Consider the following 461,373-nt stretch of genomic DNA (forward strand, 5'->3'; position numbering starts at 1 on the left):
TTACTTGTTTTTTTTCTGCGAGATACTATTTTTTCCCATAACTTTCTTAAAAATTCAGCATCGTGCCTTAGCTCAGCTTCGATTGCCCCCTCAGCTGCTGTACGCACAATAAAACTGCCATTTTCATCACCATATTCCGCAACTATTTTTTTAAGGCGTGCACGCTCTTCTTCGGTTTCGATGCGTTGGCTAACTCCTACATGAGTAGCATCGGGCATAAATACTAAATAACGAGAAGGAATTGTTATATCTGTGGTGAGTCTTGCACCTTTAGTACCAAGCGGATCTTTAACCACTTGCACCATAATGTATTGACCTTGGCGAACTAACTCACGAATATCTTGTACTTTTTTTATCGGAGTGTCGTCAACGCCTTCTACAATTGATGCGCTGTTTACGATATCTGACGCATGCAAAAAGGCCGCTTTTTCAAGGCCTATATCAACAAAAGCAGCTTGCATTCCTGGTAATACACGACTTATTTTCCCTAAGTAAATATTACCAACAATACCGAGGTTGCCAATACGCTCAAGTTGAATTTCTTGTAATACACCGTTTTCTATTAAGGCAACACGGCTTTCGCTTGGTGTGACATTGATCAGTAATTCTGTACTCATGTTACCTTCTTAAGAATGCTTGTAATAATTGTTCGGTCTCATATAAAGGTAAGCCTACAACACAAAAATAGCTACCCGAAATATGAGTAACAAAGCGACCACCTAAACCTTGTATTCCATAGCCACCGGCTTTATCTTGTGGTTCACCACTTAGCCAATATGCTTTTATTTCTTCATCGGTGAGGGTTTTAAACGTAACGTCAGTACTTACTACGCAACTAAGTATTTTATCTTTACTAGCAAATGCGATAGCCGTTAACACTTGATGTGTGTTACCTGATAAGCGCTTTAATGTTTGCGTAAAGTCAGCTTCATCACGAGGCTTACATAAAGACTCGTTATCAATAACAACCACTGTATCACTACCAAGCACCGGTCGGTCGGTATAGCCAAGCTCAACACCTAAGCTTGCCTTTAAACGCGCTAAACGCTCTACATAATTATGCGGCTGCTCATTAGGCAACTGGCTTTCGTCTGCATCAACACTAAATTGCGAAAACTCGATGCCTAACTGATTTAGTAATTCTTTACGGCGGGGAGAGGCTGATGCCAAATACACTGAGGTAGTCATTTACCTGATCCTAAAATGTCTGCGGTACTTACGAAGTAATGAAAATACCCAAAACCAACTCACCATACCGGTAAGCACTGGCCATAAATATTGTGGATTAAAATAAACACCGAGTAAAAAGTGATTTAACCAAAACTGCATTAAATGATAAAGCGTTAAAAACAAACCAATTAATAAGCTTTGCTGCCAAAGCGAAAAATTACGAATTTTTTGGAAATTGCTTGCAGTTACAAAAATACAAATCGAATAAGTCAGTGAATTCACACCAAGTGGCGAACCAGAAGCTAAATCAATTAATAAGCCAACCACCCATGCTGTAGCAATATTTAAACGATGCGGTAATGCAAGTGACCAATACATCAAAACAAGTAATACCCAATCAGGGCGAAATGGTTCAAACGAAAAAGGTAATGGCATTAACGCCATAACTAAGGCAAAAAATATGCTCAACCCTATTAACAATGAATAACGGCTAATCATTATTTAGACGCTCCTGCTTATTGCGCCACAAAATAACTAATAAACGAATACGATCTAGCTGAGCAATTGGCTCGGCATATACTTGAGCAAATGGCTGACCTTCATCTCGGTTAATTTCAGTTACAACAGCCACGGGGTAGCCTTCTGGGAATGTGCCGCCTAAACCTGACGTAACGAGTACATCGCCAATACGCACATCTAAGCTATGTGGCACATGCGAGAGTTTAACGACATTAATTTTACCAATGCCTTCGACCACGGTGCGCACATCATTACGTAAAATACGTACCGGCGTAGCATGCGTGGTGTCTGTCATTAGCAATACCCGTGATGTCGTCGATCCTACTTTAGTAAGTTGCCCTACCACTCCCATTTCATCAATAACGGCTTGCCCCTCACTGAGTTCATCGGTTGTACCACGATTAATTACCACTTGGTGACTATATGGATTTGAATGAACTGAAAGCACTTGCGCAATAATTTTACGATTAGACTGCTTTGCCGATGAGCCAAGTAGGGCACGTAGTTTTTGATTTTCTCTAGCTAAGAATTGATATTGCTGAAGTTGCTCACTTTGTAACATTTGCTTTTTTTTAAGCGCTTCGTTTTCAGTAAGAAGTTGATCACGTGTATGCAGGCTTTTGGCACTAAAACTAAAAAGTTCATATGGTAAATTAGCAACATAAATTAGCGGGCTAACGAGGGTATTGAGGCTAGTACGAACAACCGTACCACCTTGTGTGTATCTATCACCAATTATGAGTACGATACTCAAAAACACTGCGACAAAAAGTCGCAGTTGTAAGGAGACGGTTCGTCCAAACATTAATTTCATTAATCGTAACTAAAAACATCACCACCATGAACATCGATCATTTCCAGCGCTTTACCACCACCACGTGCAACACATGTAAGTGGATCATCGGCAACAACAACCGGAATACCCGTCTCTTCCATCAATAAACGGTCTAAATCTTTTAGCAATGCACCGCCGCCAGTCAATACCATTCCGTGCGCAGAAATATCTGACGCAAGCTCTGGTGGAGACTGTTCTAGTGCAACCATAACTGCACTTACAATACCCATTAATGGCTCTTGTAGCGCTTCTAAGATTTCGTGTGAGTTAAGTGTAAATGAGCGTGGTACACCTTCAGCTAAATTACGGCCACGTACTTCAATTTCGATTGGCTCGTCAGTTTTAAACGCAGAGCCAATCTGATGCTTAATGTTCTCAGCTGTTGCTTCACCAATTAAGCTACCAAAGTTACGGCGCACATAGTTAATAATCGCTTCGTCGAACTTATCGCCACCAATACGTACAGATGATGAGTAAACAACACCGTTAAGTGAAATAATAGCAACTTCAGTTGTACCGCCACCAATATCAACAACCATAGAACCGGTTGCTTCTGATACTGGTAAGCCTGCGCCAATAGCGGCTGCCATTGGTTCTTCAATTAAGTAAACTTCACGAGCACCGGCACCCATAGCAGATTCACGTATTGCACGTTTTTCTACTTGAGTAGCACCACACGGTACACAAATTAGTACACGTGGACTTGGGCGCATAAAGTTATTGTTGTGCACTTGCTTGATAAAGTGCTGTAACATTTTTTCTGTTACATAAAAGTCAGCAATTACACCATCTTTCATTGGACGAATTGCTTTAATATTACCTGGCGTACGACCTAACATTTGCTTTGCTTCAGTTCCTACTGAGGCTACACTTTTAGGTCCACCAGCACGCTCTTGGCGAATAGCAACAACTGAAGGTTCGTTTAATACAATACCCTCTTCTTTTACATAAATTAGGGTATTGGCTGTACCCAAATCGATCGATAGATCGTTAGAAAAAATACCACGGAGTTTTTTAAACATGAGGCTGGATGACCTTTGAAATACGTTCTTATGTTAGCTGCCTTACTTTAACATGCTTAGTTATGTGAGCAATATAAAGCGCAGCTGCCTTTGTAAATTTGTGAAAAAAAGGAAGCTAAGCTTCCTTCTTAAATTTTATCGTTCACGTACTAGACGAAAACCAATGTAATTAGATCTAAAATCAGGTGCTAAAATTAAGCGCGTTGAAGCACGAGCAAGACTTGGTGCAAAATTCCACGCCCCACCTCTTACTGCAATATCAGATTCACCTGATTCTTTATTGGTCCATTCCCATACATTACCTACGGTATCGTATAGTCCAAATGCATTCGGTGAAAAAGAACCAACTGGTGCAGCGCGCTTATTTGACCATTCACTACCACACCAACCACAGTTAGCTAAACCTTTACCAATTTCGTTACCCCAAGGGTATTCGGTTTCAGTACCGGCTCGTGCAGCATATTCCCATTCAACTTCATTAGGTAAACGAAATTGCTGCCCGGTTTGACCTGATAACCATTCTGCATACGCTTTAGCATCGTTATAGGTTAAGCATACAGCAGGAAAGTTACTATTTTGATCAAATCCTGGATTGCGCCAATTTAAGTTTGCTTCCCATACTGGTTCGCCATTTAAATAATATGCGCACCCTTTATTTTGCTCTGCTTGTGTTTTGTAACCGGTATTTGCTACAAATTTTTCGTAGGCTCCAACGGTCACTTCCCGACTTTGCATCGCAAATGAATTGGCGATCACTTTTTCAACAACCGGACGCTCATTCGCTAAACCATTACCGTTAATATCGCCCATTTTAAACTTGCCTGCTGGAATAACAACAACAGCGGTCTGAACATTTTCATTTAATACATTTATATTTTCATTAACCTGACGGGTAGTCACTTCTGTTTGCTCACGAGTGTATGTCGGTGCAGCAATCGACTCAGGCTTTTTTACTAAATTTACATGAATAGTCTGTGCTTTATTTAAATCTACACGTGCTTGGTAGGGCTTGTAACCCAGCTTACGCACTTCTACATTATGAACTCCACGCGGTAAACTAGTTACTAAACGAGTAGAACCAAAACTAACACCATCAATAAAAACTTCGTCGTCGTACACATTAGAGCGAAGCGTTAACTCTACCTGTTTATTGTTATCATTTGTGGTAATTACACGATTATTGCTAGCAACAGGTTTCATTGTGTAATTACTTACTGACGGCTCATCTAAACGAGATACCTGAACTGTTGCGCTATTATCCGCGCTATTACTGAATGTTAACTGACTATCTGAAAAAGTAGTGCCATAAGCCGGCTGATACACAGCGGTAAGTGGTGTCCCGTACTCAGAACAATAATGGTTATCAACACTTAGTAAGTTACATAAACGACTGCTGTTGACTTCACCACGCATTGTGACGCTTAAATTAACGTTGTAATTACCTTGCCCACTAAAGGCGCTGCTCACTACATGACTACTTAAAATTTGTACTTGAGCGCCCGCCATATTACGTTTTGGCTCTACTAAGCGCTCTTCCGTTAAGTTGGCAAAAATTTGGTCTACAAAACGTTTTGTTGCTTTTTGTAAGCCCATTTGTTGGCCGCGTTGTTCACAAGCTGCAAGTGTTTCGGTGCGTTTACAGTTAATTGTATGATTAACTTCTAGCGTACCCTCACGCGTAAACTCATTACGTAAACGTTCAACTCGCGCTGTTGTTAGTTGCTCTTTTAAACTCTCTAAGGTGTTTAGTAACGTATGCTTAGCAACACGGATCTGTTCAATGTCTTTACGGTGGGATGCAATTGCCGCCAACTGCATAGAAATATCGTCTTTATTTTGCTTGTGATCAACCACCGCTTTTTGATAACGCGACTGAGTTGTACTGATATCTAACGTAGGATCGTCAATTAAGCGACGATACATTTCGTTCATTGCGTCAAGTGCTTGGTTTTTTTCTTTATCTAATTCAGTTGAACGAGAACGAAGTAACTCCAGTTGAGTTTGTAACTGATTTTCTTCTTTAAGATGTTTATCAAGTATTCTTGTCGAGCTATCGTATTCTGTTTGTTTAATACTAATTTCTGACTCAATTCCAGTTACAGTTGCTGTATCTTGTGCAAATGCACTACTAGCTAACAAACTAGCTGAAATTAACAGAGATAAAGGAGTAATTCGCATATATTCCAGTCCCAAAAAGCGGCAATTATTTGGTCGTTATTATTTTTTATAATTAAAGCCTTATGCTATGTACTTGCAGCACAAAATACAAGCTTTGTTCAATTATTATCTGAGTTTACAACTATTCACGTGTACCACGCCAGTAAATAACCCGATCATTTCCCTTTAAGCGGCAAAATTATAAAATAGCCACAAGTTCACTTCCCGTCTTTTCAGTATTAACAAGACTTTTGTATTGCATTTAAAAATATGACTTTATAAATAACGCGACCTAACCTGAACTCTAGGTAAGGGACTTACCAGAGCCTGTTGATCTTTTAAGAATAAAACTTGTTCTATCTAGGGGCTATTTAATCGCGGCGCGAGGTTTGTAACCTCGTAGGCTTAGTAACTGCTTCTGCGTTACTCTAATGACTTACGTCCATGTAAGAATAAATAAAAAATAAATTGCCCCTAAGACGATCCCAAAGGACAACGCAGTTGGCATTTATGCTGCTTATCGAATAGTTTTATGCGCTATTTTATTATCGTTAAATAAACCCTATATAAGCAGGTTGGTATAACCACATAACATAGACTCTGCCTTGCCTAAAAACCAAACCTGCTGCTGAAAATTCAACCCCGAAAGGAAAATAGACCTTGGACCTTAAAACATAGAGCTATGATGATATTTAAATCTATTATCCAACGTTCATATACCTTTATAAAAATCACGATAAGGTTTTTAATGCTTAATTGCCCAAGCATAAACTAAGATATTTCTACATCCATGTATTGATACGCTACATGTGTAGATTACTTGCCTATGGTGCACCTTTAAAAATACAATGTAGCACTCTAAAATAATAGATTAACCCTAAGTAGGCTGCGGATTAATCATATATTTATTATCAATGCACTAAACAAAAACAGAAGATAAAATGTCTAAGCAATTAAAAATAAAAGAAAATAATTATATTCAAAAAATAGACTCTCAGCTTCTAAAAAACAAAAATATCTCTGTGAGTATTCAACGAGATGACTTAATACACCCATTAATAAGTGGTAATAAATGGCGTAAATTAAAATATAACCTAGCCAATATGCAGAAACTTGGAAAAACTGAATTACTGACTTTCGGAGGCGCCTTTTCAAATCATATTCATGCTTGTGCTGCTGCCGGAAAAGAATTTGGTTTAACTACGCACGCAATTATACGAGGCCCTGAGCTCGACAGTAATAACCCCACACTTGAATTTGCAAAGCAATGCGGAATGAAGCTGCACGTTGTTAATCGTATTGAATACCGACGACGAAACGATGATGATTACTTAAAGTCACTTCAAGCTCGCTTTCCTAATGCCTATATACTTCCTGAAGGTGGTACTAACTCTTTTGCTCTATTGGGCTGTGCTGAGTTAGCAAAAAGCCTTCCTAAGCATGACTACCTAATTTGTCCTACAGGTAGTGGCGGTACATTAGCGGGTCTAATTGAAGGCAGTGAAGAAACCACCCAAATAATAGGGGTTGCTGTATTAAAACAAGCAGATTACTTAAAAAAAGAGGTAGGTAAATTAAGTAATAAAGCCGATAAGCAAAATAATTGGCAACTACTCACTGATTTTCACGATGGAGGGTATGGTAAGTTCACACCCGAACTATGGCAGTTCTGTCAAAAAATGAGTGATGAACATCAACTTCCTTTGGAGCCAATTTATAGTGGTAAAATGATGTATGCACTTTGGCAATTAATTGAAAAAGATTTTTTCCCTACAGGTAGTAAAATTATGGCGATACATACAGGAGGAATGCAAGGTTTAAACGGGTTAAGGTATAGAGATCTGATTTAATGAAATACGGCCTGAGTGAGTTCCTCTAACGGCTCTGAAAAATAAAACCCTTGAGCCCCTGCTACCCCTAATTTTGTTAGCATTAATAGCTCTTTTTGAGTTTCAACACCCACCGCAAACACAGGTAAGTTTAATGTATTACTTATACTTATAATTGTTTTTATTTGATTTTGGTTTTGTGTTTTTTCATCCACTAGATGTACTAACTCATACGATAACTTTAACCCACACACCTCTTGGTGGTCAGCTAACTTCATTAAATTTTCACTACACTTTACATTATCGATGATAATTCGAGAGCCTCCTTTTTTCATTATTATAAATACGTCTTTTAAAGCCTTATGATGATTAAAAAACTCGACTTCACTTATTTCAAATTGTAACTTACTACTTAGTTTAAAATCATTAATTTGAACGCTAAACCAGCTCCAAAACTTTTTGTTTATCCAGCTGTCAGAACATAAATTAACACTTACGGTTAATTGCGAAGGCTCTGCTAATAGTAATTTTTTAACTTGAATTAAAACACCTTTATCTAATATTAAAGTATCTTGGCGGCTATACGTTTGATCGATAAAATAGCGAGCAGCAATCAAACCATGCTTACTGTGCCTAACTCTAAGCAATACTTCATGTTGTAAAATATCGCCACTTGAGAGTTCGAATAGAGGTTGAAAAAAAAGTATAAATTTATGCTTTTTAATATTATCGATAACTTGTTTACTAGAAAGTACTCGTGTTTGGCTTTGATTTAGAGGTAATCGATGACAATGCTTTAACAAGCTACGTTGGGATAAAACTAAAGCAGCTTTTGCAAGCTGATAAACAGTTGCTTGATCGGCTCTAAGCCGATAATCACATGCACCGACTTTAATGTCTTTTCTGGTGATATTTTTTTGATAGTTTCTGCATGCTAAAAAAATACTTTTATGTAAGTGTTGTACATATCGTTCAAGTTCTGAAAAAGGAACCTCTGATAATGTAATCGCTAAGTTACCGCAATTTAATAACCTTACTGAAACACCACTCAATTCAGAAAAGTTTTTCACCATTAACACTTCAAAGCTGGCTTCTTTATCAATATTGTTATCAAAATGGCAATTACATTGAACCAGTACAAACAAGCTGTGACATACAGGTGCTGTTGTGTACAGCGAGCTTAATTCGAAATTTTTTAATACTTTAACAACCTGTGTATTGTGCTCTTTAACTGATGGAGTTGTGCTGGCGAGTAAGTTTTTCGAACGTGAAATATTGTTGACATGTAACGTGTTCCACCAACGATAAAACCAGCTAGCAGCTCCAAACATAACCAAGTTAAGCAATATAAATAAATAGCTTTCTATTATCCATACAGGAGGGTGGTATAGATTTAAGCTCAGCGTTTTATAGTTATAGACCTCTCGCTCTAACTTTATAATATGACCAAAGTGCGTAAGAGATGAATTCGGCTTAAGCATAAACCCTTCATTTTTTACGAGGGCTGCAAGTATCTTATTATTTGAAGAAGGGGCTATTTCAAGTTCAAAAACTTGTTTAACTAATAGCTGGCCTGAGTGATGTATTTTTTCATGTAATGCATCATTCAAAATAAAATTAAAACCCAAAATTATTAATGCAAGCAGGGCAAAATAGATGACTTTAAATTGATTAAAAATCCAGAACCTTTCCTTTTGCATAGCTTGCCCACTCGTTAAATTAATAACTAAAGTGTTGTTCAAGATCCCCATTAGCACAAGTCAATAAAGCAAGTTTAAATGTTCATTACTAATTTTAAAAAAGCTCTGTATAAACGAGGAATTATGAATTTAAGCGATCTAAAGCAATGATTATCATTCCACTGACTCTCTATAGATCTACTAAATAGAGCATTGATCAATAATCCCGCCAGGCAAACAGTATATTTAACCTGAATCGTGACTAAATAATTTACTAATACATTGAACCATAATGTATTTAAATTTATTTTTCGTTAGCCAGCTACGGCTATCATATGCTCAGCATTTATGGGCCTAATTTGATCTATTTTAATATCACAAAATAAGACATAAACACTTAATTTATATTAAATTGAAGTCAACAAAATTAAACGACTATATATATTTTTAGATTCCTTAAATCTCTTTAATTACTGTGTTTTATCGAAATAATCTGAGTTGCTTTTTAAACACTGATCAATAATACGATACAGCTCAGATGCTTTGGTCGGCTTGGCCACATGTGCATTCATGCCAACGGATAAATAGTATGCAATATCATTTTCCATAACATTAGCTGTTAAAGCGATGATTGGAATATTGGCAATCGTTTTATCGCTGTCATTTCGTATCATTTTACTCGCTTCAATACCATCCATAATTGGCATATGGATATCCATTAATATTAAGTCGAATTGTTGAGATTTATGGGCTTGAATACATTCAAACCCATTATCGACTAAATGAATTACCACACCTTTTTTCTCCAACATTGCGGTAATAACTAATTTGTTAATCTCGTTATCTTCGGCTACTAACACCTTTAAACCAATTAAAGATGGATGATTAGCTGAATTTTTTGAATCTAAAATACTGGTTTGAATTGAATTGAAAGAATCTGCAATAACAATTTTCTTATTAACTTTTACTTTCACTGATGCAGTAAATTCACTGCCTAAATGTTGCGTACTTACGACAGAAATATCGCCTTCCATTAACTTACACAAACGTCTACTTATTGTTAAACCTAATCCTGTGCCGCCAAAGTTTCGGGTCGTAGAGCTATCTTCTTGCGTAAATGCATCAAATAAGTGAGATACGTTTTGAGGTGCGATACCAATGCCTGAATCTTTAACAATAAAGTGTATTAATATTGATTCATCATCGTTCAGTATTTGCTCTGCATGAATGCAAACAGACACCTTCCCGTGTGAAGTAAACTTTATTGCATTAGAGCATAAATTTAATAGCACTTGATTAATGCGAACAACATCTCCGACTAAATCAGGTGGAACATTTGACGCTACATTAACTATAAATTTAATGCCCTTGTCCTGAGCTTGGTTTTCAAACGTTGTTTTTATGTAATCTACAACAGCGTTAACCGAAAAAGGAAATTCTTCGAGGTTAGTATTTCCTGATTCAATTTTAGAAAAGTCTAAGATATCGTTTATCACGATTAACAATTGATCCGAAGAGTATTTAATTTTATCTAGGTACTGCCTTTGTTTTAGTGGCAATTCACTTTCAAGTAAAATATTGGTGAGGCCTATAACTCCATTCATTGGGGTTCTTATCTCATGACTCATATTAGCCAAAAACTCTGATTTAACCAAAGCTAAATGCTCCGCTTCATCTTTTGCTGTTAATAACTCTTTGGTTCGTTGCTCAACACGAAATTCTAGTTTTAATTTTTCGCTATCTAACTCTTTTAACAGCTGTACGCGTTTGCTATTCAAAATTAAAAAAAACATTAAAAAACTACTTAGCGTTAATATAATAATAATTGCGCTATAAATAAGCATTTTGTTTTCTTCAAAATAGGTAGGTTCGTAATAGGAAAGCATCGACCCTTGGGGTAAACGTTGAGGATCTATTTTAAACTTTTTTAATTGTCTCCAATCATAATAGTGCGCACTGAGTTTTTCATCATCAATCGGTTTTAAGCTTTTATTTTCCTTAAAAAAAATGATTGATTCTGCGATGCGATTACCAATGGTTTCGCCCGATAATAAGTACCCGCCAACAATACCAGAACCTAATAACGCATGCCAATAACTAAAAATAGGAGCTTGGTTATCACTTGTTAGTAATTTTACAAACTGAAAAGGACTTAACTGCTTCCCCTTATACTTTCGAAAAATAGGAGTAAACAATACAATGGCATCAGATGGGGCATTATTTATTTTATTTATTAAGGTCTCGGTTGGCACATCAAACCATTTTTCTATCCTCAAATGAGGAAAATCATTACCAATAACCGGAAGAAGATTTTGATAAAAATTACGCCCCATGTCATTCGTCGTATCTAAAATAACAATGAGCTCTTTTGGGTTTATTAAATTAACTGCATCTTGAGTTGCCTGCTTGTAGTCTAATTTAGCATTTATTGTAACCGTATTGATACTCCCAGGTACTGTAAAATTAGCGCCTGGCTCTAGATATATTTTTGGTACATCTGGGAAAAAACCATAAAATTCAGTCAATAACGCTGCAGCTGATACCGATTGAGTAACAATGATATCAATTTTTCTGTTCTGATACTTTTGCTGTAAATACAGTTTCATCACTTTTTTTTGCTGTACTTCATCAAAGCGACCAACATCCATATTTTCAACAAAGAGATCAAAGTCAAAAGCTTGTCTAGTTAATTCTGCACGTAATCCAACCTCAACACTTTTCTGCCATGGCATATCTTGATTTATAGAATTAATTAATAGAACTTGCGTAGTCTCGGATGATACTTGAGCATGCAAATTAGCACTAAAAAGCTGAAAAAATAGAAATACTGTTACGATATGAGTTTTCATATTTCCCATAGCTTCATTTAAAAAAGTCTGTAGAGGATAGATTGCAATCATTTATATATCAACTAATACAAATTACATAAAATAAAATGAGCAACTGATACGATTGGCAAATACTTCTACAACAGAGAAGAAACAAAGTAGATAAGTTATTTAGCTCGCAAGAATGAGTCATATTTTAATAATATTGATATAAACATTAGCTTCAGTTACGTGGCTAATTGTTTAGATAATAGTGACATAGTGTTTTATAGATACACCATGTCATTTTTACATCTTTTTAAAAACAAAAAACCCAGTTTTTACACTGGGTTTGGTTTAACACTTTAATTAAAAGCGATTTATATTTACACTTTTAAATTATACGTAAGCTAGAACGGAATATCGTCATCAAAATCAATGGTTGGTTCCATTGGGTTTGATGCGCCACCTTGCGGAGCACTTTGTGGTTTAGGAGCGAAACCACCTTGTTGCTGCGGTGCACTATTTTGTTGTGGTGCAAAGCCGCCTTGCGGTTGTTGGTATTGGTTATTTTGTTGTGGTGCTGGCGCTGACTGAGGTTGCGCTGCAGGTGCTGCTTGCTGTTGTGGAGCATAACCACCTTGTTGCTGGTTATTTTGGCCTTGATTATTTTGACCGTAACCACCACTTTGTTGAGCACTTTGCGCTTGATTACCTTGGTAACCACCACCTTGTTGCCCACCTTGCGGCTGATTACCTTGGTAACCACCACTTTGTTGATCGCCACCACGTGCGCCCAACATTTGCATTTGACCAGTAAAGCCATCTACAACTATTTCTGTAGTGTATTTTTCTTGGCCTTGTTGATCGGTCCACTTACGTGTTTGAAGCTTACCTTCAACATAAATTTGTGAACCTTTACGACAATATTCACCAACAATTTCAGCTAACTTGCCAAAAAATACAACACGGTGCCACTCAGTTTTATCAACCATTTGGCCAGTGTTTTTATCTTTATAGCTATCTGAAGTTGCTAAGGTAATATTTGCTACACCGTTGCCGTTAGGCATATAACGAACTTCAGGATCTTGCCCTAAATTACCAACCAAAATTACTTTGTTCACACCGCGTGCCATGAAACCATCTCCTATAAATGTTAGATTAAACCAGCTACTTTACGCGCTTGGTCTAGGTCAAATTCTTTATCATTAATCTTTAAATAGCTGCGACTTTCATCGCGAACCACAGTTGCTTCTATTACGCCTGGTAAAGCAACTAACTGAGAAGCAAGTGTTTGAGCATGCTCTTCAGAATCTAATTTGGTCATTAAACTAATAACTTTACTTTTGGGTGGGACTTGCATTTTCCACGCAATAATAAGCCATATTAACCCAACAAGTGCCGCTGCCGCAAACACAGCTTGCGTCGTTGTAGTTTGTGCTACATAGCCACCTAACATACCGCCCAAAAAGGCGCCTAAAAACTGACTAGATGAGTAGCCACCCATTGCTGAACCTTTTTGGCTTGCAGGTGCTATTCGCGATACAAGCGCAGGCATAGTGGCTTCTAAAAAGTTAAACGCCACAAAATAAAGCAGCATACACACAGCAATGCCTACTACACTATTAACCCATACCGACATTGCTAACATACTAATAGTTAACAAGGCTACTGAGCCAATGAACGCTTGTTTTTCTTTCTCTTTTTTAATGGCCACAATCATTATTGGTACCATTAATAAAAAGGCTAAAAACAACACTGGGATATATAAATACCAATGCTGGTCGGCAACCAAACCATCTTTAATTAATTGACTCGGCAGTACCACAAAAATTGTGGTTAGCGTTAAATGCAATAACAATACACCTGCATTTAATCGTGCTAACTGAGGGTGTTTAATTAATTTTTTAATGTCGCTAAAGCTTGCTAATGTATCGCCTTTGGGTGCTTTATTTACCGCCTTTGGCACTAGCATGGTCACTATAAATATACCAAAGACAGCTAAAATAGCAGTCAACCAAAATACACCCGCAATACCCCACGAAGCGGCGACAATTGGTCCAAGTAACATAGCAAAGGCAAAGCTCATTCCTATGCTCATACCAATAACGGCCATTACCTTTGGTCGTTGCTCATCGCGGCTTAAATCTGAAGCAAACGCGAGTAGCGCACTGGCTATTGCGCCCATACCTTGTAGAGTGCGGCCTACGGTAACCATTTGTATAGAGTCAGCTAATGCAGCAACTACAGAGCCAATGGCAAATACAACTAAGCCACCAACAATAACCTTTTTACGGCCAATCTTATCGGATAATCGACCCATAGGTATTTGTAATACAGCTTGCGTTAAACCATACGCACCAATGGCAAAACCAATCCAAATAGGCGAAAAACCTTCAAGCGATTGTCCATAAATAGCCAATACAGGCATCAGCATAAACAAGCCGAGCATTCTAAATGCAAACACACTCGCCAGTGATACAGCGGCGCGTTTTTCTCGTGAATTAAGTGAAGATGCGGTCATTATCTGCGTGATCTTACTCTATGAAAAATTGAGGTTGGGATTCTACCATAAGCTTGGCAATAATTAATCGCCTATAAGTAAGGATTTTTCATTGATCAAGGATTAATATTGCTTCGTATTATGCGATACTGAGTAAATAATTTTGGTAATAAACGAGATAGCATGGAAAACATTGAAGTCCGAGGCGCCCGCACGCACAATTTAAAAGACATCAGCCTAACCATCCCACGTGATAAATTAATAGTTATTACTGGCCTATCTGGTTCGGGGAAGTCATCACTTGCATTTGATACACTTTATGCAGAAGGGCAGCGCCGGTATGTTGAATCACTCTCTGCGTATGCAAGACAATTTTTATCGCTTATGGAAAAGCCTGATGTAGATCACATTGAAGGCCTCTCTCCTGCCATTTCTATTGAGCAAAAGTCAACGTCTCATAACCCGCGTTCAACCGTAGGTACTATTACCGAAATTTACGATTACTTACGACTCATGTTTGCCCGCGTTGGCGAACCACGATGTCCTACACATGATTTACCACTTGCTGCGCAAACAGTGAGCCAAATGGTAGATACTGTTTTGGCTCTACCTGAGGGCAGTAAATTAATGCTGCTTGCGCCAATAGTAAAAGAGCGTAAAGGTGAGCATGTTAAGTTATTAGAACAGCTATCTAGCCAAGGTTATATTCGCGCCCGTATAGACGGTGAAGTATGTGACTTGTCTGATCCTCCAACGCTTGAGCTTCATAAAAAACATACAATAGAAGTTGTTGTAGACAGATTTAAAGTAAAAGATGGCTTACAACAACGCTTAGCAGAATCGTTCGAAACTGCACTTGAAATGTCTAATGGCGTTGCACATGTAGCATATATGGATGATAGCAGCGCTGAAGAGATTCTATTTTCAGCAAATTTTGCCTGCCCTACTTGTGGCTATGCAATGACTGAACTTGAGCCGCGTTTGTTTTCGTTTAATAACCCAGCTGGTGCGTGTCAAACCTGTGATGGTTTAGGTATACGCCAATATTTTGATCCTAATCGCGTAGTGCATAACCCGGAATTAAGCCTTGCTGGCGGTGCAATTAAAGGATGGGATAAACGCAGCTTTTATTACTATCAAATGCTGCAAGCGGTTGCGGAACATTACAATTTTGATTTAGACGTGCCTTATCAAGATTTAGACAGCGACTCGAAAAAAATTATTTTAGATGGCTCTGGTAGCACTAAAATTGCGTTTAATTACCGTAACGACCGTGGCGATTTAATTACGCGTAACCATGAGTTTGAAGGCGTTTTAAATAACATGAATCGCCGCTACCGCGAGACCGAGTCAAACTCTGTACGCGAAGAACTTGCTAAATACCAAACAAGCCAAGCGTGTCCTAGCTGTGATGGCTCGCGCTTACGCGAAGAATCTCGAAATGTATTTATTGGACGAACCAACTTACCTGCAATCACATGCATGAGTATTGGTGAAGCCATGGAATTCTTTGAAGGTTTAGAGTTAACCGGACAAAAAGGCCAAATAGCTGAAAAAATATTAAAAGAAATTCGCGACCGTTTATCGTTTTTAATTAACGTTGGCCTAAATTACTTATCACTTGAGCGCAGCGCCGATACATTATCAGGTGGTGAGGCTCAACGTATCCGCTTAGCCAGTCAAATTGGTGCCGGTCTTGTAGGTGTAATGTACGTACTAGATGAGCCATCAATTGGGCTACATCAACGCGATAACGACCGCTTACTACAAACACTGGTCCATTTACGCGACTTAGGTAACACCGTTATTGTGGTAGAGCACGATGAAGATGCTATTCGTGCTGCTGATCATATTATTGATATTGGTCCAGGTGCGGGTGTTCATGGTGGGCATATTATTGCACAAGGTACACGCGATGATATTTTAGCAAGCAAAGAGTCTGTTACGGGCCAATTTTTATCAGGCGTACGTAAAATAGAAATACCAAAAGAACGTCACCCAACGAACGACAAATGGCTAGAGCTATTTGGCGCAACGGGTAATAACCTTAAAAATGTGGATTTAAAAATCCCATTTGGTTTAATGACCTGTGTGACAGGTGTATCGGGCTCAGGTAAATCAACGCTAATAAACGATACTTTATTTAAACTTGCTCATACAGAGCTAAATGGCGCAACCACTGCCGAAGCTGCACCCTATAAATCAATTAGCGGTTTAGATCATTTTGATAAAGTGATCGATATTGATCAAAGCCCGATTGGCCGTACTCCGCGTTCAAATCCGGCAACCTACACAGGTATATTTACCGGCATTCGTGAGTTATTTGCAGGTACACAAGAAGCGCGCTCACGTGGCTACAAAGTAGGTCGCTTTAGCTTTAACGTTAAAGGCGGACGCTGTGAAGCTTGCCAAGGTGACGGCTTAATTAAAGTTGAAATGCACTTTTTACCTGATGTGTATGTACCGTGTGACGTATGTAAGAGCAAACGCTATAACCGCGAAACACTCGAAGTACAATACAAAGGTAAAAACATACACCAAGTGCTTGAGATGACTGTTGAAGACGCTCATGAGTATTTTGACAAAATACCGGCTATTGCCCGTAAACTTAAAACGCTGATGGACGTTGGTTTGTCGTACGTGCGTTTAGGTCAAGCCGCTACTACACTCTCTGGTGGTGAGGCGCAACGTGTAAAATTAGCACGCGAGCTATCAAAGCGTGATACTGGTAAAACGCTCTACATATTAGATGAGCCAACAACAGGCTTACACTTTGCTGACATTGAACAACTGCTTGTTGTATTACATCGCCTGCGCGATCACGGTAACACCATTGTGGTTATTGAGCACAACCTCGATGTAATTAAAACAGCAGATTGGGTTATCGATTTAGGACCTGAAGGCGGAGCTGGCGGCGGTGAAATACTCATTGCAGGCACGCCTGAAGAAGTAGCCGAATGTGAGCGTTCACATACTGGGCATTACTTAAAGCCATTGCTTTAATACCAATAAAAAACACCAAGTAGTTTAACTACTTGGTGTTTTTTATATTTAGCTCCCGACTGTTAGTCCTTGATAAACTTTTTATTCATCCCAACTAATTTGTATAATTTGCATATCTTTGTATTTAGCACCCGTGAATAAAATTTCGTTATCTGAACTCACTTCAAAACCAATAGGTCGAAAGTCCACGTGTATATCTTGTATAGTTTGATCGTGTAAATTTAGTCTAGCGACTCTAGAAATAGAATCTGAATAATAGAAATAGTCTTTGCTAACTCCATATGCAACTGACTTTTTGGCGTTTTTAGGTAATTCCCAGCTTTGCCTATCTGAAAGGCGAATTAACTGATTATCATTGGTTACGTACCCGTTACCTTTACTATCTGAAATGAGTTTATTAGCTTTTATACCTTCAATTACACGTGTATCACGTGTTACTAAATTAAATTCTGCCAATATATTTTTTGAACCAAGTCGCTCAACATAAATAATGCTGTCGTTATTTTTTGACCAAATATAGCTTACTATTTTATGCTTATTAAATTCTTCAAATGGATAAAATTTTTGAGCGTTTACGTCATAAAGTGAAAAGCCTTTATTTTTCATGAATATCATGCGTTGCTTATTAGGAGAGGCTCTTAGTCCTCCCAATACAAAAGTTGATGAGCCATCATCGTAATTAAAAAAGCTAAGTTGCTTTGTAAGACCATTTTGAGAGAGCCACAATTGACTGCTGCCAGAACGCTCTGATACAAAAACATGTGCTGTCCCTTCCTTATTAATTATTTCAGCAATGTTGTACTCGTCTTTATCACTTTTATAAAGTGCTTCATACTCAGGATTATCACCAAAAGGGTCTGTAGCTTTAATCAGCGAGTATGCCTGTGTCATATTTTCCGAGTAAAATAGGCTGTTATCAGAGTGAACTGCAATATAATAAGGTGAAATTGCTGGGGTAACCGTTAGTGTGCGTTTAATAATATTATTTTCATCAAACACAATGGTTGAAAGCTCAGAGTCTTCAAAAACAATCACGCCTTTATCGTCTGCAAGCCAGTCAAACGCGAAGCTAATTATGCTTTTCTTTGCTTTAAATAACCGCTTGGTTTCATGAGTCTCAAAGTTGTAGCTAAATACAGAAAAAGGCTTACCCTTTTGACTAAGTACATATGCTATTTTACTACCAGAATGAGATAAACGAGGCATGATTACGCCATACATGACGCCTGGTGGTGGGATCACTATGAATTCTTTTTTAAGTTCTAAATCATATTTATATAAACCTGAACCCTCATGCTCATTTTTATATTCGGTGTAATAAATATGCTCACCACTTTCGTCTACTTGCGCATAACCTGTGTATCTAAGGTCGCACTTTTTAATTAAAGTAGCCTCTCCTATAACAGGAAACTGGCTTAAATCAACCAGTACCATTTCACACTTTTGCTGCTTTAAGTTGGTCGCTTGTAACAACACAGAGTGCTGATTTAACTGCCACGATAAAATAGATACTTGAAAGCCAGGATAGGTAATTTCAACTTCCCTTTGATCAGATAGTCGCTTTACAAATGCATGCATTATGTCATTTTCAGGTTCAACATTTGTATAAGCTAAATATTGTTTATCTGAGGACATCTCAGGGTGAACCTCACTGCCTATATTCCACGTGCTTGCTACCTTATTAACCGTGATCTGTTTAATCTTTTCGCTAGAAGGTGCATTAATAAAAAACAACCCAAACCATACTAAAGAGCACAGGCAAATAATGACGAGTAAAGAATAAATCAAAAACTTTTTACTATTCTTTTTTTGAACTGGTTGAGAAGTAGTTGCAGTAGCTATCTCTTCATTTTTGGCAGAAATACCCGGTGAGTCAGGCAAAATGTTTGCAGACTCTTTGGAGACGTTTGCTTGCGTTAAACGCTCAGCTATTACTGTTAGGCTATATCCTTTACGGTAATGCGTTTTTAAAAGCGGCGCTTTTTCAATTGGGTGGGCAAGCTGCTTTCTTAACTCTGAGATTGCACGGTTAATCGCATTATCATCAACAAAGCTCTGTTGCCATACACTCTCAATAAGCTCTTGGCGGGAAACGATTTGTTGAGGCTTGTCTATAAAGTGGAGTAATAACTTTACTAAAAGTGGATCTAACTCTCTTTCTAAATGGTTTGAAGTAATCACACAGCGATTACTAATAAATTGCCAAGGTCCGATTTGATAATTCATAGTCTTTACGTATTTTTATTTTTATAAACCGTATCACATCTACACTTTATTTTATAGAAAAAGCATTTTAAACCTTATATTAGCATTATAAGGTTTAAATCTAACATACTAAATTTAAACAATTATTTAGTTTTAAAACCTTATCTATTAATTGCTCACAACTAGATAAGCGACTCTCAATAAATTCAGCGATATTCTTTAAACCGTCATCAACAAGCAGCTTAGTAAAAAATCATTTGTGATTCTAAATTGGCTGCAATTAAAAATATAAAGGTTTAATTATGAATAGCACAATGAAAAAAGTACTACCGGCTTTACTACTAGCAACTGCTTTTAATACAACTTCAGTTATTGCAGCTGACGCTAAACAACACACCGATCAAAGTAATTTTGAGCAATACATGATTGGTAAAAGTATAGAGGCGATTAACCCTGTTAATCAAAAGCTGCAAAAAGCAAACAAAATAGACGCTTCTGAGTCTTTAAAAAGTAATATTGATACGCAAACGTTACTTTCTTTAATGGATGAAAAAATATCAGCTGAGCTTGACTCTTCAATGAGCAAAATAAACACGCAAATTGATAAAAGCCTTTCAAAGGTAACATCGTCAATCACTGCATATTTCAGTAATGTGTTATCGAACTAAAAACAATAAAATTAAAAGTTATATTAAGGAATTATCATGAAAAAATTCACAAAAAAATTAGTATCTGCCAGCGTATTACTTAGTTGTAGCTTTTTAGCAAATACAGCACAGGCTCAAAGCTCTGTATGGCAAGTAAGTAATGGCAATGACTCACTATTTATTGGCGGTACAGTTCACATACTACCTAAAGCTGAAATGCCACTGCCCGCTGAGTTTAACCATGCTTATGAACAAGCAGATACAATTATTTTAGAAGCACCGTTACCTGACCCAGCCGACACCAATGCACAAATGCAAATGTTAGGCGCGCTATCGTATAAAAATAACGAAACGTTAAGTCAAAAGCTAGAACCCCAGATTAAAGCTTCACTTGAAAATAAGCTTAGCGAGTTTGGCGCTAACCTAGCTAAGTTAGATGGTTATCGCCCTGCTATGGTTAGTATTGTTTTAATGTCGATGGAGCTTCAAAAACAAAATATAATGGGTGAAGGGGTTGATGCTTACTTTACTAAAAAAGCGACTGAAGATAACAAAACAAAAAATTACTTAGAAACAATGGAATTTCAGTTAGAGCTTTTTAAAGCAATGGGTCAAGGCAACGAAAACGATTTCATTAAACGTAACTTAGCCGAGCTTCACAACTATAGCGATATGTTTAAAGGGCTTTTAGCTGCATGGCGCAAAGGTGATACAGACACCCTAAATAAAGTGGCACTTGAAGATATGCAGAAAAATGATCCGAATAGCTATAAACAAATCATTACAGATAGAAATAATGATTGGTTACCAAAAGTAGAAGCCATGTTTAACAACGACAAAAATGAGTTTGTACTTGTTGGAGTTGCCCATCTTGCAGGACAAGATAGTTTACTTACCTTACTTGAAAACAAGGGCTATAAAGTTTCTCTAGTTGATATTGATAGCACGGCAGATATAACAGTAAGAGGGGCTGAATAATGGATAAAACAGACAAACTAGCTATATCGCTACTGTTTCTATTTGGGTCTATCATGTTGATATGTGCTATATAAAAAATGCCGCTAACAAGCGGCATTTTTTATTTTAATAAACTTACCCGCGAGGAATAAAACCAAGCGCATCGTATACCGATTTCAATGTTTTCTCAGCACGTACACTTGCTTTTTCAGCACCTGACTTCATTATGCCATCAAGTAGGTTTTGATCTTCTCTGATCTCTTTAAAGCGTGCTTGAATTGGCTCAATCATGTTGACAATTGCATCGGCAGTGTCTTTTTTCAGGTGGCCATACATTTTATCTTCATACTCAGGCACTAGGTCTTCAATTGAACGTTTAGTTGCAACACTCAATAAAGTAAGCAAGTTTGATACGCCAGGCTTTTCTGTGCGATCAAAATAAATACGTGCTTGTTCATCTGAATCAGTTACTGCTTTTTTAAGCTTTTTCACAATTTGCTTAGGCTCATCTAATAACATAATGTAACCGTTTGGGTTTTCGTCAGACTTAGACATTTTTTTAAGTGGATCTTGCAAGCTCATTACGCGTGCACCAAACTCAGGGATATACGGCTCTGGTAATTTAAATACGTCGCCATATAAATTATTAAAGCGTGTGGCTATATCGCGAGTCAGCTCTAAATGCTGCTTTTGGTCATCCCCTACTGGTACTTGATCAGCTTGGTATAATAAAATATCCGCAGCCTGTAATACCGGATATGAAAATAAGCCCACGTTTACGTTATTTGCATGCTTAGATGACTTGTCTTTAAACTGAGTCATTCGATTAAGCTCACCCATTTGCGCGTAACAATTTAATACCCATGCTAACTGTGCGTGCTCAGGTACTTGTGATTGTACAAATAACGCAGATTTTTCAGGGTCAATGCCACATGCCGCGTAAAGAGCAATACCATCTAACACGCGAGAGCGCAGTAATTCAGGCTCTTGGCGAACAGTAATAGCGTGTAAGTCTACTAACATAAAGAAACTTTCGTGGTCTTCCTGTAACTTTAGCCACTGGTTAATAGCGCCAACATAGTTGCCTATTGTCATACCACCGGTTGGCTGAATGCCGCTTAAAACTACTGGTTTACTCATGATTTTCCTTTATTTTGCTTAATGAATAATATTTAACGCTGCGTTAGAACTGGTATTATATCTAAGAAGTTATCGCATAGGTACTGTGGATTGTAATCCTTAAGATTTTCACCTTGGTTATAGCCATAACTAAGTGCAATTACGTCTATATTAGCGGCTTTAGCTGCAAGTATATCGCTTTTAGAATCACCTATCATTATTGCTTTATTAGGCTCCGCATTTAGTTTTTTGCAGGCAAATAGCAATGGTTCTGGCGACGGTTTTTTTGCCATGTCGTCACCGCATACAATCACATCTAAATGACTCGTTAGTGCCAGTTTATCGAGTAGTTTCTCTGTAAAAATTCGAGACTTATTAGTGATTAGTGCTTTTGGCATACCACGAAGTGCTGCAAGCCCAGTTTCCACGTGTTGGTACAGCACACTATACTCACCAACTTGTTGTTCATAGTGCTTATAAAACCGTGATATTGCTTTATCACTAAGTGACTCGTCTAAATGTTCACTCACTTGCATATCGCCACTCAAAGCGCGTTTAACAAGGACTTCGACACCATTACCAACCCAGCTTTCAACTAAGCGTTGGCTAACGATAGGAAAAGCGAGGTCACTCAAGGTTAGGTTAATAGCAATATACAAGTCGTAAACGCTATCAACCAAAGTACCATCTAAATCAAATAAGGCGACGTCGTACTTCATTATTTTACACTTCCAAGCTGCTCACGCATTTGATCAATCACCACTTTGTAATCAGGTTGGTTGAAAATAGCGGAGCCTGCCACAAACATATCTGCACCCGCTCGAGCCGCTGCTGCAATATTATCGACTTTAATACCGCCATCTACCTCTAAGCGAATATCACGACCCGATGCAACTATACGTTGCTTAGCTTGTCGTAGCTTTTCAAGCGTATGAGGGATAAAACTTTGTCCGCCAAACCCAGGGTTAACCGACATTAGTAAAATGGTATCTAGCTTATCAATAACATGATCTAAGTAACTTAGACTCGTTGCAGGGTTAAACACTAAGCCTGCTTTACAGCCATGATCTTTAATTAACTGTATTGTACGATCAACGTGTTCACTGGCTTCTGGATGAAAAGTAATAATTGATGCGCCAGCCTCTGCAAACAGTGGAATAAGACTATCTACAGGCTTAACCATTAAATGTACGTCGATAGGTGCTGTAATACCGTAATCTCTTAGTGCTTTACACACCATAGGACCAATTGTGAGATTAGGTACATAGTGATTATCCATCACATCAAAATGAACCACGTCAGCACCCGCATCGAGTACTTTATCAACATCTTCGCCTAGTTTTGCAAAATCAGCAGACAAAATAGAAGGGGCAATTAAATATTTTTGCTCTGGGTTAAACATGATTAACTCCATCAATAAATAGTATATTTCGTTAATGTAACTTAATTAATGAAGTTACCCAAGAACGGATAAAAGATAATGATGGATCCCTAAAATTAAAAAGAATAGTTAAGTTATTATTTTTAATAATTATTCACTATTATCTTAAATATTTAAGTTTGTTATTTAACCAACCTTTGGTATGATTAAAAAAGTAACAAATAATTAGGCCTACATATGCGAGCTTTTAAAACAGGGATATTAATTGCATCGGCATTATTGTTTATTGGGGCGTTTAGTTTCTCTCCAAATTCTGAGCCAGAAATTAGCTCAGTAAATAATTGCCATTATCAAAATCTATCTGTGGTTTCTAAAAATACTGCAGAAGTGTGTATTAAGATAGAAGAGGATTCATCTTGGGTTTCGTGGATTACTGGTGATAGTAGAAGTGCGCAGTTTCATTATTTAGATTTATTAGAACTACTTACCAGCTCAGATGATTCGAAAAAAGCGCCATCTTTAAATCCTCTATTTTAATATAATGCTGCAATTTTTTAGCGCGTTACAAAGTGTGCTAGCAGCATTTTTTGGCGTTCAATCAGAAAGCAAACGCAATTCAGACTTCAAAAAACACTCTCCATATTCAATAATTATAATTGCGATTGTGCTTTTTATAGTTTTTGTATTTTCGATTTACGCGATTGTTGCTTTAGTGGTAAATACATAGCCATTAACTCATCTACTTTATTACGAGAACCGCCTTTAGGGCTAATAGTCCGCTTTACTTGAATTTGATCCAATGATGCCTGGCTATAAATCTTTCGGGTCCATACTGTATCGTGGTTAGATATAAGTACTGGTGTATTATTTTCAAATGCTGCCCGCTCTGCCAAATTAGCTAAGTTAGCCTGATCATCTAAATTAAAGCCACCCTTTGCATAAGAGGTGAATGATGCAGTTTTACTTAAGGGTACATATGGCGGGTCGCAATAGATAACTGCATTCTCGGGTACCAATTTAAATACATCATCGTAATCTAAACAGGTGAAAGTTGCTTGCTGAGCTTTCGCGGCAAAAAAATACATTTCTTTTTCAGGAAAATAAGGCTTTTTATATTTACCGAAAGGCACATTAAAAATACCTTTTAAGTTGTATCTACACAACCCGTTATAACCATAACGGTTCATGTACAAAAATAACATTGATCGCTCATATACATCGCGGCTTTGATTAAACTGTACACGATACTCATAGTAAGCGTCAGGATGGTTATTCAAATCAACAAATAGCTTTTTTGCATCACTAATAAACTCATCTGGTGAATTTCTTAGTTCTTTGTATAAGTTTATTAAATCTGCATTTATATCATTAAGAATATAATGTTTAAAATTACTATTTAAAAACACCGATCCAGCACCAACAAAAGGTTCAACCAAAGTGTCTGCATGCTTGCTTGCTTGGTTTAGTCGCGCGTTAATATCATCAACGAGGCTGTATTTTCCGCCAGCCCATTTAAGGAAGGCTCTACTCTTTTGCTGCATTGGCTCTTTACTTCAATCTGGTGTTACGCGATTTTACACTAAAGCGATTTAATTTACTGATCAACTAGTGCTATTTCTTGTTTTATTTTGCTAATTTTTTTATAAAAAGGTTTATTTTTTAAAATGTCAGAAGGCAATGTTTTCATTGCCAATTTTGCATCCTCTAAACTCGCAAAATTACCAAACGTAACTACCCACCAAATTTTGTTGTTTCTTTTAGTTTGATAAGTATAGGCCTCACCTTCCAGTTCATATTTAGTTATAAACTCAATACTAATTTGCTGCTGTGTTACGGCTAATAACTGAATTACAATGTGGTGAGTAGGCTGTTGTAAGTACCAATTTTTTTCAACATCTGATTGTTCATTCTTCACTTGCGGTTTAGGTGGCTCTTCAGCTATTTTTATATTTGTAGCTAACCGTTCCGTTTCTACGCTCGCTTTTTTTAAGCTTTGCATAATTGCGGGCACATCATTCTGGTGCTCTTTAAGCTTCGTCTCGTTTATTACACCTGGAAGTATTTGGGGGATAGGCGCTTCATTAGGAGGCATGAGTCGATTACTTACTTCGCTCACTGGAATGGCTAACGTTAGCAACTCAGGTTGCTCCTGCTGATGATATTGCTGCCACCATTGCGTCATATTTGATTTATACAATAAACCTATAATTAAGAACATTATTATCAACAGTAAAGTTAATAAGTGTAATCGCCACGATACTTTATCTTTGACTGTAAAATCTGCCACATGTTCAGTGGGTTGCCATGCCAACAATAAGCTAGGATTCCCTCGAGCTTCAGACAAAAAAGTCTGGAAAACAGGATCCTCGTCATAAGGAAGAGCAGTGAAGTACCAACTCATAAGCTGCTTACTTTCTCGTAGACTTAAAGGCTCTAAATAAATTTCAACAACATCATTAAAAAACAGTTTTGATTGTGAAGCGACCATAATATACAAGGTACTTGGACTCATTTTAGCCAATGACTCAAGCTCAATGAGTATTTCTTCTGAGAGATGTCTACCACCGTCAAGCACCCACAAACAAGGCCCACATGTTTGCTGTTGAAGCAATTGATAATAGTTTTCAGATAAGCTTAAGTTATGATCCACCAAAGGAGCATTAAAGCTTTGTTCTAATAACTGACTCATAAGCTGAGTATCAGTCATTTTTCCTGTTACTTGTACAAAAGCTTTATTGAAGTCATTATATTTATCGGTAATGAAGGTTTCGAGCATATAACTTTTACCTAGCCCTGATGTGCCAAGTAAAACGATAAGGTTTTGCCCGTATTCAAATTGCAATGCGATTCTATCCACCAAAGCCGCACGGCTTGGTAAAATTTGTGACTGCATTTATTGCTCGATTAAGGCTCGAACTTGGTCGTCAGATACATCATCAACTAATGCGCATTGACCAAATTGGGTTGGTAAAATAAACCGAATTGTACCTTTTTTATTCTTTTTGTCTTTACGCATATGCGTTAAAAACTGCTCGCTTGTCATTTCTGTAGGTATTTTAGTTGGTAAGTTATATTGCGTAATAACATCAATAATACGTGCCACTTCATCAGCACTCAAGTCTTTGCGTGTATGAGCAAGTTGTGCGGCAAGCACCATTCCTGTTGCAACAGCTTCACCATGTAGCCAAATACCGTAACCCATTTGCGCTTCAATCGCATGGGCAAATGTATGACCCAGATTCAAAAGTGCCCTAAGGCCTTGCTCTTTTTCATCTTGAGCAACAATTAAAGCTTTAATTTCACAACATCTAAAAATAATATGCTGTAAACACGCTTCATTTAATTGCTGTAAGTCTTTTACGTTTTTGTCTAAATAACTAAATAATTCAGTATCATAAATCAATCCATATTTTATAACCTCAGCCATACCGGCAGCAAATTCTCTTGCTGGTAGCGTATGCAAAGATTTGGTATCAATAAAAACCGCTTGTGGCTGATAAAATGCCCCAATCATATTTTTACCTAAAGGATGATTTACAGCTGTTTTACCACCAACTGATGAGTCTACTTGCGATAACAATGTGGTTGGTATTTGAATAAATGGCACACCGCGTTGGTAACATGCAGCTACAAACCCAGTTAAGTCACCTATAACACCACCACCTAATGCAATTAAGCACGTATCACGACCGCAGTTATTTTGGAGTAAAAAAGCAGATATTTTTTCAAACCATTCTAGTGATTTGTATTGCTCACCGTCAGGTATGACAAAAGAGAGTGGTTTTAGCTCAGCTAACGAATCAAGTAGCCCTTGTAGATATAAAGGTGCAACTGTGTCATTAGTAATGATGATAGGCCGACAATCACCAATGTAGTGAATTAGGCGGCCATTATCTTGAAGTGCAGATTGACCAATATATATAGGATAACTTCGCTCGTCCAAATTAACAGTTAATTCAAGCATGCTCAGTCTTCCTTTATTATTGGTTTTTAAAAATCTAATTTCTCGATGATTTGGTTAGCAACAACTTTAGCGCTTTGCTCATCAGTGCGTACAACAAAATCAGCCACTTCTTTATATAACGGTTCGCGTTCTTCTGCTAAGCGCTCTAGTACATCACGAGGTGCTTCTTCAGTTTGCAGCAATGGGCGACGCTTGTCGCGTTGTGTGCGTGCAACTTGCTTTTCTATAGGTGTCTCTAGGTATACTACTATACCGCGAGCAGAAAGCTTGTTTCGAACTTCTTTACTCATTACTGAACCACCACCAGTTGCAAGTACAATACCTTGCATCTCAGTTAAGTCGCCAATAACAGATTCTTCACGAAGTCTAAAGCCTTCTTCACCTTCAAGATCAAACACCCAGGCAATATCTGCACCGGTACGGCGTTCGATTTCTTGATCAGAATCAACAAATTCAAGGTGTAATTGATCGGCAATGTGACGACCAATTGTGCTTTTTCCAGCCCCCATGGGGCCAATTAGAAATATATTACGTTTCTCAGCCATATCTTTTAGTACAAACGAACTCTAAAATTTGAAATAAAACCCCGCCTAACGACCTGGCCCCAAAATTAAGGAGGGGATTATCTCAGTAATTGCTGGGGTATTTCAAGTCAATTAGAATAAAAAGCCATATAACGAGCAATTAATCTGAATAATCGCCCATTGGTTAACAAAAACACGCCTAATTTTAGTCTATTTGTATTTTTGGTGTTACAAAAATAAGTAATTCTCTCTTTTCGTTAAACTCACTTGTACTCTTAAACAGCCTTCCTAAGTACGGAATATCACCAAGTAGAGGTACTTTTTTAGTCGAATTTATGATTTGCTGCTGAAAAATACCGCCGAGCACGATTGTTTGCCCATTTTCCACTAGCACTTGTGTCTGAATTTGCTGAGTATCAATTGCAACAGCTGGCCCAGTTCCTGTTTGAACTGTATCTCCTCGCGTATCTTGAGTAATAATTAAATCCAAAATAACTTTATTATCAGGAGTTATATGAGGGGTTACTTGTAAACTCAGTACTGCTTTTTTAAAGCTAACCGTTGTCGCACCACTAGAAGCTGACTCAACATAAGGGATTTCAGTACCTTGCTCTATTCGTGCTTGTTGTTGGTTTGCAGTAGTAATACGAGGGCTCGCAATAATCTCACCTTTGTTTTCTTCCTCAAGAGCTGTTAACTCTAAATCAATCAAAGTACCGTTAGCTAACTTGGCGATATGCATGCCGATACTTGCTGATGGGTTTGTCACGGGTAAATTCACGTTTAAACGATCAGAGATATCAGGAATGATACCATTTGATATTGTATTAGCGCCTTCAAGTGTACCTGATATGCCATCACTGCCCTGCTGGTCGCTAAACCCCCAGCGCACACCTAAATCTTCGGTTACATTATCACGTACGGTTACCATACGTGATTCGATTACAACCTGTCTAACCGCTATATCAAGTGTTTCGACCATGCGTCGCACGCTCTCAATACTTTTGGCCGTATCTTTGAGTAATAATGTATTAGTACGCTTATCAACAGATACGCTACCACGTTGAGTGATAATACTATTTGTATCTGTTTTTAATAAATCAGCAAACTCTTCTGCTTTTGCGTAGTTTAAACGAATGTATTCACTGTAAAGCGGCTCTAAGTTTTCTACGTTCTGCTTTGCTTGTAAATCTTTAGCTTCACGTGCTGCAAGCTCTTCTGATGGGGCAACCATCAAAATAGAACCATCCATACGCTTGTCTAAGCCTTTAATTTTAAGAACAACATCAAGCGCCTGATCCCAAGGCACGCCATCTAAGCGTAATGTAATATTACCTGTCACCGAGTCACTAGTGACTAAATTAAAATCATTATAGCCCGCTATGATTTGTAACACTGCACGAACAGAAATATCTTGAAAATTTAATGTCATTAGGCGGCCTTGGTAATCTTTACCGCCATCTAAATATGCATTTTGCGTTTCGTCTCTTTCCACCGTTAAAGTAAGAATATTATCTATTTGTTGGTAGGTAAAAGTAAAAGCGGCATTTGGTTCAATAACAACGCGGCTTAATCCATCTTCTTTAAAAGTTTCAATGCTGCTTACTACGGTGCCAAAATCGAGCACATCTAACTCATACAGTAAGTCATCTAAAATATCTGTATGATGAAAATCAGCAATAATTTTACCACCACTTTCATGCACTTCTATTGCGGCTTGCGTATCTTGTAAGAACACCAGTATTTTTGCCTCGCCCTTCTCCCCCCGACGAAAGTCAATAGACTGAATCCGATTGATATAATTTCCAGACACTGCATCAGAGCTAGTTGCTTCATCATCAACGTCTTGCTCTGTTAATGGGTTATCAGAAACACGTAAAGACACTAAATTATTATTAACTTCCGTCTCATAGATTTTCAAACGAGTAAGATTTATTGTTACTTTTAATCCCTTATCAGTAAGTACATTAGTAACATTATTAATGCCAGCTTGGTTTACCTGTACATTTTCAAGACCTTGCTCTAATTGTGCCGAATCAAACATCATTTCAATTCGTGCCGGGCTATTAAATACTTGTATTTTTGGTTCTTGCGTTAACTTTTCATCAAATACCAGCTGCAACTCGGTTTCACCCTTGAGTAATGGGTTATAACGAATATCATAGAGCAACGGCGCTGCAATAGCTGAATTGGCTATAACCAGAGCTAAAGTTGCAAATAGAGCTCGTTGAATACGGTTGTGCCAAAGTACACCCTTATGCATTTTGTTCTTACCTTTTTTGTTATTAACCTGCGCCATTGGTTGCCGCCTCTAACATTTCTAATTTAGTCAGGCGCTCTTTCCAACAACCAGACCCATCTGGGATTAATTCTATTAACTCAATATAATCATTATTTACTGATTGTACTTTGCCATCATAGCTACCTAAATAATTACCGACTGTAATACGATGTAAAGTATCGTCTGTAGCTGTAATGAGCGCCCAAGCTTGTCCACTTGATCCGATTGTTCCTTTCATAGATAAATTATCCAGTGGGTATTTTTCTAAGGTTTCACGTTGGCGTTCAGGATCCGGATGTAAACAATTTTTAACTTGAGTTAATTTGTTTTGGATTATTTCAGGCTGCGGGGCCACAAAAGGACTCCTTAGCTGCCCAGCGTTATATTCAAAATGCTCGAACTTTGTTAATTCAGGAATTGCTTCAACTCTAGCAGTCGTACTCGCTTTAACTTGATCTATAAACTCTTTTTGTTCTGAGGTATCGTCGTTACAACCACTTAGCAGGAGAGCAACTATAGGAATAAAGGAAAAATGCTTCACTTTACCTCCCCTTCTTCATAGCGATAAGTTTTTGCCACCACACTAAATGTTAACTGCTTTTCGCCTGAGGATGAAATAGAAAAGTCATGTAAGCTCACAATACGCGGCAATTGAGCCACTTTTCCCACAAATTCACCAAACTCATGATAAGTACCTACAACCTCTATTTTAATAGGTAGCTCAGTATAAAATTCTTTTTCAACTTCTGGCAGCCAGCCAATCTTTAAAAAAGTTAAACCACTTGTAGTTCCCACATAAGATAAATCATCTAACAAACCAGGGGTTTCATTTGAGGTAGGTAAACGCTTTAATAATTGAGAAAATTTCTCCTCCATTTTAAGCATTTGTTCACGATAAATATCAAGCCTGCTGGCTACAGCATATTTGGTACGATAAGTTGTCCGTAATTCAACTTCTTTTGTAACCGCATTATGGTAACTATCAATTTCATCAGATACCAATAAGCTATAACTAAAAAACAGCACTAAAGCAGCAACAAATGTAGCGCAAATAACCTTAACAGCAATTGGCCATTCGCCAATATTATCAAGTTCAATCTCATTCCAATCAATATCACTAAACGCTTTTAAATCAAGGTTCATTTGGAACCTCACCAATTTTATCAAATGGTTTAACGTAAAACTCCATATTGAAATCACTAAGTAAACGAGAAGATTGATTGCCAGCAACAATGCCTTGCATTGTTGGGCGCTCTAATAAATATGAGTTTTGTACTTCTCTAAGCATGTTGGAGAGGCGGTTATTTGATTCACTGCGCCCTAATACATGAATTCTATTGCCTCGACGTTCTAACTTAGTTAAATAAACACCAGCGGGGACTATTTTAGCAACTTCATCCATTATTTGAGTGCCTAAGTTACGACTGCTCTGTAATTCTTCAATTAGGTGCATACGTTGTTGTAAGTTTTCTTTCCTATAATCCAAATCTCTAATATCACTAATTTTCTTATCTAATAGACTAATTTCTGAACTGAGGTAGTTATTTTTTAAATTTTGTCCATCCTTCAAAGCAGTATAGAACGAGTTCAATACATACATACTTGCAAAACAAACAATAACAACAGCAATTAAAATAGTAACAAATTTCTTTTTTGACTCTTCGCGTTGCAATTCACGCCAAGGTAATAAATTTATATGTGGCATGATGAAAAATTCCTTAATGCCAGTCCTGTCGCAATAGCAAACTGTGTTCTATGGCGTTGCATTACATTACGGTCTACCTTGGGAGAAATCTCCATATTCGTAAACGGTTCTACGACAATGGAGTGGATACCAAGTTCTTCTATTAATAAACGATCTAGCCCATTTATCATGGCCGTTCCACCGGTTAGAACAATATAATCAATTTGGTCTTTACCGCTGGTAGTCAAAAACATCTGTACCGCTCGACGTACTTGTTGAAGTAATGATGTTTGAAAAGGAGCAAGTACTTCAAAAGTGTAATTTGGCGGAAGATCACCCGATGTTTTTCCAATTTCAGCTTCATCGAACCCTTTATTATAGTAAGCAACAATACTATTGGTATATTGATCGCCGCCAAAAACTTGATCGCGGGTATATATTGTTTCACCGGCTTGTACAACACTCACCAACATCAACACAGCACCAATATCAACTACAGCAACACACTTATTAAAGGCATCGCTTGGTAACTGCTTGTAATAAACATCCATCGAACGGCTCAATGCATAGCTTTCTACATCAACAACTTTCGCTTCTAAATTGGCAACTTCTAAAGCGCCAACTCGCGCTTCGACACTTTCTGTGCGGGCTGCAGAAAGTAACACATTCATTTTACTTGGATCGGCTTCATTTGTTGATAATTTTTCAAAATCTAAGCTAACTTCATCAAGGGGGTATGGAATAAGGCTATCAGCCTCAATTTCAATTTGTGATTCAAGTTCAGCGTCAGTTAATGACACATCCATAAAAATAACTTTAGTAATAACTGTTTGGCCAGAGACGGCTACAGCAGCAGATTTTAGTGATTTTGGTAACTTTCTTTTTAATTTTGATATTACATTACCAATTGCTTCAATATCTTGAATAATACGTTCGCTCATTGCGCCCTTAGGCATTGGTTCAATCGCTAATGCTTCAAGACGAAATCCAGTTTCAATTTCACTTAAAAGTACCGCCTTGATAGAGTGCGATCCAATATCAATTCCTACCATCATTTTTGACGGCTTTTGAAATAGTTGACTTAGCATGTTTGAAACTTGGCCTTTGTTTTAATAATAAACAAGTTATAATTTTTATCTTAAAAAATATTATTCATTTTTTAATCAATATATACTAGCAGTCTCCATACATAATTGGGAGTCCATTTAGGGAAATATAAGTGATTTTATTAAAACGAACTTTACAATTTTTTATCATTTGCACATTACTTGGGCTGATTACTTTAATCAGTCTTTATTACTACGTTAAACCTGATATTCCAAGTGTGCAAGTTTTAAAAGATGTGCAATTACAAACTCCTATGCAAGTATTCACTAAAGATGGCCTTCTGATCAATCAATTTGGTGAAAAAAGACGGATCCCCGTAACGATTGACGAAATACCAAAACCTTTAATAAATGCATTTTTAGCAACTGAAGATAATCGTTTTTATGACCATGTGGGAATAGACCCTATTGGTATTGTTCGTTCTGCATTGGTTTTGATTTCAACAGGCGAAAAAAAGCAAGGTGCAAGTACAATAACAATGCAGCTAGCTCGAAACTTCTTCTTAACTCGTGAAAAAGCTTATATTCGTAAAGTTAAAGAAATTTTTATAGCGCTTCATATAGAAAATTTACTAACGAAAGACGAAATTCTTGAACTCTATTTAAACAAAATAGAACTAGGTAACCGTGCTTTTGGTATTGGCGCTGCTGCACAGGTATATTACGGAAAAGAATTAAAAGATCTTACACTTGCCCAAATGGCGATGATTGCCGGCTTACCCAAAGCGCCATCAGCCTTAAACCCGATCCGTAACCCAACTCGCGCAAAATCTCGTCGCAATGTTGTTCTTGGCCGCATGTTAACAGAAAACTACATAACACAAACACAATACAACGATGCCATCAGGCAACCTATTACAGCTTATTTTCACGGTGCAGAAATTGATCTGTATGCTCCTTATATTTCTGAAATGGTGCGTGCAGAAATGGTGGCACGTTACGGAATCGATAAAGCCTATAACTCAGGTTATAAAATATTTACTACTGTTGAGTCAAAAGTTCAAAAAGCGGCACAAACAGCACTCATCAATAATTTACACAATTATGATATGCGCCATGGTTATAGAGGCTCTGTTAAAACGTTGTGGGATCCAGAAACACAGCCTGTATTTAGCAAGTCTCAAATGCTCAGTGAGCTAAAATCTGTAAATGAGTTTGGCCAATTAAAAGCGGCCGTTGTAATCGCAGTGAATGACAAAACAGCTGATGTATTACTTAAAAGTGGCGAGCAAACCACACTAACTTGGGATAACCTAAAGTGGGCTCGTAAATACATTACGCGTTATCGCCAAGGCTTTGCACCTAAAGCAGCCAATGAAATACTCGCACCCGGCGAACAAATTTGGTTACGTAAAAATACCGACGGTAGCTATTTACTTAGCCAAATTCCTGAAGCATCTAGTGCCATCGTTTCTCTTGACCCACAAAATGGGCGCATTAAAGCGATTGTGGGTGGTTATAGTTTCGAACAAAGTCAATATAACCGAGCAGTACAAGCTAAGCGCCAAGTAGGCTCTAATATAAAACCTTTTATTTACTCTGCTGCACTGGAAAAAGGCTACACCTTAGCCTCAATATTAAACGATGCACCAATTAACCAATGGGATAAAAGCCAAGGCGTTGCATGGCGACCAAAAAACAGCCCCGCTGTTTATAATGGACCTATTCGTATTCGTCGTGCTTTAGCACAATCTAAAAACGTTATTTCGGTGCGCTTGTTACGCGGAGTTGGACTACAGCGTACGGCAGAGCACCTACTAAAATTTGGCTTCAAAAATTCAGATATTAATCGCAGTGAATCACTTGCGCTTGGTAGCGCTTCTATTACGCCGCTTGAACTTGCACGCGGTATGAGTGCTTTTGCAAATGGTGGGCATTTAATAGAACCCTACTTCATTTCTGAAATTCAGGATGCTTATGGTGACGTGTTATTTAAAACAAACCCAACAGAAGCTTGTGACGATAGCGATAGCACATTAAGCGTATTGAACAACGATGTAACAATGCAGAATTTCGAAACTGAAAAGCAACAAGAAAAAAAATGCGCACCACGGATTATCTCTAAACAGAATGCATTTTTAATTGCTGATGCAATGCATAGTGGTATTTGGGGCGGTGGTAGTTGGGCACATAAAACAGGCTGGAGCGGAACAGGCTGGCGTGCTCAAGCATTAAAGAGACGTGATCTCTCAGGTAAAACAGGCACGACTAATGACTCTGTAGATACTTGGTTTAGTGGCTTTAATCGTAATGTACTAACGTCTGTATGGGTTGGGTTTGATAACCCCGGTAACTCGTTAGGCCGCTCAACATATAATAACAACCTTGATAGCAGTCAAATCTCAGGGGCAGAGTCAGGGGCTAAAACGGCGCAACCAGCATGGATTGAGTTTATGAAAGTGGCACTTGAAGATGCACCAGAAGCGCCTATAGAACCACCCGAAGACTTAGTATCTATTCGTATTGATTTAGCAACAGGTTTACTGAGCCACAAAAACGATTACACAAGCCGCTTTGAATATTTTGACAAAGGTACAGCCCCAACTAAGTATGTACTTTCCCAACCTACCGATATATTTGAGGAAGATACAAAAACAGAAGAAGAGCTATTTTAAATAGCGTTAAATAAAAACGGCAGCCACTTTAGGCTGCCGTAATGTTTACCTTAAATTTTGGACCAGCCAATACAAATCAGAATGTACACCCGCTGCAGTGACCTCTTTACCAGCACCAGGGCCTTGGATAACGAGCGCGTTATCGCTATACCACTTACTATTTATAACAAAAATATTATCTCCTGGCGTTAAACTAGCCAAAACATCACTTTGTAATACATACGCGATACCGACTTTCGCTATTACTTCATTTTCTGCGATTTCGAGCAAGCCTGTATAACGAAGCACCGAATTTTGTGCCTTAGCTCTCTTTGCATGCTCTTGAATAAAGCTATCTAACTGGGATTTTTTACTTAAAAAATCATCCCAACTCCCTTGCGCAAGTTCATCAGGCATCAATGCCGAAAGACTAATATCCTCAAGATTTAGTTCAACCCCCAACTCTCTGGCTAAAATAAGCAATTTTCGCTGCATATCACGCCCAGATAAATCCTCGCGAGGATCGGGCTCCGTAAAACCCATTTTTTGCGCTTCAAGCACTAAATCTGAAAATATAATCGAACCATCATACTTACTACACAACCACGATAACGTCCCAGAAAATACGCCCTCAATACGTGTTATTTTATCGCCACTATGTTGTAAATCAGCAAGCGCAAAATTAATGGGTAAACCAGCCCCCACACTGGTGTTATAACGCCAATGTAAGTTGCGTTCAGAGATACTTGTACGTAGTGCTTTATACCAATTAGTAGGAGCTGTACCTGCATACTTATTAGCGCTTATTAAATGACAATCCATTTCTACAAAATCAGGATATAACCGGCTAAACTTTTCACTCGCTGTTATATCTACAATCACTTTATGTTCGTAATCAAGTTCATCAATTGCATTTAATAATGTTTGGTTTTGATAATCAGACGCTTCAAGTTGAAACTGGGTTTTCCATTGCGATACACCAATCCCATTAGGATTAAAAAGCATTTTTTGAGAGCGCACTAAGCCAACAAGCTTAATACTAAAGTCATCTGACAAGCGCTCAACTTGAGTAGATAACTGTTCAATAAACACCTCACCTACATTACCAAGTCCAGCGACTATTAAAGCAATTTCCTGCCCTTTGTTAATCAGCTTATCGTGTAATATGCTAAGTATATCGCTATCAATCACTTGATCAGTAAGTAATAAAATATAGCCGCTATCTTGGTGTGCAAATCGTGGTTCAATCGCATGTGCATTTAATAAATTAATCGCCAATAAGTGCAATTTACTAATATCTTGCTCTGGCGCAATCACAGCACACCCGTGTAAGCTCGATTCGTTAATATTAGCTCGACCTTCAAAATAGCTAATAACCTGATGCGTCGAAATAGCTGGCACAACTAAGTACGTCTCACCATTTTGACTAAAGTGATGCAAGCTATGCTGAATAAGCTGACTCACATGCGCAATATCTCCTTCACTTAAGTTTTCAACTATTAATAAATCAATATTTTGTAACGTTGTTATAAAGCGCTTTTGCTTGGCACTACCTTCTTTAACGATGTCAGTAGAGCTAGCTTGTACATCAAAGCTACTTCGTACTGATAATTTTATATCCGTATTTTTAAGAGGAGATAATGTTTTAGCATGCAATACGGGGTTACCTAGTCGTGCTAACAAATTGGCCTGTCCACGACACACCTTCGCGTATTTAATCGCTTTACTAACTTTACGAGGGTCGGTACTAAATACACCTTGTGTGTCAGTCCAAATACAGACTTGTTTTGCATGACAATAATTAGCGAGTAAGGTCGCACTATAATCACTTCCATTACGACCAAGCGTTACAGTATCCCCTGCTGTATTAGCTGCAATAAATCCAGTTACAACGTTAATTTTATTATGCGCAATTAAGTTTGCGCACTGTTGAGTATTTTGTTCATGTAATAACTGCCCATCATTTAATGTAAATAAAGCACGCGCATCGTGAACACACGCATCAACATTAAGCTCCTGCAGGTAAGCAGCGAGTACGCGTGCTGACCATAACTCTCCATGAGCAAGCAATTGGGCTTCTTGTAGCTGCCCTGTTTGCGCTAACAGCGTTATTGTTGATAGCTCTTCATTCAATTTTTTTAGAGCGTTACACTTTGTATTAGCTTGTAATAACTGCTCTATTAAATCTATTTGATGATTATTTAACTGTAATAAAATATCAGCAATTACATGTGTATCTTGCTGCTGGTAACTTTGCCATAACTTAACTAGTGTATCGGTTGTTTTCCCAGCTGCTGATACCACAACGCAATCACCAGGTTGTGTGTGCTCTAATATAATACCCGCAACACTTTTGTAACGCTGTGCTGAACTTAAACTCGAACCGCCAAATTTATGTATATTTTTAGTCATGTTAGTTACCAAAGCGCGGGGTAAGCGGCACTTAACTTAGCATCACCGCTCGATGTTCCCGCACCTTTAGTTAATCGATTTGTATTGTTTTTTCTGCCAGGTTTTACAAGTGTAAATACACGTTCAAGATCTGCTAATAAATCTTCAATGTCTTCTATTCCGACAGAAACACGAATAAGCGTATCACCAACGCCGGCTTCTAAGCGCGCTGTTGCATCCATCCCTGCATGCGTCATGGTCGCAGGGTGGCATATTAAGCTCTCAACGCCGCCTAGCGACTCAGCTAAACTAAAGTTATGTAGACTAGTTAAAAATGCCGCTGCATCGTTTATGTCGCCTTTAATATCAAAGCTAACCATGCCACCAAAACCAAGCTGCTGTGCTTTCGCTAATTCATGTTGGGGGTGCGACTCAAGCCCAGGGTAATAAACTTGGCTAACGAACTCAGATTCTTCGAGATACTGAGCTATTGCTAATGCATTTTCTTGATGCTGCCTTAAGCGCACATTTAAAGTACGTAAACCACGAAGCGTTAAATAGCTATCAAAAGGTGCCCCTGTGATACCAATGTTATTAGCCCACCAAGCAAGCTCGTCACCGATCTCTTGTGTTGCAGCAATAACAGCACCGCCCACTACATCTGAGTGTCCGTTAATATATTTAGTGGTTGAATGCACCACAATATCTACACCAAACTTAATCGGATTTTGTAAAGCAGGCGATAAAAATGTATTGTCAGCGGCCACCAGTGCGCCACACTGCTTAGCAATATCAGTAATCGCTTTAATATCAGTTAAACGTAGTACAGGGTTACTTGGTGTTTCAATCCAAATGAGTTTTGGTTTAATTACTAATATTTTTTGAAGACTTTCTGGTTTTGTTAAATCTAAAACCTCAAGCTTTAGCAAGCCACGCTTTTGCAGGGACGTAAATAAACGGTAGCTTCCACCGTAGCAGTCGTGTGGGATCACTAACGTGTCGTCGTGATTAAGCAGCTGAGTTGCTAAATGTACAGCCGCCATGCCTGTGGCTGTAATTATGCCGCGTACTCCCCCTTCGAGCTCAGCAAGGGTCTCAGCTAAGATATCGCGGTTAGGATTACCGCTGCGGCCATAATCATATTGGCGTTTAGTATCAAAATCGGCAAACGAATAAGTAGTCGATAAATAGATTGGCGCGACAACTGCACCGTGGTGTTTATCGGCTTCAACGCCACTACGGACCGCAATGGTTGCTTTGTTTTTTTCGCTCATATTCGTCACCTGATTAATTTGGATGTTTAGACGTCTAAAAGAGTAGTTTATTCAATTTGAGATGTCAAAACATTTAAACAGCTAGATGGCCAAACAACTAGTATTTGACTATCTTTTTTAAATCGATAGAATTTCACGCATATTCACACGCATTTTAGCGCATGTGAGCAATTAATAATCTGAGGCAACGATACATCTTATGGCTAAATGGAATGGTGAGTATATTCACCCATACGCAGAACACGGGAAAAAATCAGAACAAGTTAAGAAGATCACCGTTTCGATCCCACTGAATGTATTAAAGGTATTAACTGACGAACGTACTCGTCGTCAAATTAATAACCTGCGTCACGCAACAAACAGTGAGCTGCTATGTGAAGCGTTTTTACATGCATTTACAGGCCAACCTTTACCTAATGACGATGACTTACGTAAAGATAACGCTGAAAAAGTACCAGAAGAAGTGAAAAAAATAATGCAAGAAATGGGGTTAGAAGTCCCTGTTTTAGATGACGAATAAATAGATAAAGTAAAATAAAAAAACCTCAGTAATTACTGAGGTTTTTTTATGATTAAATTTTACGGTATAGATTTACTGCATATAGCTTTCTGGCAAATCAATTTGTGCCACACCCGACTCAACAGCAGCAAGAGCAACCGCTCTTGCTATACGTGGTAATAAACGTGGATCCATCGGTTTTGGAATAATATATTGAGCACCAAATTCCAGCTTATCAACACCGGCAGCTTTTAGGACCTCTGCTGGTACAGGCTCTTTTGCAATACTACGAATCGCTTCTACTGCTGCTATTTTCATTTCATCGTTAATTGCACTTGCGCGCACATCTAGTGCACCACGAAAAATAAACGGGAAACACAAAACATTATTCACTTGGTTTGGATAATCAGAACGCCCTGTCGCCATAATTAAATCGTTGCGCGCGCTGTGTGCTAGTGCGGGGTCAATTTCAGGGTCGGGGTTTGAGCACGCAAACACAACCGGCTTATCAGCCATCAGTTTTAAATCATCGGCTGCTAACAAATTAGGCCCAGATACACCAACAAATACATCAGCATCAGCAATAACATCTTGCAACGTACGCTTATCCGTATTGTTAGCGAATAGTTGTTTGTACTCGTTTAAATCATCACGACGAGTATGAATAACGCCTTTACGGTCAAGCATGTAAATGTGTTCACGCAGTGCACCACACTTAATTAACAGTTCCATACAGGCAACGGCAGCCGCACCAGCACCTAAACATACTATAATAGCCTCTTCTATCGATTTCTCTTGCACTTCAAGTGCATTCAACATACCGGCGGCTGTTACAATTGCAGTGCCGTGTTGATCGTCATGAAAAACCGGAATACTACAGCGCTCAATCAATGCCTTTTCAATTTCAAAACACTCTGGGGCTTTAATATCTTCAAGATTAATACCACCAAATGTATCGGCAATATTAGCAACCGTGTTAATAAAGTCTTCTGTTGTTTTATGCTTCACTTCGATATCAATAGAATCAAGGCCTGCAAAGCGCTTAAATAACAGCGCCTTGCCTTCCATTACAGGCTTTGATGCCAAAGGGCCTAAATTACCCAAGCCCAAAATTGCAGTACCATTAGTGATAACTGCAACCATATTACCTTTACCGGTATATTTATAAGCATTTGCAGGATCAGCAGCAATTTCACGCACAGGTTCAGCAACACCTGGGCTATATGCTAAAGCTAAATCTTGAACCGTTTCGGCAGGCTTGGTTAGCTCAATGCTGATTTTTCCTGGAACGGGATGAGAATGGTAATGTAGTGCTTGTTCACGAAAGTCTGACATAACGCGATTGTATCCTGCAATTTAAGTTAAAGTGAGAGGTGTTGTCTGGGTTACGATACCCTTATTATTTTTAAATTCCAAGCAATATCAGGTCTATCCTGTTATATGCTAGATTCATTAATTTTAAGAGGTTTTTCAGTAACTTTGCGAAGATATAGCGACATTTCATAAATAGAAATTCATATAAAAAGCATTTTTAGAGGTACTTTTAGCCGCGAGCCATTTTCTCTAAAAACGACTATCAAATTTTTAGTATAAATAACTATAAACAGCTTAATAGTCTACTTTAAAAACATTTATCTTCACGTTAGCTACATTTAACAACTTAGTTAAAAAATGAACACTTCAAAATATAGAGACTATTACGTACTTTGTCTGCAAAGGTTTATGCATACTCAGAATAAGAACAAGAAATAGTTATGCAAAGGAGATAACGTATAAATAGGCAGGAAAAGCACGTAAAGATAAATTTCAGGCACAAAAAAAGCACCCTAAGGTGCTTCTTTTAACTAAATAGCAAAAATTACTTCTTGCTACCAAGTGCACCGAAACGCTTGTTGAAACGATCAACACGTCCGCCAGTGTCTAAAACTTTTTGCTTACCAGTGTAAAACGGGTGACACGCAGAACATACGTCTAAGTGAATGTTTTTACAAAGAGTAGAGCTTGTTTCGAATTCATTTCCGCATGAACATGTTGCTGAAATTACTTCGTACTTAGGGTGAATACCTTCTTTCATAGAAACCTCTAGTTAAGGCCGCATCGCTCTCCAAACCCGTAGTTTGGTACCATACGTCGTTAAAACAAATTTGTTGGTGGCGGATTTTATCCAACAACTACCGAGCACACAAGGTTTAATTATAATTTTTTGCTAAAAAAGTAACCAAATAATAAAATGACTATAATTTGCTAGTAGGTTTTTAACTGTATATTTAGTACATTACACCATTAATTTTATTGGTTGAGTTGTTATGCGTTTTGTTGAAGTTGCTATTAAAGTCCCATTACCGCGCACCTTTGATTATAAAGTAGATGAACAGCTCTCAGGCTTGGTTTCTGATCTGAAGCCCGGAATGCGCGTTTTGGTACCCTTTGGTAATCAGCGTAAAGTGGCTGTTATATTAGCAGTAAAAAAGAGTACTGAAGTACCCGAGAGTAAAATTAAAAGCATTTTTGAAGTTATCGACGATACCCCAATATTATCTAGCGAACATTTAGATCTCCTTAGTTTTACAGCGCGTTATTATTGTTACCCACTCGGCGAAACGATTCATATAGCTCTGCCTAGTGCACTACGCCAAGGTGAATCACCAGACAAAACAAGCATTAACATGGTAATGCTTACCGAAAAAGGCGCTAAAGTACCGTCATTAAAAGCTAAAACTCAACTCAACTTATTAAAGCAGTTATCACAATCAGGTAAGTCATCGTTAACCGAACTAAAAGCACTTGGCTTTAGTAAAAAAACAATAGATAGCCTCATTGCTAAAGAACTCATCACACAAACTATCGAACACGATAACCAATGGCAAAGCGTTGCGCCAACCGTCGGTAGTAAACCGGTACTTAATAAAGAACAAGCAGTGGCCTGTACAGCAATCAATCAAAGTACCGGCTTTAGCAGCTTTTTATTAGAGGGCGTAACGGGCAGTGGTAAAACTGAAGTGTATTTACAGTGCTTAGAAGAAATATTAAAACGTGGCGAGCAAGCCCTCGTACTCGTGCCCGAAATCGGCCTAACACCGCAAACGGTAAACCGTTTTCGTCGCCGCTTCCCAGATACACCTGTTATGCTTTGGCACTCAGCACTTACCGACAACGAACGCCTACAAACATGGCGATTTTGTGAAAAAGGCAGTTGTGCGATAGTTATTGGCACACGCTCGAGTATTTTTCTGCCATTTTTAAAACTCGGTATGATTGTTGTTGACGAAGAACACGACTCGTCATTTAAACAACAAGATACCCTTCGTTACCATGCTCGTGATTTAGCCGCTTATAGAGCTTTTCAGCATAAAATTCCGCTTATATTAGGCAGCGCCACACCAGCTTTGGAAACGCTCCACAAAGCACTTAATAACAAATATCAGTTATTAAGCTTAACCGAGCGCGCGCAAACAGCGACTGACAACCAGTTTAAGTTACTCGATATGAAAGGTCAGCCCGACCAAGCAGGTATTGCACATGCAAGCCTTGCCACTATGCGACAGCATTTAAACCGCGGTAAACAGGTTATGGTGTTTTTAAATCGTCGAGGTTTCTCACCCACTCTTATTTGCCATGAGTGTGGCTGGCTAAGTGAATGTAAACGCTGCAGTACCAGCGCCACTTTTCACAAAGCGATTGGGCAAATGATCTGCCATCACTGTGGCGACCAGTACCCTGTTCCTCACCAATGCCCTGATTGTGGCAGCACGCAAATATTTCCTAACGGCAAAGGCACAGAGCAAATTGAAGAATTTTTATCAACCGAATTCCCTGATACACCCGTTACTCGCATAGACCGCGATTCAACTCGCCGTAAAGGTAGCCTTGAAAAAGCACTAGATGAAATAAACCTAGGCGGTGCACGCATTCTAGTAGGCACACAAATGCTTGCTAAAGGTCATCACTTTGCAGATGTAAGCCTCGTTATAATTTTAGACGTTGATAGCGGGTTATATTCATGCGATTTTAGAGCGACAGAGCATTTAGCACAGTTAGTTACTCAGGTAGCTGGTCGTGCAGGACGTTCAGGCGAGCCTGGTCAAGTATTATTACAAACACACTTTCCAGAGCACCCACTTTTACAAGACTTAGTTAATAACGGTTATCAGGATTTTGCCCGTTTTGCTCTTAGTGAGCGCGATGATGCAGACTTACCACCTATTACAAATATGGCCATTGTCCGTGCACAAGGACATAGTATTAAACTAGTCGTCGATTTTTTGACGGATTTGGTTCCTGTGAATGGGGTATCTGGTATACAATTGCTCGGTCCGATCCCTGCACCTCTTGAAAAAGTCGCAGGTATGTATCGCTTTCAATTACATATTCAAGCGCAAGATCGTCGCATATTACATCAGTACCTTGCGCAAATGGTTGATTATTTAAGCTCAAGCAAACTTGCACAAAAAGTGCGCTGGAGCTTAGACGTAGACCCTATAGACATGATTTAGGTTAAGGCCAAAATAACGCTATGGCACAGCACGATTACATTAACAAAAAACCAGTAAATAGAAAAAACACTAAAAAAGCACCCACTAAAAAACCATTTCCAATTTTTTTAGTGAACATTGCTATTTTACTTGTAGGTGGTTTCGTTTACGGATTATGGTTTATTAAAAGTAATGCCGATCCAAAACTTGTCGAAAAGCAAGCTCACCCAACTGCGCCTGAAAAAGTAGAAGTTGTTATTCCACGCACGCCGGAATTTATTAAAGAAATTAGAAACCACGAAATTCAAGTTGAAGTAAAAGAGCTTGAACAAAAAGGTCCTTATGTTATGCAATGCGGTTCGTTCAGAACTCATGCACAAGCTGAATCGTTAAAAGCTAAAATCGCATTTGCAGGGCTCATTTCTGAGATAAAACAGGCTGAAGGCAGCAATGGTACTTGGTATAAAGTGCGCCTAGGTCCTTATAAAACCAAACGCCAAGCCGAAAGCGATAAAAACAAACTTAAACGTGTAAAAATAGTCGGCTGCGGAATTTGGGGCTGGACTTGAAAATAAACCATTCACCCATATAACCTCATAATAATCGTTTTTTACGAGTTGCCTCTGCAGCTCGATGATGAGGAATAACATGACTACTATCGTAAGTGTTCGCCGCGGCGACAAAGTTGTAATTGGCGGCGATGGCCAAGTGTCTCTTGGTAACACCGTAATGAAGGGCAACGCCCGTAAAGTTCGACGTCTTTATAATGGCAAAGTAATCGCTGGGTTTGCCGGTGGTACTGCTGATGCCTTCACTCTTTTCGAACGCTTTGAAAGCAAATTAGAAATGCACCAAGGAAACCTAACTAAAGCCGCAGTAGAAATGGCTAAAGATTGGCGAAGTGACCGTGCACTTCGAAAACTCGAAGCACTGCTCGCTGTAGCAGACGAAACAGCCTCTTTAATTATTACCGGTAACGGTGATGTGGTTCAGCCAGAAAATGACCTAATTGCAATTGGCAGTGGTGGTAACTTTGCCCAATCAGCAGCAACAGCCTTATTAGAAAATACCGACTTAAGCGCTCGTGAAATAGTAGAAAAAAGTTTAACTATTGCAGGCAACATCTGCGTATTTACTAATAACTTCCAAACAATCGAAGAATTATAATAGGAACTATTATGTCTGATATGACCCCAAGAGAAATTGTTCACGAGCTAGATCAGCATATTATAGGTCAGGCTAAAGCTAAAAAAGCAGTGGCTATCGCGCTTCGTAATCGCTGGCGTCGTATGCAATTAAATGAAGATTTACGCAGCGAAGTAACACCAAAAAATATTTTAATGATTGGTCCAACCGGCGTAGGTAAAACAGAAATTGCACGCCGTTTAGCAAAATTAGCGAATGCGCCATTCATTAAAGTAGAAGCGACTAAGTTCACTGAAGTTGGCTATGTTGGTAAAGAAGTTGAGACAATCATCCGCGATTTAGTCGATGTATCAATTAAAATGACTCGCGAACAGCAGACTAAAAAGTTTAAACATCGCGCCGAAGAAGCAGCAGAAGAGCGCATTTTAGATGCCCTTTTACCTCCTGCAAAAGACCAATTTGGCGAAAGCCAACGCGACGATAATTCATCAACACGTCAAACATTCCGTAAAAAGCTACGTGAAGGTCAGTTAGATGATAAAGAAATTGAAATCGATTTAGCACAAGCACAACCAAACGTAGAAATTATGGCGCCTCCTGGTATGGAAGATATGACCAACCAGCTACAAAGCATGTTTCAAAACATGGGCGGCGATAAGCGTACTAAACGTAAACTAAAAATCAAAGAAGCCTTCAAACTATTAACGGAAGAAGAAGCCGCTAAATTAGTAAATCCTGAAGAGCTAAAAGAACAAGCTATTTTTGCAGTAGAGCAAAACGGTATTGTGTTTATTGATGAAATAGACAAAATTTGTAAGCGCGGCGATTCTTCAGGCCCTGATGTGAGCCGAGAAGGTGTTCAGCGCGACTTGCTACCGCTAATTGAAGGCTCAACAGTAAACACTAAACACGGCATGGTTAAAACTGACCATATGTTGTTTATTGCCTCTGGTGCGTTTCAGATGGCAAAGCCATCAGATATGATCCCAGAGCTACAAGGTCGCTTACCGATTCGAGTAGAACTTGAAGCACTCACTGCAGATGACTTTAAACGCATCCTTACAGAGCCTCATGCATCGCTTACTGAGCAACAACGCGAGCTACTTAAAACTGAACAGGTATCAATTGAGTTTAGTGATGATGCAATTGAGCGTATTGCTAAAGCCGCTTGGCAAGTTAACGAAAAAACCGAAAACATCGGTGCTCGTCGTCTTCATACTGTAATGGAAAGATTGATGGAAGAGATTTCATACGATGCTTCTGAAAAAGCAGGTTCGTCTTTAGTAATCGATGCCGCTTATGTTGAAAAACACTTAGGTGCACTTGTTGAAGATGAAGACTTAAGCCGCTTTATTCTATAAAACGAATATAAACGTTATACTAAAAGCCTCCATATTGGAGGCTTTTTAATGGGATATATTAAATGAAACACGTAACAAAAGTGCATTACCACAGTGTGAGTAAAAATCTAGATGTTTACTTTGATGATGACAGCCAAGCCGTCTTTAGCTGTGAATTTTTACGTGTTCACTCCCCTTCTGCTGAAGTGCAAGGCCATGGCTCTGGTCCAATGAAGCTAGTACTTAATAAGCAAGATGTAGGAATAAAAAGTATTGTACCTGTTGGACACTATGCCTTGCGCTTAGATTTTGATGATGGCCATAATAGCGGGTTATTTAGCTGGCACTATTTTGTAAAACTGCAAGAGCAGTACGATACATTGTGGGCTGAATATTTAGAGCGTGTAATTGAGCTCAAGCAAAGTAAAGACAGTGTACCAATAAAGTTTATTCCTTAAACTTTATTGGTTATTTTTTACAAGCTTTATTTATACCTTAAACTTATCAATCGCGCTAAATAACACACGAGCCTGCTCAGATACTTCTTCACTTGTTTGTGCATTGTTCGCGGCATGCCCTGATGCATCTTGAGCAATATCACGAATACGCACTACATTCTTATTAACCTCTGACGCCACTTGGCTTTGCTCGTCAATTGCGACGGCTATTTGAGTACTCATTTCCATTATAGTTTGTACATCTTCCGTAATTGCACCTAATAATTCTCCGGCCTTAATCGCTTGCGAGGCACTTTCATCGCCTTGTGAACGACACTGATGCATAATACTCACAACTTCTTGAGTGCGCTGTTGTAATGTATTAATAATCCCTTCAATCTCGCTAGTAGACTCTTGTGTACGTTGTGCAAGTGAGCGGACTTCATCTGCTACTACGGCAAAACCACGACCATACTCACCAGCTCGAGCAGCTTCAATTGCAGCATTAAGTGCGAGTAAATTTGTTTGCTCAGCAATACCACGGATCACATCAAGCACAGAACCAATTGTCTCCCCATCTTTTTCGAGCTGTGATACCACACTCGATGCATTCCCAAGGGATTCAGATAGGTCTCTAATATGCTTAACCGTTGAATCCACTTCATTACGCCCTTGCTGTGCACTTAAGTTGGTCGATTCCGCTTTTTTGGCTGCTGCTTCGGTATTATGAGAAATATCTTGAATAGTCGCCTGCATTTCAGTTGCCGCGGTTGCTACCATATCTGCTTCATGAAGTTGCTCTTGCATACCTGAACTTGTTGCTGCAGTGCTTTCTGATAAATGCTCAGTGGCTACATTAAGCGTATTTAAAGCCGTGTTGACTTCATTTATTAAGTTTCTAAAGTCACCAATGAGGCTATTAAAATCGATTGTCATGGTGGTAATTTCATCTTTACCTGTTTGCTCTATCATCACACTTAAATCATTATTACGACGAATGTCGTTAATGGTGTGATAAACACGCTCTATAGGTACAATGATTGAGTGACTGGTAAAGTAAACAAGCGCTAGAACAATCACACCTGCAATTACAAAAACCAAAATGGCTAAAAATTGTGCTTGCTCTACACTCTTTTCAACTTGTAGTTTTGTTTCTTTAACAATTTGAGCAACAATTACATCGCTTTTATTGACGCTTTCTCGCATCACACCTAACGCACCAGAATTAAGGTCTAAACCTAATGCTGTTTGCGCTTGTACAAGTGTTTCAAACTCATTTTGATACATATCAATCAAAGGGGTTATTTTTGCTTTGTAGCTGCTTAGCAGATCAGTCGATGCTATCTGTTGCTTAAACGTATTTATGCCTTCATTAAAACGCCCTAGGTATTTAATATCAAATCTCAGCATGAAATCTTTTTCTGAGCGCCTAAGTTGCAACATAGATGATAAAAGCTTGTAGTCTTGCTGCTCTTTCAGCAGTACTTCGACTTCATGCACAGCAGCTCTGAGCTTACCATATAAGCCATCTTTAGGATTCAGCCCAATCTCTTTTTGTAATTTAACAACAGTATTAAAATCATTGTTATAACTATTAATTAGTTGCTCAAAATGCTCAACCTGAGCAGCAGAAATACCTTGTTGGCTCATTGATTGCTTTAGTTTTGTAATTTTACTACTTAACTGCTTAAAATCAGTTTCAAATTCAGTTAACGCTTCTTCGTGCTTATAAAATAGAAAATTTTTCTCATGTTTACGCAGTGCGAGTGCATGTACATTAAGCTCTTCTGCTAATTGAATAGTCTTATTTAAATTTAAGGTTGTACGTGATTCAAAAATGATCACACATAAAAGAATCACCATAGCTAAACCAACAACGACTGCGTTTAATTGCAAACGTCGTTTAATAGTTAAATTTTGTAAAAAAATCATCGCAAACGCCTTTATTAAATATGCTTTAATATTATAGCTTATTGAGTCAAAGCAACTAATTAAATTAATAAATTTTTATTTTATATAGTTATTTAGTGTTGTTAATTTTAGTTTTCATCATTATAAATTCACACTTCCCCATAAACCTTTATGTAATGAGTGTGTATTATTCCATTGTTTTTTAAGCAGCCAAAAAATTAAAGGAGCGGGATCACTGGGGTAATTAATCTGTTTATTTTGTGGCGCAGTATTCCAATCATCAAGCGCTTGGGGATTTAAATAACTCATTACATGTGCCATACCCATTGCAAGTAGCGTTTGTGCATTAGCGCCTTGCTCAAACTGTCCGTCTAAAGGTTTTAATAATAATTTTTTTCCTAATTTTAATGCTTCACTAGCAAGCTCAAACCCTGCGTTTCCTATTACGCCACTTGTATTTGCTAAATCATTTAAAAAGCCAGTGCGTGAAGGGGAACGCAAATGTATATGCCCAATAGATTGATTACAGGCGTGCGGGTGATAACAATAAAACTCTTTTTCGGGGAAGTCTTTTAAATAATCTATAATGCTGTCTAAATTTTCGAAAGGTAAATACACCAATACTTTATTCATAACCGCCACTGGATTGCCATGTTGATGATTAGCAATAAAAGGGGGAATAATATTATGCGCGAAAGGCTGCCAATGAACACCTAAATACGTATTGGCTGGTGCGTAGTATTTAATAAGTGACTTACGTAAAATCCCGCGACTAAACATAGGCACACTACTGGACAAAAATGCGGCCTGATGGCTAATTCCAACAACCGGAATTCCAGCTCTTTTTGCAGCCCATGCAGAAACTGGCTCAAAGTCATTGAGTACAAAATCATACTGTTTTACATCGAGCGACTTTATATCTGCAAACAATTTACAAGGGCGCGCATTGCTAACTGTTCGATAGCTTTTTACTTGACCATTTTCTGTATCAAAAGATAACCCCCGAAAACTTTTATACTGCCCAAACTCTTGCATATCAAAGTAGTCTTTTTTAGCACGTCCCGAAAAAATATAATCAACATCAATTCCTAATTCCTTAAAACCACTAGCCATGACCCGAGCGCGAGTAATATGACCATTCCCAGTACCTTGAATACCATATAATATTTTCATTCAGGCACCACTAATGCTAAAGAAAATATCGCACATGAACTACCAACCACAGCACCTACAATAATATCCGCGGGAAAATGAACCCCGAGTACAACTCGAGAAATTGCCACTCCCGAGGCCCAGCCAAATAGTAGCCAAGTATATTCAGGAAAAAAATGGCTTAAGATCATCGCGACTAAAAATGCAGCTGCACTGTGTCCTGAAGGTAAACTAAATTTATCACTAGGTACTATGTAAGCGTTTGTAACTAAACAATCGCACGGCCGAACCCGAGCAAAACGATTTTTAGCTAAAAAGTAGATAGGTCTTTCTATCGCAAATCCGAGTAGCAAAGTTACTGGTAATAACTGATATGGTTCATTGTTACTTAACCACCATACAGCCCCACATATGAGTAGATAAAGGCCACCATCACCACTTTTTGATAGTCCAAATGCGATTACTTTCAGCCATGAAGGCGATTTACAATTAAACAGAGTTAAAAATAATTGCTCATCTATTTGAGCTACTTTTTTAAGCATATTATTACCATCCATCACTTACTCCTAGCTGCATAATATATGAACACTGTTTTAGCTTAGGTGTTGTAAATAACAATTGCGTGACGCTTTTAAGACACTATTGTTGCTTTTATTGATTCCCTTCTTATTTTGCCTAAATTTACTGCGATTAAGTCGTTGTTATTGCTTATGAGGAGGGTATACTGAGGTATAAATTAATGTACCTTTTGAGGATAAAATAATGGATTACAGCACTTCTGATTTATGCGACCACTTTGCTGATGTGGTTGACGTGCTAGAACCAATGTTCATCAACTTTGGTGGTCGCCACAGTTTTGGTGGTCGCATTAAAACGGTTAAATGTTTTGAAAATAATGAACTGATCCGCGAATTACTTTCTCAAGATGGTACTGGCTTAGTGCTTCTTATTGATGGCGGTGGTTCAACTCGTCGTGCGCTTATCGACATCGAAATAGCCGAACTTGCACTCGAAAATAACTGGAATGGCATTGTTGTATACGGCGCAGTACGTCATGTCGATGAGCTTGAAGAACTTGATTTAGGTATTCAAGCAATTGCCTCAATACCGGTTGCTGCCGACAGCGAAGGTGCTGGCGAAGACGCAATAGGTGTTAACTTTGCTGGTGTATCATTTTTTGATGACGACTTTATTTATGCTGACAGTACTGGCATTGTTTTATCTGCTGAAGAACTAGAATTGGAAATCGTAGAAGCATAACGTGACCAAGCATTTAAAGGTATATGATGAAAGCGCGGTTAAAGCGATTTGCTCTATCCGCGCAAACGAAAAAAAAGCTTGGCAAGCAATGGCCTTGCTCGATACTCAAGTTAATGTGCAACAAGCACTTATTGATGCCGCACAGTTTGGTATTCGCTATGTATTACTCGGTATTTGCGAAGATATTGGCCCCAAAGCAAACCTAGGAAATGGCGGTGCAGACGAAGCGTGGCCGGCTTTTTTAAAGCGTTTTTTAAACCAACCTCATAATCAGTTTATTGCTACACAAAAAGTACTTTTATTAGGTGAAGTCAATGTTGATGATCTAATGGCAAAAAGTAAGCAGCTTGATAATCAACAGCCTAAACAGTTAAATCAATTACGAAATTTATGTCAGCAACTCGATGAACGAGTAGAAAATGTATTATCCCTTGTATTTAAAGCAGGTCTTGAGCCAATTATTATTGGCGGGGGGCATAATAACTGCTTAGGTATTATTCGTGCTTTAAGTAAATATAAAAATACACCGGTTAATGCCATAAATTTTGATCCCCATGCCGACTTTAGAGACTGTGAAGGCCGTCACAGTGGCAACGGTTTCCGGTATGCGTACAACGAACAACTCTTAAATAATTATCACGTGATTGGTTTACACGAACTGAAAAACAATCAAGCTATTCTTGAAGCTATGGCTAACGCTAATTTTAAATTTAATAGCTACCAATCGATAAAAGTGAGACGGGATATTACACTCACTCAAGCCGTTAATAATGCACTAAATAGCTTTGATAACTTACCACTTGGAGTTGAAGTAGATTTAGACAGCATTTCTTACATGCCAGTAAGTGCCTATACGTGCAGTGGGTTTAACGTGGACGACAGTGAGCACTTTGTGCATTTAGCCGCTAAAAACCGTCAGTCTCAGTATTTACATTTATGTGAAGCTGCACCAAATCAGCATCCAAATAACGTTGAGAATGGCATACAACACTGTGGGCAAGTAATTAGCGCGCTAGTGAATACCTATTTACAAGCTAAAGAAGGCCTTTAGTAAACGCCTTACTTTTATTGAAATAAAATTAATACTGCTATTTACCGTGAAGTAGGAGGAATATATTCCCCTTGTGTTAACTGCCACTGCTTTAGCCAGCTCATTAAACCAATACTACTCAATGGATGACCAAAGTAATAACCTTGTGCAGCATAAGCATTTAAACTTTTAACAAATCTCAGTTGCTCAAACGTTTCTACGCCCTCAAAAATAACTTTAGTCTTTTGCTGGTTATGCATTTCAACCATGCCACTAATTAAACTGCGTATATTATTTTGATTGCTAAAATCAGCAGTTAACGACGGTGCAACTTTAATATACTCAACAGCTAAATTGGGTAATTTAGACAGTAGTACTGGATTATCACCGAGCCCATCAACACAGACTTTTAATCCAATGTTATTGAGCCTAGCAATCATCGCCCTACCTTTATTATCTAAATTGGTAAAAATGTGTAACGGGCATTCAACAATTAAATCCCCAGCCTCAAGTTGATGTTCACTTGTGATGCGGTCAACAAACTCAACAAACTCTTCATTAAGCATTTCAGGACCAAATACATTAATACTAAGCGGTATTGCTATCCCTTCTATACGCAATGCCATTGCGAGTTCTGCCGCACGCTCTATCACAAAAGTAGCTAATGGATAAGCCAATCCTGCAATTCTAATATCATCAATAAATCTATTTGCAGATAAAATACCTTGCTTTGGATGCTGCCAACGTAACAACAGTTCTAAAAATTCTATTTTTCCATCATCATTACGAATAATTGGTTGAAAATAGAGCTCTAGTTCACTTGAAAAGTCGATATTAGCTAACTCTTTTAAGCGTGCTTGTTGCTCTAGTTGCTCTACCATCATTTGCTGATGATACGGGACCACCTTTCGTTGAGGGTGACTATCAAGCGCTAAATATGCGTAGGAGATTAAATCATCAAAATTATTTTCTTGTGCCCCGCAATCCACATAACTTGCTCGTGCGTTAACCTCTACGGTACAGTTTGCAACGTTGAAAGGTTTTAATGTTGCACCAAGAATGTGCTCTATAACGTGCTCATGAAGATGATTTTGAGTCGCCAAACTACAAATAAAGGCAAAGTTAAGTCCACCTAAATGCGCCAGTTTTTCTTGTGACCCTAAATCAACAATCTCATCGTTTTCTAATAGTTTTTTTATTCTATTTGCTGATTGAGTCAGTAATAAGTCACCGAAATCTCGCCCTATTTGCTGGTTAACTTGTTCAAAGCCCTCTAGGCGAATAATGACTAGTGCTGCCTTTATGGGTGTATCATCACACCAGGCATAATAGCCTTCTCGTAACTTTTTTCTGTCTGCAAAGCTAGAAAGTGGTGAATTTTCAATAAATATTTCTTGTGCTTTATCTTCGACAATCACTTCCTCAGCCAATTCATCTTCACTGATAAAACCGGCAACAGCTAAGAATAAAATAGCGATAACAATCCAAAATAAAGGGATTGCTAATAATAAATGTGCAGAAAATAGTACAACAAATAACAAACTAGCAAACGAGCTGATGATGATCATAGTCCAATTACTACGCTCAAACGCCTGCCACAAATGAAAACAAAACCCAAAGGCAAGTAAAATAGCTAACCAAGCAGTACCCAGACTTAAAATTGCTAAACCAACAGCAGCAATGCATAGGTAGCTAAACTTCATACCGCTATTTTTTATAGTAAATAAGGACGCGATCATCGCCATTAACAAGGCACCACTAAAAAATATCGGGAAGTTACTGTCGGTTAAAAAACTCAAATTAGCACCACTTGTACTCGCTAAAAAATTCAATAAAAGCATGTTTATTATGGACGAAATTAATACTAACTAAGTTTACCCAAAATCCATAAGTTTAACAGTCTATTTACGCCAAATTGGTAACTTAATTGTGACGGATGATTTATTTGCCAATGCGCAATGTCAGCTCTTGCGCCAACCTTTAAAACACCACGCTCATCTAACGCTAGAGCCTTAGCTGCATTTCGAGTAACACCAGCTAATGCTTGCTCAGGTGTTAATCTAAATAATGTGCACGCCATGTTCATCATTAAGTGCACTGAACATAGGGGAGATGTACCGGGGTTAAAATCACTCGCAATAGCTATCGGTACTTTATATTGATTAAGTAATTCAATAGGTGGGAATTTAGTTTCTCTTAAAAAATAAAATGCGCCTGGCAATAACACCGCTACCGTCCCAGCGTCTGCCATAGCTTTTACACCCTCTTCACCTAGATGCTCTATATGATCCGCCGAAAGGCCATTGAACTGCGCCACCAGCTCAGCACCATGCTGATTAGATAACTGTTCAGCATGGCATTTTACTGGGAGGTTATGCTTTTTAGCTGCTTGGAAAACACGTTTGGTTTGCGAATAACTAAAGCCTACATTTTCACAAAATACATCGACTGCATCAGCAAGATTATTAGCCACTACCTGATCAAGCATGTCAGTACATACCAAATCAATATATTCATCAGCACGGCCTTTGTATTCAGGCGGTAGAGCATGCGCCCCTAAAAAAGTAGTTTTAATATCAATAGGGTGATGTTCACCCAATAAACGAGCGACTTCTAATATTTTTATCTCATTTTCAGTATCTAGTCCGTAGCCTGATTTTATTTCAACGGTGGTTACACCTTCTTTTAACAACGTATTTAAGCGATCTTTTGCATCAACAAATAGCTGTTCACGATCGGCTGCTCTTGTGGCTTTAACCGTACTTGCTATGCCACCGCCTTGTGCTGCAATTTGCTCATAACTTACACCCTGCAAGCGCTGTTCAAACTCTTGCGATCTTGAACCTGCAAATACTAAGTGCGTATGACAGTCTATTAGGCCCGGCGTTAACCATTGTCCTTTTACACTCAATGTCGGCGTTGCAAACACATCAAAACTAGGCAATGTTGATTGCTCTCCAATCCACGCAATTTTACCATTTTTAATGGCTATAGCAGCATTTTCAATTGCGCCATAAGGGGCATTTATATTGCTATCCATAGTGGCAATATTGGCATCAGTTAAAAGTAAGTCGATTTCTTCTAACTCATAATTTTGTGTTGTGCTTTGCATATTGCAGCCCTTTTTACACCGTGAATAATAAAAATATAGTCTAACAACCCATCTTGTATATACAAGATAATTGTGTCATCTTATTTATATAGTTTATTTTTAATGTAACCATAAATTTAATGACGACACCTAAATTTGCGCAAATAAAACAATTCATTGTTGATAAAATTCGCAGCGGTACGTGGCAAGAAAACCAACGTGTTCCCTCTGAAAACGAACTAAGTAGTCAATTTAGTGTAAGTAGGATGACAGCCCGCCGAGCACTAAGCGAATTAACCGAGGCTGGTATTTTAACCCGCAGCCAAGGGTTAGGTACATTTGTAGCTACATTTAAATCGCAGTCATCGTTACTTGAAATAAAAAATATTGCTGATGAAGTAAAAGAGCGTAACGGCAACTACACCTGTAGCGTACTCATACTCGAATCAATAAATGCAGTCGCACCTATTGCCATTGCACTTGGTGTTGAGGTTGACAGTGTTGTATATCGAAGTGTACTTGTGCATAACGAAAACGACAGCCCTTTGCAGCTAGAAGAGCGTTTTGTAAATCCTGCCCTTGCGACTGGCTACTTACAACAAGACTTTAGCATGCTTACACCTCATGAATATCTATCTAGTGTTGCCCCACTTACCCAAGCAAGGCATACCGTAGAGGCTATTATGCCAAACAGCGAAATGTGCCAATGGTTAAACTTATATAACGAAGAGCCATGCTTACAAGTTATTCGACGCACATGGTCTATTAACGGCATTGTAAGCTTTGCGCGCCTTGTATCACCAGGCAGTAAATATCGCTTAGGTGGTCACTTAACATTTAAAAAATAACAAACAATAGCGCTTACTGCGCTTTTTTTATAACAAATCACCTTGTATATACAACAGGAGAAAAACATGAACAACCGACTCGACACAAGTCGCGTAATACGTGCACCTCATGGCGATAAAATAAGTGCTAAAAGCTGGCAAACTGAAGCAGCTAAGCGCATGCTAATGAATAATTTAGACCCTGAAGTAGCAGAACATCCTCATGCACTTGTTGTATATGGTGGTATTGGCCGAGCGGCTCGTGATTGGCCAAGTTATGACAAAATTATAGAAACCCTCGATAGACTCGAAAGCGACGAAACCCTGCTTGTACAATCAGGAAAACCCGTTGGTGTATTTAAAACCCACTGTAATGCCCCTCGCGTGCTTATTGCTAACTCAAATCTTGTTCCACACTGGGCAAATTGGGAGCACTTTAATGAGCTCGATAAAAAAGGCTTGATGATGTACGGGCAAATGACGGCGGGTTCTTGGATTTATATTGGCTCGCAAGGCATAGTACAAGGAACTTACGAGACCTTTGTAGCTATGGCAAAGCAACACTTTGCAGGTAGCGCTAGTGGTAAGTGGGTATTAACAGGTGGTCTTGGTGGTATGGGCGGTGCGCAACCACTTGCAGCTACAATGGCTGGCTTTAGTGCACTGGTTGTTGAATGTGATGAAAGCCGTATCGATTTTCGTATAAAAACAGGCTACGTTGATGTAAAAGCAACAAGTCTTGAACACGCACTGCAATTAATAACCGATGCATGTGTTAAAGGTAAAGCCCTCTCAGTGGGTTTACTAGGTAACGCTGCCGATATTTTTAGTACACTGGTTAAAACAGGCATTACCCCTGATGTAGTCACAGATCAAACATCTGCTCACGACCCATTGAATGGTTACTTACCACAAAACTGGACAATGGAGCACGCTGCAAAAATGCGTGAGCAAGATCCAAAAGCCGTAGTAAAAGCTGCTAAACAATCAATGGCAGTCCAAGTTAAAGCTATGCTGGCACTACAAAAAGCCGGTGCCGCCACTACTGATTACGGTAATAATATTCGTCAAATGGCGTTTGATGAGGGTGTTACCAACGCATTTGATTTTCCTGGATTTGTACCTGCCTATATTCGCCCTTTATTTTGTGAAGGTATTGGACCATTTAGATGGGTAGCATTATCGGGCGACCCTGAAGATATATATAAAACCGACGCTAAAGTAAAAGAGCTTATTCCTAATGATGCACATTTGCATAATTGGCTTGATATGGCGCGGGAACGCATACAATTCCAAGGTCTACCTGCACGTATTTGCTGGGTTGGGCTAAAAGATAGAGCACGCCTTGCATTGGCCTTTAATGAAATGGTTAGAAATGGCGAACTTAAAGCCCCTATCGTTATTGGTCGCGATCACCTCGACTCTGGCTCAGTTGCCAGCCCTAACCGCGAAACAGAGAGCATGAAAGATGGCTCAGATGCAGTGTCGGATTGGCCATTACTCAACGCACTGCTTAATACCGCAAGTGGCGCTACTTGGGTGTCACTTCATCATGGTGGCGGTGTAGGCATGGGATTTAGTCAGCACTCTGGTGTAGTTATTGTTGCCGATGGTACTGATGAAGCTAAAGAGCGTATTGCTCGCGTACTGTGGAATGACCCTGCAACAGGTGTAATGCGCCATGCTGATGCCGGATACGACATAGCAAAAAACTGCGCTAAAGAACAAAATTTAGACCTACCTATGTTAAACGAGGAATGATCATGTTCGAACTTACTCTCACACCCGGATCACTTGATTTAAACACACTAAGAAAAATTAATAATTCAGCGGTAAAGTTAAGCCTTGCAAAACATGCCGAGTCGCAAATAGCAGCAAGCGCGCAAACCGTTCAAAACGTTATTAATGAACACCGCACTGTATACGGAATTAACACCGGCTTTGGATTATTAGCCAATACCAAAATTGCCGACGACGAACTTGAATTATTACAGCGTTCCATTGTACTTTCACACGCTGCAGGTATTGGCGAATACATGGATGACAGTACAGTAAGGTTAATGATCATCTTAAAAGTAAATTCGCTTTCGCGCGGCTACTCGGGCATTCGCCTGCAAGTAATCCAATTTTTTATGCAGCTGCTTAGTAGCGAAGTATATCCATGCGTGCCTAAAAAAGGATCCGTGGGGGCATCGGGAGATTTAGCCCCTCTTGCGCATATGTGCCTACCTTTATTAGCCGAAGGTCAAATGCGACATAAAGGAGAAATAATTAGCGCAGCACAAGGGTTAAAAATAGCGGGACTTGAACCCCTAACACTTGCAGCCAAAGAAGGCTTAGCATTATTAAATGGTACACAAGCGTCGACTGCGTTTGCACTTCAGGGGCTATTTAGAAGCGAGAACTTATATGCACAAAGCTGCGTTATCGGCTCAATAAGCATAGAAGCTGCAATGGGCAGTCGCGCGCCATTTGATGCACGTATTCATGATATTCGTGGTCAGCGCGGACAAATAGACACCGCTCAAGTATTTAGAGACCTACTCGATACGCACTCTCAAATTAGTGATTCCCACGTCAATTGTGAAAAAGTACAAGATCCATACTGCCTTCGCTGCCAACCTCAAGTGCTAGGTGCTTGCCTAACTCAGATACGCCAAGCCGCAGAAGTGTTGCTATGCGAGTCAAACGGTGTAACCGACAATCCGCTAGTTTTTGCCGATGTAGGCGACATAATATCGGGCGGAAACTTTCATGCAGAACCCGTTGCAATGGCCGCCGATAACTTAGCTATCGCAATTGCCGAAATTGGTGCATTAGCAGAAAGGCGAATTGCATTACTTATCGATTCAAACCTATCCAAATTACCGCCATTTTTAGTTGAAAACGGGGGGGTAAATTCAGGATTTATGATTGCCCAAGTTACCGCAGCAGCGCTTGCATCAGAAAACAAATCATTAGCGCATCCGGCTTCGGTCGATAGCTTGCCTACATCTGCAAATCAAGAAGATCATGTTTCTATGGCAACCTTTGCAGCAAGGCGCTTAGATGAAATGGCCAATAATACCCAAGGTGTTTTGGCAATAGAATGGTTAGCATCGGTTCAAGGGCTAGAATTTAGAAAGCCGCTTGAACCATCAAATAAAGTGCAAAGCGCTAAAGCATTGTTACGCGAGCATGTAAGTTATTATGATAAAGACCGCTACTTTGCTCCCGATATCGAAGCTGCTAATACATTACTAAGTGAAGGTAAGCTATGCGACTTTATAGAGAGCAGTCCCCTGCCTTCAGGATATTAAATACCGTGCTGATAGCTAAACCCTAAGGCTTCAATGGCTGAGCCTAATATTTTTCGCTCAGCCGAATCAGTTCCTGTAAACGTTGGCATTTCACCACCATGTTGCTGACACTTCATCGCGTAATATTCAGCTTTTGTGGGGTGCGCAGGATTAACCACATTATAAATATTTTGCCCTTCTTGCCAGTGCTCTATCACCGCAAAAATAGCATTAATGACATCTTGTTGATGCACCATATTTACTACTTGCTCACTTGATGTATTGAGCTCTTTGCCTGCCACAAAACGCCCCGGCTCTCTATTAGGCCCAAGTAATCCAGCTAAACGCAGCACTTTGCCATCTTGCTCAAGTACTTGCTCTTCTGCCTCATAGAGCTTTATTTGGCGCTCGTTTGTGCATGAAATATCGCTACTTTCGCTATACACACCAGGCTCTTGATCGTATACCCCGGTTGATGAGCACAATAAAAAGCCCTTTGCGTTTAACTCCCTTGAAAGCTTAAGCGCTGCGGTGAGTGCTTCAGGATAATTACTTTCACTGTGCCTGCTACGTGGTGGAATAGCACATACCCAATAAGCATCTTGTAAATCAATTTGATGTGTTAGTTGCCCATCTTCAAGTGCAAACTGACGCTCAAAATCAAACTCGTGTATATCTGTTCTATGCGTTCCTTGTACTTGCCAATCAGCTTTTTGCGCACTTACGCATAAAGCATGTCCTAACCAACCTGCACCTAATACTACCAATTTATTGCTTTTATTTTTCATTTTCACCTAAGCCTTTATTTTATAATGAAAACAAGTGTAAAAACCTAACTTTAATTCAAATTAAAACTAGATATGATTATAACCACTCTACTAAATCAAAAGCGTATGTGCACTGATGTAAAAAATTATTTTACAAAAACCAATCAATCATTTTTGAAGTATTGTTGTTGGTTAATCAAATAGATTAGGTGCAAAAATAGCGCGTTTAGAATTCATATCCATGCGTTAAATTTAAGCATGAATGCCCCCCCTTGTTTTTAATTTATTTAGCACCATATCTTTACAGTTCGCTACTATTTTTACTGTAATTGGGTAATACAAAGTTATTTTTACGAACCAGATCAAATTTTTCGATTTTATATACAGATCTTTTTATTGAGATAGTTTGTTGTTTGGCAGAGTCTGGTATAGTAGCGCACGTAATAAACAGTGCTTTTTAGCGGTTTAATACAAAATTGCTAATTAATATGTTCTAAGTGTTACTTAAAAGCATATATTAATTACCAATTATTAAAAATGGGTTAGCCGATACTCGGCTGACAAAGAATACATTGTAACGGTTTTATCATGATATCTAATTTATTTACCAAGCTTTTTGGTAGTCGCAATGACCGCACTATTAAAAACTTTAGAAAGACGGTCGCGCTAATTAATGCGCTAGAAACGCAACTTGAAGCGCTTTCTGATGAAGATTTAAAAGCTAAAACAGCCGAGTTTAGAGAACGTTACGATAACGGGCAAAGTCTAGACGATATTTTACCTGAAGCCTTTGGCGTGGTGCGTGAAGCGTCAAAACGCGTTAATGGCATGCGCCATTTTGACGTACAGCTATTAGGCGGCATGGTTTTACATGAAGGCCGCATCGCAGAAATGCGTACTGGTGAAGGTAAAACACTTACAGCGACTTTACCTGCTTATTTAAATGGTTTAACCGGTAAAGGCGTTCACGTAATTACCGTGAATGACTATCTTGCTAAGCGTGATGCCGAAACAAACCGTGCGTTGTTTGAATTTTTAGGCCTTACTGTAGGCTGTAACGTACCTGGTATGATGCCACAGCAGAAAAAGTTAGCGTACACTGCTGATATTACTTACGGTACAAATAACGAATTTGGTTTTGACTATCTTCGTGACAACATGGCTTTTAGCATTGATGAACGAGTTCAACGTCCATTATTCTATGCTGTAGTCGATGAAGTGGATTCAATCTTAATTGATGAAGCACGTACTCCCCTTATTATTTCAGGCCCAGCTGAGGATAGCTCTGAGCTATACACTGAAATAAATACCATCGTGCCTTTACTTGAACTTCAAGAAAAAGAAGACGAAGAAGGTATTGAAGGCGACGGCGATTACACGATTGATGAAAAGTCTAAGCAAGTTCATTTAACAGAACGCGGTCAAATTAAAGTAGAAGAGCTACTTACTGAGCGCGGCTTAATTGAAGAAGGCGATTCGCTTTATTCAGCAGCAAGCATTACGCTACTAAGCCATGTTTATGCCGCCCTTCGTGCTCATAAGCTATACCAAAAAGATGTTGATTACGTTGTAAAAGAAAACGAAGTAATCATTATCGATGAGCATACGGGTCGTTCAATGGAAGGTCGACGTTGGTCAGAAGGTTTACACCAAGCTGTTGAAGCTAAAGAAGGTGTGAAAATTCAAAATGAAAACCAAACGCTTGCCTCTATTACGTTCCAAAACTACTTCCGTTTATACGAAACATTAGCAGGTATGACAGGTACTGCCGATACTGAAGCATTTGAATTTCAGTCAATCTACGGCCTTGATACCGTTGTTATGCCAACTAATAAGCCGATGGTTCGTGACGATCGCGCCGATTTAGTTTACCTAACGCAAGAAGAAAAATACGAAGCTATTTTAATTGATATTAAAGATTGCCAAGAGCGCGGACAACCTGTGCTAGTTGGTACTATTTCAATTGAAAGCTCTGAGTATCTATCGCAGTTTTTACGCAAAGAAAAAATTAAGCACAACGTACTTAATGCTAAATTCCACGCACAAGAAGCCGATATTGTTTCAGACGCTGGCCTACCAGGTACAGTAACAATTGCAACAAACATGGCCGGTCGTGGTACCGATATCGTGTTAGGTGGTAACTGGAACAGTGAAGTTGAAAAACTTGAAAACCCGACTGATGAACAAATAGCTGAAATTAAAGCAGCTTGGAAAATTCGCCATGATGCAGTAATTGATGCCGGCGGTTTACATATCATAGGTACTGAACGTCACGAATCTCGTCGTATCGATAATCAGTTACGTGGTCGTTCTGGTCGTCAAGGTGATGCTGGTTCAAGCCGTTTTTACTTATCGATGGACGATGCGCTAATGCGTATATTTGCCGGTGAGCGTATGACGAACATGATGCGTAAATTAGGCATGCAACGCGGTGAAGCAATTGAACATCCATGGGTTAACCGTGCGATTGAAAATGCACAGCGTAAAGTAGAAGCACGTAACTTCGACGTTCGTAAGCAACTACTTGAGTACGATGATGTAGCAAACGATCAACGTCGTGTTGTTTACTCTCAGCGTAACGAACTACTTGAAGAAGGTGATATTTCAGAAACTATTACTGCAATTCGTGGTGACGTACTTAGCAATACAATTGATCAGTACATTGCACCGCAAAGCCTTGCTGAAATGTGGGATATTCCTGGCCTTGAAGAGCGTTTAAAACAAGACTTCTTAATTGAGTTACCTATTACTCAGTGGTTAGCAGATGACAATAAACTATACGAAGAAAAGCTTCGTGAGCGTATTGAGCAGGCGGTTGAGCAGTCATACAAGCAAAAAGAAGAGCAAGTTGGCGATTCTGTTTTACGTCAATTCGAAAAAGCGATTATGCTACAGAGCCTTGATCAGCATTGGAAAGATCACCTAGCTGCTATGGATCATTTACGCCAAGGTATTCATTTACGTGGTTACGCGCAAAAGAATCCTAAGCAAGAGTACAAGCGTGAATCGTTTGAGCTGTTCTCCGAAATGCTTGAAAACTTGAAAGTAGATGTTGTAAGCATTCTAAGTAAAGTACAAGTACGCGCAGAAGAAGATGTTGAAAAAGTAGAAGAGCAACACCGTAAAAGTGAAAATGCTCCTCGCGAATACCAACATGAAGAAGCTGAGCACGTAGGTGGCGAAGCGCCAGAAACAGCGACAGTAATGGCTCGTACAGAACCAAAAGTAGGTCGTAATGACCCTTGTCCTTGTAAATCAGGTCAAAAATTCAAACAGTGTTGCGGTAAATTAAAATAACCCAATATTGTCAGTAGCTTATTAAAAAGCGGCGCTAGCGTCGCTTTTTTTTATGGAGTTTTAAAGTAATGACTATAGAAATTGTACATGTAGCTGTTGGTGTTATTAAGAAAAATAACGCTATATTCATTTGTAAACGTGCAGATGAACAACATCAAGGCGGTTTATGGGAATTTCCTGGTGGTAAAGTTGAAGCTGGAGAAAGTGTGTTTGTTGCACTTAAACGCGAGCTTATTGAAGAAGTTGGACTAACCATTCACAGCTCCAGCCAATTGATGGTGATTGAACATGACTACGGCGATAAATGCGTTAAATTAGATGTACACGTAGTAAGTAACTTTAGCGGTGAGGCGCATGGCGCTGAAGGGCAACCTAGCGAATGGGTAGCAATTACTGAATTAGAAAATTATGACTTTCCTGAAGCGAATGCTGAAATTATCGAAAAAATAGTTGCCCGATACGCATAAAAAAAGAGCATAAGTGAGCACAATGAATATCTCAATACAAAATAAGCTAAGCGAACTGTTAGCACTGCCCCCTGAGCTAACTCAAGTTAGTGCGATTGGTAGCGGCCATATAAATAGTACATGGCTACTTACAAGTATTGATAAACAGTTTATTGTGCAAAAACTAAATACTGAGGTATTTAAAAACCCTGCTCAGTTAGTGAGTAATGCAAAACTAATTGAGCAGCATTTAAATGCTAAACAACTGCAAAATAATTACCCGCTTGAAATAATCAAACATATAGCTACACAAAACGACGAACACTTAATAAAAATTGATAATGCGTATTATCGCGTCCTTAACTATATTAGTGATAGCTACAGCGAAGACGTTGTTAAAAATACCCAGCAGAGCGAGCAAGCGGCTTACGCCTTTGGCGTATTTGCTCATGCATTACAAGATTTTGATGCGCAACAGCTACACACTGTAATTCCTGATTTTCATAACTTAGCGATGCGCTTTGAGCAATTAAATACCGCAATCACTAACAACGTAGTTAATAGAGTAAAGCACTGCGCTGACGAAATAGAATATTGCTTAACGCAGCAGCATTTAATTACTGAGCTTAGTCAGGTAGCTAAACACATACCCCTTAGGGTGTGTCATAACGATACAAAAATAAATAATATGCTGTTTTGTAATACAACTCACAAAGCAAAAGCAGTTATTGATTTAGACACCTGCATGGCAGGATTTTGGCTTTATGACTTTGGCGACATGGTACGTACATTTTGCTCCCCCGAAGCCGAGGATTCAACAAACTTACACAACGTTGTTATTCGAAAAGATATATTTTCAGCCATTGTTAAAGGCTATGTAACGCCATTAAAAAGTAGCATGAGTATACTAGAGCAAGAAAGCTTATTATTAGGCGCTAAAATTATGCCACTCATGTTAAGTGTGCGCTTTTTAACTGATTACTTAAATAACGATGTGTACTTTAAAGTAGCTCATGCAGAGCATAATTTAGAGCGAGCACAAAACCAACTCGCGCTTTATAAAAACATACTGAGTAACGAAGAATGGATGCACGCGTGCTTAATGAGCTAAAGCTTATTTAACCTGAACTCTGGTTAAGAGATTTATTAACGTATTGAATCATGGTGATATTTAAATTTATTTTCTCTAGCCAGAGATTTTTAGTGAAAACAAGGCGAATTTACGCGTCAATAGCTGGCCTATTGCAAGTAAATTCAACGCAGTTAGCGCTAAAAATAGCTGCTTGAGATAGATTTATTATCCATAGTTCATGTTATTTACAAATTCAAGATACAAAAAAACCAGTAAGCTAAAAACTTACTGGTTTTTTGTTATTTATAGCAATGCAATTACCAGATTTTTACGCGATCTTCTGGTTTGATATACATTTTATCACCTTCTTTTACGTCAAACGCTTCGTAAAACTCAGGCATGTTCGACAAGATACCGATTACACGGTAGTGGCTTGGTGAATGAGGGTCTGTTAATAAACGATTACGTAACTCTTCATCGCGGTAGTTACGACGCCAGATTTGTGACCAACCCATAAAGAAACGTTGATCGCCTGTGTAACCATCTATCACGGGTGCTTTTTTATCACCTAAAGATAGCATATACGCTTTATGCGCAACGGTTAAACCACCTAAGTCACCAATGTTTTCGCCAAGCGTTAGCTCACCATTAACACTTGCATCTTCAAATGGTTTATATTCGTTATACTGTGCAACTAAAGCCGCTGTACGCTCTTCAAATTGCTTAAGGTCAGTCTCACTCCACCAGTTACGTAAGTTACCGTCACCGTCGTATTTAGCACCTTGGTCGTCAAAACCGTGGCCAAGCTCATGCCCAATTACCGCGCCAATTGCGCCGTAGTTTACAGCATCATCCGCTTCTAAATTAAAGAATGGTGGTTGTAATATAGCGGCTGGAAATACAATTTCATTGTTTACTGGGTTGTAATACGCATTGACTGTTTGCGGAGTCATGTGCCACTCAGAGCGATCAACTGGTTTACCCAATTTAGCAATCATATCTGCGTATGCCCATTCGCTATAACGAATGTAATTACCTACTAGCTCGTCTGAGTTAATCTCTAGCTCTGAGTAATCTTTCCACGTGTCTGGGTAACCAATCTTAGGCGTAAATTTGTCTAATTTTTCTTTCGCTGCAAGCTTTGTTTCAGGGCTCATCCACTCAAGATTTTCAATAGCAACGCCATAACCTTTAATTACGTTATCAACTAACTCTTCCATGCGTGCTTTAGCTTCTGGCGGGAAGTTATCTTTGACGTATACCTTACCTAAAATTTCACCAAGTACACTGTTAGATGCATCAACCGCTTGCTTCCAAAGAGGTGCTTGTTCTTCTACACCACGAAGTGTTGTGCTGTAAAAGTCAAAGTTAAGGTTAACTAAATCTTCGCTAAGTAGCTCTGCATAACCACTTACAAAATGAAATTTTAAGTAGTTTTTCCACGTCGCTAAATCAGTGTCTTTGTAAATAGTAGCAAGTGCTTCTAAGTAGCTTGGTTGACGTACAATAATATCACTTGCACTCACACCTGCATCTTTAAAAAATGCAGCTAAATCAAGGTCGCCCATCAACTTGCTTGCGTCTGCTACTGTCATCTTGTTATAAGATTTAGTTGCATCACGGCTTTGCACACGGCTCCACTGAGCATCAGCTAGTGTTTTTTCAAATGCAAGTACGCTCTTGGCAGCTTCTGCTGCATTTTTAACGCCTGATTTTGCTAAAACATCTGTGATGTATTGCTCGTAAGAAGCACGAATTTTAGTGAATTTTTCGTCATCATTTAAGTAATAATCACGATCGGGTAAACCAAGACCCGACTGAGATAAATACAATGCATACTCGCTCGAGTTTTTAGCATCGTTATTTACAAACCAACCAAACGGTAAAGTACCGCCTTGTTTTTGAATCTTAGCCATTAGACCCACTAAGTCAGCTTTAGATTTAACGCTATCAATCGTATCTAATGACGGTTGTAATGGCGTAATACCTAGCTCATTACGCGCAGATTGATTCATGTAGCTTTTATAAAATGCACCAATTTTGTACTCATCACTGCCTTTTTTAGCGGCCTTATTCGCGGCTGCGTTTTCAAGGGCAATTTTCATCGCTTTTTGTGACTCATCATATAGCTGCGAAAAAGAACCGTAGTTAGACTTATCACCTGGTATTTCAGTTTTTGCTAACCACTGTCCATTTACATGATAATAAAAATCGTCTTGTGCGCGTACTGAACTATCCATATTCGCTAGTTCAATACCAAGCTCTAGTGGCTTTTCAGCGGGTGCTGTTACTACAGGAGTGTCGGTTACTTTAGCTTCTTGTTGTTTTTCACCACAACCTACTAGACCAAGTGCAAGCGCTATGCTCGCAGCGGCCATTGTTACTTTATTCATAATGATTCCGTTTGTTAGTTAGAATTAAATCATACCAATCTGCTTATGTATGGGGTCTATTTAACGTTAAGAAAATTACGCTAGAACTAGGCAAAAGTTTTTGTATCTAGTTGTTCTAAATAAAAAAATTTTAACGACGTTATAGTGCAATTTAATTCGTTAAATTGATCAAAGATTTATGCAGGTTGGTATTACATACCAACTCCATTAAATTCTTGAATATAGCAGGAGTAAAAATAGCACTGCCTGTACGCTTTTACTTAATGGAATGGGTATCAAGGGAGCTTTAAATAATAAAGCACACCACGCAGTATCATAAACCTCATTAGACCAACAATAAAATGGAATATGTAACAAAGTATTTTGAATGCGGTGAGCTGCAAAAATAGCCCTACCAATAACAATATAGCGGGTGGCTAAGGCTAACTTTTATTCTTTCCGTGGAGCGCTAAACGCTCTAGTTTTTCTTTTAATGAAGGGGGGGCAGAAGCCGCTATCGCATTTAAGTAATTAGCGGTTTGCTCACTCATTTTCCGAGAGTTGGTAACTGTAGGGCTGCCCGATTTATTCGCGGTACTTAATCGCTGAGTTGCTTGAGGATTTGCAGTTATTTTTATTTGCCCGAGCTCTGCCATTCCAGCAGCTCTAAAGTGTGAAAGCATATCCATTTTTAAATAATTAAGCCTAAGCGCGATAGGCGCAGATACCGCCTCTATCATTAGCGTGCCGTCTCGGTAATTACTAACTCGGCATTTATCACCCAATTTAGGGCCTAAAAAATCTTTTAATAAGGTTTGCTGTGTATCAAGTGCTTGGCTTTTGCCTGCATAAGCCGATAAACGATTATTTAACCCCGCCATAATATCGGTTAGCGGTTTTGGTGCATATCTATCTTTAGCCATTTTACACCTCGTAAAAACTCACTTAGACCCAGAGATAATACTCTGGGTCTAAGTATACACTGCGTATTAATACTACGCGCCGGCTATTTGCATTTGCTCTATTAGTACTGAGCCTGTTTGAATACCACCACGGCGTTCTATATCACCACCAATGGCAGAAATACCTTTAAACATGTCTTTTAAATTACCAGCAATAGTAATTTCACTTACCGGATATTGAATTTCACCATTTTCAACCCAAAAACCTGCAGCACCACGAGAGTAGTCACCCGTTACGGTATTTACGCCCTGCCCCATTAGCTCTGTAACTAATAAGCCAGTACCCATGGTTTTTAATAGTGCTATTAAATCGTTATGAGTTTGCTCAACGAGCCAGTTATGTATACCGCCTGCATGCCCTGTTGGGGTCATATTCATTTTGCGTGCGGCATAACTTGCTAATAAATAGGTTTGTAACTCGCCACCTTGAATTATTTCTCTATCGAATGTTTTAACACCTTCGCTATCAAACGGTGACGATGCCAACCCTTTTAAAATATGTGGGCGCTCAGCAATATTCACACAATTACTAAATACCTGAGTACCTAAGCTATCAAGTAAAAAGCTTGATTTACGATAAAGCGCGCCACCACCAATTGCCGACACCAAGTGACCAAACAATGAATTTGCAATATCGGCTCTAAAAATAACAGGCACTTTCATTGTGCCTAACTTTTGGCTGTTTAATTTAGCCAAAGTTTCAGCTGCCGCTTCAAGACCCACTGCCGCCGCATCATTCAAACCAGCCTGATCGCGTGCAACCGTATAAGCAGAGTCGCGCTGCATATGCTCGCCATCTTGGCCTATTACCATAGTACTAATACTGTGACGAGTACGTGGAAAGCCTGCAATTAAACCGTGGCTGTTACCATAAACACGTAATCCCTGATGCGATGAAAAACTCGCACCATCAGAGTTAACAATGCGCTCGTCTGCATTTAATGCAGCTTGCTCAGCAGCATGACAAAGCTCAATACCTTCCTCAGGACTTACATCCCAAGGATGGTATAAATCTAAATCTTTAGGATTAAATTCAAGTAACTCTTTATCAGCAACGCCGTTGAATGGATCATCCGATGTAAATTTGGCTATATCAATCGCTTTTTCGACTACCGTGCGCAATGTTTTTGGATTTAAATCAGCCGTCGACGCCGAACCTTTATTGTTACCAACATATACACTAATGCCTAAGCCGCCATCTTGGTTAAACTCAATGGTTTCTACTTCACCCATTCGTGTGCTAACCGATAAACCAGACGTGCTAGACATAGCAGCTTCTGCAGCTGTAGCACCTAATTTTTTAGCATGTTCGAGTACTTCTGATACCGCATCTTTAACTTGCGATATTTGAGAATAAATTGGATCGTTTTGTTGGCTTTTCATAAATTAAGTCCTGAGCCTTAGAGGCATAATGCACGCATTTCTTATATTTAAATGCTAACACACTCAATGCATCACATCAGCTAATATTCCTAAGTATCATATTCATGTATAATGGTAAAAGTTATTTTTATTTAAGAGCACCCCATGGCAAAGAAAAAAGGCAAGCCTGCTGAAATTGAAGAAGAAATTGAATATATATCAAGAACGGAGCTTAAACGCGAAGCGCAAGAGTTTCATCAGTTAGGTACTGAAATTGCCAAAATGGGTAAAAAACAGCGCGAACGCCTGCCATTAAATGACGATTTAAAAGCAGCAATGGTTGTTGCTGATAAAATAAGTAACAAAAGCGACGCGTACCGCCGCCACTTAAACTACATCGCTAAAACACTGCGTACTGTAGAAAACATTGATGATATTAAAGCGATTATCGATGTAATGCTTAATAAAAATAACCAAGCTGAAGTATTGGTCAAAAAAATTGAGCAACTACGTTCAGACCTAATTGAACAAGGTGATGACCTTATCAATGAGACTATTGAGCAGTTCCCGTCTCTTGATCGTCAGCAAATGCGTCAATTGGTTCGTAATGCGGCAAAAGAAGCGAAAGCTGAAAAGCCGGGTAAAGGTTATAAAGAGTTATTTCAATATCTCAAAGATGCCCATACTGTTACGTATTAATTAGACCGCATTAATTGATATTTTATTAAAAAAGGTGCTTCGGCGCCTTTTTTGTTATAGATCAAACCGCCTCACTGCGTACTTTTTTATAATCCCCCCTAAATAAATACTTAGGTGCGCGTGATGATTAAACTTCCACAATGGGATGAAACCCTAATAAACAAATATAATGTGTCTGGTCCGCGTTATACCTCTTATCCCACGGCTTTATCACTGCGTGAAGGGTACCAGCAACAAGACCTACTAAGCGCTATAGAATCAACAACAAGTCGCTCTCTTTCTTTATATATTCACATCCCGTTTTGTAGTCAGCTGTGCTACTACTGTGGTTGTAATAAAATAATTACCCGCCATCAATCTAAGGCAGATACGTATCTCGACTTTTTAGCAAAAGAAATTACTGCCCAAGCGCCTTTATTTAAAAGCTACACGGTTGAGCAATTACATTTGGGGGGTGGTACTCCCACCTTTTTAACCGCAAAACAAATGACCCGTTTAATTAAGCTTTTAGAGCAACACTTTAATTTTACAAGCACAACAGAGCGCGGCATTGAAATAGACCCACGCTCACTTGCCGATAATATGCTTGTTGATTTAAGAATACTTGGCTTTAACCGCGTCTCGTTTGGTATACAAGACTTTAACGATGACGTACAACTTGCTGTTAATCGCCCGCAAAATGCAAATATCGTTAAGCAATTAATTACACAAGCTCGTGAGTTGGGGTTTCAATCTATTAATGCAGATATGATTTACGGACTACCACTGCAAACACCAGAGAGCTTTAGGCAAACTATAGAGCAACTTATTGAGCTAAGCCCTGACAGAGTATCAGTGTTTAACTATGCGCATTTACCTGAGCGCTTTGCCGCACAGCGTAAGATTAAAGATACCGATTTACCCAGTGCACATAACAAGCTCACCATGTTTAAAAATACCTTGGAGCAAATGACGCAGGCAGGCTATCAATTTATTGGTATGGACCATTTTGCAAAAACCGATAACGAACTAGCTATTGCGCAAAATGAAGGCAAGTTACATCGTAACTTTCAAGGTTATACAACCCATGGAAATTGTGATTTATTAGGCTTAGGCGTGTCATCAATTTCGCAAATTGGCACCGCCATTTTACAAAATCAAAAAGAATTAAAACATTATTACCACAGCATCGAAACACAAAGCGGCTGCGCACTTAATAAAGGAATGCACTTAACACATGATGATGTAATTCGTGCTGATGCAATTAAGCAGCTCATTTGCCAGTTTGAATTAAATATACAAGACTTTAGCGAAAAGCACGCGCTTATATTTAATGACTACTTTGAGGATGCATTAGTAGCGCTTGCGCCACTTATAAAAGATGAACTAGTCACTATAATTGATAATAAAATTAGCGTAACACCACGCGGAAACTTATTCATTCGTATTATTTGTATGTGCTTCGATGCTCACTTACAAAAACAAATAAATGCGACGCGTTTCTCACGGGTAATTTAACCATAAATTGTTGTGCATAAAAAAGCAGACCAAGGTCTGCTTTCTCTGAGCAGCTAGTTAAAAACTACTTTATCACTGCCTGAGGCCGCTTTAAATTCAATGATAATTTTAGCGCAATCGGCTTTAACTTCATCTTTAAGTGTTTCTTCTGCGTGCCAGCGAGCCTTATCTAACTTAAAAATCTCTTTTTTAGAGTATTTTTTACGTGCATCGTGCGTCGGCATCTCTTTAACTACCTGGTACATTTGATGAATGCCAGGATACAGCGCCGTTAAATCACGCTCGCTCTCAAAGCCATATTGAGACATAAGTACCCAAATACGTAAACAGCCTTCAGAAAACTCACACTGCTCTTCATTCATTGCACGCGCAATTAAATGAATACTATCGGCTAGTTTTGCATTTCGCTCTAAGCGAGACTTTTCAAGCTTTTGCTTTTTCTCAGTCTGCGCCTTCGCAATTAACTTTTTTTGCGCATTTAACTTATACAATAACTGACCTGCATAAAATGCCAAGCCAGCTATAATAGCAGCGCCTAAAAGTAAGGCTAAAATTACCGCGGTACTCATTAATTACCCTTATTAATTACTTGTCTTCTTCATCATCTAGCCATTCATTTGCTAGATCATTTGATAAATACTGATCAAAGTCAGAATTTGACTTGTCTTCATCACTAAAGTCATCTTCAAGCTCTGGTTCATCTTCGTCTTCAAGACCTAACAATTCACATAAAACTTGATGACGAGCAATGCGGCTATTAAAATATTTAGCATCTTTGCCTGTTAGTAATTCACCACCTTCATGGCGCTCAACTAATTTAAGTAAACGCACATCGTTCTCAAGCGCTTCAAGCTCTTGCTCTGGTGTAAACTCTGGCTGTACAACTTTTTTAAGCTCAATAGTTGGCTTCAGGTTACGTTTCATTTCTACTTTTGGTTCAACAGCAGTTGCAACCAATGGCACTGGTTTTTTACTACCAATACGCTTATCTCTAGAACCTGATTGTGAATTTTGGCTATCACCATTTAATGCATCCGGTGCATTACGCGAACCAGGCTTAGCGCCTTTGGTTTTTTTAACTCGTTGCTCTTTTAACGCACGCATCTCTTTAAGCTTATCTTGGCTTAAACGTACAGGTCCATTTGCTGGGCTTTTGCGTGACTTTTTCGTTCTACTCATATCTTGATCGTCTCACTTAAGAGGTTTTGAGCGAGGCGCAAATTAATGGGCATCGCAATGCTGGCATAGCCAGAAGAATTCAGTTTGCGCTTCAGAGGTTGGGCTTCTCTGTGTTATAGCGCCTAAACTAGCTTACTGCTAGTTATTAAACGGTGGGTATTGTAACAGGACAAATAAAAAGGCGGTAGAGAAAACATCTCTACCGCCTGCTAATCTGAGCGCCATTATCTGGACACTTCTCCCTTCGACTTTTTTTAGTCTTTATTATTTTTATTATTATCAGTCCGTATTGTTATTATTTTTACGTTCCTTGTAGCATTCCATTTTGTTTTTATTATTAAACTTCCATGAGTTTTTATTATTATCGGTCTTCCTGACTCTTTTTTATTATTTCCTTTGGTAGCACCAATCTTGTGCTATGTAGTCGTGCCGCGCTACTTTCCTTATAGCTATTTCCGTTTTTTTATTGTTTTTTTGCGACAGGGGTTAATCTACTCGTTAATAATTTTGTTACAACTAATTTATATCTTTTTTCTTACACTACATACATTAAAAAATTTAACTTATTTTAAATTACAATGAGTTAATGAAAAAAAAATATTTAAAATAAGACTTTTCTCACACCACTGCATGGTCAATGTCTTACAAAGCATAACGGTAATATCGCTAATTTCGGACACAAAAAAAGCAGCTTAAGCTGCTTTTTTATACATATTGTAGTCTATTCATTAATTAAAAATAAATACGACTTTAGTGTAAACCACCTAAGTACTGAGAAAGTACTTCAATGTCTTTATCTGTTAATTTTTTTGCAATATCGCCCATCATGCCATTTAGGTCATTATGACGAGTACCATCACGGAATTTTTCAAGTTGAGACTTGATGTATCCTGGATGCTGAAAAGAAATTTTTGGAAACTTAGCAAGTGACGAACCGTTACCACGTGGACCATGACATGCTGCACATGATGGAATTCCACGCTCTGCATCGCCTGCTTTAAAAAGCATTTCGCCAACATCAACGACATCTTTAGGTGTAGCACCTTCGGTCATGTTCATTGAAGAAAAATAAGCTGCTAGATCTTTCATGTCTTGCTCGCTAAGTGGCATAGCCATAGCGCTCATTACTGGATCCATACGCCCTTCTTTGCCGCCTGACGTCATACCTAATTTTAAATCCTGAAGTTGCTTAAGGATATAATCTGGATGTTGACCTGCAATTTTAGGGTAAATATTAACCGGCGCATTACCGTCTGGGCCGTGACAAGCCGCACACGTTGCTGATTTTTCTTTACCTGCGTTTACATCGCCATCAAATGCTGTTGCGTTGCTTGCTGACAACGCACCAAGCAATATTGTTAAAGATAGTGCTATTTTTTTCATGGTGAATTCTCTGTTTCCGACCCTGTATCATCTACAATCGTGATGCTGTAATACATATATTCTACACGATAATAAATTCTCTGGCACGTTTTCTACACATATTAAGCTTATAATTTACAGGGTTTTGACTTAGATTAAGCTTTAACATGTTTTAAATGTACCATAGGTACTGTTTTTAGGTGGTTAAATACGCTTTTTAATACATCCTTTATAGTATAAAATACGTGCCCTGAGTGAATTTGGTTTACTCAACGTTATTTTTTTAAGTTTTAGGAGAGCCTGTGCTCAAATCTCGTATCAAATATAATACTGCGTCTTTCGTAACAAGCGCTCCCGACATTACTAAATTACCTGCTGATACGGGAATTGAAGTTGCGTTTGCCGGTCGTTCCAATGCAGGTAAGTCGAGTGCATTAAATGCATTAACCGATCAAAAGCTAGCACGTACAAGTAAAACACCTGGGCGTACCCAGCTAATCAATACATTCGATTTAGCGGATGTTGACGATATGCGCCTTATCGATTTGCCAGGCTATGGCTTTGCTAAAGTACCAATCGAAATGAAAAAGAAATGGCAAAAGTCGTTAGGCGAATACCTACAAAAGCGTCAAAGCTTAAAAGGTATTGTTATTTTAATGGATATTCGTCATCCATTAAAAGACTTAGACCGTGATTTAATTAACTGGGCAATTGGTAGTGAAATTCCAGTATTAGCACTATTAACTAAAGCCGACAAACTAAAGCAAGGCCCTCGTAAATCACAAGTACTGCAAGTTCGCCGTGAATTAAGCACGCTTGATGGGGATATTACAGTTCATGCATTTTCATCATTAAAAGGCACGGGTTTACCAGAAGTAGCTAAAAAGCTAGATGAATGGTTTTTAGGACCTGTGATTGCTATACCACCTACTGATGAAGTAGTCACTGACGAAACTAACCCAGAGGCTTAAGATCTGGTGTTAGGATAAATAAAACTGCTCTTTGGCAGATTTAATAAAATAGCCGAGCTTATCAGACTCGGCTTTTTCAGCCCACTGATAAAATACACTGCGTGAAACTCGCGCACTACAACCATACGGTAGCTTTAAATAAGGCACCTTTGAACCTTTGTAGTCTTTTATATGCAAGGGCTGCTGAGCGCTAACCAGCCACTGCCTAGCTAGATTATCAATACAACACAACACCTGTCCTTGCGCTGTATTTTCAAAACGCCAATCAACAATAATAAACGGCGCATCATCAACCGTTATTGTTATTTTTTCGACAGGTGTTTTTAAATAAAATTGCTCACCTTCTTTACACAATACAGAAGCAAACAACTTCACCATGGCTGGGCGTGTTATTTCGCTGCCATCGTAAAACCATTTCCCCTCATGATTAATAACAATTGGCAGCTCCCCACAATGGTTAGGCTGCCAACTATCAAAAGGTTTGCTTGGCTCGCTTAATTGCTTGCTAAGCTCACTTAAAGAAATCACTGTTTTTTAAGTGTAATTGCAAACGTAACAGGTACTGCTGTTGCAATTGAAGGTAAACCCGCTAATTTTTGCAGTTGTTTAACGCCTTCAGTTACACCAAAATCACTACTATTAATAATAATAGGTGTTAATGATGATACGGTTAAATCGCCACTTTGCGTGCTATTAACGAGTACATCAATAGCCAATGATTTTTTATTACCATGAAAATCAAGTTCCGCTTCAATACCTTTCAATACATATTGACCAGATTTTTTAAGGTTACTCAGCTCTTTAGTTAAATTTGCAGTTAAAACAGCATTGGGGAATTTAGCTGCTTCAAATAATATTGCTGTTAAACGCTCATTACGAATAGGAATTAGAGTTTCGGCTGATGTTAAATCAACATTAACGCTAAACTCACCTTTATCAGAAAGCATACCTTCAAGGTTAGTAAAATGGTGAGCTTCAGCAATCGAATCTTTTTTAATTGAAACAAAGCTTAGTTGGCTTTTATCATTCACTAGCTGCCAATCGGCCTGAGCAACATTAGAAATAACTAAACTTGATAAAGAAAAACCTGCAATAGCTAATGCTTTAAACATAACGCACTCCTTAGTAATAAAATGAAAAGAATAAAAATGATAGCACTTCGATGGTATCACCTGCGATGTACCCAAACCACCTCGAAGTGACGAATGAATAATACAATTGGTATAGCGCAAAAAAGAATTAATTAGATAGGATTTTTAGGCGTAAAACAAAAAACGGCCCACCAAACAAGTTGGTAGGCCGGTATAGCAAACTGGGGAGAAGCTATCAATTTGTTGCACCCTTTCAGATGCATCATCAACAGGATGTCCTACAGGATAGGACAGGCGGGACTTTAACAAAAGCACGCATTAAAATACAATCATATTCCTGTAAAACAGCTCGAATTGACGAACATATAACTATTTAATACAAATAGTTGCTTAAATTAACCTTATTTTAACTAAAGCTTGCATATAGCTAATTAAATAGCTGTTATTCGCCATTTTTATTAAACATAAAAAAAGCGCCAAAAGGCGCTTTAATTAAAATGCTCAAATTGCACTAATGAGCTTGTTCCCAGTTGTCACCTTCGTCGGCTTCAACAATAAGCGGCACATCAAGCGCTGCAGCTTGCGACATCAGTTCACAAATATGTTTTGTATATTCTGGTGCGCAGTCTGTTTTAATTTCAAATACTAATTCATCGTGTACTTGCATTAGTAGCTTAATCGTATTTGGCGCCTGTTCGTGTACCCAACGGTTAACACTCAGCATTGCTTTTTTAATAATATCGGCGGCAGTACCTTGCATTGGTGCGTTTATAGCAGCACGTTCGGCTCCTTTCCTGCGCGCGCCATTACGTGCGTTTATTTCTGGTAAATGTAGGCGGCGACCAAATATTGTTTCAACATAGCCATTTTCAGCTGCTTTTTCGCGTGTTGTTTCCATGTACTCTAATACACCTGGAAAACGCTCAAAGTATTTATCTATGTAATGCTGCGCTTCATGGCGTGGCACATCTAGTTGACGTGCTAAACCAAATGCCGACATACCATAAATTAAGCCAAAGTTTACTGCTTTCGCCTTGCGGCGCATATCGGTAGTTACATCATCAAGCTCTACACCAAATACTTCAGCGGCAGTTGCACTGTGTACATCTAAGCCGTTAGCAAATGCATTTAATAAACCTTTGTCTTGTGAAAGGTGCGCCATAATGCGCAGCTCAATTTGACTATAATCGGCAGCGACAATTTTATAACCATCTGCAGCTATAAACGCTTCACGAATTCGACGCCCTTCTTCTGAACGAATAGGAATATTTTGTAAATTAGGATCGGTTGAACTCAAGCGCCCCGTTGCAGTAATTGCCTGATGATAAGACGTATGTACACGCTGGGTTTTCTCATTCACCATTAATGGTAATTTATCGGTGTAAGTTGATTTAAGCTTTGATAAACCACGGTGCTCTATAATTACTTTAGGTAGTGGATAATCATGAGCAAGCTCTTGCAATACTTCTTCTGCGGTAGAAGGTGCACCTTTAGGTGTTTTTTTGATGATAGGCAGGCCAAGCTTTTCAAACAACAATACTTGTAGTTGCTTAGGAGAGCTTAAATTAAATGGTTCGCCTGCTATTTCAAATGCTTCTTTTTCAAGTTCAATTAAACGCTCGCCTAATCGTTGGCTGTGCGCTGCAAGCATATTGCTATCTATTGCTACACCGGTTCGTTCAATATCAGAAATCACACTAACAAGTGGCATTTCTATATCTTCGAATACAGATTTTAGCTTTTCATCAGCCGCTATTTTTGGCCAAAGCACTTCATGTAGGCGCAAAGTAATATCGGCATCTTCTGCAGCATAAGGCGCAGCTTTTTCAAGTTCAATTTGGTTGAAGGTAAGTTGCTTTTTACCTTTGCCAGCAATATCTTCAAAGCTAATATTTTTATGGCCTAGATATTTAAGTGCTAGCGAGTCCATATCATGGCGTGTACCCACACTATTAAATACGTATGACTCAAGCATGGTGTCAAACTTAATACCATTTAGCGCAAAACCTGCATTCGCTAATACACTTTTGTCGTATTTAAGGTTTTGCCCTACTTTAGCTTTGTTTTCATCGGCCAAAATTGGACCTAGCTTTTGCATTACAAATTCAAGGCTTAGTTGATCAGGCGCACCTGGGTAGTCATGCGCTAGAGGTAAATACACAGCTTCACCCGCTTTTACGGCAAAACTCATACCCACTAATTGCGCTTTCATGTAATCAAGGCTGGTAGTTTCTGTATCAAATGCAAATAACTCGGCACTATTTAATTGCTCTATTAACGTATCAAATTGCGCTTGCGTTAAAATAGTTTCGTAATGAGCATCTTCTACTTTTGGTAATTCAGTGGCTTCGGTAGGTACAGCTAGATGTGTTTCTGCATCTTTAGGGTTATCTAGCAACTCAGCTAACCAACGACGGAATTCGCACTCACCATATAGTGCAATTAATTCGTCTTTATTTGGCTCTTGTAGTTTGAACGTATCAAGATCTGATTCGACTTCAACATCGCACTTAATTGTTGCAAGCTCGTAGCTTAAAGGCAGATGATCGAGAGCTGCAGCTAACTTTTCACCTATTTTACCCTTGATCTCACTTGCGTGATCCATTACACCTTGCAACGAGCCATATTTTTCTAACCACTTAACCGCCGTTTTAGGCCCACAACCTTCAACACCAGGGATGTTATCGACCTTATCGCCCATTAATGCTAAGTAATCAATAATAAGTTCAGGACCTACACCAAACTTTTCAACCACAGTAAGGGGATCTGAAATACTGTCGGTCATCGTGTTTATGAGCGTAACGTGTTCATTTACAAGTTGCGCCATATCTTTATCACCAGTGGAGACGAGTACATGTCGTTTTTGCTCTGATGCTATACGTGCAAATGTGCCAATAACATCATCGGCTTCAACACCTTCGATGCTAATTAGCGGAAAACCCATCGCTTTGATAATACTGTGTATTGGTGCTATTTGTGTGCGTAAGTCATCCGGCATAGGCGGACGATTTGCCTTATACTCGCTATACATGTCGTTACGGAATGTTTTGCCTTTTGCATCAAATATAACCACCATGTGTGAGGGATCATATTGTCTGATCAAGCTTTTAAGCATGTTGATCACGCCGTAAATAGCGCCCGTAGCCTCACCTTTAGAATTAGTTAAATGCGGCGGAGAATGATAAGCACGAAATAAATATGACGAGCCATCAACTAAAATAAGTGGGTTTTCGGGGATCTGAGCCATGGTGAATTTGGATCCTAAATGCAAAAAATTAAGGTGATTGTAAGCATGCCATAAGGTAGGAAATAAAACGACTGTGAATTATCAATCATTGTCTCATTTCAACTTGAGCAAGCTGTGGATAAGTATGTAGATAACAGCCACAAAAAATTCCTCCAAAGCATAATACAATGCCTAGAAAATACTTTAACTACATGTTTTTATTTAAAAAAGATAATACGAGGTTCTTTTTTTATTCTTTTAGACCAATGTGGAAAAAGGTTTTTTAACGACTACATCCGCTGTTACTCACTTCGATTATAGTCATCCAACCCAATAACCGGACGAGTATTCTAGCATAATGGATCAAAGATCATAGCGATCCTTTATACTTTTTTTCATTAGCTATAATCACCAAAAGATATATACCGCATTACAACTTACCTAGCGTACAATTTTCACACTGAAATTAATTTAAATAGACAATTTAGTACATGTTAAACTTCAAACTATAAGCTTAATAAATTTAATTAAGGAATATAAAAGCATGAAAAAAGTAGCTGTAATATTAGCAGGAAGTGGCGTATACGATGGCAGTGAAATTAATGAAGTAGTTTTAACGCTATTACACATAGCCAAAAATGGCGGGGCTTATCAATGTTTTGCACCTGATATTGAGCAACTTCATACCATTAACCACTTAACAGGCGATGTTATGCCTGATAAACGCAATGTATTAACAGAAGCTGCTCGTATTGCACGGGGCGACATAAAATCCCTGATTGACCTAGATGTAGCTCAATTTGATGCGTTAATTGTACCTGGTGGTTTTGGTGCGGCTAAAAACTTATGCGACTTTGCAATTAAGGGCACAAAAGCAAATATCAATCAGGACGTACTTAATACTTGTAAAGCATTTGCTAAAGCAAAAAAACCTGCTGGGTATATGTGTATTGCACCCGCTTTGATCCCATTTATTTACGATAATGCCCAACTCACTATTGGTAACGATGTAGATACAGCACAAGCACTAAGCACATTAGGCGCCAAACATATTAACTGCGCAGTGGATGATGTAGTGATCGATGAAGCAAATAAGCTAGTTACCACTCCTGCTTACATGTTGGCACAATCGATTCTTGATGCGGATGCGGGGATCGCAAAACTAGTTACTAGCGTATTAACAATGAATTAATTTTGATCTTAAGATCTAAGAAGTTAATTATATGACTGATTACGCTTATTAAATTGCTCAACAAAAACAATAAATAATTAAATTTTATTGCGTTAACGCAAAAAGTAGTCAGTTTTATTAATAAAAACGTCTCTTAGCATTTTATAAATTGGCTCAGAGAGTTATAATCGGTTTAATTTCCGTCATCTATATCGTGATTGATCACGTTCAAATCGAAGTGAGCAAGGCAAAATGAAAAAATTAACAGCTGCTGCATTATTATTGCTAGCAACCACCGCATACGCACAGCCATATGATAACTCTATGACTGAAGATGCAATTAAAAAACGTCTCGCGCCGGTTGGTGCTGTGTATCTTGAAGGTGATAAAGCAGCTGTTGCTGCAGTACCTACAGGCCCACGTTCTGGTGAGCAAGTATATCAGGGTGCATGTTTTGCATGTCATGGCACTGGTGCACTAGGCGCGCCAAAGTCAGCTGACGATTGGGCTCCACGCATAGCTAAAGGTAAAGACACTTTACTTGGGCATGCAATTAATGGTTTTAATGCAATGCCGCCAAAAGGCACTTGTATGGATTGTTCTGATGATGAGATAAGCGCTGCAATCGATTTTATGACATCTAAATAAGTATTTGTAAAATAAAAAAGGTTTACCTATGGGTAAGCCTTTTTTAATACCTTTTTAACGCTTTTAGCGCCTTAATTAGGGTAATATCCACTTGACGATCGCCGCTAAAAATGAAATTATAAGGCTAATAACTATACAATAATAATAGTCGGTTAACGTCATTGGAAGATAAACTCTCAGCATCGAGTAAGTTAGCGTATCAAAACAAGCGCCTTAAAGTGCTACTCGAAAAGTACAAACAATCCCATCACCTACAAAATGCGCTGATCCAACTATCAGAGCAAGCTAGTACTGTTGCTGAGTTAACTCTGTTATATCCCGCTATCCATGACATTTTACAAAAATATGTGCCTAGTAAAAGTTTTTATGTCGTTTTATCGAACCAAGACACACAATCATTAGAGCTTTCTTACTTTTCAGATGAAAAAGATGGAATTGCAGTTGCACTCAACCAAACAAACAGCTTTGATGAAGGCGCGACTGGCTATGTATTTAAACAAGGCAAAACAACCTGTTTTACTAAGCAGCAAATGCAAGACGCAGCTGCAAAAGGTTTATTTAAAGCATTAGGCACCCCCGCCGAGCATTGGGTTGGCGTACCTGTTTATCAGGAAAGAAATATCATTGGTGTGCTCGCTGCACAAAGTTACGATACTCGAAAAGGTTACAGTGACCAGCAAATACAATTGCTTGAGGTTATGTCACTTTACTTAGCAACAGCAATAGAGCGTGTTAAAAAACGAGAGCTATTAGAATCAGAAGTTAAAATTCGTACCCGTGCACTCACTCAGAGTAATGACGCATTAAACCTAGAAATAGAGCAACGAAAACGCGCACTTCAACGTCAACAAATTCTATTTAAAATTTCAGAATTAGCGACTCAAGCTAAAAACCTTAACGATGCTTACGTTAAAATACATGAAATAATAAAAACAATTACCTATGCAGAAAATTTATATATTGCACTTTATGATAAAGAATCTGGCTGGATCAGCTTTCCTTATTGTGTTGATGAATTTAAAGATAATACGCAACCAAGACGCTTTGCTAAAGGCTATAGTGAGCTAGTTATAAGCACCGAAGAAACACAACTTATACATCCGTGCAGAGCAAAAAAATTAATAGAGAAAGGCGTAGTACAACGAGCTAAACCAGTAAAAAAAGAGCAAATGGCCACCAGTTGGTTGGGTGCTCCACTAAAGACCTCGCAAGGAGTTATGGGTTTAATTGTTTGCCAAGCCTATTACAACAAACATATTTTTAACCAAGATGATTGCGAACTTATCACCTTTGTATCGCATCAAATTGCAGCTGTATTGCAAACCAAACTAGCTAACCAAGCAATAAAAAAAAGCCACCAAGAGCTAGAGTTTCGGGTGAGCGAAAAAACGAAAGAGTTACGTCAAACTAATTTACATTTACAAATGCAAATGGAAGAGCGAAAAAAAATAGAACAGCAGCTTTATCATGATGCACATCATGACTCTCTCACTAGTTTGCCTAATCGTAGTTTATTTTTAACACAACTAGAAAAAACGCTACAACATTTTCAACGCTTTCCTGAACATCATTTTGCTGTGTTATTTATAGATTTAGACAAATTTAAAGATATAAACGACCAGTTAGGACATCATGCCGGTGATCAATTTTTAATTAGTGTCGCAGAGCTATTTTCTCAGTGCATACGCGAGCACGATTTACTTGCTCGCTTAGGCGGGGATGAATTTGTTATTTTATTAACGCATTTAACCGAGCCACAGCAAGCGGAAGACGTTGCAAATCGTATTATTGATTTAATGAAGAAACCATTTAGTTTAAAAGGTACCTCTCTTCAAAGCGGCGCGAGTATAGGAATAACCTACTCAAAGCACGACTATACACACACAGACGAAATTATTCGCGATGCTGATGCAGCTATGTATTATGCAAAAAATTCGGGCCGAAATCGCTACGAGTTATTTCATCCACTCTTGTCACAATCAGTATCACAGCAAGAATTACATATATTGCATCATTTAGATGCATTACCAATGAGCTTTAGAAGCTCAGAAATTATTACCTTAGATGAGCAACATCAATCTGAATCATTATTTGAAGCATTTGGTGAACACCCAATACTTGGTTTTACTAGCTTTGATATTTTGAAAAAGTTTGCATCCGACAAAGAACAGCATCTTGAGGTAGAATTACAGCTACTACAACGAGCTTATGCACAAGCGCTTGAAGCTAATGTAAGTATGGCACTTGTGCCCTGCTCTTGCCTGTTATTAGAGCCTCATGAATTTACTTTATTCACCGAAGTACTGAGCAAACAAATTGGCCAAAGCCAGCTTTGTCTATTATTTGATGAGCAAGAAATTCGCCATGCATGTGCTACACAACTCGAAAATCTAAAAAAACTTCCCCAGCTTGGCTACTCCATTGGATTAAACAATTTTGCTAGAGATAGATGTGAACTTAATTTATTAACCGACGTTAACTTCGACTATTTATTACTAAGTTCAACATTTAGCAAGCGTATTCTACAGCAGGAAAGCTATGATTTTCAGTTACAAGGCGTATTAGCAATAACTAAACTTAAAACAATAAAGGTAATAGCCAAGGGCCCATCAATACTCAACTTTAGAACATTATTAGATAAACACGGTTTAGCTTTTTTTGTCGGTAAACAACATTCTCTTGTTTGCGCTGAGCAATCTCCAACAAGCACAACGCAATCACAGCTCAGCTAAGAAATTACCCTTTATAGTAGTTAATTACTCAGGTTTTTTATTAAACATAGCCCGTAAATTAGCGACTCTTGCTTGGCCTTTTTCCATGCGCTCTGCTTGCGTATTTGGCGCCTTTTTGTTTTCGAACGCGAGATCGTCCTGCGGTAACTCTTGTACAAATCGGCTTAACTCAGTTTGTGAGGTTTCACCAAATTGACGACGAATTTTTGCATAAGTAAGTGTTAACTCCTGCTGTGCGCGAGTAATACCAACATAAGCTAAGCGGCGCTCTTCATCTACGTTGTCCTCATCAATACTGACCTGATGCGGAAGTAAGCCCTCTTCCATACCCACCATAAATACGTATGGGTACTCTAAGCCCTTTGATGCATGTAGTGTTGATAAGTGCACTGCATCAGTTTCATCTTCTTCTTCGTTACGCTCAAGCATATCGCGAAGGGTTAGCTTACTAACAACCTCAGCCAATGTCATTGGTTCGTTATCGGCATCACCGGTCAACATATCGGTGATCCAGCGATATAGCTCGGATACATTTTTCATGCGCATTTCAGCGGCTTTTGCGCTAGGGGACGACTCGTACAAATACGCCTCGTAGTTAATATTACGCACCAAGTCTTTAACTGCTTCAAGCGTGTCGCTTCGTACCGCGTTATCAGATAGCTCAACAACCCAACGAGCAAATCCAGCAAGCGCATTAAAGCCACGCCCTTTTAGTCTGTAGCCTAAATCGTTATCAAAGCAAGTAGCAAACAAGCTCGCATGTTTTTCGTTAGCTAATGTGCCAAGCTTTTCAAGGGTAACCGTACCTATTTCACGTCGTGGTGTATTTACGATACGTAAAAATGCATTGTCATCATCTTGATTAACTAGCAAACGTAAATACGCCATAATATCTTTAATTTCTGAGCGAGCAAAAAACGACATACCGCCACTAATTTTATAAGGGATACGGTTACTCATTAGTGATTTTTCAAAGCCACGCGCTTGATGATTACCACGATACAAAATAGCGTAGTCTTTATAGCTTGTGCGCTTCATAAACTTATGCGAGATTATTTCAGCAACTACGCGCTCAGATTCATGCTCTTCATCGCGACACCCTATTACTTTTATCGGTTCACCGTAACCTAGCTCACTAAATAGCTTTTTCTCTATATCGTGAGGGTTATTGGCAATTAAAATGTTAGCCGCTTTTAGTATTCGCCCTGCACTTCGATAATTTTGCTCAAGCTTTATTAGCCTAAGCCCTGGGTAGTCTTTACCTAATAACACTAAGTTTTGCGGACGTGCACCACGCCAAGAATAAATTGATTGGTCGTCATCACCTACCACGGTAAAACGGGCACGCTCGCCTACTAGCAATTTAACAAGTTGATATTGGCTCGTGTTGGTATCTTGATACTCATCCACCAACAAATATTTAAAGCGTTGCTGCCAACGCTCACGCGAAGTGGCATTATTAGTGAGTAACAAAGTAGGGATCATAATTAAATCATCAAAATCCAGTGCGTTATATGCACGTAGCTGATTTTGATAGCGAGCATAAAGCTGTGCAAACAAGGCTTTTTGCGCATCGCGCGCTTCACGTATTGCTTGCTCTGGCAGTACTAATTCGTTTTTCCAACTACCAATTTCCATTTTAAGTAGTTTGAGTAGGTCTTTGTCTTTTTTTAGTTCGTCTTCGGTGAGCTCACTAAGAAGCTGATTAGTATCTTGATCATCAAATAACGAAAAGCCAGGTTTAAACCCCAATGTGCTTAATTCTTTTTTTATTATTTCTAAACCGAGTGTATGAAACGTTGATACCCATAAACCTTTAGCATCTTGCTTACCGAGCGTTTGCAGTACTCGCTCACGCATTTCTTTAGCTGCTTTATTGGTAAAAGTAACGGCGGCTATATTTCGCGCTTTGTACTCACATTTTTTCACTAAATAAGCGATTTTATTCGTAATAACACGGGTTTTACCAGAGCCTGCGCCTGCGAGTACTAAGCATGGACCACTAATATATTTTACGGCTTCATCTTGTTTAGGATTGAGTTTCATAACGACCAAAGAAATTTAAAAGACGCGCAATTTTAACGTAACCATTACTGCGAGCATAGCAATTGCTTTAATTAATTAAGGTAAAGATGATCATGTGTTAAATACCGTGGGTATAAGGTAATATTAGTTATTATCATTTAGGCAATGCCGAAGGGACAAATATGATCAACCCAGCAAAACTTGAAGAAATTGCTAAGCAAATTACTAGCAATATGCCACAAGGTGTAAAAAACCTAGCAGACACACTCGAAGGTAAAACAAAGCAAGTTTTACAAAACAAGCTTGCTGAGATGGACTTTGTGAGCCGTGAAGAATTTGATGTGCAAAGCCAAGTACTTATTCGTACTCGCGAAAAGTTAACCGAACTTGAAGCTAAAGTTGCATTGCTTGAGCAACAACTTAGCACTGAGACTGATACTGAATAATTACAAAGGCAGCTTAGGCTGCCTTTTGCGTTTTACTAAGTTTATTCAAACAACTCATCAAGTACATAATAAGACAACTTAGCCTGCTGCGCTAAACTCACACTCAGCATTTTTTGCGCAACTTGCTCGCCAGTTATTGGTTTGTAACGCTTTAAAAATGGAAGTCGTGTAATAACAGGAAAAATAATACTGCCTATTTTTTCTGCCACTCTAAATTGCTCACGATCACCTAACAATAAAGACGGTTGAAAAATGCTTACTTTATCAAAAGCGAGTGCTTTTATATGCTGCTCAAGCTCACCCTTCATTTTTAAATAAGGGCTATTGCTGTGCGTGTTCGCCCCGCTTGATGACACTAAACAATAATGCGTAACGCCATTACATGCCGCTAACTGCGCCGCTATAAACTGATAATCAAAATCAACTTTACGCTGAGCTTGTATCGATCCAGCTTGCTTACGGGTGGTGCCCAAACACGAAAACAATACGTCACCTTTAAACAGCTCAACGTATTGAGTTAATTTTTCAAAATCAATAACATGATTAACTAGCTTTGCGTGTAAAATAGGCAAAGCCCGACGGCTCAACGTAACCACTTTGGTATAATGCTCGCTATTAAGTAGCTTATGGATCAACTCATTACCGACCAAACCTGTAGCACCAATTAATACCGCCGTTTTAGTCATGAATTTATTTACTCTCACCCACTTTATTAAGTACGTGTTGTACTGCTCTTTTATAGCTTTGCGTTTCTTCGCTCGCGCACGTCACTACAGATTCTAGATCATGAAGATGCCCGTTTTCTAAACCATACACCCAACCATGAACGCTTAGCTCTTGGCCACGCTCCCACGCATCTTGCACTATATTAGTACGGCATACATTACGTACTTGCTCTATTACATTTAGCTCAATAAGGCGGCTTAATCGTTCGCTTTCTGGCATTGCGTCAAGTTGTTCAAGGTGCTTTTCTTTTACATCCCCTACATGGCGTAGCCAGTTGTCAATAAAGCCAAACTTTGCATTGCTTAAAACGGCTTGTACGCCACCACAACCGTAATGCCCCACAACCATGATATGTTTTACTTTTAAAACCTCTACAGCGTACTGCATAACCGATAAACAGTTATGATCGGTATGTACAACCACGTTAGCAACGTTACGATGTACAAATAATTCGCCTGGTAGTAAATCAACTATTTGATTAGCAGGTACACGAGAGTCTGAGCAACCAATCCATAAATATTCAGGATTTTGTTGCATAGATAAAATTTTAAAAAACTCAGGATCTGCTTCACTTGTACGAGCAGCCCAACGTTTATTGTTATCGAATAAATTTTTTAACTTTCTCATTGCATCTCTTATTAAGTCGAGGGCGGAAATTTAGTGGATATTAGCAAGAATCAAAATATTGCGAGGCGTTAACTGCTTTTCACAAAACGTTTTAACGCTTACTTGATAGCCTTGCTGTTGCAAATATAAAGCACGATCGAGCACAAGCCAAACCTCAATTGCCCTTCTGAACACATGTCGAACCAGTTCAACGCGATCAGTTATTTTTTTTCGAGCCTGCCCAATAGATAAATATTTATTGTAATCAGTATCTTGAGGTATGTTTAGTGTCTTTTTTTCTGCTGCCCATCCGCAAAATGATTTAAACGAATCTGAGAATATAGCTTTATTAACCGAAGGAACACTTACGTAGTGTTGTTCGCCAGTAATCGACTTTCTTAGTGCATCAAAACCGAGTCGCCATTCTAGTTCTGTTTTGCGCACTTTTTCTAAACGAGAAGGCGCAGTAACAGTTTCTTGTAAAGCGAGCTTTAAATCGCGGTGTGTTAGGTTTAGTCCACTTTGTTTTGCAACCTCACTCATTGCAAGGTATTCATTAGCCGTAAATAAATGATAACAACAAGGTGAAAAACTAATTTGTTGTACTTTTGCTAAACTTGCTTGGCGCATAAATGTTTGGTGTAAACCTCCACATGCGTGAAGTGCTACAGCATGCATATCTGTATTAAAAAATTGAGTGATATCGTCTTTTAATACATTTGCTTGGCTAAAGTGCATTACCAAGCCTTGTTGCTGTACACTTTTTTGTCCTTGCTCGCATAAGCTTTGTTGCAGTTCAATACTATGCACATTACTTGCGCCATTAAACGCAAGCATTCGCCCTAAGTGCCCTTTACCGGCGCACCATTCTAAAACTGGTTGCTTAGTATTAGGTAGTGCAGATACAAAATCTTTTAACTGCTCAAATTTACGGCCTTTAATGCCGTTACTCAGCCAAAAAGGATAATCAACTTTCGCGTGTGCGGTGCTAGGTAATTCGCATAAATTAGCGAGCTCATCAAGTTGGTTTATATGATTGCTAAAAAATTGATATAGTTTATCTTGATCATTATCAAGTGCGATTACTTGATCATCCGTTAGATTATTGAGTGTGTCTTGCAGATCTCCCCAAGGAATCGCGTCAAAATCAAACGCAGTGCACTGCCAATAATGACGATTACGCATGAGTAATGAATCAAGTGCAAAAAATTGTTCCGCTAAAGTCATAACTGCTTAAAGTATAAAAAAGACAATTAATTATACCAGCTCGATGAACTCTCATTAAGTGGTTATTTTTTGCTGAATATTAAACGTAAATACAGAGGAATAGAAACAATACTAATAATCATCGCAGCAATTAACATCCACGATAACTGCACTTTTTCGGGTTCTTGATATTTATATATAAAATTCGCTTTCACCTCATCAAATTCATTTTGCTCAATTGCATATAGATCAGCAATTAAACGCCATTTTGCTATCGACATATGCCCTAAACTGGTCGTGGGTGGCGTTATATAATCCCTTAGTACTTCGGCCTCAAAAGCGAGCTGATGAAAACTTTTACTCGGTGCATATCTTTGCTGGGTTACCGCAATAGCTTCATCCATATTCATCATTGCATAGCGCCAGCCTTTTAGGCTTGCTTGATAAAACTTTTCCACCGTTTGCGGATTTTTTTTAAGCATACTTTCGCTGGTAAATAAAATATCTCCATATACATCCATACCATAACGCTGTGGGCATATAAGCCGGTGAGATACGCCTTGCTGAGTCATGTAGTACGGCTGGTTAGTAACATACACTTGCATAGCATCTAGCTTGTTTTCAATCCAAGCCTGATCTGGATTTTCGCCATCGTAAAGTTTGAGTTTACCGACATCAACGCCACTGCGTTTAAGCATAATAAGTAGTTCGGTGCCATCATTTTTGCTCACCGCAGTGATACGTTTATTAACAAAGTCACGTGGATGAAAAATATCAGACGTGTCTTTAACCATCCAGCAGTAAGGTGAAAACTGTAATAAGGCAGCCATAGCAACAAGAGGTTGTCCATTAATACGTTGCTGTAAAATACCTGAATGTCCGACACCAAACTGTGCTTCTCCATTGGCAACAGGACCAAAAGTATCAGGCATCATTGGATTAGCTGGTTTTATAGTTACATCAAGGCCTGCTTCATTATAAAAGCCTTTTTGCTCTGCCATATAATAACCGGCAAACTGAAACTGATGCGTCCATTTTAGCTGTAATGTAACTGATTCTTGCGCCACTATGTGACTACAAAAAAAACACAATACAAAAATTAATCCTTTTAATAGCAACCAAGTGCCCTCAAAAAGTATGACGATTACCTGTAACTATATGTAAAATTTGCGATAAAGCAAGCACCCTAGTTAGGTGCCTGCCTTTAAAGAAGGACTATACTGAGGCGAGTTTTTCGGCTTTTTCTGCTTGCGGCTTTGATGTTAAAAATTGGCTAAAGCACGGATTTTGTGTTTCATCTTGTACACTGTAACCTAAACGGTTTAAGTGCTCGTTAAACATCTCATACTGACTTGGCTCAATAGCAAAACCTGCCAGTACATTCCCCATCGAACCACCGTGATTACGATAATGAAATAAGGTAATGTTCCAATTACTACCTAAAGTATCTAAAAAGCGTGCAAGCGCACCTGGATATTCAGGAAATTCAAAGCGAAGTAAGCGCTCATGTAATTGCTCTGGTGCTTTTCCGCCAACCATATAGCGCACATGTAATTTAGCGAGTTCGTTATCCGACAGGTCGCAAAATTGGTAATCATTATTTGTTAAGTCTTGCTTTAGCTCATTAAGCTCTTGCTCGCCTTGGCGCAGGGCAATACCTACAAATATTTGTGCTTCACCAGGTCCTGCATAACGGTAGTTAAACTCAGTAATAGCACGGCCACCTAAAGAAGCACAAAACTGTTTAAAACTGCCTTTTTCTTCTTTAATAGTAACCGCTAATAACGCTTCGTTTTTTTCACCCAGCGCAGTGCGCTCTGCTACATAACGCAGGCGATCAAAGTTTAAATTAGCACCCGAAAGCACAGCCGCTAAATGTAACCCTTTTAACCCTGACTGTTGGCTCCACTTTTTAAGCCCTGCCGTTGCAAGTGCACCTGAAGGCTCTGCAATTGCACGGGTAGATACAAAAATATCCTGCATGGCAGCACATATTTCGTCGCTGGTAACGGTTATAACTTCATCACAAAACTTTTGCGCTAAGCGAAATGTTTCAGTGCCAATAATTTTAACCGCTACGCCATCGGCAAAACTGCCAACGCGATCAAGCTCTACCGGTTTACCGGCTTTAAGTGCCGCTTGTAAACATGCACTTTCATCGGCTTCTACGCCAATTACTTTTATATCTGGACGCAGCGATTTAATATAAACCGCCATACCAGCAAGTAAGCCACCGCCGCCAACAGGAATAAACACAGCATCAAGCTCGTTTAATTGCTGCATTAACTCGCGCGCCACAGTACCTTGACCAACAATGACGTCAGGGTCATCAAATGGTGGAACAAATATACCGTTTCGTTGCTCTGTAAGCTCAAGCGCATGTGCTTTTGCGGCATCAAAATGATGCCCATGTAGCACAACTTCACCGCCAAGCGCGCGTACCGCGCTTACTTTTATTTCAGGCGTTGTTACTGGCATTACAATTGTAGCTTGATGCCCTAAGTGAAAAGCACTTAGTGCAACCCCTTGAGCATGATTACCCGCAGAAGCAGTAATCACCACTGAGCCTTTAGGTAATTTATTTAATTTGTTATACGCACCGCGTAATTTAAATGAATACACGGGCTGTTGGTCTTCACGCTTTAACCAAACATGGTTACCTAATTTAGCACCAAGCTCAGCCATTTCGCTGACCTCGGTAACTTTAGCCAAAGGCTCCATGTTTGCTTGAATAATAGCGCGAAAATAATCGAGCTCTTGAGAGACCATAATTAACTAAGCGCCTCCAATTTAGCTAAGTCACGCACTGCGCCTTTATCAGCACTTGTTGCAAGTAATGCATAAGCCTTTAAAGCAGACGATACATAGCGCTCACGATCAACTGGTTTGTACGCCAGTTTTCCGCGTGCTAATTGTTTTTGTTTACGTGCTTCAAGCTCTTCATCACTTAACGCTAACGTAATTTCACGGGTTGCGATATCAATAATGATTTTGTCGCCATTTTCAACATAAGCAATTGCACCACCACTTGCTGCCTCTGGTGACACATGACCAATTGATAAACCCGAAGTACCACCCGAAAAGCGACCATCAGTAATAAGTGCACATTTTTCAGCTAGGCCTTTTGATTTTAAGTAGCTAGTTGGGTATAGCATTTCTTGCATACCTGGCCCGCCTCTAGGCCCTTCATAACGAATAACAACAACATCACCGGCTTTTACTTCGTTATTTAAAATCCCTTCTACTGAATCATCTTGTGATTCGTATACAATGGCGGTGCCTTCAAAATGTAGCATTTCATCAACTACGCCAGCACTTTTTACAACACAACCATCAACAGCTAGATTACCCGAAAGCACAGCTAAACCACCGTCTTGGCGAAAAGCGTGTTCAACGCTTCGAATACACCCATTCACACGGTCATTATCGCCCTCGTCCCAACGACACTCTTGGCTCATTGCTTTAGTTGTACGAATGCCCGCAGGACCCGCACGGTAAAATTTGCGCGCCGCTTCGTTAGTAGGATCTGTTGCATCCCATTTTTTAACAAGCTCGGCCATAGTTGACCCAGCGACATGATTAACCGACATATCAACTAAGCCCGCTTTACCAAGCTCGCGTACAACTGCCATCATGCCACCAGCACGATGTACATCTTCAATATGATACTCTGGTGTTGCTGGTGCCACTTTACATAAAAACGGTGTTTTACGAGAAAGCGCATCAATGTGCGACATATCAAAATCAACGCCCGCTTCTTGCGCTGCAGCAAGTAAATGCAATACCGTATTTGACGAGCCACCCATTGCAATATCAACAACCATTGCATTCATAAAGGCTGTTTTGTTAGCAATAGCACGTGGCAATACATCTTGATTATCTTTTTGGTAATACTCACGACATAAATCAACAATACGAGCCCCCGCTTCAACATAAAGTTGTTTACGGTCTTTATGAGTCGCAAGCGTCGTGCCGTTACCCGGAAGTGCTAAACCTATTGCCTCTAACAAACAGTTCATTGAGTTTGCAGTAAACATGCCTGAACACGAACCACATGTTGGACACGCAGAGCGCTCTACTTGTTCTGAATCTGCATCACTTACCGATTCATCTGCGCCTTTAACCATGGCATCGACTAAATCAAGTTTAATGTCGATGTTAGCAAGTTTAGTTTTACCCGCTTCCATTGGGCCGCCCGATACAAATATTACCGGTATGTTTAAACGTAGCGCTGCAAGCATCATCCCAGGAGTGATTTTGTCGCAGTTTGAAATACAAATCATCGCATCGGCGCAGTGACCATTTACCATGTATTCAACCGAGTCAGCAATTAAATCGCGTGACGGCAGCGAATAAAGCATACCGCCGTGTCCCATCGCAATACCATCATCAATCGCAATGGTATTAAATTCTTTAGGAACGCCACCGGCTTGGGTTATCGTCTCACCCATAAGCTCACTAAGCTGATTAAGGTGTACATGCCCAGGTACAAATTGTGTAAACGAGTTAACTACGGCAATAATCGGTTTACCAAAATCAGAGTCTGTCATACCTGTTGCGCGCCATAATGCTCTTGCGCCTGCACGTTTACGTCCTTCAGTTGTTGTTGCACTTCTTAATTTAGCCATAGTTACCTCAGTTTTTGCCGCAATATAAGCGGGCATTCCTCATTCTAAAATTGGTGAATAACCGAGTGACTCAGTTACTCGTAAATTATTTTGTAATTCGTAATTACACAGCCTGTTGGTGCTGTAAATTTTGTAAAGTGACTTCTTTTACATCCACCAGCTTGTTTAGCTGGCTGGTTAATAGATGAATAGGTTTATCACTATCTACCGTCATGGCTACGTTGTATAAGCCATCATCCATATTGAGCTGAAAATGCGTTAGGTTAAAACCACGATGACGCACCACTCGTAAAAAGCGCTCTACCGCTATACTTTGGCTTTTTAATGCAATAGTTAGGCTGTGTTTCATTTTGCTTTCTCCGTCATCATTTCGTCGTTAGCAGCCCCAGGTGGTACAAGTGGCCAAACATTTTCTTTATCATCAATACAGGCATGTACTATGTACGGGCCTTTGCTGTTAATTAATGCTGTAATAGCATCATCAACTTGGCTCGCGTGGGTAATCGTTTGCCCTGGAATACCAAATACAGCAGCTAGTTGCACAAAGTCTGGGTTATCCGACAGGTTAGTTTCAGAGTAACGTCCTTCAAAAAACAGTTCCTGCCATTGGCGAACCATACCCAAGCGCTGGTTATCTAAAATTAATATTTTTACAGGTAAATTATTACGGCGAATCGTGGCCAATTCTTGAATATTCATCATTATTGAGCCATCGCCCGATACAGTGATAACAAAGTCATCAGGGCGTGCTACTTGCGCGCCAATAGCCGCAGGTAAACCAAAGCCCATTGTGCCTGCACCACCACTACTTAAATGATTACTCGGGTGAGTAAACTTCATGTGTTGTGCTACCCACATTTGATGCTGACCCACATCGCAGCACACAACCCCTGTATTTGGCATGCGTTGGCTTAGTTGGTTTAATAAGTACGGTGCAAAAACCTTCTCACCTGGGTAGTCGTAACGCCACGCATGCTTAATATTCATTTCTTTATTTGTGTCACACCACGCTTTAGGGGTTACAAAGCACTCAAGTGCGGGTAGCGACGTTTTTAAATCAGCAATTAATGAAGCTTTAGCAGGTTTTCGCTTACCGACTTCAGCAGCATCGATATCTAAATGGATTACTTTAGCTTTAGCTGCAAATTTAGCTAAGTTACCTGTTACACGGTCATCAAAGCGCGCCCCTATACATACAAGTACATCACATTCTTGTACTGCGATATTAGCAGCTTGACCACCATGCATACCCAACATACCTAAGTAATGTTCGTAATCTGGTAACACACTACCCAACGCTTTAAGTGTTGATACAGCTGGCATCTGCGTTTTATTTAAAAATTGCATTAGCTCGTCTTGCGCATCAGCGGCTTGTACACCACCACCTACATACGCTACAGGCTGTTTAGCCTCACTCAACAATTGATTAGCAATAGCAACTTGCTTTAAATCTAACTCTGGTAAGTATTCATCAGCTGCTAGCCAAGGTTTAAAAGGGACTTGCGCCATTTGAATATCTTTTGGGATATCGACAAGTACAGGGCCTGGTCGGCCGCTTTGCGCTAAATGAATCGCTTCTTGTAATATCTCTGCTAAGTCTTCAGCTCGTTCTACCATGTAGCTGTGCTTAGTACACGAAAGCGACATACCTAGTACATCTATTTCTTGAAACGCATCTGAACCAATAGCTGCAGTAGGCACTTGGCCAGTGATCGCCAATAATGGTACTGAGTCCATCATCGCATCAGCAAGAGCGGTTATTAAATTAGTTGCACCTGGGCCCGATGTTGCAAAACATACGCCTAATTTACGTGTGCTGCGAGCATAACCAACTGCTGCAAACCCTGCACCTTGCTCATGGCGAGTTAGGTAGTGTTTGACTGGCGCGCCATACAGCGCATCGTAAATTGGCATAATAGCTCCGCCTGGGTAGCCAAATACTTCATTTACGCCGTGTTTGGCCAATAAGTCGATTGTTAGTTCTGCGCCTGTCATTAATAAACCCTCATTCCTCAGTGACAACCCAATTACATTTTTACGCTAAAAACTTTGCCCTTAAAACTAAAAAGCCCTCCGAACGGTTAAGTGCGGAGGGCTTTTTTAATGCTTAAGTTTTTAAAGCACTACGAAGCCCTCGCGGGAATAATCACCACGATAATAATCAGGACTAGGTTAAGTGCGTTTGTAAGCATGTAATTAATACCAAATTTTGTTCAATTATCGCGAAGGTTATTCCTTCGCTCTCTTTTTATATTAGTACCGCGCTAGGCCCTTTAAGTCAACACCAAAGTTAATCTAACAAAAAGACTAAAAGGCAATTTATCAGGTTTTAAAATTCATTATACAAGCTGGTAGTGGTTTTTTTATGCTCTAATTTTAATCTCAGAAATTCACTATTCTTATATCCCTTATTTAAGGTTTGATTAATTTTTGAGAATATTTTTATAAATAAAATTATTTATCACCTTCAGGTAATGCGTAGGTTCTCTTAAGCGACTCTTAAGTGTTGTTGCATAGCATGGCGTTGTTATTTTAAACGAGCCTAAATATGAACGTAATTAGTCAAACACCAGCACAAAAAAAGCCAAATCGTAGTAAGCGGTTTTACATTCACTGTAGTGCAAATGCCTTTGTAGTGATAATTGCCTGTTATTACTGTTTAGTTATAAACATTCCTTTTATTCAAGGTTCGTTTAGCGCCATCACCTCCCTTGCATCTTTTTCATGGCTATTTTTACTTTCAGTGCCACTGCTTTTGTTATGCCTTTTAATTATTTTCTTTTCAATAGTGTCGGTCAGGTGGTTACTAAAACCAATTAACTACCTTTTACTGATAATTTCGAGTGCCGTACTTTACGGCTCATTAAATTACGGCGTCGTGTTTGACTATTCGATGATTCAAAACACGTTTGAAACAGACTCAAGTGAAGCGTTGAGCTATTTAAATCCGCAGCTCATAGCCTTTCTACTACTGTTTTGTGCGCTACCTGTTTTTATATTAAGCAAAGTAAAAATACACTTTACCCGCCCTCACCAAGAAGCAATTAGTCGTATAAAACTTATTGTAGCGTGCTGCTCACTAATTGCTTTAGTGGTCGTAAACTTTTACGCCGACTACGCAGCCACTGGCCGCAATAACCGCATCTTGAAAAAAGAACTCATCCCATTTCAGTATCTCTCTAGCGGTTATAAATATATGCGCGATCAGCTGCTGTATACCAATATGGAGTTTAAAGATATAGATGCAACACCTACCTTAATTGCGCCTAACACCACCAGCGTAACAGTTATGGTTGTTGGCGAAACCGCACGAGCAGAAAACTTTGCTTATCAAGGTTATAAGCGCAACACCAACCCTTATACACAAAAGTATAATGTGACGTATTTTAATAATGTGGCGTCTTGTGGCACAGCTACTGCAGTGTCTGTGCCGTGTATGTTTTCACTGCAAACACAAGATAACTTTGATCGATTAGCAGCCGACAACCAACAAAACCTGGTTGACTTAGCACAACAAGCTGGCAGCGACGTACTGTGGGTTGATAACAACAGCGGCTGTAAAAACGTATGCACCCGTGTTGTTAACATTGATATCCCAACCACCCCATCAGCGCTTTGCGATGGAAAATATTGTTTTGATGAAGCACTTCTTGCTCCACTTAAGCGCAAACTCGCTAATTTAAACCAAGCTAATACCGTTATCGTCCTACACATGATGGGCTCACACGGACCAACCTACTTTAAACGCTACCCAGAAAAATTTAAGCGATTTACGCCCACGTGCGACAGAAGCGACATTCAAAACTGTTCACTCGATGAATTAGTTAATACCTACGACAACACAATTGCGTACAGCGACTTTGTTAACGCCCAGGTAATTGAGCAATTAAAAGCGCTGCCAAACAATATAGATAAGCAGTTTTTATATGTCTCTGATCATGGTGAATCACTTGGCGAAGCCGGGGCTTATTTACATGGTTTTCCGTATAGCTTTGCACCTAGCACACAAACGCACGTTCCTCTTTATATGTGGGCTGATGAGCATAACCAGCGCATTACTAATACCTGTTTAGCTAATTTAGACACCCGCGCTGCGCGCTCACACAACAATATTTTTCACACCCTTTTAAATTTAATTGGCATTAAGAGCAAAACGTATCAGGCATCGCTTGATTTACTTGCTAGCTGCCAAACAACACCAAGCGAAATAAAACTATGAGTAATAAAACCGTCATAAAACGCCAAGGCTTAATGCGCCTTATTTTTACCTTAAGCCATTCTTTTAACGGCTTAAAATGGATGAGTCGATTTGAAGCGGCGTTTCAACAAGAGCTAGCACTGTTTTCATTATTGGGTGTGTTTGTATGGCTACAAGAAATTGCACTAAGGGATAAATTACTGCTTATAGCCAGCCTGCTTTTTGTATTGTTTGCTGAGCTGGTAAATACGGCAGTTGAGGTTGTAGTTGATAGAATTGGCAGTGAATACCATGAGCTTTCGGGGCTAGCTAAAGATATAGCCTCTGCAAGCGTGTTTATAGCTATGCTAATTGCCGCTCTTATTTGGTGGGCTGTGTTATGGGCATAAAGCTAACTTTTATACCTAAAATACAAAATGCACTTGGCCCTGTATGGGTTTTTGTTGTATTTACTGTTTTGGCACTGAGCTTTTTAACACTTGCTCGCTTTGGATTAAGTGTATGGCAAGGGGAGCGTGTATTTGGATCGCATGCGTGGTTGTCTATATTTATAGGTGGGTTAAGAGTTGATTTAGCCACTCTAAGCTACATTATTATGCCCACATTACTACTTACTTTACTGATGCAAAGCGTAGGTTGGCAAAATAAAGTACGCGGCCTCATTAAAATTTATTTAGTGACGATGTCTGCTTTACTTGTTTTTTTTGAAGTGATTACGCCTACGTTTATAAACGAGTACGATTTACGCCCAAACCGCTTATTTATAGAATATTTAATTTACCCTAAAGAAGTCTCAAAAATGATTTTTTCAGGCTATAAGTTAGAAGTATTTATTGTTGTTATAGCACTTGTTTTAAGCTGTAAATTTGCAAGTAAAGTATTTAGCAATCAATGGCAAAGCAAGTCATCACTAACAGGTTTAAATCAATCAATTTTAGCGCTTGTTTTAGTATGCTTAACTATTTTGGGCGCCCGCAACTCATTAGGGCACAGACCACTTAACCCCGCCATGGTCTCGTTTTCTACTGATCACTTACTTAACGACTTAACCCTTAACTCCCTTTATAGCGTCGCATTTGCAGTTAAGCAACTTTCTAATGAGCAATCAAGCCAAGACTATTACGGTAAAATGCCCACCGATGAATTGCTTAGTATTGTGCGCAGTAACATGCAAAACACGCAAGGCACATTTAGTGATGTAACCGCCCCTACAAAAACGTTTCATGGCGCAAGTAATACTAGTAAACCCAAAAATCTAGTCATTATTTTACAAGAAAGTTTAGGTGCTCGTTATGTAGGCACGCTTGGCGGTTTACCGCTTACACCTAATATAGACGCCCTTTATAAACAAGGCTGGGGGTTTGATAATTTATACGCCACGGGTACACGTTCAGTACGTGGAATTGAGGCGGTAATTACAGGATTTACACCAACGCCTTCGCGTGCAGTTGTTAAGCTTGATAAATCACAACGTGACTTTTTTACCATTGCTGATTTTTTAGCGAAGCAAAATTACAACACGCAGTTTATTTATGGTGGCGAAAGCCATTTTGATAACATGCGCAGCTTCTTTTTAGGCAACGGTTTTAAAAGTATCGTAGATACAAATAACTTTAAAAAAATAGACTTTAATGGCTCGTGGGGCGCATCAGACGAAGACTTGTACGACCAGGCCGACATAGAACTTACTAAGCTTAAAAATCAAAAAAAACCCTTTTTTAGCCTTATATTTTCAAGCTCTAATCATAGCCCGTATGACTTTCCTGACGATAAAATAACGCTGTACGATAAACAAAAACAAACCCGTAATAATGCTGCCAAGTATGCCGATTACGCACTAGGCACCTTTATCGAAAAAGCTAAAAAATCGAGCTACTGGGATGATACTGTATTTATAGTTATTGCCGATCACGACTCGCGCGTATCGGGTTCAAATTTAGTACCGGTGGATCACTTTAAAATTCCGGCCGTTATTTTTGGAAAAGGTATTACCCATAAACGAGATAGCCAACTAGCCAGCCAGCTCGATATTCCTGTTACTCTACTGTCTTTAATTGGCGCAAGTGGTAAGCACCCAATGATAGGTCATGATTTATCAAAGCCAATTAGCGACAACAAACAACGCGCAATGATGCAATACGACAAAAACTTTGCCTACATGCACGATAATAAAGTGGTGGTGTTACAACCACAAAAACCAGCAACCACCTATACGTATAGCAATAACCAGCTTGTACCATGTGAAAATGATGAGCAACTAGTTAGAAAAGCCCTAGCCCACGCGAACTTGGGTAATTTAGCCTACACAAATGGTTGGTATCATTAACCAAGTGACTTGATAATAAAGCCTTGTTAAAGTAACAAGGCTATTTTTATAAACCGAGTAAACATGAAAATCCTCGTTATTGAAGACTCTGAAGCACTAAGACGCAGCTTGCAAGTTGGCCTTAGCAACCTTGGTTTTACCGTAGATGAAACTGGTGATGGCTCAGAAGGGTTGAGTATGGCACTGAGTGGAAACTACGACCTCCTCGTACTTGATTTAATGCTACCGAGCGTTGATGGCATGAGTATTTTACAAGCACTGCGCAGCAGTAATAGCCAAAGCCGTGTGCTAATTTTATCGGCACGAAGTGAGCCTCAAGATAAAATTAACGGCCTTATGAAAGGCGCTGACGATTATTTAACTAAGCCATTTTCGTTTGAAGAACTCCATGCTCGTGTCCTTGCATTACTTCGTCGTGGTTCACTGCAAAACCAACAAAATACCCTAACCGTAGGTGATTGCGTATTAGATCTCTCCCTTAAAACTCTTCACTACAAGCAACATGCTATTGAGCTCACGCGTAATGAATACAAAATAATAGAATGCTTATTTAACGCCCCAGAGCGAGTATTGGGGCTTGAACTTATAAGTGAAGCGGTGGTAGGTCAGTTTGATATGCTCTCTAAAAATGCGCTTGAAGCACACATCTCAACTATACGTAAAAAAGTAAGACAGTTTGATGGCGAGCTCCCGATAAAAAATAAACGTGGATTTGGTTATGTCGCAACAACAAAATAAAAATCACTCAATAAAACGTAAACTCGTTAATAATATTAGCGCTGTGATCTCAGTTATTTTGTTCACCATATTTTTAACCGTTGATTTAAGTGTTGATACTTGGGTGGAAGATCAGTTCAATCAGTCTTTAACTAATAAAGCTAACTACTTAAAAACCTTAGTTGAAGATGACAACAACGTGGTTGAATTTGATTTTGCTGGTGAGTTTATGTCGGAATATGAAGCAGCCGATGCCACGGAGTTTTACCAATTATGGCATGGCCGTGATGTGTTTGAGCGCTCGGACTCATTAGCGCTTTATGAAAATGCTAACCTGCCTTTTTTAGAAATGCCGATAAACGAATCTAAAATTATAGATTACGAGCTTCCTAACGGGCGTGATGGTCGCGCACTTATAAGTCACTTTGTAGCCCAAAAAGATGATAGAAACCCCACTCACTCTGCTGTTTTTAATACCATGACGCTTGCAATTGCAGCGCCCACCTCTGAGCTTAATAAAGTACTGATTATTATTGATGTGGTCTTTATTTTAACCTGTGTACTTGGTGTGTTTGGTGTGCGCTATTTAGTGACACGTATTGTAAATAAAGGCCTGCACCCTCTACACAATTTAAACGACCAAATTAAGTTACTCGATATTACCGGTGTTGCGCAAACAATAGAAAGCGACTTTAAAGTAGAAGAAATAGAACCTATACGTAACGAGCTAAATAAGTTTATTACCGTTAATCAGCAACTCTATAGTAATGAAAAACGCCTAACAAGCGACATTGCACACGAGCTTAAAACCCCAATAGCTGAACTCATAAGCCTCTCAGAGGTGGCTATTCGCTACCCTGACGATAAACGCATTAGCGACACCTATACCAGTGATGTGCTTAATATTTCACAGCGTATGAAAACGATTGTTAGCAACCTCTTATTATTGCAGCGCTCAAGTAGTAGTGCTATGCAATTGGATGCACAAAATATCATGCTAAATAACTTAGTAAATCAAATTATTGATGAGCTGACCTTTAAGCATCCAAGTATTAAAACGCGTTTAAATAACGAAATAAGTGACGAGATTACACTTAATGCTGACGAATTTAGTTTAAATACCATTTTATGTAACTTAATCGATAACGCACTATTTTATGGACTCCCTGAGGCACCAATTAAATTAACTGCCGTAAATAACAGCACAAACATGACTATCTCTGTTAGTAACAAAATAAATAAACCACTAAGTAGTGAACAGCTCACTGCTATTTTTGACCCGCTCTATCAGCTAGATTCATCTAGAACTAATAACCAGCGCCATGGTTTAGGATTATCAATTGTACAGAGCTTATGTAACTTAAATGGCTTTACTATTACGGCCAGTAATACCGAAAACAATACGCTAACGTTTATATTAACGTTACCTCTGAAGTAAATTTAGGTTAGTATTTACACTACTAACCTTCTAGATTTTAAGGACAAACCATGAATGCTCTTACCCGTGTTAGCCACTTTTTTATTGTGGCATTACTTATAACATTTAGCTTTAACAGTTATGCAGCTCCTGCCTTATATAAAATAGAAAAAAATGGCGTTAGCTCTTACTTATTTGGCACTGTACACGTTGGTGATGCCAGCATGAAAGGCTTACCTAACAATGTAACCGATGCAATTAGTGCAAGCAAAGAAGTGATTGTTGAAGTTGATATAAGCAAACTTACTCCACTTGAAATGCAGCAGCGTTCAATGCCATTTATGATGCTAAGTGACGGTAAAACATTACAAACTGAGCTTTCAAAGCAAAATTATACCAAGCTAAAAGATTACTTTGCTAAAAAGTCGATTGATATTGCTATGTTTAATGGCTTAAAGCCTTGGGCTGTTATGGTGACTATGATGCAAATTGAATTTCAAAATGCAGGATATTCAGATAAAACCGGCATAGACAAGCAAGTACTTGCTTACGCTAAAGAACATAAAATAAAAATTGGTGAGCTTGAAACCCTAGAGCAACAACTACAAATGTTTGATGGTATGGCGCTATTAAGCAATGAAATGATTGAAGAAACCTTTGAGCAACTAGCCGATATTAATACTTACTTTATCAAGTTAGTTAATGCATGGAAAAGCGGTGACATGGACACACTAACCGATTACTACAACATGAGTTTTGATGACAGTAATTACGGTGAAATTAGCGAGCAAGTAATGCTAACTAACCGCAATAATAATTGGGTTAAACAACTCACACCGCGTTTAGCAAACGAGCAGCTATTTATTGCTGTAGGCGCTCTGCATTTACCTGAAAAACACGGGTTACTTAAACAGCTTCGAGATAAAGGCTTTAGCGTTACTCGTCTTTAAAATAAAAATGGGTTGAGTGAATTCTCGCTCAACCTTTCTCTAAGCTTTTAATGAAAGTCTTCCATTTTTAAGTAATTCTCTATTCCTTTAATTTTGTCTGCCGCATGATGATTTACATAAATCACAGTACTTGTATTGGCAGCACAAATTTTCTCTATTAGTAGCAGTACACGCTGCCTGTTTGCTTCATCTAAGCCTAAGCAAGGTTCATCTAAAATAAGTAACGTTGGATGTTTTACCATAGCCCGCACAATTAATAACATCCGCTGATCGCCGTACGATAGCTGGGTGAATGAGGTATTTTGTTTATCACTTAAACCAATAAATGCCAGCCACTGTTGAGCAATATTAATTTGTGCGTCGCTCGGTTTTTGATATAAACCTATGCTGTCGTAAAATCCTGAAATAACAGTATTTAAAGCCGATATACTTACGCGGTAATCCATATGTAGCGCGTTAGATATAAAACCAATATGCTGTTTTATATCCCAAATACTCTCCCCGGTTCCGCGTTTAAAACCGAACACTTCAATGTCATTGTTATAACACTGTGGGTTATCACCTGTTATTAAATTTAATAGGCATGTTTTACCTGAACCGTTCGCTCCAGTAAGCTGCCAATGCTGATGCTTTTTTATAGTCCAATTGAGATTTTTGAATATGCTTACGTCACTATAACTAACTTTAGCATTACTCAATTTAACTAAGGTATTACCAGTGAATGTCTTTTGCTCTTGCTCGGTATCAGAAGATGGCACATCCAATAAGGTATGTTCTAAATGAAGTAGTTTTAGTAAATCACTCAATTGCTCCTTGTCTGGCTTTGCCAAAGTATGTAACAAGCAACCTTGGTTTACATAGCCATAATGAGTAATGAATGAAGGGATTTCGTCTAGGCGGTTTAGTACAAAAACAAAAGTAATTGTTTGGCTAAGCTCTATGAGTATTTTATTAAGTTGCTGGCACGATTGTACGTCGAGCCCATCAAAAGGCTCGTCAAGCACGACTAACTTACTATGGGAGCTGAGTGCTTTTATAAGTAGGAGTTTACGAGTTTCACCCGTTGAAAGGTCTCTAAAATGTCGAGTTAATAGTTCATCAAACTTAAATAGCTTTATAAGCTGCTTACGTAAATCGATATTATAATTTTTATCTATAATAAGCTCTTTTACTAGGCTATTTTTTTCTTCTTCTAGCTCTTTATTCAATAGCTGTTTTTGCGCATCAGATGAAACAAGCAGTAGCTTTTTAAACGTACACACTCTTTGACCATTTTCATGCTTAGCCTCACCAACTAACGCCGCCGTTAATGCTGATTTACCTGCGCCATTGCCACCTAGAAGCAACCAATGCTCACCTTCGTTAACGTGCCAGTGTAAGTTGTGGATGCAGTAGCTGCTTTGACCTTGGCCTTGTAAAGAGCCACTGAATTGCTGAAATTGAATTGATTGCACAATAGACTGCACACTAACTTCCTATGTGAATATTAAAATCATAAATTAACGTATTTCAAAAGTACTTAGCAAGTGAGTTTTCGTCATTTAAAGCATTGAAAATAAAGGACGCTTAACAAGCGTCCGCAGCTATCTTTGTGGATTGGTATTATATAACACTCATAAAATAAAAAAGCCCAACTTAAAAGCTGGGCTACTAAAATGAAACTATCTAATTGATCTGAACTCTGGATAATAAATCTATCTCAAACAATTATTTTCAACGCTAACTACGTTGAATTTACTTGCAATAGTCGAGCTATTGACGCGTAACTCGCCTTGTTTTCACTGAAAATCTCTGGCTAGAGACAAATCCACTTAAATATTATTTAGGTTCAATATGTTAGTAAATATTTTAACCAGAGTTTAGATTAATTATCTGTTTTCTAAACGGTTATAATCAAACATTCCATATTCAACACCACGATATTTTTTAGCCGTGTCGTGCAAAATATCACTGTATTGCCAAAATTGTGGATGAGTCCGTCGGATACCAAACTTAGATTTTAGTGTTCTATAATCAGCTTCTATTTGCATCATAGGCAATTGCTCGACAAAAGCATTTACTTGCTGATCGTTATTTAAATACCAAATAGCTGCTGGATAATCACCTATAAAGCCAGGAACAATCGTTGCGGTATCTTCATCATAAGCACGTTGCCCATCTTCGTTTAATAAACTAGATATATTGTAGTGCGCATTATGATGGATAATCGTGTACGCCTTATGGCTATCATCAGTTTGCTTAACTAATACAAAAGATAATTGCGGTAATAAATTAACAGCTTTTGCTGGCATAGAGTTAATTACACTCAGATCTTTAGGCACTTGAGTATAATCATATTGCTCATTTAACACAGGTGCTAACGCTTCTTTCATTAACTCATAAAGCTCGTGTTGAGGATCATCCGTTTTATACTCAATACCACTGGGTTGACTAAATTCGCGATTATTTTTAAAAAACTTAGCTAAGCTTGGCGGTGATTTTCGGTACCAGTATTTTTTAATTTGATTGCGTTTATTTTCAGGTAATAAAGCTAAAAAATTTTGCTCTCCCTCTAAACGTAAAAAGTCCATATACAAACGCGTCACTAATTGATGGCCTATATTACCGTACACATCAAAACCAGCGACCAGTAAGTAATGAATACGCTCAAACAAAGCATAATCAAGTACCCACGTTGTTTTTGGCTCTTGTCCAATAAAACCTTTTACAACAGTCGCACTGTCAAAATGACGAAAAATAGTCAGTGCCGCATTTTTATTATGCCCGTCGCCTTTCCACAATAAATCAGTTGTTAGATGCTCACCCCCCTTAAACAGATCATTAGCCAGATCAACTTTAGCTTGTAAATATTTTTGCTCTAGTGCTGAATATTTTACCCAGTTAGAAATTGGTAATGCGTTACTTTCCTCAGCAGCTGGTAGCTCTAATGCTTCTTCGTGGCGCATCAGCATTTGACCAACAGCTGGCGTGGCCACTTTAGCTGGATCAGCGAATGCAACCCAAAAGTGGTCATTAATTACATTCAAGGCAATTTGACCACGACACACAGGTCCTTTAATAAACCCCATGATGATCAGCTCTGCTTCATCAAGCATAAATTGATATTTAGAATTAATAGGGATTACTTCGAATGTTTTAAATGGATTAGATGCAGACTCAGCCTTATAACTTGGCATTTGCGCAACGGTATAATCTGGCGCAATAAATTGCTCATACAAACGCAGTAACTTAGCTTCATTAAGCTCAAGTGGTAAATGCGTCTTGGAAAGTATTGTTGTACGCTCTTGCATAAAACGATAATAAACGCGGCTAACTTTAGGGTCATCATATGGGCGGCGCGTATTTATTAGCTTTATTTTTTCACCCGGAGGTGTGCTTGAACGGACTAATTTAAAAAAGCTCTGTGGATTTTTAGGCGTAAAATAAATATGAGCTAAAAACCAATGCTCATAAATGTAACGAGCAGATAGCTGATACTTTAAACTATCTTGGTTTAAAAATGCTTCCCAACCCTTTATTTTATTCTGATCATACTTACTTGGCGGCGCAATATGCGACATTTTACCACCCGTTTTGAGCCATTGCTGTAAATGATTGAATTCATCCCGTGATACACCAGGCAAACCATAAGGCATGCCGCCATGAGGCTGCTCATCTGCCAATCGGTCAAACTCTCCCATGGTTGCGCAGGTTTGAGCGCGATTTAAAGAAAAGTCGAATTCATCATCTAGTACTTCATTTGTTGGTAGTTCATGGCTTTGCTTTAACACCAAGCTATTAAATAAAACACTTCCGGCTAAATTAGCTTCTTCAGTTTGCGCTCGTTCATTAAGCACTGGTGTAAAGTTTTTTTCTCGCCATTGCTGAGTATTAGTTGCATCAAATAATAAACGGCTTGGGGTCGTTGCCAATAAGCGAGTTCCATCATAAACCAGTTCTTTACTCAGCCCTCGGTCAATACCTTCTGGAGATGAAAGCTTAAGCTGGCAAGGTGCGTCATAACAACCATGGCAAACGACGCAGCGGGTATCGAGTACTGGTTTTACGTTTTGTAAAAAATCAGCGCCAGCTAAGGTAGAATGCGGAACAATACGCTCTTGCGCTTGCTCAGGCCCAAATAAATCATCGTAATGTGCATTACCTAAGTAAGCACAACCACTGAGAATAATTAGTACGAATATGCTTATTATTATTTTTTTCATTCGTCCTCATCACCTAAATCGAAGGTGGGCATCATATCCATTTGAGGAGAAACGAATGTCTTTTGACCTTCAGTATTCAAAACAATACTTAAAAGAGGCCCATGCGTTAATGTTATTTGCGCATCATGTTCTTGGCTCAATATGTTTAAATACAAAGGGGCAGTAATAAGTAATTCATAACTATCAATGGTAATAGCGACACTGCTATCTTCACTTGGATTTTGGCAAATTTGAGCAAGTAACTCATCATCAAGTCCAATTGATATTTCAAAATCAGGCTGCTCTAAATCTCTATCACTTAATGATTCATCTAATAGAAATAAAGGGAGGGTTAAATTGCTATCTTGTTCAAATTCCATTGCGTTCTCTGCACTTTCTGACGATTTAATTGGCGAGTATTATAACAAACTAGCGAGTAAATTAACGCTAAAGCTAATGTAACTATTTAAACGTCATCCATAACAGATTCGATCACAGAAAATACAGCACCTTGAGGGTCGCATATAACACTAAAGCGACCAACATCGGGGATGTCTGTTGCAGGAACACATACTTGCCCGCCTAAGTTAGCGGCTTTACTAACAATTACATCGCAACTCTCTACTGCAAAATAAATCATCCAATGAGCAGGGGTATCATCAGGCCATTCACTTGTCATTTCAAGCATACCGGCAATTGGTTGTCCATCGACTAAAAATAAAATGTAGTCCATCCCTTCCATAGGCTTTATTTCGCTTTCCCAGCCTAGTAAAGCACAGTAAAAGTCTCTACTTACTCTACTATCTCTTGTTGCTAACTCATGCCAATAAGGCGTATTTAATTCACCTAAGCGCTTACAACCTTTATGATCATTCCCCTGCCATAGTGCAACAGTTGCGCCTACTGGATCTTTTAGCATAAGCATGCGACCTGCATTCATAACATCATGAGGACCGGCAATAATTTCAGCACCTAGCTCTTTCGCTTTTAGCGCACAATCATCAACATTATCGACGGCAATGTAAGCCAACCAATGACTTGGGATACCTGCACTAATTTGCTCTTTAGGCATTTCATACATAGCGGCTATATCATCACCTTGCTTTTGTAGCATGGTGTAGTATATGTTCTCTCCAATAGGTTGATCCTCATGTCCCCAATCAAATAATGATGTATAAAACGCCTTACCGTCTTTCCAATTGTGCGTACAAAGTTCTGACCAACAAAAAATACCATGCGGATGGTTTTCAACTTTACTCATGATTAAGCCCTTATTATTCTAATTTCACCTAAACGAACTCTGTCACATTTTATAAACGAGACAATGGAACAGACTATAAATTGAGATTAGAGCAATAACTAAGCAGAGTCGATAAAAGAAGGGCAACAATTCGTTATTCAGTTGTTTCATATTTGAGGTTTTTAACGCAGTTAGGGTCAGATTTAACCTCTAAAATGGATTAAATATTATTGCTGATTGATATAAATGATTTACTAAGAAGTCCTTCGCTCTAGAGGAATCCCTGAATCACTTTTCTGCAGACGTAAAAAAGCCCGACTATTTCTAGTCGGGCTCTCTACAATTTGGAGCCTGGTAATGTCCTACTTTCACATAGCAAATGCTACACTATCTTTGTGTCAGGGCGGCCTTCAGTGGGTCTCGCCTTCGAGCTGTTTTGTTTCACTACTGAGTTCGGCATGGGCTCTTGGCTATTTATTAAATCCAAAACAGCAAAAAACCCGTCACATTGCTGTAACGGGTTTCTTTAATTTGAAGCCTGGTGATGTCGTAGTGCCCACAGCGGTGGAGAGCCACAGTGAAATGCTACACTATCTTTGTGTCGCGATATGAGTGTGTGTTAATTGCGCACATTTTACTTTTCTGCAGACGTAAAAAAGCCCGACTATTTCTAGTCGGGCTCTCTACAATTTGAAGCCTGGTAATGTCCTACTTTCACATAGCAAATGCTACACTATCATCGGCGCTGTTTCGTTTCACTACTGAGTTCGGCATGGAGTCAGGTGGGTCCAAAACGCTATTGTCACCAAGCAAATTTGGGCGTTAATACGTATTTCTGCGCACTAACTGAATTTGGAAAATATCTGATAATATTTTTTAAGTCTTTCTTTAAGTAATATCTACTTTAGTTATATTAACTTCTTCGCGTGTTTCACTATCACATAAAACGCGTTTGGCGTTGTATGGTTAAGCCTCACGGGTAATTAGTACAAGTTAGCTTAATGGCTCACACCACTTCCACATCTTGCCTATCAACGTTGTAGTCTTCAACGGCCCTTCAGAGACTTTAAAAGTCTAGTGAGAACTCATCTCGAGGCCTGCTTCGCGCTTAGATGCTTTCAGCGCTTATCAGTTCCGAACGTAGCTACCGGGCAATGCCATTGGCATGACAACCCGAACACCAGCGGTTCGTTCACTCCGGTCCTCTCGTACTAGGAGCAACCCCTCTCAATTCTCAAACGCCCACGGCAGATAGGGACCGAACTGTCTCACGACGTTCTAAACCCAGCTCGCGTACCACTTTAAATGGCGAACAGCCATACCCTTGGGACCGACTTCAGCCCCAGGATGTGATGAGCCGACATCGAGGTGCCAAACACCGCCGTCGATATGAACTCTTGGGCGGTATCAGCCTGTTATCCCCGGAGTACCTTTTATCCGTTGAGCGATGGCCCTTCCATTCAGAACCACCGGATCACTATGACCTACTTTCGTACCTGCTCGACGTGTCTGTCTCGCAGTTAAGCTGGCTTCTACCATTACACTAACCGTACGATGTCCGACCGTACTTAGCCAACCTTCGTGCTCCTCCGTTACTCTTTAGGAGGAGACCGCCCCAGTCAAACTACCCACCAGGCACTGTCCGTAACCCCGATTCAGGGGCCAACGTTAGAACATCAAAACTACAAGGGTGGTATTTCAAGGTTGACTCCACAACAACTAGCGTCGCTGCTTCAAAGTCTCCCACCTATCCTACACATGTAGGTTCAATGTTCAGTGCCAAGCTGTAGTAAAGGTTCACGGGGTCTTTCCGTCTAGCCGCGGGTACACAGCATCTTCACTGCGATTTCAATTTCACTGAGTCTCGGGTGGAGACAGCGTGGCCATGGTTACACCATTCGTGCAGGTCGGAACTTACCCGACAAGGAATTTCGCTACCTTAGGACCGTTATAGTTACGGCCGCCGTTTACCGGGGCTTCGATCAAGAGCTTCTCCCTAAGGATAACCCCATCAATTAACCTTCCGGCACCGGGCAGGTGTCACACCGTATACGTCATCTTGCGATTTTGCACAGTGCTGTGTTTTTAATAAACAGTCCCAGCCACCTGGTCACTGCGGCTCCCGTCCGCTTAGAGAGCAAGTCTCATCACAGATAGGAGCGTACCTTCTCCCGAAGTTACGGTACGATTTTGCCTAGTTCCTTCACCCGAGTTCTCTCAAGCGCCTTAGTATTCTCTACCTGACCACCTGTGTCGGTTTGGGGTACGATTCCATATAATCTGAAGCTTAGAGGCTTTTCCTGGAAGTATGGCATCAGCAACTTCATCACCGTAGTGACTCGTCTCGTGTCTCAGGTTTAGTGTTCGTCCGGATTTACCTAAACAAACGCCCTACTCACTTTCACATAGACTACCAACGCTATGCTTGCTTAGCCTGCTCCGTCCCCCCATCGCAATTATATCGAGTACAGAAATATTAATCTGTTTCCCATCGACTACGCCTTTCGGCCTCGCCTTAGGGGTCGACTTACCCTACCCTGATTAACATGGGATAGGAACCCTTGGTCTTCCGGCGTGGGAGTTTTTCACTCCCATTATCGTTACTCATGTCAGCATTCGCACTTCTGATACGTCCAGCATACCTCCCGGTACACCTTCAACCGCTTACAGAACGCTCCCCTACCACTCAGAATAAATTCTGAATCCGCAGCTTCGGTGCATAGTTTAGCCCCGTTACATCTTCCGCGCAGACCGACTCGACCAGTGAGCTATTACGCTTTCTTTAAAGGATGGCTGCTTCTAAGCCAACCTCCTGGCTGTCTGGGCCTTTCCACATCGTTTCCCACTTAACTATGACTTTGGGACCTTAGCTGGCGGTCTGGGTTGTTTCCCTCTTCACGACGGACGTTAGCACCCGCCGTGTGTCTCCCGGATATTACTTTACGGTATTCGGAGTTTGCAAAGGGTTGGTAAGTCGGGATGACCCCCTAGCCTTAACAGTGCTCTACCCCCGTAAGTATTCGTCCGAGGCTCTACCTAAATAGATTTCGGGGAGAACCAGCTATCTCCCGGTTTGATTAGCCTTTCACTCCTAGCCACAGGTCATCCCCTAACTTTTCAACGTTAGTGGGTTCGGTCCTCCAGTTGATGTTACTCAACCTTCAACCTGCCCATGGCTAGATCACCGGGTTTCGGGTCTATACCTTGCAACTAGTCGCCCAGTTAAGACTCGGTTTCCCTACGGCTACCCTATTCGGTTAACCTCGCTACAAAATATAAGTCGCTGACCCATTATACAAAAGGTACGCAGTCACCCAACAAGTGGGCTCCTACTGCTTGTACGTACACGGTTTCAGGTTCTATTTCACTCCCCTCACAGGGGTTCTTTTCGCCTTTCCCTCACGGTACTGGTTCACTATCGGTCAGTTGGGAGTATTTAGCCTTAGATGATGGTCCACCTATATTCAGTCAAAGTTTCACGTGCTCCGACCTACTCGATTTCACTTAAAATGTCTTTTCATGTACGGGACTATCACCCTGTATCGTGGCGCTTTCCAGCAGCCTTCCATTAACACATAATAAGCTTAAGGGCTGTTCCGATTTCGCTCGCCGCTACTTTCGGAATCTCGGTTGATTTCTTTTCCTACGGGTACTTAGATGTTTCAGTTCTCCGCGTTCGCCTCGTTAACCTATGTATTCAGTTAACGATACCTGCAAGCAGGTGGGTTTCCCCATTCGGAAATCCTAGTCTCAAGCGCTTTTTACTAGCTTGACTAGGCTTATCGCAAGTTAATACGTCCTTCATCGCCTCCAACTGCCAAGGCATCCACCGTGTACGCTTAGTCACTTAACCATACAACCCAAACGGGTCTTTGTTGTGTGACAGTTTAACTTCGCCAGAAGTCAATATTGAATACTAAAGTAGATACCAATCAATCAACGTAAAACGTTAATCAAATGGCACTGAATGGTACTGCTACCATTGTTTTTTTACTTTTGAAAACTCTTGATAAATACAATGTATCTATCAGAATTTTATTATCAGCTTTTCCAAATTTTTAAAGAGCAAGAGATACGAAAACCTCTCAAAATTAAACACACTCTATTCTCAGGCTTTTAATGGCCCGATAAAGAATATTTATTTTTAAGAAGTAAAAGTGGTGGAGCTAAGCAGGATCGAACTGCTGACCTCCTGCGTGCAAGGCAGGCGCTCTCCCAGCTGAGCTATAGCCCCACATATGCTGGTACTTACTGTTTTAACCATCTTCTTGATTAGACAAGAAGTGGTGGGTCTGAGTAGATTTGAACTACCGACCTCACCCTTATCAGGGGTGCGCTCTAACCAGCTGAGCTACAGACCCAAAACAATAAGTTTTGTTCTCTTTACAATAACAATCATCTGTGTGGACACTACGAACAAATAAGTTCTAAATCGTATAAGGAGGTGATCCAGCCCCAGGTTCCCCTAGGGCTACCTTGTTACGACTTCACCCCAGTCATGAATCACTCCGTGGTAAACGTCCTCCCGAGGGTTAGACTATCTACTTCTGGAGCAACCCACTCCCATGGTGTGACGGGCGGTGTGTACAAGGCCCGGGAACGTATTCACCGCGTCATTCTGATACGCGATTACTAGCGATTCCGACTTCATGGAGTCGAGTTGCAGACTCCAATCCGGACTACGACGCACTTTAAGTGATTCGCTTACCTTCGCAGGTTCGCAGCACTCTGTATGCGCCATTGTAGCACGTGTGTAGCCCTACACGTAAGGGCCATGATGACTTGACGTCGTCCCCACCTTCCTCCGGTTTATCACCGGCAGTCTCCTTAGAGTTCTCAGCATTACCTGCTAGCAACTAAGGATAGGGGTTGCGCTCGTTGCGGGACTTAACCCAACATCTCACAACACGAGCTGACGACAGCCATGCAGCACCTGTATCAGAGCTCCCGAAGGCACCAAACCATCTCTGGTAAGTTCTCTGTATGTCAAGTGTAGGTAAGGTTCTTCGCGTTGCATCGAATTAAACCACATGCTCCACCGCTTGTGCGGGCCCCCGTCAATTCATTTGAGTTTTAACCTTGCGGCCGTACTCCCCAGGCGGTCTACTTAATGCGTTAGCTTTGAAAAACAGAACCGAGGCTCCGAGCTTCTAGTAGACATCGTTTACGGCGTGGACTACCGGGGTATCTAATCCCGTTTGCTCCCCACGCTTTCGTACATGAGCGTCAGTGTTGACCCAGGTGGCTGCCTTCGCCATCGGTATTCCTTCAGATCTCTACGCATTTCACCGCTACACCTGAAATTCTACCACCCTCTATCACACTCTAGTTTGCCAGTTCGAAATGCAGTTCCCAGGTTGAGCCCGGGGCTTTCACATCTCGCTTAACAAACCGCCTGCGTACGCTTTACGCCCAGTAATTCCGATTAACGCTCGCACCCTCCGTATTACCGCGGCTGCTGGCACGGAGTTAGCCGGTGCTTCTTCTGTCAGTAACGTCACAGCTAGCAGGTATTAACTACTAACCTTTCCTCCTGACTGAAAGTGCTTTACAACCCGAAGGCCTTCTTCACACACGCGGCATGGCTGCATCAGGCTTGCGCCCATTGTGCAATATTCCCCACTGCTGCCTCCCGTAGGAGTCTGGGCCGTGTCTCAGTCCCAGTGTGGCTGATCATCCTCTCAAACCAGCTAGGGATCGTCGCCTTGGTGAGCCATTACCTCACCAACTAGCTAATCCCACTTGGGCCAATCTAAAGGCGAGAGCCGAAGCCCCCTTTGGTCCGTAGACATTATGCGGTATTAGCAGTCGTTTCCAACTGTTGTCCCCCACCTCAAGGCATGTTCCCAAGCATTACTCACCCGTCCGCCGCTCGTCAGCAAAGTAGCAAGCTACTCTCTGTTACCGCTCGACTTGCATGTGTTAGGCCTGCCGCCAGCGTTCAATCTGAGCCATGATCAAACTCTTCAATTAAAAAGTTTTATGTCTTTCGACAGCTCAATGAATTCTGAATTTTTTAATATCTTTCGATATTGAATTGACTGTGCCGAATAATTACCGAAATAACTATTCTGTTGGTCACTCAGTTTTCAATTGAGACTCTAATTTGTTTGCCTCGCTACCTAAGTAGTTTGGCTGTTAGAACTCAATCTGTACGAGTGCCCACACAGATGATTGCTTTATATTGTTAAAGAACGTTTTGAGTCGCTTTAGCGTCTCAAGGGATGCGAATAATACACCCTTTATTTTTCTAGTCAATACTTTGTTTTAAATTTTCTTTTGGAAGATTTAAAACCGAAGTTTTATTTAACTCTCTGAGTAGTTCGTGCCTTGCTATGCTTCGGCGTTTCCCGTCTCAGTGGGGTCGCATTATAGGGAGATCCAAAAACAGATCAACCCTTTTTTTAGATCTTTTTACTGTTCGAACAAAAATAGAACAGAACCGAGTGAAATCATATTAAAACCTTAGTAAAACGATGTTTTTTTGTGCTCTTCTTTATTATTTAATACAAATATCATTGCTATGTTCAATTAAGACGTTAAGATAGCAAGTTCACAATGTTAAATTAATGTTTATTTCCTGTTTATTGGTAGATCTAAAATGAAATTACCCGATCAAAAAGCTTTTATCTTTTCTGTTATTCTTGCTGTAGTTGGTTTTGTTGTTGTTAAGTTTGCTTTAGCAAGCCTGGCACTAGACCCTGCGCTTCTATTTGGTGTTGGTTTGTTAGTAGGCGCACTTGTTATTGCAGCAATGTCGTCTGATGTAACTGAAGAAGCCGAAGTAAAAACAAAGACTCTCTATGTTGGTAACCTTCCTTACCGCGCAAATGAAGGTGTTGTTCGTGCATTATTTGAAGAACAAGGCAAAGTATTCAATGTTCGTTTATTAAAGGATAAAAATACTGGCAAGCGTCGTGGTTTTGGTTTTGTTGAAATGGCGCAAGCTGATGCAGACAATGCAATTGCTAACTTGAACGATAGCGAGTTCCAACAACGTACTTTAAAAGTACGTGAAGCAAAACAAAAACAAGAAGACGATTCTAATGCTCTACGTACTGAGACGGATCAGTCAGTGTAACTAGCTTTACCGCTAGCTTATTGCTAAACACATCAGCCGTTGCATAATATTGCAGCGGCTTTTTTATGTCTGTTCGCTTATTCACACATAGGTTAAGTTGGTTAAGTAGGTAGTTGACTCTGTTTGCTATCGCTACACCTGAATCAAGTAATTTTACATTCCCTTTAAAATACTGACTAATCGGCTCTACTAATATCGGAAAGTGCGTACACCCTAGTACAAGTACATCTATAGCTTTATCTATATTTAGGCCATCAAGCACTTGGTGCAACTTGTTTGTATCTAAATAGTCTGTAAAAAAGTGTTGCTCAGCTAATGTCACTAACTCCACACTGCTATATAGATTAACGATTACATTACGTGCATGTTCAGCAATTAATGTTTTAGTGTATGAACTGGCGACCGTGGCTGGTGTGGCTAATAAGCCAATATGATTTGAGCGTGTTAATTCTGCGGCAGGCTTTATTGCTGGCACAACACCTACTATAGGAATATCTGTCACTTGGCGAACAGCACTAAGTGCAGATGTAGAAGCCGTATTACACGCTATTACGATTAAATCAACGTCAAGCGTGTTGGCTTTGATGAAATGAATAAGTGAGCACAATCGGTTGATTATTGTTTGTTGGGATTGAGCACCATAAGGTAGGAATGCATTATCCATAAAATAGCTGTACTGAGCATTGGGGATACTTTGCTTGATATGTTCAAGTACGGTAGTTCCACCAATACCTGAATCAAAGACCATTATATGCGCTGACAAACTACCGTTCCCACTTTACTTTAAGAACGGCAGTTTGCCATGAGGTATTTATAAAAGAAAGTAGTTTAGCTTTGTGTGGTTTCTAAATCGGCAAGATCATCGGCCGCTGAATTTAATTGATTAAGGTTTTCGAACATAGACTTTGTGTAATCTACTAACTTATCTATTTGTTCCTGATCTTGATTTAACCATTGTAGAATGCCAGCTAGTTGATTTTGTAATCCAAGTTCACCCGCTTTTTCAAAAGCACTTTTAAGGTCGTCATTAAAAGGGGCTAAACCCTCTGCTACTTGTTTTTCTGGTGCTGGTTTATATTCTTCGTAGCTTTTAACTGTGGCTATTGTTTTTGTTTGGCGTAAATCCATAGAAAAAGCCACCAGCTGATCGCTGTCTAAACTCAGCTCTTGTGCTTGTTCAAATGCTTCATCTAAATCACCACCAAAAAAGGTTTTACTTAAATCTTGTAAGTCTTCCATCATCGCATTAATCGCTTCTTGCTCTTGCTCATTTAAGTCACCATTAACCGACATCGAAAATGATACCTGTCGAGATTGCGATGATGAGCTTGCAAACGATTCACTATCACTGTTTCTCTGATAGCCACTCGCCGATTGAGATTCAAATGCATCCGCAAAGCTAATACTTACCTCATCGCCTTCTGCGGTAGTGAATTTATACTCTGCATTGCTAGTCATACTGACATATTGAGCCTGACTTATATTTACGCTGGCAGGTTGTGGATTAAATAGCGACTCTTCAAATTTATCAAGCCCATTGTAAATTCCCTCTTTGGACTTATTGATGCCCTCTTCCATTTCGTCATTAAATACACCTGTTCCTTTAAGTTCATCAACAGCGTCGTCAATCCCTATTTGAACTCCTTTGCGCGCATCGCCTAACATGTCTTTAAGCTTTTCATCATTAGCGCCATTAGCTTTTGCTTTATTTACAGCGCCGCTGACAAAATCGAGTACGTTTTTTACGATTTCATCAAAATCAAATAGTGGTTTGTCTGCTTTTTTTTCTGCGATAGGCAATCCAAGCTGCTCAGCCATTTTATCGCCAAGCACTTTTGCAGCTAATTCTTTACCACGTTGCTGGTAACTATCTTGGGGAGATTGAATAGTAGGTTGCTGTATATCTGCTTTATTATTGAATTTATTAATGTTGTTGTTTGGCGTGAAGCCATAGTTACCTATTTTCATGTTACATCTCCTAAGCGTGCGTAATTTATTATCGGCTATAACAATAAAAACTAAAGTACAATGTGCAATAAAACAGCATAAATGCTAGCCAAAACTAGACAAATACGCAGCGCTCCCTACAATAGCGCCGATAAACAGATCTTAGATAAGGTAGTAGCGTTAATGGCAGTTATTAAAATAGATACCACACAGTACCAAGCGCAGTTAAGTGAAAAAGAGCAGCGTATTAGTGCGCAGTTTCAACGTTTTGGTGTGGAGCAACTAGAAGTATTTAGCTCAGAGCCAACTAACTACCGCCAACGTGCTGAATTTAGAGTATGGCACGACGGTGACGATCTGTTTCACATTATGTTTGATCAACAAACAAAAGAAAAAATCCGTGTTGATACATTTGATCCAGCAGCACCTTTAGTAGGTGAAATAATGCAGGTGATGATTGAAAGCCTCAAGCCTTGTGAAATATTACGCCGTAAGTTATTTCAAATCGATTACCTATCAACGCTAAGCGGTGAAATTTTAGTAAGCTTGCTTTATCACAAACCACTGGATGATGAATGGTTAAGTGAAATTAAAGCACTTAAAGAAAAGCTTAGCAGTAAATACAAAATTGACTTTATAGGCCGTGCTCGCAAACAAAAAGAAGTACTAGGTGATGACTTTGTAACTGAACGTTTAACAGTTAATGGTCAAGAGCTTATATATCAACAAGTAGAAAATAGCTTTACTCAGCCTAATGCAAAAGTAAATATTAATATGCTGGAGTGGGCGCAAGATTTATGTAAACCACTTAAAAATGATTTATTAGAACTGTATTGCGGTAACGGTAACTTTTCAATTGCGTTAGCGGGCTGTTTTAATAAAGTATTAGCAACAGAAATATCAAAATCATCTGTTCATTCTGCTCAATACAATATTGCTAAAAATAACGTAGAGAACTTAGATATTATTCGTATGTCGAGTGAAGAGTTTACTCAAGCAATGAATGGCGAGCGTACTTTCTCTCGTTTAGATGGTATTGACCTTAAAAGCTATGACTGCCAAACCATATTAGTTGATCCACCGCGCGCGGGCATGGATGAATTAACATGTGACTTAGTGGCTAACTACGAAAGCATAATTTATATATCGTGTAACCCTGAAACCCTTGAGCGTGACCTTGATCACTTAACACGTACGCACAACGTTAAGCGCTTTGCTATATTTGATCAGTTCCCATATACACATCACATTGAGTCGGGCGTTTTCTTACAACGCAAATAACCAGCCAAAATTAAAGTGCCAGTACTTTTATAAGTGCTGGTATTTGCTCTTCACTAAATACTTGAATACCATTTTTTATTAATAATGCTGTAGTTAAACCTAGACCTTCGATTTTTACTCCGCGATGCTTTCCATCATATATTGTATTTCGTCCGCAAGAAGGGCTCGATTCTTTAAGTAGAGCCAAACGCACTTGATTCTTTTTACAGAGTTCTAGCGCTATATTAGCTCCAGTTTGAAACTGCTCTGTTACATCTTCTCCTAAATTAGTAACTACACTCCCCTGTATTATTTCAGCAGGAGATCTAGGAGTAGGAAGCCCACCAGCGACCTCAGGACAAAACACAATTAATCTATTTTGTTTTTGCCACAAATTAAGCTGTGGATGCAAAATTGCGTGTCCTCTACCATCGTAGCGAACAGGCTGCCCTAGCAAACAACTCGATACTAATATTTTTTCCATCGCTATATCCTTATAAAGCAAAAAAGCTCCTTAAGGAGCTTTTCTTATTTTGGTTAAATTTATTTATTAGCTAAGTAATTAATTAATTTTCCAATATCTTCTGGTTCAGTAATACCCGACTCACGACCTAGGTTTAATTTGTACTTACCATTTACAATAAAGGTAGGTACGCCACGTAGTGCGCCTTTTTCTTTAAAGTAGTCTTGATCGCGTTTCATTTTAGAGCTCAGCGTACGTACCGAGAAGCTTTTAAACAGCTTATCAAACTTATCACCATCAACGCCCTGCGCTACAAATATATCTTTTACATCTGCAAGCTCATTAAATTTAGCGCGCTTTGTATGGATATGATTAAAGATTGCAGAAATAATCTGATCTTTCTGTGGGAGTACTTCAGCTGTCGCAAGTGCTTGGCTCATCATCTGTTGGTTTTCTGGATCACGTACACCTACAAAATCAACATGACTCTTTTTAAATTTAACGTTTTTATCAAGCTTAGGCTTAAACTCACCAATTAGTGCCTCCATGTTATTACATGCAGGGCAGTAAAATGAGAAAAACTCTTTAACTTCTGGCTTTTTAGTTGCACGCTCAGAAACAACGTCGTAATGCACGCCTTCTTCATACGTTGCTGCAAAGCTTGCTGCCGCCATAGGAAGTAATACCGCAAGCAAACCTGCTTTAACTAATTTAATCATTATTATGCTCCGAAATTATAAGGCTAATAAAAACGCAACTAGTTCATCAAACTGTTGTTGGCTTTTAATTGTATTAATATTAATTTTATATTTATCGTTAACAATAAAAGTAGGTACACCTGTAAGTGCGCCTAATTTTGAATATTTGTTTTGATTATCTTGTAATGCACGCTCAGCTGAAATAATAGGCATGCTTGCCATATCTTTATCAAACGTTTCGCTATCAATGCCATTTACTTCTAAAAGTTTTTTCAAATCTTTCATCTCAGTCAATGGTGCACGTTGAACATGAATACTTTTAAATATTTGCTCTGTGATAGCATCTTCTTGCCCATGTTTTTTGGCAATCAGATAGGCAAAGCTCAGATTGGTTTGCGCCTGTGGTGAAACACCACCTAGAAAGTTAACATGATTTTTAATAAACGTTGCACCTGTTGGTAAGCTTTTTTCTATTGCCTGAGCTACAGGTTCAAACTTAAAGCAATGCGGGCAATAATATGAAAAAAATTCCGTCACTTGTGGTGTTTTACTTTTCTCTGCATTAATAATTGTATATTGATTATCAGCTTCAAATTGTGCAGCAAATGCCGCAAATGGTAAACAAAGAAGTAGTAGGCCTAGTTTTAATTTTTTAAGCATTTGTATCTCGTTGTACTTGTCTTTAAATAAAATATTACGGCAATAACTTTAACGGCGCTTCTTGCAGTGCTGCAAGTTGCTCCTTCAGTGCTAAAATTTGTTGCTCCCAGTATTTGTCATCAGCAAACCATGTAAAATTCCGCACAAAGGCAGGATCGCTCCATCGTTTAGCTACCCATCCCATATAATGGATAATACGCATTGCTCGCAGCGGTTCAATTAATTTGAGTTGAGAGTGATCAAAATCACAAAACTCTTCATACGCATTTACAAGGGTGTCTAACTGTAACAGTTGCGTCGCTCTATCGCCACTGAGCATCATCCATAAATCTTGGATTGCAGGACCTTGACGGCTATCATCTAAATCAACAAACATTAGCGCATCACCCGCCCACAAAATATTACCAACGTGGCAGTCACCATGTAAGCGAATACTTTGCACATCTTTATACTGTTTTTGCGCCTGCTCTATCACTAAATCTAAAATAGTATAAAAGGCAGTATTTATTCCCATGGGCACTAAGTTACTTTTTTGAAGATGAACTTTGGCTGTATGCAAATACTCATCACAGGTAACTGTTGGCCTGTAAGTAAAAGGTTTTGTTTTAGCTACTTGGTGCATACGGCCAATTAATCGCCCCATTACATCAAGCTGATCTAAATTATCAACCTCAAATAAACGCCCGCCTACACTTGGAAACAACACAAACAAATACCCTTCGTGTTCAAACAAGCTTTGCCCATTATATAAAATAGGGGCAACAACGGGTACTTCCGCTTCTGCTAGTTCAAATGCAAAGTCATGCTCTTCTTGAATTTGCTCTTTACTCCATCGCTCTGGGCGATAAAACTTCACTACGTAACGCAGGCCATCATCGGCTTTAAATTGGTACACTCTGTTTTCATAGCTATTGAGCGCCAATAAACCAGATTCGGCGTACACACCTACGCTTTCTATTGCATCGAGTATTAGGTCTGGTGTTAAGTCAATAAAACTAAATTTACTCATACTCTTCTTATATAAAATAAAAAGCGGGTTATATACCCGCTTTTGTTAATTGCTATATCAACTTACCTATTTAAGGTAGGTTGTGATTATCGCGCTTTAAAAAAGTTACTCGACTGCGATATTGTCTCATCCGGCGCATCTACCGGTGAAAGCACAAAGTTAAACTCTGTCATCGGCGCCTTCAAATCATAAGGATCCATTACAAGCGACAATGGCACATTATGAGATTGCCCTGCCTGCACTGTAAATGACTGCTTACCAATATATTTAAAGTTATCTAACCCTTGTACTTTAATATTAAAGGTTTGCTCGTACTGCGCCTTGTTAATTACCTTTAATGTATAGGTGTTCTCTACTAAACCATCAAAATCGACACGATATAATTGGTTTCGGTCACGAATGATATCAAAGTCCATTGTTTTACGCAGTGCGATATTAGCTACAAGTGCCCCCGTAAGCACAACAAGTATAACTGTGTAACCAATGATTTTAGCGCGTAGTGGATTAGTTTTATTTTCAGGTGTTTCGAGGTTTCGCTCTGTCGTATATGAAATAAGCCCACGCGGATATTCCATTTTATCCATTACGCCATCACACGCATCAATACACGCGCCACAGTTTATACACTCAGCTTGTAGCCCATTTCTAATATCAATACCCGTTGGGCATACTTGAACACATAAATTACAGTCTATACAGTCGCCTAGTTCTAAATCTTTATGGCCTACTTTACGTGAACGAGGACCACGGCTTTCACCTCGGCTTTCATCGTACGTTACTGTGTATGTGTCTTTATCAAACATAGCTGATTGAAAACGTGAGTAAGGACAAATGTGTAAACACATAATTTCTCGCATCCAACCGGCATTGCCATAGGTACACACAGCAAAGAATATAATGCTTACTAATGCATAACCGCCTACGTTAAACGTTACAAAATCAGGAAGTAACTCTCTTATCGGCGTAAAGTAACCGACAAAGGAAATAGCGGTATATAACGAAAATAATACCCAACTAGTATGTTTTGCCGTTTTACGCCAAAACTTATCAAAATTCATGGGCCGTTGATCGAGTTTTTTACGTTGATTAGCAGTACCTTCAAACTTCTCTTCGAACCAAATAAAAATAAAGGTCCAAACAGTTTGTGGACATGTGTAGCCACACCACACTCGCCCATAGAAGGTGGTCACTAAAAACAGCGCAAATGCTGCCAACATAAAAATGAACGCGAGTATGGTGAAATCTTGTGGCCACAACGTTAAACCAAAAATATTATATTTTTGCCCGATTAAATCAAACAGCACAGCTTGTTGGTCGTTAAAATTAATCCATGGTAGTGCCATAAATGCAAGCAAACCTAAAAAACCAATACGCTGCCTTAATAATTGATGAAGACCTTTCACTGCTCGCACATAAATACGATTTCGGGGATTAAACCTGTCATCTTGACGGCTTAAATCCGGCTTTTGGATTTTTACCTCCACAGGAATGTTCTTTACTTTAATTTGTTTGTCCATCGAAGTTCCTCAACGCCGCTTGGAAATAAAAGTTTAGCAATATTCAAATGCCCTATACAGTAAAGTGTAGCAAGTTACTTGCTAGGCATGATCAGTTTGATAAATCATCATTTGAATACTTTCAGATATTTCAGAAACATCTGATTGCTATTAAGCATTATACCAATATTGATTAAAATTACTGGCATAGATCGCTAATAATTTATTCATCTCAGTTACTTGCTTTTAAAATGCATTTTATTACACTGCATGGTAATTCAACCTCATTCAGATCAAGGTTTACGTGCTCATGAAAAAATTTATAATACTGGTGTTAATGATCCTTGCTTTTTTTACGATCGATCATCCACTTATAAAAGAACCTCGAGAGAAATTACTAGGTGAAGGTATTAGTTTTTTAAGCGAGACAACTAAAGTCAATCGCAGCCCCGCAGCTAATATGACTAAAAGCCGTATAAAATCACAATTAAGACTGTCTGACTCAGGGAAAGAGTACGTAGAGAAAACCTTTACAACAGACGAGTCAGTGCAGTTGTTTAATTTACGTTATTGTCGTGAGCGTGAGTTAAACCTGTATTTTTACGATGAGCGTTTAAATACTGTATGTAAAATAATATCTGAAGCGTTAGAACAAAGGCGAGCAAAGTAATGGATTTTTCAAAATTAAATAAGAAAGCCAGTGACTCGTTTCATAAACAGCGCAACATGCTTAAAAAACTAGCGCAGGGAAAAACACTAAAGTGCGAGAAGTGCAGTGGTGTTTTAACGCTAAACCTAGCGACCACCGAAGCTGGTAAAGGAGTAGTAAGGTGTAAGCAAGGTTGTACTGACATTATTCTGGAATTGGGTACTTAATCTGAATTTTGGATAATAAACCAATCCCAAGCCGCTATTTAACGTTGAATTTACTTGCAATAGGCCCACGTAATAAAAATAACCTGAGCACTAAAAGTACACCTAGTCGTCCCAGCCTTCGTCTGTATATAAGCCACTATTAAGCGCTACAATCTCAACAAGTTCAGCAAAACCTAAAGCAAAATCGCCCATTAGCTCATATTGCTGTAAACAGAGTAACTGTTCATCCATTAAATTTTGTGCTGCAATTTGGCTAATAATTTGCTCATCGAGTGCAAAAAAGCTCAGTGTTGCTTGAGCGCTCTCTAATGCTTCTTTATATTGTACTTCTAATTGTGGGGCATCTAGCAGTTTTTGAGTGTACATTGTGGTTGCTTGTAAAAAACCTTCACTCCAGCTTTTACAAAAATAAATATCATAATTAGCAGGCAATTTATAACCAGCTTCAAACACCTGTTCGCTAATTTGATGATATAGCGCCATAAACAAAAACAATGTCTCTTCGTCTAAATCATTGGCTTTATTTGATAATATTGTATCGAGCCATTCATGCACATCAAGTGGTTCAGGAGAGCAAATTACGCCAAACAAATAACCTTGGCTTTGTAATAATGTCATTGCTTGGGGCTGGGTATCTAAAAATGTGCTGAGCTGCTTCGCGTGCAACTCAGTAAATTGAGGTAATTGCATTAAAACTCTTTATTAGTAAATATTAAAAATTGAGCGGGTAACGACCTTGATTATCTGGACGACCCAAAAACTTAACCGCATCATGTACATCTTTTGGAAGACTGGCATCAGGTTTAACATAGCCCGCGACTCTGAAGTCAAAATTAGCTTTAAGTGTAGCATCAGCCTCAAGGCCTAACGTATTATCTGGATCAATTAATATAGCAATATCGCCCGACTTACAGCTTAATTTACCAGCCAGAGGGCCAATATTAAACCACCCATTTAAGCCTTGTACGTCAATATTAGGACTCGCTATTTCACCCTTTAATGAATCACAATATGGTGCACCGGTGCTGTATTCATCAATTTCCAAAATTACACGCCCTTTAGCGGTTACAGGCAGAGGAAGTCGCACTCGTTGCATTGCACGCTCTACTGTCGAACGAACAAGTCCATCAGTCACTATAACTTCCTTATTAAAAAGCCCATAGCTTACATCCGCATAACCCGAAATATCACTGCGCTCACGTGCATTACCAAATTTTACATTAGTATTTAGTTTACCTATAAATAACTCCCAGCCAGCAATATCCCAACGGACATTATTTAACTGCTCGTCATCAAAACGGACCTGCATCATTTGACCTTGCCAGACAGTACCTACAGTTTGCCCTATTTCTAATTGTTTTGGTAAATACGGCTTTGCGATATCAAGCGCAATAGCTGCCGGTAATTTCATAATACAAAACACGATAAAACTAAGTAAAAAGACAATCGATAACGTTATTATTTTTTTCATTAATTAATTCTCTAATACCAAACGACTTACACGAACGTAGCCCGATTTATCATCACGACTTAAATCTAAATTTTCGACACGTAAACCATGCTGATTCACCAATTCGTCAAGCCATTCTATTAACTGGTTAAACTCTACTGAATCAAGTGTTAAACGTAATGAACTATCACTTGGCTGCATTTTACTAATACTGATATTATAACGACTACGCGTTGAGTTAACTATCTGGCTTAAGTTTTGGTTGCTTTCTATTCGCGTATTACCTGCGGCTTTAAGCTTAACAATACTTTCATCGACCCAAACTAATAACTCTTGCTGCTTAATTTGTGATTTTTCAGCTCGCTCAATTGCATTATTTAATGGTCTAAAAATTCCCATTACTAATACAAAAATAATAAACACACCACCAGCACCAACAACTAATTGTTGCTCTTGTTCTTTTAGCGAACGCCAATATTGTATTAACTGCTTTTTCATACTGCACCTCGCAGTTTTATTTCACCTACAACAAAGTCACCATCATTGTTTAGTGATCCCTGTTCTACGGTCAAGCCCTGCTTTTCAAGAATACTTTTAACTTTACCAAAAGTTTGAAAGTCTTTAGCTCGGGCACGAATGCGTAACTCATTACGACGTTTATCGTAGCGAAGCGTTTCGGGGGTAAATTCACTCACTTGCGAAAAAACATCTACTAACTGAGCTGTTAAATCTAAAAACCCAGCATCACTTGTACCTTGTACTTTTTTTAGTGCACCATTAATTTGGCTCTTAATTAGCTGTGGGCGTACTTTAGTACCTGGAAATGCATTTTGATAGCGTTCTACAACTTGTGCTTTTGCTATATCAACTTTGGTATTTAATTGATGCAACTCTAACGCCTTTATTGCGATTGTTGACGCTAAAGCAACGCCGGCAATAATTGCCGCACTTTGCCAGTATCCCCACCACAATGTACTTTTCTTTTTAAGCTGATACGTCCCTTGGCGAAGATTAAATTTAACCTGTCCAAGCTGCTTTGCAAATAATGCCAACGGTAAATCGTAATCACTCGTTTGTGCTTGCAAATTTACACTCTCAGGAAAGTGATTAGCAGGGCTAAAATGTTTGATTTCAGGATTACCCATGGCTGATAAGTAACCGTTTAACCAACTGGTTTCTACAGCACTGATATGCCATTGGCCTTGCTTAAATAACCACTGATTATTAAGCTCTATTGCAGTGACTATATCGTTATCAGCAAAAGGGAGTAATAGGGCATCAGGAATAATTGTATACACCGCTAAGTGATGTTCGTTAAATAGTGCTAACCATTGCTCAAACCATTCTCTGTCAGTCATTGCAATTCGAACTGCGTGCTGTTCGCCAACCATTGTTGACTCACCAACAGCAATAAATAACTCATCGACATCACACGCTATATCTTCTTCAAGCATATAGGGTAAAGCTTGTTCTAATTTGCGATTCCACTTTGTTGGCAAAATGACTGTTTTCAGTTGCACCTGATCGCAAGGAAGCAATACGATCACTTCCCGACTTTGTGCTTTCTCGCTCAGCTCACTTAAGTGACTCGCATTTAATAGTTCACCACTTGCTATTATTTCTTGTTCTTGCGGTGAATAAATTAACCAATTAAGGCTATCTTGTTCAGTTTGACCCGTGCGGATCAACAGTATCTCTGTCACTGTACGCCTCCAAATTTTCGCGCCAGTATCGTTACGTCGCCATTTTCGGCGTACAGTAAGGTGGTCATCGAAAAACGCAGGTCAACGAAATTTGCCTGCGTTTGTAATTTAAAATAACTACTCTTCATATCAAATAAGTTTTCAACAGCTTTGACGTTTTTTCCGCCTTGTTGCTGAACCACTTCAAAAAACTCATCTTTACTATCAAAGCCCGCCTGCGGACGCGCGGCAATAACCGCTTCAGCTCCTGATAAACTAAGCTCATCAATTAATGCGCTAAGTATAAGTGCTTGCTCTGGTGCTAATGTATTTACGTTAATAGAAAGCAGCTTGCTGCCAGGAATAACACATATATAAGGTAATACCTTTTCCATTACTAAAGGATTAAACCCTTTAACTAAACGCAACTCTGATGTAGAAGCGAATAAACTATTTGCAGTCATATATGGGAATTCACGTGATAAGTACTCGTCTTCTTCAGCGCCAGAGCGATAGGTTATGCTATCGCTATCAAGCCAATCAAATACACTATCGGCCATCGCCTCTTCTGATTCATTCGCTGGTAAATCATCTATATTTTCAAGAAGAGCAAACAAAGCTTTGTGCGCTGGGTTTGTTTTTTCTGCGCTGTTTGGATCGGGCTCTACGGCTAACGCATTCAAATTTAAGCATGCTTGTAAATCAGTGATTTTTCCACTCAACGTACCGTTATCTACAGGGTAAGGCACATCACCTTGTGTTGCCCATACTTGCTCTAACGTGGTTTTTTCTGCATCATCTTTTTTACTTTGAATAAGGGCTTTAATGGCAAGTTCTTCTGCGCCATAGGCATACCATTTAGCTTGCTGATGCCCTTGTAAATTGGTACTTTTTTGGACTTGCACCATTAAGTTTGCACTCATTTCTACAGCTAGAATTGCAGCTAAAGCAACAATAAATAATACAATGACTAAAGCGGCTCCACGCGAAGAGTGCTTATCCATTAAGGAGTCCCTCCGCTTGTTCTGTTTGAGGTTGTATTAGTAGAGTTCGTACTTGGTGGTACTACTATTTTTCCTTGCCCCGGCACTAAAAACACACGACGAATAGGCTCTGCGTCAACTTGCTGTAGAGTAACCGCAACGGCTTTAGGCAACGCTTTAATTTCCCATTTATCTTGCCATTCATTTTTATCATCTAAAAATTCAAACTTTAATTCTTCAATCCCTTCTAGAATAACTTGTACTCGCGGCTCCATGTTATCAAGCTGATCGACATAAACACGGTACACGCGCTCTAAGTTATCATCTATAACCCTATATCCAACGGCTTGAAGTTCAGAGCGTGGTAGTAAATTAATCGGGTTTATCCAACCATCGCGTACAAAAGCAATCCCATCATATTGACTATCAAGAACATATCGTCCGGCCAATAAATACAGCTCTTGCACATCACCAGATTCATTACGCACCGCTCGCTTTGTCATTTGGCTAAAATCTTGATCCATCAGTCTAAATGTAGTTTGTAGTCCATTAAGCTCGGCTATTTTTTCATCTGAGGCATCTTTCGCTCTCGTGGTGGTATCTAATATTTGGTGCGTAGCAATAATTACAAAAGCTAAGATCCCCAATGCCACCATAACTTCGAGTAATGTAAATCCACGTTGCTTCACTTACTTCTTACCTTTATTTAAATAGGTTGTAAGCTCATAAGTAGATTGCTCATACTTTTCATCGCTAAATACATTAATGGTCAGTTTTACAAAATTTTTATCTGCAGTAGGAATTACTTCTTGCTGCCAAAACCACTCTATCCCTGCCATTACTTCACTGCCTCGTGCGCCATTTTTACCTTGCCACTGCTCACCTTTAGTGCGCTGTTCTATTAAAACATTCTCAGCAACCCATGAAGCGTAAGTTTGCTCTTCAATCGTCGATAGATGGTGAATATGCTCGCCTGTTGCTTGCATAGCGGCAATACCTGCCATGGCACAAATACTCAATGCAACGAGCACTTCAAGTAAGGTGAAACCTTTATGGTTATGCATTTATTCTGGTTCTCGACGTAAATTAACTGGGGCTGTAAATTCACCTTCAATATAATAGACAGGCTCACTTTGCTCTTTTAATTCAAGTATTAGCTGAAATGCACTAACCTCTCCTGATGATAAAATAAGTACTTCTGGAATTTTAAGTTTTTTAAGTTCCAGCAAACTATCTTCGTCACCACCACTCATTAGCTCACGCCAGTTAGCTTGCTCAAGCAAGTTATCTTGTGCCCAAGCTAAATCTTCAAGATTAAGTGTTACTTTAAAACGCTCATCAAACTCCGTTGGTTTAAACAAGTCTTCTCTATCGAAGGTTATCCATTTTTCGCCATCAAAAACTAAAAACTCAAACACATTGTCATCTAAGTGAAAACCAAGCTCTACCTGATTTAAAATAGCAAACTCTGACGCCATATTAATGGTGGTATGCAGCCTAAGTGCCTGAGTATCTAGCTCATCTTCAGCTCCGCCTTCTAAGCTGTATACCACCATTTTGGTGGCAAAAGCGATAATCACTAATACCACTAAAATTTCGATCAAACTAAAACCACGCGTTTTTGCGTTTATACGCGTAGAGCTTACTTGCATAGTAAGCTCTCGTTATTTACGTATAAAAACAATGTACTCTTAATTTGCATTATTGTTTTTCTTCATCCCAGTTACCAATATCATCATCGGTTCCGGGTTCACCATCTGGGCCAAAAGAGAAAATATCAAACTTACCAACTTCTCCAGGGCTAATTAACTGATAAGTATTACCCCAAGGATCCTCTGGTAGTTCACTGATAAACCCACCATCTGGAAAGCGTTTAGGAACAGGCTCAATACTTGTTTTATTAACAAGGGCTTCTAAACCTTGCTCTGTGCTTGGATAACTTTTATTTTTAAGCTTGTATAGGCTCATTGCATCTTCAAGCTGCTGAATATCTAAATGCGCTTTATCAATAGCAGCCTCTTCTTGTTGACCCATAATATTTGGTGCCACAATTGACATGATCATTCCGATGATAACAAGTACCACCATTACTTCTAGTAAAGAAAAACCTGATTGTTTGTTCACGTAATTACCTCATTATTCTAAAAATACTAATATATTAAAAAGTTATTTTAGGTTAAAGCCCAACGGCTTTATTCATTGCCATAATTGGCTGTAAAATTGCCATAACGATAAAAAGTACAATAACGGCCATTGACGCTATCATCGCGGGTTCTAATAACTTAAGCGACACATTAACCATACTTTCAAATTCGCGATCTTGGTTATTTGCAGCACGTTCTAACATTTGCTCCAACTCTCCAGATTTTTCACCACTGGCTATCATATGCAGCATCATGGGTGGGAATAATTTTGTTTGTTGAAGCGCAGCCCTTAGACTCGCTCCCTCACTTACTCTATCAGAAGCGTCAGCAACTGCTTTCTTAATTTTTTCGTTAACTAACACACCTCCTGATATTCGCATCCCTTCAAGTAGAGGTACCGAACTTGATGATAAAATACTTAGCGTGCGTGCAAAACGAGCTGTATTAACACCACGTGCAACTTTGCCAATTCCTGGCATATGCAGCACCCTATCGTCCCACCAAAAACGTATTTTTGGCTGTTTCAATGCATGCTTAATCCCAATAGCTATGCCTGTAATAGCAATTAAGCTAATAAACCAATAATTTTGCACAAAATGACTGCCGGCCATTACCCATTCTGTTGTCCAAGGTAATACTTGCTTGGTCTTTTCGAAGGTTTTTAATATTTTAGGTACAACTGTACCTAATAAAACCGACACAATACCAATTGCAAACACCACTAAAATAATAGGATAAACCATTGCTTGAGTAATTTGGCTTCGCATATGTTGACGCTGCTCGGTGTAATCAGCTAAGCGGTTAAGTACTTGGTCAAGGTGGCCCGACTTTTCACCTGCGGCAACCATTGCACGGTATAAATCGTCAAATACATGGGGGAACTCGCTCATACCATCAGCAAGCGTATAGCCTTCAACAACTTTTGAGCGTACTGACATAAGCATGCGCTTTAAACGCGGCTTTTCACACTGCTCAGCTACAGCCATTACCGCACCTTCAACTGGCAGTGCTGATTGAATCAGCGTTGCTAACTGACGAGTAATAAGTGCCAGATCAGATGTTGATATAGTGGGTTTAAAAAAGCTACCAAATAAAGGGGCTTTTTCGCCTTTAACTTGTTTATCACTTTGCGCTGCTGGAACCACTTCGAGCGGCGTTAGCTTTTGTTCACGTAAAACTTGACGTATTTGTCTAGCCGTATCAGCTTCTAAAATACCTTTTTTTTCTTTACCTCTACCATCGAGAGCACGATACTCAAACGCCGCCATAATTAACCTTCCTCACGGGTAACACGTAATACTTCTTCAAGTGTTGTTTTACCTGCGAGTACACGGCTACAGCCATCTTGGCGAATACTAGGGCTACGCTTACGAATGTATTTTTCTACGCTTTGCTCACCTTTACCGTTGTGAATCATTTCGCGTATTGTTTCATCAACTACAAGTAACTCATGAATACCCGTACGACCACGGTAACCATTAAAGTTACACTCTTCACACCCGACCGCTCGGTAAATTGTAGGCTGGCTTTCAAAAGAAGTCCCTAGCAACCGGCATTCATGCTCATCTGCCGTGTGGCCTTCTTTACAGGTATTACATAACGTACGTACTAAGCGTTGCGACAACACACCGAGTAACGACGATGAAAGCAAGAAGGGTTCAACACCCATATCTTCCATACGTGTAATTGCACCCGATGCGGTATTTGTATGCAAAGTTGACATAACAAGGTGACCGGTAAGTGACGCTTGAACACCAATTTGCGCCGTTTCAAGGTCGCGTATTTCACCCACCATTACTACATCAGGATCTTGACGTAATATTGCACGTAGACCACGCGCAAAGGTCATATCAACTTTAGCGTTAACCTGTGTTTGACCAATACCCGGAATCTCATACTCGATTGGATCTTCAACTGTCAGAATGTTGCGATCGCGTGAATTGATTTGACTCATACCAGCATACAACGTAGTACTTTTACCAGAACCCGTTGGCCCTGTGACTAAGATAATGCCATGCGGTTTACTGATTAAATCAGAAAACAATGCACGATTTTCTGCGGTCATACCTAAATCTTCTAGATTTAAACGTGCGTTATTTTTGTCAAGTAAACGCAGTACTACACGCTCACCAAAGCTTGATGGCATTGTAGATACACGTACATCAACTGCACGCCCAGCAATACGTAAACTAATACGGCCATCTTGAGGAATACGTTTTTCGGCTATATCAAGCTTGGCCATTACTTTAATACGCGATACAAGTAACGATGCGAGTTTACGATTAGGCTTAAGGACTTCTTTAAGTACACCATCTACCCTAAAGCGAATAACAAGCTCTTGCTCGAAGGTTTCGATATGAATATCAGATGCCCCTTCCTTTATCGCTTCACTGAGCATGGCGTTAATAAGTTTGATGATTGGTGCATCATCATCACCGGCGAGCAAATCTTCTGTTTGTGGAAGTTCGTCGGCGAGTGAGAATAAATCAACCTCATTCCCTATATCTTCCATCATTTGTTGCGTTTCAGAGCTATCACGTTGATAAGATGCTTCCAATAACAACTCAAACTTATCGTCAGCCAACTGCTCTAATGTAAAACCATTACCTGCAATACGGCGCACTTCTAAAAGTACTTCTACGTCAAGCTCACCACGATAATATACAATACGATTATCTTTATTTTTACTTAGCAATACACCTGCGCGCCTTGCATAAGAAAATGGTAAACGTTTAGCTGGTAACTCTATTAATACATCATCCGCTAATAGCGTATCCTGATGATGCGTATTAGGATGAACCACATCTTGGTTTATCTCTTGTATCGCATTAGTCATCTTTACGCTCTTGTGCATTTTGCTTACGTAAATGTTCTTCATACGTTGGTGGAAGTATTAATTCATTGTTCCACTCAGGCAGAATAGGCGTATCTGTCATTGGCATTAATTCAATGCCGTCTTCTTGTTGTTTAAATTGCTCGCCACGAATAAAGTTATATTTGTTGAAACTTAACTTATTCATGCTTACACCATCACGAATAATGGTTGGGCGAATAAATACAATAAGATTACGCTTACGACGTGTTGTATTGGTCGATCTAAACAAATGGCCTAAAATAGGGATATCGCCTAATAACGGCACCTTAGATACACTTTCTTGCACGTCTTCATCTATTAAGCCGCCAAGCACAACCATACCGCCATCATCAGCCATAACTGTTGTTTTAATTGAACGCTTATTTACTGAAATATCAACCGCAGTTGCACCACTGACGCTCGATACTTCTTGCTCTATCGTAAGCTGTACAGCAGAACCATCATTAATCTGCGGGGTAACAACGAGCTTAATACCTACTTCTTGACGCTCAACAGTTTGAAATGGGTTAGCATTATTACTGCCGGTTTGTGATCCAGTAATAATAGGTACTTCTTGACCGACTAAAATAGAGGCTTCTTCGTTATCCATTGTAGTAATAGACGGTGTAGCCAAAATATTCGAATTTGTATCGGTAGCTACTGCTTGAATGATTGCACCCCAGTCATTTTTAACAACACCCAGCGCTAGACCATTAATGCCACTAAGTAAGGAAGCTAATGGACCATAGTCACCTTCCGTCGTTTCTGTAAACGGCGTCACAGTACCAGACTCTGTTCCTATTATATTTTTAGTAACCGTTACATCTTGCGCTTGCTCCGCCGCAACAGCTAATGAACCAACAGGAACTGTAGTTCCGTTGTTAAATTGCAGCATACCGCCTTGCTCAGAAATCCATTGCAGACCTAAATTAACACCATCGCCTTCCATTACTTCAATAATAATGGCTTCAACTAATACTTGTGCACGACGAATATCAAGACGCTCAATGACCGACTCTAGTGATCGCATGGTGTCTGGCTGCGCGGTAATAATTAATGAATTTGAATCTGGGTGAGCTTCTATACTGCTTTCATTGCTGTTTCTGCTACGAGTTTTAGTTGTGCCGCCTTGCGCGTCATCAACAAGTGACTTACTCACACCTTGCAATACTTTTACTAAATCTTCAGCTTTAGCATAATTGAGGTAAAACACCTTGGTGTTACCTTGGCTTTCTAATTCACCATCTAAGCGTTTAATAAGTTCTATAGCACGCGTACGTGCTTGGCCTTCGCCACTTACAATAACGCTATTAGTTCGGCCATCGGCAACCACTTTAGGAATTAAAAATTCAGGAACACTGCCTTTACCACTGTCTTTATAAATGTTATCGACGACCGATACTACATCATCAGCAGTTGCATACTTAAGCTTTACTATATCTACACGCTTGTCACCCGCCTGATCAACAGAGCGAATAATCTCAACTAAGCGATTAACCGATGCTGCATGACCCGTTAGCATCATAACGTTAGCCGCATTAAAGTTGGCAACGTGGCCACCATCTTTTTGATCGCTAAATTGACGAACTAATGGACCTAGCTCTTGTACGCTTACGTTTTTAACGCGCACAACGCGTGTAATCATCATGTCGCCACTAGCTTCATTACCCTCTGTAATAAGTGGGACATTTGATTTTTTAGCGTCTGAACTTTTTTCAACCTTAATAATGCCATTGTCCATTTCAACAGCTGAGTAGCCATAAACTTCTAATACATTTAAAAAGAACTGATAATAAAGTGCTTCATCCATCAACTCATAACTGCGCACATTCACTTTGCCGCGTACATTTGGGTCAATAATCACTGTTTTATTAAGATTTTTACCAACAATGTTAATAAACTCGTTGATATCTGTGCCTTTAAAGTTAGCTGCATACTCAACAGCAGAAACAGACAAAGAAATACTTGCTGCTAAAAAAAGTGCTGCATACTTAGCTAACCCTTTTTTAATTTTTTTGAGGTGTAGCACCTGAACCATTATATTAAAACTCCAAAGCTAAGTTATTACAGGCTAAATTGCACATCTATTTGCTCGCCATCACGTTCTATAGTGATATTAGCATCTGTGCTATTGCGCAGCTCATTAATAGCTGACATTGCCTGTTTTAAATCTGTTAATTGATAGCCATTAATCGCAATAGCTAAATCGTTATTTTGTAATCCCATTTGCTTAAATAGCTCAGGTTCTTTTCCTGGACTTAAGCGATAACCTATAAGTACTCCATCACTCATCGCTTGTGAGACACGTATATAGTCAAATAATTTACCTGGTTCTTCGAGTAACTCTTCACGTGTTTCTATTAAGGTTTCTCTTACTTGTGGATCTGCGGTTGCATTTATTTTTTGATCCCTTGATGCTATTTGCATCTGTGGTCCCATTTCTGAATCGTCTCGGGCAGCAAGAACAGGCATTGATACTTTTTTTGTGAAATCTAGACCATCAAGCATTAATGTTTCAAAGCCACCACTTACGCTTAAAATCACACGATCTGGTAATATTTGTGCGACTTTCGCACGCGTGCCTTGTATAACTTCTTCCGCTAAGTAACTTATTTGTTTTCCTTGTGATTCTATAATAGCCACACCTGCTTTATCATCATGGCTTACCGCCACTATGCCTGTTAAATTTATACTTAAGCGCGTTTCAGGTGCATTGTTAATAACTTGTGATTGCCGCGTAGTATTATTATTTGTTGCAACTTTTTTACCAAACAAAAATTGCTCCACTATATGCTGCGTAGAGCGATTACCAGCGACACCCTTGGTTTGATTAGCGTAGTGCATTGGAGTAAGTGGAGATACAACCGGATTTGGCCACATAAGCCAAACCAATTTTGATAATAAAAAAGCAAGATAAACAACAACTAATAGAGTCACTAATGCACTTAATTTTGCATGTGGTAAACGAATTAAAAATTGTTTAAGTTGCTGTATTTGCTGTTCCATAAATAATATTCTTATTTTAATTTACTGCGTAAGCGCGTACCCATAGTACCCTTTCATATTTCATTCAACAAGCACGCTAATATTAAACTTTGTAAACAGAATGAGTTGACTCACTCTCTCAAGGCAAAACAGACTGCGATTATAATACCTTCAGCCTACAATGATTTCATGATAAATTTTAAGTTATAATACACTGGACTAAATGCCTTATGAGTAAAAAAAGTAACAGCCACGTAAGTTCAGACCATAAAGATGAGTTAAAAGTTCGATTAGATAAGTGGTTATGGGCCGCTCGCTTTTATAAGACTCGTGCGACTGCACGTGAAATGGTACAAGGCGGCAAAGTGCATTATAATGGACAGCGTACAAAAGCGAGTAAAATAGTAGAAGTTGGCGCAAACATAAAACTTGCACAAGGAGTAGATGAAAAGCTGATAACTATACTCTCAGTGCTTGAAAAACGCCAAAGCGCCCCCATTGCACAGACCATGTATCAAGAATCTGATGCCAGTATTGCTAAACGCGAACAGAACAGCATCGCACGCAAAAATAACAGCTTTTTTGCCCCCCATCCGGATAAAAAACCGGATAAAAAGCAAAGACGCGAACTTTTAAAAATGAAATCAAGTTAGGTATAGCCGCTCATGCAACAAGATTTACTTCACCGTTATTTATTCAACGAACTAGATGTTCGTGGCGAACTCGTACAAATCGAGAGTGCTTATAATGAAATGATTGCCGACCATAATTACCCAGATCCTGTTAAAGCATTACTTGGTGAGTTACTCGTTGCAACCTGTTTACTTACTGCTACCTTAAAGTTTGAAGGTGAAATTGCTGTACAGCTTCAAGGTGATGGCCCAGTTAAATATGCAGTTATAAATGGTGATGACAAACAAAACATGCGTGGTATTGCGCGCCTGCAAAGCGAAATTACGGGCACAACTGTAAAAGAGCTTATTGGCCAAGGCTATATGGTAATCACTATTACCCCTGAAAAAGGTGAACGCTACCAGGGTATAGTGCCGCTAGAGCATGATACTCTTAGTGAATGTATCGAAAGTTACTTTGAGCAGTCAGAGCAGCTAAAAACACGCCTTTGGTTTGCAACCGACACAACAGAAGGTAGCGCAAAAGCATGTGGTCTATTTTTACAAGTACTCCCAGTTGATAAACAAAAATCAATTGAAGACTTTGCACACCTAGAAGCATTAAGTAACACGATTAAAAATGAAGAGTTGTTACACTTAGATGCGAACACTGTTCTTACACGTCTTTATCACGAAGATAATCCTCGCGTATTTGAACCTCAAGCGATTAAATTCAAATGTGGTTGCAGTCGTGATAAAACAATTACTGCACTTGTTAATATTGGACAAGAAGAACTACTCAAAGATGTAGCTGAGAAAGGGACTGTTAACATTAACTGCCATTACTGTTTAAAAGAGTATGTTTTTAACGAACAAGACATAAAAAGCATTTTCAACTAAATGTTCAGCTTCATCTATATATAGTAATTAAAGCCGCAAAATATGCGGTTTTATATTATAAAAAGATGATACCGGTGTCATATTTTCTGCTAATTTCATGACACCGGTATCATTGAAATTATTCATGTTTTTTCTTAAATATATGTGTTTTTAGGGGCTTTGCGGGCTCGAATATCTTAAAACCTTCTGTTACTATAATTTCAGTTTAAGGGCACTGATAACCCCAGAGCTATCCGTTCAAACTCTCACACATAGTTAGGTATAAACATGACTACAGGCGCTACACGTTTTGTCGATTTAACCGCAGCTGAACTTGTCGAGCATGCGATCCGCCGTGGCGAAGGTACTTTAGCCGCAAATGGTGCTTTTGTTGCAATTACAGGAAAACGAACTGGCCGTTCACCAAAAGATCGTTTTATTGTACAAGAAGCGACAACTCAAGATGACATTCAATGGGGCAACGTTAACCGCCCATTTAATGCAGAAAAATTTGACGCATTATGGGCTCGCGTAGAAGCACATGTTCAAAGTAATGACCACTTCACCTCTCACCTAGAAGTTGGCGCTGACCCTGAGCATTATTTACCTGTAGTCGTAACTACAGAAACAGCGTGGCACCATATTTTTGCCAAAAACATGTTTATCGAACCACAAAACTATAACGCCTCAAACTTACCACAATGGCAAGTAATGAACGTTCCTTCGTTTGTATGTGAGCCGGAACGTGATGGCACAAATAGCGATGGCACCGTTATTATTAACTTTGCACAGCGTAAAGTATTACTAGCAGGTATGCGCTACGCCGGTGAAATGAAAAAATCGATGTTTTCTGTACAAAACTTCCTACTACCAGCAAAAGGTGTATTACCAATGCACTGTTCTGCTAACGTTGGTGAAGCAGGCGATACAGCATTATTCTTCGGTTTATCTGGTACGGGCAAAACAACTCTTTCAGCAGATCCTACTCGCTTTTTAATTGGTGATGACGAACACGGTTGGGCACCTGGAAGCGTGTTTAATATTGAAGGCGGTTGCTATGCTAAATGTATCGACCTGTCACAAAAGAACGAACCTGTGATTTGGAATGCAATTCGCTTTGGTACTATTTTAGAGAATGTAGTGCTAGATGAGAAGGGCGTTCCTGATTTTCACGATACAAGCCTTACTCAAAACAGCCGTGCAGCATACCCACTTGAACACGTTGAAAAACGTAAAGTAGAAAACCGCGCAGGCGAACCAAAAGCAGTTGTATTTTTAACCTGTGATGTAAGCGGTGTATTACCACCGGTATCTGTTCTTAGCGAAGAAGCGGCTGCTTTTCACTTCTTAAGTGGATACACAGCTAAAGTTGGCTCAACTGAGATTGGCTCTACTAGCGATATTGAATCAACATTCTCAACCTGTTTTGGTGCACCATTTTTCCCACGCCCTGCTGGTGTTTACGCTGAGCTTCTTATGAAGCGTGTACGCGAGTTTGGCGCTAAAGTGTACCTTGTGAATACAGGTTGGACTGGCGGCCCTTACGGTACAGGCAAGCGCTTTGATATTCCAACTACTCGCGCAGTAGTTGATGCTATTGTATCTGGTAAATTAACAGGCGTTGAAACTCAACATATTGATGTTTTAAACCTAGATGTGCCAGTTGCCGTTCCGGGTGTAGATACAAACTTACTTAACCCTATTAATACGTGGGAAGATAAAGCTAAATACAATGAATATGCAGCAAAACTTGCCGTAGACTTCACTGAGAACTTTGCTAAGTACGACGTATCAGATGATATAAAAAATGCAGGACCTAAAGCTTAAATAAACTTTAAGATTGTATTTTAACGCCAGCCTTGAGCTGGCGTTTTATTTTTTAAATATGCATTGTAAGAAGTGCGACAAAATGTCGCACTTTTCTTCTCTAAAACACTATAAAATACCTAATAATTATTGTTTAAGTACACTCACTTATTACGGCTACTTTATTCATGCTTCCAAAGCTTTCTTGGCAAAAGATATTTAGACGATTACACCTTTATTTAGGTTTATCAATAGGGTTTTTACTCACTGTTATTGCATTCTCTGGCTCAGTATTAATATATTACCCACAAATAGATTCACAACTGAACCTCACTAAAGTAAATATAAAGCATACAGACAAAGTCGACTGGGATTTGGCATACAAAAACTTAAAAACGGCTTTTCCAGATAAGTATGGGCCCTGGCGGCTTGAGGTAACAGATGACAATTCAATCATACCGGCTCGTTACTATAACCCTGTAGAAACACAAAATCGTGAATTTGCAACCTTAATGATTTGGCTCTCAAATGATAAATATAAAGTAATTCGAAAAGATTACTGGGGCGATTATTTTGTTACATGGTTATATAACCTGCACTTTTCATTACTCACAGGAAGTACCGGTATTATAATTGTGGGGTATATAGGCATTGCCACATTAATCCTTCTCATATCTGGGTTATTAGCGTGGTGGCCAAAAAAAGGTCAATGGATAAAATCGTTAAAATTTAAACGTCGCAGTTCTAAAATAGGCCTACTTTATGACTGGCATAAATTAATTGGTTTAAGCTTGTGCATCCCATTATTAGCTCTAACGATTACAGGGATTATGCTTGCTATTCCAAAGCAGACAGATCCTATATTAACCGCTTTAGTTAGCGATATAAACTCCCCTTCAAAAACACAAATACAACCGAGTAAACAATCTAATATTCCTTTATTGCAAGCGATACTAATAGCTAAAAAAGCATTACCGGGTGCGCGTTTAGCTTGGATTGAAACACCATCAAACTTAAATGCGATTTACAGATTTAGATTTCAAACTGTAAACGATCCTTCTTATCGCTTTCCACATAGCTATATAGAGGTTAATGCTCTTACAGGGAAGTTAGAGAGCATGTTTAATATAGATAAACAAAGTACGGCTAGTAAAATTAAAAACTGGATACACCCTCTACATGACGGCAGCATTGGCGGTAACATTTTAAAAGTCATTTGGATGTTGAGTGGCTTCGGATCTGCAGCATTGTTCTTTATTGGCATATATAGATGGTTAATTAGAACCAGGAGAGTATAAAATAAACTTTAGTTTAAGGAGTACACAAAACACTTTTTAGTAAGTCTTGTCGATAGTTTTTAATATAAAGTATATGGCCTTAGTTAATCTTAGGGTTAAAAATTAATAACGCTCAGTACATATGAAATTAAAGCAGCCCCTAACCGCTTATCTGGCTATAAAACAATTAATGAATGCTGGTAGATAACGTGGCTAGTTTACACAGGCACTCCATAAGTACTATTAAATATCATGCCCTTTAGATTTAAGTTCATGTGTAAAACCTCTGTATCAATCTCTACCTAACTATTTTCATTCTCTTCAGTTAACCTACCCAAAGCGTATATAAAGGCTTAAAGGTCATGTTCAATACTTATAACAAGACCAGATAGTTAAAGCTTTTATATTAGGTAAGATGTTAAACCAATTGGTATTATTTACCCACAGTACAAATGCTACCACTCATTGTTGAGCGAAGGTTTTTTATGCTTTTTACGGGAGTCGCAACGCTCGCCCGACCTACGTGATGGGAGTTGATGTGAGAGAGTGTTAAGTGTGCACATTTCACTTTTCTGCAGACGTAAAAAAGCCCGACTATTTATAGTCGGGCTTTCTACAATGTGAAGCCGGTGCGCTACGCAGTAGGATGTCGTAGTGCCCACAGCGGTGGAGAGCCACAGTGAAATGCTACACTATCTTTGTGTCGCGATATGAGTGTGTGTTAATTGCGCACATTTTACTTTTCTGCAGACGTAAAAAAGCCCGACTATTTCTAGTCGGGCTCTCTACAATTTGAAGCCTGGTAATGTCCTACTTTCACATAGCAAATGCTACACTATCATCGGCGCTGTTTCGTTTCACTACTGAGTTCGGCATGGAGTCAGGTGGGTCCAAAACGCTATTGTCACCAAGCAAATTTGGGCGTTAATACGTATTTCTGCGCACTAACTGAATTTGGAAAATATCTGATAATATTTTTTAAGTCTTTCTTTAAGTAATATCTACTTTAGTTATATTAACTTCTTCGCGTGTTTCACTATCACATAAAACGCGTTTGGCGTTGTATGGTTAAGCCTCACGGGTAATTAGTACAAGTTAGCTTAATGGCTCACACCACTTCCACATCTTGCCTATCAACGTTGTAGTCTTCAACGGCCCTTCAGAGACTTTAAAAGTCTAGTGAGAACTCATCTCGAGGCCTGCTTCGCGCTTAGATGCTTTCAGCGCTTATCAGTTCCGAACGTAGCTACCGGGCAATGCCATTGGCATGACAACCCGAACACCAGCGGTTCGTTCACTCCGGTCCTCTCGTACTAGGAGCAACCCCTCTCAATTCTCAAACGCCCACGGCAGATAGGGACCGAACTGTCTCACGACGTTCTAAACCCAGCTCGCGTACCACTTTAAATGGCGAACAGCCATACCCTTGGGACCGACTTCAGCCCCAGGATGTGATGAGCCGACATCGAGGTGCCAAACACCGCCGTCGATATGAACTCTTGGGCGGTATCAGCCTGTTATCCCCGGAGTACCTTTTATCCGTTGAGCGATGGCCCTTCCATTCAGAACCACCGGATCACTATGACCTACTTTCGTACCTGCTCGACGTGTCTGTCTCGCAGTTAAGCTGGCTTCTACCATTACACTAACCGTACGATGTCCGACCGTACTTAGCCAACCTTCGTGCTCCTCCGTTACTCTTTAGGAGGAGACCGCCCCAGTCAAACTACCCACCAGGCACTGTCCGTAACCCCGATTCAGGGGCCAACGTTAGAACATCAAAACTACAAGGGTGGTATTTCAAGGTTGACTCCACAACAACTAGCGTCGCTGCTTCAAAGTCTCCCACCTATCCTACACATGTAGGTTCAATGTTCAGTGCCAAGCTGTAGTAAAGGTTCACGGGGTCTTTCCGTCTAGCCGCGGGTACACAGCATCTTCACTGCGATTTCAATTTCACTGAGTCTCGGGTGGAGACAGCGTGGCCATGGTTACACCATTCGTGCAGGTCGGAACTTACCCGACAAGGAATTTCGCTACCTTAGGACCGTTATAGTTACGGCCGCCGTTTACCGGGGCTTCGATCAAGAGCTTCTCCCTAAGGATAACCCCATCAATTAACCTTCCGGCACCGGGCAGGTGTCACACCGTATACGTCATCTTGCGATTTTGCACAGTGCTGTGTTTTTAATAAACAGTCCCAGCCACCTGGTCACTGCGGCTCCCGTCCGCTTAGAGAGCAAGTCTCATCACAGATAGGAGCGTACCTTCTCCCGAAGTTACGGTACGATTTTGCCTAGTTCCTTCACCCGAGTTCTCTCAAGCGCCTTAGTATTCTCTACCTGACCACCTGTGTCGGTTTGGGGTACGATTCCATATAATCTGAAGCTTAGAGGCTTTTCCTGGAAGTATGGCATCAGCAACTTCATCACCGTAGTGACTCGTCTCGTGTCTCAGGTTTAGTGTTCGTCCGGATTTACCTAAACAAACGCCCTACTCACTTTCACATAGACTACCAACGCTATGCTTGCTTAGCCTGCTCCGTCCCCCCATCGCAATTATATCGAGTACAGAAATATTAATCTGTTTCCCATCGACTACGCCTTTCGGCCTCGCCTTAGGGGTCGACTTACCCTACCCTGATTAACATGGGATAGGAACCCTTGGTCTTCCGGCGTGGGAGTTTTTCACTCCCATTATCGTTACTCATGTCAGCATTCGCACTTCTGATACGTCCAGCATACCTCCCGGTACACCTTCAACCGCTTACAGAACGCTCCCCTACCACTCAGAATAAATTCTGAATCCGCAGCTTCGGTGCATAGTTTAGCCCCGTTACATCTTCCGCGCAGACCGACTCGACCAGTGAGCTATTACGCTTTCTTTAAAGGATGGCTGCTTCTAAGCCAACCTCCTGGCTGTCTGGGCCTTTCCACATCGTTTCCCACTTAACTATGACTTTGGGACCTTAGCTGGCGGTCTGGGTTGTTTCCCTCTTCACGACGGACGTTAGCACCCGCCGTGTGTCTCCCGGATATTACTTTACGGTATTCGGAGTTTGCAAAGGGTTGGTAAGTCGGGATGACCCCCTAGCCTTAACAGTGCTCTACCCCCGTAAGTATTCGTCCGAGGCTCTACCTAAATAGATTTCGGGGAGAACCAGCTATCTCCCGGTTTGATTAGCCTTTCACTCCTAGCCACAGGTCATCCCCTAACTTTTCAACGTTAGTGGGTTCGGTCCTCCAGTTGATGTTACTCAACCTTCAACCTGCCCATGGCTAGATCACCGGGTTTCGGGTCTATACCTTGCAACTAGTCGCCCAGTTAAGACTCGGTTTCCCTACGGCTACCCTATTCGGTTAACCTCGCTACAAAATATAAGTCGCTGACCCATTATACAAAAGGTACGCAGTCACCCAACAAGTGGGCTCCTACTGCTTGTACGTACACGGTTTCAGGTTCTATTTCACTCCCCTCACAGGGGTTCTTTTCGCCTTTCCCTCACGGTACTGGTTCACTATCGGTCAGTTGGGAGTATTTAGCCTTAGATGATGGTCCACCTATATTCAGTCAAAGTTTCACGTGCTCCGACCTACTCGATTTCACTTAAAATGTCTTTTCATGTACGGGACTATCACCCTGTATCGTGGCGCTTTCCAGCAGCCTTCCATTAACACATAATAAGCTTAAGGGCTGTTCCGATTTCGCTCGCCGCTACTTTCGGAATCTCGGTTGATTTCTTTTCCTACGGGTACTTAGATGTTTCAGTTCTCCGCGTTCGCCTCGTTAACCTATGTATTCAGTTAACGATACCTGCAAGCAGGTGGGTTTCCCCATTCGGAAATCCTAGTCTCAAGCGCTTTTTACTAGCTTGACTAGGCTTATCGCAAGTTAATACGTCCTTCATCGCCTCCAACTGCCAAGGCATCCACCGTGTACGCTTAGTCACTTAACCATACAACCCAAACGGGTCTTTGTTTTGTGACAGTTTAACTTCGCCAGAAGTCAATATTGAATACTAAAGTAGATACCAATCAATCAACTCATAAGAGTTAATTAAATGGCACTCAATGGTACTGCTACCATTGTTTTTTTACTTTTGAAAACTCTTGATAAATACAATGTATCTATCAGAATTTTATTATCAGCTTTTCCAAATTTTTAAAGAGCATATTAATTAGCTATCCCAAAGGGACAAGCACTAATTAACAATCATCTGTGTGGACACTACGAACAAATAAGTTCTAAATCGTATAAGGAGGTGATCCAGCCCCAGGTTCCCCTAGGGCTACCTTGTTACGACTTCACCCCAGTCATGAATCACTCCGTGGTAAACGTCCTCCCGAGGGTTAGACTATCTACTTCTGGAGCAACCCACTCCCATGGTGTGACGGGCGGTGTGTACAAGGCCCGGGAACGTATTCACCGCGTCATTCTGATACGCGATTACTAGCGATTCCGACTTCATGGAGTCGAGTTGCAGACTCCAATCCGGACTACGACGCACTTTAAGTGATTCGCTTACCTTCGCAGGTTCGCAGCACTCTGTATGCGCCATTGTAGCACGTGTGTAGCCCTACACGTAAGGGCCATGATGACTTGACGTCGTCCCCACCTTCCTCCGGTTTATCACCGGCAGTCTCCTTAGAGTTCTCAGCATTACCTGCTAGCAACTAAGGATAGGGGTTGCGCTCGTTGCGGGACTTAACCCAACATCTCACAACACGAGCTGACGACAGCCATGCAGCACCTGTATCAGAGTTCCCGAAGGCACCAAACCATCTCTGGTAAGTTCTCTGTATGTCAAGTGTAGGTAAGGTTCTTCGCGTTGCATCGAATTAAACCACATGCTCCACCGCTTGTGCGGGCCCCCGTCAATTCATTTGAGTTTTAACCTTGCGGCCGTACTCCCCAGGCGGTCTACTTAATGCGTTAGCTTTGAAAAACAGAACCGAGGCTCCGAGCTTCTAGTAGACATCGTTTACGGCGTGGACTACCGGGGTATCTAATCCCGTTTGCTCCCCACGCTTTCGTACATGAGCGTCAGTGTTGACCCAGGTGGCTGCCTTCGCCATCGGTATTCCTTCAGATCTCTACGCATTTCACCGCTACACCTGAAATTCTACCACCCTCTATCACACTCTAGTTTGCCAGTTCGAAATGCAGTTCCCAGGTTGAGCCCGGGGCTTTCACATCTCGCTTAACAAACCGCCTGCGTACGCTTTACGCCCAGTAATTCCGATTAACGCTCGCACCCTCCGTATTACCGCGGCTGCTGGCACGGAGTTAGCCGGTGCTTCTTCTGTCAGTAACGTCACAGCTAGCAGGTATTAACTACTAACCTTTCCTCCTGACTGAAAGTGCTTTACAACCCGAAGGCCTTCTTCACACACGCGGCATGGCTGCATCAGGCTTGCGCCCATTGTGCAATATTCCCCACTGCTGCCTCCCGTAGGAGTCTGGGCCGTGTCTCAGTCCCAGTGTGGCTGATCATCCTCTCAAACCAGCTAGGGATCGTCGCCTTGGTGAGCCATTACCTCACCAACTAGCTAATCCCACTTGGGCCAATCTAAAGGCGAGAGCCGAAGCCCCCTTTGGTCCGTAGACATTATGCGGTATTAGCAGTCGTTTCCAACTGTTGTCCCCCACCTCAAGGCATGTTCCCAAGCATTACTCACCCGTCCGCCGCTCGTCAGCAAAGTAGCAAGCTACTTTCTGTTACCGCTCGACTTGCATGTGTTAGGCCTGCCGCCAGCGTTCAATCTGAGCCATGATCAAACTCTTCAATTAAAAAGTTTTATGTCTTTCGACAGCTCAATGAATTCTGAATTTTTTAATATCTTTCGATATTGAATTGACTGTGCCGAATAATTACCGAAATAACTATTCTGTTGGTCACTCAGTTTTCAATTGAGACTCTAATTTGTTTGCCTCGCTACCTAAGTAGTTTGGCTGTTAGAACTCAATCTGTACGAGTGCCCACACAGATGATTGCTTTATATTGTTAAAGAACGTTGCGATTATAAAGTTGAACTTTATCTCGCTAGGGCTGCGCATATTACGCTTTCCTATCTTTTGTCAACACTTAAATTTAAACTTTCTAAAAAGATTCAGTTTAAGTTTCATTTAACTCTCTGAGTAGTTCGTGCCTCGCCATGCGTTGTCCGCTGCGCGTCGCCATATCCCATCTCAGTGGGGTCGCATTATAGGGAGATCCGAAAACAGATCAACCCTTTTTTGAAGAAAACTTGAAATAATATGCTGTTCGCTGAATATTCATGCCAAACACTACAAAACCTATGCTTAATTTACGTTTTAATTACTTTATTAAGTAATTTAATGTAAAAAGCCCAGTGAAAATCACTGGGCTTTTGCTAAATAATAATTGTTTCGTCCTGAAATGTGTTTACACATTTAGGATTTATTATGACCAAGTCAAATAATACACTGATCAAAGGAACACAACGAGATTATTCATTAGGCTTTAAATTACAAGTTGTTGTAGTGGTACAGTGATTTTGGCCACCCATTAAGAAAGAAATGTTATGCTAACTAAGCATACAAATTTGGGTGAAAAAATGACGAAATTAAAACGCGCAACATATTCAGCGGCAATTAAATTAGAAACGGCTCAGCTTGTAGTAGACCAAGGTTATACGCAAGAAGACGCAGCAAAAGCGATGGGGGTGGGTAAATCAACCGTAAGTAAGTGGGTTACTCAATTAAAGCTAGAACGCAATGGTCAGTCACCATCAGCTTCACCAATGACGCCCGAACAAATTGAAATCCGTGAACTTAAAAAGTAAATCCAACGCATTGAATTAGAAAAGGATATATTAAAAAAGGCTACCGCTCTCTTGATGTCCGACTCCCTGAACAATTCTCGTTAATCGAGAAGTTAAATCAACGAGAGCGTTATCCAATTAGTCTGCTGTGTAGCGTATTCAATGTGCATCGCAGCAGCTATAAGTACTGGGCCATACGGGATACAGCGCCGACACCTGAGCAAGCAAGGTTAGAGGCTGAAGTAAAAGCAATACATGCGATGAGTGGTGGTTCAGCAGGGGCACGGACAATCGCAGCGATAGCAACGAACAATGATTTTGAATTGAGCCGTTATCGTGCAGCTAAGCTAATGGTTAAATTAAAGCTCGAAAGCTGCCAAGTACCTCAACATTCATATAAACGTGGTGGTAATGAACACCTTGAAATCCCAAACCTGCTTGATAGACAGTTTGATGTTGTTGAGCCGGATACCGTGTGGTGCGGTGATGTGACGTATATTTGGACAGGCAATCGCTGGGCTTATTTAGCCGTGGTTATTGATTTATTTGCACGCAAAGTGGTTGGCTGGGCAATGTCGTTGTCACCAGATACTAATTTAACGCTAAAAGCGCTTGAACTCGCATATGAAAGCAGAGGGAAACCGACAGGACTCATGTTCCATTCAGACCAAGGTAGCCATTATACAAGTTTAAAATATCGCCAACGTTTATGGCGCTATAAAATCACACAAAGTATGAGTAGACGTGGAAATTGTTGGGATAATGCGCCAATGGAGCGATTTTTTAGAAGCTTTAAGACGGAATGGATGCCAAAGATTGGATATGGAAACTTTATAGACGCTAAATATAGCGTAAGTGATTACATAAATGGATATTACAACAATGTTAGGCCGCATCATTATAATGCCGGTTTAGCACCAAATGAATCTGAGGTTAGATATCAAGATTCTAAAACTGTGTCCAAAATTAGTTGACCACTACATGTCGACGCTGTAGAAAAAGGCGATATGACTTATAAACAAGCCCAATAAAATTATGGCATACAAGGTCGTTCAATTGTACTTACTTGGTTAAGAAAACACGGTAAGGTGGTTTGGACTCAATCACCTAAGATGACTATGCCAGCATCACTTAAAGCTAAAGAAAGCCCCGCTCCAAAAATCAAACGCCTCGAACGAGAGCTTGAAGATAAGCATTTACGTAACCTGTTACTCAATGAAGTGGTTAATATTCTTGACGCTGAGTATGGGACAAGCCTTCGAAAAAGTATATTGCCAAGGAGCAAGAAGCCTTCAAAAGCAAAAAATAGTTAGCTTAGAACGTGCTTGCAAGCAGCTTGGTATAACCAGACAAGAGATATATCAACGAGAGAGCAGAGCTAAATTGCGTGCTAGTGAATTAGCACCAGTTAAAGCGATGGTATTGGAAATACGACGCTTTATGCTGCGTTTAGGTGGAATAAAATTATACTTTCTACTTAAACCCAAATCCATAGAGCAAGGCATAAGTTTAGGTCGAGACGCTTTCTTTAGTTACTTGAGAAATTAACATTTATTGGTTAAACCTAAGCGTAGTTATACAAAAACTACTTTAACTACTTTTAGTAAACATTGGATGAAAAAGCATCCTAACTTGCTTAAAGATATGCAACCATCGAGGCCAGAAGAGGTTTTGTAAGTGATATAACCTACGTTCAATCAGCGCAAGGTGTTCACTATCTATCGCTAGTAACTGATGCGTATAGTCGCAAAATTATGGGTTATGAACTCAGTGATGAAATGAAGGCGACAGATGTTGTTAAAGCATTAGATATGACAATCAATAATCGTCAGTATCAATGTAGTACGATTCATCATTCAGATAGAGGATTGCAGTATTGCTCGCAGGTATATCAAGTAAAGCTTAATGAAAATGGCATTATTCCATCAATGACCGATGGCTATGATTGCTATCAGAATGCACTGGCGGAGTGTATTAACGGCATATTGAAGCAGGAATTCTTACTCTATAAATGTCAAAACCTAGAAGAGCTAAAGCAGCTCGTCGATGAATCAATATTGATATACAATGAAATGAGGCCGCATTTGAGTTTTGGAATGAAAACACCAAACCAAGTGCATAAAAAAGACCAGGAGCAAAAGCTACTGGCCTTCAATTAAAACCGTCAACGTATTTTAGGACGGGACAAGGATGTTTTGAGTCAAATATTAATGGTGGGCAATATGGTAGGCTTAGCAATCATCAAAAAGACTGACTGGTGGACAATTGGTTTATATGAAACACATTACAGCAAAACAAATTCAAGCATTCGTTAAAGATGAATCTAAACGTCATCCAATAGGAGGGGTTATATTTAGTAGTTCGCAAGGCGGCTACTCCTCATTGGATGTTACGTTACTCATCTAATGGAAAAAGAAAAGAGATTACGATAGGACAGTACCCTTTCGTTGGCAAATGCCAGATCAGATGCTGCAATTAAAAAGAAGAAAGTTAATAGTGTTGAATCGCCCCGAGTTCATTGGAGAACAGTTTGTTTAAGCCAAGCTACTTTACCTGACTCATTTAAATTGTCATAGTAATCAGTTTCATATTTAGCTGGTGAAACATATCCAATTGAAGAAAATAAGCATTGATTATGAAGCCAATTAATCCACTCTAAAGTTGCTTATTCAACAGCATCAACATTTTTATAAGGTCCATTCCTGCGAATAATTTCTGTTTTAAATAAGCCATTTATTGTTGCAGCCAATGAATTATCATAAGTATCACTCACACTGCCTACAGATGTTTGAATACCTGCTTCAGCAAGTCGTTCTGTATATATTATGGACAAATATTGACTTCCTTTATCGCTATGGTGAATAAGTCTTTTTGGATCCTCATGATCCCAAATAGCTTGCTCTAACGCATCAAGAATGAGACCAGTGTGCATCGTCGTTGATACACGCCAACCTACAATGTATCGTGAGAATACGTCTATCACGAAGGCCATGTAAAAAAATCTGCTCACGTAGCGACATAGGCAATATCAGCCACTCACAGTTGATTAGGTTGCTCTGCCGTAAATTGACGATTAACTAAGTCCTTTGGCTTATCTTGTTGTTCATCTAATATCGTTGTTTTACATACTTTACCGCGACGAGCACATTGGATACTCATACCTCACATTAGTCGCTCTACGGTGCAACGGGCAACTTGGTGACCGTCAAGTTGTCGTTGTTTCCATATTTTTCTTGCCCTATAAAACTGACATATTATCCTCCCACACTTGGCGAATGAGTATCATCAGCTCAGCACCACGCTTTTTGCGGTAAGATAGTCGCTCAGGCTGCCTCTATCGCTGTTTGCGAGCGTAATACGTTGAACATGCAATAGACAATTCATTGCAAATTGACTCGATACTGTAATGCTCACGACAAGCATCTATAAAAGTCACGCTTATTTCTATTTGCGGTCGAGCTCCGCTTGGGCGAAAAAAGTCGCAGCTTGCCTTAAAATATCATTCTTTCGCTTTAACCCTTTATTTTCACGCTCTAAAACAAAAAGTCGTTCTTCAGCTGATTGAATGTTAGATGATGGTTTTGATGGTTTTGATGGTTTTGATGGTTTTGATGGTTTTGATGGTTTTGATGGTTTTGATGGTTTTGATGGTTTTGATGGTTTTGATGGTTTAGATGGTTTTGATGGTTTAGACGGTTGAGCTTGAGACTTCTTAACCCATGCTCCAAGTATTTCTGGAGTACACCCCAGTTTATCTGAAATCGATACGAGTGCAGCCTAAAAAGAGGGACATTCATGCTGCTGTGTAATAACAAGCCTAATTGCATGTTCAAGAAATTCTGATGTATAGCGATTTGATTTTTTCATAGTTCCAATTTCTCAAGTTATTGAGTCTCTAGCAAACACGGAGCGATCCAGTGTTGATAAACTTAATCATTGCACAAGAAAACGAGGGGGTATAAAACCCCTTATGAATTATTTATAGGACAGTCAACAAAACTGGTGAACTGTATAAACAATTGCACTTATTACTTGAATTCAAGATTCGATAACCCTCCTGTACTTGGCTTCAAATCGGGTGAGCTTAAAATCACTTGTAACGCAGCATCGTAATAACTCAAGATCTGCTCACGTGCAACTTGGTCAAAAACACGGTTCTCAAAGCTCAGCCTAAGCCCTAGCTCCCCTTGCTCCCGGCGGTGTATATAAACACATTCCCAGATATAGCTAGAAGTATTGTTTCCATTAGCAGCACCATCATCGCCTTTGCTGTGGTTTACTTGAAAGTCTACATAATTAAACAGGCAACCTGAAAAATCTAGCAATAACGTTTGTTGTAGTTGTGCCACCGGATATTGCCTATGCTCCCAACTGTCCTTTTGCAGGAGGTCGACTAAGTTAACAAGTTCACGCCAACTTTTTCTGTTTGTATCTACCGTCAAAGGCAGAGGGTTCAGAAACAGACCAATTGCTGTATCACCGCCATTAACCTCTAGCCGGCCATGGCGAACGATAGAGCTGGTAATTTTGTCGGTACCGTTAACCTTTGCCAGTACCCACATATGAGCAGCCAAAACAATACTTCGCGGCGACACCCCCATTGAGGCTGCCGTATTTTCAAGTTGGTCATGTAAAATAGACAGGTCATTGCTGATCCTGTAGATGTCCTTTGCAGTTTTTCCTGTCCAAGTAGGTAACTCAGCATTAGCAAGGTGGCTTTGCCAAAAGGTATAGGACTCGTTGCTTTGTAAAGCTTGCATTTCGGCTGCAATGTACGTATTAAACTTCAAAGTTTCAGGCTGACCCTGAGCCCCATTCCCTTCCACATAGTCCTCATAACGCTGAATAAACTCAGGCAACAACATGGACGCACTCCATCCATCTAAAATGGAATGGTGATTGGCAAAAGTGAAGGCGCATTCGTTATTACCATAGATATGTACCGTCATTCGCCACAAAGGAATACTGGTATCAAATCGACGTTGTGACTCAACTTTAAACCAGGCAGCATAATCATCTTCTATTGACTCGAATGTTCGACCTTGCCAATTAACAACTTGGATCGCCCCCTTGTAGTCGCGTAACACACACTGCACAGGCTCTTCATTTGAAAAGTCAAATACCGTTCGCAATATAGCGTATTGCTCAACCATATCCTGCCATGCAGCCAGGAATAACTTCTCATCCCACGGCGAATTCATTTTTTCTGACATTATATCGTGATAGCTTCCATGTAATTGACTGTGATCTATAAATACCCTTTGTAGATAAGAAAGTGGATAAGCATCTTCGTAGGCTTTTGTGTCTATAGCCTCTTTTGTTTTGTCATTGAGCAATGCAAATGGGGCAACTTGCGCAGTGATATTCTGACATTCAATGCTGTCGCTGCTTATCGCCATCGCAAGCTCCGCAACTGTTTGATTTGTAAATAAGTCCTTTACGCTAAAAAGTATTCCCTTTTCTTTGGCAAGTGCAACAAGGCGAACCGCCAAAATTGAGTCACCACCCACACTAAAGAAATTATCTGTAATACCAATAGCCGACTCTTTCAATACGATTTGCCATATCTGGCAAAGTTGCACCTCTAATTCATTGGTAGGTGGCATATAGTCTTGTTCAATACTATATTCCGGCTCAGGTAAAGCTTGCCTGTCAACTTTACCTGTTACTGTTATTGGGAAGTGCCTTAATACAACAAATGCCGATGGCAGCATATAATGCGGTAACCTAGTTTTTAAGTCGTTCCTTACAGCCTTGATAAACGATGCATCAGTGGGTTGCTGATGGCCTGACTTTTGTAGATAAGCCACCAGCCTTTTATCCCCTAGCGCTGCTTCCTTAACTAATATTAAGGCTAGTTTGACATTAGGGTGTTTGTTTAATTCAGCTTCAATCTCGGGTAACTCTATGCGAAAACCGCGTATCTTTACTTGGTGATCTACTCGGCCTAAAAACTCTAGTGTACCGTCACTTAACCAACGAGCCTGATCCCCTGTCTTATAAAGTCTTCCGCTCCTAGTAAATGGGTTGGCAATAAATTTTTCATCAGTCAGTTTAGGCTGATTCAAGTAACCGCGGGCAAGGCCTTCCCCACCTATGAGCAGTTCACCTGAAACCCCTGCTGGCTGCAGCTGGCTTTCGCTATTAAGAATATATAAGGACGTATGGGCAAGCGCACTACCTATAGGAATAACAGAGTCCTCGGCTATATCTTTTTCTGTTACATCAGCATAGCTCACATCAATAATTGATTCTGTTTGGCCATAGATATTCATGCAGCGGGCATCGCGAGAAACCACTTTTTTTAAATTTATAAGGTCTTTCCCGTACCAACTTTCAGAGCCAACCAGTATGTAACGTAGGACACTCAAAGTTTCCTTTTTACTCAGTAAGTACTCTGTCATCATTCTAAGAACAGCTGGCACAAAGTCGCCGAAACTAACCTGTTCTTCTTGCATTAAAGCTACTAGCTCCTCTGGTGTAAGCAGTGTTTCTTTGCTCGAGATAACAAGTTTGCCACCTGTCAATAATGATTTTACCATATCACCTAAGCAGATATCTACAGTGATCCCTGCCATTTGTATAACGCAAGGAGGTTGTTGATACAGTGAGAAAACTTGATCCCACCCATGCAAGCGTACCATCATGGACCGATGCTCAACCATTACCCCTTTGGGTTTACCAGTGGAACCAGATGTAAATACGATATAAGCGAGATTGTTAGGCGTTAGGCCGATGTTTTTTCGCCCGATGTTACCACAAGCCCTTGTGCAGGCCTTAGCTGTTAACGCGTCAACATCTATTACGTGGAGACCGCGCCTAATTGAATTAATGGTATCGACGAATGCTTTTTCGGTAACGAGGTTATTTATTTTTGTTTCATCTAATAAAGCGTTAAGGCGCTCTACTGGAAAGCTGATATCAAGTGGAACATACGCCGCACCTGACTTTAAGATACCTAAAATACCCACAACCATGAATTGAGAACGTTCCAGGTAAATGCCCACATGGGACTCCGGACCAACTCCCTGTTCACGTAAATGGTGGGCGAGTGCATTGGCTTGTTGGTTCAATTCATTGTAAGTAAGCGTGAGGCTGTCAAAGACCACTGCAATCTTGTCTGGGTGTTTAGCTACTTGCAGCTCAAAAGCTTCATGTATACAAAGTTCATCTGTAAAAGGGGCTTTAAGTTGCTCATTTGATAGCCCCAGTACTTGCTTAATCGATTGGTCGAGTTGTTCAAACGAAAGTAGCGGTAAGCGATTTACAGGGTATGAGGGCGAGGTTATCGCGTTTTGAAGCAAGGTTTCAAATCCATTCATCATTTTAGTAATGGTATCTGGCTGGAATAAGTCAGTTGAAAACTCCCACTCCATCACAAAGCCATCTGTAACAGGAAGTGCTGTTAAGGTTAATTCAAACTGGGAAAACTCAGACTGATGCTCCAGGTGACCTAACGTGACATCAGGGAAGTTAATTTCCATATCATCACGATTACCTCTTCCCCAATCCTGGAAAGACAGCATCACTTGGCATAAAGGCGCGTAACTCATACTACGCTCTATTTGTAATTCATCGATTATCTTATCAAATGACAGCTGCTGGTGAGCATGCGCATCTAAAATGGTTTGCTTGCTGGCTTCGATTAAATCGCCGAAACTTTGCTCTCCTGAAAATGTTAAGCGCAGCGGCAATGTGTTAACAAAAAAGCCGACTAACGGCGCTAACTGTGCTTTTTCCCTATTTGCGATTGGCGTACCAATAACAATATCATTTTCACCACTGTAACGTGATAAGAAGTAACTAAATGCTGCATGCACAACCATGAATAAAGTGGCATTGTGGGAATGTGCTAATGCCTCTAATCCATGCTTTATGTCAGCGCCAATATGCTGCCTAAGCGTAGCGCCTCGGCTTGAAATTTGCTGCGGACGGGTATGATCTAAAGGCAATGCATGAAGCTTTGGAGCAGCCTGTAGCTTGTTTTTCCAATAACTCAGGTGGTTTTCCAATACGTCATCTTTTAAGTAGTTGCGTTGCCATCGAGCATAGTCTGCATACTGAAGACCTAGCGCTGGAAGTGGATCATCCTGTTTGTCCAGGTAAGCGCAATAATAAGTCTCTAACTCTTGAACAATAATGTTCATCGACCAGCCATCAGTATTAATGTGATGCATACTGCCCAACAAAACAAACCGCTCAGCTTCTTCCTGAACTAAGAAAAGGCGCAACATAAGATCCTGACTTAGATTAAACGGCTTTTGCGATTCCTCGGAAATTAGCCTGTCCAACTCGCCTTTTTTGTTGGCTGCATCTTGAATATCAATCACAGGCAACTGAAACGGTTGGTGCTTGCGAACAACCTGATAAACCTGATCTGCATCTTTTATAAATACAGTTCGCAAACTTTCATGGCGTTGCACAATTTTATTAAAAGCATACTGCATTGCAGCCACATTCAGTGAACCATTAAAAACCATGGTCATTGGAATATGGTATTGCAAGCTTTCCCCTGCCATTTGGTCAAGCACCCATAAACGCTGCTGTGCAAATGAAGGGGGAGCAATATCCTTATTGGTGCTGATTTTCAGGTTTTCATACAGTATCTTAATGTCAGCCTTGTTTTTCTGTAGCTTTTGTTTGATGTCATCGGTCAACGCTCCCTTAGCCGCATTTACTGATAACTTGTCATCTTGTAATGAGATAATTATATCCAGCTCTTGGGCTTCGACCAGAAACGGAAGTAAGCTCATAGTTCAAACTCCTCACGTTCACTAGCGGACACTTGTTGAGCGTTTGCTATTAACTCAGGGTTGCTGCCATCTTCCTTACTGAGTGTTGTTGCTAGGTCAACCTCAACTGCAAACTGGCGCAAGTTTTCGGTATTGAATAAAGTGGATACCGGCAGCTCAACATTAAACTCCTGACTGATCTGAGCAAGTAACTTGGTTGCTAATAAGGAGTGGCCACCCAGGTGGAAAAAGTTACCAATTACACTTACTGGAGCATCTAACTGCAACACGCTTTGCCAAAGCTGTGTTAGCTTCTCTTCCGTTGGCGTTTCCGGTGCGACATACTCAATTGATTCATTGGCATAAGTCGGAGCCGGTAAGGTGGAGCGGTCAATTTTACCATTGTTGTTAAGGGAGAACTTATCCACGATGACAAAGGCAGCCGGCAACATAAAATCAGGTAGCTTGCCCTTAACATGGGATTTTAACCGTATTTCTAGCTCGGTATCTGCTTGCTGGATCATTGCACCATTAGTCGTGACGTAAGCGACCAATCGTCTATCACCAGGCGCATCCTCTCTAATCATAACAAGTGCCTCAGCGACATCAGGGTGTGCAGACAGGCAAGCTTCAATTTCACCTAACTCAATGCGAAAGCCTCTTAGTTTTACTTGATTGTCGGCACGGGATACAAAGACAAAATTACCATCAGGTAACTTTCGAACGAGATCCCCAGAGCGATAAAGACGCGCACTTGGCTCATCATTATATGGGTGTTGGATAAACTTTTGCTGGTCAATGTTGACAGAATTGAGGTAGCCCTTAGCGAGCCCTGCACCACCAATGCATAACTCACCAATTGCGCCATCTGGCAAGATTTGCAAGTCGGAAGATAAAACCCATAACTCAACACCATTTATCGGCTTTCCAATAGGTAAAATATCGATGGGATCGAAATCACTACTCACTGTATGGCAAGTGGTGAATGTGGTATTTTCTGTTGGGCCGTAACAATGAATAACCTGTATTCCTGGCAAGGCTTTAACCATCTTTTGAATTGCATATGGTGAAGTCACTTCACCGCCAACAAGCACCTGTAAACCGATCCAGTCCGGCTCTGCGGGATCCGATGAACCATCTAATACACTCGCCCATTGCTCAAATAGTGCTGTAGTAATAAACAGAGTGTTAACCTGACGTTGTAAGATAAGCTTATTTAGTATTTGTATATCGATATAATCTGATGGGTATAGGCTTAATTGTCCGCCATTTAACAGCGCCCCCCATACCTCAAATGTCGTCGCATCAAAGCTGATAGAGGAAATTTGTAGCATCTTGGTATGTTCATTGAGTGCAACGTAACCGGCGTCAAGCACTAGGCGCAATACCCCTAACTGGTTAACCATTACGCCCTTAGGCTGCCCCGTCGAACCAGAGGTATAGTTAATATAAGCCAAACTCTGCGTGTTAATGTCAGTGATGTTTAGATCAGTAACAGGTTTAGCAAGTAATGCCATCAACACCTGGATATCATCGACACAAATACATATCTGTTGGTTGCTGCCCAGTGGAAGCTTACTTACAATCGCCTGTTGAGAAAGCACAACCTTTACCCCTGAGTCTTTTAACATATAGGTTAAGCGTGTTTCAGGATAGTTGGGGTCAAATGGTACATATGCACCACCTACCTTCAAAATCGCTAATATTGAAACAATGAGATCAGGGCAACGGGTAAAACTGACGCCAACCAACTCCCCTGGAACAACTCCCTGCTGAATGAGGTAGTGTGCAAGCTGATTAGCTTTAGCATTTAATTCAGCATAGCTTATAGTGCCCTGTTCAGAGATGACGGCAGGCGCATCCGGAGACTTACGGGCAAATGATTCAAATGTCCCGCTTATACTTAAGCTTGGATCAATTACCGTTTGACGATCTACGCTTGCTTCTTGCTGCATATGTTGCCGCTGCGAAACTGAAACAAGTGGTAGTGACAATACTGGGCTCTTTGGCGACGCCGTGATATGGCTTAGCAATACCTCAAAAGCACTGGCCAAAGCACTTATAGTCGAACTTGAAAACAACTTAGGGTTGTACTCCCAGTCACAATTTAACCGCCCGTCCTTATCTTCAATATTCAAGGTGATATCAAATTTGGCTATGCGCATGTTTTCAGCAAGCGGTGTAAATGTTAAGCCATCAAAATCAAAGTCAGGTATTTGGTTGTTTTGCAAAGAAAACATGACCTGAAAAAGAGGGGTGTAACTCTCGCTTCGCGCTGGATTCAGCGTTTCAACAAGGCTATCAAAAGGCACATCCTGGTTGGCATAAGCATCTAATGTATTTGCCTTAACTTGCTGAATATATTCTATAAAACTTGGGTTGCCTGTTAACCTTGTACGTAATGCAAGGGTATTGACAAAAAAGCCGATGAGGGGGAAAAGCTCAGCTTGGGTGCGATTGGCAATGGGAGTCCCGATCACAATATCTTTTTCGTTACTCCAACGGTTTAGTAACAGTGCAAAGGCGCCTTGCAATAACATAAACAAGGTACATTGCTGAGACTGGCATAAGTCCTTTATCGCAGTTGTTAGCTCGCCATCCAGAGTATATTGGTACAAGGCGCCATCTTGGGATGGCCGAGAAGGTCGAGGGTAGTCTAACGGCAAGCTATGCACTTCGGGCGCATCGGCCAAGGTGTCCTTCCAGTATGCTTGCTGCTTCTCTAATGCTTCATCTTTAATGGCGTTACGTTGCCAATTGGCAAAGTCTACATATTGAAATGCAAGTTCAGGTAGAGGATTTATCTGATTATTGTTGTACGCACGGTAAAGCGAATTTAGCTCTTGCAGCATGACACTGACAGACCAACCATCTGTGGCAATATGATGAATTGTGAACAATAGTAAACTTTCGTTTTCAGATTGTTTTATGAGCAAGATCCGCAACATTAGGTCTTCTGTGAGATTAAATGGCTTAGTTGCCTCGTCCAGAAGCTCCCCATTAATCTCACTCTTAGAGGACGCCATCTCTTTAATGTTCAACGCAAAATTAAATGACTCCTTTACGACTTGTAAAGGCTCCCCATCACGCTCAATAAAAACGGTTCTTAGGCTTTCATGACGCTCGATAACCGTTTTAAAAGCACGAGTTAATGCTTCAACATTTAAAGGGCCAACCAGCTTAAAGCCGCCTTGAACGTGATAACTCGCATTAGATCCTTTTAGCTTGTTAATGAACCATAACCTTTGTTGCGCAAATGAAAGTGGAACACCGCTGGCCTTCTCTTCTTTGGTGACACGTATCATCTGATTTTGCATCGTACTCGATTTAACGTGTTCCAATAATTGGGCTTTATGTTCTGTAATGGCATTTGCCACGTCTTGGGTAATGCACCCCTTTGCTGCATTTACCTTTAGCTGATCATCGGCTACTTCAAGTGCCACTTTTTTATCATTTAAAAAATTAACTAATGCTTGAAAATTCATACTACAAAATATCCGTTTTAAAAACTGTGATTAAATTAAGGTAATTAAGTGTGGTCATATTGCCAGACCTTCAGCGATCAATTGATAGTGCTTTAGTAAATCTTCAGCAGTTTCGGTAACAGTTAATAGCGTTAGCTCATCCAGCTCAAGCTCCTCAATCAGCTGGGTTAGCTTTTCACTCACTTGCGACTGGTTGCCAACAATCAAGGTGTCATTCATTTTCGACTCAATTTCAGGATCTTTTGATACCTCAATCAACTTTTCACTTTCTGCCATGGATGGGAATGGGATATTGTGACCGCCTCTCTCGGCAAGCATACTCCAGGCGACAGAACTTAGACTCATGCGTTTCGCCTTGTCCTCTGTATCGGCGCAATATGCTGCAACGGCCAAGTTAACAGCTGGAGCCTTTAAAAATGCGGAAGGTTTAAAGTTTTCCCTGTAAGCCTGAATCGATTGTTTCGCCAATTTCGGGTTTGCAAAGGACGCATAAGCATAACTAATCCCCCTTTCTGCCGCATACAGTGCCGAACCAGGACCTGCACCTAGTACCCAACATTCAAGCTGAGGCGCTCCTTCAGGAGATGCGTAAACGGTTTTTTCATCGTTAAGGTAAGCATAAACTTCATCCTGCTTTGCATTAATAATGGAAGGACTAAACTCATGATCACCCAATGCTTGGAGTGCGCCATGTACCGCACCGGGAGATCGGCCAACCCCCAAGTCAAAGCGCCCCTCACAAAGGGTTGATAACATTTTAGCCGTTTCTGCAACTTTTAAAGGGGCATAATGGCCAACAAGGATGCCTGCTGTTCCAACCCGAATTGTAGAAGTCTCAGCGCCAATTTTAGCGGCCATAAGTTCAGGGCAAGCACTGGCAAACCCTTTCTGATTATGGTGCTCTGCTACCCAATATCGGTGAAAGCCCATTTCCTCCACTTGTTTTGCCAAGGCAATTGAACGGTTGATCGATGTAACAGCAGTTTGCCCCGTAAAAATAGGAGATTGGTCGAGTGCGTTTAGTTTTATTTTTTTCATTACGCCTCCTTTTGAATAAATGGTTCAAGTGTCTTTGGGTTTACAGGAGGGTTAGACAGTGTTTCTTGTATATGGCCTTGATCAAATTTAATGATTCGATCAGCGGCGTCGAAAAATAAGTCATCATGACTAATGGCAATGACGGTTTTTCCTTGTTGCTTTAATTCAGGTAGCAACTCTCGATAAAAGAACTCCCTATAATAGCTATCCTGATCGGCGGCCCACTCGTCAAACAGGTAAATATCAGGGTCTAATATCAAGGCTTGAATTAACGCAAGTCGCTTTCGTTGGCCAGAAGAGAGCTTGGTCGTTGAAATGCGTCCCTCTTTGTATGTCACTTTTGTATCTAGTGACAGGCGCTTTAAGTAGTTGTCAACGACACTTTTTTCCGCTGGATTGCCATACTGGTCAACAAACCAGTCAAACAAAAAGAAGTCAGAAAAAATCGCGGCAACACGTAACTGTTTTTGAGCGGTATCACTAACAGTGCTAGTTATAAGCTCAAGTTTACCGTGTTGTGGCTGATAGAGCTGGGTAACAAGCTTGGCAAAGGTCGACTTGCCACTACCATTACCACCAATCACAAATAATACTTCTCCTTGTTCTACACTTAAGTTTAAGGGGCCAACAACAAATTGGGAGTCGTCCAAGTTTTCGGTGTCATAGTGAAAGGTACATTCCTTCATAGCCAGCTTAGACCATTTTTGCTGTATTGCTTCGCATGTTTCAGAATTCAATTTGGGAGCATTATCTGACGACAAGTCAATACCAAGAGACAATATCTTCTTATAGGCCACGGCACCCCTAACGCACTCTTCAACAGAACTGATCATCATGCCTAACGGTCCAATAAGGTAGATGGTTACAAATACGTAAGCCACCATTATATCCAGCGGTAAATGATTAAAAATAGCTGATGAGAATACAACGGCCCCTAACGCAATAAAGATAATTACGTTTGTCCAGTTGTTGCTTATATTAAAGAGTGTCTGCCCTTTAATTTCGAGAGCACGAATATGATTAATGGTCGGGTTAATTTCGTTATCAAGAAAGTATTGCTTTCCTGAAGGGTTTAAATTGAGCTCTTTTGCACCCTCAGTCAGGCCACGATAGCTTTTATACAAGCCATCTTCTTGATCTCGTATTTGATTAAAAAAAGCTGTCGCACGGGACATGATTAAGTTTGTGATTAATAAGCCCAAGACTATCACGCTGAATAAAATCAAAAATGACTGCCAAGATAAATGAGCCAGATACCCAAAGCACAAAATAACCAAGATGCTATTGAAACATAATGCAGGAAAAATCAGCATCGCAGTGGACAATCGGTTGACGTCCGTAGACAATGTTGCCTGAAGCTTATGTGGACCTAATTTTTCCAACTCACTATACCGCATAGCTAAAAGGTGTGAAGAAAGTGTTTTTCGTAAACTTCTCACTGTATTTGTGCTAAAGATGGTGACACTTTGTTGGGCAATGAACCCGCCCACCATTACTGCTATGGCACCTAAGGCATAGAACGAAAGGCGTTGAAGGTAATCAACGCCTTCACCTGCAAGTTTTACCTCACTTTGTATTGCTGAAATAAGCCATAATGAACTTACGGCACTGGTTATGCTGCCAATTATAAATAAAGGCAATAGTTTCCAGTATCGCTTTAACCCTTTTATTATCATGTTGTTACCCTTGAATTTTGGAGCTTCACCGCATTGGATATGTCCAGTTAGCGGTGAAAGCGCCAATATATTTAATTTAAAAAACGAGAGATTCCATTGCTTCTGTAGTGTTACGGAAATTAACGTCTATATACTGCGCCAACTCTTTTATCGTTTGATGTTCAAAGACCTGGTTAAGAGCAAGGCTGATATTGAGTTCCTGGTTAATGACACTTACAAGCCTAGTGGCGCTGAGTGAATCACCTCCTAAATCAAAGAAGTTACACTCCACACCAATTGACTGATTCTTAATTTCATTAATCCAGATAGACAGTAACTTTTCTTCTGTTTCAGTTGAAGGTGAGGCTAATTCTGTTGCTGGTATCGCACTCAATGCTGAAGCAATTGAGTATTCTTTTAGCGCATTACGATCAACTTTGCCGTTTACAGTAAGGGGGATGTCTTCAATACCTATAACCAAAGAAGGGACTAAGTAATGGGGTAAGCGTGCTTTTAGAAACTTCTTCATAATGCCGTTGGTTTCAGCTATTTTTGAAGGCAAGCCACCAGAAACAAAGGCTATTAACTTTTTGCCCTGCTCGTCGCAATGCAAGATGGCAGCGGCATGGTTAACATCCGGGTGACATTCAAGTGCACGTTCTAATTCGCCTGGTTCAATCCTAAAGCCTCGCAGCTTTATTTGATTATCAACCCGGCCAAGCATGTTGAGCGTACCGGACTGGTTCCAGAAAACCTGATCGCCTGTTTTATATAGCTTGCGCTTATTCCCGCCTGGCCGAAGTTGACACTCAATAAACTTGTCATCTGTTTGAGCTTGGTTCTCATAATAGCCATTTGCCAACCCATCACCCGCCAAATACAACTCACCAGGCGCACCAACAGGTAATAACCGCTGCTCCTTATCCAATACGTAGGCATAAGTATTGTCCAGCGGTGATCCAAGTGAAATGGCATACCGGCTATCAACCGCCTCCGGAACATGGAAAAACGTGCTAAAAACCGTATTTTCTGATGGCCCGTAACCATTAAATAGCTTAATGGTGGGGTCTTTTTGGTAAAGTCGGCTTGCTGAAACCGGGTTTAACACATCCCCGCCAACAGTCAGGTAGCTTAACCCTGTTTTACCGTAAGGTAACTGCTCAACCCATCTTTCAAACAATGCGGCGGTTAGAAATGCGGTGTTTATATTATTTGCTTTTATTACCTGGCTAAGCTTGTTCAAGTCAATGTGCTGTTCAGGGTAGATAACGAGCTCTCCCCCACTTAACAGAGGAAGCCAGATCTCCTCAGTTGCGGCATCAAATGCTAATGCAGATAAATGCAGCATCACCATATCATTCTTTGGTAGCTGACGGACAGACTGGTTCTTCAGTAGCCTGAGCAGCCCCTTTTGGGTAATCTCAACGCCTTTAGGCACACCTGTAGAGCCCGATGTAAAGATGATATTCAATAAGCTCGAAGTACTGTCTTTACTGGCATATTCACCTGACAGTAGGCCTGCTTTTGCAATCGCATTCCTTAACTCGCTACTGTTTGCGCTATCAATTGTTAAATCATCAGCAAAGCTAGCCTCGTAGAGCATATAGTTAGCGTCACTGGTTTGTAACATTTGCTTAATACGAGGTACTGGATACCTAACGTCAATGGGTACATAACAGGCCCCCGTTTTAAGAATGCCTAATATTGAAATAATCATATCCAAAGAGCGTGACGTAACTACAGCAACCCTATTGCCTGGCAGCACGCCTTGCTGGGTTAAATAGTTTGCAAGTTGATTACTTTTATCTTCAAGCTGCCTGTAAGTCAGCTGAGTTTTAGCAAAGCGAACTGCCAACTTGTCAGGCGCTTGCGCCGCGTGCTGCTTAAACACTTCACAAACTGAATAACTTCCAAGGTCTAGTGATGGCTTACTGTTAAATGCCAAGAGCTTGGTTTCATCTTCCTGACCGCAAGCGTATAAAGCGGTTTCTGGCGCCGAAGTCATTACACGTACTGTGGTTTCATAATACTGCAGCAGAAGTTCTATTTGCTCATCCGAAAACGCATTCTGATCCCATGTCATGCCAATTTGCAGTCGCTTGTCATCTGCTCGGTTGAAGTTAACTGAGAGTTTAAATTCGTTTGCCGTATGTGCTTTAACACCTTCAACCTTGTTTAAGTGTTGGCTGGAATCATGGGCAACCGTTGTAAAATCCAAAAAATTAAAAGAATAATTAAATAACGCTGTTTGGTTTGTGGCTTCCAGGATACCGCTCAATGGGAAGTGCCTTTGCTGCCAAATTTTTTGCTCCCCTTGGCTCACCGCAATGATAAGCTGCTGCCAACTTTCCTGCTCCACTTTTAACCTAAAGGGCAAAACGCTTACAAATAAGCCTAGGCTTTGACTACTATTCTCTAGTTCAGGCCGTCCATGAAGACTCAGGCCTGTAATCAAGTCCTCTTCCCCTGTAAAGGTTTTCAGTACATGCATGTGGGCAGCGAGCGCCACTGACTTTAAGGACACTTTTAGTTGTTTTGCCAACTGCTCTAACGCATTTGTCAATGCCTCATCAAATGAATGGGTAATGCTGGTACGTTTATTTTTACTTACTTGGTCAGGTGCAGGCAAAGATGCAAACTCAGCGTCTTGCAAATAGTCACGCCAGAATTGGGGGTTAGCGCTGTTAGCAATTGCCTCTTGCTCTGCTGCGATAAAGTTAACATATTGGGGTGTATCAGCTAATTGTGCTTCACGCTGTTCCAGTTCGGCCTGATAAAGCTCAGAAAGCTCCTTAAATAAGATCTCCACGCTCCAGCCATCCAGCAATGCATGATGCTCCACCCAGGTCATTTCAGACTTTTGGCTAGACAAATTGTGTACATGCACGCTAAATAAAGGAGGCAATTCTACATTAAGTCGCTTGGTAAGTGCTTGGGTATAGGCTAGGTCTAAAAGCTCCTGTTGCTCTTTTGTATCAAACATACTCAAGTCGGTGTAACTCAGCGGTAATTCAATTTTCTGGTGCACAAGTTGCAATGGGATACTGAAGCCCTGCATATGAAAGCTGGTACGCAAAATGTCATGTCGTGATACCAAACGAGCAAGTGCAGTTTTAAACGCGGCAATATCAATTGAAATATCTAAACTGATCCGGGAGACGTTATGGTACAAGCCTTTCGTTTCAACGCTGCCTGAACTAACTTGGCTGTCATAATGGAAAATCATCCCTTCCTGGAGTTTAGAAATTGGGTAGGCATTGATAACATCCGGAGGTAGCTTTGTTTTATCGCTGTCGGGGCAGAGTGAAAAAAGATCCATTATTTTCGAAGAAGCTTGCGGCACTTGCTTTTGAATACAAGCGGCTAAGGATTCCAGCACAGGGTAAGCGAATAAGTCTGCTACATTGATCCCCAGTCCTGATTCACGCACTTTACTCACTACGGCTAACGACTTGATCGAGTCACCACCTAAGTCAAAAAAGTGGTCGTGAATACCAACCTGCTCAATATCAAGTACGCTTTGCCAAGCATCTGCGATCACTTTTTCAGCTTTGGAAGATGGTGCCTCGTATGCCTTTTGAGCAACTTGAATCTGCTCAGGTTTTGGTAAAGCACTTCGTTCAACTTTACCATTTTGGTTTAAAGGCAGTGCTTCCAAATATTGAAATGTGACCGGGATCATGTACTGAGGCAATGTTTTATTCAGGTGCTGAACAATCTCATCAATGTCATGCTGCTTATCACTCGTCTTGTTAGATGGCACTAAATATGCGGCAAGGTTTTTATCCCCGTCCGCGTTTTCAAATGGGTTAACCACTGCCGCTGAAATACCGCGCAATTGGGTAAGCGCTGACTCAATTTCCCCTAACTCAATTCGAAACCCCCTAATTTTAACCTGTTGGTCTACCCGTCCTACATAATGGTACTCACTACCTGGCATGCGTTTTACCAGGTCACCTGTGCGATACAGCCTTAAGCCCGGCTGAGTGGGGTGCTCAACAAACCGCTCTGCTGTTAACTCGTTTCTGTGCAGGTAGCCTCGTGTCACCCCTGCGCCAGAAATATATAACTCACCAGCAACCAGGTCAGGCACTGCTTGTAAAGACTGGTTAAATACAAAGCCCTTAAGGTCATTTAACAGTTTGCCAATCGGGCTTGAGCGCTTATTACAATCATCAGGTGTAACGCGATAATAACTTGCATGAACCGTTGTTTCTGTGATGCCATACATGTTAATTATTTCAGGTGCTTTCAGTGCAGGGTTATCCGCAAAGCAATCAAACATTGGCGTTAGCTTGCTCGGTTCTAACGCTTCTCCACCAAAAATAATATAACGCAGTCTATTAGCCGCTATACCCTTGATAAAATAAGGCATCAGGTTATAAAAAGCTGTGGGGGTTTGATTTAATACCGTCACCTTATTTTGTATCAGTAAGTCTTGTATTTGCTCTGGTGAACGACATGCCTCTTGAGTGGCAATGACGAGCGTCCCCCCATATAACAGCGCACCAAAAATTTCCCACACCGAGAAATCAAAAGCGTATGAATGAAACAAAACCCACACATCTTGCTCACTAAACTGGTAATAGGCATTACAGGCATTAAATAAACGCACTACATTATTGTGCTCAACCATTACCCCTTTTGGCTGGCCGGTAGAACCGGATGTGTAAATAATATAAGCAAGGGAGGTTCCGGTATTGCGACTCTCGGAAGGGGGAACACTTATGTTTTGCTCTGGTAGCGAAGCTAACTGCTCTTTGACCTGAGGCCGGTTCAGGCTAACAAGCTCATACTCTTTGTTATCATCGGCCAAAATGTCAGATACGCCTTCTTGCGTTAAAATTAGCTTTAATTGGCTATCTCGAGCAATATATAACAGACGGCTTTTGGGGTTGTTAGGATCGAGTGGAACATAGGCAGCGCCAGCTTTTAGGATCGCTAAAATGGCGACTATCAGCTCGATGGAACGGTCACACATTAAGCCAATTAAGCTCTCTGGCGGTAGCGCCTGTTGCTTTATAAAATGTGCAAGCTGGTTGGCCCGTCTATTTAGCTCGTCAAAACTGACTTGTTCGTCACCCAAAACTAAAGCTGTCTTTTCTGGGTACGTCTCAGCAGCTTTCTCAAATAATTCGGTAATTGTTGACGCTTGCGAGAATAACGCTTGCGCATCCAACTCATCTTGTTGATTTTCCTTTTGACGCTTAATCTTGCTCAATAACGCCTGGCGCTGCGCAGGCGACAATTGATTTAACTTGTTTAGCATGTCTTTTTTGTTATTTTCCATATTCATACTTCTTATAATTTTTCTTCTGCCATTAACAGCTCAGCTAGTTCCGCTTCACTTAGGTCATTTAGTTCATCTATCAGCGCACTCATTGACGGTTTGTCATCAATTTCGTCTTGTTGCATTTCGAGTGAACCAACTAACGCAGCAGAATCCGTTTGGCTTACAATGCTGTTGATAATTGCCTTGAAATGTTGAGATATTTGATTGATGAGCGTTGTGGAATATTCGCCACTTTTGTAGCTAAAGCGCACCCAAAACTCCTCGTCAGGCACGACTGCGACCGACAAACCAAAGTCGATATGCTCTTTGGCGCTTACCTGCTCAATTTTAGTTTTGGTTAACGCCTGAGAGGAGTTAAGTGCTTCACCAGTAGGGTAGTTCTCGGTTACAAGCAAGGTATCAAATAGACGCTCACCCGATTTAATGCCTGCATTTTTCGCTTGCATGCAAACGTCATTCAGAGGCAAATAATTATATTGGTTACATTCAAGCTGCTGCTTTTGTAGCGTTTGCAAATAGCTTTCAATGGTTTGTGTTACGTCGAGATGAGAAACCAATGGTAAGGTATTGATAAACAGCCCTACCATGGTTTGTATGCCGTCAACATCACAGTCACGACCAGAGACTATGGTGCCAAACACCACGTCATCGGATTGCGTATATTGACTTAACAGATACGACCAAGCCATTTGCATAACAGTATTAAGTGTCGTACTGCGCGCTCTGCAGAAGCGGTTTAACTTTTGGCTAAGGGCTACGTCAAAGGTAATGACTTTCTCACAATATTCCCGCAGACCGCTTTCATCTTCTGGTGGCATCAATAAGCAAGGCTGAGTCACGTTCTCAAGCTTTCCTTGCCAAAACTGTAACCCTTGTTGCTGGTTTTGCTTGAAATACCAATCAATATACTGCTTGTAGTCTGTAACAGGAGGAAGTTGATAGTTATTACCGTCAGACTTATTCTCTGCAAGACTAAACACTTCACCTAAAATAATGGGCAGGCTCCAACCGTCAGACAGGCAGTGGTGCTGACTGAAGAGCAGCCTCCAACGAGTAGATGAAAGTTGTGCCAAATAGATGCGGGTAAGCGGCTCAAGGGTAAAGTCGCAGCCCCTTTTATAGTTCTGCTCAATAGCTTCTTCCCACTTTGTATCTTGTATTTCTAAAGTTAATCCAGACCAGTCAAACTGATGCCACTCAAATTGCCCGGTTGGTAAAACAACTTGGTGTATATTGGCGCTTTCTATGCCCACAAAACGCGTACGCATTATGGAATGGCGTGCCATTACTTCTGACCATGCTTCTTGCATTGCGTTAAAACTGGTATTTGCACTAAACACAATATCCTGATGCAGCATATAGGCTTTTGGCTCTTTAAGCGTTTCAAAAATCATCCCTTGCTGCATAGGGGTAGCCGGGTATAGGTCTTGCATATCTGAAAATTGATGCTGCCATTTTGCCAACTCTGTTTGCTTAACATTGGCTAATGGGTAATCCGATGGCGTGAAGCAAGGTTGAGCTTGTTGGCAATGGGCAATAACATCAAGCATCCCTTGTTTCAGCTCCTTTACTAGGCCTTGCATATTGTGTTTGCTATATTCAAGGGCGCTATAATCAAGCGTGAAGCTCAGCTGACCTTGCTTAACCCAGCCATTTAACCCCAATTTATGCCAACGAGGGTGCCGCCCACTTTGGTGTTCGCCTCGACCTTCTTTAGCTTCACTAAAGCTGTTGCTGCCAAGCGATGCCATTTGCTTGTCGGCATCAAACACACCTAAGTAGTTAAATGCTACAGACTGATAATCATGACTAAGTTGAGCATTCGCTTCATTATGGTTGTACTTCAATAAGCCGTAGCCTAAACCATTGTTAGGAATGGCCCGTAATGTTTCCTTAACCTTCAGAATGACCTGCTTAAGGTGCGCTTGTATGTCCTGCCCCTCATTTGCCTGTTCGATGTAAACAGGATAGAAGCTTGTAAACCAGCCCAGTGTTTGACTGATATCCTGGTCGCTAAATGGCACATCCCGGCCATGACTTTCAAATATAAACTTAACGCTATCTAAGCCCCCCCAACGGCACAAGCCAAGGTGCATTCCTGATAGCAGCAGCTCATTGATATGTGTGCGATATGTTGAGTTAGATAGCTGCAGCAACAATTCGGTTTCGGCTTTATCCAGTGTAAAGCTTACCTTTTGTGTGGTAGCAATCGTTGGGTTGCCTGAAACGCTATGTTCGGATGGTAAATTAAATGTTCGATTTTGTGCTCGCCAATATTCGAGCTCATCTACAATTTCTTCCTTGTTTGAGGAATCGACAAGGTCACTTACAAAGGCCTGATAAGACGCGGTTTTTCCTGGTAATGCAACACTGGCATCATCACCTTTACTTAGCTGCTTATATGCAAGATGCAAGTCATCTAATATAATCCGCCAAGAAACCCCATCAATTACTAAGTGGTGGAACAATAAAAACAACCGTTTTTCGCTTCGAGGTTCCTCTCCTTCCTGTAACAAGACGGCTTTAAATAACGGGCCATTTTGAAGGTCGAAGCTCTGCTGCCACTGTCCACACTGAGCTTCAATCCACACTTCCCACGCTTGGCTTTCAGGCCTTACCTGGCAGGAAAGGCTATCATCTAAAAACGCTTTAGTAAGCGGGGTGTGCAGCGCTTGCCAGTGGCCATCCTCGCCTTGATTGAATACTAGCCGTAATGCATCATGGCGTTGGTATAGTGCATCAACAATCTTCGACAAATGTGCTTCAGTTAAGTCAGCTGGAACATGAAGCAGTAGTGAATGATTGAAGTGTTCAGGTTGCTCAGTGTTTTTATCAAAATAAAAGTGCTGGATAGGTAATAACGGCATATTGCCAGTCACCGCCTCTTGCAGCCCTATATTAACTGACTCAAAGCGCACGACTTTTGCAAGCTCAGTAACTGTTGGGTTATCAAAAAGTGACTTGACGCTTAACGAAATGCCTTGGTTATTTGCCCTTGATACAAGTTGTATAGATAATATTGAATCACCGCCAAGGTTAAAGAAATTATCGGTTAAGCCTACTTTTTCAATTCCAAGAACTTGTTGCCAAAGCTCACATAGTGCAATTTCAAGTGCACTAGTTGGCAATTCCTGTTCAGGTGCCGACTGGCTAAGCTCAGGTTCTGGCAGTGCTTTTTCATCCAACTTACCGTTATTTGTTAGTGGCATTTTGTCCAAAAAGACGTAATGGGATGGCAACATATGGCTTGGCAAATGCTTGCCTAAATAGCCTGTTAGATTGGCCACCATATTTTCTCTTGAATGTTTTGTATCTAAAGCCTTTCCTTTGAGTGTCACGTAGGCGACAAGCTGTTTAGCTTTTGCTTTACCCCTTGCCTTCACATAAGCTTCCGAGACATCTTCAATTGCTGATAAGTGATGCTCAATTTCTTGCACTTCAATGCGAAACCCACGTATTTTTACTTGGTGGTCTTTACGACCTGCAAATGCTAACTCTCCATTTTCAAGCCAACGCGCCCTGTCACCTGAGTGATATAAGCGGCTAAATGGAGCGCCTGGCAAAGAGGTTTCTATAAACTTTTCTTTGGTAAGTTCGGGCTTATTGTGATATCCCCTTGCCAATCCGACACCTGATATATATAACTCACCAGTAACCCCAATAGGCACTGGTTTTAATTGCTGATCAAGAATATACACTTGGGTATTCGCGACTGGGCCACCAATCACAGGGGTTTCATTGTGCTTAAGCTCTTTCATGGTAGTCACGATTGAGCATTCAGTTGGGCCGTAAAGATTATATAGCCGGCACTGCTGGGTCCATGTATTAACCAGGTCTTTTGTGCAGTTGTCCCCACCCACCATAATGACTTTTAACGATGGGATTTGGCGTACCACCTGAGCCCCTAATAACGCAGGGGTCATCGCACAATAGTTAATATCGTGCGATATCATAAACTGGGTTAGATCAATTTTAGCGTCAACAAAGTGAACTTGGGCCCCTGCACATAGGCCGTGGAATAAGCTTTGTCCGCCCGCATCAAACTGCATTGGAAGAACATGCATAATACGTTCGCCACAGCTGATATCAAAAGTTTTGATATCATGCTCGATCAGGTTAACGATCCCTTTGTGCTCTAACATTGCCCCCTTGGGCTGGCCAGTTGTACCAGAAGTATAAATAACATAGGCCAGTTGGCTTGGCTCCCCACATCTGGGTAAGTTGTCCTCGCTATGTGAGCCAAACACACTTGGCTCATCAACAACCAATAATTCCGGTTGAGATGAGTTCATCTCAGTGACCTGACTTAGCTGCTCAGTAAATTTTGATTGGGTTAGTAAGATAGGCGCTTGCGTATCTTGTAATATATATTGCACACGCTTTTGCGGGTCATTGGGTGAGATAGGCAAATATGCCCCACCAGCTTTCAATACTGCGAGAATACTTATAATCAGCTCAACATTTCGCTCTAGGTATAGAGCAACAAATGTATCTGGCTTTAAGCTCTCACCATAACGAACTTCATACTGATTACGAATGCCACGTGCTAATTGGTTAGCTCTTGTGTTTAATTCCTGATAAGTAAGTTCAGTTTCAGCAAACACTAGGGCGATATTGTCAGGTGTTTTTTCAACTTGCTGTTCAAACAACTCATGGATCAGTGCCTCTTTCGAGTATGGGCAAGCCGTATTGTTGAAAGCGCTTATTAATTGATGCTGTTCAGTGTCTGGTATTACTGACAAAGTGTTAGCAGCTTGTTCAGGCGCTTGTAATAGAGCAGTCATAAGCCTAGACGCAGCTGTTGTAACATAACTCATCACACGCTTACCATTAACGCTACTATCTACATTTAATGTCAGATGATACGTGTTATCTATATCATCAACTGATAACCCAAGTGGGTAGTTTGTGCGCTCGTGTGCTTCTAAAAAAGTAAACTCATTGTTGGCATCCCGTACTGGCTGATTTTCAAAACTAAAACGGCAATTAATGATTGAGCTAAATAATGGGGCATCGCCCTCAATATCGCAGCAGCTCTGGGCTTGTGTTAGCGGTGTATACTCATAAGCAATTAAATTCTGAATAGATTTACTGATGGTATTAACCAGCGACAGCACGCTTTGGTTGTTCAGTTGCGCTTTTATTGGCAGCGTGTTTATCAATAGGCCAACCATTTGCTCGGCCCATTGTGAGCCTTGCAGCCTGCCAGACATTACCGTTCCAAAAACCACCTGTTCTTTACTGCAACACGCAGATATAACAAGTGCCCAAACCGCATGGAAAAATGCACTTGGGCTACAATGATTTTCACTTGTCCATTGGCGTATTTGCGCTGATAAATCGAATGATAACGCGGCAGCGAGCTCTGTTGCTTGTACTTTTTGGTTAACACTAAGCAGGTCAAAAGGCGCTGTAGGCTCTGAAACATCACTTAGCATTGCCTCAAAAGAGCAAGTTGCATCGGTATGCTTCTGATGGTGCTGTATTTGCCCAACAGCTTCCCTATATGGGATAGGGCTGGGTAACGTTTCTGTATCCCCCTTAAACCAGGCTGACAACTCATCTACAATAATGTTTAGGCTGGTATTGTCATCAACTAAATGATGCCAAGTTAACTTAACATAATGCTCAGCTTGTGCTGTTTCTACAACAGCAAGGTGAAACAATGGTGCTATGGCTAAGTCCATGCTGGTGATGATGTTTTGCTTTAAAACAACTAATGCATCTTGCCCATTCACAGCCTGTAACCATTGCACTGGTATTGACGCACTACGCTGTACAACTTGAGCAGGCGTGTCTAATTCATTCCAGAAAAAGGCGGTTCTTAGTGCGTCATGCCGTTGTATAACAAAGTTCAGCCCTGCCACAAATTTTTCAAATGAAGCTCGACTATTTACGCGCAAGTAAGTCGTTATTACATAGGGATCATCTTCTGGGGCTAGCATGTGGTGATACAACATACCTTCTTGAAGCGGGGTTAGCGGGTAGATGTCTTTGATACATGGCATCCCACCAGGGATTTGGCTCGCAATATGGTCAATTTCCTGCTGCGTTAAATCGATAAGCGGCAACATGTCAGGACTAATATTTTCACAACTTTCTGGGATCGCGCTCGCCGGGGTTTGATAGACGTCAAATTGGTTTGCAGGCTTAAGTTCTTCAGCCAGCTCAGCTAAGTTTGCAGCAGCAAATACAGACTGAACAGTAAGTTCCCACCCTTGCTTTTGAATAGCCGAAACCAGCTTTACGACAAGTAGTGAATGCCCGCCAAGCTCGAAAAAGTTTGCAAGCGTACTTATTTTATCTGAATCCAAGTTAAGTACTTCAGACCAGGCATTAACTAAAATCTGCTCTTTATCTGTTTGCGGTGCTTTGAATTCATGCTTCGAGGCTGTTTGCAGTATCGATTGCGCCGGCTCGGGAAGCATTTGTTTGTCAACTTTACCATTTGCCGTGAGTGGCCACTCATTCACAATCATGATTACTGGTGGCAGCATATAGTTAGGTAACACCAATGCAATTGCACTTTTTATTTGCTGGACAATAGCGCTGGACTCTTCCTCCACATGACATGGGGTGTTTAGCTTCACGTAGCCTACAAGTGACTTTTCACCAGCGTGGTTTTCCTTCACTAACACTAAACTGGAGTCTACTCCATCACATTCTGCCAGTTGGTGCTCTATTTCTCCAAGCTCAATTCGAAACCCCCGAATTTTTATCTGCTCATCTGCACGACCAATAAACTCAAGTTCACCATTATCAAGGTATCTGGCCAAGTCACCTGACTTGTACAGCCTCGCATCAACCTTGGCAGTAAATGGATCAGGTATAAACCTTTCTTGCGTGATCTCCGGTTTATTTAGGTACCCTCTAGCGAGCCCAGCTCCCCCTACATATATTTCACCAACAGTGCCTTTTGGCACTAGCTTTTTATGGTTATCTAACAAATATATGGTCTGGTCAGCCAATTTATTACCGACAGATGCGGGGGTTACGTCAGCCTTGCTTAATGGCTTGTAAGTAACATGTACGGTTGTTTCGGTAATACCATACATATTAATTAACTTAGGTTGCTGATCACCAAAACGCTCCCACCATGGCATTAGGCTTTCTACTTGTAACGCTTCACCACCAAAAACAACACACCTTAAATAAGGCAGCTCAATATTCTGTTTTAGTATAACTTCAGAGAGTGAGCTAAAAGCGCTTGGTGTTTGGTTCAAAACGGTTACATTTTGGGCTTGGCACAAGGTGGCAAACTGTTTGGGATCTCTAGTGCATGCGTAATTAGGGATGACGAGCTTGCCGCCATAAAGTAATCCGCCCCATAACTCCCAAACACTAAAATCAAACGCAATGGAGTGAAATAATGTCCAGGTGTCAGAAGCACTGAAATTAAAATCACCTTCAGTTGTTAAAAACAACCGGCATACGTTTTCATGGGTTTGTAGGACCCCTTTCGGCTTTCCTGTTGAGCCTGATGTATATATGACGTAGGCCAAGTGATGAATTTGTAAATTTTTATTGGTTACCGATGGGTTATCTGTCGAAAAACGCGCTAGCTCATCTTGTAAGCATGCATCATCCAAACAAATTGCTTGTGACCTTTTAACTGATGTTTGATCAATTAGGCTACTGAGGGTAATAACAGTATCTAGCTTAGCATCGTCTAACATATACTTTAGACGCGCTTCCGGGTAGTCTGGATCTAACGGTACATAAGCGCCACCGGCCTTAAGAATAGCTAAAATAGCAATAACCATTTCAATAGAGCGTTCAAAACACAACCCGACTAATGTATCGGGTGAAATATTCTTATGCTCACTCAGGTAGTGGGCAAGTTGATTGGCACGACTATTTAATGCTTCATAAGTCAGCTGTTTTTCTTCAAAAACTAAGGCCACCGCTTGAGGGTGCTTTTCAGCCTGTTGCTCAAATACCTCATGTATGCACTTGTCGTTTATGTAGTCTGATTTAGTTTGGTTAACATGCTGGGTAAGATATTTATATTCATTTTGGGTAACAATGTCATAGCCACTTAATGGCTTATCTGCATCTAAAGTAAGCTGGCTCAAATAGTGAAAAAATTGTTCTGACCATTGCGCTATTTGCTTATCTGAAAATAAGTCCGTATTAAATTCCCACAAAAAGTCAGCACTTGAACCTGCTTGTGTAACCTCTAAACTCAACTCAAACTTAGCAGTTCCGGTATTAAGTTGTTTTACTGACGTTTCTAACCCACTTAATGTCAACGTTTTAGGATATGCTTCCTGAAAGCTAAATAACAATTGCGCTAGTGGAGAAAAGCTTAGGCTGCGCGTGAGGCCCAAGTACTCAACAATCAAGTCAAAAGGCACTTCATCGTGCTGAAAGTCCTTCATCACGGCTTGTTTTACGCCTCTTAAGGCTTCTTTAAAACTCAACCCAAAGTCTGCACTCATTCGAATAGGTAGTGTATTGACAAACATCCCTACCACTGCACCTAGCTCTTGCCTGTTGCGTCCTGCAACGGGTGTTGCAATCACAACGTCTTGCTGATTACTTAATTTCTGTAAGAAGCTCCCCCATGCCGTTAAAAGGAAAATATAGGGGGTTACTTGAGATGATTTAGCCAAGTTGGTCACATTGCGCCATAAGTCAGCATCAATAGTGTAAACTTGCTTGTCACCTCTGGTACCAAGCTTTGCAGGCCTGTTGTTTGTTGTGGGCAGAGCATGCATAACAGGGCTATTTGCCAACCGCTGCGCCCAGTACTCTAATGAGCTGTCAAATCCACCTGCCTGAAAGTATCCCTGCTGCCAAGCCGCATAGTCACCGTAATGTAGGCCAAGTGAAGGTTGCTCTGTGGCAACTAACACTTTTTCGTTTACACGGGCCTGATAGAAAGCAGCAAGCTGATCAAATAGTAACTCTATTGACCAACCATCAACAGCAATGTGATGAAAGGTTAGTTGTAGGGTTGAAACATCAGCAGCTTGTAGGTAAACCTGCGCCCTAAGCATCGGAGAGCTTGCAAGGTTAAAAGGGCGTTGGGCCTCTTCGGCTAACTGCTTGTTTATGAATTCCTTGTCTACGTTATCAGCTTGTATCGTTTGCAATTTTACTGCAATGTCTTGGCGAAAAACTTGACTGGCTTGCCCATTAATTTCATAAAATTGGGCAGCAAGCGAGGGATTTGCCTTAAGTAAATCATTTAAGGCACCTTCTAGTGCCTGTACCTGAATCATCCCCATAAGTTGATAGGCGATTGACATATTGTACGTGGATGTTTGACCTTCCAACCTATCTAAAAACCACAAGCGCTGCTGGCTAAAAGACAGTTCATACTCGTCTTTTTGGGTACGAGGAATCGCCTGTTCAGAGGCCAAAAAAGCAACTAACTCGTTTTTGCTTTCACGGATTTGACTGCCAATATCCTTAGTAATCGCACCAGCCGTTGCTTGGCTTTTTAATTTCCCATCACTTAGGAAAAGCGTTATTCCCTTATCTTTTAAATGCTTTATTAATACAGCAGCCTTCATAATTACCACTCCAACTCTTCAATATTTTTTTGTTCTTCAGTAGCACCAACCATGAACTTTTGTTCTATAAATGCGGACAGTGATGCAATGGTATAATGTTGCATTAAATCTTTTAGCTGCAGCTCAAGATGAGGATAAATAGTGTTGATCTGCATGACTATTTTTATCGCATTGAGTGACGCCACGCCTAATTCATAAATGCTTTGCTGAACTCCAATTCGTTCAATTCCTACTTCTTGGCGCCAAATTTGGGCCAGCAAGATTTCAATCTCTGTAGTTGGCTGCTGGAAGTTTTCATGGTCATTCTCTTTAATTGGTAAAGCTTTCCTATCTACTTTTCCGTTAGGTGTTAATGGGATGCTTTCTAACAGAAAATAATTAACCGGAAGCATGTAGCTAGGCACTTTTTGTAATAGGTAACTGCGACATATAGGCTCAAGAATAGAGAGCTCAGCGTTGCAACTTGTCGAGACAAGATAAGCACTTAAAACCTTGGCTCCCTGTGGGTTTGCCATCACCTGACAAATTACTTCTTTGACTTCTGTTAAGCTATTAAGGTGGCTTTCAATTTCACCTAACTCGATTCTAAAACCATTGATTTTCACTTGGTGATCAACGCGTCCAATAAACTCAATATTGCCATCTGTCATTAGCCGCCCTAAGTCGCCAGTGCGATATAGTCGTTGATTTAATTGAGGATGAATAATATAGCTGTAGTTGGTTTTTTCGATATCGTTAAAATAGCACTCTGCAACTCCTACACCGCCAATATACAATTCACCTTCTGCGCCTACAGGTTGAAGTTTTTGCTCTTGGTTTAGCACGTAAAACGATTGGTTAAGCATGGGCTTACCATAAGGAATGCTTTTCCATTCAGAACAGTCTTCATGTATGGGGTAGGTAATAGACCATATAGACGCTTCCGTCGCTCCCCCAAAGCTATGGATTTGGGCTGGCTTGCCAGCACCTTGAAAGCATTGTTTTAATCTATTTGGTAACTTAGGAGGCAGCCAGTCACCGCTTAACATCATATGTCTAATTGGTGCCTGCGCGTCTTTGTTATTTAATTCGAAATAACTTACAAGGAGCTCTGCTGAAGCTGGAACCGTGTTCCATATTGATACGTTGTGTTGCTCTATCAATTGCGCCCAATGCGAAGGCTCACGCTCTTCCCCTGCTGTTGGGAAAATGATCGTTCCTCCCGCTGCCAGCATGCCAAAAAAATCATACACATTCAGGTCGAAACTTAAGTCAGATACTGCGAGAATCTTATCTTTTTCGGTGACATTTAAGCGTTCATTAATGTCCCTTAGCGTATTCACAGCGCCTTTATGAGCTATCGCAACTCCTTTTGGCTCACCGGTAGAGCCTGATGTAAATATGACGTAGGCAAGTGCCTCAGCTGAATTGATTGCCTTAACTTGTTGCATCCAATCTTGTCCTGGCTTTTGTACTGGTGACCCCTCAGCGATTAGGCAACTTATGTTCTCAGGCAAGTTAATCGCTAAATCAACTGAGCTAATAACGGTTTCTATGTTGGCTTTTTCAATTACCTTTCGTACTCGCTCTTGTGGCCAATGGGTTTCAAGTGGTATATAAAAATGCCCCGAACACATAATAGACAGTGCTGCAATTAACTGCATGCGTCCTTTGGGTAAGTAGATTGCGATTGGCTTTCGTGTGTCTGGCGTTGCCAACGAAAGCTGAGAGCTCATTCCAGCAACATGATGCAATAATGATTCGTAAGTTAACGCTCCTAGCGAGTCGTTCAAGGCGACGAGTTCTGGAACTGCTTTTGCTTTCGTTAAAAAAAGATCATGGATGGAAGGGCTATCTGAATAGGCCTTAAGCGTATTATTGTAATCTTCAATATGCTTCCAATCTGCTTGACTTAATATGTTGATATCTTTAATCGATGTGTGCTGTTGCTCAGGCAACGACATTAACAAGTTTGACAAGCGATTTATCACTAGTTCGGCTTCATCATCGCTGTAATATGCTAAGTTGTGCTCGAGGGTTAATACGAGGTCTTGGTGTTCACCTAATTCAAGTAAAGAGATATTAAGTGGAAAGGGGTCATAACCTAAAGTGACATAATTTGTCTTTGTTTTCGCACCTTCTGGGTGATGGTTAAAGCTCATCTTGATGTAATTGAATACCACATCAAAAAGTAATGTTCTTCCTTGATTATAAATATCAATATCTTGGGCTAGCTGTTCCAAAGGCATAGCGTAATGCAAATTGTCAATATGATTTACTTCTTTAATCTTTTGCAATAACTCACATAATGTCAGCGTTGTACCAAAATTATACCTTGCGGGCAGTATTTTAGAGTACATACCCACCGTTTTTTTAGAGCTCAGTTTCTTTCGATTATGAAATACCTGCCCAATAATAAGCTCATCTACATTGCAGCTGTTGAGCATATATACATAAATGGCCGCTTGCATCAATTGGTTGATACCTACGTTAAGCGATTTTCCTAGCATTTCTATTTTTTGAAATGCAGCACGATTAATAGTGATTTGCTTAATGCGGCTAGGCACAAAATCCTTGTCAGCATATTGATAACTATAACGAGGAACAACAGCTTGGGCTGGTAGGCTTTTTAAGCGTTCTACCCAATATTGTCTGTCTTCAGAAAATCTATCCGACACTAAGTATTCAGCTTCATGCTCTACTTCCTTTTTAAAGCTAGGTAGGCTGCTTTTGATTTTATCTAGTTTTTCTGAAACTGAATTTGATAAAAGGGCATCATAAATGTGGTAAAGGTTTTTAGTAAAAAGAGAAAGCCCCCAGCCATCACAGATAACATGACTAAAAACAAGAAAAAGCTCATATTCCTGGGCTGTCTTTTTGATCAATGCCCCTTTATAAAGGTTGCTATTTTCCTTGGTTATAGGCGCTGCTATAAAATCTTTTGACCACTCACTAACCTGTTGTTCAATGGTTGATTCCGACCAGCTTTGAACAAAAAGATCAATAAACACCAGCTCATCAACAGTGTGCTTTTCATAGCTGAAGTCTTGTTCGACGCTACCATCATCGTGTAATCGAATTAAAAATGTATCGTGATACTCGATAGCCAGCTCGTACGCTTTTTTGAAAACTGGTTCATTTATAAAACCGCTAATATCAATGCGTGCAACAAGGTTGGTGATTGGAAGTTCTGGATATTTTTTTTGATTAATGTATACGTCTCTCTGAACACAGGTCAGAGTGCTATCTGTATTTGTACTCATGGCTAAGCCCCAAGGATAAATAAATTAACTTAAAGGTTATTTAATGATGTGTGCACTTTCAGAAGTGTATTCTCTTGCTTTCCAAGTGCTCTCCAAAAGTAAACACCTTAGTAGCCAGCGATCATTGCCATCGTACTTTGGTTGATAATTACTTCTTGCATGAACAACTCTTCGGTTATCAAAAATCAATAAGTCTCCCTTCTCCAACACGACGGTCTTCTTGTTGCGATTAATTGATTTTTGTAACTCTATATAAGCCTTTTGGGCGGACTCAGTTAGGCATGTCGTAAACGGTGGATCAAATACAATTTCTTTGTCCAAACTTCCGTTTAGTACAGAACACAGTTGGCTTTCTTCAACATCTTCAGAAGCGGAGGAAAACGTTGTATCTTTTTTTATTAAAAACTGCTTTTTCTGCAACTCTTCTTCTAAGGACTTATCTAAATCAATGTTCTTAGCTTCAAATATATAAGTTTCTGCTTGAGGGTCTTCCCTTAAGCAAAGTAATGCAACAAAGTCAGCCTTAGCATCGTGAAAGCCATCTTCCACATGCCACTCTAAGAAACATTTATTTGAGCCTATTTGCTGGTTTCTATCTTTAAAAAGAGGAAAAACATCATCAATATAGTCAAAGTGTTTTTTGCCTTCAAAATTATAGATATAGCCTAAACCTGAAACCAATATACTTAAGAGTTTGCGGGCAAAGAGCATACTTTCGCCGTGGCCGGTACCTTTACTGCTAGGCGTAGCCTGAATCTCACTAGGTAGTGGAAGCCCTTTTATTAAAAGGTGATGAGTTCTATTTCCTTTTTTTAGCTCGAATAGTTTAGCTAACAAGGTTTGTGGTAGGTTCGGAAATTGTTTCCAACAAGAAAAGTAAAATTCGTCAAAGTCTGCTATCGAATAGTTTAGTGTACATAGCTCGACAATGGCTAAAATCTGCTTTTTTTCATCCTCATTAATTTTTAATACATTGATACTTTTACTTTGTAATGAGGGTGTTTCTGATTCGTGGGTGCTTATATTATCCTTCTCAGGAAAAGGCAACTCTGATGTGCTTATAATATTTAAATCCATTTAAATCCACTTTTTATTATTATAAAAATTAATTTATGGGCCAATGTATATTAAGTAAACAAAATATGTCAAGAAAAAATATAAGCACTTTCCCCCTCACAAGGATGAATTAATCAAAATAAAATCAAGACAATATCAATAACCAGGCTTTATTGAGTAGACTTTAGGTCTGTGTTGTTACTCGTAATATTCTAGATGCCTTCAAACAAAAAATTAACACCTTATTAATATGCATTATCTGTAACAAGTGTTCCAACTAGGGTTCCATTTACAAAATAGACTCCAGAAAAAGGCTCCCTTCTTCAAGCTCATCTGTTAATTTGACTTTTAATCTTAGACGAAATGTTTCTGTACAAATAGAAATCATTTCCACGACATCAAAATAAAAGTTTACTCTTGGATATATTGCTTTAAACAAACTTTCTTTTGCTGAAAAGACAAGTGTCAATGCTATATTATTGTCCAAGTGTAGTGGTAAAGTAATTTTGGCCACCCATTAAGAAAGAAATGTTATGCTAATAAGCATACAAATTTGGGTGAAAAAATGACGAAATTAAAACGCGCAACGTATTCAGCGGCAATTAAATTAGAAACGGCTCAGCTTGTAGTAGATCAAGGTTATACGCAAGAAGACGCATCAAAAGCGATGGGGGTGGGTAAATCAACCGTAAGTAAGTGGGTTACTCAATTAAAGCTAGAACGCAATGGTCAGTCACCATCAGCTTCACCAATGACGCCCGAACAAATTGAAATCCGTAAACTTAAAAAGTAAATCCAACGCATTGAATTAGAAAAGGATATATTAAAAAATGCTACGGTGAATTCAATAGGTCAATGCAACACCTTATAATTGATTACCTAGATTCAAATTGTAAGTGCATAACTTGTTTTGACTAGATTAAGTGGTCAGTTGCTCATAAGCTAACTACTTTTTCTCCGGCAAGAGATTTTACTATGAGACATTACAAACAACTGATCTATGCGCAAAGATGCCAGATCGCTGTTCTAAAGAAAAGCGGTTTTACGCAACAAAGTATTGCTGAGCTAACTAATTTATCGCAATCTACGATTTCAAGAGAGCTTTCTAGAAATACAGGCAAGCGAGGTTACAGATACAAACAAGCTCATGAGCGGGCTTTGTCTCGCCGAAGAAGTGCAAGAAAACCACTTAAGATGACACTTGAAATGATGGCTTTAATTACCCAGAAGCTTAATGAGAAGTGGAGTCCTGAACAAATAACGGGATGGTTGCGCAAGAAAAATAAAAAATCGCGTTAGCATTGAAGAACGTCCACAAATAGTTGATGAGAAAGGCCGTATCGGAGATTGGGAAATAGATACCGTCATAGGTAAAGGCCATCGAGGCGCCCTTGTTACCATTGTAGAGCGGGTCACCCAATTCACTGTATCAACTCAGGTGGCAGGCAAAACAGCACAAGCCGTTACTGCGGCGACGATAGAACTATTAAGGCCATATAGGTCAGCGCTTCATACCATCACGGCTGACAATGGAAAAGAGTTCGCTTATCATGAGAAAATCACAAAGGCATTAAGTGTTCCTGTTTATTTTGCTCACCCTTATCACTCCTGGGAGCGCGGATTGAATGAAAACACGAATGGATTACTACGCCAGTATTGGCCGAAGAGCACAGATTTTAAGGCGGTAACACCAGCGCAAGTTATACCAGTACTTGAGCAACTTAATAATCGTCCGAGAAAGACACTTGGATTTGAAACGCCTGCAAAATTGATGCAGGATCACTTGGCGGCTAAAGCCGCCTAAACGTTATGCACTTCAGATTTGAATCCGCGTTATTAATTAGGTGGTTATGACTGACTTATCAAAACGTGGTTTAAGTGATATTGAAAAGCTGAAAGCATGGTTCTTATGGCGTGAAGGTAAAACGCTTAGCGAAATAGGCTTGAGGCTTGATAGGCATGCTGGTTCTATATTCGGTGTACTTAAACTAAAAGGTGGAATATCGCCAGTGCAACGAAAGCGTCGATTATCGTTTCTTTCTTTAGAAGAGCGAGAAAATATATCAAGAGGTTTAGCTTCAGGCTTATCTATCAGGGTAATAGCTCGTAATGTAGAAAAGGCAGCGTCAACGGTAAGCCGTGAAATCAAACGCAATGGTGGTATTGCCAAATACCGTGCCGTTACGGCTGATAAAAATGCGCTAGAGCGAGCATTAAGGCCAAAGCAATGCAAATTACAAAAAGGTAATCCACTTAGCGATTTGGTTGAGTCTAAGCTACTAGACGACTGGTCACCAGAGCAAATTTCTGGCTGGTTAAAAATAAAACACCCAGCATCATCTGAAATGCATATTTCACATGAGACTATTTATAAAACGTTATTTATCCCATCACGCTATATTTTCGAAAAAGCAGTCCTTAGCCATCTTCGCTCAAAACGTAAGTTGAGGCATGGTAAACGCTCAACAAATAAGGGAATTTATAAAGGTATTATTGATGCTAAAACAATTCATGAAAGGCCCCATGAAATTGAAACACGAGCAACTCTAGGTCACTGGGAGGGCGATTTAATATCAGGAAGTAGCAACTCACATATAGCAACATTGGTTGATCGAAAAACACGGTATACAGCTTTGGTACAAGTTGATGGTAAGGATACTAACAATGTAGTAAATGCACTTATTCTGAAATTTAATGGTTTACCAAAGGCACTTAAAAACACACTAACGTGGGATCGGGGAATGGAATTAGCAGACCATAAAAGATTTACTAAAAATACGAATACAGATGTTTACTTTTGTGACCCGAGTAGTCCGTGGCAAAGGGGAACAAATGAAAATACAAACCGCCTATTAAGGCAGTACTTCCCCAAAAAGACAAGTCTACATGGCTTTGACCAACGTTATTTAGATAAAATCGCTAATAAACTAAATAATCGACCAAGAAGGATATTAAACTATTTAACTCCTAATGATATGATTAAAAACCATGTTGCACTGACCACTTGATATCACCACCGCTCTCTTGATGTCCGACTCCCTGAACAATTCTCGTTAATCGAGAAGTTAAATCAACGAGAGCGTTATCCAATTAGTCTGCTGTGTAGCGTATTCAATGTGCATCGCAGCAGCTATAAGTACTGGGCCATACGGGATACAGCGCCGACACCTGAGCAAGCAAGGTTAGAGGCTGAAGTAAAAGCAATACATGCGATGAGTGGTGGTTCAGCAGGGGCACGGACAATCGCAGCGATAGCAACGAACAATGATTTTGAATTGAGCCGTTATCGTGCAGCTAAGCTAATGGTTAAATTAAAGCTCGAAAGCTGCCAAGTACCTCAACATTCATATAAACGTGGTGGTAATGAACACCTTGAAATCCCAAACCTGCTTGATAGACAGTTTGATGTTGTTGAGCCGGATACCGTGTGGTGCGGTGATGTGACGTATATTTGGACAGGCAATCGCTGGGCTTATTTAGCCGTGGTTATTGATTTATTTGCACGCAAAGTGGTTGGCTGGGCAATGTCGTTGTCACCAGATACTAATTTAACGCTAAAAGCGCTTGAACTCGCATATGAAAGCAGAGGGAAACCGACAGGACTCATGTTCCATTCAGACCAAGGTAGCCATTATACAAGTTTAAAATATCGTCAACGTTTATGGCGCTATAAAATCACACAAAGTATGAGTAGACGTGGAAATTGTTGGGATAATGCGCCAATGGAGCGATTTTTTAGAAGCTTTAAGACGGAATGGATGCCAAAGATTGGATATGGAAACTTTATAGACGCTAAATATAGCGTAAGTGATTACATAAATGGATATTACAACAATGTTAGGCCGCATCATTATAATGCCGGTTTAGCACCAAATGAATCTGAGGTTAGATATCAAGATTCTAAAACTGTGGCCAAAATTAGTTGACTATTACAAAGCTGAGTTGATGGAGATAAATAAGCTCATTTTCAGTTACGATAATGCTTTCAATGCTTTGTATAGTTTTTATATCTAGCCATTGTTCTATGTCTACTCCGACATACTCGCTATATACCTACCTGCAAAAAATTCAGCTTGACGCTTCACTACTGCGTTTTTTAGCTCATCAGGGAAAGTTACACCGTAGAGCTTAAATAAACCTATATCATAAGCGATATATCAAAATCACAGCTAATTACTTCGATATTGTTTAACTAAATTGAGGTAAAGAGGGGATCCACAGTAATGAGAATAAAATCACTATCTACTGACATTCTTTAGCAACTTCTATTGTTTAATAGGTCTTGTATTATTCTATTTACTTGTTTCAATACATGCCCACTATGGCTATCCACAAAAAAATGGTCTCCGGGTAATATATGGACATCACATGGGGCTTCAAAGTGTTTTCCCCAACTTTGAAGATCCGATAAAGTAATGTCAATATCTTGTTCACCACCTAATACTGAAATAGGGCAATTAAAAACATCGTCACCTTTATAAATATATTCATGCGCCATTTGAAAATCAGCCCTAAGCGTAGGTAAATAAAGCTCCATTATCTCTTTATTCTTTAATACTTGTTTAGGTGTACCATTTAGGTTACTAAGCTCATAAATAAACTCTTTAGCCGGTAAATGATGTATAGGTTCCTTCCTCGGGTGGCAATTTGGCCCTTTACTCCCAGAGGCAACAAAATGTATTGGCAATATTAGGTCTGCTTGCTTTATTTGATTCATTAACTCAAATGCAACTCTGCTTCCTAAGCTATGACCGAATAGTATATACGGTTTGTCCATAATGCTTTTAAAGTCAACAAGTAAAGACTGAATTAAGTCATCCATGTTTGAATAAGGATGCTCATTAAATCGATTCCCTCTACCAGGTAATTGAATTGCTACTAATTCAACGCAAATCGGAAGTTTAGAAGCCCAAGAAAAAAAATTAGATGCGCTCCCCCCCGCGTAAGGAAAGCATATAAGTCTTAGTTGAGGAGCCAATTTAGGCTGAAATTTTGTAAACCAAGTGGATGTTAACATAGTTGATCAAATAACCATTTAAGATATTTACTATACATAAAGCTGAATACCTCAGTATTTAGCATTTTCTTACTTAAGAAGAGTTAACTTAAGACTAAAAAGCCCTTCTTTATAGCTTTTTAGTACGTAACCTATTGTACTAATAACCTAAAGTTGGCAAATTCCTAACACCTCAGCGTCTTTTTAATTGACTATTTGTTGCTGTTTATGGCTTTATTATCAAAGTGTTTGTCTCGTTTTAACAAACTAGAGCTTAAATTGCAAACGCGATTTTTAATCGTCACTAAAAATTTAGACTCCTAGGGTAATCCCCCAATCTTCATGATTTTCGGTAATGGCGACACGCATTGACCCCGAATGTAAAACATTGTCAGATAGTAACTGTAATTTACTATCTACATCATCATAAGCCACGACATTACCCAATATATTATCAGCATCATTTTGTTTGCTTAATTTACTAGGATTTTTAGGATATTGAATTGCAGAAATAAGCGCTCTTTTGCCATTACTTGCTATACCACCGCAGTTGAAATTAAAATTCGCAATAGTTTTTTCATCAGAAAAAATATACTCTCCATCCTCAGAACATACAGTTATAAAGTGTAGTGGAATATTACGAGCAAAAATTGACCACCTTACAAAAAACTAACCTCTATAAACTATGAGCGGCGCTCATAGCTTTTATTCCATCCTATAACGACGCTTTGATGATTTCTTGACTCAAAACTAAATTTCTAACACTCTGTAATAACGTTATTTCATTAAACCTTACTTTTGTAGTAGAAAAGATTAACTGTGTTTAAACTTGCTCATAATGGCAATGTACTACTCGATACGCGTAAGTCTGCACCCGCCAGTGCTACTTTTATCATTGAAGCAATTGAACAATCGCCTTACAGCGAGTGTGAAATCGATCATGACGCCATAAATAACTATTTTAACAGTCCGACACCTGAACGAATCTTAGTTGTTGCAACACGCCACGATGCAACCTTAAGCGTTGAGATCAGTGATGATAAAATGCTAGCCACCGGCACGCTCACTCTCGCCAAAGGTGGTGCAACACTCAGCTTTGATGAAGCTAAAAAAGAATTAGTTAAAGCGCATGTTGCTAGAGGTTATAAACAAGCATTTTTAGAGCAGCTCTTACAAAAGAAATTTGAACTTCTACCTGGATCTCTAGTTAGCGGGGCCACTTCACTTGCTAAGGGACGTTTACCTACTGACGGCCAAGATAGCAAATTTAAAGCCATGGTTAAAACCTTAAAAGACCGCCTTAAAGCACTCAAATTAAAAGAAGATGGTAGTGTTGATATGCGTGATTTTGGTAAATTAGCAAGTGTAAAACCGGGTGAATTACTAATCCAGCAGCAACCTGCTACTCCTGGTCAAGAAGGGTTTACCGTAATAGGTAATGTTTTACTAGCTAAACCCGGACAAGTTCATGCCTTAATTGTAGGAGAGTGTACTGAAATATCCAAAAAAATCCAATGGAATTACTTTCTACTATTGCTGGCGTGCCTGTAGAAATAAATAACGGCATGCGTGCTGATGATATTTTTACTATCAACTATGTCTCTGTAAAACAGGTCATATAGCCTTTGAAGGCAGTGTGATAGTCAGTAGTAGTGTAGAACCTGAGATGCGGATTAATGTAACTGGCGACATCACCGTTTTTGCCGCTGTCGAATCTGGCGAATTAACCACCGGTGGCGATATAGTTGTAAAACAAAAACTTATTAGTCACCAAAAACCTGAAGATAAATCGCTGTCTTGCAGAATAATTTGCGCAGGCTATGTGCATGCCTCACACTCTCAATATTGCTACACTGAAGCTGATAACATATTGCTTGACCGCCAAGCCAGCCATAGCTCAATGAAAGCAAAAAATATAATTCAAATTGGTCAATCAGAACTACCTAAAGGAAAGCTATTTGGGGGTGAAGTGTTAGATGCTACTAAATTAATTGCTGGAGAGATTGGTAATGAATCAGGAACTAAAATGGCAATCAATTTAGCCGCTTCAGCCACTCAAATGACCAAAGATATTGATAAGTCTTTTAGTGAATTAACAGCTGCAAATGAACAGGTTGATAGTTTACAAGCCGCATTAGAAAAGCAGACTTGATTAAAGATGCAGATAAAAAAGAGAACTCATGAACAAAATTGGTTCCACGCAGCTACATCATAGTCAACAAGCTGAACAACTAGAAAAGCAGGTGGCGAGTTTAGAACTAGAACTTAATACCTTGCTTGATGAAGCCATTCTAACCGTAAATACCGTTTTACATTCTGGGGTGGAAATCCATATCTTCAACAAACTGCTTAAAACAACCCGTAACTTTCCACCAAGCAGTGTCAAGTTAGAAAATAATAAAATAGAAATTGAATTTAAAACTTAATTATAAGGGGCTGTTAGTAACAGCCCCTTATTCTTTATTGTAAACCATATACATTTTCATAGGTTTGCGCTGGCCACACACCTACCTGCACTTGCCCTATGTGTTGTTTTTGTAATTAACATGTCATAGTGCCCACAGCGATGGAGAGCCACATAACAAAGTACTTTTAATGTTTTTAATCGGGTACATTGCGCTCTGAGGTAGTCGATGCGTTCTTTTGTCCGTGGGTTTCGAGATGCTCAACCCACGCTACGGTGTCTGGTTGTTCACTGTACAACATAAACGTCCGGCGATCTCCACCTAGATATTGATGTTCCAAAGCAATAATCGTTCGATGTCTGGCTCAGGCTGACAAAGCTCATCGAGGCAATGCATGATTTAATCAAATGGCGTTAAGGCGTTGGATTTCGCAGTTTCTATGATGCTGTATAGGTGGGCGCTTGCTATCACGCCGCGTGAGGTTTGGCTAAACATCCAGTTCTTACGGCCAATAAAAAACGGTTTGATAGCGCGCTCGGCGCGGTTATTGTCGATATTAAGCTGACCATTCTCAAGATAAACCATAAGTTTATGCCATTGATTGGCGAGATAGGTTGCTACCTCTGCTAATTTGGTTTTCCCGACTAAACGAGGCTGGTTTTGCGCTAACCATTTGCAGCTTGTCGATAATAGGTTTAGCTTGTTCTTGTCTTATTTCATGCTTTTGTTCTGGTGTTTTATCGTTGAGTTTTGATTCAATGCCGTACAGTTTTTGAATAAGACTCAAGACCACGTAGGTTTTGCCTGTCTTGTTTTACCCTGCACGTGCTTTACTTCAATAAATTTACGACGTGCATGGGCCCAGCAACCAACCAATGTTGATTGCGTTTATACATACGCTCGATAACCATAAACCTGTAAATACCCCGAATAGCCATCCAGATAATTAACCACGCAGGAAGCTGCTGCCCGACTGTTTTGATAGTCGTAAAGCACGATGTTTGGTACTGCGTTGTGTCTATTTATAGTCGATGGCGAATCCGAGCCGGTACAATATAGCCACATGTAACTTTTTACTTTGTCGGTGTTAACCACATTGACCGCCTTTTCATCGGTATGTATCGCGGGTTGTTTAAGTAACGCGTGTTTCAGACACTGTATCAGCGGTTCAAACAAGATAGCGGATTTGAGTACCCAGTCACTCATGCTTTTACAACTAAGCTCAATACCGTATTGCTTGAATATCGACTCTTGTCTGCGCACTGGCAGTGCATATTGATATTTGCTGGTGATGATTTGACCTATCAAACTGGACGTGACTATGCCTTTCTTGATGCGCATGTTTGGTATCTTAGCTTGTTTAATACTGTAATTCGACCCTGACTTATCATATTCACGACACGCGTACTTTGGGCGAATATACTCAATGACTTTTACCTTTGCGGGTACGAAGTCAAGCTTTTCGCTGACGTCTTCACTCATTTTATGCAACTCATTACCACAGCAGTTGCACAATTTCCCTTCTTCGGCAATGTCATGAATAACTTGCTCACGGGGTAAGTCTTTTGGTAATGGTTTGCGAGTGCAGCTAATCTCTTGCGTAGCAAGCTCATCAAGTTGCTCAATGATGTCTTCGGCTTCATTGAACAATTCACCTTGTGCGTCAAAGCCTTCGGTACTTTTACCAAATTGTTTTTATTGCGCTAGCCGGAATTGTTCCTCTAGATACCTGTTTCTCGCAGTCGCTTGTGCTAATTTCTCAGCGTGCTCTGCCAGCAGCGCCGGATCGTCTGGTAGACGGTTAACATCAATATTCATCCTTCTATTTTATAATATTTTTTTCCGTAAACTAGCTAATACGATGGTTGATATTGATCTCGCGACGATCTAAATAATGGTAGCGTTTTCGATGTTAATTTGTTGATGCCCTATGACATCATACCGAGATAATAACCAATGTAATTGTTGCTCGGTTAAACTCATTGTGTCGGCGCTGAGGTTTTTCGGCCATTTGAATTTGTGCTTATCGAGGCGTTTATACCATAAGGCAAAGCCTGTGTTATCCCAATACAATATCTTCAGCTTATCCGGCTTTTATTACAAAAAACAAACACGGCACTGGATAGTACTGACAGTTCGAGTTCACTTTCAACAATGGCCGCTAAGACATTAATGGATTTTCTGAAGTCGACAAACTGATTGCAAAGGTACACGTCAGGCACATCAATAAACATGTTCATGCTTGCAGCGCCTTTATTAAATTAGCCACCCATGTAGGCAAGATCACGAACTTTACCTTGACTTAAAAGTATGATCTTATACTCCTTTTTTAAGGAGCATCCCCATGCCTAACATTAAGCTATTTAAATATTTCGAATCAATCGACGACCCTCACCAACAAGGTAAAGTTGTTCATAAACTATTTGATATCATATTCTTAGCTGTTAGCGCTGTTGTATCAGGCTGTCAGGGCAGGGAAGAGATTGAAGATTTTGGCCATGATAGACTAGATTGGCTCAGAAAATATGTTCTTCTTGAACAAGGGATCCCTCGCCATGACACAATTGCTCGTGTAATGAGCCGTATTGACATGACGCAATTCCAAGATTCCTTTTCTTCTTGGATGAAAGCCTGCTCCAAATTAACTCAAGGCGGTGTAGTTGCTATTGACGGTAAACGATTGAAAGGTTCATTAAATCAATCTGATAGACGCGATGCACTTTATATGATCAGTGCATTTGCATGCGAAAATGGTGTTGTTTTGGCACAATGCCCTGTTGATAAAAAGTCGAATGAAATAAAAGCGTTGCCAGAGCTGCTTGAATTATTAGAGATAAAAGGCTGCTTAGTAACGATTGACGCTATGGGATGTCAAAAATCAATTGCAAAAAAATAGTTGGTAAAGAAGCCGATTACTTACTTGCTGTAAAAGCAAACCATAAAAGGCTACTGTCACAAATAGAAGATGTGTTATTACCTGAGGTAGCACGACAAGCATCTGATGGGCTCTTGTTTAACGAAGCCGATTATCAAAAAATAGAGAAGAATTTTGGTGCTGTGCAGTGAGCCATAACGTGAGCGGTTTATCAGAAACGATACACTGGGAAGGTGTGTAAACAGTGGGTGTTATTGTTTCTTATAGAAAAGAAAAAGGTAAATTAAGCAATGAGTTATGCTATAGATACTATATTAGTTCAGCGGAAGAACTCGCGAGAGGAGCACGACAACATTGGCAAATAGAAAATGGATTACATTGGCGTTTAGATGTAGGATTTAAAGAAGATGAGTGTCGAATTAGGCGCAAAGGTGCAGCACCTGTATTTGCGGGGCTGAGACACATCGCATTTGATCAGCTAAAAGCAGAAAAAGCTATGCGCAGTACAGCCTACCTTGAAAAGGTATTGAACGCATAGACCTTTTTCATGCTCTTGCCCTGCCATGTAGGCTCAGATGAAGTTGGTATAGTTAAATGCGTTTCACCATGTGATAACGTGATTGAGGCGTTCACTTTATGAGGAATGGCTTTGCTTTGCACTTTAACCAATTTAGGTGCTTTTGCAGCGTCTTGTAACTTAGACCGATATTTATAAAAGTTTGAAATGGGTAACGTGTTTTCTTTACAAAATGCGACAATAGATAAGTCGCTGGTTTGTTGCTGATCAATCTGATGGGTGTTGGTATCAGTGTGTGTTAATTGCGCGTATTTCACTTTTCTGCAGACGTAAAAAAGCCCGACTATTTCTAGTCGGGCTCTCTACAATTTGAAGCCTGGTAATGTCCTACTTTCACATAGCAAATGCTACACTATCATCGGCGCTGTTTCGTTTCACTACTGAGTTCGGCATGGAGTCAGGTGGGTCCAAAACGCTATTGTCACCAAGCAAATTTGGGCGTTAATACGTATTTCTGCGCACTAACTGAATTTGGAAAATATCTGATAATATTTTTTAAGTCTTTCTTTAAGTAATATCTACTTTAGTTATATTAACTTCTTCGCGTGTTTCACTATCACATAAAACGCGTTTGGCGTTGTATGGTTAAGCCTCACGGGTAATTAGTACAAGTTAGCTTAATGGCTCACACCACTTCCACATCTTGCCTATCAACGTTGTAGTCTTCAACGGCCCTTCAGAGACTTTAAAAGTCTAGTGAGAACTCATCTCGAGGCCTGCTTCGCGCTTAGATGCTTTCAGCGCTTATCAGTTCCGAACGTAGCTACCGGGCAATGCCATTGGCATGACAACCCGAACACCAGCGGTTCGTTCACTCCGGTCCTCTCGTACTAGGAGCAACCCCTCTCAATTCTCAAACGCCCACGGCAGATAGGGACCGAACTGTCTCACGACGTTCTAAACCCAGCTCGCGTACCACTTTAAATGGCGAACAGCCATACCCTTGGGACCGACTTCAGCCCCAGGATGTGATGAGCCGACATCGAGGTGCCAAACACCGCCGTCGATATGAACTCTTGGGCGGTATCAGCCTGTTATCCCCGGAGTACCTTTTATCCGTTGAGCGATGGCCCTTCCATTCAGAACCACCGGATCACTATGACCTACTTTCGTACCTGCTCGACGTGTCTGTCTCGCAGTTAAGCTGGCTTCTACCATTACACTAACCGTACGATGTCCGACCGTACTTAGCCAACCTTCGTGCTCCTCCGTTACTCTTTAGGAGGAGACCGCCCCAGTCAAACTACCCACCAGGCACTGTCCGTAACCCCGATTCAGGGGCCAACGTTAGAACATCAAAACTACAAGGGTGGTATTTCAAGGTTGACTCCACAACAACTAGCGTCGCTGCTTCAAAGTCTCCCACCTATCCTACACATGTAGGTTCAATGTTCAGTGCCAAGCTGTAGTAAAGGTTCACGGGGTCTTTCCGTCTAGCCGCGGGTACACAGCATCTTCACTGCGATTTCAATTTCACTGAGTCTCGGGTGGAGACAGCGTGGCCATGGTTACACCATTCGTGCAGGTCGGAACTTACCCGACAAGGAATTTCGCTACCTTAGGACCGTTATAGTTACGGCCGCCGTTTACCGGGGCTTCGATCAAGAGCTTCTCCCTAAGGATAACCCCATCAATTAACCTTCCGGCACCGGGCAGGTGTCACACCGTATACGTCATCTTGCGATTTTGCACAGTGCTGTGTTTTTAATAAACAGTCCCAGCCACCTGGTCACTGCGGCTCCCGTCCGCTTAGAGAGCAAGTCTCATCACAGATAGGAGCGTACCTTCTCCCGAAGTTACGGTACGATTTTGCCTAGTTCCTTCACCCGAGTTCTCTCAAGCGCCTTAGTATTCTCTACCTGACCACCTGTGTCGGTTTGGGGTACGATTCCATATAATCTGAAGCTTAGAGGCTTTTCCTGGAAGTATGGCATCAGCAACTTCATCACCGTAGTGACTCGTCTCGTGTCTCAGGTTTAGTGTTCGTCCGGATTTACCTAAACAAACGCCCTACTCACTTTCACATAGACTACCAACGCTATGCTTGCTTAGCCTGCTCCGTCCCCCCATCGCAATTATATCGAGTACAGAAATATTAATCTGTTTCCCATCGACTACGCCTTTCGGCCTCGCCTTAGGGGTCGACTTACCCTACCCTGATTAACATGGGATAGGAACCCTTGGTCTTCCGGCGTGGGAGTTTTTCACTCCCATTATCGTTACTCATGTCAGCATTCGCACTTCTGATACGTCCAGCATACCTCCCGGTACACCTTCAACCGCTTACAGAACGCTCCCCTACCACTCAGAATAAATTCTGAATCCGCAGCTTCGGTGCATAGTTTAGCCCCGTTACATCTTCCGCGCAGACCGACTCGACCAGTGAGCTATTACGCTTTCTTTAAAGGATGGCTGCTTCTAAGCCAACCTCCTGGCTGTCTGGGCCTTTCCACATCGTTTCCCACTTAACTATGACTTTGGGACCTTAGCTGGCGGTCTGGGTTGTTTCCCTCTTCACGACGGACGTTAGCACCCGCCGTGTGTCTCCCGGATATTACTTTACGGTATTCGGAGTTTGCAAAGGGTTGGTAAGTCGGGATGACCCCCTAGCCTTAACAGTGCTCTACCCCCGTAAGTATTCGTCCGAGGCTCTACCTAAATAGATTTCGGGGAGAACCAGCTATCTCCCGGTTTGATTAGCCTTTCACTCCTAGCCACAGGTCATCCCCTAACTTTTCAACGTTAGTGGGTTCGGTCCTCCAGTTGATGTTACTCAACCTTCAACCTGCCCATGGCTAGATCACCGGGTTTCGGGTCTATACCTTGCAACTAGTCGCCCAGTTAAGACTCGGTTTCCCTACGGCTACCCTATTCGGTTAACCTCGCTACAAAATATAAGTCGCTGACCCATTATACAAAAGGTACGCAGTCACCCAACAAGTGGGCTCCTACTGCTTGTACGTACACGGTTTCAGGTTCTATTTCACTCCCCTCACAGGGGTTCTTTTCGCCTTTCCCTCACGGTACTGGTTCACTATCGGTCAGTTGGGAGTATTTAGCCTTAGATGATGGTCCACCTATATTCAGTCAAAGTTTCACGTGCTCCGACCTACTCGATTTCACTTAAAATGTCTTTTCATGTACGGGACTATCACCCTGTATCGTGGCGCTTTCCAGCAGCCTTCCATTAACACATAATAAGCTTAAGGGCTGTTCCGATTTCGCTCGCCGCTACTTTCGGAATCTCGGTTGATTTCTTTTCCTACGGGTACTTAGATGTTTCAGTTCTCCGCGTTCGCCTCGTTAACCTATGTATTCAGTTAACGATACCTGCAAGCAGGTGGGTTTCCCCATTCGGAAATCCTAGTCTCAAGCGCTTTTTACTAGCTTGACTAGGCTTATCGCAAGTTAATACGTCCTTCATCGCCTCCAACTGCCAAGGCATCCACCGTGTACGCTTAGTCACTTAACCATACAACCCAAACGGGTCTTTGTTTTGTGACAGTTTAACTTCGCCAGAAGTCAATATTGAATACTAAAGTAGATACCAATCAATCAACTCATAAGAGTTAATTAAATGGCACTCAATGGTACTGCTACCATTGTTTTTTTACTTTTGAAAACTCTTGATAAATACAATGTATCTATCAGAATTTTATTATCAGCTTTTCCAAATTTTTAAAGAGCATATTAATTAGCTATCCCAAAGGGACAAGCACTAATTAACAATCATCTGTGTGGACACTACGAACAAATAAGTTCTAAATCGTATAAGGAGGTGATCCAGCCCCAGGTTCCCCTAGGGCTACCTTGTTACGACTTCACCCCAGTCATGAATCACTCCGTGGTAAACGTCCTCCCGAGGGTTAGACTATCTACTTCTGGAGCAACCCACTCCCATGGTGTGACGGGCGGTGTGTACAAGGCCCGGGAACGTATTCACCGCGTCATTCTGATACGCGATTACTAGCGATTCCGACTTCATGGAGTCGAGTTGCAGACTCCAATCCGGACTACGACGCACTTTAAGTGATTCGCTTACCTTCGCAGGTTCGCAGCACTCTGTATGCGCCATTGTAGCACGTGTGTAGCCCTACACGTAAGGGCCATGATGACTTGACGTCGTCCCCACCTTCCTCCGGTTTATCACCGGCAGTCTCCTTAGAGTTCTCAGCATTACCTGCTAGCAACTAAGGATAGGGGTTGCGCTCGTTGCGGGACTTAACCCAACATCTCACAACACGAGCTGACGACAGCCATGCAGCACCTGTATCAGAGCTCCCGAAGGCACCAAACCATCTCTGGTAAGTTCTCTGTATGTCAAGTGTAGGTAAGGTTCTTCGCGTTGCATCGAATTAAACCACATGCTCCACCGCTTGTGCGGGCCCCCGTCAATTCATTTGAGTTTTAACCTTGCGGCCGTACTCCCCAGGCGGTCTACTTAATGCGTTAGCTTTGAAAAACAGAACCGAGGCTCCGAGCTTCTAGTAGACATCGTTTACGGCGTGGACTACCGGGGTATCTAATCCCGTTTGCTCCCCACGCTTTCGTACATGAGCGTCAGTGTTGACCCAGGTGGCTGCCTTCGCCATCGGTATTCCTTCAGATCTCTACGCATTTCACCGCTACACCTGAAATTCTACCACCCTCTATCACACTCTAGTTTGCCAGTTCGAAATGCAGTTCCCAGGTTGAGCCCGGGGCTTTCACATCTCGCTTAACAAACCGCCTGCGTACGCTTTACGCCCAGTAATTCCGATTAACGCTCGCACCCTCCGTATTACCGCGGCTGCTGGCACGGAGTTAGCCGGTGCTTCTTCTGTCAGTAACGTCACAGCTAGCAGGTATTAACTACTAACCTTTCCTCCTGACTGAAAGTGCTTTACAACCCGAAGGCCTTCTTCACACACGCGGCATGGCTGCATCAGGCTTGCGCCCATTGTGCAATATTCCCCACTGCTGCCTCCCGTAGGAGTCTGGGCCGTGTCTCAGTCCCAGTGTGGCTGATCATCCTCTCAAACCAGCTAGGGATCGTCGCCTTGGTGAGCCATTACCTCACCAACTAGCTAATCCCACTTGGGCCAATCTAAAGGCGAGAGCCGAAGCCCCCTTTGGTCCGTAGACATTATGCGGTATTAGCAGTCGTTTCCAACTGTTGTCCCCCACCTCAAGGCATGTTCCCAAGCATTACTCACCCGTCCGCCGCTCGTCAGCAAAGTAGCAAGCTACTTTCTGTTACCGCTCGACTTGCATGTGTTAGGCCTGCCGCCAGCGTTCAATCTGAGCCATGATCAAACTCTTCAATTAAAAAGTTTTATGTCTTTCGACAGCTCAATGAATTCTGAATTTATTTTAATATCTTTCGATATTGAATTGACTGTGCCGAAACAACTTATAAATAAGTTACTTCTGTTGGTCACTCAGTTTTCAATTGAGACTCTAATTTGTTTGCCTTACTTAGCGAACTAAGCTTGGCTGTTAGAACTCAATCTGTACGAGTGCCCACACAGATGATTGCTTTATATTGTTAAAGAACGTTGCGGTTAAAGTTAAACTTTATCTCGCTAGGGCTGCGCATACTACGCTTTCCTATTTTTTTGTCAATACTTAATTTTGGTAAACGTATATTTATCAACACTAAGTTTTACTTAACACCCTGAGTAGTTCGTGCCTCGCCATGCGTTGTCCGCTGCGCGTCGCCATATCCCATCTCAGTGGGGTGCATTATAGGGAGATCCGAAAACAGATCAACCCTTTTTTGAAGAAAACTTGAAATAATGTGCTGTTCGCTGAGTATTTGAGCTAAACAGGCTAAAAACAGAACATAACTAGCAAGTTATTAACAACTAAACGCGTTTTAACTCACCTTATATTAAAAATAGAGTTAAGCGATCTTCATATAAAGGCTTATACCCCAGATGATCAACACGATCGTTAATGAAAGTGTTACGGCTGCAGATCCCATATCTTTAGCTCTACCTGACAATACATGTAATTCTGTACTTACCCGATCCGTTAATGCCTCGATGGCAGAATTTAGTAATTCAACTATTAGTATAATAAGCAATGAGCTTACTAGAACTGCCCAATGTAATAGTGATGAGGCAAGCCAAAATGAGATAGGGAATAATATAAGGCTTAGGAGTAGCTCTTGTCTAAATGCAGCTTCTTCTTTAAATGCAGCTTTAAAGCCAAGGTAGGAGCAATAACTTGCTTTAAAAACACGCTTAAGGCCTAAGCCATTTGGTTTTAATACATCTTTCATTAATAAACTCTATAAATGAAGGTCAAAATAAAGCCCCGCACTGCGAGGCTTTTTATTTATGCTACGCCGTATTGATCACGGTACGCTTTAACTGAGGCTAAATGCTCGTCCATCGTTCCTTGGTTTTCAAGGTAACTAATAAGATCTGCTAATTTTACAATAGAGATTACTTGGGTATTAAAGTCGCGTTCAACTTCTTGAATAGCTGATAACTCGGCTTTACCTTTTTCTTGACGATCTAATGCTATTAATACACCACTAAGATCTGCGCCATTTTGTGCAATAATTTCCATTGACTCACGAATCGCAGTACCTGCAGTTATTACATCGTCCACCAGCATTATTTTGCCGTTGAGTTCTGAACCTACTAATGTGCCACCTTCACCGTGTGCTTTTTTCTCTTTGCGGTTAAAGCAGTACGGTACATCTTTATCATGGTGATCAGCTAATGCAACAGCTGTTGTTGTCGCTATTGGGATGCCTTTATAGGCAGGTCCAAATAATACATCGTACTCTATTGCTGAATCTTCTAATGCCGATGCATAAAAACGACCTAAACGCGCTAAGTCACGACCTGTATTAAACAAACCGGCATTAAAAAAGTACGGACTTGTACGGCCTGACTTTAAAGTAAACTCACCAAATTTTAATACCTGCTTCTCTAGAGCAAATTCTATAAACTCTTTTTGATAATTTTTCATATCGAGTGGCCTACCTATTTATGCTAATGCTTGCTTTTGTACGTCAATAATTTCGCGGATAGAATGTTTAGCTAGAGTAAGTAACTCATCTAGCTCATCAAACGAGAAAGGTTCGCCTTCGGCTGTACCTTGAATTTCAATAATTTTACCTGTTTCGGTTAAAATTACATTCATATCAGTCTCAGCAGCTGAATCTTCAATGTATTCTAAATCGCTAATTGCTTGGCCTTTGTAAATACCAACTGAAATAGCTGCAATCATATGTTTAAGTGGGTTTGAATTAATCATACCTTTTGCACGCATATGCGTTAACGCATCAACAAGTGCAACACAGGCACCACTTATAGAAGCTGTACGTGTACCGCCGTCGGCTTGAATAACATCACAATCAATAGTAATTGTGTTTTCGCCAAGTGCTTTTAAGTCAACAGCCGCACGAAGTGCACGTGCAATTAAGCGTTGAATTTCCATAGTACGACCGCCCTGCTTACCACGTGCAGCTTCACGAGCATTACGTGTATGCGTTGCTCGCGGTAACATACCGTATTCAGCGTTGATCCAACCCTTACCTTGGCCTTTCATGAAACGAGGAACGCCCGATTCAACTGTAGCTGTACAAAGTACTTTGGTGTTACCAAACTCAACAAGTACTGAACCTTCAGCATGCAGAGTATAATTACGTGTAAATGTAACAGGTCTAATTTGGTTAGGTGTTCTTTCGCTTGGACGCATTGACGATCCCCTTAATTCAGAATTTGCGACATTATAAGTGTATGTGGGTGTAGATACCATGCTGATTTAAATAAATAGCTGTATGTAAAACATTCAGTGCTTTAAATTTTCCCTAGAGCTTAAGCAGTGTTACGATATAATCATCGTAATATTGTATTTATAAATTTAGGAAATCATCCATGATCCACAGTATGACAGCTTATGCGCGTCGCGAAATAAAAGGCGATTGGGGCACTGGCACTTGGGAAGTTCGTTCTGTTAACCAGCGTTACCTTGAAACATTTATTCGCGCACCAGAGCAATTTCGTGGCATGGAGCCAGTTATTCGTGAGCGTTTACGCAAACACTTACAACGCGGTAAAGTTGAAGTTTTTTTAAAATTTGTTGCAAACCCTGCCCACGTTGGCGAGCTATCAATTAACCAAGCCCTTGCTGAGCAACTTATAAATAGCGCTAAATGGGTTCAACAGCAAAGTAATGGCGACATTAACCCTGTTGATATATTGCGTTGGCCTGGTGTTATGGAAGCTGAAGAACTTGATATGGATAGCGTTAATACAGCACTAATTGCTGGTCTTGATCAAGTAATCGAAGATTTTAAATCAGCTCGTGGCGATGAAGGTGCAAACCTTGAAGAAATGATAGCAATCCGCCTTGATGCGATTTTAGAGCAAGTAGAAATTGTAGAAACGCATATGCCTGAGATTGCTAAGTGGCAGCGTGAAAAACTGGCTCAAAAATTAGAAGACTTAACAGCAAACATTGACGAATCGCGCCTTGAACAAGAACTTATTTACCTTGCGCAAAAACAAGACGTGGCTGAAGAATTAGATCGCTTAAAGTCTCACGTTAAAGAAACTAAAAAAATCCTTAAAAAAGGAGGCGCATGTGGCCGCCGCTTAGATTTTATGATGCAAGAATTTAATCGTGAAGCTAACACGCTAGCGTCTAAGTCTATCAACAGCGACATCACTACTGCAGCCGTAGAGCTAAAAGTACTAATTGAACAAATGCGAGAGCAGATCCAAAACATAGAATAGCGTTTTAGCCTGTTTCAACTTGTTTATAACTCATTAATAAGCCTAGATTTTTCTAGGCTTTTTGTTTTCTACCGTTCATACTAGCCCCCTATTGTACGTGTCCAAGTGGTTACCAAAGTGGTTACCAAACCGCTTGGTAACCACTTTTTATAATCCTTGGTAACCATTTTTGATGTAACTCAATGAATGTAAAAGAAATCAAAGCAAATATTAAGAGCTGTAAAACGCTTAGGTTTAGTGTTGGTGACAGCCTTTATATAAAGCCTAGCAAAGATAAAAAAAGCGGTGCTTGGGAGCTTCGATATACTATCAATAATAAACGCCACTTTATGACTCTAAAAGGTAGCAACTTTCCAGACAAGACATTATCTGACGCTCGAATTGAAGCAGCCTTGATAAATAAAAAAATTAAGAATGGTATAGACCCACTTGCCGAAAGAGTAAGACAGGGACAAGAAACTATCATAACAATGAACGACCTATTTAATGACTGGTTTAAAGATAAAAGTAAGGAAGTAAAAAATCCTCACTTGCTCGAAAGACAATATACTAAAGATATAAAACCATACATTGGTAAGCTCAAAATTGATGATGTAAATGCACGTGATATTAGGGCTATCATAAAAGAAGTTGTAAATGATGGGCGTCCCTCTATATCTACAAAGTGCTTAAACCTATGTAAAAACCTATTTAAACATGCACAAAAACTTGATCTCACAAAGTCAAACCCTGCTGCAGCTTTTAGTCAGAATGACGCTGGAGGGCAAACCAAAAGTAGAAAAAGAGCATTAAGCCTGCAAGAAATTGAAAGTACATTTGATGTACTCAGAGAGAATTCGACTGTTTTTACCAGAGATAACTATTTAGCAATGGTATTACTTCTTGTATTTGGTAACCGTAAAACCGAGGTTACTCAAGCAAAGTGGGAAGAATTTGATTTTAATGAAAAGATTTGGAATTTAGGCACAAGAAATAAAAAAGAAGTTTATATTCAGATTCCTATTGCTGACGAAGTCATACCCATATTTGAAGAGTTGAAAAGAAAATCGTGTGGCTCCGAATACGTATTCCCAGCAAGAAAAGTTAGCAAAGATGGTCATATGTGCGAAAACACTTTGAATCATGCCTTAGCTAAAATGTTTGGCAAAAGTATTAGCAAGAAATCATACCCTAACCTACTTGAGCCTAAAGGCATTAAGCACTTTACTATTCATGATTTAAGACGAACATGTCGTAGCTTATTCGCTGAACTTGGTTATGAAGGAAACGATGTAACACGTTATCTAAATCATACTATTAGTGGTGTTGCTGGTATTTACAACAGATATGATTACTTGGATGAGCGAAGAAAGCTTGCAAGTGTAATGGCAAATCAAATACTTCCTAGAGCTAAGATATCAATGGTATCTGAAGGAATTAATCTAAATGAATAAATTTAAATTATTTCCAAAATGTATACCGCGAGAAGGTTTAAAGATTCAATCACAGCCATTTTTGGTACATGTTCAAGAGCTTGGAGAGATTGATGACGATGATATTAATTATGCTCAGTTAGAAGAAATAGCTTCACCTGTAGGTATTGATAAGCCCAATTTAATAATATCTTCTATAAATAACTTACCAAAAGATGAGTTTGGCCAAGATATTATGCTATTAGAGAAAGAATCGATTAAACGTAAAGCGATGCTGGTGGAAGACACTCTAAGGGCACTTCCAGACAAGTCTAGCGTAGATTACAAATTTTGGCTTAATAAGCTAATGCACGAAATGTTTACGCTTGGATCACAAGTGCAAGAGCATAATGACTTTGTAGAACATTTGTATGCCTTAAGAGCCACAGAAAAACATTCTAAAGACCGAACAGTAGCAGGTGAATCCTCACCTAAAAAGTATCAGCCTTTTATTGATCTTATCAATGTAATAGTCAGTGACATAAAGCTACACACACATATGTCTAAATGTAGTAGAGCGAATTTAGCAACGGCAATTGATGCTCTATTTTCTATAAATACTATTTATCCTCCTTCACACAAAACGATTAAAACATATATTAACGATGCGTATGGCTCTACTGCTAAAAAAGGTCGAAAGTCTAGTTCAGCTCCCTCCCTTAAGGAAGTTGAAGAGTGGGTAAAAACTAACTATAAAAATAAAATTCATTTAAAATCATAATATTAAAAACTTTAATAAGCCCTTATCAAGCTAAGGGCTTATTAACCTTTACGCAAATCAATAATATTCTCCCATCAACAATGATGAACCGGAGAAACCAATTTGAACCAGCTAACAACACCAACAACGCAATTTACTGACCGCCTAGTTAGAGAAGCAGAAAGAGCTAAAATAACGGCAGTCTCTCGAACCAGCGCTTGGGCTTTAGAAAAAAAAGGCCTATTTCCGAAAAGAAGAAAGCTTCATGCCGATAGCGACAGAGTTTGTTGGTTATTAAGCGAGCTTTTAGACTTTGTAAAATCTCGCGAAGTAATAAATATGGAGCGAACTCAATGAACGAGAAAAAGCTACCAGATCTTGCTATGTATATTGACGATGCTCGAATGATTAAAAAGCCTGAATTGCAAAAGCTTCTTAACATCAGTAGGTCAACACTTGGAAGATGGATAAAGGCTGGCCATTTCCCCCCACCAGCTCATGTAATAAATGGGCGGTCCATGTGGCATTTTCAAGATTATAAAAATTGGCTAGCCAAAAAACACACAAAAGCAGGTAAATAAACTGCTTTTTTTTGGCCTACTGATGACACACTTTGAAACAAAATGATCAGTAAAAACACGCTATTCAACAAGCTAAAAATATATCTTAGTTATTATTTTAAAAGGGCTTTTATCTGTAAAGCGCCTATCCACTAATAGCGGATATTAAATAATATAAGAAAGATACCAATTAATAACTAAAGCAAATAGATATAACAATGACCTTTAAAATATCAACAACTAACTCAGTAAACTTTATATACAAAGACCATAGCTACAGAGTATTTAAACCAAAGACAAAAGGGCAAGATCTAAAAGCGTTAACTAAAGTGTTTAAGCATTGTGAATGTATGCTTTCTCACTACTCTAAAGTACTCGTAGCAAGAATAGACTTAAGTACTAAATCTTATTCTATTAATAATCAGATGTTCTTAAAGTTTATTAAAAAACAGTTGTCGATACTTACAAAACAATATAACTGCAAAGTAAGTTATATATGCGCTAGAGAGAGAAATACATCTTCAAATCATCATTATCACTTAGCTGTGTTACTAAGTGGGCATAAAATAAAGCATAGTAGTAAGCTAACCTACCAATTAAAGCATGCTTGGGAATCTGATGGCTTAGGTTCGGCCTCATTAGTTAGCCACCCATACTACCTAATGCAAAGGGGTAATAAACTTACTATAGAACCAGCTCTATACCGCTTAAGCTATTTTACTAAACGTGCCACGAAAGAAGCTAACATTAAGGCTCATAGCTACTTATTTAGTAAACTTGAATACTCAACAGAGCACGTTGATAGATGCTTTAACGATATGCTACTCGTAAATCCAGCTATTACATATCAGCAAAATAAAGAAGCGGCTCTAATAAAGCCAGATAACTCAGAAGCTGGTGGTATCAAGGTTATAAAAAGGCGATTAGGTATAAGCAGTACACAGTTAATACAATCTAAACTTCATCGCTCATTACAGTACAGCGATCATCCTAATCAAGCTAATAACGATCAAGTACCTTTGCAGCACTCTATGAACCGAAGCATACACATGCAAAGTGATCGATCACCTTACCCAAACATACAACATAAAGCTCTGCTAAATGATCGCTTCACGTGGCATTAAAATAACATAACTCTTTGATTTATATCTTCACACCATGGTGGTAAGCATATAAATTTTCGATTTTAAAAACTTGAAAGAAAATAAATTTTCAAAAAGCAAACCCTATGAACCGAAAGTTCACCGAACATGATCGATCATAAAAAGGCAAAAAATGAGTAAATTTGATTTAGAAAGTCTACCCAAGTGTGGCGCTAAAACACGTTCAGGTAATCCCTGTAAGCGCTTAGGCAACAAGCGTAATGGTCGCTGTAAATTGCATGGTGGTCGCTCTACAGGTGCAAAAACAACTGAAGGTAAACTTGCTGTGCGTACCAATCCTGTTAAAAATGGTTTTGGATGGAATCTAATGCAAGACTATGACCCCGTATTAATAGAAGACTCACTTAAAGCATACATTCAATTGTGCGATATAGTTGGGCAGAAAAGTATTAACAATAGTGAAGTAAACAAACTAGTAGCACGATACAACGTAGCATTAGAATGCTTTAAATATCATATTTGTGAATACTATGGCGAAGAGGCCTTTATTATTGTTCAATCTGCACTTGATGCATATTACAAAGATACAGATAGTCAGCATCTTCACTTTCATATACATACTGAGGTTGTAAAAGCCCCCTACTTCCACCAGCAAATGAGTGAAGCAAAAAAGCAGTTTTTGCTTATAAAAAAAGGGATCTTATCTAAAAGCTTCCTATGAAGCATCAAACTATTGAATTTTATAGGTAATAACGTAAAGTTTGTAATAAGTTATACGGGTAGCTTAATAAAGGACTAAATATGCTCAAACCTAATGAAGGTAACAAATATGTATTTAAAAATATTAATTTTAAAAGTATGTACCTACCCCCTCTAAATGAAGTCGCCCAGCTATTACACTTACCTAGTAACATTAGTGGCATGATTACTCATGCCCAATCATTTTATGATTCTGAATTGCCTGTCAGTCAAAGCTCTATATTTCATTTATCAAGTCGAGGAGTAGGTAAACCAACATTTAAAAAAATTTATACATGGTTTAAATCTCTCTCTCCGAAAATCAATGATGTGTTCAATCTTCAAGTATATAAAAAAATATCAAAAGCGATGAGAGTTACCTCCAATGCCAGTATCTACTACTCATGTACACATGGATTTAATTTCAGTAAGAAAAGCAACAATAACGACAATGAATTAAACCTATTAATAGATTGGCTGGAAGAACGCTCAAATGCTGATTATTTAATGATGAATAAAATACACAACCAAGCAAAGTTAAAAGCTATTAATATAAAAGCTCCAAAGGATATTTGGCAGTTACAAAAACCATACTGGCAATCCCATAGCTTAGTGCCACGGCAGCAACTCAATATTATTAATGAGTTTTACAATTCAGATAAAAAGCGGGAAGATTATACAGAAGAGGATGGCCTAGCTCTTATTGAAGCAACGTACCACTTAACATTTGATTTCTATTTATCAGCCATTGCCAACTACGAGGCAGGTCTTCACTCTTACTACTTTAGATTAGATGAGAACTATAACCCTAAAAAAGGCTCAAGCTTTTTTATAAATGTGCTAAATACCTTAGTTGAATCTGAAGAAGCCAACGGCTGTTTCGATGCTGTACTAATAGAGCTAAAAGAGCTCGTATCATCAAACGACAAACCAATGACTTGGAGAAAGCTGGCTAGCTTTATCCCTTTTGAAAAGTCTAAATCAGATTACACCGAAAGCGGGGAATCTTTAAATGATAGGCAATACAAACAACTAAAAGATTGGCGAAATGGGAAAAACTTACCTTCATTTTTAAGGTTAGAAAAGTTTATAAATGCTATTTGCGCTAGTCATGGTAATTACGACTCGTTAGCAATACTCATGTATTTTAGGATTAGTCGAGGTATAGACACAAAAATACAAGAATGCTTTGAGCAAACTTATAGTGAAAAAACGATACCAATTTTCAAGACTGTGATTGGCCAGTACCCCTCGTATTTCAAACACTATACAGATAAATTAAATAAAGCAGCTAAGTGAATATATAGCTGCCTTATTCAAAGTCTGAACCTAATCTTCATCGTCCATAAGATCTTCCCAGTCATCTGGGCGTTCATCTTCACCGCGGCTTTGCCAATAAGCGTCATGCTCTGGGTTTTACTGCTGTGAGCGGTTGTCATCATCATGTCGAGCCATGTTATTTTTTCCCTTGTTGATTTTTGTTTGCAGCTCTAGCTGCACGAGCAGCAAAACCATTTGAGTCAACGCCACCACCATTTTGCTTTGCTTCATTTCTTTGTATACGGGCCAAAGCATCGGTAGTCATTCGAGTTTCTTTCTTTGTCATTTTTTATCTCCAAAAGTAAAATTTATTGTTAGGTGCTCCTAACAACAGGGAGAATAATGCCAAACTAAATTGAGGTTGGGACGGGGGGGAAATAGTGTAAATTTAATTTTTTTAAAATTTATTATTAATTCCTACCTTTTTATAAAGACGTTAATTACTAGCACATCCTTTGTAATACCACTCAAGTTAGCAATTCCCACCCAAAAAATAAACCTTTTTTAGTTTACTGATAAACCAAAAAAAGTTTATTTTAACTTTTTTTGTGCTATTTTATAAACATGTACTTTATTAAGGTCTATGTATGTCTTTCACAGCTAAAATATCTGCACAGAAAATTGTAGATGCAATAGAATCTCAGTCTGAGACCAAACAAAAAAGAATATCTAGGTTTCAGTTATCAACGTTATCAATATCCAGAATATGTAAGCGCAGGGTTATGCCCACTATTTATCTAGATAGCCTAAGCGCAGAGCTGAATGAATTAGGTTGGTGTATGTTCCAAGTAGAAAATACAAAATATGGCTTTGTCCGAGCCTCATCAGTTAAGAACTGGCTTAAAATGTCTTCAAAAACAGTCAACGGTATCGAAGGAGAATAAAGTGAATAGAAGATACAGTAAGAGTTTAGAGCTAGATTTGACTGGATTTTCTGGAAAGCAATTCAAAATGCTTTGCGAAATACTCCGATCTGCCATGAAGCAAGAGCACGGATATAAGTTTACTAAAGGCTTTACCGATGAACGTTTAAAGAAGTGGCCAGTAGTTATAAGGTTCAAAGATGAGTTACATAGAGAAAGCTTTATCTGCAACTTGATTGGTATAGTCAAAGAAGAAGTTGTAAGTAAATTGACTTTAAAGATGCTTCACCCAATCGGCAGCAACCCTCAAACTTTTCGTTTTTTAAAAGCTGCATAACTAGATAATAGGTTTTGAGTACTAAGCTATAAATTGTGGTTAGCTATTATTCATTTATGAAATGGTTAAGGGGGTAAGGTTACCCCCCATTTATCGTCACACTTTTTGAGTTTGTAATAAATTAAAGCAGCTTTGCGTATGAATTATCGAGCCGTCAACCGTTGACGGCTTAAGCAAAATACCACTACAGCCCTTTAAAACCCTGTCATAAACGTATCTACAAAACGTTTAAATTTATCGGTAATAATGGGCAGTACTTTTTTGCGCTGCAATAAGCTGGGTTTGGTTTCGAGTACGTCAGCGAAGTCATCCCTTAGTGGCATTTCGTCACTTAGCTCATAACGGGTTACTAGCTTTTCTAGGCGTTCTTGGTTTAGCTTTTGCTCTTGAGCAAACTTCTCAAGCTCTAGGCGCTTTTCTTTTTCCCAATAAAGCTCAAACTCTTCATCAACGTCAGCGCTGGCGGGTATGCCTTGTAAGTGCTCGTCCATAAACTTATCTATTAGTGCTTTTTTACTTAATAAGGTTGGGTCTGTGGCTATTAGGTTTGCTATTACTTGGCGTTTACGGGCTTTTTCATCGCCACTTGCTTCACCATGTAACTCACGTAATAACTGCAAAATATAGGTTACGTTTACTATATCGCTGTGTAGTAGCTCTAGTTCAAAATCAACGTCATCTAAAACCGATACTTTTTCTTTACTTGAATTCTCACGTAGCTGCCTGCCAAGGTCGGCATACTTACTCGTATAATCCTGAAACTCTTGCTCGCCCATGGAGGTTGAGTCCATATCAAAGTCAGCAAAGTTGCTTAACATGTTCTTTAAGCGCATAAGCTCGCGAAACTGTCTCACAAACAACGCCTGAGCCTCTTCGTCAGGTAAAGCATCAACTGAGTCAACAGTAGGCGTAATTGCCATTAGCGCTTCATAGGCGCTGTTAAAATCAGTAAGCAGCTCATTATACGAAGGTGTTTCTATGTATTCTTTAGGCTGCTTGTTCGAAAATAGCGTAAAGGCAGTGTCAGCAGCTTTTTTAAGGTTTCTGAAGCACACTACGTTACCATGCGATTTAGTCTCGCCCAATAAACGGTTAGTGCGCGAAAACGCTTGTACCAAACCATGATATTTAAGGTTTTTATCGACATATAAAGTATTGAGTTTAGGAGCGTCAAAGCCTGTTAAAAACATATTCACCACCAGCAATATATCAATCTCTTTGGCTTTAACTCGCTTAGATATATTTTTGTAATAGTCTTCAAATAACTTACTGTCCTTGGTGGAGTAGCTTGTACCAAACATTGTGTTGTAGTCGTTAATAAATGAGTCTAACTTATCGCGGCTATGCAGCTTAACGGTTTGCCCTTCGTTTAAATACTTGGCTGATATTTCTTTAATTTTCGCATCATCATTACCTAATTCGTACTCCTCCTCTTCATTGGCCTCGTAGCTAAATATGGTGGCAATTTTAAGGTTGTGTTTGCCTTGTGCTTTTTTACTCGCAAACAGCTCATAGTATTGAATAAGCTCTGCAACACTTGATACGCAAAACATAGCGTTATATTCACGGCTATGCGTTTTACGGTTATGTTGGGCAATAATGTAATCGGTTATTTTATCTAAGCGCGCAGGCGAGGTTAAAAGCTCTTTTGTGTCAATGTCTTCAACTTCAATATCTAGGTTGTTGTTAGAGCCATCTTTGTACTGATAACGCCCAACGTACTCAATAGCAAACTTAAGCACGTTAGCGTCGCGTATTGCATCCACAATTACATACGGATGTAAGCATTCACCAAACAAATCTTTTGTGGTGCGTTTAACTGAGTTTTTAGCAACGGCGTTGTCGGCAAATATAGGCGTACCCGTAAAACCAAACAACTGCGCGTTATTAAAAAATTCGGTAATGTTTTTATGCGTATCGCCAAATTGGCTGCGGTGGCACTCGTCAAATATAAACACAATGCGCTTATCTTGTAGGCTGTGCATTTCTTTTAAATAGCGTTGTTTAGTCACCACGTTATTTAGCTTTTGCAGTGTAGTTACCACCAGCTTAGTATTGCGGCTTTGGTTGATCTTTTTGCCTTTCATTGGCTTATCTAACAGCTGGTGGAACAACATACTGGTGTTGTCGGTGCTGTCTACTGAGCCCTTTACAAACGCATTAAACTCAAGTGCTGTTTGGTAGTCTAGGTCTTTACGGTCTACCACAAATACTACTTTATCAACCTCACTTAGCGAGGTCATAATTTGCGCCGCTTTAAACGAGGTTAAAGTTTTACCTGAGCCTGTAGTATGCCAAATGTAGCCGTTATCGGTTGTAGTTTTAACTTGCTCTACAATCGCCTCTACTGCATAAAACTGATACGGCCTAAGCACCATTAAGTACTTACCTGTTTCATTAAGTACAATATACTTGGTGAGCATATGCGTTAAGTGCGAAGGCGTTAAAAATGCTTCGGCAAAGTCATGTAACTGGCTTATTTTATTATTTTCATTATCAGTCCAGTCAAAGGTTTGCTTAGCAGACATTTCACTGTTATTAGAAAAGTACTGGCTATTAACCCCATTCGACATTACAAACAGCTGCACATAGTTAAACAAACCATGGTTGGCATGAAACGAATGCTTTTGATAACGCTTAATCTGGTTAAACGCTTCTTTTAGTTCAATACCACGGCGCTTTAGCTCTATTTGTACCAGCGGCAAGCCATTAACCAATAGCGTTACATCGTATCGGTTAGTGTATGTGCCCTTTACTGTAATTTGTTGCGCTACCTGAAAGCTATTTAGCTGTGGCTCATCAAACAATAGTGTTAAATGCCTGCTATCGCCGTTATCTAATGTGACATCAAGCTGGTCGCGCAGTGTTTTGGCCTTTGCAAATATATTACCCTTACCAAGCTTACCCAATATTTGCGTAAACTCAGTATCGCTTAACGTGCAGCCATTCACTTTTTCAAGCTGCTGCTTAAGATTGACCTCAAGTGCTGCGTTATCCTTTAAAATAACGCGTGCAAAGCCTTGCTCGCTAAGCTGTGCAATTAAGTTATCTTCTAATTGTTGTTCACTTTGATAATTCATTTATACCTACAATTCCTTTGCGCTGGCCCTGTGCAATACATCCACAGCTCTATTGCTAATCTTTGTGTAACTTATAACCCTGCTCTGGGTGATTCGGTATTGTTGGATATGCCAAAAACAATACCTGCTCTTTAACCATTTTACTTAAGTAGTTACGTCTTAGCGTGTCGGGCTTCATTCCTAGCAGCTGTGCTATATCACCCAACCTTAAACAGTGCGGCTGTGCTTCTTTACATAGGGCTATTATCGCTTGTTCTACCTCAGACTTCTGCTTTCTACTTGAGTTAGCTCGTACTTGCTCACCTATAACCCATAGTGAACTCCATAACTCATTAGCTGCAACCGCCTCTACTTCTGTATTGTCTTGGTCCGGAGTATTTAAAGCTAGGTCCGGACCTTCATTGCTTAACTCCGGACCTACACTATCTAGGTCCGGACCTTCGCTATTTAACTCCGGACCTTCAAACAGTGAAAGCTGATCTAACTTCGGAGAAGCTACAAATGTAATACTCTTACCTGCATCATTATCAGGCGTAGGGATTTGTATCCCTTTTAAGTGATATATCTTGCCTCTGTGCTGACCTGCCGACTCTAAGTACCCTGCATTAACTAACTGACTTAACGCCAGTGTCACTTCTCTTGTATGCTCTGAGGTCAATGAACAAATACGCTCGTGGTTAAACCATGACTCAGTAATGGCGGTAATTAAAATAGTTCGCTTAAGCTCGCTCAGCTTTTTGTAGCCACTACCAAAGGTACCGGTAAGGCGCTTATCTAACTCAGGCGACACAATATTAACCATGCGCAACTCTAAAAAGGTTTGATTCAGTTCATCTTTTTCATACATATGCGGTGGCTGCCAGTTTTGCGCTTTACAGTTACTGTATATTTTAGGAATACCCGACCCTGCTTTTTCGCTTAACCCAATATTTAAGAACATTTGATGAATAGCAGGGTTTCGGCACTGGCTATTACCACCCGCCTTAGCCTCATGCACTGGTATACGCATTAGCCCTGCGTTTCTAAAGCCAATAAAGTCAGGGTGTTTTTCAATTAAAATATTACTTTCGGTATTAAATTCTGCATGTGCGAGTGTATTAACGAGTGCTTCACGAATAGCCTCATGCGCAGGAGTGGTATCTTGTCGCTGGCCGTCATCAGTTAAACTAAACCCTACTTTTAAATCTGCCGTAAGCTTACGATACACCTTACGATAAAAATCAAAAGCATTACCCGACCAAGAGCCATCAGTATAAATTCGATCTATCCAGCGGTGTGTACTGTCGTCTTTTTCTTGATAATCGAGTGCAAAACTAGGCAACGCATCTTGAATCGCATCCCACTTACCAAACATCACTAAGCCAGCAAGGGTTAAACCTGCTTTACCTGTTGCGCGGTCTTTTTGCCAGCCACGAATTGAGCGCAAAAACTCTTGGTCGCTCAATTCTAAAAAAGGGTGTTGTGGCTTGGCATCAACAAACATTTGCCTATAAATACGCAGGCTTTCAGGGTCTATGTCGTCAAGAGTAAAGTGCTCTAAAATTCGGTTGTCGCGCACTTCCTCTTGCTCTGCCAGCATTTTATTTACTGCTGGTGGTAAACACTTTTGATCGGCCTCGTAACGGCGCTGATAGGTCCCATTAAGTGGGTTTGCATTAATAAATACAGGGCGGCTTTCGCGCGGGGCGCGTGGTATAGTAATCGCAATAACCGACTTGCCTTCAAGTGTTTCAATGCGCACGTCGCTTTCGCTGAGCAAATTAATACTCACTTTATTGGGATTATTAACCGTATCCCAAATATTCTTAATTAGCGGCGCTGGGTTTGTTATACCCTCAACTGCAAACGTGCCTTTTTTTTCTTTAATGCCCAATAAAATTAAGCCACCACGGGTATTAGCAAACGCACTATAAGTTTCCCACATATCATTAGGCACTGCGCCCTGACCATCGCGGCCACCAGCAAGCTTGCACTCAACCTCTACGCTCTCTTGCAAAGTTTGAATATCAATGATGTTCGCTATTGAGTTGTCGTTAATTTTATTAGTCATTATTTCTCACACAAACATTTGCTGTAGTAAGCCTTTTTTAAATAGCTTAGTTTGTTCAATTTGCTCGTTAACAGCGTCTATTTTTTTATCGAGTGATTGTAAGAATTGCGCTATTTTTTGCTGTTCTTTTAAGCAAGGTAAATGCACTTTTAATCGAGCAAATTCTGTTTGCCCTAAAGTTTTATTACGACCTGCACCACCCGGTGATGCAAGGTTAAGTAAATACTCTCCCTTAGGTGATAAAAAGAAATACAATAAATAATCTAAATCCGATCTGCCTTCAACGGGAATAAACATTGGGAATCGATGTGAGGCTATAAACCCCTTTTCGTTTCCACTGGTTACAGCAACAGCCCTCTCCCACGCAAAAACAATATTAATTATTAACGCTCTCGGATGCACCCAAAAGACTCGTTTACCACCTAGCTCACTTCCTGTCTTCTCAACTTTGTGAAATATCCCTTTACCATGGCATCTGATACCAATTTCCCTATATTTTTCATCATGATCAACATCAACAGGCTCGTTAACTCGATTAATGAACCAGTCCAATTGGTCTGTATGCCAATCAGGAAAAGTGCTTCCATCATCGTCTTTAAAGCGTATTTTTTGGCTGAAAATTTGTTGCATTGCACCTTTTTTATAGTCTTTTAATAAGCGATGCTTTTCAGTTAACTGGCTGATTTTAGTGTCTATAGAAGTAAGGAAGTCAGCGATTTTTTGCTGCTCGTCATTATGAGGGAAAAGTAAATCAATGCTGCCTAACCTACCAGCTGAAATACCAAGGACCTTTGCTCCTTGTGCAATAAGCTTTATTTGTTTCCTGACAAAGCCTGATTGCATTAAATAACCAGCAAATCCAATCACCATCGGATGCTTATTTGGTCTTGCTAAAAAAGTGTGCAGTCCAGCAAGGACCTGTTCATTATTTAGATTTTTAATCTCAATTGCTTTACCAATATCAGCATAATTCTCTGATGCATCAGCAATAACTAAGTCACCTTCTTGACAGTAACTTTCATCTTTAATCTTACCTAAATTTACACTATCGTTTATGAAGGGTACTTTTTCCTTGCAAACATCAAACAAAGTAGAAAATTTAGTATGTATATCACCGTAGTGAATATTTTTAACTAACCCACTATTATTATTTAAGTTTTCTCTAGATAATGAGTTTGTTGTATAAAACGAATATATTTCGTTGTATTTTTTACTTTGCCAGCAGTCATCAAATAGTGAAAAACGTAACTCAGGCTTCAAGTCTTCACTCATTTTATTTCTCCGACAGGAGCTGTAATACCTAACTCATCACAAAAATCGGCAATCGTTTTATCCGTTTCAAGCATCGCCTTATTATTTGCAATCAATTGCTTTGCAACTTCAGTCAAATCAACAAGCGCTTCATCTTCAAAGGTGTCTACGTAACGCGGAATATTCAGGTTGTAATCGTTTTCTGCTAAATCAACTTGCGTGGCGGTAAAAGCATATTTATCAATGAACTCGCGTTTGCTTACGGCATTTAAAATACGTTGTAAGTCTTCCTCGCTCATTACGTTGTTATTAGTGCCTTTTTCAAAGTGATTACTGGCATCTATAAACAATACGTTGTCGTCGGTTTTACGGTGTTTGTTTAGCACTAATACACAAGTAGGAATAGACGTGCCAAAAAATATGTTAGCAGGTAGGCCTATTACCATATCAAGGTAGTTTTTTTCTTTAATAAGGTGTTTGCGTATATGTCCTTCGGCCGCGCCACGAAACAACACGCCGTGCGGTAACACCACCGCCATTGTGCCGTTGTCGTCAAGCTGGTGGATCATATGCTGCACAAAAGCAAAATCGGCTTTACTTTTTGGTGCTAGCTTACCGTAGTCGGCAAAGCGCTCGTTATTCATATGTAGCGGGTTACCAGACCAACCTGCCGAAAATGGCGGGTTAGCGACTACGGCACTAAAGCGTTGCTCAAGGTGTGCGGGTACTTCTAGCGTGTCGTCGTTTTGAATGTCGAACTTAGTGTAATGCACGTCGTGCATAATCATGTTCATTCGCGCTAGGTTGTATGTACTTGGGTTTTGCTCTTGACCATAAAATTTTAAATCAGGGTTATTAGCCTCTTTTGCAACACGTAACAACAATGAGCCCGAGCCACAGGTAGGATCGTAAACCGATTTAATATGCGGGTTATTTAAGGTGACTAATTTTGCTAGTAACTTAGACACCATTTGCGGCGTATAAAACTCACCTGCTTTTTTACCCGCGCCACTGGCAAACATGCCAATAAGGTATTCGTAAGCGTCGCCAAGTATGTCTATTTCGCTACTTTCTAAGTGAAAGTCGATGTTATCAAGGTGCTCTAATACTTTGGCTATTAACTTGTTACGCGCATCCGGTGTTTTCCCTAACTTGTTAGAGGTTAGATCTAGCTCGTCAAACAAGCCATTAAAATCGTCGGCGCTGTCTGCGCCCATGGTGCTTTGTTCAATATGGTTAAGTACGTTGGTTACATCGTCTAAAATAAACTTATCGTTAGCACCACGCTCAGCAAGTACATGAAACAGCTCTGCTGGCTTTAAAAAGTAGCCTAACTTATCAAGCGCCTCTTCTTTTACCGCCTCTAAGTACTCTTGGCCCTCTTCGGTTGTTTCGTCAATTTTAGCAAATACAATGCCGTCTTCACTCAGTAGCTGATCGGCATAAGTGTTGAGCTTATCAGACAGGTATTTATAAAAAATAAGCCCAAGTATGTAATCACGAAAATCATCAGCCGACATGTTGCCACGTAAGCTGTTAGCAATATTCCAAAGCTGCTTTTTTAATTCTTGTTGGTGTTGTTGAACCATTAATTTAATCTCATTAAAATATGTTTTATTAAGTGGGTAAAACGGCTGAAAGTAGTCTTTATTACTTTAAATGCTAATCTTCTATTTTAATAAATTTCGTACTTAAATAGTCCCACATTTCTCGTCCAGTAAGTTTATCTGTTGCTGGATTTGTTCTTACATACAAACCGGTATTATCAAGGAAACATGGTGTATTACTTGGTGAGCATTCAACAACTAGAACTGTACGATCATTAAAGTCGTAAGCCTTTGACTGAATGAATGGGTAAAATCCTTCTCCAATCCGTTCTTTTAAACTGTTTTTAAAATGCAAAAGAAAACCGTCTAATACATTTTTGTGAAACTGATTAATTTCGAGTTCAACCCCCATTATTTTACACTCATCAGAAACCCCAATAAAAAGAGTTCCACCTGATGCATTCAAAAAGCCAACTATTGTTTTAAGTGATGAGGTCTCAATTTGGGGTTCTTTGCTAGGCTTATACATTTTATCATTTTTATATCTCTTTATATCAAATGAAAAAGTCTCTTTAAATTCGACAACAGCATTTTCACCATTTCTTATCAAGCGTAATAAAGCCTCTTTTTTATTAGCCTCATCTAAAAATTTTGTAGTCGAAGAGAGTTGATAAACAACTTTTTTAGCTAAATTTGGATTAAAAATTATATCACTCTCAAATCGAGTGATTTTCTTTCTAATTTCTTCTACTTTGTTTTTAGCTTCAATACATGATTTTTGAATATTTAAAGGAGGGATTGGTGCTAATAAATAGTTACTAAGTGCATCTAAGGTATAATGGCCCCGACTACCAGATATTTCTTCACAATCAGATAAAAAGGCCCGCCCAAGCTCAGAGCGTAAATATTGAATAAGGTATTTAGCAAGAAGAGTCTGTTCATTAAGAATTAAAATAAAGTAATTATTCGTTGATTTAACATCACTCTCACTCACTAGTAAAACATCACCTTGAAACTTTGGAATCAAAATTGCATTTTCTTCTGAGCCTTCCATTAAAAAATTCTTTTTATATGTAGTAGCTTGAAGGACATGTTTAAAAATGATTTCAGGTGTATAACCTTGAACCTGCTCTTTTAGGGCCTCCAGATACTGCCGTTGAGGTGAAGCATCTACATAACGCCTAATCGAGAGATTAAAGTTGAGTTTACAAACATCTTCCAGTGAAGCCAAAAAGCTGAAATTTTTAGTATTATTCCTATTCAAAAAAGATGAAATAATTTTATCTACGTGGATATCTCGTAGATAATTTTGTCTGTTAGCACTTTCAAATGAATGGCTTGCATCAATAAATTGAATACTTTGTTTTGGCTTACGATTCTTTTTTAGAACTAAGATACAAGTTGCAATGGAAGTCCCATAAAAAATATTAGCGGGCAAACCTATAACTGCATCTATGCAGTTCTCTTCCTCTATTAAAAATTGGCGAATAACTCCTTCCGCACCACCTCTAAATAACACACCATGAGGTAAAACAACTGCCATCGTTCCATTTTCATTTAATTGATAATACATGTGTTGGATAAAAGCAAAATCTGCTTTTGCTTTTGGAGCTAATGCACCATAGCCATCAAAGCGAATATCCGTACTTAACCTTCCGTCGTCATTCCAAGGAGTTGAATATGGTGGGTTTGCTACAACTGCATCGAAGCGCATACTTAGGTGCTTAGGATCGTCGAGTGTATCACCTCTTTGAATATCAAAATTTTTGTAATGAACACCCTGCAGTAACATATTCATTCTTGCTAGGTTAAAAGTGTTGGTGTTTTTCTCCTGCCCATAATAGCTTCCAACTTTACCTTTTTTGGAACGCATTTCTTTAGCGACTTGTAATAACAATGAGCCGGACCCGCATGCAGGGTCGTATACTGAACCTAAATAGTCTTTATCACTGGTGACTAGCTTTGCTAGCAGCTTAGAGACCATAGGAGGGGTATAAAACTCACTCCCTCTTTTGCCTGCAGATACAGAAAACTGTCTAATTAGATATTCATATGCATCACCAAGTACATCGATTTCAGTATCATTAACACAGAAGTTAATTTCATCTAGATAAGTAAGCACTTGAACAATTAGCTTATTTTTCTTATGACTATCTAAACTCCCAGCAGAGAATCGACTTAGAGCCTCGCGAAGACCCTCAAAGACATAATTAAAATCATTTTCACTATCTCTTCCTACTGTACTATTTTCAATCTGCTTTAGGGCATCTGAAAGTACATCAATTACTAAGCCGCCGTTTTTACCTTTTTCAGCGATTCGATGAAACAACTCTTTTGGCATCAAAAAATAACCTAATTGTTCGATTGCACATTCACTTACAAGCATTAGGTATTCATCATCTTGAGCTGAGGCTTCATTTAACGCATCAAATTTTACTCCATCACTTTCTAACAATTCATCCGCAAACTTATTTAAATGTTCAGATAAATATTTATAGAATATGAGAACCAAAACATATTCTTTAATGTCATCAAAACTAAAGCTTCCTCTTAGAGCATCAACGATATTCCAAAGTTGCTTTTCTAATGCCATACGATGTACTTCAAACATAAATTTCCTTTTAATCTTCAATAAAGTAGTCGCTATCCAGCGCTTTTACTTCAAATACTTGTTTAGTGCTAACGCCTAAGTTATGAGTAAGCATTAGCTCTGTAAGTTGTTTACCATCTACAAGCACTATGCGCTTTTCTATTAAACCTACATATTCCAGTGCATCTTTACTAAAGCCGCTGGTGGTAATGAATACGCCCTTTTTAGCGCGGTGCATATCAAGCGCACCCGCAAAGGCTTGTATGTCTGGTCTACCCACTGTTTTGTTGGTGTAGCGTTTAGCCTGTAAATATATCATTTCGAGGCCGAGTTTATCTTCTTTTATTACGCCATCAATGCCACCATCTTGAGTATACTGAGTAGCTTGCCCTGCATCTTTACGTGAGCCACCGTAGCCCATAGCTAGCATTAAATCGACTACAAGGTTTTCAAAAAACGCAGGGGAGGCCGAAAGCACAGCCTGTAGTATTTCATCGCTCAAGTTTGTATTGAGTGTATCCACTGCGGCTTCTATAAGCTCTTCTGGTGTTTTGTGTGAGTTGCTATTTACTAAGCTGGTGGTGTTTTCGTCTAGTGAGTCACTAGTATCTTTAGTGCGGGTTTTAAAGTCTAAAAACTCAGGGTATTGGCTTAAGTACTGGTTATTGATTAGTTCGCCAGCTTGTATGGCAGCTAACCCTTTGTCCGTAATTTTACAAAAGGCTCTTTTAGGCTGCTGTATCAAGCCTGCTTGTACTAAGTATGTTTTAGCCCACCCCAAACGATGGTAAGCATAGGTTTGCTTGCCGCTAGGAATACGCTGTTTAAGCTGCTCTGCCGATAAGCCTAGGCTTTGATAAACATTTTCTTCAATCTCTTTGAGCTTTACGGTTTTGCCATTAGCTAAACATTGCAGTAATGGGGTCATGAATGATTGGTAATCTGGTAACGACATACTATTCCCTGCCAGCCGTATTAATTAGTTACTATACAGCTAATCCATTGCTCTTGTTAATTAAGATAATATACAAATTAAGATTATGGGGCAAAGGTTATGTAATGAACATATGTCTCATATCGACACACTTTATGTTGAGTAGTGAAGAGAACTAACTTATATTATTCACAAGAGCACTGACTAATAACATTAGATGCTGATTGTAAGTTTTACTACGTAGCTCGGTTTCTTTTAATTTATACTTATACAAATATTTAAGTAAAAGATTAAATCACAAACCAAGTGGTTACCATAGCGGTTACCAAAAGCAAAAACTAGGCAGCAATGACACGCCAAGCTAATGATAAATAAAAAGTTAAATAAATTACTCTATATTCAGATCCAGAATATAGAAGGTAATCCCCCCATTTTTAATGGAGGCTATCTGTAGAATTTTCGTTGTTTAACTTTTCCAGTTTTTGTATGGGTGTTATTCCACCTATGCCCATGTTAGGGCGTTCATTATTATAAGTCCATAACCAATCGGTTGCTTTATCTTGTAACTCACTAATATCCCTGTAAATATAATGACTTAGCCAGTCATACCTAACCGTGCGATTGAACCGCTCTACATAAGCATTTTGTTGCGGGTTACCTGGTTGAATAAATCGTAATTCAATATTATTATTTAACGCCCACTCTGCTAATTTATGGCTAATATATTCAGGCCCATTGTCACACCTGATAGCTTTTGGCTTACCACGCCATTCTATAATTTGATTGAGTGAGCGGATAACACGCTCAGCGGGGAGTGATAAGTCAGCATCTATTGTGAGTCCTTCGCGATTGAAATCATCAATCACATTGAACAAGCGACACGCTCTGCCATCAGATAATTGGTCGTGCATAAAATCCATTGACCAACATTCGTTAATGGCCTCAGGGACAGCCAATGGTTCAGGCTTCTTCCTTGTTAGACGTTTTCTAGGCTTTATTCGCAGATTCAACTCAAGCTCACGGTAAATACGATAAACGCGCTTATGATTCCATGTGTAGCCTTTAACATTGCGTAAATATAAAAAACATAAACCGAATCCCCAATTACGCTGACATTGGCTTAAATCCAATAGCAACGCTGCAATTTTCTCATTTTCATCAGACAGTTTTGGCGTATAGCGATAGCATGTTTCACTTATCATGAAAGTACGACAGGCTAAGGCAATACTCATTTTATTTGTGCTAACGACTTCATGAGCCAAGACTTTGCGCTCAGAAGCCTTTACCACTTTTTTGCCATTGCCTCCTGAATGACCTCAGATTTCAGCCGCTCTTCTGCATACATTTTCTTTAAACGGCGATTTTCATCTTCAAGCTCTTTCATTCGTGTCATTAAAGACGCATCCATGCCGCCGTATTTAGCGCGCCATTTATAAAAGGTTGAGTTGCCCATACCATGTTCGCGGCATAGCTCAGGAATAGGCACGCCGCTTTCTGCTTGTTTTAAAATGGCAAGGATCTGACTGTCTGTAAAATGTGCTTTTTTCATAATTTTCTCCTGTGTTTACAATAAGAGAAAATTCTACGTTTGGCATCTATTATTTTTCGGGGGGATTACCAGAATAATTAATTCTCTCTGCATTATTGAAAACAAAAACGGCCTTAAATTGGCCGTTTATATTTTATAAGTAATTAACCCAATATATTGTTACCTTTGTTTTCTTGCTGATGAATAGTAACAGGCCAGCCGGGGTACTGATTACTCGCTTTACCATCTGCCACATCAACTAAAAACTTATATGCATCCATTGTATAAGTTCGCTTTTGAGAATCAAACGTTATAAAACCAAAACCACTGCCTTTTTCATGAGCTTTGACATATCGGTTATTTGATTTACCGACTTCTGGATTGCCTACGGCATACACGTAAATTTTATTACCAAAAGTATCTTTATATTCACCGGTTTCAGCTAACCCATGGGCAGGACGATTTTGGTGGGGCATATTCATTGAATCTGGCTTCCACCACCTTGGCCAACCGGCTGAAATAGCTGGAGTGCAAAAGGCCCAATTGCTATCTCGTTGTTGATTTACCCCATATTGCGATAAAGAACCTAAGTGCGTGTCACCACAAATATGTAATGCCATAGAATCGCGCATTGCGTCGATTGCTCGGTTTCGTGCCGATGCTGGCCAACCACTTGAGTCAAAGTCGTATTTTAAGAAGCGATCAGGTAAAGGTTGATGCGTTGAAATAGCAGCAAACACTGTTTGGCTTAATACTGCTTTTAAATTATGTCCGCGCCAGTCTTTACTCCATTTTTCAAGAAAATCCTCTTGTCGCTTACCCAGTAAATCTAATCCAGGAGGATTAAATGCAGGATTATAAAAAAGCGGATTTTCATTTTGCCCTGTTTCGCCCACGGCTACATTAATGCGTTCAGGGCCACTTTTCCATTGCCTGTCGGCAAGAATTGCAAAACCTACTCCACCGTACAACATGTTGCTAAAATATGAGCTAATACCATTAGTTGGAGTTGGATCATACGAGTCTGGATGATGATTCAAAGTGGTTTTATGTACCATATTAATCACTCGCGTAGAGTCAATATATCCACCTAATACACTTGCCGATGGGTCTTTTGAAATGTTTTTCATCGTTGCACCACCTTCGCCCCACAAGTTACCTTGCAGTACATCGTGATCATCAGGCAAACAAATGGTAGGTTGATTACGCATAACCTCTTTAAAAGACCAACCGAATTGATAGAACTTGCGTAAATAATTTAAAATTGCCAAGTTGTCTGGGGTACGAATCACACCGAATCCACCATGACTTTCATAAATTTGATCGCCCGAGAAAAAAACAATATCTGGGTGTAGTTTTTTGACATTTTGAGCAACAGGTTCGTAAGGAAAACCATAGTCATTTTGACAAGTAAGGGCTGCCATGCGTAATTTATTACCACTTGGGTTTGCTTTTATATTGCCTGAATAAATGTCGGGGGTTTCTGTGCCGTCGGTATATTTTTCACGGTAAACAACCCTAAAAGGGGTGTCTTGTGTTTCATCCCAATTTATAATCCGAAAAGTAGCTAACCAACCGTCATGATCAATGATCTGAGTGTCAATAGACACCCATTGATTACTACGCTGTACTTGCAGTTCTATTTGCTGATTATCTTGCTCGCCTATTGGCCCGGTGTAAGCGCTCAGCTTCATTACAAAACCTTCATCGCTCAATGTGTCGCTTAGCGAATACATAGTCCAAAGTATAGGACCAAATTTTTGCTCATCAATTACTGAAAAAGCCTCACCTTGCATACTCCAATTACTAAATTTGTAACGTGCGCCTAATTTATCTTCCGGCACATTTTGTGAAGTTACTGATGCAATAGAAAAGTTACTAACAAGCGCCACATTACCTAATAATTCAGATGCTGGGACTAAATGCGTCAGAGTTCCTATTATTGATCCTGATGTACTTAAGCTAGCAACTAACTCCAAGGCCATTGCACCCGACTGCGGCGTGCCCGTTAAACTTAAAGTAATCTCGTGATTATCTATCGGTGTAACTAGAGATGTTGTGTTATTACCTAAAACTAAATGATTATTTTTGATACCAAGGTCGTAACCTTCTTGTATAAAACAGTTACTACGGTATTCGTTTAATTCACTTTTAGCTCCGAGGCGAATACCTGCGCCCCCATCTTTACTATTTTGCTCTAAGCGTGAAACTTGAACCGACATTGTAAAAGCTTGATCAAGATGAGTTATTTGGTGCGTCAGGGAGTGAACACTTCGATTACCTCCTCTTGTTATACACTCAGCAGCGCCGTTAACAACACGCCAATCCTCCATCGGGTTAGCCCAATATTGCTTACCAAGCCATACTCTATTATACGTTTTATGCCAGTTATCACGGTGAGGCTTAGTGCCGGTGGTAATTGTAGAGGTTGCAGCACCTAAAGTATTCTTGCAACCAGAAACGCCAGTAGCAACAACACCTGCAGCTAATATTTTAAGTACTGACCGGCGAGATATATTTTTATCCATAGTTTGATCTCTACATATTGGTTATTGTTAACAATAAACTAACTATAATGTTTTTTTAATAAAAGATCATGCCTTTGTTTTCTGAACTTTATTGGCCTCTTTGTTGCTTAACTAAACCATTTAGGTGCTGTATCACGGCACTCTTTCAGTATTACTAATAATTGTAATTTTATTTAAAATGCAACTTAGCAAAATACTCTCGACCTAACTTGAGCACTAAGAGCTAATTAAAGTACAATACAGTTAATTAAAGGCTTGGCTTACTTGTAACCCAAGCCTATTTATTTTTAGGTAGAGAAAGACATGGCACAAACTCGCGGTAACTTATTTATTTTATCAGCGCCTTCTGGTGCTGGTAAATCAAGCTTAATCAATGCGTTATTAAAAAAGCATACTGATATGAAAGTATCGGTCTCGCACACGACTCGCTCTCCTCGCCCCGGTGAAGAAAATGGCGTGCATTATCATTTTGTCTCTACAGATGAGTTTAAAGCGCTAATTGAAAAAAATGACTTTTTTGAATGGGCTCAAGTATTTGATAATTACTATGGCACATCAAAGCAAGCTATTGAGTCGCAACTTGATGCGGGTATTGATGTGTTTTTAGATATTGATTGGCAAGGCGCGCAGCAAGTGCGCAAAATTATGCCAAGCGTACAAACCATTTTTATTCTACCTCCTTCAAAAAAAGAGCTAGAGCAGCGTTTAAATAACCGTGGCCAAGATTCGGCTGACGTTATTGCCGGACGTATGGCACAAGCACAATCTGAAACGTCACATTATAACGAGTATGACTTTGTAATTGTAAATGATGACTTTGAGAGCGCACTTGCTGATATAGAAATAATTGTAATGGCTCAACGCTTAACCCTAAAAGCTCAAGAAGATCGTCATCAAGTTTTACTAAATAGTCTGCTTAAATAATTTAAGCCTATTTAAATTAGGCTTAGGCGAGTAAAACTGATAAAAATTGAACACTGGCTATTGGCGAATGTGGCTCCTTGGAGTAAACTACGCCTTTGCTTTTAAATTATTTTTGGAGTGCTGTGATGGCCCGCGTAACAGTTGAAGATGCAGTAGATGCAGTTGGTAATCGTTTTGACTTAATTTTAGTTGCGGCTCGTCGTGCCCGCCAAATTGCTGTTGGTGGTAAAACGCCACTAGTAGACCCTGAAAACGATAAACCAACGGTTGTTGCTTTACGTGAAATTGAATTAGGTTTAGTTGATAGCGCTTCAATGGACTTAATTGACCGTGAAGAACAACAACACCAAGAAGCAGCAGAACTAGCTGCTGTTGCTGCCATTGTTGGTGGCAATCAATAATCGACCTCCCGGTCTGATTTAGCCAACGGCGCAGTATTTCTACTATAGCCGTTGGCAATCCATTCTTTTCATCGTATATTCGTAACTTACCTAATTTACTTCACTAGGGCCTGTTTATCTTTCGAGGTTAAATTTGCAAAAGCATGCTTGGTATTTAGGCAAGGCAGAGCCTATGTAGTGTGGTTATTCCCCATGCATAAGCGATAACGCAACATAAGTGCCAAACATGCGCAGCCCGAAGGGTTCTGCCTAGGGGCAATTTACTCTTTGTTGCTCGGTTTTTACTTAGCCCGCTAGGCTAAAAACCTCGCGCCGCGATTAAATCGCCCCTAGATTGAACGAATTTTAATCCTGAAAGGTCAACGGGCCCTAGAACATTGGAGTGTAAATGTATCTTTTTGAAGGTCTTAAAAAGAAAATTTCTGAATACTTGCCTGCTGCAGATGTAGAGCTGGTACAAAAATCTTACGTGGTAGCCCGAGAGGCCCACGAAGGACAAACTCGCTCAAGTGGCGAACCTTATATTACTCACCCTGTTGAAGTAACTCAAATTCTTGCCGGCATGCATCTTGACCATGAAACGCTCATGGCCGCGTTAATGCACGATGTAATTGAAGATACTGATTTTAGCCAACAAGATTTAGCTGAAATTTTTGGTGAAACGGTTGCTGAATTGGTTGAAGGTGTAAGTAAGCTCGATAAGCTCAGCTTTAAAGATAAAAAAGAATTCCAAGCCGAAAACTACCGTAAAATGATTATGGCTATGACTCAAGACATACGAGTTATTTTAATCAAGCTTGCTGATAGAACGCATAATATGCGCACATTGGGTGCTCTTCGCCCCGATAAACGCCGCCGTATAGCACGCGAAACACTAGAAATATACGCGCCGATAGCAAACCGTTTAGGTATTCACGACATTAAAAATGAGCTTGAAGATTTAGGTTTTCAAGCTCTATACCCTATGCGCCATCGTGCACTTAAATCTGAAGTTGCAAAAGCACGTGGTAATCGAAAAGAAGTTATTTCAAATATTCAAAACGAAATTGAAGCGCGCCTTGAAGAGTCAGGCATAAAAGCGACGGTATCGGGCCGCGAAAAGCACCTTTATAGTATTTATAAAAAAATGCTTAATAAAGAACTGTTATTTAACGAAGTCATGGATATTTACGCGTTTAGAATTGCGGTTGACTCTATGGATACGTGTTATCGCGTATTAGGTGTTGCTCACAGCCTTTATAAGCCTATTGAAACGCGCTTTAAAGACTATATTGCAGTGCCTAAAACCAATGGCTATCAGTCACTTCATACTTCTTTAGTTGGCCCACACGGCATACCTGTTGAGATTCAAATTCGTACTCACGACATGGATCATATGGCAGACAAAGGCGTGGCCGCACACTGGATGTATAAAAAATCAGGTGATGGCGCGGGCAATACGTCACAACAACGTGCTCGCCAATGGATGCAAAGTTTATTAGAGCTTCAGCAAAGTGCTGGCTCATCATTTGAATTTATAGAAAATGTAAAAACTGAGCTATTCCCTGAAGAAATTTACGTATTTACGCCAGATGGCCGAATCGTTGAATTACCAATGGGCGCAACAGCTGTTGATTTTGCATACGCTGTACATACTGACGTTGGAAATACGTGCGTAGGGGCAAGAGTAAATCGCAAACCTTACCCTTTGAGTAAAGCGCTTGATACCGGCCAAACAGTAGAAGTAATTACTAGCTCTGGGGCTCACCCAAATGCAACTTGGCTAAACTTTATTGTTACCGGTAAAGCACGGTTAGGCATTCGTAACTACCTTAAGAGTCAGCATCACGAGGAAGCGCTGTTATTGGGTAGGCGTTTACTCGACTCCGCACTTGGTGAAAATAAGTTCGACAGTATTCCTGATGAGAATATAGCGCGAGTACTTGAAGAACATGAACTTTCTACACTACTTGAGTTACTAGTAGCAATAGGCTCTGGTAATCTGATGAGCATGTTAATTGCTAAACGCTTATTACAAAACGAAAACGATGATTTAACAGACATTACCAACCAAGTCAAAGCAACCATTATTGGCACCGAAGGTATGTTAGTTAATTACTCTAAGTGTTGCCGCCCTGTACCTGGGGATGCAATAACTGCACATATAAGCCAAGGCAAAGGATTAACTGTTCATCGCCAGGAATGTAAAAATATTCGCGGCTGGGAAAGTGAGCGCTCTAAATACTTAGTTGTAAAGTGGGACGATAATCCAGAGAAAGAATATATTGCAGCCCTTAGAGTCGAGATTATTAATCATCAAGGGGCGCTTGCAAAGTTAACCAATGTTGTTGCGACTACCCAAGCCAATATTGTGGAAATAGCCACTGATGAAAAAGAAAGTAATTTATACGTGATAGATTTAGGGGTTACCGTTAAAAACCGTATCCACGTTGCTAACATTATGCGACGCATTCGCGTTATGCCTGATGTACAAAAAGTCTATCGTAAAAAATAAAATAGGAAACACATGAATAAAGCATTTATTTCTACCGACAAAGCGCCTGCAGCAATAGGCACATATAGCCAAGCCGTTAAAGTAGGAACGGCTGTCTACTTATCGGGTCAAATACCATTAGTGCCTGAGACTATGGAAGTTATTTCGGAAGACTTTGGCGAACAAACACATCAAGTATTTAAAAACATTGCTGCTGTATGTGAAGAAGCTGGGGGTCAGATACACGACCTAGTTAAGGTGAATATTTACCTTACTGATTTATCTAACTTTGCTATTGTTAACGAAGTAATGAGCCAATACTTCAAACAACCATACCCTGCTCGTGCCGCAATTGGTGTGCGTGCGCTGCCAAAAGGTGTGCAAGTTGAGATAGATGGAATAATGGAACTACCTTCAACTAATTAGTATTACCTACGAGCTATGGTCCCAGCTATAGCTCTATTTCTCCATAACCTCGTTTTGTTTTCTTGACTCAAAAGTAAATTTCTAGCAATCTGTTATTATGTAATATACTCAAACTTAACTTAAGTAGTAGAGAAGGATTAACTAGTGTTTAAGCTTGCTCATAATGGAAATATTTTACTTGATGTAAGTAAGCACGCTCCGCCGAGTGCTGCGTTCGTGATTGAAGCTCTCGAAATGTCGACTTTTTGTGACTGTAAAATCGATCATGAAGCCATAAACAACTTCTTCAAAAATAAAAATACTGAGTCAGTTTTAGTTGTTGCAACTAAGTACGATGCCGCAATCAAGATAGAAATTAGCGATGATAAAATGCTAGCTATAGGCGAGCTCACTCTCGCTCAGGGCGGTAAGCAGCTAAGCCTAGATGATGCGAAAAAACACCTTGTTAAAGCTGGAATAGTTCGTGGCTACAAGCAAGTATTTTTAGAACAATTACTAGAAAAACAAGCCGAGCTATCACCTGGGACAATCGTTAAAGGTACTCTCGCCAAAGGGCGGCTTCCAAGTGATGGATTAGCGACAAAATTAGTAACAGTGGTAGAAACCCTAAAAGATCGTTTAAACGCGCCAAAATTAAAAGAAGATGGCAGCGTTGATATGCGTGACTTTGGCAAGCTTGCAAGCGTAGAACCTGGCTCTGTGCTTATTCGCCAGCAACCAGCAACCCCCGGTAAAGAAGGCTTTACAGTAGTCGGTGATATACTTACCGCTAAACCTGGTGAAAATAAACAACTGGTCGCAGGTGAAGGCACTGAAATATCAAAATTAAACCCTATGGAATTAGTCTCTACTATTGCCGGCGTTCCTGTAGAAATTAATAACGGAATGCGTGTAGATGATATTTTTACAATATCTGATGTAAATGTGAAAAGTGGCCATATCGACTTTGAAGGCAGTGTGATTGTTACACGAAACATCGATCCTGGTATGAAAATAAACGCAAAAGGCGATATTACTATCTTAGGTACTGTCGAATCAGGGGAGCTTACTGCTGGCGGTAATATCACTGTGAAGCAAGGTGTAATTGGCCATCAAAAGCCTGAGGATAAATCGTTATCCTGCAAATTAGTTTGTACTGGAGATGTCCATGTTTCTCATTCACAGTATTGTTATATAGAAGCAGCTAACATATTTATTGATCGCCAAACTAGCCACTGTGTTATGAAAGCGAAAAAATTACTACAAGTTGGTCAAACAGACTTACCTAAAGGTAAAATTTTTGGTGGTGAAATACTGGATGCTACAACGCTCATTGCTGGTGAAATCGGAAACGAATCAGGCGCAAAAATGGCAATAAATTTAGCAGCTTCAGGCGCTGAAATAACTGCTGACACAGACAATTGCTTTAAAGATTTAGCAAATACAGATCAACAATTAGATACTCTTCAAGCTGCTCTCGAAAAAGCTGATTTAGTTAAAGATATTGATAAAAAGAATCAGCTAATTGCCAAAATTGGCGCTACACAACTGCATTATTGCCAACAGGCTGAACAATTAGAAAAACGCCTTTCGAGCTTAGATCATGAGTTACATGATTTGCTTAGTGATGCAAACCTTGCTGTTAACACTGTTTTGCATTCTGGAGTAGAAATTCATATTTTTAATAAAGTACTCAAAACAATCCGTAATTACCCACCATGCAATGTAAAGTTGTTGAATAATAAAGTAGAAATCGAGTTTAAAACACACTAGAAATGAGTGCAAATACAGGCACTCAAATCAATAGCTCCTCATATACCCTAAAGTAAATCACTTACTGTATCGTAAGTTTTATTTGGCCACACACTAACCTGTACTTGTCCAATATGTTGCTTTTGCAGTAGTAACATAGCCAAGCGCGACTGCCCTATTCCACCGCCAATTGTTTGCGGAAATTTACTTTGTAGTAGCGCTTTATGCCAATCAAACTCTAAGCGGTCTTCATCTCCAGTAACCCTTAACTGCGCTTTTAAAACCTCAGGGCTTACACGTATACCCATTGATGAAATTTCAAATGCATCTTCAAGTACTGGGTTCCATACTAAAATATCACCATTTAAACCCATGTATTGATCGCATGTTGGCGTAGACCAATCATCGTAATCTGGGGCTCTTACATCATGGATTTTGCCATCACCAAGTGCGCCACCAATACCAATTAAAAATACAGCACCATATTCTTGTGCAATGGCTTTTTCGCGTTGCTTAGCGCTAAAGTCAGGATACATTTTACGTAGCTCTTCACTGTGTACAAACTTAATGTCGTCCGGTAAAAAAGGCGTCAAACCATAAGACTCACTTACAAAAGCTTCCGTCTCTTTTATCCCTTTATAAATAGATTGAACAGTTTGCTTTAGTGTTGCCAGCGAACGCTCTGTCGTTTTGTTAATTACTTTTTCCCAATCCCACTGATCAACATATACAGAATGAATAGGACTTAATGAATCTTCATCTGGGCGCAAAGCTTTCATTTGAGTGTAAATACCCTCACCAACACCAAAGCCATAAGTTGCGAGTGTTTTACGTTTCCACTTAGCCAGTGAATGCACCACTTCGTAGCGGCTATCTGTAATCGCTTTCACATTTACAGCAACTGCGTTTTCATGGCCGCTTAAGTTATCTTGCGTGCCGTCGCCAACCTTAGCCAAAATTGGGGCTTGAACCTCAACCAGCCCAAGTTGGGTTTCTAGTTGTTGTGAAAAAAATTGCTTAACTTTACTTATTTGCTGCTGTTGCTGCACATAGTGTGAACTCATAATAATTGGCCTCATTCCCAGTTATTGTTACTTGCTTAATTGATAAAAACGCTCTAATGAGCGCCTCTAATGAAGTTAATTTAACGATTTAAAGGATTAATTCAATATCCCATAACAAAAATAGCTTTAATATACAAAAACCATTAATTAAGTGGTATAAAAACCATATATTCGATAATTTTATGACAAATATATAATGGAAAATTATTTAATCGATAATCTCGATAAACAGATACTTCATGCATTAATGAAAAATGCCCGTACTGCGTACGCCGAATTAGCAAAAAGATTTAATGTAAGCGCTGGGACAATTCACGTAAGAATTGAAAAAATGAAGCAAGCAGGGATCATTACAGGCACCCAATTAACGATTAATACTAAACAGCTGGGCTACGATGTGTGCTGCTTTATAGGCATTAATTTAAATAACGCACGTGATTACCCGCAAACGCTTATAAAGCTAGAAGCATTGGAGGAAGTGGTAGAGGCTTATTACACAACAGGTAACTACAGTATATTTATAAAGGTAATGACAAAGTCCATTGATCACTTACAAGATGTGCTGATTAATAAAATACAGGCAATAGAAGCCATTCAATCAACAGAAACACTTATTTCTCTACAAAATCCAATTAGCCGTACGGTAATGCCTTAACTGCAAAAATCTCGTATAATTGCCGAAAAAAGAGGATAACCATGCAGCAAACTCGCTATCAAAGAATCGAAGACGTACTTTCGCGCCGTCAAACAGACCTAACCGTGTGTTTAGAAGACGTGCACAAACACCATAACTTATCTGCAATAGTACGAAGTGCTGATGCGGTTGGTTGCCATCACGTACATGCTGTATGGCCTGAAAAGCAAAAATGGCTAACAAATAATACCTCAGGTGGCAGTAAAAACTGGCTAGAGACGCACTTACATAGAAATATTGATGATGCCGTTACTGCAATGCGTGAACGCAATCCAGAAATACAAATACTCGCGACTCACCTATCAGAAGATGCCGTTGATTTTAGAGAAGTAGATTACACCAAGCCAACGGCTATTATTGTTGGACAAGAAAAAACAGGGATCTCAGAAAAAGCCCTAGAATATGCTGATCAAAATATTATTATTCCAATGCAAGGCATGGTGCAATCGCTAAATGTTTCAGTTGCTGCTGCGCTAATATTGTTTGAAGCACAGCGCCAGCGTGAACTTGCAGGTTTATACAATAGAGATATGCTCAGCGCTGAAGTTAAGCACCCGCTTTATTTCGAAGGTTGTCACCCTATTATTGCAAGGCAGTGTAAACAAAAAAAATTACCTTACCCTGCACTTGATGAAAACGGCGAAATAGTCGCTGATGAGCAATTTTGGCAAGCTTTAAAACATACTTGATGCACTTACACTCTGTAAGTACACTTAATCTACATTAAATAACAAAAGTTGAGCCTACTTTGTCTAAACCTAGCTTAAGCCAATACCCAATAACAGAACTTAAAGGGGTTGGTCCAAAAATGGCCGAGCGCTTGTTGAAGCTAGGTATTTTAACTGTGCAAGATATGCTCTTTCATTTACCACTTCGCTACGAAGATCGCACTCGCTTATACGCGATTAATGAGTTGTCACTACATAGCCACGTGAGTGTTGAAGCAACAATTGAAACAAGCCAAATCACGTTTGGTAAAAGGCGCATGCTTGTTTGCCAAATCAATGATGGTACTGGCAGGCTAACATTACGGTTTTTTAATTTTACCGCCGCACAAAAAAACGCATTTAGTGCTGGTAAAATAATACGTTGCTTTGGTGAAGTGCGCCGTGGCCGTGTTGGCTTTGAAATGAGTCATCCTGAATACAGCATCAGCGATACCTCTAACGAGCAGCCGGTAGCGACAACATTAACGCCCGTTTATTCAACTACCGAAGGTTTAAAGCAACTATCGATTAGAGCTTTAAGCGAACAGGCTATTGATTTACTAAATAAATACTCAGTAGAAGAACTACTGCCTTCACAGTGGCAGCCATCAAACATGCCACTAAGTGACGCCTTATTATTACTGCACCGCCCACCAAATGATGTTGATGTAACTGCATTAGAGCAAGGTACTCACCCTGCTCAACAGCGCCTTGTATTTGAGGAGTTACTTGCTCAAAACCTCAGCTTATTAAAAGTGCGAGAGCAAGGGCAACAAGTTAAAGCCGTGGCATTAAATCCAGTAAACACATTAGAAAGCCAGTTTTTAGAGCAACTTCCTTTTTCACCCACAAATGCGCAAAGCCGCGTAGTTGCTGAAATTAAAGGTGACATGCAACACGCGTATCCCATGATGCGTTTAGTACAAGGCGATGTAGGCTCTGGCAAAACCCTAGTAGCAGCACTTAGTGCACTAACAGCCATCGCGCAAGGCTTTCAAGTCGCTTTAATGGCTCCTACTGAAATTTTATCAGAGCAACATGGTGTTAATTTTACAACGTGGTTTAATCAACTAAGTATAACAGTTGCTTGGCTTGGCGGTAAAACAAAAGGCAAAGAGCGCGTAGCAACACTTGAAAAAATAGCCTCTGGTGAAGCGCAAATGATTGTAGGTACTCACGCTTTATTTCAAGATGAAGTTAAGTTTAATAACTTAGTGCTTATCGTTATTGATGAACAACACCGCTTTGGTGTTCATCAGCGTTTATCACTGCGTGAAAAAGGTAAGTTTGGTGATTGCTATCCCCATCAACTGGTCATGACTGCAACACCCATCCCACGCACACTCGCTATGACAGCGTATGCCGACTTAGAAACCTCTGTAATTGATGAGTTACCACCAGGGCGTACGCCAATTACAACAGTAGCACTTCCAGACACTCGCAGAGACGATATTATTGCCCGCGTTAAATTAGCCTGTAATGAGCAAGGCCGCCAAGTTTATTGGGTATGTACACTAATAGATGAATCTGAAGTACTGCAATGCCAAGCCGCCGAAGACAGTGCACTGCAATTAAAAGAAGCATTACCAGAGCTAAACGTAGGCTTAGTACATGGACGAATGAAATCAGCTGAAAAACAAGCCATTATGAGCGAGTTTAAGGCAGGTACTATACATGTTTTAGTTGCCACTACCGTTATTGAAGTTGGTGTAGATGTCCCTAATGCGAGCTTAATCATTATAGAAAACCCTGAGCGCTTAGGCTTAGCGCAGTTACACCAATTACGTGGGCGAGTTGGCCGTGGCGCTACTGCATCGCATTGCGTGCTTTTATACCACGCACCACTGTCTCATACCGCTCAAAAGCGATTAGGTGTACTACGCGATAGTAACGATGGCTTTGTGATAGCAGAGCGCGATTTAGAAATTCGTGGCCCTGGTGAAGTTCTCGGCACAAAGCAAACTGGTTTAGCAGAATTCAAAATTGCAGACTTAACGCGCGACAAACAAACACTTAATCAAGTAAGACCTATCGCGCAGCAAATGCTAAAACAATACCCTCAACATGTGGATCCTCTGATTCATAGATGGCTTGGCAATAAGTCAAACTACGCACAAGCATAACCCTCATTGAAATATATTTTCACTTTTCTGCAGACGTAAAAAAGCCCGAATCGTTAGATCCGGGCTTTCTACAATGTGAAGTCGGTGCGCTACGCAGTAGAATGTCGTAGTGCCCACAGCCGTAGAAAGTCACGTAGCAAATGCTACTGTATTGGGAGGTCGGACTGGGATAATGGCCGACTGAGATATTGAGGGGTTTTGTTGTGATTCTAGCGTCGGGAGTCGCTTCGCTCGCCCTACGTGATGGGTGTTGATGTAGTGTGTGTTAATTGCGCGTATTTCACTTTTCTGCAGACGTAAAAAAGCCCGACTATTTCTAGTCGGGCTCTCTACAATTTGAGGTCGGTGCGCTACGCAGTAGGATGTCGTAGTGCCCACAGCGGTAGAAAGTCACAGTGAAATGCTACACTATCTTTGTGTCAGGGCGGCCTTCAGTGGGTCTCGCCTTCGAGCTGTTTTGTTTCACTACTGAGTTCGGCATGGGCTCTTGGCTATTTATTAAATCCAAAACAGCAAAAAACCCGTCACATTGCTGTAACGGGTTTCTTTAATTTGAAGCCTGGTGATGTCGTAGTGCCCACAGCGGTGGAGAGCCACAGTGAAATGCTACACTATCTTTGTGTCGCGATATGAGTGTGTGTTAATTGCGCACATTTTACTTTTCTGCAGACGTAAAAAAGCCCGACTATTTCTAGTCGGGCTCTCTACAATTTGAAGCCTGGTAATGTCCTACTTTCACATAGCAAATGCTACACTATCATCGGCGCTGTTTCGTTTCACTACTGAGTTCGGCATGGAGTCAGGTGGGTCCAAAACGCTATTGTCACCAAGCAAATTTGGGCGTTAATACGTATTTCTGCGCACTAACTGAATTTGGAAAATATCTGATAATATTTTTTAAGTCTTTCTTTAAGTAATATCTACTTTAGTTATATTAACTTCTTCGCGTGTTTCACTATCACATAAAACGCGTTTGGCGTTGTATGGTTAAGCCTCACGGGTAATTAGTACAAGTTAGCTTAATGGCTCACACCACTTCCACATCTTGCCTATCAACGTTGTAGTCTTCAACGGCCCTTCAGAGACTTTAAAAGTCTAGTGAGAACTCATCTCGAGGCCTGCTTCGCGCTTAGATGCTTTCAGCGCTTATCAGTTCCGAACGTAGCTACCGGGCAATGCCATTGGCATGACAACCCGAACACCAGCGGTTCGTTCACTCCGGTCCTCTCGTACTAGGAGCAACCCCTCTCAATTCTCAAACGCCCACGGCAGATAGGGACCGAACTGTCTCACGACGTTCTAAACCCAGCTCGCGTACCACTTTAAATGGCGAACAGCCATACCCTTGGGACCGACTTCAGCCCCAGGATGTGATGAGCCGACATCGAGGTGCCAAACACCGCCGTCGATATGAACTCTTGGGCGGTATCAGCCTGTTATCCCCGGAGTACCTTTTATCCGTTGAGCGATGGCCCTTCCATTCAGAACCACCGGATCACTATGACCTACTTTCGTACCTGCTCGACGTGTCTGTCTCGCAGTTAAGCTGGCTTCTACCATTACACTAACCGTACGATGTCCGACCGTACTTAGCCAACCTTCGTGCTCCTCCGTTACTCTTTAGGAGGAGACCGCCCCAGTCAAACTACCCACCAGGCACTGTCCGTAACCCCGATTCAGGGGCCAACGTTAGAACATCAAAACTACAAGGGTGGTATTTCAAGGTTGACTCCACAACAACTAGCGTCGCTGCTTCAAAGTCTCCCACCTATCCTACACATGTAGGTTCAATGTTCAGTGCCAAGCTGTAGTAAAGGTTCACGGGGTCTTTCCGTCTAGCCGCGGGTACACAGCATCTTCACTGCGATTTCAATTTCACTGAGTCTCGGGTGGAGACAGCGTGGCCATGGTTACACCATTCGTGCAGGTCGGAACTTACCCGACAAGGAATTTCGCTACCTTAGGACCGTTATAGTTACGGCCGCCGTTTACCGGGGCTTCGATCAAGAGCTTCTCCCTAAGGATAACCCCATCAATTAACCTTCCGGCACCGGGCAGGTGTCACACCGTATACGTCATCTTGCGATTTTGCACAGTGCTGTGTTTTTAATAAACAGTCCCAGCCACCTGGTCACTGCGGCTCCCGTCCGCTTAGAGAGCAAGTCTCATCACAGATAGGAGCGTACCTTCTCCCGAAGTTACGGTACGATTTTGCCTAGTTCCTTCACCCGAGTTCTCTCAAGCGCCTTAGTATTCTCTACCTGACCACCTGTGTCGGTTTGGGGTACGATTCCATATAATCTGAAGCTTAGAGGCTTTTCCTGGAAGTATGGCATCAGCAACTTCATCACCGTAGTGACTCGTCTCGTGTCTCAGGTTTAGTGTTCGTCCGGATTTACCTAAACAAACGCCCTACTCACTTTCACATAGACTACCAACGCTATGCTTGCTTAGCCTGCTCCGTCCCCCCATCGCAATTATATCGAGTACAGAAATATTAATCTGTTTCCCATCGACTACGCCTTTCGGCCTCGCCTTAGGGGTCGACTTACCCTACCCTGATTAACATGGGATAGGAACCCTTGGTCTTCCGGCGTGGGAGTTTTTCACTCCCATTATCGTTACTCATGTCAGCATTCGCACTTCTGATACGTCCAGCATACCTCCCGGTACACCTTCAACCGCTTACAGAACGCTCCCCTACCACTCAGAATAAATTCTGAATCCGCAGCTTCGGTGCATAGTTTAGCCCCGTTACATCTTCCGCGCAGACCGACTCGACCAGTGAGCTATTACGCTTTCTTTAAAGGATGGCTGCTTCTAAGCCAACCTCCTGGCTGTCTGGGCCTTTCCACATCGTTTCCCACTTAACTATGACTTTGGGACCTTAGCTGGCGGTCTGGGTTGTTTCCCTCTTCACGACGGACGTTAGCACCCGCCGTGTGTCTCCCGGATATTACTTTACGGTATTCGGAGTTTGCAAAGGGTTGGTAAGTCGGGATGACCCCCTAGCCTTAACAGTGCTCTACCCCCGTAAGTATTCGTCCGAGGCTCTACCTAAATAGATTTCGGGGAGAACCAGCTATCTCCCGGTTTGATTAGCCTTTCACTCCTAGCCACAGGTCATCCCCTAACTTTTCAACGTTAGTGGGTTCGGTCCTCCAGTTGATGTTACTCAACCTTCAACCTGCCCATGGCTAGATCACCGGGTTTCGGGTCTATACCTTGCAACTAGTCGCCCAGTTAAGACTCGGTTTCCCTACGGCTACCCTATTCGGTTAACCTCGCTACAAAATATAAGTCGCTGACCCATTATACAAAAGGTACGCAGTCACCCAACAAGTGGGCTCCTACTGCTTGTACGTACACGGTTTCAGGTTCTATTTCACTCCCCTCACAGGGGTTCTTTTCGCCTTTCCCTCACGGTACTGGTTCACTATCGGTCAGTTGGGAGTATTTAGCCTTAGATGATGGTCCACCTATATTCAGTCAAAGTTTCACGTGCTCCGACCTACTCGATTTCACTTAAAATGTCTTTTCATGTACGGGACTATCACCCTGTATCGTGGCGCTTTCCAGCAGCCTTCCATTAACACATAATAAGCTTAAGGGCTGTTCCGATTTCGCTCGCCGCTACTTTCGGAATCTCGGTTGATTTCTTTTCCTACGGGTACTTAGATGTTTCAGTTCTCCGCGTTCGCCTCGTTAACCTATGTATTCAGTTAACGATACCTGCAAGCAGGTGGGTTTCCCCATTCGGAAATCCTAGTCTCAAGCGCTTTTTACTAGCTTGACTAGGCTTATCGCAAGTTAATACGTCCTTCATCGCCTCCAACTGCCAAGGCATCCACCGTGTACGCTTAGTCACTTAACCATACAACCCAAACGGGTCTTTGTTTTGTGACAGTTTAACTTCGCCAGAAGTCAATATTGAATACTAAAGTAGATACCAATCAATCAACTCATAAGAGTTAATTAAATGGCACTCAATGGTACTGCTACCATTGTTTTTTTACTTTTGAAAACTCTTGATAAATACAATGTATCTATCAGAATTTTATTATCAGCTTTTCCAAATTTTTAAAGAGCATATTAATTAGCTATCCCAAAGGGACAAGCACTAATTAACAATCATCTGTGTGGACACTACGAACAAATAAGTTCTAAATCGTATAAGGAGGTGATCCAGCCCCAGGTTCCCCTAGGGCTACCTTGTTACGACTTCACCCCAGTCATGAATCACTCCGTGGTAAACGTCCTCCCGAGGGTTAGACTATCTACTTCTGGAGCAACCCACTCCCATGGTGTGACGGGCGGTGTGTACAAGGCCCGGGAACGTATTCACCGCGTCATTCTGATACGCGATTACTAGCGATTCCGACTTCATGGAGTCGAGTTGCAGACTCCAATCCGGACTACGACGCACTTTAAGTGATTCGCTTACCTTCGCAGGTTCGCAGCACTCTGTATGCGCCATTGTAGCACGTGTGTAGCCCTACACGTAAGGGCCATGATGACTTGACGTCGTCCCCACCTTCCTCCGGTTTATCACCGGCAGTCTCCTTAGAGTTCTCAGCATTACCTGCTAGCAACTAAGGATAGGGGTTGCGCTCGTTGCGGGACTTAACCCAACATCTCACAACACGAGCTGACGACAGCCATGCAGCACCTGTATCAGAGTTCCCGAAGGCACCAAACCATCTCTGGTAAGTTCTCTGTATGTCAAGTGTAGGTAAGGTTCTTCGCGTTGCATCGAATTAAACCACATGCTCCACCGCTTGTGCGGGCCCCCGTCAATTCATTTGAGTTTTAACCTTGCGGCCGTACTCCCCAGGCGGTCTACTTAATGCGTTAGCTTTGAAAAACAGAACCGAGGCTCCGAGCTTCTAGTAGACATCGTTTACGGCGTGGACTACCGGGGTATCTAATCCCGTTTGCTCCCCACGCTTTCGTACATGAGCGTCAGTGTTGACCCAGGTGGCTGCCTTCGCCATCGGTATTCCTTCAGATCTCTACGCATTTCACCGCTACACCTGAAATTCTACCACCCTCTATCACACTCTAGTTTGCCAGTTCGAAATGCAGTTCCCAGGTTGAGCCCGGGGCTTTCACATCTCGCTTAACAAACCGCCTGCGTACGCTTTACGCCCAGTAATTCCGATTAACGCTCGCACCCTCCGTATTACCGCGGCTGCTGGCACGGAGTTAGCCGGTGCTTCTTCTGTCAGTAACGTCACAGCTAACGGGTATTAACCGTTAACCTTTCCTCCTGACTGAAAGTGCTTTACAACCCGAAGGCCTTCTTCACACACGCGGCATGGCTGCATCAGGCTTGCGCCCATTGTGCAATATTCCCCACTGCTGCCTCCCGTAGGAGTCTGGGCCGTGTCTCAGTCCCAGTGTGGCTGATCATCCTCTCAAACCAGCTAGGGATCGTCGCCTTGGTGAGCCATTACCTCACCAACTAGCTAATCCCACTTGGGCCAATCTAAAGGCGAGAGCCGAAGCCCCCTTTGGTCCGTAGACATTATGCGGTATTAGCAGTCGTTTCCAACTGTTGTCCCCCACCTCAAGGCATGTTCCCAAGCATTACTCACCCGTCCGCCGCTCGTCAGCAAAGTAGCAAGCTACTTTCTGTTACCGCTCGACTTGCATGTGTTAGGCCTGCCGCCAGCGTTCAATCTGAGCCATGATCAAACTCTTCAATTAAAAAGTTTTATGTCTTTCGACAGCTCAATGAATTCTGAATTTTTTAATATCTTTCGATATTGAATTGACTGTGCCGAATAATTACCGAAATAACTATTCTGTTGGTCACTCAGTTTTCAATTGAGACTCTAATTTGTTTGCCTCGCTACCTAAGTAGCTTGGCTGTTAGAACTCAATCTGTACGAGTGCCCACACAGATGATTGCTTTATATTGTTAAAGAACGTTTTGAGTCGCTTTAGCGTCTCAAGGGATGCGAATAATACACCCTTTATTTTTCGAGTCAACACTTAGTTTTAAACTTTCTTTTTAGAAGATTCAAAACCGAAGTTTTATTTAACTCTGTGAGCAGTTCGTGCTTTGCTATGCTTCAGCGTTTCCCGTCTCAGTGGGGTCGCATTATAGGGAGATCCGAAAACAGATCAACCCTTTTTTGAAGAAAACTTGAAATAATGTGCTGTTCGCTGACTATTTGAGCTAAACGGTCAAAAACAACACTAAACAGTGTGTCTTTACTAGTTTATATAGCTAGTTAATGTAAAAACGAGTATTAAAAGCCATAATCACCCTTTCGAAATGGGATCCATTCGAATCCTATTCATTAATAAATGATCTATACCGCTACACAAAGTTCAAATTGCTTCTTTATAAGGAGTAACAATTAGATAAGGCAAATACAAAGAGCATTCTTGAATTGACTTGCTATGCTCTACGTGAATTTAGTTCGGTTTAAAAAATGGAACTATTTAAGTCTGTGGCCGTTGAGGCTCAATAGAAAGTGTAAGATGTTAAATATCAGCTAAATTTAGTGTTTGCTCATTTATTTATTATGAAGCCAATTCAATTAGCCGTCTTGAGTTTAAAAAAGTCATTAGGATAGTTAATAAACCACTCTTGATGAAAAGATATCGCTGATAAAAGTTTTAAATGAATCCATATAAGCTTATAAAATAGGAACTTTAGGAAGAAATATTCTGTTGGAGGGGACTTAATAAATTTTAGGCAAGAAAAAGCCGAGCATTGCTCGGCTTTTAGGTTTCTTTAAGACTTACTCTGCAGACTGTGCGTCTTCTTGAACTGCTTCGCTAGTCGCTGGGCGACCAACTAGTTCAATATAAGCCATTGGTGCATTATCACCAGTACGGAAGCCACACTTAAGAATACGAGTGTAACCACCTGGACGATCTGCATTACGCGGACCGATTTCACTGAATAATTTACCAACAACTTCATTATCACGCGTGCGAGCAAACGCTAAACGGCGATTTGCTACACTGTCAGTCTTAGCCAGTGTGATTAAAGGTTCAATTACACGACGTAACTCTTTCGCTTTAGGCAAAGTAGTTTTGATGATTTCATGTTTCACCAAAGAACCTGCCATATTGCTAAACATCGCTTTACGATGGCTACTGTTACGGTTTAATTGACGACCACTCTTACGATGGCGCATGACCCTATCCTTCTAACTAAACTAATATAGTGATTTAGATTATTCAGCTAAACTTGCAGGCGGCCAATTTTCTAGGCGCATGCCCAGAGAAAGACCACGTGAAGCTAGCACGTCTTTAATTTCAGTTAGAGACTTCTTACCTAGATTAGGCGTTTTAAGAAGCTCAACTTCAGTGCGCTGAACTAAATCACCAATATATTGAATTTGCTCGGCTTTCAAACAATTTGCTGAGCGTACTGTTAGTTCAAGATCATCAACTGGACGAAGTAGAATAGGATCGAATTCTGGCTTCTCTTCTTTCTCTTCTGGCTCAGTTACATCGCGTAAATCTACGAATGCATCTAATTGCTCAGCTAAGATAGTAGACGCACGGCGGATCGCTTCTTCTGGATCTAAAGTGCCGTTTGTTTCCATATCAATGATTAATTTGTCTAAATCTGTACGTTGCTCAACTCGAGCTGATTCAACCGAGTACGCAATACGTTCAACTGGGCTAAATGATGCATCAAGCAACAATCTACCAATTGGACGCTCATCGTCATCAGAGGATAAACGACTAGATGCCGGCACATAACCACGACCACGTTCAACACGAATACGCATGCTGATCTCGCTGTTATTTGTAGTTAAATTACAAATAACGTGATCTGGATTAGCAATTGTTACATCGCCATCGTGCTGAATATCAGCCGCAGTAACAGGGCCTACACCAGATTTAGTCAGGGTCAGAAAAACTTCATCTTTGCCTTCTAACGTTACTGCTAAACCTTTAAGGTTTAATAGTATTTCAATGATGTCTTCTTGAACGCCTTCTTTCGCGCTGTACTCATGTAATACACCGTCGATTTCAACTTCAGTTACTGCACATCCAGGCATAGATGAAAGTAATATACGGCGTAAAGCATTACCCAGAGTATGGCCAAAGCCTCGCTCTAATGGTTCTAAAACTATTTTAGAACGCGTTGGGTTGATAGCGTCGATGTCGACTAACCTTGGTTTTAGAAATTCTGTAACAGAACCCTGCATTTTATCCTCTCTTAACTCTTAACTTTACTTAGAGTAAAGTTCGACGATTAGTTGTTCATTAATGTCCGCAGACAGGTCTGAACGCTCAGGTAGACGCTTAAAGCTGCCTTCCAATTTCTTACCGTCAACTTCAACCCAAGTCGGCTTTTCACGTTGCTCAGCCAACTCTAGAGCAGCGATGATACGTGCTTGTGTCTTAGACTTCTCACGGATTACAACAGTATCTTCTGGTGTAATTACGTATGAAGGAATGTTCACAACACGACCATTAACTAAAATCGCTTTATGGCTTACTAACTGACGTGCTTCTGCACGTGTGCTAGCAAAACCCATGCGATATACAACATTGTCTAAACGTTGCTCTAAAAGCTGTAACAAGTTTTCACCTGTGTTGCCTTTAAGGCGAGCAGCTTCTTTGTAGTAGTTACGGAATTGCTTTTCTAATACACCGTAGATACGACGTACTTTTTGCTTTTCACGTAATTGTAAACCGTAATCAGATAAGCGACCTTTACGAGCGCCGTGCTGACCAGGTGCAGTCTCAAGTTTACACTTAGAGTCGATAGCTCTTACGCCGCTCTTAAGGAACAGGTCAGTACCTTCACGACGACTCAGCTTGAGCTTAGGGCCCAAATATCTTGCCATGTTATTTCTCCTAACCTATTGTTAAACGCGACGTTTCTTCGGTGGACGACAACCATTATGTGGTATTGGCGTCACGTCAGTAATGTTGGTAATACGGTAACCAGCAGCATTCAAAGCACGTACAGCAGATTCACGACCTGGACCTGGACCTTTGATGAAAACTTCTAGATTCTTTAAACCGTATTCTTGAGCAGCAGTACCTGCACGCTCTGCAGCAACCTGAGCAGCAAATGGTGTAGATTTACGTGAACCACGGAAACCTGAACCACCGGCAGTAGCCCATGATAATGCATTACCTTGACGGTCGGTAATCGTTACAATAGTGTTGTTGAAAGACGCATGAACATGAGCCATACCATCAGCAACTTGTTTTTTAACCTTTTTACGACGAATTGGTGTCTTAGCCATAATACTATCCCCTTATCGCTTAATAGGCTTACGAGGACCCTTACGGGTGCGCGCGTTAGTCTTAGTTCTTTGACCACGTAGTGGTAAAGAGCGACGGTGACGTAGGCCACGATAACAACCAAGGTCCATTAGGCGCTTGATATTTAAAGTAACTTCACGACGAAGATCACCTTCAACAGTGTACTTGCCAACTGCATCACGCAGTACGTCAAGAATTTCGTCTGAAAGTTCACCGATTTTTGTGGTTTCGGCGATACCAGTCGCTTCTAAGATAGCCTTAGAGCGAGTCTTACCTATGCCATAAATAGCTGTTAAACCAATAACTGCATGTTTATGATCAGGGACGTTAATGCCAGCAATACGGGCCACTAACACATCTCCTATATTCGAATTTGGTAATCATAAGTTTGAAAAGCCCGTAAGGATACTCAAACGAAGACCAAATTACTACTAAAAACACAGGCCGAGAAAACTCAGCCTGCACGACTGTTTACTTAGCCTTGCCTTTGCTTATGCTTAGGCTCACTGCAAATTACGCGTACTACACCAGCACGTTTAATAACTTTACAGTTACGGCATATTTTCTTAACGGAAGCACGTACTTTCATTGCTCAACTCCGTAAACTGACCTTATCGACCGTAGCCTTTAAGGTTCGCTTTTTTCAGCACAGAATCATACTGATGAGACATCAGGTGAGTCTGTACTTGTGCCATAAAGTCCATGATTACAACAACGATAATCAAAATTGATGTACCGCCGAAATAGAATGGCGTTTGCCATGCCATAGTCATGAATTCAGGCACCAGACAGATAAAGGTTATATACAAAGCACCTGCCAATGTCAGGCGTGTCATCACTTTATCAATGTATTTAGATGTCTGCTCACCTGGTCGAATACCTGGGATAAATGCGCCAGATTTCTTAAGGTTGTCTGCAGTTTCACGCGGGTTAAACACCAACGCTGTATAGAAAAAGCAGAAGAAGATAATAGCCGCAGCTAAAACAAGTGAGTACAACGGTTGACCTGGAGTCAACGTAGTAGCAACAGCTTGTAATACATCAGCGACCGGACCTTCACCTTGGCCGAACCAGCTTGCAATTGTACCAGGGAACAGAATTATACTGCTAGCGAAGATTGGTGGAATAACACCCGCCATATTTACTTTTAGTGGTAAATGCGTGCTTTGAGCAGCAAATACTTGACGACCTTGTTGGCGCTTTGCGTAGTTAACAACAATACGACGTTGTCCACGTTCAAAAAACACTACAAGATAAGTAACAGCGAATACGATTACCGCAACCATCAACAGTACAAAAACATTCAAATCACCTTGGCGCGCCATTTCGACTGTCGAACCAATAGCAGACGGCAAGTTAGCTACAATACCAACAAATATTAGAACAGAAATACCGTTGCCGATACCACGTTCTGTTATCTGTTCACCCAACCACATAAGGAACATAGTACCAGTTACTAAACTCACCACTGCGGTGAAATAGAAACCCATACCAGGGTTAACTACTAACCCCTCCATCATGCCCGGTAAGCTAGTAGCAATACCGATTGATTGAATAGTAGCTAGCACAAGCGTGCCATAGCGTGTGTACTGGCTAATTTTTTTACGCCCTTGTTCACCTTCTTTCTTAAGCTCTATAAACGGAGGATACATATGCGTTAATAGTTGCGTAATAATCGAAGCCGAAATATACGGCATAATACCCAGTGCTAACACTGAAGCTCGCTCAAGTGCACCACCACTGAACATGTTGAACATTTCAACAATGGTGCCCTTTTGTTGCTCGAAGAAATCGGCAAGTACAGCGGCGTCAATCCCAGGGATCGGCACAAATGAACCTAGACGGTAAATTATGATAGCACCCAATACGAAGAGTAATCGGCGCTTCAATTCCGAAAGTCCACTTTGTGCACTTTGTGTATCTTGACCTGGTTTAGCCATTAGTACTTCCTTAGTCTTCTACCTTGCCTCCGGCAGCTTCAATTGCTTCGCGAGCACCTTTAGAGGCTTTAAGGCCTTTAACGGTAACAGCGCGTGAAACTTCGCCAGATTTAACAACTTTAACGAAAAGAACGTTCTTTTTAACTAGACCAGCTGCTTGTAACGCGCTTAGGTCTACCACATCGCCTTCTACTTTAGCGATTTCAAAAAGGTTTATTTCTGCAGATACTAAAGATTTGCGAGAAGTGAAACCAAATTTTGGTAGACGACGTTGCATAGGCATTTGACCGCCTTCAAAACCAACGCGTACTTTACCGCCAGAACGTGACTTTTGACCTTTGTGACCACGACCACCAGTCTTACCTAGACCAGAACCGATACCACGACCAACACGTTTTGGAGCAGTTTTTGAACCTGCAGCAGGTGAAAGTGTATTCAAATGCATCGAATTAACCCTCTACCTTAACCATGTAAGAAACCTTGTTTATCATACCACGTACACATGCTGTGTCTTCTAACTCAACAGTGTGGTTGATACGACGTAAACCAAGACCGCGTAATGTAGCTTTATGTTTCGGTAAACGACCGATAGAGCTTTTTACTTGTGTTACTTTTACAGTTTGATTTGCCATGGTTACCCCAGAATTTCGTCTACGCGAAGGCCACGTTTTGCAGCGATAGACTGTGGAGAATTCATATTCTCAAGAGCCGAAATCGTTGCACGTACCACGTTGATCGGGTTAGTAGAACCGTAACATTTAGAAAGTACGTTCTGCACACCAGTAACTTCTAGTACTGCACGCATAGCACCACCTGCGATGATACCAGTACCTTCAGAGGCTGGTTTCATGAACACTAGTGAGCCAGCATGACGTCCCTTAACAGGATGCTGTAATGTATTGCCATTTAGGTCTACGTTAATCATGTTGCGACGTGCCTTTTCCATTGCTTTTTGAATAGCAGCTGGAACTTCACGTGCTTTACCATAACCAAAACCTACTTTACCTGCGCCGTCACCAACTACAGTTAGTGCAGTAAAGCTAAAGATACGACCACCTTTAACTACTTTAGACACACGGTTTACCGCGATTAGCTTTTCAGCTAGATCAGGCTGTTGTTGCTTTGCTTCTACGTTAGCCATTGTCTACTCCTAGAATTGCAAACCGGCTTCACGCGCAGCATCAGCTAGCGCCTTCACACGGCCGTGATATTTAAAGCCACTGCGATCAAAAGCAATCTTTTCGATGCCTTTGTCAGCCGCACGTTCAGCAACCGCTTTGCCAACTGCTTGCGCAGCTTCAACGTTACCGGTGCCTTTAACTGTTTCGCTAATAGCCTTTTCAACAGTAGAAGCAGCAGCCAGTACATTACCCTCAGCATTTACTACTTGAGCATATATGTGACGTGGCGTGCGGTGGATAACAAGACGCGTTGTGCCTTGTTCAATATAATTTCTACGAGTGCGTTTAGCACGACGTAGACGAGCTGTTTTTTTATCCATCGTCTTACCTTACTTCTTCTTAGCCTCTTTACGGCGTACATTCTCATCTGAATAACGAACACCCTTACCTTTATAAGGCTCAGGTTTACGGTATGCACGAATGTTAGCAGCTGTTTGACCAACTAACTGCTTATCTACGCCCTTAACTAGAACTTCTGTTTGGCTTGGAGTTTCAATCGTAATTCCTTCAGGAACTGCGAAATTAACTGGGTGTGAGAAACCAAGTGTTAAGTCTAAAACTTTACCCTTAGCTGCTGCACGGTAACCAACGCCTACTAACTGAAGTTTCTTCTCGTAACCTTCATGCGTACCAACAACCATGTTGTTGATTAGAGCACGAGCAGTACCTGCTTGAGCCCATGCATTAGCTACGCCATCACGAGGTAAAGTTGTAATAACGTTGTCATTAACTTGTACTTCAACAGCGTTGTTGATAGTACGAGTTAGTTCACCGTTTTTGCCTTTAACTGTGATTTCCTGGCCTTTTAATGTAACTTCTACACCGGCAGGAACAGTAATTGGTGCCTTTGCTATGCGAGACATAGTTCCCCTCCGATTAAGCTACAAAACCAATGATTTCACCACCAACACCAGCACTACGTGCTGTGCGGTCTGTCATTAGGCCTTTAGAAGTTGATACGATAGCGATACCAAGACCACCCATTACCTTAGGTAATTGGTCACGTTTCTTATAGATACGTAAACCAGGGCGACTTACACGCTGGATATTTTCAATTACAGCTTTGCCTTCGAAGTACTTTAACTCGATAGAAAGCTCAGGTTTCGCTTCACTGTTAACAGCGAAATCTACGATGTAACCTTCGTCTTTTAGTACTTTAGCTAATGCTACTTTCAGCTTTGAAGTTGGCATCGTTACAGATACTTTCTTCGCTGATTGACCATTACGGATACGTGTAAACAAATCCGCGATAGGATCTTGCAAGCTCATAGTCTTACTCCCATGATTCTATTACCAGCTAGCCTTTTTAAGGCCAGGAATTTCACCGCGCATAGCTGCTTCGCGAACTTTAATACGGCTCATGCCGAATTTGCGAAGGTAACCATGTGGGCGGCCCGTAATGTTACAACGATTACGTTGACGTACAGGGCTAGAATCACGAGGTAAAGCTTGTAGCTTAAGAACCGCGTCCCAACGATCATCTTCAGATGTGTTAACATCTGTGATGATAGCTTTTAGTGCTGTACGCTTTTCAGCGAATTGAGCAACTAGTTTTGTGCGCTTAGCTTCGCGCGCTTTCATAGAATTCTTTGCCATAACCCTACCCTTATTTCTTAAATGGGAAGTTAAACGCTTCTAACAACGCACGGCCTTCCTCATCAGATTTCGCAGAAGTAGTGATAGTAATATCCATACCGCGTACACGGTCTACTTTATCGTAATCGATTTCTGGGAAGATGATTTGTTCACGTACGCCCATGCTGTAGTTACCACGTCCATCAAAAGACTTAGCACTTACGCCACGGAAGTCACGAATACGTGGGATAGCGATTGATACCAAACGCTCAAAAAAGTCCCACATACGCTCGCCGCGTAGGGTTACTTTACAACCAATTGGGTAACCTTCACGCACTTTGAAGCCAGCAACAGATTTGCGTGCTTTAGTGATTAGAGGTTTCTGACCAGAGATTGCTGCAAGATCAGCTACTGCGTGATCTAAAATCTTCTTGTCAGCTAGGGCTTCGCCCACGCCCATATTCAATGTGATCTTTTCGATCTGAGGGACTTGCATGACAGAGCTGAAACCAAACTTCTCTTGAAGTTCAGCTACTACTTTGTCTTTATATACTTCATGCAGTTTCGCCATCATTCTACTCCAACTATTAGATAGTTTTACCAGTAGATTTAAAGATACGTAATTTCTTACCATCTTCAATCTTGAAACCTACACGATCAGCTTTACTCGTTTCCGAGTTGAAGATCGCAACGTTTGATGCATCCATAGATGCTTCTTTCTCAACAATACCGCCAGCTTGGTTCAATTGTGGAACCGGCTTTTGGTGTTTCTTGATCAAGTTTATGCCTTCGACAAAGATTCGACCAGATTCAGTAACAACTGAAAGCACTTTTCCGCGCTTACCTTTGTCTTTACCTGCTAGTACGATTACTTCGTCATCACGACGTATTTTTGCTGCCATGATTGGCTCCTTACAGTACTTCTGGGGCTAGTGAAACGATTTTCATGAACTTATCATTACGAAGTTCGCGAGTCACAGGGCCGAAAATACGTGTACCAATTGGCTGTAAGTTATCATTTAAGATAACAGCAGCGTTGCTGTCAAAACGGATCAGAGAACCATCTGGACGGCGAACACCTTTTCTGGTACGCACAACTACCGCGTTTTTAACATCACCTTTCTTCACTTTACCGCGAGGAATAGCTTCTTTAACAGAAACTTTAATGATGTCGCCAATCGCTGCGTAGCGACGGTGTGAACCACCAAGGACTTTTATACACTGCACTTTGCGAGCGCCGCTGTTATCAGCAACTTCCAGCTGAGTTTGCATTTGGATCATGTTAATGACCTCCGGTGTAGTAATTACAACGTGTCTTAAATTTGTTTAAAATCAAGACATTTCGATTAAATCCCACTCAAAAACAAACGAGTTGTCTCTTAAGGGCGGGCAATTGTACCAGCATTGAGGGGGTAGCGATAGGTTATTTTTTAATTAATTTGGAGTGATGGGAAATTAAAGCTGAGCAATTCCGGCTATGTAGCTATTTTACAGGTGGTTACAAAACAAACAAGGCACCTGTAATGTGCCTTGTTTGTTTAGAGCGCAATAAATTAACCAAATAAACCTTTTAATTTATCTTTAATCTTATCTTTTGCTTTTTCTTTTGCCTTTTCTTTTACCTCATCGACCTTTTGCTTAGCTTCATCTTTGAGCGCACTGCCAACGTCAAGCTTTATACCTACATCGTGGAAAGGGCCTTTTATGCGCAGTGGTATTTTAAAGCCTGTACTGTCATCAGTCGTTCCTTGTCCTTCAATCGATCCAACTATGCCTGTAACCAAACGGTAGTTAACCGTTGTTTGGGGTAAATCAACATCGCCTTCACCTGATATTCTAATAAGTGGGCTGATAAGTGATAGGTCGGTATTTTTGCCAACACCATTAGTAAAGTTGAAGCTTCCCGTTAGTGCAGAGAAATCTGTTTGCTCTGATTCTTCAAACCCAGTATCTAACCCTTCAGATGCTGCACCAAAGTTTCCTGAAATAAGCTCCTTACCTTTACGTACCATTTCAGCTATATTCGCGCCTTTTACAGCGCCATCAGCAAACTCAAACCCAAGTTTTCCGTTAAGCGCACCAATAAACGACTTTTGACTTTGGCCAGTTGTGCTTAGGTTCCAATTTAAAGAACCCTTACCCATTAGCTTGTCAAAACCTGCCGCATCCGCTAATAAAGGCTGTGCATCTATACCAGCTAAGTCAAAGTTAGTTGATATTTTATAAGGCACTTGTTGTGCGTTTACATTGATAACGCCTTTACCTGACCCTTCATAAGCAGAAAAGCTATCTAGGCTTAGTTTTGCAACGCTATTTTTTAAAGCAACAGTAAATTGATTTGCGCCCAACTTAATATCATTAGCTTTTAATCCACTTGAACGAATTACTACATTCGCATCTAGTGAATTTAACGCACTTAAATCAATTTTAGTGTCATCCCATACTATTGGCTCTGCAGGTTTATCTTCTTGCTCTACTGACTCTTCCTGTTTTGCTACTGCTTCAGGTAGGTACGGGTTTAAATCAAGCATACCTAAATCAATATCAGCATTTACAGCTAAACGCTTACCTAGGTTAAGCTCGCTCTTACCTTTTATTTCCAATGCGTCTAACGTCGCAGCTAAATCTTCTAAATTAAATTTCTCACCTGCTAGGTGCATTTTACCGTTTACACTAAATGCATTAAAAGCATTGTCTTTAGCGTCTAACTCTACACCTTGCCATTTCGCAATACTTTTAACAGACTCACCGCTTAGTGCTAACTGACCTTTAATATCTTTGCCTTGCTTAGCGATGCTCCCTTCGAACGTTAAATCAACTAAACGAGAATCTAAGGTTTGTTTAACATTAAAAGTAGCACCTTCAATTGCTTTAGCTGGAGTATCTAATTTTATATCAAGCTCAAAACGCTCCTGCATATAAGTAATACCCCCTTTTACTTCTAATGTTTTACGAAGTGATGGAAGTAAAATAGCGAGTTCTAAATCACTAATCTGTTGCTTAGCACCTGTTTGCCCATCTAGATAGGTAAATGTGCCGCCATAAATAGCAACCTCACCTAACTCAATATCAAAGTTATCTGGAAGCTTTATTGCTTCACCTGATTGGCTTTGCTCTTTAGGTTGCTCTGCAACTGCATCAAACAACTGCCAATTAGCTTTACCATTTTTGTCGGTTTCTAATAGGATATTTGGTTCGTTTATAACAAACTTATCTAATTTAAACTCACCACCAAATAATGAAAACCAAGGTATATGTACAGCAAGCTGTTTCATACTCGCCATGTCGGCGCGCGAACCTGATCCCATATTTGCAAAATGCACGTCGTTAAGTTCTAACTTTAATGCAGGGAATACGCTAAGTGTTTTATCACCTTTAATAGTAAGAGTGCGCCCAGTTGTTTGTTCTACCTGCTGCGACACTTTATTAAAAATAGTATCAGTAGGAATTAAAAACGGTGCGGCAGCAATTAGTGCTATACATAATAAAAGTATTACACCTACAATTTTAAGTAAGGTTTTCATGATCGTCCTTTCAAACGTGCAAATAATGTTCTTATCATAGCGAGTGTTAGCTTTAAAATCATTGCTGAAGTTGTAAAAATGCTATTTAGTTTAACTTATTTGGCATGATATGAATCCGTGCTGAAAATTTCAGCATAAAAAACATATAGTAGAGTACTAATGAAATGGTTAATGCTATAAAAAAGCATTAACTAAATAATTCAATTTAGTGCTCTTGAAATTAAACATTGTAAATTTAATGACAATATCTCACAAAAACCTCAAATCAAAATAACTAATATTTACCTATAATTTAATCTTGATACATTGAAAAGTATAGATATTTATCCCCTGTCACTATTAAGCATTGAGGACAGCGCTGTTGTTATTGATGTAATTGCGCTAAAATAGACCAGCAAAAAAATATATATCTAATCCGGAGATTCTACAAGGCATGAAAAAACTGCTAATTTCACCGTCAAAAATGACGCTAGGCGAACAAGAAAATCAAATCTATCAGAACATTCTGAAGCAATCTTCAGAGTTAAGCCTTAACCTTATGGCCGTGAAAGTAGAAAACCACCCTGATGATTTTTTACCTTGGTGTTACGAACTATTAAATGCAAGTAGAGATCGTATGAACTACGATTTACTAGAGCCGCAACAATTACCTATACTTAAGAAGCTACACGATCAGCTTATTTCAGCTATCAGCTTTTTACAGGTTAAAACTTTACGTATTGCTCCGTGGCCTGTTGTAAGTGTATTTGTAGAACAACACAAAGACGTTATTGCTCTTGATGAACAGCTTCGCTTAGTAGACTACATTAAAAGCATTCGTGAACAATCTCTTAAAGATATGATTCCTGAAGATTTACTTGCGTTTAGCGGTAAGCATATGGCGTCACTTGATCCAAGCACATACAACTTTGATGTTGAATGGTTTGCCTCAACTAAGAGTGCAAAAAGCTTTCATCAAATGCTTAGCGATTTACCAGGTGATTTTGATGCAGCTCTAGCAAACATCCCACTTGAAGGTGATATCACTCAATATGAATACCAGCAATTTGTTGCTGCTTACTCAAAAGTGTTTACCGACAACAATGAAAAACCAACGCTAGCCCCTGCAACTCGCTTGCTAGCAATGCGCCGCCCTGATTTATTTACTCCGATTACAAATAATCGATTAGATGCATTATGTGGCGCTCTTGGAGTTCCAAAACTTAAAAATAGTGATTTTGAGCGTTACTGGCAAGATATCGTTAAAGGTATTCAAGCTATGTCGTGGTATAAAATGGCTAATGCAAGTAACGAACTAGAGGAACAGTTAGTTGCTATTAAAGCACTGATCCCATGTTTCTTTTATTATGCAGACACTAAAACACCTGACAGTTCAAACTACATCAAGTTACTTAGCAAGCCTAAGCGTAGTACAACAACGACAGGTAAAACTCAACGTAGAGGCAAAGAGTCTGCAGAAATTTTAGTAGACCGTGCTCTTGCTGCTGACGATATTCCTGAGCATATTCGCAGCAAACGTGACTCGATCATTAATGAAGTACAAAAAGGTCGAGGCGTTAACGAAACAATTAGTCTAATGCGTACTATTTTCGGCTAAATAAATCTAACCTAGCTGTACTTTAATGGTGCGGTTAGGTTAATTTATGCACCAGCAGCGTGCGAACACTTATTAAAATTACCTCAATAAGAAAACACTACTCCTTTGTAAGTCATTATTTTTAAACTATAAAAATACATTTTAAAATAAATAAAACCAAGCTGGCACACACAGTGCACCATCTCCCCAGTTAAACAATAAAAATGCATCCAGTTAAAAGGTTAAAGCAATACATAATAAAACCTTGGCATGCAAAAATCATATAACGGGAAATGGACATGCTCAAACTAAAAAAAACAATTGCGATTAGCATCATCGCATTAATGGCTGCAACATCGGTAATCTCAACATCAGTTCAAGCTGAAGTAACAGCAAATGCGGCAGCAACATCAAATTACTTATGGCGCGGCCAAGAGCAAACGGGTGGTGATGCGGCAATATCCGGTGGTATTGACTACGCTAATGAGTCTGGTTTTTATGCCGGTACTTGGGCTTCAAATGCATCTTGGGCTGACGAAATGACCTACGAGCTTGACTTATACGCAGGCTTCGGTGGCGACATTAACGAAAGTGTTAGTTACGATGTTGGTTATATTTATTACGCTTACCCAGACGCAGCTTCTGAAGCTGACGCAGATTTCTCTGAAATTTACGGTAGTATTAGTGTTGAAGGCTTCACGTTTGGCGCTTCTGTACTTGCAACATCAGCTGCAAGTGGTGACGGTACAGACTTTGGCGACTCACTTTACCTAACTGCTGATTATGGCTTTGCTGTCGGTAGTAACGGTACTGAAATGGCACTACATTTAGGTCATTACTCTGGTGATTTTATTGGTGACGACAATATCTTAGATTACGGTATATCTATTTCAAAAGACGGTTTTACTTTTGGTTTGTCTGATACAGATATAGATGATTCAGATATTAAAGCCTACGTAGCTTACTCTGTAGACTTTAACTTATAAAAAAGAATGTGTTACTTGCTGCAACACGAAGGGCCTTTTGGCCCTTTTCTCGTTTATAATATTACTTGAATGGCACCTTAGTACAACTCACTTCAACTGTTTTAGGGTACCAAGCCGGAGCAATTTGATTAACAGCCACCTCTGCCAAACCATTAGTAAACGATTTATACGTATGGACACTTTGCCATTCACCTTGTGGGCAATGAGTACTTAAATCTAACGGCTTAGATCCTTCATATAATGCAAGAGCAAAATTATGATGCCATTGTGAACTCTCTTGAGTTTTATTGCTCACGTTGTCTTGTACACCATTATCAAAGTAAATGTTCGTACATCCCGTTAATATAATCAGCATACAACTTGTTATAAGTAACTTAATACTCATAATGCCTCTCCTACTATTTCATCTTCGCACCATACTTTAATAGTGTGAGGTGCATATATACCAAGTGTAATTAAACTAAGTGCTCCATCACTAAACGTTTGTTGTGACTGCATTTGAGTCACTGATTTATCTACACATACTTTTTTCACATCAACGCGCTCTTCTCCAACCAATCCCCATAAAAAGAACGGTCGACTATCTTCATAACTCGCTTTGCTTGTTATTTTGGCTGCTTGCTGTGGCTGAATTGTCACCGCAGAGCAAGCGGTTAGACTTAGTATTAAAACGCTTATCATTAGCTGCTTCATTCTTATCCCTTGTTGTTTACTCTTAATGACAGCAGTGTACAAAAAAACTAAAGTTAAGTTAGTAAGAAGGTGTGGGGAAAATGTAGCGATTGATACAAAAATTTATACAATTTTCTACAAAGTTTAGGATGAGGGCTACTTACTAAATGAGTTTAGATATAGTAAAAATAACTTTACTGTTAGCTATCAATAATCTCTTTCAATAGCTATAAAAATGCCAGTCAGTAAAACAACTGGCATTTTTTATACTGCACTTAAAAGCTACAGTGCTTTAATATTATCGCCACTTTTCTTGTCAATTAACTTAATAAAAGGATCAACACCTGCAAATTTAGGTAATTCAGTTACCTTTAGTATAATGGTATTTACACCCGTTTTTATCTCGTGCTTTTGCATATAGATCACAGCACTTTCACTATGTATCTCATTCGGATCTGCGCTAAATAAAGCAACATCTATCATTTGCGCTAGCGGTACATCTTCTTCACTACCTTCGCCATCGGCATGTTTTTTCGCTGCAGCAATAGTCAATGTAATGATATGTTCCCCATCAGCAGATTCAGCCTCTTGCACATCAACATCACTGATTTTTAAATCATACAACGTAATGGCATTAAATTGATCTTCAATGAATGCTTGTTCTTGCTCACTCGCTCCTCGCTTTAGATAGGCAATAAAGTCTAACGTGGTTGGGTAAAACTCTTGCGCATATTGGTAATCTCGCAAAAACGCTCGCAAAGCGGCATTTACGCGCTGCTCACCTAACAAATCATGTATGGCCATCATTACCACGGCACCTTTGTTATAGTGGATATACTGCTGCCCTGCGGCGCGTGCAAGTGTACGTTCCTCATAAAGCTCTGTCGTGCGTCCTAATAAGTAACGATCAAGTTCATACTTTAAGAATTTACGAAGGTTGTTTTCACCATACTTTTCTTTCATCACCATGATAGCTGCATATTGCGATAGCATTTCAGATAAAATATTAGAGCCTTCGACATTCGCGCCAATCACTTGGTGCGCCCACCACTGGTGCGCCAATTCATGCGATGTTACATAGTAAGGAAAATTAATATTATCTGGGTCACGTGTATCTGTAATAAACCCCATATTTTCAGAATACGGTACTGTATTAGCAAAACTTTGCGCAAAACTACGATAGCGAGGAAACTCAATAATACGCATTTGCTTATGCTGATAAGGACCAAACTCTTTAGAGAAGTAATCTAAAGAATCTTTAGTCGACTGAATCATTGCATCTACATTCCAAGCATGATCTTTATGATGGTACACTTCAATGTTTACGCCATGATGCTGCTCTTTTTTCACCTCAAGTTCCATTGAGAGTAAAGTGTAAAAGTGCAACATAGGTGCATCCATTTCGTATACAAACGTGGTTCGGCCATTTTTAGTACTTTGTGATTGCAAGTAACCTGGAACCATCGCAATTTGCGACTCATCAGTGGAAATTGTGGCAGCAAAACTTACATAGTTATCTGCAAACAAAGGTTGATTATGATACTGCGTTTCTTCAATTTTATTGCCGCGTTTTAACTCTGGCAAACCCCTTTGACGACGCTCACTTTTATCTTGTATTTGCTTACCAAAGGAATAACCAAAACTCGGGAACAGTGCCGTGTTGTCAATAAAAGTACCGTTATACACAAGTCGCTCATCGCTTCCTCTATCTTCAAACCCTTCGGTATAACGCTCTACGCTCATTGTAATTTCGCGGCTTTCGTTTGGTTGCATGGGTTTAGTAAAATCTAACCAAGCATGACGATACTGCTCGTTTAACTCCCCAAGTTGCGCGCCATCCACCTCAACACTCCATTTATGAGTATTATCAGGCTTATTTACTAATACTCGCGTAATCGGTTGTTGCGATTTATTCTCTATCTGCATTATCACGGTAGCTGTAATACGACGTTCTTGAGGGTAGATATCAGCAGTAACAACAACATCCGTTGGAATAGGTAAAGCCGCATCTACAAACTGACCGAACTCACGCTCATACTGCTCTTGTAAGTCTTCATACTGTTCACTGGTTATAAATTGATTGAGAACCGTTGTGTTGTAGTAAATAAAACTTCCTACACCACCAAAAATAAGGGCACCACATACAATAACCGCTTTACCTGAATTGCCTAGCTGATAGCCTAACAACTGAACGCGTGCTTTTAAATTTTGCCCAGCTCCACGAGGCCAAAGCGCATAGCTAAGTGCAGCAATGATCATACTAAAACCTAGCCAGTATAAATTATACCAATGCACCGCAGTTAAAAAGTGGCCATAACCATTAATATCTGAATAAGGCGCCTCTGGTGTCCGACCTATTACAAACATATTATGCTCAAAACCATAGTTACTCATCACCAAAGTAGCGATAAAATACAGCACATATAATCCCATACCTACGTATTTATTTGGGCTAATTACTTGTAGTAAAAAGGCAAAACCACCTTGAAAGATAAGCCCGAGTACAAATAAATAACCGAGTCTAATTACATATTGTGCAATATCAAAGTTCGCCATACCCATCATCATTTGATAAAACAATGTCACCACGGAGCCAAATGCGCATAACAATAATAAAACAGCACTCAGCGCTACATATTTAGAGCCCCAGAACACCCAATTCGCAACAGGGTACGCATCGATAATGTCGGCCATTCTGGATTCACGATCATGCCATACAAGTTCACCACAATAGTAAACAAGTACTATCATCATCAATATGCCAAAGCTACCTTGAATAAGCTCAACCATTCTAAATGTGACTGGCCAAACATCAGTTCCGTATGGACCCATTGAGCCTACCAACGCTGGAATTAATGTCGCTAAAGATAAAATAAGTAAAATACCAAACGAATAGCTTTTTATAACTTGTTTGACTTCAAAAAAAGTACGCGTTAAAAATTGCGACCACGCATTATTTCCCGTCGCTTTTGCCGTTATATTAAACTTAAGTGCAGCTGCAAAATTAGTATTATTATTTTTACTCGCCTTGCCTTTCACTTTTTGCTTTTGAGCCAAATGATGAGATGTATTGAGTGCTGCAATTGCCAATGCTAGTAAGGCAACACCGACCCAAATTAACCTATTATGTAATAACTGATCAGTTAACGTAATTTCCATTACATTACGCTCTGCTATTGTCCAGTATTCCATCTGCATTCTCATTGCCGACATACCAAACATATCTAGGTAAGCTGAGATTTCACGATATTGGATATCAGAGAAAATATTAGATCCAACCAAATAGCTAATAAGTAGGGCAACAGCAACTAGATAGAGCGTTACCATGCTACGAAAGCGCATTGCCACAGCATTAATGAGCGATGAGACAACAAACAAAGAAGGAGCTGCAATATAAAAGAAAGGCACTAAATAATAACTTAGTTGGTTTTCACCTATCATTTCACTGTCTAACCAACCCATTAAGCTACCAAAACCACTGCCAACCCACACACCCAACATAGTGCTTGAAAACACTAATAGCGTGACTAAATAAGCCCCGATGAATCTCCCAGCTTTATACTGAACTATGTTCAGTGGCTTGCTCAAAACTAATTCGTTGAGTTTACTCACGTCATCACGAATAGCTGAGCTTCCAACAAAGTTGACCACTAAAAAAATAGCAAACACCGACATAATCGCAATAACTTGCAAAATTGCGTAAGGAGAATTTATATTTACATTGCTGCTTCCCCCTATTTGCACCGAGTCAGAAACCGATGCCATAAAAGTAAGAAAAAACAAGATAAGTGACGTGATATAGAAAGAGGGCTGACGCATAAAATAGCGCAGCTCAAATTGCATCATTTTAAACAACATAATCAGTATCCTTATGCTGCTTTATTGCGGTGTTGGTGCAATGTTGAAAAATAGACGTCTTCTAAATCAGCAGGCTTAGACTCAAACCCTTCTGGCGCATCGTCAGCAAACACACTGAGTAATGTTTGTCCTGCAAACAAACGCTTCGCTATTACCGGTAATGATTGTTCGAGTTCCAAAGCCTCGGCTTGACTCATTGCTTTGTGCCAAATTTTTCCCTGTAACGTATTCGTAAGCTCAATTGGGTTACCTTCAAGTAAAATTTGACCATTAGCTAATACGGCCATATTTGGGCAAAGCTCAGACACATCTTCAACTATATGCGTTGATAAAATCACCACTTTACTTTCACCTAAACCCACTAACAAATTATGAAAACGATTTCGCTCTTCAGGATCTAGACCTGCTGTTGGCTCATCTACAATGAGTAAATCAGGGTCGCCTAATAAAGCTTGTGCAATACCAAAACGTTGGCGCATACCGCCCGAGAAACCACTCACCGCATTTTTTCGATGATCATATAAATTAGTTTGCGCTAACAACCCTTCAACGGCCTCTTTACGTTCAGCCTTATTACTTAAACCTTTTAAAATCGCCATATGATCAAGTAAATCATAAGCACTAACACGCTGATAAACACCAAAGTCTTGCGGTAAATAACCTAAACGCTCACGCAAGCTTTTAGGCTGTGTTAACACATCAATACCATCAAATACAACGCTGCCACTATCGGCTGATTGCAGTGTAGCGATCGTTCGCATTAATGAAGATTTACCCGCACCATTAGGACCCAGTAAACCAAACATCCCTTTAGGGATATTTAAATCAACACCTTGTAGTGCATGTACGCCGTTATCGTAGGTTTTTGATAACCCTGTTATTGATAGCATTTTTACTTCCTTGAATATAAGTAATTATTTTTATAATGTTTTATACCACAAGAAAAATAGGAACATAAGCTACTTGCTGGTCAAATTTGTAACAACAAATAAACATAGTTTAAACTCATAATACTTGCTTGCACTGTATTCACTCGGTATAAAAACCACATATACTTTATATAAGAAGCGAAAAGCCATGCAAGATCACCAAAGCCAGCCATTAAACGACTTTATAGAATACCCACACGACGAAATGCTAAATCGCGCTAACGAGTTTTTAACCACTAGCCAACGCCGCCATAGCATTCGCAGCTTTAGCGATCGCCCAGTACCAAAAAATATTATTGAGACATGTATAAAAGCAGCGGGCACAGCACCAAGTGGAGCGAATCATCAGCCTTGGCATTTTGTGGCTATAAACAGCAGTGATGTAAAAAAACAAATAAGAGAAGCCGCCGAAAAACTAGAGCGATCTTTTTACGAAGGCAGAGCAGGTGAAGAGTGGTTAGATGCGCTAAAACCGTTAGGCACCGACGCCAATAAGCCTTATTTAGAGCATGCACCTTGGCTTATAGCTGTATTTAGTCAAAAAAAGGGGGGCGTAAGCACCGATGATAAAAATACTAATTACTACGTACACGAATCGGTTGGTCTAGCTACCGGCTTTTTAATTCAGGCTTTGCATCGCAGTGGTTTGGCAACCCTTACTCATACTCCAAAGCCAATGAGTTTTTTAACCGACATATGTGGCCGCGATAGGGATAACGAACGCCCATACATGCTACTTATTGCAGGTTACCCAAGTGATGATGCAACAATACCTGCTCATGCACTGGATAAAAAATCTATTGATGAAATAGCTACTTTTATTTAGTGTTTTCTGCTCGGCAAAACCACTCATATAGCAAAGCAATGATCGACTCAACTTTTGGGTCGGTCAATGAGTAATAAATAGTGTGTCCATCTCGGCGGGTCATAACCATATCCGCCTTGCGTAAACTGGCTAAATGTTGAGATAGTGCAGATTGAGCCAAGGGCACATTTTTATTTAATTCACCAACACTTTGCTCACCTTGTAGCAAACTGCATAAAATCATTAAACGATTTTTATTAGCCATTAATTTTAAAAACTGTTCGGCTTGTTCTGCATTCACAGCGAGTTGTTCAATATTCATTTAATCACATCATTTATAAATATGCTTTTAAGTATAGACTTTTACATTAGATAACTCTAATATAAATTAACATTAGGTATTACTAATATAAAATTGAGATTATAATGAAAATAAGCGATGCGATACTTTTAATCGGCGGTAGTGCAGTAACAATATCAGTACTTTTAAGCTATTTTGTACATAGTAATTTCCAGTTTCTAACATTATTCATAGGTATTAACTTAGTGCAGTCAGCTTTCACAAAGTGGTGCCCATTAATGTCTTTTTTACGCAAAAGAGGATTCACAGACTAATGCTTACTTCAATTCCTGACTTACTAAAAGTTATCACACCTAACCAGCGGCGTATTGACGCAGCGCAAGCAAAAATAGAGCTCGAACAAAATAAAGGCCTACTTATTGATGTGCGAGAACCCGCAGAGCACGCTACAAAAGCCGCTATAGGAGCAATAAACATTCCGCGTGGGTTACTCGAAATGAAATTAATGGAAATAGAAAAAGATGCTGCACGACCAATATACTTACACTGTGCAAGTGGTGCTCGCGCAACATTGGGAGCAGAAGCGTTAACGCGTGTTGGTTATGAAAACGTTAGCGTTATTACCTGTGATGCAAATCAAATTTGTAGCGTATTTTAAGCATCAACTAAGTACTTATAATTATGCGCCTAACAAAGGTAGGCGTTTAACTTTGTGATAAGTCAGTGCTAATTTAATACACTCTTTAACTGGGTGTTCTGGTAATGGCTTTTCACTATTTAATACAATTGCCCGGTTACCTTCAAAAGTGAGACTGTGGGAATACAACTCTCTAAATGTGCTGACTAGCTTTGATTGGCAATGAAAAAACAAATAACACGATGAGCCCTTAAAGCCTATGCGAATGGGGCTGCCATTTATTACGCTATAACTTGGCTCTCCCCACTTTAAAGACTCTTCAACAGCTCCTAAGTTTTGCTCTTGTGCTACGGTATAAATTAACTCTCGTAATTTTATAAGCTTACTTTTTGCTATCTCAGGATAATTATTAAATATATTTTTTATATCCGTATTCATAAAAATATCCTTGTAAGCGCTCTACCTATACTTAAAGATAAATTACTTTTGTTGTTTTTCATCCAGTAAAACAAGTAGCATTTGTTCTATATTTTTTACACTATAAGTCAGCGCTCTTAGTAGCTCTTTCTCACTTTGCTCTGTCGACTGCTGCGACGTTTTACCTTGATTAGCCAATACATCTTTTTGTTCAAGTATCGCCTCTCTAAACTCACTCGCATTAACTACACCGAGCAAAGATACTAAAGCGCCGTGTCCTGATTGCCCTGCCGTTTCAAAACTTAAACGATATAACCCAAAGAGCCGCATTAACGGGCCTTGGCTCAACCCAACATCAGTTATTTTTTCAAGCGGTATCGACTTTTCCTCTTTAAATAATACCCCACGTTTAACTACTAGCTTTTGTGGTAATAGTTCAGCAGACATCGCAGCTAATATTCGCCCAGCCGCCAACCACACTATAAATAAAATCAAAGGGATGAGTGGAATAGTAACCAACGCTAAAAAACTAATGAGTGATGCAGTAACCATCCAGTATTGTTTTACTTTGAAATCGAATGATGCACTTTTTAAAATAATTTCAGCCATAATCATATTATTTCTAATCACCATAAAAATTCAAAGTACTCCATTACAAAATTGAATGCAATTTCATCAAATATAAAAATATAAAAATATAAAGTTATTCTAAAAATATGTTACTTATATTTCGTAATACATATAAAAAATTGCAATCCAAAAAACCACTAAACACTTTACTTCAGCTGCTTACATATATTTAAAATTTCACACACTAACTTACAACTCAAAATACTTATAACCGTTACACTCACTGCGTCAAACCAATAACAAATCTTATAACTACATTAATAGCGAAGGTAATCATGAATATTTATGTGAAAAAGAGTTTGCAACTGTTACTTAGCACATTAGCCTTATCAAGCCTAATGGCTCAAGCGCAAGATAAATCTCCGTGGTCGGTTGGTGCTGGGCTTATTTCAACTGAATCTCCCTATGCGGGCACAGATAATAGAACATTGCTCTTACCTATGATCAACTATGAAGGTGAAAAATTAACCTTTAGAGGCTTTGCACTCGATTACAAATTAGTTGAAAATAAGGGGTTTAATTGGTCAGTAATACTAGAACCCGGTCAATTTTTTGATTCGTCTGATTCTGATCTCGCCGAGATTAAAGCACTCGACGATCGCAAAATATCTCTCTATGCAGGTTCTAAAGTAAGTTATACCACAGGGTATGGTAGTTTAAGTGCCAGTGCGTCACACGATATATTGGGCCATGGCGATGGCGCAAAATTAAAAGCTCGCTATAGCTACCCATTCAAACTTTCTAAACAAATTATGTTAATACCTTCATTTGGAGTTGAGCTAAGCAGTAGCAAAGTATCAAATTATTATTACGGTGTTACAAAGGGCGAATCAAACTCTTTTGATGCATACGAATTAGGCTCTACAGTGAATTATAATGCCGGTATGCTACTCAGCTACCAGCTTAATAAAAAATGGAATGTGAGTGCTATGATTAACTACACACAACTAGACTCTGATATTGAAGACTCGCCAATTATAGATACGTCGAGTATCTCAACTGCCATGATGTCGGTTAGCTATCAGTTCTAATTTAAAACATAGAAGCCGAGCATATAGTAATGCTCGGCCTCTAAATGCTATTGTTGATTAATTATTACCTTTATATTATTTCTATCAGGGCCAATAACGCTAAATGTATAATTACCCTGCTCAGCAACGCCCAAAGCTATATTAGTACCCACCGCTTCCAGTAAAGTCAGTTCACCTATATTTACAATTGGGGATTCACCTACACCACCGTAATCAACGGTACTCCAATCCTCAGAAGCCACTTTAAACTCATAATCACCCGCTTCTAAAGCTAATGACGTTGTATAAGTAGCATTACCCTGATAAATAAGTGGGTTATCCGTACTCCATTCATTTAAATTGCCTCGAATAAATACTTGCGTATCAGCAAACATTTCCGCATTTAAAATGATTAATGTAACGGCGCTTAAATCGCTCGCATCCAATACAAATTGATATTCGCCATCATTAGCAATATCTATAGTCATATTTGCGCCACCAAGTGCTAATAGTTTAGCTTTGCCTATAGTTGCACTAATATCGCTATCAGCAGAGCCATAATCAACCGAACTCCAGTCTTCAGAGGCAACTTTAAATTCGTAACCCCCTGCAGCGAGAGTGTTAGTAAAAGTATAAATACCCTTTCCTTTGTAAATCAGTTCGTCTGTGACTCCCCAATTATTTAATGTACCTCGCACAAAAATGGCATTACCAACAAATGGCTCCTCGTTATAAATTTTAAGTGTTGGGCTCTCCTTATCGCTAGCATCAAATACAAACACATAAGTGGCATCAATAGCGGCAGTAAAAGTCATGTTAGACCCACTAGCTGTTAGGGGCTCACTTTGACTTTCAATTACTTCTTTATCAGCATCTGATAGCGCACCAAAATCGACAGTAGACCAATCTTCTGAGGCTATTTTAAATTCATAGTCACCCGCACTAAGCGTAACAGCTAAGCGGTACTCTCCATTACCAACATATTCAAGTACATCACGAGTACCCCAATCATTTAACGAGCCGCGCACATAAACGGCAGTACTCGCAAAAGGTACTACATCGGGGGCGCCTACCGTTGCATTAGCACTTAACCCTACACCTTGGCCATCGTCTTGCGGCTTAACAAATACCGCCATTGTGTATGCTGGTACGTTAAAGCTACCTTCACCATCTCCTTGAGTAAAAGAAGCTGCAGCCATCATTGGATCAACACTATCTTTAAGTATACTGTGTAACTCAAAGCCATTCGCCGTTGGTATGCTATGAGTAAGCAACTGCTCGGTGCTATTAATAACCACAACGAGCGCATCGTTGTTTGCATCAATGTCGGTTAATCCTTCGCCATCATCAATACTCATAACAATTAAGCCATGTTGCTGGTTTTTGCCCACATTATGAAAACCAACACGTTCTATTACATCTTGCTCTGTGGTTAATCTAAATAATGGGCTAGCACTGCGAATAGCTAAAAACTCTTGAAAAACACCACCAGCATAAGCAATATTTTGCGGTTGTGCAGCAGCTTGAGGGTTACCCGAAATAGGCATTATTTCAGACCATTTCTCTTGGTTTTTCTCAGCATTAGGTAAGCCAATATTCCAATTATTATTTTGCCTAGTTAAATCAACTGCATTAAACCAATCTCCGGCATTGTAACTATCACGATCCATTGACTTTGAACGCAGTAAATCAGCGCCCAGTTGCATAAATGGTATGCCTTGGCTTACAAGCGGCATAGCGAGCGCCATATTGTGAGCACGTACACGCTCTTCAATATTCATACTAGCAGCATGTTTATATTGTAATTGATCCCATAGCGTTTCGTTGTCATGTTTAGAGACGTAGTTAATGCTATCGGCAGGGTCAAGTGCATATGCTGTTGGCTGAGTATTCCACGTAAAGCTATTGCCCTTGGCTGAATTACCTTTAAAGTCTTTTAGAATATAATTTTGTAAATTCCCAGCAAGCGATAAACGCAATGTATCTTGCTCAGCTAAATTGCCATCGGTTGGGTTATTGCTAAACAATGCTCCACCTCGAATAGCCTCGCGGATACGGTCGTTAAAGGTACCCACCTCTGAACCCGCCATATCGGCTTGTTTTGCTTGCGTAAATAAACGGTTATTAGCTACTTCACCAAAGTCCCAACCTTCGCCATAAAAATAGTTATCTGCATCGATTGCTTGAACCGCTTCACGCGCTGCTAAAATAGATGACTTAGGCATATGCCCCATCACATCAAAGCGAAAACTATCATAACCAAAGTCACGGGCTAAAATCACTAATGAATCAGTGACAAACTTATCCATCATGACATGCTCAGTGGCGGTGTTTTCACAACATGTTGATTGCTCAATGCCACCACTCACTTCGTTGTACCTGTGATAATAGCCGGGTACTAATTTATCAAATACCGACTTATCCCAAATACCTGATGCTGTTGTATGGTTATAAACAACATCCAGCACGACTCTTAATCCAATTTCGTGTAACGACTGCACCATAGCGCGCGTTTCAACTACGCGAGCAATACCCTCAGCCGTTGAGGCATAAGACCCTTCAGGGGCAATAAAATGATGCGGATCGTAACCCCAGTTAAAACCATCTAGGTCACGCATAGCACTGGCAAGTGCTTGGGCATCGTCAGAGCCTGGTAAATAACTTTGCAGCAACTGGACAATAGTGCTGTTCTTGTCTTCTGTTTTACAAGCGTCTGCTTCATCATTTATACGTTCACATAACTTACCTAACGTATCGGTTATTTCAACTCGCTCTGCGGCATTTTCTTCAATAGTGCCAATGTCTGTCACTGGTAGTAAATGAAAGTGAGTTAAACCCTTATCAGCCAACTGCTTAAGATGCTGCATTGGCACGCTTTCGCGCTCTGTAAATGCAAGGTATTTACCGCGATTTGGTGCACTAACACTGGTATCGCGCACACTAAAGTCACGTACATGCCCTTCATAAATAATCGTATCTTCTGGATTGGTAACGGTCGGTATACTGCGTTCATCCCAGCCCTGTGGTTTGGTGTCATCGTCATTTAGGTTGATTAGCTGCGAATACAAACCATTGCTTGATACATTGAGTGAATAGGGGTCTGTACTCCATAAACTTTCAATCGCTTTAGTGATTGGGTGATATACATCAAACGTAAAACGGTAGTAATGGCGATCGTATTTAGTATCTAAGCTGATAGACCAAATGCCAGTATTACTATCAAATAGCATTGCACTGCTATGCACTTGTGCTTTATCGGCATCAAACACATTAAGTATCATATTATTGGCCGTAGGTGCCCATACTGATACATCAATTGCATTGTTATTGTAATTAACGCCTAGTAGCGCCTCGTTAGCATCATTTTCATTTTGCGTATAAAGCGCATCTAGTGCTTTTGCTGTTTGAACGTAACTTGCTTCAAGAAGTTTGCCATCAAGATCAAAACCCGCCACTAGCAGTTGTTGTTTAATTAATTGCTTAGCGGCCTCTGCATCCCAGTTACCTTGATAAGCGGTCCAATCACTCAAGTGCGGTACTTTTAGTGCTTGCTCATCGGTTAAGTTGGTTTGTATCAACTCAATGCTTTGACCATTTAATCCAGTCTCGTCATCAACCTTTAAATCTGCGCTTGCAGAGCTATATAATTTAATGATTTGACTCAGTTCATTACTCGGTTTGTACAATACTGTATTTAAATCTATCCAATGTGCAGAAGCCCCCGCAATAGCAACCGGACGCTCACCTAAATTTAAAATAGGAAACTCAAAAACAGACGGCTCACCATGTAAAGTAAAGTTCATACGCTGAAATTTTTCGTCGTCTTGCATTAATGGCATTGTTAAATCAACATCACCAAATGCCTTACCATCACCTTCTGTGCCTATATGAATAATAAAATTAGCGCACTCGTTGTAATCGGCTTTGAGCTTTATAATCCAATAAGCACCATAATTCGGATCTATCCCATCATGCACATGGCCGTTTTCCCAATCGCTCGTATCAAAAGGCGGTGCAAAAGCATCGCACACATCGTTATTCCACGAATGCAATCGGTAACCTTCATAGTTAGCGTCTGTTACGCGGTTATAAAATAAAATTGCCTCATTATCGCCAGGAAATACAACAGGATCAGGTAACGTTGGATCAGCGCCAACAATACAGCTTTCATTTTTTTCGTCGGGAACCGTTGGCGCTGCGCATTCAATCGGCTCAGGATCGACACACTGTGTGCCAGTTTCGTTTGGTACTTGAGGTACATTACAAGTGAGTAACACTTGCCCCGATTTCACATCATCACCACTGCCACATCCAACTAATAGCATTAAGTTTAAGGCGACTAAGAAGTAACTATATTTTTTAATTTTTTTCATTTTTAAACGCTCCAACTTGCTAAATTAATGACTATAAGTAAAACCAAGATAAAGCTGACGACCAAAGTACTGAGTCGTACCGGTGCGTTGCTTTGTGCCAAAGTAGCTTTGGGTCGGTTCGTCTGTCAGGTTATTAACTTGCAAAAGCATTGTGAGGGAATCAGTAAGTTTGTATGACGTTTGAAAATCTATCACCGTTTCAGAGTCAAAATTAACAACTTGTTCGTTGATAGCGACTTGCTCAGATACAAATTCATCACGATAACGTGCATTTAAACGTGTTTCGAAGTTGTTATTTGAATAAAACAAAGTCGCGTTAACTACATTATTTGAAAGCCCAGGTAAAGATTGCGATACGGTATCGCCTCCTAAACTGGTAATAGACGAGATTTCGCTCTCGGTGTAAGAGTAACTACCGTTGATCCCTAACCCATTAAATGGCTCGGGTAAAAACGTAAATACATGGGTATAAGCTAACTCTAACCCTCTAATATAACCGCCCTTGCCATTGTTAACGGCGGTGGTGTAAATCCCATTGGTTGTGGCAACTTGTTCACCACTTATTGGGTCTTCAATAAAATCAGGTACGTTAAAACCATTGCCTTTAAAGTCGAAGTTTTCGATTGATAAGGTTTCAACAAACGAGTCTATGTTTTTATAAAATAGGGCTGCGGCTACAGACCCGTTACTCTCTTCAAAATAATATTCGTAAGATAAGTCATATTGGTCAGCATAAAATGGCTTTAAAAATGGGTTGTTATTGCTCGAACCATTAATGACCCCATCATCACTTACGTTAGCACTGGCATCACCGGCAAGGCGGTTTATTGGTGCTCGCGACATCACTTTAGCGGCAGCAAACCGCAATTGAGAATTGTCATTCAATTGCAGGTTTAAATTAAGTGATGGTAAATAATCGGTGTACTTTGTCCCTAGTACATTGGGTGCATAAAGGTCGTTAATAATCCCGTTTTCGTCGACAATATTTTGTGCTCCCAAGCGGGCATCACCATTTACGTTTTCAAGTACGGTTGCCGACTGGTCTGTCTCAATTCGACGTACACCCACGTTACCTAACAACGCTAAACCAGCAACTTCAGTATTTATATTCACCATCACGTAAGCGGCCAATACATCTTCAAACACTGAACCACTTTGCAATAATGTCCAGGAGTAATTACTAGTATATCCTTGGGCGTCATCAACACCGTCTGCATTACCCCATGTTTGCACTGGTTGTGGTGTCCCATCTGGAAACCATGCGTTTAGCGCTTTGTCTAAATCAATGGCTAAATAAGAGGGAAAATAACTAAACTCACCTTGCCAATCAACAATTGAGGTCATCTCGTCTGTTAAACGCATCGGAGGCTGTGTTGATGAAAATGCGCCATCATTTCCGTATTCAAATACCGAACGCTTACGGCTATATTCTCTATCAGAATAGCGTGCACCAAACTCAACAGAGCTAAATATATCGTTTTCTAATTCGTATTTAAAGTCGAGCCTAAATGCGGTTACTTCATCTTCGGTTTGATCCGGGTAAATACCGTATTTACTAACCATAACGCGGTTTATATCGCTAAATGCAGCGGCTTGATTAAAGCCAACATCGGGTAAACTTAGGCCATTTAATTGATAGTTAATCGCAACGTTCGTATCAAACACAGGGGCCTCTGCGTTGGCATCTTCAGCTACTAAGCTCCATAACAAACCATTTCTAAAGTTACTTTTAGCGCGTGATAATGACACGTCTGCATTAACGCTTAAACGATCATTCACTTGCCAATCAGCGTTAACACCAAAGCTATCTACTTCGTCAAAGTCTTGGTTATCATCATTTACTATTTCAACGCGAGTATAGCTTTGTGAAGTTCGATTTACGGCAGCGCCAATAACTGTATTTCCATCAAGCTGAGGATTTGCATATGCTGCAGAAGGGCCACCTAACTTCACCCTAAAACCACGAGCAAATGACTTTTTATCAAATCGAGATAAAAACGCATCCCCTTTAAGTTTAAAGTTATCAACAGGTGCCCACTCTATTGCGGCTAAATAACCATTTCGAGTTTCTTCTCCACCTGAGTGCTGTAGTTCAAAGCCTTCACTTATGTATTCGTTTGCTGGATTTTGCGTTGGCCCATTAGTGTCGTTAGCGAGCCCATCAACATCTTTAGTATCATTGAAAGCAAGGCCAATAAACTGAGTTGCGACGCTTGGCTGAAATAATCGCGCATAACCAAGTGCTACGCCAAGTGTGTCATCGAGGTATTTACCTTGATATGAAAAACTAATCCGGTCGCCAAACTCCGTTGCATCAAATACCTCTGACGCACGGTCGTTATACATGCCTCGCACATTGGCTACAAATTTATGCTGTTGTGAATTATTTAATGGGCTTGCTGTTTCAAGTTCAACAGTGCCCGCTACACCGCCTTCAATTAAGGATGCTTTGGGTGATTTATATACCGCAGCAGAACTAATAAGTTCAGAAGGGTATTGGTCAAACTCAATACTACGACTACCACTGGTCGATACTTGCTCGCGACCATTTAATGTCGAAAAAACAAAGCCGCCCGAAAGCCCACGGATGTTAATTTGTGCAGCTTGGCCGCCGGTTCTTACCGCCGATATACCAGGCAAACGCGTCAGTGCATCAGCCATTGATATATCAGGTAAAGCACCTAAGTCATCCGCTGATATTTGCTCCGATACCGTATCGCTAAAGCGCTTTTGATTCAAAGACTGTATTAAGCTGCGGCTAAAGCCGCTCACTTCAATTACTTCTAAGTCTGCTTGAACTTTTTCAGGTTTACTTTCGTCCTTAGTTTGGCTTTCATTCGCTATTGCGCTATTTGCAGCAAACAATGCCAGCATTAGCGCGCTTAATTTGAATTTTTTCATGTGTGCGTACCTTTTAGTTATTGTTATGCGTTATGTCAGTCAGTGCAGTTAAAACATAACCAACAAAGTGTAACTAAAAGGTAATCAAATTGTGATGAATACGTATGCATCATAGAGGGCTTTGGCTGTAGCTATTTTGTACAAATAATTCAGCAACAACCGATTATAAAACTACAAACCAATTACCACCCTTATGGCTAGGGCAATAAACACAACACCCAGTATTTTGTCTAACCATGGATTTTGCTTGGTAAAACCAAAACGGTTTTTAGACACCTCAGTTAGCACTGCAACTAATAAATACCAACCAGTATCAATTACAAACACGGTTAAGCACATAATAATACCAATGCTTAAAGTGAGATTTTGCGGATCTATAAATTGTGAGAACAACGCTAAAAAGAAAATCGCGAGTTTAGGGTTTAAAAAAGCAATCGCAAATCCATCTTGTAGCGCTTTACTCGCACTTACTTCACTCTTTTGTACTTGCAGCTCGTTATTAATTGGTTTTGCTAGCAATATTTTTAAACCTAAATAGGCTAAATACGCAGCGCCTAAATACACCAATATTTGGTATAGTGTTGGAAATTGAGCCATTAATGCACCTAAGCCAAGTAATGAGGCTGCAGCATAAAGCCCAACGCCAATACCATGGCTGAGCGCGGCAAGCATACCGTTTTTCATGCCACCACTAAGCGTGTGCTTTAACACCACTGCAAGGCTTGGCCCTGGTGACATTGCACCCATCATGCATACCAATGCTAAACTCAACCAAACAGATAAAGCCATTTATATCCCTTATAACTTATGGTTTTCAATAGCTAATCCGCATAAGTATTTACCTATGCTTTTTTATTTAAACTGAACTCTGGTTAAGAGATTTTCAGTGAAAACAAGGCGAATTTACGCGTCAATAGTGGGCCTATTGCAAGTAAATTCAACGTAGTTAGCGCTGAAAATAGCTGCTCAAGATAGATTTATTATCCAGAATTAAGGTTATTTACTATCTAAAGTGTATTCAAAGTCATAGTAATGAATACCTTGCTCTATACGAATTTTCATACTGCCGCTTAAGCCTTCAAGTTCGCCAGTGCCTGAATCGGGAATTACATTTAAAATTAGGCTGTCTTGGCCTTTATCCATAGTGCCAAAATGCTGTAATACAAAACTTCCTTTTTTGCCGTCAAGCTCACCTAACACTTGCTCTATGGCAACATAACCGGCACTGCCTTGCGTAGGCGTCATGGCGCTAAGCATTTCGCCTTGGCTGGTGGCATTTAAGCTACCTTTAAATGTTTTATCTATCGACATGCGTCCTAAGTTAATGCCTTGCTGCCCTTTGGCATAACCTTCAATGGGCGCTAAAGTGACTGTAAATTCACCGTTTATTATATTTGTAGTCATAACGAATCCTTATTGATGATATTTAATACTATTGATTTTTAATTCGATGATGCCATATCTATACCTTAACCTTCAAAAAGAATCCACTATGTCAAAAGAAACATCCATAGCCGAAAAAGCTGCGTTTAGCAGTTTATTACCTGTTTTTGCGTTTATTAAACCGTACAAATGGATGGTAGTAGCTGCCCTAGCTGCGTTATTAGTTACCGCAGGCGTTAACTTGTCATTAGGGCAAGGTGTTAAATTTGTTATTGATCATGGCTTTATTGCAGGATCAAAGGCCCAATTACAGCAGGCCGTATTAGTACTTATTGGTTTAATCAGCTTATTAGCAGTAGGCACTTTTAGCCGTTTTTATTTAATGTCGTGGATTGGCGAACGAGTCAGTAACGATATTCGAAAAGCCGTGTTTAATCGTATTGTAACGCTACACCCTAGCTACTTTGAAGAAAACCGCAGTGGCGAGCTTATGTCGCGTTTAACCACCGACACCACATTACTGCAATCAATTATCGGCTCATCATTTTCTATGGCGCTGCGCAGTGTACTTATGTTGATTGGTGGGCTTGCTATGCTGTTGTTTACTAATTTAAAACTTACTTTAGTAGTTGTAGCGTGTGTACCGCTGGTACTTGTCCCAATGATGATATTTGGTCGCAAGGTACGAAAACTAGCAAGTTCTAGCCAAGATGCTATTGCCGACATAAGTACCTATGCCGGCGAAATCATACAAAATATTAAAGTAGTGCAAAGCTATAGCCACGAAGAACAAGAGCAACATGCCTTTGCACTCGAGACCGAAAAAGCCTTTAACGTGGCTAAAAAACGTATCAAACAACGTTCGTTTTTAATAGCCGTAGTGATTTTTTTAACCTTTAGTGCCATTAGCGCAATGCTTTGGGTGGGTGGTAACGATGTACTTGCGGGTACTATGACCGGCGGCGAGTTAGGTGCATTTGTGTTTTACGCTATTATGGTGGCAATGTCGGTGGCAACCGTTGCTGAAGTATATGGCGAACTACAACGAGCAGCAGGCGCGGCAGCAAGATTACTTGAGTTACTTGCTGTTAAAAGTGAAATAGAAAACCCGTTAAACCCACAAGATAGTAATTTACTGCAAGAAAGTAGCAGCCCTGCAATTGCGCTTGAAAACATTAGCTTTAACTATCCTTCTCGCCCCGACGTAAGTGCGCTTAATAAAATAAGCCTAAATATCGAGCAAGGCCAAACTGTGGCTATTGTTGGCCCTTCCGGCGCTGGTAAAACTACATTATTTGAATTGCTACAACGTTTTTACGATCCGGCCAGCGGAGCCATTAAATTTAAAGATGTAAACATTAAAGATTTATCGCTTAATACTCTGCGTAATAAAATGGGCATGGTAGCGCAAAACCCTATTTTATTTAGCTCCGACGTAATGCATAACATCCGCTACGGCAACCCAAATGCAACCGATGAGCAAGTGTATACCGCTGCAAAACACGCCCACGCCGATGAGTTTATAAAACAGTTGCCACAAGGCTATCACAGCTTTTTAGGCGAGCAAGGCGTTAGGTTATCTGGTGGGCAAAAACAACGTATTGTGCTTGCCCGCGCTATATTAAAAGACCCAGAAATACTCCTTCTCGATGAAGCCACCAGCGCACTAGATGCACAAAGTGAGCACCACGTACAAGCGGCACTTGAACACCTAATGCAAAACAGAACAACGTTAATAATTGCCCATAGGCTGGCCACGGTAAAACATGCTGATGTGATTGTGGTAATGGAAAATGGGGAGATTATAGCAACGGGTACTCACCAAGAATTGTTAGCAAGTAACCCGTTGTATCAAAAACTGTGTGAATTACAGTTTAATAAAGATTGAGCTGGTACAAGTAATTAATTAAAGTAGCAGCGGCTTTGCTGCTACTTTTTGCTAAACCATTTGTTCATAGCCGCATCATAAGCCTCTGTTAACTTAGTTTTACTGCACAATTTCCCTGCGGTTAAATAACTATCTGGTAATTCATTTTTTGGCATAACGCCTGCGCCAATAAACACCTTTTTAAAACAGGTATCACCTTTACGATAGGTAGTAGATTGCATACTTTGCTGCTCTATTTGTAATAGTGGTTTTACCGTTGCAGAGTGTACTTTTGGAACTGTGATCCTCTTTACCGTTGCGTATTCATCAGCTGTTGTACCAGTAGAGGTTGTACTAGCAGGTAAAGATCCTATTTGTTGCTGTAAAATACGATTAAGGCCTTTTTGTAAGTCGATTTTTTTATATGGCGTTAATTCTGCAGAGTGGGCATTTATTGTGGTCGAGCTTGTTATAGTGGAGTTTACCGGTTCAGCCGTTTTTTCTGCTTTTTTACTAGAAGAGCTTACTGATTTTAATACTGTTTTATTTACCGGCTCACTTGGCTTTTTTTCTATGCGTACACTTTTATTAACACTCTGTTGAGGCGCTTGCTGTGTTGCTTTAATTTTGGCTGGCACACTTACTATATAGGCTTTAATTGGCGGTGATTGCGGCTGCTTTATTTCAGGTACCTTTAAAGTTGCTAAAAAAAACAACAATAATCCATGTAAAAGTATTGATAAAATAATTGTCGAACGCCACTTTGCCATAAATATGTCCCTATGAAAGAACTAGTTATGACAGCTAACCGGTTTAAAAGTGCCATTAAATAAACAAATAAACCGCGCATTAGCGCGGTTTATAACCAACTTCAACTGAGAATAATAAACTATCTCAAGTCACTATTTTCAACGTTAACTACGTTGAGTTTGCTTGCAGTAGGAAGCCATCTGATAAATTACAAACTAACCTTGCGTATTAGGCACTATCTGAATTTCTACGCGGCGGTTTTGAGCACGACCATTTGCACTTTCATTAGTCGCAATTGGACGAGTTTCGCCATAGCCTTTAGTGCTAACTCGTGCAGCCATAATTTGTTGATTCACTAAATAGTCTTTTACACTTTGTGCACGCTCGCGCGACAAGTTCATGTTGTAGCTATCTTTACCTGTGCTATCAGTATGCCCTTCTACACTAAGGTAAGTTTTTTCGTACTTGTTCATTACTTTTGCAATCGCGTTTAACGTGTCGTTAAAACCTGATGAAATATAAGATTGATCCGTCGCAAAGGTAATATTTGATGGCATAACCAAACGTAAGTTGTCGCCTTCACGCACAACTTCAACCCCAGAGCCCGCTAGCTCATCACGAAATGCTTTTTCTTGTTTATCCATGTAGTCGCCAACAGCAGCGCCCGCAAGTGCCCCAATTGCTGCACCAATAAAAAAGCGTTTATCTTTATGGTTACTCGTAGCTTTACCTAATACGCCACCTGCGGCAGCGCCAATTGCTGCGCCTTTACCTGCGTTATTCATTTCACAACCTGAAAGCAATACAGCTAATACGGTTACGCTTAAAAGTGATTTAGTTAAAGTCATGATGTTACCTATTCAATAAGAATTTAGCAGGAGTATGCAAATACACGTATGAACAAACTATGAAGAGAGTGTTAAAAGCAACGCATCTTGCTTGATTGTTAAACAGACCTCAAACTAATGTGCCATTTTAATAATAATGTCATACTCCCTTGTGACAATTTAATGAATTTTACAGAGGATATTGGCGCAATGTTAATTGCTATTTTTAGGCTCGAATAAAACTAACCTGTCACCCAAATAGTGGAAATAATATTATGCCATTAAATGTACCTTTTAGAGCTAAGATTTCAACTCTTTTTATATATTGATTTGAGCGCCACTCATTTAACAAAATTTAAGATGGCCACCTTATTTTCACGTTACATACATCAAATATATGATAAATATTTGTAAGCTTATTAAATTCTTTATTTTTCATAATATCTATTGTAAGTTATTTACAACTAATAAGAACAAGGATGTATCGTATGGCTGCAAAATTAGAGAAACGAACGGTAAACCCTAACTTCACTGATCCCGTTTGGTATACTTCTTTAATTGTAGATTTCTTAGATCTAAAGTTAGGCAGTATCGCTAAAACTCTAGCTAAGGGATTAAATAATGAAACAACTAACACCGCTTCAGAGTTGGTGTATATGTTTATTCATGCATTTAACCAATGCGATAGCGCTAAAGAATATACAAGATCTCATAAAACATCATATGAAGCTTTATTTTTTAAATTCCAACTTGACCCTGAATTTCCTACTCATCACAGTTTATTTCACATTCTATTAAACGAGTTAAAACAGCAAAAGTTAAATAAAAATGATTTTTCACTCGATGACAATTGGATTAGTGAGTTAAGGCAAGATTTCTCGACTGAATTTGATGAGTTAGTTCGTTTAGAAAGGGATAAGTATAAAAATGCATGCCTGTATATCGACAAATTAAAGCACGATACTCCTATTGAAGCTAAAGTAATACAGCATACAAATGATTTGATATATGAAGTAGAGCATGAGCCTCTTGCCATAGAACATCAACTTACACTTCAAAAAAGCTATGTATCACCAAACTGTGTTAGTCAAACAGTAGTCGTACCTAAAAAAGACGAAGCAGAACAAGGAGAGGATGTTTCTAACTGCTTAATAAAAACAGTTGTAAATAGTATTGAATCAAAGGTACAACCTATAGTTATTCATGGACAACCAGGCCATGGGAAGACTTCCAGTGTAAAAATGCTAGCAAGAACTATGGTTGGATTGTATCAAAACACAGAAGAACCACCAATTGTCCTTTTGTTTGAGCTTAAGTACTTAGGTGCACTAAATAGACCCATAGTTGATATTCTTCATCAAAGAGCTTCATTTATAAATGACACTACTTTTTTTCATGGGAAAAAAGTTGTTTTAATTATGGATGGACTTGATGAGCGCCAAGCAACAGATGGCTCTAGTGATCAATTTTTAAGAGACTTTATTACTAATTTGTTTGATTTATCCTTGGATATAAATAAAAAACAAGATAGTAGACTTAATCTTATTTTGACTGGGCGATCACAATACGTTGGGCAAATACAATCATGCTTTAATCAGACTCATACTATTATCGATATTTGTGACTTTGATAGGGATAAACAACAAATTTGGTTAGATTCATTTAATATCCAGAAGCATTTAAAAGGAGATTCTCAGTTAACTTTACAAAAGTTTGAGAGATTTAACCTTGCTGACTTAGTTAGCCAACCTATTTTACTGACAATCAGTTCAATAATGCTGACAGATGCCGATGGTAAAGAGTTAATTGAAGAATATGGTGGTCAACAAATAAATAGGGCCGAAATATACCGAACAATAATAAAATGGTCATATGAAAAACGCTGGCATAAAGGTGCTAGGGTAGAAAGTTGGAAAAATAATTTATGCTTTGATGATTATTTTAAATTATTACAAGCTATAGCTTTTGAGATGTCAAGACTTGGTGATGAAACTATAAAAATTACGACTCTAGTTAAAGCTTTAAAAGAAAATAGTAAAAATATATTTGATATCGATGTTATTAATAATATGGATAATAATTCTCTTGAGAAACTCTGTTCACAACTACGTATAAGTTTTTTCTTCCAAGGAGTTGAGGAAAAAGCATTTTCTTTTATCCATAAAAGTATTAAGGACTTTTTATTTGTTGTCGGAATAGTAGATGCTTCACTAATTGTATTTGAAGATTACAATAAGAGAAAACCTGAAAAAATAGATCCAGAACTCATTTCATTATTCGGGCAAAAAGCTATAACTAAAGAGGATCATTATGAATTTTTGTTTCAATGGATACATCTGAGGAAAGAAAAATTATCTGAATATGCAGAAAGTGCTTGTGATATTTGGTACCGATTAGCGAAATCGGAGATTACCATAACATCTACTAACGCTAATATTCAATTAAGAATATTAGCGTTGACCACTTTTAATTTTTTACAGCTTGTTTCTCGCTTGTTTCCTATTCTGGATGAGAAAGTACGCGTAAAACTATTTAATAGTGAGCTTATTCCTTTATTTCAAAAATCGTCATTTGTAAATATCCGTAACTTACTTGCCTCTCAGGGGCTTAGTCATGAATTCTTTGCTTTCCAGAACTTAAATGGAATTGAATTTGATGGTGCGGAGTACTTCGATTGCGATTTTAGCGATTCAAATATTGGGGGTTGTAAATTCAGAACGACTGCATTTATCAGGTGTGATTTTACGCGAATTAAAGACAGCAAACTTAATCTTGTTCATACTCTTTTTTTAAACTGTAAATTCGATGACATACAAAGACTCCACTTTAACAAAGGAGTTATGTATCCATCACTTTTCAAAAATTGCTCTTTTAAGAATACATATCTTCACTCTGCGCATGAATCACTAGGTGAAGTAATGTTTCAAGACTGTAAAATGGAAACAGTATCATTACGCCCAAATTTAAAAATCAAGAAGCAAACTAGAAAAGAGAAACACCTGAAAGCTTTCGATGCAATTTAACATTATTCGAAAATGAGGCGGCAATGATATCCATGAATATTTAGTTTCTCCTTCATCACTTAATTTTAGCTAACTATAATTGTTAAATTCCAGAGTTTTATTGTTGGCTACACACTAACCAAAATTTAAATAAGCGGTTACTAGCTTATACTTCTGATGTGCATTAAGTCGGACTACCGCTCAAACTTTATAAATAATAGAGTTCTACTAATCTTATTTTTCAGGCTAGAAAAATTAATGTATTTTATATAGTTATCTGGGTAACCTAACACGCCATTGTATTAATCAAATTTATGATAAGAGGTATATAGCTTCGTGTAATTTAAAGCTTGAACAATCAATTGTTGCAGCTTTTAGTAGACCAAGGTTATATGCAAAAAGACGCAGCAAAAGCGTTGAGGGTCGGTAAATAAACCGTAAGTAAGTGGGTTAAAACTAGACCGTAATGGTCAGTCACTATCTGCTTCACCAATGACGCTCGAATAGCGTTAAAATCCGCGAACATGAAAAACCCAAAACATTGAATTAAAAGAATATATTAAAAAACTATAAGTTCAACCACTCTATGCAACACACGAATTAAGCTCTATTAGCCACGCCTGACAAGATAAAAATAGGCTTATTTAATTTAAAGCAGTGCACTTTAAGTTATATACGCTAACTAATGTGTCATTTTAATAAAAATGTCATACTCCCTTGTGACAATTTAATGAATTTCACAAAGGATATGAGCGCAATGCTAATTGCTATTTTTAGACAGTTTTTTTTACTAGGGTGCATGAGTTTTGGCGGCCCAGCTGCGCATTTGGGTTACTTTAAGCGCCACTTTGTAGATACATTAAATTGGCTAACTAGCGCCCGTTACGCGCAGCTTATTAGTTTAAGCCAAGCACTGCCAGGGCCTGGCTCTAGCCAAGTTAGTTTTGCGATTGGTGTTGAGCGGGCTGGGGTACTTGGTGGTATAGCTGCTTTTTTAGGCTTTACTCTGCCTTCGTTTTTAATAATGGTGCTGCTTGCGGTTAGTGCCCATCAGTTTGATGCTGTTTACTTTGCTATTATTGCAGGCTTAAAGTTATTTGCTGTTGTTATAGTTGCCGATGCAACACTTAGTATGGCTAAAAGCTTTTGTACAAGTGCTGCGCTTAAGTTACTTGCGGTAATGAGTACACTTGCTTTGGTGTTATTTCCAATGATGGGAACTCAAATAGCAATTTTAATCACCGCTGCCATAATAGGTGCTATATGGCCTTTATTAAAACTTGGCACAGTAGCAAAAGATGCTAGCAGTACAAAAAGTAATATTAATTGGATTGCACTGGGGTTATTTGCGCTCTTACTTGGTGTGAGCTTTATTCCACTAGGATATGAATTTGCTTTGTTTGCCCCTTTTTACCAGGCAGGTGCAATGGTGTTTGGCGGCGGACACGTAGTACTGCCGGTACTTCAAGCTGGCGTACCAGCATTGAGTGGTGATCAGTTTTTAAGTGCTTACGCGAGCGCGCAGGCAGTGCCCGGGCCTATGTTTACTATTGCTACTTACTTAGGCGCACAACTTACTACTGAGCAACCTCTAGTGGGTGGCCTTATAGCTACACTGCTTATATTTATGCCTGGTTTTTTACTTATACTGGCGTTTCAGAAGAGTTGGATTAATTTGGCAAGTAAGCCACGTTTTGCAAGCTCAATAGCGGCGCTTAATGCCGCGGTAGTCGGTTTTTTAGCGGCTGCACTGTATTCGCCAATTTGGACATCGGCTGTGCATAACTTTTGGCAAGTTGCGTTAGTAATAATTACATTTGCATGGCTGCGATTTAAAAAGCCACCTATTTGGTGGCTCTTAGCTTTATTTATTGCTGTGGGTCTTTTACAACACTATTTGCCATCACTCTAAATGTTGGCTTATCTGTTTGTTGCTCGTTAGGTGGGCTTAATTGTCCACTTACACTTTGATACGCTCTAAGCCCAAACACGGGTAATACCGCAAGTAAATGATCCATTATTTCGGCTTGTAAATGCTCGTACGAAATCCAGCGTTTGTCTTCACTAAAGCAATAAAACTCAATAGGCAAACCATGGTTTAATGGTTGCAGCTCCCGTACCATTAACGTAAGCGACGTATTAATTTTACTGTGCTGCTTTAAATAGCCTTCAGCATAGCGACGAAACAGCCCTAAATTAGAAACTTGCGCAGGTAGTGTCGTTACTCGGATATAGTCATGTAGCGGAATAGCCGCATCAATTTGCTTTCTAAACTCATCACTTACTAAACAAATACTGTGCATATCTATATTGAGTGAACGTTTAATACGCCTACCGCCCGACTCTTGCATTCCGCGCCAGTTTTTAAACGAGCCCGCCACCAACATATAAGTTGGAATAGTTGTTATGGTGTTATCCCAGTTACGCACTTTCACAGTGTTTAAACCCAAATCAATCACTTCGCCATCGGCGCCGTAGTTTTCTACTTGGATCCAATCACCATACGTTACTAAACGATTTGCAGCTATTTGAATGCTCGCTACAAAGCCTAATATGGTGTCTTTAAATACCAATAATGTAACCGCAGCAATAGCACCAAAACCAGAGAGAATATAAGTGGGTGACTTCTCAAGAAAAATGCTCACAATTAAAATTGCACACACAATAAAGGTGATTAGCTTAACAACCTGAATTAAGCCCTGAATAGGTACTTCACGAGCAAATTCAAGTTGGTTATAAATAGCGCCAGCAATACTCACTATGCTGCTTATAATAAAGCCGACGTAGATAATTAATAAAGCCTGCCCCACCGTTTTTAATATTTCGGCGGCCAATTCGTTAACCGGATAAACACTGTCGAAGGTCGCTAAAAATAAAACACAACAAAGCAACCCTGCAATACGTTTGTTGAGCTTGGTTAACATTGGAGAAAGTGCACCAATCCGCTCGGGAGAAAGCTTAGTTACTATTTTTTGAATGCCTGGCAACATTAAACGACGCGTAAATAAATACAGTACTAATAGAGAACATACGCCAATCGCAGTAGCTGTAATTGAGCTCAGGAAATCTGCATCGGGCACTTTATCAAACCAAGGAGTAATTAACTCCTGCAGGTGGGTATTCGTCATAGTGTTTCAATTTCCTTACTGATTTGTGGTTCAGGTAAATCTTGTTGAGCATAAATTTCGGCAAGCTGCTGATCTTTGGCAACCCATAGCTCATTCACATAATGTTGAAAATTAACTTTAAATACGTCATCGCTTTGATAGCTACCCTGCATTTTCTCATCAATAGGGATAACCTCAATCGACACATAAATAGAATCTAACTCACCTTTTAACAAGTTACGGCAAACATGATCTGTTTTGCCGCTATATACTAAACTTGTATTAAGCATGGCATCAAATTGATCGGCTAATACTTCAAGCGCAAAAGCAATGCCGCCCGCTTTAGGTTTTAATAAATGCTTAAAAGGACTTTGTTGCAGATTATGTTTGGCTGGTGTATAGCGTGTACCTTCAACAAAATTAATGATGGTAGTAGGATGATGACGGAAATTACGACAGCTATGTTTAGTTCGCTCTACATCAAGCCCTTTGAGTTTAGGGTTTTTAGCAAGCTGCGCTTTGCTTACCCGTTTCATAAACGGCATACCCATAGCCCACGCACCAGTGCCAATAAAAGGAACGTATTTTAATTCATCTTTTAAAAAGAACTTAGGGGCAGGCAAAGCATGTAATGAGCTAAGTACGGTTATATCTAACCAACTCGCGTGATTACAAATAAGTAAATACCAACTTTTTGAGTTTAAGTCGCCACTTATATCAACCACAATATTAGGGCAACCTAACCAAAGCCCTAAACGATTGCCGTTACACCAACCACGATAAGCGCTGTGCAATATAGAATTAACAATAGGTAGAGGAAGCAATAACTTAATAAGACCCAGCATTAATACCAGCGACCCAAAAAGTATGACATTAGAAAACAACACGCAGCCTACAATTAAGCCGTTAAGCCAATTTGGTAACCACTTTTTTAGCATAACTGTAAGCTCATATTTTTTACCTTTTCTTTATGGTTTTTCGAGCGATTGCAATGTTTGCTCTTTATTTTCCCATAAACGATTTAACTCACTTTGAAAGCGAATTCTAAATTCAGAATCACCGGTGTAGTCACCAATAAGCTCTTCGCTTACCGGCCTTACTTCCACGTGTACGTTGATATTTTTTACCTTACCACCAGCAAAATCCATAAAAGTAGGGATGCCATCGGGGTAATGAATTGTGACGTTAACTACTTTAGTAATTTGCTCGCCCATTGCTTGCATTACAAAAGCAATACCGCCCGCTTTTGGTTTTAATAAATGTGGGAACGGGCTATTTTGGCGCGCATGCTTTTGCGTAGTAAAACGAGTGCCTTCAACAAAGTTAACCACACTTACTGGCATCTCTTTGAATTTTTCGCAGGCTTTACGCGTAGTTTCTAAATCTTTACCACGCAGCTTTGGATTCTTTTTTAATTGGCTTTTACTTGTGCGCGTCATAAACGGGAAATCAAGCGCCCACCAACACAAGCCTAAAATGGGCACATAAATAAGCTCCTTTTTTAAAAAGAAGTTTAAAAATGGAATTTTACGATTAAACACGCGCTGTAATACTAAAATATCGACCCAGCTTTGGTGGTTTGCTATTACTAGGTACCAATCTTTTAGTTTTAGGTCTTCAAGGCCAGTTACGTTAAGTTTTGTTGGCGTAAATAACATTTGATTTAAGCTATTAAAAGTGACCCAAATAGTTGCACATTGTTTAGCAACCCAGCTCATTAATTTTTGCAGTGGCTTAATAGGGATAAGCTTTATAAGCCCACAAATAAAAATAGGCACAAACCAAAAGAGTGTGTTTATTGCGTACAAAATAATACTAAGTACACCGCGAATAACTGACATTACTTCTACTTCCTTTAAACATGGCGCAGTAACTAATACTGCGCTTTCAGTTGCTTACAAATTAATCTTCAAAATAGGTATAACCTTCAAGGCCTGCATTAAGCTCAGCTAAATAACCTTGTTTACACTGCGTCGATACATCAAGTTTATTAACTTGGTACGCAAAGTTGTCAGCTAAAATAGCGCTATCATAGTCAACAAACTTTAATACATCCTTAACGCTATCACCTTTTATGGCATTGGTTAACACATAACCTTCGTCGTTAAGTTCTACGTGCACCGAATCGGTATCACCAAATAGGTTATGTAAATCACCTAAAATCTCTTGATATGCGCCCACCATAAACATCGCAATATGGTATTGCTCGCCGTGTTTATATTCTGGTATTGGTAGGCTAGTTTCGATACCAGCACCTTCAACGTATTCGCGGATTTGCCCGTCAGAGTCACAGGTAATATCTTGAATAATCGCGCGCTGAGTCAATGGCTGAGTTAAGTTTTCGATTGGCATCACCGGAAACAACTGCTGAATACCCCATACATCTGGCAATGACTGAAATAATGAAAAGTTAACAAAGAGTTTATCGGCCAACTTTTCGTTTAAATCATCGAGCACTTCACGGTGCGCGCGCGCGTTATTACTAAGCGATGCACGTACACGATGTAAAATAGTAAAATAAAGCTGCTCTATTTTTGCCCACTCTAGCATGCTTACTAAGCCATGCACGTACTGATCGTGCGCTTCGCTAAATAAGTGCATAGCGTCGTGATAAATCTCTAATGCCATACGCGGATTTAAACGCTGTAAACACTGCCACATTTCATCAAGCACTAATGCGCTATTTTCAAGCGGTGGCTCTGGATTTAAATGATTTGGCGCTTTTTCTACGTCTATTACATCGGTAATTAATACCGCATGGTGAGCCGTTAAAGCACGCCCAGATTCGGTGATAATAGCCGGATGGGTAAGGTTATGTTGGTCGCACACGTCTGCAAATGCATTCACTACATTACGTGCGTACTCTTCTACTGTGTAGTTCATTGAACACGCACTGCGTGAGCCAGAGCCCTCGTAATCAACGCCTAAGCCGCCGCCCACATCAACGGTATTTAACGGTACGTTTAATTGCGTAAGCTCAGCAAAGTGGCGTGCGCATTCACGCAAAGCACGGTGAATATCACGAATGTTGGCTATTTGAGAACCAATATGAAAATGCACCATTTGCATTAAGTGCAGCTTATTATGCTTTTTAAGCACTTCAACAGCACTTAGTACTTGGCCTGCCGTTAAACCAAACTTGCCTTTTTCGCCACCGGTGTTTTGCCACTTGCCTTTGCCTACTGAGTTTAGGCGAATGCGAATACCAATCGCAGGTTCAATGCCTAGGTTGTCTATTTCTTCAAGTAGTGTGGTCAGTTCTGAAAGCTTTTCTACCACAATTTTTACGCTGTGGCCCATTGCTTGACCAATACACGCTAAACGTAAAAACTCACTGTCTTTATAGCCGTTACACACAATAGTAATTGGCTCTTTTGCTACGCCCAAAATAGCCATAAGTTCTGGCTTTGAGCCTGCTTCTAGGCCAACAAGTCCGCTTGGGTGCGCTAATAGTTTACTTACTACAGAACGCTGCTGATTTACTTTAATTGGATAAACACAGGTGTATTTACCGTTATATTCACGATTTGCTCGCGCTTGCGTAAACGCGTTAGTAAGTGTGTCTACACGATTTTGTAAAATATCGGTAAAGCGTACTAAAACCGGCAACGTTAACCCTTGTTGCTTAAACTGCTCAGTTAATTGCGTTAAAGAAATGGCCGGTTTTGCTTGGTCGCCATCTGGGTAAGCCACCAGTTCGCCTTGTGCGTTAATATCAAAATAACCATCACTCCAATGAGCAACGTTATAAGTGGCGCGTGCTGTTTCTAAACCCCAGGTCATGGCAACTCTTCTTTAGTCAATTAGGTATAAAGGCGCATTTTAATACGTCACTATCCACTAGGCTAACAAAAATTGAACTTTCACTCACTCCTAACTAACTTTATTCGTCAAATCAGTTAAAATGTCGTTGAGCAAAACGCCAAGCACTGGCAGAATTGCCCCTTTTTCATACTCAACCTAAAAAGTGTAATAGTAACTATGGCAAATTTAGATCAAAGTAAGTGGTTTACTGAAATTAGCGACCGCGATGGCAGCGCATTTTCATTACGTATTAATAAAAAGTTAGATGAAAAACAGTCTCCTTTTCAAAAGGTAGAAATGTTTGAAACCACAGACTTTGGTAATTTAATGATCATCGACGGGTGTACTATGGTAACAACCCGCGAAAACTTCTTTTACCATGAGATGATCAGCCACCCTGCACTTTTAGCGCACCCAAACCCTAAAAACGTCGTTATTATTGGCGGCGGCGACTGCGGTACTTTACGCGAAGTATTAAAACACCCAGGCGTAGAAACTGTAACGCAAATAGATATAGACGAAGTAGTTACGCAAATGTCGTTAAAATACTTCCCAGAGCTTTGTGAATCTAACAACGACGCCCGTGCAACGGTTATGTTTGACGACGGTATTAAATACATGCGCGAAGCCGCTGGCGAATCTATCGACGTGGTTATTGTTGATGGCACCGATCCGGTGGGTCCAGGTGAAGGTTTATTTAACCATGCATTTTACACAAGCTGTTTAGATGCACTGCGCCCAGGTGGTATTTTAGTACAACAAAGTGAATCGCCACTTATGCATATGCCATTGTTAGTTGAAATGCGCGAAGCAATGCTAAGCGTAGGCTTTAACGATTTACAAACACTGCCATTCCCACAACCAATTTACCCAAGCGGTTTATGGTCGGTAACACTTGCACGTAAATCACAAGCATTTGACGGTTTCAGAGAAGACGGCGCAGCACAAATAGCTGAGCAAAGTGAATACTACAACAGCGGTATTCACCATGGTGCACTCGCTACACCTAACTACATGAAACGCGCATTCGATAAAAAATAGTCCCATTCACTTAGATGTAAATTGCATTAAAAAGGGGCCCTAATAGGCCCCTGATTGTTTTAATAGCTCACTGTTTAAACTTTAAAACGATGCACTAAACGATTTAACTCATCGGTTAATTGTTCCATTTTTTTAGATACATCTTCAGTTGTTCGTGCAAGTGCAACACCTTCAACAGTTTGATCATTTAGTGATGATAAATTTTGACTTATTTCGTCGGCGACCGTAGTTTGCTCTTCTGTAGCCTGCGCTGTTTGCATTGCCATATCGTTCACTTTAGTTGACGAGCTTTGCATTGCATTAAGTACATCATTAGTTTGAGTAAATGACCCCACAGCATCATCAGCAAACTGCTTTCCTTCATCAATTGCTTTTATAGATTGCTCAACACTTGTCGCAAAGTGCTCAATCATTTGTTGGATGTCGTTAGTGCTGACCTGTGTACGTGTTGCAAGCGTTCTGACTTCATCAGCAACAACAGCAAACCCTCGGCCATATTCGCCAGCACGTGCTGCTTCAATTGCCGCGTTTAATGCTAATAGATTGGTTTGCTCCGCAATAGCACGAATAACCTCTAATACTTTGGCTATGTTATCTGAACTTTGTTGTAGTTCAGTTGAGCGCGCCATCGCCTGATCCATATTTTGTGAAAGAGAAACAATACGAGCGCTCGAATTAGCAACGGCAGTTAAACCTTGTTGCGCCAAATTTAAAGAGTTATCAGCCTCACTCGAAGATTGTTGAGCAACTCCTGCAACTTCTCTACTTGCTACACTCATTTCATGTACAGCACTGACTATAGACTCAGAAGCCTGACCTAAAGCTTGGTTTACACTGTTATTTTGATTCGCAACCTTACTTAGCTCTGCACCTAACGTATTTAGTTCTTTTGATTGCTCTAAAATATCGCGAATGAGCTGCTGTAAATTATCTAAAAAGCCATTAAAACTAGTAGCAAGCTCTGCAAACTCATCTTGAGATGTTACTTGTATACGCCCCGTTAAATCACCATCCCCCGATGCAATATCATTAATACGTTCTGTAACATAATTAATTTGTTGCGTTAACTGTTTAGGTATTATGTAGCTAAACCAAACGGCTATTAATAAAATAATTATAACGAAAACTAACATCATCAACTTAGTCGACTCTATTTTTTCGGATAATTTATTAATTTCTTGTTCGGAAGTTTTTTCAGCTAACTCTCCAGCGCGGTCAAGCCTTACTCTTAAATCAGCAAATGTCTGTTCCGATTCAAACTGCTTTGCCTCACTCTTATCAGTCATATGAGCGTTCGAGGCATTAAGCCAAGCATTAAAAGTAGCATCAAAACTTCTAAATTCATTTTTAATTTCAGGATAATCCGTGAGAAGATCCAAATACTGCTTTAATTTTTGTATTACTTGCGCTGCATTTTCTTTGTGTTCTGCCTTATATTTTTCAATATTATTAGTATGCGTAACAAGATTTAGCTCTGCGACCTTAGCTTGATATAAGTCACGATCCGCATTTAATGCGAGTGAAGTTGCCTTGATAAATTTTTCAGATTGCACATCCAATGCATTTTTTTGTAGATTAATTAAATGGGTGTAGCCAATAATTAACGACAATACTGCAATTCCTAAAATCACTATAGGAAAAGAAACTTTAACGCGAATACTATGCAAATTCATTTATCACTCCTGACGGGATTACACACTATAACTAAGTTTTAAAAAGGCAACACATGCATTAAATTTATAATTTCCATTGCATGTTAAGCATTACTTGCTGTTGTGAAATAGACTGTTTAAAACCAATTGCAGCTCTATTTTCAACTACACTTTTAAGAGTAGCTCCTTCAACACCTATTTGTAACTTTTCACTCAACTGATAACGCCATGTTGCAGTTATACCTTCACCATGACTGCCATTAGGGTCAAATACAGTGGTATCGTTATCTGTAACTTTAAAATAATCATAACGCAACGATACTCTGTGCTTACCTTCTTTATGACTCATCATTAAATAATGACTATAGTATGTATTTTCTATTAACGCATTATATCCCATTTCAGTTTTACCACTTAACACTTGCGCAATGAGGCGTGTTTTTTTATTTAACTTATAGAGCCATGCGGCGCTGGTAAACCGAGTATCCCACGCATATTGTCCTGAGCTAATATTAAGCTTGGTCGGATCGCCATTGTTATCATAATAATAAATTCGAAATTGTGATTGTTTTAAGTAATCCCAGTGCATACCCACATAATAACCAAAGCGACCATCCACCTCTTCAAACGGTAATACTTGGTTAGCTTGCCAACGTAATTGGGATTCATTTAATGCTGCTATAGGTGCAAACCTGACGCCTTCGTTAAATGTTGTTTGCCTGTCATGTAATGCAAAACCACGCCATGCGAGCAATGTACCTGCGGGGTCATTTCCTTTAAATGTAGCTCCTATAACACTAAAGCCATGTGCACTATTAAAACGCTTTGCAGGTCGCTTTATAGTAACCTCAACTCCGACAGTACGTAGTTCTTCACCAATCCAACTATTAATTGCTGAATTTGTATAATTATATGGCGACGTCCAGCCAATATCTGGGTTTTCTAAAGACATTAATGGATAAAAGCCACCTACACGTACATGCCATTTATAGTTACTGTTAGATAACGGTTGGTACTTTATGTAAGCTTGCGTTAAACCTAAAGCCACATCAGGGTCTTGATTTATATTCAGTACACCATGAGCCGACCAACTAGATGCTAAATCAACATTAAAATCTAAAATACCTTGTGATAAAATAAGCTCATCGCTTTTAGCATCGTGCCGATACAATCCAATACCGCCCTCTTGAAAACTAAGCGTATCATCACCTTGCACTGCTCTAACTTGTATTAAGCCTTTTACCTGTGCACTTAACGCACCACTAAAAAATACAATACAACACAGCAGTATCAGCTTTAGTAAGTTATTAGTAATCATCGAATTCGTCCGTGGCAAAATCAATTTGTTCGGTTATAGTTTGCTTTATTTTATAAGTAAGTGGGGCTGAATTTACAGTTACACTCTCTGATTCAACATTACTAATATCACCAAATCCTGAATGCCATACATTGAGAGTGTATTCTCCTAAAGGTGCTGCTAAATCAACCTTTCCTGTTATATCGGTAATAGCAAAAATAGTGCTATCAACCACAACGATATAACCCAGCATCCAATCATGAATATTACACCCAAGCTCTACAACACCGGTTTGCTCAAACACCAAGGGCGCTTTAGGTTGTTCTTTATATAGCTTTAATTCGAATGTTTTAGCCTTAGAAAACGAATACACATGATGCATAATAGAATCTGCATTTGGAAACTCCACTTTAGCGTTTTGCGGTACAACTAAAATGCGTGGTGTAAACTCTCTGTTTTTTTGACTCATTGCATAAGGCGCATCCGGTGCAATGATTACTTCTGAAGTGTTTTTTGCAGTTAGCCACACGACGGCATTCGCCATTGGTTCATCTTTTGTATTTTTAATTGTTATTTGAATTGCCGCTGCTTGCCAACTTAAAACCATTGATATTATAAAAATTAAATACTTAATCATTCGCTTACCATTCTTATTTTCAACTTATTTATATTATAGACCGGTTAGATTACTTATTTCTTTCTATTTTTTATAACATTGAATACGTATGTAGAAGTTCGTATTCCTTAATAACTGCCTTTATGCTGGTTAATTCATACTGGCATACCAAGGATCTCATAATGAGAACATCAACACTTTTATTTTTAGCTTTTTCGAGCAGTTGTTTTGCTCAAACAGCGACGTTGCAATCTCCTAATGGCAATATAAAAATAATTATATCAGACGAACTAAATACTCCAACATATTCTATTGATTTTAAAAACAGACCAGTAATAACTAGCTCCGCTCTAGGGTTTGAATTTAAACAACAAGCACCTTTTAGCGAAGGCTTCAAAATAGCAAAAACCCAAAAACAAACCGTTAATACTCAATGGCAGCTGCCTTGGGGTGAGCGCCAAACAGTGACTGATAAGCATAATGAAGTTGCCGTAACATTTAATAAATCACAGCCTCAAGGTGGTACTTTCACCGTAAAATTTAGAGCCTTTAATAATGGTATTGGCTTTAGGTACGAAGTGCCTGAACAAATAGGTTTCGAAAAAACAGAAATAACCAAAGAGCTTACCGAGTTTGCAATAGCCGACAGTAGCAATGCAACAGCATGGTGGATCCCTGCTCGTGGTTGGAACCGTTATGAGTATGTTTATAACACCACCCCGCTTAATGACGCAGCTTTAGTGCACACTCCATTTACCTTTAAAAATAAAGATGGCATACATTTAAGTATTCACGAAGCTGCACTTGTTGATTACGCCGCCATGGTGCTTAATCAGCGTCGCCCTGGTACATTTCAGGCAGATTTAACACCTTGGTCAGACGGTATTGCAGTTAAAAAACAAGGCGCATTCAATACCCCGTGGCGTACAATCCAAATGGGCGAACATGCTGTTGATTTAGTTAATTCGGATATTATTTTAAATTTAAACGAGCCAAATAAGCTCGACGATGTATCGTGGATTAAACCTGGTAAATACGTCGGTATTTGGTGGGGAATGCACATAGAAACACAAACGTGGGGGAGCGGCGAAAAACACGGAGCAACCACAAAAACAACTAAATACTATATGGATTTTGCAGCACAACACGGTTTTGATGGCGTATTAGTTGAAGGCTGGAATATTGGCTGGGATGGTGATTGGTATTTTAATGGCGATGTATTTAATTTTACAAAACCTTATGACGATTTTGATATTGCAACACTTGCACAATATGGCAAAGAGAAAGGCGTTCAGCTCATTGGTCATCACGAAACGTCAGGTAATGTGAGCAACTATCGTGATCAAATGGAAGACGCCTTTGCTCTTTACGAAAAATCAAACGTAAGCCAGGTAAAAACAGGTTACGTAGCTGATGGCGGGAATATTAAACGCATAGATGAAAACGGCATAGCTCGTCATGAATGGCACGACGGCCAGTTTATGGTTAACGAGTATCTTTACAACATAAAACTTGCCGCAAAGCATAAAATTAGTATAAATACCCACGAGCCGATTAAAGATACGGGTCTGCGCCGTACCTACCCCAACTGGATTGCGCGTGAAGGCGCACGTGGACAAGAGTTTAACGCATGGGGCTCCCCGCCTAACCCACCTGAACACATACCAATGCTTGCCTTTACCCGCATGCTTGCAGGCCCAATGGACTTTACACCTGGTGTTTTTGATATGAGCTTTAATGGCTTAGGTGATGACACAAATCGCCCACAAACTACACTTGCAAAACAGCTGGCGCTTTATGTTGTTTTGTATAGCCCAATTCAAATGGCGGCCGACTTACCTAAAAATTACTTAGCGAAGCCCGACGCATTTCAATTTATCCAAGATGTTCCCACCGATTGGCAGCAAAGTATTGCCCTAGATGGCGAAGTAGGCGACTTTATTGTATTTGCCCGCAAAGAGCGTAAAAGTGGTAAATACTCAGGAAACGATTGGTACTTGGGTGCCGTTACCGATGAAAAAGCCCGTACGATTAAAGTAAAACTCGATTTTTTAGAGCAAGGCAAAAAATTTGAAGCACAAATTTATAAAGACGGTGAAAATGCCGAGTGGAAAAATAACCCATACGATTTAACTATCGAGAAACGTATTGTAACTGCAAACGATAAGCTTACTTTAAAACTAGCAACAAGTGGTGGTACAGCAATCCGCTTTAAAGCACTTTAAATAACAAAAAAATATACCAAGTAACCTGGGCTATTGGCTTTTCAAGATTGAAATTCAACCTAGGTGCTATTTAATCGCGGTGCGAAACTTGTAACTTAAATAGCAGCGTACACTGTTACTTGGTATTTATGAGGGATAACCATATACATTAGGCACAGCCTTGCCTACAAACCAAACACACACTTTTTAAATAACCCTTTGTCAGCCTCACCTATTCTTTTTTAGATATGTTATTTGCTGTAATACTCTGTAATAGATTTCTTTAGCTGCATCATCTACCTTTATCAATAATTCCACATAAAAAATTAGTATGTGAATAACAATAATTCTAAGTTGTACCTAAAACGAATAAAAACATAAAAAGTGGTTACTCATACAGCTTAGGCATTTAATACCTATTTCTTGCAATCTCGATTGCCAATCTCACAGCATTCCGAATGCAATATTGAAAACAAATAACAACGGTAGTTTTATTCTTTTTTTCGTAAAAATCACGCAGCTGAAATTAATAAAAATACAATATTTGCTCAAAACCAATTTATATCTCAATAGCTTAAAAGGAATACTTACAATGGCTAAAAAAGAAAATCCAACAAAACCATCAGCTAACAACATACCTTGTTGGTCAGATAATGAAAGTGTTGAACAAGCCTGTAGACGCTTAACTGAGATGTTTGTTGGCCTCGGCCAAGTACCACGTATTGATAAAGGTCAACAACCTGCGCAACGTGCCGTTTTTAGAAAGCAACATGGCATCGCATACGGTAAGTTTAAAATTAATCCAGACATAGACCCGCAATTCAAAATTGGTATTTTTTCTAAAAGTGAATATGAATGCGCCATACGTTTTTCGAGTGATACCACTCCCTCCTCCCCCGATTTACACAGCACACTTGGTTTAGCAATGAAGTTGTTTGCGGTCAATGGAGATAAATTAATTGGTGAAAGCAATACCGCTGATTTTATTTTTCAAAATATGGATCGTTTTTTCACTAAAAATGCGCAACAGATGTGCCAATTTACAACAGCAGGTGTGATTGATAAAGATTATGATGCTTACCTAAATGACCCTAAAAATAGTGACGTTGCTAACATCCTAAACGACATGCAAAAAGTTGAATCGAGCTGCTTAAGTGCCAAATATTGGGCTATTTTGCCATTCAAGCTAGGTGATCAACAAATTGTTAAATATCGCTTAGTTCCCGAAGAGAGTGAAGTCGGCGCGCCATGCGTTGATAACAATTACCTTGCTTTAGATTTACAGCGACGATTACGAGAAGGAAGTGCCAAATTCCGACTTGAGGTACAACTACGTACAAATCCAGAAACAATGCCACTCGATGACGCTCAAGCAGTATGGAGCACTCAACAAAGTCCTTATGTGTGCATTGCTCGTCTACATCTAGCACAACAAAATATTACAGCAATTGGCCAAGCCGAACTTGGTAGTAACTTGGCATTTAATATTTGGCGTACTTTAGCCGCCCATGAACCACTTGGCAGTATCGCACTTGCACGAAAGTCAGCCTATGCAGCCAGTGCAAAAGCACGTCACACAGCTAACGGACAACAGCTACAAGAGCCAACTAAATTAACTAACTTCAATCCAGAACAAGCACAAGAAGCGGATTCTGAATGTATTGTTTATGCCGGAATCTACCCTCCTATTGGCGTAATGCGCGTTGGCAACAGCAAGGACGATTATTTTATTGGTCCGCAGCAACCTCAACCAGTTCCCAATAGTGACGAATATGCGTATCGCGATAAAAGCGGTGCACTTAAACGCCAAGCTGCAGAGTTTAGAATTTATGGTTTTAACGCTGCAGGTAAGGCTATAAAAGAGCTTACACTAGATAATGCAGATATCACATGGCACGCCCAACTCGCCAATCAAAAATCATCTTGGTACGAGTTTCAAATTGCTTTAGATATTCCTGAAGCCGCAGACGCTCCACCTTCGCTACTGCGTAATAATAATGTAGCAGACCGAGATAAACTTCATATTAATGGTGGTCAGCGCAAGCTAAGTGGTAAAAACGTAAATAGCAAAAACGAACATAACTTTATTGGTAAGTTTATGGACGAAGATGTCTACTTAGGCGAGATGCGCAGCGATAACCACGGTCGATTAATAATGTTAGGAGGACATGGTGTTGCCCGTAATTTAAAAGGCGATATTGCGGTAACTTTCGCCAACAACGAAGGTTGGTATGACGATATATCCGATGGCCCAATTACTGCCGAGGTTGTTCATAATGGTGTTGCATTAAGAGTTGAACCAGCTTGGGTCATTTGTGCGCCGCCTGATTATGCGCCTATGCAAAAATCAGTTCGTACTATGTGGGATTTAATGCGCGATGTTGCTGTTAATAGTAGCATGCTAGCACGGCCACAACGCCCATCATTCACAGAGGATATTCAACCTATATTTTCTAGGATGACCAATTTACAGTGGGTTAATAGCGGCTTTGCTGGTGCATTCGGCTGGGGTGGTCAATTTGATTATACGACCCCAGAATGGTTGGCAAAACTTAGTGACCCATCACCTGCATATCAAGAGCTCCGCCGGACTTTATCTAATAACTTTCGTCGAACTGATGTATCAGGTGCACAAGCACCTCAACTATGGCCTTGGTTATATGGTGACGCTATTAGCATCCCTCCAACAGGCTCAGTACGCCAGCATGCGACTTTGTCTAATTTACAATTGTCATTTTTAGACCAGTGGGTAAAAGGTGATTTCATTAATGATTACAAACCACAATCACGCTGCCCTGTGCCAACTCAGCCACCAACTATAGATGACTACCCTGTTGCCGAACAGCCTGAACAGCTAACGCGTGGTGCAATGGAGTTTTGCCTTGCTGATGCATTTCATCCAGGCTGTGAGATGACTTGGCCAATGCGAACGGCCGGAATGTATATGTCTCCATTTCGACTAAAACATGCATTACCTGATACACAAAGTGATCATTGTTATTATGGGCCTATTATGAATCATGATATTTATACTTTAGCAAAAGGCCCTTTGTTTGGTGGCCAAGTAGCAGGAGGGATCACACGTTGGATGGCTATTCCATGGCAAACTGACACGGCCAGTTGTCGCGATGGTTATAGCTCTGAGTATGACCCATTTTTACCCACATTTTGGCCAGCTCGTGTTCCCAATCAAATAATGAATCAACGACGCTATCAACAGGTTCTTGATACATCATTATCTGATAGTACCCGCCAGCAAGCGTTTGCATATAGAACAGATTGGCTTGATGACTTGCCCCTACATGGTAACCCTGCAACCTATACCAACCAAATAAATAGTATGGTTGAGCACTTTGCAGAACTTGCTATTGTACAAACACATACTGGTGCTATTAACGACGAACAATTCCCCAACACTATGCAGGTAGGCATGCTACCTCATAATAAAGCAGGCGAAGGTTTAGTTAACTTAGCCAGTAAAGCAATACAACATAGTAACGTTACTCTCTCTGTAGATTTGACTCATAATCGAAGCAAAGTAGATTTAGGCGTGACCGAAAAAGCCAACCGTTTTCATCGCATCAAAGGACGTTGAAATCGCTATGCCAATGATTAAAAATGAGGACGCAAAAAACAGTGTTGTGATCATTGGTGCTGGCGTGGCTGGATGTATTGCCGCGCTTGCTTTGTGCGATTCTTATAAGGTGACGCTTATCGATAAATCAGCATCTCCTGAAGAACGTATTGGAGAGTGCTTAGCACCCGCAGCAAGACGAATTTTAAAACAACTCAACTTACTAACTGAATTTGAAAGCCGATTAGAAACGGATATTGCACTTCCTCATCATTTGCCTAATGCCGGAATGCAAATAAGTTGGGGTCAAGAAGCCCTGCACATTGCAGATAACCTCAATAACCCTGATGGTTTCGGCTGGCGACTAGACCGAAAAAGGTTTGAGTTGTTTTTACGTGAAAAAGCCCAACAGCGAGGCGTAGAATGCATTTGGCCCGCTAAATTAATTAACAGTCAATACAAAGAAAACTCTTGGCATATTACACTTATAAATTCAGACTTAAATGAAGATCAGGAAGTAACCATAGTATGTCCATTCGTTATTGATGCAACTGGTCGCCAAGCACATTTTGCCAAAAAGTATACCGATCGCCAGCAAAGTGATCGCCTCATATCATGTTGGGCAACTTTAGATGACAATAGCGAAAATAAACTGGGCAATATTCACTCAACTAATAATGGTTGGTGGTACAGTGCTCCACTTCCAAACCAGCGGCGTGTTTTAGCCTTCCAAACTGATTCAGACCTAATGCCTAAGGGGCTGCATCGCGATCCAGCATACTTTATTAAGTATGCTCAACAACACTCATCACTCGCAAAATTACTAAACGACAATCAAAAAACGCTAAATTTACAGGGCATTGTAAGTGCTAACTCAACACGTTTGAACAACTTTTCAGGTCAACAATGGGCCGCATTAGGTGATGCAGCTATAAGCTTTGATCCCTTGTCATCACAAGGAATTTTTAACGCAATGGCAAATGCGATGCAACTCGCATTACTGCTTAAAAAATCAAATATACTAAACATTATCGACAATGATATACAACAGCACTTTAATAAAACTTACCAACAGCAAATAGAGCAAATATGGCGTCATTATTTACACCATCAACATTTCTTTTATAACCAAGAACAGCGCTGGTCTAAAATGCCTTTTTGGCAACGCAGACATCAATATAAAGCATAACCATGATTATTTTTTACGCTAGAGTGTTGATCTTTCATGACTAAAGCTACTTTAGCTAGGGGTGATTACCCTAAGATGGCCTCGACTACCGTAATTAAATTTGATTTTTTTGTTAAAAATTTATCTTTCACTGCTCGGTTACTTGCATTTCATCCGTAAAAAACAAATTAGAACGCTTAAAATTAAATTCGTCGCATGAAAATAGCTGCATGGTGCAGTTGTGATTTATTACTGAACAGTTTTACTGAGTAGCTTACGTTTTATGCCAGTAACTTTTCGCAATTACTGATATTCGCCCGCCGCTTTCTGTTTAAGTTTTTACAGTAATTTGCTTGTGAACTTGGCCTGCCTACTGCACCACGAAATACGCGCGTAAATTGCGTGGTGAGTTTTAACCAGTTTTCGGGGGATATATTCACTCTTTCGAGCAAGGGAAGGTTCATATTATCAATATGCCCGCGTTTGTCTTCTCGCATTATTCGCCCTGTTAGCTCAACAAGTTCTAGGTACGATTTAAGCTCAAACGGGAGCCCTTTTGGCATTGTTTGACGTGGCATGCCTGCAAAGCGAAGGAGCTGTTTTGGTTGTTTGCCTTCTTTTGCATATGTTAGACGTTGTTGGACACTGGTATGGTCTGATTCCTCTAGGGTGTTAGCCATTTTCGCTCTAATTGGGTTTAAATCTACATAGGCCATGCAGGCCGCAAGTGCTGCTTCATCTAATAATGCTTGAGACGTAAAGCGCCCCTCCCAAAAGCGGCCTGTGCAGTTATCTTCTTTATTTGCTCTGCGCGCAATGTCTTCATTTAATAACCGCATAAACCAACTGATACTTGATAAGCGCTCTCGGTATTGTTTAACCGTTTGATTGAAAAAGATGAGTTCAACTTTACTTAGCTTTTCACCTTGTACATATTTTTGCGTTAGCAATGTGCCTTTACAGAGTTTATGCCAGCGAATAATAATCGCTTTATCATTTAACCTATTCGCTTTTTCCCGAATTCATTATGCAAGTGCACCACTGACCATAACCCACCAATAAATATGACATTCTGAAGTATTTGCTAATGTAGTAAGTGCGACCAAACTCATTATCGAGGGAATTCAGAATGTCTTATGAACATCTTAACAGTTTCGAACGAAAAGCTATCTACTATCGATTCAACAGTGGCGAAAGCTGCCGATCCATTGGTAAACTATTAAATCGACACCATACAACTATCATGCGTGAAGTTAAGCGAAATAAGCCACCCTACTATGATTATTTCGATGAGGCAGCGCACGAAAAAGCGATGGAAAGAAGGAAGGTCTCCAGGCATGCAAGAAAAAGAAACAATAAGGCACTGTACGAGCTTGTGCTGAGTAAGATAGCAATGGGATGGTCTCCAGATGCTATAGCAGGTCGGCTTAAGAAGGATAACCCGTCAGATGAATTAATGCATGTCAGCCATGAAACAATCTATCAATGGGTGATTAAGGATTTTAAAGCAGGTGGAGAGCTATACAAAGACTTAGCTAAGAGGCATAAAAAAGACGTAAACAACGTAAATATGGCGATTTACGTGGGCAAATTAAGAATAGAGTAAGTATTAGCGAACGACCAAAAATAGTCGAAGACAGAAGCCGAATAGGTGACTGGGAAGGTGATTTAATTGAAGGCAAAAAGGGCTCTGGTTTTTTTGTAACCCATGTTGACCGTAGCTCTCGATATTTAATCGCGCAAAAAATAGAGACTAAGCAAGCTGAGTCATTCAATACGGCTACAGTAGAAATGTTTAAAGAGATTCCAGAGCATAAACAGTTAACTCTGACCTTGGATAATGGAAAAGAATTTTCGAAATTTAAAGCTTTGGAAGAAGAACTAGATTTTATTATTTACTTTGCTGATCCTTATTGTTCGTGGCAACGAGGAACAAATGAACATACAAACGGTCTGATCAGGCGTTATTTCCCAAAGAAAACTGATTTTTCAACTATAACTAATGAACAACTCCAAGAGGTTGTAATGAAAATTAATACTCGCCCAAGGAAAATACTAAATTATCAGACAGCTGAAGAAGTCTTTATTAATTAGTGATTTAAGGTTTGGTGCACTTGGAACCTGAATTCGGGTTTTGGTTTATTTTTGAGCGTTTGTTAAATTAATTCAATAGATGGGTGTCCACAATTTATGTTACTTCAGCATTGATTGTACTTGTTGCTGTTGGCTAGTTTTAGGAGCAACGAAGTTAATATCAGGTAATAAAGAAGCCTGAACGATGGCTAAGGCATCATTTTTATCTGTTTTTTGATTTTGTCTAACGACTTTAACTAATCTAGGTGAGATTAAGCGTGCATTATGACCATAAGAACTTGCTAATTGAGACCAATAATTAGCCCCAGCACATGACTCAAACACTACTTTTGAAGGGATTGATGTTGATAGATAAGCACTAAATTGTTCCGGTGTCATTTCTGTATTAGATTGCACCTTGTTGTTTGTATAAACACAAACTTGAATAACTTTTACTGCTAAATCAACACCAATAATACTCTTCATATTACAAGACTCCCTAAAGTTTAAAGACATGCCATTGTCAGCTTAGCTGAGTAGTATGGGGAGTCCAATTATCTTGTTAAATGGAATTTTTTAGACACCTAACTCCATATGATTAATTATTTTTTCTAAATGTGTGTTGGAAAAGTCAGATAAGCACTTAAGCTTAATATAAGATAATTCATATTTTTCATCTGTAAACTCAAGTTCAGGTGGAACTACAACAGTTTTCATCTTTGCTTGATTCGCAGAAAGGATGCCCGAAACACTATCTTCAAATGCAATGCATTTTGAGGGTTCAACATTCAATTTTTTAGCCGTAGATAAATATACGGCTGGATCAGGTTTTCCTTTTATTTCATGTTCCGAAGAAGAAGTAGCATGAAAGTAATGAGAAATATTAAGTTTTTTTAAAACAATAGGAATTAGTTTTGAAGGAGCATTAGTTGATAAACCGATTTTAAAATTCTTTTCTTGAAAAAAGTCTAAAACTTTATGTACTCCTTCCAAAGCAACACCCTCATCAATAATTAATTCTGCTACACGATCAATAACTTCATTTTCGACTTCATCTAAGCTTTTACCTAACCAAGGAAAATGATTATACCAAAACTCCGTTACTTCACGAGTAGTCATCCAAACAGTTTGAGATGAAAGTTCATTAGTTACTTTTACGCCTAAAGATGAAAAAATTTCCTTTTCCGCTTTTTTCCACATCGGCTCCGAATCGATTAACGTTCCATCCATATCAAAAATTGCAGCTTGTATCATACAGATTCCATTTAACGCCAGCCTAAACAGCAGATTGCTGGTGCAAATTTTGCGCCTTTTGTTTATTGCAAAAAATGCGACAGTAAAAGCTGTCGGATTTTAGGCTCTTGTTAGGCATTTTTGTAGTTGAACCATATTTTAAAATATAGCAAAGCAAGAGTAGCTTCCGTAATAACAGCCAGTGAAATACCTATACCAGCAAAACCACGTAGGTATTCTGCACTACCAAGAAAAGCCAATGCAAACATAGAAACTGAAAGACTTAAACATATAGCCTGCCTAGACTCTGAATGCTCAGCATTTCGGCCGAACCAGCTAAATACCGATATTCCGAGAAATAACATTGCAGCCCTTCTACCAATGAAGAAAGCGGAACTATTTTCATCAATATTAAACAACATAAATAATACTTCGGGAATAAGTATAAAAATCACACACAAAGTAAGTGCGATAACGGCTGTAATTATGCTTACTATTTTAAATTTAATCATGCTTACCCCTGAATGCCTAACACTTTAGTACTTATGCGACACGCAGTTTGTGTTGCATAATCGCTTGTTGGACTGAGGCGCTACCTGCTCGGTGTGTCAGAGTTGGTGTTGTTTATGCTATGGGAATTTGCTTTTTAGAGGCTCTAGCTAAATCAGCTAATTTAATAAGCTTACCTATTATAATTTAAGCTTTCCCTGCATTGCTCAGCGTTTATTATCTATTCATTAAACCGAATGCTTAACCGTTAAGCAAGGATATTTTTCTAACTACTCGAATAATTACAAATCAAGTAGCTATAAAAAGTAAGGTCACTATTTAATCTTCGTAATACCAATCTGCTTAATTAAGTAAGCTATTTTGAGGTAAGAAAACAGTGTCGATAATAAGGCAAAAATTCGTTATTTAGTTGTTCTATATAAGAAATATTTAACACAGTTAGCGTCAGGTTTAAGCTCTCAAATTGCTCAAATATTATTACGAATTGGTATTAATGTATTAATGATGTAACAGCTAAAAAGCTGAATACAATACCCCAATAAAAACGATTAATGCCTGACCGTACATAGCACATGTATTTTGAAAAACTAAACTAGACAGCCACTTCAATTGAACAAACAAAACGTTGCTATTAAATTTGATTTTTTTGTTAAAAATTTATCTTTCACTGCTCGGTTACTTGCATTTCATCCGTAAAGAACACAAACTAAACTAGACAGCCACTTAACTAAACAAAACGTTGCTATTAAATTTGATTTTTTTGTTAAAAATTTATCTTTCACTGCTCGGTTACTTGCATTTCATCCGTAAAGAACAAATTAGAACGCTTAAAATTAAATTCGTCGCATGGAAATAGCTGCATGGTGCAGTTGTGATTTATTACTGAATAGTTTTACTGAGTAGCTTACGTTTTATGCCAGTAGCTTTTCGCAGTTACTGATATTCACCCGCCGCTTTCTGTTTAGATTTTCACAATAACTTACTTGTGAGCTTGGCTTGCCAACAGCACCATGAAATACGCGTGTAAATTGCGTAGTCAGTTTTAACCAGTTTTCTGGGGATATATTTAACCTTTCAAGCAAAGGAAGGTTCATATTATCAATATACCCGCGTTTATCCTCTCGTATTATTCGTCCTGTTAATTCAACAAGCTCAAGGTACGATTTAAGCTCAAACGGCAGCCCTTTTGGCATTGTTTGACGAGGCTTGCCTGCAAAGCGCAGTAGTGGTTTTGGTTGCTTACCTTCTTTTGCGTGTGTTATGCGTTGCTTGATGCTGGTATGGTTTGACTCTTCGGGCGTTTCTGCCATTTTTGCTCTAATGGGGTTTAAATCAACATAGGCCATACAGGCAGCAAGGGCTGCTTCATCTAATAATGCTTGAGACGAAAAGCGCCCCTCCCAAAAGCGGCCTGTGCAATTATCTTCTTTATTTGCTCTGCGGGCTATATCTTCATTTAGTAACCGCATAAACCAGCTAATACTGGATAGGCGCTCGCGGTATTGGTTTACTGTTTGGTTAAAAAAGATAAGTTCAGCTTTACTTAGCTTTTCGCCCTGTATGTATTTTTGTGTAAGAGCGGTGCCTTTACACAGCTTATGCCAGCGAATAACAATCGCTTTATCATTCAGCCTATTCGCTTTTTTGTCATCTACATACAGTACTAAATGGGTGTGATTACTCATTACGGCATAAGCACATACATCAATACAAAATATTTTTGCTAATTCCAGTAACTTATCTTCAACCCAGCCTCTGCGATGCTCGTAAGATTGACCAGTAAAGTGGTCTTCACCACACAAAAAAGCACGGCGCACGCAACGCGAAATACAGTGGTAGTATTTTGTATCAACCAAACTTATTTGTCGTTTTCTTGCGATGGCCATAAGACATCCTGCTTGTTTTTTACACTAAATAAAGCGTAGTACTTTGAGCTTAAAAGTGCAAAATTTTGAGTGGATGTCTAGTTTATTTAGGCTATGTCTAGTTTATTTAGGCTTTGGACTAAAATGAGGTTACTTTAGCTGTGGTTTAAGTTTGCACAGATAACAATCGGATCAAAATCAAGTAACGGCTTGTAAACCTAAAGCTTAGTTACTGCATTCATTTTCATAAACTCTATTGTAACTTATTTCTTGTTGAATCTTATTCTTGATTGACTTATTTGAAAGTTGATTCAAACTTGCTCTAAGTGATTCTAGCATGTATTTGTCACCAATAAGTAAGAGTGAATTTAATGCTGTTTTACCTATAAAACTATCTTGATTATCAATTAATATCGCTATTAACGTATCAACATCATTTTTTTCACCAATCATTCCAAGCCCAGTTATAGCTGAGTTTTTTAAGATATTTTCATTCGAACTGATCATCTCCATAAAATATTTTCGTGCAATATTCAGATCCACTCCACTATCAAAACATTTATTTTTTAGATTAATTCTCCATTTCATAGCAGCTAATCGAATTAAGTGATCATCTAATACACGTACATGCTTAGTGTTCCTCCATACCTCTAACAATATAGAATTATATAAATCAGCATCAAAACCTTCACTGGACCAACCATTGGAAATTAAATTTGAAACAGAGAACACAGCTTCTCTGTAGTTTTTATTCCAATATGAGCCAATTTCCATGTTCTGAACCGAGTTGTCAGCATGCCCAATTGTCTTTTCAATTTCGAGTTTCCACTGCCAATGACCATCGTCTGCATATGAGCTGCATGCAGATAGCAGCCAAATACCGCATGTTATGCAAATTTTAAATATCTTCATGTGTTTTCCTGTTTATGGGACTATCGGCCAACTTTGAACTTGGTTAACTCCACCCCTTCGTCTCGATTCAAAATATTGGATTTTTGAATCAACTTGCTGCACCTCTTTTGTATACTTCCAACGAGTTTCAACAAAAGTTCTTTTACGATCATTACTATAGGAAGACATTCTAATCTTTTGCCTATAGATTTTAACATCTAATATTGGCGTTTTTTCAATACTCCAGTTCACATAAACATTGTATACATTTACTTTCACCTCTGGAGCAAACACTATATTTGGCATCCTCATGCGCCATGCGTCAGGAAGGTCATAATTGTATGAAAGCCCTAATCTGGGATTCTCATTTAGATAAGTTTCAAAGGCTCCGCTTGCAAGAATCTCAGAATCGCCATCATAAAGACCTTCATGATGCAGCTCTCTTGAACCTAAATACTCAGTAGATGGATATCCATTCTCACCATCCCTTCTTTCTCGCCAATATTCATCAATAACTTCTGGCATATCAACACCATCTATAGAATTACTACCGCCAAAACAATTTGTACAAGCATATAAATCTATACCAGAGCTATTATTACCTTTTGCAGTTGTTGATGGTGCGCCTATATCGGCTGTTGCAGACATATTACCTATCTGAATATTAACCGTGCCATTACCGTTACCTGTCATTGTGCCGACTTTTACATTGCGTTTTATGCGAGAACCTGTGACAGATTGCTTCTGAGTAATATCCGCTGTTTCACCTTTTTCAAGGTTTTCTGCAACCTCTTGACAACTTGCAGCATCATCCGCACTACAACTTGCATACCCTGTAGGATCAGTACCACTGAGCGGATTATTCATTATGTAAGAATAAGGGTTAATACTTTGACTATTCGTTGGGCTTTGGATAACGGGGTCTACAGACATAAACCGACCAAGGTTATAATCGTACACCCGACCGTTCATATGAATGAGCTCTACATTATCTAAATGTTCGTGGTCAGTAAAGCCTCTTCGTGTTTTGGCATCCGCCATATCACCGAGTTTTGAATCTCCAAATGCTTTTAAGCCGCCACTGGCTAGCCGTGGTTTACCAAATGGGTCAAAATTTCGCTCTGCTTCTACTTGTCCGTTATGGTCGGTAAATACGCGTGCACTGCCTAAGCGGTCACGGTGAGTGTATCGAATGCTTGCACTGACCCCTGTCGTTTGGCTTATAACGGCTATGTCGTCTATGTAAGCTCGCCATGTGGTGTTGCTGCCGTCGATTTCTTCTTCATACAACTTATCGCTATAAAAAGTGGTTACGCTGCCATTCACTTGCTTAAAGCGCATGTGTTGTGGACCATAGGTAAAGGTGAGGGTTTTACCGTTTTTTATAATTTGTGTGGGTTTATCCATCGCGTTGTAGCTGGCACTTGTAAGGCCGTCGCCCCGTGTCATATTACCACGTGCATCATAACTAAATACTTTCCAACTGCCGTTGCGTAGCACACGTTTTACTGCATTCGGCCCACCTGTTGCACCGTTAGTGTAATCGTATTGTGAGGCGTAATCCGATTTAGATAACAGATTGCCCACCGCATCATAGCTGTAGTCAATCGTGGTAATGCCATTAACAGCGTTACTTTCTAAACGGTGCAGTGCATCGTAGCTGTAACTTTCACTAAAATTGTGCTGGTTGCCAATACTCCCCGTGGTGATATCAACGGCTTTTAAATTACCAAAGCCATCATACGCTGAGTAATTAATACTCATGATATTGCTATTATTTTTAGCAATGGTTTTAAGGATCATCTGACCATTCTTAAGGCTGTAAGCGGTATTTTCACTTAACCCATTACCTAATGTCCCCTGTGATATATTACCAAACACATCATGTTCAGTGATAGTTTTAAACACATAACCACTGGCGGCATTTTTTACCTGCGTTTGATAGCCTGCATCGTTATAAATGTACTCTAAGGTAAGGTTATTCGGGTAACGTAGCCCTTTTACACGGCCATAGTTACTGTCGTAAAATGTGGTTGTTGTGTAGCTTTTACCGCTACCAATAATAGTTTGGCTACTAGGACGGCCTCGACTATCGTATGCGTAATTTTTTGTTACGCCATTACCTGCCGCTTGATTTAACTGCCCTAGGCCATAGGTAGCGCCATCATAGCTATACGTTAACGTATTTTCACCTGTCGCGGTGCGTCGTGTAACGCGCCCAAGTACATCGGTTACATAACTGATGGTTTTATTATCCGCTCGGGATTCATGTTGTAATTCACCAAAACCATTATATTGAAAATTAGTGATACCTTGATTTGGATCGTTTACCTGTACTTTTTGACCAAGTGCATTGTACATTGCCACAATGTTATTGCCGTTAGCATCTTGAATAACGATTGGTAACCCTTGCCCATTATAGCTATAACGTGTAATTCCATTGTTTGCATCAGTTGTTTGCATTAGTTGCTTAAGGCTATTGTAAGTACGCGACATATCTAGCGTGATGCCATAACAACTATCATAAACTGTTATGCCTGTGGCAAGTTCGCTGTATTCGTAGTTTGTAGTCATATCACCGCAATGTTGATTGGTTACTTTTTCAGTTACGCGACCGAGTGTATCGTGTGCGGTATAAAATGTACCAAATACTGAGGCATGCTCTTTATGTGGTACAGATTCAAATGTTTTATAACCTACACTGTTATAAACAACATCACTGAATATCCAATCGCTATCAAAACCTTGTACGGCAGTGCGTAGTGTACGACCTAACTTATCTATATAGATTTTTTGGGCTGGTTGCCCGGCTGCCACCTTTAAGACTTGTAAAGCTGCGTGTTCGGGAGCTTGTGTATCCGGTGTTTGTACTGCACTGTACTGAATGGGCATACCCGCAGTTTGAACGCTGTACGGACGGTTGTAATCATCATAGCCATAGTTGGTTACTTGATAATTACTGCCACTGAGTTGTTGGCGTGTTTGGGTTACCTGCCCCGTGGCGGGGTTCACATTGGTATAACTTATATGCCCTTTAGCATTGATTTGCTTGTGGGGGAAATAGCCGTCGCTTGCCTCGCTGATGCCATTTTTACTGTACGTAGTTGATGTCGTCCGCGTTTGGTCAACCCAACTGCCGCTACTGTTGCGTACTTTGGTTGTTTGACTCACAAGGTGCGGTAAGCCGTAATCATTAAAAGCAGTCGTAACTGTACTGCCATTACCCGAAATAGCTGAGCCTATTTTACCACTAATTTCGACTACACCAGCCTGACGACTGCTATGATATTGAGAATAAACAGTTGTATTAGATGTTTTTTGATCGAGTGTTACATTCGTTATTGGATCATTACTATTACGCTCTTTAATTGCGTTTTTTGTCACTGTTTTATTAGTGAGTTTATTTAACCACCAACTGCTTTTATCGTTCTGATAAGTACTAGTTTGGGATGTTGTATATACTCCCCAGTCGTCATTAATCTCTACCGAGTTGGCTGTTACATTTGCATATTCATCAATTCCAATTATGGTTTTATTGGTAGATGTAACAACACTTTTAGAATCAAGATCTCGCGTTAGCTGCGTTGTAGAACGAGGATATACATTATAAACACCTGATATAGTATGGTTCAGGTTATCCTGCCAGTCAGTACTTGAATAACTTAATGCATTAGCTTCCAGACTTGCTGATTGTAATAAATTATAACTTCGCACGTTATAGTCATTTACCGCAAAAGTAGCTTGGCGTTCTAACTTACCCTGATACGGAAAGACTTGTTTAAAGTCTGATTGTGTAACGAGCCCTCGACTTACATCTTTTTCTATAATGCTTTTAAAGCCCATAAAACCACGGCCGAACTGGTTATACACAGCGCCTGCATAGCTATACGCTGTTTCTGTCGTGTCGTTCAAACCATTACTTTGCAGGAATGAATTCACAACGTACATGCTAGATGCAAAATTAATATACCCTGGCTCTGATATAATGCTGTTTCTCAGTAAATCATATTCAACTTTGCTACTCGATAATGGTCGTTGCTGCCATTTGGCTTCTTTACCTAGGCCATCTTTAGCTGCTAACATAAGATCTACAGGGGCATAATCACGACCACTCACTCCTGAACCAGTACCGTAATTACGATTTATAAATACACCGTATTGTTCAGTATATGCAGAAAAAGTCCCCTCAGCATTTCCTTGATTAGAAAACCCAGGCTCTGATGTATGATTAAATACTAAGCTTCTTAAGCCTGTTCCGTATGCATCAACAAATGCTGAATCATATGGGTTCCCCACCAGATTTGTTTCGCTTTTAGTTACACTCAACTCCCCGGCACTATTTTGACTAAAATGTAATGCATCAAATTGATAAATACTTTTATCGAGTGAACTACTATCAATTGGGATTAAAGAGCTTCGATCTCCTGGTCGTGTTTCCCATTCACCATATAACTGATCACCACAAAAACGATTTCTACCTAAAGAAGTGCAGCGGGTCAGTAACCGCTTACCTGGCATCAATAGTTCAGGTATTCCGTCATAGTTAATATCTTCAATAAGAAAGCCTCTTCCATATTTAGGTACTCTTCGCGTTATCCACTCCCCAGCGTTATAAAGTACCTTCTGCTCTACCGTTTCGATAAGATTGTTACTAAGGGTATGTTTTGCTGTAAATACTAATGCCCCTTTATTTAATCTATAAGTAAGAGAAATAATATTTTCGTTATATTCCCACCCAAGCCAATCAGTTAATCCATCACCATTTAAGTCAATAAACATACTTAACTGAGGTTTTAGCGTTCCTAAGGTAACGCTAAATGGCAAGGCATGATCGTTTTGATAATTATCATCACCCAAAAGTAATGTTTTTGGGCGGGCCTGTAATGGCGAAATAATATCTTTAGCCCCCGTACTAACATGCATTATATCTATTGTGCCATCGCCGCTAATATCACCTAATACTGTATAGTCATCTAAAAGAACAGTGGTATATAAATCGCTAGCTGTACCTTTTGTAAGACTAAAGCTAAATTCAGGACGAACGTAAGGTCTGCTTACATTTTTTTGATGCAAGTAAAGTTCAATTTTAGGGGCATCACTTGCAATATAAAGTAATATGTCTGGCCAACCATCATTATTAAAATCTGCAATTTGCCGTATATGGCTTTCTCTTAATTCAGGTTTTAAAGAAGGAGGCATTTCGATATTTGTCGAAATTAATCCTTCACTAGACAAATCGAACATTAACTCTTGATTTTTAATTGACCATTCATCAGTTATTCCATCTAAGTCAATATCCCCTTGGCTGCATTCATGTCTAAGTGTAAATCGGTTAAACTGGCATGAATCTAACGCTATATTGTTGTGGCTAAAGTCCCCCTCAGCATTAACAAAATAACCTGACCAATCTCTTACGCCATCACCATTTACATCGCCTCTTGGTAAAACCTTGCTTATTGATTTTTCGTTAGGATAAAGTATGTTACTTTCCCCGCCTAAAGGCTCCAGCATTAATACTTCTTGAGTATTATTCCAAGTAAATAAAGTTGAAGGTAAGCAATAATTATTGCTAAAACATTGAGAAACCTCATCTAACAGTTCTTTACCCGATGCAGTACTCTTTTGGTAATTTAGCTCATAACTCCAAACATTTTGATTAACGTTAAAAATATCAACCTTGTGGAGTCGTTGTGTAACAACTGAGCGACCTCCAAACGAAAAGCGTTCGTGTATTTTATTTCTCGGCTCATAAATAAATTGTACTTTTTGCTCTCCTTTATTATTAACCGAGCTACCGGTATAAGAAATCTGATCTAGCAACAACTCTGCAGTTCCATATAAGGCATAGTCATAATGAATATAATTATTCTCGGTTGCATCATGTTGATATTCAACCAACCACGAATAAGTAGCGGTCCTACCTTCATGTATTACTTTTGAGTCAATTGTTTTACCAAAATATGACACTCGACCGTTTTTATACTCAGCTTTAAACCACGTAGATGTGCCATTTAGTGAACCACTTTGCGTTACACGCACAAAACTATCAATTTCAGTGCGGTATTGTGTGCCTGAATTACCATAACTACCCGATGTAGCAATTAAACGCTGGCCGTCTAAACAAAGCCGATCGTTACTATTATATTGTGGACTTTGTGTAAACCCATCTTGTGCATAAGTTGCAGCGCAGCGTGTAATACTAGAACCAACTGAAAGAGCCCACCCAACACCCGCAATACCATTACCACTACGAGATGAATAATTTAATGATATTTCTGGCTGCATTCCAGAACGCCCAGGGGTAAGCTGAATCGGAAGTTGATATGTAGCCGCACCACCACTTACACTAGCCTGCCCCTTAATTGCACCAATTGCTGAAAAGTCTGGTGCTACAATATCAGTAGACTCTTTATCTAAAGGAATAATAACCGAGGTCTCTGTTGCTAATTCTATTGGTGATTGAATTAATACACTAATAGACTCAGTGGTAACGAGTTCATTCTCATCTGTTACCCTTAGAACTATATTAGTACTTCCACTTTGGCTTGAGGCTTCAACTACAAGGTGGGCTTTTCCATTTATAAAAGTAACTTTTAGCTCTTTAAATAATGATGGATTCATAGCATCAACATCCAATCTTAAAGAACCCAAAGGTGTTTCTTCATCACTAACACTAAAATCAATACCGATACTTTCATTAGTCAACAGCTTAATCGAATTAGCTCCAGTAATACGTGGCCGATCATTCACACTATTTACAGTGAGCCTAAATGTATCGTCTCTCGTCGCACCGTGACTGTCTTTAACACGGATACGAATGTCTGAATACCCATACTTATTCGCCACCGGAGACATGCTCATTGTCCGCGAAGCGCCACTCCCTCCAAAAACAATACTATTCGTCGGCAATAGTGAAGTGTTTGAGCTGCTTACAATAGAAAGGGCAAGGCTTGAAGTGCTTGTTTCAACATCACCCACTGTAAAGCTTATCGCTCTTGTGGTGTCTTCGTTTGTTGACTGATTCGCTATATTTGTGATCGTTGGTGCATCGTTCACACTATTTACAGTGAGCCTAAATGTATCGTCTCTCGTCGCACCGTTACTGTCTTTAACACGGATACGAATGTCTGAATACCCATACTTATTCGCCACCGGAGACATGCTCATTGTCCGCGAAGCGCCACTCCCTCCAAAAACAATGCGATTCGTCGGCAATAGTGAAGTGTTTGAGCTGCTTACAACAGAAAGACCAAGTCTTGAAGTGCTTGTTTCAACATCACCCACTGTAAAGCTTATCGCTTTTGTGATGTCTTCGTTTGTTGACTGATTCGCTATATTTGTGATCGTTGGTGCATCGTTCACACTATTTACAGTGAGCCTAAATGTATCGTCTCTCGTCTCACCGTGACTGTCTTTAACACGGATACGAATGTCTGAATACCCATACTTATTCGCCACCGGAGACATGCTCATTGTCCGCGAAGCGCCACTCCCTCCAAAAACAATGCGATTCGTCGGCAATAGTGAAGTGTTTGAGCTGCTTACAACAGAAAGCCCAAGGCTTGAAGTGCTTGTTTCAACATCACCCACTGTAAAGCTTATCGCTTTTGTGGTGTCTTCGTTTGTTGACTGATTCGCTATATTTGTGATCGTTGGTGCATCGTTCACACTATTTACAGTGAGCCTAAATGTATCGTCTCTCGTCGCACCGTTACTGTCTTTAACACGGATACGAATGTCTGAATACCCATACCTATTCGCCACCGGAGACATGCTCATTGTCCGCGAAGCGCCACTCCCTCCAAAAACAATGCGATTCGTCGGCAATAGTGAAGTGTTTGAGCTGCTTACAACAGAAAGACCAAGGCTTGAAGTACTTGTTTCAACATCACCCACTGTAAAGCTTATCGCTTTTGTGATGTCTTCGTTTGTTGACTGATTCGCTATATTTGTGATCGTTGGTGCATCGTTCACACTATTTACAGTGAGCCTAAATGTATCGTCTCTCGTCGCACCGTTACTGTCTTTAACACGGATACGAATGTCTGAATACCCATACCTATTCGCCACCGGAGACATGCTCATTGTCCGCGAAGCGCCACTCCCTCCAAAAACAATGCGATTCGTCGGCAATAGTGAAGTGTTTGAGCTGCTTACAACAGAAAGACCAAGGCTTGAAGTGCTTGTTTCAACATCACCCACTGTAAAGCTTATCGCTTTTGTGGTGTCTTCGTTTGTTGACTGATTCGTTATGTTTGTGATCGTTGGTGAATCGTTCACACATGCAACATTAAAAGTAAGCTTAACAGGATAACGAGTCACATTTTGGCTTACAGTTTGATAATTAGCTGAATAGGTTCTATAGGATGCGTATTGTATTCGAGGCTTTTCTACATCATCTTTTGTTGCAAAGGCAAAAAAGCTTTGGAGAATATTTAAAATAGGACTTGTTGAGTACTCAACAAGCTCATCGGATTCTAGAGATATAGACCTAATTGGGTTATTGCCAGAATCTATCAATGAGACATTTATCGTTGTTGTATCTACACCACAAAAATTAGCCTTTGGTTTATAAACAAATGAATCTGTATTAAAACTTAAAGTCCCGTTTTTTGGTTTTATAATGGCGGCTCCAAAAAAGGCTTCCCGTGCGCCTATAACACGCCAAACCTCCCAAATTCTAACTGTTTTACTTCCATCTTCAGTTAAATTAAATTTATCAGTAACAGCCGAAGCCATTGAAGATAAAACTAATAGAAAAAAGCACAATGTAAATTTCACAAAACAATCCTTGTTGGTTGTTATTATTTTATTTAAATATTTACATGTTTGTTACCTGGGAACAACATCAAATAATCGAACAAATAAAAACCTACCAAAGAAGAACAAAAAACAGTGACTTAAAAACTAAGCTTATTAAAAATATACAAAGTAAATTCAAATAGATTTATAGCAAAACTAAAAGTGGGAGCTGAAATATTAATTTCAACCTTCTAGAACCTACTGGCCTTTCATGATTAAAACTTGTTCTATCTAATTATCGCAGGAAGTTTGCAACCTAGTGGGCTAAGTAAAAGTAAACCGTCTCTAGGGCAAACCCAAAGGGCTGAGCATGTTTGGCATTTATGGGGAGTAAAAATATATATTAGCTATCCAATGCTAATAATTTTTCTAACTACTCGAATAATTACAAATCAAGTAGCTATAAAAAGTAAGGTCACTACTTAATCTTCGTAATACCAATCTGCTTAATTAAGTAAGCTATTTTGAGGTAAGAAAACAGTGTCGATAATAAGGCAAAAATTCGTTATTTAGTTGTTCTATATAAGAAATATTTAACACAGTTAGCGTCAAGTTTAAGCTCTCAAATTGCTCAAAGATTATTACGAATTGGTATTAATGTATTAATGATGTAACAGCTCAAAAGCATGCTAAGAAGCGATACAAACACTCTATTTTGCTCCATTATAAAAAGCTCTACGAAAAAGCTGTATACAATACCCTAATAAAAACGATTAATGCCTGACCGTACATAGCACATGTATTTTGAAATATGTGGAGGTAATCATATGGCTTATACCTTGTAAGTCCATTTGGTATTAAACACTTAGTTTACAGTTAGTAACTACACAGCTATTCGCTTTAAACAGCTTGGTTAGTTACTTTTATAGGCAAGTATATTTGCGCACTTAGCCCGCCTTCGGGACGATTTTCAAGCATCACTTTTCCATCGTGCATATCTACTATACGCTTGATAATTGCCAGCCCTAAACCACTGCCTTCGCTCCCTCGAGCAGCATCACCTTGCTTAAATGGTTCGAACACAGACTCTAACTCACTTTCAGGAATGCCGGGGCCATTATCGTTTACTGCAATAACGACATATTTTTTATTTGGACTAAAATAACTAAGTACTTCTATATCATCTTGTGAATAACGCAGCGCATTACCAATCATGTTTGTTATTACACGCTTAATAGCCACAGAGCTTAGCGGTATATTACCAATACTTGGGTTCTCTTTAAACGTAATTACACGTTGATGCTTTAGCTCCGAATGAATAACTTCAGCCACCAGTGCATTTATATTTTCACAGGTTAGTTCTTCACGCTTATGATGGCGTAAGTACTCGATAAACTGGTCGATAATACCGTTCATGTCTTCAATATCGTAAATGATACCTTCGCGTAAGTACTCATCAGCTTCAGCCATCATTTCAGTCGCTAAACGAATGCGTGTAAGCGGCGTGCGTAAATCATGTGACACACCAGCCATTAATAAACGGCGGTCATTCTCAAGTGCAGCAATACCCCGCGACATCTGATTAAACGCGCGCGTTACTTCTATCACTTCTGTTGAACCCTCCTCTGCTAACTTGGTAGTAAAATCACCTTTACCAACTTTTATTGCGGCTTGTTGTAACGCTTTAAGCGGCCTATTGAGGTGCCTTGCAAACAACCACCCACCTAACACACTTAAAAATCCGATGCTTGATAAATAAAAAGTTAAAAATTCTAAATTATTCTCTTGGAAACCAGTTAACGGTACTTTAACCCAGTAACCTGGGGCTTGAGGGGCTTCGACCCAATATATGAGTGGACCAGTTTGGCTAATGCGCACACGCGAGAAGCCATTTAACTGTTTCGTCATACTGCGCGATAACCCTGAATACTCACGAGTTTGCCCTAGCCCATTACGCATTGCCTCACGTTGAGTCATTACTTCAATTCCAGTGATTTCAAAAAACTTTTCTGAAACCTCGTCGTTTATCTCAATGCCGTCTTCCCAATCTATAAATACGGTTTTTATTTGCTTTGCGAGCATTAAATTTACTTGCTCAATTGTAGGCTTTACAACGTATAAGCTTACTGTAACGTAAGACACTATTTGGTTTATTAGTAATAATGCGGCTACCAAAAAAACCGTTTGTCCAAACGCACTACGCGGAAAAAATCCCATATAAATTACTTTTCACCATCAGGAACAAATACATACCCCAAACCCCATACGGTTTGAATATAACGCGGATTGGCAGCATCAATTTCAATCATGCGTCGAAGTCGCGACACTTGCACATCAATACTTCGCTCAAGCGCACTGTAATCACGCCCACGCGCTAAGTTCATTAGCTTATCGCGGCTAAGTGGCTCTCGTGGATGCGAAACAAGCGCTTTAAGCACGGCAAACTCACCACTGGTAAGCGATATTGTTTTGTCCCCTTCACTCATTTCGCGCGTTGCTAAATTAAGCGTAAATTTACCAAAAGCGATCAAATTTTCTTCAGCAGCTGGAGCACCTGGCACTTCTTTTGCGCGGCGGCGCAAAATTGCTTTTATGCGAGCAAGTAGCTCACGTGGATTAAATGGTTTTGGAATGTAATCGTCAGCGCCAAGTTCAAGACCAATAATACGGTCTACTTCGTCGCCTTTAGCGGTGAGCATAACAATAGGGATTTCATTTTCTTTTTGGCGTAACCTGCGACAAATTGACAATCCATCTTCACCTGGAAGCATTAAATCGAGAACCATTAGATGAAAATTTTCACGTTCAAGGAGCCTGTCCATTTGCTCCGAATTTCCTGCGGTTCTAACAATAAAACCTTGCTCTACTAAGTAACGTTCAAGCAAACTGCGTAAGCGCATATCGTCATCAACAACTAATACTTTTGTGGTTTCGTGTCCCATTATCTCTTTCTTATTTTTATATCCAATTACTAGTTAATATAAATGAAAAACTTAATAATCAAAAACTAATTACTTGCTTAGATTGTTACTGAACATTTCAAAGCTTACTTGCTCGTACTTTATTACATTTTACGCTCGACAAGTTTTGGCAAATTTAATAACGTGCACACCATTAGAGTTAATAAAGAATTGGCCATGAAAACAAATTTAGTTACCCGCGAAGGTTACTTACAATTACAACAAGAACACGACCAACTATGGAACGTTAAACGCCCAGAAGTAACAAAAATAGTCAGCTGGGCGGCCAGTCTCGGAGATCGCTCTGAGAACGCTGACTATCAGTTATAACCCCATAAAATATACTATTTTCATTTTTAACTTATATAAACAATTACTTAAATTTAGTATGCATACTATAACCTATACTAAATTACCGATGTAGGAAGTAACATAACTTTGTACTGTTCATTGCTATCTAGTATGTAAGTCCATGATTCAATAAATAAAGCTTCATATTAACAGACTGGTGTTAGCTAATAGCATACGTAAAGATTTAGAATAAACCTTTAAAATGCAAATTGCCTGCATATTTAGGGAAAAAGCCAAGTGCTAGTCTTTATTCCGTACACAATTTTTTTATCATTAATAAAGTCTAAAAGTGGTTTCAATTTACATTGTTGAATACAAGTATACCAATTGCAAAAGCGAGTAATATTTAGGTAGAAAATGCGCGATTAGCTCGCTATAAACATCTTATTTTAATGGAAAAAATATGAGAACAAGGTTTAAACTTTTAGTTCACGAGTCTAATGCACAAGCATATGAAGACTTATTTGTTAATATTATGAAGCATGTTGACTTCAACTTTAAACCCGTGAAACCTCATGGAAACATCGGTGATAGAGGAAATGATGGGTGGTGTTCTGATCGAGGAGTGTATTATCAAGTTTATGCACCTGAAAACCTTCCTTCAAATAGTAGTCAGTCGCTTAAAAAACTCTACAAAGATTTCCAAAAATTGAAAAAATATTGGGATAGTATTTCACCTGTTAGAGAGTTTTACTTTGTTGTTAATGATAAATTCCAAGGCGCTCCTGCACATCTATATGATGCGATAGCTAAGATACAGAAAGACTATAACCTCTCACGAGCAGAAGTCGTGCTCTCTCATCAATTAGAGCATATGTTGTTTGATTTAAACGACAATATTATATCTAGTATCGTTGGCAGAGCTTCCGTTGATAATAACATGGTATTTTATCAGCATATTATCGAATCAATTACTAATGATATGTTTTTAAAGTACTGGCTAAACATAAGTGACAATTTGTTCGCTAACTCGATAGAAAGTTCAGTAATAGCTGGTTTTGAGCGCACTACGATGAAGATGTTTAAAACAGTCATGCCAAATGTTAATCATGATTTGGAGGCTTCAATCATTGAATTAATGAATAGGGCTCAAAGCTTAGTTGAGCATTTTACTAACTCACAATATGTCAGTAATGTCGGAAGCTCTTGGCAAAGAGATATGAGTTGGAAAAGAACTTGGATAGAAGATTACAATGAATACCTTCGTATCTATGAACGATATGAAGATTGGAGTCGAAAATTATTTATCATACATAGAAATTTAGTGCACGCTCTAAACTTATTTGCATTTCAGGTTAGAGTGCATGTTGACCCCAACTATTTTATGGGCCAACAGTTTACTATTTTGGACTCTATGGGCACTTCTAATGGTTTGCAAGGTTACGAGGCTATTCCTGATAGTTTCAACGATTAAACAAACCATTGAAGGGATTTGGTATGATGGTGTTTCAAACATGGTTGCTACCGTTGAAAACTTCAATCAGGTAGTATTTTTAGCGAATATGTACGCTTGTCTTAATCAGGATAAATTCTGCAGAACTATTTGAAGCCGTTGTTAAAGATGCGAGAGCATCAAATAATGGCGTGAATGTTTCTATCAAATTGGGAGTTTGGAAGGTTAAAAGTTAATGTCATCAATGCAATGATACTTAATAAATGCCTAACAAACCAAGTAGTTACCTCTTCTTGTCGTGTTACCATCATCCGTAATTTGCACTGAGTTGACCTTCAAGTCAGCTCAAAAACCCTGAGGTCAATATACCTTTTTTATCTCTAGCGCAATTAAATAACCATCACTTAGCTTCCACCCTGAGTAACTCTGTATTAAGATCAGCACCTGAAATCCAATAATTAAATATTTCATCAGTATTCAATAAAAACCAGTTAAAGTAATTACCACAAAAGTGACTGCTAACTAAAGATTCGAGTGGAGATGTTTCAACTGTATCTGGTAATCTTTTTGTATATGTGAGTGACCAACCTCTATCTGAAGCCATAGTAAGATAATCGTCAAACAACTTAGTGAACAGCTTATTAGCTATGTATATTGGTGTATCTCGGCTATGAAGCTTTGCTGCCACCTTTTCCGCATTTGAGTATATACAATAGCAAATGGCAAGAAGCGAATGATTCTTTGCACAATGATTAAGTAACCCTTCTAACTTCAAAGAGCTCTCAATATGGATTCGAAACTCTTCGCTTACCCAAGTAATGATGTTATAAAAGTTGTTTAGTCTTATATCATTTATCAGTATGCGGAGCTCTTCAATATCGCTTTCTTTAAACTTTCGAGAGCATATTTCAGAATACAATTTTTGTTGAAGCTCAGCGGATGATTCAAATTCATTTGTATAGCGCAGATATATACCAGGGCTAAACTCACTATCACCTCGCTTTACCTCTGCTGGAGCCCAAAAACTTGTTACTCGATACCGATTGTAATTTAATTGATTATTAGCTTGAATAACCTCATCAGGAACCGAATCAACTATAGCCAACACACCTTTCGATTTAAGGCTTAGTATGTATTTTATATCGACCTCATCGCAACCAGTTAAATGTAAAGATTCAGGGTTTATTTTCAACGGTTGCTTATCCGCTGAGTGATATTCAGTAAGTAGTATAAACAAGCACAGCTTTTCAACGTACGTTAATGACGAAAAACTGTAGTCCGATTGCAACATCTTGTTTTTGTAGGCGTTAATAATATCTAATGACTCTCTTTTAATTTTCTCTACCGCTATCATTTCACAACGGTCACATGTGTAGGATGTTTGTTTTAACCTAGACAAACACACATGTCTTGATGAAGTAGTCATTTTTGACTTACAACTGTCGCATATAAAGCTAGGATGGCAGCAACTAACACTGCTCTTTTTTTTAATTAAATTAGCAAGATTTCCAACATCGCTTTTATAGATCTTATAGAGTTCGTTATGCTCTTTAACTGAATAAGTGAAACTCGGTATCTCAGAGCTTGCTAGGCTCCAATACTCGTTAATTATTATAATCTCACGCTCATTTACTTCTTGCTCATAACAAATGTATAAATCAGTCATATTAATTTCAATGTATTAGATCAATGAACTGAGATTAGTTGAGCTTTTACCTAAAACCCAAATAATAGAGCAAAATAATATTGCTGTTTTTCTGCACTCTCAGACTGCTTTTACCAGAGCTATACATGCAGTAGAATGATTTGGTAAAAACGGTGTGATAGCAATAAGGTGGACAGATATAAAGCCTTATTTATTAAATTGTTGTCATTAATGTTCGAGATTAACTATTTGAAGAGATTGGTGTGAAAACAAACTTAGTCACTCGCAAAGGCTTTAACCAATTAAAAGAAGAACATGAATATTTATGGGAAAAAAAACGTCCTGAGGTGACAAAAATAGTGGCTTGGGCTGCTAGCTTAGGAGACCGTTCGGATAATGCTGACTATACCTTCAATAAACGCTTACTAAGGCAAATAGATAGAAGAATTAGATATTTAAGAAAGTGCTTAGCTGACCTTCGTATTATTGATCCATCTCCCCAACAATTCGGAAAAGTGTTTTTTGGTGCTTGGGTTGAAATTGAAAATGAAAACGGAGATATTAAAAATCTTCAAATAGTTGGCCCTGATGAGCTCTATGAAAGAAAAGATTGTATATCTATCGACTCACCTATGGCCCGAGCACTTCTGAAAAAAGAAGTAGATGATGAAGCAATTGTTGATGCCCCCGAAGGCAAAACAAGCTGGTTTATAAATAAAATAGCGTATGAAAAAATAGAATGAAAAACCATCATTCTTATTATTAGTATATAAATAGTTCCCATAAAAAACACTCACTCTCAGTATAGAAATCTAATTACTTTTGTTCACCAGTCATTGCATTCTTTTAATCAGCTAATCTAGGTGTCCTATTTTGATAAGGTTCGTTAAAGTGAGTATATTATTTAATCTAACCAGCTTTTAAAATATTTGGTAAAATCATTGTGTTATAATCCCACCCATAAAATGGAATGGAGCATAGAAAGTGTCTGTAAAAAAAGCTGTAGATTTTAAGCTAGAAGATCATGTAAATGATTGGGTAAAAGAACAATTTAATAACCTTAATTTAAAAAGCCAACAAGACTTTCATACAGAGTCTGATATGCCTGACTACCTAAAAGAAGCTCTTAAAGGACGAGCCAAAACAGCAAGAAAAACCAACTTTGGTAAACCCGACTTTAGCTTAACTAAATACCCAATACCAGTTGTGATAGAAAACAAATTAGGAGTCAAAAAACTGCTGAGTGAGACTAAAAATGGAGTAAAATTTGATGAAAAATCCGTTCAAAATTTTTCTGTTAACGGCGCGCTATACTATGCGACTGGAATGATTGCATCTGGCAAGTATCATGAAGTGATTGCTATAGGGATTGCTGGCGATTCAATCGATACAATTGAATTAAAAGCATATTATGTTTACGGTTCAGGTGAGCGAGCATTTAAAGAGCTTAAAAATGTTACAACGCTAAATTTTCTTGAAAACAGCGGGACGTTCCACGCACTCTATCAAGACGCAGTTCTAAGTGAAGCTGAAAAGCATAATATATTAATTAAATCTCGAGCTACTCTTCAAGACTACGCCCAAAAGCTCAACAAATTAATGCATAACCTAAATATAACCGCCCCACAACGAGTCTTATACGTTTCAGGAATGCTGTTATCAATGCAAGATATTCGGGATAAACACGGTAATAAAATTCAAGATGGTTTAATACCTGAAGATCTCAAAGGAACACAAACAGAATCTAAGCGTGATGGTATTCAAATTTTTAACCAAATTAAGGAGTTTTTAGTCGCTAGAGAAATTCCTGATGATAAGCTAGGGTTAATGTTGTCTAATTTTTCCGAAATTTCAAAAGATTCTCAGAGAGATGAATTAACAGAATTAGACGAAAGAGTCTCTAAACTTATTGATGGTAATGCAAGTAGTAATAAACAGATTTTCGTCTTTATTTATCAAAATATCCTTTTATCAATTGATGCTATGGCTGGTCATTTGGACATAATGGGGGAGATGTATTCAGAATTCCTCAAATACGCTCTTGGAGATGGAAAAGAAATTGGGATAGTCCTAACACCTCCATACGTTACAAAGATGATGTCTCAAATTTTAGGAATTAATAAAGACAGTAAGGTAATGGACTTAGCTACTGGATCCGCTGGTTTTTTAATATCGGCAATGGAATTAATGATTCAAGATACTGAAAATACATATGGAAAAGGCACTACGGCTGCTAAAAGTAAAATAGAGCAAATAAAGAAAAAGCAACTTCTTGGCATAGAGTTAAATGCGGAAATGTTTACTCTTGCGGCAACCAATATGGTTTTGCGAGGAGACGGCAGTGCAAAAATAGAGAAAGGAAGTACTTTTAAGAAGCCTGAAGAGATATATACAAAATTTAATGCAAATAGACTTCTTCTTAATCCTCCCTTTAGTTATAAAGAAAATGGAATGCCCTTCCTTAAGTTTGGGTTAGACAAAATGGAAAAAGGTGGCTTTGGGGCAATTATCATTCAAGATTCAGCTGGATCAGGAAAAGCAGTTGTAACAAATAAGGCTTTACTGAAGGAACATACCCTAATTGCAAGCATAAAAATGCCAACTGATCTATTCCAGCCAATGGCTGGTGTTCAAACAAGTATTTATATTTTTGAAGCGCATAAAGCCCATGATTTTGAGAAGACAGTAAAGTTTATTGATTTTAGAAAGGACGGATATAAGCGTACTAAACGCAAATTACAAGAAATCGACAACCCTACGCAATATTATTCCGATATTATTAAACTCTATAAAGCAGGTAAAAATGCCAAGCTAGAATCTAATTGGCAACTGGATAATGTCTATATTGAAGATTTTATATCGAATGGCGCCAAAATTGGGGCTGATTGGAATTTTGACCAACATAAAAAAATAGATACTAAGCCCGTTCTAGATGATTTTAAAAAAGTCGTTAACAATTATTTAGCGTGGGAAGTATCAAGTATCCTAAAGCAGCAGGTAAATGAGGTTGATAATTCGGGAAAGTAATTTCCTCACTTAACAAAATGATAGAAAATGTTAAGTGGGGTGAGTTCAAGCTGGGTGATTTATTTGAAATAAAGCCAACTAAGTATTACAAGTTAGCAAATAAGCAAATTATCTCTGATAATGGAAAAACTCCTTTAATATCTAACTCTTCTGTTAATAATGGGATAATGGGTTACTCCAATCTGCAACCTTTGAACACAGGAAATTCTTTAACGTGCTCAGATACTACAGTTGGGGCAGAAACATTATTCTATCAAGACCGTGACTTTATTGGCTACTCTCATATTCAACACCTTGTACCGAAGATAAAAGGGTTTAATAGAGAGATTGCTTTAATGATTATTTCTGCCTGTAGAGTATCGACTTCTAAACAATACGATTATGGCATTAAATTCAATCGTGATTTAATGAATGAAACAACTATAATGCTACCAGTTAAAGATAATCAAATAGACTCAGTTTTTATAAAGAGCTTTATTTCCAAACTTGAAGAAAAGCGCGTAACTGAACTTGAAGAAGAACGTTCAACCGAGCTTGAAGCTTATTTATCAGCGTCAGGCTTAAGTCACCATGACTTAACCGATAGTGAGCAAGATTTACTTCATAAATCTAATACTCCTAAGTTTGCTAACTTTAGGGTTAACGATTTAATGGAGAAACTTAGTCTGAGAACAAAAAATCCATCATTTAATAAGTTGAATGATACGTCTACAACTCCAACAACAGAATTTAACTTACCGTTAGTCAACGCCAAGCTAGGAAATAATGGCATCATGTTTTACGGTAGAAAAGGAGACTTTGATTCTGCAGAAATGACGATCGATGTTATAAGTAATGGAGCCGTTGCAACTGGTACTGTATACGCTCAGCCTTACGAGACAGGTGTCCTTTGGGATGCCTACTTGCTCAAACCAAAGGTAGATGATATTAATAAGGAAACTTTACTATATCTTGCTACAGCCTTACAAAAATCCATCAAAACCAAGTTTGGGTGGGAAAATAAAGCTGTATGGTCAAAGGTTCAGTATGAATACATTTCATTACCTATTAAATCAGATAACACTCCTGACTATGACTTTATGAAGAGATTTATTACGGCTACAAAAAAAGTTATTATCAAAAATGTTGCTCTGCAGACAGATAAAAAAATACTCATTCATAAACAAGTGATTAAGGCTCATTAAACGATATTACTCATTTATGAACCCGTATAAGTGGAGAGTTCGCAAGTCTACCTTTTTGTGGCTCTCTTCAACAATATACCCTCAGATGGAATATCTCTAATTTTCCTTATTTTCTCTAACTTAGTTGAACAAGCCTAGTTTATTGCTACAAAAACTCTAAAGCTTTTTTTATAGCGTCAAGAGTAGCCGCTTTGAAAACTGCCTGTTTATTTTCATCAATAAGCTCTCCATAATCTGTTGGCGTTAATTTCCATTTACTTTGAAAGCTATTTGATAATAAATATTCTAATGCTCTGCGCTCTTGAATAGATAGTTTATGCTCAGAACCAAGCCCAGTAGATTTGTAGTCATAAATATCAATTTTAAGGTTTGGTGGAATAATTTCTTGTATCTTTTTCCGAGTCGCAATTAGCTCGGAAGCTTGAATTTTTGCTAGCAATCGATGCTTTGGATTGTTTATTTCATCTATCCAATCTAACTCTTGATGCTTTTGCTTACCAAGATCTTTTACTGGGCTGTTCTCTGCAAATGATGCAATAAGTGCTCTATACTTTTCACCCGATTTATTACGAATACTTTGTGCTTTTGGAACCCCTCGTTGAGTGCCTAACTTTGATATTGTTGAAATAGAATAGTCATCAACACCTCTTTTTCTTTGCTCCATACAAACCCTATAGATTGCTTCGAGGGTTTCACTAATCTTAGTAGAGCAACCTTTTTGTAATTCAGTTAGTAGATCTTCAGGTGACATACTCATAACTCACTATTAATTAAAGTATTATTTTTATTAATAAATTCGATTTCAGACTTTGAAATCTGTTCATCACCAAGAAGGTCGGAGAGCTTAATATCACAATTAATTACACGACTAACTTTTGACCATGTTTTTAAACGAGACTTTAAAAGGCGCGCTAATTGATTTCCAGCGTGCAATTGTTGCTCTTCTGTGAGTAAGAATAAGCCGGGAGATATTTCATTGAATACAGCCATTTTATCCAACTGTTGAGATCTTGGAATTATGGCATGCGATGCATTGGCCGACTCATAAATCGTTGCATTTTCGCAAACCTCTTGAAGTTGCTCAAATGAAGATGTCTCTTCTAAAGATATCTCTATTTCTGAATCACTCATTTTAACTAGGGACAAGCTGTCTTTTTGATTAGCTATTGATTGTGTCATTTTAATTAGCTTGTAGGACGACTGTAAGTCACATAAAAGCATATCCATTTTTTTTGCTGCACTTTCATATTCTGACTCAGTTTTTCTTATTTTTAACTCAAGAATTTTACGCTCTGATAAGTCAATTTTTTCATTTTTTAAATTAGCTACATACTCTTGGCGATCTAATTCATCTAAACTTTTCTCAAGCATAGTAATTTTACTTTGTAGCTTTGTGCATTGAGATGACTGGGTGTTAGAGTGAAGTAATATTTCATTAGTGATGGATAGCAATCCACCAATAAATGCGGGGCCTGTAATAAAATGACGACAGCGAAGACAGTTCTGCGTCCCTAGATAACCAGATGGAGCCGGTACACGTAATGATGTACCACTACCATTAAGTTCTCCACCATCTTCACAGCGAGTTGCAGCATATGGGCAGATACCATAATCCCTGAAAATGAAGTTCCCTGCTGGAATAGAATTTGTTAATGAATTTAGTAACTCTGCATTATTTGATACCAGTTCATTTTTTACTTTCTCTATTTTATTTTGTTCAATTAAACTCTGAGTGGCATCAACCCTCGTTTTTAATGCTTCTTTCTCGCCCTGCTCTAGCCGCTTTCTAATATCACCTTGCGTAATTTTGCAGTAATAAATAGACATTACAATTGATGAATGCCCCACAACTTTCATAACTATTTCAATAGGCATCCCCATTTCCATGATATAAGCCGTTATAAGGCTCACACGCATTGAGTGAGGGGTATATTTAGACTTATACTGATTTAACGTTGTTTCCTTCCCTGATAGCGTTGCAAGCTCTAAATTTGATGGTTGAACATTATAGAGTGCGGCAGCTAACCTTGGTGTTAGCGAATTACCAACACTTTGTGGCTCAACATCCTGATAAGCTCTAAATAAAAAACAATTTATTCCCTTAGCCTTAAGTTGCAACTCATTTAAATTTGTTCTTTTACAACTAGACCAGTTCGTAGGGTTATCTATAGGATTATATTTTTGCTGCCATTTACGAAGTTTTACTAACCAGTAAATAAGATCTTCAGGTATCCACGGTATTGAATAACCTTGACCATTGTTACTTGTTTTGTTTGTAGTGATAAACATTCCTGCGTTATTGTCAGGCATTCTTTTAATAAACGCTTGGTTTTTTGTTAACCCCGAAAAAATAGATTTATTTTTTTCCCAAATTATTTTTCCATTCTGATCAACATTAGCTATTACATCATCTGCTTCACCTGAATCATTATATGCAATCTGACGACCCCGCAATGGAACTTTTGTCAAAGTAAACGTATGCAACCAATTTATTGGAGACCACATATAAAGCTGCTCTCCAATCTTTTTTATTACGCAGTCAGGGTCACTTCGATCTACTTCCTTTGATGATACTTTCAGCCAGTCAGCATCAAAACTTTGCAAATGCTTTAGGTCTTTAAAAGTTTTTGCATTAGCTGGAACTATCCACTCTTGGGCCTTTTTAACAAAGTAATACTGCAAGCAAGGTTTAGTCGATTCAGCGCGCTGTGGAGACATCACACTTGCTGAATTTGATAGAAGCGATAAAGGATTTCTAGCATCCATTACGCGAATGATCTCGCCAGTCTCCTCATCTTCACTAGTTAGATCGTTGGTAATCACAAAGTCTAAAAACTCATTCACTGCAATTATCAAGTTACGCCGCATATTATCGGTATTTAACTTTTCTAATTCTTGCTTTAAGGGTCTAATATTAACCTTTTGCTTTGTAAGAAATGCTTCTGGAGTTAAGCTTTTATCGTGTTTTTCTATATAGATTCGAACGAATCGACAAAGCAAAGAGTTTTTAGAACCTCCGCCTAATGCTTGGGTCATAAATTCTTCTATTTTTACAGCCCAAGCTATATATGGTTTTGCAATAAATTTTAAATTGTAAGGCTCTTTTTTACCTAAAAATTTAAACCAATTTTCCCATTCATTTTCCCATACCCCCTGTGGGTCATTTGGTATTTGAGGGTCATCTTGCTTTTTAACAAATGCCCTGTATTCCTTTTGTGATTGGAGAGCTAATGGCTTAAGAATATTCTTTAACTGGTTATACGAATAAAAATCAGGGACATCAAATGTATCTTTATAGCTCACCCACTCATCCTTAAAAACCCTCTCTGGATGTGCAATTAGACCTGGTATGCGTTTGTAATTTTCTAAATGTAGCCTTGAGTTAGTGATACCGTTGCTTTTGCATATTGCTTTGTATTCGTCCAATGTTTTTATTGATACTGGTATATTTAATGGAGGATTGGAGGTCAGGTTTGAGTTACCTTTACGCTTGCTCATTTAATTTCCCTCATCTTATTACGAATATCTTCTGATGTTGGTTGTATATATACCAAGCAGGATAGAGAGCTCTTATGATGCATTGCTTTTTGAATTTCAACTTGGCTTAAACCAAGTTGTCGTGCTCGATAACCATATGCATGTCTGTGTCCATGCTCAGTGGTTCCGAGTTCTTTTTTAGCTTCAAGCCCAATTTTTTTAACCGCTCTTTTATGAATCCGCTGAAAGTTTTTTATCGTTTCAGGCGCTCCTGTGGAGTTAGTAAATGCAAATGGGTGAGTATCTGTTTTTGCTGGCTCTACACGTTGATATTTTAGATAGTTAGCCCAAGATATTAAAAACTCTTTTGCTTTTTCCGGTGGGTTAAATATCACTTCAAAATAACCATCTTTATTTGTGAGTAAAGGTGATTTCCAACCCGCATATAATCTTTCTGATAATCGGTATGAATTTCTAGGTTTATAAGAAGTGCTTTCGAGTAAGTATTCTCGCCTATTTGCAAAGCTACTATCAGGTGAGCGGCCTATTTCAGGATGATAGACCCTAACTAACGCTTCATCTTGATATATTGGATGTAAAGTTATATCTGAAACATAAAGATGAAATAGCTCACTTTTACGCAACCCACCATAATTTAATAACATGGTCATAGCTTGAGATTTATAATCTGGTGTTGAGTCCTTTACCATTCCAATATAAAGAAGCTTTTCAAAGTGATCATCGGGAAATTTCATCGCTTTTTCATTATTGATTTTAGGCTCTAATAACCGATCAATAAACCTTACTCTCTTTGCGTTAAAGGCAGCGTCTTTTTGATTAGATAAGTGATTTAAGAACACATTTGCATGCTTATGATAATAAGCACACCAATTTAACCTTTCTTCATAACTTGTCGCTTTTCTAAAGGGGTTTATCCTTGATGAATCAAACCCTTCTTGTAAGGCCAAGAAATCAGAGTAATGCGTTATATGAAATAATATATTATTTGCATCTCTAGGCTTTCTTGCCTTCCAATACAATCCAAGTTCATCATCCATTTTTTCATAATCGATTGTTCCTACAAGTAGCGCTTTAGTAAAGCCTTTTAATAATAAAGTTGAGCTTTCAAAGTTAGGTACGGCATCAATATATGTGAGTAGAAGCTTTAAAGAAAATATAGAACGCTCTTTCCATGACTCGCTTTTAGAGCTGTACCACGCAAGGTATCTAATATGTGATATCACGACACCTTTCTCTGTATAAAGAGCTGGTAACTCACAAATACTACCAGTCTCTCTGTCATGATACTTTACGTTTATTTTTTGGATGTATGCCATACTTTTTATTATATAGTATATTCACTTTTACTTAATATTAGCTCTCTTTTAGTATCTAGCAAGTATCAAAATAGTGATTTTAGTATGTATTTGGGTGGGGTTCTAATATCAATATAACAAGCGTTTGCTACGCCAAATTGACCGTCGTGTACGCTATTTACGCAAACGCATACCTGATTTAAAAATCATCGACTACTCTCCCGTTCAAGATGGAAAAGTGTTTTTTGGTGCATGGGTCGAAATTGAAAACGAAGAAGGTGAAACTAAAAAATTCAGAATTGTCGGACCTGATGAAATTTACGACCGAAAAGATTACATATCAATAGACTCACCTATGGCGCGTGCATTGATTAAAAAGCAAGTAGATGACGACTTTGAAGTACCTACTCCTCAGGGTAAAAAGCAATGGTATGTAAACAGTATTGATTACCAAAAAAAGAAATAAAAAGTTTTGATTCAGATCATGTTAACTTTTGATTGTGTAAATTAGGTCAATAAGCTATAAATGAATTATTCAAGTTGATTTGTTTAATTTGAAAGCAGTTAATTAAGGTCGTGGTTATGTCAAACATAGTACAGCGCATATTAAATAATGCCGTATTGTTTGCACTTTTAATGAGTGTAAGTTTGACGCTGCATGCCAGCAACACTGACGTAAACCTTGATAACGCTAAACTATCTAATCACTTTATTGCTTGTGACATTCCTGACCAGGCAAACCTCGATTTTGACGTAGACTCTCACGTTAATACTATTACCTTTAGGTCGCCTCAACCACTTCCTAATGTCGTAGATTCTTTTTATAAGAGCACTAATCTAAACAGACCTTTTAGCACTGCATACCAACGCGGACCACCTAGCTATTTAATTTAATTCATTATTTTACAACTTAATTAAATTTTATAACGACTAAGGTGACTACTATGTCTAACTTTAAAGAATTACGTACTCAAAGCATTTCTCACGGCGTTATTGCAAGCACATTTGCAGATGACCAACCATTAATTGATTTAGCCTCTCCGGCATTAAAAGTGGTAAATAATTTCACTCAAAAAACACCTGTCCGCGCCCAGTATGAAACAACAATTGAAGCAGCACTAAAACAGATTAGCGCTCAACAATCTGATTTTGTCTTAGTAACGGACGACAACCAAAAATTAATTGGAATAGTTTCAAGTGCTGATTTACAAAGCTCAAAAATCACGATTATTGCCCAGCGTTTAAATACACCGCGTAATGAAGTTAGCTTACGCCACATAATGACACCAATAAGTCAGTTAATGAGTGTAAGTATGCAAAGCTTAAGCTACGCATGTATTGGTGATGCGTTGCAAACAATGGAGCATCAAGGGGTGATGTTTTTATTAGTGACTACAACTGACAATGAAATTTGCGGTTTAATCTCAGCACGTCAAATTACTAAAGCGCTACATATCCCTCTGCATATTACCCCCATAGCTAATTCATTCAGTGAAGTATTAGAAAACATAGAGCACCCTCACTAGGGGCTCTTTTAACGCTATAATTACCCAATCAAGCCAACCATCTTAAAGCAAGGAAAATAGCTTGCTTTAAGAGCTTTTTATTACAACCTCGTGTGATATTATTCAAGCAATTAGTCGTATCAGTTAACTTACTAACTGGTCTTATTTTTGTTTAAAAAGGTTTTTGCATGAGCGATATCTCTGCACGTTTAGCCGGTGAGCTAAATGCACAACAACAGCAAGTTGTTGCTGCAACAAAGTTACTTGATGAAGGTGCTACTGTGCCTTTTATTGCTCGTTATAGAAAGGAAGTAACCGGTGGCTTAGATGACACCCAATTACGACTTTTAGAACAGCGTTTATCATATTTACGTGAACTAGAAGAACGCCGCAGCTTTATTTTATCAACCATCGAATCTCAAAATAAATTAACAGCAGAGTTAAAGGCAGATATTAGTACTGCGCAAAGCAAAACTGAACTTGAAGATTTATATCTCCCGTATAAAGCGAAGCGCCGTACTAAAGGCCAAATAGCAATTGAGGCCGGATTAGAGCCACTTGCTGATGCACTGTTTAAAAATGCTAACCTTGATCCTGAACAACAAGCTGAACAGTTTATAAATATCGAAAAAGGCTTTGCTGATATAAAGGCAGTGCTTGAAGGTGCTAAGTTTATTTTAATGGAGCGCTTTGCTGAAGACGCAAAACTACTTGCTAAATTTAGAAGCCACATTAGCCAAAATGGCGCAATTCAAAGTACCGTTATTAAAGGCCAAGAACAAGCTGGCACTAAATACCGTGATTACTTTGAACACCAAGAGCTTCTAAAAAAAGTACCTTCGCATCGCGCACTTGCAATGCTGAGAGCTCGAAATGAAGGTGTACTTCAGTTAAATGTTAACCCTGAGCCTAGTGCTGAAAATTCAGCGCAACTTTGTGCCAACATGATTGCTGAGCATTACCGTTTAGATATTAAATATAAAGCGGCAAGTCCTTGGTTATTAAACGTTGTGCAATGGGCGTGGAAAATTAAATTAGGGCTGCATTTAGAAAACGAATTTTTTGCAGCCATGCGCGAAAAAGCAGAAGCTGGTGCAATCGACGTATTTGCTAAAAACTTAAAAGATTTATTAATGGCAGCACCTGCAGGCCCTCGTACTACTTTAGGTCTTGATCCAGGCCTTCGAACTGGCTGTAAGATTGCCGTTGTTGATAGCACAGGTAAATTACTAGCTACACAAACTATTTTCCCTCATGCACCACAAAATCATTGGGATAAATCAGTGCGTACGTTAGAGCAACTTTGTCGTCAGCATAAAGTTGAGCTAATTGCGATTGGTAACGGTACTGCATCACGCGAGTCAGATAAGTTAGTTGCTGAACTTATCAAAGCAAACAGCGAACTTAAACTTAGTAAAATTATGGTTAGCGAAGCGGGTGCATCGGTTTACTCAGCTTCTGAATTTGCAGCTAATGAATTTCCAGATTTAGATGTTTCTATACGAGGCGCTGTTTCTATTGCGCGCCGCCTACAAGATCCTCTTGCTGAACTTGTTAAAATTGAGCCAAAATCAATTGGTGTTGGCCAATACCAACACGATGTATCGCAAAGCCAATTAGGCCAAAGCCTTATCTCCGTTGTTGAAGACTGTGTAAACTCAGTAGGCGTAGATTTAAACATGGCATCGGTACCGCTACTTACACGCGTATCTGGTTTGAACAAAACATTAGCGCAAAATATCGTTAATTATCGCGATGCTAACGGCACATTTACTAAACGTAGTGAGCTTAAAAAGGTTGAGCGTTTAGGGCCAAAAGCATTTGAACAAGCGGCTGGTTTTTTACGTATTAACAATGGTAGCGATCCGCTAGATAACTCATCAGTTCACCCTGAAGCTTATCCTGTTGTTAAACGTATTTGTGAACGCAATAGCGTCGATGTCAGTAACCTAATTGGTAACAGCGACTTTTTAACTAAACTTGCTGCTAACGATTACACTGACGAAAAATTTGGCTTACCAACCGTTACCGACATTATTACTGAGCTTGATAAACCAGGTCGAGATCCTCGTCCTGAATTTAAAACAGCTGAGTTTAAAGCCGGTGTTGAAAAAATTAGTGATTTAAAACCAGGTATGATTTTAGAAGGCGTGGTTTCAAACGTTGCTAATTTTGGTGCGTTTGTTGATGTAGGTGTTCACCAAGATGGTTTAGTGCATATTTCAGCAATCACGAATAAATTTATATCAGATCCGCGCGAAGTAGTTAAAGCTGGTGATATTGTAAAGGTTAAAGTAGTTGAGGTAGACGCTGCACGTAAGCGCATAAGCTTTACTATGCGCTTAGATGACGAAATTGACACAAGTAATAAGTCAGCAGCTCCAGCTACGCAAAAGCCACAAACTCGTGCTGCAAAGCCTAAACGTGACAATGGTAATGCGTTAATGGGTAATGCATTTGCCGATGCGTTCGCTAATGCTAAAGTAAAAAAATAATAGTTGTACAGCTAAGCTAAAACGAAAAAAACCGCGTAAGCGGTTTTTTTGTGGTTATGTTTTGCTAGATTATTAACTTAACGCTGAAAAACTACTTTGGCTCGCTGGCGATGTCGCCATTTGATAAAAGTTAGCAATACGCCCTGCACGTGCCTCAACATCGGCATCACGTGTTTGCTCGTCACTTTTAGCTGTTTTTGTATCGCTGCTTTCATCGCTAGAGAATGAAGCTTCAAGTTTACTTTTTGCGTCTTCGTCATCTTCTTTTTCAGGTTGTGCAAGCTCAGCCTGAGCCGCTGCTAGCTTTTGCGTAGCATCTGCAGCAATAGAGCGATCAGCTCCCGAAGGCTCAGCAGGTGCTAATGCAGCAGCGCGCACCGTTTGCATTTTATCAATCGTCGCTTGTGGGTCGCCGGGTATTTCTGATACATCAATTTGTACTTCTCCGCCAACTGCGTAATTAGTACCATCGGGCCCGCGTTGATATTCATAACTTGGCGAACCTGCATGTTGTCCACCTACAGAGGCATGCGCTTGTTCGTGTATTCTGACTTCGGTATCTCGAGCCTTTAGCTCTTTAATTTGTAGCTGTTCTTGCTCTAATTGCAGCTCTTCTTGCTCTAATTCTTGTTGCTCACTTGCTTCGTTTTCTTGTTCAGAGCCTTCAGGGTTTTCTGAGTTTTCATCGCGTTGTTGAACTGATTTTTCGTCTGTTGTTTTTCCCGTTGCATCATATGTTACGCTATCACTTCCACCTGGCAACTTCGCTTTTTCAGCGTCACTTTGGGCTTTAGTTTCGGTATTACTTGCGCTACTTGATGCTGGTGCAGGAATGACTTCGCGTAGTTGGTTGTCACGTCGTGCAGTTTCCGTATAAACATTTGCAGTGTTTATATTGATAGATGGAAATGGCGTGACAATATTCATAATACTAAACTTTAATATCGATTAACGTGCCAAGTACATCATCGGCGGTTTGAATTGATTGCGTATTTGCCTTGGCATTAAACTCTTCAACTTTTAAGTTAACAAGCGCTTCATCAACACGAGCAGGCTGTGCTACAGGTGCAGTAATAGCTTCTTCAGGGCGTGCTGCCGTAAGCTGACGTTGCTGCGCTAACTGCGCGTCGTCTTGCTGTTCAATATTGGCACGATTAATCTCAGCACTGGCCTTTTCGATACCTTGGCTAGCACGATTAAATCCTTCAACACCGTTATTAAATACAGATCCGATTGGCATATTAAAACCTCCACCAAATTAACATTGCTTAATTATCGCTCAGGTTATGCACAAAATAAAGCTTTAAACTGCGCTATTTTCAGCTCAATTTTAAAGCATTGATTTAACGACAGATAAAAACTCTCTCTTATGAGAAATAAATGGGGCGTGCGATGCTTTATCAAGCACTTCATATTCAAACTCAGTATTTAGTGCTGATATTTCCGCAATCACTTTATAAGGTACAAGTGCATCTAAACGCCCGAATATACCTTTAATAGAGACCGGGCAACGAGTAAATAACTCACGCAAGTCTTCGTTTTTTAAAATATCCAAACCTGCCATAAGCGCTTCAGTATTTGGTGCGCTGTACTGATTTAGTAATAGTTTAAGTTGCTTTATATCATCCCTTGCCGACTCACTTCCCATCGCTTGAATTGCTAAAAATCGCTCTATCGTTTTTTCTCTATGATTAACTAGTTGGTCTTTAAATTGTTCTAATACTTTGGAATTAATACCAGGCCAATCTATTTGCTCTGCAAAAAATGGCGTTGATGCAACCAATATTACTTTTGACACTTTTTCAGGCCAATGCTTAGCAATATACAGTGCAAATAAGCCTCCTAATGACCAGCCCATTAAAATTGATTGTGGTTGTAGTTGTTCACTCAAAAGTGCGGCTGCATCATGGAGTGTATAAGGGCTTGGGCAAGCAATACTATTACCGAACCCAGGTAGGTCAAGGCTGCGTACATTCCCTGAATATAAAAATTCAAGCTCTGGCTGAACCAACTGCCATACCCCCTGATTCATTCCCCAACCATGTAATAACACTAATTCGTTTTGCATATTTGCCTAACCTTTACCAAACTTAAGCTCATAATAACGATTAAAGAGATGATTGCAATGTACGGTTCAAATCAATGAATAAAGCCATTTTTGATTGGTTATTTCCTACTTATTGCGTTCAGTGCCAGTGTATTATTAACGCATCATTAGGACTGTGTGAACATTGTTTAGAAGACTTGCCATTGTTTAATTTAAACGAGCATACCAATTTACTTCATCGCCCCGATATTGTTGAAATGTTTCCCAATTGTGAGTTTGATATGTTATTTGCATGCGCATTTTATCAACCTCCATTTGAGCACTGGCTTAAGCAACTTAAATTTAATAACCAAATTCATTATAAAAAGGCATTGCAGCAAGTCATTAAAAAACAGCTTGTACAACTGTTTGCTCAGAGCCAAAACTTACCTGATGCTTTTGTTATTTTACCACTGCATAAAAATCGTTTTTTGGAGCGTGGATTTAATCAAGTCAGCCAAGTATGGTATCCATGTTTAACTAATTACTTACCATTGAGTAACGTACTTATTCGCGACAAAAAAACACAGGCTCAGTCAAAACTATCAAAAGCAAAGCGTATGAAAAATTTAAAAAATGCCTTTATTTGTACACAGGATATGCGCGGTAAAACCGTCGCTATTGTTGATGATGTAATGACAACGGGCGCTACATTAAATGCAGCGACTCATACATTAAAACAAGCTGGCGCTAAACAAGTATGGGCTTTTGTAACCTGTTTAACGCCAATTTAGTAATTAAAAAATACTACCCACCATTTGCGCGAAACGTGTGACCAAAAAATAAAGCATTGCTTAGCAGTCGACTAGTACCATACCAGTAACCTCTAAATACAGGATCGTCGGTCATACCTATCACTGTACCTCGCCCGTATGAGTGTGCAATTAAACCGGCGCCGCCGGAAACTTGCTCAACATTAACGGCATCAGTAAAACCTGCCAATAATGGTTTTTTAGTGTAGGTAAGTACATTTACGAACGGCGCATCGGAAGCTTCAAGTAACCATGTGCTGTTTTTAAATACCGGTAATTTATTACGATTAAGTGAAAAACTAAGTGGGTGAGTTAAATCTACATGGGTATTAAAAATGGCACCTGCAATGCGCTGACGTCCAGCTAAATGATCTTTGTCGCCATAACTTAAACCTGTCGTATTAAATGCGCTCGCTACATCTTGTCGTGATAGATAACTTGCTTTAAGAATTTGCTGATCAACTAAAAATTTAGCGCCGCCTTTGTGACCCCAAATAACACCACCTTTTCTTACCCAGCTTTTAATTGCCACTTTATCAGTGTCAGATAAGCTATTGTAATTGCCATGAGCAAGTACAATATGGCTGTAATCACTTAGCTCAAGTGAGCTAAAGCGGTTCATTTCAACAATTGTTGGCGCTGCGCCAACAAAGCGATCTAGGTAATACCACACTTCGCCTACTTCGTACTGGCTCGCGCCCTGCCCACCAATAAGCAGTACCTTTGGCGCACTAACAACGGCCATTGATCGTGAACCTAAATCAGCGCCTTTACTTGTTAAACCTGATGTAATTGGTTTAATTGCAATACCAAATTCACTTTGTGCTTTACTAAGCTGGGCAACCCAATCGATATTTGTTTGTAGGCCAGCTGGAATAATAATACTACCTGGTTCGAAGTTTACTTCCCCCGATGTTGATTTAGCAGTTAATGAGCTCAATGCAACGCGTGCTTTAATACCTTGTTTAAGTAAAGTATTGAGCATTTTAGGGGCTAAATAATCGTCCCATGCAAAACCAAAGGCATAACCATTTTTTAAATCGGAAAAAGATGTTTTTACCGCTTTATTCCAAGCAGTATCTGCAACATCTAAGCCCCAATTGCTTTTAACTTTTGCAAACGGTAAATTAAAAGCATGCGCTAGAGTCCAACCCGAAACATCATAGAATGTATTATCAGCAAAGTTTTTTTGCTCACTAAAAATAGCTTTTACTAAACGGTATTGCGGTTGCGCTAATGGCACAAAATAACTATGAGTACTAAAACTTTTTCCATTTGCTTTTAATGGTTTAGTAAGTGGGTAAGCGTTAATTTGATGCTGTTTTAGTAATTCTAAAAAGTGCTTAGTACGGGTGTTGTCGCTCGCGCCTTCAACAACATAACCTTCAAAGCTCTCGTCACTGGCTAAATCAGCTGCCTGATTATAAAACTTCGCTTGGTAATCTAGTAACGCCTGGCGATTATCAATGGCTGCTTTAAAGGTTGATAAGCTCGTTAATAGCTGATTTTTAATAGTAAATGCAAAGCTTAAAGGTCCGTTTATAGTTTCTTGAATATGCCCACGAGAACTCGCTTGCTCGAATAAAATGCCTACACCACCATTTACGTCGGGATAAGTTGAGCCTTTTCCGTAATAAAAATCGTCAAAACTTTCTTCTGTAAAATAAAGTGCGTTATTTTCATCTAAAGTTTTTGCATGATAGTTGGCAATCGCTTTCGTTAAAGTTACATTTTCATCTGGTGTTATTGGGTGTTTACGACTTGGGATACCTGGCTGAAAAAAGTAACTGCTATTTGGCCCCATTTCATGAAAGTCAGTTAAAATATTTGGTTTCCACTGATGAAATTTGGCAATTCGCGCGCGCGATTCAGGATGCTGTAGTAATAACCAGTCACGATTTAAATCAAACCAATAATGGTTAGTACGGCTACTTGGCCAATTTTCAACATGTTCACGGGTCTTAGGATCAGACGATAAGTTCATACCTCGGTTACTGTTGGCCCAATTAGCAAAACGAGCAAGCCCATCAGGATTAAGTGAAGGGTCGAGTAAAATAACCGTATTATTTAATAGCTCATCTATTTCAGCACCTTGAGCAGCTGCTAAATAATAGGCTACCAATAATGAAGCGTTGCTGCCCGATGATTCATTGCCGTGTACACTATAACCCATCCAGACAACAGCAGGTTGGTCTTTAGTTTTGTCACTGTTGTTACTTAAACGCGCCAAATGAGCTTGGCGAGTTTGCTCTATGTTTGGCAACTTGTTGGCGGCAGTAATTGTTAGCATCACAAGCGGGCGTTGCTCATGTGTACGGCCAATAATTTCAAAGTTTATGCGGTCACTTTTTTTCGCAAGTACTTCCATATAGCGCACTAACTGGTCGTGTCTTACATGCCACTCCCCCACTTGATAACCTAGCACTGCTTCAGGGGTGGGAATGGTAGGGTCAAATTGAACATCTTGCTCAAAATAATAAGATAGTGGCTTTGCCATACTTGAAAAACTCAGTAGTACCACCATTATTGTTAACATGAACCGCATATAAATCACTCTAAAAATGTTTGTTAATTGCACGCTACCATTGCTTAAAATAGATGCCAACTTTTTACGCTCAACACTAGCCGCAACACGATGAGCGGAGTATGATATGCAGTATCCGAGTAATTTAGTCAGGTATAAAGCCGTTTTTATGATTTCTATTTCCGAAACAGCGCAAGCGCATTTTGCTAAACTATTAGCAGATCAATCACAACAAACCAATATTCGTGTTTTTGTTGTAAACCCTGGTTCATCACAAGCGGAATGTGGTGTGTCTTATTGTCCAGAAGACGCTGTTGAAGCCAGCGATATTCGTCTAAATTTCAATGGTTTTGATGCTGTTGTAGATGCAGAAAGTGCGCCATTTTTAGAAGAAGCCGAGATCGATTTTGTTACTGACAAAATGGGCACTCAATTAACGCTAAAAGCGCCGAATGCTAAAGCTCGTAAAATTGGTGATGATGCATCATTAAATGAACGCGTGCAGCACATGCTTGAAACTGAAGTAAACCCGCAACTAGCAAACCATGGCGGCCAAGTAAGTCTAGTAGAAATAACAGCTGCAGGCATTGCTATACTTCAGTTTGGTGGTGGTTGTAATGGTTGCTCTATGATCGATGTAACGCTAAAAGAAGGCATCGAGAAAGAAATGATCGCTAAATTTGAAGAAATCACCGGTGTTGCTGATATCACAGAGCACGAAGCGGGCGATCACTCTTACTATTAATTATTATAAATGCTAAAGCCACTTATCTATCGTTTAGGGAGTAACCCTAAACTTAGCTTAAAGCGCTTTTTTCGCGGCTTAGCACTATTTGTGCTAGCCGTGGTATTTATCTCCCTTGGGTATTACACTCACTACAGTTTGCAAATAATTGGCGTTGCAATTTTAGTCCCTGCACTGTTTTTTGCAGCTTGGGGTTATTGCGGGATTTTTGCTAACCGCTTTTCACAAGTCATTAAAGGCATTGGCCCAAAAAATCACGATCCCGATTTATGGAAATAAATAATCATCGCACTTAATCTAATAGTTTGTTATTTTCTTTAAGCCTTTGGTATTTAATAATCAAAGTCACGCCCCGCATTAACATAAAACAGCTCATAGCTAACCATAGTCCGTTATTTTGTAATTCGTTAAATATCCAAAACACCCCAAAAAATCCAACTGTAGCCGAAAAAAGCATACTATTACGCATATCTTTTGCACGTGTTAAACCCACAAAAACACCATCAAATAAAAAACAACTCATAGCAAGTAATGGAAGTGCAATAACCCAAGGCAAATAAAGCGTCGCCTCATTAATAACCTCTGGCACATTGGTTAAAAGCATAATAATTTGGGCACCAAAAACGGCAAAAAACAGGCTATACAACAATCCAAACAACATTCCCCAAAATACACTGATTTTTACCCATAACTCGATATTACTTACACTTTTTTGGCCTTTTGCTTGCCCTACTTTTGCCTCACTAGCATATGCAATACCATCTAAAGCAAAACTAACTAACATTAAAAAGTTAAGTAGCACGGCGTTAGCAGCGAGTGTCGTTTCGCCAATACGTGCACCATAAAATGCCATAAAGCTAAAACATAATTGCAGTATTAAAGAGCGAATAAAAATATCGCGATTCAAACTCAATAATTCAGCCATTTTGCTAATACTCAACCAATTCGGTACATTTAGCTCAATATCTTGTTTTTTAGCTAGTTTAACCACTAAAAAAAGTGCAAAAATTAGTGCGGTATAGTCAGCAATAAGTGACGCCCATGCAGCACCAGCAACCGCCCAATCAAGGTAAACAACAAAGTAAATATCGAGTACTATATTGACTATGTTTGTTACTAATAATAAATAAAATGGCCCTCGCCCGTAATGTACACCAAGCATCCAACCCAGTAACACTAAATTACACAATGCTGCTGGAGCACTAAAAATGCGGATACTAAAATACTGATATGCTTGTGTGAGTACATCGCTATTAGCAGCAGACAAAAATGCAATAGCATGTTTTATCAAAGGAGATAAAGCGATAAGTAGTACAGCAACAAGACTTGCAAGTAATAAGCTACGTTTAAGTAAGGCGGCTAATTGAGTTAAATCATTTTCTCCGTAAGCCTGAGCGACCATGCCAGTCGTACTCATTCTTAAAAATCCCGCTAGCCAAAATAAAATAGAAATAACAGCAGAACCAAGCGCAATACCCGCTAAATAGTGAGCGCTCCCTAAGTGCCCAATGACAGCAGTATCAACAATTCCTAACAGTGGTACTGTGATATTTGATAGTATCATCGGACCGGCTAACAACAACAAGCTTTTATGGTGTGCTTTATTATGTATAAGAAATTGTTTCATTTAGTATTATTTTCTCTCATTAGTGTATCTCTACGCGTTCAAGCTGCTGTTATTTTACAATACCATCATGTTAGTGAAAGCCTTCCTGCCGTAACGAGTGTTAGCGCGAATACATTCACTAAACATTTAAGCTATTTGAAAGAGCATAACTTTAACGTTATTCCTCTTAATGAACTAATAAATGCACTTCAGCAAGGTAAAACATTACCTGAGAAAACCATCGCAATCACTTTTGATGACGGTTACAACAACAATTACGACGAAGCAGCGCCAATTTTAGAGAAATTTAATTATCCATATACTATTTTTGTAAATCCAAAATTAATTGATGAAGGCCAAAGTTATGTAATGGGCTGGGATAAACTCAAAGAGCTTAGCAAAAAGGGCGCGCTTATAAGCAACCACAGTGCTCAACATGATTATTTGCATATTAAACTTGATAACGAAACGGATGCCCAGTGGAAAATACGTATCAAACAAGATATTTTGTATTCACAACAACGTATAAAAGAAGAGGTTGGCCAAGACTACAAATATTTAGCCTACCCGTATGGTGAATTTAATAACGAATTACAAGCTCTTGTGACTGATCTTGGCTTTATAGGTATTGGTCAACACTCTGGGGCGGTGAATAAAAACTCAAACTTCAGTCGCTTGCCGCGTTTCCCAGCTTCTGGGTTTTACAGTAAACTAGATACGTTAATCACAAAACTAAATTCTCATGCTTTTAATATTACAAAGTTAACGTATCAAGATAGCGTGACAACACAAAACCCACCAACACTAACCATAGAGTTTGAAATGGGAGATTTTCATAAAACACAGTTTGCCTGCTATGTCTCAAATGTTGGCCAAGCAAGCTTAAATTGGATAAGTAAAAATACGGTTGAAGTCACTTCTCCAAAAGAGCTAAATAATGGCCGTTCTCGCTTTAATTGCACTGCGCCTTCGATTAAAAACCCGAGTGACTATTATTGGTTCTCACAGCCGTGGGTTATTGAAAATAATTAAACTTTAATAGCCTGATTCAATAGCCGCTCAGTTACCTTATCCAACGCAACAACTTCGTTTGCTGCGTTTAACTCCACAGCAGCTTTTGGCATTCCCCAAACCACAGACGAAAATTCGTCCTGAGCTAGTGTGTACGCGCCACCTTCCCTTAAAGCGAGCAATCCTTTTGCGCCATCACTCCCCATTCCGGTTAACAACGCTGCCACAACATTCTTAGCGTTAATTTCTACCAATGAATTAAACAATACATCCACTGCTGGTTTATGCCGATTTACAGGCTCATTATCATCAAGTTCACAATATAAGTGTCCCCCATATTTTTTAATGGTTAAATGCAAACCACCAGGAGCAATATAAGCGCAACCTGCGACTAGCTTATCACCTTGCTCTGCTTCTTTAACACTAATGATACATGTACGATCCATCCTTAAAGCGAACGAAGTACTAAATACAGGGGGAATATGTTGAGTAATAACAATCGGCGGGCAATTAATAGGCATTTTTATTAATACTTCTTTTATCGCTTCAGTGCCCCCAGTTGATGCGCCTATAGCAATAACTTTATTTAATAAAAACTGAGCATTGATAGGTAAAGGATCACTCGATGGTAACGCTTTTTTATAACTTCTAACTCTTGCACCAGCGGCTACTCGTACCTTTTGCTGAACTAAATACGCATATTGGCTCATTTTATCTTTTATATTAGCCGTTGGTTTAGCTATAAAATCAATCGCACCGAGCTCTAGTGCCTCTAATGTAATTGGTGAACCTTTTTGTGTTAATGTAGAAATCATTACTACAGGCATTGGCCTTAGGCGCATTAGATTTTTTAAAAAGCTAATACCGTCCATTTTTGGCATCTCTACATCCAATGTAAGTACATCAGGGTTAAGTTGTTTAATCATTTCTCGTGCTTTATATGGATCCTCAGCACTACCTACCACTGTAATATCTTCAGCTTGCTGTAAAACGTCAGTGAGTAATCGCCTAATTAAAGGAGAGTCATCTATTATGAGTACTTTAATCATAAACACACCTAAAACAGTTCAATATCCGTAACTACATCTTGTTTTTTAAGGCTTTGTAAATAACGAACTTCACGCTTCTCAATGGTATTGTTATGTAGGTTTTTCAACTTTTTCATATGAACTTTACCAGTGTGGGGATGAAAAAATATTTTCCTTGGCCAAGGGCCTCCCATATCATGCGCCACTAAATTAAGGGCTTCCTCTTGAACATAAGCGGTAGCAAAACTAATATTACCCAAACCGATATCAGTCATCGCGCTAATAATTTTCCCCCCACCAAACAGCTTAATCTTTAAGTTTCGACGTGAAGCTCCATTTTTTAGCACTTCGTTTATTAAATATTCCATAGCCCAGTTACCGTAACGACAACTTAAGCTATGTGCATTATTAAGCTCCACTCCTTTTTGAATTGGCAGCATAAAATGGTTCATCCCGCCAATTCCTAGTACTTCGTCATAAACGCAAGCCGCAATACACGAACCGAGTACTGTTGAAATAAGCTCATTGTTTTTCGACACATAAAACTCACCAGGGAGCACTTTGGCAACAACACTCTGCCGACCTGAATCCCAATACCGCTTAATATGCTCAAAGCTAGGTAATACTGTTCTAAATTCCGCGTGCATTACTGCCCTTTTGATACATCGTTTTACCTAAGTTTTTATATTGAGAATGCTCTTTACCCATACTCTCTGAGTGACCTAAGAACAAATGCCCTTGCTCACTCAATATATTAGCGTAGCGCTCAAAAAGCTGATCTTTCGTTTCTTTATCAAAGTAAATAACTACATTACGACATAAAATAAGATCAAAAGGGCCCTTCATTGGCCACTCTTGTAATAAGTTTAAACGTTTAAACGCTATACACTCCTGCAATTTTGGCTTTACTTTATATGCCTCACCATCCTTACTTTTTAAAAACCAACGCTTGAGCTGCTGCTCACTGAGTCCATTAACATTTGCAGCGGTATACATGCCACTTTGCGCTTTTGCTAACACGTTTGAATCTAAATCTGTGGCTAAGATTTTCACATCCCAATCACTCGGAAATGCAGCATTTAATGTCATTGCTAAACTGTAAGGCTCCTCCCCAGTTGAGCAACCAGCAGACCAAAATCTCACGCGTTTGCTGTGCTTATTTGTTTTTAAAAGGACAGGGATAAGTTCAGATTTAATAAATTCAAAATGATGAATTTCACGAAAAAAAGATGTTAAGTTCGTTGTTATAGCATTAATGAAGGCATCGAACTCTTGATCTTTATTCTTTTTCAAAAAAGCTAAATATGATTTAAAATCAACAAGGTTTCGTTCTCTAATACGTCTTGCTAAACGCGAATAAACCATTTCTCGTTTATGTTCACCTAATACAATTCCGCATGCGTTATAAACAAGATCGGCAATCTCTTTGAAATCTCGGTCGGTAAATAAAAACTCTTTCATTATTCACTCTCAATCAAGCCAACAAGCAATGCCTCAATGTAATTACATAACAACGAGGCCGAGAAGGTGAGTTGTTAAAACTCTTCCCATTCATCTGCCGAGTCAACAAAATTATCTCCTCGCGTTTTACTGCGAATATAATTATTCTGCGGCCTTTGAGATAGCGTTGGCGTTCGCATCGTAGGTGAAATCATCGCTATATCTTGCTGACCTAAAGAGAAAAAGTTGAGTAACCGGCGCATTTCATTTGCCTGCTCAGCCATAGACTCGCCAGCGGCAGAGGCTTGCTCTACTAAAGCAGCATTTTGTTGAGTCATTTCATCCATTTGTGAAATAGCTTTATTTACCTGTTCAATACCGGCGCTTTGCTCTTCGGATGCTTCTGTAATATCAGAAATCATTTGTGTGACTCGTTGTACTGAAACAACAATTTCTTTCAGTGTAGCGCCTGATTCATTAACTAATTGAGAACCATCAGCGACCTTACCTACACTGTCTCTTATTAATTCTTTAATTTCTTTAGCTGCGCCTGCTGAGCGCTGAGCTAAGTTACGAACTTCCCCTGCAACAACCGCAAAGCCTCGCCCTTGTTCACCAGCTCTAGCAGCCTCTACAGCAGCATTAAGCGCCAATAAATTGGTCTGAAATGCTATTTCGTCAATAACCCCAATAATGTCAGCAATTTTTTTGCTTGATTCATTAATCGCCGACATACTCGTGACAGCTCTGTTAACGACTTCGCCACCCTGTATTGCTTTTTCACAGGTTTCTTCTGCCAAATCATTTGCTACTTTTGCGTTATCAGCATTTTGGCGAACGGTACTGGTCATCTCTTCCATGCTTGATGCTGTTTCTTCAAGTGACGAGGCTTGCTCTTCTGTTCGCTGACTCAAATCAGCATTGCCTTGAGATATCTCTTCAGCGCCACTTGCAACTAACGTAGCCGATGAATTTATCCGATTTATAACTTCGGTGAGCTTATCTGCTGTCGTATTTGCATCACGTTTGAGTTTATCAAATGAGCCTTTATATTCTTTCTCGATTCGTTTTGACAAATCACCATTTGCCATAGCATCAAGCATATCTCCAGTATCGGCGACAGCATCATCAACAATTTTAACTAAACTATTTAGCCCTTGAGCTAAACGTAAGAAAAATCCTTCTTTTCCATTTTCAATAACTCTTGTATCTAAATCGCCTTTACCTGCTGCACTAATGAGCGCCGCAATTTCTTTTTCTATAGCAACTTCAGCAGTCCTATCTTCCCATTCCACAATTGTGCCTAACTTTTTACCTTCTTGACTAATCCAAGGTGAAGCTATTAAGGTAAAAGTAACACCTGCTAAAAGTAATTCAGCTTTATGTGGTTTATCCAAATTTTTTAGTAACTCACGTTGGTGCGCAGGGTGCTTATGAAAGTCATCAACGCAGGTACCTATAAGATTATCTACAGAAAAGTTTGGTAATACTGTTTGCAGTTCTTTTTCTCGTATTTTAAGCATTTTTTGAACGCAATCGTTCACAAAAATAATATTAAGCTCTTCATCGGCAATCATTACATTTGCCTGGCAAACTTTTAGGGCATTAGCTAAATCGGCTGCCTTTCTAGAAGCTTTTTCAAGCTCTTTTTGCGCTGTAATATTTGTAGCGTACTTAATAACCTTAAAAGGCTTACCATTCATATCATAGATTGGGTTATAAGAGGCTTGTATCCAAATTTCTTGGCCTTGCTTTCCTATTCGTAAATACTCACCTGAATCAAACTCGCCTCGACCAAGTTTAGTCCAAAACTCTTTGTATTCATTGCTATTTGCATATTCCGGTGCGACAAATAATCTATGATGCTGACCTTTAATTTCATCAAGCTGATAACCAAGAGCATTTAAAAAATTATCATTAGCGCTAATAATACTGCCATCTAAACTAAATTCGATAACCGCTTGGGATTTACTAATTGCACTAATTTGTCCGGCAGCATTTGCCGATACCAACTTTTGATCTGTGATATCTGTAGCAAGTTTAACGACTTTGAGTACTTGGCCCTCAGAGTTAATAATTGGATTGTAAGTAGCCTGAATCCAAACCTCTTTACCACTTTTAGCAAAACGCTTAAATTCATCGGAAATAAACTCGCCATTACGAAGACGCTGCCAAAAATTTTTGTAGTCATTACTTTTAGCATCATCATAATCTACAAATAAAGAATGGTGTTGTCCTTGTACGTCTTCTAATTGGTATTCCATTACGCTAAGAAAGTTAGCATTTGCGGTAATTATTATCCCGCTTGGCTCAAACTCAATCACAGCTAATGACTTGTTTAATGCGCTTACAATTAAATCATTACTTGATTCTGACTGTTTTGGATTACTAAACCATCCCATGCCCATCACCACCTTTAAGTTTATTTTTTATTACTTTATTTAGTTATTTTATAAACTAAATATTCATTGTTTTTTGTAAGTCGATCAACGCCACCATTTTATCGCCCACATTGACCAACCCAGCAACGTACTCACAATTATTTGATTCAGATAAACTAGGAACAGCTTTAGCATCTTGCTCTACAATACTGTAAACATCAGAGACTGCATCTACTGCAATACCTATAATTTTACTGCCCTGTTCAAACTCTATTTTTATAACAATAACCACTGTCAATGGTCCATAATCAGTACTTGGTAAGCCAAACCGTAAACGTAAATCAATAATTGGCACAATTGTACCCCGCAAGTTAATTACGCCTTTTACAAACTCAGGTGCGTTAGGTAGTACTGTAATTTCCTCCCAGCTACGAATTTCTTGTACTGTTAGAATATCAACGCCGTACTCTTCATCAGCCATAATAAAAGTTAAAAATTGCTTCACTCCTTGCTGCTGCTGCAGGTTTAATTGGTTACTGAGCTGGCTTTGCGCTGAGTTCATAACGCCTCCAAAGTGGCTTGCGTTTCAATGGTTAGTTCTTGACTGCCTGGTTTTTTTAAACCTGAGAGCTTTATTAAGCCACTAATATCCACAATCAGCGATACGCGCCCATCTCCTAAAATAGTGGCACCCGATACGCCATCAACTTTGTGATAGTTAGCTTCTAAACTTTTAATCACAACCTGTTGCTGAGACAATAAATCATCAACTAAAAGTCCTACTTTTTGGTTATCAGTTTCAACTACTACGAGTAATGTTTTATCTAAAGACTCAATCGCATTTTGATGATTAAAAATAGCGTATAGACGTAAAATAGGAATATATTCATCTCGAAGTCTGAGTACATCAAGGTCTTTACCCACTCGACTTACTTTTGTGATATCAATTTGTAATGACTCAACAATCGAAATGAGCGGTATAATATAGGTATGTTGAGCGACTTTAACGAGCTGACCATCTAAAATAGCTAGCGTAAGCGGTAATCGAATTGTGAATGTTGAACCAATACCAGGGGCCGATGTTACTTCAACTGAACCATTTAAAGATTGAATGTTACGCTTAACAACATCCATGCCTACACCTCGACCCGATAGCTCACTCACTTCATCCATAGTAGAGAAGCCAGGCATAAAAATTAGTTCATTGATTTCATTGTCCGTTAAATTACTATCGGCTGTAATTAACTCATTTGCGATTGCTTTTTCTTTAATTTTTTTGGTATTAAGGCCTTGACCATCATCCATTATCTCAATAACAATATTACCGCCTTGATGAAATGCATTTAACGTGACAATTCCCACTGGATTTTTTCCTGCAAGCACTCTTTGATCTACGGTTTCTAACCCATGATCAAGCGAGTTTCTAAGCAAGTGCACCATAGGATCTGAAATTTTTTCCATTACGGTTTTATCAAGTTCGGTTTGCTCACCAATCAACTTAAGCTCGACTTTCTTATTTAGCTTTTGTGCTATGTCGCGTACCAATCGAGGAAAGCGACTAAATACAAAATTAATTGGTAACATACGAATACGCATTACGTTTTCTTGTAAGTCACGTGTATTGTGTGCAAGTTGCGCTAAACCCTCTTTCAACGACGTAATCGTAGTTGATGTTATTTCCTGTTCACTTAGCTGATTCAGCATAGCTTGAGTAATTACCAGTTCACCAACCATGTTTATTAATGAGTCAACCTTATCAATGCCAACACGGATTGAGGTTGACTCTGGCGCACTAGCGACTTTTTTATCTTTATTGCTACTTGGTTTTGATTTGGCGGGTAAGGTTGTTATTTTTTCTAATTTTTCAGGTTGTTCTGAGAGAACTAAATCATGGTTATGATCTGAAATACTAGCTGGTTGTTCATCATCAAATGAGCTTACACATAATTCAACTGTAATCTCTGCATCATCTTCTACCCATTCAAAGACTTCTTTTATCGCCTTTTCGTCATGGCTTGTATTTAAAAAAAAGCGCCAGTGTAAAAAACATTCATCATAACTTAACTCCGTAATATCAGGCACTGAATCATAAAAAACGGTTGTTTTTAATTCACCTAACTCAGCAAGTTCACTGATCATGTACAGCGGCTCATTTCCTGTTTTAAATAAGTGATGATGAGGCTTAAAGTTAATTTGATATGTGTTGCTAGTCGATAGCACAGCTTCGTTTTGTGGCTTACTCTCCAATACGTTGTCTTTTTTCTCTAACACATGTTCAAATTGCATCCGCAAAGCATTAGCTTCAGTTAAATCAGTCGCTTGATCTGCTTGAAGCGCGGCAAGTAAACCTCGCAAGCAATCAACTGCTTTGAGTAATAAATTAACGTGTTCAGTGCTAAGTTCTCGCTCTCCTTGGCGGATCTGGTCTAATAGTGTTTCAAGTACATGGGTAAAATCAGCAACAGAACTAAAACCAAAAGTACCACTTCCCCCTTTAATTGAGTGAGCAGCTCTAAAAATAGTGTTGATAGTTTCTAAGTCTTCCTCACCTGGCACTAAGTTTAAAAGCTCAGCCTCCATAGTATCTAGGCCTTCAAAACTCTCTTCAAAGAAAACTTCAAAAAATTGACTCAAATCTATACTCACACAATACTCCTTCGCTAGCGAATAACCTTTTTAATAACGGCTAATAGCTGTTCTGGGTTAAACGGTTTAACTATCCAACCTGTTGCGCCAGCGGCTTTACCTTCTACTTTTTTTTCTAAGCCCGACTCTGTAGTGAGCATAAGTAATGGTGTAAATTTATAATTAGGTAAGCCTCGCAGCTCTCTAATCAACGTAATACCATCCATTATTGGCATGTTTACATCCGAAATTACGACATCAAAATCTTGTTGTTTAGCGATAGCTAACGCTTCACTTCCATCTTTTGCTTCAATTACATCAAACCCTGCTGTTTTTAGAGTAAAACTTACCATTTGACGCATTGATGCTGAGTCATCAACCGCTAAAATTTTTTTCATATGAATTCCTAACCTTTACTTTCAAGTATTAAGTAATGACTTAAACCGAGTTGCTCAATTGAATGTGTTAATGCTTCACTCGCCCCTACCCAAATTATTTTATGCTTAATGATAAGCAGATGTTTTTGCAAAGCACATAAAAGTTGAATTGAGGCAGTATCGGCAGACATTACATCGCTAATATCAAGACAAATATCATTATTACTATTGAGTTCTTTTAGTAAATCTTGATGCAGTGTTTCAGCTTGCATAATGACAAGTTCACGTGGAAGTTTTAACATTTAGTAAGTGCATTCCTTGTCAATTTATTTCATAATAAAAGCTTAGACCTAGTTATTAAAAATGCCATAAAAGGGCCTAAAAAAATTAAATTAATTTTTGTAACAGGAATGAAAAACAAAAAAAAGGAGCATAAAGCTCCTTTAAAATACATGAAAAGTTAAAAACTAGTTTTTATAGTAATCGGCTATTTTTTTAAACTCTTCAGTTAAAGTCGTCGCATTAATTAATGGCACACTACCTTGTTTAAATTCGGGTTTAAAAATAGCTCTTACGGCTCCATTTTGATCAACCATAGCGACCGAAGCACTATGATCAACTGCATATTCTGATTCACTACTATCGCTAATGGCGTAAATTAAGCCAAGCTCTCGAACAACAGGAAAAAGGTGTTTATGTTCCCCTGATACAGCTAAAAAATCAGGGTTAAAGTAATCTATATATTGCTTTCGTTTAGCTGGTGTATCGCGTTTTGGATCAACCGATAAAAACCAAACTTGTAGCGGATAATCTGCCTGTAAGTTTTTATAAACAGCATTTAACTTAGCTAATGTTAATGGACAGATATCTGGGCAGCTTGTGTAGCCTAAAAATACTAAATTCCACTGTCCTAAAAATTGTTGCTTAGTCACTAATTCGCCGCGCTGATCGTTTAACGTAAAATCAGACAGTGGCTTTGCATTTTCGTAAACTAATGCATCTACATCAGGTGGACTATTTTCATTTGAACATGCTGATAAAAACAAAACTAAAACAACAATTAATCCAAGCCATAACTGCTTCATAAAGGGAGCCATTTATCTATAAATAAGATTACAAAGAGTACCATTAAATGAATAATCGAAAAACGAAATAAGTCCATTGCAGTCTCATCATTTCCAGCAATTTTTAATTTGACCGCCTTATATATAAACACTGCATTTAATACACATGCGCCTATTAAATAAATTACTCCAGACATACCGATTAAATAAGGCAATACGCAAACAACAGCGAGTAAAACAGAATAAGCAACAACGCAGGTTTTACAAAAATCGATACCATGGGTTACTGGTAACATAGGGATTTTAGCGCGTTCATAATCACTTTTTCGTGCTATAGCCAGCGCCCAAAAGTGTGGCGGAGTCCAGGTAAATATTATCATTACAAGTAACCAAGGGGCTGCTGCCATTTGGTTTGTTTCTGACACCCAACCTAATAATGGAGGCATTGCGCCAGCCAACCCACCTATAACAATATTTTGCGGTGTAGCACGCTTTAAAAATGATGTATAAACAAATGCATAACCTACCAATGCAAATAACGTTAATATAGCGGTTAAAGTATTAGCCCACACCATCAGCATAATAAAACCAGCAACCCCAATAACAGCTGCAAAACTAAGCGCGTGTGTTTTACTTAAACGCCCTTTAGCCACAGGGCGATGACGAGTCCGCGCCATTTTTGAGTCTATCTCACTATCAACCACGTGATTAATAACCGCTGCAGCAGCAGAAAGTAGCCCTATACCTAACAAGCTAATAAACTGTACAGCCATACCACGTCCTACATCAGGAGCCAGCGCTAAACCAACCCAAGCTGTTAGTACCAGCATGGCTACCACTTTAAATTTACTAATTGCTAAGTAGTCTTGCAGCAAATTATGAGTACGCGAAATTAGCGATTGAGTATTAACGGGTAGCAGTATTTTTTTATCAATTATAAGTGCCATTATATTTCCCCTTTATGTGCGTGATTTTAGGTAATAACACAACCTAACCATGCTTAATAACAGTATGGCAGCCATCAAGTTATGCGCCAGTGCAACTCCCAACGGAATATGCAAATGTACTAAAATAAGCCCTAAGCTAATTTGGCAAAGCAGGACAAGTAATACGCTCACAACGCAATTTTTAATTTTTTTAGAGTACGCTTGGCTGTATATTTTCCACATAATTAGCGCCAGAACGATGCAAGTAACCAGTGCCCAAATACGATGTAATAAATGAATAGACATACGCGCTTGCTGCGATAACACACCAAACTCATAATTACTGTGCTCAAGTGGTAATTGAAATACGCTACTTAATGAAAACGGTTGTGCGTAATTACACAATGGCAAACCACTACAATGTGGAGCGGCGTAATTTGCAGCCAGCCAACCACCAAGTGCAATTTGGATAATTAATACACTGAGCGCTACTAAACTTAAACCGAAATAGCGTTTTGCGCCGCTATCGCCACCCATAATGGGTTTTGCGGTTAGCCGTAAATATAAAAGCGTTATAAGTGACAAAATACTAAAGCCACCTAATAAGTGGCCCATTACAATAAGCGGCTGAAGGTTCATGGTTACTGTCCACATACCAAGGGCAGCCTGAAACACCACGAGTAGAAGTAAAGCCAAAGGCAATTTAACTGGCGTAGTTGGATATTGGCGCTTTAAAAAAGCCAACACAAATAAACCTAAAATAAGTAAACCTAAAGCACCTGCAAAGTAGCGATGAATCATTTCTTTCCACGCTTTTGCGGTTTCGAACATCATATCGGGGTAGCTTTGAGTTGCTAAGGCTATGTCAGCCTCATGCTTAGGTACCGTTAAAAAGCCGTAACAGCCAGGCCAATCGGGGCACCCTAATCCTGCATCACTTAAGCGGGTGTACGCACCTAAAGCAACTACAATCAAAGCGAGTAATCCTGTTATTAATACTAAGTTTTTATAATTTTTATACATCAGATACTCCAACTTAAGCTCAACTTAGTTAGCTAGAACGAGAATAGTTAAGTAATTTTTTTAGATCTTTTAATAACCCTTTTTGTACTAAACGGTTTTCTTGTGGCTCGGCCTTAAAGGGATATTCAAGTACCACTAACCCCATATGATCAATTAAATACAAACTTGCAGGATTTAAACTCTGTTGCTCGGTAATAATTTTCCATGGTAGATTTTTATTGTTGGGACTTCCCATTACAGCCATATCAACCTTGCCTTGGTTTTTACCAAGTGCCACATATAAGTTATTCAGTGCATTGAGTTGTTCGCTGCATGGGGTGTTACATTCGTTTGAATAATTAAGTGCGATAGTCCATTGCTTGGGATTATTTTTCGGCCAATTTTTAAGTTTTATTTCTTGGCTTAAAAACTCGCCATTATTAGTAATTGCAGTAGGCAACCAATCAAACTTTAATGCGCCATATGCCAAAATTAATGGGATAGCGCAGCAACCCACAAACAACAAAAGGGGATTATTTTTCATTATGTGTCCTTTTTTTACTCGCAAAAATAGCCACAACAGCACATGCGGTAGCAATTAAAAACCATTGCACAGCGTAGGCATTATGCTTTTGAGGGCTCATAACAACGGCCTCATAATGAGGTGTTGCAATCTCATCACCAGTACCTTGTCTGTAAGCCATAAAATTAATTAATGATTGCTGGCTTTGAGTGCTCAACATATTCAAGTCGATAGATTGGATTCTTGTAGGTAAGTCGTTATTTGTAGTTTTATCTTCAAGCGTAAAGCTACTTAAGTTATTTTCTTTTATTTGCGCTTTAAGAACAAAAATACCTGTAGGCAGAGTAACCTTTGGCAGTGCATCTCTAGATATAGGCGCTTTTACCCATCCTAAATTAACTAAAATCACTTTTTCTTCGCTGTCTGGCTTTAGTAAAGCAAGTAAGTCGTACCCTACTTGTCCGTTATAAACTTGATTATCTAAAAGCCAATATTGGCTTTGTACAAACCGCCCTTTTAACTCAACCAATACACCAGTTTTGTTCCAGCTATCAGGCAGGTTAAGTAATTGAGACCAGCTCATCACACCACGAGTCTGTTGCTTAGCTATGGCGGTTAGCTGTTGCTGCTTTTGCTCACCTCGCTCCAACTGCCAAAACCCTAATCGCACACACACAAGTACAACAACCACAACCATACAAAGTGTGATTAGTGAGCTAAGCTTTTGTTTGTGCCATAAAACTAACTGCATAAAGGGTCAACTCAGTGATTATTAAAATTATTATCGTACTGTTGTTAATATTTATACTTTTTAACTTATTTAGAGCATTGTTTATTATGGTGTCAGGGAAAACAGGGGGACGACCTATGTCTCACTTTTTAGGTCGTCGCGTATTGTTTTCGGTCGTTGTTTTAGTTGTTGTTATTGCAGCGCTTAAACTTGGTTTTATTAAAGCAAATAATTCGCCAATAAACGCTACAGCACATATACAAATACAAACAAACACAGCCACACCACATCTACAAAGTGCCAATACCAAGCAGCTGCTTGAAAAGCAAAGTGCTTATCTTTAGTAAAGTGTCCTTTTAATATCCGTAAAAATATTACAAATAAAAGTACGGTTCCTAGCGTTACATGCATGCCATGAAAACCAGTCAATAAAAAGAACGTATTACCGTAAATACCCGCATCTAGCGTTAGGTTAAGGTCATTATATGCATGCATGTACTCCTCAACTTGCAGCCCTAAAAAGCAAACACCCAATAAAATAGTAGCGCCTAAAAAAACCTTAAGTGGAGTACGTTTATTGTTTTCCATCGCTACGTGGGCAAAATGCAAAGTAACGGAGGAAGTAAGCAGTATTAAGGTATTTATAAGTGGTAAGCCTTGCCAGCCCATAGCTTGAGTAGTTTCGCCAGCAGGTGTTGAAACAAGCGGCCAAACGGCTTCAAAAGTAGGCCATAATACCTCGTTAGTCATTGCATTATTGCCTGCACCTCCAAGCCAAGGTACCGACAATACGCGTGCATAAAAAAGCGCACCAAAAAAGGCCATAAAAAACATAACTTCAGAAAAAATAAACCAGCTCATACCTTGTCTAAAAGAGCGATCCATTTGTGCTGAGTACAAACCTTGGTCCGATTCACTAATTACATTTTTAAACCAGCTAAACAACATATACACAAGTACAGCAATACCGGCATAAAGCAGATAAACCCCGCTACCACCTTCTTTACCTACACTCATAACTGTTAAGCCTGCCCCTACTGCAATAAAAAACAATGCAACAGCACCTACAATAGGCCACGGGCTTTGTTCTGGTACATAATAATGCTCATATTCTTGATTCATTTTATTTACTCCTAGTTTCACACTAGTTTAAAAAGCTAGTTATTACTTGCCACCAGCTGTTCACTAATATCAAATACGGTATAAGATAAAGTTAATTCTTCAATGTCGCTTGGCAGTGCGGTATCAACATAAAAAAGCAATTTAAATTCAAGTTCTTCCCCTGCTTTTAGAGGTTGCTGATCAAAGCAAAAACAGGCTATTTTATGTAAATACTTTGCCGCTTTACCTGGTGAGACTGATGGTACAGCCTGCATTACTTTATCTAGGTTGCTGTTATTTTTTGCAGTAAACATTACTTCACGCATTGCACCGGGTTTTACCACTACACTGTATTCTTTTGATTTAACTTCAAACGGTGCACCACTTTGTGCGTGAGTAGTAAAGCTAACGCCAACTTCTCGGTTTTGTACTATTTTTGTACTTTGCTCTGCTTGCTCAAGCGAAGGCTTTCCATTAAGCCCTGTTACATCACAAAACACGTCATACAAAGGTACTAAAGCAAAGGCAAAGGCAAACATGCCTATGCAAATAAGTACCAAACGTTTGAGTAGCGGTGCGTGTGTCATTACTTAATTACCGGCGGCGTAGAAAAAGTATGATATGGCGCTGGAGAGTCAACTTCCCACTCAAGGCCTTCTGCCCCTTCCCATACTTTTGCAGGCACTTTATCACCTCCACGCGCGCATTTAATTACCACAGCTACAAACAACAATTGCGATAAACCAAAGGCAAACCCACCAATACTTATGATTGCGTTAAAGTCGGCAAATTGAAGAGCGTAATCGGGAATTCGACGCGGCATACCGGCAAGCCCTACAAAATGCATAGGAAAAAACAGTACGTTCACGCTCACCAGCGATAGCCAAAAATGCCATTTAGCCAATGTGATATTAAACATATTGCCCGTCCACTTGGGCAGCCAGTAATAGGCCCCCGCCATTATCGAAAATACAGCCCCTGTTACTAATACATAATGAAAATGCGCCACTACAAAATAAGTATCGTGGTACTGAAAGTCAGCAGGTGTAATTGCCAGCATCAACCCCGAAAAGCCACCTAAGGTAAACAGCACAATAAACGCAATACTAAAAAGCATTGGCACTTCAAAAGTTATTGAGCCTTTCCACATTGTGGCAACCCAATTAAATACTTTTACTCCTGTAGGTACCGATATAAGCATGGTCGCGTACATAAAAAACAACTCGCCAGCGACCGGCATCCCAGTAGTAAACATATGATGAGCCCATACAATAAAGCTCAATAGTGCTATGGAGGATGTGGCGTATACCATTGAGGCATAGCCAAAAAGTTTTTTACGAGAAAAGGTAGGTACTATTGTAGATATAATGCCAAAGGCAGGAAGAATCATTATGTATACTTCAGGGTGACCAAAAAACCAAAAGATGTGCTGAAACATCACCGGATCGCCACCGCCTGCAGCATCAAAAAAGCTGGTCGCAAAATACTTATCGGTAAGTACCATAGTGACAGCCCCTGCAAGTACTGGCATTACCGCTATTAATAAAAAGGCAGTAATTAACCACGTCCATACAAATAAGGGCAACTTCATCCATGTCATGCCGGGGGCACGTAGGTTCACTATGGTTACAATCACATTGATTGCGCCCATTATTGAGCTAATCCCCATAATATGTACGGCAAATACAAACAATGCAGTATTATCATTACTGTATGTTGTGGACAATGGTGCATAAAAAGTCCAGCCAAATGCAGGGCCCCCACCAGGCATAAATAACGATGCCAATAGGATTAAAAACGCAAACGGTAAAATCCAAAAGCTCCAGTTATTCATTCTTGGCAATGCCATATCTGGCGCGCCAATCATGAGTGGTATCATCCAGTTAGCAAGGCCTGTAAAGGCGGGCATAACCGCACCAAACACCATAATTAAACCATGCACTGTGGTCATTTGATTAAAAAAGTGAGGGTCGACCAACTGTAAGCCTGGTTGAAATAATTCAGCCCTGATCACCATAGCCATTGCGCCACCAATTAAGAACATGGTCAGCGAAAAAATTAAATATAAACTACCTATATCTTTATGATTAGTTGTGTAAAGCCAGCGTTTAAAACCTTTAGCTGGGTGATGAGCATGATGAGCTTCATTGGCGTTAGGTTGTTCTACTATGCTACTCATTAGTTCGCCTCCACTTTGGCATCAAGTGCTGTCTGTATTTGACTCGGTTGAATAACATCACCCGTATCATTACCCCACGCATTACGTTTATAAGTAATAACCGCAGCTAATTGCTTTATAGATAACTGCTTGGCAAAAGCTTGCATTGCCGTACCGGGTCGTCCATGGATAACTACATCAATGTGATCTTTTATATCGCCAAGCACTATCGGACTGCCTTTAAGTGCAGGAAATACACCCGGTAACCCCATGCCCGTAGGCTGATGGCACGCTGCACAATTAGCCATATATACTTGTTCGCCTAAAGTCATTAACTCTTCTTTTGGGAGGGTTTTATCAAGTAATGCGGCATCTGCCAGCGCAGCTTTCTGCTTCGCCTGCTTTGCATCTGCAAGCCATGTTTTAAAATCAGCCTCAGATTTAACGACCACCACAACGGGCATAAAGCCATGGTCTTTACCACACAACTCAGCACATTGGCCTCGGTAAGTACCTTCTTCGTTTATGTTCGTCCATGTTTCGTTTATAAAGCCGGGGTTCGCATCTTTTTTAACTGCAAAATCAGGTACCCACCAAGAGTGAATAACATCATCAGAAGTCATTAAAAATCGTACTTTTTGATTTATTGGCAGTACAAGAGGCTTATCAACCTCAAGTAAGTAGTTAGGGTTTTTATCTGCAAGATTCGCGATTTCATCTTGCGGGGTAGATAAAATAGAGTAGAACTCTACATCTTCGCCCATATATTCATAATGCCATTTCCATTGCGAACCCGTAATTTTAATAGTGAGATCAGCTTTACTGGCATCTTCCATTGCAATAAGGGTTTTAGTGGCTGGTACTGCCATAGCAATTAAAATAACAAACGGAATTGCAGTCCAAAGTATTTCTACTTTAGTGCTTTCGTGAAATTGGGCAGGTACAGCCCCTTTAGATTTACGGTGATGAATAAGTGCCCAAAACATAATTGCGAACACTATCACCCCAATCACACAACATATTATAAATATGGTCATGTGCAGCTGATATACATTATTGCTTATATCGGTTACGCCTTTGCGCATATTGTATTGGCTGTTCGCCAAAACTGAGTGCGAAAAAACACATAATATAAGCCACAAGGTAGAGGTCAGTTTACCCATGTGACGGCTCCTTTGATGCTATTGCGAATGCAAAGCGAAGAGGCATACGGCTTAAACGCCAATTCGTTATTTTTATTTTTTTAGCCAATCTTATTTAATATTGATTGGTTTTGCTGCGCCAACAACGAGTTTGTGTATATTGTGTGTTCTCAAAACTAAAAAGCTGTGAGTTATTATTAGCTCAGCACATTAATAATTAGCTAAAAAACGAACAACAAGCAAGTTTTAGTATAAAAAACAATCAGGTGATATTGAGTAATTAATAAAAAATCAGTAATCAACTAATCAACAGGAAGTTCGAAATATGAGCAAAACAAAGGGGTTTAACGCATTCGGAGGGGGAAAATATAAGTGCAAAAAAATTTACAGCTAAAATAATTAGTTGGCTGTTTACGTCCTATTTTTAGTGCTAATGTTAAAACAAAAATGCGTGCTAAAAAGCACGCATTTATAAAAATAAATTAAAAACTACATCCAATCAGCGTTACGAATAACTCCAACGGCTAAACCTTCTATATTAAAAGATTCATTTTCTAGATCAACTTCAATTGGCGAAAAGTCGTCATTCTCAGCATGCAATAATACTTTTCGGCCTGCTTTTTCAAACCGCTTTACGGTAACATCATCATCAACACGAGCAACTACAACTTGTCCATTTTCTGCAACTTGAGTTTTATGCACAGCTAACAAATCACCATCCATAATACCTATATCTTTCATGCTCATACCGTTAACGCGCAATAAAAAATCCGCAGCCGGTTTAAACATTAATGGATCAATTTTACAATGACTCTCAACGTGCTCTTGCGCCAAAATAGGCTCTCCCGCTGCGACTCGCCCGATAAGAGGTAAACCTAACTGTTCAGGCTCTTCTTCCTCAACAAGTTGAATACCTCGGCTTGCACCTGGTTTCATCTTAATAGCACCTTTTTTAGCAAGCGCTTTTAAATGCTCTTCAGCAGCATTGGCACTTTTAAAGCCTAATGTTTGTGCAATTTCAGCACGTGTAGGAGGCATACCAGTGTCTTTAATAAAAACTTTAACTAATTCGAGAATTTGAGCTTGGCGCTTCGTTAATGGTCGCATACAACTGGTTTTCCATACAGTACATTTAACTGTGAGTATATACAGTTAAATAAAAATCGCAAATTTAAATTAAGCCTTAAAATAGCTAAAGTAATTTCACTTGTGTACATTTCAAAGATATAACTAAAGCTAAGTTTATAAATGATTAAAAATGCAAAGGAGACATTATGAGTATTTGGTACCAGCCCATCACTTTAGAGTTGTGCAAGCAGTTAGAGAAAGGCGTTAACGGCCAAGGTACACTAATGAAAACCATGGGAATTGAAATTACCGAAATTGGTGATGATTACCTCGTAGCAACTATGCCTGCCATACCAGCGCATCATAATCCAATGGGCATGGTGCATGGAGGAGCCAACGTAGTGCTTGCCGAAACAGTAGCAAGTTATGCAGCTAACTTCGTAGTCGACTTCACTCAGTTTTATTGTGTCGGACAAGAAATTAGCGCCAGTCACTTAAAAGCATCTCGTAATGGTACTTTAACAGCCACCGCAAAAGCGTTTCATATTGGTAAGCGTAGTTCAGTCTGGGAAATAAAAATTACTAATAGTCGAAACGAGCTTTGCTGCGTATCAAGAATGACCGCAGCCGTAGTAGAGCGAAGATAATTACTTACTGTTACTTTTCGATTGGGTAAATTGTAATTTCCATACCCGCACCAATAGCAGATATACGTAATAATGTATCTGCATCTAAAGCTTGGTTAAAACACTTAGGCGATGTGCCTGATTCAAAACCAATATCAAACGTTCTACGTGAACAGCTTAACCATTGCTTTAGCGCGTTGCGCGAACACGATTCAATAAGCTCACATATATGGTTTATTGCTTTGTCAGGCGTGTTTACTACACCTGTTGCTTCAATGCGGGCTAATTGACGGTATTCGTCTTTGTCATAATGTAAAATCGTCGCGACTTTTTTCAAGTCTGCCACTAGCAAACTAATATCTTGCTTTGATTCAAGCTCAAGATCTACATTTAAAAATTGAATTTCCGACATTGTTTAGTATTTATCCTCTAATGATTACACCGCAAACTTTAACGCAGTTTTACTTTTATACCAAATCAACTATGTAATATAAGCTGTTTTATATGGTAAATAGATAGTTTTACGCATTCATAGTCCATTATTTAATATTTATCATTTTTAAGTACAAACAATACTTTTTTATAAACTCCATGGCCTGTTGACCTTTGAGGATTAAAATTAAGTGAATTATTGTTTAAAAAAGTATAAAAAATAACCTTGACTTTCATATGCCACCGGTGGCATTTTAAGTGTGCGGGTTAAATACACTGCTTAAAGAGGTGTATTTAAATAAAGCCAAACACACCTCACTCATATTTACGCTTACTTATAACACAAAAAATAAGTGCAAAATCTGAACTGAGTGGCATTACCTAAATTCAGCAGGAACACACAATGAAAACGTCAAAAAGATTCACTCTCAGGCCACTTAATTACATTATTAGTGCATTATTAATTAGCACGACAGCTCAAATCAGTGCTGAAGAAGCCGAACAAACAAATATAAAAAAGAAAAGTGAAATTGAGTTAATCGAAGTTACAGGCTTCAGATCATCACTTAATAAATCGCTGGCTACCAAAAGGTTTGAAGTAAATACCACGGAATCAATTGCAGCCGAAGACATTGGTAAATTTCCAGATTTAAATATCGCAGAGTCACTACAGCGAATCCCTGGTGTCGCAATTTCGCGAGAAGGAGGAGAAGGACGTCAAATTACTCTACGTGGTTTAGGCCCATCTTTTACCCGCTCAACCCTTAATGGTATGGAAGTTCCTGCTAGTACAGATGGGACTGATTCGGGTGGTGGTGTAAATGGCGGCAGAGCATTTGACTTCAACGTTTTTGCATCAGAGCTATTCAATCGCGTTGATATTCAAAAATCACCAACAGCTGCAACCGAAGAAGGAGGTATTGCAGGTACTGTCGATATGTATTCAGCAAAACCTTTTGATTCCCCCGGTCTTCATGTAGCTGCGTCGGCACAGGCAGGCTATAACGATTTAACAGAAGAGACAGACCCTAGAATGGTATTTATGATCAGTAATACATTTGCTGACGATACCTTTGGGGCTTTATTCTCTGTCGCTAAATCAGAGCGCACAGTTCGCCAAGAAGGTTTTGGTACTGTTCGCTGGACAACCCCCGTCAAAGACGGCGGCGGTGTCTATGCTGACACATCAAATACTGACGTTATTGGCACAGCTGATGTGGGAAATTGTGAATTTGAAGGTGAGCAAGTTGATGATGTAAATTGCCTATGGACTCCTCGACTTCCCCGCCCTGATTTTTTTGGTAATGAACAAGATAGATTAGGTTTTACAGGCTCATTACAGTATGCGCCTAACGATGACTTAGTAATTACCTTCGATACCTTGCATTCTACCCTCGACAACAGTCGTACGATGTATAATTTCTTCGAAATGTTCAGAAATACATTTAGCGAGATCACTCCAGACTCTATTACAGTTGCCGAAAATGGAAAACAAATTCAGGCAGGTACATTTAGTGGAGTAAAGTCCCGTGCAGAAAGCCGTCAACAGGTATCTAAAACAAAATTTAAACAGTATGTGTTATCTGGTAAATACCACCTATCTGACTACTTAAAATTAGATGCAATGATCGGCACCGCTGAGTCAAATGCTCGCTCTGAGCAATATCGTTATAATATGACAAGCAATACACCTCATACCGTCTCAATTGATTTTGGAAATAGCGCAAATACTGCAGTGATGGATTATGGCTATGATAATTTAGATGCAAGTTCATTTAATTTAACAGACGGTCGACTTCGTGCTACGGATGTACTCAGAAAAAATGATACTGCCAAATTAGATTTAACTTACGAAACAGACTTTATGAGCATCAAAGGTGGGGTTGCTTATAACGATAGAACAGTAAACTATGATGAATCGCAAATTAATGGATTTCCGGATCAAGAGTCAGCCGTCGGCTTTTCACAATTAATGCCTTTCGATGATTATGGTTCAGGCTATGATGGTACGTTGCCGCAATTTATTGTGGCCGATTTTGATGCAATTGAATCACAACTACTCAATAAAGAGTGGACGGCGCGAAGTGCACAAAGCTGGGAAGTTGAAGAGGAAACCATCGCTGCTTATATTCAATCAGATTTTGAATATGAAATATCTGATATGCTCCTACGAACAAATGTAGGCTTACGTTATGTAAAAACAGAAACAACATCAACGGGCTTTATTCAAAGCGATCCTGTTGAAATTGAAAATAGTTACGATAATGTTTTACCTGTTTTAAATTTAGCACTGGATGCAACGCAAGATGTTGTTGTACGTTTAGGGTTATCCAAAACCATGACTCGTCCAAGCCTTGGCTCACTAAACCCAGGTAACCCATCATTCTCCTATTTAAATGGAACAGTCAGTGCGGGTAATCCATTTTTAGACCCATTCACCTCAACAAATACTGATTTAGGTATCGAATGGTATTTTGATGAAGAGTCGCTACTTGCTTTAACTGGTTTTTATAAAGATATAGGTACTTTCATCACCAGCTCAACTGAGGAAAAATTAGTTGACCCTGCATACTTACCTTTCATTGATAACGATCCGCAATACGATCCATCAAGTGCACTTGACCCAAGAACAACACCCTACACCCATTACGTACCTGTAAATGGCAAGGGAACTGTTGTTAAAGGTATTGAGCTAATATATCAACAGCCATTTAGCTTTTTACCGGGGTTATTAAAAAATACCGGTATTGTTTCTAACTACACTCACGTATCCGCAGGAGAAATAACGGGGCTTTCTAAAAATTCATATAATTTCACACTTTATTACGAAGAAGAAAATTATGGCGCTCGCGTTTCAATGAATAAACGCGATAACTACATTACTGATTATACTGGCAGTAATGGTAATGCTGAAGAAGCAACAACAGGTCCAGCACATTATGACCTTTCTGCTTTTTATAACCTCAATGACAATGTAACCGTAACATTTGAAGCTATTAACTTAACCGATGAATACGAGCGCTTGTATACCACTGGTGACGGAACACTTAATTTACCACGAGAGTATAACCATACTGGTAGGCAATTCTTTTTAGGTATTCGCTATAGTATGTAAGTAAATATCTTAACCAAAGCTCAGGTTAAATAGCTTATACAAAGCTGATAGTTTCCCCGCACTATCAGCTTTTTTACAAAAATAAAAAGAGCAAGTACCAGTAACCATTTCAAGCTAAATTCTAAGTCTTCTTTATCTTTTTTAATCAACAGCTTAAACTAGCCATTCCTGTAGTTCACATATGTGATGGATATGACTCGATTTATTCTGGCCTTATTGGCTTGTTTTTTGTGTGTTTCGGTATCGGCGGAGCAGTTCACCCGTTTTTCTACTGCAAAAAAACACCTTATTAAAACCCTACCTGACAACGCTAAAAGCATCTACTGCGGCTGCGACATTAAAAAAGAAGGTAAAAAACTCGTTCCAGATCCCGCAAACTGTGGTTACGTTCCGAGAAATACGCTTACACGCTCAGGTAAGATAAACGTGCGAGCACTACGCATTGAGTGGGAACACATTGTTCCGGCGTGGGAATTTGGTCATCAACTACAATGTTGGCAAGATGGCGGGCGAAAAAATTGTAGAAAAGTAAGTGCTAAATTTAGAAAAATGGAAGCCGATATAAACAACTTAGCGCCAGCTATTGGCGAAATTAATGCCGATCGCTCCAATTATCGATTTGGCATGCTTAGCGAAAACGCCACACAGTATGGTCGCTGCGAAGTAAAAGTAAACTTTAAACAACGTGTAGTTGAACCGCCTGTTTATGCGCGAAAACGTATAGCCGACACCTATGCTTATATGCAAAGAACCTACGGTTTAAAGATATCAGATAAGCAACAAAAGCTCTTTAATGCATGGCAAAAACAAACGTTTGCAGCGCAAAGTGATACTAAAAAGCTATAATTTAATTGGTTGCGCACTATTGAGTAAACCTTATAGTGCGCGATTAAGTTAGTAGGCTAAATAATTATCTAAAATATGCCCACTTTTAAACGGTATTATAAGTCTTGATGCGGGCCAAATATTTCGTAATGAATATGCTCACTTTTAACACCGAGCCCAAGTAATTGGTTTTTTATAAATGCCATGAACCCCGCAGGGCCACACAAGTAAAAGTCGCCATTACTCAATGGTAGCTGTGCTTGTACTGCGTTTAAGCTCATCAACCCTGTAAAATCAGCGCCCTCTGTCGCTTGATTAAACCACGTTATTGTTTGCAAGTGGTTATTCTGCGCTGTTAGATCATTTAAATATTTTGAAAACGAGTGCTGCTGAGTATTTTCGCAGGCATGTAAATACATAATCTCTTGATTAGAATTATCACTTAATAACGTTTCAAGCATAGCCAGCATTGGTGTTTGCCCAACACCTGCTGAAATGAGAACCACTGGACTTGTGTTATTGCGTAAAAAGAAGTCTCCTGCCGGCGGGTATAACTCAACAATAGTGCCTTGCTCTAATGAGTGTAAATAATTAGACACCATGCCAGGCTTTGGCTGTAGCTCTTTTTTAACACTAATACGGTAGTTTTTAGCGTTACTTTTTTGTGAAATAGAATACTGGCGAATTTCTTCATATTTGGCGCCCTCTGGCTTAACTTTAATACCTAAATACTGCCCTGGTTTATGTGTAATAACAGCTTCGCCATCAACTGGCGTAAGTGTAAAACTCGTTACGAGTGCTGATTCAGCCTGTTTGTTGGTTATTTTAAATTGGCGAGTTCCCGCCCAACCACCGTGTTTATGTTTACTGTGCTCATACAAAGCAGCTTCTTCGGTTATACAAATATCAGCAAGTACGCCGTAAGCTTCGCGCCAAGCGTATTCAACATCGGGAGTAAATTGCTCAGGAATAAGCTCTTTTAATGTACCAATTAAATGCGCACCTACAATAGGGTAATGCTCAGGTAAAATATTCAAGCTTGTATGCTTATGATTAATACGTGTTAGCGCTTCTTTTAATACGGCTAAATTATCAATATTTTGTGCATACGCAGCCAATGCATTAAAAAGTGCAAATTGCTGACGACCTGTATCTTGATTCGCCATATTAAAAATATTTTTAAGCTCAGGATTATGGCTAAATAAACGCTTATAAAAATGATCGGTAACAACCGTACCCGCCTGCGCTAATAACGGAACTGTGCTTTTTACAATCTCAATGGTTTTATCAGATAACATATGTGTTTTCCTATGGGTAAACTAACCACGGCGCCCATCAACACGACGCCGCGTTAATATAGGTGTGCAGTGAATTAAAAATAATGAAAAAGCCACTAGCCACAGCAAAGCACTTATTTGCCAAGCAAGGTGAGGCCCAATAATAAAAGGGAGTAATGAACGAGTAATAGCGGCCACAAGCAAAAACGCAAAAGCAACAGCCATGTAATGAGGAATAGCGAGTGTACGCCCTGTATGACCATGCGATACACGCGTCATCATTGCTAAAATCATCATACCTATTGTGCCAATAGTGATTAAGTGCAGCGCATCTTTAAATTGTATTGCACTGCTATAAAAGCTTATTGCCACCAGCATCAAACCAACACCTAGAGCAAGGTACGAAAAATGCAAAGACCATAACAACGGCACTCTCAATACCTTGCTATCCCACCAACAACCAGCCCTGACCAGATGAAGCACTGCAACCGTTGCAACAACTAACGCAGGATTAATCGTGTTCAAAAACAACTTGTTGATAAAAAATAAAGTGATAGCCACAATAGATAAATACATCACCGCTTTATCTATTTTAGGAGTGCGAACTTGCTCGGTTAAACCCAGACCTTTAGCGGTAAAAAATGGTAAAACGCGACCCGCAACAATGCCTACTAGTAAAGTAATAACCAGTACTGCGGTATCAACCACACCAAGTGCAAGTTGCATGTTTTTCTGTAAAATGAGTATTAAATACAATACATTGAGCCCACAAAGCACCGCTAAAATAGCTAAAAATGGATAGTTACTTTTGCTATTGGCTTTTAATAACATATTAGCCAACGCGGCTATGGCGCCTAACCACCAAATAACTTGTAATGTAAGTGCAGCATATAAATTAAAATGAGCAATATCAGGCAGTACTACAAAAAAGGCTAAGCGCGCTGCAAGCCATATAAACGTAAGCCACATAAGGGCTTTGCCACTTATGCTCGGTACGCCTGTCCATGTTTGTGCAGCGGTAAGTAAAAAGCCAACAGCTACAACTCCTGCAAAGCCAAACAGCATTTCGTGAGCGTGCCATAATGTCGCAAGTATCGATAAGTGCCAACTTGCATGGCCTGTTAAAATAAGTAGCCAATACCCAACTGACAAAAATGCCAATAAGCCACCGCCTAAAAAGAAAGGTCTAAAAGCGAGCATCCATAACGGCCATTGAGATACTTGATGAATAGCAACGCGTGCTGGCATTGGCTCAGTTAAGTTTATAGGGCGCATTATCGTACCTCCTGCCCTAAACCATGTTGTGCAACACAGCGCAGTACGTAACTTACTTTTAAAATAGCAGCAATAACAATAGTGCCAATATGAGCTGATACTTGCACCGCCATGGAAAAGTACTCTGCAAACGGGTAGCTAATTAAAATACTTGCCGTAATACACACTAAACTCACAGCCAATGCAGTATTGGCAGCAAATAATACGGTTTTGTACAGTGAACTAAACTGTGTTTGATTATTTAAATTATTCAGCATTAGTGTGTTCATGGCGATCTCTGTAACTAACTACGTTACTTAGCTATTACACATACTGTGCCAACAAATTTAATTAATTAAATTCAACAAGTTAAATTAAATCACTTTACAGTGTGAGTCTTTATGACCTACTATAAATTAACTCATAAAAACACAAATAGGTCATTTTGACGTGAACCAGCAATTCAACCTTACACAAGTTGCTCTAGAGCTTGCTCAAAGTACACTGCACGAGCATAGTTTTGATCAATTACTAGCAACGGTTGAGCGGGTGATTCCTAGTGATGCAAGTGCGTTATTAGTGCTTCAGGGCGAGCAATTAAAACCACTGGCAATTAAAGGATTAATGCCCGACAGTTTAGGCAGACGATTTAAAATAGCAGAGCACCCTCGCCTAGAAGCTATTTGCAAAAGCACACTCGCGCTTCAATTTGCGCACGACTGCCCACTACCCGATCCATACGACGGATTACTATTAGCTAAAACCGGCGACATACCAGTACATGCATGTTTAGGTTTACCTCTTTATGATAAAAACGCGCTACTTGGCGTACTTACGTTTGATAGCCTTAACGCCAATGCATTTAACAGCATAAGCGCTGATACACTCAATACCTTACAAACGCTGTGTAGCGCGCACTTTAAAACGGCCTTAGAACTTGCCCATTACAAACAGCATGCACAGCACTCAAGTGCATTAGTACAAGAACTAAATCGTGAAGCATTAACACGTGACGGCGGTGAAATTATTGGTCAAAGCCCGCTAATGCAAACACTTAAAAACGAAATTAAACTCGTTGCAGCATCTAACTTTAGCGTGCTTATATTAGGTGAAACAGGGGTAGGGAAAGAACTTGTTGCACGTAATATTCACTTAAATTCAGCTCGCAAAGATCAACCGCTTATTCACTTAAATTGTGCATCGCTTCCCGAAAACCTTGCTGAAAGTGAATTTTTTGGTCATGCGAAAGGGGCTTTTACAGGCGCACTAAATTCGCGCCAAGGTAAATTTCAATTAGCTGATGGCGGCACGTTATTTTTAGATGAAATTGGCGAACTACCCCTTGCCATGCAAAGTAAACTATTACGAGTGCTACAAAGTGGCGAAATACAAACGGTGGGTGAAGACACGCCAAAATACGTAGATGTACGCGTAGTTGCTGCCACTAACAGAAATTTAAAAGAAGAAGTAGCTCAAGGTCGCTTTAGAGCCGATTTATACCATCGCCTCAGTGTCTACCCTATTACTGTGCCACCACTTAGTAAACGCGAGCACGACATAACACTCTTAGCTGGTTATTTTATCGAGCAAACAGCCCGTAAATTAGGGATAAAACAATTAAAACTAAGCCCTGAAGCGCAAGTATTGCTTAATCAGTACAACTGGCCAGGTAACGTGCGCGAGCTTGAACATGTCATTAGCCGCAGCGCCCTTAAAGCAAAACAAAGCCAATGGCAAAATCCAATAATAACCATTACAAGCGAGCACTGTGATTTAACCCCGAGTGCGCTGCAACCCCCTATAGCAGCGAGCCAAAGTACAACCAACACCTTAATCAACCAACCTTTAAAGCAAGCTGTAGAATCGTTGCAATACAACGTAATTACTGAGCAATTAAAGAAGCATAACTACAACTGGTCAGCAGCAGCAAGAGTACTTGAATTAGATAGAGCTAACTTAGTACGCTTGGCTAAACGCCTAGGGATAGAAGTAAAAAAAACACTATAATCATTTAAAACGCTGCTAAAACTATTGATTAGCAGCTAACTCACTAAAGTGTGTTTTTAACAACCCAGCAAAAGCTTGTACTTTAGCAGTACGATGCACTAAGTGATGCGTGACTAACCATACATCGGTAGGCCAGCTTAACTCACTGTGTAATATAGGCACTAAATCAGGATATTGCGCCGCTACGTCATGCTGCAATCCGCCAATGCCTAGCCCTTTAATTATTGCACGAGTCGCTTCTGCGGTTTCAGATACTCGCAGCTTTATTTGCGATGCGGGAATATGTTCATCAGCCCACGCAAAATAAGGCACGCGGGCATTAAAACCTGCCACACCCGATACAAAATTATGCTGTTGTAAATCACTTAATAATTTAGGCATGCCGTATTTATTAATATAACGTTTATTAGCGTATAAGCCCGATGAAAGCTGGGCCAAATGTTGAGCAATATAATCGCCTTCATCAGGCCTTGGGCCTGCACGCACAGCAATATGTGCTTGCCCGTGATCGAGCCTTAGCCTTTTTTGTTCTAAAATAACTTCTAACTGCACCTGCGGGTGTAACGCTTGAAACTGCTCACACACATCGCCAAGTATATCCATAAAACCGCTTACCGTAGTTAACAACAAACTCCCTCTAAGTGTACTGTCTGCCGAAGCAATATCGTTATGAAGCTGCTCTAACGAACTATGAATAGTCTGCGCCGTTGCAAATAACTTAGTGCCAATTTCAGTTACTTTGTAGCCACGCGCATGGCGATGAAAAAGCCGTGTATTCAAGTTTTTTTCAAGATTATTAATTCGTCTAAGCACTGTGCTGTGGTGTACATTAAGCTCTTCTGCTGCCGCTGTTAACGTGCCTAAACGTGCTACTTCAAAAGCAACTTTAACGTCTTGCCAATCTTCAAACTTTATCGCCATGCTGCCTACCTTTTACTTATGTGCATATACGCACATAAGTGTTGCGTTTATTGGGGTTTTCTACAAGCAAAATTTTGCTACATTAGCCATGAAACTTAAAACATTAAAAGGCCACTACCATGTCAGCACCAAAAATTATCGCTCTAGCAGGAAGCCTTCGCCAAGAAAGCTTTAATCAAAAAATTATTAATGAAGCAGCACGTTTTGCTCTACAAACAGGTGCTGAAGTAGAAGTAATAAAGCTAAACGAATTAAACATCCCACTATTTAACGAAGACATAGAAGCGCAAGGCACACCAAGCGATGTACAGCTTTTAAAAGACAAGCTACGTACAGCCGACGGTATTTTACTAGCAAGCCCAGAGTACAACGGCTCTATTACCGCAGCACTAAAAAACGCCATTGATTGGGCATCGCGCACAGAACAAGGTGCTGTTCCTGCTTTTCGTAATAAAGTGGTCGCTTTGTTTGCAGCATCGCCAGGTGGGCTTGGTGGATTACGAGGTTTAAATCATGTGCGTGATATATTAAGCGGCATTGGTTCATTAGTGCTTGCCGATCAGCTTGCTGTACCCGCTGTACACTCTTTGTTTGATGAAAATGGGCAAATAAATGAACCTGTAACAGCTGAAAAAGTATCAGCCCTTGCTCATCAATTAGTAAGCGTTGCAAGTAAGTTAAAATAACTTGCACGCCCGCTTACTTACTTTGTCGCCGCTATTTTTGCGGCGATAAAATCGGTATGCGTTACATATAAAAGCCCTGCGACTTTACGTATTACGTAGTCTTCTTGGGGATCTATTTCCCCATCGGCATACGCTAAGCGCCATAATAGTTCTATTATTTCTATTCGCTGTACCGCGCTGCAATGCTCATTAATCTGTTTTGAAAACTGAAAGTAATCTATCGCACCATCCAAACTACTCGCCGCATTAGTAGTGAGCTCATCAACTTCGATATCTGTTAAATTAAAGTACTTTTTTAAGGTTACAGTCAGGGTTTGTTGTTCATCATGTTCAAGCTTGGTGTCGGCACGCATTACTTCAATAAGCAATGCAGCCACAGCTGTTTTTAAATCGTGTGGCTCTATACTTGGCTCTTGATCATCGAATACTGCAAAAAGCTGTTTTATTTGTTTGAACATCACGTTATCCCTTTTTGGGTGTTAGACTGAATATAAAGAAATCGAACTTGTATAAGTAATTAATGGGTATAAAGTTCGCAAATTAAAGGATACATTTTTATGAAAGGATTAAACTCCCCACGCTTCACTATAGGTGCGATACTGGTGGCCCTTTCGAGCGCAAATACAGCCTTTGCTGAAAAAGCCGAAACAGAAAAACTCTACGACTTTGACAACAAAGTGCATTACTACCAAACAAAAATTGGCGAAGACAATTATAAAATAAAAATTAAGTCTGACGATTACAAACACTTTTTCAACCAAAGCGTATTTTTATTACGCCATGCTGAGCGCTTATGTCGTGGCAACACCTTTATGTTGAAAGTGCTTGAAGGCGTGCAAGAATATGAACGTTTTCCAACTAAGCCACGCGCCTATCAACCAGATTTAAGTGTTTTACTACAATGCGAAACTAAAGAAGATACAAGCAAGGGCAAGTAACCTTAGTCTTTATAACCCCAAGGTGCTGATGGTGGAGTAATCGGCTGAGTTAAATCAAAATCCACCTTAAACTCACGTCCTTGGCGAATTAATCGATAAGTAAATACTTCCGGGTAAATATACATTTGCCATGTATTACCTACAGACTGTGCAATGCCTTGTTTTACAAATAACTCTTTAGAGTACTGGTCTGCTGGAAACGACTGCATTTGTGCAAACCCTGCATCAAGCGTATGGCCACCATACATAGTTGATGCGTCGTCGCTGCCATCTTTATGACGATGATCGTGCTTTAAACTCAAGCCACTTCCCGTTTTTGTTATGATCCATGTACGTGATGCATCATCACCCACGTGAAACGGTACTTGTAGCTCAGTGTCGGTACATTTACGAACATGCATAACCAGTTTTTTATTCTCAAATGAACTTGGCCCTTTTGCATTATCTACACTTACTTTACCCTCAAACGCTTTACCACAATGCGCGGCAATACTATTAAAAAAGGCATCCTGATTAGGAATAGACACCAAAGGTGCAGGGCGTGCAAAGGCTGTTGATGTGGCAAGTATTAGAGTTGCTGCCGTTAATAATTTCATAGCAAGTTCCAAAAAATATTTAATGAAGTAGATTAACGGTTTCTCATTGATAAAGGAAATTTAATAGATTAAAGGTGTATAACACAGCTAACGTTGAATGCCTTCATACGAGTTAAACCTGAACTTATGATTTAACAAATAGCTATAGTCGTGTCAAAACACCTCTCAATAGTGCTAAAGCGATTGCACCCAAAATTGACACATGGGGGGAAAAATCTTATGATTAAAATTCGAGCAAAAAGGATATCACTATTAATTTAATGGATAAAAACAATGATTAAATTTTTTTTTACTATAGTTATCATGTTGGCACTACTCCCTCATAAGCTAATGGCGAATGATGCGAGGGTATTTTATTTCAACTCAGCTAATGGCGATGAAATTAAAGCAATTGCAAAAAGGGATGCCTCAGGGATTATGCAATATACTTTCACTGTTCCTGAAAATACTAACCCTTATAACGCTTTTTACGATTTTGTATTTTCAACTATGAATCAGGAAAATTACGAATACTTTGAGCTTAGGCCATGTTTTGATTGTCACGAAAACTACTCATTTGAAGAAAATGCTAATACAGAAAATAGCAAATTACTTTCACGTAATGAGCCTGTTGTAGAACGTAGAACAATAAAAAGCAAGCGAGACTTGGCCAATACCCTTTTGGAAAGTATTGCAAATAATTTAGGCACTAGAAGTGTTAATGCTGTTTTTGATGCTGCCACACAGAATCAAACAAGTGAATCAAGTCAATTTCAAGTGATCACTGTCGGTAGCGACAGAAAGCCCGTTGGTCTATGTCTAATAACTCAATCATCATGTGACACCATGAACGACGTATCCGCAATGTCTCTAGGAGGCAGTCAATTTGGTTTTGAAATTAGTAAAGTTTCTGAAATGGATCGCTGGGAAAGAGTCAGAGAAATTGAAGCTGCAATCGAACGATATGCCAGAAGTAAGCGATACCAATGCAAAGTTGTTGTTACCAATAGCGGTAACGGTGATGTAAGACAAATAGTTTGTTTTCCATCATACTAGCGTAATGAAACGCGGCCTTAACCGCGTTTCGGTGACACCAATAAAATCTAAGCAACTTAATAAACGCTCTTTTACGTCTTTACGAATACCAACACTAATTGGCCAGACTTATCGCTTGTTAGTGTTTGGTTTTTAGGCAAGGCAGAGCCTATGTAGTGTGGTTATTCCCCATAAATAGGCGATAACGCAGCATAAATACCAATTGATTTAGGGGAGTTTAGTTGCATCTCTATTCTTTATTGTTTTTATTAACAATCCGAAAGTAACAGAAGTATTATTTCTCCACAAATAAAACGAAATTAACGGCTGCTATCAATAAGCTTTTCAAACAAAGCGGCTTTTACAACCACTAAGACTAAAGGATAACAACCTGCCATTAACACTATTTCCCGCTATAAACAGTGATAAAACTCCTTGAAATAAAAACCAAGACATTGATTTGTAATAACTTTAAATCATTTTGTGTAGTTTTATAATTTTTAACGTAAAGCTGATTGTCAGATTAACTGTATTAAAAACAACCATGCACGACCTTTTGCCTATACATAGCAGCCCAAAAGCTGATCTACCCTGCATGTTCAATATTCATTTGCTTTAACAAAAGCCGTATTTATTTGATTAAGCAACAATGTTGCAGGAGAACGCATGCAAACTACACCACCCGGTGATGCACCATCAAACACGCACAAGAATGCTCAAAGCTACGAGCAGCTTCACAAACCGAGTTCAGAGTTTAATACTCGCGACGAGTATCTCGAACATGAATTACAGATTATGCAGCCTAAACGCTGGCGTCCTAATTTACCGTTTAGAGATTACCGATTTGAATTTGAAGACACCATTCCAGCAATGGCGGGCACTATTGGTAAAGTCGTTATGGTGGGGGCTATTGCGGCAACATTTGCAGCACCTCTTGGTTTAAGCGATGCGTTTGTTTTAGAAAATGTGCGCTACGAATTACTCATTGTTTCTATTTTTATCATCTTATTCTCAGGCTTTATTTTACCAACAGCCAACTTAGCTGGTACTCACGGCCCGCTTATTCCGTTAATTCCTATTGTTGTTGCAGCTGGCGGCCACCCTATGGCGTTTGGCTTACTCATTGGTGCCTTTGGCTTTATTTTGGCCATAACCAAGGGAGGAAGTATGCTCGCGCGCCTAACCAGTAAAGGTGTATGTGGCGGGCTGCTCATTTATTTAGGCTTTATTGGTACTATTTCGCAGGTTAAAAAGCTGTTTGCCTGGGCTGAGGCCATTGATATGGCGCATATTGCGTTTATTGTTATTTTAGCCACCATTTTATTGTATGCGCTATTAGAGCACTTTAAAAAGCGCTGGTTAGCTGTGCCGTTAAGCTGCCTTATTGGTGGCGTGGTTGCCTTTGCTTTAGGTGCACCGTTTGAGTTTCATACTGCTCCGGGTTTACCAAATATGAACCCAGCTTATTGGTGGGGTGAAAACACGGGCTGGATGCTTGGCCTGCCAACACTTGAAAGCTTTGTGGTTGTACTCCCATTTGCAGTGCTCGCCGTTGCTATGTGGTCACCAGATTTTTTAGGTCATCAAGTATTTCAAAAAATAAGCTATCCGCAACGTACTGAAAAAGTACAAATGAATATCGACGACACCATGCTGAGCGCATCGGTTAGACAAACATTTGGCTCACTTGCCGGTGGTGCTAACTTTACCTCATCGTGGGGAACCTACATTGTACCTGCTGCTATTGCTAAACGCCCTATTCCGGCTGGCGCTATTTTAACTGCATTATTTTGTATTATTGCTGGTTTATGGGGTTACCCTATGGATTTAGCCATTTGGCAACCTGTGCTTTGTGTTGCGCTTATTGTAGGAGTGTTTATTCCGCTACTTGAAGCTGGCATGGAAATGACGCGCGAAGGCAAAACAACGCAATCAGCCGCTATTGTGGTGTTTGCCTCAACCTTGGTTAATCCGGCTTTTGGTTGGTCGCTTACTATGTTACTTGATAATCTAGGGCTTATTGGCTGTAAAGAACGTAGCGCTGAGCTAACTAAAATGAGCCGCTGGGTGATTCCACTTATTATGTTTGTGCTACTTACCACTGTAATGGCAATTGTAGGCATGTTACCTGGTATACCTGCGTTAATGGCTGACTTTAGACATTAAGCCTTAGGTACTGAACCTAATATTTACCCACAAAAAAGCACGGCAATTGCCGTGCTTTTCAATACGTGATTTTACTATACAGATTAAACAATTACTGCCAAGGGCGCTCAGCTGCTAGTTGTTTTTCAAACGCATCAATCTGTGGGTTTAGTGTTTCGGTTACACCAATAAAATCTAAGCCACTTAATAAGCGCTCTTTTACGTCTTTACGAATATCAAAACTAATTGGCGCAAACTTACTACTTGTTAGTGTTTGATTTTCAAGGTCGATTTCAATGTTAATATCGTCGTGCTGCTCGCTAAGTACAAACAATTGCTCAAGCGTGTCGGCAGGTAACGCTATGGCTAACATTTGGTTGTTACCACAGTTATTAAAGAAAATATCTGCAAAGCTTTCAGCTAAAATAACTTCAAAACCATATTGCTTAAGTGCCCATGGCGCGTGCTCGCGAGATGAGCCACAACCAAAGTTGTCGCGCGTTAATAATATTTGCGCGCCTTGGTAGCATGGGCGATTTAAAATAAAGTCAGGGTTTGGCTCACCGTTATCTAGGTAACGCCAATCATAAAACAAGGCAGCATCAAAACCTTCGCGGCTAGTTGATGTTAAAAACTGCTTAGGAATAATTTGGTCAGTATCTACATTGTTTTTATCAAGTGGAGCCATTAAGCCACTAAAAAATACGCTCATTATGCTTCTCCTCTAATATCAACAAAGTGACCATGTATTGCAGCGGCTGCAGCCATTGCAGGGCTAACTAAATGGGTACGCCCGCCACGACCTTGGCGACCTTCAAAGTTACGGTTAGAAGTAGATGCACAACGCTTACCTGCTTCTAGGCGGTCATCGTTCATCGCTAAACACATAGAACAACCTGGTTCGCGCCATTCAAAGCCTGCGGCTTTAAAAATATCGGCTAAGCCTTCGTCTTCTGCTTGTTTTTTAACTAAGCCAGAGCCCGGTACAATTAACGCCTCTATGCCGGCTACAACTTGCTTGCCTTCAACAATTTTTGCCGCAGCACGTAAATCTTCAATGCGGCTATTAGTACATGAGCCAATAAAGACTGTATCTACTTTTGCGCTTGATAATTTATCGCCCGCTTTTAAGTCCATGTATTTAAGTGCGCTGCGAATAGCATCGGCTTTAATTAAATCTGGCTCTTTATCTGGATCGGGTATGCACTCATCAACACCAATTACTTGCTCTGGGCTTGTGCCCCAGGTAATTTGTGGTTGAATGTCGTCAGCATTTAGCTCAACAACTAAATCAAAGTGTGCGCCTTCATCCGTTTTTAAGGTTTCCCAATATTCAACGGCTGCATCAAAATCTGCGCCTTTAGGTGCAAACGGACGACCTTTTAAATAATCATAAGTAATTTGGTCAGATGCAATTAAACCTGCTTTTGCACCCATTTCTATGCTCATATTACATAGCGTCATACGGGCTTCCATTGAAAGCGCTTCAATGCCTGCACCACAAAATTCAGCTACATAACCTGTGCCACCAGCGGTACCTAACTTGCCAATTACCGCCATAATTAAATCTTTAGCCGTAACTGTTGGACGCAATACACCGTTAATTTGAATTTTTAACGATTTCGCCTTTTTTTGCTGTAGCGTTTGCGTTGCTAATACGTGCTCAACCTCAGACGTACCAATACCATGCGCTAATGCGCCAAACGCACCATGCGTAGAAGTATGGCTATCGCCACATACAATGGTTGTGCCTGGCAAAGTAATACCTTGCTCTGGGCCCATTACGTGCACAATGCCTTGGTTAATTGAGTTTAAATCGTAAAGTACAATACCAAACTCTTTACAGTTTTTATCAAGCGCCATTAATTGGTTTTTAGATACTTCGCTTGCGGCATCAAGTGATCGGCTCTTAGTCGATACGTTATGATCCATGGTTGCAAAGGTTTTTTCTGGGCAACGTACAGTACGGTTTTTTTCACGTAGACCTGCAAAGGCCTGCGGAGAAGTAACTTCATGCACTAAATGGCGGTCAATATAAAGTAAGTCGGTTTGCTCATTTATGCTGGCAACGGTGTGTGCTTGCCAAATTTTTTCGTATAACGTTTGGGCCACTTGCTAATTCCCTAATCTGTTTGAATTGCAGCATAACGGTGCTGCAACTTTAATATGTTATTAAATGCGTGAAACGATGGCTGCTGCCACATCGCTTGTGCTGTAACCTGCATTTGGATATATATCTGGTGTGCCAACGCCTGCTTCTACGGCTTCTGCTACTGCTTTTTCAATGGTGCGTGCAGCTTCGTCTTGCCCTAGCGAGTAACGTAGCATTAATGCGGCACTTAAAATTTGTGCTATTGGGTTTGCAACGCCTTTACCTGCAATATCTGGTGCTGAACCGCCTGCTGGCTCGTACAATCCAAAACCCGATTGATTCAAGCTTGCCGATGGTAATAAGCCCATTGAGCCTGTGATCATGGCGCACTCATCTGACAAAATATCGCCAAATAAGTTATCGCAAAGTAATACATCAAATTGGCTAGGCTGCTTAACTAACTGCATAGCGGCGTTATCTACGTAAATGTAATCTAAGCTTACTTCTGGGTAGTCTTTGCTTACTTCGGTTACTACTTCGCGCCATAATACGCTTGATGCTAATACATTGGCTTTATCAACAGAGGTAACATGGTTACTACGTAGTTTTGCAGCTTCAAAAGCAAAGCGTGCAATACGTTCAATTTCTTTTCGTGAGTATGTTTGCGTATCAAATGCAAACTCTTCTGCGCCTTCACCACTGCGGCCTTTTTCACCAAAGTAAATGCCGCCAGTTAGTTCGCGCACACATAAAATATCAAACCCTTTTTCGCTGATATCAGCGCGAAGTGGCGACGCTGCACTTAATGCAGGTAATAACTGTGCAGGGCGTAAATTACAAAACAAACCAAAGTGCTTACGAAGCGGCAATAACGATGCGCGCTCAGGCTGCTCGTTTGGTGGTAAGTTTTCCCATTTAGGACCGCCTACCGAACCAAATAAAATAGCGTCTGAGTTTTCACACGCAGTAAGTGTACTCTCTGGTAATGCTTTACCAAATTCGTCAATGGCTGCGCCGCCAATTGCATAATGCTCGCGGTTTAGGGTAAAACCAAACTTATTGCTCACAGCATCAAGTACTTGCTCTGCTGCTGCCATTACTTCTGGACCAATACCGTCGCCAGCTAATACCGCAACGCTGTAGTTTGTTTTACTCATCCTGCTTTCCTTTGTTGTTTTAAATCAGACACTTTTTGTGCACGATAAATTAAGTTATAAACACGGATCATGGCGCGTACCGACGCTTCAACCACATCCGCTGCAATGCCCGCACCGTGGTAAGGTCGGCCATCGTATTTAGCTATAATATTTACTTGGCCTAATGAGCTTGCACCTTGACCTGTCGCTTCTAAGTTATATTCAATCATTTCAACGCTCATACCAGTTAAGCGTTCAATGGCTGCAAACGAGGCTTCTACTGGACCATTACCTGTCGCGGCTTCTTGTTTAGCTTCGCCATCAATGCGCATTCCAATCGTAGAACTTGCTACCGATTGTGAGTTAGAGGCTGAGTTAACAAATTCTAATTGGTATTTTTCGTCTTTGTCGTTAATTTGATTAAAGTAAATCATCGCCTCAAGGTCGTAATCGTATACGGTGCCTTTTTGGTCAGCCAATTCAATAAAGCTTTTGTATAAGCCATCCATATCGTAATCAGATTTTTGATAGCCTAACTCTTCTAGGCGATGCTCAATAACATGACGACCCGAACGCGAAGTCATATTTAATTGGTTACTTGGCACACCAACGCTTTCTGGCGACATAATCTCATAAGTATTTTGCGCTTTTAATACACCGTCTTGGTGAATTCCTGAACTATGTGCAAAGGCGTTTTCGCCAACAATCGCTTTATTTGGTTGTACTGGCATATTACAAATTTTAGCCACTTGACGAGATGCGCGGTAAATTTCTTCACTTTTAATATCTGTGTATACTTTTAAGTGGTCTTTGCGCATTTTCATGATCATCGCCACTTCTTCAAGCGAGCAGTTACCAGCACGCTCACCAATGCCATTAATAGTACACTCAATTTGGCGTGCACCCGCTTGTACAGCGGCTACAGAGTTTGCTACAGCTAAACCTAAATCGTTGTGGCAATGCACACTTAAGCGCGCTTTATCAATATTTGGCACGTTATTCATTAAATGGCGGATCATCGCGGCGTATTCGTCTGGCGTTACAAAACCAACGGTATCTGGCAAGTTAATCGTTGAAGCTCCGGCGTTAATTGCCTGCTCAACAATTTTACATAAATCCCAATGCGGCGTACGACCGGCATCTTCACACGAAAACTCAACATCATCAGTATACTTACGTGCCAATTTAATTGATTTAACAGCCATTGCCGTTGCATCGTCTAAGCTCATACGTAATTTATGTTCAAGGTGCAAAGGGCTTGTAGCAATAAAAGTATGAATACGGCTTTGCTGAGCTGTGCGAAGTGCTTCGCCACAGGCTTCAATGTCTTTGGCAACAGAGCGTGCTAAACCACAAATAATCGGACCTTTTACCTCGGTTGCAATACGTTGCACCGAGCGAAAATCAGCAGGGCTCGAAACCGGAAAACCCACTTCCATCACATCCACATTCAAGCGGCTAATTGTATGCGCTAATTGAATTTTATCATCTTCAGTAAGGCTTGCTTTAAGTGCCTGTTCGCCATCACGTAAGGTGGTATCAAAAATCCATACTTTATCTTGCTCTTGCATAACTGCCCCTCATTCCTATGTTACCCAAATTTCAATTAATCCCAGCCGCGAGATAAAAAAAACCCCGCAATTGCGGGGTTTTTAGTGTTCAACTCGATGCAAACACACTAATCCCCGCTCACTGACCATAGCAGTAAGAGGTTAAGTTTTAGTGTAATTAAACGAATAATATGCATCTTGTTTTCTTGTGTGTGTGTTCAGTGAAGCCTATTTTTAACATTACAAAGCGATGGAAGCAAGCATAAAAATTCCACAAAACAGATTTAAAAATGATTCAATTGGGTTTTTTAATTCAAACCAGATGCTTATTGAGAATTAAAATAACAAATACGCGACTAGTGACGCTTAAATTAATAAGCACTACAATATACCGTGCTTATATTAACTTTTTGCAATTTTTTTAAGCTATGCTTCTTTACTCGTTTCTCTTACGTAATGCCCGGCTCCACGAGTAATATAACGCAGCTGCCAAATAACGCGCTCAATTAATTCGTCGCGTTGCAATCCTTCTATATCGAGCGCTTCTGCACCCGCATTAAATACGAGCGTTACCATAGATTCCGCCTGAATATAGGCATGCATAGCGTTGCACTTAGTTTCACTTTCTAAATAATGAGCCAACTCTAAAATAAAATGTTTTACCTCGCGCGCTACTGCGGCTCTAAATGCTTTAGAAGTCCCAGAGCGTTCTCGCAGCAACAACCTAAATTGGTTACTTGAGTTATCAATAAACTCCATAAAAGTAACCACTGAGGTATTTATAACACTGCCGCCATCGTTCGCTATTCGTCTACGAGCTTGGCGCATAAGTTGGCGAAGGGTTAAACCCGCTTCGTCTACCATGGTTAAACCTAGCTCATCCATGTCTTTAAAATGACGATAAAAAGACGTTGGGGCAATACCGGCTTCTCGTGCTACTTCGCGTAAACTTAAATTCGAAAAACTATGATCAGCACTCAGCTGATTAAATGCCGCTTGAATTAACGCCTGTCGTGTTTTTTGTTTCTGTTGCGCTCTAACACCCGACATCAACAGCTCCCTGAATTATTTTATATGAATATTTAGTGATATTAGCTCAATTGTACAGTCTAATACTTGACGACAAGAGTTTGAAATACTATTTTAGCTTACAGTTGTACGCTGAGATTGAGAATTATGAATAAACCACCGATTATTTGGACAAACGTCCTATTTTTTAGCCTAACCTTTTTGGCGGCTGCCACACTTGTACCTTGGTACGCCATTAGCTACGGATTTACCAGCGCGCATTGGATTGCTTTTGTAGGCTGCATGTTTTATGCAGGCTTATCAATTACTGCCGGCTACCATCGATTATGGGCACATAAAACCTATAACGCACACCCTGCAGTTGAATTTATTTTTGCGCTTGGCGGTGCTTTTGCACTGCAAAACAGTGCATTGCATTGGAGTAGCGATCACCGTATACACCACGGTCAAGTTGACGACCCAATAAAAGACCCTTACGCGGCGACCAATGGTTTTTGGTATAGCCATATCGGGTGGATGTTACGTGACTACCAAGGCGATAGCTACGGTGATTATAGTAATTGTCGTGATTTACAGCGCAATAAAATAGTTATGTGGCAACATAAACATTACTTAAAGCTTGTGATTGCTATGAACGTAGGCTTGCCTCTTATACTTGGTTTATTGGTTGGTGATGTGTGGGGGATGTTAATTCTTGCAGGTTTACTACGCTTAGTACTGAGTCAACACTTTACCTTTTTTATAAATTCGGTTGCACATATTTGGGGCTCTCGCCCATACACCGAAAAAAATACGGCACGTGATAACGGCTTTTTAGCGTTATTTACTTATGGCGAGGGGTATCATAACTTCCACCATATTTTTGCAAGCGACTACCGTAACGGTATTAAATGGTTTCATTACGATCCAACAAAATGGATGATTCGCTCTTTAGCAGCTGTTGGTTTAGCCAATAAGTTAAAGCGTACTCCTGTTGAACGTATAGAAAAAGCGAAGGCCGAAACGCTCATGAGCAAAACGCAAACGCGTCTTGCAAAATTGCCTTTAGCACAAGATAAGATTACATTATTACAACAAGAGTACGATTTACTGCTGAAAAAACTGCAAAATTATTGTTCACTACAAAAACAAGTGTTAGAAGTTAAAAAAAATAACATGGCAAAGCAGTGTGAACGCTCAGCATTAATGGCACAATACCATGAGTTGGAAGCCGCCTGGGAAAATCAAAAACAGGCTTGGCTAGCACTTAATGCGAGGTTATTAAAAGCCTCTTTTAATTAATTTAGGAGTGGCTGTGGCCAAACAACCAGAACAAAAAAAAGTACCCGTGACATACCAATATGATGCAATAATTATTGGCACGGGTCCTGGCGGTGAAGGTACCGCCATGAACCTTTCAAAAAACGATAAAAAAGTAGCGGTTATTGAACGCCAAGAATCAGTTGGTGGCGGTTGTGTACATTGGGGAACAATTCCTTCAAAAGCGCTTCGCCACTCTGTTAGCCGCTATATTGAATACAAAGCAAATCCGTTATTCAATGTTGGTGAGCGCCCTAGCCGCTTAACATTTCCTGATATTTTACGTCACGCAAGTTCTGTTATTTCTAAGCAATCTAATTTACGTAGTAGCTTTTACGATCGCAACCGCATTCATATGTTTCAAGGTGATGCGAGCTTTGTAGATAAGCACACAATTGAAGTAAAACGAAATGATGGTTCAACTGAGCGACTGACTGCTAAAACGATTGTTATAGCAACGGGTTCGCGCCCTTATCGCCCGCCAGAGGTGGATTTTACGCATTCTCGTATTTACGAAAGTGACACAATACTTGGCCTTGAGCATGACCCTCATCGTGTACTGATTTATGGTGCAGGTGTAATTGGTTGTGAGTACGCGTCAATATTTAAAGGTTTAGGCGCTAAAGTTGATTTGGTTAATACACGCGACCGACTACTTGCTTTTATGGATGCAGAAATATCTGACGCACTTAGCTATCACTTTTGGAATAGCGGTATTGTTATTCGTCATAACGAAGAGTTTGACCGAATTGAGACGCGTGACGACTGCGTTATAATGCATTTAAAATCAGGTAAACGCGTAAAAGCTGACTGTATTTTATTTGCTAATGGTCGTACTGGTAACACTGATACACTAAATCTTGAAGCCATTGGCTTAAAAGCCGATAGCCGTGGCCAATTAAAAGTTAACGAAACATACCAAACAGAAATTGATAACGTTTACGCTGTAGGTGATGTAATTGGCTATCCTAGCCTTGCAAGTGCTGCGTTTGACCAAGGTCGTATAGCTGCTGATGCAATTGCATGTGGTAACTGCGATGACAGACTGATTGTTGATATTCCGGCTGGTATTTATACCATTCCAGAAATGAGCTCAGTAGGTAAAACCGAGCAAGAGCTTACAGCAGCTAAAGTACCATATGAAGTAGGCCGTGCTCAGTTTAAGCATTTGGCTCGCGCGCAAATTGCTGGTACTGAAGTAGGTAGTTTAAAAATATTATTCCACACCGAAACCAAAGAAGTACTTGGCGTACATTGTTTTGGCGAACGTGCCTCTGAAATTGTTCACATTGGCCAAGCCATTATGGAACAAAAAAATGGTGGCAATAATATCGACTACTTTGTAAATACCACATTTAACTACCCAACCATGGCTGAAGCCTACCGTGTTGCGGCATTAAATGGTTTAAATCGCTTATTTAAATAAGTAGTTTTAAAAGCCTTTATAAATAGGTAACAAAAAACCCGCAACTTAGCGGGTTTTTACTTTTAAACAGTTTTAAAGCTTGTTTAAGTGATTATTACTTATGGTACTTAGCACTTAGCTCATGTACTGCATTAATGAATACGCCAGCATTTTCAGGGTCTACATCTGGTGTAATACCGTGGCCTAAGTTAAACACGTGGCCATTGCCTGTACCGAAGTCTTCTAAAATAGTGCCTACTTCTTGGCGAATACGCTCTGGTGTACCGTGCAACATAGATGGGTCCATATTACCTTGTAGAGCTACTTTATCACCCACGCGGCGCTTAGCGTCGCTGATATTAATAGTCCAATCAAGGCCGATTGCATCACAGCCTGTTGCTGCAATAGCTTCAATCCATTGACCACCATTTTTAGTGAACAAAGTAACCGGTACTTTACGACCGTCGTACTCACGAATTAAGCCATCTACAATTTTATGCATGTATTGTAGTGAAAATTCGTTGTAATCGCGCGGGCTTAATACACCGCCCCATGAGTCAAATACCATTAGCGATTGCGCGCCAGCTTTAATTTGAGCATTTAAGTAATCAATAACTGAATCAGCTAACTTATCGAGTAATAAATGAAGTGTTTGCGGCTCTGCAAACGCCATTTTTTTGATTTTACCAAATACTTTGCTGCTACCGCCTTCAACCATATAAGTTGCTAGCGTCCAAGGTGAACCAGAAAAACCGATAAGCGGTACTTCACCTTTAAGTTCACGACGAATAGTGCTTACCGCGTTCATTACGTAGCCAAGCTCGTCAGTTGGATCAAGTTTTGGAATTTTTTTAACATCAGCAAGAGATGAAATAGGGCGTTCGAACTTAGGACCTTCGCCAGTTTCAAAGTACAGACCTAAACCCATCGCATCTGGAATCGTTAAAATATCACTAAATAATATAGCGGCATCTAACGGGTAGCGACGTAGTGGCTGCAGTGTAACTTCACATGCAAGCTCAGCATTACGGCACAGGCTCATAAAATCGCCCGCTTGTGCACGTGTAGCGCGATACTCTGGTAAATAGCGTCCTGCTTGGCGCATCATCCATACCGGAGTTACATCAACAGGTTGTTTTGCAAGTGCACGTAAATAACGGTCGTTTTTTAATTCGCTCATGGCGTAAATGATCCTAAGACTTGTATAAATTGTGCAAGATTGTACCACCATATTCTCCGACCCTCTATTGCTTAGGGACGAAAACAGCCTTACCTAGAGGCAGATCAATATAATCTACGGTTTCAACCTATTTTGACTATAAAACAAGCAAACAAACCATAACATTTAAAACTTTTTATTAATATGTTTGCAACATCGAAAAAAGCTTGTTATTGTTTGTCCCGCGTTAACAAAAACAATAATAAAAATCTTAAAATAATAAAAATAATAGTTTTAAAATAACAACAATAAAAATTATCTCATAAAAATAAGAAAGCTTGTTATAACAAGCCAATGAAAGAAATTAGACCACCTTAACCGGTGGTTTTTTCTTGCCTGCAATAAATCTCACCATTTACCATTCAATAAATTACATCGCTTTTAGAACATCTGTTTTACTTGTTGATATACACGCAAATTAAATATATCTTGATGTATATAAACTTATTATACTTAATTTAAAGACCAACCCAGCTAGGAGAACAGTTATGCTGACGCGTGTAGAAAAAGCTCAACAGAAATGGGGTGGTAGCCACACAGTAATCGATAAATGGTTAAATGAACGCCAAGAGCTTATTGTGCTCTTTTGTAAAATGGCTGGGTTTTCTCCATATGATAAAAAAGATCATGCTTTACCAGAGCCTGCTCAAATTGAATCTTTTTGCCAAATTCTGATGGATTACTTGTCTGCTGGTCATTTTGAAATTTATGATGACATTGCTAAAGCTTGTGAAAATAAAGGCCCAAAAAGCCAAGAACTTGCCAATGCAATTTACCCGCGCATTTCTAGTACAACTGATATTGCACTGGATTTTAACGATAAATACGCAGAAGTAGATAAAGAAGACTTATTAAAAGATTTTGATAACGATTTATCTGTTATCGGTGAAGCGCTAGAAGCACGATTTGCGTTAGAGGATGAGCTTATTGATAACTTGTTTTCTAATCACACGAATTAATACGTGTAAGTAACGTATTAAAAAAGGGACCTAAGGTCCCTTTTTACATTTATAAGCTAAATAACTTTTAGTTTATATGATGATTATTTTGCAGGAGCTGCGTCTTCATCGTTTTGAATTTCAAGTAATTCAACATCAAAAATAAGTGTTGAGTTAGCAGGAATTTTACCTAAATCGCGGTCGCCGTAAGCAAGTTCTGAAGGAATAGTAAACTTGTACTTAGAACCCACTGACATCAGCTGTAAACCTTCAGTCCAACCCGCAATTACGCGGTTAAGAGGAAAAGTTGTAGGTTCGTTGCGTGCATATGAGCTATCAAACTCAGTACCGTCTAATAAAGTACCTTTGTAGTGTACTTTAACTACATCAGTTGCTACTGGCTTTTCGCCATCACCTTCACTAAGCACTTCGTACTGCAGGCCAGACTCAGTTACTGTAACGCCTTCTTTTTTAGCGTTATCAGCTAAGTATTTAACACCCGCTTCTTTGCTTTTTTCAGACTCAACTTTTGCTGTTTCTTCTTGCTTAGTACGTACTGATGTATCTAATGCAGTTAACACTTCACGAATTTTTTCTTCGTCAATTTTTGCATTACCAGCAAGTGCATCTTCAAAACCACGAATTAAAAGTGCTTGGTCTAGTTCAATACCAATTTCAGTTTTGTCTGCTAGATCTTTATTTAAAAAGTTACCTACAGATGCACCAATACCGTATGCTTGTTGCTGTTCAACAGTGTCTAGCTTAACTTCTGCTTGCTCTTTTTTTGCTTCTTGATTACAAGCTGTAAGCGCTAAAACTGACGCTGCAATCAATGACAATTTAATCGTCTTTTTCATTTTAAATCTCCGACACACTTTGCAGTTGTCATTTATTGTATTATTACTAGTTAAAGATTAACGGCCTACATGATAGGCTGCTTGTTTAATGACTAAATTTCACATTGTTAGCTAAACTAAAAACATATCCAGTGATTAGACAAACAACCTAGGCATTCAACGCGTCCTAGTCTAACCTCTCAGTCACTAAGAGTTAAGAGGAAATACCTGTAACATGTCGATATTTCGTACTTTTTTAATCGTATTTAGCTGTTTTTTAGCCATCGCCTGTACCGATAAAAAACAACAGGCTGTAGCAAGCTACGAACATGCTGCGCAAGGTGCATTTTCATCAACGCTATCGAACGATGGTAAATACAGCTTGATCTCCTCCATTAACCATGGGGTCGCCCTGTGGGATAATCAACAGCAAGCGCTAAAATACCAGTGGTTTCAGCAACAATCACAAGATAGCCTAGTGTATGCAGTAGCCATTGCTTTTGATAACAGCGTGGCCGTTACCGCCGAAAAAACCACGTTTGCGGTGTGGGATATAACCACAGGCAAAAATAAAGGTTATTACAAAATACAAAAAGCCAGTATTCGCGATATTGCCATTAGCAATCAAGGCCGTAGTGTTTTATACGGCCGTAGCGACGGCGTAGTTGTATTCATAAACCTTGAAACCGGCAGACGTATCGAATTTTTAGGCCATCAAGATAAAGTTAACACCGTTGACCTTTCACCTAACGGACGCTTTGCTTTAAGCGGCTCTAACGATTATGTTGCTTACTTTTGGGATACACGTACAGGGCAAGTAATTCATCGTTTTAATCACCCAACGCGTGTTACCCACGTAACGCTCGATCCACAAGGTCGCTATGCGTTTACGGCCGATAGTATGGCACAAGCAAATGTATGGAAGCTGACTACAGGTGATCTTGTGAGTAAACTGAAGTATATTGCGCGTCAGAAAATTTTTACTGCTGTGCGTTTTAACGAACAAGGCACTTTGCTTGCAACCGGCTCGCCAAATAAGCGCGTAGATTTGTGGCAAATACCAAGCGGTGAAAAAATTCAAACTTGGCAGGTTGCCCCGCGCGAAGGCAGTAAGCCTAAATCGGCGGTGGTGCTAGATGTGACATTTACAGATAACGGTAAGTCGTTGTTAACCGAAAGCTCCAGCGGTATCGCAGAGCGATTTATTATACGAGAGAATAATGAACACAATTGAACATCGCTTAATGGAACTTGAAGCCAAAGTGGCTTTTCAAGACGAAACAATTGAAGTCTTAAATGATGAAATAAAAGTGCACCAGCAACTTTTAGCAAAAATGAAACGCCAAACAGAGCTGCTAGCAGAAAAAATTAAAGAGTCGCAGTCATCATCGTCTATGATGTCAGAAGCACCTGAGCCGCCTCCACCGCATTACTAAAGCCGGTAAAAATTAGGCAATAAAAAACCGGGTTAGTCGCCCGGTTTAAACACACCAATTACTTGTTCAAATTGGCGAGTAGACGCCTGAACAGCGTTATCGGGTTGCGCCATTTTATGACCACACTCAACACACTCTACTTTTTCAACATCATGTTCTCTGTATAGCATCATAGTATCCATGGCTTTGCAGTCAGGGCACGATGCACCAGCAATAAATCGCTTCTTTTGTCTCACAACATTTTTCCTGTGGTTTGAACTGCCGCTATTTTATCGTATAACTTCACTTGTTGATACGCTTGATAAGCGCATTAAGTTCTATGTTATGATAGCGCCAACTTAACAAGGGCACAGCAAAGTAACGCATTCATGATCCAAATCTCAGAAATAGAACTACTTCGTGGCGGTAAAGCCTTATTAAAAAACGCATCAGCTACGTTATTTCCAGAACACAAAGTAGGCCTTGTTGGCGCTAATGGCTGTGGAAAATCAACGTTATTTGGTTTACTAAAATCAGAACTGCAACTAGATGCCGGTAATTGCAATATTCCAAAAGATTGGTCTATTGCCTCAGTAAAGCAAGAAACTCCAGCCCTTGAAATAAGCGCAATTGATTATGTACTCCAAGGCCATCCAGAATACTATGCAATGCGTATAGCACTGCGTGAGGCCGAGCAAAACAACGATGGCGATACACAAGCCAAAGTACATATTCAGCTTGAAAACATTAAAGGCTATAGCATTGAATCAACCGCAGGTGAGCTATTACACGGCTTAGGCTTTGCTAATAACCTAATAGAAAACCCTGTCAGCTCGTTTTCGGGTGGTTGGCGTATGCGTTTAAACCTTGCCCAAGCATTAATACGCGACGCCGATTTACTACTTCTTGATGAGCCAACAAACCACCTTGATTTAGATGCTGTTTATTGGCTTGAACGCTTTTTACGCGCTTACACCGGCACCCTTGTACTTATATCGCATGACCGTGAGTTTTTAGATGCGGTGGTTGATCAAATTTGGCACGTAGATAAGCAACTTATCAACGTTTACAAAGGTAACTACTCGCAGTTTGAACGCCAAAAAGCAGAGCGTTTACTACAACAACAAGCAATGTTTGATAAGCAACAAGATCAAATTGCGCACCTTGAGCAGTTTATAACGCGCTTTAAAGCAAAAGCCAGTAAAGCTAAACAAGCACAAAGCCGTGTGAAAGCACTTGAACGCATGGAAAAACTAGCGCCGGCACATGCCGACTCGCCATTTAACTTTGAGTTTGCAGAGCCAAAAGCATTACCAAACCCACTAATGACAATAGATAAAGCCAAAGCGGGTTATGGTGACGTCACTATTTTAAATAATATAGAGCTAAACCTTGTACCAGGCAGCCGAATTGCTTTACTTGGTCGAAATGGCGCAGGTAAATCAACATTAATTAAACTGCTTTCTGGTGATTTAGAGCCGCAAGCTGGCGAAGTTATTCAGCATCACGGATTAAATATTGGTTACTTTGCGCAGCATCAGCTTGAATCTCTTGATTTAAAAGCCAGTGCAATAATGCACTTGCAACGCCTCGACCCAAAAGCCACTGAGCAATCACTACGTGACTTTTTAGGTGGTTTTGCCTTTATTGGCGATAAAGCCCTTGAGCCCGTAGCCCCATTTTCGGGCGGCGAAAAAGCACGTTTAGTACTTGCCATGTTGGTATACCAAAAGCCAAACTTATTACTACTCGATGAGCCTACAAACCACCTTGATTTAGAAATGCGCCATGCACTTGTTATGGCACTGCAAGGCTTTGAAGGCGCCATGGTTACCGTATCGCACGACCGCCATATGCTTAAAAATACCGCCGATGAGTTTTACCTAGTCGATGACGGCAAAGTAACCCAGTTTGGTTACGACTTAGATGCGTATTACCAGTGGTTACTCAATGCCAATAAAGAAGCGGTTAAAGCGCAGCAAAGCGACGAGCCTAAAGCAAATCCGGGTGTTAACCGTAAAGAGCAAAAACGCTTAGAGGCTGAGTTTAGAAAGGCCACTCAGCCACTTAAAAAGCAAATTGAAAAGCTTGAAAAGCAACTCGATAAATTCACCGCAGAACTAGCTGAAGTTGAAGAAGCACTCGGCGATAACGAACTCTACAACGACGATAACAAAGCCAAGCTTAAAGAGTTATTAGCTAAGCAAGCAACCCTTACGCCTAAACTTAACGACCTTGAAGAAGAGTTACTTATGGCACTTGAAGAAATGGAAGAAAAAGAACAGGCATTCGCCGATGAACTTGCTCAATAGCGACCATTTTTGGCAGTTTGCGTGCACCTTGTACGCAAAGCCTGAGCAACAAACAACCTTGCTGGCACTACAAAACCAGCAAGGAAAAAACGTTAATTTATGCTTATTACTACTTTATTTAGATTCATTAAATTTAAGTATTAATACCCAACAGCTAAACGAGTTAACACAAGTAGTGAGTGAGTTTGATACTCACGTATTACAACCCCTGCGCGCCGCACGCAGCTATTTAAAAACTAATCAGAATACGATAAGTGATTACGCTACAATACGCGCAGAGTTACTAAGCACTGAGCTAAAGCTTGAAAAACAACAGCAATGCATGCTCATAAGCACCGCTAACGGTCTTAAATTAAAAACTTCTGATACACCCAACAATATAAAGCTATACGTGTAAGTAAATACATTTCATACATTGTTGAAGTACGCACCGAATCTATAGAACACCCTCTTAAAGCATGATCTAAATCAACTTAACTTCGCACTTACATCTGCTTAAGTAAATAAATTGATCTCGATCACATTGCGACCTGCAAGCACCGCTTATGATTAACCCATCAAAAACGAGGGGAGCAACTTATGAGCGTATTCTTTAGAGACTTTTTTACAGATCCAGTTTTATTTATGTCTTTTGGGTTTTTAACCATTGTTGTTTCTCTGTGTATCTTTTTTGCTTTTTTCTTTCTTAAAAAGATACATGATGCAGAAGTTCCTGAACAAAATTAAGCACGACGCACAAAGCGCCCTATCAGTTACTGATTAGGCGCTTTTTATTCTTTTTGATACACTAGCGATTCTTTTTTGCAAAGTGTGTAGTACAAATATGATCCCACAGTTTAAACCCGCATGGTGGATGACAAACCGTCACGTTCAAACCATAATGCCGCGTTTTTTCCGCCCATTTCATAACACTAGCTACGAACTTGAGCAACTTGATACACCCGATGGCGATTTTATCGAACTTGCTTGGTCACTTCCGCATAACGAAACTGCACCTCTTGCTATAGTCCTTCATGGCCTTGAAGGTAATATAAATAGCTTTTACGCTAAAGGCATGATGAAGGCATTAAAAAAGCAAGGTTATGCAGTTGTACTTATGCACTTTAGAAATTGCTCAACCGAAGTAAATCGCTTGCCTCGCGCATATCATAGTGGTGATACCGCCGACTTAGCTTTTTTTATTAATCATCTAAAGCAACAATATCCAAATAGACCCATGGTTGCCGTTGGCTTTTCTCTTGGCGGTAATGTACTTGCCAAATACTTAGGTGAACAAGCACTAGCATGTCCTTTAAGCGCGGCTGCGGTTGTTTCTGCACCTTATGATTTGTCGTCATCAAGCGATGTAATTCGTAAAAGCCTAGGTAAAATTTATCAAAAGTATTTGCTCGATCGGATGAAAAAATCAATGCAGCGAAAGCTGCCACAAATTAAGCAGCAAATATCTATCACTACCGATCAATTAATGAACATTGACGACCTATTAGAGTTTGATAACCAGCTAACGGCTCCTTTGCACGGCTTTGAAAACGCTCACGATTACTATCGTCAAGCCAGTGCGATGCCATATTTAAAGCATATTGCTGTGCCTACATTAATTATTCATGCAAAAGACGACCCCATGCTCTCAATTAAGGCCGTACCAAGTAGGCAAGACGTAAGTGAGCATGTTACGCTGCGCATCTCTGACAAAGGCGGACACGTTGGTTTTATTAGCGGTAAAAATCCGTTTAAGCCTATTTTTTGGTTAGAGAAGGCCGTGCCCAGTTATTTTGGGGAACATGTTTTAAATAAAGCGAGTAAAAAGCAGTAATGATCATCCCTTTTGAACAACTCGATAAAGATACGCTATACAACTTAATAGAAAGCTATGTTTTACGTGAAGGCACTGACTACGGTGAAGTAGAGGCAAGCATTGAATCGAAAGTAAACCAAGTTAAGCTTCAGCTTAAAAATGGTGAAGCGATGGTGTTTTTCTCTGAATTGCATGAGTCAGTTACTATTATTTCTAAGGGCGAATTTAAAGCGCTGCAAAGTGAAGAGCATCAAGCGCAGTCGTTTGATTAGTGCACAACACTTGTAACTTTTGAATTGAACGTACACAATGGCTTTTTACCCAAAGAGCCAAAACATGATAAAACTCAGCACTCTAGTGGTAGCCATATCACTAGCTTTAACTAGCCAAGCCCAAGCAGAACAAACAATAATAGCATCTGACAAGGCAATTAAACTCGCTAAAGACACCATTTTAATTGATACCCATATTGACGTACCTTATCGAATTCACGAAAGCTGGGTTGATGTAACCAAAGCAACAACTGATGGCGATTTTGACTATCCTCGCGCTGTAAAAGGCGGTTTAAACGCCCCATTTATGTCAATTTATATTCCTGCGCATTTAGAGTTTGAAGGTAAAGGAAAAAGCTATCAGCTAGCCAATCAAATGATTGATAGTATGGAAGCCATAGCCCAGCGCGCACCCGATAAGTTTGCTATTGCGAGCTCAAGCACTGATATAGAAGAGCAATTTAAACAAGGCAAGCTTTCTATAGCGATGGGTATGGAAAACGGCTCTCCTATTGAAGGGGATATGAAAAACCTTCAGCACTTTTACGACCGTGGCATTCGCTACATTACGCTAGCGCACTCGCAAAGCAACCATATTTCGGATTCGTCTTACGATATACGCCGTAAATGGAAAGGCTTAAGCCCATTTGGTAAAGAGCTTGTCACTGAAATGAATAATATTGGTATGCTAATCGATGTATCGCATATTTCTGATGATGCGTTTTATCAGGTTATGGAGCTTTCTAAAACACCAGTAATTGCCTCTCATTCATCACTTCGTAAATACACGCCTGGCTTTGAGCGCAATATGAATGACGATATGTTATTAGCGCTGAAAAAAAATGGCGGCGTTATTCAAATCAACTTTGGCTCAAGCTTTGTTACCGCTAAAGCAGGTAGTTGGGGCAAGCAATTAAAAAACACAAAAGAGTCAGCTAAAAAAGAAGGCACTAAGTTAAGTAAAGATTTTGATGCTGCGTACCGCGCTAAAAACCCATACCCATTTGCAAGTCTTGAGCAAGTGCTTGACCATATTGATCACGTAGTTGAGCTAATTGGTATTGATTATGTAGGTATTGGCTCTGATTATGATGGGGTTGGCGATTCATTACCTATCGGTTTAAAAGATGTATCTAGCTACCCTAATCTTGTTCAAGGTTTAATGGATAGAGATTACAGCGATAAAGATATTAAAAAGATTCTTAGCGGTAATTTATTAAGAGTTTTAAAACAAGCTGAAGAGTATGCGAAAAAGCATTAAAGCTTTTATCATATATTAGTAATTGGCTAAAAGACCAAGAGCTAACTCAATATAAGCACGGCCTAGCCGTGCTTTTTTTATATCTAAGAGCTCAGTTATTTTCAGCAACCTTTTTCCTCGGGTTTCGTAAAACTCAACCCAAGCTACGGCAATAAAGCTATACCTAGGAGCAAATCACTTTTCTTCAGGCATTAAAAAAGGCCACCTGAGTGACCTTTTTATAACAATTAACTTTAAAGCTAATAATTACGCTTTGAACGTTGCTACAAAGTACCTACGCCTAAGGTAAGAGCGCCACCTTCATATGACACTTTTCTTCAGGCATTAAAAAAGGCCACCTGAGTGACCTTTTTCTAACAATTAACTTAAAAGTTAATTATTACGCTACGATAGTTGCTACAACACCAGCACCTACAGTACGACCACCTTCACGGATAGCAAAACGAAGACCTTCATCCATCGCGATTGGTGCGATTAGAGTTACTGTCATCTTGATGTTATCACCAGGCATTACCATTTCTACGCCTTCTGGTAACTGTACGTCACCAGTTACGTCAGTTGTACGGAAGTAGAACTGTGGACGGTAACCTTTGAAGAATGGAGTATGACGACCACCTTCATCTTTAGAAAGTACGTATACTTCTGAAGTGAATGTAGTATGTGGGTTGATTGAACCAGGCTTAGCTAGTACTTGACCACGTTCAACGTCTTCACGCTTAGTACCACGTAGAAGTGCGCCGATGTTTTCGCCAGCACGACCTTCGTCAAGAAGCTTACGGAACATTTCAACACCAGTACAAGTAGACTTAGTAGTCTCTTTGATACCAACGATTTCAACTTCGTCATTTACGTTGATGATACCAGCTTCAACACGACCAGTTACAACAGTACCACGACCCTGGATTGAGAAAACGTCTTCGATAGGCATGATGAAAGGCTTATCGATGTCACGCTCTGGCTCTGGGATGTAAGAATCAAGTGCGTTTGCAAGCTCAACAATCTTATCTTCCCACTCTTTCTCGCCTTCTAACGCTTTAAGCGCAGAACCAGCGATTAGAGGTAAGTCATCACCTGGGAAATCGTATTCTGAAAGAAGTTCACGAACTTCCATTTCTACTAGTTCAAGTAGCTCTTCGTCATCTACCATGTCACATTTGTTCATGAACACGATGATGTAAGGAACGCCAACTTGACGAGAAAGAAGGATGTGCTCACGTGTTTGTGGCATAGGGCCATCTGTCGCAGCAACTACTAAGATCGCGCCATCCATTTGAGCAGCACCAGTGATCATGTTTTTAACATAATCGGCGTGACCAGGACAATCTACGTGTGCGTAGTGACGTGTAGGAGTATCGTATTCAACGTGAGACGTTGAAATAGTGATACCACGTTCGCGCTCTTCAGGAGCGTTGTCGATTGATGCGAAATCTTTAGCAACACCGCCGTATACTTTTGCAAGTACGTTAGTGATTGCTGCAGTTAGTGTAGTTTTACCGTGGTCAACGTGGCCGATTGTACCAACGTTTACGTGCGGTTTTACGCGTTCAAACTTTTCTTTTGCCATGACGGAACCTATCAGTTTTGTGTATCTAAATTACATATGAAAATAATCCACCAGAGGTAGATTAAGTTAATTTTTTCAAATAGTATTTTCTGACAGATAAAGGAAGTAATCAAGGAGATTCTTAGGACTGGTGCTGATAGGCAGAGTCGAACTGCCGACCTCACCCTTACCAAGGGTGCGCTCTACCAACTGAGCTATATCAGCAACACAAGAACTGGAGCGGGCAGCGGGAATCGAACCCGCATCATCAGCTTGGAAGGCTGAGGTAATAGCCATTATACGATGCCCGCATAAAAATCTGTTCTTAAACTACCTCTAACCGTCAAGAATAAAGTGGTGGAGGGAGCTGGATTCGAACCAGCGAAGGCTGAGCCGTCAGATTTACAGTCTGATCCCTTTGGCCGCTCGGGAACCCCTCCACGATAATTCTCTACTAATTCACTTCCGGTAAAAGGAAAGTGGTGCCGACTAACCGAGTCGAACGGTTGACCTACTGATTACAAGTCAGTTGCTCTACCAGCTGAGCTAAGTCGGCACTGCTTTAGTACGGGGCGAGATATTAGAGTAAGGTTTATTGGGATGCAACTATAAAATTAAAAAAAGTGTAAATTTTTAGTTTAAATGCTCAATATTCACGCGAAAACACGTTTTTTGCACTTTTTTATGTTGTTTTACTTAGTTCGCGCCAATAATGTAACCCCCTCATTACTAGCAATGAATCAAAAATACTTCCTGCAAATTGCTGCTGTAAAAGTAAGCCATAGCCACCAGCAAAAATTATTTGTACTTTTTGCTCTGTTTTTTTATCCGTTAAGTGCAACTTAGCTTGCTCAATTGCTCCAATGGTTGCGACTAAAGCACCGTTTTTTAAACCATTAGGCGTATTTTTACCCAGTTCATTGGTGAATGGAGTTTTACCGTCATCAAAAACACGTTGAGTATTTTGTGTAAGTGATGAGGTCATTAAATCAAGCCCGGGTAAAATCCAGCCTCCTAAATGTAACCCTTCACTATTAAGCACATCAATTGTTGTCGCAGTACCTGCATCAACAACAATGCATGCTGTGCTTGGATATAACGTAAAGCCTGCAATAAGCGCAAGCCACCTGTCTATGCCTAAGTTAGCTACATGCTCGTAAGCGCATACAAGATTTCCAAGCGTTTTGGTTACCTTGGCTTCAAAACAAATAATATTATTGCTAGCCGCTTGCGCGAGAATATCGTTTAGTAAATCACTGCGCCCTACACATGCATAAATCACTTCGGTTATTTGTAACCAAGGCAGGTTATTTATATCTGCCGGTTGTGCTTGCTCGTTATGCCACAACACAGCTTTTAATGATGTATTTCCTACGTCGATCAATAATCTCATAATTGCGCCTTTCTAAGGGAAACTTCCCCACCGTAATAACTTTTTACTTCCCCGTCTTGGCGAATTCGTATTCCACCTTGTGGGTCAATTCCTTCACATATTCCACGCCAGCTTCTGTGCCCTGTGTTTAGTTCAACATATTCACCAGCAAACGCATTGAGCGAATTCCATTGCTCATACATTCCTTGCAAGCCCGTTTGACGATAAAGCGACAAACGCTGCTCTAAATAATAAGTAAGTGATGCCACCAGTGAATTTTTATCAAGTTGTTGAGTATGCTGACTTAGGTCGGTCCATGCTTGATCTATATTTTTACTAAAACTTTCTGGCATTTGTAAATTAATACCGATACCAATCACTAACTGACAAGGTCCTTGCGGTTGTCCATCTAATTCAACTAATACACCTGCAAGTTTTTGCTTATTTATATAAATATCGTTAGGCCACTTAAGTTCTACGTCAACTTGGTATAACGCTTTAATAGCATCATAAACAGCAAGACCTACTGCAATTGATACGCCCATTGCAGCTTGTAAGCCGTCATCTAAACGCCAAAAGTAACTGTAATACAAATTAGCGCCGAATGGGGATTGCCAAACACGGCCGCGTCTACCACGTCCTGCTTGCTGCATTTCAGCAACAATAACAATGCCAGACTCAAGCGTTGTTTTGGCCTGTATACGGCGCATAAGCTCGCTGTTAGTCGAATCAATAATAGGGTGTACTTCTACATCGGCAGTATTTGCACCTAGCGCTTTGTAGTGCTGATCAATTTGCGTTTTATTTAAAAGGCCCACCTGACTATTCAAACAATAGCCTTTGCCAGTCACTTTAAAAATATCCAAGCCCATTTCTTGTAACGTTTTAATATGTTTACTTACCGCAGCTCGGCTAATGCCAAGCTGTTCACCCAGCGCTTGGCCAGATACAAAAACACCTTGCTTTAAAGCATTTAAAATAGCGAGTTTGTTTCCATCAGGTGCTTTCATTACTTAGGCTCCGCGTTAATATGGCATTCGCTGCGTGCATCCATTAAACGTACTTCGTGCTCTAACATAATGTTGTAACGCGTATAAACCACTCGCTGAATGTGTTTAATTATTTTTATTAGGTCGCTGCCTTCACTATTTCCGTGATTAACAAGTACTAGTGCTTGTTGTTGATGCACTTCAATACCTGCCTCGCGGTGCCCTTTTAAACCACTTTGATCGATTAACCAACCTGCCGCGACCTTATGATGACTTTGCCCATATTCGTAATGAGGTAAATCAGCAAATTGCTTTAATAGCTCAGCTAACTGCTGGTTGGTTATTATAGGGTTTTTAAAAAAGCTACCCGCATTGGCAAGTGTATATGGGTTAGGTAATTTGCTATTGCGAGTTTGTATTATTTGATCGAACACAGCCTGCGGCGTAACAACCTTAAGTTGCTGCAAAGGGCCATAACTCAATACTGGTTGCCATTTTTTTGGGAGCGCTAAATGTACCTGCGTGATCACCGCTTTATTTTTAAGGGCATGTTTAAATATTGAGTCTCTGTAAGCAAATTCACATTGTTCGTTATTTAATAAATGCATAGTGTTAGTGGTTATATCAAAGTATTCTACCAACTCAATAAATTTAGCTATCTCAATGCCATAAGCACCAATATTTTGTACCGGCGATGCGCCAACAGTCCCTGGTATAAGTGCTAGATTTTCAAGCCCCGGTATATTTTCCTCTAATAAATAACTGACTAGTTGATGCCAGTTTTCGCCTGCGGCAATACTTATTAGTGTGTCGCTCTCACGCTCGGTAATTTTAATACCTTTTAAGGCTATCTTTATAACCGTACCCATGTAGTCATTTAAAAATACGGTATTACTGCCCTCGCCTAGCAAACAAAACGGCGCGCTAAAACTTTGCGTTTTAAGTTGCTCAAGCTGAGTAATTTCAACAAAATTTTGGCATTGGCTGTTTAATGCGAATGTATGTAAGGAGTGTAATGAATGCGCCACAAAGCTCTCTAAAAATACCGGTAACTAATCGCAATAGTTTACCTCATCATCGCAAATGTGGCACTAGATTGTAAAAATCACTCAACCCGCCGTGTCAATCGTGATATAAAACCTGCACTTTTTATTTGTGTTCAGAGTAATGATGAAAATTAAACCTCTTTTTTTAAGCCTCGCTATGGCGGGTATGTGTTCGCAAGCAATGGCTAATGCGATTGACCAAAACTCGTATGCTAACCTTGATGATGTTGTTACTACTCACTTAAACCTTGATTTAGATGTCGACTTTGCCGGCAAGCAGTTAGAAGGTTTTGTAGAGCATACTCTTCAGTGGAACAACAGCAAAAGTAGAACTCTGGTACTTGATACCCGCGACTTAGACATTGATAAAGTAATGTACAAAGATCAAAGCGGTAACTGGAAAAAAGCGACTTTTGATTTAGCTAAGCGAGATGACGTTAAAGGCTCAAAGCTTACTATTGTGTTTAAAAACCAAGCTGAAGTAGTTCGTATTTACTACAACAGTCGCCCAGAAGCTTCAGGCCTGCAATGGTTAACACCAGAGCAAACGGCAAGTAAAACGCATCCATTTATGTACAGCCAATCGCAAGCAATTCATGCACGTAGTTGGATCCCAGTGCAAGATACACCCGCAATGCGTGTAACTTACTCTGCACGAATTCATACACCAAAAGATATACGTGCTGTAATGAGTGCCGATAACAAAGATGCGCTTTATAAAGATGGCGACTACATTTTTGATATGCCACAAGCAATTTCACCTTACCTAATTGCTATTGGCGCAGGTAACTTAGAATTTAAAGCAATGTCGCGCCAAACAGGTATATTTGCTGAGCCGACAATTTTAGATGCCTCAATTGCTGAATTTGACGACACCCAAGCCATGATCGATAAAACAAACGCGATGTACGGCGAATATGCATGGGGTCGCTACGACTTATTAATGCTACCACCAAGTTTTCCGTTTGGTGGCATGGAAAACCCACGCTTATCATTTATTACTCCAACTGTTGTTGCTGGTGATAAAAGCTTAGTTAACCTTATTGCTCACGAGCTTGCTCATTCTTGGTCAGGTAACTTAGTAACTAATGCAACGTGGGAAGATTTATGGTTAAACGAAGGTTTTACCTCGTACGTTGAAAACCGCATTATGGAAGAAGTATTTGGCCGTGACCGTGCGGTTATGGAACAAGCACTTGATTCAGCGTCTTTACGCGCACAACTTAAAACAATTGATGCACCAGATACACGCCTTAATTTAAAACTTAACGGCCGCGACCCAGACGATGCATTCAGCTCAGTGCCTTACACTAAAGGTCAATTATTTTTAATTTACCTAGAAAACAAATATGGTCGCGATAAGTTTGACCCGTTTGTAAAAGCGTACTTTAAAGAGTTTTCGTTTAAATCACTTACTACCGCGCAATTTGTTACTTACTTAAAAGCTAACTTAATTGAAAAGTATCCTGGTGTTGTAAGCATGGATAAAGTAAACGAATGGATTTTTGAACCTGGATTACCAAGTGATGCGCCAAACCCTACTTCTGATGCATTTGATAAAGTAGATACAGCAACAGCAGCATGGCTAAAAGGCGACACAACTGCAACTCAACTGCCAACGGCTGATTGGTCTGTGCATGAGTGGCTACACTTTTTAAATAACTTACCACGCGATTTAAGCATAGAGAAAATGAGCGAGCTTGATAGTGAATTTAACCTAACGCAATCAACTAACGCTGAACGTGCGTTTGCTTGGTTTATGCTAGCAGTAGGTAATGGTTATCAACCAATTTATCCTGCGCTTAATAAGCACTTATCAGGTATTGGCCGTCGTAAGTTAATTGTGCCGTTATATAAATCACTTATCACTAACGGTAAAAAAGAGTGGGCACAAAGCGTGTACTTAAAAGCACGCCCTGGGTATCACCCTCTTGCACAAGGTACTATTGACGCATTATTTGAATAAATAGCGTTAACTAGACACTAAAAAGGGCCAAATTTGGCCCTTTTGTTTTTCTGTTATTTTGTCACTTTTTCTAAAAAAGCTTTACGCTCTGACGTTGTGGCTTGTTGCCACCAAAAATCAAGCATATTCGCTGCGCTTGGCATCCCCTGACTATTAACAGGCCCTAGTGGCTTATTTGATTTTTGAGAAACAACAGCCGAACTTACCATTGGTTTCATCGGCTTTACTTTTTCCATTTGATTATTGGAAACAACAGTTAAGGGTTCAGGCAGTGAGCTGCCTTTGGCTTGTAAACTCACCTCAGGTACTTCTGCAAATAGTTTCGCCGACACGGCGTTATCTGCCCGATTAAACACCAAAGTGTAATTTTTCCCAGCTTCAACGGTAACATCTACCCAAAACGGTTCTGACTCAATCACTTCATGATCGTCAAAGCCTTGTTCATATAAGTCGGTATATTTTAATTTTAGCTGATAAGTACCCGGCGCAAGCTCTAAATCATCAACCCGACTAAATAGAGAGCTTTCTATAACACGCTCTCCAACTTGTAATGGCACAAACTCTTCAGGGAAGTGAATATTTTCTGCCATACTCGATACACTAAATAACAGCACTGCCGCACTGCCCATTAATACTGATTTACGCATATTTACTCCTTTAGTTATTTTCAGTTTGACACTGCTATGAAATTTTGTCATTAGTGAGCCTAAATTTCATAATATTTAATTAGGGACATACCATGAGTCAAAATACAATTTTTACAAAAATAATTAATCGTGAAATTCCAGCAGACATTATTTATGAAGATGATGATACCCTTGCATTTAAAGATATAAATCCTCAAGCCCCATTCCATGTATTGATTATCCCAAAAAAAGCAATTGCCACTATCAATGATATAAATGATGAAAATTCATACTTAATTGGCAATTTATATACCGTAGCAGCAAAGTTAGCTAAACAACATAATTTTGCAGACAACGGCTATCGAGTAGTAATGAACTGTAACGAGCATGGTGGGCAAACTGTATACCATATACACTTGCATATGCTTGCAGGGAAAGAGATGGGCTGGCCTCCGTATCAAGATGTTAAAAAGAGTTTTATTTAAATAATGACTTTTATTGTACTCTTTTAATATACGTTAAGTGCTAAATGTTAATATTTCTCATGTTTAACAAACGAAAAACAATTACTTATTTGCAACATTTTATGTTTAAATAATCGTAAAATCGTACTTGTTTTCAAGTAAAATAGCGACTTTCTAATACAAAAGGTGTGGAAGTCGTGATAAACTTAATCAGTCAGCTTTATAAAAGAGTATAAAAATATGAGCAGTTCTGCCTTTTTGTTATTAGATCAAGAGCCAATTAATACTATTGGCATTAACGTTTTAGAACCTTTGTTAAAAACGCAAGGCCTTGACGTAACCACAGGTACAAACATTTTAGATATACCTGAAGGGACTCGATTACTGTTTATTGAAACATCAAGTAAAGATGCATGGGGAAAGCTAAAAGAACAATTAGTAAACCTACGCGTTAAATGCGATATCATATTATTTAACCTAGACGAAAATCCAGAACTAGCTAACCGTGCATTATTAAGCGGTATTCGTGGTGTGTTTTATACGACTGATAACGCCGATGTATTAATGAAAGGTATTCGTTTATTAATGGAAGATCAGCTTTGGTATCGCCGTGATATAATGTGTAACGCATTAAACCGTATGCTGCAGTTTAATAAAGATGCACTTCATAAGCTAACCGAAGGTGATATAGAACCAGTTAAATTAACTAAACGAGAAAAAGCAATTATCTCGTTAATGAGTAATGGTTCTAAAAATAAAGAAATTGCTGAAGAATTAAGTATTAGTCCGCACACTGTAAAAACTCATCTATACAGTGCATTTAGAAAAACTAAATGTCGTAATCGCATTGAGCTATTGTCTTGGGCGCAGCAAAATATACCAGACGAAATTCGTTAAATACGCATTTCGTTTAAATATAAAAACAGACACTTAGGTGTCTGTTTTTATATTTACTACCCACTTGTTAAAACATCACTTCGCTGGAAACTAAATGCTCGACTCTTTCACTCTTTACTTTGCCAGCATAGCCATAGTGGTTGTAATGACCTTGCTTAATTTTTTAACATGGCGAACAAACAAGCAAACTCCAGGTACGCTGCTTTATATTTTTTACCCTATTTTATTACTGGGTTCTGTTATTAGTTTTACCCTTGTTGGTAATACACATAATTTAGTTATTATTAGCATTGCCAGTAGCATGATGTTTGCAGCTTCTATTGTGCATTGCCTATCACTCAGCCAATTTTTAAATTATCACGGTATTGGCTTCAAATTAATCTGCTCATTTACTGCTTTTAGCGCTGTAATGCTCGGTTATTACACCTTTTATGATCCCTCTTTACACGAACGAGTTATTGCATCTGATATACAACATATAGCTGAAGCTATATTTTTATTATTTATATTTATCAAACATGCCCGTGCGCCCTATCCTAATGGCAGTATTGTATACATTATTATATTGACTCTCGTTGCTTTTAGTTTTATTGGCCGCTCGTTATTTATGGACGATATTGAACAAAGTAATCTATTAATTAATGGCTGGTTTAGCTCACTATTATTTTTAAATGGCGTCATTGCACCCATGTTCTATGCTGCAGGCATGGCCTTATTGTGTAATGAACGCAGAGAGCAGCATCTCAATAAACTAGCCGATAAAGCGCAAAAAGACTTAGAAATACGCGGACTATTTCTCTCAACTATTAGCCACGAAATACGCACCCCACTGAATGGTATTTTAGGCAGCGCTCAGCTTGTCATGAACCAAACAAGTGATACCCGTAATAAAGCTTATTGCGAGGCAATTATAAACTCCGCCGAATCACTCAATTTACTCGTAGATAAAGTACTTGATTACGCAAGCCTAGATCAAAGTGATGAAGCACTTTATGAAGAAGATATAGAATTTAAAACATGGCTCAATAATTTATGTCTATTACTGAGCCCACTTGCCGAGCAAAAACATCTTAAATTTGAGCTTGTGTGCAATATTCCAGAGCAAGCTTGTTATTACTGCGACCAACAAAAACTTAGGCAAATTATTATTAACTTAGTGGGTAATGCCATTAAATTTACCGACCACGGTGTTGTGAAAATTCAAGTTGATTTAATTTTAGAGAAACAACTTGAACACACCATAAAAATAAGTGTGAAGGACTCTGGCCCAGGCATAGAAAACGACGAGATAGCTTACTTAACAGAACCTTATGTACAAAGTAGCGCAGGTAAAGAAAAAGGTGGAACCGGCCTAGGTTTAGCCATTACCAGCCGTTTGCTTGAAAAGCTTAGTAGCCGGCTCGAAATTGCAAGCCAACTCGGTACAGGGAGTGTATTTAGCTTTATCGTTACTTTTACTTTGGGCGAACTAAGTTTAGTAGAACAGCGACACCAGACTAAAGATTACCTAACAGGCCTTGATGTATTATTGGTTGAAGATTTAGATTTGAACCAAAAAATTGCTATCGAATTTATGGCCGACGATGAGCACAAAATTAAGCTCGCAAAAGATGGGAAAAGCGCTATTGAGCTTATGCAAAAACATCACTTTGATGTAGTGTTACTTGATATGAACTTACCTGACTTAACAGGCCAAGAAGTACTTAAACGCCTAAAGCACATAGATCATAAGAATCAACGAACTCCCGTGCTCGCTTTTACTGCAAGCCTTAGCCCCGACGAAGTAAAAGAATATTTAGAATTAGGAATAAAAGATATTGTTGGCAAGCCTATTAAACACCAAAAGCTTCGCCAAGCACTTAGCGACTCTCAATCAAATCAAACGGCTAATATTACTGTAGAACTTATTGACACTTTGTACGACGAAACCGCAGCAGAGACACTAACCACTTCGTTTAGTGAAGATGAAGTATCGTCTATTTATAACGAATTTGTACTTTCAGCACGAAATAAACTCATTCGTTGCCAAGAGCTTACTACTCAGCATCCAGAGCAATGTATTAAGCTTTTACATCGCCAGGCAAGTACAGCCTTACAGTTAGGTTTTAATCGTTATGGTATAGCGCTAAAAAAAATAGAGCGCCGCTTACTCGATAAAAAACCACACAACGACATGCTTGATGAAGCGCTAGATCTGTGGCAACAAAGCTTAGAGCAATATTTAAAGTTTGTGCGCGGGCAACTTCTATAAGCTAAGAAAAACAAGGTCTCACAAAAATTGTAGAACATAAATTTATATCCCCTTAGAGCATTCTGCGCTTATCATTAAATCGCTCTAAACTAATGTAAAAGGGTCTGCATCTAAATAGGCAGGAAACGCTGCTTTAAACTCATCCAGTGGCGCTTTTTCAAGTGTTATAGTAACTAGTTGCTCAGCGTTATCTTGCGCTTTAGTTAATGCATCGCCTTTGAAGTCGTATACTGCAGTACCGCCATTGTGCGCCACACCATTACCGTCGTCACCCACTCGATTAACGCCTACTACGTAGCACAGGTTTTCCATTGCACGCGCCATAAGTAACGTATCCCAAATATGGCGGCGCACAGCCGGCCAATTTGCTACGTTTATCATTACATCGTAGTCGTTATTATTACGTTGAAATACCGGAAAGCGCAGGTCGTAACATACTTGTGGTAATAGTTTAAAACCGTTGATTTCAAAAACTTTACGCGCTTGCCCTGCTACAACGTAATCGCCCTCGCTGCCTAAGCGAAATAAATGGCGTTTATCGTAATAACTCACCTCACCATCGGGTTTTACCCAATAAAACCGATTCGCTTTTTTATCGCCTTGTGCAACAAGTGCCGAACCTGCAATAACCGCATTATGTTTATGAGCCTGCGCCTTTAACCACGTCAGTACTTTACCGTTTTCGGGCTCTGCACAATCTAAATTGATAGCAAAGCCAGTCGAGAATGTTTCGGGCAGTAAAATAAGATCGGGCTGATGCATAATTGCTTCAAGCTGCTTATTAAACATGGCTAAATTAGCATCTTTATCAAGCCAATAAAGCGAGCTTTGCAATGCTGTAATGGTTAAAGTTGACATAATATTTGCGAAGCCTCTATGAGAGTGTTGTCGTTTTTAGCAAAGCATAAACGAATTACTTTGTCGGTTGGTGCCTTTTGATAAAACACACTTAACGGAATAGCCGCAACACCTGCTTGCTCAACTAACCAATGGCAAAAATCAATATCGTTTAAATCCGATACATCACTGTAATCTAACAATAAAAAGTAAGTACCTTGGCTAGGTAAAATTTTAAAACGGCTGTTACTTAAATGGCTCGCTAATAAGTCGCGTTTTTGCTGATAAAACCCGCTTAGCTCATCTATATGCTCACCTTGCTGCTCGAGCATATCGGCAAGCGCATGCTGTGCGGGGGTAAAACTTGAAAACGTAACGTACTGATGAATTTTTCTAAATTCGACAGCTAAATCGGCAGGTGCAATACAGTAACCCATTTTCCAGCCCGTGCTATGAAATGTTTTACCAAAACTCGATATAACAAAGCTTTTGGTAAATAATTCATCATCGCGTAATACACTTAAATGCGGTTGTTCATCAAACGTAATGTGTTCATATACCTCATCGCTTATTACATATAAATTGTGAGTGCTAACCAACTCTTTAAGCTTTTTTATATCATGTGGCTGTAATATTTTACCGCTAGGGTTATGAGGTGTATTTATAATAATTGCACGGGTATTTTTAGTAATTGCTTGGCTTACTACTTGCCAATCAATAGTGTAATTTGGCGCACTTAAAGCAATGTGTACCGACTTTCCACCAGCGAGTTCAATTGCCGGTTGGTAAGAGTCATATGCAGGGTCAAATACAATCACTTCATCACTGGGGCGCACAATTGTTTGAATAGCTACAAACAATGCCTCTGTTGCACCCGAGGTAACAGTAACTTGATCAGCTGCGTTTATATCAACTGCATATTTGCGCTTTGCTAAATCAGCAATTTGTTGCTGTAATCTTGGTACACCACTTGAAGGTGAATATTGATTAACGCCCTGCTGCACATAATAATTTAACTGCGTTTTTAAAAGATCAGGAGCATCAAACTCAGGAAAGCCTTGAGAGAGATTAATTGCCGAAAACTCATTAGCCAATCCGCTCATTTGGCTAAATATACTAACGCCTAAATTTGGTAATTTACTTTCAAACACGAGATGCCCTTAATGATGGTTTTGCGCTTAAAGCGATGCTATCATTGCTTAAAACAGAAGTATAGCCGTCTAAAAACAATTAACTTTACGCTCATTAGTGAGGAATGTATGCAAAACAATACCGCTATTTCACAACTTATTGAAGCCGGAAAATGGGTTAGCCAAAAAGGCTGGGTACCCGCAACAGGCGGAAACTTTTCAGCTCGTACTAGCACTGGCTTTGTTGTTACAGCAAGTGGGCACGATAAAGGCTCACTGACGCAAGCGCATTTTTTGCAATTAGATCACCAAGGCGAGCGCCTAGCAGGAGCTGTAAAACCATCGGCAGAAACACAATTACACCTAAGTTTGTATCAGCTTATACCTGATGCACAGTGTGTTTTACATACTCACTCTGTAGCCGCTACCGTACTGTCGCAAATTACCCAAGAGCATCAGCTTGATTTAACAGGCTATGAAATGCAAAAAGCACTGAGCGGCTTTACTTCGCACTTAGAAACGCTGAGCATTCCTATTTTCGATAACGATCAAGATATTGACCGATTAAGCCTGCTGGTCAGTGACCATCATTTACATACGCCTATAGAGCACGGCGTACTGATACGTGGTCATGGTTTATATGCAGTAGGACGTAATATTGATGAAGTTCGTCGCCACTTAGAAGCCTTAGAGTTTTTATTTAGCTGCGAACTAGAGCGCCTAAAAATAATAGGCATTCAAGCGGGAGTAACTAAATGATTAAAGCCATTTTAACCGATATCGAAGGTACAATAACCCGTATCTCGTTTGTTAAAGAGGTGTTGTTTCCTTACGCAGCAAAACAGTTACCTACCTTTGTACGTGCCAATGCTAATAAGCCCGATGTAGCTGAGCAAATTAGTGCCGTAAAAGCCCTTATCGAAAAGCCAAACGCCGATATAGAAGAAGTCATTAGCGCCTTACTTATCTGGATTGATGAAGATAAAAAAATCACTCCACTTAAGCAGTTACAAGGCTTAATTTGGCAAACAGGGTATGAACACGGCGATTTTAAGGGTCATTTATACCCAGATGCATTTGATTTTTTACAAGCTCAACACAACAACGATATTACTTTGTATGTGTACTCATCTGGTTCGGTAAAAGCGCAGCTGTTGCTTTTTAAATACAGTGATTATGGCGACATTCGCAGCTTTTTTTCTGACTTTTTTGACACCAAAGTTGGCGCAAAGCAAGAACGAACTGCCTATAACACCATTGTTGAACTGTTACCGTTTCAGGCAGAAGAAATACTCTTTTTAAGTGATGTAACCGGTGAGCTTGACGCCGCGCAGGCTGTGGGTTTAAAAACACTACATTTAATTCGTGATGGGCAAGCAAGCACTAAAGCACACCCTTATATTAATGACTTTAGTCAATTTAAATTGGAGCAATTAGTATGAGCCAATTAACGGTGTATGCCGACAACAATGCAAACAAGGCACTTGTGAGCACATCAAATGCTGATGATATTACAAAGCAGCTAGCTAAAGTAAACGTACGTTTTGAACAGTGGCAAGCAAATGCAGATATTAATCAGCACACCACCCATGAGCAAATTATTAGTGCGTACAAAAGCGATATAGATCGGTTAAAAACTGAAAATGGCTATCAAACAGTAGATGTTATATCTCTAGCTAAAGGTAACCCTGGCGCATCAGAGCTGCGCAAAAAATTTTTATTTGAACATACTCATAGTGAAGACGAAGTACGTTTTTTTGTAAAAGGCCAAGGGCTATTTTGCCTGCATTTAGGCAATAAGGTTTATCAGGTACTTTGCCAACAAGGCGATTTAATTTCAGTGCCTGAACTTACCCCGCATTGGTTTGATATGGGAAGCGATCCTGAGTTTACTGCCATTCGCTTATTTAACAATACAGAGGGCTGGGTAGCAAAAAGCACTGACTCGTCTATTGCAGAGCAATTTCCACTATTATCGTAAGTTGGTCATTCAAAACCTTGGTCCACACTAATAAACATAGCGTGGACCAAAAATACCGCGAAGTTACTTAAGCTTTATGAGACCGCCATTTTCTACCTGACTTTGGTTATAAACCCCCGTGTCTAACACCCACCCTGTAACCAGTTTTGCCGGTGTTATATCAAATGCAGGGTTATATACATTGGCATTAGTGGGTGCCCACAAAGCCTCACCAAAGCTACCGCTAACTCCGCGCACTTCTTGAGGATTACGTTGCTCTATTTCTATATCATCACCACACGCGGTGTTGGTATCAAGCGTAGTAATAGGCGCAACTACATAAAATGGAATGTTATGAAAATACGCAAGTACGGCTAAATTATAGGTACCCACTTTATTAGCAAAATCACCATTGGCGGCAATACGATCAGCCCCTACCACTATTTTATCTACCTTACCTGCAGCCATTAAACTTGCCGCCATATTATCGCAAATTAATGTGTAAGGTATTTTCCAGCGCTCAAGCTCAAAGGCAGTTAAGCGACCGCCTTGTAATAATGGTCGTGTTTCATCAACCCACACATGTACGTTGCCATATTTTTGCTGCGCTTTGTAAATAACACCCAGTGCAGTACCAATACCAGCGGTTGCAAGAGCCCCTGTATTACAATGAGTTAATATGTTGTCGCCACTACTTATAAGCTCGGCGCCACGGCTTGCCATTCGTTCACACAGCTCAATATCTTCAATAAACAACCGCTCAGCAGTACTAACAATACCGGCAACATAATCGCTTTGCGTTAAAGCTTTTCGCAATGCCGCCATACAATGCATTAAATTAACCGCCGTTGGACGAGTGGCTTCTAGTTCATTGATTGCTTTTTCAAGCTCACTTTTCACTACCCCTTGCCCAGCTAAATACGCCACTAACAAGCTCGCGCCTAAACCAATAAGTGGAGCTCCACGCACTTTTAAGTTAATGATCAGCTCTTTCATGGTTTCTACATCATGGCACTGATGCCATACCTGCTGGTGAGGTAGTAAATATTGGTCGAGCACACTAAGCGACCCGTTTTCATATTTTAAACTGCTTGCGATTAAATTTTGCATAATGCTTAAGGTATTAAAAATGCGTAACGTTATTTTACACCACTTTGAATAACTCTCAAGTTAGACTTGTAGACATCTAAACATTTAAAGGTATAGAATGCTTAAAAGCTGATTTTTGAGATTAAAACCATGACTAACTATGTTGCTTTTAACGCACAGCGCGCTATCGATTACGTATCGACATTAATTGAATCTAAACAATGTAATTTTTTTGATTCCGGACAAACCTTATCGGCATATGAGTTTGGTGATGGCAATCTTAATTTAGTGTTTAGAATTACTGATGAGCAAAACAATAGTGTTATTTTAAAGCAAGCTCTGCCTTACGCGCGTTGCGTGGGTGAGTCGTGGCCATTAACACTTGATAGAGCCCGTATAGAAGCACAAGTTTTACTTAACCATGGTGCTATTTGCCCTACTTATACTGCTAATGTTTTACATTATAGTGAAATACAAGCCCTTACTATTTTAGAAGATTTAGGTAATTTACAAATATTGCGTACTGCACAAAATAATGCAGAGCAATTTCCTAAATTGGCACAGCATGTAGCTACCTACTTAAGCCACACCGGCTTTTATAATTCAGATTTTTACTTAACCGCGCAAACTAAAAAAGCGCTCGTTAGCCAATTTACTAATCCTGAGCTTTGCCAAATCACTGAAGACTTATTTTTTAGCGACCCGTACATTGGGCACGAACGCAATAACTACCCAGATCAACTACAAAGCGAAGTTGATGCAATACAAAAAAACAGCGCATTAAAGTTAGAAATAGCAAAATTAAAAGCTAATTTTTTATCTAACCCGCAAACATTACTTCATGGTGATATGCATAGCGGCAGTATTTTTGTTGATTGTAATAATACAAAGATGATCGATCCTGAGTTTGGTTTTTTTGGTCCTGTTGGGTTCGATATTGGCTCTTTTATTGGTAATTTACTTTTAAATTACTGCGCACAATACGGGCATATTGAAGATTTTGTGGCTCGTCGTAATTACCAAACACATTTACTTAGCTGTATCGTAGACACCTATAGTTTATTTGAGCAGCAATGGCTTGAATTAATACGCACTAAAACAACAGATGAATCACTAGCGCCAGTAGGCTATGCGCAATACTTTATGAAAAACGTATTGCAAGATGCTGTTGGTTACTGTGGTGCTGAGCTAATTAGGCGTACTATAGGGCTTGCGCACGTAAGCGATATAGATAGTATTAGTGATGAGAATGCGCGCCTTACAGTGCAAAAACAAACATTAGCACTAGGCGAGCAACTTATTTTAAATGCACAAACATGCAACAACAAAGAAGCATTCTTTAGTTTATTAATAAGCCAATTAAACTAACAAACATTAAAAAGGCGCTATTAGCGCCTTCTAGTTAGTTAAAACTTACTTGTAGTTTTCGTAAATTTTATCAAGCGGTTCCGAAAGCCCACTTTCTTGCACTATACGTACATGCTCACGTTTTAATTCGCGTGCACTAGTCACACCACAAGAATGAGCTATTAACCCAGCGCCATAATGAATGTATTTATTATAGTTAGCTACTCGCTGCGCTTTATCAGCTACATCTAAGCCGCGTTGCAAACGCTCGTTATGCGTAGTGATCCCGGTTGGACAAGTATCTTTATTACATTGCATTGCTTGAATACAGCCCAGTGCAAACATATGACCACGAGCCGATACAACAAAATCAGCACCGAGCGCCAATGCCCAAGCAACCTTTGAAGGAACAATTAATTTACCAGAAGCGATTATTTTAATACGATCTCGAAGCCCATGTTTTTCAAGCATATTAACTACAAGCGGTAAACTTTCGCGCAGTGGTAAACCCACCGAATCCATAAGCGGTTGCGGTGCTGCGCCCGTACCACCATCAGCACTATCTATGGTAATAAAGTCAGGTGCAGACTCGATACCACGGTGGTTTATTTCAGCGAACAACGTTTCTAACCATCCGTATGCACCAATAACAGCTTTAAACCCTGTAGGCTTACCTGTCGCGTTACGTACAGTGGCAATCATATCAAGAATATCGGCTGGATTTTTAATTTCAGGGTGACCATTGGGGCTAATCGAATCTTGCCCTTCTGGTATCCCCCTAATTTTAGCTATTTCGGCATTAACTTTGCGCCCTGGAAGCATTCCACCCTTGCCAGGTTTAGCGCCTTGGCTCATTTTTAGTTCAAACATTTTTACTTGTTCGTGAGCCGCTATTTCTTTAAGCTTTTCAGTACTTAAATTACCGTGCTCGTCTCGTGCACCATATTTAGCGGTACCAATTTGAAAAACAATATCAGCCCCACCTTCTAAGTGATAAGGGCTTAATCCCCCTTCACCGGTGTTCATCCAACAACCTGCTAACTTAGCTCCTTTTGATAAAGCACGTACAGCGGGTTTTGATAACGCACCAAAGCTCATACCTGATACATTAAATAGCGAGTTGGTGGTGTAAGGTGTTTTACAGTATGGACCCAAAGTAACATTACTCGGGTCGAGCGCTTCTTCATCTAAAGTAGGAAACGCACAGTTCATAAACATAACTGTACCCGTTACTTCTAAGCTTTGCGTAGAGCCAAATGCCGCAGTACGGTCAACATCTTTTGCAGCACGATAAACCCAGCTTCGTTCAGCTCGATTAAATGGCATTTCTTCTCTATCTTGCGCAAAAAAGTACTGCCTGAAGAACTCCCCTTGGCGCTCAAAAAAATACCGAAAACGCCCTATCACGGGGTAATTTCGCCTTATAGCGTGCTTAGTTTGTGTAATATCGCGAAAATAAAAAACAATTACAGTAAGCACAACGCACCCGAGTAAAACTATAAACATACTTGCAAATATATCGATACTAAACATTATAAAATTGCTCATTTATGACCCTTGGTGATTTTTAAAATAAGACCTAATAAGTACTGACCGCTTTAATGAACTAAATGGCTCATCATAATTACTAACCTGCTTACTTAAATAAATACAACTACTTACCAACAGAGTACTAACTTACATAGCTATAAAAACAACTCAGTACCCATTTTTAAAAATTATACTTATTTACTTTCCAGCTTAACTGATTCATTTTTTATATACATACGTACTTGTGTTTCTAGCACTGATAAAGGTACTGAACCATGGCGTAATATTTGATGATGGAATTCACGAATATCAAAATTTTTCCCAAGCACTTGCTCTGCCTCAGCGCGTAAACGTTTAATAGTTAACTCACCAATTTTGTATGACAGTGCCTGTGCTGGCCACGATATATAACGATCGGTTTCCGTTTTAACATTATGCAGCGAAAGCGCGGTGTTTTCGCTCATAAAGTTCATAGCCCGATCTCTACTCCAGCCATACATGTGCATTCCCGTATCAACAACTAAACGTGCTGCTCGCCACATTTCATAAGTTAAGCGACCAAAACGGCTATATGGGTTTTGATAAAAGCCAGCTTCTAAGCCCAAGTATTCAGAGTAAAGCCCCCAACCTTCGCCAAATGCCGAAAGGTAAGCATCACGACGGTAGCTCGGTAGATTTTCAAGCTCGGCATTAAGTGATATTTGTAAATGATGTCCTGGCACTGCTTCGTGCAGAGTCAACGCTTCTAAAACATAGAGAGGGCGCTTATCTAATGCGTAAGTATTCACCCAATAATAACCTGCTTCATCATCTCGATTAGAGCCAGAATAACGGCCTGTTGTGTATTTAGGAGCAATATTGGCTGGTACGGGGGCTACGCCATAAGGTTTACGTGGCAAGGTATGAAATAGCTTAGGCAGCTGTGCATCCATTTTTTTAGCAATATAAGATGCTTCTTTTAAAAGCTGCTCTGGTGTTGTGGCATAAAATTGTGGATCCGTACGTAAAAAGTGAATAAATTCGGCGAATGTGCCTTTAAAACCTACTTCAGCTATTACGTCCTCCATTTCACTGCGAATTCGAGCGACCTCTTTTAATCCAAGTTCATGAATCTCTTTAGGCGTCATGTCGGTAGTAGTGTAATACTTAGCTCTGTTTTTATAAAATGCCTCGCCATTAGGTGTATCTGATATGCCAACGCTTGTGCGTGCACTAGGTCGATACTGCTGCGTAAAAAACACTAAATAATTTTTATAAGACTGTATAACATCTTCTTTTATAATGTTTTTAGCTTTTTGTTGTAGTGCCTTAAATTCACTATCGCTCAAACCAGCAGTATTAGTTAAAAAAGGTTTATAAAACTCAGATGTAGTTATATCGTCAACAATGTAAGCATTAATTGAATCTTCGTAACCCTCTAGCACAGCTTTAGGTTGAGTAAGGCCCGTTTCTATCCCTTTTTTCATCCAATATATGTTTTGTTCAAAAAACCGTGGAACTTGCGCCAAACGTGCAAGGTATGTATCGAAATCTTGCTGATTTTTATATTGAGAGCTATTGATGATGTATGATAATCCAGAGTGAAAACCATACTCTGATGTAAGCGGCATATAATGCGCATTGAATATATACTCATCAACGCTGTTTTGTACTTGTGCTCGAATAATGCTGAAGTTTATTTGATTTTCATCACTTAATTTATCAATGCTGACGGTATCTAACTCGGCAAGTAACTGTGTTTTATTCTTATATTCTTGCGCTAAAAATTCGGGCGATAGATTTGGTAACAAGTAACCTTTAACCCCTTTTGCATTGCTATAAGGATTAATGCTTTGTCTGTAATCAACAATGCTTTTGGCTATCTGCGTAAACTGTTGATCTGCATTTTGCGTTGTTATTTGACATGCACTTAATGAGCATAAAAACATGAAACCAAGTAAAGAATGGCGCATTGGCCGCTGTAAAAAATGATTCATTGCAATTTAACTTGACGATGTAATAGATATCACAAAGCTATCGTAGGCTAAATAAATAGCAAGTAAATGAGACCAATCAACGGTTATAAACCTTACTAAAACTAAGTGTATTTCGAGAGTAAAGTATATCAACAGAAGTAAAAACAAGCTTAATTGATGAGAAAAGCAGCTATTGAGTTGTTAAAATGAAAATTTAAGTTCCGTAACTCTTTTTTTACTTTTAAATAACCGCCATAACGATTACTGTAGTAAAAAATAATAAAAGCTCGGATGCATAACCGCCTCACGGAATGAGATATTTAAATTAACTCTTATGCGTACTCAGTTGGTATTTAAAAATGATGTTCCATGATTCCATGGCAATTGCACAAGAAAAGATGACTAAAGTGTGTGTGTTTTTAGAGCGTTATGCGCTGCCGCCAACCCCGCTTAATTTTCAAGTAATTTATACCTATATTAGCCAAGCCAATATAAACCTTAAAAATGCACTAGAACGTGCGATTGCAACAGAAGAAAATATAGACAGTGTTTTAATTGAACAATTATATTTTCAATTTTTAAATGAAGGGCACACAACTCAGGTCTCGATGATTCAAAATGTTGACGGTATTATCGGGTCACTTTCTCGAAATGCTCAAGCAACAGAAAAACAAATTATCCGCTTTGCTGATCAAGTAAATGAATGTGTACATACGCTTGATGAAAACAGTATAGAACAAAGCCGTAAAGCACTTAAAATCCTCAATACACAAACCGTAGAGTTACTAGAGCAGCATAAACAATTTAAGAAAGAACTTAGCAAAGCTAAAAAGTTACACGAAAAAACGCAAAAGCAATTAACTCAGCTCCGAAAGCAGCATATAGTAGATAGCCAAACGGGCCTTTATAAACGTCATTATTTAACTCAACAAACCCAAGTTTGGACAAATCAAGAAAAGTCCATTTGTGCCATTGCTGTTCAAATAGATAACCTTGATCACTTTGTTGATAATTATGGTGATATTCTTGGTGAAGTTATTTTGAATAAAGTCGCTAAGCAAGTACAAAAGTATGTATTCCAAAGCGGTTTACCTGGACGGACTGCTAAAGACCAATTTACTATATTACTCGCCGACATTGATCCTGAAACGGCAACTTTAATAGCCGAAAAAGTACGTAATGGGGTAGAAAAGTTGCGATTTGTTAGCTCAAAAAGTGGCACAAAACTACCCGCTATAAACTTATCATTAGGTATTGCACAGCATCAGCAACAAGATGATTTTAATCAACTTGCTAAAAAAGCCTCAAATGCAGCTTTTAAAGCTCGATCTCTTGGGCAAAGTTGTTTTATTGCTGGGCATTAAATCACCTGATAAATCATATTCAAATTGCACCTGCAGTACACAATAAAGTACACTAGTGCTTATTGCCACGATAGAGATTAATCATGAACGAAACACCGCAAAAGACCACGCATTTTGGCTATAAAACGGTAGCTGAAAACGACAAAGCCTCAATGGTTGCAGACGTATTTCACTCAGTTGCAGCAAAATACGATGTAATGAATGATTTAATGTCTTTTGGTGTGCACCGCTTATGGAAACGTCAAACTATTGCCAGTTCTGGTGTTCGCAAGGGCCATCATGTACTTGATTTAGCTGGCGGCACTGGTGATTTAACGGCTAAATTTAGTCAATTAGTCGGTGAAACAGGTCAAGTTGTTTTAGGCGATATTAACTCCTCAATGCTCAAAGTGGGCCGTGAGAAGCTGCATAACTTGGGTCTTGTTGGTAATATTGACTACGTACAAATGAACGCCGAAATGCTGCCATTTCCAGATAATAGCTTTGATGTGATCACTATTGCTTTTGGTTTACGTAATGTAACCGATAAAGACAAAGCACTTCGTTCTATGTACCGTATTTTAAAGCCAGGTGGTCGCTTACTAGTGCTAGAATTCTCCAAGCCTGAGCATGAAGTACTAAGTAAAGCTTACGATTTTTATTCATTTAATTTATTACCAACAATGGGCAAACTAGTTGCTAACGACAGCGAGTCGTACAAATATTTAGCCGAATCGATTCGTATGCATCCAGATCAAGATACCCTTAAAGCAATGATGGATGACGCTGGCTTTGAACAAACAACTTATCAAAACCTAACAGGTGGTATTGTTGCACTTCACCGTGGTTTTAAATACTAAGGCAGAGTGATATGGCGCTTGAACAAGTAACTGAAAAAAATAATGATAGGTCAACCACATCTACTTTTTTCATGTTGCCTAACTTTGTACTTTCGCTTATCGAGCATGTACTTAATCAAGCACTTAAACTCGACCCAAAGCTTTCAAAAAAACTAAATGAAGTTAAAGAGCTGCGTTTAGTTGTTGAAGTAAGAGATTGGCAACAAACAATCCAACTCGTTTTTGCTGATAAAAAACTACATTTATATACCGCACAAAGCAGTGATAACGCTGATTGCATGATAAGCGCCGATATAGATACGCTTATTGCGCTAAAAAATCCAGCGATGCTTACCCAGCTAATACGCCAAGATAAACTCGACCTGCAAGGTGATTTGAATATTGCCCAAACTTACAGTAACGCATTTTCGAGTTTAGATATTGATTGGCCAGAACAACTATCAAAGCATATTGGCGATGGCCCGGCCCAGCAACTTTATTTACACTTAACCTCGCTCAAGCAGCAAAGCAGTAAAGTAAAAAAGCAGTTAGCCACTACACTTACTAGTTTATGTCAGGATGAGCTTGCTATAACTATTCATCCCTTAGAGCTTGAGCAATTCAAACAACAAAACCGAGTAATTAAAAGCCAAGTTGCTGCTATTGAGCAGCGTATAAACGCCTTATTAAACATCGTAACCCGCTAAGGATTTTTTGTGTCGACTGCACGATTGTATTACATCACTAAAACACTACTTAGCTACGGGTTAGATGAGTTAGTCCCTAAGCATAAAACGCCCTGGTTTGCCAAAATAATGCGTGGAAGCTTTTTTTGGCTACGCAATCAGCATAAAGAAAAATCAGTAGGGTTGCGTTTACGTCTTGCATTACAAGAGCTTGGTCCTGTATGGATTAAGTTTGGCCAAATGCTCTCCACCCGTCGCGATTTACTACCACACGATATAGCCCTAGAGCTCGCGTTTTTACAAGATCAGGTACAACCTTTTGAAGGTGAACTTGCACAAGAAATCATTGAAAAAGCACTCGAAATTAATGATATAAGTGAATTATTTAGTGAGTTTTCACAAGCACCGCTGGCCTCGGCATCTATAGCGCAAGTCCACACAGCAAAACTTATTGATGAGCACAACATTGAGCAAGATGTTGTAATAAAAGTTATTCGTCCAAATATTCATGAACAGATTAATGCTGACTTAGCGTTAATGGAGAAGCTCGCTAAAGTACTTGCCAAAGTACATAACGAGTCAAAGCGCCTGCGCCCTGTAGAAGTTGTTAAAGAGTATAAAAAAACACTCCTTGATGAACTCGACTTAATGCGAGAAGGCGCTAATGGCATTCAGCTTAAGCGTAACTTTGAAGATTCTGATTCTCTTTATATCCCTGCAGTTTATAGCGATTATAGCCGCCATAATATATTAGTGATGGAGCGTATTTACGGCATACCTGTCTCTGATACTGATGCACTATTAGCACAAAATACTAATATGAAATTACTTGCTGAACGCGGTGTAGAGGTGTTTTTTACACAAGTATTTAGAGACAGTTTTTTTCATGCTGATATGCATCCTGGCAATATATTTGTCTCTCGCGAACATCCTGAAAACCCAAAATACATTGGTATAGATTGTGGTATTGTTGGTACGCTTAATAAAGAAGATAAACGCTATTTAGCTGAAAATTTCATTGCCTTTTTTAATCGTGATTATCGCCAAGTTGCCCAGCTACATGTTGATTCAGGTTGGGTACCACCCGATACCAGCATTGAAGAATTTGAATTTGCGATTCGTACAGTGTGTGAGCCTATATTTAACAAGCCACTTGCTGAAATTTCATTTGGTCATGTGCTTGTTAATTTATTTAATACCGCACGCCGCTTTAATATGCAGGTACAACCTCAACTCGTACTACTACAAAAAACTTTATTGTATGTTGAAGGGTTAGGCAGACAGCTTTACCCGCAACTGGATTTATGGAAAACAGCTAAACCCTTTTTAGAAGACTGGGTAAAACAACAAGTCGGCCCATTATCTGTATTGAAACAAATGTATGCTAATTTACCTTTTTGGGCAGAAAAAATGCCCGAGCTACCGGATTTAATTTATCAAAATTTAAAGCGAACTCCTCGCACTCAAGTACAAATACAAAAGGTATCTCAAAAACCTTTAATCTTGGGCTTGTTTGGTAGTGCGACAATAATCATGTCAGCTCTTTCTTATTTACAGCACGATTTAATTGCTGCCAGCATCGCTATTAGCTGCTCTGCTGTTAGCTTTATAACTGCATGGCGCAGCGCATAAACTAAGTGCTATTTGCGTTATTGAGCGTATAATTAGTATTTAAAATATACATTTAATCATTTTATAGACTGGAGATAACCATGGGTTTTGGTGGTATTAGTATTTGGCAATTATTGATTGTACTAGCAATCATCGTTCTTCTTTTTGGTACTAAAAAGTTACGTGGAATGGGTGGGGACTTAGGCGGTGCTGTTAAAGGCTTTAAAAAAGCCATGTCTGATGAAAAAAGTACAGAACAAGACACTACCGAGCAAATCCAAAAATCAGAAAATGCAGCTCCAAACGATCCAGCTAACGCTGAAAAAACCAAAGATAGTAATAAGGTTTAATTAGCATGGGAATGTGGGAGCTTGTTATTGTTCTTATTGTTGGTTTAGTGGTTTTAGGCCCTGAACGCTTGCCTGTGGCTATAAGAACAGTGAGCCGCTGGATTAAAACAGCCAAGTCGCTAGCTAATTCAGTTAAAGCCGAAGTCAGCGAAGAGCTACGCGTACATGAGCTGCATGAAAACCTTAAAAAAGCAGAGCAACAAAACTTAAAAGACTTAAGCCCTGAACTGCAAAACTCGTTGAGCGAGCTACAACAAGCAGCTCAATCAGTTACCCACAGCTATAAAAAACAACCGCCAAAGACAGAAAACAAGCAACATATTGATGAAAAAAAGTGAAATTAATTTCCTTTTCAATGGTCAACTTACTAAATGGTATAAATAATAATGGTTGAGCAAGTAAAATCGGGGTTTGTGGCTCACTTAATTGAGTTACGAGATCGACTTATAAAAGCACTATTGAGCATTTTCGTTATTTTTATTGCCATAGTGTATTTTGCAAATGACATTTACGCTTTTGTTGCACAGCCGCTAGTCTCACATTTGCCAAGCACTGCAACTATGATTGCAACTGATGTGACAGCACCTTTTTTCGCCCCTTTTAAACTGACTTTATTTGTCGCTTTATTTGCATCTATTCCATGGATATTACATCAAATTTGGGGGTTTATCGCACCAGGGTTATATCAGCACGAAAAGAAAATGCTCATGCCTATTCTCGCCTCTAGCATAATACTGTTTTATGGTGGTATAGCCTTTTGTTACTTTGTAGTACTGCCAATTATTTTAGGCTTTTTTACAAGCGCAGGTCCTGAGATGATGACTCTTGCGCCCGACATAAGTAGTTATTTAGGATTTGTATTAAAATTATTTTTTGCTTTTGGTGTCGCGTTTGAAATTCCAGTTGCCATTATGCTGCTATGCTGGAGTGGCGCAACAACGACAACAAGCTTAAAAGAAAAACGCCCTTATATCGTGGTAGGTGTTTTTGTAGTCGCGATGTTTTTAACACCGCCTGATGTATTATCACAAACATTACTAGCGTTTCCGATGCTGCTTTTGTTTGAACTAGGCTTAATTTTAGCGAAATTTTATACCGCTAAACCACAACAAGAATCTGAGGAATAAAATGAAAAAACAACTACTCTCACTATTGGTTTTATTAAGCGCACCCACATTTGCTGCGCAAACAGAAATTAACACTCAAGCATTACAAGCATGTAGCTTTATTGAAAACGACTTTAACCGTTTGCTATGTTACGACAATACTATTGCGGGTAAATCGCTAACCAAGCCATCAGTTTCAAAAGTTTTAGCACCACCAACAACAAATACTAACGTGCCAATACCTGCTCCAACACAGAAAGCGTCATCAGTTGCAAATGCCGATGATTTTGGTTTAGAGCATAAAGAAGTACACAAAGAAAAAGATACTGAAATTAAAGCTACAATTACTTCAATAGAGAAAGCAGCTTATGGTGAGCTCATTATTAATTTAGATAATGATCAACAATGGCGTCAAATTGGCTCTGATAGTATGCGCTTAAAAGAAAGTGATACGGTTGTTATAACTCGTGGTGTTTTTAACTCATTTTTATTAAAAAAAGCGAATCAAAATCGCTCTATTCGCGTTAAGCGCACTAAGTAATGTCGTATACCTTAATTGATGCTGGTGTTAATTTAACTAACCATCAGTTTGATGAACAGCATCAAGAGATTATTAACCGCGCCAATAGTGCAGGCGTTAACAACATGCTTATTATTGGCTGTGACATAGCAGGGAGTGAACAATCTCTTGAGCTGGCTATAAAGTATCAGCAATACTCTACAGCCGGCATACACCCTCATGATGCAAAATCAGCCACCAGCGAATTAGAGACTCAATTAAAACACCTTGCAAAGCACGATGAGGTGGTTGCTATTGGCGAATGTGGGCTTGACTATAATCGCGATTTTTCACCTCGAGATATTCAGCGCAGCGTCTTCAGGCGCCAGCTTGCTGTAGCCGAAGATTTAAATTTACCTGTTTACCTACACGAACGTGATGCCAATGAAGATATGCTTAAAATACTTAATGAATTCAAAGTACGCGGTATACTTCACTGCTTTACCGGTAATGCTAGCTCGTTAAAAAGTTATCTAGATTTGGGGTTTTACATTGGTATTACTGGCTGGGTATGCGATGAAAGACGTGGGAAAGAGTTACAACAATTAGTCCCTCACATTCCTTTAGAACGCTTGCTACTCGAAACTGATTCACCTTTTTTAATTCCGCGCTCGATTAAGCCTAAACCCAAATCACGTAAAAATGAACCCGCATTACTTCCACATATTTGCCAAACTGTCGCTCAACTGTATAAAATTGAAGCTGAAACTGTAGCAACTCAAACTACAAAAAACTTTAATCACATTTTTGCTCTAGAGACACGTTAATGATAGTTGCAAAAGTTTTATTTAGCCTACTTACCCTAGTATGTGTATTTAACGCTTCTGCAAATCCCATTGTAATAAGCCAAAATTTTAAATCCCAAAATATCATAAATTTAAACTATTCTTTTGAACCAACTTCGCTTTTAGAAGCTCGAAATAGTAATTTGAAAAATTGGCATTCACTTAAAAATAGCTCATTAAACTTAGGGTTAGAACAACGACCAGTATGGCTTACATTTACAATAAAAAACACACTCAACAGTGAAGTTGAGCCACTACTTTCAATAGATAATCCTCTCTTAAATAAAGTTCAGGTTTTTCATTTACACAATTCTGAGCTGCTTTCACAAACACAAATAGGCGACGCCTTTGTGCTTTCTCAGCGCCTAATAAAAAGCGAATCTTTATTAGTTAAATTAACATTGCCTGCAAACACAACAACAACTGTGATCATCAAAGTTACGGATAGTGCGGGGTTACGAGTACCTTTAACTTTGTGGCAGCAAGATAGTTATTTAGCTTACAAAGGTAAACTAAATTTAATATATGGTTTGCTCATTGGTTTTGTATTTTCGTTAGCCTTTAGCTGTCTTGTTTTATATGGGTTCTCACGCAAGCTCTATTTTGCTTGTGCTGGTATGATAACGTTGACGTTAGGTTTATTACTCTCCTATTTGTGTGGATTTGGCTTGCGTTTTTTTCATCCAAACCTAACGGGTATTCAGCAACTAATGAGCTCTATGTTACTGATGCTTATTACCTTGTTGTTTTTACCTTTACAGCAACTCATTTGCCAACCTAAACGCTCTACGCTGTTAAAGGTACAAACGATGATAACCAGCCTATTTGCCATTTCATTACTATGTGTTTGGCTGCTACCTAACTTAATCGTTACTTTATTTAGCCTTGTAACTATTCCTATTATTTTGTGCTTTTATATTATCACTACACTTATATGTACTCGTAGTGACCCATCCAAACAAAATAAAGGCCTTTTACTGACTTTAATCTTCTTCCTTATAGTTATGGCCTACTTTATTGCTACAGCAATGGGCTGGTATTCCCTTGGTCAGAATAGTTTAGTTATTGTCTTTATTTGCTTTTTTAGCTGTATTTTTTGTTTGTGCTATACCGTAATGGAAAAGTTTATTTTGCAACGCGACCAACAAATAGTTACGCAGCAAACCTTGATTGCTAAAAATACGGCGCAAGATACACTCTTAAACGAACGTCTAGCGTTACAAGAAAAAGCTCGCCGAGAGTTAGAAGCGCTTGTCGACGAACGAACCTTTGAACTGCAAGTAACCTTAAGAGAGCTTGAAGAGAAAAATAGAGAGCTTGAGCAACTTAATACTGAAGATGCTTTAACCGGTATAAAAAACCGTCGCTTTTTTGATAAGAAATTAATAATGGAGCTTCGCCGTTCTCGCCGAGAGCAAACGCCATTAAGTATTATTATGCTTGATATAGACCGCTTCAAAACAATTAATGATACGTATGGTCATTTAACTGGCGATCAGGTTATTAGAGCGGTGTCAGATATTATAAAAAATAATCTAAAGCGTCCACTTGATGAAGTTGCACGCTACGGTGGCGAAGAATTTGTAGTGCTGCTTCCAAATACACCAAATGAAGGCGCGTTAGATATTGCAGAACAAATACGCGAAACAATTGCGCAAAGTACTGTTATTGTTGCTGGCACTGACATTAAATTTACAATTAGTGCTGGTGTTTACACTAGCGTCGCAGATGATCTTAACACCCCCGAAATATTTACCGAGCACGCTGATAAAGCCCTCTATTACGCTAAACAGCACGGTCGTAATCAAGTAATTAATTTTCCAATTCCACAGTAGGAGTATTCTAATATGGCCCAATCAGGACTAGACCTTTTTCCGTATACTCGTATGCGCAGAATGCGTAGAAGCGATTTTTCTCGTCGTCTAATGGCTGAAAACCAACTTAGCGTAAACGATTTAATCTACCCCGTTTTCGTACTTGAAGGTAAAAATCGTCGTGAAGCGATTGAATCAATGCCCGGCATTGAACGTTTATCAATAGATTTATTGCTTATTGAGGCAAAAGAGCTCGTTGAGCTCGGCGTGCCAGCCATTGCAATCTTTCCGGTAACGCCTACAGATAAAAAGTCATTATTCGCCGAAGAAGCTTACAATGAAGATGGTTTAGTGCAACGAACTGTTCGCGCTTTAAAAGAAGCTTACCCTGAACTCGGTGTAATTACTGATGGTGCACTTGACCCATTCACTACACATGGGCAAGACGGCATCATTGATGACTCAGGTTACGTCATCAATGATGTAACAACTGAAATATTGGTTAAACAAGCACTTTCTCATGCACAAGCTGGAGCCGATGTTATCGCTCCTTCAGATATGATGGATGGCCGTATTGGCGCAATTCGTGAAGCACTTGAAGCGGATGGCTTTATCCATACTCGCATTATGGCTTATTCAGCTAAGTATGCCTCTAGCTATTATGGTCCTTTCAGAGATGCAATAGGTTCTGCAGGGAACTTAAAAGGTGCTGACAAAAAGACCTACCAGATGGATCCTGCAAACTCTGACGAAGCAATACGTGAAGTTGCATTAGACTTACAAGAAGGCGCTGATATGGTTATGGTTAAACCTGGCATGCCTTATTTAGATATTGTACGTCGCGTAAAAGATGAATTTGGCGTGCCAACTTTCGCCTATCAAGTTAGCGGCGAATACGCTATGCACAAAGCCGCAATCGATAATGGCTGGCTGAACGAGGAAGCAACAATAATGGAATCTCTCTTGGCATTTAAGCGAGCTGGTGCTGATGGTATTCTGACTTATTTCACTAAACAAGCTGCACAATACTTAAAAAGTAAATAATGTAATACAATAGTCACAATTTCGCTATTTTTGCTTTCATTTTATTTACTTGTTGTATTTTATTTGTAATAAATTTTCCTTAAACTAAGTGTCCCATTTGGGACACAATACACGGGAAAAAAATAATAATGTTTAAAACAAAAATAACGCCACTAGCGCTTGTTATAGCAAGCCTTAGTGCACCAGCCTCCGCTAATCTTATCATTTCGGAATATGTAGAAGGTAGTAGCAACAATAAAGCAATTGAGCTTTATAACAACTCGACTGATTCGTTATCACTTGCTGGCTATAAATTAAATTTATATGTGAACGGTAAAACAACGATACAATCTACGCTCGACTTATCAGCTACTTTACCTGCCAACGGAACCTATGTAATCGTAAACCCAAGTTCAAATGATGAGCTAAAAGGTAAAGCTGATTTAGAGCATAGTGTTACAAGCTTTAACGGTGATGATGCATTAGTTCTAATTCAAGGCGACACTGTCATTGATAGTTTTGGTCAATTTGGTACGGATCCGGGCTCTTATTGGTCTGAAGGTGGCGTACAAACACAAAATAAAACACTTCGTCGCAACGATAGCGTCCTCGTTGGCCGTACCTCGCCAAGCGCTCCTTTTGACCCAAGCGAAGAATGGGTGCAATTTGACCAAGATGATTTTTCTGGTTTAGGCGTATTTGGTAGTGACTCAGCTCCAGTACCAGAACCTGAGCCACTAGATCCATTAGTATGTGGTGCAGATAAAACATTGATTAGCGCTATTCAAGGCGATGGTGCAGCAAGCCCTCTTGTGGGTAGTGTTGTTGAACTTGAAGGCGTTGTAACAGCAGACTTCCAAGGCGACGATGAGTTAAAAGGCTTTTTTATAAGCTCACTTGCTGCAGATATAGACGCTAACCCACTGACTTCTGAAGGCCTGTTTGTTTACTTTGCAGATACTGAAGTAAGTGTAGGCGACCATGTACGTGTGCAAGGTACTGTTGAAGAATATTTTGATGCAACACAAATCGGCAGCGTAAGCCAAGTAGCTGTTTGTGATACTGGCTTAGCTTCAGCCGCTACAAAAATAACTTTGCCTTTAGCTGATGCAACTTATTTAGAATCGTTTGAAGGTATGCTAGTAACGCTAGAACAGCCATTAGTTGTTACCAATAACTTTGGCCTTGGTCGATATGGTGAAGTTGAAGTCGCGACTGAGCGCTTGTATCAAGGTACGCAAGTTGCGTTACCTGGTGATACTGCTAACGCAGTTGAAGCCGAAAACTTAACTAAGAAAATATTAATCGATGATGGCTCAACTGTTCAAAATCTAGATCCTACAGCCTATCCAACTCCTGGTTTATCAGCAGAAAATACATTACGTACTGGTGATACAGTAAATACAGTGACTGGTGCACTTGCTTATAGCTTTAGCCTTTACCGAATTCACCCAACTGTAGCACCTCAATTTATTGCAACAAATGCACGTAAAGACGCACCTGAACTTAATGCTGAGGCAGATTTACGTGTAGCAAGCTTTAACGTACTTAATTACTTTAATGGTGATGGCCAAGGTGAAGGGTTCCCTACGAGTCGCGGTGCAGATTCTGAAGCTGAATTTATTCGTCAAGAAGCCAAAATTGTAAGTGCCATTAGCGCAATGCAAGCTGATGTTGTTGGTTTGATGGAAATCGAAAATGATGGTTTTGGTGAATTTAGCGCTATTGCTAGCTTAGTTAATGCATTAAACGAAGCTGATGCAGCTAACCAGTATGCATTTGTTGACTTTGGTCTTGATCAAATCGGTACAGATGCAATCACGACTGCGTTAATTTATCGTGCTAATAAGGTAGAAGAAGTCGGTACTGCCGCTATTACTACTGATGCACCATTTGATTTTAGTAATCGTACTCCTATCGCACAAAGCTTTAAATCTTTAGCAACTGATGAAGTATTTACTGTAGCCGTAGCGCACTTAAAATCTAAAGGTGGTTGTGGTAGTGCAAGCGGCGCGAACGAAGATCAAAATGATGGCCAAGCTTGTTGGAATGAAATACGTACACAAGGTGCTAATGCATTCGCAGATTGGCTTGATAGCAAACCAACGGGTGTTGACGACGAAGATACTATTCTAGTTGGCGACATGAATGCTTACGCAATGGAAGATCCAATACGTGCGTTTGCTGATAAAGGATATAAAAATGTAGTCGCAGAGCTTGATGGCAATACTCTTGCTTACTCTTATAGCTTCTCTGGCCGTGCTGGTAGCCTTGACCATGCAGTAGCTAGTGCATCATTACTTAGCAAGGTAGTATCAGCTAAAGATTGGCATATTAATGCTGATGAACCAATTTCGCTTGATTACAATGTTGAATTTAAAAGTGATGCTCAACAATCAAGTTTATATTCTCAAAGCGCATACCGCGCCTCAGATCATGATCCTGTAATTGTTGATATAAAATCTGAAATTACGCTAACACCAGAAGAGCAAACACCCGTTATTACAGCGAATCAAACGTTTGCTATTGATGAAAATAGCGCGATTGGGACAGTAATTGGTACGCTTGATTTTAGTGACCCTAATGCAGATGAGTCACCGGTTATTAAATTTATTGTATCAGGAAACAGCAGTGTTTCTATTAACAACCAGGGACAACTTATTGTAGCCGGTGAGTTAGATTACGAGTTTGAAAACCGCATTACCTTATCTGTTCAAGCACAAGATAGTGCTGGTAACGTATCTAAAGCTGAAAATGTAGCTATTAAAGTTAATAACCTACGTTCAGATGACGATAACGATGCAGGTTCATTATTTTGGTTAACACTTCTTTTAGCGCCGCTATCAATCGTGCGTAGATTTAAAAAGAAATAACTAATTTAGATACCCTTAAAAAGCCGCAATCGCGGCTTTTTTTATTTTTATACAAATGTAATTCAGACAAGCTTCAGTAAACACCTCGTAATATCGCCTTATTATATAAATCATCTTCAACTAACTAACCAAGTAAGAAGCAACTACATAGCCGTGGGTGTTTTTTACACGAAAAGTGGTCGAGATCTTTTATGCCTCTTACTTAGCTTTTTGATTTTTAATGTATTTATTTAGGTTTAAAAATTGCTTAAGTAAATAACTTAGTCTCAACCCTAAAAATAAGTCGTGTTTTTATAAAGGAATGAAAATGAAACAATTTACCCATCGATTATCAACATGGCAAAAGAGCTCAAAGCCACTCTTGGGTCTACTTATTATATTTTCGGCTTGGGGTAACAGCAATCAAGCATTTGCAGCTACAACAGAAGCAGCCATTCCACAAAGTAGTTTATTTGACGTTATAAGCGCGCGTGCTAAAAAACTAGCAAGTGAAGAATATATAGCTCCAAAAAACATTGAACTCGATGCTCTCAATAATATTGATTATCAAGATTATCGCTCTATCCGCTTCAAACAAGACAAGTCAGTGTGGAAAGACGAAGGTCTTTACGAGCTACAGCTATTCCACCCCGGTTTTTTATATAAAACACCCGTTACAATTAATACTGTTAATAGTGACTCAAAACGCACCCGCCTCCCATTTAGTACTGACTTTTATCAGTACGATGGCACTGCTGCTCCTCTAAAAGAAGAAATTACTAAAAGCATTGCCAATACTCAGCTTGGTCACGCTGGCTTTCGATTACATTACCCACTAAATACCAATGAGTACAAAGATGAAGTAATGGTATTTCAAGGTGCATCTTATTTTCGTATTGTTGGCCCAAAGCAAGTTTACGGATTGTCTGCTCGCGGTTTAGCGATTGATACTGCAGAAGCTTCAGGCGAAGAATTCCCAATGTTTAAAGAGTTTTGGTTAGTTAAGCCAAAACTAGATCAAACTAATATTGTTATGTTTGCACTACTTGATAGCCCATCAGTGTCGGGGGCATATAGGTTCGATGTAGACCCAACCACAAATACGGCTGTAAAAGTAAATATGCAAATATTTGCACGTAAAGACGTTAAAAAACTAGGTATTGCCCCCTTAACGAGTATGTTTTATCACGGTGAAAACAGTACTAAATTTTTTGATGACTACCGCCCTGAAGTACACGATTCAGACGGTTTATTAACACAATCGCAAGATAATAAATGGGTGTGGCGCCCACTTAACAATCCAGCGCAACTAAGCGTCACTTCTTTTACATACGAGAACCCAAAAGGTTTTGGTTTAGCGCAACGCGATCGTGATTTTAATAACTACTTTGATACAGAAGCTCATTACCACGACCGCCCTAGCCTATGGATCGAACCAGAAGGTGAATGGGGTAATGGTCGAGTTGAGCTAGTAGAGATACCAACTGACACAGAAACGAATGACAATATAGTAAGTTATTGGGTACCTGAAAAACCCTTCAAAGCGGGAGATTCATTAAAACTAAGCTATAAAATGACGACTTTTAATGCCCATTTAAACCAACATGAAAAAGCACGCGTGGTGCGTACTAGAATTGGCAGTGCAGCACTACCAGGTGAAGACAATCCTCCACCAAAAAGTCACCGTCAATTTACTGTTGACTTTTCAGGCCCAGAGCTTAACCAGCTCTCTAAAAAGCTAGATTTAAAGGCTGATATACAGCTAACAACAGGTGAAGTGAGTGATGTAACAATACAAAAGCTACCTGATACATATGGATGGCGTGTGGCCTTTAAAATCGCCCCACAAGACGGAAAACCAGTAGATATGCGTTTATCGCTAAAACTACGTGAAAAAGAAATTAGTGAGGTATGGAGCTATGTTTGGTATCCAAATGACATCAAGTAAGCAAAACAAGGGAACGTCAATGCCTTTCAAAACAGTTCGTGTATGGCTGTTTGCTATTGCAGCTCTTGGCATATCAGGTTACGGCATATCTATTATGTTTGAAATTTTAAATTCAAACGGTATGACCTTACTTGAATATGCATTACTCGCCCTATTTTCAATTACGTTTGCGTGGATTGTTACTGCATTTTGTAGCGGTACAATTGGTTTCTTACTGCAACTACTGCGCATCGATCCACTAACTTTAAAGCGTATTAAGCCAATCTCTTTCGACAGCCAAGCACTTGCTAAGCAAAGAACAGCGGTTGTTATGCCAATCTATAACGAAGATACTCATCGTGTTATCGCAGGCTTTGAAGTAAGCCTAGAATCACTAAAAGAAACAGGGCAACTAGATCACTTTGACTTTTATTTACTTAGCGATACCCAAGACCCACAAATAGCCAAAAACGAGTTAAGTGCATGGCATGCATTGTGTGAGCGATTAGGCAGTACAGCTAAACACGTTTTTTACCGTCGCCGCGAAGATAATAAACACCGCAAGGTAGGCAACCTAACTGATTTTTGTGAACGTTGGGGCAGCCAGTACGACCATATGATTGTACTTGATGCTGATAGCATAATGACCGGAAAGTGCATGCTAGAGCTTACTACAAGCATGCTAAACAACCCGCAAGCAGGCCTTATTCAAACAATTCCTATCCCCGTTCGTCAAGATACTTTTTTTGGCCGCTTTTTACAGTTTGCATCCGTACTTTACAGCCCAATGCTAGCGACTGGTTCTGCTTTTTGGCAAACCGATAAAGCAAACTATTGGGGCCACAACGCAATCATTAGAGTTGAGGCGTTTATTACCTGTTGTGGTTTACCAACGCTTAAAGGTAATGCCCCATTTGGTGGTGAAATACTAAGTCATGACTTTGTAGAAGCCTCTTTGTTACACAGTGCTAATTGGGACGTATTGCTACTATCAGACATTGAAGGGAGTTATGAAGAAGTTCCAAGTAACATTTTAGATTATGCTGTACGCGACAGACGTTGGGTACAAGGGAATATCCAACACCTTGGTTTACTGTCCTCATCAAAATTAAAGTTAATGAGTAAGTTTCATTTTTTACTGGGAGCAACGGCCTATATTTCATCGCTAATTTGGCTATCAATGCTCGCACTAAGTACGATTGATGCCGTAACACGTGCGCTTAATAGCGATGTTTACTTTAATCGCGCGTACCAATTATTTCCGACGTGGCAAATTGCCAAAACCGAACTGATTGATTCACTACTTTACTTAACAATCATAATTTTACTACTACCTAAATTAATGGGTGTTATTGTTACACTAGTGCACAGAAACAAACGCTTTGGTGGTTCAATTAAGCTGATACTAGGCTCAATCATTGAAACCGTATTTGCTATTATTGTTGCACCATTAATGATGGTATTTCATGCTTACTTTGTTATATGCGTATTTTTAGGTAAAAAAGTAAAGTGGGATGCACAGCCTCGTGAAGGTCGAATGGTTCCTTGGAGGGAAGCGTTTGGTTATACGCTATTTTCAACTATCGTCGCTATTGCATGGGGCAGCACAGCGTATTACTTTACCCCTGTATTCTTTTGGTGGTTGTCGCCAATACTATTAGGCTTAATACTCGCAGCACCTATAGTCCGTTACTCAAGTAGCATTAAGCTAGGCGTGTTCCTTAGAGAGCTAGGTATATTTATTTGCCCTAGTGAAGTAGATAACGATGCTACTTTAGAAGCGCTTAAGGTTCATCTCAAAAAGATTTCTGTACCTCAAGAAGGTCAATATCCAACAACTATTCCAACACTGCCAAAAGAGCATATGGTTACAATGCCCATTCAAAGCTTTAATAAGCCACACAAGCTAAAGATGAAAGCGCTAAAAGCTAAAGCGATAAAAAAGTTTAATTAGGGCTAAATAAAAGAGCCGTTAAAAACCAAAAAAGGAGCAATAAGTTGCTCCTTTTTTATTGTCTAATAAATATTTTTCCGCATTAAAATAGTTAACCTGAGCTCTGGTTAAAAGATTTACCAACGTCTTGAATTATAGTGATATTTAAATTTATTTTCTCTAGCCAGAGATTTTCAGTGAAAACAAGGCGAATTTACGCGTCAATCGCTGGCCTATTACAAGTAAATTCAACGCAGTGAGCGCTGAAAATAGCTGCTTGAGATAGATTTATTATCCAGAGTTCAGGTTAGCTAAGATCCCCCATCAAAAATTATAGGCAATAAAAAACCCGCAACATGTGCGGGTTTTTTTAAAGAGTTAAAGAGCTAACTACTTAGCAGCTTTTTTCTCTTTTTCTGCAGCTATTACAGTTTCTGCTACGTTAGCTGGACATGCAGCGTAGTGTGAGAACTCCATAGAGAACTGACCACGACCCGATGTCATTGTACGTAGTGTACCGATGTAACCGAACATTTCTGATAACGGTACATCTGCTTTAATACGGATGCCTGTTAAACCAGCTTCTTGGTCTTTCATCATGCCACGACGACGGTTAAGGTCACCGATAACATCACCAACGTGATCTTCTGGAGTGAACACGTCAACTTTCATGATTGGCTCAAGAAGTTGTGCGCCCGCTTTAGGGATCGATTGACGGAAAGCGCCTTTAGCAGCGATTTCGAACGCGATTGCAGATGAATCCACGGCATGGAAGCCACCGTCGAAAAGTTCAACTTCAACGTCAAGTACTGGGAAGCCAGCTAGAACACCTTCGCCCATCATTGACTTAAAGCCTTTCTCAACTGCAGGCCAGAATTCTTTAGGTACGTTACCACCAACAACTGATGATTTAAACGTGAAGCCTGAAGCAACTTCGCCTGGCTTGATGCGGTAGTCGATTTTACCAAACTGACCAGAACCACCAGATTGTTTCTTATGCGTGTAGCTATCTTCGATTTCACGAGTGATAGTTTCACGGTAAGCAACTTGTGGTTGACCAACAATAAGGTCTACGCCGTAAGTACGCTTAAGGATATCTACTTTGATATCTAAGTGAAGCTCACCCATGCCTTTAAGAATAGTCTCGCCTGAATCTTCATCAGTCTCAACTTGGAAAGATGGATCTTCTGCAACCATTTTACCGATAGCAACACCCATTTTCTCATTACCGCCTTTATCTTTAGGCTGTACAGCAATCGAGATTACTGGAGTTGGGAATACCATTGGCTCAAGTGTTACTGGGTGCTTAGGATCACATAAAGTGTGACCAGTTTGCACGTTTTTCATGCCTACGATAGCAATGATGTCACCAGCTTGTGCGCTAGTTAATTCGTTACGGTCATCTGCTTGCATCTCAACCATACGGCCAACACGCTCAGTTTTACCAGTAAACGAGTTAAGGATAGTGTCACCCTTATTTAGTTTACCTGAGTAAATACGTACGAATGTTAATGCACCAAAACGGTCATCCATTATTTTGAATGCTAACGCTTTGAAAGGTTCATCTGCAGAAACGATTGCAAATTCGCCATTTTCGTTACCTTCTTCATCCATAAGAGGTTGAGGATCAACTTCTGTAGGAGATGGTAGGTAATCAACAACAGCATCAAGAATAAGCTGCATACCTTTGTTCTTAAACGCAGAACCACAGTATGTAGGGAAGAAAGCAAGCTCACGTGTACCTTTACGGATACAACGCTTGATGTCTTCTACAGAAGGTGCTTCACCTTCCATGTAAGCTTCAAGTAGTTCATCGTCTTGCTCAAGGGCAGTTTCAACAAGCATTTCATAATACTCGTCAGTTTTTTCTACCATGTCTGCAGGAACGTCTGTAATTTCGTAGTTTTCAGGAAGACCAGTGTCATCCCAAACGTATGCTTTTTTAGTTAAAACATCTACAACACCAACAAATTCATCTTCAATACCAATTGGTAAAGTCATGATTAGTGGTACAGCACCAAGTACTTTACGTACTTGCTCAGTTACACGGTAAAAATCAGCACCCATACGGTCTAATTTATTTACGAAGATAATACGTGCAACTTCTGAATCATTAGCATAACGCCAGTTAGTTTCTGATTGTGGTTCAACACCACCAGAACCACAGAACACACCAACACCGCCATCTAATACTTTAAGTGAACGGTAAACTTCTACTGTGAAGTCAACGTGCCCAGGAGTATCGATAACGTTAAAACGGTGATCTTTCCAGAAACAGCTTACAGCCGCAGACTGAATAGTAATACCGCGCTCAGCTTCTTGTTCCATGAAGTCAGTAGTAGATTCACCATCATGAACCTCACCTGTTTTATGGATTTGACCAGTAAGCTTTAGGATACGCTCAGTAGTCGTGGTTTTACCCGCATCAACGTGCGCGAAAATACCAATGTTTCTGTACTTCGATAAATCTGCCATTAATTTTACTCTTAATAAAGTCGATAAATTATTCGGCAGGAGTATAACATTACTTAAAGCGAACATCACCATGCAAGCCGCTTAAAATGCAATCAATTCAATATATTTTTTTTATGCGCAAGGTCTATTTTGTATTTCAAGTTGAGAATCGCATGTAACATAATGAAAACACTATTTTTTTCTCGCCCTAACTTTAGGTACATAAAGTTATTTCGTTATTTTGGAACAACACACTACCATAGCTTAAACAGCTAAAACTTTAATATATACTCAGAAATTACTAATCTTTAAAAACTAATACTTGTTTAAAGTAAGAGCGATTTAATCACCGCATATATCACCCAAGATGAAGAAAAATTAAATAGTCGCAATTTTTTCATGCTTTACATCAGCTTACAAGTTGCACAACAAGATAATAAGAATTATTTGCATTTGGGTGTTGACAGATACTTGAATCTAACTGATAATCACTATCAACAAGACGGCAAACATACTGGCTTGTAACGGAATGAATTGATTTGTTTCTCGACCCTGAAACAACGTGTGGCGCACGTTAACAGCTATGGTTACTTGTTATGAGCCGCAACGCCCCTTGATGTTGATGACGAGTAACCGCCCTACTATTTTACTTGCTACATTGCTCATATCGGTGACGGTAGATATGAAACTAAAAAAGCCCTTACGGGCTTTTTTTATGTCTGTAATTTAGTTGGTTAAATTAAACTAAATCAATTAACGACGATTTTTACGCGCTCGTGCTCGGCGTTGGAGCTTCTCTTCTTCTTTAGCTTGTTTTTTAGCTTCTGCAGCTGCGCGTAAACCAGCAACCATTACTTCTTCTTCCTCACGCATTTGCGGAGTTTCCATCGTAATACGGCCAATAATACCGTCGCGCAGTTCGTTAATTAGGATTTCAGACATTTTGTACGTGTCGATTTGGTTTCCACCACGAATACAACCACGCTTTTTACCTGCCATTTCGACAAACTCCCAGTCACTTTCAGGCAGTTCAGCGATTTTATAGCGCGCTTTTAAAAGCTCAGGATAAGCACGTAATAAATATTCAGCGGTATAACTTGCTACTTCTTCATACTCAAGTGCGGTATCACGAATGGCACCTGTAGCGCCTAAGCGATAACCTGAGTTTTCGTTTTCTACTTTTGGCCAAAGCATACCTGGCGTATCGTAAAGCATAATACCGTCTTCAAGCTTAATGCGTTGTTGTGCTTTCGTTACAGCAGGTTCATTACCTGTTTTTGCAACTATGCGTCCAGCCAATACATTGATCAACGTAGATTTACCCACGTTAGGAATACCCATTATCATGGCTTTTATTTGCTTATCGGCGCCTACTTTATGCGGCACTAACTTTTTACACAGTTCATTGATACGATGTACTTCAGCTGCCTTATCGTGACCAAAAGAAATCGCTTTAACGCCATTTTCTTGTTCAAAATAATCCTTCCAAATTTGCGTCATTTTAGGATCAGCTAAATCAGCTTTGTTCATTATTTTGATAACTGGCTTACCTTCACGCAAGGTTGCCACCATCGGGTTTTCGCTACTGTAGGGAATGCGCGCATCTAGCACTTCAATGATCACATCCATTTGTGGCATTATTTCTTTAATTTCATTACGGGCTTTATTCATATGCCCAGGGAACCACTGGATAGCCATTTTTAACTCCTAACGTATAATTAACCGCTATTTTAACTGGCAATTCATTTAATTGCGCTATACTGGCGCAAATTTTTTTAGATTAGTTGTTATGGCTCTTAAATCCACCATTATGAAGGTGCAATTATCGCTTAGCGATATGGACCGCCACGTTTACCAAGATTTTAGTTTAACCTTGGCACAACATCCGTCAGAAACCGACCAACGGTTAATGATTCGCTTACTCGCTTTTGCACTCAATAGCTGTGATGGTTTAGAATTTACTAAAGGATTAAGTGCTGATGATGAGCCTGAACTTTGGCATGTAAGCTATAGTGAAGAAATAGAACTATGGGTTGAACTTGGCTTACCAGATGAAAAACGTCTTAAAAAAGCCTGTAATAAATCTAAAAAAGTGGTGCTATATACTTATGGTGAAAACAATCAAGCAATTTGGTGGCAAAAACACCAACCTAAATTGTATGAATTTAAAAACTTAAGTATTTTTAGCCTTGATTATGCAGCAACACAAGCACTTGCTGCTTTGGTTGATCGTGGTATCAAGCTCGCCATTACCATTCAAGATGGTGAAGTGTGGGTAAACACCGATACAACTAATATTGAAATAAAACCACAGCAGTTAATGTAACTACGGTAGTTATACCAATTGCATTAAATTAGTTATCTATTATAGCGACAAATAAATAAGTCGATAACAAGGCGAAAATTATGACATATAGTTGTTCTATATAAATAATTTTTAACGCAGGTAGCGGATTATTTAATACGCTAGAATGATCATGTTTTTAATAAAATTGGTATTAGGGAGCATATGAAAGTTAAACACGTTATTGTTTTACATGGCTTGTATATGTCTGGCTTTGTTATGCGCCCACTGTGCTCTCGCTTGGAAGAATCTGGTGTTAAGGTATTAAACCTTACTTATAATACGCTTGATCCAAACCGCGATGCTATTTTTGCTCAAATTGATGAATTTATTGCAGGTGAACCTTCTGCACTCGTATGCCACTCAATGGGCGGATTAGTCGCTCGTGCATACCTAGAAGCTAATTCAGTTGCAAGCCAACACATTACAAAAGTAGTTACTTTAGGCACGCCTCATCAAGGTAGCCATATTGCACAAAAAATGAAGCAAAAAGGGTTTGAGTCTTTTTTAAAAAATAGCGTTGAATTTTTGCTTACACAAAATGGTAACTGGCCGTTTAAAGCGAAGCTTTTTAGTATTGCAGGTGACTTACCCATTGGTTTAATGCCCCTTATAGTTAAAGGCAGTAAATCAGATGGCACTGTATTACTTGATGAAACTAAGCTCAAAGGTATGGCTGAACATAAAGTGTTCCATTTAAGCCATACCAGTATGATTTACTCACGCGAAGTGGTCGACTACATTTTAAAATGCTTAAGCGAGAAAGATTAATCCTCAGCATTGGCTGCTATTTTATAACTAATTAAAAATACCACTGCCAGTATCAGCGGAATGGGCGCTGCTATGTAACCAAAAAAGTCTGAATTAGCAAAGCTTGCACCTGCTAAGTGCGCTACTAGCCCAAGCACAAATGCGATGACTGCAATTCCTACCACGATTAACTCTGCTTTATTTTGTTTCGCTGTTTTTGCATGCATGTTATCTCTCCTAATTATTTCGACAACATTATTATGCGCCGTTAGGATGGATGATTTTTGACCTACATCAATAAAAAAATAGCTAAGTTATTACCTTAGATAAAGTTTGTTTCAGATCATGATTTATATACTTTTAAGTTTTATTTATTTTTGAGGGGTAGTATTTTTATTAATCAGTCCCACTTCTATTAATAGTCTAAAGTGAATCCAGATACCAAGAACAATTGATAGGTTAAAACGATTAACCAGATAAATTCAAACGATTTTACTAATTTATCGAAATTAGTAATACTTATCACAAGTTCACAAATCAACGGTTATTCAAGGAGCAAGTTATGTCACAGGTAAACGCAATAGGTCTAAACAGTGCAAAAAGTGATGACATCGTAAAATCACTCAATACGCTATTAAGCAGCTACCAAATTCAATACATGAATGCGCGTGGTTTTCACTGGAATATTAAAGGCCGTAACTTTTTTGAGCTACACGTTAAATTTGAAGAAATTTATAACTTATTACTTTTAAAAGTAGATGAAGTTGCCGAACGTATTTTGACGTTAGATGGCGCTCCATTACATGCATTTTCTGATTACCTCGAAGTAAGTAAAATTAAAGAAGCTAAAGGTATTAGTGATGGTGTTACAGCCGTAGAGAACCTACTTGCTGGTTACAGTACGTTAATTCACATGCAGCGCGATATTTTAAACCAAGCAGGTGATGCAGACGATGAAGGCACAGCCTCACTAATGAGTGATTACATCTCAGAGCAAGAAAAACTGGTTTGGATGTTAAAAGCGTACTTAGATTAATTTTAATCTAAAAAGATAAAAGCCCTTATAGAGGGCTTTATTAGGGATGAATCGTCGAATAATCAAACGTTTCGATTATTATATTAACCCCTTATTCAATCTAAACAACGCACCTGTTACCAGTGGCGTTTTTTTTGACTTAAGCGGGTAATAAAAAAGCCTCAGTGACAACCGAGGCTTTTTATTGTGAATAACAATACTAGAAGCTAATACTGCTATTGTTGATTAAAACTTACTTCTAAAACCAATGTATATAGTTTGACCGATTGGATCATACGTACCCGCATCAGTTTCAGTACCCGTATCAGAACCACTAATACCAGAAACGATACGCGGTGGCTCTTTATCAAATAAGTTATTAGCCCCTGCATATAACTCCATTGAATCACTGATATGATAGCTTGCTTGCACATCATGGTATGTTACAGAGCCAACACCAACTGAGCCAGCCGGAATATTCAAGCCACTTAAGAATTGATCGTCAAAATCTGCGCTTCCAGTAAATGTCATACTCCAATTAAAGTCGAAGTCATTAACTTTATAGCCAAAGTTCCAGTTTGCTTTATGTTCAGATGCGCCAACTTCACCAGCGAATACATCTTTATCTGCACCTGGTAATGGAATACTGTAACCATCAATTAAATAGGTATATGCTAGGCGAGTTTTGAATGCACCAGGCCCTATATCAGTAGCGTAAGTTAACGTTAAGTCGACACCTTCAGTCCCTAAACCACCGCTGTTCGACACACCACTATCGATAAATTCTAGCGAACCTGCACTGTTATTACCCGATGGAGCACCGCGACGTGTAATGAAATTACAGAAACTATCATCACCACCACCATAACATTGCTCAAGAATAAACTGGCGAGGGGTAGAAACTATTGCATCATCAATTTCTATATCAAAGTAGTCAAGTGTGATATCTAAACCCGATATTAAGTTTTCAGGTGTAAAAACAACCCCCACTGTCACTGAGTCACCCACTTCTTCTTTAAGATCGGTATTGCCACGGTTAAAACCACTGATACCTTGTAAATCAGATTGGTTAAGCGTAAACGCACCATTGGTAGCAATATTGCTGGCAACACCAACATCTGCACGACATGAATCGCCTGATGCACCACCACCACTACTTGTAATTCCTAAACAAGGATCGTTTAAGCCACTTGGAAATGTTTGTGAGGGTGGAGAAAATAATTCATCAATATTAGGTGCACGGGTTGAGCGTGCTCGAGTTGCACGTAAACGTAAGCTATCTGTTACTTCCCAATCTAAACCTACATTCCAACTCTCAGTATTACCTACTGTAGAGTAATCAGACAAACGCACTGCTGCATTCATAGTAATTGAATCAAGTACTGGAATATTTGTTTCAACATAATATTCAGTTACATCAAATGAACCTTCTGTTGCTGGAATTGCATTACCCGCATTAAGGCCCGATTGTTGTAATGCATCAAATTCACTACGAGAAAACTCTTCACGATACTCAAAACCGGCAGCAATCCCCACTGTACCTGCTGGTAACTCAAATAAGTCACCAGAGATATTACCACCAATAATTTCTTGTTCTACAGAAGTAGAGAGAGAACTAGGAGCGCGTACAAAATCAATAGCATCTTGCGATAGTGAATTAAAGCCAAAAATATTAACCGGCGCACAGCTGAAGCCCCGAGCTGTTTCATCAATACAGATTGCTTCGTTAGTTATGCCATCGCCATCTAAATCAAAGCGATCGTTAACAGCCTCTAAACCTTGACGGAAACTTTGTACGTTAACCAAACCACCTGATACTTGTGACTCTTTTGTTTTACCATATACATAATAAGTGTCGTAAAACCAATTATCATTGATTTCACCTTGAAAACCTAATGCAATACGGAACGTATCACGCTCTGCACGTGCTCCACGGTTACCAATGTCGCTCAAACGCTTTGCAAAGAAAATATCTCGGCTACCGTCACCATCTGTATCTGTTGCTGCATTATAAATATCATCAGGTACGAAGGCATTGCGCAATAACTCTCCATTAACTTCAAATTCAATAGGAACACGGCCATTAGCGTAAATATCATCAGATGCAAATGGGAATGGTTCTAACTCTGAGCGAGTTGTGCTAGATGCATATGTCCCTTCATAGAAAAAACTGTGTTTATCATTTAGTTCATAACTACCATTTGATGCAAATAAGTAACGCTCTGTTGGAATCGCGATTGTACGAACACCACTTCGGTTAAAGCCATTTGCAGCAACACCATCGCCACCATTAGTGCTAAACGAGTCTTGTAGATTATTATTTTGATCAAATGTAAAACGAGTATCCCCTGCATCAAATCGACCTTGAGGTGGGAATGATGAGAAGAAAGGACGTACGGCATCAAAAATAGCATTTGGATTAGCGGCTGGATCATCTTCAAAAAAGATTTGTGAAAATTGGTCCACGGCAGAACGGTCACGATCACGAGAATAAACAGCACCCTGATCAGAATAACCTAAGTGGAACATTGCATGGCCTTTGCCATCATTGCTGGTTAAACCAGATGTAAAAGAAAATTGTCGAGACTGGTCATCACCTTCTTTTGATTCGCCAAATTGGCCTTCAAATTCGATACCTTCAAAGTCATCTTTTAAAACAAAGTTAACCACACCTGCCACTGCATCTGAACCATATACTGATGATGCGCCACCAGTCATAATTTCAACTCGCTCAATAAACTGGCTAGGAATAGTGTTTAAATCTACTGCTGAGCTACCAGGTAAACCCGATACATAACGGCGACCATTAACAAGTACTAATGTTCTTTCTGATCCTAAATTACGCAAATCAACCGTTGCAACACCAGCACTTGCTGTGTTGAAGTTTGAATTAGTACGGCTAATAGCTGGTGAACCGAATGCAGGGTTATCTAATAATAGATTTTGAATATTAAGAGAACCAGATGCATCAATTGCTGCACTATCTACAACCTGAATTGGCGCAGAGGACATAGCCTCAGCTGAACGAATACGAGAACCTGTTACTTGAACTCGTTCTATTTTTTTTATTTCATCCTCTTCGGCTGCAATACCTTGAAATGAAAATCCCGCTAGTAATACGCTGCTTAGCGCTACTGTTAGCGACGATTTTTTAAATAATCGCTCACTACCATTGTTAGTTAATACCATGTAATTCCCCTGAATTATTTTTTCTTGAATTGTTATTTTTGTAACTAAATAGTTACCTCGCGGACAACACTAAGAGGATTAGCATTGAGACTCTATACGCGTTCCTTACAAGGCATCTATATTGGTACAAGCTGCAAGTTTGGCGGGATAAGTGAGCAAATCACGATGACTTTATAAAAATATTATGTTTTCGTAACATTTTTTTCCATTAAGTACGGTCTTTATTAATCTGTACAACGAGGGTATAAAATAATGGCAGCTTCTTTTCATGCATTAACATTTGTTAGCAACACTAAGTTTGCAACATTTTTAACAAGTAGAGTGCAAGAACATAGACACTTTGAATCTCAATCCCTAACACAACAAAAGAGGTTAGATCAGATAGATACAAGTCAATACAACGTACTTTTTTATGAGTTAACAAGCATGTCTGACCCTATGCAAATAGTGCATTTAACTGAACTTGCTAAAAAACTGAAATTAGTCATTATTGCCCAGTCGGACCGTTTTGCGAGTTTTGCTTTTGAAGTGGGCGCGGTTGATTTTTTAATATTAGATTCAACTGCACCACGTATTGATAAATGCTTTGATAAACTGATTCACCTTTGCCCGATTGCAAGCACGGCCGAACGTCAATATCAGCAAAGCGCACAAACTGAAAAATCATCATCACATATAGTAGTTAAAGATGTAGGTAAGGTAAGATTAATTGATATCAATGATATTATTTGGATAAATGGTGCAGGCAATTATGTAGAGCTGCATTTTACCCAAGGTAGTACACCGGTATTACACCGCGAAACCATGAAAAATATTGAGCAGCAGCTAGAGCCTGAAGGGTTTATTCGTATTCATCGCTCAACGCTGGTAAGAAAACAAGCTATTTGTGAACTGATGCCTACTGACAGTGGCGATTATAAAGTAAGGCTAAAAAACGATATGTGCTTAAACCTTTCAAGGCGCTATAAAGGCTGTTTAGAGAGTATTATAAGCCCTCTTCAGTAGCGGTTTATAATACTCATATTAATTACCAGTTCTGTTTTATATAACTGTCATTTGGACGCTCTAATAAATAGCTTTCAGTATCTTTATAAAAATTAACTTCTACATCGCTATTTTTCCATACTTTTTCAAACATGTTTTTAGCTATGATATTAATGTTTATATAGTCAACTCGTTGATAGCCAAGTTCTTTTACACCCGCAAAATAGGCCTCTAGCGAATCAAGACTATCCAGAGTTAACAGCTCAAACTCTTTTAAGTTAACAATCACAAACTTAATCGTATTTTCAGGGTGAGTGCTCAATTCTTGAATAACACCATTAGTTAATGATGTTATACCTTCATTATTAAAGCTCCCCTTCAATTTTAAATACATATGAGGTGGCTGCGAGAAAATCTGGAATTCGCCATGTGCTCCAAACATAAATTGCCTTACAGATATCAACTTATATATAGAATAATACAATTTTCCAATTTTGCAGTTAATTTAACAGAGCAATAAAAAAGGCCATTTCGAGGGCTTTTTCTTCTAAGCTTTTAAAACGACCTGATGCACCACCGTGCCCTGCATCCATATCTGTTTTAAAGACTAAAATATTACTATCCGTTTTGAGCTCACGCATTTTTGCAACCCACTTCATAGGCTCCCAATACTGCACTTGCGAGTCGTGAAGACCGGTAGTAACGAGTATGTTCGGATAGTTTTGGGCGCGAATATTGTCATACGGCGAGTAAGCTTCAATTACATCATAAAACTGAGGCTCATTTGGATTACCCCATTCATCATATTCATTTGTTGTGAGCGGAATACTCTCATCAAGCATCGTGGTTAATACGTCTAAAAATGGCACGTGACAGCCAACACCGCAATATAACTCTGGTGCTTGGTTTACAACCGCCCCCATTAATAAACCACCTGCACTGCCGCCTGAGGCAAACACCTTGCTGCTATCACAATAGCCTTGTGCAACAAGCGCTTTTGTCACATCAATAAAGTCACTAAAGCTATTTTGTTTATGCTCTTTTTTACCTTGTTCGTACCACTCGCGACCTAGCATTTCAGAGCCTCGAACATGTGCTATTACATAAACAAAACCACGATCGAGCAAGCTCAGCGATGAACTTGAAAAACTTGGATCAATCGTATAGCCATACGCACCATAGCCGTATTGAAATAACGGATTTGAGCCATCTTTTTTAAAGCTGTCTTTTCGATAAACAACAGATGCGGGGACTTTGATTCCGTCGCGAGCAGTTACCATTAATCGCTCCGACTGATAGTCATCGGCATTAAAACTACCCAGTACTTTTTGCTGTTTAAGTAGTGTTTTTTCGCCTGTTGCTAAATCAACGTCATATAAAGAACCTGGTGTTGTTAAGCTTGAGTAATAAATACGTGCAGTGCGAGTGTCTGGCTCTGGGTTCATTGCTATTGCAGCATAATAACAAGGATCGGCAAACTCAAGTGCCATACAATTTCCTTGCCTATTAACAACTACAAATCGAGCTTGCCCTTGTTCGCGTTCACTCAATACTAAAAAGTCATTAAATAACTCGACACCTTCAAGCAGGACATTTTCTCTGTGAGCTGTATGCTCAAACCATTGAGTTTTATCAGCAATCGTTTCGTTTGTTGCCGTCATTAATCTAAAGTTTTTAGCTTGCCAGTTAGTCACAATATAAAATGTGTCACCTAGCTTATCTACGTCAAACTCGTGGCCATCTTCACGCGGCATTAATGCTTCAAATTCGCCAGTGGGCTTATTAGCATCAAGCACCCATGTATCGTTGGTCTCTGTCGATGCTAAATCAATAATAATTAAGCTTTCGTCGCGGCTTTTACCAAGCCCCATAAAAAAGCTACTATCTTGCTCTTCGTAAACCATTACGTCTTGGCTTTGCTCGCTACCAAGCTCATGCCGAAACACTTGATAGCCTAATAATGTTTTTAAATCTTTTTTAACATAAAAAACGGTTTTATTGTCATTAGCCCAAACAACTTGCCCTTCTGTGTTTTCAAGTACATCAGGTAGCATCTCACCTGTTTCAAGGTTTTTAAAGCGCACTAAATATATACGTCGGCCTTCAGTATCTTCAGAATAAGCCATAAGTTGTTCACACGGGCTAAGAGCGACTTCACCTAATTCAAAAAATTCGAACCCTGCCGCTAGCACATTTATATCTAGTAAAAGCTCTTTATTATCAGCCTCTATGCTGGTACTGCGGTAATGGCGTGAATATTCATCATCGCCACGCACTTCTGAGTGATACCAATACTTTCCGTCTTTCACAGGTACCGAGTTATCGTCTTTTACAATACGCGCTTTAAGCTCTTCAAATAGTGTATTTTGTAATGGTTTTATAGGTGCTAACTGTTTATCACAATAGGTATTCTCAGCATGCAAATGCGCTAGTACGTGTTCATTTTGACGTTCATCATCACGCATCCAATAATAGTTATCGACACGTGTTTTATTATGCGCATTGAGTATATAAGCTTGCTTTTTAGCGATAGGGACGTTAGACAATAAATTTAGAGAGTGATCAGGATGAGGCACAGAAAAGACCAATTTGAAAAATAACAATAATTGCAGTTTACCATAAAAATAAAAAAGCCCACTCAATAGTTGAGAGGGCTTAGAAGGTAATACGTTTCATTACTAAAATCGTTCTACCTATGGGAAGAAGGTTATTTATATTTATTAATCTGATACTTGTATCCATGCCATAGCCCAGCTTTGTCCAATGCCGGGTTCAAACATAACTTTATTCTCATCATTAACACGGCAAAATTCATTGAATGGCCAAGGCCTACATTGATAAATTTTTCCCGTTTTAGGTTGTAGTACTTTTGTACCTGCATTGTAAGAATCGCTACTTTGTGGATAAATAAATTCATATGCGTCACATTCTTTAACTACATAATCATCACATTTCGCGATGCAATGAAAATCAACTTGGGCTTTACAAATACCACTACTTTGCAATGCAAAAATTTCGTTTTGTCGATAAGCAACAACGAGCCCTTGTTCAGTCATTCGCCCTGCGCTTATTAATGGTATATGCACATTAATGTGCTCGGCAACTAAACGCGGCCATGCATGGGGTTCACCTTGCTCTAACGAGGTGATTTTATAATCAAACGATAAACTGACTAGCTCTCCTTGCAAGTCATAAAAGGTTACACTCACCACATCACCAATAAATAATTGGGTATGATGATTTAAACAACCTATAGTCGACCACTTTCCACAGGCCAACGACGTATGCATAAACACAGCAACACCTTAAGAGTCACAAACTATTACCCATACCTATATGGATACACAAAAAATACATCTAGGGCAAGTTATACGCACTAATAAATCGTGCAAAAAAATTTATCCTCACCTTAATAAGCTAACAACTTGATGATTATAATTTGCAATCACACAACAATCAAACAAAAGAATGTAACCAAAATAAAAACCCAACCCTTTAAGGTTGGTTTAATGTGTTTTTAACTAAATAAATAAGTTAAAGGCTCTTTCGCCCACGTAAATACCAGCAACACCAATAAAGATATAAATATTAACCACGCAGGCCAAGACGCTTTTGTTACTTTAGCCTCAGAGTCATCCGCTTTTAACTCTTTTGAGCCTGTGATCATCGCCTTAACTAGCGGTTTTCCTTTTATTCTGTAAACAATAATAGCCAATACATGCAAGCCAATAGCATAAAGTAAAATGTCAAAATTCAGCTCATGTAGCCAATTGGCAAAATCAATCGTATCGCTAGACACATATTGAGCAAGCGGCCCGTCAGTTAAAATACCATCACTGCTCATTAAGCCACTTACAAGTTGCGTTATGATCAATATAAAAAACACTATCACCATACAGCTACCGAGTGCCGAATGGCCTAACGATTCGCTTGGTATTTTTAGCGCCTTTAAAATAGCACCAGGAGAGTGCAGTAACCCACTTAATCTCGCGGTTTTACTACCAATAACACCCCATATTAAACGTGTTACTATAAGTGCTAAAGTAAAAAAACCTGCAACAAAGTGAAGCTCAATCATGCCCTCTTCAATACTAAAATAAAGCACTGCAATACTTACAACCAAAAACCAATGGAAGCATCTAATAAACCCATCCCACACTTTTAACGTCGTCATTGTGCCTATCCTTAAAAAAACAGTATTATTTAATTTGTTAACTACTTTAACATCATAATATTAAGGTATCCTTATGAGCCATTCTACAAGCCGTGAGAGTAAATATCATGCAACCAGTTAAAAAAGCTATTTTAAAAGGCTTTTTAGATATGCTACCACTGTGTTTAGCCGTTGTTCCTTGGGGTATTTTATGCGGCTCTTTAGCGATTCAAAATGGTTTTAGCGCCTTTGAAACCCAAGCAATGTCGTTATTAGTATTTGCAGGCTCTGCACAGCTTGTTGCGATTGAACTTATGGCGGGCAACACACCATTGCTCACAATTTTATTCACAACGTTTATTATTAGCTCTCGGCACTTTTTATACGGCTTAGCTGTGCGTCATAAGGTCATTGATCAACCTATGCGTTGGCGCTTACCGGTGAGCTTTGTTTTAACCGACGAGCTATTTGCATTTTCTCATCATCGAAAAGCGTATAGAACAAAAACACGTTTAATATACGCATTGAGCGCTGGTTTTAGTTTTTATATTGCATGGAATATTTGGACATTAATTGGCATTGTAGCGGGCACAATGCTGCCCGACTTAACTAATTTAGGGCTCGACTTTGCGATTGCTGCCACGTTTATCGCGTTGGTTATTCCGGGAATCAAAAATTTGGCCTCACTTGTTACGGTAATTGTAGCAGGCGTTAGCGCAACGCTTTTAAAAAGTACCGGATTTGAGTTATGGCTTGTTTGCTCAGCGCTGCTGGCAATGAGCGCAGGTTACGCTACAGCAAGACTAACCGCTAAAAAGGAAGCAACGCTATGATGACAACTATTTTACTCATGGCGTGCATTACATTTTTTACGCGTTATTTATTTTTACACCGCGCTTTACCGTTTAAAGTAGGTCCTAAAATGCAGCAATTTTTAAGCTTTAGCGCACCTGCGGTGCTTACAGCAATTTGGGTGCCTATCGTATTTTTAAATGAAGATGGCATTAACTTAAACTGGCAAAACCCTTATTTAAGCGCAGCGATAGTCGCCATTATTGTTGCCTATAAAGCACATAATATTTATTACACAACGCTTGCCGGTATGGGGCTATTTCTAATTTTAAATTAGAGTGCTCTTTATACTTTATGAAATACTGTACTCAGGTTAAAATACCGGTAACAACAATAAAAAGACGCCAAAATGCACGAATTTCATCAATTAAGCGCAACAAGCTTGCAGGGTCAACCTATTAACTTTAATGATTTTGAAGGTAAAGTTGTGCTTATTGTTAATACAGCAAGTAAATGTGGATTTACCTACCAATACGAGTCGCTGCAAGCTTTACATAATAAGTATGCCAGCCAAGGTTTAGTAATTTTGGGGTTTCCGTGCAACCAGTTTGGTCAACAAGAACCCGGCGGCGCAACACAAATAGAGCAAGGATGTTTAATCAATTTTGGCGTGAGTTTTTTAATGGCGGCCAAAGTAGATGTAAACGGTGAGCATGCACATCCCGTCTTTCGTTATTTAAAATCAGCCTTGCCTGGTTTTTTAACACGCAAAATAAAGTGGAATTTTACTAAGTTTTTAATTGCCGCAGATGGCATGCCAATTAAACGCTATGCACCTTTTACTAAACCCGAAAAATTAGAACTTACAATCCAAAAAGCATTAGCGCAGGCTAAAAGCACGCTTTAAAAGTAATAAAGAGGCGCGAGGCCTCTTTATTGCCAATACTATTAAAACTTAAACATATCGACTAACTGCACATTTAAACTCTCAATATTAATTGGTATTGTATTTATACTAGCGTGATTTAGTCGGTGTAATCGCTTAAATCGTCTTCGCCTAGATTTTTACGCAAGCGTTTTTGCTCAAGGTAGTCTTCCAACTTTTTCTTAACCTTTTGCTTGTTCTTATCGTGTTGATTACGTCCGAGCATTTCGTACTCGTCTTCAACAAAATCGTCATCTAGCGCATCGTAACTAAATGTCTTACCCACAACCCACTCCATAAAGTGTTTGAGACCAGCCAAGGATTTTATTATCACAATAGCCGGTAAATTAAAAATGTTTAACACCAAAATGCGCTGCAAATTAGCATCAAAATAAAGCCACGTGACTATCGTAAATAGTCTTCATGTCAGTAATGTGAATAAATAGCGTTAAATTTCAATTGTGGAAAGTGAGAGTTTTTTATCGTATCGATAAATATTGCTTATAGATTTGTAGAACTTAGTTAATTTGACTAAAAAATAGTTTATTTTCAACTTAACCCAACCTCTTAAAAAGACCTCGAACAAATTAACTTACTGTTTATTATAATAAAAAAATAATGGCATTAAACTTGTTATTAGTTAATAGTCATCAACAAAAAAGCAGAGAATACACATGAAAAAATTACTATTAGTTAGCGCATTAATTTGTACACCAGCAGCTATGGCTCATAACGACAACGATTCTGCAATTTCATTTAGCAGCGATGAATGTAACGTCGAATTTAAAAACGACGTACGTATTAAACCAAACGAATTAGAAATTTTTACTGCCAATAATAAAACCATGCTATTTAATACCCATGGTGACTTAACCGTAAATGGCGAATTTGTAGCACTTAATAACTCACAACGCGAAGCGCTAACCAAGTACTCTGATAGCTTACGCACTCAATTGCCTGAAGTAGCTAATATAGCGCTTGAGGGTGTTAAAATTGCCGGAGTAGCATTAGAAGAAGTAGGCAATGCATTTAATATTGACGGTCTTGATAATATGTCAGAGCTTATGGACGACATTAAAATTGAAGTAGAAAACACATTTTACCAGCAAGGTACATTTGTCATGGGCCAACAAAGTTTTAATCAATTTGGCGAAAACTTTGAACAACAGTTTGAGCAGCAGATAGAAACAGCGGTTGAATCAGCAGTGATGCAATCAATGGGCAGTATTTTAGTTGCTTTAGGTTCTGAGTTACTTGGTTCAGGCGGTGATATGGATGCCTTTGAACAACGTATGGAAAATATGGGCGCACAAATAGAAGAAAAAGTAGAGCTACATGCAAGCGCACTAGAAGAACGTGCTAACTCTTTATGTGGAAACTTTGCTGATATTGCAAAACAAGAAGAGCAATTAGTAATGCAAGTGCCAGAGCTTGAAGGTTACCAGTTATTTAGCTTTAAACAAAATTAGTACAGCAAACGTTATTTAACATCCCTTTGGCAGCACTTAAGTTTACTTAAATGCTGCTTTTTTGTGTTTCGCAAACTTATACCAACCTGCATAAATCTTTGATCAATTTAACGAATTAAATTGCACTATAACTTCGTTAAAAATTTTTATTTAGAACAACTAGATACAAAACTTTTGCCTAGTTCTAGCGTAATTTTCTTAACGTTAAATAGACCCCATATATAAGCAGATTGGTATTACTTTTTAGCTAATAAAGTGAGCTTACCCAATGTAACTATTGCTTGCTCAATTTGCGCGCTCCATTGCACACCATAACTTAACCTGACGCAGCTTTTATATTTATTAGAGGCCGAAAAAACAAGCCCAGGGGTAATACTAATACCGACCTCAAGCGCAAGTAAAAACAATGTTTGGCTATCGTACTCGCCTCCTAAATCTAGCCACATTACGCAGCCTCCTTTTGGATTGCTTATACGTGTGTTTTTTGGCATTGCTTGTTGTAAGCACCATCGCATACGCTCTTTATTATCGCGCAAGCGCTGCCTAAGTACTTTTAAATTTCGGTCGTACTCGCCGCTGGCAATAAATTCAGATAACGTCCATTGGTTTATTAAAGAAGCAGAGCAACTTAGCGCTCTTTTATATCGCCTTGCTTGCGTTGCAAATTTGCCCGCAACTAACCAACCTACACGATAGCTCGGCGCTGCCGTTTTAGAAAAAGATGAGCAACTAATCACTAATCCTTTTTTAGAGTACGCTAAAGCAGGTGTGCCTCGTTTTGCCGTAAAATATAAATCGCCGTATACGTCATCTTCAATAAGCACTACGTCATGACTTTCAAGTAGCTCCACCAGCTGCTGTCTATTTGTATCAGGCATAAAGCTGCCCACAGGGTTGCTAATTGCTGTCGAGAATAAACACGCTTTTATGTCATGTTCATTTAAAGCGCGTTCCAAATCACTTAACCAAATACCATTATCTGGGCACAGTGGTATTTCGAGCGCTTTAAGCCCTAGGCTTTCTATTAACTCGATAATTCCGTGATAACAAGGCGTCTCAATAGCAACTACATCGCCAGGCTTTGTTACACATTTAAGCGCAATAGCCATGGCTTCTTGCGCACCATTGGTGATCACAAGCTCGTCCATATTTATGCCAATACCAAAATCTAAATAGCGATGCACCAATTGCTTTTTCAGCGGTACAAACCCATCTGTTGGCCCATAGTTAATAGCTTTACTGCCCGCAATTGTCATTACACGGCGCATGTTTCTGGCGAGTGCTTTATCGGTGGGTGCAGCAGCAATTGGATTAGCAATACCAAAAGGGACTACGTTAGCTTGATGAATCGCACTGTACACCTGCTCTATTAAGGCTTGTTTATTTACCACAACAGGCTCGCGACTTAATTTAACGCGCTTAGGCAAATTGCGCGCCATGCTTACGACTTTTAAAAAATATCCCGATTTTTCACGTGCTTCTACTAACCCCTGATCTTCAAGTACTTGATACGCTTGTTTTACGGTAGGGATACTTATGTTTAAATTATCTGCCATTTTGCGCAGTGATGGAAGTTTTTCGCCAGGCAGTAAAACCTGTTGGGCACTCATATCTCTGATCAACTGAATAACTTGTTGATATAAAAAATCGTGCCCTTGGCTATTTTTTTGTCTTATCATCACACACCAATCTGTATAGGTTATATTTTTACTTTTCTGTATATGGTAAGTATACAGATAGGTCTTAAAATAGCCATTCAATCGGGCTTTGGAGAGTAACCATGAAAAGTGCAGCGCTATACATTACAACAGTTTTAATTTGGGGTTCTACTTGGTTGGCCATCGAATTTCAACTGGGCGATATTGCGGTAGAGTTATCGTTATTTTATCGCTTTGCTATTGCAACGCTTTTAATGTGGTTATATGTCGCTTATAAAAAGCCGGATATGCGCTTTGCCTTAATCGATCATGTTTTTTTTGTTTTATTAGCAATCTGTAACTTTGGTTTAAACTACCTAATGTTATATTGGGCACAAAATTATCTGACATCCGCAATGACCTCAATTGCCTTTTCAATGCTGCTGGTCATGAACATAGTTAACACTCGATTATTTTTTGGTAAGCCAATCTCAAAACGAATTTATACAGGTGCTGTACTCGCTGTATTAGGTATTACATGTCTGTTTTGGCTACAGTTACAGCAGTTCGACTTGAGTAATGGTGCGTTGGTCGGGTTACTACTTGCCTTTGGTGGTACATTTGTGGCTTCATTAGGAAACATGGTAAGCGTTCGTAATTCTCGTAAGCAAATTGGTGTATTGCAAGGCAATGCATGGGGTATGTTATACAGCGCCATAGGTTTGGCTTTATATATATTAATGAACGATGTGCAATTTAGTTTAAACGCTCCACCAAGTTATTGGTTGTCACTATTTTATCTATCAATATTTGGCACCGTAATCGCTTTTGGTTGCTACTTTGCACTGCTAAGAAATATAGGCCCTGAAAAAGCCAGCTACGTTATTGTTTTATTCCCATTAGTGGCAGTAACACTGAGTAGCTTTTTTGAAGGCTTTGAATGGCATGCAAATACCTTTGCAGGATTTAGCCTAGTGCTATTAGGTAACGCCATTGTGCTTACCCCAACAAAACAAATTAATGCCTTTTTAGCAAATAGAGCAATGGCTAAAAGTGGCTCCGTCCCCAGTTAGACGCGTTATTTAACGCAACTAACGCAAAGCGCCTACAGTATGTAGGCGCTTTTTTATTACCAATATAGTGAAAAACAAATAAACTCATCATTGTAGTGCCATTGACTCGTTATAATAAACGCCATCATCAATGAACAATTTCAAATAATTTAAGCTGTTTTTTGATTATATATTTACCCACATTAGTAATTATCAATAACAGCAACTTTACTGATATAAAACATAGCCGCAAAGCATGAAGAAAAACACTTTAATCAAAATAATTTAATCTGAATAATTAGTCAAAAAAAACAAAGTAAAATGCATAAAAAACCTAAACAAGCACATAAGCCTTGCAATTATAGAGCAGTAGGTATTTTGTTTTTTAAATAACTATTCAAAACACTTATTTAAAAAGTAAAATTGAACGTATTTGAAAACTTTTCACATCAAAATAACTAATGCTTCACACTCAATTTTTATCGTTGTATTTTTAATCAGCTAACGTGCAAAATGCACTCGATTTCAACAGACAAACTCGGAGCAAGGTAATGAATCCAATTAATACATTAAACCAAACGGCATCTGCGCACATTGCAGTTAAACCAACTAACCGTAAAGCAAAAATGTTAGCTAGACTTAACACTATTGGTAAAAGGTTAGCACTTAGCGGCGCAGCTCAATATAAATAATCACCCAACCATGATTATTTTTGCGGTGCAGCAAACACTCAACCACTAAATGAAGCCTCTTCTTTAGCTCCCACAGTTTGCTGCAACCTATTTATTATTCAAAAACTGCCTTAATTTCCATTTATTTACAAAAAAAACCTCATTTACGTACAAATATTAGGCAAACAGTCATTTTGCTATTTACACAGCGGTATCACCTAAGTATTATTCTGCGTCACGGAGAGATGGCAGAGTGGTCGAATGCACCGGTCTTGAAAACCGGCATGGGTTTATAGCCCATCTAGGGTTCAAATCCCTATCTCTCCACCATATTTTAATTGGTGGCTTTTTTACTTCCATCAATACAACCGGTTATGCGTTGGAGAGGTGTCCGAGTGGCCGAAGGAGCTCCCCTGCTAAGGGAGTATAGAGTTTGTAGCTCTATCGAGGGTTCGAATCCCTCCCTCTCCACCATACTTAATTTAAACCACTTAATTGTGGTTTTTTTTGTGCCTAAAATTTATAAAAACTAAACAAATTGTGCCTTGTAATAACTTCGGGCATTATTAACACAACTTTAGCCACTTTAGGTTTAGCTATGATCCGATTCATATTGCTATCAGTTTGCGCGGCAGTTCCATTTTTTACCTTGGCACAAAGTACAACAGTGTATAAGTGTGTAATTAAGGGCGTTACTACCTTTAGCCAAACGCCTTGCGCTAAAGATGCACAAGTTATTACTCTTAAAGATATAAACGTAATTGAAGCATATAAAAGCTCTACGCCCGATAAAGGTATTAGCGACACCTCTGTGGATGACTACTTAGAGGTTCAACAAATAGAGCGTGAAATAAAGCGTCTTGAGCTATCTATTGCACAAAACCAAAAAGAATACGCAGCTAAAAAACAGCAGATAGATTACATGACTCAAGTGTACTAGCTCAGACTTGATCTGACAGTTACCCATTTTTCTAATGGTGACTGTTAGTTTAGATTTGAGCTAAATTCTTTTCTGCCCAAACCGTTTTTCCATCCAGTAATGTTTCAAGTGGTGTTCGACCGCAACATACTTTTCCTTGATGAGTCCGATCATTGTTGTAGTAATCCATCCATTCGTCCAGATCTTTTTGTAGTTCTTCCATTGAATCGTACAACTTTTTGCGGAATGTGATTTGATAGAACTCGTTTAAAATCGTCTTATGGAAACGCTCACAGATACCATTTGTTTGCGGGGACATTGCTTTCGTTTTTGTATGGTCGATGTCGTTAATTGCCAAATATAGCTGATAATCATGATGCTCAACTCGCCCACAATACTCAGTTCCTCGGTCAGTTAATATTCGAAGCATAGGCAATTTGTGACCTTCGAAATAAGGCAATACTTTATCATTGAGCATGTCAGCCGCTGTAATTGGCGTTTTCGTTGTGTAGAGCTTCGCAAAGGCGACTTTACTGTAGGTATCCACAAAGGTTTGTTGATAGATACGACCAACACCTTTAAGGTTACCAACATAAAATGTGTCTTGTGAGCCAAGATAACCGGGATGCGCTGTTTCAATTTCACCACAGGCTTCATCGTCATGTTTTTTCTTTTCTAGCGCAGCAACTTGGGCGTCAGATAAAATAATGCCTTCATTAGCGACTTTGTTTTCCAATGCTTTCAATCGTTTTTTGAAGTTTTCTAAATCGTGACGCAACCAGATTGAACGAACACCACTACCTGAGACAAACACGCCTAACTTACGAAGCTCATTGCTGGTTCTATGTTGACCGTGAGCAGGATATTCAACTGCATAGTTAATGACGGCTTGCTCTGTTTCTTCGTCAACGCGATTCTTTATATTTGGTGTACGGCGGTTCTTTTCGATTAATGCATCGATACCACCTTCATTAACGAGTTCTTGATAACGATAAAATGTATCTCGTGATACGCCCATGACTTTACAGGCTCTTGATACATTGCCTAGTTCTTCGGCAAGGTTAAGTAAACCAGCTTTGTGTTTTATGATTGGATTGTTAGTATGCAACATGAGAGTTACCTTTTTGTTTGTTTTGATTTAAAGATTCGACACCTTTATCAAAACGGGTAACTCTCACTTTTTCAAGTTGAATTGTCAGATCTTGTCTGAACTAATACAACTCAAGATAAAGCCAATCGTTTAGGCGCTTCGTCTATTGCTGATGCTATCGCAACTAAAACAAATTCGTTAAAGCAAGCTTACGACGCATCAATTAATCAAATGCAGCAAAAAATAGAGTCATTAAAACAAAGACAGCAGCAGCTTAGCCAAAACCCTTAAGTGCTCGTTTTACTATCGAAATAAACTGCTCAACGTCTTCTCGGGTATTATAAATATGTGGCGATACTCGTATCCCAAATTTACGAGCATCTACGCTGACTTTCGCTTTATTAAGCTCTGTAAGTAAATAGTCTTGCTGCTTGTTAAAAAATAAAATAACAGTCCCGCTGCATTTATCACTACCCATAGGTGATGCAACATATTCAGCTAGTTGCTCATGAATAAGCGTAAGCATAGCTAAATTATGATCCCTTACCTTGTGAGCAGTTAGCTCTGCAAAGTAATTAATGCTATTTGCAGCGATAATATAAGGCGCTACAGAAGGTGTTCCACCCCAAAACTTAAGCGCACTGCTGTTATATTTAAAATTATTAATATCGAACTCAAATGGATTTTGATGCGAAAACCACCCCACATCTTTAGGCTCACAGAACTTTATTTGGTTTTTGTTAACCCATAAATAAGCTGCACCTGGGCCACCACATAACCATTTAACGCTCGAGCCAATCATAAAGTCAGCATCGAGTATGCTTAAATCAAGCGGTATCACACCCGCTGACTGAGCAACATCAACTATTGATAAACTATTGGTTAATTTACTTATAGCTACAATATCGTATACCGGCGCCTGTACACCTGTATTTGAATACACATGACTTATAAAAACTAAATCGATGTCGGCGGTTATATAACGCTGCCAAACACTAATATCAGTTAGGTTTTCGTGCTCTGGTATAAACATAATTTGCGCACACTCTGGCAACGCTTTTTGCATTGCAAAACCCATGCTCGGAAAATCACTTTGCGCCATAAGCACTTTACAATTTTTTTGCTGTAATCGAGGGTGCGACATAAGCAACTTTGTTAAGCCACTTGATAAATTAACTTGAGGACAAAACTGCGAACTAGGCGCATTAAATAACTTACCAAGCGCGGTAGTAAATTGCTCAACTGCGGGCAGCCATTGTTGCCAAGGTTCTTTATTTGAGCTCTCCCACGGTAAAAAGTAGTGCTGTGCTAAATATTGCTGTGTATTTTTAAGAGGACGCCCTACCGAGTGGTTTAATAAATAACAGCCATCTGCCATACAAAAATCATTTTTAAGCATGCTATTTAACCCATTCTTTAAGTGTATTTAGATCGTCAAAACGTGTTTTTATATCGTCGCGTTTGGCACTGGCTCGCCTATCTCTTAATTTTTCGAGCGAATCAAGTAATACATGAAGCGGCGGACCACTTGCTGTTACCTTGCTCATATGCTGCTGTTGCATATTTTTTGAAGGCTGAGCAATAAATTTTTCAACCAATTGATTATGATGACCGACTGCGGTGTCGCCATGTAATTTACACACTTGAATAAATAACGTTGCGTGCTTTTTAAACCAATCTGTATTTTTAAATGGCTTGGCTTGTAAAAAGTCATCCATAAAGCTTTGCATACGCATAGCTTCTCGTAGGATTTGTTGATCCTCCGGCATCATATATAAAAATTTATCCACCAGCATTTGCGAGTAACTAGGCTCATTTGCGCTACATAGCCCTAGTAACATGTCAATCACATTAATACCTGCAAAGTCACCAGCATTTGCCCCTCTGTAAACCTCTTTACCTACACGGTACGGTTTATAATAAGGGCGAACGCAGTTAAAAAAGCGATCTGTATCGAGCTCAGAATAAAGTGCATTATTTGACTCAATTACATCTATAAGCGCTTGTTTAGCTACTTTTAATAACTCACCACACAAGGGGTGTGAAATACCTAACGGCAATATTTTTAATAAAGCATCACTTGCACGTTTATAGGCCAAAATACCTTGGGTGTTGTAATCAATAAATAGCTTTTCATCAGGTAAATTAGTAAACCGTTTATAAATACCGTTAAGTGCTTTGTTATGAGTAGTTAAGTGGGCGGTAGCAAAACGAGGGGTTACGCCAATGGATGCGCCTATATGCATAGCAAGCGCTGAGGCTTCAATTAGCGGGGAAGTAGTTTCTCTGCTTGGCTCAGTAATTTCATGGCGCCTACACGCCGCCATAAATAATCCTACGTTACCAAGTAAGTCAAAAGCGCTATCAAAGCCTTGATCTGTGTTTCCCTCGGCCAATAAATTGCTAATTAATGCGTTGCCTTCTTTTTCTAATTGTTGCTTTAAGGCCTCACCTATTCCTTCTACATTTGCTTTATCGGTTTGTTGCCAATAGAGCTGCTCAAGTTCACTATTTAAAGTGACAAACTCTGTTCGTATCCAGTGATCAAAAATAGCGGTATGTGTGTTCATTGTTGTGCTCTATTATTTTTATAGTTAAATGCTAACAGAGTTCAATGAGAGTAAAACGCCAAAAAAAATAGTAAAAACCATAATACTTAGCAATAATCACTACAAATATAAAAATAATTAATAAAAGCCGATAACTATGTTAGATAAAAAAGATCAGCAATTACTCATCGCACTGCAAAGCCAAGCCCGCATGTCAGTTTCAGACTTGGCTAGCAGCATTAATTTGTCTGATACACCTTGCTTAAGGCGTATAAAAAAGCTCGAACAAGAAAACATTATTACCGGCTACCACGCAGCCATTAACCCCAAAGCACTTAATCTTAATGTGCTGGTGTATGCGTTTGTGAGGCTAAGCCAAAACTCGGTAAGTGCTGCTGAGCAATTTGAGTACCATGTAGAAAAATTACCACATGTATTAGAGTGTTGTGTAATATCAGGAAGCTATGATTATCTATTAAAAATTATTGCACACGATCTTGAGAGCTATGAGAGATTTGTAAAACATCAATTAGGTGGTTTAAGTTGCATTGCTAATATAGAATCAACTGTCGTGTTAAAGCAGTCATTTAGCAAAAAGCAGTTACCATTATAAAAATTCCGCAAATAACTTACTGTTAGCTATACTGATATTTAAAAAATGAGAATAATAATCGCTTGGACCTTATGTGAAAAATTTTAACTCAAAATATCACTCTTTTATTTTTTACATAATTTTTGCCTTTGCATACTTCTTAGTCGGCATTGCACTCACTAAACTTGCTTTCAACTCACAAATAATTCCTATTTGGTTACCCGCCGGTATTGCTTTAGTGGGGTGTTATATATGGTGGTGGCGATTTATTCTGCCATTATTTATAGCTTCTATAGCTTTTAATCTTAATGTTTTTAATAACTCAGTCCATGAAATGGTACTCATTGGCAACTCATTTAATGAGGCGATGTACATCTCTTTTGGTGTTGTAATACAGGCAATGGTAGGTGCGGCGCTTTTAAAATTTTGGTTGGGCCATCCGTTACGCTTTAAAAAACGCAAAAATATCATTTATTTTATTGTTGTAGTAGCCATTTTAGTGAGCTTAATTTCAGCTAATTGTGGTGTATTTGCACTGAGTGAATTCAACCCTGTTTACAGTATTGATAATCACTGGAAAAATGTTACTTACTGGTGGCTTGGCGATACTTTAGGCGTTTTAATTGCCACTCCATTGTTACTATCTCTGCTACCACAAAAGTCGAATCAATATAATATATCTGTATTACCGACTCTTGCAGTATGTTCAGTTTTATTTTTCTCGGTTGCCGTTACAACTCAATTGTATGACCGAGAAAATCGTATCAATACGATTAAAATTGCTGAGCGTGAAGTTCACGTTATAGAAAATAGCTTATATAGGTACACAAATCGCAGTATTATTGCCGTGCAAAGTTTAGCGAGCCAAGTCCAATCATCATCGAAATTAAATCAGCAAGACTTTTATTCTTATGCAAGCCAACTACTCAAACAACATTCATTTATTAAAGCTTTATCGTGGAATGTAAAAATAGACCAAGATCAGCGCAATGCTTTTACTGAAGAAATCTCAAATATTTATCATTTAGATATTGATATCGTAGGTAAACCACTTGAGGATAATGACCCTCTCGTTATTGTTAAATATATTGCACCTTTTAACGGTAATCAAAAAGCGATTGGATTTAATGTCTTTTCAAATTCAGATAGAAAAGCATCATTACTCAACCCTGCCATTAAATATTTACCTATTAGCACTAAAATAATCCAACTGGTGCAAACCAAAGAGCCAAGCCCAGCTTATTTATTATTTGCGCCTGTGTACTCTCAAAGTATGAGTGGAGAAAAAATTAAAGGCTATGCCACTGGTGTGTTTTTAGTGCGCAGTATGATTGAACAAGCTATTTCTGAGCAACAATCAGACATGTTCTCGATTGGTATTTATGAAGATATAAACGAGCCTCCATTTTATACTAATTACTCAAAGAACCTCGACCAAGCACAAGGCAGTCGCCCAATGTCATTCAATGTCGACTTTGGTGGGCAACAATGGGTTGTAAAACTATCACTAAAAGAAAAGTTTTTATCACAGCACAATAGCCAACTCACTTTATTATTACTTATACTCCAAGTGGCCGTATGCTCATTAATTTTGATGGTATTACTACTATTTAATCAGCAGCAAATTGCGCTGACTCGCCAAGTAGCTGAGCGCACTTACTCTCTAGTACAAGCTAAAAAGCAATCTGATTTAGCTAACCAAGCTAAAAGTCAGTTTTTAGCGAATATGAGCCATGAAATACGTACGCCGTTAAATGCTGTAATTGGCTTTTCGTCTCTGGCGCGTAAAGAAGATAACGCAAATACACTCATTGGCTATTTGGATAAAATAAACTCATCTTCAAAAAGCTTGTTAAATCTAATAAACGATATTCTCGATATATCAAAAATAGAATCACAACGCTTAGTTCTTGAATATATCCCATTTGATTTAAATGCACTTGTACAGCGTATTAATACCATGTTTGAACAAAGCGCTATAAATAAAGGCCTTGATTGGAAAATTAACTGTAAATTACCAGCCGACACATGGTTTATTGGCGATTCTATGCGGATAGAGCAAATACTGCTTAACTTATGCAGTAATGCTATTAAATTTACAAAAAAAGGCAGCGTTACACTAAATATCGATACCGAGTTTGTATCTACCAATGAAGTAAAAATAACAATTAACGTTGTTGATACTGGTATAGGCATTAAATCAAACCAACATAACAAACTGTTTAATGCGTTTACTCAGGCCGATAGCTCTACTTCACGGCAGTTTGGAGGGACTGGCCTTGGTTTAACCATCGCTAGAGAGCTGAGCCAATTAATGAACGCCCAAATAACGTTGCAAAGTGAATTAGAGCAGGGATCTACTTTCACATTTGAGATACAGCTAGAAACAACAGAGCCAGAAGAACTCCCAACCATAACGACTGCAAATACCAATGCTGCATCTTTAAGTATTCTTGTTGCAGAGGATAATCCTGTAAATCAAATGGTCATTAAAGCAATGCTTGGGTCGCTAGGTATTGTGCCGCACATTGTTGAAAATGGTGAGCTGGCGGTCAACATTGTAAAAGAACAACATTTTGACTTAGTGCTTATGGATTGCCAAATGCCCATAATGGATGGTTATAGAGCCACGGCACTGATCAGGCAATTTAAAACAGACGAAGAGCTCCCTATCATTGCTTTAACCGCCGACGTTATGCCAGAGGATAAAGCACATGCACAAGCTGTTGGATTTAACCAGCATCTTGCAAAACCGCTTGAACTCAGTAAGCTAACCGAGTGTCTTGTCCAATATGCAGAAGTTAATGAACAATAGTGGTTTAATTTTAAACATATTTTTTGGTTTTAATTTAAGTGTTTTTTCGCATATTGTTGTCGCTCAAAATTGTATATCGCAGGCGAGCGACTTCAAATTTATAACAAAAAGTAAGCAACAAGGCTTATTACGCTTTGAAAATGAGCACAATCACCAGCGTTTTAATTACCACGCCCTTTTACCATTCAATCATTACTTAGATTATGCGTATAAACATATAAATAAAGCCAATCCCCGTGCAAATATGCCATGCCCCGTTATTACACAAACGTATCAGCAATTAGTGACACAAGGTACGCGAAAATCAGACCCTACTATTGTAGATATTATTGCCCCTTTTGAGCTTACGCATCCAAGCAGTAATAAAGTTGCACTATTAATCCACGGGTTAACTGACTCACCCTTTACGTATCACGATTTAGCACAAGTGTATTATCAGCAAGGCTATACCGTGCGTACTATATTATTACCAGGGCATGGAAGTGCCGCAAGTGCTTTACTCAATGTAGAGGTTAGCCAGTGGCAACAGGCAATCAAGTACGGAGTTGAGCGATCGATGCAAGACTTTGATGAAGTGATACTTGCAGGTTACTCTACCGGTGCAGCGTTACTTATTGATTACGCAACCAAACAC

351 protein-coding genes, 8 tRNA genes, 12 rRNA genes, 18 pseudogenes and 1 other annotated feature (2 of these 390 only partly in view) are annotated in these 461,373 nt (G+C 39.6%); of the genes and pseudogenes, 156 read left to right on the forward strand and 233 right to left on the reverse strand.

The window, feature by feature from the left end; genetic code table 11:
* The 6 genes from rng to LOS73_RS19315 all read right to left on the reverse strand — a co-directional run.
* Nucleotides 1-617, reverse strand: partial view of a ribonuclease G gene (rng, locus tag LOS73_RS19290; RefSeq protein WP_149613901.1) — the beginning only. It extends 856 nt beyond the left edge of the window; only the first 617 of its 1,473 coding nucleotides appear in the window; it begins with the start codon at nt 615-617; the stop codon falls past the left edge of the window.
* Nucleotide 618: 1 nt separating this feature from the next.
* Nucleotides 619-1,188 carry a Maf family protein gene (locus tag LOS73_RS19295; RefSeq protein ID WP_008137331.1) on the reverse strand — a complete coding sequence of 190 codons (570 nt, stop codon included), beginning with the start codon at nt 1,186-1,188 and terminating at the stop codon, nt 619-621.
* On the reverse strand, nt 1,189-1,668 hold the full coding sequence (mreD, locus tag LOS73_RS19300) for a rod shape-determining protein MreD (protein ID WP_007378603.1): 480 nt from the start codon (nt 1,666-1,668) through the stop codon (nt 1,189-1,191). It lies immediately after the preceding gene.
* The gene (gene mreC / locus LOS73_RS19305; protein WP_188085504.1) at nt 1,661-2,503 is read right to left on the reverse strand and encodes a rod shape-determining protein MreC; all 843 of its coding nucleotides are present in this window, start codon (nt 2,501-2,503) and stop codon (nt 1,661-1,663) included. Before mreC ends, mreD begins: the two co-directional genes overlap by 8 nt.
* On the reverse strand, nt 2,503-3,546 hold the full coding sequence (locus LOS73_RS19310; RefSeq protein ID WP_002958401.1) for a rod shape-determining protein: 1,044 nt from the start codon (nt 3,544-3,546) through the stop codon (nt 2,503-2,505). Before LOS73_RS19310 ends, mreC begins: the two co-directional genes overlap by 1 nt.
* Before the next feature lie 135 nt (nt 3,547-3,681).
* Nucleotides 3,682-5,724, reverse strand: a complete 2,043-nt coding sequence (locus tag LOS73_RS19315) for an SUMF1/EgtB/PvdO family nonheme iron enzyme (protein ID WP_149605695.1) — start codon at nt 5,722-5,724, stop codon at nt 3,682-3,684.
* A 920-nt stretch (nt 5,725-6,644) separates the two neighbouring features.
* Between LOS73_RS19315 and LOS73_RS19320 the strand changes: the two genes are divergently transcribed.
* Nucleotides 6,645-7,553: a 1-aminocyclopropane-1-carboxylate deaminase/D-cysteine desulfhydrase gene (locus tag LOS73_RS19320; protein WP_008137339.1), complete on the forward strand. Its 909-nt coding sequence runs from the start codon at nt 6,645-6,647 to the stop codon at nt 7,551-7,553.
* Here the strand turns inward: LOS73_RS19320 and LOS73_RS19325 are convergent.
* The 4 genes from LOS73_RS19325 to LOS73_RS19340 form a co-directional block, all read right to left on the reverse strand.
* The gene (locus LOS73_RS19325) at nt 7,550-9,232 is read right to left on the reverse strand and encodes an EAL domain-containing protein (RefSeq protein ID WP_457934162.1); all 1,683 of its coding nucleotides are present in this window, start codon (nt 9,230-9,232) and stop codon (nt 7,550-7,552) included. The genes LOS73_RS19320 and LOS73_RS19325 overlap by 4 nt on opposite strands.
* A 449-nt stretch (nt 9,233-9,681) precedes the next feature.
* On the reverse strand, nt 9,682-12,111 hold the full coding sequence (locus LOS73_RS19330) for an ATP-binding protein (RefSeq protein WP_457934163.1): 2,430 nt from the start codon (nt 12,109-12,111) through the stop codon (nt 9,682-9,684).
* 317 nt (nt 12,112-12,428) lie between these two features.
* Nucleotides 12,429-13,154, reverse strand: coding sequence for a single-stranded DNA-binding protein (ssb, locus tag LOS73_RS19335; protein WP_007378609.1), 726 nt, complete (start codon nt 13,152-13,154; stop codon nt 12,429-12,431).
* 20 nt (nt 13,155-13,174) lie between these two features.
* Nucleotides 13,175-14,542: an MFS transporter gene (locus LOS73_RS19340; protein WP_457934164.1), complete on the reverse strand. Its 1,368-nt coding sequence runs from the start codon at nt 14,540-14,542 to the stop codon at nt 13,175-13,177.
* A gap of 162 nt (nt 14,543-14,704) precedes the next feature.
* Here LOS73_RS19340 and uvrA point away from each other — a divergent pair, with 162 nt between their 5' ends.
* On the forward strand, nt 14,705-17,524 hold the full coding sequence (gene uvrA, locus LOS73_RS19345) for an excinuclease ABC subunit UvrA (RefSeq protein WP_457934165.1): 2,820 nt from the start codon (nt 14,705-14,707) through the stop codon (nt 17,522-17,524).
* A gap of 81 nt (nt 17,525-17,605) precedes the next feature.
* Here the strand turns inward: uvrA and LOS73_RS19350 are convergent, their stop codons facing one another.
* Nucleotides 17,606-19,750: a winged helix-turn-helix domain-containing protein gene (locus LOS73_RS19350; protein ID WP_457934166.1), complete on the reverse strand. Its 2,145-nt coding sequence runs from the start codon at nt 19,748-19,750 to the stop codon at nt 17,606-17,608.
* Nucleotides 19,751-20,031: 281 nt separating this feature from the next.
* On the opposite strand from LOS73_RS19350, the gene LOS73_RS19355 reads away from it, so the two are divergent.
* Both LOS73_RS19355 and LOS73_RS19360 read left to right on the forward strand, forming a co-directional pair.
* Nucleotides 20,032-20,397: a hypothetical protein gene (locus LOS73_RS19355; RefSeq protein WP_007378670.1), complete on the forward strand. Its 366-nt coding sequence runs from the start codon at nt 20,032-20,034 to the stop codon at nt 20,395-20,397.
* Between the two features lie 36 nt (nt 20,398-20,433).
* On the forward strand, nt 20,434-21,354 hold the full coding sequence (locus LOS73_RS19360) for a TraB/GumN family protein (protein ID WP_007378669.1): 921 nt from the start codon (nt 20,434-20,436) through the stop codon (nt 21,352-21,354).
* Between the two features lie 114 nt (nt 21,355-21,468).
* Here the strand turns inward: LOS73_RS19360 and trpS are convergent, their stop codons facing one another.
* Genes trpS through rpe form a run of 3 tightly spaced genes read right to left on the reverse strand, consistent with a single transcriptional unit; the run spans nt 21,469 to nt 23,854 of the window.
* On the reverse strand, nt 21,469-22,473 hold the full coding sequence (trpS, locus tag LOS73_RS19365; RefSeq protein WP_149613911.1) for a tryptophan--tRNA ligase: 1,005 nt from the start codon (nt 22,471-22,473) through the stop codon (nt 21,469-21,471).
* A 32-nt stretch (nt 22,474-22,505) separates the two neighbouring features.
* Complete coding sequence (locus tag LOS73_RS19370; RefSeq protein ID WP_457934167.1) at nt 22,506-23,171, reverse strand: phosphoglycolate phosphatase; 666 nt, start codon at nt 23,169-23,171, stop codon at nt 22,506-22,508.
* Entirely contained in the window at nt 23,171-23,854 is a 684-nt protein-coding gene (rpe, locus tag LOS73_RS19375) for a ribulose-phosphate 3-epimerase (RefSeq protein WP_007378666.1), read from the reverse strand. Before rpe ends, LOS73_RS19370 begins: the two co-directional genes overlap by 1 nt.
* Nucleotides 23,855-24,070: 216 nt before the next feature.
* Between rpe and LOS73_RS19380 the strand changes: the two genes are divergently transcribed.
* Nucleotides 24,071-24,370, forward strand: coding sequence for a hypothetical protein (locus LOS73_RS19380; RefSeq protein ID WP_007378665.1), 300 nt, complete (start codon nt 24,071-24,073; stop codon nt 24,368-24,370).
* A gap of 4 nt (nt 24,371-24,374) precedes the next feature.
* Nucleotides 24,375-24,560 carry a DUF2970 domain-containing protein gene (locus LOS73_RS19385; protein ID WP_081824543.1) on the forward strand — a complete coding sequence of 62 codons (186 nt, stop codon included), beginning with the start codon at nt 24,375-24,377 and terminating at the stop codon, nt 24,558-24,560.
* Here the strand turns inward: LOS73_RS19385 and LOS73_RS19390 are convergent.
* The 9 genes from LOS73_RS19390 to LOS73_RS19430 all read right to left on the reverse strand — a co-directional run bounded on the left by LOS73_RS19390 (nt 24,505) and on the right by LOS73_RS19430 (nt 33,374).
* A complete protein-coding gene (locus LOS73_RS19390) occupies nt 24,505-25,374 on the reverse strand; it encodes a Dam family site-specific DNA-(adenine-N6)-methyltransferase (RefSeq protein WP_007378664.1) in 870 nt (289 codons plus the stop codon). The two genes, LOS73_RS19385 and LOS73_RS19390, sit on opposite strands and share 56 nt — an antisense overlap.
* 53 nt (nt 25,375-25,427) lie before the next feature.
* The gene (locus tag LOS73_RS19395; protein WP_457934168.1) at nt 25,428-26,726 is read right to left on the reverse strand and encodes an AAA family ATPase; all 1,299 of its coding nucleotides are present in this window, start codon (nt 26,724-26,726) and stop codon (nt 25,428-25,430) included.
* The gene (aroB, locus tag LOS73_RS19400) at nt 26,727-27,797 is read right to left on the reverse strand and encodes a 3-dehydroquinate synthase (RefSeq protein WP_457934169.1); all 1,071 of its coding nucleotides are present in this window, start codon (nt 27,795-27,797) and stop codon (nt 26,727-26,729) included.
* 26 nt (nt 27,798-27,823) lie between these two features.
* Entirely contained in the window at nt 27,824-28,342 is a 519-nt protein-coding gene (gene aroK / locus LOS73_RS19405) for a shikimate kinase AroK (RefSeq protein ID WP_006793103.1), read from the reverse strand.
* Nucleotides 28,343-28,526: 184 nt separating this feature from the next.
* Entirely contained in the window at nt 28,527-30,620 is a 2,094-nt protein-coding gene (locus LOS73_RS19410; RefSeq protein WP_033023843.1) for a type IV pilus secretin PilQ, read from the reverse strand.
* Nucleotides 30,607-31,143 (reverse strand): pilus assembly protein PilP, encoded by a 537-nt coding sequence (locus tag LOS73_RS19415; RefSeq protein ID WP_007378658.1) that lies wholly within the window; start codon nt 31,141-31,143, stop codon nt 30,607-30,609. Before LOS73_RS19415 ends, LOS73_RS19410 begins: the two co-directional genes overlap by 14 nt.
* Nucleotides 31,140-31,745, reverse strand: coding sequence for a type IV pilus inner membrane component PilO (locus LOS73_RS19420; protein WP_007378657.1), 606 nt, complete (start codon nt 31,743-31,745; stop codon nt 31,140-31,142). The genes LOS73_RS19415 and LOS73_RS19420 overlap by 4 nt, the downstream gene beginning before the upstream one ends.
* A complete protein-coding gene (locus LOS73_RS19425; RefSeq protein ID WP_007378656.1) occupies nt 31,735-32,307 on the reverse strand; it encodes a PilN domain-containing protein in 573 nt (190 codons plus the stop codon). The genes LOS73_RS19420 and LOS73_RS19425 overlap by 11 nt, the downstream gene beginning before the upstream one ends.
* The gene (locus LOS73_RS19430) at nt 32,295-33,374 is read right to left on the reverse strand and encodes a pilus assembly protein PilM (RefSeq protein ID WP_007378655.1); all 1,080 of its coding nucleotides are present in this window, start codon (nt 33,372-33,374) and stop codon (nt 32,295-32,297) included. The genes LOS73_RS19425 and LOS73_RS19430 overlap by 13 nt, the downstream gene beginning before the upstream one ends.
* Nucleotides 33,375-33,505: 131 nt before the next feature.
* On the opposite strand from LOS73_RS19430, the gene LOS73_RS19435 reads away from it, so the two are divergent.
* Nucleotides 33,506-36,007: a penicillin-binding protein 1A gene (locus LOS73_RS19435; protein WP_033038501.1), complete on the forward strand. Its 2,502-nt coding sequence runs from the start codon at nt 33,506-33,508 to the stop codon at nt 36,005-36,007.
* A 45-nt stretch (nt 36,008-36,052) separates the two neighbouring features.
* Here LOS73_RS19435 and metL read toward each other — a convergent pair whose 3' ends face one another.
* Nucleotides 36,053-38,398 carry a bifunctional aspartate kinase/homoserine dehydrogenase II gene (gene metL / locus LOS73_RS19440; protein WP_457934170.1) on the reverse strand — a complete coding sequence of 782 codons (2,346 nt, stop codon included), beginning with the start codon at nt 38,396-38,398 and terminating at the stop codon, nt 36,053-36,055.
* 5 nt (nt 38,399-38,403) lie between these two features.
* Nucleotides 38,404-39,651, reverse strand: coding sequence for a cystathionine gamma-synthase (metB, locus tag LOS73_RS19445; RefSeq protein ID WP_457934171.1), 1,248 nt, complete (start codon nt 39,649-39,651; stop codon nt 38,404-38,406).
* A gap of 199 nt (nt 39,652-39,850) precedes the next feature.
* On the opposite strand from metB, the gene metJ reads away from it, so the two are divergent.
* Nucleotides 39,851-40,171: a met regulon transcriptional regulator MetJ gene (metJ, locus tag LOS73_RS19450; RefSeq protein ID WP_007378651.1), complete on the forward strand. Its 321-nt coding sequence runs from the start codon at nt 39,851-39,853 to the stop codon at nt 40,169-40,171.
* A 72-nt stretch (nt 40,172-40,243) separates the two neighbouring features.
* On the opposite strand, the gene LOS73_RS19455 is transcribed toward metJ, so the two are convergent.
* Both LOS73_RS19455 and rpmE read right to left on the reverse strand, forming a co-directional pair.
* Entirely contained in the window at nt 40,244-41,485 is a 1,242-nt protein-coding gene (locus LOS73_RS19455; RefSeq protein ID WP_008137651.1) for a malic enzyme-like NAD(P)-binding protein, read from the reverse strand.
* Nucleotides 41,486-42,008: 523 nt separating this feature from the next.
* Entirely contained in the window at nt 42,009-42,224 is a 216-nt protein-coding gene (rpmE, locus tag LOS73_RS19460) for a 50S ribosomal protein L31 (RefSeq protein ID WP_007377245.1), read from the reverse strand.
* Between the two features lie 232 nt (nt 42,225-42,456).
* On the opposite strand from rpmE, the gene priA reads away from it, so the two are divergent.
* The 5 genes from priA to LOS73_RS19485 all read left to right on the forward strand — a co-directional run bounded on the left by priA (nt 42,457) and on the right by LOS73_RS19485 (nt 47,566).
* Nucleotides 42,457-44,643, forward strand: a complete 2,187-nt coding sequence (priA, locus tag LOS73_RS19465) for a primosomal protein N' (protein ID WP_457934172.1) — start codon at nt 42,457-42,459, stop codon at nt 44,641-44,643.
* A 20-nt stretch (nt 44,644-44,663) separates the two neighbouring features.
* Nucleotides 44,664-45,191, forward strand: a complete 528-nt coding sequence (locus LOS73_RS19470) for an SPOR domain-containing protein (RefSeq protein ID WP_457934173.1) — start codon at nt 44,664-44,666, stop codon at nt 45,189-45,191.
* A gap of 79 nt (nt 45,192-45,270) precedes the next feature.
* On the forward strand, nt 45,271-45,789 hold the full coding sequence (gene hslV, locus LOS73_RS19475; RefSeq protein WP_002958366.1) for an ATP-dependent protease subunit HslV: 519 nt from the start codon (nt 45,271-45,273) through the stop codon (nt 45,787-45,789).
* A gap of 11 nt (nt 45,790-45,800) precedes the next feature.
* Nucleotides 45,801-47,129 carry an HslU--HslV peptidase ATPase subunit gene (gene hslU / locus LOS73_RS19480; protein ID WP_007377248.1) on the forward strand — a complete coding sequence of 443 codons (1,329 nt, stop codon included), beginning with the start codon at nt 45,801-45,803 and terminating at the stop codon, nt 47,127-47,129.
* 62 nt (nt 47,130-47,191) lie between these two features.
* Nucleotides 47,192-47,566: a gamma-butyrobetaine hydroxylase-like domain-containing protein gene (locus LOS73_RS19485; RefSeq protein ID WP_457934174.1), complete on the forward strand. Its 375-nt coding sequence runs from the start codon at nt 47,192-47,194 to the stop codon at nt 47,564-47,566.
* Between the two features lie 30 nt (nt 47,567-47,596).
* Here the strand turns inward: LOS73_RS19485 and LOS73_RS19490 are convergent, their stop codons facing one another.
* From LOS73_RS19490 to LOS73_RS19500, 3 genes are all read right to left on the reverse strand, one after another.
* Nucleotides 47,597-49,477 carry a methyl-accepting chemotaxis protein gene (locus LOS73_RS19490; RefSeq protein WP_457934175.1) on the reverse strand — a complete coding sequence of 627 codons (1,881 nt, stop codon included), beginning with the start codon at nt 49,475-49,477 and terminating at the stop codon, nt 47,597-47,599.
* A gap of 120 nt (nt 49,478-49,597) precedes the next feature.
* A complete protein-coding gene (locus LOS73_RS19495; RefSeq protein WP_457934176.1) occupies nt 49,598-50,629 on the reverse strand; it encodes an MJ1255/VC2487 family glycosyltransferase in 1,032 nt (343 codons plus the stop codon).
* Nucleotides 50,626-51,165 (reverse strand): phosphatase PAP2 family protein, encoded by a 540-nt coding sequence (locus tag LOS73_RS19500; protein ID WP_457934177.1) that lies wholly within the window; start codon nt 51,163-51,165, stop codon nt 50,626-50,628. The genes LOS73_RS19495 and LOS73_RS19500 overlap by 4 nt, the downstream gene beginning before the upstream one ends.
* Before the next feature lie 205 nt (nt 51,166-51,370).
* Here LOS73_RS19500 and rraA point away from each other — a divergent pair, with 205 nt between their 5' ends.
* Together rraA and LOS73_RS19510 are read left to right on the forward strand one after the other, a co-directional pair.
* A complete protein-coding gene (gene rraA / locus LOS73_RS19505; RefSeq protein ID WP_007377253.1) occupies nt 51,371-51,868 on the forward strand; it encodes a ribonuclease E activity regulator RraA in 498 nt (165 codons plus the stop codon).
* Between the two features lies 1 nt (nt 51,869).
* Entirely contained in the window at nt 51,870-52,919 is a 1,050-nt protein-coding gene (locus LOS73_RS19510) for a formimidoylglutamase (RefSeq protein ID WP_457934178.1), read from the forward strand.
* A 41-nt stretch (nt 52,920-52,960) separates the two neighbouring features.
* Here the strand turns inward: LOS73_RS19510 and LOS73_RS19515 are convergent, their stop codons facing one another.
* Nucleotides 52,961-54,643, reverse strand: coding sequence for a bifunctional diguanylate cyclase/phosphodiesterase (locus LOS73_RS19515; RefSeq protein WP_198022402.1), 1,683 nt, complete (start codon nt 54,641-54,643; stop codon nt 52,961-52,963).
* Nucleotides 54,644-54,762: 119 nt separating this feature from the next.
* Nucleotides 54,763-56,010: an imidazolonepropionase gene (hutI, locus tag LOS73_RS19520; RefSeq protein WP_033038508.1), complete on the reverse strand. Its 1,248-nt coding sequence runs from the start codon at nt 56,008-56,010 to the stop codon at nt 54,763-54,765.
* Nucleotides 56,011-56,129: 119 nt separating this feature from the next.
* Here hutI and hutC point away from each other — a divergent pair, with 119 nt between their 5' ends.
* The 3 genes from hutC (at nt 56,130) to hutH (ending at nt 60,115) form a co-directional block, all read left to right on the forward strand.
* Entirely contained in the window at nt 56,130-56,837 is a 708-nt protein-coding gene (gene hutC / locus LOS73_RS19525) for a histidine utilization repressor (RefSeq protein WP_007377257.1), read from the forward strand.
* A gap of 66 nt (nt 56,838-56,903) precedes the next feature.
* Nucleotides 56,904-58,577: a urocanate hydratase gene (hutU, locus tag LOS73_RS19530; RefSeq protein ID WP_457934179.1), complete on the forward strand. Its 1,674-nt coding sequence runs from the start codon at nt 56,904-56,906 to the stop codon at nt 58,575-58,577.
* 2 nt (nt 58,578-58,579) lie between these two features.
* A complete protein-coding gene (gene hutH / locus LOS73_RS19535; RefSeq protein WP_457934180.1) occupies nt 58,580-60,115 on the forward strand; it encodes a histidine ammonia-lyase in 1,536 nt (511 codons plus the stop codon).
* Here hutH and LOS73_RS19540 read toward each other — a convergent pair.
* On the reverse strand, nt 60,112-60,882 hold the full coding sequence (locus LOS73_RS19540; protein ID WP_457934181.1) for an NADP-binding protein: 771 nt from the start codon (nt 60,880-60,882) through the stop codon (nt 60,112-60,114). The two genes, hutH and LOS73_RS19540, sit on opposite strands and share 4 nt — an antisense overlap.
* A gap of 567 nt (nt 60,883-61,449) precedes the next feature.
* Here LOS73_RS19540 and secA point away from each other — a divergent pair.
* From secA to LOS73_RS19555, 3 genes are all read left to right on the forward strand, one after another.
* A complete protein-coding gene (secA, locus tag LOS73_RS19545; RefSeq protein ID WP_096792353.1) occupies nt 61,450-64,158 on the forward strand; it encodes a preprotein translocase subunit SecA in 2,709 nt (902 codons plus the stop codon).
* Nucleotides 64,159-64,226: 68 nt separating this feature from the next.
* Nucleotides 64,227-64,625, forward strand: coding sequence for an 8-oxo-dGTP diphosphatase MutT (gene mutT, locus LOS73_RS19550; protein ID WP_007377262.1), 399 nt, complete (start codon nt 64,227-64,229; stop codon nt 64,623-64,625).
* Nucleotides 64,626-64,647: 22 nt separating this feature from the next.
* On the forward strand, nt 64,648-65,715 hold the full coding sequence (locus LOS73_RS19555) for a phosphotransferase enzyme family protein (protein ID WP_457934182.1): 1,068 nt from the start codon (nt 64,648-64,650) through the stop codon (nt 65,713-65,715).
* 278 nt (nt 65,716-65,993) lie between these two features.
* On the opposite strand, the gene LOS73_RS19560 is transcribed toward LOS73_RS19555, so the two are convergent.
* The 3 genes from LOS73_RS19560 to pmbA all read right to left on the reverse strand — a co-directional run bounded on the left by LOS73_RS19560 (nt 65,994) and on the right by pmbA (nt 70,393).
* Nucleotides 65,994-68,069, reverse strand: a complete 2,076-nt coding sequence (locus LOS73_RS19560; protein ID WP_182682811.1) for a M13 family metallopeptidase — start codon at nt 68,067-68,069, stop codon at nt 65,994-65,996.
* A gap of 422 nt (nt 68,070-68,491) precedes the next feature.
* A complete protein-coding gene (locus tag LOS73_RS19565; protein ID WP_002959934.1) occupies nt 68,492-68,971 on the reverse strand; it encodes a DUF721 domain-containing protein in 480 nt (159 codons plus the stop codon).
* A gap of 72 nt (nt 68,972-69,043) precedes the next feature.
* On the reverse strand, nt 69,044-70,393 hold the full coding sequence (gene pmbA, locus LOS73_RS19570) for a metalloprotease PmbA (RefSeq protein WP_457934183.1): 1,350 nt from the start codon (nt 70,391-70,393) through the stop codon (nt 69,044-69,046).
* A 144-nt stretch (nt 70,394-70,537) separates the two neighbouring features.
* Between pmbA and yjgA the strand changes: the two genes are divergently transcribed.
* Both yjgA and hemN read left to right on the forward strand, forming a co-directional pair.
* Nucleotides 70,538-71,071 carry a ribosome biogenesis factor YjgA gene (gene yjgA / locus LOS73_RS19575; RefSeq protein ID WP_457934184.1) on the forward strand — a complete coding sequence of 178 codons (534 nt, stop codon included), beginning with the start codon at nt 70,538-70,540 and terminating at the stop codon, nt 71,069-71,071.
* A 123-nt stretch (nt 71,072-71,194) separates the two neighbouring features.
* Nucleotides 71,195-72,568: an oxygen-independent coproporphyrinogen III oxidase gene (gene hemN, locus LOS73_RS19580; protein ID WP_457934185.1), complete on the forward strand. Its 1,374-nt coding sequence runs from the start codon at nt 71,195-71,197 to the stop codon at nt 72,566-72,568.
* Nucleotides 72,569-72,621: 53 nt separating this feature from the next.
* Here hemN and LOS73_RS19585 read toward each other — a convergent pair whose 3' ends face one another.
* The 3 genes from LOS73_RS19585 to LOS73_RS19595 all read right to left on the reverse strand — a co-directional run bounded on the left by LOS73_RS19585 (nt 72,622) and on the right by LOS73_RS19595 (nt 75,130).
* Nucleotides 72,622-73,137: a DUF2489 domain-containing protein gene (locus LOS73_RS19585; protein WP_007377269.1), complete on the reverse strand. Its 516-nt coding sequence runs from the start codon at nt 73,135-73,137 to the stop codon at nt 72,622-72,624.
* A 16-nt stretch (nt 73,138-73,153) separates the two neighbouring features.
* Entirely contained in the window at nt 73,154-73,747 is a 594-nt protein-coding gene (gene yihI / locus LOS73_RS19590) for a Der GTPase-activating protein YihI (protein WP_007377270.1), read from the reverse strand.
* Between the two features lie 750 nt (nt 73,748-74,497).
* Nucleotides 74,498-75,130, reverse strand: a complete 633-nt coding sequence (locus LOS73_RS19595; RefSeq protein WP_007377271.1) for a c-type cytochrome — start codon at nt 75,128-75,130, stop codon at nt 74,498-74,500.
* A 281-nt stretch (nt 75,131-75,411) separates the two neighbouring features.
* Between LOS73_RS19595 and yihA the strand changes: the two genes are divergently transcribed.
* Nucleotides 75,412-76,080 (forward strand): ribosome biogenesis GTP-binding protein YihA/YsxC, encoded by a 669-nt coding sequence (gene yihA / locus LOS73_RS19600; RefSeq protein ID WP_008137691.1) that lies wholly within the window; start codon nt 75,412-75,414, stop codon nt 76,078-76,080.
* Nucleotides 76,081-76,089: 9 nt separating this feature from the next.
* On the opposite strand, the gene LOS73_RS19605 is transcribed toward yihA, so the two are convergent.
* From LOS73_RS19605 to polA, 3 genes are all read right to left on the reverse strand, one after another.
* Entirely contained in the window at nt 76,090-76,608 is a 519-nt protein-coding gene (locus tag LOS73_RS19605; protein ID WP_096792346.1) for a DUF1285 domain-containing protein, read from the reverse strand.
* On the reverse strand, nt 76,605-77,192 hold the full coding sequence (locus tag LOS73_RS19610) for a YceI family protein (protein WP_008137693.1): 588 nt from the start codon (nt 77,190-77,192) through the stop codon (nt 76,605-76,607). The genes LOS73_RS19605 and LOS73_RS19610 overlap by 4 nt, the downstream gene beginning before the upstream one ends.
* A 490-nt stretch (nt 77,193-77,682) precedes the next feature.
* Nucleotides 77,683-80,418 (reverse strand): DNA polymerase I, encoded by a 2,736-nt coding sequence (polA, locus tag LOS73_RS19615; protein WP_096792345.1) that lies wholly within the window; start codon nt 80,416-80,418, stop codon nt 77,683-77,685.
* Nucleotides 80,419-80,941: 523 nt separating this feature from the next.
* Between polA and elbB the strand changes: the two genes are divergently transcribed.
* The 3 genes from elbB (at nt 80,942) to LOS73_RS19630 (ending at nt 84,948) form a co-directional block, all read left to right on the forward strand.
* Nucleotides 80,942-81,589: an isoprenoid biosynthesis glyoxalase ElbB gene (gene elbB / locus LOS73_RS19620; protein WP_008137696.1), complete on the forward strand. Its 648-nt coding sequence runs from the start codon at nt 80,942-80,944 to the stop codon at nt 81,587-81,589.
* A gap of 231 nt (nt 81,590-81,820) precedes the next feature.
* Nucleotides 81,821-82,216, forward strand: coding sequence for a c-type cytochrome (locus LOS73_RS19625; protein WP_007377277.1), 396 nt, complete (start codon nt 81,821-81,823; stop codon nt 82,214-82,216).
* A gap of 161 nt (nt 82,217-82,377) precedes the next feature.
* Nucleotides 82,378-84,948 carry a bifunctional diguanylate cyclase/phosphodiesterase gene (locus tag LOS73_RS19630; protein WP_008137697.1) on the forward strand — a complete coding sequence of 857 codons (2,571 nt, stop codon included), beginning with the start codon at nt 82,378-82,380 and terminating at the stop codon, nt 84,946-84,948.
* A 24-nt stretch (nt 84,949-84,972) separates the two neighbouring features.
* On the opposite strand, the gene rep is transcribed toward LOS73_RS19630, so the two are convergent.
* Complete coding sequence (gene rep / locus LOS73_RS19635) at nt 84,973-86,994, reverse strand: DNA helicase Rep (RefSeq protein WP_033028820.1); 2,022 nt, start codon at nt 86,992-86,994, stop codon at nt 84,973-84,975.
* A 161-nt stretch (nt 86,995-87,155) separates the two neighbouring features.
* Between rep and ubiK the strand changes: the two genes are divergently transcribed.
* Entirely contained in the window at nt 87,156-87,419 is a 264-nt protein-coding gene (gene ubiK / locus LOS73_RS19640) for a ubiquinone biosynthesis accessory factor UbiK (RefSeq protein ID WP_007377280.1), read from the forward strand.
* A 41-nt stretch (nt 87,420-87,460) separates the two neighbouring features.
* Here the strand turns inward: ubiK and LOS73_RS19645 are convergent, their stop codons facing one another.
* From LOS73_RS19645 to ilvG, 8 genes are all read right to left on the reverse strand, one after another.
* Nucleotides 87,461-88,105: an NAD(P)H-binding protein gene (locus LOS73_RS19645; RefSeq protein WP_457934186.1), complete on the reverse strand. Its 645-nt coding sequence runs from the start codon at nt 88,103-88,105 to the stop codon at nt 87,461-87,463.
* 4 nt (nt 88,106-88,109) lie between these two features.
* Complete coding sequence (gene can, locus LOS73_RS19650; RefSeq protein ID WP_007377282.1) at nt 88,110-88,772, reverse strand: carbonate dehydratase; 663 nt, start codon at nt 88,770-88,772, stop codon at nt 88,110-88,112.
* Nucleotides 88,773-88,802: 30 nt separating this feature from the next.
* Nucleotides 88,803-89,978 carry a methyltransferase gene (locus tag LOS73_RS19655; protein WP_008137704.1) on the reverse strand — a complete coding sequence of 392 codons (1,176 nt, stop codon included), beginning with the start codon at nt 89,976-89,978 and terminating at the stop codon, nt 88,803-88,805.
* A gap of 62 nt (nt 89,979-90,040) precedes the next feature.
* Entirely contained in the window at nt 90,041-91,075 is a 1,035-nt protein-coding gene (locus LOS73_RS19660) for an ABC transporter substrate-binding protein (RefSeq protein WP_008137706.1), read from the reverse strand.
* A 97-nt stretch (nt 91,076-91,172) separates the two neighbouring features.
* Nucleotides 91,173-92,726 carry a threonine ammonia-lyase, biosynthetic gene (gene ilvA / locus LOS73_RS19665; protein ID WP_457934187.1) on the reverse strand — a complete coding sequence of 518 codons (1,554 nt, stop codon included), beginning with the start codon at nt 92,724-92,726 and terminating at the stop codon, nt 91,173-91,175.
* A 2-nt stretch (nt 92,727-92,728) separates the two neighbouring features.
* On the reverse strand, nt 92,729-94,585 hold the full coding sequence (gene ilvD / locus LOS73_RS19670) for a dihydroxy-acid dehydratase (RefSeq protein WP_033016146.1): 1,857 nt from the start codon (nt 94,583-94,585) through the stop codon (nt 92,729-92,731).
* 103 nt (nt 94,586-94,688) lie between these two features.
* The gene (ilvM, locus tag LOS73_RS19675) at nt 94,689-94,934 is read right to left on the reverse strand and encodes an acetolactate synthase 2 small subunit (RefSeq protein WP_010553831.1); all 246 of its coding nucleotides are present in this window, start codon (nt 94,932-94,934) and stop codon (nt 94,689-94,691) included.
* Nucleotides 94,931-96,580: an acetolactate synthase 2 catalytic subunit gene (gene ilvG / locus LOS73_RS19680; protein ID WP_457934188.1), complete on the reverse strand. Its 1,650-nt coding sequence runs from the start codon at nt 96,578-96,580 to the stop codon at nt 94,931-94,933. The genes ilvM and ilvG overlap by 4 nt, the downstream gene beginning before the upstream one ends.
* A 553-nt stretch (nt 96,581-97,133) precedes the next feature.
* Between ilvG and LOS73_RS19685 the strand changes: the two genes are divergently transcribed.
* The 6 genes from LOS73_RS19685 (at nt 97,134) to LOS73_RS19710 (ending at nt 104,193) form a co-directional block, all read left to right on the forward strand.
* Nucleotides 97,134-98,804 carry a phosphoethanolamine transferase gene (locus tag LOS73_RS19685; protein ID WP_457934189.1) on the forward strand — a complete coding sequence of 557 codons (1,671 nt, stop codon included), beginning with the start codon at nt 97,134-97,136 and terminating at the stop codon, nt 98,802-98,804.
* Nucleotides 98,801-99,172, forward strand: coding sequence for a diacylglycerol kinase (locus LOS73_RS19690; RefSeq protein WP_007582120.1), 372 nt, complete (start codon nt 98,801-98,803; stop codon nt 99,170-99,172). Before LOS73_RS19685 ends, LOS73_RS19690 begins: the two co-directional genes overlap by 4 nt.
* On the forward strand, nt 99,163-101,109 hold the full coding sequence (locus tag LOS73_RS19695) for an LTA synthase family protein (RefSeq protein WP_457934190.1): 1,947 nt from the start codon (nt 99,163-99,165) through the stop codon (nt 101,107-101,109). Before LOS73_RS19690 ends, LOS73_RS19695 begins: the two co-directional genes overlap by 10 nt.
* A 63-nt stretch (nt 101,110-101,172) precedes the next feature.
* Complete coding sequence (locus LOS73_RS19700) at nt 101,173-101,847, forward strand: response regulator transcription factor (RefSeq protein WP_007377292.1); 675 nt, start codon at nt 101,173-101,175, stop codon at nt 101,845-101,847.
* Nucleotides 101,828-103,264 carry a sensor histidine kinase gene (locus LOS73_RS19705; RefSeq protein ID WP_457934191.1) on the forward strand — a complete coding sequence of 479 codons (1,437 nt, stop codon included), beginning with the start codon at nt 101,828-101,830 and terminating at the stop codon, nt 103,262-103,264. The genes LOS73_RS19700 and LOS73_RS19705 overlap by 20 nt, the downstream gene beginning before the upstream one ends.
* Nucleotides 103,265-103,314: 50 nt before the next feature.
* Nucleotides 103,315-104,193 (forward strand): TraB/GumN family protein, encoded by an 879-nt coding sequence (locus LOS73_RS19710; protein WP_457934192.1) that lies wholly within the window; start codon nt 103,315-103,317, stop codon nt 104,191-104,193.
* A 47-nt stretch (nt 104,194-104,240) separates the two neighbouring features.
* On the opposite strand, the gene LOS73_RS19715 is transcribed toward LOS73_RS19710, so the two are convergent.
* From LOS73_RS19715 to LOS73_RS19755, 9 genes are all read right to left on the reverse strand, one after another.
* The gene (locus LOS73_RS19715; RefSeq protein ID WP_457934977.1) at nt 104,241-105,647 is read right to left on the reverse strand and encodes an ATP-binding cassette domain-containing protein; all 1,407 of its coding nucleotides are present in this window, start codon (nt 105,645-105,647) and stop codon (nt 104,241-104,243) included.
* A gap of 414 nt (nt 105,648-106,061) precedes the next feature.
* The gene (locus tag LOS73_RS19720) at nt 106,062-108,395 is read right to left on the reverse strand and encodes a fatty acid cis/trans isomerase (RefSeq protein ID WP_457934193.1); all 2,334 of its coding nucleotides are present in this window, start codon (nt 108,393-108,395) and stop codon (nt 106,062-106,064) included.
* A complete protein-coding gene (locus LOS73_RS19725; protein ID WP_457934194.1) occupies nt 108,392-108,754 on the reverse strand; it encodes a hypothetical protein in 363 nt (120 codons plus the stop codon). Before LOS73_RS19725 ends, LOS73_RS19720 begins: the two co-directional genes overlap by 4 nt.
* A gap of 86 nt (nt 108,755-108,840) precedes the next feature.
* Complete coding sequence (locus LOS73_RS19730) at nt 108,841-109,635, reverse strand: VOC family protein (protein WP_457934195.1); 795 nt, start codon at nt 109,633-109,635, stop codon at nt 108,841-108,843.
* A gap of 674 nt (nt 109,636-110,309) precedes the next feature.
* Nucleotides 110,310-110,424 (reverse strand): 5S ribosomal RNA (rrf, locus tag LOS73_RS19735).
* Between the two features lie 152 nt (nt 110,425-110,576).
* A 23S ribosomal RNA gene (locus LOS73_RS19740) occupies nt 110,577-113,467 on the reverse strand.
* A gap of 305 nt (nt 113,468-113,772) precedes the next feature.
* Nucleotides 113,773-113,848, reverse strand: a tRNA-Ala gene (locus tag LOS73_RS19745).
* Between the two features lie 50 nt (nt 113,849-113,898).
* A tRNA-Ile gene (locus LOS73_RS19750) sits at nt 113,899-113,975 on the reverse strand.
* Nucleotides 113,976-114,051: 76 nt separating this feature from the next.
* Nucleotides 114,052-115,587, reverse strand: a 16S ribosomal RNA gene (locus LOS73_RS19755).
* Together the 16S, 23S and 5S rRNA genes with 2 tRNA genes alongside form the textbook arrangement of a ribosomal RNA operon.
* Before the next feature lie 628 nt (nt 115,588-116,215).
* On the opposite strand from LOS73_RS19755, the gene LOS73_RS19760 reads away from it, so the two are divergent.
* On the forward strand, nt 116,216-116,695 hold the full coding sequence (locus LOS73_RS19760) for an RNA recognition motif domain-containing protein (RefSeq protein ID WP_007378558.1): 480 nt from the start codon (nt 116,216-116,218) through the stop codon (nt 116,693-116,695).
* Here the strand turns inward: LOS73_RS19760 and murI are convergent.
* The gene (gene murI / locus LOS73_RS19765) at nt 116,658-117,458 is read right to left on the reverse strand and encodes a glutamate racemase (protein ID WP_033016124.1); all 801 of its coding nucleotides are present in this window, start codon (nt 117,456-117,458) and stop codon (nt 116,658-116,660) included. The two genes, LOS73_RS19760 and murI, sit on opposite strands and share 38 nt — an antisense overlap.
* Nucleotides 117,459-117,523: 65 nt before the next feature.
* On the reverse strand, nt 117,524-118,663 hold the full coding sequence (locus tag LOS73_RS19770; protein ID WP_007378560.1) for a DUF5610 domain-containing protein: 1,140 nt from the start codon (nt 118,661-118,663) through the stop codon (nt 117,524-117,526).
* A gap of 162 nt (nt 118,664-118,825) precedes the next feature.
* Between LOS73_RS19770 and trmA the strand changes: the two genes are divergently transcribed.
* Entirely contained in the window at nt 118,826-119,923 is a 1,098-nt protein-coding gene (gene trmA, locus LOS73_RS19775; protein ID WP_007378561.1) for a tRNA (uridine(54)-C5)-methyltransferase TrmA, read from the forward strand.
* A gap of 10 nt (nt 119,924-119,933) precedes the next feature.
* Here trmA and LOS73_RS19780 read toward each other — a convergent pair whose 3' ends face one another.
* The 5 genes from LOS73_RS19780 to ccoG form a co-directional block, all read right to left on the reverse strand.
* Complete coding sequence (locus tag LOS73_RS19780; RefSeq protein WP_008137606.1) at nt 119,934-120,386, reverse strand: 2-thiouracil desulfurase family protein; 453 nt, start codon at nt 120,384-120,386, stop codon at nt 119,934-119,936.
* Between the two features lie 59 nt (nt 120,387-120,445).
* Nucleotides 120,446-121,084, reverse strand: coding sequence for a thiol:disulfide interchange protein DsbA/DsbL (locus LOS73_RS19785; RefSeq protein ID WP_033031090.1), 639 nt, complete (start codon nt 121,082-121,084; stop codon nt 120,446-120,448).
* Nucleotides 121,085-121,099: 15 nt separating this feature from the next.
* The gene (locus LOS73_RS19790) at nt 121,100-121,723 is read right to left on the reverse strand and encodes a thiol:disulfide interchange protein DsbA/DsbL (protein WP_007378563.1); all 624 of its coding nucleotides are present in this window, start codon (nt 121,721-121,723) and stop codon (nt 121,100-121,102) included.
* Between the two features lie 34 nt (nt 121,724-121,757).
* Complete coding sequence (locus tag LOS73_RS19795) at nt 121,758-122,732, reverse strand: serine/threonine protein kinase (protein ID WP_008137601.1); 975 nt, start codon at nt 122,730-122,732, stop codon at nt 121,758-121,760.
* Nucleotides 122,733-122,818: 86 nt separating this feature from the next.
* Nucleotides 122,819-124,249, reverse strand: a complete 1,431-nt coding sequence (gene ccoG, locus LOS73_RS19800; RefSeq protein ID WP_033031093.1) for a cytochrome c oxidase accessory protein CcoG — start codon at nt 124,247-124,249, stop codon at nt 122,819-122,821.
* 289 nt (nt 124,250-124,538) lie between these two features.
* Between ccoG and LOS73_RS19805 the strand changes: the two genes are divergently transcribed.
* Together LOS73_RS19805 and LOS73_RS19810 are read left to right on the forward strand one after the other, a co-directional pair.
* Nucleotides 124,539-124,898 (forward strand): hypothetical protein, encoded by a 360-nt coding sequence (locus LOS73_RS19805; RefSeq protein ID WP_033031096.1) that lies wholly within the window; start codon nt 124,539-124,541, stop codon nt 124,896-124,898.
* Complete coding sequence (locus LOS73_RS19810; RefSeq protein WP_007378567.1) at nt 124,898-125,104, forward strand: hypothetical protein; 207 nt, start codon at nt 124,898-124,900, stop codon at nt 125,102-125,104. Before LOS73_RS19805 ends, LOS73_RS19810 begins: the two co-directional genes overlap by 1 nt.
* Before the next feature lie 102 nt (nt 125,105-125,206).
* On the opposite strand, the gene LOS73_RS19815 is transcribed toward LOS73_RS19810, so the two are convergent.
* Genes LOS73_RS19815 through gspC form a run of 13 tightly spaced genes read right to left on the reverse strand, consistent with a single transcriptional unit; the run spans nt 125,207 to nt 137,223 of the window.
* Nucleotides 125,207-125,794, reverse strand: coding sequence for a UPF0149 family protein (locus tag LOS73_RS19815; protein WP_007378568.1), 588 nt, complete (start codon nt 125,792-125,794; stop codon nt 125,207-125,209).
* 22 nt (nt 125,795-125,816) lie between these two features.
* Entirely contained in the window at nt 125,817-126,575 is a 759-nt protein-coding gene (locus LOS73_RS19820; RefSeq protein ID WP_033031098.1) for a type II secretion system protein N, read from the reverse strand.
* 3 nt (nt 126,576-126,578) lie between these two features.
* On the reverse strand, nt 126,579-127,052 hold the full coding sequence (gene gspM / locus LOS73_RS19825) for a type II secretion system protein GspM (protein ID WP_007378570.1): 474 nt from the start codon (nt 127,050-127,052) through the stop codon (nt 126,579-126,581).
* Nucleotides 127,049-128,257 (reverse strand): type II secretion system protein GspL, encoded by a 1,209-nt coding sequence (gene gspL, locus LOS73_RS19830; protein ID WP_007378571.1) that lies wholly within the window; start codon nt 128,255-128,257, stop codon nt 127,049-127,051. Before gspL ends, gspM begins: the two co-directional genes overlap by 4 nt.
* The gene (gspK, locus tag LOS73_RS19835) at nt 128,254-129,240 is read right to left on the reverse strand and encodes a type II secretion system minor pseudopilin GspK (protein WP_007378572.1); all 987 of its coding nucleotides are present in this window, start codon (nt 129,238-129,240) and stop codon (nt 128,254-128,256) included. The genes gspL and gspK overlap by 4 nt, the downstream gene beginning before the upstream one ends.
* The gene (gspJ, locus tag LOS73_RS19840) at nt 129,240-129,908 is read right to left on the reverse strand and encodes a type II secretion system minor pseudopilin GspJ (protein WP_007378573.1); all 669 of its coding nucleotides are present in this window, start codon (nt 129,906-129,908) and stop codon (nt 129,240-129,242) included. Before gspJ ends, gspK begins: the two co-directional genes overlap by 1 nt.
* Nucleotides 129,909-130,283, reverse strand: a complete 375-nt coding sequence (gspI, locus tag LOS73_RS19845; protein WP_007378574.1) for a type II secretion system minor pseudopilin GspI — start codon at nt 130,281-130,283, stop codon at nt 129,909-129,911. It lies immediately after the preceding gene.
* On the reverse strand, nt 130,284-130,871 hold the full coding sequence (locus LOS73_RS19850; RefSeq protein ID WP_007378575.1) for a prepilin-type N-terminal cleavage/methylation domain-containing protein: 588 nt from the start codon (nt 130,869-130,871) through the stop codon (nt 130,284-130,286).
* 49 nt (nt 130,872-130,920) lie between these two features.
* Entirely contained in the window at nt 130,921-131,343 is a 423-nt protein-coding gene (gene gspG, locus LOS73_RS19855; RefSeq protein ID WP_007378576.1) for a type II secretion system major pseudopilin GspG, read from the reverse strand.
* Nucleotides 131,344-131,395: 52 nt separating this feature from the next.
* A complete protein-coding gene (gspF, locus tag LOS73_RS19860) occupies nt 131,396-132,631 on the reverse strand; it encodes a type II secretion system inner membrane protein GspF (protein WP_033038372.1) in 1,236 nt (411 codons plus the stop codon).
* A 2-nt stretch (nt 132,632-132,633) separates the two neighbouring features.
* On the reverse strand, nt 132,634-134,199 hold the full coding sequence (gene gspE / locus LOS73_RS19865; protein ID WP_033038375.1) for a type II secretion system ATPase GspE: 1,566 nt from the start codon (nt 134,197-134,199) through the stop codon (nt 132,634-132,636).
* Nucleotides 134,192-136,255 carry a type II secretion system secretin GspD gene (gene gspD / locus LOS73_RS19870; RefSeq protein WP_007378580.1) on the reverse strand — a complete coding sequence of 688 codons (2,064 nt, stop codon included), beginning with the start codon at nt 136,253-136,255 and terminating at the stop codon, nt 134,192-134,194. The genes gspE and gspD overlap by 8 nt, the downstream gene beginning before the upstream one ends.
* Nucleotides 136,256-136,281: 26 nt before the next feature.
* Nucleotides 136,282-137,223, reverse strand: coding sequence for a type II secretion system protein GspC (gene gspC / locus LOS73_RS19875; protein WP_007378581.1), 942 nt, complete (start codon nt 137,221-137,223; stop codon nt 136,282-136,284).
* 209 nt (nt 137,224-137,432) lie between these two features.
* Between gspC and hslR the strand changes: the two genes are divergently transcribed.
* The 4 genes from hslR to LOS73_RS19895 all read left to right on the forward strand — a co-directional run bounded on the left by hslR (nt 137,433) and on the right by LOS73_RS19895 (nt 141,796).
* Complete coding sequence (hslR, locus tag LOS73_RS19880) at nt 137,433-137,855, forward strand: ribosome-associated heat shock protein Hsp15 (protein WP_033031109.1); 423 nt, start codon at nt 137,433-137,435, stop codon at nt 137,853-137,855.
* 12 nt (nt 137,856-137,867) lie between these two features.
* Complete coding sequence (gene hslO, locus LOS73_RS19885; protein WP_002962025.1) at nt 137,868-138,713, forward strand: Hsp33 family molecular chaperone HslO; 846 nt, start codon at nt 137,868-137,870, stop codon at nt 138,711-138,713.
* A gap of 267 nt (nt 138,714-138,980) precedes the next feature.
* Nucleotides 138,981-140,519, forward strand: coding sequence for a phosphoenolpyruvate carboxykinase (locus tag LOS73_RS19890; protein ID WP_007378584.1), 1,539 nt, complete (start codon nt 138,981-138,983; stop codon nt 140,517-140,519).
* Between the two features lie 167 nt (nt 140,520-140,686).
* Nucleotides 140,687-141,796 (forward strand): PepSY-associated TM helix domain-containing protein, encoded by a 1,110-nt coding sequence (locus tag LOS73_RS19895; RefSeq protein ID WP_033031112.1) that lies wholly within the window; start codon nt 140,687-140,689, stop codon nt 141,794-141,796.
* A gap of 776 nt (nt 141,797-142,572) precedes the next feature.
* On the opposite strand, the gene rrf (LOS73_RS19900) is transcribed toward LOS73_RS19895, so the two are convergent.
* From rrf (LOS73_RS19900) to LOS73_RS19910, 3 genes are all read right to left on the reverse strand, one after another.
* Nucleotides 142,573-142,687, reverse strand: a 5S ribosomal RNA gene (gene rrf, locus LOS73_RS19900).
* A 152-nt stretch (nt 142,688-142,839) separates the two neighbouring features.
* Nucleotides 142,840-145,730: ribosomal RNA gene (locus tag LOS73_RS19905) — 23S ribosomal RNA — on the reverse strand.
* A gap of 299 nt (nt 145,731-146,029) precedes the next feature.
* A 16S ribosomal RNA gene (locus LOS73_RS19910) occupies nt 146,030-147,565 on the reverse strand.
* Nucleotides 147,566-148,353: 788 nt separating this feature from the next.
* Here LOS73_RS19910 and LOS73_RS19915 point away from each other — a divergent pair.
* The 3 genes and pseudogenes from LOS73_RS19915 to LOS73_RS19925 all read left to right on the forward strand — a co-directional run bounded on the left by LOS73_RS19915 (nt 148,354) and on the right by LOS73_RS19925 (nt 151,039).
* Nucleotides 148,354-149,534, forward strand: a pseudogene (locus tag LOS73_RS19915) (IS3 family transposase).
* 9 nt (nt 149,535-149,543) lie between these two features.
* Nucleotides 149,544-150,719: pseudogene (locus tag LOS73_RS19920) on the forward strand (IS3 family transposase); the annotation flags it as partial.
* Between the two features lie 227 nt (nt 150,720-150,946).
* A complete protein-coding gene (locus LOS73_RS19925; protein WP_442961671.1) occupies nt 150,947-151,039 on the forward strand; it encodes a hypothetical protein in 93 nt (30 codons plus the stop codon).
* 36 nt (nt 151,040-151,075) lie between these two features.
* On the opposite strand, the pseudogene LOS73_RS19930 reads toward LOS73_RS19925, so the two are convergent.
* The 11 genes and pseudogenes from LOS73_RS19930 to LOS73_RS19980 form a co-directional block, all read right to left on the reverse strand.
* Nucleotides 151,076-152,427 (reverse strand): annotated as a pseudogene (locus LOS73_RS19930) (IS3 family transposase).
* Nucleotides 151,926-152,041: a sequence feature (AL1L pseudoknot), on the reverse strand. (Overlaps the previous pseudogene by 116 nt.)
* A 161-nt stretch (nt 152,428-152,588) precedes the next feature.
* On the reverse strand, nt 152,589-157,313 hold the full coding sequence (locus LOS73_RS19935; protein WP_457934197.1) for an amino acid adenylation domain-containing protein: 4,725 nt from the start codon (nt 157,311-157,313) through the stop codon (nt 152,589-152,591).
* Nucleotides 157,310-157,597, reverse strand: a pseudogene (locus tag LOS73_RS19940) (phosphopantetheine-binding protein); the annotation flags it as partial. The gene LOS73_RS19935 and the pseudogene LOS73_RS19940, both read right to left, overlap by 4 nt.
* Before the next feature lie 102 nt (nt 157,598-157,699).
* Nucleotides 157,700-160,777, reverse strand: a pseudogene (locus LOS73_RS19945) (amino acid adenylation domain-containing protein); the annotation flags it as partial.
* A gap of 54 nt (nt 160,778-160,831) precedes the next feature.
* Nucleotides 160,832-161,815: an MsnO8 family LLM class oxidoreductase gene (locus tag LOS73_RS19950; RefSeq protein ID WP_337150644.1), complete on the reverse strand. Its 984-nt coding sequence runs from the start codon at nt 161,813-161,815 to the stop codon at nt 160,832-160,834.
* Entirely contained in the window at nt 161,815-163,491 is a 1,677-nt protein-coding gene (locus LOS73_RS19955) for a cyclic peptide export ABC transporter (protein ID WP_457934198.1), read from the reverse strand. The genes LOS73_RS19950 and LOS73_RS19955 overlap by 1 nt, the downstream gene beginning before the upstream one ends.
* Before the next feature lie 76 nt (nt 163,492-163,567).
* Entirely contained in the window at nt 163,568-168,760 is a 5,193-nt protein-coding gene (locus LOS73_RS19960) for an amino acid adenylation domain-containing protein (RefSeq protein WP_457934199.1), read from the reverse strand.
* Nucleotides 168,761-168,771: 11 nt separating this feature from the next.
* Nucleotides 168,772-178,284, reverse strand: coding sequence for an amino acid adenylation domain-containing protein (locus LOS73_RS19965; RefSeq protein ID WP_457934200.1), 9,513 nt, complete (start codon nt 178,282-178,284; stop codon nt 168,772-168,774).
* 2 nt (nt 178,285-178,286) lie between these two features.
* Nucleotides 178,287-181,526 carry a non-ribosomal peptide synthetase gene (locus LOS73_RS19970; protein WP_457934201.1) on the reverse strand — a complete coding sequence of 1,080 codons (3,240 nt, stop codon included), beginning with the start codon at nt 181,524-181,526 and terminating at the stop codon, nt 178,287-178,289.
* 36 nt (nt 181,527-181,562) lie between these two features.
* On the reverse strand, nt 181,563-182,603 hold the full coding sequence (locus LOS73_RS19975; protein WP_457934202.1) for a TauD/TfdA family dioxygenase: 1,041 nt from the start codon (nt 182,601-182,603) through the stop codon (nt 181,563-181,565).
* A gap of 268 nt (nt 182,604-182,871) precedes the next feature.
* Nucleotides 182,872-183,096, reverse strand: coding sequence for a 4'-phosphopantetheinyl transferase superfamily protein (locus LOS73_RS19980; RefSeq protein WP_457934203.1), 225 nt, complete (start codon nt 183,094-183,096; stop codon nt 182,872-182,874).
* A gap of 51 nt (nt 183,097-183,147) precedes the next feature.
* Here LOS73_RS19980 and LOS73_RS19985 point away from each other — a divergent pair.
* The 4 genes and pseudogenes from LOS73_RS19985 to LOS73_RS20000 form a co-directional block, all read left to right on the forward strand.
* Nucleotides 183,148-183,372, forward strand: a pseudogene (locus LOS73_RS19985) (transposase); the annotation flags it as partial.
* Between the two features lie 185 nt (nt 183,373-183,557).
* Nucleotides 183,558-184,386: pseudogene (locus LOS73_RS19990) on the forward strand (IS30 family transposase).
* Between the two features lie 46 nt (nt 184,387-184,432).
* Nucleotides 184,433-185,590 (forward strand): IS30 family transposase, encoded by a 1,158-nt coding sequence (locus tag LOS73_RS19995; RefSeq protein ID WP_457934204.1) that lies wholly within the window; start codon nt 184,433-184,435, stop codon nt 185,588-185,590.
* 6 nt (nt 185,591-185,596) lie between these two features.
* A pseudogene (locus LOS73_RS20000) lies at nt 185,597-186,508 on the forward strand (IS3 family transposase); the annotation flags it as partial.
* A 329-nt stretch (nt 186,509-186,837) separates the two neighbouring features.
* On the opposite strand, the gene LOS73_RS20005 reads toward LOS73_RS20000, so the two are convergent.
* A complete protein-coding gene (locus LOS73_RS20005) occupies nt 186,838-187,599 on the reverse strand; it encodes a thioesterase II family protein (protein WP_008139472.1) in 762 nt (253 codons plus the stop codon).
* A 798-nt stretch (nt 187,600-188,397) separates the two neighbouring features.
* Here LOS73_RS20005 and LOS73_RS20010 point away from each other — a divergent pair.
* Nucleotides 188,398-190,004, forward strand: a pseudogene (locus tag LOS73_RS20010) (DUF342 domain-containing protein).
* Nucleotides 190,005-190,304: 300 nt separating this feature from the next.
* Here LOS73_RS20010 and tnpC read toward each other — a convergent pair.
* Nucleotides 190,305-191,801: pseudogene (gene tnpC, locus LOS73_RS20015) on the reverse strand (IS66 family transposase).
* A gap of 69 nt (nt 191,802-191,870) precedes the next feature.
* Nucleotides 191,871-192,223: pseudogene (gene tnpB, locus LOS73_RS20020) on the reverse strand (IS66 family insertion sequence element accessory protein TnpB).
* Nucleotides 192,224-192,327: 104 nt separating this feature from the next.
* On the opposite strand from tnpB, the gene LOS73_RS20025 reads away from it, so the two are divergent.
* The 3 genes from LOS73_RS20025 to LOS73_RS20035 are packed head-to-tail and all read left to right on the forward strand — an operon-like array spanning nt 192,328 to nt 193,396.
* Complete coding sequence (locus LOS73_RS20025; protein ID WP_457934205.1) at nt 192,328-192,879, forward strand: ISAs1 family transposase; 552 nt, start codon at nt 192,328-192,330, stop codon at nt 192,877-192,879.
* A complete protein-coding gene (locus LOS73_RS20030; RefSeq protein ID WP_050484111.1) occupies nt 192,852-193,049 on the forward strand; it encodes a hypothetical protein in 198 nt (65 codons plus the stop codon). The genes LOS73_RS20025 and LOS73_RS20030 overlap by 28 nt, the downstream gene beginning before the upstream one ends.
* A 53-nt stretch (nt 193,050-193,102) precedes the next feature.
* A complete protein-coding gene (locus LOS73_RS20035) occupies nt 193,103-193,396 on the forward strand; it encodes an ISAs1 family transposase (RefSeq protein WP_337150634.1) in 294 nt (97 codons plus the stop codon).
* On the opposite strand, the gene tnpA is transcribed toward LOS73_RS20035, so the two are convergent.
* The 7 genes from tnpA to rph form a co-directional block, all read right to left on the reverse strand.
* Nucleotides 193,369-193,692, reverse strand: a complete 324-nt coding sequence (gene tnpA, locus LOS73_RS20040) for an IS66 family insertion sequence element accessory protein TnpA (RefSeq protein ID WP_337150633.1) — start codon at nt 193,690-193,692, stop codon at nt 193,369-193,371. The two genes, LOS73_RS20035 and tnpA, sit on opposite strands and share 28 nt — an antisense overlap.
* Before the next feature lie 57 nt (nt 193,693-193,749).
* Nucleotides 193,750-193,864, reverse strand: a 5S ribosomal RNA gene (gene rrf, locus LOS73_RS20045).
* Between the two features lie 152 nt (nt 193,865-194,016).
* Nucleotides 194,017-196,907, reverse strand: a 23S ribosomal RNA gene (locus LOS73_RS20050).
* Between the two features lie 299 nt (nt 196,908-197,206).
* Nucleotides 197,207-198,742: ribosomal RNA gene (locus LOS73_RS20055) — 16S ribosomal RNA — on the reverse strand.
* A gap of 577 nt (nt 198,743-199,319) precedes the next feature.
* Nucleotides 199,320-199,700 (reverse strand): diacylglycerol kinase, encoded by a 381-nt coding sequence (locus tag LOS73_RS20060; RefSeq protein ID WP_033029967.1) that lies wholly within the window; start codon nt 199,698-199,700, stop codon nt 199,320-199,322.
* A 56-nt stretch (nt 199,701-199,756) separates the two neighbouring features.
* A complete protein-coding gene (pyrE, locus tag LOS73_RS20065) occupies nt 199,757-200,401 on the reverse strand; it encodes an orotate phosphoribosyltransferase (RefSeq protein ID WP_033029970.1) in 645 nt (214 codons plus the stop codon).
* 18 nt (nt 200,402-200,419) lie between these two features.
* Nucleotides 200,420-201,133 (reverse strand): ribonuclease PH, encoded by a 714-nt coding sequence (gene rph, locus LOS73_RS20070; RefSeq protein ID WP_002958890.1) that lies wholly within the window; start codon nt 201,131-201,133, stop codon nt 200,420-200,422.
* A gap of 179 nt (nt 201,134-201,312) precedes the next feature.
* Here rph and LOS73_RS20075 point away from each other — a divergent pair, with 179 nt between their 5' ends.
* The 8 genes from LOS73_RS20075 (at nt 201,313) to LOS73_RS20110 (ending at nt 208,024) form a co-directional block, all read left to right on the forward strand.
* Nucleotides 201,313-202,173, forward strand: a complete 861-nt coding sequence (locus tag LOS73_RS20075) for a YicC/YloC family endoribonuclease (protein WP_002958889.1) — start codon at nt 201,313-201,315, stop codon at nt 202,171-202,173.
* Nucleotides 202,174-202,355: 182 nt separating this feature from the next.
* Complete coding sequence (locus tag LOS73_RS20080; RefSeq protein ID WP_457934206.1) at nt 202,356-203,606, forward strand: tyrosine-type recombinase/integrase; 1,251 nt, start codon at nt 202,356-202,358, stop codon at nt 203,604-203,606.
* Entirely contained in the window at nt 203,599-204,345 is a 747-nt protein-coding gene (locus tag LOS73_RS20085; RefSeq protein ID WP_457934207.1) for a hypothetical protein, read from the forward strand. Before LOS73_RS20080 ends, LOS73_RS20085 begins: the two co-directional genes overlap by 8 nt.
* Nucleotides 204,346-204,447: 102 nt before the next feature.
* Nucleotides 204,448-204,681 carry a helix-turn-helix transcriptional regulator gene (locus tag LOS73_RS20090; protein ID WP_457934208.1) on the forward strand — a complete coding sequence of 78 codons (234 nt, stop codon included), beginning with the start codon at nt 204,448-204,450 and terminating at the stop codon, nt 204,679-204,681.
* Nucleotides 204,678-204,905, forward strand: a complete 228-nt coding sequence (locus LOS73_RS20095; RefSeq protein WP_010555439.1) for a helix-turn-helix transcriptional regulator — start codon at nt 204,678-204,680, stop codon at nt 204,903-204,905. Before LOS73_RS20090 ends, LOS73_RS20095 begins: the two co-directional genes overlap by 4 nt.
* A gap of 197 nt (nt 204,906-205,102) precedes the next feature.
* On the forward strand, nt 205,103-206,008 hold the full coding sequence (locus tag LOS73_RS20100; RefSeq protein WP_457934209.1) for a YagK/YfjJ domain-containing protein: 906 nt from the start codon (nt 205,103-205,105) through the stop codon (nt 206,006-206,008).
* Between the two features lie 151 nt (nt 206,009-206,159).
* The gene (locus LOS73_RS20105; protein ID WP_033029983.1) at nt 206,160-206,708 is read left to right on the forward strand and encodes an HGGxSTG domain-containing protein; all 549 of its coding nucleotides are present in this window, start codon (nt 206,160-206,162) and stop codon (nt 206,706-206,708) included.
* A gap of 80 nt (nt 206,709-206,788) precedes the next feature.
* Complete coding sequence (locus LOS73_RS20110; RefSeq protein WP_457934210.1) at nt 206,789-208,024, forward strand: hypothetical protein; 1,236 nt, start codon at nt 206,789-206,791, stop codon at nt 208,022-208,024.
* A gap of 157 nt (nt 208,025-208,181) precedes the next feature.
* Here the strand turns inward: LOS73_RS20110 and LOS73_RS20115 are convergent, their stop codons facing one another.
* On the reverse strand, nt 208,182-208,331 hold the full coding sequence (locus LOS73_RS20115; protein WP_167331237.1) for a hypothetical protein: 150 nt from the start codon (nt 208,329-208,331) through the stop codon (nt 208,182-208,184).
* Nucleotides 208,332-208,632: 301 nt separating this feature from the next.
* On the opposite strand from LOS73_RS20115, the gene LOS73_RS20120 reads away from it, so the two are divergent.
* The gene (locus LOS73_RS20120; protein WP_033029987.1) at nt 208,633-208,929 is read left to right on the forward strand and encodes a hypothetical protein; all 297 of its coding nucleotides are present in this window, start codon (nt 208,633-208,635) and stop codon (nt 208,927-208,929) included.
* 1 nt (nt 208,930) lies between these two features.
* Nucleotides 208,931-209,245, forward strand: a complete 315-nt coding sequence (locus tag LOS73_RS20125; RefSeq protein ID WP_033029989.1) for a hypothetical protein — start codon at nt 208,931-208,933, stop codon at nt 209,243-209,245.
* A 194-nt stretch (nt 209,246-209,439) separates the two neighbouring features.
* Here the strand turns inward: LOS73_RS20125 and LOS73_RS20130 are convergent, their stop codons facing one another.
* The 8 genes from LOS73_RS20130 to LOS73_RS20165 all read right to left on the reverse strand — a co-directional run bounded on the left by LOS73_RS20130 (nt 209,440) and on the right by LOS73_RS20165 (nt 224,753).
* Complete coding sequence (locus LOS73_RS20130; RefSeq protein ID WP_457934211.1) at nt 209,440-212,325, reverse strand: type I restriction endonuclease subunit R; 2,886 nt, start codon at nt 212,323-212,325, stop codon at nt 209,440-209,442.
* Between the two features lie 55 nt (nt 212,326-212,380).
* Nucleotides 212,381-214,375 carry an RNA-binding domain-containing protein gene (locus LOS73_RS20135; RefSeq protein WP_457934212.1) on the reverse strand — a complete coding sequence of 665 codons (1,995 nt, stop codon included), beginning with the start codon at nt 214,373-214,375 and terminating at the stop codon, nt 212,381-212,383.
* Between the two features lie 6 nt (nt 214,376-214,381).
* Entirely contained in the window at nt 214,382-215,647 is a 1,266-nt protein-coding gene (locus LOS73_RS20140) for a restriction endonuclease subunit S (RefSeq protein ID WP_457934213.1), read from the reverse strand.
* Entirely contained in the window at nt 215,644-217,215 is a 1,572-nt protein-coding gene (locus LOS73_RS20145; RefSeq protein WP_457934214.1) for a type I restriction-modification system subunit M, read from the reverse strand. The genes LOS73_RS20140 and LOS73_RS20145 overlap by 4 nt, the downstream gene beginning before the upstream one ends.
* A gap of 73 nt (nt 217,216-217,288) precedes the next feature.
* Nucleotides 217,289-219,784 (reverse strand): type I restriction-modification system subunit M, encoded by a 2,496-nt coding sequence (locus tag LOS73_RS20150; RefSeq protein WP_457934215.1) that lies wholly within the window; start codon nt 219,782-219,784, stop codon nt 217,289-217,291.
* 10 nt (nt 219,785-219,794) lie between these two features.
* Entirely contained in the window at nt 219,795-220,718 is a 924-nt protein-coding gene (locus tag LOS73_RS20155; protein WP_457934216.1) for a restriction endonuclease, read from the reverse strand.
* Between the two features lie 413 nt (nt 220,719-221,131).
* Nucleotides 221,132-222,246, reverse strand: a protein-coding gene (locus LOS73_RS20160) for an IS3 family transposase (protein WP_457933674.1) whose coding sequence is annotated in 2 segments (ribosomal slippage) — nt 221,132-221,994 and nt 221,994-222,246 — 1,116 coding nt in all. Because the reading frame shifts where the segments join, the coding sequence is not laid out codon by codon here.
* A gap of 143 nt (nt 222,247-222,389) precedes the next feature.
* Nucleotides 222,390-224,753 carry an alkaline phosphatase D family protein gene (locus LOS73_RS20165; RefSeq protein ID WP_033030003.1) on the reverse strand — a complete coding sequence of 788 codons (2,364 nt, stop codon included), beginning with the start codon at nt 224,751-224,753 and terminating at the stop codon, nt 222,390-222,392.
* 303 nt (nt 224,754-225,056) lie between these two features.
* Here LOS73_RS20165 and gmk point away from each other — a divergent pair, with 303 nt between their 5' ends.
* The 5 genes from gmk (at nt 225,057) to LOS73_RS20190 (ending at nt 230,729) form a co-directional block, all read left to right on the forward strand.
* Nucleotides 225,057-225,677, forward strand: a complete 621-nt coding sequence (gene gmk / locus LOS73_RS20170) for a guanylate kinase (protein WP_033030015.1) — start codon at nt 225,057-225,059, stop codon at nt 225,675-225,677.
* A gap of 125 nt (nt 225,678-225,802) precedes the next feature.
* Complete coding sequence (gene rpoZ, locus LOS73_RS20175) at nt 225,803-226,078, forward strand: DNA-directed RNA polymerase subunit omega (protein ID WP_007378835.1); 276 nt, start codon at nt 225,803-225,805, stop codon at nt 226,076-226,078.
* 388 nt (nt 226,079-226,466) lie between these two features.
* Nucleotides 226,467-228,572, forward strand: a complete 2,106-nt coding sequence (gene spoT / locus LOS73_RS20180; protein WP_008139659.1) for a bifunctional GTP diphosphokinase/guanosine-3',5'-bis pyrophosphate 3'-pyrophosphohydrolase — start codon at nt 226,467-226,469, stop codon at nt 228,570-228,572.
* A gap of 12 nt (nt 228,573-228,584) precedes the next feature.
* Complete coding sequence (locus LOS73_RS20185) at nt 228,585-228,977, forward strand: RidA family protein (protein WP_007378833.1); 393 nt, start codon at nt 228,585-228,587, stop codon at nt 228,975-228,977.
* A 144-nt stretch (nt 228,978-229,121) separates the two neighbouring features.
* Entirely contained in the window at nt 229,122-230,729 is a 1,608-nt protein-coding gene (locus LOS73_RS20190) for a DUF342 domain-containing protein (protein WP_457934217.1), read from the forward strand.
* A 47-nt stretch (nt 230,730-230,776) separates the two neighbouring features.
* Here LOS73_RS20190 and asnA read toward each other — a convergent pair whose 3' ends face one another.
* Entirely contained in the window at nt 230,777-231,772 is a 996-nt protein-coding gene (gene asnA / locus LOS73_RS20195) for an aspartate--ammonia ligase (protein ID WP_033030017.1), read from the reverse strand.
* A gap of 196 nt (nt 231,773-231,968) precedes the next feature.
* On the opposite strand from asnA, the gene asnC reads away from it, so the two are divergent.
* Genes asnC through recG form a run of 3 tightly spaced genes read left to right on the forward strand, consistent with a single transcriptional unit; the run spans nt 231,969 to nt 235,296 of the window.
* On the forward strand, nt 231,969-232,427 hold the full coding sequence (gene asnC, locus LOS73_RS20200) for a transcriptional regulator AsnC (RefSeq protein WP_033030020.1): 459 nt from the start codon (nt 231,969-231,971) through the stop codon (nt 232,425-232,427).
* 41 nt (nt 232,428-232,468) lie between these two features.
* On the forward strand, nt 232,469-233,155 hold the full coding sequence (trmH, locus tag LOS73_RS20205; protein WP_007580009.1) for a tRNA (guanosine(18)-2'-O)-methyltransferase TrmH: 687 nt from the start codon (nt 232,469-232,471) through the stop codon (nt 233,153-233,155).
* Nucleotides 233,156-233,214: 59 nt separating this feature from the next.
* Nucleotides 233,215-235,296, forward strand: coding sequence for an ATP-dependent DNA helicase RecG (recG, locus tag LOS73_RS20210; RefSeq protein ID WP_033030022.1), 2,082 nt, complete (start codon nt 233,215-233,217; stop codon nt 235,294-235,296).
* 716 nt (nt 235,297-236,012) lie between these two features.
* Here recG and rrf (LOS73_RS20215) read toward each other — a convergent pair.
* From rrf (LOS73_RS20215) to LOS73_RS20315, 21 genes are all read right to left on the reverse strand, one after another.
* Nucleotides 236,013-236,127, reverse strand: a 5S ribosomal RNA gene (gene rrf, locus LOS73_RS20215).
* Nucleotides 236,128-236,279: 152 nt separating this feature from the next.
* A 23S ribosomal RNA gene (locus LOS73_RS20220) occupies nt 236,280-239,170 on the reverse strand.
* A 299-nt stretch (nt 239,171-239,469) separates the two neighbouring features.
* Nucleotides 239,470-241,005 (reverse strand): 16S ribosomal RNA (locus tag LOS73_RS20225).
* 1,046 nt (nt 241,006-242,051) lie between these two features.
* Nucleotides 242,052-242,453, reverse strand: a complete 402-nt coding sequence (gene rplQ, locus LOS73_RS20230; protein WP_002959450.1) for a 50S ribosomal protein L17 — start codon at nt 242,451-242,453, stop codon at nt 242,052-242,054.
* Nucleotides 242,454-242,492: 39 nt separating this feature from the next.
* Nucleotides 242,493-243,479, reverse strand: a complete 987-nt coding sequence (locus LOS73_RS20235; protein WP_002959452.1) for a DNA-directed RNA polymerase subunit alpha — start codon at nt 243,477-243,479, stop codon at nt 242,493-242,495.
* Nucleotides 243,480-243,503: 24 nt separating this feature from the next.
* Nucleotides 243,504-244,124 carry a 30S ribosomal protein S4 gene (gene rpsD / locus LOS73_RS20240; RefSeq protein ID WP_002959461.1) on the reverse strand — a complete coding sequence of 207 codons (621 nt, stop codon included), beginning with the start codon at nt 244,122-244,124 and terminating at the stop codon, nt 243,504-243,506.
* Nucleotides 244,125-244,145: 21 nt separating this feature from the next.
* Nucleotides 244,146-244,532 carry a 30S ribosomal protein S11 gene (gene rpsK / locus LOS73_RS20245; RefSeq protein WP_002959471.1) on the reverse strand — a complete coding sequence of 129 codons (387 nt, stop codon included), beginning with the start codon at nt 244,530-244,532 and terminating at the stop codon, nt 244,146-244,148.
* Between the two features lie 12 nt (nt 244,533-244,544).
* Complete coding sequence (gene rpsM / locus LOS73_RS20250; RefSeq protein WP_002959473.1) at nt 244,545-244,901, reverse strand: 30S ribosomal protein S13; 357 nt, start codon at nt 244,899-244,901, stop codon at nt 244,545-244,547.
* Nucleotides 244,902-245,026: 125 nt separating this feature from the next.
* A complete protein-coding gene (rpmJ, locus tag LOS73_RS20255) occupies nt 245,027-245,140 on the reverse strand; it encodes a 50S ribosomal protein L36 (protein ID WP_002959476.1) in 114 nt (37 codons plus the stop codon).
* A 22-nt stretch (nt 245,141-245,162) separates the two neighbouring features.
* A complete protein-coding gene (gene secY, locus LOS73_RS20260) occupies nt 245,163-246,491 on the reverse strand; it encodes a preprotein translocase subunit SecY (protein WP_007376464.1) in 1,329 nt (442 codons plus the stop codon).
* A gap of 10 nt (nt 246,492-246,501) precedes the next feature.
* Nucleotides 246,502-246,936, reverse strand: coding sequence for a 50S ribosomal protein L15 (rplO, locus tag LOS73_RS20265; RefSeq protein ID WP_002959480.1), 435 nt, complete (start codon nt 246,934-246,936; stop codon nt 246,502-246,504).
* A 4-nt stretch (nt 246,937-246,940) separates the two neighbouring features.
* Nucleotides 246,941-247,123 carry a 50S ribosomal protein L30 gene (rpmD, locus tag LOS73_RS20270; RefSeq protein WP_002959482.1) on the reverse strand — a complete coding sequence of 61 codons (183 nt, stop codon included), beginning with the start codon at nt 247,121-247,123 and terminating at the stop codon, nt 246,941-246,943.
* 2 nt (nt 247,124-247,125) lie between these two features.
* Entirely contained in the window at nt 247,126-247,632 is a 507-nt protein-coding gene (gene rpsE / locus LOS73_RS20275; protein ID WP_002959485.1) for a 30S ribosomal protein S5, read from the reverse strand.
* Between the two features lie 9 nt (nt 247,633-247,641).
* The gene (gene rplR / locus LOS73_RS20280; RefSeq protein ID WP_002959486.1) at nt 247,642-247,992 is read right to left on the reverse strand and encodes a 50S ribosomal protein L18; all 351 of its coding nucleotides are present in this window, start codon (nt 247,990-247,992) and stop codon (nt 247,642-247,644) included.
* 9 nt (nt 247,993-248,001) lie between these two features.
* Nucleotides 248,002-248,535 (reverse strand): 50S ribosomal protein L6, encoded by a 534-nt coding sequence (gene rplF, locus LOS73_RS20285; protein ID WP_007376463.1) that lies wholly within the window; start codon nt 248,533-248,535, stop codon nt 248,002-248,004.
* A 13-nt stretch (nt 248,536-248,548) separates the two neighbouring features.
* Complete coding sequence (rpsH, locus tag LOS73_RS20290) at nt 248,549-248,941, reverse strand: 30S ribosomal protein S8 (RefSeq protein ID WP_007376462.1); 393 nt, start codon at nt 248,939-248,941, stop codon at nt 248,549-248,551.
* A gap of 21 nt (nt 248,942-248,962) precedes the next feature.
* Entirely contained in the window at nt 248,963-249,268 is a 306-nt protein-coding gene (rpsN, locus tag LOS73_RS20295) for a 30S ribosomal protein S14 (RefSeq protein WP_033016334.1), read from the reverse strand.
* A gap of 10 nt (nt 249,269-249,278) precedes the next feature.
* Nucleotides 249,279-249,818 (reverse strand): 50S ribosomal protein L5, encoded by a 540-nt coding sequence (gene rplE, locus LOS73_RS20300; protein WP_024610257.1) that lies wholly within the window; start codon nt 249,816-249,818, stop codon nt 249,279-249,281.
* A gap of 16 nt (nt 249,819-249,834) precedes the next feature.
* On the reverse strand, nt 249,835-250,149 hold the full coding sequence (rplX, locus tag LOS73_RS20305; protein ID WP_002959496.1) for a 50S ribosomal protein L24: 315 nt from the start codon (nt 250,147-250,149) through the stop codon (nt 249,835-249,837).
* Nucleotides 250,150-250,159: 10 nt separating this feature from the next.
* Nucleotides 250,160-250,528, reverse strand: coding sequence for a 50S ribosomal protein L14 (rplN, locus tag LOS73_RS20310; protein ID WP_002959498.1), 369 nt, complete (start codon nt 250,526-250,528; stop codon nt 250,160-250,162).
* A gap of 272 nt (nt 250,529-250,800) precedes the next feature.
* Nucleotides 250,801-252,771: an AsmA family protein gene (locus LOS73_RS20315; RefSeq protein WP_457934218.1), complete on the reverse strand. Its 1,971-nt coding sequence runs from the start codon at nt 252,769-252,771 to the stop codon at nt 250,801-250,803.
* A gap of 433 nt (nt 252,772-253,204) precedes the next feature.
* Here LOS73_RS20315 and LOS73_RS20320 point away from each other — a divergent pair, with 433 nt between their 5' ends.
* On the forward strand, nt 253,205-254,368 hold the full coding sequence (locus tag LOS73_RS20320; RefSeq protein ID WP_033023362.1) for a hypothetical protein: 1,164 nt from the start codon (nt 253,205-253,207) through the stop codon (nt 254,366-254,368).
* A 278-nt stretch (nt 254,369-254,646) separates the two neighbouring features.
* On the forward strand, nt 254,647-255,333 hold the full coding sequence (locus LOS73_RS20325; RefSeq protein ID WP_457934219.1) for a TorF family putative porin: 687 nt from the start codon (nt 254,647-254,649) through the stop codon (nt 255,331-255,333).
* 61 nt (nt 255,334-255,394) lie between these two features.
* Here LOS73_RS20325 and LOS73_RS20330 read toward each other — a convergent pair whose 3' ends face one another.
* The 4 genes from LOS73_RS20330 to LOS73_RS20345 all read right to left on the reverse strand — a co-directional run bounded on the left by LOS73_RS20330 (nt 255,395) and on the right by LOS73_RS20345 (nt 260,753).
* Nucleotides 255,395-255,718: a Bor/Iss family lipoprotein gene (locus LOS73_RS20330; RefSeq protein WP_008138787.1), complete on the reverse strand. Its 324-nt coding sequence runs from the start codon at nt 255,716-255,718 to the stop codon at nt 255,395-255,397.
* On the reverse strand, nt 255,715-256,026 hold the full coding sequence (locus LOS73_RS20335; protein WP_008138786.1) for a Bor family protein: 312 nt from the start codon (nt 256,024-256,026) through the stop codon (nt 255,715-255,717). Before LOS73_RS20335 ends, LOS73_RS20330 begins: the two co-directional genes overlap by 4 nt.
* A 261-nt stretch (nt 256,027-256,287) precedes the next feature.
* A complete protein-coding gene (locus LOS73_RS20340) occupies nt 256,288-259,863 on the reverse strand; it encodes an ABC transporter permease/M1 family aminopeptidase (protein ID WP_457934220.1) in 3,576 nt (1,191 codons plus the stop codon).
* An 11-nt stretch (nt 259,864-259,874) separates the two neighbouring features.
* Nucleotides 259,875-260,753: an ABC transporter ATP-binding protein gene (locus LOS73_RS20345; RefSeq protein WP_457934221.1), complete on the reverse strand. Its 879-nt coding sequence runs from the start codon at nt 260,751-260,753 to the stop codon at nt 259,875-259,877.
* Nucleotides 260,754-260,940: 187 nt separating this feature from the next.
* Here LOS73_RS20345 and LOS73_RS20350 point away from each other — a divergent pair, with 187 nt between their 5' ends.
* The gene (locus tag LOS73_RS20350; protein ID WP_096792290.1) at nt 260,941-261,618 is read left to right on the forward strand and encodes a nitroreductase family protein; all 678 of its coding nucleotides are present in this window, start codon (nt 260,941-260,943) and stop codon (nt 261,616-261,618) included.
* Here LOS73_RS20350 and LOS73_RS20355 read toward each other — a convergent pair.
* Nucleotides 261,611-261,919: an ArsR/SmtB family transcription factor gene (locus LOS73_RS20355; RefSeq protein ID WP_096792289.1), complete on the reverse strand. Its 309-nt coding sequence runs from the start codon at nt 261,917-261,919 to the stop codon at nt 261,611-261,613. The genes LOS73_RS20350 and LOS73_RS20355 overlap by 8 nt on opposite strands.
* A gap of 104 nt (nt 261,920-262,023) precedes the next feature.
* Between LOS73_RS20355 and LOS73_RS20360 the strand changes: the two genes are divergently transcribed.
* Together LOS73_RS20360 and LOS73_RS20365 are read left to right on the forward strand one after the other, a co-directional pair.
* Nucleotides 262,024-262,212 (forward strand): YgaP family membrane protein, encoded by a 189-nt coding sequence (locus LOS73_RS20360; RefSeq protein ID WP_033023357.1) that lies wholly within the window; start codon nt 262,024-262,026, stop codon nt 262,210-262,212.
* Complete coding sequence (locus LOS73_RS20365; RefSeq protein ID WP_007376450.1) at nt 262,212-262,556, forward strand: rhodanese-like domain-containing protein; 345 nt, start codon at nt 262,212-262,214, stop codon at nt 262,554-262,556. Before LOS73_RS20360 ends, LOS73_RS20365 begins: the two co-directional genes overlap by 1 nt.
* A gap of 21 nt (nt 262,557-262,577) precedes the next feature.
* Here LOS73_RS20365 and LOS73_RS20370 read toward each other — a convergent pair whose 3' ends face one another.
* Both LOS73_RS20370 and LOS73_RS20375 read right to left on the reverse strand, forming a co-directional pair.
* Nucleotides 262,578-262,973, reverse strand: coding sequence for a DUF1801 domain-containing protein (locus LOS73_RS20370; protein ID WP_033030945.1), 396 nt, complete (start codon nt 262,971-262,973; stop codon nt 262,578-262,580).
* Nucleotides 262,974-263,015: 42 nt separating this feature from the next.
* Nucleotides 263,016-263,561 (reverse strand): PH domain-containing protein, encoded by a 546-nt coding sequence (locus LOS73_RS20375; protein ID WP_033016345.1) that lies wholly within the window; start codon nt 263,559-263,561, stop codon nt 263,016-263,018.
* Between the two features lie 296 nt (nt 263,562-263,857).
* Here LOS73_RS20375 and LOS73_RS20380 point away from each other — a divergent pair, with 296 nt between their 5' ends.
* Nucleotides 263,858-264,613: a MipA/OmpV family protein gene (locus LOS73_RS20380; RefSeq protein ID WP_457934222.1), complete on the forward strand. Its 756-nt coding sequence runs from the start codon at nt 263,858-263,860 to the stop codon at nt 264,611-264,613.
* Between the two features lie 47 nt (nt 264,614-264,660).
* Here the strand turns inward: LOS73_RS20380 and LOS73_RS20385 are convergent, their stop codons facing one another.
* The 4 genes from LOS73_RS20385 to LOS73_RS20400 all read right to left on the reverse strand — a co-directional run bounded on the left by LOS73_RS20385 (nt 264,661) and on the right by LOS73_RS20400 (nt 273,270).
* Nucleotides 264,661-268,965 (reverse strand): alpha-1,6-glucosidase domain-containing protein, encoded by a 4,305-nt coding sequence (locus LOS73_RS20385; RefSeq protein WP_457934223.1) that lies wholly within the window; start codon nt 268,963-268,965, stop codon nt 264,661-264,663.
* 24 nt (nt 268,966-268,989) lie between these two features.
* A complete protein-coding gene (locus tag LOS73_RS20390) occupies nt 268,990-271,866 on the reverse strand; it encodes a TonB-dependent receptor (RefSeq protein ID WP_457934224.1) in 2,877 nt (958 codons plus the stop codon).
* A gap of 171 nt (nt 271,867-272,037) precedes the next feature.
* Entirely contained in the window at nt 272,038-272,655 is a 618-nt protein-coding gene (locus LOS73_RS20395; protein WP_033023353.1) for a LysE family translocator, read from the reverse strand.
* Between the two features lie 207 nt (nt 272,656-272,862).
* Nucleotides 272,863-273,270 carry a DUF3224 domain-containing protein gene (locus LOS73_RS20400; RefSeq protein ID WP_007376442.1) on the reverse strand — a complete coding sequence of 136 codons (408 nt, stop codon included), beginning with the start codon at nt 273,268-273,270 and terminating at the stop codon, nt 272,863-272,865.
* 88 nt (nt 273,271-273,358) lie between these two features.
* On the opposite strand from LOS73_RS20400, the gene LOS73_RS20405 reads away from it, so the two are divergent.
* A complete protein-coding gene (locus tag LOS73_RS20405; protein WP_007376441.1) occupies nt 273,359-275,137 on the forward strand; it encodes an ABC transporter transmembrane domain-containing protein in 1,779 nt (592 codons plus the stop codon).
* 41 nt (nt 275,138-275,178) lie between these two features.
* Here the strand turns inward: LOS73_RS20405 and LOS73_RS20410 are convergent, their stop codons facing one another.
* Both LOS73_RS20410 and LOS73_RS20415 read right to left on the reverse strand, forming a co-directional pair.
* Nucleotides 275,179-275,886, reverse strand: coding sequence for a hypothetical protein (locus LOS73_RS20410; RefSeq protein ID WP_457934225.1), 708 nt, complete (start codon nt 275,884-275,886; stop codon nt 275,179-275,181).
* A gap of 195 nt (nt 275,887-276,081) precedes the next feature.
* Nucleotides 276,082-276,714 (reverse strand): OmpA family protein, encoded by a 633-nt coding sequence (locus LOS73_RS20415; RefSeq protein ID WP_457934226.1) that lies wholly within the window; start codon nt 276,712-276,714, stop codon nt 276,082-276,084.
* Nucleotides 276,715-277,181: 467 nt separating this feature from the next.
* Between LOS73_RS20415 and LOS73_RS20420 the strand changes: the two genes are divergently transcribed.
* Together LOS73_RS20420 and chrA are read left to right on the forward strand one after the other, a co-directional pair.
* A complete protein-coding gene (locus LOS73_RS20420; RefSeq protein WP_457934227.1) occupies nt 277,182-279,716 on the forward strand; it encodes an NACHT domain-containing protein in 2,535 nt (844 codons plus the stop codon).
* A gap of 736 nt (nt 279,717-280,452) precedes the next feature.
* The gene (chrA, locus tag LOS73_RS20425; protein WP_457934978.1) at nt 280,453-281,607 is read left to right on the forward strand and encodes a chromate efflux transporter; all 1,155 of its coding nucleotides are present in this window, start codon (nt 280,453-280,455) and stop codon (nt 281,605-281,607) included.
* Here the strand turns inward: chrA and LOS73_RS20430 are convergent.
* From LOS73_RS20430 to speA, 4 genes are all read right to left on the reverse strand, one after another.
* Nucleotides 281,564-282,823: a mechanosensitive ion channel family protein gene (locus LOS73_RS20430; RefSeq protein ID WP_007376437.1), complete on the reverse strand. Its 1,260-nt coding sequence runs from the start codon at nt 282,821-282,823 to the stop codon at nt 281,564-281,566. The two genes, chrA and LOS73_RS20430, sit on opposite strands and share 44 nt — an antisense overlap.
* Nucleotides 282,820-283,740 (reverse strand): acetyltransferase, encoded by a 921-nt coding sequence (locus LOS73_RS20435; protein WP_457934228.1) that lies wholly within the window; start codon nt 283,738-283,740, stop codon nt 282,820-282,822. The genes LOS73_RS20430 and LOS73_RS20435 overlap by 4 nt, the downstream gene beginning before the upstream one ends.
* A gap of 30 nt (nt 283,741-283,770) precedes the next feature.
* Nucleotides 283,771-284,643 (reverse strand): acyltransferase, encoded by an 873-nt coding sequence (locus LOS73_RS20440; protein WP_337119726.1) that lies wholly within the window; start codon nt 284,641-284,643, stop codon nt 283,771-283,773.
* 61 nt (nt 284,644-284,704) lie between these two features.
* Nucleotides 284,705-286,585, reverse strand: coding sequence for a biosynthetic arginine decarboxylase (gene speA, locus LOS73_RS20445; RefSeq protein WP_033031794.1), 1,881 nt, complete (start codon nt 286,583-286,585; stop codon nt 284,705-284,707).
* A 198-nt stretch (nt 286,586-286,783) separates the two neighbouring features.
* Here speA and speE point away from each other — a divergent pair, with 198 nt between their 5' ends.
* Nucleotides 286,784-287,647: a polyamine aminopropyltransferase gene (gene speE, locus LOS73_RS20450; protein ID WP_008138747.1), complete on the forward strand. Its 864-nt coding sequence runs from the start codon at nt 286,784-286,786 to the stop codon at nt 287,645-287,647.
* Nucleotides 287,648-287,721: 74 nt separating this feature from the next.
* On the opposite strand, the gene LOS73_RS20455 is transcribed toward speE, so the two are convergent.
* The 3 genes from LOS73_RS20455 to LOS73_RS20465 all read right to left on the reverse strand — a co-directional run bounded on the left by LOS73_RS20455 (nt 287,722) and on the right by LOS73_RS20465 (nt 291,233).
* On the reverse strand, nt 287,722-289,320 hold the full coding sequence (locus LOS73_RS20455; protein ID WP_457934229.1) for a methyl-accepting chemotaxis protein: 1,599 nt from the start codon (nt 289,318-289,320) through the stop codon (nt 287,722-287,724).
* Nucleotides 289,321-289,384: 64 nt separating this feature from the next.
* A complete protein-coding gene (locus tag LOS73_RS20460) occupies nt 289,385-290,617 on the reverse strand; it encodes a hypothetical protein (RefSeq protein WP_457934230.1) in 1,233 nt (410 codons plus the stop codon).
* On the reverse strand, nt 290,607-291,233 hold the full coding sequence (locus LOS73_RS20465) for a methylamine utilization protein (protein ID WP_008138744.1): 627 nt from the start codon (nt 291,231-291,233) through the stop codon (nt 290,607-290,609). The genes LOS73_RS20460 and LOS73_RS20465 overlap by 11 nt, the downstream gene beginning before the upstream one ends.
* Before the next feature lie 161 nt (nt 291,234-291,394).
* Here LOS73_RS20465 and LOS73_RS20470 point away from each other — a divergent pair, with 161 nt between their 5' ends.
* From LOS73_RS20470 to LOS73_RS20480, 3 genes are all read left to right on the forward strand, one after another.
* A complete protein-coding gene (locus LOS73_RS20470; RefSeq protein ID WP_457934231.1) occupies nt 291,395-293,437 on the forward strand; it encodes a glycoside hydrolase family 97 protein in 2,043 nt (680 codons plus the stop codon).
* Between the two features lie 571 nt (nt 293,438-294,008).
* Complete coding sequence (locus tag LOS73_RS20475; RefSeq protein WP_457934232.1) at nt 294,009-297,011, forward strand: LodA/GoxA family CTQ-dependent oxidase; 3,003 nt, start codon at nt 294,009-294,011, stop codon at nt 297,009-297,011.
* A 7-nt stretch (nt 297,012-297,018) separates the two neighbouring features.
* Entirely contained in the window at nt 297,019-298,179 is a 1,161-nt protein-coding gene (locus LOS73_RS20480) for a tryptophan 7-halogenase (RefSeq protein ID WP_033031778.1), read from the forward strand.
* Nucleotides 298,180-298,439: 260 nt separating this feature from the next.
* Here the strand turns inward: LOS73_RS20480 and LOS73_RS20485 are convergent.
* Nucleotides 298,440-299,174: pseudogene (locus LOS73_RS20485) on the reverse strand (transposase); the annotation flags it as partial.
* A 113-nt stretch (nt 299,175-299,287) separates the two neighbouring features.
* Here LOS73_RS20485 and LOS73_RS20490 point away from each other — a divergent pair.
* Nucleotides 299,288-300,252: pseudogene (locus LOS73_RS20490) on the forward strand (IS30 family transposase).
* A 102-nt stretch (nt 300,253-300,354) separates the two neighbouring features.
* Here LOS73_RS20490 and LOS73_RS20495 read toward each other — a convergent pair.
* The 8 genes and pseudogenes from LOS73_RS20495 to ompR all read right to left on the reverse strand — a co-directional run.
* Nucleotides 300,355-300,717 (reverse strand): annotated as a pseudogene (locus LOS73_RS20495) (IS110 family transposase); the annotation flags it as partial.
* Nucleotides 300,718-300,807: 90 nt separating this feature from the next.
* A complete protein-coding gene (hxpB, locus tag LOS73_RS20500; RefSeq protein ID WP_033041258.1) occupies nt 300,808-301,485 on the reverse strand; it encodes a hexitol phosphatase HxpB in 678 nt (225 codons plus the stop codon).
* Nucleotides 301,486-301,595: 110 nt separating this feature from the next.
* Nucleotides 301,596-301,976, reverse strand: a complete 381-nt coding sequence (locus LOS73_RS20505; RefSeq protein WP_033031774.1) for a hypothetical protein — start codon at nt 301,974-301,976, stop codon at nt 301,596-301,598.
* Between the two features lie 909 nt (nt 301,977-302,885).
* On the reverse strand, nt 302,886-303,860 hold the full coding sequence (locus LOS73_RS20510) for a transposase (RefSeq protein WP_457934233.1): 975 nt from the start codon (nt 303,858-303,860) through the stop codon (nt 302,886-302,888).
* A 204-nt stretch (nt 303,861-304,064) separates the two neighbouring features.
* Nucleotides 304,065-304,751, reverse strand: coding sequence for a HEAT repeat domain-containing protein (locus LOS73_RS20515; protein ID WP_033030314.1), 687 nt, complete (start codon nt 304,749-304,751; stop codon nt 304,065-304,067).
* A 12-nt stretch (nt 304,752-304,763) separates the two neighbouring features.
* Complete coding sequence (locus LOS73_RS20520; protein ID WP_457934234.1) at nt 304,764-313,511, reverse strand: SpvB/TcaC N-terminal domain-containing protein; 8,748 nt, start codon at nt 313,509-313,511, stop codon at nt 304,764-304,766.
* Nucleotides 313,512-314,372: 861 nt separating this feature from the next.
* The gene (envZ, locus tag LOS73_RS20525) at nt 314,373-315,689 is read right to left on the reverse strand and encodes a two-component system sensor histidine kinase EnvZ (protein WP_007376426.1); all 1,317 of its coding nucleotides are present in this window, start codon (nt 315,687-315,689) and stop codon (nt 314,373-314,375) included.
* A gap of 5 nt (nt 315,690-315,694) precedes the next feature.
* The gene (ompR, locus tag LOS73_RS20530) at nt 315,695-316,414 is read right to left on the reverse strand and encodes an osmolarity response regulator transcription factor OmpR (RefSeq protein WP_007376425.1); all 720 of its coding nucleotides are present in this window, start codon (nt 316,412-316,414) and stop codon (nt 315,695-315,697) included.
* A 195-nt stretch (nt 316,415-316,609) separates the two neighbouring features.
* Here ompR and LOS73_RS20535 point away from each other — a divergent pair.
* Both LOS73_RS20535 and LOS73_RS20540 read left to right on the forward strand, forming a co-directional pair.
* A pseudogene (locus LOS73_RS20535) lies at nt 316,610-316,756 on the forward strand (transcription elongation factor GreB); the annotation flags it as partial.
* A 430-nt stretch (nt 316,757-317,186) separates the two neighbouring features.
* Nucleotides 317,187-318,197, forward strand: coding sequence for a hypothetical protein (locus LOS73_RS20540; RefSeq protein ID WP_457934235.1), 1,011 nt, complete (start codon nt 317,187-317,189; stop codon nt 318,195-318,197).
* A gap of 379 nt (nt 318,198-318,576) precedes the next feature.
* Here the strand turns inward: LOS73_RS20540 and LOS73_RS20545 are convergent, their stop codons facing one another.
* A complete protein-coding gene (locus tag LOS73_RS20545) occupies nt 318,577-319,842 on the reverse strand; it encodes a hypothetical protein (RefSeq protein ID WP_457934236.1) in 1,266 nt (421 codons plus the stop codon).
* Nucleotides 319,843-320,084: 242 nt separating this feature from the next.
* On the opposite strand from LOS73_RS20545, the gene greB reads away from it, so the two are divergent.
* From greB to LOS73_RS20560, 3 genes are all read left to right on the forward strand, one after another.
* The gene (gene greB, locus LOS73_RS20550; RefSeq protein WP_457934237.1) at nt 320,085-320,564 is read left to right on the forward strand and encodes a transcription elongation factor GreB; all 480 of its coding nucleotides are present in this window, start codon (nt 320,085-320,087) and stop codon (nt 320,562-320,564) included.
* A 241-nt stretch (nt 320,565-320,805) separates the two neighbouring features.
* Nucleotides 320,806-322,848, forward strand: a complete 2,043-nt coding sequence (locus LOS73_RS20555; protein ID WP_457934238.1) for an HsdM family class I SAM-dependent methyltransferase — start codon at nt 320,806-320,808, stop codon at nt 322,846-322,848.
* Nucleotides 322,849-322,865: 17 nt separating this feature from the next.
* The gene (locus LOS73_RS20560) at nt 322,866-324,032 is read left to right on the forward strand and encodes a restriction endonuclease subunit S (protein ID WP_457934239.1); all 1,167 of its coding nucleotides are present in this window, start codon (nt 322,866-322,868) and stop codon (nt 324,030-324,032) included.
* A gap of 145 nt (nt 324,033-324,177) precedes the next feature.
* Here the strand turns inward: LOS73_RS20560 and gmtX are convergent, their stop codons facing one another.
* From gmtX to gmtY, 3 genes are read right to left on the reverse strand one after another with little or no spacing between them, the layout of a single operon-like run.
* Complete coding sequence (gmtX, locus tag LOS73_RS20565) at nt 324,178-324,783, reverse strand: gamma-mobile-trio protein GmtX (RefSeq protein WP_457934240.1); 606 nt, start codon at nt 324,781-324,783, stop codon at nt 324,178-324,180.
* Nucleotides 324,784-324,785: 2 nt separating this feature from the next.
* Nucleotides 324,786-327,530, reverse strand: coding sequence for a gamma-mobile-trio integrase GmtZ (gene gmtZ / locus LOS73_RS20570; protein WP_457934241.1), 2,745 nt, complete (start codon nt 327,528-327,530; stop codon nt 324,786-324,788).
* Nucleotides 327,527-328,846: a gamma-mobile-trio recombinase GmtY gene (gene gmtY, locus LOS73_RS20575; RefSeq protein ID WP_457934242.1), complete on the reverse strand. Its 1,320-nt coding sequence runs from the start codon at nt 328,844-328,846 to the stop codon at nt 327,527-327,529. Before gmtY ends, gmtZ begins: the two co-directional genes overlap by 4 nt.
* Nucleotides 328,847-328,952: 106 nt before the next feature.
* On the opposite strand from gmtY, the pseudogene LOS73_RS20580 reads away from it, so the two are divergent.
* The 4 genes and pseudogenes from LOS73_RS20580 to LOS73_RS20595 all read left to right on the forward strand — a co-directional run.
* Nucleotides 328,953-329,291, forward strand: a pseudogene (locus tag LOS73_RS20580) (GreA/GreB family elongation factor); the annotation flags it as partial.
* A gap of 116 nt (nt 329,292-329,407) precedes the next feature.
* Entirely contained in the window at nt 329,408-329,719 is a 312-nt protein-coding gene (locus LOS73_RS20585; RefSeq protein ID WP_008138735.1) for a hypothetical protein, read from the forward strand.
* Nucleotides 329,720-329,769: 50 nt separating this feature from the next.
* Nucleotides 329,770-330,351, forward strand: a complete 582-nt coding sequence (locus LOS73_RS20590) for a CBS domain-containing protein (protein ID WP_007376422.1) — start codon at nt 329,770-329,772, stop codon at nt 330,349-330,351.
* 167 nt (nt 330,352-330,518) lie between these two features.
* Nucleotides 330,519-332,825 (forward strand): Tex family protein, encoded by a 2,307-nt coding sequence (locus LOS73_RS20595; protein WP_033039592.1) that lies wholly within the window; start codon nt 330,519-330,521, stop codon nt 332,823-332,825.
* Between the two features lie 72 nt (nt 332,826-332,897).
* Here LOS73_RS20595 and LOS73_RS20600 read toward each other — a convergent pair whose 3' ends face one another.
* The 3 genes from LOS73_RS20600 to bioH all read right to left on the reverse strand — a co-directional run bounded on the left by LOS73_RS20600 (nt 332,898) and on the right by bioH (nt 334,893).
* Nucleotides 332,898-333,752: a putative metalloprotease CJM1_0395 family protein gene (locus LOS73_RS20600; protein WP_007376420.1), complete on the reverse strand. Its 855-nt coding sequence runs from the start codon at nt 333,750-333,752 to the stop codon at nt 332,898-332,900.
* Between the two features lie 4 nt (nt 333,753-333,756).
* Entirely contained in the window at nt 333,757-334,065 is a 309-nt protein-coding gene (locus LOS73_RS20605; RefSeq protein ID WP_007376419.1) for a hypothetical protein, read from the reverse strand.
* A gap of 90 nt (nt 334,066-334,155) precedes the next feature.
* Nucleotides 334,156-334,893 (reverse strand): pimeloyl-ACP methyl ester esterase BioH, encoded by a 738-nt coding sequence (gene bioH / locus LOS73_RS20610; RefSeq protein WP_007376418.1) that lies wholly within the window; start codon nt 334,891-334,893, stop codon nt 334,156-334,158.
* 74 nt (nt 334,894-334,967) lie between these two features.
* Between bioH and LOS73_RS20615 the strand changes: the two genes are divergently transcribed.
* Nucleotides 334,968-335,645, forward strand: a complete 678-nt coding sequence (locus tag LOS73_RS20615) for a ComF family protein (protein ID WP_033030239.1) — start codon at nt 334,968-334,970, stop codon at nt 335,643-335,645.
* Nucleotides 335,646-335,658: 13 nt separating this feature from the next.
* On the opposite strand, the gene LOS73_RS20620 is transcribed toward LOS73_RS20615, so the two are convergent.
* Entirely contained in the window at nt 335,659-338,208 is a 2,550-nt protein-coding gene (locus LOS73_RS20620) for a M14 metallopeptidase family protein (RefSeq protein WP_457934243.1), read from the reverse strand.
* A gap of 148 nt (nt 338,209-338,356) precedes the next feature.
* Between LOS73_RS20620 and nfuA the strand changes: the two genes are divergently transcribed.
* Together nfuA and LOS73_RS20630 are read left to right on the forward strand one after the other, a co-directional pair.
* The gene (gene nfuA, locus LOS73_RS20625) at nt 338,357-338,932 is read left to right on the forward strand and encodes a Fe-S biogenesis protein NfuA (protein ID WP_002959571.1); all 576 of its coding nucleotides are present in this window, start codon (nt 338,357-338,359) and stop codon (nt 338,930-338,932) included.
* Nucleotides 338,933-338,941: 9 nt separating this feature from the next.
* Nucleotides 338,942-339,211, forward strand: a complete 270-nt coding sequence (locus LOS73_RS20630; protein ID WP_007376414.1) for a hypothetical protein — start codon at nt 338,942-338,944, stop codon at nt 339,209-339,211.
* A 13-nt stretch (nt 339,212-339,224) separates the two neighbouring features.
* Here the strand turns inward: LOS73_RS20630 and dinF are convergent, their stop codons facing one another.
* Nucleotides 339,225-340,559, reverse strand: a complete 1,335-nt coding sequence (gene dinF / locus LOS73_RS20635) for an MATE family efflux transporter DinF (RefSeq protein WP_457934244.1) — start codon at nt 340,557-340,559, stop codon at nt 339,225-339,227.
* Between dinF and LOS73_RS20640 the strand changes: the two genes are divergently transcribed.
* Nucleotides 340,539-341,570, forward strand: coding sequence for a polysaccharide deacetylase family protein (locus tag LOS73_RS20640; protein ID WP_033030243.1), 1,032 nt, complete (start codon nt 340,539-340,541; stop codon nt 341,568-341,570). The genes dinF and LOS73_RS20640 overlap by 21 nt on opposite strands.
* On the opposite strand, the gene LOS73_RS20645 is transcribed toward LOS73_RS20640, so the two are convergent.
* The 13 genes from LOS73_RS20645 to LOS73_RS20705 all read right to left on the reverse strand — a co-directional run bounded on the left by LOS73_RS20645 (nt 341,567) and on the right by LOS73_RS20705 (nt 353,666).
* Nucleotides 341,567-342,598, reverse strand: a complete 1,032-nt coding sequence (locus LOS73_RS20645; RefSeq protein ID WP_007376411.1) for a protein-glutamate methylesterase/protein-glutamine glutaminase — start codon at nt 342,596-342,598, stop codon at nt 341,567-341,569. The genes LOS73_RS20640 and LOS73_RS20645 overlap by 4 nt on opposite strands.
* 8 nt (nt 342,599-342,606) lie before the next feature.
* Nucleotides 342,607-343,224 (reverse strand): chemoreceptor glutamine deamidase CheD, encoded by a 618-nt coding sequence (cheD, locus tag LOS73_RS20650; protein ID WP_007376410.1) that lies wholly within the window; start codon nt 343,222-343,224, stop codon nt 342,607-342,609.
* Entirely contained in the window at nt 343,208-344,038 is an 831-nt protein-coding gene (locus LOS73_RS20655) for a CheR family methyltransferase (protein ID WP_033030247.1), read from the reverse strand. Before LOS73_RS20655 ends, cheD begins: the two co-directional genes overlap by 17 nt.
* A gap of 74 nt (nt 344,039-344,112) precedes the next feature.
* Entirely contained in the window at nt 344,113-346,419 is a 2,307-nt protein-coding gene (locus tag LOS73_RS20660; protein WP_033030309.1) for a methyl-accepting chemotaxis protein, read from the reverse strand.
* Nucleotides 346,420-346,474: 55 nt separating this feature from the next.
* On the reverse strand, nt 346,475-346,960 hold the full coding sequence (locus LOS73_RS20665) for a chemotaxis protein CheW (RefSeq protein WP_033030249.1): 486 nt from the start codon (nt 346,958-346,960) through the stop codon (nt 346,475-346,477).
* Nucleotides 346,957-349,044 (reverse strand): chemotaxis protein CheA, encoded by a 2,088-nt coding sequence (locus tag LOS73_RS20670; RefSeq protein WP_033039601.1) that lies wholly within the window; start codon nt 349,042-349,044, stop codon nt 346,957-346,959. The genes LOS73_RS20665 and LOS73_RS20670 overlap by 4 nt, the downstream gene beginning before the upstream one ends.
* Before the next feature lie 14 nt (nt 349,045-349,058).
* Complete coding sequence (locus LOS73_RS20675; RefSeq protein ID WP_007376405.1) at nt 349,059-349,421, reverse strand: response regulator; 363 nt, start codon at nt 349,419-349,421, stop codon at nt 349,059-349,061.
* An 8-nt stretch (nt 349,422-349,429) separates the two neighbouring features.
* The gene (locus LOS73_RS20680; RefSeq protein ID WP_007376404.1) at nt 349,430-349,702 is read right to left on the reverse strand and encodes an STAS domain-containing protein; all 273 of its coding nucleotides are present in this window, start codon (nt 349,700-349,702) and stop codon (nt 349,430-349,432) included.
* 165 nt (nt 349,703-349,867) lie between these two features.
* Nucleotides 349,868-350,485 carry an SCO family protein gene (locus LOS73_RS20685; RefSeq protein ID WP_007376403.1) on the reverse strand — a complete coding sequence of 206 codons (618 nt, stop codon included), beginning with the start codon at nt 350,483-350,485 and terminating at the stop codon, nt 349,868-349,870.
* Nucleotides 350,482-351,411 carry a heme o synthase gene (gene cyoE / locus LOS73_RS20690; RefSeq protein ID WP_007376402.1) on the reverse strand — a complete coding sequence of 310 codons (930 nt, stop codon included), beginning with the start codon at nt 351,409-351,411 and terminating at the stop codon, nt 350,482-350,484. The genes LOS73_RS20685 and cyoE overlap by 4 nt, the downstream gene beginning before the upstream one ends.
* A gap of 12 nt (nt 351,412-351,423) precedes the next feature.
* Entirely contained in the window at nt 351,424-352,413 is a 990-nt protein-coding gene (locus LOS73_RS20695) for a COX15/CtaA family protein (protein WP_096792251.1), read from the reverse strand.
* Nucleotides 352,414-352,441: 28 nt separating this feature from the next.
* A complete protein-coding gene (locus LOS73_RS20700) occupies nt 352,442-352,936 on the reverse strand; it encodes a hypothetical protein (RefSeq protein WP_007376400.1) in 495 nt (164 codons plus the stop codon).
* Complete coding sequence (locus LOS73_RS20705) at nt 352,926-353,666, reverse strand: SURF1 family protein (protein WP_457934246.1); 741 nt, start codon at nt 353,664-353,666, stop codon at nt 352,926-352,928. Before LOS73_RS20705 ends, LOS73_RS20700 begins: the two co-directional genes overlap by 11 nt.
* Before the next feature lie 14 nt (nt 353,667-353,680).
* Between LOS73_RS20705 and LOS73_RS20710 the strand changes: the two genes are divergently transcribed.
* Entirely contained in the window at nt 353,681-353,989 is a 309-nt protein-coding gene (locus LOS73_RS20710) for a DUF2909 family protein (RefSeq protein WP_083503347.1), read from the forward strand.
* Here LOS73_RS20710 and LOS73_RS20715 read toward each other — a convergent pair.
* The 5 genes from LOS73_RS20715 to lexA all read right to left on the reverse strand — a co-directional run bounded on the left by LOS73_RS20715 (nt 353,892) and on the right by lexA (nt 359,153).
* A complete protein-coding gene (locus tag LOS73_RS20715) occupies nt 353,892-354,767 on the reverse strand; it encodes a cytochrome c oxidase subunit 3 (RefSeq protein ID WP_002959610.1) in 876 nt (291 codons plus the stop codon). The two genes, LOS73_RS20710 and LOS73_RS20715, sit on opposite strands and share 98 nt — an antisense overlap.
* Before the next feature lie 35 nt (nt 354,768-354,802).
* On the reverse strand, nt 354,803-355,333 hold the full coding sequence (locus LOS73_RS20720; protein WP_007376398.1) for a cytochrome c oxidase assembly protein: 531 nt from the start codon (nt 355,331-355,333) through the stop codon (nt 354,803-354,805).
* The gene (gene ctaD, locus LOS73_RS20725) at nt 355,333-356,925 is read right to left on the reverse strand and encodes a cytochrome c oxidase subunit I (protein WP_002959615.1); all 1,593 of its coding nucleotides are present in this window, start codon (nt 356,923-356,925) and stop codon (nt 355,333-355,335) included. The genes LOS73_RS20720 and ctaD overlap by 1 nt, the downstream gene beginning before the upstream one ends.
* A complete protein-coding gene (gene coxB, locus LOS73_RS20730) occupies nt 356,925-358,067 on the reverse strand; it encodes a cytochrome c oxidase subunit II (protein WP_007376397.1) in 1,143 nt (380 codons plus the stop codon). Before coxB ends, ctaD begins: the two co-directional genes overlap by 1 nt.
* Before the next feature lie 468 nt (nt 358,068-358,535).
* Nucleotides 358,536-359,153 (reverse strand): transcriptional repressor LexA, encoded by a 618-nt coding sequence (gene lexA / locus LOS73_RS20735; protein WP_007376396.1) that lies wholly within the window; start codon nt 359,151-359,153, stop codon nt 358,536-358,538.
* 167 nt (nt 359,154-359,320) lie between these two features.
* On the opposite strand from lexA, the gene LOS73_RS20740 reads away from it, so the two are divergent.
* Nucleotides 359,321-359,761 carry a PaaI family thioesterase gene (locus LOS73_RS20740; protein ID WP_149613426.1) on the forward strand — a complete coding sequence of 147 codons (441 nt, stop codon included), beginning with the start codon at nt 359,321-359,323 and terminating at the stop codon, nt 359,759-359,761.
* 10 nt (nt 359,762-359,771) lie between these two features.
* Here LOS73_RS20740 and LOS73_RS20745 read toward each other — a convergent pair whose 3' ends face one another.
* Nucleotides 359,772-360,152, reverse strand: a complete 381-nt coding sequence (locus LOS73_RS20745; RefSeq protein ID WP_008138697.1) for a hypothetical protein — start codon at nt 360,150-360,152, stop codon at nt 359,772-359,774.
* A gap of 423 nt (nt 360,153-360,575) precedes the next feature.
* Here LOS73_RS20745 and LOS73_RS20750 point away from each other — a divergent pair, with 423 nt between their 5' ends.
* Nucleotides 360,576-363,287: a TonB-dependent receptor gene (locus LOS73_RS20750; protein WP_457934247.1), complete on the forward strand. Its 2,712-nt coding sequence runs from the start codon at nt 360,576-360,578 to the stop codon at nt 363,285-363,287.
* Between the two features lie 192 nt (nt 363,288-363,479).
* Nucleotides 363,480-364,133 carry an endonuclease gene (locus LOS73_RS20755; protein ID WP_033030270.1) on the forward strand — a complete coding sequence of 218 codons (654 nt, stop codon included), beginning with the start codon at nt 363,480-363,482 and terminating at the stop codon, nt 364,131-364,133.
* A 95-nt stretch (nt 364,134-364,228) separates the two neighbouring features.
* On the opposite strand, the gene hmpA is transcribed toward LOS73_RS20755, so the two are convergent.
* The 3 genes from hmpA to LOS73_RS20770 are packed head-to-tail and all read right to left on the reverse strand — an operon-like array spanning nt 364,229 to nt 366,933.
* Nucleotides 364,229-365,410 (reverse strand): NO-inducible flavohemoprotein, encoded by a 1,182-nt coding sequence (gene hmpA / locus LOS73_RS20760; protein ID WP_457934248.1) that lies wholly within the window; start codon nt 365,408-365,410, stop codon nt 364,229-364,231.
* 21 nt (nt 365,411-365,431) lie between these two features.
* Nucleotides 365,432-366,664, reverse strand: coding sequence for an NnrS family protein (locus LOS73_RS20765; RefSeq protein WP_457934249.1), 1,233 nt, complete (start codon nt 366,662-366,664; stop codon nt 365,432-365,434).
* On the reverse strand, nt 366,664-366,933 hold the full coding sequence (locus tag LOS73_RS20770) for a hypothetical protein (protein ID WP_033030275.1): 270 nt from the start codon (nt 366,931-366,933) through the stop codon (nt 366,664-366,666). The genes LOS73_RS20765 and LOS73_RS20770 overlap by 1 nt, the downstream gene beginning before the upstream one ends.
* 160 nt (nt 366,934-367,093) lie before the next feature.
* On the opposite strand from LOS73_RS20770, the gene norR reads away from it, so the two are divergent.
* Complete coding sequence (gene norR, locus LOS73_RS20775) at nt 367,094-368,650, forward strand: nitric oxide reductase transcriptional regulator NorR (protein ID WP_457934250.1); 1,557 nt, start codon at nt 367,094-367,096, stop codon at nt 368,648-368,650.
* Nucleotides 368,651-368,671: 21 nt separating this feature from the next.
* Here the strand turns inward: norR and LOS73_RS20780 are convergent, their stop codons facing one another.
* Nucleotides 368,672-369,571, reverse strand: coding sequence for a LysR family transcriptional regulator (locus LOS73_RS20780; RefSeq protein WP_033030279.1), 900 nt, complete (start codon nt 369,569-369,571; stop codon nt 368,672-368,674).
* A gap of 119 nt (nt 369,572-369,690) precedes the next feature.
* On the opposite strand from LOS73_RS20780, the gene LOS73_RS20785 reads away from it, so the two are divergent.
* Entirely contained in the window at nt 369,691-370,257 is a 567-nt protein-coding gene (locus LOS73_RS20785) for an NADPH-dependent FMN reductase (protein ID WP_007376384.1), read from the forward strand.
* Between the two features lie 17 nt (nt 370,258-370,274).
* On the opposite strand, the gene LOS73_RS20790 is transcribed toward LOS73_RS20785, so the two are convergent.
* Nucleotides 370,275-370,715, reverse strand: a complete 441-nt coding sequence (locus LOS73_RS20790; RefSeq protein ID WP_007376383.1) for a tellurite resistance TerB family protein — start codon at nt 370,713-370,715, stop codon at nt 370,275-370,277.
* 99 nt (nt 370,716-370,814) lie between these two features.
* Here LOS73_RS20790 and LOS73_RS20795 point away from each other — a divergent pair, with 99 nt between their 5' ends.
* A complete protein-coding gene (locus LOS73_RS20795; RefSeq protein ID WP_007376382.1) occupies nt 370,815-371,195 on the forward strand; it encodes a hypothetical protein in 381 nt (126 codons plus the stop codon).
* Between the two features lie 2 nt (nt 371,196-371,197).
* Here the strand turns inward: LOS73_RS20795 and LOS73_RS20800 are convergent, their stop codons facing one another.
* On the reverse strand, nt 371,198-371,791 hold the full coding sequence (locus tag LOS73_RS20800) for a hypothetical protein (protein WP_457934251.1): 594 nt from the start codon (nt 371,789-371,791) through the stop codon (nt 371,198-371,200).
* Between the two features lie 273 nt (nt 371,792-372,064).
* Here LOS73_RS20800 and LOS73_RS20805 point away from each other — a divergent pair, with 273 nt between their 5' ends.
* Together LOS73_RS20805 and LOS73_RS20810 are read left to right on the forward strand one after the other, a co-directional pair.
* Entirely contained in the window at nt 372,065-372,826 is a 762-nt protein-coding gene (locus LOS73_RS20805; RefSeq protein ID WP_033040559.1) for a hypothetical protein, read from the forward strand.
* Between the two features lie 645 nt (nt 372,827-373,471).
* The gene (locus tag LOS73_RS20810; protein WP_033030284.1) at nt 373,472-374,971 is read left to right on the forward strand and encodes a DUF3360 family protein; all 1,500 of its coding nucleotides are present in this window, start codon (nt 373,472-373,474) and stop codon (nt 374,969-374,971) included.
* Between the two features lie 91 nt (nt 374,972-375,062).
* Here the strand turns inward: LOS73_RS20810 and leuD are convergent, their stop codons facing one another.
* From leuD to fabR, 5 genes are all read right to left on the reverse strand, one after another.
* A complete protein-coding gene (gene leuD, locus LOS73_RS20815) occupies nt 375,063-375,662 on the reverse strand; it encodes a 3-isopropylmalate dehydratase small subunit (protein WP_002961095.1) in 600 nt (199 codons plus the stop codon).
* Nucleotides 375,662-377,062 (reverse strand): 3-isopropylmalate dehydratase large subunit, encoded by a 1,401-nt coding sequence (gene leuC, locus LOS73_RS20820; protein ID WP_170072909.1) that lies wholly within the window; start codon nt 377,060-377,062, stop codon nt 375,662-375,664. The genes leuD and leuC overlap by 1 nt, the downstream gene beginning before the upstream one ends.
* Before the next feature lie 60 nt (nt 377,063-377,122).
* Nucleotides 377,123-378,199 (reverse strand): 3-isopropylmalate dehydrogenase, encoded by a 1,077-nt coding sequence (gene leuB / locus LOS73_RS20825; RefSeq protein WP_007582207.1) that lies wholly within the window; start codon nt 378,197-378,199, stop codon nt 377,123-377,125.
* Entirely contained in the window at nt 378,196-379,749 is a 1,554-nt protein-coding gene (leuA, locus tag LOS73_RS20830) for a 2-isopropylmalate synthase (protein WP_457934252.1), read from the reverse strand. Before leuA ends, leuB begins: the two co-directional genes overlap by 4 nt.
* Before the next feature lie 405 nt (nt 379,750-380,154).
* Nucleotides 380,155-380,778, reverse strand: a complete 624-nt coding sequence (gene fabR / locus LOS73_RS20835; RefSeq protein WP_002961087.1) for an HTH-type transcriptional repressor FabR — start codon at nt 380,776-380,778, stop codon at nt 380,155-380,157.
* Nucleotides 380,779-380,904: 126 nt separating this feature from the next.
* Here fabR and LOS73_RS20840 point away from each other — a divergent pair, with 126 nt between their 5' ends.
* Both LOS73_RS20840 and sthA read left to right on the forward strand, forming a co-directional pair.
* Nucleotides 380,905-382,038, forward strand: a complete 1,134-nt coding sequence (locus tag LOS73_RS20840; RefSeq protein ID WP_033030296.1) for an acyl-CoA desaturase — start codon at nt 380,905-380,907, stop codon at nt 382,036-382,038.
* Between the two features lie 13 nt (nt 382,039-382,051).
* On the forward strand, nt 382,052-383,482 hold the full coding sequence (gene sthA, locus LOS73_RS20845) for a Si-specific NAD(P)(+) transhydrogenase (RefSeq protein ID WP_007378904.1): 1,431 nt from the start codon (nt 382,052-382,054) through the stop codon (nt 383,480-383,482).
* A 94-nt stretch (nt 383,483-383,576) separates the two neighbouring features.
* Here the strand turns inward: sthA and hemE are convergent, their stop codons facing one another.
* A complete protein-coding gene (hemE, locus tag LOS73_RS20850) occupies nt 383,577-384,641 on the reverse strand; it encodes a uroporphyrinogen decarboxylase (protein ID WP_002961084.1) in 1,065 nt (354 codons plus the stop codon).
* 527 nt (nt 384,642-385,168) lie between these two features.
* Between hemE and LOS73_RS20855 the strand changes: the two genes are divergently transcribed.
* Entirely contained in the window at nt 385,169-385,639 is a 471-nt protein-coding gene (locus tag LOS73_RS20855) for an Rsd/AlgQ family anti-sigma factor (protein WP_008138658.1), read from the forward strand.
* An 83-nt stretch (nt 385,640-385,722) separates the two neighbouring features.
* On the opposite strand, the gene fkpA is transcribed toward LOS73_RS20855, so the two are convergent.
* On the reverse strand, nt 385,723-386,475 hold the full coding sequence (fkpA, locus tag LOS73_RS20860) for an FKBP-type peptidyl-prolyl cis-trans isomerase (RefSeq protein ID WP_007378902.1): 753 nt from the start codon (nt 386,473-386,475) through the stop codon (nt 385,723-385,725).
* A 214-nt stretch (nt 386,476-386,689) separates the two neighbouring features.
* Between fkpA and LOS73_RS20865 the strand changes: the two genes are divergently transcribed.
* Both LOS73_RS20865 and LOS73_RS20870 read left to right on the forward strand, forming a co-directional pair.
* Nucleotides 386,690-387,688: a WD40 repeat domain-containing protein gene (locus LOS73_RS20865; protein WP_457934253.1), complete on the forward strand. Its 999-nt coding sequence runs from the start codon at nt 386,690-386,692 to the stop codon at nt 387,686-387,688.
* On the forward strand, nt 387,675-387,890 hold the full coding sequence (locus LOS73_RS20870) for a SlyX family protein (protein WP_007378900.1): 216 nt from the start codon (nt 387,675-387,677) through the stop codon (nt 387,888-387,890). Before LOS73_RS20865 ends, LOS73_RS20870 begins: the two co-directional genes overlap by 14 nt.
* A 32-nt stretch (nt 387,891-387,922) precedes the next feature.
* Here LOS73_RS20870 and LOS73_RS20875 read toward each other — a convergent pair whose 3' ends face one another.
* The gene (locus tag LOS73_RS20875) at nt 387,923-388,126 is read right to left on the reverse strand and encodes a YheV family putative zinc ribbon protein (protein WP_007378899.1); all 204 of its coding nucleotides are present in this window, start codon (nt 388,124-388,126) and stop codon (nt 387,923-387,925) included.
* Nucleotides 388,127-388,258: 132 nt separating this feature from the next.
* Here LOS73_RS20875 and LOS73_RS20880 point away from each other — a divergent pair, with 132 nt between their 5' ends.
* The 5 genes from LOS73_RS20880 (at nt 388,259) to LOS73_RS20900 (ending at nt 393,509) form a co-directional block, all read left to right on the forward strand.
* Nucleotides 388,259-390,181: an ATP-binding cassette domain-containing protein gene (locus tag LOS73_RS20880; RefSeq protein WP_457934254.1), complete on the forward strand. Its 1,923-nt coding sequence runs from the start codon at nt 388,259-388,261 to the stop codon at nt 390,179-390,181.
* Complete coding sequence (locus LOS73_RS20885) at nt 390,165-390,578, forward strand: TIGR02444 family protein (RefSeq protein WP_033030302.1); 414 nt, start codon at nt 390,165-390,167, stop codon at nt 390,576-390,578. The genes LOS73_RS20880 and LOS73_RS20885 overlap by 17 nt, the downstream gene beginning before the upstream one ends.
* A 426-nt stretch (nt 390,579-391,004) precedes the next feature.
* Complete coding sequence (locus LOS73_RS20890) at nt 391,005-391,994, forward strand: hydrolase (RefSeq protein WP_007378895.1); 990 nt, start codon at nt 391,005-391,007, stop codon at nt 391,992-391,994.
* A complete protein-coding gene (locus LOS73_RS20895; protein WP_007378894.1) occupies nt 391,994-392,248 on the forward strand; it encodes a YheU family protein in 255 nt (84 codons plus the stop codon). The genes LOS73_RS20890 and LOS73_RS20895 overlap by 1 nt, the downstream gene beginning before the upstream one ends.
* 64 nt (nt 392,249-392,312) lie before the next feature.
* The gene (locus LOS73_RS20900) at nt 392,313-393,509 is read left to right on the forward strand and encodes a dipeptidase (RefSeq protein WP_007378893.1); all 1,197 of its coding nucleotides are present in this window, start codon (nt 392,313-392,315) and stop codon (nt 393,507-393,509) included.
* Nucleotides 393,510-393,888: 379 nt separating this feature from the next.
* Here LOS73_RS20900 and tuf read toward each other — a convergent pair whose 3' ends face one another.
* The 8 genes from tuf to murB all read right to left on the reverse strand — a co-directional run bounded on the left by tuf (nt 393,889) and on the right by murB (nt 398,441).
* Nucleotides 393,889-395,073: an elongation factor Tu gene (tuf, locus tag LOS73_RS20905; RefSeq protein ID WP_058230523.1), complete on the reverse strand. Its 1,185-nt coding sequence runs from the start codon at nt 395,071-395,073 to the stop codon at nt 393,889-393,891.
* Between the two features lie 128 nt (nt 395,074-395,201).
* Nucleotides 395,202-395,277: transfer RNA gene (locus LOS73_RS20910), tRNA-Thr, on the reverse strand.
* Between the two features lie 11 nt (nt 395,278-395,288).
* Nucleotides 395,289-395,363 (reverse strand) — tRNA-Gly (locus LOS73_RS20915).
* A 44-nt stretch (nt 395,364-395,407) separates the two neighbouring features.
* Nucleotides 395,408-395,492: transfer RNA gene (locus LOS73_RS20920), tRNA-Tyr, on the reverse strand.
* A gap of 40 nt (nt 395,493-395,532) precedes the next feature.
* Nucleotides 395,533-395,608: transfer RNA gene (locus tag LOS73_RS20925), tRNA-Thr, on the reverse strand.
* Nucleotides 395,609-395,734: 126 nt separating this feature from the next.
* A complete protein-coding gene (locus tag LOS73_RS20930; protein WP_457934255.1) occupies nt 395,735-396,445 on the reverse strand; it encodes a type III pantothenate kinase in 711 nt (236 codons plus the stop codon).
* Nucleotides 396,442-397,434 (reverse strand): bifunctional biotin--[acetyl-CoA-carboxylase] ligase/biotin operon repressor BirA, encoded by a 993-nt coding sequence (gene birA / locus LOS73_RS20935; RefSeq protein WP_457934256.1) that lies wholly within the window; start codon nt 397,432-397,434, stop codon nt 396,442-396,444. Before birA ends, LOS73_RS20930 begins: the two co-directional genes overlap by 4 nt.
* Nucleotides 397,434-398,441, reverse strand: coding sequence for a UDP-N-acetylmuramate dehydrogenase (murB, locus tag LOS73_RS20940; RefSeq protein WP_457934258.1), 1,008 nt, complete (start codon nt 398,439-398,441; stop codon nt 397,434-397,436). Before murB ends, birA begins: the two co-directional genes overlap by 1 nt.
* Before the next feature lie 142 nt (nt 398,442-398,583).
* Between murB and LOS73_RS20945 the strand changes: the two genes are divergently transcribed.
* Nucleotides 398,584-400,425: a M1 family metallopeptidase gene (locus tag LOS73_RS20945; RefSeq protein ID WP_457934979.1), complete on the forward strand. Its 1,842-nt coding sequence runs from the start codon at nt 398,584-398,586 to the stop codon at nt 400,423-400,425.
* Nucleotides 400,426-400,478: 53 nt separating this feature from the next.
* Here the strand turns inward: LOS73_RS20945 and LOS73_RS20950 are convergent, their stop codons facing one another.
* A complete protein-coding gene (locus tag LOS73_RS20950; RefSeq protein WP_033031161.1) occupies nt 400,479-401,072 on the reverse strand; it encodes a DUF2057 domain-containing protein in 594 nt (197 codons plus the stop codon).
* Between the two features lie 92 nt (nt 401,073-401,164).
* On the opposite strand from LOS73_RS20950, the gene LOS73_RS20955 reads away from it, so the two are divergent.
* From LOS73_RS20955 to LOS73_RS20965, 3 genes are all read left to right on the forward strand, one after another.
* Entirely contained in the window at nt 401,165-401,536 is a 372-nt protein-coding gene (locus LOS73_RS20955) for a histidine triad nucleotide-binding protein (protein WP_007378045.1), read from the forward strand.
* Between the two features lie 219 nt (nt 401,537-401,755).
* Nucleotides 401,756-402,412 carry a helix-turn-helix transcriptional regulator gene (locus LOS73_RS20960; protein ID WP_007378044.1) on the forward strand — a complete coding sequence of 219 codons (657 nt, stop codon included), beginning with the start codon at nt 401,756-401,758 and terminating at the stop codon, nt 402,410-402,412.
* Nucleotides 402,413-402,506: 94 nt separating this feature from the next.
* Nucleotides 402,507-404,663 (forward strand): response regulator, encoded by a 2,157-nt coding sequence (locus tag LOS73_RS20965; RefSeq protein ID WP_457934259.1) that lies wholly within the window; start codon nt 402,507-402,509, stop codon nt 404,661-404,663.
* 84 nt (nt 404,664-404,747) lie between these two features.
* Here the strand turns inward: LOS73_RS20965 and LOS73_RS20970 are convergent, their stop codons facing one another.
* Together LOS73_RS20970 and LOS73_RS20975 are read right to left on the reverse strand one after the other, a co-directional pair.
* Entirely contained in the window at nt 404,748-405,521 is a 774-nt protein-coding gene (locus LOS73_RS20970; RefSeq protein WP_033031165.1) for an amidohydrolase, read from the reverse strand.
* Nucleotides 405,509-406,651, reverse strand: coding sequence for a methionine aminotransferase (locus tag LOS73_RS20975; protein ID WP_033031167.1), 1,143 nt, complete (start codon nt 406,649-406,651; stop codon nt 405,509-405,511). Before LOS73_RS20975 ends, LOS73_RS20970 begins: the two co-directional genes overlap by 13 nt.
* A 108-nt stretch (nt 406,652-406,759) precedes the next feature.
* On the opposite strand from LOS73_RS20975, the gene LOS73_RS20980 reads away from it, so the two are divergent.
* Genes LOS73_RS20980 through LOS73_RS20990 form a run of 3 tightly spaced genes read left to right on the forward strand, consistent with a single transcriptional unit; the run spans nt 406,760 to nt 408,611 of the window.
* Nucleotides 406,760-407,389: a methylthioribulose 1-phosphate dehydratase gene (locus tag LOS73_RS20980; protein WP_008136552.1), complete on the forward strand. Its 630-nt coding sequence runs from the start codon at nt 406,760-406,762 to the stop codon at nt 407,387-407,389.
* A complete protein-coding gene (gene mtnC / locus LOS73_RS20985; RefSeq protein ID WP_008136551.1) occupies nt 407,386-408,072 on the forward strand; it encodes an acireductone synthase in 687 nt (228 codons plus the stop codon). Before LOS73_RS20980 ends, mtnC begins: the two co-directional genes overlap by 4 nt.
* Nucleotides 408,069-408,611: a 1,2-dihydroxy-3-keto-5-methylthiopentene dioxygenase gene (locus LOS73_RS20990; protein WP_008136549.1), complete on the forward strand. Its 543-nt coding sequence runs from the start codon at nt 408,069-408,071 to the stop codon at nt 408,609-408,611. Before mtnC ends, LOS73_RS20990 begins: the two co-directional genes overlap by 4 nt.
* Before the next feature lie 63 nt (nt 408,612-408,674).
* On the opposite strand, the gene mtnA is transcribed toward LOS73_RS20990, so the two are convergent.
* Nucleotides 408,675-409,700, reverse strand: coding sequence for an S-methyl-5-thioribose-1-phosphate isomerase (gene mtnA, locus LOS73_RS20995; protein ID WP_096792215.1), 1,026 nt, complete (start codon nt 409,698-409,700; stop codon nt 408,675-408,677).
* Nucleotides 409,701-409,829: 129 nt separating this feature from the next.
* Between mtnA and mtnK the strand changes: the two genes are divergently transcribed.
* Nucleotides 409,830-411,047 (forward strand): S-methyl-5-thioribose kinase, encoded by a 1,218-nt coding sequence (gene mtnK, locus LOS73_RS21000; RefSeq protein WP_096792214.1) that lies wholly within the window; start codon nt 409,830-409,832, stop codon nt 411,045-411,047.
* A gap of 45 nt (nt 411,048-411,092) precedes the next feature.
* Here mtnK and LOS73_RS21005 read toward each other — a convergent pair whose 3' ends face one another.
* Both LOS73_RS21005 and LOS73_RS21010 read right to left on the reverse strand, forming a co-directional pair.
* Complete coding sequence (locus LOS73_RS21005; protein WP_033023783.1) at nt 411,093-412,574, reverse strand: FMN-binding glutamate synthase family protein; 1,482 nt, start codon at nt 412,572-412,574, stop codon at nt 411,093-411,095.
* A gap of 176 nt (nt 412,575-412,750) precedes the next feature.
* Nucleotides 412,751-414,532 carry a DUF885 domain-containing protein gene (locus LOS73_RS21010; RefSeq protein ID WP_033031177.1) on the reverse strand — a complete coding sequence of 594 codons (1,782 nt, stop codon included), beginning with the start codon at nt 414,530-414,532 and terminating at the stop codon, nt 412,751-412,753.
* A gap of 356 nt (nt 414,533-414,888) precedes the next feature.
* On the opposite strand from LOS73_RS21010, the gene LOS73_RS21015 reads away from it, so the two are divergent.
* The 14 genes from LOS73_RS21015 (at nt 414,889) to mdoH (ending at nt 431,360) form a co-directional block, all read left to right on the forward strand.
* Nucleotides 414,889-415,875, forward strand: a complete 987-nt coding sequence (locus tag LOS73_RS21015; protein ID WP_007378027.1) for a GGDEF domain-containing protein — start codon at nt 414,889-414,891, stop codon at nt 415,873-415,875.
* 83 nt (nt 415,876-415,958) lie between these two features.
* Nucleotides 415,959-416,714, forward strand: coding sequence for a bifunctional demethylmenaquinone methyltransferase/2-methoxy-6-polyprenyl-1,4-benzoquinol methylase UbiE (gene ubiE, locus LOS73_RS21020; RefSeq protein WP_007378026.1), 756 nt, complete (start codon nt 415,959-415,961; stop codon nt 416,712-416,714).
* Nucleotides 416,715-416,725: 11 nt separating this feature from the next.
* Entirely contained in the window at nt 416,726-417,400 is a 675-nt protein-coding gene (locus LOS73_RS21025; protein WP_007378025.1) for a ubiquinone biosynthesis accessory factor UbiJ, read from the forward strand.
* 9 nt (nt 417,401-417,409) lie between these two features.
* Nucleotides 417,410-419,011 (forward strand): ubiquinone biosynthesis regulatory protein kinase UbiB, encoded by a 1,602-nt coding sequence (ubiB, locus tag LOS73_RS21030; protein ID WP_457934260.1) that lies wholly within the window; start codon nt 417,410-417,412, stop codon nt 419,009-419,011.
* Between the two features lie 80 nt (nt 419,012-419,091).
* Nucleotides 419,092-419,340 (forward strand): Sec-independent protein translocase subunit TatA, encoded by a 249-nt coding sequence (gene tatA / locus LOS73_RS21035; protein ID WP_007378023.1) that lies wholly within the window; start codon nt 419,092-419,094, stop codon nt 419,338-419,340.
* Nucleotides 419,341-419,345: 5 nt separating this feature from the next.
* Nucleotides 419,346-419,678 (forward strand): Sec-independent protein translocase protein TatB, encoded by a 333-nt coding sequence (gene tatB, locus LOS73_RS21040; RefSeq protein ID WP_457934261.1) that lies wholly within the window; start codon nt 419,346-419,348, stop codon nt 419,676-419,678.
* Nucleotides 419,679-419,726: 48 nt separating this feature from the next.
* Nucleotides 419,727-420,467: a twin-arginine translocase subunit TatC gene (gene tatC / locus LOS73_RS21045; RefSeq protein ID WP_007378021.1), complete on the forward strand. Its 741-nt coding sequence runs from the start codon at nt 419,727-419,729 to the stop codon at nt 420,465-420,467.
* A 1-nt stretch (nt 420,468) separates the two neighbouring features.
* Nucleotides 420,469-420,987 (forward strand): hypothetical protein, encoded by a 519-nt coding sequence (locus tag LOS73_RS21050; protein WP_457934262.1) that lies wholly within the window; start codon nt 420,469-420,471, stop codon nt 420,985-420,987.
* Entirely contained in the window at nt 420,987-421,772 is a 786-nt protein-coding gene (locus LOS73_RS21055; RefSeq protein ID WP_457934263.1) for a TatD family hydrolase, read from the forward strand. Before LOS73_RS21050 ends, LOS73_RS21055 begins: the two co-directional genes overlap by 1 nt.
* Nucleotides 421,772-423,625, forward strand: coding sequence for a diguanylate cyclase (locus LOS73_RS21060; protein ID WP_457934264.1), 1,854 nt, complete (start codon nt 421,772-421,774; stop codon nt 423,623-423,625). The genes LOS73_RS21055 and LOS73_RS21060 overlap by 1 nt, the downstream gene beginning before the upstream one ends.
* Nucleotides 423,626-423,637: 12 nt before the next feature.
* Entirely contained in the window at nt 423,638-424,648 is a 1,011-nt protein-coding gene (gene hemB, locus LOS73_RS21065) for a porphobilinogen synthase (protein WP_457934265.1), read from the forward strand.
* Nucleotides 424,649-424,776: 128 nt separating this feature from the next.
* Nucleotides 424,777-427,500, forward strand: coding sequence for an ExeM/NucH family extracellular endonuclease (locus LOS73_RS21070; RefSeq protein ID WP_457934266.1), 2,724 nt, complete (start codon nt 424,777-424,779; stop codon nt 427,498-427,500).
* A 307-nt stretch (nt 427,501-427,807) separates the two neighbouring features.
* Nucleotides 427,808-429,427: a glucan biosynthesis protein G gene (locus LOS73_RS21075; RefSeq protein ID WP_007378015.1), complete on the forward strand. Its 1,620-nt coding sequence runs from the start codon at nt 427,808-427,810 to the stop codon at nt 429,425-429,427.
* Nucleotides 429,399-431,360 carry a glucans biosynthesis glucosyltransferase MdoH gene (gene mdoH / locus LOS73_RS21080; protein WP_457934267.1) on the forward strand — a complete coding sequence of 654 codons (1,962 nt, stop codon included), beginning with the start codon at nt 429,399-429,401 and terminating at the stop codon, nt 431,358-431,360. Before LOS73_RS21075 ends, mdoH begins: the two co-directional genes overlap by 29 nt.
* Nucleotides 431,361-431,729: 369 nt before the next feature.
* On the opposite strand, the gene fusA is transcribed toward mdoH, so the two are convergent.
* Nucleotides 431,730-433,814, reverse strand: a complete 2,085-nt coding sequence (fusA, locus tag LOS73_RS21085; RefSeq protein ID WP_007378013.1) for an elongation factor G — start codon at nt 433,812-433,814, stop codon at nt 431,730-431,732.
* A gap of 732 nt (nt 433,815-434,546) precedes the next feature.
* Complete coding sequence (gene ylqF, locus LOS73_RS21090) at nt 434,547-435,491, reverse strand: ribosome biogenesis GTPase YlqF (RefSeq protein ID WP_010554855.1); 945 nt, start codon at nt 435,489-435,491, stop codon at nt 434,547-434,549.
* Between the two features lie 91 nt (nt 435,492-435,582).
* On the opposite strand from ylqF, the gene LOS73_RS21095 reads away from it, so the two are divergent.
* Nucleotides 435,583-436,119 carry a YaeQ family protein gene (locus LOS73_RS21095; RefSeq protein ID WP_166421113.1) on the forward strand — a complete coding sequence of 179 codons (537 nt, stop codon included), beginning with the start codon at nt 435,583-435,585 and terminating at the stop codon, nt 436,117-436,119.
* 183 nt (nt 436,120-436,302) lie between these two features.
* Entirely contained in the window at nt 436,303-436,908 is a 606-nt protein-coding gene (locus LOS73_RS21100; protein WP_033030961.1) for a PGAP1-like alpha/beta domain-containing protein, read from the forward strand.
* On the opposite strand, the gene LOS73_RS21105 is transcribed toward LOS73_RS21100, so the two are convergent.
* Nucleotides 436,905-437,114: a hypothetical protein gene (locus LOS73_RS21105; protein ID WP_007579816.1), complete on the reverse strand. Its 210-nt coding sequence runs from the start codon at nt 437,112-437,114 to the stop codon at nt 436,905-436,907. The two genes, LOS73_RS21100 and LOS73_RS21105, sit on opposite strands and share 4 nt — an antisense overlap.
* Nucleotides 437,115-437,449: 335 nt before the next feature.
* Between LOS73_RS21105 and LOS73_RS21110 the strand changes: the two genes are divergently transcribed.
* On the forward strand, nt 437,450-437,923 hold the full coding sequence (locus LOS73_RS21110; RefSeq protein WP_007377885.1) for a Dps family protein: 474 nt from the start codon (nt 437,450-437,452) through the stop codon (nt 437,921-437,923).
* A 225-nt stretch (nt 437,924-438,148) separates the two neighbouring features.
* On the opposite strand, the gene LOS73_RS21115 is transcribed toward LOS73_RS21110, so the two are convergent.
* Nucleotides 438,149-441,091: a TonB-dependent receptor domain-containing protein gene (locus LOS73_RS21115; protein WP_033030964.1), complete on the reverse strand. Its 2,943-nt coding sequence runs from the start codon at nt 441,089-441,091 to the stop codon at nt 438,149-438,151.
* 252 nt (nt 441,092-441,343) lie between these two features.
* Between LOS73_RS21115 and LOS73_RS21120 the strand changes: the two genes are divergently transcribed.
* Nucleotides 441,344-442,096: a LytR/AlgR family response regulator transcription factor gene (locus LOS73_RS21120; RefSeq protein WP_033030965.1), complete on the forward strand. Its 753-nt coding sequence runs from the start codon at nt 441,344-441,346 to the stop codon at nt 442,094-442,096.
* Nucleotides 442,097-442,118: 22 nt separating this feature from the next.
* Here LOS73_RS21120 and LOS73_RS21125 read toward each other — a convergent pair whose 3' ends face one another.
* The 4 genes from LOS73_RS21125 to LOS73_RS21140 all read right to left on the reverse strand — a co-directional run bounded on the left by LOS73_RS21125 (nt 442,119) and on the right by LOS73_RS21140 (nt 446,249).
* Nucleotides 442,119-442,517, reverse strand: coding sequence for a hypothetical protein (locus LOS73_RS21125; protein ID WP_008136499.1), 399 nt, complete (start codon nt 442,515-442,517; stop codon nt 442,119-442,121).
* 58 nt (nt 442,518-442,575) lie between these two features.
* Nucleotides 442,576-444,651 (reverse strand): S9 family peptidase, encoded by a 2,076-nt coding sequence (locus LOS73_RS21130; protein WP_033030966.1) that lies wholly within the window; start codon nt 444,649-444,651, stop codon nt 442,576-442,578.
* A 144-nt stretch (nt 444,652-444,795) separates the two neighbouring features.
* Nucleotides 444,796-445,365, reverse strand: coding sequence for a hypothetical protein (locus tag LOS73_RS21135; RefSeq protein WP_033038633.1), 570 nt, complete (start codon nt 445,363-445,365; stop codon nt 444,796-444,798).
* A gap of 227 nt (nt 445,366-445,592) precedes the next feature.
* On the reverse strand, nt 445,593-446,249 hold the full coding sequence (locus tag LOS73_RS21140; protein ID WP_033030967.1) for a cytochrome b/b6 domain-containing protein: 657 nt from the start codon (nt 446,247-446,249) through the stop codon (nt 445,593-445,595).
* A 107-nt stretch (nt 446,250-446,356) separates the two neighbouring features.
* Between LOS73_RS21140 and LOS73_RS21145 the strand changes: the two genes are divergently transcribed.
* The 3 genes from LOS73_RS21145 (at nt 446,357) to LOS73_RS21155 (ending at nt 447,927) form a co-directional block, all read left to right on the forward strand.
* Nucleotides 446,357-447,061 carry an AzlC family ABC transporter permease gene (locus LOS73_RS21145; protein ID WP_149605352.1) on the forward strand — a complete coding sequence of 235 codons (705 nt, stop codon included), beginning with the start codon at nt 446,357-446,359 and terminating at the stop codon, nt 447,059-447,061.
* Nucleotides 447,058-447,357 carry an AzlD domain-containing protein gene (locus tag LOS73_RS21150; RefSeq protein WP_457934268.1) on the forward strand — a complete coding sequence of 100 codons (300 nt, stop codon included), beginning with the start codon at nt 447,058-447,060 and terminating at the stop codon, nt 447,355-447,357. The genes LOS73_RS21145 and LOS73_RS21150 overlap by 4 nt, the downstream gene beginning before the upstream one ends.
* A 72-nt stretch (nt 447,358-447,429) precedes the next feature.
* The gene (locus LOS73_RS21155; RefSeq protein ID WP_008136488.1) at nt 447,430-447,927 is read left to right on the forward strand and encodes a glutathione peroxidase; all 498 of its coding nucleotides are present in this window, start codon (nt 447,430-447,432) and stop codon (nt 447,925-447,927) included.
* 118 nt (nt 447,928-448,045) lie between these two features.
* Here the strand turns inward: LOS73_RS21155 and LOS73_RS21160 are convergent, their stop codons facing one another.
* Nucleotides 448,046-448,231 carry a PA3496 family putative envelope integrity protein gene (locus LOS73_RS21160; RefSeq protein ID WP_007579801.1) on the reverse strand — a complete coding sequence of 62 codons (186 nt, stop codon included), beginning with the start codon at nt 448,229-448,231 and terminating at the stop codon, nt 448,046-448,048.
* A 388-nt stretch (nt 448,232-448,619) separates the two neighbouring features.
* Between LOS73_RS21160 and LOS73_RS21165 the strand changes: the two genes are divergently transcribed.
* Nucleotides 448,620-449,414: a YggN family protein gene (locus LOS73_RS21165; RefSeq protein ID WP_457934269.1), complete on the forward strand. Its 795-nt coding sequence runs from the start codon at nt 448,620-448,622 to the stop codon at nt 449,412-449,414.
* Nucleotides 449,415-449,650: 236 nt separating this feature from the next.
* Here LOS73_RS21165 and LOS73_RS21170 read toward each other — a convergent pair whose 3' ends face one another.
* Nucleotides 449,651-451,093 (reverse strand): aminotransferase-like domain-containing protein, encoded by a 1,443-nt coding sequence (locus tag LOS73_RS21170; RefSeq protein WP_033032138.1) that lies wholly within the window; start codon nt 451,091-451,093, stop codon nt 449,651-449,653.
* Nucleotides 451,094-451,194: 101 nt separating this feature from the next.
* Between LOS73_RS21170 and LOS73_RS21175 the strand changes: the two genes are divergently transcribed.
* From LOS73_RS21175 to LOS73_RS21195, 5 genes and pseudogenes are all read left to right on the forward strand, one after another.
* Entirely contained in the window at nt 451,195-452,124 is a 930-nt protein-coding gene (locus LOS73_RS21175) for a DMT family transporter (RefSeq protein WP_033032140.1), read from the forward strand.
* Between the two features lie 530 nt (nt 452,125-452,654).
* Entirely contained in the window at nt 452,655-452,795 is a 141-nt protein-coding gene (locus LOS73_RS21180) for a hypothetical protein (protein ID WP_007377900.1), read from the forward strand.
* Between the two features lie 218 nt (nt 452,796-453,013).
* A tRNA-Ser gene (locus LOS73_RS21185) sits at nt 453,014-453,104 on the forward strand.
* Nucleotides 453,105-453,155: 51 nt separating this feature from the next.
* A tRNA-Ser gene (locus LOS73_RS21190) sits at nt 453,156-453,248 on the forward strand.
* Between the two features lie 124 nt (nt 453,249-453,372).
* Nucleotides 453,373-453,705 (forward strand): annotated as a pseudogene (locus LOS73_RS21195) (DUF4124 domain-containing protein); the annotation flags it as partial.
* A 58-nt stretch (nt 453,706-453,763) separates the two neighbouring features.
* On the opposite strand, the gene LOS73_RS21200 reads toward LOS73_RS21195, so the two are convergent.
* Complete coding sequence (locus tag LOS73_RS21200) at nt 453,764-454,804, reverse strand: IS481 family transposase (protein WP_033032172.1); 1,041 nt, start codon at nt 454,802-454,804, stop codon at nt 453,764-453,766.
* Nucleotides 454,805-454,912: 108 nt separating this feature from the next.
* Here LOS73_RS21200 and LOS73_RS21205 point away from each other — a divergent pair.
* Nucleotides 454,913-455,074, forward strand: a pseudogene (locus tag LOS73_RS21205) (RNA-binding protein); the annotation flags it as partial.
* On the opposite strand, the gene LOS73_RS21210 reads toward LOS73_RS21205, so the two are convergent.
* Both LOS73_RS21210 and LOS73_RS21215 read right to left on the reverse strand, forming a co-directional pair.
* Nucleotides 455,058-456,182: an aminotransferase class V-fold PLP-dependent enzyme gene (locus LOS73_RS21210; protein WP_007377902.1), complete on the reverse strand. Its 1,125-nt coding sequence runs from the start codon at nt 456,180-456,182 to the stop codon at nt 455,058-455,060. The pseudogene LOS73_RS21205 and the gene LOS73_RS21210 overlap by 17 nt on opposite strands.
* A 1-nt stretch (nt 456,183) precedes the next feature.
* A complete protein-coding gene (locus LOS73_RS21215; RefSeq protein WP_457934270.1) occupies nt 456,184-457,353 on the reverse strand; it encodes a PrnB family protein in 1,170 nt (389 codons plus the stop codon).
* Between the two features lie 136 nt (nt 457,354-457,489).
* Here LOS73_RS21215 and LOS73_RS21220 point away from each other — a divergent pair, with 136 nt between their 5' ends.
* From LOS73_RS21220 to LOS73_RS21230, 3 genes are all read left to right on the forward strand, one after another.
* A complete protein-coding gene (locus tag LOS73_RS21220; protein WP_457934271.1) occupies nt 457,490-457,945 on the forward strand; it encodes an Lrp/AsnC family transcriptional regulator in 456 nt (151 codons plus the stop codon).
* A gap of 73 nt (nt 457,946-458,018) precedes the next feature.
* Nucleotides 458,019-460,739: an ATP-binding protein gene (locus LOS73_RS21225; RefSeq protein WP_457934272.1), complete on the forward strand. Its 2,721-nt coding sequence runs from the start codon at nt 458,019-458,021 to the stop codon at nt 460,737-460,739.
* Nucleotides 460,729-461,373, forward strand: the 5' end (the start) of a protein-coding gene (locus tag LOS73_RS21230) for an alpha/beta hydrolase (protein ID WP_007377906.1). 732 nt of this gene lie beyond the right edge of the window; 645 of the gene's 1,377 nt are visible here — the first part of the coding sequence; the start codon lies at nt 460,729-460,731; its stop codon lies off the right edge, out of view. Before LOS73_RS21225 ends, LOS73_RS21230 begins: the two co-directional genes overlap by 11 nt.

The organism is Pseudoalteromonas sp. SCSIO 43210 (assembly GCF_054133285.1).

What these genes read in the sequence shown, in the direction of transcription:
- LOS73_RS20970 (WP_033031165.1), bottom strand. Translation starts at nt 405,521, where the DNA reads ATGTCAACTTTAACCATTACAGCATTGCAAAGCTCGCTTTATTGGCTT.
- LOS73_RS19970 (WP_457934201.1), bottom strand. Translation starts at nt 181,526, where the DNA reads ATGAGTACAAATACAGATAGCACTCTGACCTGTGTTCAGAGAGACGTA.
- secA (WP_096792353.1), top strand. Translation starts at nt 61,450, where the DNA reads ATGATATCTAATTTATTTACCAAGCTTTTTGGTAGTCGCAATGACCGC.
- aroK (WP_006793103.1), bottom strand. Translation starts at nt 28,342, where the DNA reads ATGGCTGAGAAACGTAATATATTTCTAATTGGCCCCATGGGGGCTGGA.
- LOS73_RS21135 (WP_033038633.1), bottom strand. Translation starts at nt 445,365, where the DNA reads ATGCATACGTCGTTGGCCTGTGGAAAGTGGTCGACTATAGGTTGTTTA.
- gspD (WP_007378580.1), bottom strand. Translation starts at nt 136,255, where the DNA reads ATGGTTCAGGTGCTACACCTCAAAAAAATTAAAAAAGGGTTAGCTAAG.
- LOS73_RS19330 (WP_457934163.1), bottom strand. Translation starts at nt 12,111, where the DNA reads ATGATTGCAATCTATCCTCTACAGACTTTTTTAAATGAAGCTATGGGA.
- LOS73_RS20405 (WP_007376441.1), top strand. Translation starts at nt 273,359, where the DNA reads ATGTCAAAAGAAACATCCATAGCCGAAAAAGCTGCGTTTAGCAGTTTA.
- LOS73_RS20330 (WP_008138787.1), bottom strand. Translation starts at nt 255,718, where the DNA reads ATGAGTATTAAGTTACTTATAACAAGTTGTATGCTGATTATATTAACG.
- LOS73_RS21200 (WP_033032172.1), bottom strand. Translation starts at nt 454,804, where the DNA reads ATGTTGCATACTAACAATCCAATCATAAAACACAAAGCTGGTTTACTT.
- bioH (WP_007376418.1), bottom strand. Translation starts at nt 334,893, where the DNA reads ATGCAAAACGAATTAGTGTTATTACATGGTTGGGGAATGAATCAGGGG.
- rraA (WP_007377253.1), top strand. Translation starts at nt 51,371, where the DNA reads ATGGATTACAGCACTTCTGATTTATGCGACCACTTTGCTGATGTGGTT.
- gspC (WP_007378581.1), bottom strand. Translation starts at nt 137,223, where the DNA reads ATGGAACAGCAAATACAGCAACTTAAACAATTTTTAATTCGTTTACCA.
- LOS73_RS20350 (WP_096792290.1), top strand. Translation starts at nt 260,941, where the DNA reads ATGCAAGATCACCAAAGCCAGCCATTAAACGACTTTATAGAATACCCA.
- LOS73_RS19925 (WP_442961671.1), top strand. Translation starts at nt 150,947, where the DNA reads ATGTTACGTTACTCATCTAATGGAAAAAGAAAAGAGATTACGATAGGA.
- LOS73_RS19955 (WP_457934198.1), bottom strand. Translation starts at nt 163,491, where the DNA reads ATGATAATAAAAGGGTTAAAGCGATACTGGAAACTATTGCCTTTATTT.
- LOS73_RS20585 (WP_008138735.1), top strand. Translation starts at nt 329,408, where the DNA reads ATGTCAAACATAGTACAGCGCATATTAAATAATGCCGTATTGTTTGCA.
- hslU (WP_007377248.1), top strand. Translation starts at nt 45,801, where the DNA reads ATGTCTGATATGACCCCAAGAGAAATTGTTCACGAGCTAGATCAGCAT.
- rpoZ (WP_007378835.1), top strand. Translation starts at nt 225,803, where the DNA reads ATGGCCCGCGTAACAGTTGAAGATGCAGTAGATGCAGTTGGTAATCGT.
- LOS73_RS19350 (WP_457934166.1), bottom strand. Translation starts at nt 19,750, where the DNA reads ATGAATTATCAAATCGGACCTTGGCAATTTATTAGTAATCGCTGTGTG.
- LOS73_RS20325 (WP_457934219.1), top strand. Translation starts at nt 254,647, where the DNA reads ATGCTCAAACTAAAAAAAACAATTGCGATTAGCATCATCGCATTAATG.
- LOS73_RS20415 (WP_457934226.1), bottom strand. Translation starts at nt 276,714, where the DNA reads ATGACTTTAACTAAATCACTTTTAAGCGTAACCGTATTAGCTGTATTG.
- LOS73_RS20750 (WP_457934247.1), top strand. Translation starts at nt 360,576, where the DNA reads ATGAAAACGTCAAAAAGATTCACTCTCAGGCCACTTAATTACATTATT.
- LOS73_RS19935 (WP_457934197.1), bottom strand. Translation starts at nt 157,313, where the DNA reads ATGAGCTTACTTCCGTTTCTGGTCGAAGCCCAAGAGCTGGATATAATT.
- LOS73_RS20685 (WP_007376403.1), bottom strand. Translation starts at nt 350,485, where the DNA reads ATGAAGCAGTTATGGCTTGGATTAATTGTTGTTTTAGTTTTGTTTTTA.
- ubiK (WP_007377280.1), top strand. Translation starts at nt 87,156, where the DNA reads ATGATCAACCCAGCAAAACTTGAAGAAATTGCTAAGCAAATTACTAGC.
- LOS73_RS19700 (WP_007377292.1), top strand. Translation starts at nt 101,173, where the DNA reads ATGAAAATCCTCGTTATTGAAGACTCTGAAGCACTAAGACGCAGCTTG.
- LOS73_RS19960 (WP_457934199.1), bottom strand. Translation starts at nt 168,760, where the DNA reads ATGGAAAATAACAAAAAAGACATGCTAAACAAGTTAAATCAATTGTCG.
- LOS73_RS20110 (WP_457934210.1), top strand. Translation starts at nt 206,789, where the DNA reads ATGCTCAAACCTAATGAAGGTAACAAATATGTATTTAAAAATATTAAT.
- LOS73_RS21120 (WP_033030965.1), top strand. Translation starts at nt 441,344, where the DNA reads ATGGCAGCTTCTTTTCATGCATTAACATTTGTTAGCAACACTAAGTTT.
- rph (WP_002958890.1), bottom strand. Translation starts at nt 201,133, where the DNA reads ATGCGTCCAAGCGAAAGAACACCTAACCAAATTAGACCTGTTACATTT.
- gmk (WP_033030015.1), top strand. Translation starts at nt 225,057, where the DNA reads ATGGCACAAACTCGCGGTAACTTATTTATTTTATCAGCGCCTTCTGGT.
- mdoH (WP_457934267.1), top strand. Translation starts at nt 429,399, where the DNA reads ATGTTTGGTATCCAAATGACATCAAGTAAGCAAAACAAGGGAACGTCA.
- LOS73_RS19760 (WP_007378558.1), top strand. Translation starts at nt 116,216, where the DNA reads ATGAAATTACCCGATCAAAAAGCTTTTATCTTTTCTGTTATTCTTGCT.
- LOS73_RS19430 (WP_007378655.1), bottom strand. Translation starts at nt 33,374, where the DNA reads ATGCTAAGTCAACTATTTCAAAAGCCGTCAAAAATGATGGTAGGAATT.
- LOS73_RS21070 (WP_457934266.1), top strand. Translation starts at nt 424,777, where the DNA reads ATGTTTAAAACAAAAATAACGCCACTAGCGCTTGTTATAGCAAGCCTT.
- LOS73_RS21005 (WP_033023783.1), bottom strand. Translation starts at nt 412,574, where the DNA reads ATGAGCAATTTTATAATGTTTAGTATCGATATATTTGCAAGTATGTTT.
- LOS73_RS19325 (WP_457934162.1), bottom strand. Translation starts at nt 9,232, where the DNA reads ATGCAAAAGGAAAGGTTCTGGATTTTTAATCAATTTAAAGTCATCTAT.
- LOS73_RS20340 (WP_457934220.1), bottom strand. Translation starts at nt 259,863, where the DNA reads ATGTTGTTTAAAATGATGCAATTTGAGCTGCGCTATTTTATGCGTCAG.
- LOS73_RS21210 (WP_007377902.1), bottom strand. Translation starts at nt 456,182, where the DNA reads ATGCTTAAAAATGATTTTTGTATGGCAGATGGCTGTTATTTATTAAAC.
- hutU (WP_457934179.1), top strand. Translation starts at nt 56,904, where the DNA reads ATGAACAACCGACTCGACACAAGTCGCGTAATACGTGCACCTCATGGC.
- polA (WP_096792345.1), bottom strand. Translation starts at nt 80,418, where the DNA reads ATGGCTCAGATCCCCGAAAACCCACTTATTTTAGTTGATGGCTCGTCA.
- ompR (WP_007376425.1), bottom strand. Translation starts at nt 316,414, where the DNA reads ATGGGACACGAAACCACAAAAGTATTAGTTGTTGATGACGATATGCGC.
- rpsK (WP_002959471.1), bottom strand. Translation starts at nt 244,532, where the DNA reads ATGGCTAAGACACCAATTCGTCGTAAAAAGGTTAAAAAACAAGTTGCT.
- cyoE (WP_007376402.1), bottom strand. Translation starts at nt 351,411, where the DNA reads ATGGCACTTATAATTGATAAAAAAATACTGCTACCCGTTAATACTCAA.
- LOS73_RS19315 (WP_149605695.1), bottom strand. Translation starts at nt 5,724, where the DNA reads ATGCGAATTACTCCTTTATCTCTGTTAATTTCAGCTAGTTTGTTAGCT.
- mtnA (WP_096792215.1), bottom strand. Translation starts at nt 409,700, where the DNA reads ATGCAAAATTTAATCGCAAGCAGTTTAAAATATGAAAACGGGTCGCTT.
- rpsD (WP_002959461.1), bottom strand. Translation starts at nt 244,124, where the DNA reads ATGGCAAGATATTTGGGCCCTAAGCTCAAGCTGAGTCGTCGTGAAGGT.
- LOS73_RS20680 (WP_007376404.1), bottom strand. Translation starts at nt 349,702, where the DNA reads ATGTTAAAACTTCCACGTGAACTTGTCATTATGCAAGCTGAAACACTG.
- envZ (WP_007376426.1), bottom strand. Translation starts at nt 315,689, where the DNA reads ATGGGATTTTTTCCGCGTAGTGCGTTTGGACAAACGGTTTTTTTGGTA.
- trpS (WP_149613911.1), bottom strand. Translation starts at nt 22,473, where the DNA reads ATGAGTAAACCAGTAGTTTTAAGCGGCATTCAGCCAACCGGTGGTATG.
- LOS73_RS20965 (WP_457934259.1), top strand. Translation starts at nt 402,507, where the DNA reads ATGCTCGACTCTTTCACTCTTTACTTTGCCAGCATAGCCATAGTGGTT.
- LOS73_RS20100 (WP_457934209.1), top strand. Translation starts at nt 205,103, where the DNA reads ATGACCTTTAAAATATCAACAACTAACTCAGTAAACTTTATATACAAA.
- LOS73_RS19785 (WP_033031090.1), bottom strand. Translation starts at nt 121,084, where the DNA reads ATGATTAAATTAGTTAAAGCAGGTTTGCTTGCGGTATTACTTCCTATG.
- LOS73_RS20595 (WP_033039592.1), top strand. Translation starts at nt 330,519, where the DNA reads ATGAGCGATATCTCTGCACGTTTAGCCGGTGAGCTAAATGCACAACAA.
- mtnK (WP_096792214.1), top strand. Translation starts at nt 409,830, where the DNA reads ATGACTAACTATGTTGCTTTTAACGCACAGCGCGCTATCGATTACGTA.
- LOS73_RS21115 (WP_033030964.1), bottom strand. Translation starts at nt 441,091, where the DNA reads ATGGTATTAACTAACAATGGTAGTGAGCGATTATTTAAAAAATCGTCG.
- gmtZ (WP_457934241.1), bottom strand. Translation starts at nt 327,530, where the DNA reads ATGAGCAAGCGTAAAGGTAACTCAAACCTGACCTCCAATCCTCCATTA.
- leuD (WP_002961095.1), bottom strand. Translation starts at nt 375,662, where the DNA reads ATGAGCGTATTTTTTAGTGGCTTAATGGCTCCACTTGATAAAAACAAT.
- rpmD (WP_002959482.1), bottom strand. Translation starts at nt 247,123, where the DNA reads ATGGCAAATCAAACTGTAAAAGTAACACAAGTAAAAAGCTCTATCGGT.
- LOS73_RS19410 (WP_033023843.1), bottom strand. Translation starts at nt 30,620, where the DNA reads ATGGCGCAGGTTAATAACAAAAAAGGTAAGAACAAAATGCATAAGGGT.
- mreC (WP_188085504.1), bottom strand. Translation starts at nt 2,503, where the DNA reads ATGAAATTAATGTTTGGACGAACCGTCTCCTTACAACTGCGACTTTTT.
- gspM (WP_007378570.1), bottom strand. Translation starts at nt 127,052, where the DNA reads ATGAAAAAGCAGTTAATACAATATTGGCGTTCGCTAAAAGAACAAGAG.
- LOS73_RS19540 (WP_457934181.1), bottom strand. Translation starts at nt 60,882, where the DNA reads ATGAAAAATAAAAGCAATAAATTGGTAGTATTAGGTGCAGGTTGGTTA.
- LOS73_RS20335 (WP_008138786.1), bottom strand. Translation starts at nt 256,026, where the DNA reads ATGAAGCAGCTAATGATAAGCGTTTTAATACTAAGTCTAACCGCTTGC.
- trmA (WP_007378561.1), top strand. Translation starts at nt 118,826, where the DNA reads ATGGCAGTTATTAAAATAGATACCACACAGTACCAAGCGCAGTTAAGT.
- LOS73_RS20765 (WP_457934249.1), bottom strand. Translation starts at nt 366,664, where the DNA reads ATGCGCCCTATAAACTTAACTGAGCCAATGCCAGCACGCGTTGCTATT.
- rep (WP_033028820.1), bottom strand. Translation starts at nt 86,994, where the DNA reads ATGAAACTCAATCCTAAACAAGATGAAGCCGTAAAATATATTAGTGGT.
- LOS73_RS19320 (WP_008137339.1), top strand. Translation starts at nt 6,645, where the DNA reads ATGTCTAAGCAATTAAAAATAAAAGAAAATAATTATATTCAAAAAATA.
- LOS73_RS19500 (WP_457934177.1), bottom strand. Translation starts at nt 51,165, where the DNA reads ATGGATGGTAATAATATGCTTAAAAAAGTAGCTCAAATAGATGAGCAA.
- LOS73_RS20800 (WP_457934251.1), bottom strand. Translation starts at nt 371,791, where the DNA reads ATGAAATTATTAACGGCAGCAACTCTAATACTTGCCACATCAACAGCC.
- LOS73_RS21050 (WP_457934262.1), top strand. Translation starts at nt 420,469, where the DNA reads ATGAAAAAACAACTACTCTCACTATTGGTTTTATTAAGCGCACCCACA.
- LOS73_RS20115 (WP_167331237.1), bottom strand. Translation starts at nt 208,331, where the DNA reads ATGACAAAGAAAGAAACTCGAATGACTACCGATGCTTTGGCCCGTATA.
- asnA (WP_033030017.1), bottom strand. Translation starts at nt 231,772, where the DNA reads ATGAGTTCACACTATGTGCAGCAACAGCAGCAAATAAGTAAAGTTAAG.
- LOS73_RS19455 (WP_008137651.1), bottom strand. Translation starts at nt 41,485, where the DNA reads ATGTCAGACTTTCGTGAACAAGCACTACATTACCATTCTCATCCCGTT.
- LOS73_RS20140 (WP_457934213.1), bottom strand. Translation starts at nt 215,647, where the DNA reads ATGAGTGAAGACTTGAAGCCTGAGTTACGTTTTTCACTATTTGATGAC.
- LOS73_RS21180 (WP_007377900.1), top strand. Translation starts at nt 452,655, where the DNA reads ATGAATCCAATTAATACATTAAACCAAACGGCATCTGCGCACATTGCA.
- LOS73_RS21140 (WP_033030967.1), bottom strand. Translation starts at nt 446,249, where the DNA reads ATGACGACGTTAAAAGTGTGGGATGGGTTTATTAGATGCTTCCATTGG.
- LOS73_RS21220 (WP_457934271.1), top strand. Translation starts at nt 457,490, where the DNA reads ATGTTAGATAAAAAAGATCAGCAATTACTCATCGCACTGCAAAGCCAA.
- hslV (WP_002958366.1), top strand. Translation starts at nt 45,271, where the DNA reads ATGACTACTATCGTAAGTGTTCGCCGCGGCGACAAAGTTGTAATTGGC.
- LOS73_RS20855 (WP_008138658.1), top strand. Translation starts at nt 385,169, where the DNA reads ATGCTGACGCGTGTAGAAAAAGCTCAACAGAAATGGGGTGGTAGCCAC.
- ilvG (WP_457934188.1), bottom strand. Translation starts at nt 96,580, where the DNA reads ATGACAGGCGCAGAACTAACAATCGACTTATTGGCCAAACACGGCGTA.
- yjgA (WP_457934184.1), top strand. Translation starts at nt 70,538, where the DNA reads ATGGCAAAGAAAAAAGGCAAGCCTGCTGAAATTGAAGAAGAAATTGAA.
- LOS73_RS19595 (WP_007377271.1), bottom strand. Translation starts at nt 75,130, where the DNA reads ATGAAAAAAATAGCACTATCTTTAACAATATTGCTTGGTGCGTTGTCA.
- rpsH (WP_007376462.1), bottom strand. Translation starts at nt 248,941, where the DNA reads ATGAGCTTGCAAGATCCTATCGCGGATTTGTTTACACGTATCCGTAAT.
- LOS73_RS20080 (WP_457934206.1), top strand. Translation starts at nt 202,356, where the DNA reads ATGAATGTAAAAGAAATCAAAGCAAATATTAAGAGCTGTAAAACGCTT.
- rplO (WP_002959480.1), bottom strand. Translation starts at nt 246,936, where the DNA reads ATGCATTTGAATACACTTTCACCTGCTGCAGGTTCAAAAACTGCTCCA.
- rplX (WP_002959496.1), bottom strand. Translation starts at nt 250,149, where the DNA reads ATGGCAGCAAAAATACGTCGTGATGACGAAGTAATCGTACTAGCAGGT.
- LOS73_RS21155 (WP_008136488.1), top strand. Translation starts at nt 447,430, where the DNA reads ATGCACGAATTTCATCAATTAAGCGCAACAAGCTTGCAGGGTCAACCT.
- LOS73_RS20785 (WP_007376384.1), top strand. Translation starts at nt 369,691, where the DNA reads ATGTCAGCACCAAAAATTATCGCTCTAGCAGGAAGCCTTCGCCAAGAA.
- tatB (WP_457934261.1), top strand. Translation starts at nt 419,346, where the DNA reads ATGGGAATGTGGGAGCTTGTTATTGTTCTTATTGTTGGTTTAGTGGTT.
- tuf (WP_058230523.1), bottom strand. Translation starts at nt 395,073, where the DNA reads ATGGCAAAAGAAAAGTTTGAACGCGTAAAACCGCACGTAAACGTTGGT.
- LOS73_RS19490 (WP_457934175.1), bottom strand. Translation starts at nt 49,477, where the DNA reads ATGATTTTTTTACAAAATTTAACTATTAAACGACGTTTGCAATTAAAC.
- LOS73_RS20390 (WP_457934224.1), bottom strand. Translation starts at nt 271,866, where the DNA reads ATGAAAAAATTCAAATTAAGCGCGCTAATGCTGGCATTGTTTGCTGCA.
- LOS73_RS20365 (WP_007376450.1), top strand. Translation starts at nt 262,212, where the DNA reads ATGCTTACTTCAATTCCTGACTTACTAAAAGTTATCACACCTAACCAG.
- elbB (WP_008137696.1), top strand. Translation starts at nt 80,942, where the DNA reads ATGAAAAAAGTAGCTGTAATATTAGCAGGAAGTGGCGTATACGATGGC.
- LOS73_RS20950 (WP_033031161.1), bottom strand. Translation starts at nt 401,072, where the DNA reads ATGCGTAAATCAGTATTAATGGGCAGTGCGGCAGTGCTGTTATTTAGT.
- LOS73_RS19625 (WP_007377277.1), top strand. Translation starts at nt 81,821, where the DNA reads ATGAAAAAATTAACAGCTGCTGCATTATTATTGCTAGCAACCACCGCA.
- LOS73_RS19725 (WP_457934194.1), bottom strand. Translation starts at nt 108,754, where the DNA reads ATGGAATTTGAACAAGATAGCAATTTAACCCTCCCTTTATTTCTATTA.
- LOS73_RS19420 (WP_007378657.1), bottom strand. Translation starts at nt 31,745, where the DNA reads ATGAACCTTGATTTAAAAGCGTTTAGTGATATTGATTGGAATGAGATT.
- LOS73_RS20025 (WP_457934205.1), top strand. Translation starts at nt 192,328, where the DNA reads ATGCCTAACATTAAGCTATTTAAATATTTCGAATCAATCGACGACCCT.
- LOS73_RS19585 (WP_007377269.1), bottom strand. Translation starts at nt 73,137, where the DNA reads ATGAGTACCGCGGTAATTTTAGCCTTACTTTTAGGCGCTGCTATTATA.
- LOS73_RS20060 (WP_033029967.1), bottom strand. Translation starts at nt 199,700, where the DNA reads ATGAAAGATGTATTAAAACCAAATGGCTTAGGCCTTAAGCGTGTTTTT.
- LOS73_RS20510 (WP_457934233.1), bottom strand. Translation starts at nt 303,860, where the DNA reads ATGGCCATCGCAAGAAAACGACAAATAAGTTTGGTTGATACAAAATAC.
- LOS73_RS19355 (WP_007378670.1), top strand. Translation starts at nt 20,032, where the DNA reads ATGAATAGCACAATGAAAAAAGTACTACCGGCTTTACTACTAGCAACT.
- hemE (WP_002961084.1), bottom strand. Translation starts at nt 384,641, where the DNA reads ATGAGCGAATTAAAAAACGACCGTTATTTACGTGCACTTGCAAAACAA.
- LOS73_RS20370 (WP_033030945.1), bottom strand. Translation starts at nt 262,973, where the DNA reads ATGAATACGGATATAAAAAATATATTTAATAATTATCCTGAGATAGCA.
- LOS73_RS20720 (WP_007376398.1), bottom strand. Translation starts at nt 355,333, where the DNA reads ATGACACACGCACCGCTACTCAAACGTTTGGTACTTATTTGCATAGGC.
- LOS73_RS20885 (WP_033030302.1), top strand. Translation starts at nt 390,165, where the DNA reads ATGAACTTGCTCAATAGCGACCATTTTTGGCAGTTTGCGTGCACCTTG.
- LOS73_RS21105 (WP_007579816.1), bottom strand. Translation starts at nt 437,114, where the DNA reads ATGCATGCAAAAACAGCGAAACAAAATAAAGCAGAGTTAATCGTGGTA.
- LOS73_RS20185 (WP_007378833.1), top strand. Translation starts at nt 228,585, where the DNA reads ATGAATAAAGCATTTATTTCTACCGACAAAGCGCCTGCAGCAATAGGC.
- gspF (WP_033038372.1), bottom strand. Translation starts at nt 132,631, where the DNA reads ATGGCGGCGTTTGAGTATCGTGCTCTCGATGGTAGAGGTAAAGAAAAA.
- LOS73_RS20745 (WP_008138697.1), bottom strand. Translation starts at nt 360,152, where the DNA reads ATGTCGGAAATTCAATTTTTAAATGTAGATCTTGAGCTTGAATCAAAG.
- aroB (WP_457934169.1), bottom strand. Translation starts at nt 27,797, where the DNA reads ATGCTTGAATTAACTGTTAATTTGGACGAGCGAAGTTATCCTATATAT.
- LOS73_RS20440 (WP_337119726.1), bottom strand. Translation starts at nt 284,643, where the DNA reads ATGTCAGTTATTCGCGGTGTACTTAGTATTATTTTGTACGCAATAAAC.
- LOS73_RS19380 (WP_007378665.1), top strand. Translation starts at nt 24,071, where the DNA reads ATGCGAGCTTTTAAAACAGGGATATTAATTGCATCGGCATTATTGTTT.
- rpsN (WP_033016334.1), bottom strand. Translation starts at nt 249,268, where the DNA reads ATGGCAAAGAATTCTATGAAAGCGCGCGAAGCTAAGCGCACAAAACTA.
- LOS73_RS19560 (WP_182682811.1), bottom strand. Translation starts at nt 68,069, where the DNA reads ATGAATAAAGTAACAATGGCCGCTGCGAGCATAGCGCTTGCACTTGGT.
- LOS73_RS20755 (WP_033030270.1), top strand. Translation starts at nt 363,480, where the DNA reads ATGACTCGATTTATTCTGGCCTTATTGGCTTGTTTTTTGTGTGTTTCG.
- LOS73_RS20075 (WP_002958889.1), top strand. Translation starts at nt 201,313, where the DNA reads ATGATCCACAGTATGACAGCTTATGCGCGTCGCGAAATAAAAGGCGAT.
- LOS73_RS19565 (WP_002959934.1), bottom strand. Translation starts at nt 68,971, where the DNA reads ATGGCTAAAGATAGATATGCACCAAAACCGCTAACCGATATTATGGCG.
- LOS73_RS20945 (WP_457934979.1), top strand. Translation starts at nt 398,584, where the DNA reads ATGAAAATTAAACCTCTTTTTTTAAGCCTCGCTATGGCGGGTATGTGT.
- LOS73_RS20780 (WP_033030279.1), bottom strand. Translation starts at nt 369,571, where the DNA reads ATGGCGATAAAGTTTGAAGATTGGCAAGACGTTAAAGTTGCTTTTGAA.
- LOS73_RS20395 (WP_033023353.1), bottom strand. Translation starts at nt 272,655, where the DNA reads ATGGCTTTATCTGTTTGGTTGAGTTTAGCATTGGTATGCATGATGGGT.
- hmpA (WP_457934248.1), bottom strand. Translation starts at nt 365,410, where the DNA reads ATGTTATCTGATAAAACCATTGAGATTGTAAAAAGCACAGTTCCGTTA.
- rplQ (WP_002959450.1), bottom strand. Translation starts at nt 242,453, where the DNA reads ATGCGCCATCGTAAGAGTGGTCGTCAATTAAACCGTAACAGTAGCCAT.
- can (WP_007377282.1), bottom strand. Translation starts at nt 88,772, where the DNA reads ATGAGAAAGTTAAAAAATTTATTCGATAACAATAAACGTTGGGCTGCT.
- LOS73_RS19850 (WP_007378575.1), bottom strand. Translation starts at nt 130,871, where the DNA reads ATGCAAGTAAGCTCTACGCGTATAAACGCAAAAACGCGTGGTTTTAGT.
- ctaD (WP_002959615.1), bottom strand. Translation starts at nt 356,925, where the DNA reads ATGAGTAGCATAGTAGAACAACCTAACGCCAATGAAGCTCATCATGCT.
- cheD (WP_007376410.1), bottom strand. Translation starts at nt 343,224, where the DNA reads ATGCACGCGGAATTTAGAACAGTATTACCTAGCTTTGAGCATATTAAG.
- LOS73_RS19780 (WP_008137606.1), bottom strand. Translation starts at nt 120,386, where the DNA reads ATGGAAAAAATATTAGTATCGAGTTGTTTGCTAGGGCAGCCTGTTCGC.
- metL (WP_457934170.1), bottom strand. Translation starts at nt 38,398, where the DNA reads ATGACTAAAAATATACATAAATTTGGCGGTTCGAGTTTAAGTTCAGCA.
- LOS73_RS19950 (WP_337150644.1), bottom strand. Translation starts at nt 161,815, where the DNA reads ATGAAAAAAATAAAACTAAACGCACTCGACCAATCTCCTATTTTTACG.
- LOS73_RS20880 (WP_457934254.1), top strand. Translation starts at nt 388,259, where the DNA reads ATGATCCAAATCTCAGAAATAGAACTACTTCGTGGCGGTAAAGCCTTA.
- LOS73_RS20660 (WP_033030309.1), bottom strand. Translation starts at nt 346,419, where the DNA reads ATGGGATGGTTTAGTAATCCAAAACAGTCAGAATCAAGTAATGATTTA.
- ubiE (WP_007378026.1), top strand. Translation starts at nt 415,959, where the DNA reads ATGAACGAAACACCGCAAAAGACCACGCATTTTGGCTATAAAACGGTA.
- LOS73_RS20235 (WP_002959452.1), bottom strand. Translation starts at nt 243,479, where the DNA reads ATGCAGGGTTCTGTTACAGAATTTCTAAAACCAAGGTTAGTCGACATC.
- gspI (WP_007378574.1), bottom strand. Translation starts at nt 130,283, where the DNA reads ATGCATAACCATAAAGGTTTCACCTTACTTGAAGTGCTCGTTGCATTG.
- LOS73_RS19795 (WP_008137601.1), bottom strand. Translation starts at nt 122,732, where the DNA reads ATGAGTAAATTTAGTTTTATTGACTTAACACCAGACCTAATACTCGAT.
- LOS73_RS20315 (WP_457934218.1), bottom strand. Translation starts at nt 252,771, where the DNA reads ATGAAAACCTTACTTAAAATTGTAGGTGTAATACTTTTATTATGTATA.
- LOS73_RS19385 (WP_081824543.1), top strand. Translation starts at nt 24,375, where the DNA reads ATGCTGCAATTTTTTAGCGCGTTACAAAGTGTGCTAGCAGCATTTTTT.
- pmbA (WP_457934183.1), bottom strand. Translation starts at nt 70,393, where the DNA reads ATGAAAAGCCAACAAAACGATCCAATTTATTCTCAAATATCGCAAGTT.
- LOS73_RS20560 (WP_457934239.1), top strand. Translation starts at nt 322,866, where the DNA reads ATGATAGAAAATGTTAAGTGGGGTGAGTTCAAGCTGGGTGATTTATTT.
- LOS73_RS20135 (WP_457934212.1), bottom strand. Translation starts at nt 214,375, where the DNA reads ATGACTAATAAAATTAACGACAACTCAATAGCGAACATCATTGATATT.
- LOS73_RS20470 (WP_457934231.1), top strand. Translation starts at nt 291,395, where the DNA reads ATGAGAACATCAACACTTTTATTTTTAGCTTTTTCGAGCAGTTGTTTT.
- LOS73_RS20380 (WP_457934222.1), top strand. Translation starts at nt 263,858, where the DNA reads ATGAATATTTATGTGAAAAAGAGTTTGCAACTGTTACTTAGCACATTA.
- metJ (WP_007378651.1), top strand. Translation starts at nt 39,851, where the DNA reads ATGGCTAAATGGAATGGTGAGTATATTCACCCATACGCAGAACACGGG.
- LOS73_RS20095 (WP_010555439.1), top strand. Translation starts at nt 204,678, where the DNA reads ATGAACGAGAAAAAGCTACCAGATCTTGCTATGTATATTGACGATGCT.
- leuB (WP_007582207.1), bottom strand. Translation starts at nt 378,199, where the DNA reads ATGAGTAAAACAAACTACAGCGTTGCGGTATTAGCTGGCGACGGTATT.
- LOS73_RS21215 (WP_457934270.1), bottom strand. Translation starts at nt 457,353, where the DNA reads ATGAACACACATACCGCTATTTTTGATCACTGGATACGAACAGAGTTT.
- gmtY (WP_457934242.1), bottom strand. Translation starts at nt 328,846, where the DNA reads ATGGCATACATCCAAAAAATAAACGTAAAGTATCATGACAGAGAGACT.
- yihI (WP_007377270.1), bottom strand. Translation starts at nt 73,747, where the DNA reads ATGAGTAGAACGAAAAAGTCACGCAAAAGCCCAGCAAATGGACCTGTA.
- LOS73_RS20605 (WP_007376419.1), bottom strand. Translation starts at nt 334,065, where the DNA reads ATGCCAATCGGATCTGTATTTAATAACGGTGTTGAAGGATTTAATCGT.
- LOS73_RS19485 (WP_457934174.1), top strand. Translation starts at nt 47,192, where the DNA reads ATGAAACACGTAACAAAAGTGCATTACCACAGTGTGAGTAAAAATCTA.
- nfuA (WP_002959571.1), top strand. Translation starts at nt 338,357, where the DNA reads ATGATTTCTATTTCCGAAACAGCGCAAGCGCATTTTGCTAAACTATTA.
- gspK (WP_007378572.1), bottom strand. Translation starts at nt 129,240, where the DNA reads ATGGATAAGCACTCTTCGCGTGGAGCCGCTTTAGTCATTGTATTATTT.
- LOS73_RS19710 (WP_457934192.1), top strand. Translation starts at nt 103,315, where the DNA reads ATGAATGCTCTTACCCGTGTTAGCCACTTTTTTATTGTGGCATTACTT.
- LOS73_RS20320 (WP_033023362.1), top strand. Translation starts at nt 253,205, where the DNA reads ATGAAAAAACTGCTAATTTCACCGTCAAAAATGACGCTAGGCGAACAA.
- LOS73_RS20865 (WP_457934253.1), top strand. Translation starts at nt 386,690, where the DNA reads ATGTCGATATTTCGTACTTTTTTAATCGTATTTAGCTGTTTTTTAGCC.
- gspE (WP_033038375.1), bottom strand. Translation starts at nt 134,199, where the DNA reads ATGACTAATGCGATACAAGAGATAAACCAAGATGTGGTTCATCCTAAT.
- rpmE (WP_007377245.1), bottom strand. Translation starts at nt 42,224, where the DNA reads ATGAAAGAAGGTATTCACCCTAAGTACGAAGTAATTTCAGCAACATGT.
- LOS73_RS20655 (WP_033030247.1), bottom strand. Translation starts at nt 344,038, where the DNA reads ATGAAAGAGTTTTTATTTACCGACCGAGATTTCAAAGAGATTGCCGAT.
- LOS73_RS20795 (WP_007376382.1), top strand. Translation starts at nt 370,815, where the DNA reads ATGAAAGGATTAAACTCCCCACGCTTCACTATAGGTGCGATACTGGTG.
- LOS73_RS19295 (WP_008137331.1), bottom strand. Translation starts at nt 1,188, where the DNA reads ATGACTACCTCAGTGTATTTGGCATCAGCCTCTCCCCGCCGTAAAGAA.
- LOS73_RS21100 (WP_033030961.1), top strand. Translation starts at nt 436,303, where the DNA reads ATGAAAGTTAAACACGTTATTGTTTTACATGGCTTGTATATGTCTGGC.
- LOS73_RS21150 (WP_457934268.1), top strand. Translation starts at nt 447,058, where the DNA reads ATGATGACAACTATTTTACTCATGGCGTGCATTACATTTTTTACGCGT.
- LOS73_RS20005 (WP_008139472.1), bottom strand. Translation starts at nt 187,599, where the DNA reads ATGTTAACATCCACTTGGTTTACAAAATTTCAGCCTAAATTGGCTCCT.
- hutC (WP_007377257.1), top strand. Translation starts at nt 56,130, where the DNA reads ATGACGACACCTAAATTTGCGCAAATAAAACAATTCATTGTTGATAAA.
- metB (WP_457934171.1), bottom strand. Translation starts at nt 39,651, where the DNA reads ATGAGCGAAAAAAACAAAGCAACCATTGCGGTCCGTAGTGGCGTTGAA.
- LOS73_RS20990 (WP_008136549.1), top strand. Translation starts at nt 408,069, where the DNA reads ATGAGCCAATTAACGGTGTATGCCGACAACAATGCAAACAAGGCACTT.
- LOS73_RS20165 (WP_033030003.1), bottom strand. Translation starts at nt 224,753, where the DNA reads ATGGATAAAAATATATCTCGCCGGTCAGTACTTAAAATATTAGCTGCA.
- rplR (WP_002959486.1), bottom strand. Translation starts at nt 247,992, where the DNA reads ATGGATAAAAAAACAGCTCGTCTACGTCGTGCTAAACGCACTCGTAGA.
- LOS73_RS19965 (WP_457934200.1), bottom strand. Translation starts at nt 178,284, where the DNA reads ATGAAGGCTGCTGTATTAATAAAGCATTTAAAAGATAAGGGAATAACG.
- hemB (WP_457934265.1), top strand. Translation starts at nt 423,638, where the DNA reads ATGGCCCAATCAGGACTAGACCTTTTTCCGTATACTCGTATGCGCAGA.
- secY (WP_007376464.1), bottom strand. Translation starts at nt 246,491, where the DNA reads ATGGCTAAACCAGGTCAAGATACACAAAGTGCACAAAGTGGACTTTCG.
- rpmJ (WP_002959476.1), bottom strand. Translation starts at nt 245,140, where the DNA reads ATGAAAGTACGTGCTTCCGTTAAGAAAATATGCCGTAACTGTAAAGTT.
- LOS73_RS21165 (WP_457934269.1), top strand. Translation starts at nt 448,620, where the DNA reads ATGAAAAAATTACTATTAGTTAGCGCATTAATTTGTACACCAGCAGCT.
- LOS73_RS19810 (WP_007378567.1), top strand. Translation starts at nt 124,898, where the DNA reads ATGGATTTTTCAAAATTAAATAAGAAAGCCAGTGACTCGTTTCATAAA.
- trmH (WP_007580009.1), top strand. Translation starts at nt 232,469, where the DNA reads ATGCAGCAAACTCGCTATCAAAGAATCGAAGACGTACTTTCGCGCCGT.
- LOS73_RS20400 (WP_007376442.1), bottom strand. Translation starts at nt 273,270, where the DNA reads ATGACTACAAATATAATAAACGGTGAATTTACAGTCACTTTAGCGCCC.
- LOS73_RS20475 (WP_457934232.1), top strand. Translation starts at nt 294,009, where the DNA reads ATGGCTAAAAAAGAAAATCCAACAAAACCATCAGCTAACAACATACCT.
- LOS73_RS20460 (WP_457934230.1), bottom strand. Translation starts at nt 290,617, where the DNA reads ATGATTACTAATAACTTACTAAAGCTGATACTGCTGTGTTGTATTGTA.
- LOS73_RS21010 (WP_033031177.1), bottom strand. Translation starts at nt 414,532, where the DNA reads ATGAATCATTTTTTACAGCGGCCAATGCGCCATTCTTTACTTGGTTTC.
- LOS73_RS20545 (WP_457934236.1), bottom strand. Translation starts at nt 319,842, where the DNA reads ATGACTGATTTATACATTTGTTATGAGCAAGAAGTAAATGAGCGTGAG.
- dinF (WP_457934244.1), bottom strand. Translation starts at nt 340,559, where the DNA reads ATGAAACAATTTCTTATACATAATAAAGCACACCATAAAAGCTTGTTG.
- speE (WP_008138747.1), top strand. Translation starts at nt 286,784, where the DNA reads ATGGCAAATTTAGATCAAAGTAAGTGGTTTACTGAAATTAGCGACCGC.
- LOS73_RS20675 (WP_007376405.1), bottom strand. Translation starts at nt 349,421, where the DNA reads ATGAAAAAAATTTTAGCGGTTGATGACTCAGCATCAATGCGTCAAATG.
- speA (WP_033031794.1), bottom strand. Translation starts at nt 286,585, where the DNA reads ATGACCTGGGGTTTAGAAACAGCACGCGCCACTTATAACGTTGCTCAT.
- LOS73_RS19395 (WP_457934168.1), bottom strand. Translation starts at nt 26,726, where the DNA reads ATGCAGTCACAAATTTTACCAAGCCGTGCGGCTTTGGTGGATAGAATC.
- LOS73_RS19610 (WP_008137693.1), bottom strand. Translation starts at nt 77,192, where the DNA reads ATGTTTAAAGCATTAGCTATTGCAGGTTTTTCTTTATCAAGTTTAGTT.
- LOS73_RS20375 (WP_033016345.1), bottom strand. Translation starts at nt 263,561, where the DNA reads ATGGCTGAAATTATTTTAAAAAGTGCATCATTCGATTTCAAAGTAAAA.
- LOS73_RS20705 (WP_457934246.1), bottom strand. Translation starts at nt 353,666, where the DNA reads ATGCAGTTAGTTTTATGGCACAAACAAAAGCTTAGCTCACTAATCACA.
- LOS73_RS20420 (WP_457934227.1), top strand. Translation starts at nt 277,182, where the DNA reads ATGGCTGCAAAATTAGAGAAACGAACGGTAAACCCTAACTTCACTGAT.
- LOS73_RS20980 (WP_008136552.1), top strand. Translation starts at nt 406,760, where the DNA reads ATGCAAAACAATACCGCTATTTCACAACTTATTGAAGCCGGAAAATGG.
- LOS73_RS20465 (WP_008138744.1), bottom strand. Translation starts at nt 291,233, where the DNA reads ATGATTAAGTATTTAATTTTTATAATATCAATGGTTTTAAGTTGGCAA.
- LOS73_RS20145 (WP_457934214.1), bottom strand. Translation starts at nt 217,215, where the DNA reads ATGGTTCAACAACACCAACAAGAATTAAAAAAGCAGCTTTGGAATATT.
- LOS73_RS21175 (WP_033032140.1), top strand. Translation starts at nt 451,195, where the DNA reads ATGAAAAGTGCAGCGCTATACATTACAACAGTTTTAATTTGGGGTTCT.
- LOS73_RS20345 (WP_457934221.1), bottom strand. Translation starts at nt 260,753, where the DNA reads ATGCTATCAATAACAGGGTTATCAAAAACCTACGATAACGGCGTACAT.
- leuA (WP_457934252.1), bottom strand. Translation starts at nt 379,749, where the DNA reads ATGCAAGAGCAAGATAAAGTATGGATTTTTGATACCACCTTACGTGAT.
- mutT (WP_007377262.1), top strand. Translation starts at nt 64,227, where the DNA reads ATGACTATAGAAATTGTACATGTAGCTGTTGGTGTTATTAAGAAAAAT.
- LOS73_RS20840 (WP_033030296.1), top strand. Translation starts at nt 380,905, where the DNA reads ATGAATAAACCACCGATTATTTGGACAAACGTCCTATTTTTTAGCCTA.
- LOS73_RS20130 (WP_457934211.1), bottom strand. Translation starts at nt 212,325, where the DNA reads ATGAATTATCAAAGTGAACAACAATTAGAAGATAACTTAATTGCACAG.
- LOS73_RS20790 (WP_007376383.1), bottom strand. Translation starts at nt 370,715, where the DNA reads ATGTTCAAACAAATAAAACAGCTTTTTGCAGTATTCGATGATCAAGAG.
- LOS73_RS19805 (WP_033031096.1), top strand. Translation starts at nt 124,539, where the DNA reads ATGAAAAAATTTATAATACTGGTGTTAATGATCCTTGCTTTTTTTACG.
- ssb (WP_007378609.1), bottom strand. Translation starts at nt 13,154, where the DNA reads ATGGCACGCGGTGTGAACAAAGTAATTTTGGTTGGTAATTTAGGGCAA.
- tatA (WP_007378023.1), top strand. Translation starts at nt 419,092, where the DNA reads ATGGGTTTTGGTGGTATTAGTATTTGGCAATTATTGATTGTACTAGCA.
- LOS73_RS19360 (WP_007378669.1), top strand. Translation starts at nt 20,434, where the DNA reads ATGAAAAAATTCACAAAAAAATTAGTATCTGCCAGCGTATTACTTAGT.
- LOS73_RS21145 (WP_149605352.1), top strand. Translation starts at nt 446,357, where the DNA reads ATGCAACCAGTTAAAAAAGCTATTTTAAAAGGCTTTTTAGATATGCTA.
- LOS73_RS20895 (WP_007378894.1), top strand. Translation starts at nt 391,994, where the DNA reads ATGATCATCCCTTTTGAACAACTCGATAAAGATACGCTATACAACTTA.
- lexA (WP_007376396.1), bottom strand. Translation starts at nt 359,153, where the DNA reads ATGCGACCATTAACGAAGCGCCAAGCTCAAATTCTCGAATTAGTTAAA.
- LOS73_RS20480 (WP_033031778.1), top strand. Translation starts at nt 297,019, where the DNA reads ATGCCAATGATTAAAAATGAGGACGCAAAAAACAGTGTTGTGATCATT.
- LOS73_RS21055 (WP_457934263.1), top strand. Translation starts at nt 420,987, where the DNA reads ATGTCGTATACCTTAATTGATGCTGGTGTTAATTTAACTAACCATCAG.
- LOS73_RS19370 (WP_457934167.1), bottom strand. Translation starts at nt 23,171, where the DNA reads ATGAAGTACGACGTCGCCTTATTTGATTTAGATGGTACTTTGGTTGAT.
- LOS73_RS20360 (WP_033023357.1), top strand. Translation starts at nt 262,024, where the DNA reads ATGAAAATAAGCGATGCGATACTTTTAATCGGCGGTAGTGCAGTAACA.
- LOS73_RS20770 (WP_033030275.1), bottom strand. Translation starts at nt 366,933, where the DNA reads ATGAACACACTAATGCTGAATAATTTAAATAATCAAACACAGTTTAGT.
- chrA (WP_457934978.1), top strand. Translation starts at nt 280,453, where the DNA reads ATGCTAATTGCTATTTTTAGACAGTTTTTTTTACTAGGGTGCATGAGT.
- LOS73_RS19975 (WP_457934202.1), bottom strand. Translation starts at nt 182,603, where the DNA reads ATGGATTTAAATATTATAAGCACATCAGAGTTGCCTTTTCCTGAGAAG.
- LOS73_RS20955 (WP_007378045.1), top strand. Translation starts at nt 401,165, where the DNA reads ATGAGTCAAAATACAATTTTTACAAAAATAATTAATCGTGAAATTCCA.
- hutH (WP_457934180.1), top strand. Translation starts at nt 58,580, where the DNA reads ATGTTCGAACTTACTCTCACACCCGGATCACTTGATTTAAACACACTA.
- LOS73_RS19820 (WP_033031098.1), bottom strand. Translation starts at nt 126,575, where the DNA reads ATGAAAAAAATAATAACGTTATCGATTGTCTTTTTACTTAGTTTTATC.
- LOS73_RS19310 (WP_002958401.1), bottom strand. Translation starts at nt 3,546, where the DNA reads ATGTTTAAAAAACTCCGTGGTATTTTTTCTAACGATCTATCGATCGAT.
- LOS73_RS20030 (WP_050484111.1), top strand. Translation starts at nt 192,852, where the DNA reads ATGTCAAAAATCAATTGCAAAAAAATAGTTGGTAAAGAAGCCGATTAC.
- rplE (WP_024610257.1), bottom strand. Translation starts at nt 249,818, where the DNA reads ATGGCGAAACTGCATGAAGTATATAAAGACAAAGTAGTAGCTGAACTT.
- LOS73_RS21015 (WP_007378027.1), top strand. Translation starts at nt 414,889, where the DNA reads ATGGCAATTGCACAAGAAAAGATGACTAAAGTGTGTGTGTTTTTAGAG.
- LOS73_RS21060 (WP_457934264.1), top strand. Translation starts at nt 421,772, where the DNA reads ATGATAGTTGCAAAAGTTTTATTTAGCCTACTTACCCTAGTATGTGTA.
- LOS73_RS20645 (WP_007376411.1), bottom strand. Translation starts at nt 342,598, where the DNA reads ATGATTAAAGTACTCATAATAGATGACTCTCCTTTAATTAGGCGATTA.
- hutI (WP_033038508.1), bottom strand. Translation starts at nt 56,010, where the DNA reads ATGCAAAGCACAACACAAAATTATGAGTTAGAAGAAATCGACTTACTT.
- LOS73_RS20600 (WP_007376420.1), bottom strand. Translation starts at nt 333,752, where the DNA reads ATGAATATTGTCACGCCATTTCCATCTATCAATATAAACACTGCAAAT.
- LOS73_RS20435 (WP_457934228.1), bottom strand. Translation starts at nt 283,740, where the DNA reads ATGCTAAAAAAGTGGTTACCAAATTGGCTTAACGGCTTAATTGTAGGC.
- LOS73_RS19770 (WP_007378560.1), bottom strand. Translation starts at nt 118,663, where the DNA reads ATGAAAATAGGTAACTATGGCTTCACGCCAAACAACAACATTAATAAA.
- LOS73_RS20740 (WP_149613426.1), top strand. Translation starts at nt 359,321, where the DNA reads ATGAGTATTTGGTACCAGCCCATCACTTTAGAGTTGTGCAAGCAGTTA.
- LOS73_RS19730 (WP_457934195.1), bottom strand. Translation starts at nt 109,635, where the DNA reads ATGAGTAAAGTTGAAAACCATCCGCATGGTATTTTTTGTTGGTCAGAA.
- LOS73_RS20430 (WP_007376437.1), bottom strand. Translation starts at nt 282,823, where the DNA reads ATGACGAATACCCACCTGCAGGAGTTAATTACTCCTTGGTTTGATAAA.
- LOS73_RS20810 (WP_033030284.1), top strand. Translation starts at nt 373,472, where the DNA reads ATGCAAACTACACCACCCGGTGATGCACCATCAAACACGCACAAGAAT.
- LOS73_RS19495 (WP_457934176.1), bottom strand. Translation starts at nt 50,629, where the DNA reads ATGAAAATATTATATGGTATTCAAGGTACTGGGAATGGTCATATTACT.
- LOS73_RS20960 (WP_007378044.1), top strand. Translation starts at nt 401,756, where the DNA reads ATGAGCAGTTCTGCCTTTTTGTTATTAGATCAAGAGCCAATTAATACT.
- ylqF (WP_010554855.1), bottom strand. Translation starts at nt 435,491, where the DNA reads ATGGCTATCCAGTGGTTCCCTGGGCATATGAATAAAGCCCGTAATGAA.
- LOS73_RS21170 (WP_033032138.1), bottom strand. Translation starts at nt 451,093, where the DNA reads ATGATAAGACAAAAAAATAGCCAAGGGCACGATTTTTTATATCAACAA.
- LOS73_RS19705 (WP_457934191.1), top strand. Translation starts at nt 101,828, where the DNA reads ATGTCGCAACAACAAAATAAAAATCACTCAATAAAACGTAAACTCGTT.
- LOS73_RS20385 (WP_457934223.1), bottom strand. Translation starts at nt 268,965, where the DNA reads ATGAAAAAAATTAAAAAATATAGTTACTTCTTAGTCGCCTTAAACTTA.
- LOS73_RS19390 (WP_007378664.1), bottom strand. Translation starts at nt 25,374, where the DNA reads ATGCAGCAAAAGAGTAGAGCCTTCCTTAAATGGGCTGGCGGAAAATAC.
- LOS73_RS20590 (WP_007376422.1), top strand. Translation starts at nt 329,770, where the DNA reads ATGTCTAACTTTAAAGAATTACGTACTCAAAGCATTTCTCACGGCGTT.
- LOS73_RS21025 (WP_007378025.1), top strand. Translation starts at nt 416,726, where the DNA reads ATGGCGCTTGAACAAGTAACTGAAAAAAATAATGATAGGTCAACCACA.
- ilvM (WP_010553831.1), bottom strand. Translation starts at nt 94,934, where the DNA reads ATGAAACACAGCCTAACTATTGCATTAAAAAGCCAAAGTATAGCGGTA.
- LOS73_RS20155 (WP_457934216.1), bottom strand. Translation starts at nt 220,718, where the DNA reads ATGTCGTTACCAGATTACCAATCATTCATGACCCCATTACTGCAATGT.
- LOS73_RS20355 (WP_096792289.1), bottom strand. Translation starts at nt 261,919, where the DNA reads ATGAATATTGAACAACTCGCTGTGAATGCAGAACAAGCCGAACAGTTT.
- hslR (WP_033031109.1), top strand. Translation starts at nt 137,433, where the DNA reads ATGAGTAAAAAAAGTAACAGCCACGTAAGTTCAGACCATAAAGATGAG.
- LOS73_RS20620 (WP_457934243.1), bottom strand. Translation starts at nt 338,208, where the DNA reads ATGCGGTTCATGTTAACAATAATGGTGGTACTACTGAGTTTTTCAAGT.
- LOS73_RS19720 (WP_457934193.1), bottom strand. Translation starts at nt 108,395, where the DNA reads ATGAAAAAAATAATAATAAGCATATTCGTACTAATTATTCTCAGTGGT.
- gmtX (WP_457934240.1), bottom strand. Translation starts at nt 324,783, where the DNA reads ATGTCACCTGAAGATCTACTAACTGAATTACAAAAAGGTTGCTCTACT.
- asnC (WP_033030020.1), top strand. Translation starts at nt 231,969, where the DNA reads ATGGAAAATTATTTAATCGATAATCTCGATAAACAGATACTTCATGCA.
- LOS73_RS19695 (WP_457934190.1), top strand. Translation starts at nt 99,163, where the DNA reads ATGGGCATAAAGCTAACTTTTATACCTAAAATACAAAATGCACTTGGC.
- ilvD (WP_033016146.1), bottom strand. Translation starts at nt 94,585, where the DNA reads ATGGCTAAATTAAGAAGTGCAACAACAACTGAAGGACGTAAACGTGCA.
- pyrE (WP_033029970.1), bottom strand. Translation starts at nt 200,401, where the DNA reads ATGAAAAATTATCAAAAAGAGTTTATAGAATTTGCTCTAGAGAAGCAG.
- LOS73_RS20715 (WP_002959610.1), bottom strand. Translation starts at nt 354,767, where the DNA reads ATGAATCAAGAATATGAGCATTATTATGTACCAGAACAAAGCCCGTGG.
- fabR (WP_002961087.1), bottom strand. Translation starts at nt 380,778, where the DNA reads ATGTCGGGTGTTAGAGCGCAACAGAAACAAAAAACACGACAGGCGTTA.
- LOS73_RS20410 (WP_457934225.1), bottom strand. Translation starts at nt 275,886, where the DNA reads ATGGCAAAGTGGCGTTCGACAATTATTTTATCAATACTTTTACATGGA.
- LOS73_RS19685 (WP_457934189.1), top strand. Translation starts at nt 97,134, where the DNA reads ATGAACGTAATTAGTCAAACACCAGCACAAAAAAAGCCAAATCGTAGT.
- LOS73_RS20665 (WP_033030249.1), bottom strand. Translation starts at nt 346,960, where the DNA reads ATGAACTCAGCGCAAAGCCAGCTCAGTAACCAATTAAACCTGCAGCAG.
- uvrA (WP_457934165.1), top strand. Translation starts at nt 14,705, where the DNA reads ATGGAAAACATTGAAGTCCGAGGCGCCCGCACGCACAATTTAAAAGAC.
- LOS73_RS20540 (WP_457934235.1), top strand. Translation starts at nt 317,187, where the DNA reads ATGAGAACAAGGTTTAAACTTTTAGTTCACGAGTCTAATGCACAAGCA.
- tatC (WP_007378021.1), top strand. Translation starts at nt 419,727, where the DNA reads ATGGTTGAGCAAGTAAAATCGGGGTTTGTGGCTCACTTAATTGAGTTA.
- LOS73_RS19655 (WP_008137704.1), bottom strand. Translation starts at nt 89,978, where the DNA reads ATGACTTTAGCGGAACAATTTTTTGCACTTGATTCATTACTCATGCGT.
- LOS73_RS19515 (WP_198022402.1), bottom strand. Translation starts at nt 54,643, where the DNA reads ATGGCGATGATCGCGTCCTTATTTACTATAAAAAATAGCGGTATGAAG.
- LOS73_RS19340 (WP_457934164.1), bottom strand. Translation starts at nt 14,542, where the DNA reads ATGACCGCATCTTCACTTAATTCACGAGAAAAACGCGCCGCTGTATCA.
- LOS73_RS19790 (WP_007378563.1), bottom strand. Translation starts at nt 121,723, where the DNA reads ATGCTTAAAAAATTAAAACTAGGCCTACTACTTCTTTGTTTACCATTT.
- LOS73_RS20900 (WP_007378893.1), top strand. Translation starts at nt 392,313, where the DNA reads ATGATAAAACTCAGCACTCTAGTGGTAGCCATATCACTAGCTTTAACT.
- LOS73_RS20700 (WP_007376400.1), bottom strand. Translation starts at nt 352,936, where the DNA reads ATGAAAAATAATCCCCTTTTGTTGTTTGTGGGTTGCTGCGCTATCCCA.
- LOS73_RS19895 (WP_033031112.1), top strand. Translation starts at nt 140,687, where the DNA reads ATGCTTCCAAAGCTTTCTTGGCAAAAGATATTTAGACGATTACACCTT.
- LOS73_RS19425 (WP_007378656.1), bottom strand. Translation starts at nt 32,307, where the DNA reads ATGCCACATATAAATTTATTACCTTGGCGTGAATTGCAACGCGAAGAG.
- LOS73_RS20870 (WP_007378900.1), top strand. Translation starts at nt 387,675, where the DNA reads ATGAACACAATTGAACATCGCTTAATGGAACTTGAAGCCAAAGTGGCT.
- LOS73_RS20630 (WP_007376414.1), top strand. Translation starts at nt 338,942, where the DNA reads ATGCTAAAGCCACTTATCTATCGTTTAGGGAGTAACCCTAAACTTAGC.
- rplF (WP_007376463.1), bottom strand. Translation starts at nt 248,535, where the DNA reads ATGTCTCGCATAGCAAAGGCACCAATTACTGTTCCTGCCGGTGTAGAA.
- hslO (WP_002962025.1), top strand. Translation starts at nt 137,868, where the DNA reads ATGCAACAAGATTTACTTCACCGTTATTTATTCAACGAACTAGATGTT.
- rpe (WP_007378666.1), bottom strand. Translation starts at nt 23,854, where the DNA reads ATGTTTAACCCAGAGCAAAAATATTTAATTGCCCCTTCTATTTTGTCT.
- LOS73_RS21075 (WP_007378015.1), top strand. Translation starts at nt 427,808, where the DNA reads ATGAAACAATTTACCCATCGATTATCAACATGGCAAAAGAGCTCAAAG.
- coxB (WP_007376397.1), bottom strand. Translation starts at nt 358,067, where the DNA reads ATGGGTAAACTGACCTCTACCTTGTGGCTTATATTATGTGTTTTTTCG.
- LOS73_RS21110 (WP_007377885.1), top strand. Translation starts at nt 437,450, where the DNA reads ATGTCACAGGTAAACGCAATAGGTCTAAACAGTGCAAAAAGTGATGAC.
- LOS73_RS19645 (WP_457934186.1), bottom strand. Translation starts at nt 88,105, where the DNA reads ATGACTAAAACGGCGGTATTAATTGGTGCTACAGGTTTGGTCGGTAAT.
- priA (WP_457934172.1), top strand. Translation starts at nt 42,457, where the DNA reads ATGCGTTTTGTTGAAGTTGCTATTAAAGTCCCATTACCGCGCACCTTT.
- LOS73_RS20515 (WP_033030314.1), bottom strand. Translation starts at nt 304,751, where the DNA reads ATGAAGATATTTAAAATTTGCATAACATGCGGTATTTGGCTGCTATCT.
- LOS73_RS20615 (WP_033030239.1), top strand. Translation starts at nt 334,968, where the DNA reads ATGAATAAAGCCATTTTTGATTGGTTATTTCCTACTTATTGCGTTCAG.
- LOS73_RS19470 (WP_457934173.1), top strand. Translation starts at nt 44,664, where the DNA reads ATGGCACAGCACGATTACATTAACAAAAAACCAGTAAATAGAAAAAAC.
- LOS73_RS20085 (WP_457934207.1), top strand. Translation starts at nt 203,599, where the DNA reads ATGAATAAATTTAAATTATTTCCAAAATGTATACCGCGAGAAGGTTTA.
- rplN (WP_002959498.1), bottom strand. Translation starts at nt 250,528, where the DNA reads ATGATCCAAATGCAAACTCAGCTGGAAGTTGCTGATAACAGCGGCGCT.
- fkpA (WP_007378902.1), bottom strand. Translation starts at nt 386,475, where the DNA reads ATGAAAAAGACGATTAAATTGTCATTGATTGCAGCGTCAGTTTTAGCG.
- LOS73_RS20890 (WP_007378895.1), top strand. Translation starts at nt 391,005, where the DNA reads ATGATCCCACAGTTTAAACCCGCATGGTGGATGACAAACCGTCACGTT.
- LOS73_RS20105 (WP_033029983.1), top strand. Translation starts at nt 206,160, where the DNA reads ATGAGTAAATTTGATTTAGAAAGTCTACCCAAGTGTGGCGCTAAAACA.
- rpsE (WP_002959485.1), bottom strand. Translation starts at nt 247,632, where the DNA reads ATGGCTAACGTAGAAGCAAAGCAACAACAGCCTGATCTAGCTGAAAAG.
- hemN (WP_457934185.1), top strand. Translation starts at nt 71,195, where the DNA reads ATGATTAAACTTCCACAATGGGATGAAACCCTAATAAACAAATATAAT.
- birA (WP_457934256.1), bottom strand. Translation starts at nt 397,434, where the DNA reads ATGAAAGCACCTGATGGAAACAAACTCGCTATTTTAAATGCTTTAAAG.
- ilvA (WP_457934187.1), bottom strand. Translation starts at nt 92,726, where the DNA reads ATGGTCTCTCAAGAGCTCGATTATTTTCGCGCTATTATTCAAGCAAAC.
- LOS73_RS20695 (WP_096792251.1), bottom strand. Translation starts at nt 352,413, where the DNA reads ATGTATAAAAATTATAAAAACTTAGTATTAATAACAGGATTACTCGCT.
- fusA (WP_007378013.1), bottom strand. Translation starts at nt 433,814, where the DNA reads ATGGCAGATTTATCGAAGTACAGAAACATTGGTATTTTCGCGCACGTT.
- LOS73_RS20150 (WP_457934215.1), bottom strand. Translation starts at nt 219,784, where the DNA reads ATGTTTGAAGTACATCGTATGGCATTAGAAAAGCAACTTTGGAATATC.
- LOS73_RS20455 (WP_457934229.1), bottom strand. Translation starts at nt 289,320, where the DNA reads ATGAATTTGCATAGTATTCGCGTTAAAGTTTCTTTTCCTATAGTGATT.
- LOS73_RS20505 (WP_033031774.1), bottom strand. Translation starts at nt 301,976, where the DNA reads ATGATTAAATTTAAAATAGTAAGCATAATTACAGCCGTTATCGCACTT.
- hxpB (WP_033041258.1), bottom strand. Translation starts at nt 301,485, where the DNA reads ATGATACAAGCTGCAATTTTTGATATGGATGGAACGTTAATCGATTCG.
- LOS73_RS20640 (WP_033030243.1), top strand. Translation starts at nt 340,539, where the DNA reads ATGTATAAGAAATTGTTTCATTTAGTATTATTTTCTCTCATTAGTGTA.
- mreD (WP_007378603.1), bottom strand. Translation starts at nt 1,668, where the DNA reads ATGATTAGCCGTTATTCATTGTTAATAGGGTTGAGCATATTTTTTGCC.
- LOS73_RS19995 (WP_457934204.1), top strand. Translation starts at nt 184,433, where the DNA reads ATGACTGACTTATCAAAACGTGGTTTAAGTGATATTGAAAAGCTGAAA.
- LOS73_RS19815 (WP_007378568.1), bottom strand. Translation starts at nt 125,794, where the DNA reads ATGCAATTACCTCAATTTACTGAGTTGCACGCGAAGCAGCTCAGCACA.
- LOS73_RS20120 (WP_033029987.1), top strand. Translation starts at nt 208,633, where the DNA reads ATGTCTTTCACAGCTAAAATATCTGCACAGAAAATTGTAGATGCAATA.
- LOS73_RS21095 (WP_166421113.1), top strand. Translation starts at nt 435,583, where the DNA reads ATGGCTCTTAAATCCACCATTATGAAGGTGCAATTATCGCTTAGCGAT.
- spoT (WP_008139659.1), top strand. Translation starts at nt 226,467, where the DNA reads ATGTATCTTTTTGAAGGTCTTAAAAAGAAAATTTCTGAATACTTGCCT.
- LOS73_RS20930 (WP_457934255.1), bottom strand. Translation starts at nt 396,445, where the DNA reads ATGAGATTATTGATCGACGTAGGAAATACATCATTAAAAGCTGTGTTG.
- LOS73_RS19890 (WP_007378584.1), top strand. Translation starts at nt 138,981, where the DNA reads ATGACTACAGGCGCTACACGTTTTGTCGATTTAACCGCAGCTGAACTT.
- LOS73_RS19690 (WP_007582120.1), top strand. Translation starts at nt 98,801, where the DNA reads ATGAGTAATAAAACCGTCATAAAACGCCAAGGCTTAATGCGCCTTATT.
- mtnC (WP_008136551.1), top strand. Translation starts at nt 407,386, where the DNA reads ATGATTAAAGCCATTTTAACCGATATCGAAGGTACAATAACCCGTATC.
- LOS73_RS19555 (WP_457934182.1), top strand. Translation starts at nt 64,648, where the DNA reads ATGAATATCTCAATACAAAATAAGCTAAGCGAACTGTTAGCACTGCCC.
- LOS73_RS21125 (WP_008136499.1), bottom strand. Translation starts at nt 442,517, where the DNA reads ATGTTTGGAGCACATGGCGAATTCCAGATTTTCTCGCAGCCACCTCAT.
- LOS73_RS20805 (WP_033040559.1), top strand. Translation starts at nt 372,065, where the DNA reads ATGATTAAATTTTTTTTTACTATAGTTATCATGTTGGCACTACTCCCT.
- ccoG (WP_033031093.1), bottom strand. Translation starts at nt 124,249, where the DNA reads ATGGACAAACAAATTAAAGTAAAGAACATTCCTGTGGAGGTAAAAATC.